The 358,942-nt window shown below is 72.0% G+C and carries 315 protein-coding genes, 1 tRNA gene, 7 pseudogenes and 3 riboswitches; of the genes and pseudogenes, 139 read left to right on the top strand and 184 right to left on the bottom strand.

Annotation, left to right across the window (positions count from 1 at the left end; translation table 11 throughout):
* A pseudogene (locus IE269_RS26705) lies at positions 1-141 on the top strand (electron transfer flavoprotein subunit alpha/FixB family protein); the annotation flags it as partial.
* Positions 142-184: 43 nt separating this feature from the next.
* Here the strand turns inward: IE269_RS26705 and IE269_RS26700 are convergent.
* Positions 185-725: pseudogene (locus IE269_RS26700) on the bottom strand (GNAT family N-acetyltransferase).
* A gap of 131 nt (positions 726-856) precedes the next feature.
* Between IE269_RS26700 and IE269_RS26695 the strand changes: the two are divergent.
* Positions 857-1,288 (top strand): hypothetical protein, encoded by a 432-nt coding sequence (locus IE269_RS26695; RefSeq protein WP_189825682.1) that lies wholly within the window; start codon positions 857-859, stop codon positions 1,286-1,288.
* A 19-nt stretch (positions 1,289-1,307) separates the two neighbouring features.
* Here IE269_RS26695 and IE269_RS26690 read toward each other — a convergent pair whose 3' ends face one another.
* Together IE269_RS26690 and IE269_RS26685 are read right to left on the bottom strand one after the other, a co-directional pair.
* Positions 1,308-2,228 (bottom strand): carbon-nitrogen hydrolase family protein, encoded by a 921-nt coding sequence (locus IE269_RS26690; protein ID WP_189825681.1) that lies wholly within the window; start codon positions 2,226-2,228, stop codon positions 1,308-1,310.
* A gap of 55 nt (positions 2,229-2,283) precedes the next feature.
* On the bottom strand, positions 2,284-4,557 hold the full coding sequence (locus IE269_RS26685) for a glycoside hydrolase family 3 C-terminal domain-containing protein (protein WP_189825680.1): 2,274 nt from the start codon (positions 4,555-4,557) through the stop codon (positions 2,284-2,286).
* 122 nt (positions 4,558-4,679) lie between these two features.
* Between IE269_RS26685 and IE269_RS26680 the strand changes: the two genes are divergently transcribed.
* On the top strand, positions 4,680-5,258 hold the full coding sequence (locus tag IE269_RS26680) for a TetR/AcrR family transcriptional regulator (RefSeq protein ID WP_229898245.1): 579 nt from the start codon (positions 4,680-4,682) through the stop codon (positions 5,256-5,258).
* A 46-nt stretch (positions 5,259-5,304) separates the two neighbouring features.
* Here the strand turns inward: IE269_RS26680 and IE269_RS26675 are convergent, their stop codons facing one another.
* Entirely contained in the window at positions 5,305-6,231 is a 927-nt protein-coding gene (locus tag IE269_RS26675; RefSeq protein WP_189825678.1) for a formylglycine-generating enzyme family protein, read from the bottom strand.
* Between the two features lie 76 nt (positions 6,232-6,307).
* Between IE269_RS26675 and IE269_RS26670 the strand changes: the two genes are divergently transcribed.
* The 6 genes from IE269_RS26670 to IE269_RS26645 all read left to right on the top strand — a co-directional run bounded on the left by IE269_RS26670 (position 6,308) and on the right by IE269_RS26645 (position 13,210).
* Positions 6,308-6,880 (top strand): PadR family transcriptional regulator, encoded by a 573-nt coding sequence (locus IE269_RS26670; protein ID WP_189825677.1) that lies wholly within the window; start codon positions 6,308-6,310, stop codon positions 6,878-6,880.
* A gap of 22 nt (positions 6,881-6,902) precedes the next feature.
* On the top strand, positions 6,903-8,294 hold the full coding sequence (locus tag IE269_RS26665) for an MFS transporter (RefSeq protein WP_189825676.1): 1,392 nt from the start codon (positions 6,903-6,905) through the stop codon (positions 8,292-8,294).
* Positions 8,295-8,324: 30 nt separating this feature from the next.
* A complete protein-coding gene (locus tag IE269_RS26660) occupies positions 8,325-9,521 on the top strand; it encodes a glycoside hydrolase family 1 protein (protein WP_189825675.1) in 1,197 nt (398 codons plus the stop codon).
* 30 nt (positions 9,522-9,551) lie between these two features.
* Entirely contained in the window at positions 9,552-11,318 is a 1,767-nt protein-coding gene (locus tag IE269_RS26655; RefSeq protein WP_189825674.1) for a sulfatase, read from the top strand.
* Between the two features lie 126 nt (positions 11,319-11,444).
* On the top strand, positions 11,445-12,422 hold the full coding sequence (locus tag IE269_RS26650) for an ATP-binding cassette domain-containing protein (protein WP_189825720.1): 978 nt from the start codon (positions 11,445-11,447) through the stop codon (positions 12,420-12,422).
* Positions 12,419-13,210 (top strand): ABC transporter permease, encoded by a 792-nt coding sequence (locus tag IE269_RS26645; protein WP_189825673.1) that lies wholly within the window; start codon positions 12,419-12,421, stop codon positions 13,208-13,210. Before IE269_RS26650 ends, IE269_RS26645 begins: the two co-directional genes overlap by 4 nt.
* On the opposite strand, the gene IE269_RS26640 is transcribed toward IE269_RS26645, so the two are convergent.
* From IE269_RS26640 to IE269_RS26630, 3 genes and pseudogenes are all read right to left on the bottom strand, one after another.
* Positions 13,168-16,425 carry an ATP-binding protein gene (locus IE269_RS26640; protein WP_189825672.1) on the bottom strand — a complete coding sequence of 1,086 codons (3,258 nt, stop codon included), beginning with the start codon at positions 16,423-16,425 and terminating at the stop codon, positions 13,168-13,170. The genes IE269_RS26645 and IE269_RS26640 overlap by 43 nt on opposite strands.
* Before the next feature lie 45 nt (positions 16,426-16,470).
* A complete protein-coding gene (locus IE269_RS26635) occupies positions 16,471-17,571 on the bottom strand; it encodes an HAD family hydrolase (RefSeq protein WP_189825671.1) in 1,101 nt (366 codons plus the stop codon).
* A 102-nt stretch (positions 17,572-17,673) separates the two neighbouring features.
* Positions 17,674-19,707: pseudogene (locus IE269_RS26630) on the bottom strand (prolyl oligopeptidase family serine peptidase); the annotation flags it as partial.
* A gap of 68 nt (positions 19,708-19,775) precedes the next feature.
* On the opposite strand from IE269_RS26630, the gene IE269_RS26625 reads away from it, so the two are divergent.
* The 4 genes from IE269_RS26625 (at position 19,776) to IE269_RS26610 (ending at position 24,143) form a co-directional block, all read left to right on the top strand.
* On the top strand, positions 19,776-20,951 hold the full coding sequence (locus IE269_RS26625) for a sensor histidine kinase (protein WP_189825669.1): 1,176 nt from the start codon (positions 19,776-19,778) through the stop codon (positions 20,949-20,951).
* A gap of 140 nt (positions 20,952-21,091) precedes the next feature.
* A complete protein-coding gene (locus tag IE269_RS26620) occupies positions 21,092-21,544 on the top strand; it encodes a hypothetical protein (protein ID WP_229898243.1) in 453 nt (150 codons plus the stop codon).
* Between the two features lie 8 nt (positions 21,545-21,552).
* Positions 21,553-22,515: an ATP-binding cassette domain-containing protein gene (locus IE269_RS26615; RefSeq protein WP_189825668.1), complete on the top strand. Its 963-nt coding sequence runs from the start codon at positions 21,553-21,555 to the stop codon at positions 22,513-22,515.
* On the top strand, positions 22,512-24,143 hold the full coding sequence (locus IE269_RS26610; RefSeq protein WP_189825667.1) for an ABC transporter permease: 1,632 nt from the start codon (positions 22,512-22,514) through the stop codon (positions 24,141-24,143). Before IE269_RS26615 ends, IE269_RS26610 begins: the two co-directional genes overlap by 4 nt.
* Here IE269_RS26610 and IE269_RS26605 read toward each other — a convergent pair.
* Complete coding sequence (locus tag IE269_RS26605; protein WP_438817627.1) at positions 24,109-25,356, bottom strand: MFS transporter; 1,248 nt, start codon at positions 25,354-25,356, stop codon at positions 24,109-24,111. The genes IE269_RS26610 and IE269_RS26605 overlap by 35 nt on opposite strands.
* A 175-nt stretch (positions 25,357-25,531) precedes the next feature.
* Here IE269_RS26605 and IE269_RS26600 point away from each other — a divergent pair, with 175 nt between their 5' ends.
* Entirely contained in the window at positions 25,532-25,909 is a 378-nt protein-coding gene (locus IE269_RS26600; RefSeq protein WP_189825666.1) for an ArsR/SmtB family transcription factor, read from the top strand.
* A gap of 39 nt (positions 25,910-25,948) precedes the next feature.
* Here the strand turns inward: IE269_RS26600 and galE are convergent, their stop codons facing one another.
* Positions 25,949-26,944, bottom strand: a complete 996-nt coding sequence (gene galE / locus IE269_RS26595; protein ID WP_189825665.1) for a UDP-glucose 4-epimerase GalE — start codon at positions 26,942-26,944, stop codon at positions 25,949-25,951.
* Between the two features lie 167 nt (positions 26,945-27,111).
* Here galE and IE269_RS26590 point away from each other — a divergent pair, with 167 nt between their 5' ends.
* On the top strand, positions 27,112-28,011 hold the full coding sequence (locus tag IE269_RS26590; protein ID WP_189825664.1) for a glycosyltransferase family 2 protein: 900 nt from the start codon (positions 27,112-27,114) through the stop codon (positions 28,009-28,011).
* 79 nt (positions 28,012-28,090) lie between these two features.
* Entirely contained in the window at positions 28,091-28,624 is a 534-nt protein-coding gene (locus IE269_RS26585; RefSeq protein WP_189825663.1) for a GNAT family N-acetyltransferase, read from the top strand.
* A gap of 3 nt (positions 28,625-28,627) precedes the next feature.
* On the opposite strand, the gene IE269_RS26580 is transcribed toward IE269_RS26585, so the two are convergent.
* The 3 genes from IE269_RS26580 to IE269_RS26570 all read right to left on the bottom strand — a co-directional run bounded on the left by IE269_RS26580 (position 28,628) and on the right by IE269_RS26570 (position 30,960).
* A complete protein-coding gene (locus tag IE269_RS26580) occupies positions 28,628-28,918 on the bottom strand; it encodes a hypothetical protein (protein ID WP_189825662.1) in 291 nt (96 codons plus the stop codon).
* Positions 28,919-29,010: 92 nt separating this feature from the next.
* Entirely contained in the window at positions 29,011-29,613 is a 603-nt protein-coding gene (locus IE269_RS26575; protein WP_229898242.1) for a TetR/AcrR family transcriptional regulator, read from the bottom strand.
* Positions 29,614-29,703: 90 nt separating this feature from the next.
* Positions 29,704-30,960: an MFS transporter gene (locus IE269_RS26570; RefSeq protein WP_189825661.1), complete on the bottom strand. Its 1,257-nt coding sequence runs from the start codon at positions 30,958-30,960 to the stop codon at positions 29,704-29,706.
* A gap of 298 nt (positions 30,961-31,258) precedes the next feature.
* Here IE269_RS26570 and IE269_RS26565 point away from each other — a divergent pair, with 298 nt between their 5' ends.
* Entirely contained in the window at positions 31,259-32,548 is a 1,290-nt protein-coding gene (locus tag IE269_RS26565; RefSeq protein ID WP_189825660.1) for a DUF418 domain-containing protein, read from the top strand.
* Here IE269_RS26565 and IE269_RS26560 read toward each other — a convergent pair.
* The 3 genes from IE269_RS26560 to sigJ form a co-directional block, all read right to left on the bottom strand.
* The gene (locus IE269_RS26560; RefSeq protein WP_189825659.1) at positions 32,529-32,966 is read right to left on the bottom strand and encodes a GNAT family N-acetyltransferase; all 438 of its coding nucleotides are present in this window, start codon (positions 32,964-32,966) and stop codon (positions 32,529-32,531) included. The genes IE269_RS26565 and IE269_RS26560 overlap by 20 nt on opposite strands.
* Positions 32,967-33,002: 36 nt before the next feature.
* A complete protein-coding gene (locus tag IE269_RS26555; RefSeq protein WP_189825658.1) occupies positions 33,003-33,614 on the bottom strand; it encodes a DUF998 domain-containing protein in 612 nt (203 codons plus the stop codon).
* 71 nt (positions 33,615-33,685) lie between these two features.
* Positions 33,686-34,621 carry an RNA polymerase sigma factor SigJ gene (sigJ, locus tag IE269_RS26550; protein ID WP_189825657.1) on the bottom strand — a complete coding sequence of 312 codons (936 nt, stop codon included), beginning with the start codon at positions 34,619-34,621 and terminating at the stop codon, positions 33,686-33,688.
* 269 nt (positions 34,622-34,890) lie between these two features.
* On the opposite strand from sigJ, the gene IE269_RS26545 reads away from it, so the two are divergent.
* On the top strand, positions 34,891-35,361 hold the full coding sequence (locus IE269_RS26545) for a carboxymuconolactone decarboxylase family protein (protein ID WP_189825656.1): 471 nt from the start codon (positions 34,891-34,893) through the stop codon (positions 35,359-35,361).
* 67 nt (positions 35,362-35,428) lie between these two features.
* A complete protein-coding gene (locus tag IE269_RS26540) occupies positions 35,429-35,995 on the top strand; it encodes a YceI family protein (protein ID WP_189825655.1) in 567 nt (188 codons plus the stop codon).
* 4 nt (positions 35,996-35,999) lie between these two features.
* Here the strand turns inward: IE269_RS26540 and IE269_RS26535 are convergent, their stop codons facing one another.
* The 6 genes and pseudogenes from IE269_RS26535 to IE269_RS26510 form a co-directional block, all read right to left on the bottom strand.
* Positions 36,000-36,827, bottom strand: coding sequence for an HAD family acid phosphatase (locus tag IE269_RS26535; RefSeq protein WP_189825654.1), 828 nt, complete (start codon positions 36,825-36,827; stop codon positions 36,000-36,002).
* A gap of 153 nt (positions 36,828-36,980) precedes the next feature.
* The gene (locus IE269_RS26530) at positions 36,981-37,817 is read right to left on the bottom strand and encodes a PHP domain-containing protein (protein ID WP_189825653.1); all 837 of its coding nucleotides are present in this window, start codon (positions 37,815-37,817) and stop codon (positions 36,981-36,983) included.
* A 33-nt stretch (positions 37,818-37,850) separates the two neighbouring features.
* Positions 37,851-39,557: a thiol reductant ABC exporter subunit CydC gene (gene cydC, locus IE269_RS26525; protein ID WP_189825652.1), complete on the bottom strand. Its 1,707-nt coding sequence runs from the start codon at positions 39,555-39,557 to the stop codon at positions 37,851-37,853.
* A gap of 283 nt (positions 39,558-39,840) precedes the next feature.
* Positions 39,841-41,460, bottom strand: a pseudogene (cydD, locus tag IE269_RS26520) (thiol reductant ABC exporter subunit CydD); the annotation flags it as partial.
* A 55-nt stretch (positions 41,461-41,515) separates the two neighbouring features.
* Positions 41,516-42,532, bottom strand: a complete 1,017-nt coding sequence (locus IE269_RS26515) for a cytochrome d ubiquinol oxidase subunit II (RefSeq protein WP_189825651.1) — start codon at positions 42,530-42,532, stop codon at positions 41,516-41,518.
* 52 nt (positions 42,533-42,584) lie between these two features.
* Complete coding sequence (locus tag IE269_RS26510; protein WP_189825650.1) at positions 42,585-43,871, bottom strand: cytochrome ubiquinol oxidase subunit I; 1,287 nt, start codon at positions 43,869-43,871, stop codon at positions 42,585-42,587.
* A 188-nt stretch (positions 43,872-44,059) separates the two neighbouring features.
* On the opposite strand from IE269_RS26510, the gene IE269_RS26505 reads away from it, so the two are divergent.
* Positions 44,060-45,010, top strand: a complete 951-nt coding sequence (locus tag IE269_RS26505) for a LysR family transcriptional regulator (RefSeq protein WP_189825649.1) — start codon at positions 44,060-44,062, stop codon at positions 45,008-45,010.
* On the opposite strand, the gene IE269_RS26500 is transcribed toward IE269_RS26505, so the two are convergent.
* Complete coding sequence (locus IE269_RS26500) at positions 44,991-45,605, bottom strand: class I SAM-dependent methyltransferase (protein WP_189825648.1); 615 nt, start codon at positions 45,603-45,605, stop codon at positions 44,991-44,993. The genes IE269_RS26505 and IE269_RS26500 overlap by 20 nt on opposite strands.
* Positions 45,606-45,791: 186 nt before the next feature.
* On the opposite strand from IE269_RS26500, the gene IE269_RS26495 reads away from it, so the two are divergent.
* Complete coding sequence (locus IE269_RS26495; protein ID WP_189825647.1) at positions 45,792-46,958, top strand: serine hydrolase domain-containing protein; 1,167 nt, start codon at positions 45,792-45,794, stop codon at positions 46,956-46,958.
* Positions 46,959-47,426: 468 nt separating this feature from the next.
* Here the strand turns inward: IE269_RS26495 and IE269_RS26490 are convergent, their stop codons facing one another.
* The gene (locus IE269_RS26490) at positions 47,427-48,014 is read right to left on the bottom strand and encodes a CGNR zinc finger domain-containing protein (protein WP_229898240.1); all 588 of its coding nucleotides are present in this window, start codon (positions 48,012-48,014) and stop codon (positions 47,427-47,429) included.
* Positions 48,015-48,158: 144 nt separating this feature from the next.
* Here IE269_RS26490 and IE269_RS26485 point away from each other — a divergent pair, with 144 nt between their 5' ends.
* Positions 48,159-49,409: an MFS transporter gene (locus IE269_RS26485; protein ID WP_189825645.1), complete on the top strand. Its 1,251-nt coding sequence runs from the start codon at positions 48,159-48,161 to the stop codon at positions 49,407-49,409.
* On the opposite strand, the gene lpdA is transcribed toward IE269_RS26485, so the two are convergent.
* The 3 genes from lpdA to rpmB form a co-directional block, all read right to left on the bottom strand.
* Positions 49,399-50,802, bottom strand: a complete 1,404-nt coding sequence (gene lpdA / locus IE269_RS26480; RefSeq protein ID WP_189825644.1) for a dihydrolipoyl dehydrogenase — start codon at positions 50,800-50,802, stop codon at positions 49,399-49,401. The two genes, IE269_RS26485 and lpdA, sit on opposite strands and share 11 nt — an antisense overlap.
* Before the next feature lie 531 nt (positions 50,803-51,333).
* A complete protein-coding gene (gene rpsN / locus IE269_RS26475; protein WP_189825643.1) occupies positions 51,334-51,639 on the bottom strand; it encodes a 30S ribosomal protein S14 in 306 nt (101 codons plus the stop codon).
* Positions 51,639-51,875: a 50S ribosomal protein L28 gene (gene rpmB, locus IE269_RS26470; RefSeq protein ID WP_189825642.1), complete on the bottom strand. Its 237-nt coding sequence runs from the start codon at positions 51,873-51,875 to the stop codon at positions 51,639-51,641. The genes rpsN and rpmB overlap by 1 nt, the downstream gene beginning before the upstream one ends.
* Before the next feature lie 83 nt (positions 51,876-51,958).
* Between rpmB and rpmG the strand changes: the two genes are divergently transcribed.
* From rpmG to IE269_RS26455, 3 genes are read left to right on the top strand one after another with little or no spacing between them, the layout of a single operon-like run.
* Entirely contained in the window at positions 51,959-52,123 is a 165-nt protein-coding gene (gene rpmG, locus IE269_RS26465) for a 50S ribosomal protein L33 (protein WP_189825641.1), read from the top strand.
* 35 nt (positions 52,124-52,158) lie between these two features.
* Complete coding sequence (locus tag IE269_RS26460; protein ID WP_189825640.1) at positions 52,159-52,413, top strand: type B 50S ribosomal protein L31; 255 nt, start codon at positions 52,159-52,161, stop codon at positions 52,411-52,413.
* Entirely contained in the window at positions 52,413-53,600 is a 1,188-nt protein-coding gene (locus IE269_RS26455) for a CobW family GTP-binding protein (RefSeq protein ID WP_189825639.1), read from the top strand. The genes IE269_RS26460 and IE269_RS26455 overlap by 1 nt, the downstream gene beginning before the upstream one ends.
* A 4-nt stretch (positions 53,601-53,604) precedes the next feature.
* Here IE269_RS26455 and IE269_RS26450 read toward each other — a convergent pair whose 3' ends face one another.
* Complete coding sequence (locus tag IE269_RS26450) at positions 53,605-54,498, bottom strand: bifunctional helix-turn-helix transcriptional regulator/GNAT family N-acetyltransferase (protein WP_189825638.1); 894 nt, start codon at positions 54,496-54,498, stop codon at positions 53,605-53,607.
* A gap of 147 nt (positions 54,499-54,645) precedes the next feature.
* Between IE269_RS26450 and IE269_RS26445 the strand changes: the two genes are divergently transcribed.
* From IE269_RS26445 to IE269_RS26430, 4 genes are all read left to right on the top strand, one after another.
* Positions 54,646-55,509 (top strand): alpha/beta fold hydrolase, encoded by an 864-nt coding sequence (locus tag IE269_RS26445; RefSeq protein ID WP_189825637.1) that lies wholly within the window; start codon positions 54,646-54,648, stop codon positions 55,507-55,509.
* A gap of 259 nt (positions 55,510-55,768) precedes the next feature.
* The gene (locus IE269_RS26440) at positions 55,769-56,578 is read left to right on the top strand and encodes a DUF899 domain-containing protein (protein ID WP_189825636.1); all 810 of its coding nucleotides are present in this window, start codon (positions 55,769-55,771) and stop codon (positions 56,576-56,578) included.
* Between the two features lie 118 nt (positions 56,579-56,696).
* Positions 56,697-57,902 (top strand): cytochrome P450, encoded by a 1,206-nt coding sequence (locus IE269_RS26435; protein WP_189825635.1) that lies wholly within the window; start codon positions 56,697-56,699, stop codon positions 57,900-57,902.
* A gap of 79 nt (positions 57,903-57,981) precedes the next feature.
* Positions 57,982-58,413, top strand: a complete 432-nt coding sequence (locus IE269_RS26430; protein ID WP_189825634.1) for a PPOX class F420-dependent oxidoreductase — start codon at positions 57,982-57,984, stop codon at positions 58,411-58,413.
* Between the two features lie 19 nt (positions 58,414-58,432).
* Here the strand turns inward: IE269_RS26430 and IE269_RS26425 are convergent, their stop codons facing one another.
* From IE269_RS26425 to IE269_RS26405, 5 genes are all read right to left on the bottom strand, one after another.
* The gene (locus IE269_RS26425) at positions 58,433-61,252 is read right to left on the bottom strand and encodes a DUF5682 family protein (protein WP_229898239.1); all 2,820 of its coding nucleotides are present in this window, start codon (positions 61,250-61,252) and stop codon (positions 58,433-58,435) included.
* Positions 61,249-62,370, bottom strand: a complete 1,122-nt coding sequence (locus IE269_RS26420) for an ATP-binding protein (protein ID WP_189825633.1) — start codon at positions 62,368-62,370, stop codon at positions 61,249-61,251. The genes IE269_RS26425 and IE269_RS26420 overlap by 4 nt, the downstream gene beginning before the upstream one ends.
* 86 nt (positions 62,371-62,456) lie before the next feature.
* Complete coding sequence (locus tag IE269_RS26415) at positions 62,457-63,866, bottom strand: VWA domain-containing protein (RefSeq protein ID WP_189825632.1); 1,410 nt, start codon at positions 63,864-63,866, stop codon at positions 62,457-62,459.
* Positions 63,863-65,284 (bottom strand): hypothetical protein, encoded by a 1,422-nt coding sequence (locus tag IE269_RS26410; protein ID WP_189825715.1) that lies wholly within the window; start codon positions 65,282-65,284, stop codon positions 63,863-63,865. Before IE269_RS26410 ends, IE269_RS26415 begins: the two co-directional genes overlap by 4 nt.
* On the bottom strand, positions 65,254-65,724 hold the full coding sequence (locus IE269_RS26405) for a hypothetical protein (protein ID WP_438817630.1): 471 nt from the start codon (positions 65,722-65,724) through the stop codon (positions 65,254-65,256). Before IE269_RS26405 ends, IE269_RS26410 begins: the two co-directional genes overlap by 31 nt.
* Positions 65,725-65,993: 269 nt before the next feature.
* Between IE269_RS26405 and IE269_RS26400 the strand changes: the two genes are divergently transcribed.
* Positions 65,994-66,836 (top strand): hypothetical protein, encoded by an 843-nt coding sequence (locus IE269_RS26400; RefSeq protein WP_189825631.1) that lies wholly within the window; start codon positions 65,994-65,996, stop codon positions 66,834-66,836.
* A 113-nt stretch (positions 66,837-66,949) separates the two neighbouring features.
* On the opposite strand, the gene gdhA is transcribed toward IE269_RS26400, so the two are convergent.
* Positions 66,950-68,329, bottom strand: coding sequence for an NADP-specific glutamate dehydrogenase (gdhA, locus tag IE269_RS26395; protein WP_229898238.1), 1,380 nt, complete (start codon positions 68,327-68,329; stop codon positions 66,950-66,952).
* Between the two features lie 243 nt (positions 68,330-68,572).
* Between gdhA and IE269_RS26390 the strand changes: the two genes are divergently transcribed.
* Positions 68,573-68,648 (top strand) — tRNA-Gly (locus tag IE269_RS26390).
* The gene (locus IE269_RS26385) at positions 68,648-70,921 is read left to right on the top strand and encodes a hypothetical protein (protein ID WP_189825629.1); all 2,274 of its coding nucleotides are present in this window, start codon (positions 68,648-68,650) and stop codon (positions 70,919-70,921) included. Before IE269_RS26390 ends, IE269_RS26385 begins: the two co-directional genes overlap by 1 nt.
* An 8-nt stretch (positions 70,922-70,929) precedes the next feature.
* On the opposite strand, the gene IE269_RS26380 is transcribed toward IE269_RS26385, so the two are convergent.
* From IE269_RS26380 to IE269_RS26335, 10 genes are all read right to left on the bottom strand, one after another.
* Positions 70,930-71,988 carry a beta-ketoacyl-ACP synthase 3 gene (locus tag IE269_RS26380; protein WP_229898237.1) on the bottom strand — a complete coding sequence of 353 codons (1,059 nt, stop codon included), beginning with the start codon at positions 71,986-71,988 and terminating at the stop codon, positions 70,930-70,932.
* A gap of 149 nt (positions 71,989-72,137) precedes the next feature.
* A complete protein-coding gene (locus tag IE269_RS26375) occupies positions 72,138-73,742 on the bottom strand; it encodes a glycoside hydrolase family 13 protein (RefSeq protein WP_189825628.1) in 1,605 nt (534 codons plus the stop codon).
* A gap of 113 nt (positions 73,743-73,855) precedes the next feature.
* Positions 73,856-74,731 (bottom strand): carbohydrate ABC transporter permease, encoded by an 876-nt coding sequence (locus IE269_RS26370; protein ID WP_189825627.1) that lies wholly within the window; start codon positions 74,729-74,731, stop codon positions 73,856-73,858.
* A gap of 18 nt (positions 74,732-74,749) precedes the next feature.
* Positions 74,750-75,709, bottom strand: a complete 960-nt coding sequence (locus tag IE269_RS26365) for a carbohydrate ABC transporter permease (RefSeq protein WP_189825626.1) — start codon at positions 75,707-75,709, stop codon at positions 74,750-74,752.
* 112 nt (positions 75,710-75,821) lie between these two features.
* Entirely contained in the window at positions 75,822-77,240 is a 1,419-nt protein-coding gene (locus tag IE269_RS26360) for an extracellular solute-binding protein (protein WP_189825625.1), read from the bottom strand.
* Between the two features lie 243 nt (positions 77,241-77,483).
* Positions 77,484-78,500, bottom strand: coding sequence for a LacI family DNA-binding transcriptional regulator (locus tag IE269_RS26355; RefSeq protein ID WP_189825624.1), 1,017 nt, complete (start codon positions 78,498-78,500; stop codon positions 77,484-77,486).
* A 131-nt stretch (positions 78,501-78,631) separates the two neighbouring features.
* The gene (locus IE269_RS26350; RefSeq protein WP_189825623.1) at positions 78,632-82,939 is read right to left on the bottom strand and encodes a discoidin domain-containing protein; all 4,308 of its coding nucleotides are present in this window, start codon (positions 82,937-82,939) and stop codon (positions 78,632-78,634) included.
* 121 nt (positions 82,940-83,060) lie between these two features.
* The gene (locus tag IE269_RS26345; RefSeq protein ID WP_189825622.1) at positions 83,061-86,495 is read right to left on the bottom strand and encodes a CARDB domain-containing protein; all 3,435 of its coding nucleotides are present in this window, start codon (positions 86,493-86,495) and stop codon (positions 83,061-83,063) included.
* Positions 86,496-87,086: 591 nt separating this feature from the next.
* Entirely contained in the window at positions 87,087-87,521 is a 435-nt protein-coding gene (locus IE269_RS26340; RefSeq protein ID WP_189825621.1) for a hypothetical protein, read from the bottom strand.
* 224 nt (positions 87,522-87,745) lie between these two features.
* Positions 87,746-89,245, bottom strand: coding sequence for an AMP-binding protein (locus IE269_RS26335; RefSeq protein WP_189825620.1), 1,500 nt, complete (start codon positions 89,243-89,245; stop codon positions 87,746-87,748).
* Between the two features lie 438 nt (positions 89,246-89,683).
* On the opposite strand from IE269_RS26335, the gene IE269_RS26330 reads away from it, so the two are divergent.
* Entirely contained in the window at positions 89,684-90,079 is a 396-nt protein-coding gene (locus tag IE269_RS26330; RefSeq protein ID WP_189825619.1) for a VOC family protein, read from the top strand.
* Between the two features lie 32 nt (positions 90,080-90,111).
* On the opposite strand, the gene IE269_RS26325 is transcribed toward IE269_RS26330, so the two are convergent.
* Together IE269_RS26325 and IE269_RS26320 are read right to left on the bottom strand one after the other, a co-directional pair.
* The gene (locus IE269_RS26325; protein ID WP_189825618.1) at positions 90,112-90,771 is read right to left on the bottom strand and encodes an MSMEG_1061 family FMN-dependent PPOX-type flavoprotein; all 660 of its coding nucleotides are present in this window, start codon (positions 90,769-90,771) and stop codon (positions 90,112-90,114) included.
* Between the two features lie 60 nt (positions 90,772-90,831).
* Complete coding sequence (locus IE269_RS26320; protein WP_189825617.1) at positions 90,832-91,239, bottom strand: YybH family protein; 408 nt, start codon at positions 91,237-91,239, stop codon at positions 90,832-90,834.
* Between the two features lie 476 nt (positions 91,240-91,715).
* On the opposite strand from IE269_RS26320, the gene IE269_RS26315 reads away from it, so the two are divergent.
* Together IE269_RS26315 and IE269_RS26310 are read left to right on the top strand one after the other, a co-directional pair.
* On the top strand, positions 91,716-93,686 hold the full coding sequence (locus IE269_RS26315; protein WP_189825616.1) for an ABC transporter ATP-binding protein: 1,971 nt from the start codon (positions 91,716-91,718) through the stop codon (positions 93,684-93,686).
* 46 nt (positions 93,687-93,732) lie between these two features.
* Entirely contained in the window at positions 93,733-94,320 is a 588-nt protein-coding gene (locus IE269_RS26310) for an alpha/beta hydrolase (RefSeq protein ID WP_189825615.1), read from the top strand.
* On the opposite strand, the gene IE269_RS26305 is transcribed toward IE269_RS26310, so the two are convergent.
* Complete coding sequence (locus tag IE269_RS26305) at positions 94,317-95,183, bottom strand: alpha/beta fold hydrolase (protein ID WP_189825614.1); 867 nt, start codon at positions 95,181-95,183, stop codon at positions 94,317-94,319. The genes IE269_RS26310 and IE269_RS26305 overlap by 4 nt on opposite strands.
* Before the next feature lie 57 nt (positions 95,184-95,240).
* Positions 95,241-95,900, bottom strand: coding sequence for a maleylpyruvate isomerase N-terminal domain-containing protein (locus IE269_RS26300; protein WP_189825613.1), 660 nt, complete (start codon positions 95,898-95,900; stop codon positions 95,241-95,243).
* Between the two features lie 241 nt (positions 95,901-96,141).
* On the opposite strand from IE269_RS26300, the gene IE269_RS26295 reads away from it, so the two are divergent.
* From IE269_RS26295 to IE269_RS26285, 3 genes are all read left to right on the top strand, one after another.
* Positions 96,142-97,056 carry an SDR family oxidoreductase gene (locus tag IE269_RS26295; protein WP_189825612.1) on the top strand — a complete coding sequence of 305 codons (915 nt, stop codon included), beginning with the start codon at positions 96,142-96,144 and terminating at the stop codon, positions 97,054-97,056.
* A 66-nt stretch (positions 97,057-97,122) separates the two neighbouring features.
* Positions 97,123-98,091, top strand: coding sequence for a helix-turn-helix domain-containing protein (locus IE269_RS26290; protein ID WP_189825611.1), 969 nt, complete (start codon positions 97,123-97,125; stop codon positions 98,089-98,091).
* 4 nt (positions 98,092-98,095) lie between these two features.
* Entirely contained in the window at positions 98,096-98,764 is a 669-nt protein-coding gene (locus tag IE269_RS26285) for an HAD family hydrolase (protein WP_189825610.1), read from the top strand.
* Positions 98,765-98,774: 10 nt separating this feature from the next.
* Here IE269_RS26285 and IE269_RS26280 read toward each other — a convergent pair.
* A pseudogene (locus tag IE269_RS26280) lies at positions 98,775-99,466 on the bottom strand (class I SAM-dependent methyltransferase).
* A gap of 554 nt (positions 99,467-100,020) precedes the next feature.
* Between IE269_RS26280 and IE269_RS26275 the strand changes: the two are divergent.
* On the top strand, positions 100,021-100,320 hold the full coding sequence (locus IE269_RS26275) for a hypothetical protein (protein ID WP_229898236.1): 300 nt from the start codon (positions 100,021-100,023) through the stop codon (positions 100,318-100,320).
* Positions 100,317-100,583, top strand: a complete 267-nt coding sequence (locus tag IE269_RS26270) for a hypothetical protein (RefSeq protein ID WP_189825609.1) — start codon at positions 100,317-100,319, stop codon at positions 100,581-100,583. The genes IE269_RS26275 and IE269_RS26270 overlap by 4 nt, the downstream gene beginning before the upstream one ends.
* Here the strand turns inward: IE269_RS26270 and IE269_RS26265 are convergent.
* The 6 genes from IE269_RS26265 to IE269_RS26240 all read right to left on the bottom strand — a co-directional run bounded on the left by IE269_RS26265 (position 100,558) and on the right by IE269_RS26240 (position 105,625).
* The gene (locus tag IE269_RS26265) at positions 100,558-101,385 is read right to left on the bottom strand and encodes an aminoglycoside phosphotransferase (protein WP_229898235.1); all 828 of its coding nucleotides are present in this window, start codon (positions 101,383-101,385) and stop codon (positions 100,558-100,560) included. The genes IE269_RS26270 and IE269_RS26265 overlap by 26 nt on opposite strands.
* Positions 101,386-101,396: 11 nt before the next feature.
* Positions 101,397-101,975, bottom strand: a complete 579-nt coding sequence (locus IE269_RS26260) for a GNAT family N-acetyltransferase (protein WP_189825607.1) — start codon at positions 101,973-101,975, stop codon at positions 101,397-101,399.
* A 71-nt stretch (positions 101,976-102,046) separates the two neighbouring features.
* Complete coding sequence (locus IE269_RS26255; protein ID WP_189825606.1) at positions 102,047-103,249, bottom strand: ABC transporter permease; 1,203 nt, start codon at positions 103,247-103,249, stop codon at positions 102,047-102,049.
* Positions 103,243-104,025, bottom strand: a complete 783-nt coding sequence (locus IE269_RS26250; RefSeq protein ID WP_189825605.1) for an ABC transporter ATP-binding protein — start codon at positions 104,023-104,025, stop codon at positions 103,243-103,245. Before IE269_RS26250 ends, IE269_RS26255 begins: the two co-directional genes overlap by 7 nt.
* Positions 104,022-105,113, bottom strand: a complete 1,092-nt coding sequence (locus IE269_RS26245) for a peptidoglycan-binding protein (protein ID WP_229898234.1) — start codon at positions 105,111-105,113, stop codon at positions 104,022-104,024. Before IE269_RS26245 ends, IE269_RS26250 begins: the two co-directional genes overlap by 4 nt.
* Positions 105,110-105,625, bottom strand: coding sequence for a hypothetical protein (locus IE269_RS26240; protein ID WP_189825604.1), 516 nt, complete (start codon positions 105,623-105,625; stop codon positions 105,110-105,112). The genes IE269_RS26245 and IE269_RS26240 overlap by 4 nt, the downstream gene beginning before the upstream one ends.
* Positions 105,626-105,712: 87 nt before the next feature.
* On the opposite strand from IE269_RS26240, the gene IE269_RS26235 reads away from it, so the two are divergent.
* The 3 genes from IE269_RS26235 (at position 105,713) to IE269_RS26225 (ending at position 109,529) form a co-directional block, all read left to right on the top strand.
* A complete protein-coding gene (locus tag IE269_RS26235; protein ID WP_189825603.1) occupies positions 105,713-106,411 on the top strand; it encodes a response regulator transcription factor in 699 nt (232 codons plus the stop codon).
* A complete protein-coding gene (locus IE269_RS26230; protein ID WP_229898233.1) occupies positions 106,408-107,595 on the top strand; it encodes an ATP-binding protein in 1,188 nt (395 codons plus the stop codon). The genes IE269_RS26235 and IE269_RS26230 overlap by 4 nt, the downstream gene beginning before the upstream one ends.
* Before the next feature lie 161 nt (positions 107,596-107,756).
* Positions 107,757-109,529 (top strand): glycoside hydrolase family 35 protein, encoded by a 1,773-nt coding sequence (locus tag IE269_RS26225; protein WP_189825602.1) that lies wholly within the window; start codon positions 107,757-107,759, stop codon positions 109,527-109,529.
* 61 nt (positions 109,530-109,590) lie between these two features.
* On the opposite strand, the gene IE269_RS26220 is transcribed toward IE269_RS26225, so the two are convergent.
* Positions 109,591-111,555 carry a glycoside hydrolase gene (locus tag IE269_RS26220; protein WP_189825601.1) on the bottom strand — a complete coding sequence of 655 codons (1,965 nt, stop codon included), beginning with the start codon at positions 111,553-111,555 and terminating at the stop codon, positions 109,591-109,593.
* 206 nt (positions 111,556-111,761) lie between these two features.
* Positions 111,762-113,204: an RICIN domain-containing protein gene (locus IE269_RS26215; RefSeq protein WP_189825600.1), complete on the bottom strand. Its 1,443-nt coding sequence runs from the start codon at positions 113,202-113,204 to the stop codon at positions 111,762-111,764.
* 327 nt (positions 113,205-113,531) lie between these two features.
* Here IE269_RS26215 and IE269_RS26210 point away from each other — a divergent pair, with 327 nt between their 5' ends.
* The 7 genes from IE269_RS26210 (at position 113,532) to IE269_RS26180 (ending at position 122,231) form a co-directional block, all read left to right on the top strand.
* A complete protein-coding gene (locus IE269_RS26210) occupies positions 113,532-114,518 on the top strand; it encodes a LacI family DNA-binding transcriptional regulator (protein WP_189825710.1) in 987 nt (328 codons plus the stop codon).
* A gap of 363 nt (positions 114,519-114,881) precedes the next feature.
* The gene (locus IE269_RS26205; RefSeq protein WP_189825599.1) at positions 114,882-115,817 is read left to right on the top strand and encodes a carbohydrate ABC transporter permease; all 936 of its coding nucleotides are present in this window, start codon (positions 114,882-114,884) and stop codon (positions 115,815-115,817) included.
* 2 nt (positions 115,818-115,819) lie between these two features.
* Positions 115,820-116,848, top strand: coding sequence for a carbohydrate ABC transporter permease (locus IE269_RS26200; RefSeq protein WP_189825598.1), 1,029 nt, complete (start codon positions 115,820-115,822; stop codon positions 116,846-116,848).
* 47 nt (positions 116,849-116,895) lie between these two features.
* Positions 116,896-118,233, top strand: coding sequence for an ABC transporter substrate-binding protein (locus IE269_RS26195; RefSeq protein ID WP_189825597.1), 1,338 nt, complete (start codon positions 116,896-116,898; stop codon positions 118,231-118,233).
* A gap of 93 nt (positions 118,234-118,326) precedes the next feature.
* Positions 118,327-119,397 (top strand): substrate-binding domain-containing protein, encoded by a 1,071-nt coding sequence (locus IE269_RS26190; RefSeq protein ID WP_189825596.1) that lies wholly within the window; start codon positions 118,327-118,329, stop codon positions 119,395-119,397.
* Positions 119,398-119,438: 41 nt separating this feature from the next.
* The gene (locus tag IE269_RS26185) at positions 119,439-121,004 is read left to right on the top strand and encodes a sugar ABC transporter ATP-binding protein (RefSeq protein WP_189825595.1); all 1,566 of its coding nucleotides are present in this window, start codon (positions 119,439-119,441) and stop codon (positions 121,002-121,004) included.
* A 177-nt stretch (positions 121,005-121,181) separates the two neighbouring features.
* Positions 121,182-122,231 (top strand): ABC transporter permease, encoded by a 1,050-nt coding sequence (locus IE269_RS26180; RefSeq protein ID WP_189825594.1) that lies wholly within the window; start codon positions 121,182-121,184, stop codon positions 122,229-122,231.
* Between the two features lie 20 nt (positions 122,232-122,251).
* Here the strand turns inward: IE269_RS26180 and IE269_RS26175 are convergent, their stop codons facing one another.
* The 6 genes from IE269_RS26175 to IE269_RS26150 form a co-directional block, all read right to left on the bottom strand.
* Positions 122,252-122,467, bottom strand: coding sequence for a cold shock domain-containing protein (locus IE269_RS26175; protein WP_189825593.1), 216 nt, complete (start codon positions 122,465-122,467; stop codon positions 122,252-122,254).
* A gap of 111 nt (positions 122,468-122,578) precedes the next feature.
* Complete coding sequence (locus IE269_RS26170; protein WP_229898230.1) at positions 122,579-124,936, bottom strand: penicillin acylase family protein; 2,358 nt, start codon at positions 124,934-124,936, stop codon at positions 122,579-122,581.
* Positions 124,937-125,081: 145 nt separating this feature from the next.
* Positions 125,082-125,639 (bottom strand): DUF6461 domain-containing protein, encoded by a 558-nt coding sequence (locus tag IE269_RS26165; protein WP_189825591.1) that lies wholly within the window; start codon positions 125,637-125,639, stop codon positions 125,082-125,084.
* Between the two features lie 48 nt (positions 125,640-125,687).
* Positions 125,688-126,518, bottom strand: a complete 831-nt coding sequence (nadE, locus tag IE269_RS26160; RefSeq protein ID WP_189825590.1) for an ammonia-dependent NAD(+) synthetase — start codon at positions 126,516-126,518, stop codon at positions 125,688-125,690.
* A gap of 107 nt (positions 126,519-126,625) precedes the next feature.
* A complete protein-coding gene (locus IE269_RS26155) occupies positions 126,626-127,831 on the bottom strand; it encodes a beta-ketoacyl-[acyl-carrier-protein] synthase family protein (protein WP_229898229.1) in 1,206 nt (401 codons plus the stop codon).
* A complete protein-coding gene (locus IE269_RS26150) occupies positions 127,828-128,088 on the bottom strand; it encodes an acyl carrier protein (RefSeq protein ID WP_189825589.1) in 261 nt (86 codons plus the stop codon). The genes IE269_RS26155 and IE269_RS26150 overlap by 4 nt, the downstream gene beginning before the upstream one ends.
* Before the next feature lie 181 nt (positions 128,089-128,269).
* Between IE269_RS26150 and IE269_RS26145 the strand changes: the two genes are divergently transcribed.
* Entirely contained in the window at positions 128,270-128,998 is a 729-nt protein-coding gene (locus IE269_RS26145; RefSeq protein ID WP_189825588.1) for a lysophospholipid acyltransferase family protein, read from the top strand.
* A 31-nt stretch (positions 128,999-129,029) separates the two neighbouring features.
* Here IE269_RS26145 and IE269_RS26140 read toward each other — a convergent pair whose 3' ends face one another.
* The 5 genes from IE269_RS26140 to IE269_RS26120 form a co-directional block, all read right to left on the bottom strand.
* Positions 129,030-130,454, bottom strand: coding sequence for a cytochrome P450 family protein (locus IE269_RS26140; protein WP_189825587.1), 1,425 nt, complete (start codon positions 130,452-130,454; stop codon positions 129,030-129,032).
* A gap of 58 nt (positions 130,455-130,512) precedes the next feature.
* Positions 130,513-131,976, bottom strand: coding sequence for a lipase family protein (locus IE269_RS26135; RefSeq protein ID WP_189825586.1), 1,464 nt, complete (start codon positions 131,974-131,976; stop codon positions 130,513-130,515).
* A gap of 208 nt (positions 131,977-132,184) precedes the next feature.
* On the bottom strand, positions 132,185-132,751 hold the full coding sequence (locus tag IE269_RS26130; RefSeq protein ID WP_438817629.1) for a suppressor of fused domain protein: 567 nt from the start codon (positions 132,749-132,751) through the stop codon (positions 132,185-132,187).
* 138 nt (positions 132,752-132,889) lie between these two features.
* Entirely contained in the window at positions 132,890-134,593 is a 1,704-nt protein-coding gene (locus IE269_RS26125; protein WP_438817626.1) for a chitinase, read from the bottom strand.
* A 275-nt stretch (positions 134,594-134,868) separates the two neighbouring features.
* Complete coding sequence (locus IE269_RS26120) at positions 134,869-135,207, bottom strand: thioredoxin family protein (protein WP_189825584.1); 339 nt, start codon at positions 135,205-135,207, stop codon at positions 134,869-134,871.
* A 110-nt stretch (positions 135,208-135,317) separates the two neighbouring features.
* On the opposite strand from IE269_RS26120, the gene IE269_RS26115 reads away from it, so the two are divergent.
* Entirely contained in the window at positions 135,318-135,971 is a 654-nt protein-coding gene (locus tag IE269_RS26115; RefSeq protein ID WP_189825707.1) for a DNA alkylation repair protein, read from the top strand.
* 35 nt (positions 135,972-136,006) lie between these two features.
* On the top strand, positions 136,007-136,621 hold the full coding sequence (gene thpR / locus IE269_RS26110) for an RNA 2',3'-cyclic phosphodiesterase (RefSeq protein ID WP_229898227.1): 615 nt from the start codon (positions 136,007-136,009) through the stop codon (positions 136,619-136,621).
* Here thpR and IE269_RS26105 read toward each other — a convergent pair.
* Together IE269_RS26105 and IE269_RS26100 are read right to left on the bottom strand one after the other, a co-directional pair.
* Positions 136,608-137,936: an LCP family protein gene (locus IE269_RS26105; protein WP_229898226.1), complete on the bottom strand. Its 1,329-nt coding sequence runs from the start codon at positions 137,934-137,936 to the stop codon at positions 136,608-136,610. The two genes, thpR and IE269_RS26105, sit on opposite strands and share 14 nt — an antisense overlap.
* Before the next feature lie 186 nt (positions 137,937-138,122).
* Positions 138,123-138,593 (bottom strand): DUF6194 family protein, encoded by a 471-nt coding sequence (locus IE269_RS26100; protein WP_189825705.1) that lies wholly within the window; start codon positions 138,591-138,593, stop codon positions 138,123-138,125.
* A 60-nt stretch (positions 138,594-138,653) separates the two neighbouring features.
* Between IE269_RS26100 and IE269_RS26095 the strand changes: the two genes are divergently transcribed.
* The gene (locus tag IE269_RS26095) at positions 138,654-139,382 is read left to right on the top strand and encodes a MerR family transcriptional regulator (protein WP_189825582.1); all 729 of its coding nucleotides are present in this window, start codon (positions 138,654-138,656) and stop codon (positions 139,380-139,382) included.
* A 6-nt stretch (positions 139,383-139,388) separates the two neighbouring features.
* On the opposite strand, the gene IE269_RS26090 is transcribed toward IE269_RS26095, so the two are convergent.
* The 6 genes from IE269_RS26090 to IE269_RS26065 form a co-directional block, all read right to left on the bottom strand.
* A complete protein-coding gene (locus IE269_RS26090) occupies positions 139,389-141,035 on the bottom strand; it encodes a fused response regulator/phosphatase (protein ID WP_189825581.1) in 1,647 nt (548 codons plus the stop codon).
* On the bottom strand, positions 141,032-142,792 hold the full coding sequence (locus IE269_RS26085) for an ATP-binding protein (RefSeq protein WP_438817628.1): 1,761 nt from the start codon (positions 142,790-142,792) through the stop codon (positions 141,032-141,034). Before IE269_RS26085 ends, IE269_RS26090 begins: the two co-directional genes overlap by 4 nt.
* Before the next feature lie 65 nt (positions 142,793-142,857).
* Positions 142,858-143,943 carry an ATP-binding SpoIIE family protein phosphatase gene (locus IE269_RS26080; protein ID WP_189825579.1) on the bottom strand — a complete coding sequence of 362 codons (1,086 nt, stop codon included), beginning with the start codon at positions 143,941-143,943 and terminating at the stop codon, positions 142,858-142,860.
* Positions 143,931-144,353, bottom strand: coding sequence for an anti-sigma regulatory factor (locus IE269_RS26075; RefSeq protein WP_189825578.1), 423 nt, complete (start codon positions 144,351-144,353; stop codon positions 143,931-143,933). The genes IE269_RS26080 and IE269_RS26075 overlap by 13 nt, the downstream gene beginning before the upstream one ends.
* On the bottom strand, positions 144,350-144,727 hold the full coding sequence (locus tag IE269_RS26070; protein ID WP_189825577.1) for an STAS domain-containing protein: 378 nt from the start codon (positions 144,725-144,727) through the stop codon (positions 144,350-144,352). The genes IE269_RS26075 and IE269_RS26070 overlap by 4 nt, the downstream gene beginning before the upstream one ends.
* A complete protein-coding gene (locus IE269_RS26065; RefSeq protein WP_189825704.1) occupies positions 144,724-145,572 on the bottom strand; it encodes an STAS domain-containing protein in 849 nt (282 codons plus the stop codon). The genes IE269_RS26070 and IE269_RS26065 overlap by 4 nt, the downstream gene beginning before the upstream one ends.
* A gap of 280 nt (positions 145,573-145,852) precedes the next feature.
* On the opposite strand from IE269_RS26065, the gene lanKC reads away from it, so the two are divergent.
* The 4 genes and pseudogenes from lanKC to IE269_RS26045 all read left to right on the top strand — a co-directional run.
* A complete protein-coding gene (gene lanKC / locus IE269_RS26060) occupies positions 145,853-148,555 on the top strand; it encodes a class III lanthionine synthetase LanKC (protein ID WP_189825576.1) in 2,703 nt (900 codons plus the stop codon).
* Complete coding sequence (locus IE269_RS26055) at positions 148,542-148,685, top strand: SapB/AmfS family lanthipeptide (protein ID WP_189825575.1); 144 nt, start codon at positions 148,542-148,544, stop codon at positions 148,683-148,685. Before lanKC ends, IE269_RS26055 begins: the two co-directional genes overlap by 14 nt.
* Positions 148,686-148,957: 272 nt before the next feature.
* Positions 148,958-150,685 (top strand): ATP-binding cassette domain-containing protein, encoded by a 1,728-nt coding sequence (locus IE269_RS26050; RefSeq protein WP_308436982.1) that lies wholly within the window; start codon positions 148,958-148,960, stop codon positions 150,683-150,685.
* Positions 150,682-152,382: pseudogene (locus IE269_RS26045) on the top strand (ATP-binding cassette domain-containing protein); the annotation flags it as partial. The gene IE269_RS26050 and the pseudogene IE269_RS26045, both read left to right, overlap by 4 nt.
* Before the next feature lie 21 nt (positions 152,383-152,403).
* Here the strand turns inward: IE269_RS26045 and IE269_RS26040 are convergent.
* Entirely contained in the window at positions 152,404-153,009 is a 606-nt protein-coding gene (locus IE269_RS26040; protein WP_189825573.1) for a response regulator transcription factor, read from the bottom strand.
* A 256-nt stretch (positions 153,010-153,265) separates the two neighbouring features.
* Here IE269_RS26040 and IE269_RS26035 point away from each other — a divergent pair, with 256 nt between their 5' ends.
* Complete coding sequence (locus IE269_RS26035) at positions 153,266-154,948, top strand: GMC oxidoreductase (RefSeq protein WP_438817625.1); 1,683 nt, start codon at positions 153,266-153,268, stop codon at positions 154,946-154,948.
* Here IE269_RS26035 and IE269_RS26030 read toward each other — a convergent pair.
* On the bottom strand, positions 154,923-155,537 hold the full coding sequence (locus IE269_RS26030) for a DedA family protein (RefSeq protein WP_189825572.1): 615 nt from the start codon (positions 155,535-155,537) through the stop codon (positions 154,923-154,925). The genes IE269_RS26035 and IE269_RS26030 overlap by 26 nt on opposite strands.
* 160 nt (positions 155,538-155,697) lie before the next feature.
* Here IE269_RS26030 and IE269_RS26025 point away from each other — a divergent pair, with 160 nt between their 5' ends.
* Both IE269_RS26025 and IE269_RS26020 read left to right on the top strand, forming a co-directional pair.
* The gene (locus tag IE269_RS26025; RefSeq protein ID WP_189825571.1) at positions 155,698-156,846 is read left to right on the top strand and encodes a winged helix DNA-binding domain-containing protein; all 1,149 of its coding nucleotides are present in this window, start codon (positions 155,698-155,700) and stop codon (positions 156,844-156,846) included.
* A 167-nt stretch (positions 156,847-157,013) separates the two neighbouring features.
* Positions 157,014-157,529: a DUF1203 domain-containing protein gene (locus IE269_RS26020; protein ID WP_189825570.1), complete on the top strand. Its 516-nt coding sequence runs from the start codon at positions 157,014-157,016 to the stop codon at positions 157,527-157,529.
* An 11-nt stretch (positions 157,530-157,540) separates the two neighbouring features.
* Here IE269_RS26020 and IE269_RS26015 read toward each other — a convergent pair whose 3' ends face one another.
* Complete coding sequence (locus IE269_RS26015) at positions 157,541-157,981, bottom strand: DUF3224 domain-containing protein (RefSeq protein WP_189825569.1); 441 nt, start codon at positions 157,979-157,981, stop codon at positions 157,541-157,543.
* A gap of 110 nt (positions 157,982-158,091) precedes the next feature.
* Here IE269_RS26015 and IE269_RS26010 point away from each other — a divergent pair, with 110 nt between their 5' ends.
* Positions 158,092-159,069 carry a helix-turn-helix transcriptional regulator gene (locus tag IE269_RS26010; RefSeq protein WP_189825568.1) on the top strand — a complete coding sequence of 326 codons (978 nt, stop codon included), beginning with the start codon at positions 158,092-158,094 and terminating at the stop codon, positions 159,067-159,069.
* Here IE269_RS26010 and IE269_RS26005 read toward each other — a convergent pair.
* A complete protein-coding gene (locus IE269_RS26005; protein WP_189825567.1) occupies positions 159,054-159,713 on the bottom strand; it encodes an HAD family hydrolase in 660 nt (219 codons plus the stop codon). The two genes, IE269_RS26010 and IE269_RS26005, sit on opposite strands and share 16 nt — an antisense overlap.
* Before the next feature lie 96 nt (positions 159,714-159,809).
* Positions 159,810-160,901 (bottom strand): serine hydrolase domain-containing protein, encoded by a 1,092-nt coding sequence (locus IE269_RS26000; protein WP_229898225.1) that lies wholly within the window; start codon positions 160,899-160,901, stop codon positions 159,810-159,812.
* Positions 160,902-161,027: 126 nt separating this feature from the next.
* Here IE269_RS26000 and IE269_RS25995 point away from each other — a divergent pair, with 126 nt between their 5' ends.
* The gene (locus IE269_RS25995) at positions 161,028-161,957 is read left to right on the top strand and encodes a DUF5829 family protein (RefSeq protein ID WP_229898224.1); all 930 of its coding nucleotides are present in this window, start codon (positions 161,028-161,030) and stop codon (positions 161,955-161,957) included.
* Positions 161,958-162,033: 76 nt separating this feature from the next.
* On the opposite strand, the gene IE269_RS25990 is transcribed toward IE269_RS25995, so the two are convergent.
* Genes IE269_RS25990 through IE269_RS25975 form a run of 4 tightly spaced genes read right to left on the bottom strand, consistent with a single transcriptional unit; the run spans position 162,034 to position 164,742 of the window.
* The gene (locus IE269_RS25990; protein WP_189825565.1) at positions 162,034-162,471 is read right to left on the bottom strand and encodes a glutaredoxin domain-containing protein; all 438 of its coding nucleotides are present in this window, start codon (positions 162,469-162,471) and stop codon (positions 162,034-162,036) included.
* Positions 162,472-162,482: 11 nt separating this feature from the next.
* Entirely contained in the window at positions 162,483-162,968 is a 486-nt protein-coding gene (locus IE269_RS25985) for an NUDIX hydrolase (RefSeq protein WP_189825564.1), read from the bottom strand.
* The gene (locus tag IE269_RS25980) at positions 162,965-164,089 is read right to left on the bottom strand and encodes a DNA alkylation repair protein (protein ID WP_189825563.1); all 1,125 of its coding nucleotides are present in this window, start codon (positions 164,087-164,089) and stop codon (positions 162,965-162,967) included. The genes IE269_RS25985 and IE269_RS25980 overlap by 4 nt, the downstream gene beginning before the upstream one ends.
* Positions 164,086-164,742, bottom strand: a complete 657-nt coding sequence (locus tag IE269_RS25975; RefSeq protein ID WP_189825562.1) for a TetR/AcrR family transcriptional regulator — start codon at positions 164,740-164,742, stop codon at positions 164,086-164,088. Before IE269_RS25975 ends, IE269_RS25980 begins: the two co-directional genes overlap by 4 nt.
* A 131-nt stretch (positions 164,743-164,873) precedes the next feature.
* On the opposite strand from IE269_RS25975, the gene IE269_RS25970 reads away from it, so the two are divergent.
* The gene (locus IE269_RS25970) at positions 164,874-165,425 is read left to right on the top strand and encodes a GNAT family N-acetyltransferase (protein ID WP_189825561.1); all 552 of its coding nucleotides are present in this window, start codon (positions 164,874-164,876) and stop codon (positions 165,423-165,425) included.
* A 6-nt stretch (positions 165,426-165,431) separates the two neighbouring features.
* Here the strand turns inward: IE269_RS25970 and IE269_RS25965 are convergent, their stop codons facing one another.
* Genes IE269_RS25965 through IE269_RS25945 form a run of 5 tightly spaced genes read right to left on the bottom strand, consistent with a single transcriptional unit; the run spans position 165,432 to position 169,561 of the window.
* A complete protein-coding gene (locus IE269_RS25965; protein WP_189825560.1) occupies positions 165,432-165,863 on the bottom strand; it encodes an STAS domain-containing protein in 432 nt (143 codons plus the stop codon).
* Complete coding sequence (locus IE269_RS25960; protein WP_189825559.1) at positions 165,860-167,140, bottom strand: PP2C family protein-serine/threonine phosphatase; 1,281 nt, start codon at positions 167,138-167,140, stop codon at positions 165,860-165,862. Before IE269_RS25960 ends, IE269_RS25965 begins: the two co-directional genes overlap by 4 nt.
* Complete coding sequence (locus IE269_RS25955; RefSeq protein WP_189825558.1) at positions 167,140-167,991, bottom strand: alpha/beta fold hydrolase; 852 nt, start codon at positions 167,989-167,991, stop codon at positions 167,140-167,142. Before IE269_RS25955 ends, IE269_RS25960 begins: the two co-directional genes overlap by 1 nt.
* Before the next feature lie 36 nt (positions 167,992-168,027).
* Positions 168,028-169,053 carry a hypothetical protein gene (locus IE269_RS25950; protein WP_189825557.1) on the bottom strand — a complete coding sequence of 342 codons (1,026 nt, stop codon included), beginning with the start codon at positions 169,051-169,053 and terminating at the stop codon, positions 168,028-168,030.
* Between the two features lie 52 nt (positions 169,054-169,105).
* The gene (locus IE269_RS25945) at positions 169,106-169,561 is read right to left on the bottom strand and encodes a GNAT family N-acetyltransferase (protein WP_189825556.1); all 456 of its coding nucleotides are present in this window, start codon (positions 169,559-169,561) and stop codon (positions 169,106-169,108) included.
* 132 nt (positions 169,562-169,693) lie between these two features.
* Between IE269_RS25945 and IE269_RS25940 the strand changes: the two genes are divergently transcribed.
* On the top strand, positions 169,694-170,251 hold the full coding sequence (locus IE269_RS25940) for a TIGR03086 family metal-binding protein (RefSeq protein WP_189825555.1): 558 nt from the start codon (positions 169,694-169,696) through the stop codon (positions 170,249-170,251).
* Between the two features lie 575 nt (positions 170,252-170,826).
* Here IE269_RS25940 and IE269_RS25935 read toward each other — a convergent pair.
* The 5 genes from IE269_RS25935 to IE269_RS25915 form a co-directional block, all read right to left on the bottom strand.
* A complete protein-coding gene (locus IE269_RS25935) occupies positions 170,827-171,999 on the bottom strand; it encodes a GDSL-type esterase/lipase family protein (RefSeq protein ID WP_189825554.1) in 1,173 nt (390 codons plus the stop codon).
* 43 nt (positions 172,000-172,042) lie between these two features.
* Positions 172,043-172,747 (bottom strand): spermidine synthase family protein, encoded by a 705-nt coding sequence (locus IE269_RS25930; RefSeq protein ID WP_189825553.1) that lies wholly within the window; start codon positions 172,745-172,747, stop codon positions 172,043-172,045.
* A 75-nt stretch (positions 172,748-172,822) separates the two neighbouring features.
* Positions 172,823-173,473, bottom strand: coding sequence for a class I SAM-dependent methyltransferase (locus IE269_RS25925; RefSeq protein WP_189825552.1), 651 nt, complete (start codon positions 173,471-173,473; stop codon positions 172,823-172,825).
* A gap of 140 nt (positions 173,474-173,613) precedes the next feature.
* Positions 173,614-173,952, bottom strand: a complete 339-nt coding sequence (locus tag IE269_RS25920) for a hypothetical protein (protein ID WP_189825551.1) — start codon at positions 173,950-173,952, stop codon at positions 173,614-173,616.
* Between the two features lie 225 nt (positions 173,953-174,177).
* Complete coding sequence (locus IE269_RS25915; RefSeq protein ID WP_189825550.1) at positions 174,178-175,278, bottom strand: alpha/beta hydrolase; 1,101 nt, start codon at positions 175,276-175,278, stop codon at positions 174,178-174,180.
* A 173-nt stretch (positions 175,279-175,451) separates the two neighbouring features.
* Between IE269_RS25915 and IE269_RS25910 the strand changes: the two genes are divergently transcribed.
* The 4 genes from IE269_RS25910 to IE269_RS25895 all read left to right on the top strand — a co-directional run bounded on the left by IE269_RS25910 (position 175,452) and on the right by IE269_RS25895 (position 180,987).
* A complete protein-coding gene (locus tag IE269_RS25910; RefSeq protein ID WP_268253623.1) occupies positions 175,452-176,900 on the top strand; it encodes a glyceraldehyde-3-phosphate dehydrogenase in 1,449 nt (482 codons plus the stop codon).
* 183 nt (positions 176,901-177,083) lie between these two features.
* A complete protein-coding gene (locus tag IE269_RS25905) occupies positions 177,084-178,463 on the top strand; it encodes a DUF6002 family protein (protein ID WP_189825549.1) in 1,380 nt (459 codons plus the stop codon).
* An 86-nt stretch (positions 178,464-178,549) separates the two neighbouring features.
* Positions 178,550-179,659 (top strand): GNAT family N-acetyltransferase, encoded by a 1,110-nt coding sequence (locus tag IE269_RS25900; RefSeq protein ID WP_189825548.1) that lies wholly within the window; start codon positions 178,550-178,552, stop codon positions 179,657-179,659.
* A 122-nt stretch (positions 179,660-179,781) separates the two neighbouring features.
* Positions 179,782-180,987: a D-alanyl-D-alanine carboxypeptidase family protein gene (locus IE269_RS25895; RefSeq protein ID WP_189825547.1), complete on the top strand. Its 1,206-nt coding sequence runs from the start codon at positions 179,782-179,784 to the stop codon at positions 180,985-180,987.
* Between the two features lie 50 nt (positions 180,988-181,037).
* On the opposite strand, the gene IE269_RS25890 is transcribed toward IE269_RS25895, so the two are convergent.
* Positions 181,038-182,114, bottom strand: coding sequence for a sensor histidine kinase (locus IE269_RS25890; protein ID WP_189825546.1), 1,077 nt, complete (start codon positions 182,112-182,114; stop codon positions 181,038-181,040).
* Positions 182,115-182,249: 135 nt separating this feature from the next.
* On the opposite strand from IE269_RS25890, the gene IE269_RS25885 reads away from it, so the two are divergent.
* Both IE269_RS25885 and IE269_RS25880 read left to right on the top strand, forming a co-directional pair.
* Entirely contained in the window at positions 182,250-183,278 is a 1,029-nt protein-coding gene (locus IE269_RS25885) for an endonuclease/exonuclease/phosphatase family protein (protein WP_189825545.1), read from the top strand.
* Positions 183,279-183,514: 236 nt separating this feature from the next.
* Positions 183,515-184,336, top strand: a complete 822-nt coding sequence (locus IE269_RS25880) for a matrixin family metalloprotease (RefSeq protein WP_189825544.1) — start codon at positions 183,515-183,517, stop codon at positions 184,334-184,336.
* Here IE269_RS25880 and IE269_RS25875 read toward each other — a convergent pair.
* Together IE269_RS25875 and dnaN are read right to left on the bottom strand one after the other, a co-directional pair.
* The gene (locus IE269_RS25875) at positions 184,220-184,924 is read right to left on the bottom strand and encodes a hypothetical protein (RefSeq protein ID WP_189825543.1); all 705 of its coding nucleotides are present in this window, start codon (positions 184,922-184,924) and stop codon (positions 184,220-184,222) included. The genes IE269_RS25880 and IE269_RS25875 overlap by 117 nt on opposite strands.
* A 79-nt stretch (positions 184,925-185,003) precedes the next feature.
* On the bottom strand, positions 185,004-186,152 hold the full coding sequence (dnaN, locus tag IE269_RS25870; protein WP_189825700.1) for a DNA polymerase III subunit beta: 1,149 nt from the start codon (positions 186,150-186,152) through the stop codon (positions 185,004-185,006).
* Between the two features lie 201 nt (positions 186,153-186,353).
* On the opposite strand from dnaN, the gene IE269_RS25865 reads away from it, so the two are divergent.
* The gene (locus IE269_RS25865; RefSeq protein WP_229898223.1) at positions 186,354-187,811 is read left to right on the top strand and encodes a PP2C family protein-serine/threonine phosphatase; all 1,458 of its coding nucleotides are present in this window, start codon (positions 186,354-186,356) and stop codon (positions 187,809-187,811) included.
* Between the two features lie 150 nt (positions 187,812-187,961).
* Complete coding sequence (locus IE269_RS25860; protein WP_189825542.1) at positions 187,962-188,768, top strand: hypothetical protein; 807 nt, start codon at positions 187,962-187,964, stop codon at positions 188,766-188,768.
* Between the two features lie 218 nt (positions 188,769-188,986).
* On the opposite strand, the gene tsaD is transcribed toward IE269_RS25860, so the two are convergent.
* The 3 genes from tsaD to IE269_RS25845 all read right to left on the bottom strand — a co-directional run bounded on the left by tsaD (position 188,987) and on the right by IE269_RS25845 (position 192,088).
* Entirely contained in the window at positions 188,987-190,063 is a 1,077-nt protein-coding gene (gene tsaD, locus IE269_RS25855) for a tRNA (adenosine(37)-N6)-threonylcarbamoyltransferase complex transferase subunit TsaD (protein ID WP_189825541.1), read from the bottom strand.
* 136 nt (positions 190,064-190,199) lie between these two features.
* The gene (locus tag IE269_RS25850; RefSeq protein ID WP_189825540.1) at positions 190,200-190,694 is read right to left on the bottom strand and encodes a nucleoside deaminase; all 495 of its coding nucleotides are present in this window, start codon (positions 190,692-190,694) and stop codon (positions 190,200-190,202) included.
* Positions 190,691-192,088 (bottom strand): purine-cytosine permease family protein, encoded by a 1,398-nt coding sequence (locus tag IE269_RS25845; protein WP_189825539.1) that lies wholly within the window; start codon positions 192,086-192,088, stop codon positions 190,691-190,693. The genes IE269_RS25850 and IE269_RS25845 overlap by 4 nt, the downstream gene beginning before the upstream one ends.
* A gap of 196 nt (positions 192,089-192,284) precedes the next feature.
* Here IE269_RS25845 and IE269_RS25840 point away from each other — a divergent pair, with 196 nt between their 5' ends.
* Positions 192,285-194,027 carry a PucR family transcriptional regulator gene (locus IE269_RS25840; protein ID WP_189825538.1) on the top strand — a complete coding sequence of 581 codons (1,743 nt, stop codon included), beginning with the start codon at positions 192,285-192,287 and terminating at the stop codon, positions 194,025-194,027.
* A 150-nt stretch (positions 194,028-194,177) separates the two neighbouring features.
* Positions 194,178-195,050, top strand: a complete 873-nt coding sequence (locus IE269_RS25835; protein WP_229898222.1) for a CehA/McbA family metallohydrolase — start codon at positions 194,178-194,180, stop codon at positions 195,048-195,050.
* Between the two features lie 45 nt (positions 195,051-195,095).
* On the opposite strand, the gene IE269_RS25830 is transcribed toward IE269_RS25835, so the two are convergent.
* The 4 genes from IE269_RS25830 to IE269_RS25815 form a co-directional block, all read right to left on the bottom strand.
* The gene (locus tag IE269_RS25830) at positions 195,096-195,773 is read right to left on the bottom strand and encodes an NADPH-dependent F420 reductase (protein ID WP_189825537.1); all 678 of its coding nucleotides are present in this window, start codon (positions 195,771-195,773) and stop codon (positions 195,096-195,098) included.
* 119 nt (positions 195,774-195,892) lie between these two features.
* Positions 195,893-197,311 carry an MFS transporter gene (locus tag IE269_RS25825; RefSeq protein WP_229898221.1) on the bottom strand — a complete coding sequence of 473 codons (1,419 nt, stop codon included), beginning with the start codon at positions 197,309-197,311 and terminating at the stop codon, positions 195,893-195,895.
* Between the two features lie 62 nt (positions 197,312-197,373).
* Positions 197,374-197,994, bottom strand: coding sequence for a TetR/AcrR family transcriptional regulator (locus IE269_RS25820; protein ID WP_229898220.1), 621 nt, complete (start codon positions 197,992-197,994; stop codon positions 197,374-197,376).
* 130 nt (positions 197,995-198,124) lie between these two features.
* Positions 198,125-198,706 (bottom strand): Type-2Aa cytolytic delta-endotoxin, encoded by a 582-nt coding sequence (locus tag IE269_RS25815; RefSeq protein WP_189825536.1) that lies wholly within the window; start codon positions 198,704-198,706, stop codon positions 198,125-198,127.
* A gap of 96 nt (positions 198,707-198,802) precedes the next feature.
* Here IE269_RS25815 and IE269_RS25810 point away from each other — a divergent pair, with 96 nt between their 5' ends.
* Positions 198,803-199,489, top strand: a complete 687-nt coding sequence (locus tag IE269_RS25810; protein WP_189825535.1) for a hypothetical protein — start codon at positions 198,803-198,805, stop codon at positions 199,487-199,489.
* A 9-nt stretch (positions 199,490-199,498) separates the two neighbouring features.
* Here the strand turns inward: IE269_RS25810 and IE269_RS25805 are convergent, their stop codons facing one another.
* The gene (locus IE269_RS25805; protein ID WP_189825534.1) at positions 199,499-200,701 is read right to left on the bottom strand and encodes an aminotransferase-like domain-containing protein; all 1,203 of its coding nucleotides are present in this window, start codon (positions 200,699-200,701) and stop codon (positions 199,499-199,501) included.
* 161 nt (positions 200,702-200,862) lie between these two features.
* Here IE269_RS25805 and IE269_RS25800 point away from each other — a divergent pair, with 161 nt between their 5' ends.
* Positions 200,863-202,206 carry an MFS transporter gene (locus tag IE269_RS25800; protein WP_189825533.1) on the top strand — a complete coding sequence of 448 codons (1,344 nt, stop codon included), beginning with the start codon at positions 200,863-200,865 and terminating at the stop codon, positions 202,204-202,206.
* Here IE269_RS25800 and IE269_RS25795 read toward each other — a convergent pair.
* Positions 202,203-203,270, bottom strand: coding sequence for a hypothetical protein (locus tag IE269_RS25795; protein ID WP_189825532.1), 1,068 nt, complete (start codon positions 203,268-203,270; stop codon positions 202,203-202,205). The two genes, IE269_RS25800 and IE269_RS25795, sit on opposite strands and share 4 nt — an antisense overlap.
* The gene (locus IE269_RS25790; RefSeq protein ID WP_189825531.1) at positions 203,267-203,719 is read right to left on the bottom strand and encodes a hypothetical protein; all 453 of its coding nucleotides are present in this window, start codon (positions 203,717-203,719) and stop codon (positions 203,267-203,269) included. Before IE269_RS25790 ends, IE269_RS25795 begins: the two co-directional genes overlap by 4 nt.
* A 763-nt stretch (positions 203,720-204,482) precedes the next feature.
* Between IE269_RS25790 and IE269_RS25785 the strand changes: the two genes are divergently transcribed.
* Entirely contained in the window at positions 204,483-205,670 is a 1,188-nt protein-coding gene (locus IE269_RS25785) for a sensor histidine kinase (protein WP_189825530.1), read from the top strand.
* Positions 205,671-205,686: 16 nt separating this feature from the next.
* A complete protein-coding gene (locus IE269_RS25780; protein ID WP_189825529.1) occupies positions 205,687-206,385 on the top strand; it encodes a response regulator transcription factor in 699 nt (232 codons plus the stop codon).
* Between the two features lie 10 nt (positions 206,386-206,395).
* Here the strand turns inward: IE269_RS25780 and IE269_RS25775 are convergent, their stop codons facing one another.
* The 4 genes from IE269_RS25775 to IE269_RS25760 all read right to left on the bottom strand — a co-directional run bounded on the left by IE269_RS25775 (position 206,396) and on the right by IE269_RS25760 (position 210,897).
* Entirely contained in the window at positions 206,396-206,773 is a 378-nt protein-coding gene (locus IE269_RS25775) for an STAS domain-containing protein (protein WP_229898219.1), read from the bottom strand.
* A 52-nt stretch (positions 206,774-206,825) separates the two neighbouring features.
* Positions 206,826-208,082, bottom strand: a complete 1,257-nt coding sequence (locus IE269_RS25770) for a cobalamin B12-binding domain-containing protein (protein WP_189825528.1) — start codon at positions 208,080-208,082, stop codon at positions 206,826-206,828.
* Positions 208,079-209,809 carry a SpoIIE family protein phosphatase gene (locus tag IE269_RS25765; RefSeq protein ID WP_438817624.1) on the bottom strand — a complete coding sequence of 577 codons (1,731 nt, stop codon included), beginning with the start codon at positions 209,807-209,809 and terminating at the stop codon, positions 208,079-208,081. Before IE269_RS25765 ends, IE269_RS25770 begins: the two co-directional genes overlap by 4 nt.
* 209 nt (positions 209,810-210,018) lie before the next feature.
* Positions 210,019-210,897 (bottom strand): SCO6745 family protein, encoded by an 879-nt coding sequence (locus tag IE269_RS25760; RefSeq protein ID WP_189825526.1) that lies wholly within the window; start codon positions 210,895-210,897, stop codon positions 210,019-210,021.
* Between the two features lie 165 nt (positions 210,898-211,062).
* Between IE269_RS25760 and IE269_RS25755 the strand changes: the two genes are divergently transcribed.
* Positions 211,063-211,680, top strand: a complete 618-nt coding sequence (locus IE269_RS25755) for a TetR/AcrR family transcriptional regulator (RefSeq protein WP_189825525.1) — start codon at positions 211,063-211,065, stop codon at positions 211,678-211,680.
* Positions 211,681-211,762: 82 nt separating this feature from the next.
* Positions 211,763-213,199: a rifampin monooxygenase gene (rox, locus tag IE269_RS25750; protein WP_268253622.1), complete on the top strand. Its 1,437-nt coding sequence runs from the start codon at positions 211,763-211,765 to the stop codon at positions 213,197-213,199.
* A gap of 177 nt (positions 213,200-213,376) precedes the next feature.
* Here the strand turns inward: rox and IE269_RS25745 are convergent, their stop codons facing one another.
* Positions 213,377-213,982, bottom strand: a complete 606-nt coding sequence (locus IE269_RS25745) for a TetR/AcrR family transcriptional regulator (protein WP_189825524.1) — start codon at positions 213,980-213,982, stop codon at positions 213,377-213,379.
* Positions 213,983-214,098: 116 nt separating this feature from the next.
* Here IE269_RS25745 and IE269_RS25740 point away from each other — a divergent pair, with 116 nt between their 5' ends.
* A complete protein-coding gene (locus tag IE269_RS25740) occupies positions 214,099-215,043 on the top strand; it encodes a TIGR03620 family F420-dependent LLM class oxidoreductase (protein WP_189825523.1) in 945 nt (314 codons plus the stop codon).
* Between the two features lies 1 nt (position 215,044).
* On the opposite strand, the gene IE269_RS25735 is transcribed toward IE269_RS25740, so the two are convergent.
* The 3 genes from IE269_RS25735 to IE269_RS25725 all read right to left on the bottom strand — a co-directional run bounded on the left by IE269_RS25735 (position 215,045) and on the right by IE269_RS25725 (position 217,472).
* Positions 215,045-215,401, bottom strand: coding sequence for a methyltransferase domain-containing protein (locus tag IE269_RS25735; protein WP_229898254.1), 357 nt, complete (start codon positions 215,399-215,401; stop codon positions 215,045-215,047).
* 89 nt (positions 215,402-215,490) lie between these two features.
* The gene (locus IE269_RS25730; RefSeq protein WP_189825522.1) at positions 215,491-216,915 is read right to left on the bottom strand and encodes a S41 family peptidase; all 1,425 of its coding nucleotides are present in this window, start codon (positions 216,913-216,915) and stop codon (positions 215,491-215,493) included.
* Positions 216,916-217,019: 104 nt separating this feature from the next.
* Complete coding sequence (locus IE269_RS25725; protein ID WP_189825521.1) at positions 217,020-217,472, bottom strand: MarR family winged helix-turn-helix transcriptional regulator; 453 nt, start codon at positions 217,470-217,472, stop codon at positions 217,020-217,022.
* Positions 217,473-217,594: 122 nt separating this feature from the next.
* Here IE269_RS25725 and IE269_RS25720 point away from each other — a divergent pair, with 122 nt between their 5' ends.
* Both IE269_RS25720 and IE269_RS25715 read left to right on the top strand, forming a co-directional pair.
* Positions 217,595-218,527 (top strand): quinone oxidoreductase family protein, encoded by a 933-nt coding sequence (locus tag IE269_RS25720; protein WP_189825520.1) that lies wholly within the window; start codon positions 217,595-217,597, stop codon positions 218,525-218,527.
* A 265-nt stretch (positions 218,528-218,792) separates the two neighbouring features.
* On the top strand, positions 218,793-220,061 hold the full coding sequence (locus tag IE269_RS25715; RefSeq protein WP_189825519.1) for an aspartate aminotransferase type Ic: 1,269 nt from the start codon (positions 218,793-218,795) through the stop codon (positions 220,059-220,061).
* Here IE269_RS25715 and IE269_RS25710 read toward each other — a convergent pair.
* The 6 genes from IE269_RS25710 to IE269_RS25685 form a co-directional block, all read right to left on the bottom strand.
* Positions 220,058-220,492, bottom strand: coding sequence for a hypothetical protein (locus IE269_RS25710; RefSeq protein WP_189825518.1), 435 nt, complete (start codon positions 220,490-220,492; stop codon positions 220,058-220,060). The genes IE269_RS25715 and IE269_RS25710 overlap by 4 nt on opposite strands.
* 41 nt (positions 220,493-220,533) lie before the next feature.
* Entirely contained in the window at positions 220,534-221,109 is a 576-nt protein-coding gene (locus IE269_RS25705; protein WP_189825517.1) for a DUF1697 domain-containing protein, read from the bottom strand.
* A 230-nt stretch (positions 221,110-221,339) separates the two neighbouring features.
* Entirely contained in the window at positions 221,340-221,723 is a 384-nt protein-coding gene (locus IE269_RS25700; RefSeq protein ID WP_189825516.1) for a hypothetical protein, read from the bottom strand.
* 57 nt (positions 221,724-221,780) lie between these two features.
* On the bottom strand, positions 221,781-222,161 hold the full coding sequence (locus tag IE269_RS25695; protein WP_189825515.1) for a hypothetical protein: 381 nt from the start codon (positions 222,159-222,161) through the stop codon (positions 221,781-221,783).
* Between the two features lie 173 nt (positions 222,162-222,334).
* A complete protein-coding gene (locus IE269_RS25690) occupies positions 222,335-223,033 on the bottom strand; it encodes a response regulator (protein ID WP_268253621.1) in 699 nt (232 codons plus the stop codon).
* 68 nt (positions 223,034-223,101) lie between these two features.
* A complete protein-coding gene (locus IE269_RS25685; protein ID WP_229898218.1) occupies positions 223,102-223,869 on the bottom strand; it encodes a dienelactone hydrolase family protein in 768 nt (255 codons plus the stop codon).
* A 336-nt stretch (positions 223,870-224,205) separates the two neighbouring features.
* On the opposite strand from IE269_RS25685, the gene IE269_RS25680 reads away from it, so the two are divergent.
* Positions 224,206-227,700: a DNA polymerase III subunit alpha gene (locus tag IE269_RS25680; protein WP_189825514.1), complete on the top strand. Its 3,495-nt coding sequence runs from the start codon at positions 224,206-224,208 to the stop codon at positions 227,698-227,700.
* Positions 227,701-227,728: 28 nt separating this feature from the next.
* Positions 227,729-228,712: a DNA polymerase Y family protein gene (locus IE269_RS25675; protein ID WP_189825513.1), complete on the top strand. Its 984-nt coding sequence runs from the start codon at positions 227,729-227,731 to the stop codon at positions 228,710-228,712.
* Here IE269_RS25675 and IE269_RS25670 read toward each other — a convergent pair whose 3' ends face one another.
* The gene (locus IE269_RS25670) at positions 228,713-229,693 is read right to left on the bottom strand and encodes an NAD(P)-dependent alcohol dehydrogenase (RefSeq protein ID WP_189825512.1); all 981 of its coding nucleotides are present in this window, start codon (positions 229,691-229,693) and stop codon (positions 228,713-228,715) included.
* Between the two features lie 339 nt (positions 229,694-230,032).
* Here IE269_RS25670 and IE269_RS25665 point away from each other — a divergent pair, with 339 nt between their 5' ends.
* Positions 230,033-230,539, top strand: a complete 507-nt coding sequence (locus IE269_RS25665) for an SRPBCC family protein (RefSeq protein ID WP_189825511.1) — start codon at positions 230,033-230,035, stop codon at positions 230,537-230,539.
* Positions 230,540-230,826: 287 nt separating this feature from the next.
* Complete coding sequence (locus IE269_RS25660) at positions 230,827-232,365, top strand: glycosyl hydrolase family 18 protein (protein ID WP_189825510.1); 1,539 nt, start codon at positions 230,827-230,829, stop codon at positions 232,363-232,365.
* An 83-nt stretch (positions 232,366-232,448) separates the two neighbouring features.
* Here the strand turns inward: IE269_RS25660 and IE269_RS25655 are convergent, their stop codons facing one another.
* Positions 232,449-233,933, bottom strand: a complete 1,485-nt coding sequence (locus IE269_RS25655) for a prenyltransferase/squalene oxidase repeat-containing protein (RefSeq protein WP_229898217.1) — start codon at positions 233,931-233,933, stop codon at positions 232,449-232,451.
* 131 nt (positions 233,934-234,064) lie between these two features.
* A riboswitch (cobalamin riboswitch) is annotated at positions 234,065-234,141 on the bottom strand.
* 44 nt (positions 234,142-234,185) lie between these two features.
* Positions 234,186-234,345: riboswitch (cobalamin riboswitch) on the top strand.
* 111 nt (positions 234,346-234,456) lie between these two features.
* On the opposite strand from IE269_RS25655, the gene IE269_RS25650 reads away from it, so the two are divergent.
* The 5 genes from IE269_RS25650 (at position 234,457) to IE269_RS25630 (ending at position 242,359) form a co-directional block, all read left to right on the top strand.
* Positions 234,457-237,522 carry a prenyltransferase/squalene oxidase repeat-containing protein gene (locus tag IE269_RS25650; RefSeq protein ID WP_438817623.1) on the top strand — a complete coding sequence of 1,022 codons (3,066 nt, stop codon included), beginning with the start codon at positions 234,457-234,459 and terminating at the stop codon, positions 237,520-237,522.
* Between the two features lie 14 nt (positions 237,523-237,536).
* Positions 237,537-238,715 carry a hypothetical protein gene (locus IE269_RS25645; RefSeq protein ID WP_229898216.1) on the top strand — a complete coding sequence of 393 codons (1,179 nt, stop codon included), beginning with the start codon at positions 237,537-237,539 and terminating at the stop codon, positions 238,713-238,715.
* 4 nt (positions 238,716-238,719) lie between these two features.
* The gene (locus IE269_RS25640; RefSeq protein WP_189825508.1) at positions 238,720-239,865 is read left to right on the top strand and encodes an energy-coupling factor transporter transmembrane component T; all 1,146 of its coding nucleotides are present in this window, start codon (positions 238,720-238,722) and stop codon (positions 239,863-239,865) included.
* Positions 239,862-241,505, top strand: coding sequence for an ABC transporter ATP-binding protein (locus IE269_RS25635; protein WP_189825507.1), 1,644 nt, complete (start codon positions 239,862-239,864; stop codon positions 241,503-241,505). Before IE269_RS25640 ends, IE269_RS25635 begins: the two co-directional genes overlap by 4 nt.
* Positions 241,506-241,570: 65 nt before the next feature.
* Entirely contained in the window at positions 241,571-242,359 is a 789-nt protein-coding gene (locus IE269_RS25630; RefSeq protein ID WP_229898250.1) for an ECF transporter S component, read from the top strand.
* On the opposite strand, the gene IE269_RS25625 is transcribed toward IE269_RS25630, so the two are convergent.
* Entirely contained in the window at positions 242,316-243,908 is a 1,593-nt protein-coding gene (locus tag IE269_RS25625) for a CocE/NonD family hydrolase (RefSeq protein WP_189825691.1), read from the bottom strand. The two genes, IE269_RS25630 and IE269_RS25625, sit on opposite strands and share 44 nt — an antisense overlap.
* A gap of 234 nt (positions 243,909-244,142) precedes the next feature.
* On the opposite strand from IE269_RS25625, the gene IE269_RS25620 reads away from it, so the two are divergent.
* A complete protein-coding gene (locus tag IE269_RS25620) occupies positions 244,143-244,865 on the top strand; it encodes a TetR/AcrR family transcriptional regulator (RefSeq protein WP_189825505.1) in 723 nt (240 codons plus the stop codon).
* Positions 244,866-244,968: 103 nt separating this feature from the next.
* Positions 244,969-245,595, top strand: coding sequence for a maleylpyruvate isomerase family mycothiol-dependent enzyme (locus tag IE269_RS25615; RefSeq protein WP_189825504.1), 627 nt, complete (start codon positions 244,969-244,971; stop codon positions 245,593-245,595).
* A 195-nt stretch (positions 245,596-245,790) separates the two neighbouring features.
* Here the strand turns inward: IE269_RS25615 and IE269_RS25610 are convergent, their stop codons facing one another.
* Together IE269_RS25610 and IE269_RS25605 are read right to left on the bottom strand one after the other, a co-directional pair.
* Positions 245,791-246,585: a class I SAM-dependent DNA methyltransferase gene (locus tag IE269_RS25610; RefSeq protein WP_229898249.1), complete on the bottom strand. Its 795-nt coding sequence runs from the start codon at positions 246,583-246,585 to the stop codon at positions 245,791-245,793.
* A gap of 79 nt (positions 246,586-246,664) precedes the next feature.
* The gene (locus IE269_RS25605) at positions 246,665-247,207 is read right to left on the bottom strand and encodes a DapH/DapD/GlmU-related protein (RefSeq protein ID WP_189825503.1); all 543 of its coding nucleotides are present in this window, start codon (positions 247,205-247,207) and stop codon (positions 246,665-246,667) included.
* A gap of 95 nt (positions 247,208-247,302) precedes the next feature.
* Here IE269_RS25605 and IE269_RS25600 point away from each other — a divergent pair, with 95 nt between their 5' ends.
* Entirely contained in the window at positions 247,303-247,809 is a 507-nt protein-coding gene (locus tag IE269_RS25600; protein ID WP_189825502.1) for a nuclear transport factor 2 family protein, read from the top strand.
* Here the strand turns inward: IE269_RS25600 and IE269_RS25595 are convergent.
* Positions 247,806-248,660 carry a carbon-nitrogen hydrolase family protein gene (locus tag IE269_RS25595; protein WP_189825501.1) on the bottom strand — a complete coding sequence of 285 codons (855 nt, stop codon included), beginning with the start codon at positions 248,658-248,660 and terminating at the stop codon, positions 247,806-247,808. The genes IE269_RS25600 and IE269_RS25595 overlap by 4 nt on opposite strands.
* A gap of 67 nt (positions 248,661-248,727) precedes the next feature.
* Positions 248,728-250,248 (bottom strand): APC family permease, encoded by a 1,521-nt coding sequence (locus IE269_RS25590; protein ID WP_189825500.1) that lies wholly within the window; start codon positions 250,246-250,248, stop codon positions 248,728-248,730.
* Between the two features lie 175 nt (positions 250,249-250,423).
* Between IE269_RS25590 and IE269_RS25585 the strand changes: the two genes are divergently transcribed.
* Positions 250,424-251,020, top strand: a complete 597-nt coding sequence (locus tag IE269_RS25585; protein WP_189825499.1) for a TetR/AcrR family transcriptional regulator — start codon at positions 250,424-250,426, stop codon at positions 251,018-251,020.
* A 3-nt stretch (positions 251,021-251,023) separates the two neighbouring features.
* On the opposite strand, the gene IE269_RS25580 is transcribed toward IE269_RS25585, so the two are convergent.
* Entirely contained in the window at positions 251,024-251,806 is a 783-nt protein-coding gene (locus IE269_RS25580; RefSeq protein ID WP_229898215.1) for a class I SAM-dependent DNA methyltransferase, read from the bottom strand.
* A 5-nt stretch (positions 251,807-251,811) separates the two neighbouring features.
* The gene (locus tag IE269_RS25575; RefSeq protein ID WP_189825498.1) at positions 251,812-252,525 is read right to left on the bottom strand and encodes an HAD family hydrolase; all 714 of its coding nucleotides are present in this window, start codon (positions 252,523-252,525) and stop codon (positions 251,812-251,814) included.
* A 120-nt stretch (positions 252,526-252,645) separates the two neighbouring features.
* Here IE269_RS25575 and IE269_RS25570 point away from each other — a divergent pair, with 120 nt between their 5' ends.
* The 3 genes from IE269_RS25570 to IE269_RS25560 all read left to right on the top strand — a co-directional run bounded on the left by IE269_RS25570 (position 252,646) and on the right by IE269_RS25560 (position 255,089).
* Positions 252,646-253,446, top strand: coding sequence for an alpha/beta fold hydrolase (locus IE269_RS25570; protein ID WP_189825497.1), 801 nt, complete (start codon positions 252,646-252,648; stop codon positions 253,444-253,446).
* Positions 253,447-254,038: 592 nt separating this feature from the next.
* A complete protein-coding gene (locus tag IE269_RS25565) occupies positions 254,039-254,497 on the top strand; it encodes a hypothetical protein (RefSeq protein WP_189825496.1) in 459 nt (152 codons plus the stop codon).
* Between the two features lie 34 nt (positions 254,498-254,531).
* Complete coding sequence (locus IE269_RS25560) at positions 254,532-255,089, top strand: isochorismatase family protein (RefSeq protein ID WP_189825495.1); 558 nt, start codon at positions 254,532-254,534, stop codon at positions 255,087-255,089.
* Positions 255,090-255,096: 7 nt separating this feature from the next.
* On the opposite strand, the gene IE269_RS25555 is transcribed toward IE269_RS25560, so the two are convergent.
* From IE269_RS25555 to IE269_RS25545, 3 genes are all read right to left on the bottom strand, one after another.
* Positions 255,097-255,831: a GAF and ANTAR domain-containing protein gene (locus IE269_RS25555; RefSeq protein WP_229898214.1), complete on the bottom strand. Its 735-nt coding sequence runs from the start codon at positions 255,829-255,831 to the stop codon at positions 255,097-255,099.
* A 5-nt stretch (positions 255,832-255,836) separates the two neighbouring features.
* Entirely contained in the window at positions 255,837-256,727 is an 891-nt protein-coding gene (locus IE269_RS25550; RefSeq protein WP_189825493.1) for a GAF and ANTAR domain-containing protein, read from the bottom strand.
* A 66-nt stretch (positions 256,728-256,793) separates the two neighbouring features.
* The gene (locus tag IE269_RS25545) at positions 256,794-257,231 is read right to left on the bottom strand and encodes an STAS domain-containing protein (RefSeq protein WP_189825492.1); all 438 of its coding nucleotides are present in this window, start codon (positions 257,229-257,231) and stop codon (positions 256,794-256,796) included.
* A 605-nt stretch (positions 257,232-257,836) separates the two neighbouring features.
* On the opposite strand from IE269_RS25545, the gene IE269_RS25540 reads away from it, so the two are divergent.
* A complete protein-coding gene (locus IE269_RS25540) occupies positions 257,837-258,187 on the top strand; it encodes a PRC-barrel domain-containing protein (RefSeq protein WP_189825491.1) in 351 nt (116 codons plus the stop codon).
* 104 nt (positions 258,188-258,291) lie between these two features.
* Here the strand turns inward: IE269_RS25540 and IE269_RS25535 are convergent, their stop codons facing one another.
* The 9 genes from IE269_RS25535 to IE269_RS25495 all read right to left on the bottom strand — a co-directional run bounded on the left by IE269_RS25535 (position 258,292) and on the right by IE269_RS25495 (position 268,902).
* Entirely contained in the window at positions 258,292-259,254 is a 963-nt protein-coding gene (locus IE269_RS25535) for an acyl-CoA desaturase (protein ID WP_189825688.1), read from the bottom strand.
* 166 nt (positions 259,255-259,420) lie between these two features.
* Positions 259,421-260,530, bottom strand: coding sequence for an o-succinylbenzoate synthase (gene menC / locus IE269_RS25530; RefSeq protein WP_189825490.1), 1,110 nt, complete (start codon positions 260,528-260,530; stop codon positions 259,421-259,423).
* A gap of 60 nt (positions 260,531-260,590) precedes the next feature.
* Entirely contained in the window at positions 260,591-261,361 is a 771-nt protein-coding gene (locus IE269_RS25525) for a GNAT family N-acetyltransferase (protein ID WP_189825489.1), read from the bottom strand.
* Positions 261,358-262,464 carry a M20 family metallopeptidase gene (locus IE269_RS25520; protein WP_189825687.1) on the bottom strand — a complete coding sequence of 369 codons (1,107 nt, stop codon included), beginning with the start codon at positions 262,462-262,464 and terminating at the stop codon, positions 261,358-261,360. The genes IE269_RS25525 and IE269_RS25520 overlap by 4 nt, the downstream gene beginning before the upstream one ends.
* Before the next feature lie 568 nt (positions 262,465-263,032).
* Positions 263,033-264,028: a LacI family DNA-binding transcriptional regulator gene (locus IE269_RS25515; protein WP_189825488.1), complete on the bottom strand. Its 996-nt coding sequence runs from the start codon at positions 264,026-264,028 to the stop codon at positions 263,033-263,035.
* Positions 264,028-265,797 (bottom strand): glycoside hydrolase family 36 protein, encoded by a 1,770-nt coding sequence (locus tag IE269_RS25510; RefSeq protein ID WP_229898212.1) that lies wholly within the window; start codon positions 265,795-265,797, stop codon positions 264,028-264,030. The genes IE269_RS25515 and IE269_RS25510 overlap by 1 nt, the downstream gene beginning before the upstream one ends.
* 2 nt (positions 265,798-265,799) lie before the next feature.
* Positions 265,800-266,627: a carbohydrate ABC transporter permease gene (locus tag IE269_RS25505; RefSeq protein WP_189825486.1), complete on the bottom strand. Its 828-nt coding sequence runs from the start codon at positions 266,625-266,627 to the stop codon at positions 265,800-265,802.
* Positions 266,624-267,541: a carbohydrate ABC transporter permease gene (locus IE269_RS25500; RefSeq protein ID WP_229898211.1), complete on the bottom strand. Its 918-nt coding sequence runs from the start codon at positions 267,539-267,541 to the stop codon at positions 266,624-266,626. The genes IE269_RS25505 and IE269_RS25500 overlap by 4 nt, the downstream gene beginning before the upstream one ends.
* Positions 267,538-268,902: an ABC transporter substrate-binding protein gene (locus IE269_RS25495; protein WP_229898210.1), complete on the bottom strand. Its 1,365-nt coding sequence runs from the start codon at positions 268,900-268,902 to the stop codon at positions 267,538-267,540. Before IE269_RS25495 ends, IE269_RS25500 begins: the two co-directional genes overlap by 4 nt.
* Positions 268,903-269,610: 708 nt before the next feature.
* On the opposite strand from IE269_RS25495, the gene IE269_RS25490 reads away from it, so the two are divergent.
* Together IE269_RS25490 and IE269_RS25485 are read left to right on the top strand one after the other, a co-directional pair.
* Positions 269,611-271,593, top strand: a complete 1,983-nt coding sequence (locus tag IE269_RS25490; RefSeq protein ID WP_189825484.1) for a carbohydrate-binding protein — start codon at positions 269,611-269,613, stop codon at positions 271,591-271,593.
* Complete coding sequence (locus IE269_RS25485; protein WP_189825483.1) at positions 271,590-272,729, top strand: aminotransferase class V-fold PLP-dependent enzyme; 1,140 nt, start codon at positions 271,590-271,592, stop codon at positions 272,727-272,729. The genes IE269_RS25490 and IE269_RS25485 overlap by 4 nt, the downstream gene beginning before the upstream one ends.
* 18 nt (positions 272,730-272,747) lie before the next feature.
* Here the strand turns inward: IE269_RS25485 and IE269_RS25480 are convergent, their stop codons facing one another.
* The 6 genes from IE269_RS25480 to IE269_RS25455 all read right to left on the bottom strand — a co-directional run bounded on the left by IE269_RS25480 (position 272,748) and on the right by IE269_RS25455 (position 279,342).
* Positions 272,748-273,968 carry a GNAT family N-acetyltransferase gene (locus tag IE269_RS25480; RefSeq protein WP_189825482.1) on the bottom strand — a complete coding sequence of 407 codons (1,221 nt, stop codon included), beginning with the start codon at positions 273,966-273,968 and terminating at the stop codon, positions 272,748-272,750.
* Between the two features lie 247 nt (positions 273,969-274,215).
* A complete protein-coding gene (locus IE269_RS25475; protein ID WP_229898209.1) occupies positions 274,216-275,016 on the bottom strand; it encodes an aspartate/glutamate racemase family protein in 801 nt (266 codons plus the stop codon).
* A 38-nt stretch (positions 275,017-275,054) separates the two neighbouring features.
* Positions 275,055-276,584, bottom strand: coding sequence for an NCS1 family nucleobase:cation symporter-1 (locus IE269_RS25470; RefSeq protein ID WP_229898208.1), 1,530 nt, complete (start codon positions 276,582-276,584; stop codon positions 275,055-275,057).
* 196 nt (positions 276,585-276,780) lie between these two features.
* On the bottom strand, positions 276,781-277,434 hold the full coding sequence (locus IE269_RS25465; protein WP_189825481.1) for a GntR family transcriptional regulator: 654 nt from the start codon (positions 277,432-277,434) through the stop codon (positions 276,781-276,783).
* A gap of 133 nt (positions 277,435-277,567) precedes the next feature.
* A complete protein-coding gene (locus IE269_RS25460; RefSeq protein WP_189825480.1) occupies positions 277,568-278,431 on the bottom strand; it encodes an ABC-2 transporter permease in 864 nt (287 codons plus the stop codon).
* On the bottom strand, positions 278,428-279,342 hold the full coding sequence (locus tag IE269_RS25455; protein ID WP_189825479.1) for an ATP-binding cassette domain-containing protein: 915 nt from the start codon (positions 279,340-279,342) through the stop codon (positions 278,428-278,430). Before IE269_RS25455 ends, IE269_RS25460 begins: the two co-directional genes overlap by 4 nt.
* Before the next feature lie 530 nt (positions 279,343-279,872).
* Between IE269_RS25455 and IE269_RS25450 the strand changes: the two genes are divergently transcribed.
* The 4 genes from IE269_RS25450 (at position 279,873) to metE (ending at position 285,920) form a co-directional block, all read left to right on the top strand.
* The gene (locus IE269_RS25450) at positions 279,873-281,063 is read left to right on the top strand and encodes a sensor histidine kinase (RefSeq protein ID WP_189825478.1); all 1,191 of its coding nucleotides are present in this window, start codon (positions 279,873-279,875) and stop codon (positions 281,061-281,063) included.
* A complete protein-coding gene (locus tag IE269_RS25445; protein ID WP_189825477.1) occupies positions 281,060-281,719 on the top strand; it encodes a response regulator in 660 nt (219 codons plus the stop codon). Before IE269_RS25450 ends, IE269_RS25445 begins: the two co-directional genes overlap by 4 nt.
* A gap of 32 nt (positions 281,720-281,751) precedes the next feature.
* The gene (locus IE269_RS25440; protein WP_189825476.1) at positions 281,752-283,107 is read left to right on the top strand and encodes a glycoside hydrolase family 18 protein; all 1,356 of its coding nucleotides are present in this window, start codon (positions 281,752-281,754) and stop codon (positions 283,105-283,107) included.
* 108 nt (positions 283,108-283,215) lie between these two features.
* Positions 283,216-283,433: riboswitch (cobalamin riboswitch) on the top strand.
* A 174-nt stretch (positions 283,434-283,607) separates the two neighbouring features.
* Positions 283,608-285,920, top strand: coding sequence for a 5-methyltetrahydropteroyltriglutamate--homocysteine S-methyltransferase (metE, locus tag IE269_RS25435; protein ID WP_189825475.1), 2,313 nt, complete (start codon positions 283,608-283,610; stop codon positions 285,918-285,920).
* 29 nt (positions 285,921-285,949) lie between these two features.
* On the opposite strand, the gene IE269_RS25430 is transcribed toward metE, so the two are convergent.
* Together IE269_RS25430 and IE269_RS25425 are read right to left on the bottom strand one after the other, a co-directional pair.
* Positions 285,950-287,185 carry an FAD-dependent monooxygenase gene (locus IE269_RS25430; protein ID WP_189825474.1) on the bottom strand — a complete coding sequence of 412 codons (1,236 nt, stop codon included), beginning with the start codon at positions 287,183-287,185 and terminating at the stop codon, positions 285,950-285,952.
* A 67-nt stretch (positions 287,186-287,252) separates the two neighbouring features.
* Positions 287,253-287,804 carry a DUF6817 domain-containing protein gene (locus tag IE269_RS25425; RefSeq protein ID WP_189825473.1) on the bottom strand — a complete coding sequence of 184 codons (552 nt, stop codon included), beginning with the start codon at positions 287,802-287,804 and terminating at the stop codon, positions 287,253-287,255.
* Positions 287,805-287,998: 194 nt separating this feature from the next.
* On the opposite strand from IE269_RS25425, the gene IE269_RS25420 reads away from it, so the two are divergent.
* On the top strand, positions 287,999-288,910 hold the full coding sequence (locus IE269_RS25420; protein ID WP_189825472.1) for a LysR family transcriptional regulator: 912 nt from the start codon (positions 287,999-288,001) through the stop codon (positions 288,908-288,910).
* On the opposite strand, the gene IE269_RS25415 is transcribed toward IE269_RS25420, so the two are convergent.
* Entirely contained in the window at positions 288,907-289,512 is a 606-nt protein-coding gene (locus IE269_RS25415; RefSeq protein ID WP_189825471.1) for a hypothetical protein, read from the bottom strand. The genes IE269_RS25420 and IE269_RS25415 overlap by 4 nt on opposite strands.
* Before the next feature lie 71 nt (positions 289,513-289,583).
* A complete protein-coding gene (locus IE269_RS25410) occupies positions 289,584-292,520 on the bottom strand; it encodes a tetratricopeptide repeat protein (RefSeq protein ID WP_189825470.1) in 2,937 nt (978 codons plus the stop codon).
* 124 nt (positions 292,521-292,644) lie between these two features.
* On the opposite strand from IE269_RS25410, the gene IE269_RS25405 reads away from it, so the two are divergent.
* The 3 genes from IE269_RS25405 to IE269_RS25395 all read left to right on the top strand — a co-directional run bounded on the left by IE269_RS25405 (position 292,645) and on the right by IE269_RS25395 (position 294,781).
* Positions 292,645-292,947: a hypothetical protein gene (locus IE269_RS25405; RefSeq protein WP_189825469.1), complete on the top strand. Its 303-nt coding sequence runs from the start codon at positions 292,645-292,647 to the stop codon at positions 292,945-292,947.
* A gap of 136 nt (positions 292,948-293,083) precedes the next feature.
* On the top strand, positions 293,084-293,752 hold the full coding sequence (locus IE269_RS25400; RefSeq protein WP_189825468.1) for a HEAT repeat domain-containing protein: 669 nt from the start codon (positions 293,084-293,086) through the stop codon (positions 293,750-293,752).
* Positions 293,753-293,761: 9 nt separating this feature from the next.
* Complete coding sequence (locus IE269_RS25395) at positions 293,762-294,781, top strand: HEAT repeat domain-containing protein (RefSeq protein ID WP_189825467.1); 1,020 nt, start codon at positions 293,762-293,764, stop codon at positions 294,779-294,781.
* A gap of 18 nt (positions 294,782-294,799) precedes the next feature.
* Here IE269_RS25395 and IE269_RS25390 read toward each other — a convergent pair whose 3' ends face one another.
* The gene (locus IE269_RS25390) at positions 294,800-295,759 is read right to left on the bottom strand and encodes a LysR family transcriptional regulator (protein WP_189825466.1); all 960 of its coding nucleotides are present in this window, start codon (positions 295,757-295,759) and stop codon (positions 294,800-294,802) included.
* A 95-nt stretch (positions 295,760-295,854) separates the two neighbouring features.
* Here IE269_RS25390 and IE269_RS25385 point away from each other — a divergent pair, with 95 nt between their 5' ends.
* Complete coding sequence (locus IE269_RS25385) at positions 295,855-297,021, top strand: nuclear transport factor 2 family protein (protein ID WP_189825465.1); 1,167 nt, start codon at positions 295,855-295,857, stop codon at positions 297,019-297,021.
* A gap of 7 nt (positions 297,022-297,028) precedes the next feature.
* On the opposite strand, the gene arsM is transcribed toward IE269_RS25385, so the two are convergent.
* On the bottom strand, positions 297,029-297,784 hold the full coding sequence (gene arsM, locus IE269_RS25380) for an arsenite methyltransferase (RefSeq protein ID WP_189825464.1): 756 nt from the start codon (positions 297,782-297,784) through the stop codon (positions 297,029-297,031).
* A gap of 119 nt (positions 297,785-297,903) precedes the next feature.
* Here arsM and IE269_RS25375 point away from each other — a divergent pair, with 119 nt between their 5' ends.
* The 5 genes from IE269_RS25375 (at position 297,904) to IE269_RS25355 (ending at position 301,388) form a co-directional block, all read left to right on the top strand.
* Positions 297,904-298,368, top strand: coding sequence for an ArsR/SmtB family transcription factor (locus IE269_RS25375; protein ID WP_189825463.1), 465 nt, complete (start codon positions 297,904-297,906; stop codon positions 298,366-298,368).
* On the top strand, positions 298,365-299,492 hold the full coding sequence (gene arsB / locus IE269_RS25370; protein ID WP_189825462.1) for an ACR3 family arsenite efflux transporter: 1,128 nt from the start codon (positions 298,365-298,367) through the stop codon (positions 299,490-299,492). Before IE269_RS25375 ends, arsB begins: the two co-directional genes overlap by 4 nt.
* 8 nt (positions 299,493-299,500) lie before the next feature.
* Entirely contained in the window at positions 299,501-299,938 is a 438-nt protein-coding gene (locus IE269_RS25365; RefSeq protein ID WP_189825461.1) for an arsenate reductase ArsC, read from the top strand.
* A gap of 33 nt (positions 299,939-299,971) precedes the next feature.
* Positions 299,972-300,946: a helix-turn-helix transcriptional regulator gene (locus IE269_RS25360; RefSeq protein ID WP_189825460.1), complete on the top strand. Its 975-nt coding sequence runs from the start codon at positions 299,972-299,974 to the stop codon at positions 300,944-300,946.
* Between the two features lie 67 nt (positions 300,947-301,013).
* Positions 301,014-301,388, top strand: a complete 375-nt coding sequence (locus IE269_RS25355) for a DUF488 domain-containing protein (protein WP_189825459.1) — start codon at positions 301,014-301,016, stop codon at positions 301,386-301,388.
* Positions 301,389-301,394: 6 nt separating this feature from the next.
* Here the strand turns inward: IE269_RS25355 and IE269_RS25350 are convergent, their stop codons facing one another.
* Positions 301,395-302,369, bottom strand: coding sequence for an NAD(P)/FAD-dependent oxidoreductase (locus IE269_RS25350; protein WP_189825458.1), 975 nt, complete (start codon positions 302,367-302,369; stop codon positions 301,395-301,397).
* A 143-nt stretch (positions 302,370-302,512) separates the two neighbouring features.
* Here IE269_RS25350 and IE269_RS25345 point away from each other — a divergent pair, with 143 nt between their 5' ends.
* Both IE269_RS25345 and IE269_RS25340 read left to right on the top strand, forming a co-directional pair.
* Positions 302,513-303,049 (top strand): SMI1/KNR4 family protein, encoded by a 537-nt coding sequence (locus IE269_RS25345; protein ID WP_189825457.1) that lies wholly within the window; start codon positions 302,513-302,515, stop codon positions 303,047-303,049.
* A gap of 47 nt (positions 303,050-303,096) precedes the next feature.
* Complete coding sequence (locus tag IE269_RS25340) at positions 303,097-304,509, top strand: serine/threonine-protein kinase (protein WP_229898207.1); 1,413 nt, start codon at positions 303,097-303,099, stop codon at positions 304,507-304,509.
* A 9-nt stretch (positions 304,510-304,518) separates the two neighbouring features.
* On the opposite strand, the gene IE269_RS25335 is transcribed toward IE269_RS25340, so the two are convergent.
* The 3 genes from IE269_RS25335 to IE269_RS25325 form a co-directional block, all read right to left on the bottom strand.
* Positions 304,519-306,384 (bottom strand): APC family permease, encoded by a 1,866-nt coding sequence (locus IE269_RS25335; protein WP_189825456.1) that lies wholly within the window; start codon positions 306,382-306,384, stop codon positions 304,519-304,521.
* Positions 306,385-306,484: 100 nt separating this feature from the next.
* On the bottom strand, positions 306,485-306,946 hold the full coding sequence (locus IE269_RS25330; RefSeq protein ID WP_189825455.1) for an ATP-binding protein: 462 nt from the start codon (positions 306,944-306,946) through the stop codon (positions 306,485-306,487).
* Between the two features lie 138 nt (positions 306,947-307,084).
* Complete coding sequence (locus IE269_RS25325) at positions 307,085-307,831, bottom strand: DUF1838 family protein (RefSeq protein ID WP_189825454.1); 747 nt, start codon at positions 307,829-307,831, stop codon at positions 307,085-307,087.
* Between the two features lie 240 nt (positions 307,832-308,071).
* Here IE269_RS25325 and IE269_RS25320 point away from each other — a divergent pair, with 240 nt between their 5' ends.
* On the top strand, positions 308,072-309,028 hold the full coding sequence (locus tag IE269_RS25320) for a DUF4331 family protein (RefSeq protein ID WP_189825453.1): 957 nt from the start codon (positions 308,072-308,074) through the stop codon (positions 309,026-309,028).
* Here the strand turns inward: IE269_RS25320 and IE269_RS25315 are convergent.
* Together IE269_RS25315 and IE269_RS25310 are read right to left on the bottom strand one after the other, a co-directional pair.
* Positions 309,025-309,993, bottom strand: a complete 969-nt coding sequence (locus IE269_RS25315) for a pirin family protein (RefSeq protein ID WP_189825452.1) — start codon at positions 309,991-309,993, stop codon at positions 309,025-309,027. The two genes, IE269_RS25320 and IE269_RS25315, sit on opposite strands and share 4 nt — an antisense overlap.
* A gap of 73 nt (positions 309,994-310,066) precedes the next feature.
* On the bottom strand, positions 310,067-311,050 hold the full coding sequence (locus IE269_RS25310) for a D-alanyl-D-alanine carboxypeptidase family protein (protein WP_189825451.1): 984 nt from the start codon (positions 311,048-311,050) through the stop codon (positions 310,067-310,069).
* Between the two features lie 177 nt (positions 311,051-311,227).
* On the opposite strand from IE269_RS25310, the gene IE269_RS25305 reads away from it, so the two are divergent.
* Entirely contained in the window at positions 311,228-311,560 is a 333-nt protein-coding gene (locus IE269_RS25305; protein WP_189825450.1) for a hypothetical protein, read from the top strand.
* A gap of 187 nt (positions 311,561-311,747) precedes the next feature.
* On the opposite strand, the gene IE269_RS25300 is transcribed toward IE269_RS25305, so the two are convergent.
* Positions 311,748-312,401, bottom strand: coding sequence for a response regulator (locus IE269_RS25300; protein WP_189825449.1), 654 nt, complete (start codon positions 312,399-312,401; stop codon positions 311,748-311,750).
* A gap of 141 nt (positions 312,402-312,542) precedes the next feature.
* Here IE269_RS25300 and IE269_RS25295 point away from each other — a divergent pair, with 141 nt between their 5' ends.
* The 4 genes from IE269_RS25295 (at position 312,543) to IE269_RS25280 (ending at position 316,200) form a co-directional block, all read left to right on the top strand.
* Positions 312,543-313,463: an ABC transporter ATP-binding protein gene (locus tag IE269_RS25295; protein ID WP_189825448.1), complete on the top strand. Its 921-nt coding sequence runs from the start codon at positions 312,543-312,545 to the stop codon at positions 313,461-313,463.
* On the top strand, positions 313,460-314,221 hold the full coding sequence (locus IE269_RS25290) for an ABC transporter permease (protein WP_229898206.1): 762 nt from the start codon (positions 313,460-313,462) through the stop codon (positions 314,219-314,221). Before IE269_RS25295 ends, IE269_RS25290 begins: the two co-directional genes overlap by 4 nt.
* A gap of 26 nt (positions 314,222-314,247) precedes the next feature.
* Positions 314,248-315,783, top strand: a complete 1,536-nt coding sequence (locus IE269_RS25285) for a sensor histidine kinase (RefSeq protein ID WP_229898205.1) — start codon at positions 314,248-314,250, stop codon at positions 315,781-315,783.
* A gap of 171 nt (positions 315,784-315,954) precedes the next feature.
* The gene (locus IE269_RS25280; protein ID WP_189825446.1) at positions 315,955-316,200 is read left to right on the top strand and encodes a chaplin; all 246 of its coding nucleotides are present in this window, start codon (positions 315,955-315,957) and stop codon (positions 316,198-316,200) included.
* Between the two features lie 104 nt (positions 316,201-316,304).
* On the opposite strand, the gene IE269_RS25275 is transcribed toward IE269_RS25280, so the two are convergent.
* Both IE269_RS25275 and IE269_RS25270 read right to left on the bottom strand, forming a co-directional pair.
* A complete protein-coding gene (locus tag IE269_RS25275) occupies positions 316,305-316,664 on the bottom strand; it encodes a DUF427 domain-containing protein (RefSeq protein WP_189825445.1) in 360 nt (119 codons plus the stop codon).
* 7 nt (positions 316,665-316,671) lie between these two features.
* The gene (locus IE269_RS25270; protein ID WP_189825444.1) at positions 316,672-317,946 is read right to left on the bottom strand and encodes an erythromycin esterase family protein; all 1,275 of its coding nucleotides are present in this window, start codon (positions 317,944-317,946) and stop codon (positions 316,672-316,674) included.
* Between the two features lie 126 nt (positions 317,947-318,072).
* Between IE269_RS25270 and IE269_RS25265 the strand changes: the two genes are divergently transcribed.
* Entirely contained in the window at positions 318,073-318,792 is a 720-nt protein-coding gene (locus IE269_RS25265) for a MerR family transcriptional regulator (protein WP_189825443.1), read from the top strand.
* Positions 318,793-318,958: 166 nt separating this feature from the next.
* The gene (locus IE269_RS25260) at positions 318,959-319,648 is read left to right on the top strand and encodes a hypothetical protein (protein WP_189825442.1); all 690 of its coding nucleotides are present in this window, start codon (positions 318,959-318,961) and stop codon (positions 319,646-319,648) included.
* 78 nt (positions 319,649-319,726) lie between these two features.
* Here IE269_RS25260 and IE269_RS25255 read toward each other — a convergent pair whose 3' ends face one another.
* Both IE269_RS25255 and IE269_RS25250 read right to left on the bottom strand, forming a co-directional pair.
* Entirely contained in the window at positions 319,727-322,054 is a 2,328-nt protein-coding gene (locus IE269_RS25255) for a protein kinase domain-containing protein (protein WP_189825441.1), read from the bottom strand.
* Positions 322,055-322,099: 45 nt separating this feature from the next.
* The gene (locus tag IE269_RS25250; RefSeq protein ID WP_189825440.1) at positions 322,100-324,571 is read right to left on the bottom strand and encodes a protein kinase domain-containing protein; all 2,472 of its coding nucleotides are present in this window, start codon (positions 324,569-324,571) and stop codon (positions 322,100-322,102) included.
* Positions 324,572-324,786: 215 nt separating this feature from the next.
* On the opposite strand from IE269_RS25250, the gene IE269_RS25245 reads away from it, so the two are divergent.
* Complete coding sequence (locus IE269_RS25245) at positions 324,787-325,869, top strand: chitinase (RefSeq protein ID WP_189825439.1); 1,083 nt, start codon at positions 324,787-324,789, stop codon at positions 325,867-325,869.
* Positions 325,870-326,978: 1,109 nt separating this feature from the next.
* On the top strand, positions 326,979-328,157 hold the full coding sequence (locus tag IE269_RS25240) for a low temperature requirement protein A (protein ID WP_189825438.1): 1,179 nt from the start codon (positions 326,979-326,981) through the stop codon (positions 328,155-328,157).
* A 61-nt stretch (positions 328,158-328,218) separates the two neighbouring features.
* Here IE269_RS25240 and IE269_RS25235 read toward each other — a convergent pair whose 3' ends face one another.
* From IE269_RS25235 to IE269_RS43300, 7 genes and pseudogenes are all read right to left on the bottom strand, one after another.
* Complete coding sequence (locus IE269_RS25235) at positions 328,219-329,286, bottom strand: ferritin-like domain-containing protein (protein ID WP_189825437.1); 1,068 nt, start codon at positions 329,284-329,286, stop codon at positions 328,219-328,221.
* A gap of 346 nt (positions 329,287-329,632) precedes the next feature.
* Positions 329,633-330,016, bottom strand: a complete 384-nt coding sequence (locus IE269_RS25230; protein WP_189825436.1) for an SDR family oxidoreductase — start codon at positions 330,014-330,016, stop codon at positions 329,633-329,635.
* A gap of 174 nt (positions 330,017-330,190) precedes the next feature.
* Positions 330,191-330,910: a sigma factor gene (locus IE269_RS25225; RefSeq protein ID WP_189825435.1), complete on the bottom strand. Its 720-nt coding sequence runs from the start codon at positions 330,908-330,910 to the stop codon at positions 330,191-330,193.
* A gap of 186 nt (positions 330,911-331,096) precedes the next feature.
* Entirely contained in the window at positions 331,097-333,910 is a 2,814-nt protein-coding gene (locus tag IE269_RS25220) for a helix-turn-helix transcriptional regulator (protein ID WP_189825434.1), read from the bottom strand.
* 194 nt (positions 333,911-334,104) lie between these two features.
* Positions 334,105-334,275 carry a hypothetical protein gene (locus tag IE269_RS25215; RefSeq protein ID WP_189825433.1) on the bottom strand — a complete coding sequence of 57 codons (171 nt, stop codon included), beginning with the start codon at positions 334,273-334,275 and terminating at the stop codon, positions 334,105-334,107.
* Positions 334,276-334,530: 255 nt separating this feature from the next.
* On the bottom strand, positions 334,531-334,698 hold the full coding sequence (locus tag IE269_RS43305) for a hypothetical protein (protein ID WP_229898204.1): 168 nt from the start codon (positions 334,696-334,698) through the stop codon (positions 334,531-334,533).
* A 77-nt stretch (positions 334,699-334,775) separates the two neighbouring features.
* Positions 334,776-334,883, bottom strand: a pseudogene (locus IE269_RS43300) (transcriptional regulator); the annotation flags it as partial.
* Positions 334,884-334,930: 47 nt separating this feature from the next.
* On the opposite strand from IE269_RS43300, the gene IE269_RS43295 reads away from it, so the two are divergent.
* From IE269_RS43295 to IE269_RS25200, 3 genes are all read left to right on the top strand, one after another.
* The gene (locus IE269_RS43295) at positions 334,931-335,215 is read left to right on the top strand and encodes a hypothetical protein (RefSeq protein ID WP_229898203.1); all 285 of its coding nucleotides are present in this window, start codon (positions 334,931-334,933) and stop codon (positions 335,213-335,215) included.
* Between the two features lie 464 nt (positions 335,216-335,679).
* Positions 335,680-338,358, top strand: a complete 2,679-nt coding sequence (locus IE269_RS25205; protein WP_229898202.1) for a helix-turn-helix transcriptional regulator — start codon at positions 335,680-335,682, stop codon at positions 338,356-338,358.
* Between the two features lie 136 nt (positions 338,359-338,494).
* A complete protein-coding gene (locus IE269_RS25200) occupies positions 338,495-338,920 on the top strand; it encodes an OsmC family protein (RefSeq protein WP_189825431.1) in 426 nt (141 codons plus the stop codon).
* A 16-nt stretch (positions 338,921-338,936) separates the two neighbouring features.
* Here IE269_RS25200 and IE269_RS25195 read toward each other — a convergent pair whose 3' ends face one another.
* From IE269_RS25195 to IE269_RS25180, 4 genes are all read right to left on the bottom strand, one after another.
* Positions 338,937-341,708: a LuxR family transcriptional regulator gene (locus tag IE269_RS25195; protein WP_189825430.1), complete on the bottom strand. Its 2,772-nt coding sequence runs from the start codon at positions 341,706-341,708 to the stop codon at positions 338,937-338,939.
* Between the two features lie 82 nt (positions 341,709-341,790).
* A complete protein-coding gene (locus IE269_RS25190; RefSeq protein WP_189825429.1) occupies positions 341,791-342,132 on the bottom strand; it encodes a hypothetical protein in 342 nt (113 codons plus the stop codon).
* A gap of 95 nt (positions 342,133-342,227) precedes the next feature.
* The gene (locus IE269_RS25185; RefSeq protein ID WP_189825428.1) at positions 342,228-342,947 is read right to left on the bottom strand and encodes an alpha/beta fold hydrolase; all 720 of its coding nucleotides are present in this window, start codon (positions 342,945-342,947) and stop codon (positions 342,228-342,230) included.
* Positions 342,948-342,998: 51 nt separating this feature from the next.
* Positions 342,999-343,949 carry an alpha/beta hydrolase gene (locus tag IE269_RS25180; RefSeq protein ID WP_189825427.1) on the bottom strand — a complete coding sequence of 317 codons (951 nt, stop codon included), beginning with the start codon at positions 343,947-343,949 and terminating at the stop codon, positions 342,999-343,001.
* 756 nt (positions 343,950-344,705) lie between these two features.
* Here IE269_RS25180 and IE269_RS25175 point away from each other — a divergent pair.
* The 3 genes from IE269_RS25175 to IE269_RS25165 all read left to right on the top strand — a co-directional run bounded on the left by IE269_RS25175 (position 344,706) and on the right by IE269_RS25165 (position 347,768).
* Positions 344,706-345,608 carry a ribosome-inactivating family protein gene (locus tag IE269_RS25175; RefSeq protein WP_189825426.1) on the top strand — a complete coding sequence of 301 codons (903 nt, stop codon included), beginning with the start codon at positions 344,706-344,708 and terminating at the stop codon, positions 345,606-345,608.
* Positions 345,609-345,630: 22 nt separating this feature from the next.
* Positions 345,631-346,149, top strand: a complete 519-nt coding sequence (locus IE269_RS25170) for a Rossmann-fold NAD(P)-binding domain-containing protein (RefSeq protein WP_189825425.1) — start codon at positions 345,631-345,633, stop codon at positions 346,147-346,149.
* Between the two features lie 389 nt (positions 346,150-346,538).
* Positions 346,539-347,768: an IS256 family transposase gene (locus tag IE269_RS25165; RefSeq protein WP_189825424.1), complete on the top strand. Its 1,230-nt coding sequence runs from the start codon at positions 346,539-346,541 to the stop codon at positions 347,766-347,768.
* A gap of 85 nt (positions 347,769-347,853) precedes the next feature.
* Here the strand turns inward: IE269_RS25165 and IE269_RS25160 are convergent, their stop codons facing one another.
* Both IE269_RS25160 and IE269_RS25155 read right to left on the bottom strand, forming a co-directional pair.
* Complete coding sequence (locus IE269_RS25160; protein ID WP_229898200.1) at positions 347,854-348,030, bottom strand: hypothetical protein; 177 nt, start codon at positions 348,028-348,030, stop codon at positions 347,854-347,856.
* A 28-nt stretch (positions 348,031-348,058) separates the two neighbouring features.
* On the bottom strand, positions 348,059-348,838 hold the full coding sequence (locus IE269_RS25155; protein ID WP_189825423.1) for a DUF427 domain-containing protein: 780 nt from the start codon (positions 348,836-348,838) through the stop codon (positions 348,059-348,061).
* A gap of 199 nt (positions 348,839-349,037) precedes the next feature.
* Between IE269_RS25155 and IE269_RS25150 the strand changes: the two genes are divergently transcribed.
* The 3 genes from IE269_RS25150 to IE269_RS25140 all read left to right on the top strand — a co-directional run bounded on the left by IE269_RS25150 (position 349,038) and on the right by IE269_RS25140 (position 352,123).
* A complete protein-coding gene (locus IE269_RS25150; protein WP_189825422.1) occupies positions 349,038-349,508 on the top strand; it encodes a carboxymuconolactone decarboxylase family protein in 471 nt (156 codons plus the stop codon).
* Between the two features lie 120 nt (positions 349,509-349,628).
* The gene (locus IE269_RS25145; protein ID WP_229898199.1) at positions 349,629-351,344 is read left to right on the top strand and encodes an MFS transporter; all 1,716 of its coding nucleotides are present in this window, start codon (positions 349,629-349,631) and stop codon (positions 351,342-351,344) included.
* A 422-nt stretch (positions 351,345-351,766) separates the two neighbouring features.
* Positions 351,767-352,123, top strand: coding sequence for a hypothetical protein (locus IE269_RS25140; protein ID WP_189825421.1), 357 nt, complete (start codon positions 351,767-351,769; stop codon positions 352,121-352,123).
* 286 nt (positions 352,124-352,409) lie between these two features.
* Here the strand turns inward: IE269_RS25140 and IE269_RS25135 are convergent, their stop codons facing one another.
* The 5 genes from IE269_RS25135 to IE269_RS25115 form a co-directional block, all read right to left on the bottom strand.
* The gene (locus IE269_RS25135) at positions 352,410-353,630 is read right to left on the bottom strand and encodes an MFS transporter (protein WP_189825420.1); all 1,221 of its coding nucleotides are present in this window, start codon (positions 353,628-353,630) and stop codon (positions 352,410-352,412) included.
* A gap of 267 nt (positions 353,631-353,897) precedes the next feature.
* Complete coding sequence (locus tag IE269_RS25130; protein ID WP_189825419.1) at positions 353,898-354,812, bottom strand: NAD-dependent epimerase/dehydratase family protein; 915 nt, start codon at positions 354,810-354,812, stop codon at positions 353,898-353,900.
* A gap of 104 nt (positions 354,813-354,916) precedes the next feature.
* Positions 354,917-355,360 (bottom strand): carboxymuconolactone decarboxylase family protein, encoded by a 444-nt coding sequence (locus tag IE269_RS25125; RefSeq protein ID WP_189825418.1) that lies wholly within the window; start codon positions 355,358-355,360, stop codon positions 354,917-354,919.
* 44 nt (positions 355,361-355,404) lie between these two features.
* Positions 355,405-356,022, bottom strand: a complete 618-nt coding sequence (locus tag IE269_RS25120; protein WP_189825417.1) for a Type 1 glutamine amidotransferase-like domain-containing protein — start codon at positions 356,020-356,022, stop codon at positions 355,405-355,407.
* Positions 356,023-356,085: 63 nt separating this feature from the next.
* Positions 356,086-357,021 carry an NADP-dependent oxidoreductase gene (locus IE269_RS25115; RefSeq protein ID WP_189825416.1) on the bottom strand — a complete coding sequence of 312 codons (936 nt, stop codon included), beginning with the start codon at positions 357,019-357,021 and terminating at the stop codon, positions 356,086-356,088.
* Between the two features lie 241 nt (positions 357,022-357,262).
* On the opposite strand from IE269_RS25115, the gene IE269_RS25110 reads away from it, so the two are divergent.
* Entirely contained in the window at positions 357,263-358,192 is a 930-nt protein-coding gene (locus tag IE269_RS25110; protein ID WP_189825415.1) for a LysR family transcriptional regulator, read from the top strand.
* A gap of 477 nt (positions 358,193-358,669) precedes the next feature.
* On the opposite strand, the gene IE269_RS25105 is transcribed toward IE269_RS25110, so the two are convergent.
* Positions 358,670-358,942, bottom strand: a 273-nt coding sequence (locus IE269_RS25105; RefSeq protein ID WP_189825414.1) for a transposase, incomplete at its 5' end; no start/stop codon positions are given.

Raw genomic sequence — 358,942 nt, 5'->3', positions numbered from 1 at the left:
ATGCAGACCTCGAAGACGATCGTGGCGATCAACAAGGACGCCGAGGCCCCGATCTTCGAGCTCGTCGACTACGGCGTGGTCGGCGACCTCTTCGAGGTCGTCCCCCAGCTCACCGCCGAGGTCGAAGCCCGCAAGGGCTGACCTCAGTCAGAAGTCCCGAGGATCCGAGGACCCGTCGCGAGCATCACCGCGACGGGTCCTCCGCGTCCTCCGCCCGAACGGCCTTCTCCAGCAGCGTGAACGACTTCGGCGCCCCGCCCGGCTGCGGCTTGCCCGCCTTGGTGCCGACGATCCGGTACCCGGCGCCGACGTAGAACGCCGTCAGCCGCCCGTTCCCGGCCAGGCAGTCCAGCCGTACCCACTCACGGCCCGTCTCCGCCACCCGGCGCTCCGCCGCACGCAGCAGCTCCCGGCCCGTACCGGGCGCGACCCTGCCGTGATCGACCATCAGCCGGTGCACGTATCCGGCGTTCGGCGGCTGCGGCCCCCAGGCGTCCTCGTCCTGCCACCACAACTCCCAGGCGCCGACGACGCGTTCGGCGTCCTCCGCCACCCAGACCTCGCCGTTCTTCATGATCCTGCGGAAGTGGTCGCCGTCCAGCTCGCCCGGCTTCCACTGTCCCGTGCCCCCCCTGGGCGAGCATCCAGCGGGCCGCGTCGTCGCGCAGACGGACGAGATCGACGAGGTCGGTTTCGGCGGCGAGCCGGAGCTGAAGATCATTCATGCCGGGATACTCGCACGGACGTACGGCCCACGGTGCGGGGGCACGCGTACTCGGACCGGAACACGCGTACTCGGACCGGAATGAGTATCCGTACCGATGCTTCCCCTGCGCCGAACGGGAACCCTGACACCATGCACCCGCACCCCGCACACTCCCGCCCCCTCAAGCCCCTCCCCGAGCTGTACACGGGCCTCGCCCTCGCCGTCGCGGCCGTCGCGCTCTGGGCCGCATGGCTCGGCTGGGACCAGGTACGCGACGTACAACCGGACGGCGGGACCACCGGACCGTACGAACCGTGGCAGGTGATCGGCCTGGTGCTGACCCTGCTGCTGCCGGTGTGCTGGGCCGCGTACAAGCGCCTGCTGGTCGGCCCGGTCCTGGGCGTCGCCGCCGGTCTGACGGTCGCCGCCTTCTACGACTGGTCGGACGACGCCAGCGGCCTCTTCGTGATCGGAGTGGGCATGATCGCCGTCGGCAGCCTGATCGGCACGGCCGTCGTGGTCGCCGTGGTGAACGGCCTCGCCGAGAACAGGCGTCGGCGGTCCCACGCCGTGAGCCACTGAGTACGTCCGACCCGCCCCGTCAGTCGGTGAACCTCGCCGGAGCCAGCCGCCGCCTGTCCACCCGTACGTCGAAGACATCGCCCCGCGCGTAGTGGCCCACCGGGTCGAAATTCTGTCGCTCGGCCCGCACCACGGCGGGGTCGATGTCCGCCGTGACCAGCATCTCCTTCCCCGACACCGGGGCCACGACCCACTCCCCGTCCGGGCCAGCGACCGCAGAGCCGCCGTCGCACTGCGAGACCCGGTCCACGAGGCGCTCCCTGAAGGGAAAGCCGGCGGGGATGTCCGCGTACGAGAAGAGCGCTCCGGCGGCGAGGGAGTAGACCCGGCCCTCCTGGGCGATGAAGCGCGTGATGTTGGTGGTGTTGCGGGTGGACCCCGGCCAGACCGAGACGTGCAGGTCCTCGCCCTGGGCGTAGAGGGCGTGCCGGGCGAGCGGCATCCAGTTCTCCCAGCAGTTGAGCCCGCCCACCCGCACGTCACCGACCTGGTGGACGCGCAGCCCGTGGCCGTCGCCGGTCCCCCACACCAGGCGTTCCTCGTACGTGGGCATGAGCTTGCGGTGCGCACTGACGACGCCCGCGTGCGGGGAGACGGCGAGGAGGGTGCAGTAGACGGTGCCGTGGACGCGTTCGGTGATGCCGAGGTAGGTGAACACGCCCAGGTCGCGGACGGCTTCGGTGATCCGGGCGAGCTGCGGTCCGGTCAGCTCGACGGCGGCGTCGAGGTAGGCGGCGTAGGCCCGCTTCTGCTCGGGGTCGTCGAAGCGCGACGCGTCGGTCTGGTCGAGCCAGAACGGGTAGCCCGACAGGAACGTCTCGGGGAACGCCACCAGTCCGACGTCGTCGGCCGCCGCCTTCTCCAGGTACTCCACCACCTTCGCCGTTCCGGCGGCGGGATCGAGCCAGGGGCAACGGAGTTGAGCTGCGGCAACACGCATGACGGGATCTTCGCACCGGGCCCCTCCCCCGACAAGGGCCGCCCCGCGGACGGGGTCAGCTCCCCGCACGCACCGCCGCGAGCAGTTCCTCCACGTCGCTGAAGTCCAGCGGCACGATGGGGAGTTTGGCGAGCTGGCTGAGCCTCATGTCGGCGATCATCCGGTACCGGGAGCTGCCTTCCTGCGGGTACGCGTCGCCCATGGTCTTCCGTACGCGCTCCAGCAGCCTTTCGACGGCCGGTCCGCCCACCGGATGCGCCCGCCACTCGCCGACGGTCGAGTCGGCGTCCAGCAGGTCCGCGTACGGGTCGCCCGCGACTGCGACGGTGGCGGTCAGCCGGATGTCACGGCTGGAAGCCCCGACCTCGACGCGGTACTCCAGCCCCTCCACCAGCCAGGCGTCGGCGACCGCGTCGAAGTACGCCAGGTCCGCGCGGGCGATACGGAGTGCCACCTCCCGGGACTCGCCGGGGGCGAGCGGAACGGCCGCGAACGCCTTCAACTCCCGCATCGGGCGGCGTACTTGGGATCCGGGAGCCGCAACGTACACCTGCACGACCTCGTGTCCGGCGCGCTCCCCTGTGTTGGTGACCGTGACGGCGACGTCGAGCCCGTCGGCGTCCTGGACAACCCGCAGGTCGGTGTGGGCGAAGGTGGTGTACGACAGGCCGTGGCCGAAGGGGTAGGAGACCTCCCACTCGCGGGTGTCGTAGTGCCGGTAGCCGACGAACAGGCCCTCGCCGTAACGGGAGTGGCCGCGCTCCCCCGGCCAGTCGAGGTGGGCGGGGGTGTCGGCGAGGCGCAGCGGGACGGTCTCGGCGAGGCGGCCCGAGGGGTTCGCGTGCCCGAGGAGCAGGTCGGCGGTCGCGGTGCCGCCCGCCTGGCCGAGCAGCCAGCCCTCCAGGACGGCGGGTACGGCGTCGATCCATCCGGAGAGGCGGACGACGCCGCCGTTGGAGAGGATCACCGCGACGTTCGGGTTGACGGCGGTCACGGCGGAAAGCAACTCGGTCTGTTCCAGGGGGAGTTCGAGGTGCTCGCGGTCGTAGCCCTCGGACTCGGCGCTGGGCGGCAGGCCCAGGAAGAGCAGGACGACGTCCGCCGCCCGCGCGGCCCGCACCGCTTCCTCGCGCAGTGCGGCGACGTCCCCGTCCGGGTCGTCCACGGGGAAGCCGGGGGCGAAGTCGATCCGGGCGCCCGGGGCGGCGGCGGTGAGGGCGGTGAGGGCGGTGAGCGCGTCGTCCAGGCGGGTGGGAGTGACGCGGGAGCTGCCCGCGCCCTGGTAGCGGGGGGTGCGGGCGAACTCGCCGACGACCGCGATGCGGGCGTCGGTGTGCGGGTCGAGGGGGAGCAACGCGCCCTCGTTCTTGAGGAGTACGGCTCCGCGTACGGCGACCTCGCGGGCGAGCGCGTGGTGGGCGTCCGGGTCGAAGTCGGCTTCGGGGCGGGCGTGTTGGGCCGCCCGGCGGGCGAGTACGGCAACGCGGGCCACGCTCGTGTCGAGGACCTTCTCGTCGAGTTCGCCGTCGTGCACGGCGGCGACCACCCGGGCGGGCCCGAACCCCGAGGAGGAGGGCATCTCCAGGTCGAGGCCGGCGGCCAGGGCGCGGACCCGGTCCACGACGGCGCCCCAGTCGGAGACGACGACGCCCTCGTATCCCCATTCGCCGCGCAGCAGGTCGGTCAGCAGCCAGGGGTTCTCGGAGGAATGGACGCCGTTGAGGCGGTTGTAGGCGCACATGACGGTCCACGGCTTCGCCTCGGTCACCACCCTGCGGAAGGCGGGCAGGTAGATCTCGCGGAGGGTGCGGGCGTCGATGTCGGCGCTGACCGACATGCGCCCGCCCTCCTGGTTGTTCGCGGCGAAGTGCTTGAGGGAGGCGCCGACGCCCTGGGACTGGAGGCCGTTGACCCAGGCGGTGCCGAGCACGCCGGCGAGGAGGGGGTCCTCGGAGAAGTACTCGAAGTTGCGGCCGCACAGGGGGCTGCGCTTGATGTTGACGCCGGGGCCGAGGAGGACCTGTACGCCCTGGGCGAGGGACTCGCGGCCGAGGGCGCGGCCGACGCGTTCGGCGAGGTCGGCGTCCCAGCTTCCGGCGAGGGTGACGGCGGGCGGGAAGCAGGTGGCGGGGGCGCTGCCGATGATGCCGAGGTGGTCGGCGCGGTCCTCGTTCTGGAGGCGCAGACCGTGGGGGCCGTCGGAGAGCCGGATGCCGGGGATTCCGGCACCCGGGAGGTCGGCGGTGGTCCACCAGCCGGCGCCGGTGAGCAGGGCGGCCTTTTCTTCGAGGGTGAGCGGGGATGCCGGGGGCTGCTGCGGGTCGGTCACGGTGCGCTCCTTGGCGGCATGAGGTAGGGCGGGGGCGGATGTCGAGAAACAGTACGGCGTACTGTTTTCACGGGCAAGGGTCAGGCAGGGACGGATTCGACCCGCCGCATAGGCTGAGCACCGTGACAGCGAAGAGTTCGTACGCCAAGGGCGTGGCCAAGCGCGAGGAGATCCTCCGCACGACCCTGGAGGTCTTCGGCCGCGAGGGCGAACGCAACACCACCCTGCGTACGGTCGCCAAGGAGAGCGGGATCAGCCTCACCGGCCTGATGCACTACTTCTCGTCCAAGGACCACCTCCTGACCGAGGTGCTCCGGGCCAGCGACCGGGCGGCGGAGGCGCGCTTCCACGCACCGGACGCCGTGCGCGACCCGGGCGAGTTCCTGGCCCTGGCGCTGACCGCGAACGCCGGGAACACGGCGCGGGCCAAGCTGTACGTCACGCTCGTCGCCGCGTCGACGGACCCGGCGCACCCGGCGCACGCCCACTTCAAGGAGCGGTACGCGCTGCTGCGGGCCACGATCGTCGAGCACCTGGCGGCCGAGGCGCGCGAGGGCCGGGTACGGTCCGATCTCGACCCGGACTTCACCGCGTCGGCGCTGGTCGCGGCGTCCGACGGCATCATGCTCCAGTGGCTGAGCGACCCGTCCATCGACATGGCGGACCATGTCCGGCGCGTCTGGCGGACGCTGACCCGCTGACCCGCTGACCCGCTGACTGTCAAAGCCACTGCCACAGCCACGCTCCTTACAGCGCGACCGTCCTGAATCCGCAGTTCCCGCTGCTGGAAGCCGGAGTGTTGGCCGAGCGCGCCGCCACCCGGTAGCGATGGCAGTACGAGTGGTGGCAGAGGTAGGACCCGCCGCGCATCACCCGTCGCTCGCCCGTCTCCGGCCCCTGCGGATCTGCCGCGGGCGACCGCTCGTAGTAGTCCGGGGCGAACCAGTCGGCGCACCACTCCCAGACATTGCCCGCGACCTCGTACAGCCCGAACCCGTTGGGCGGGTAAGCCCGCACGGGCGCGGTCGCGAGATGGCCGTCGGCGCCGGTGTTCTCGTACGGGAAGCGGCCCTGCCAGATGTTGCACAGCCACCGCCCTCCGGGGTTCAGCTCGTCGCCCCAGGCGAAGCGCCGTCCGGCGAGGCCGCCGCGGGCGGCATGCTCCCACTGGGCCTCGGTCGGCAGCCGGCGGCCCGCCCACGCGCAGTACGCGACGGCGTCGTCCCAGGCCACGTGCACGACGGGGTGGTCGGGTTCGGCGTCGGACAGCGGGCCGTGCGGGTGGCACCAGTCCGCTCCCCGTACGTCCAGCCACCACGGGACCGCCGGGTCGACCGCGACGACGTCCGCCCGGGAGGCGGCGACGGCGAGGTGGAAGACCGCCGAGCTGCCCTCCCGCTCGGCGACGGTGACGTATCCGCTCTCCTCCACGAACCTGCCGAACATCGCGACCGTGACGGTCGTGACGTCGATGGCGTACGGCGCGAGGCGCACCGTGTGCACGGGTCCTTCACCGTCCGCCGGATACCCCTCGTCGAAGGCGTCGCCCATCGCGAACCCGCGCGATTCCAGGCGCACTTGGTCGTGTGCGGGAGGGGTCGCGGCGGGTTCGGGGAGCTTCACCGCAGGGGCGTTCCGGGATTTCGATGCGCAGCAGTCCATTGACGTCTCCATGCGGCGAGTATATGAATTCGCACATAGGTGAGAACACACATAGGTGACCGGGAGGTCACCAAGAGAGGTCATCCGCGTGAAGTTCGAGCACGTCCTCCTCGGCCTGTTGGCCCGTCGCCCCTACAGCGGCTACGACCTGCGCAAATGGCTGGAGTCCGACGGACAGTTCGTCTGGGCGAAGGCCCACCACAGCCAGATCTACCGGAAGCTCGCGCAGATGGAGACCGAGGGCTGGGTGCGCCACGAGGTCGACTCGCGCGAGGGCCGCCCGGACGCGAAGGTCTACCGGCTCACCCCGGCCGGGCGCGACGTCCTGCTGGCGTGGGTGCGTTCGCCGTACGAGCCGTCGAACCGCCCCCACGACCTCGACTTCACCGCCCGCCTCAGTGTGGCCGCGCCCCTCGACAGGGACGTGGCGATCGCTCTCCTGCGGACCGAACTCGCCCACCGCCGCGCCCAGATCGCCAAGAACCGCGACCGGGACCGCTCCCTGCACTACGAGGACCCGCTGCCGGGCCTCGACCGGGACGTCGACCGGATGGTCCACGACTCGCTCCACGTGCTGGGCACCGGGGCGACGGACCACTGGGTCGCCTGGCTGGAGGGCGTCCTGGCCCGCCTGACGCACGGAATCGACCGGAACGACTGACGCACAGAATCGAGACGGCACCATGACCGAGCTCAGCAAGAGCTCCGGGCATCCCCCGACGGATGCCCCCGCGACGGAATCCGCTGCCACGGATGCCCCCGCGAACGGCGTACACGTCAAGGGCCGCTACCGCCAACTCACCCTGCTCGGCGGCACCATGCTCGTCGACAGCACCGAAGCCAGCCTGGTCAGCAGCCTGTTCCCGCTGATCAGGCAGTCCCTGGGCATCTCACTCGGCGCCCTGGGCATCCTCACCGCGGCCAGCAAGATCGTGGGAGTCTTCACCGCGCCCCTCTGGGTCTGGGCGGCACAGCGCCACTCGCGCAAGAGCGTGCTCGTGGTGGCCACCGGGCTGTGGGGCGTCTGGGGCATAGCCGCCGGCTTCTCGCAGAACTTCACCCAGCTCCTCGTCTTCTACACCGTCCTGGCGGCGGGCTACGCGGCCGCCGCCCCGATCATCACCGAGATCCTCGGCGACCTCTTCTCCACCTCGTCCCGGGGCCGCGCCGTCGGCGTCCTGTACGGGACGGTGTCGCTGGTCGGCGCTGTGATCGGGCCGCTCAAGGGGCAGCTCGCGGGCCTCGACGAGGGCTGGCGCTGGGGTCTGTGGGGCATCGGCGCGTTCAACGTCCTGCTCGGATTCGCCCTGCTGCTGTGGTTCCGCGACCCGGGCCGGGGCGCCGCCGAGCAGCAGCTCGCCGACCTCGACCGCAGCACCCGCGAGGCCCACTCGAAGCTCACCTGGGCGAAGGCGTTCTCGCTGCTGCGGATCCGCAGCCTGAACATCCTCCTGGTCTCGCGGCTGCTGTCCGGGCACCTCCTGGTGATCACGTACGGCGTGGTCTTCCTGGTGGACGTGCACGGCTTCAGCACCCAGAAGGCGTCGCTCGTCCTGCTGCCCTTCGGCGTCGGCTACTTCCTGGGCACCCTCCTGGGCGGTGCCGCCCTGGACCGGACCACCCGGCGCAGCCCGCGCCACGGTCCGGTCCTCGTCCTCCAGGGCGCCCAGTTCGCCTTCGCCCTCGTCGCCTTCTTCAGCACCCAGTTCTCGTACGACAGCATCCTCGTGTACGGCATCCTGTTCGCCGTGCTCGGTGCGACGCAGGGCATCAACCCGAGCGTCAACCGGCCGATGGTCATGGCCATCACTCCCCCGGAACTGCGCGGCGCGGCCTTCGTGCTGTACGGCTCGATCGCCGAGGCCGTCGCCTGGGCGGGCTTCAGCCTCGGGGCCGGTTTCCTCGCCGACATCCTCGGCCTCCAGGTGGTCTTCCTGTGGGTCCTGGTCGTCCTGATGCTGGTCAACGGCCTCTTCCTGACGCTGCTCCACCGTACGTACGCCGTCGACACGGCCCGCGTGCAGCGGGAACTGGACGACCGGCGCAGGGACGCGCTGGCCTCCCCCAACGCCTGACCTCTCCCCCCTCTCGAAAAGAGTCCTCTCATGACACCCGCACGCCGCCTGCCCGACGACTTCCTCTGGGGCACCTCCACCTCCGCCCACCAGACCGAGGGCAACAACACCAACAGCGACTGGTGGCTCTTCGAGCACCGGGAGAACCCGTACGTCAAGGAGCCCAGCGGTGACGCCTGCGACAGCTTCCACCGCTGGCCCGAGGACATGGACCTGCTGGCCGGACTCGGCTTCACCGACTACCGGTTCAGCATCGAATGGGCGCGCATCGAGCCCGCCCCCGGCGAGTTCTCGAACGCCGCGATCGCCCACTACCGGCGCATGGTCGAGGGCGCGCTCGCACGCGGCCTGCGCCCCATGGTGACGCTGCATCACTTCACCGTCCCCCGCTGGTTCCTGGAGCGCGGCGGCTGGGCCGCCGCCGGGTCGGAGGAACTCTTCGCCCGGTACGTCACGGCCGCCGCGCCCGTCTTCTCCACCGGCGTCGCACACGTCTGCACGATCAACGAGCCCAACATGGTCGCCTGCATGGCCACCGCGTACCAGTCCGTGATCTCCGGGCAGCCGATGGCGGGCAGTGGGCTTCCGGCACCGGACGCGGCCACTTCGGACGCTCTGATACGGGCGCACGCCCGCGCCGTCGAGACGGTAAAGTCCCTTGCCCCGCACGTGAGTACAGGCTGGTCCGTGGCCGGTCTGGTGTGCCAGCCGGTGCCCGGGGCCGAGGAGGTCGCGGAGGCGTACCGGCGTCCGCGCGTGGACGTCTTCCTGGAGGCGGCGCGCGGCGACGACTGGCTCGGCGTCCAGTCGTACACCCGCACCCTCATCGGTCCGGACGGCCCGCTTCCCGTACCGGAGGACGCCGAACGGACCCTCACCGGCTGGGAGTTCTACCCGGAGGCTGTGGGGCACGCCCTGCGGCACAGTGCGGCCGTCGCACCCGGCGTCCCGCTGATCGTCACCGAGAACGGTCTCGCCACCGCCGACGACACCCGGCGCGTCCACTACACCGCAGGCGCGCTCCAGGCCCTCACCGCGGCCATGGACGACGGCATCGACGTACGCGGCTACTACCACTGGAGCGCGCTCGACAACTACGAGTGGGGCCGCTACACACCCACCTTCGGCCTGATCGCCGTCGACCGCGAGACCTTCGCCCGTACGGCCAAGCCGTCCGCCGCCTGGCTGGGCGCGGCCGGACGCACCCGCGTCCTGCCCACCGCCTGACACCTCCCCCCAGGAAAGGAGCATCCCGGCATGAAGGCCATCATGGTGATGTTCGACAGCCTCAACCGGCACATGCTGCCCCCGTACGGCGGCGACTGGACCCACGCCCCCAACTTCGCCCGGCTCGCCGAGCGCGCCGTCACCTTCGACAACGCGTACGCGGGCTCCATGCCCTGCATGCCGGCCCGCCGCGAGCTGCACACCGGGCGGCACAACTTCCTGCACCGCAGCTGGGGTCCGCTGGAGCCGTTCGACGACTCCATGCCCGAGCTCCTGGGGCAGCACGGCGTCTACACCCACCTGGTCAGCGACCACCCGCACTACTGGGAGGACGGCGGCGCGACCTACCACGGCCGGTACCACACCTGGGAGTTCTTCCGGGGCCAGGAGGGCGACCCCTGGAAGGGACAGGTCGCCGACCCGCCGATGCCCGAGGACCTCAAGAAGGTGCGGTTCGGGTCCGGTTACCGGCAGGACTGGATCAACCGGCAGCACACGGCGACCGAGGACCGGCACCCGCAGACCCTCACCTTCGACGCCGGGCTCGAATTCATCACGGCGAACAAGGAGGCCGACCGGTGGTTCGTGCAGATCGAGACCTTCGACCCGCACGAACCCTTCTTCAGCCCCCAGCAGTACAAGGACCTCTACCCGCACGACTACGAGGGCCCGCACTTCGACTGGCCCGACTACAAGCGGGTCGTGGAGACCGACGAGCAGGTCCACCACGGGCGGATGGAGTACGCGGCGCTGCTCTCCATGTGCGACCGGTCGCTGGGCCGTGTCCTGGACACCATGGACGAACTGGGGCTGTGGGAGGACACCCTGCTCGTCGTCAACACCGATCACGGACTGCTGCTGGGCGAGAAGGGCTGGTGGGGCAAGAGCGTCCAGCCGTGGTTCAACGAGCTCGTGCACCTGCCGCTGTTCGCCTGGGACCCGCGTACGGCGGTCTCGGGAGCACGGCGCGAGGCCCTCGTACAGACCGTCGACCTGGCCCCGACCCTCCTGGAGTTCTTCGGGGTCGAGCGCCCCGCCGACATGCAGGGCAGCCCGCTGCCGGTCGCCCAGGACCAACCGGTGCGCGAGGCGGGCCTGTTCGGCATCCACGGCGGACACGTCAACGTCACCGACGGCCGGTACGTCTACATGCGCGCGCCCGTCGATCCGTCCAATTCCCCTTTGTACGAGCACACGTTGATGCCCACGCACATGCGGGGACGCTTCACCCCCGCCGAACTCGCCGACCTGGAGCTGGCCGAGCCCTTCCCGTTCACCAAGAACGTCCGCACCCTGCGCGTACCGGGCCGCAGCCTCATCAACCCGTACCACCACGGCACGCTCCTCTTCGACCTGGAGACCGACCCCCAACAGCTCTCCCCACTGGTCGACGACGCGGCCGAACTCCGCATGGCCGCGCTGCTGGTCGAGCTGATGCGGGCGAACGACGCACCGCCCAGCCAGTACGAACGCCTCGGGCTGCCCGAGGAGGGGCCGGTGACGGAGGCCCACCTGCTGGTCCGGGCCCAGCGGGCGCAGGCACAGCGGGCGGCGGAGCCGCTGCCGCGCGCCGAGGACTACCCGGAGGGCCGCCTCTCGCTGCGCACCCCGATCCAGGTCCTGATCTCGGACCCGTTCGCCGTGGAGGTATTGCGCAGGCATCTGCCGGGCGTCGCCGACTCCGAGCTGCTCCAGGTGGTCGGGGCGACACCGCTGATCGACGTCGCCGCGATGGCGGGGGCACTGTTCCCGCCTGCCAGGCTGCGGCTGATCGCGGAGGAGCTGGCGAAGCTCTGAGCTGCGGAGAAGCCTTCTTTCAGCCGGGTTTCAGGGCGTTGAAGCCGCGCTGAAACCAGGCTGAATGCGCCCTGCCGCACGCTCTGCGGCATGACGAAACACGCGACGAAACCCATGGCGAAATCCATGACGGATCCCACCGCCACCCCCGCCGTCCTGGCCCGGGGCCTGCGCAAGTCGTACGGGAACCACCTCGTCCTCGACGGCATCGACCTGACCGTGCCCACCGGCAGCGTCTTCGCGCTGCTCGGCCCGAACGGCGCGGGCAAGACCACCGTCGTGAAGATCCTCTCCACCCTGATCGGCGGCGAGGCCGACACCCTGCGGGTCGGCGGCCACGACGCGGCCGCCGACCCGCAGGCGGTACGGGCCGCGATCGGCGTCACCGGGCAGTTCTCCGCCGTCGACGGGCTGATCACCGGCGAGGAGAACATGCTCCTGATGGCCGACCTGCACCACCTCCCGCGCGCCGAGGGCCGGCGGGTCACCGCCGAACTCCTGGAGCGCTTCGACCTGGTGGAGGCGGCGAAGCGGCCCGCCGTCGGCTATTCCGGCGGCATGAAGCGCCGGCTCGACCTCGCCATGACGCTGGTCGGCGACCCCCGGATCATCTTCCTGGACGAGCCGACCACCGGTCTCGACCCGCGCTCCCGCCACCGCACCTGGGAGATCGTCCGGGAACTGGTCGCGGGCGGCGTGACCGTGTTCCTCACCACCCAGTACCTGGAGGAGGCCGATCAACTGGCCGACCGGATCGCCGTGTTGAGCGACGGGCGGATCGCCGCCGAAGGGAGCGCGGAGGAGCTGAAGCGGCTCGTGCCCGGCGGACACGTACGGGTGCGGTTCGCCGGTCCCGACGCCTTCCGGTCGGCCGCTCGCGCGCTGCCCGAAGCGGGCCTGGACGAGGCGGGGCAGGCGCTGCGGATTCCGTACGACGGGGGCCAGCGCGAGCTGCGTTCGCTGCTGGACCGGCTGGACGCGGCCGGTGTCGAGGCGGACGGGCTGAGCGTGCACACGCCCGACCTGGACGACGTGTTCTTCGCCCTGACCGCAGGCCCGGACCGTACCCCAACTCCGGCTCGTGCCAAGGAGGTTGTGCGATGAGCACCCTCTCCCTCGCCGTACGCGACTCCTCCACCATGCTGCGCCGCAACCTCCTGCACGCGCGCCGCTACCCGTCCCTCACCCTGAACGTCCTGCTCACGCCGATCGTGCTGATGCTGCTCTTCGTGTACGTCCTGGGCGACGTACTGAGCACGGGCATCGGCGGGGTCGGCGCCGACCGCTCCGACTACATCGCCTACCTCGTGCCGGGCATCCTGCTCATGACCATCGGGTCGACCCCCGCCGGTACCGCCGTGGCCGTCTCCATGGACATGACCGAGGGCATCATCGCCCGGTTCCGGACCATGGCGATCCATCGCGGGTCGGTGCTGATCGGGCACGTCATCGGCAGCGTGATCCAGTCGGTGGTCAGCGTGCTCGTGGTCGGGGCCGTCGCCGTGGCCATCGGGTTCCGGTCCACGGACGCGTCCGCGCTGGAGTGGCTGGCGGCGTTCGGGCTGCTCGTGCTGGTCGCGACGGCGTTCACCTGGATCGCGGTGGGCATGGGCATGGCCAGCCCGAACCCGGAGGCGGCCAGCAACAACGCGCTGCCGCTGATGATCCTTCCGCTCATCTCCAGCGCGTTCGTCCCGGTGGAGACGATGCCGGGCTGGTTCCGGCCGATCGCCGAGTACCAGCCGTTCACTCCCGCCATCGAGACCCTGCGCGGGCTGCTGCTCGGGAGCGGGATCGGCAACAGCGGGTGGCTCGCGGTCGCCTGGTGCGTGGGGCTGGCAGTGCTGGGCTACTTCTGGTCGACGTCACTCTTCCGGCGCGAGCCGAAGTAGGCCGACAGCTCCCGGGCCGCCTCCCGCAGCGCGTCGCGCCCCAGGGCGGCGTACTCCGACACCGCATCGGCGTACGCCGCCCGGTCGGCGTCCTCGGCCGCGTGCCGGGCGCGCTCCGCCGACATCGTCGGCTGGAACTCGCGCAGTACGCCCAGCCGTTCGGCGAGGACGATCATGCGTACGGCGGTGGCGGCCGGGGCGTCGCCCGTCGCGAGGGCCGCGAGGCCGAGCGCGTGCAGCACCGTCCCGCAGGACCGCAGCTCCAGCGGCGAGCGGGACGGATCGTCGAGCAGTAACCGCAGCCGTTCCCCCAACCGGGCCGCGGGAACGGCGACTTCACCGGAACGGCCCGCATGGGCGTGCGCCGCCACGGCGGCCGCCTGGATCTGGAGCGCCCACGGGTCGGCCCAGTGCGCTCCGCCGACGTACAGCGATCCGGCCCCCGGGTCAGGCCTCGGATTCGCCCCCGTGAGCTCCCCCGTCCGCGACTCCGTGAGCTCCCCCGTCCGCGACCCGGTGAGCTCCGCCGTCCGCGCCCCCGCCCCCGTCTCCGCCAGCCGCTCCACCGCCCTGCGCCACAGTCGCAGCCCCTCCTCGGTCCGCCTCTCGGCCAGTGCGATCTCGGCGCGTACGCCCGTGTCGGGGCTGTAGAAGGAGTCCCGGGCCCGGCCGCCCTCCGCCCGCCCCAGCCAGTGCGCGGCCTCGTTCCAGTCGCCGCGCTGGAGGCAGGCCAGCGCCAGTCCCTGCTGGATGCCGATGTAGTCGTCCTCGTTGCCGAGCCGCGACAGCTCCGCCAGTGCCGCCCGCAGGTGCGCGTACGCGGTCTCCCCGTCGCCCGCCTGGAGGCACAGCTCGCTGTGCCGGGAGTGGCACATGAGCCGCAGCGAAGGGTTGTCGACCCCGGCCAGCGCGTCGATCGCCCGGCGCGCCGAGGCGAGCGCCCGGCCCGTGTCGTTGGCGTACTCCCAGACGTACGTGGCAACGCACTCGGCGATCCCCGCGACCAGCGGATTCGGGTCGGCGCACAGGGCGTGCAGCACCTCGTGACCGGGCGGACGTGTTTCGGGTACGGCGCCGAGCACGACCGCGACGGCCCGCAGCAGGCTGTCCGGCGGTGCGGGCGGCAGCCTGCGCAGCGTCACCAGATGGCGTACGAGATGGGGGCCGAAGCCCATGAACAGGCCCACCGTGCACAGGACGGCGGCGGCCCTCGCCACCTCGACGTACTCCGGCTCCGGCCGGTAGTGCGACAGCGGCGGGCCGGTCTCGGCGGCGAGGGCGGCCAGCCGGGGATAGTTGGCGTCGGTCGACCACAGCGCGGCGAGCACGGCGGTGAGCGCGGCGACGGCGGGCCCGTCCTCGCGGGCGAGCGCGTGCCGCAGCGCCGCCACGAGGTTGTCCTGCTCGGCCCGGATCAGGTCCCAGGAGGCCCGGACGTCCGACCCGAAGAGCACGTCGTGGTGCGCCACCCCGAACTCCCGCGCCCACCCGAGGAACCGGCCGACGGCCTCCTCGTCGCCGCCCGCCTCCGCACGTCGGGCCGCACTGAACTCCCGTACCGTCTCCAGCATCGTGAACCGCACCCCGCCGGGCGTGTCGGCGGCGGTGAGCAGCGACTGGCCCGCCAACTGCTCCAGCAGCCGCAGCGGGTCCACGTCGAGCGCCCGCCCGGCCGCCTCGCCCGTGAACCCGCCGGGGAACACGGACAGCGTCCGCATCGCGGCCCGTTCCTCCTCGCCCAGCAGGTTCCAGCTCCACTCGACGACGGCGTGCAGGGTGCGGTGCCGTTCGGGGGTGTCCCTCGCGCCGCCCCGCAGCAGGGCGAACCGGTCGTTCAGGCGTTGCGCGATCTCCTGTACGGACAGTGCCCTGACCCGGGCGGCGGCCAGTTCCACGGCGAGCGGCAGTCCGTCGAGGCGGCGGCACAGCCCGGTGACCTGGTCCGGCGGCAGTGCGACGCCCGGCCTGGCCGCCCGCGCACGCTGCCCGAACAGTTCGACGGCCGTGTCGAGTCCCAGTGCGGGCAGCGCGTAGACGGCCTCGGAGGTGAGGCCGAGCGGTGCCCGTCCGGTGGCGAGCACCCGCAGCTCGCGCGAGGCGGAGACCAGGGCGTGCACGAGGTCGGCCACCCCTGCGACGACCTGTTCGCAGTTGTCGAGCACGAGCAGTGCGGGGCCGGGGCCGAGGGTGGCGAGGATGCCGGAGAGGGGGTCCGTGGGGCCCTGCCGCTGGCGGGTGTCGCCCGCGCCGAGTGCGGAGGCCACCTGCCCGGGCACGTCCGCGTCGGCGGTGACGGCGGCGAGCGGGACGAAGTGCACCACGGGCTGCACGGCGGCGCGGCTCGCCGCGTGCGCGAGCCGGGTCTTGCCGAGCCCGCCGGGTCCGACGACGGTGACGCACCGGGAGTCCCGCAGCAGGTCCCGCACGGCTGCCAGGTCCGCGTCGCGTCCCAGCAGGGGATTCGGCTCGTGCGGCACGCCGTGCCGGACCACCGGGGGTTCGTCGTGCAGCAACTCCCGCTGTACGTGTCGGAGTTGGGCACCCGGCTCGGTGCCCAGCGTGTCGCGCAGGGTGCGGCGGTACGTCTCGTACCGGGCCAGCGCGGCGGAGGGGCCCGCCGTGGCGGCCTCCCCGCGCAGGATCGCGGCGAGCACCTCCTCGTCGCGGGGTCTGCGGCCCGCCAGTTCCGCGAGGGCTCCGGCCGCCTCCGCGTGCCGCCCGAGCCGGGCGAGGGCCAGCGCCCGGTCCCGTACGAGCACCTCCCGGACGGGGGCGCGGGCGGCGCGCAGGGCGGACACCGGGTCGCCGGAACCGGTCCGGGGACCGCCCTCCCACAGCGCGAGCCCGGCCTCGGCGGCGGCCAGTGCGGCCGGGTGGTCACCGGCCCGGACCTGCCGGGCGCACTCGACGGCGTACAGCAGGAGCGCGGAGCTGTCGATCTGCTCCTCGGCGAGGGCGAGCCGGTAGCCGGTGGGGGTGCTGACCAGGAGGTCGGCTCCCCACTTCGTCCTGGCCCGGGACACGAGCACCTGCACGGCCTTGGCCGGCCGCTCGGGCAGCTTCCCTTCCCGCCAGAGCCCTCGGACGAGTCGTTCGGTGCCGCAGCCGGCGTGCAGGTCGCTCGCGAGCAGGGCGAGCAGGTCACGCAGCCGGGGCGCGGTGACCTCCTCGCCCCGGCAGGCGACGTGCGGCAGGAGGGTCAGCTCGACGGTCATCCGTGCAGGGTAGTCAAGTCGCCGTCCGCACAGCGTGGTTGTGGCTCAACCGATCTGCTGCGGGGTGACCGTCAGCCAGTTCCGGTCGGCGGTGGGCCGCTGGCCGAGTTCCTTCTGCCGCTTCACGCCTGCGGCCTTCATGCCGTTCAGCTCCTTCATGTACGTGTCCTTGCGGTTGACCCACACGCGCAGGCCGCCCTTGGCCACGTCGGTCGAGCGCAGCAGCATGGGGCCGTCGCTCTTGGGGGTGTCCCCGGCGGCCAGGACGGGCCCCCGCCAGGGGTCGATGTAGGTGCTGATCGCGGCGGGCTTGCCCTCGTACCAGGTGGCGGGGGCCCACAGGGTCGGCGTCAGCTCGTAGGAGTTGATCCTGTTCTGGTCGAAGCGTCCGGCGGCGATCTCCTTCCGGGAGCTGGTGATCTGGCCGGTGCGGCGGTCCTTGAGGAGGGTCGAGACGCCGAGGACGTTCTCGGGCTTGACCGCGTAGCCGTGCTTCGGGTCGGCGAGGACCATGCGGACGAGGTCCTCGTGGGCGGCGCTGACGACGTACACCGTGATGCCGTGCTTGCTGAGGCTGCGGTACAGCTCCTGCATGCCGGGCGAGAACTTCGGGGGCTTGACGCCGCCGGGCAACGGTCCTTCGTACGCGAGGAGTTCGTCGACGTACCCCTTGAGCTGCTTCAGCGTGAAGCCGGAGAAGATCTGGGCGGCCCACGGGTAGGAGACCTGGTCGTCGATCTCGCAGAGCCGGGCGTAGTACTCGGCGAGGGTCTCCTTGTGGCCGGCCGTGTCCTTGAAGGGGACGATCTTCAGGGAGGGGTCCATGGTGTCGCGGGTGAGGACGCCCTTCATCTCCAGGAAGGGGAGGAGGGATTCCTCGAGGTCGTTCTGGTACGTGGTGTTGTCGGCGTCGAAGACCGCGTAGGCGCCCTTGTGCTCCTGGGCGGCGATGAGCTTGCCGAGCCTCTTCGCCTCGGGCGCGGGCCAGTGCTTCAGTTCGGCGGCGACGGCGCGCTGCTGGGTGGTGTCCCCGGCGGGGGCGGAGGTGTCCGGCCAGAGGGCGCCGGTGGCGAACACGGCGGCGGTGAGGGCGGCAGCGGCGGTGAGGAGGAGGGGCTTCTTGCGCTTCGTGGGGGGTGTCGTCACGGCGGGTCACACTAGGCCGACCTGCGCTTCTTTCCCATGATCGACGTCATGGAGTGGGCGGGCGGGCCGGGGGTAGGAGCGTCCCCCGGCCCGTGCCCCGGTCTACCCCTCTCCTGCGAGCGTCCGCCACAGGAACGTGTACTTCAGCGCGTACACGTCGGCGACCTGCGCGTTGTCGTTCGCGCCCGCGTGCCCGCCGCCCGAGGTCTCGTGGAAGTGCACCTCGTGCCCCTGCTCGCGCAGCCGCGCCGCCGCCTTGCGGGCGTGGCCCGGGTGGACGCGGTCGTCGCTGGTGGAGGTGAGCAGCAGCACCGGCGGGTACGTGCGGTCGGCGCGGAAGCCGTGGTACGGGGAGATCGCCTCCAGGTGCGGCCGGTCCGCCGGGTCGTCCGGGTCGCCGTACTCGGCCGTCCAGGACGCGCCCGCGAGGAGCTTGTGGAAGCGCAGCATGTCGAGCAGCGGCCAGCCGATGACGCACGCGCCGAACAGGTCCGGGTAGCGGGCGAGCATCGCCCCGGTGAGCAGCCCGCCGTTGCTGCGGCCGTCGACGGCGAGTTGCTCCGGGGTGGTCAGGCCGCGTGCGACGAGGTCGCGGGCCACGGCGGCGAAGTCCTCGAAGGCGCGCGGCCGGTCGGCCTTCAGGGCCGCCTTGTGCCAGTCGGGGCCGTACTCGCCGCCGCCCCGGATGCCCGCGAGGACGTACCGGCCGCCGCGTGCGAGCCAGCCGCGGCCGTGCAGGGCGCTGTAGCCGGGGAGGAGGGTGTGCTCGAAACCGCCGTATCCGTGCAGGAGAGTGGGGGCGGGGTCGTCGTGGTCGGGTCCGGTGACGAAGTACGGGACGCGGGTGCCGTCGTCGGACACCGCGAAGAACTGCCGTACGACCAGACCTGCGGTGTCGAAGAGCGCCGGTGCCTGCTTCAGGATCTCGGTGCCGCCGGTGGTGTCGCCCCGGTGCAGGGTCGGCGGCTGGAGGAAGCCGTCGGTCGCCAGGAAGTACTCGTCGGACTCGGCGTCGGTGGCGACCACGCCGGCGGAGGCCAGCGGCGGGACTTCGGCGAGGGGCCGCCGCTTCCACTGCCCGTTCCCGGCGACGGGTTCGAGCACCTCGACGCTCGTCGCCACGTCCGTGATCGTCTCCAGGATCAGGTGGTCCCGGGTCCACGAGTACCCGACGAGCGCGGACCGCTCCGTCGGGGCGAACAGCACCACCGGCTCGCGCCCGCCCGCCAGGAACGCGTCGAAGCCGAAGGCGAGCAGTGAACCGGCGGGCTGCCCCAGCCACTCCGCCTTCGGGGCGACCACCAGCCACTCGCGGTGCACGTGCGAGGAGGCGTCGCCCGGCACGTCGATGCGCACCCACTGCCCGTCCTGGCCCAGCACGTGGGAGTCGGAGTTCCAGAAGTCCCGCTGGACGTGCAGGAAGTCGCGGGCGTACCCCTCGGTCGGGTCGTGCCAGGCGGACACCGAGAGGTCGTCGGCACCGACCTCGTGCACCGGCTCGGCGGCCTCCAGGGGCGTGCCGCGCCGCCAGCGGCGTACGGTGCGCGGGTAGCCGGAGGCGGTGAGGGTGTCGGGGCCGAGGTCCGCGCCGAGGTAGACGGTGTCGTCGTCGATCCAGCCGATCCGGGTCTTGCCCTCCGGCACCCGGAAGCCGTCCGGCACGAACTCCTTCGTCTCCAGGTCGAATTCGCGCACGACCACGGCGTCCGAGCCGGACGGGGAGAGCCGGACCAGGGCGCGCCGGAAGTCGGGGCGGCGCACGGGCGCCCCCGCCCAGACCCAGTCGGTGCCCTCCGCCTCGGCTAGGGCGTCGATGTCGAGGAGGGTCTCCCAGTCGGGTTCGTCGGTGCGGTACGAGTCGAGGGTGGTGCGCCGCCAGATGCCGCGCACGTGATCGGCGTCGCGGCGGAAGTTGTAGAGGTGGGGGCCGCGGCGGGTGACGTAGGGGATGCGCCGGGCGTCGTCCAGGACCTCGCGGAGCTCCTTCGCCAGGGCGGTGCGGCCGGGCGTGCCGAGTGCCTGCTCGGCCTCGGCGGTGCGCTCGCGCACCCAGGCGAGCGCTTCGGGGCCTTCGACGTCTTCGAGCCAGAGGTGGGGGTCTTCAGTGATCACAGGGTGAGTATGCCGAGGGGGCGACCGGCTTTCCGGGCCGACCGGCTCTTTAGGCTGGCCGGCATGAGGACTCGTACGGGGGAGAGCGGCCGATGACGCGGATACGGATGTTCCTGTGCGGGGTGGTCGTCGTACTGCTCGGCCTGCCCGTCCCGTTCGGGACGCCGGAGACGGTGCTGGTCGCGGCTTCGGCGGTGGTCACGGTGCTGGCGGTGCTGGTGCCGTGGCCGGTGGGGCGGGTCTCGGCGCTGGCTGCGGGCTGGGTGGCGCTCGGGCTCTCGCTGGGGACGGACGTCGTCCACTCGGGGGCGCAGGGCCTCAATCTCCTCTGGCTGCCGGTGGAGTTCACGGCGCTGCTGGTGCTGACGGGGCGGCTGGTGCGCAGTGGGGCCGGGCGCGGGGTGCCCGCCGCCGTGGCCGCGCTGGCGACCCTGCTGCTGCCGCTGCGGTACACCGTGCGCAACCCGGCGGTGGAGGCCAGCGCCTCGGTGATGATGGTGGTGCTCGCGCTGCTGCCGGTGCTGTGCGCGCTCGCCCTCGGGCTGCGGCTGCGCCTGGGCGACCTGCGCACCCGCCGCACCCTGCTGGACGCCCGCAGGGAGCAACGGCTGCACATGGCTCGGATGCTGCACGATTACGTCGCCCACGAACTGACCGGCATCGTGATGGAGGTGCAGGCGGCCCGCGCCACGCCGTACGACCCGGAGGAGTACGGGGAGTTGCTGGCCCGCCTGGAGGAGTCGGGGCTGCGCGCGCTGGACCAGATGGACGAGACGCTGGCGGCCCTGCGCAAGGCTGAGTCCCTTGCCCGGGACCCTCGCGCGCCGGTGCCGCCCGCCCTGCCGGAACGTCTGCACGGGCTCGGCGGACTGCCGGGCCTCGTCGAGCGCTTCGGGTCGTCCGCCGCCGTGTCCACCTCGCTCGACCTGGAGGAGGAGTTGGTGGACGCCCTGCACCGGGACACCGACGAGACGGCGTACGCGCTGGTCCTGGAGGCGCTGACGAACGTACGCCGTCATGCGTCGGGAGCGGCTGCGGTACGGGTCACCGTGCGCCGCGAGGAGTCGCTGCTGCGGGTGGCGGTCATCGACAGCGGCGGCGGCGACCGGGGGAGCCTCGGGGAGCGGCAGGGCGGGGGCACGGGGCTGTCCGGCCTGGCGGCCCGGTTCGCTTCTCTGGGCGGGGAGTTGACGGTGGGCCCGCACGAGGACGGCTGGCGGGTGAGCGGAACGCTGCCGTTGCTGCAGAGGGTGGAGGCAGCGAGGTAGGGGCTGCGGTACGGGGCCGGCGACTGCTCGGCCGATCTCTGCCGAATGGCAGATGTGGCCGCAGGGGCGTTCGGCGATTCTCGATCCGTCGGCAGGCAGTCGCCCCGCCGGATCGCATCCCGCCCCGCTTGGAGAAGCCCATGCCCGCTCGCCCCCTCGCCCGTACCGTGGCCTCCTTGGCGGTCGCGGCCGCAGCGCTCGCGCTGACCGGCTGTGCCACCGCCAAGGAGGCGGAGCCCGAGGTGAAGACGTTCGCCGTCGCGGGCGACTCCCTGAACGTCACGTCGCACGGCAGTCCCACCGACCTGGTCGCCACCGACCGCAAGGACGTCCAGGTGACGCGCTGGTTCGACACCGGCTGGGGCTCGGACCCGGAGAGCAGTTGGGAGTTGAAGGGCGACGCCCTGGATCTGGTCGCGCAGTGCGAGGGTTTCGCCAACTGCGACGTGCGGTTCCGGGTGGAGGTGCCCAAGGGGCTGAAGGTGCTGCGGAACGGAAAGCCGACGGACCTCAAGGGCTCGCCGAAACCACCGAAGCCGCCGAAGGACACGGCCGCACCCCAGCCCCGTAACTCCGAGACCCGAGGGGAGTGACGACCACCATGACCACTCCGACGCACACCGACGCACCCCCCGCACTGGACCTCCTCGACATCACCAAGGTCTACCGGGGCGGAAAGCGCGCCGTCGACCGGATGACCCTGCGCATGGAACCGGGTCTGCTCGGTCTCCTCGGCCCCAACGGCGCCGGGAAGTCCTCCCTGATGCGCATCGCCTCCACCGTGACCCGCCCCACCGAGGGCCGGGTGCTCTTCCGGGGCGAAGACGCGGTGGCCAAGCCGGACGTGCTGCGCCGCGAACTCGGCTACCTCCCGCAGGACTTCGGCGTCTACCCCAACCTCACCTCCCGGCAGTTCCTCTCCTACCTGGCCGCCGCCAAGGGCCTGTCGGCGCGCTCGGCCCGGGCCCGTATCGACGAACTCCTCGAACTGGTCAACCTCACCGAGGCGGTGAAGCGTCCGCTCGGCGCGTACTCCGGGGGAATGGTCCGCCGGGTCGGCATCGCGCAGGCGCTGCTCGCCGCCCCCTCCGTGATCATCGTGGACGAGCCCACCGCGGGCCTCGACCCGGAGGAGCGCGTGCGCTTCCGCAATCTGCTCAGCGACTTGTCCGCCACCCGGGCGGTGATGCTCTCCACGCACATCGTCTCGGACGTGGAGTCGGTCGCCTCCGACATCGCCGTCGTCGCCGGGGGCCGCCTGCTGCGCCGCGGCTCACCGGAGGAGTTGCTCGCCGACGTACGCGGCCGGGCCTGGGAGGTGCTGGTCGCCCCCTCCGACGTACCGGCGCTCCAGCACCACCACCTGGTCACCCGTACGATCCGCACGAACGGCGGCGTGCGCGTCCGCCTGCTGTCCGACTCTGCGCCCCCCTTCGCGACGGCCCAGCCCGCCGAACCGGACCTGGAGGACGCCTACTTGTCGATCGTCAACACTCCCCGAACCCCGGACCCGGCCGCCCCGGCCGCCCCGGCCACCACGACCGTCGCGGGAGGCATGCGATGAGCGCCCTCCTGCGCATGGCCTGCGCCGACTTCTGGGACCGGGTGCGCCGGCCGGTGTACCTGGTGATCCTGGCGGCGGCCGTCGGGCTCGGCCACCTGGCGACGCCGGGCAAGGAGGCCGGGTGGGTGGTGATGCAGGTCGGCGACTACCGGGGCGAGTACAACAGCGCGTACATCGGCATGGTGGTGGCGCTGGCGGGGTCGATCTGGCTGTCGCTGGGCGGTTTCTACGTCGTACGCAACGCCATCTCCCGCGACCACAGCACGGGGGTGGGCCGTCTGCTCGCGGCCACGCCGCTGCGCACCACCGCCTATCTGGCGGCGAAGTTCCTGAGCAGCGTCATGGTCCTGGCCTCGATGCTGGGCGTGCTCGTCCTGACCGCGCTCTTCATGCAGCTCGCACGCGGCGAAGCCACCGCCGTCGACCCCGTCGCCCTCCTCCAGCCCTTCCTCCTCATCGCACTCCCTCTGATGATCCTCACGGCCGGAGCGGCCCTGCTCTTCGAGGCGATTCCCCTGCTCCGTGCGGGCTTCGGCAACATCGTGTGGTTCTTCCTCTGGATCTATCTGGCCATCGGCGGCCAGTCGGCGGGCGCGCCGCTGGGCGGACTCGGTGTGCACCCGGTCGTCCAGTCCCTCTCCCAGGACATGGCGGCCCAGGGCATCGACACCGCCCAGGCCGGCGAGTTCAGCCTCGGCCTGACGCTCACGGACCGCCCCCTGACCACGTTCCTCTGGCACGGCTTCACGCCGACCCCCGACTACCTCACCTCGCGCCTGCTCCTGATCCTGCTGGGCCTCGCCCTCGCAGTCGTCCCCGCCCTGTGGTTCCCCCGCTTCGACCCGGCGCGCGGCATTCCGCGCGGACAACGCAAGCGAGGCACTCGGCCCGGACAACACGGACAACTCCAGGAATCCCCCGACTTGTTGTCCGCGGACAACAACTCCATGCCCCCCGCACCCACTTCCCCAACTCCCCCAAAATCCCCCAAATCATCCGCCCATCGGGGCAATTCCGGCTACTCCCTCCTCCGCCTCCTCGCCGGCGAGACCCGCATCCTCGTCCAGGGCCTCCCTTGGTGGTGGTGGGCCGGCGTCGCGACACTGGCCGGCGCCTCGCTCCTGGCGACCGACGCGTCCGCCGCCCGGCATCTCCTCACCGTGGCGTGGATCTGGCCCGTGCTGATCTGGTCCCGACTGGGCACCCAGGGTTACGAGTCGGGGGTCAATGCCCTGCTCGGCGCGTACCCCTCCGCCCGCCGGAGGGTCGCCGCGGAGTGGTTCGCGGGCGTCCTGCTGACGGCGGTCGCCGGCCTCGGCCCCGCCGTACGCCTCGCGATCGCCCCCGATCCGACCGGCCTGCTGCACTGGGGCGTGGGCGCACTCGCCATCCCGTCCTTCGCCCTGCTCCTGGGCACGGTGAGCCGCTCCCCGCGCCTGTTCCAGGTGGCCTACCTGCCGCTCTGGTTCGCCACGGTGAACGGAATCGCCCCGCTGGACTACATGGGCGTCCTGCGCACCCCGGACGGAGCCCCGGCCGGAATGTCCCCGGCCGTACTGCTCACGGCGACGGCCGTGATGCTGGCCCTGACCTTCACGACTCGGGCGGCGCGGAGGGCGACGTCCTGAGAACGCCGCTCCCAACGGGCCGCCGCCGGTCCGTCAGGGCCACCACCGTTCCCCCGCCGATCGCCAGGCCCGCGAGGACGACGCCGAACACCGTCGCTCCCCCGGCGAGCCCCACCGCGTCGCTGAGGAAGCCGGCCGACACCGGCAGCAGGCCCGCCAGAACGTATCCGCCTACGTTGAGCGCCGCGTTGGCCTCGGCGAGGCGGCGCGTCGGGACGCTGGAGTTGAGCAGGGAGAGGCCGCCGAGCTGGCCCATCCCCTGGCCCGCCCCCGCGAGCAGCGCGGCGGCGACGAGCACCACGACCGACGCGGTCTGCACGGCGAGCACCAGAGCCAGCATGGCGGCGGCGGTGGCCGTCGCCCCGGCCCGCAGGATCGTGCGCCGGTCCAGCCGCTGGACGGCGAACTGCACCCCGGTCGCGGTGAGGAACATCGCGAAGGCCATCGCCCCCGCGACCGTCCGGCTGGTCGTGCCGAGCAGGTCCGACAGGAGCGAGGGGCCGAGCGAGAGCACGAAGGAGGTGGCGGTGATACCGGGCGCGAACACCGCGATCCCCTGGACCAGTTGACGCCCCGCACCGCGCGGCACGCCCGGCACCCGTACCCACGGTCCGCCCGCGGTCGCTTCCGGCCGGCGCAGCGGCAGCCGCAGGACGGCGAGGACCGCGCTGCCCAGCAGGACCGCCTCGACGGCGAAGACGGTGGCGGTCGGCGCGGGCAGCGTCTCGGAGAGCGCTCCGGCCAGGAACGGGCCGAGTCCCGCGCCGAACACCATCGCGCAGGAGGCCAGCAGTGCGGCGGTCCGCTGGCGCGCCGGGCCCGCCACGTCGGTCACCGCGGCCATTCCGGCCGAGACGACGGCGCCGACGGCGATCCCGGTCAGCAGCCGGGCCACGATCAGCGCGGTCACGGTGGTGGCGGTCGCGAAGATCAGGCAGGCGGCGAGCGCCAGGCCGAGCGCGGGCAGCAGGACGGGCTTGCGTCCGATCCGGTCGGAGACCACGCCGGACACCAGCAGGGAGCCGACGAGCCCGAGGATGTAGAACGCGAACACCACGGTCAGCGTCCCCTTCGAGAAGCCGATGTCCCGCTGCCACAGTCCGTACAGGGGCGTTGCCGCGTTCGAGAGCACGAACACGGCCGTCACCGGCCACGCCGCCCACCACACCCGCCGCAGCGGAGCTTCCTCCCGCACCTCCTCCCCACGTTTCACTTCTCGAACAGAGGCGGTTCCGGCCATGACTTTGGACATGGGCATGACAGTCCCTTCGACGCACCGCTGTACGAGTCGAGTCGAACTTAGCATGCAGTACGATTCAACTCGTACAACGGATGCGCAAGAAGTGACCGAACGCGACTGAACGCGAAGAGGAGTTGAGGAGCCGCCCATGCCTCCGATCCAGGACGCCGCCCCCGCCGTCACGCAGTTCCCGGAACCGCCCGGCCTGCCCGCGCCCCTCCCGGAACCGGCCGTCGAGGACCTGCGCCTGCCGACCGTGCTCGGCGTGCTGAGCGATCCGCTGCGGCTGCGCATCGTCCGCAAACTCCTGCTGGAGTCGGAGCAGTTCGACCACTCCTGCGGCTGGTTCGGCCTCGACCGCCCGAAGTCGTCGCTGACCCACCACTTCAAGGCGCTGCGCGAAGCGGGCGTCACGCGTCAGCGCCAGTACGGGCTGGAACGCCGCAGCCACGTCCGCATCGCCGACCTAGACGCCCGCTTCCCCGGCCTCCTGAACCTGATCACGGCCTGGGACCCGGAGGACTGACCACCCTCCTCCTCCGGATTCCCACCGCACCGGGCCCGCTCAGCCCTCCCCGAGCACCTCGTCGCGCTTCTCCACCCAGCGCAGCGAGTCCCGGATGCCTTCCTCGACGGACAGGGTCGGCTTCCAGCCCAGGAGGTCGTACGCACGGGTGCTGCTGGTGTACGCGCCCGCCGTGTCGCCGGGGCGCGGGCCTGCCTCCGCCACGTTCAGCGGCTCGCCCGTCACCTGCTCGAAGGCGGTGACCAGTTCGCGCACCGTGGTGCCGTTGCCGGTGCCGAGGTTGATGACCCGGTACGGGTCGGACGCAGTCACCGTGTCGAACCGGCGCAGGGCCGCCACATGCGCCAGCGCCAGATCCCAGACATGGACATAGTCACGGACACCGGAGCCGTCCCGGGTCGGCCAGTCGGTGCCGGTGATGTGGAAGGTGCCTCCGCTGCGGTGGGTGTCGATCATCGCCCCGAGCGCGTGGCTGGGCTTGCGGAGCTGGAGGCCGGTGCGCAACTGCGGGTCGGCGCCGATGGGGTTGAAGTAGCGCAGCGAGACCACCTTGGTGGGACCGGCCACGGCCACGTCGGCGAGGATCGACTCGAAGACGGCCTTGGTGTTGGCGTACGGACTGAGCGTCTCGATCGGCGAGCTCTCGTCGACCTTGCCGTCCTCGGCCGCCCGGTAGATCGACGCCGACGACGAGAACAGCAGCCGGGTGCACTTGTTGCGGGCGAGATGCTGGAGGAACTCCACCCCCTTGGACACGTTCTCCCGGTAGTAACCGAGCGGGTCCGCCACCGAGTCCGGTACGACGATGAGCGCGGCGGCGTGCACGACGGCGTCGATGTCCGGGTGCTCGGCGAAGATGCGGTCGATCAGCCCGCCGTCGCAGATGTCGCCCTCGTACGCGGTACGGCCCTTCGTGAACTCGGCACGCCCCGTGGCGTAGTTGTCGAGGACGACGGTGTCGATGCCGTGGTCGGCGCACGCGGAGGCGACGGTGGAGCCGATGAATCCGGCACCGCCGGCGATGAGAACCTTCATGGTCGTGATCCTTACCTGGTGCTGCTGTGCCTGGTGTTGACACCCCGTTCGGGACGATTCGTGGCCCGCCCCGTCAAGCGGGCACTGTAACGCCGCCCCCGGACGTGCCCTTGCCTCGGGGGCTCGGCGGCAGGCGTGGTACGGGCCTGCATGAGAGCCTGCACGGCATGACCACCTCCTGGAGTCCGTCCACGCCCCTTCCCCGCATCGGAGTTGTCATCGTCACCATGGGCAATCGCCCCCGGGAACTGGACGCCTTGATGGCTTCCGTGGAGCGGCAGACGGTTCCGGCCGCGCGGATCGTGCTGGTCGGCAGTGCGACGCCGCTGACGGACGTTCCGTACGCCGTCACCAAGATCCCCCTGGTGGACAACCCCGGCTGCCCCGGGGCGCGCAACGTCGGGCTGCGTGCGCTGCTCGACACCGGCGAGGTGGACGTCGTCGTCGAGCTGGACGACGACGGTCTGCTGATCGCCGACGACGTGTTCGCCACCGTGCAGCGGCTCCACGCGTCCGATCCGGCACTGGGCATCGTCTCGTTCCGGATCGCGGACGAGCACGGCGAGACCCAGCGTCGGCACGTGCCGCGGCTGCGCGCCTCCGATCCCCTGCGGCGCGGCCTGGTCACGGGCTTCCTCGGCGGCGGCCACTCCCTCTCCGTACCGATGCTGCGCCGGACCGGCCTGTGGGCGGGCGAATTCCGCTTCGGCCACGAGGAGTCCGACCTCGCCTGGCGGGCGCTCGACCACGGCTGGAAGATCCTGTACGAACCCGGGCTCGTCCTCCAGCACCCGAAGACCTCCCCCGCACGCCACGCCGTCTACTACCGCTTCACCGCCCGCAACCGCGTCTGGATCGCCCGCCGCAGACTCCCGCTCCCCCTGATCCCGGTCTACCTCACCGTCTGGATCACCCTCACCCTGACCCGCATCCGCTCCCTCTCCGGCCTGCGCTCCTGGTGCGCGGGCTTCCGGGAGGGCCTCCGCACCCCGTGCGGCGAACGTGCCCCGATGCGGTGGCGCACGGTCTGGCGCATGACGCGCCTGGGACGGCCACCGATCGTCTGAGCCGGCAGCAGCTCGGAGTCCGGGGCCGCGTAGGTTTGGCGGTGATCATGTGTCGATCCCGCGTCGCCCGAGGAGCCCGATGTCCGTGAATCTGCCCGTCGAACAGGCCCCTTCCGCACCCGCGCTGACCCTCCGCCCGTGGCGGGTCGAGGATGCGCCGGGGCTGGTCGTGGCCCATCGGGACCCCTCGCTCCAGCGCTGGCTCGCCCACCACCTGAACGACGAGGCGCAGGCACTCCGATGGATCGGTGAGCAGACTGAAGGGCGGGTGTCCGGTGCCCGGTTCAGTTTCGCCGTGGTCGAGGAGGGGCGGCCGGTGGGGCACGTCGCCGTCAAGCGGGCGGGCAGGGCGGGCTCGGCCGAAGTGGGTTACTGGACGGCGGGCTCCGTCCGGGGGCGGGGCGTCGCCTCCCGTGCCCTGGAGGCGCTGTCCCGGTGGGCGCTCGGGCCGGAGAGTCCCCTTGCGGTGACGCGGCTGGAGCTGCTGCACACCGTCGGGAACGAGGGGTCCTGCCGGGTGGCGCAGAAGTGCGGGTATGCACTGGAGTCCGTGCTTCCGCCGTTGCCGCCCGCGTATCCCGGCGAGGGCCATCTGCACGTCAGAGGCGCGTGATCCCTACGTCCTGTCGGGCTGCCGGTTGTGCCCGCACTCGATCACGTTGCCGTCCGCGTCGGTCACCTCGGCCTCGAAGCCGCCGCCCTCCACCCACACGGTGAGGTTCTCGATCCCGTTGGACCGCTCGTCGCCGTTCACCCAGCCGGTGACGGAGAAGGCCAGTTCGTCGCCGGTGTAGTCGGTCCGGATGCGGAAGGTCTCCCCCGGCCTCATCCAGCGGTCCTCGCCCAACGGCTCCAGCCACAGGACGAGCCACCCGCGAGCGTCGTTGCGCACGTCCATGACAGCCATGGCCGCACTGTAGTTCGCCGTACGTTTGCGCGGAATGGCCACCATGGCTTACGTCCTGCTGTTCTGCTGGGGCGGCAAAGGGCGCGCCGGAGCTAGGGCAGCAGGTGGCGGAGCATCTTCTCGTACGCGTCCACCGTCGGCGGCTCGTCCGCGAGCAGCCCCTGGAGCAGCAGCCCGTCGTAGGCGTGCGCGAAGAGCTCGACGCGCAGGGGGTCGTCGGTGAGCTGCCGGGCGAAGGTGCGCAGGGCTTCGGTCCAGCGGCGGTTGGGGCCGCGCAGTTCGGGGCGGCGGGCGGCGCGCAGGCAGAGTTCGAACTCGGCGTGCAGGCGGCCGCGGTCCCTGATGCATTCGGCCATCAGGACGGCGAGCGCCCGGTGGCGGTTCTCGTCGGGCCCTTCGGCGAGGGCGACGATGCGGTCGGCGTCCTCGTTGGTGCTCGTGGCCAGGGCCTCGTTGAGCAGGGTGTCGATGGAGTCGAAGTAGTACGTGCTCGCCGTCGACGGCAGTCCGGCCTCGCGGGCGACGGTGCGGTGGGTGACCCCGGCAGCCCCGTCGCGTTCGACGACGCGCAGGGTCGCCTCGATCAGCGCGCGGCGACGGCGCTCGCCCTTGAGGCGGCGGCCGTCGGTGATCGGCGCTTCCTTTTCGGGCGCGGTCGGCTCCTGCGACACGCTCACTGTCTTCGGCTCGCTCACGGTACGGTCGGCTCCTGTCCGGGACGGGTCACCGCGACCCTACCGGGCCCGGGGCGGCCCCTCGCAGGAGAGACCGCCCTGGTCACGGCGTCAGCGGCACTCCGCCGGCTGCTGCCGCACCACGGCCGAGCCTGCGAGCACCACGGACTCCTCCGCCCGCCGCAGCTCCGCCGTCACCCGCCGGACGCCGCCCAGCGCCAGCAGCAGCGCCAGCGCACCGAAGCCGAGCGCCACGGCGAAGCCCGCTCCGATGCCGTACGCGTCCACCACCTGCCCGGACAGCGCCGCACCCAGCGCGATCCCGATGTTGAGTCCGGCGATCATCCAGGTCATGCCCTCGGTGAGCCGGGCCGCCGGGGTGACCTTCTCGACGATGCCCATCATCACGACCGTGGTCGGCGCGAAGAACACCCCCGCGAAGAACACGGTCGCGGCCAGTGCCGCCACGCTGTTCACGAACAGGAACGGCACCGTGGTCAGCGCGATCCCGCCGACGCCGACCAGCATCATGCGCGGCAGCGGCGCCTTCCACTGCCGTACCCCGAAGGTCAGCCCCGACAGGGCCGATCCGACGGCGTACATGGTGAAGACGATGCCCGCGGACCCCTTCTGACCGGTCGACTGGGCGAAAGCGAGGGCCATCGTGTCGACGGTGCCGACGATCGCGCCGCCGGACAGCAGGGTCAGGGCCAGGACCAGCACGGTCGGCGACCGCAGCACGGAGTGCTGCCTTCCGCGGTCGGCCGGGCGCGGCCGGATCGCCGGTTCCGTCGCCTTCTGCGGTACGAACAGCAGCACCCCGACCAGCAGCAGGAGCAGCGCCACCACCGGCCCGGCCTCGGGGAAGAGGCTCGTGCCGAGCATGACCGCGAAGGCGGGTCCGACGATGTACGTCAGCTCGTCGACGACCGCTTCGAGGGAGTAGGCGACGTTCAGGCGCGGCGTCCCCCGGTAGATCTCGGTCCAGCGGGCCCGCACCATCGCCCCCATGCTGGGCATGAACCCGGCGAAGAAGGCGAGCACGAACAGGGTCCAGACGGGGGCGTCGTTGCTCGCGCAGAGCACCAGCCCGCCGAGCGCGGCCACGCTGATGCCGGTGGCGGGGAACAGGACGCGCCCCTGGCCGAGCCGGTCGACCAGGCGTGAGGTCTGCGGGGCGATCAGGGCCATGGAGAGGGTGAACGTTCCGGCGACGGCGCCCGCGAGCGCGTACTCGCCGCGCAGCTCCGACAGCATCGTGAGGATGCCCATGTGGGTGATGGGCAGCGGCAACCGGGCGAGCAGCCCCGCGCCGGAGAACGCCTTGGTGCCGCGTGCGGAGAAGAGTTCACCGTACGGATTGGGCACGGGCTCCCCCTTGGTCGGTTCCGGGCGTGAGGGCCTGGGGCATGCGGGACTCCCGTTCGACAAGAACTGCACGGCGCGCACAGCACGACAAAAACAACCTGAACGATTGACCCACTTTCTATCACGCCGCACCACTCCACCGAACGTGTGAGCTGAGTCACCCGGATCGCCCCACAGGCAACGGTGAAACCCCGAACGCCATCAGAGACTTCAAGCGGCACTGCCGTCTCCTGCCCCCGCCGGGGCCCGTCCCCCCGTCCCCGGCATTCCACGACCGACGAGAATCCATGAGTTCCAGATGACCCAGGCCGTACCCGCCACCGCCTCCGCTCCCCCTGACACCGCGTCAGCCACCGCATCCCCGTCCCCGGCCCGCCCGCGCGCCGCCTCCGCCCGCCTGCCCGGCGTGGACGTGGCCCGTGCCGTGGCCGTGCTCGCCATGTTCGCGGCGCACGTCGGCCCGGATCCCGAATTCAAGGGAACGGGATGGCTGATGGTCGCCGCCGACGGCCGCGCCCCGGCCGTCTTCACCCTCATAGCGGGGTTCTCCCTGGCCCTGGCGCACGGCGGCCGCGAGCCGCGCCCGGCCCCCGGCGGCTTCCGGGCCGTCGCGCTGCGCTGCGCGGTACTGGCCCTGCTGGGGCTCGCCCTCGAGGCGCCGAAGTGGGGAATCCTCGTCATCCTCACCTTCTACGCGGCCTACTTCCTGGCCGCCGAGCCCTTCACCCTGCTGGGCACCCGCGCACTCACGACGCTCGCGGCGCTCGGCATCGTGGTGGGCCCGGTCGTGTCGTACGTCGTCGGGCCGTGGACCGGCCACTTCGCCGGCGGGCGCGGCAAGACGCCCCACTTCAACGACTTCACCAGCGTCTCCGGCGTCCTGGACTTCTTCGACAAGCTGGTGATCAGCGGCGCGTACCCGTTCCTCACCTATTTCCCGTACGTCGTCGTGGGCCTGGCGCTCGGCCGGCTGGTGGACGTGCACCGGCGACGGCCCGTGCTCGGGCTGACGTTGTGGGGCGTGGTGGCCGCGGTCGTCGGGTACGGGACCTCCTGGTTCGCCGTGGAGCACGGCGGCGGCCGGCAGGCGATCATGGGGGCCATCGCCCGTCATCACGCCTGGGCGCTGGACCGGGCCGATCCGATCCGGTCCGTCCTGGGCCGCCAGTTCGGCGCGATCCCCTCGACCGACTGGCACTGGCTGCTGCTGTCCGGACCGTACAGCCAGACGCCCTTCGAGACGCTGGGCAACGTGGGCGTCGGGGCGGCGCTGATAGGGGTGTGCCTGCTGGCCTGCCGCAGCCGCCTGCCGGCCGTGCTGCTGAGTCCGCTGGCGGTGATGGGCACCATGGCCCTGTCGGTGTACACCATCCACTCGATCGCACTCTCCAGCTTCGCCCACGGGGCGTTCGGCTGGCGTGCGCTGATGTGGTTCAGCGTGGTGGCGGTGGCGGGCTGCTGGATCTGGCAGCGCATTTTCGCGACCACCGCGCTGCGTCACGGTCCGCTGGAGTCGGCCCTGCGGGCGCTGACGGCCCGTGCGGCGGGACCCAGGACCCCGAAAGCCCCTACCCCTTCCGCACCATGAAGACGTCCACCGGGTCCTCGCTCTCCAGCGTGAACCCGAAGCGTTCGTAGAGCCGTCGGGCGGGGCTTCCCTGGAGCACGTTGAGGCGGACGGGCCGGCCGTCCCGGTCGGCCCGCTCCAGGAACTCCCGCAGCACGGCGGTGCCGATGCCGCTGCCCTGGAGGTGCGGCGCCAGACAGAAGTGCTCCAGCCAGTACGCGTCGTCGGCCGGCCGGAGCGCCACGCAGCCCGCGAGCGTCCCGGCCACCTCGATCACCCAGGTGTGGCCTGGCGCGTACGCGTCCCGCATCCGCTGCCTGACCCGCCCGGCGTCGTACCGCCCGAGCCGCTCCAGGTCCGGCCGCATCGCCTCGGCCCGCACCTCGACCAGCGGTTCGAGGTCCGCCGCCGTCGCCTGTCGTATCTCCCAGTCCGCCATGATCGACAGGCTAAGGCAGGCCCGATGCGGTTCTGCTCACGGGTGGAGCGTGCGCAGAGCGAGTACGGTCAGCCAGAGGCAGCCGATGGCGAGCGAGGCCCGCTGGAGCAGCCCGCCGAAGTCGCCACTGCGACCGGACGAGGCGAAGGCGGCGCTCGACCAGACCATGAACCCCGCGAAGGCGACGCCGGAGCCGAGCGAGTACACGGCCCATCCGGGACCGCCGGAGAACGCGTACACGCAGCAGGCGGCCAGGAGCGCGAGGAAGGCCAGCAAGGACAACAGATCGTGCGACGCCCCGGCCCTGCTGGGCCGCTCGACCCGGTCGGGCGTGCCGGACGGATACCCGCGCACGGGGTCCGTCCGGAAGACGCCCGCCCCCAGAATGCCCACCGCCCAGACGCCGACCAGCAGGGCGCCCCACCGCGAGTCCCCCTCCCGCCAGAGCCCCACGGCGAAGACGGCCGACAGCAGGGCCAGGCCGAGGAAGTTGGCGACCTGCACCCACCCCGCACGCCCGAGACTCAGCGAACTGACGGGGTGACGCAGGGAGTTGTAGTCGGCGCGCCGCGCACCTTCCACCAGGTGGACGAGCGTGAAGAGGGGACCGGCGGCCACCCCGCAGTGGAGCAGCAGGCTGTCATTCATGGCGTCAACCTACGTTGACCCCCACGGGTCGTCAACTGTGATTGACGAGTCCCGTCACGAACCCCAGCCGGTCAGGCCTCCGTCCACGGGCGGAGCTTCTCCGGGTTGCGCATGGCCCAGAAGCGGGTGATCCGGTCGTCGGCGACGTCGAAGGCGATGACCGTAGAGGTCACGCCCTCCTGCTGGACCACCAGGCCGGGCCGGCCGTTGACCGTGCGCTCCAGGAGCTTCAGGTCCGGCACGAGGTCGAGCATCGCGACCAGGTAGCGGGCGATGCGCTCGCTGCCGCCGGTGGGCGGTGCCGCGTTGACGACGCCGCCACCGTCGGCGAGGCCCATGGCGTTCGGGTCGAGCAGGTTGATGAGGGTGGCGATGTCCTTCTCCTCCCACGCCTGCTTGAACTGCCGCACCAGAGCGGCTTGTTGGGTGGCCGGGGCGACCTTCGCCCGCGAGGCGTCGACCCGGCGGCGGGCGGAGGAGGCGAGCTGGCGGCAGGCCGCCGGGGACCGGCCGACGATCTCGGCCACCTCGTTGAACGAGTAGCGGAACACGTCGTGCAGGACGAACGCGACGCGTTCCGCCGGGGTCATCGCGTCGAGCACGACGAGCAGCGCCATGTTCACCGACTCGTCGAGCGTGACCCGGTCGGCCGGGTCGACCGGCCTGCGGCTCCCGCCGCCGTCGGCCCACTCCGCGTGGTCCGGCAGCGGCTCGGGGAGCCATTCACCGACGTAACTCTCGCGTCGTACCCGCGCCGAGCCGAGCAGGTCGAGACAAATCCGGCTGGCGACGGTGGTGAGCCAGGCGCCCGGCGTGGTGACGGCCTCCCGCTGGGCGGGCGTCATGGCGTACCAGCGGGTGTACGCCTCCTGCACCACGTCCTCCGCGTCGGCGAGCGAGCCCAGGAGCCGGTACGCGAGGTTGATCAGCTGGCGGCGCTCGCTGATGATCGCGCCCAGCGTCTCGTCGGCGTTCTCAGGCTCCGGGGTCTCCGGTGACGTGTGCATGCAGTGCTGCTCCCTCACGTGCGTACGACGAACCAGGAGGCCGCGCCCGCGCGGGGGCAGCGGTCTCCATCAGTACGACGAATCAGCGGGCCGGAATGTGAGGCCCTCGCGGCACCCAATTCTTCTTCGGTCCCGCGCCTCACATTCCCCGGGGCTGCCTCGTCGTAGGAGCAGGAGCAGGTGCAGGAGCAGGACGGAACGCGGGACGTCCCGGACCGAGCTCGTGCACCACGGCGATGCAACAGCCTCAGCACTCACAGGAGATCACCATGGAAGCCCGTATCGACTTCAAGACCAACCCCGTCGGCGCCAAGGCCCTCAAGCACATCGTCTCCGCGGGCATGGCGATCATGGACAGGATTCCGGCCGCCACCCGCGAGTTGGTGGCGCTGCGGATCAGCCAGATCAACGGCTGTGCCTACTGCGTCGACATGCACACCAAGGACGCAGCGCACGCGGGTGAGACTGCGATACGCATCAACCTGGTCGCGGTCTGGCGCGAGGCCCCGGTGTTCACCGAGGCGGAGCGCGCCGCCCTGGAACTGGCCGAGCAGGGCACCCGGATCGCCGACGCGGCGGGCGGCGTGCCCGACGACGTGTGGGCGAACGCCGCCAAGCACTACACCGAGGACGAGCTGTGCGCGCTGGTGTCGGCGATCGCCGTGCTCAACGCGCTGAACCGGCTCAACATCATCACGAAGACCCCGGCGGGCGACTACCGGCCGGGCCAGTACGCCTGAGCACTCCCGGGGGTGGGCGCACACCCACCCCCAACACACCTTCCCCCTACAGGAGTTGACCTCCCCCATGTCCACCATCGCCCAGCTCGGCGCCCTCACCGGCGGTTACGTCGTCGACGCCGCCCGCACCCGGATCGGTTTCGTCGCCCGGCACACCATGTCGACCCGGGTGCGCGGCCACTTCACGGAGTACGAGGGCGGCGCGACCCTGAACGGCGAGGAGCCGGAGCGGTTCAGCGCCCGGATGACCCTCCGGGCCGCGAGCCTGACCACCGGAAACCCCCAGCGCGACGAGCTTCTGCACGCCTCGTTCCTGGACGCCGAGCACCATCCGTCGCTCGACTTCGCCTCGACCGGAATACGCCGCGTCGACGACACGCACTACAAGGTCTCCGGCGACCTGACCATCCGGGGCACCACCCGGCGGATCGTCCTGGACGCCGAACTCGGCGACGCCGGGGTCGACTTGACCGGCGACCCGGCCGACGCGCACGGCGACTTCCGGGTCCGCCTCAAGGGCGGCGTCACGGTCAACCGCAACGACTGGGAGGTGAACTGGAACTCGGTGACGTCGGTCCTGGTGGCCCCGAAGGTCCGCCTGGAATTCGACGTCACCCTGATCCGCTTGTCCTGAGGGGTCAGCTGACCTTGTACATCGGGTTCGGCAGCTTGAAGGTGCGGTCCGCGTAGCCGCCCGTGAAGTCCGACTCCTGGTCGCCGATGTTGGCGACCAGGTCGTACCCCTGGGACTCGATGTACTTGCGGGTGGCGGCCTTGTACTGGGCGCCGTCGCACTTCCAGGCGTCGCCCGCGCCGCAGGCCTCCTTCAGGTAGGCCGGCGGGTTCACCTTGTCCTTGAGGAAGAGGTGGGTGCGGTCCAGCGGCGTCGTGACGCCCACCTTGGCGAGGTTCTTCGCGAACGGAGCGCGCACGTCCTCGGCGGAGCCGGTCAGGAAGAAGACCTCGACGCCGTGCGCCTTGGCGTAGTTGACCAGCTCGGGCATGCCGAAGACGGGGCCCCGGTCGGCCTTGCTCACGTAGTCCGTGAAGGACTTGGTCCCGTACGTGAAGTTCGTCGCCTTCTCGTAGTCGTACGTCAGGAGCATGGTGTCGTCGACGTCGAGGACCACGGCGGGCTTCTTGCCGTGCCGCGCACCGCGCTTGCCCGCCTCGGCGAGGTGCCGCTTGGCGGCCTTCTCGACGCGGTGCACGTCGTGGGCGTACGGGCTGCTGTCGGAGGCGGACCAGGTGCCGTCGGCGTTCTTCGTGCCGCCGTAGTAGCGGTCGATCTGGGTGACGAGGTCGGCGATGTTCTGCGGCTCGTGGGCGCCGGCGCGGCTCTTGGACGCGGCGGCGGGCTGGATCGGCGCGTTGTCGCCGCCCGCCAGGCTCGTGCCGTAGGCGGCCCCTCCCGCGAGGGCGAGAGTGGCGGCGAGGCCGGCGATACGGGTGTTCCAACGCGTCATGTCTCGGGCTCCGATGGCAGGGATGAAAGAAGTGACAAGGTGTTGTGGCAGGTCGGGCCCTGTCTACGCGCATCACACGAGGGGCTTCAAGGTTCTTTGCCCAGCCATTGCCCTACCTTTTCCAGGCCCACGCATCTGGGTCCGCCCCGGCTGTCACGCCCGCCGCCAGAAGTCGTACGGATCGCGCCAGGGCCGGAATCCCGCCGCCCGCGCCGTCCGCGCCGCCTCGCGGAATCCGCGCCCCGGGCCGCCGGGATCGTGGGCGTCGCTGCCGAAGGCGAGGGCCGTGCCGCCCTCCTCGTACCACCACTCCAGCACCTGCCGCCCCAGCGGAACCCTCGTGTTGAGCTCCAGCACCTTTCCCGCCGCGGCCAGACCGCGCAGGACGTGCCGGTACTCCTCCGCGAAATCGAGCGGATCGTACGGAGTGCCGGTCGCGGGCCAGTAGCGGACCGGGTAGTCGAGGTGGGCCAGGACCTCGAAGGCGTCGAACTCCGCCACCAGCCGTGCCGTCTCCGCCAGATAACCCCGCACCACCTCGCCCGGCTCCTGGTCGCCGAACCTGGCGGACACCTCGGTGAATCCGGCCCCGTCGGCGGTGGGCGCCGAGTGCACCGACGCCAGCACGCGCTCGAAGCGGCCCGCGTCGAGCAGGGCCGTGGTGCAGGCGGTGTGCCAGTGGGGTTCGCTCAGCTCGACACCGGAGAGGATGCGCAGTTCCGGGTGGCGGGCACGGCAGGCGTCCAGGCAGGCCAGGTATCCGTCGAGGTCGAGTGCGGGCGGCGACAGGACTCCGTCGACCACCAACGCATGCCACTGCTGCGGCACTTGGGCACCGTGCCCGAGCTGCCACGGCGTGAAGTCCGCATGCTCCGTGAAGGCCACCGACGGCAGCCCGAGGGCGACCACACGCCGGCAGGTCCGCTCCATCGACCCCTCGAAGGCGTCCCAGGACCACTCGCTGTGCACATGCCCGTCCGACGGCAGCATTCCCCACCTCTTCCGCTTCCCGGCCTCTGACCCTCAGCCCTCCCCCTGGGGCAGGGTCAACAACGGTCCGCAGGGGCCCGCCGCCACCCGCTCCAGGGTCACGACCTCGTCGGCGGCGGCCAGCCCTTCCCGCTCGTGCGTGACGAGGAGCGTCGTCCGGCCGTGCGTGGCGTCGAGGATGTCCGCCAGCACGGCGGCGGCGGAGTCGGGGTCGAGCCCCTCGGTCGGTTCGTCGAGTACGAGTACGAGTGGATCGGCGAGCAACGCCCGTGCCAGAAGCAGTCGTTGACGCTGCCCGCCCGACATCTCCGCCCCGTCGCCCCCGGCGTACGTCTCCCACCCCTGCGGCAGCGACTCGATCCACTCCAGCAGCCGCGCCCGCCCGGCCGCCTCCCGCAGTTGCGTCTCGGTGGCGTCGGGGCGGGCCAGCAGCAGGTTGGCCCGGATCGTGCCGCGGAACACATGGGCGTCCTGCGTCACCCCGGTGATCGCCCGCCGCACGTCCGCGCCCGCGCAGTCGCGCAGCTCGCGCCCGCCGATGCGGATGCTTCCGCTCTCGTACGGCAGGAACCGCATCAGCGTGGCGATCAGGGTGGACTTCCCCGACCCGCTCTCCCCCACCAGAACCACCCGCCGCTCGGGCGGCAACCGCAGGCTCACCCCGTCCAGGGCTGCCGGTCCGCCGGGTCGGTGACGTACACGCAGACCTGTGATCTCGACGCCGAGCGGCCCGGAGGCGGGAAGCGCGACGGGCACGACCGGCTCCACGACGGGCGGCGGGGCATCCAGCATCTCCGCCAACCTCCTTGCTGCGGACCGTACTTCGACAAACCTCCGCGCGGCCGCCAGCAGCGGTCCGAGCGCCTCGAACGACGCGAGCGCCAGGACCGTGAGCACGGTGAGGTGTACGGCGGCGAGCTCCCCGCCCGCGTGCGCGCCGAGTGCGAGCCAGGTGACACCGACGGTCGCCCCCGCTTGCAGAAGCAGCATCACGGCCGAGGCGAGCGTGGTGGTACGTGCCTTTCGGCGTTCGAGCCGCGCGATCCGGGTGGCGGCCTGCCGCACCCGCTCCTCGGCACGGCCTAGCGCCCCGTACGCGGAGAGATCGGCAGCACCACGCGTCAAGTCGAGGCTGGACACGGCGAGTTGTGCCCGCGCCGCCCGCTCCTCCGGCCCGTCCCTCCGTGACGTCACGAGCACGAGTACGGGTACGAGAAGACCTGCCAGGACGAGCATCACCCCGAGCAGGAGCCCCGCACCCGGCAGCAGCACAGCGGCGGTCCCGGTCGCGGCCACGGCGACCGTACCGGCGGCGGCGACGGGCAGGAGGACCCGCAACAACAAGTCCTGGACGGCATCGACGTCGTCGACGAGCCGGGTGAGCAGGTCACCGCTGCGGAAGGCGGGGATGCCGGAGGGGGCGAGCGGCACCAGCGCCTCGTACACCCGGGCCCGGAACACGGCGACGGCCCGCAGCGTGCCGTCGTGCCCGAGCAGCCGGTCGGCGTACCGCAACAGCCCACGCCCCAGCGCGAGCGCCCGCACCACGACGACGGCGAGCGCGACCTCGGCAAGCGGGGGCTGCTCGGCCGCCCGGGTGATGAGCCAGGCGGCGGTCCCCATGAGCGCGGCGGCGGCCAGCTCGCTGCCGGCGGCGGCGAGGGCGGCGGGCAGGAGCCGCCGCCAGTGGGGGACGAGGTGCTGGAGGAGCCGGAGGGTGGGGTGGGGGCGGGGAGGCATGGCGAGGACCTTTCTGGGTTCCGGGGTGGGGGGCGGCGGGTCGCGGGGCTGGAGGGCGGCAGGGGTCACGCTCGGGCGGAGGTCGACCCGTACCTCACCGCAGCCGTGCCCGACCTCTCCGGCGTTCCGGAGAAGGGGCGGGCGGGGCCGGGGACCTCTCGGCCCACGCGAATTCCGGCCGCCTGACGAGCGAGCACTCGGCACCCGTTCCGGCCCTCGGACCGCGCCCCCACGCCCACCGTCCCGAGGCCCGCAGGGAAGTCCCTCACGCCCACCCGGGCACCGCCACCCGCTGAGCCGGAGAGACCTCCACCACCCTGTCCACATGCGGCAGCACCCCCGCCCGGTGTGCCACGACCACCACCGTGCGCCCCCGCATCAGCTCCGCCATCGCCCGCACCACCTACCCCTCGCTCCCCACGTCCAAGTGCGCCGTCGGCTCGTCCAGCAGGAGCACCGGCGCGTCCAGCAGGAAGGCCCGGGCCAGCGCGATGCGTTGGCGCTGGCCCGCCGAGAGGCCGAATCCGCTCTCGCCGAGGGCCGTGTCGTAGCCGTCCGGGAGTTCCGCCACGAAGCCCTCCGCGGGCGCCGCCCGCGCTGCTGCCCGCACCTCCGCCTCGCTCGCCCCGGGCCGCCCCAGACGGATGTTCTCCGCGACGGTCCCGGCGAACAGGTGGGGCCGCTGCGGCACCCATGCCACCCGTTCCCGCCACGCCTCCGCATCGAGCTGCGCGAGGTCGACGCCGCCGACCGTGACCCGCCCCTCCCCCGGCTCCACGAACCCCAGCAGCAGCGCCAGCAGCGTCGACTTCCCCGCCCCGCTCGGCCCGACCAAGGCCACATGTTCCCCGGTACGGACGCTCAGCGACACCCCTTCCAGCGCTGGCACTGCCCGCCCCGGGTATCGCACGGTGACCCTGTCCACGCTCAACGGCACCCGGCCCCCGCCCGGCACCGGAAGAGCCCCCTCCGCAGCCCGGCCCTCGCCGTCCAGTACGGCGAACACCTTCTCCGCCACCCCCAGCCCCTCCGCACTGTCGTGGAACGCCGCCCCCGCCGCCCGCAGCGGGAGATATGCCTCCGGCGCCAGGAAGAGAACCGTCAGCGCCACCTCCAGCTCCACCTCCCCGCCCAGCAACCGCAGCCCCACCGGCACCGCCACCAGCGCCACCGACAGCGTCGCGACCGTCTCCAGGACCAGCGAGGACAGGAACGCCACCCGCAGCGTGCGCACGGTCGCCCTGCGGTGCGCCTCCGCCATCTCCCGCACCACACCCACCTGGTGCCGCTCCCGCCCGAACGCCCGCAGTGTCGGCAGCCCGGCGACCACGTCCAGGAAGTGCCCGCCCAGCCGGGACAGCAACTCCCACTGCTTCGCGGTGCGTTGAGCCGTGTGCATGCCGACCAGCACCCCGAACACCGGCAGCAGCGGCAGCGTCATCAGCACCACGAGCGCCGACGCCCAATCGGTCCGGGCCATCCAGCCGAGCACCACCAGTGGCACCACCGTGACGGCGGCCTTCGTCGGGAGGTGGCCGACGATGTACGGGTCGAGGGCGTCGAGGCCCCGGGTGAGCAGCGTGGCGGTCTCCCCGTGCCGACCGCCCGCGAGCCGGAGCGGGTTCGTACGCCGCAGGCCGGCCGTGACGCGGTCCCGCAGTGCCCGCTTGGCGTCGGCGGCGGCGCGTTGGGCGAGGAACCCTCGCACCCATGCCACCAGCGCCCGCCCGCCCATGACCGCCGCCGGCACGACCACCGCCGCGCCATCGGCCCCGTACCCGGCGAACCCGTCCGCGAGAACCTTCGCCAGCAGCGCCGCCTGGGCGACGACGAGCCCGCCGCCGACCAGTGCAAGCACCGTCGAGACCTGCAAGTGCCTACGCAACAAGGGCACTTCATTCATCAGCCGTCTCTCGACCGCCTTCATCGCGCACACCCCTCTCCTTGCCCGGGATTCCTCAGAAGTAGCTCGGGTGCCGCATCCCGGTGCGCCCCCGGAAGGTCCGCCAGCTCCACACCTGGTACGCGAGGATCACGGGGACGAGCACGACCCCGAAGGCAGTCAGCAGCTTCAAGGTGACGGCGTCGGTGCCCGCATGACTGATCGTCAGGCCGTGGCCGGCGGAGGTGATGAGGAGGTACGGATAGTGGCCCGCCCCGATGAGCAGTACGGGCAGCAGGGCCGCGGCACTCGTGGCGGCGAAGGCCCCGACCCGGTGTCCTCGTGTCAGGGTCCACCAGGCGGCACCGAGGGCGACCGCGTACAGGGCGGCGATCAGGACGGAGGGCAGCGGATTCGTCATTCGCGCGCCCGCCCCGAAGAGGGTGAGCAGCAGCGCGAGCACGGCGAAGGCACCAGCACCCCGCAGCGATACCGTCCCCAACTGCCCTGCCCGCACACCCGCTTCACTGCCCGACCGCAACGCCACGAAGGCCGCCCCGTGCGCCGCGAAGAGCAGTGCGGTGGTCACCCCGCAGGCCAGCACGAACGGCGAGAACACCTCCCCGAACCCGATGTGGAAGCTCCCGTCGCCCCTGCGCGGCACCCCGCGCAGCAGCAGCCCCACGACGAGCCCCCAGCCGAGGGCGGGCAGTACGCCGCTGCCGACGATCAGGGCGTCCCAGCGGGCCCGCCCCCGGGCGGTGCGCGCCCGGCCGCGGAGCTGGACGGCGGCGTTGCCGGTGACCAGGCCGAGCAGGATGGCGACGATGAGGGGATGGAGGCCGGACAGGAGGGTGCCCTCCAGGTGCGGGAAGGCGCCGAAGAGGATGCCGGTGAAGGCGACGAGCCAGACCTCGTTGCCGAGGAAGAAGGGGGCCATCGCGTCGAGCGCGGGGTTCCGGGCGGACCGTTCCTCGCCCGGGGGCCGCAGGAAGGGGTGCAGCATCTGTACGCCGAGGTCGTACCCGCCGAGTACGAAGTACCCGGAGAGGAGCAGGCCGAGCAGCGCCAGCCAGAGGGTCTCCAGACTCATCAGGCTCAACTTCCTTCTTTCACGGAGCAGTTCAAGGACACGTGGACTTCGCTCAGTAGGTGGCGACCGGCTGCTTCCCCTCGCCGCCCGGCCCACCCTCGGGCAGCGGTTCCACGGCCCCGAGCTGAACGGCGTCCGGCCCCTTGCGGACGAAGCGCGTGATCAGGGTCCAGTTCGTCACGGCGAGCGCGACGAAGAGCGCGATGAAGGCCACGCAGGACACCAGCAGCGAACCCCGGCCCACGTTCGAGAGCGCGTCCTCGACCGTCAACTCCCCGTACACCAGCCAGGGTTGACGCCCCAGCTCTCGTACGACCCAGCCCCCGACGGAAGCGAGGAAGGGGAGCGGGATCATGGCCACCAGCACCCACGCGACCGGCCGCCACCGCACGACCCGGTCCTTCCACACCAGCACGAGTGCGATGAGCGTGATCGTGGAGACGGTGTTGCCGATGAGCGTCATGGTGTCCATGGAGAAGCGGACGGTCTCCTCCCAGGGCACGTAGTTCCCGGGTCCGTGTTCCCTGACCAGCTGTTCCTGGAGTTCGGCGACCCCGCTACCGCGGATCACCGCCTCCTTCATGGGCTGGGTGGCCGCGATGACGGGCCGCTGCATCTCGCCGACGACCACCACGAAGAACGAGGCGACGGTCGACACCCACAGCCCCAGCCGCAGCGACTCCCGGAACAGCCGCGTCTCGGTGGTGTGCCGCAAGAAGTGCCAGGCACTGACGCCCGCGACGAAGACGCCGCCGGTGGTGAACGCGCCGAGAGCGACGTGGAGGAGAGCGACCAGGGCACTGTCGTTGGTGAGCAGTGCACCGAAGTCGGTCAAGTAGGCCGCCCCGTCGCGGACTTCGTGGCCGACGGGATGCTGGAGGAAGCCGTTGGCCACCATGATCCAGTACGCGGAGGCGTATGCGGTGAGAGCCACGAGCCAGATCAACGTGACGTGGACCCCACGGCGCAACCGCCCCCACCCGAAGATCCACATCCCCAGGAAGGTGGACTCCGCGAAGAAGGCGATCAGCGTCTCCAACGCCAGCGGCGCACCGAAGACATTGCCCGCGAACTTGCTCGACCCGCTCCAGCTGAGCCCGAATTGGAACTCCATCACGAGCCCGGTGGCGATGCCGACCGCGTAGTTGACGACGTACAGCTGACCCCAGAAGCGGGCCATGCGCTCCCGCGTGGTGCGGACGGCGGGATCGCGGGTGAGGGCGGCACGGGTGTGCATGATCGCGACGAGGGGGACGAGCCCCATGGTGAGGATCACGAACAGCCAGTGGATGCCGGTGGTGGCCGCGAACTGGAGTCGGGCCAGATCCGCAGCGCTCATGGCGACGGCCTTCCTGGAGGGGCAGGGGGGGATGCCGGCCCGCCCCGCCAACACGCGCTGCGGGCCCGCCCCTTGACCGTAGGGAGAACCCCTCATGCCTTCCAAGACCACTTTTGCCATGTGAAGATAACCCCAGAGGCATCAACCAGCATGGCATCTGCCCGACTCGACGCTCCGAAGGGCGAATCGTGGACCTGCTGCAACTGCGCTATTTCCGGACAGTCGCCCGTTACGAGCACATGAGCCGCGCCGCCGAGGAACTGCACGTCGCGCAGCCCTCCCTGAGCCGCACCATCGCGCGCCTGGAGGCGGACCTCGGCACTCCCCTCTTCGACCGCGAGGGGCGCCGCATCCGGCTCAACCAGTACGGTGCGGTCTTCCTGCGCCATGTCGACCGTGCCCTCAGCGAGTTGGACGACGGCCGCAGGGCGGTCGCGGAGGCACGCGACACGGGACTGGGCCGAGTCGGCGTGGCCTCGGAAACCCTGTTCACCATCGCCCCGGTCCTCGGCAGCTTCCGCACCGCGCACCCTCGTGCGGACGTACGGCTCTACCAGTCCGACGCACAGGAGATGGACCGTCAACTCCGTTCCAGGGACGTCGACTTCTGTGTCGCGTCACAGCCCCTCCCGGGCGCGGACCTCGACACGGTGGTGCTGGCCCGCGAGGAGGTGCTGCTGGCGGTTCCGTACGGTCACCGGCTGGCCGGCCGGGAGAGCGTGACGATCCCCGAACTGGCCGACGAGCCGTTCGTCACCACGCGTCAGGGCCACTGGCAACGGGCCCTGCTCGACCGCCTGTTCGCGGCGGAGGGCCTGACCCCCCTCATCTCCTGCGAGGGCGACGAGCCGGGGGCCAGCCAGGACATGATCAGCGCGGGTCTGGGCATCGGCATCATCCCGGAGGTGTCCCGCCAGGTGCGCACGCACGAACGGGTTCCGGTGATGTGGGTCCACCTGGACGCCCCCGGCTGCGAACGCACCCTGACCCTCGTCTGGAACAGGGACGCGCACCTCTCCGAAGCAGCACTGAAATTCCGGGAGTTCGTCACCTCGACCCCCTTCATGGACCACCACCTTCCGCTCCCCCGGCGGACGGCCGGCGCACCCCCCGCCCGGCTCACCCCTCCCTGCGCATGAGGAGCCGCCCCCGCCGGAACCGCTCACCCTCCCCCGGCTCGCGCAGCATCCGCGCCACCTCCACGAACCCGGCGTCGGCGGCCAGCCGGGCCAGGCCGTCGACGGGCCACCGGTAGGCCGTCGTGACCTTGTGGTCGAAGGGTGTGACGGGACCCCCCTCCGCCTCGAAGAATCCGACCAGAAGATGCCCACCGGCCTCCACGACCCGCGCCAACTCACGGAAATATTCCGGGAGTTCCTCGGGCGGAGTATGAATCATCGAGTACCAGACCAAAACCCCGCGCAGCGAGCCGTCCCCCGCCCCCAGCACACCCAACGCATCCATGGACCCGACCTCGAACCGCAGGTCCGGGTACGCCTCACGGGCGAGGGCGATCATCGCGGGCGAGAGATCCACCCCGAAGACGTCGAGCCCCAGATCCCGGAGGTGGGCGGTCACCGCACCGGGCCCGCACCCGACTTCGGCGACAGCCCCGCCCCGTACGAACTCGGCGAAGGCGGCGATCACCGCCCGGTCCAGCGGGGCGCCGTCCAGTGCGTCGCGGGAGAGTTCGGCGTAGAGGGAGGCCACGGAGTCGTAAGCGTCTGCGGTCACGGTGAGGTACGAAGATTCTGCTGCGACGGAACGCGACCATAGCGCCCTTCCCTTCACGCCCTCCTTGGCCGAAACCGGCTCAACCCCAACAGGACGGGCAACCCGGGAAACGGCTCTCCGGTCCCCATACGCGACATGCCGCCGCACCCGTCGCCCGGCACGCACCCGAGTCAGCAGGGAACCCAGATGCCCGTACGCACCCGTCGCGCACCGCGCACCGCCCTCTTCGCCGCCGTCACCGCAGCCGCGCTCGCCGCCACCGTCGTCCCGGCCCACGCACAGGACCACGCACCGGACCCCCACGCCGGGACCCGGGCCGCCGTCGACGCGCTCGTACGGGACGGGGCGCCCGGTGTCGTGGCCCGCTCCGAGGGGCCGGGCGGCAGCCGGGCCTGGACCAACACCGCCGGGGTCGGCAACCTCACCACCGGCCGCGAGCGCGACGCCGGGGACCGTTTCCGCATCGGCTCCCTCACCAAGACCTTCACCGCCACGGTGGTGCTCCAGCTGGAGGCCGAGGGCAGACTCTCCCTCGACGACCGGGTCGAGAAGTGGCTGCCGGGCGTGGTGCGCGGCAACGGCCACGACGGCAGCCGGATCACCCTGCGTCAGCTCCTCCAGCACACCAGCGGCATCTACAACTACACGAGCGACCCCACCTTCGTCAGCGAGCACATGTCCGAGGGCTTCCTCGCCCACCGCTACGACTCACTCCCTGCCCGTGCCCTCGTCCGGGTCGCCATGAAGCACGCCCCGGACTTCGAGCCGGGCGCCAAGTGGCAGTATTCCAACACCAATTACATCCTCGCCGGGATGATCATCGAGAAGGCCACCGGCCGCTCGTACGAATCGGAAATCACCCGCCGCATCCTGCGCCCCCTCGCCCTCCGCGCCACCTCCGTCCCGCACGACGAGGTGCGGCTGGGGCGTCCCAGCAGCCGCGCCTACACGACCTTCGGCAAGGACCCGGCCACGGCCAAGAAGTACGACGTCACCGAGCTCAACCCCACCCTGGCGGGGGCGGCGGGCGGCATGATCTCCAGCACGGCCGACCTGAACCGCTTCTACCGCTCCCTGCTCACCGGCAAGCTCCTGCCGAAGCGGCAGCTCACCGAGATGAAGACCACCGTGCCGGTGCACCCCCAACGCCCGGACCTGTCCTACGGCTTGGGCATCTTCAAGGAGGTGCAGTCCTGCGGGAAGGCGGTCTGGGGCCACACGGGGGGAATCCACGGGTCGACGACGCATGCGGTGACGGGGGAGGACGGGCGCACGTCGGTGGCGCTCCACCTGAACGGTGACTGGAGTGGTGACACGGACACGGTCATGGAGGCGGAATTCTGCCCCAAGTAACACCACTCCCCCTCACTACCACCCCGGGCACCGTGCCCCTTCAGGGTCGCGGCCCCGCCCCGATGTGCGGCTCCGCCGCGCGGGCGCTCTCATCCGTGCCCCTTCAGGGGCGCGGGGAACTGCGCGACCAGCCACCCACCCAGCCGCGCGGCGAGCGCTTTAGGTGAAGGGGCGGGGCTGGGGCCTCCTTGGCCCAGCGGGCCGGTGCTTGACCTGCCCGGTGCTGGGAGGCGCCCCGAGGGCCCCGGGGCTGCGCGCACCCGGCACCCAAGGTGCGGGCAGNCTGCGCGCACCCGGCACCCAAGGTGCGGGCAGGGGCCGGTACCGGGGCGGGCCCGGATCGGGCGTACCGCCCCCTTGCCCGCCCGTCCCGCCCCCGGGGGGCGGCCCCGCCGCCCAAGGGGGCTGGGCGGAAGAGGGAGGGGGCGGCGCCCAAGAGGGCGGGGGCGCGCTCGAGAGGAGAACCCTTCACGCGCCCCCGCCCCGCCGCGCCCGAAAAGTCGCCGCCTTCACACGGCTCTGACACGCCCCCGAACAAAACCTCCGCGCCCCGTTCCGCGAAACATCCACGTACACCCGGTCGCACCGCCCCGCCGTGCACACCCCGAGCCGCTCGACCAGCTCCCCACCCCCCACCACCATCGCCAGCGCCGTCGCGCAACTCGCCCCCACCCCCGACGCGAACGTGTCGTTCGCCCCGTGGAAGTGCAGCCGCCAGACGCCCCCGTCCCCCCGGTCCAGCCTCGGCCGCGCGCTCGTCTCGCGCAGCAGTACGTTGACCCCATCGGCCGCCGCGTCCCACTCCTGCGTCGCGATCGCCTCGAAGACGACCCGCATGCGCCGCGCCGTCTCGGCGAGCCGGTCCGCCTCCCCCGCGCCCTCGACCCGGGCGAGCGCCGACGTCGCGTCCTGCGGCACGGCCGCCTCGATGGCGGCCCACCGCTCACCCCCCGTGGGCACGGCGTACAGACGCCCTCGCGCCTCGCCCTCCGTGAGCGCGTTCACCAATGCGACGGCATGTTCCAGCCGCGCCACCACGTGACTGTCGAACACCACTTGACCAGTCACCCCTTCCGACATAGCTTCTCACTCGAACCCGCGTGACCGACGTTACCCGATTAGCCAGTCACACACGCCCCCACCACCACCCACCACCACCCACGACCCCCACCACCCGGACCAGCGCCCGAAGGGAACGACATGCCCCGCACCGTATGGCTCCTGGTCACCGCCCGTGCGATCAACCGCCTCGGCGCCTTCTCCCTCCCCTTCCTCACCGTCCTCATCAGCACCGAGTTCGGCGCGAGCACCGCGACCGCCGGTGCCCTCTCCGCCGCCTTCGGCCTCGCGACCATCCCCTCCCGGCTGGCGGGCGGCCGCCTCTCCGCACGCATCGGCCGCCGCCACACGATCGTTCTCGGTCTCACCGGCTGCGGCCTCGCCCAGCTCGGCATCGCCGCCGCCGGATCACTGTTTGCCGTGGCCGTCTTCGCGGTCCTCCTCGGCCTCGCCTTCGAGCTGTACGAACCCCCGAGCCAGGCCCTGATCGCCGACGCGGTGGCCCCCGCCGAACGCGTCCGCGCGTACAGCCTGCTGAACGCCGCCCTCGCGATCGGCGGCACCGGCGCGGGCCTGATCGCCGCGGGCCTCGGCCGCTGGGACCTGCGCTGGCTCTTCGTGGCCGACGCACTGACCTGCCTGGCCTGCGCCCTGGTCCTGCACTTCGCCCTGCCCGCCGACCGCAGGTCCCCCACGTCACCCACCACACAAGCGACTTCCGTCCACCCCTGGCGCGATCCCGCCCTCTGGGCCATGTTCCTCCCGGGCACGGCCTTCGCCCTGGTCGCCATGCAGGTGATCATGGCCCTGCCGCTCACCCTGGAACGGCGCGGCTTCCAACCCGCCGACGCGGGCCTCATGTTCACCACATCAGCCCTGACCATCGTCGCCGCGCAGCCCGCCCTGCGCCTGCGCCGCCTCGCCGCCCTCGACAACTCCCGTGCACTGGCGCTGGGTTACGTCGTCATGGCGTGCGGCCTCGCCTGGTACGCCGTCGCCCGCGACCTGCCCTCCTTCGTCCTGGCCACCGTGCTGTGGGGCCTGGGCGACGCGCTGGTCATGGGGCGGGTGTTCGGGGTGGTGGCGGGCATCGCGCCGGCGTACGGCACGGACCGCTATCTCGCCGCGTACGGCATCAGCTGGGGCATCGCCACGGTGGCGGCCCCGGTCGTCGCGACGCAGCTGCTGGTCCACGCCGGGGTGACGCTCGCCTGGGCGGCCCCCGCCGTCCTGTGCGCGGCACTCGCGACCGTACAACTCCTTGTCGTACGGCCCCTGATCGCGCAGAAGGAAGAAACGGACGAGCCGCCCCAGGAGGAGGAAGCCTCCCGGGACGGCTCGTCGCACCAACAGAATCCGCGCCCGCAGAACCCGCGCGGGATCAGAAGTTGATCATGTGCCCGGCGAGTCCGTGCACCGCTTCCTTGACCGCCTCGCCCAGCGTCGGGTGCGCGTGCACGTTGCGCGCGACCTCGTGGACGGTGAGGTCCCACTGCTGAGCCAGCGTCAACTCCGGGAGCAGCTCGGTGACATCGGGGCCGATCAGGTGCGCGCCGATGATCTCGCCGTGGGTGTTGTCGCTGATGAGCTTCACGAAACCGGTCACATCACCCAGCCCGTGCGCCTTGCCGTTGGCGGTGAAGGGGAACTTCGCGACCTTGACGTCGAAGCCCTTCTCCTTGGCCTGCGCCTCGGTCCAGCCGAAGCTGGCGATCTGCGGCTGAGAGTAGGTGGCGCGCGGGATCATCGGGTAGTCGAGTTCCATCGTCTCGGCGTCCGCGAGGGTCTCGGCGGCGACGACGCCCATGGCCTCGGCGGTGTGCGCGAGCATCAGCTTTGCGGTGACGTCGCCGATGGCGTAGATGTGCGGCACGGAGGTGCGGCAGCGGCCGTCGACGTCGATGCCGCCGCGCTCGGTGACAGCGACACCGGTCGCCTCGAGACCGTAACCGGTGACGTTGGGCGCGAAGCCGATCGCCTGGAGGACCTTGTCGGCCTCCAGGACCTTCTGCGCGCCGTCCTTGCCGGTGACGGTGACCTTGACCTGGGCGCCGGACTCGTCGATCGACTCGACCCGGGTCGAGGTGAGCACCTCGATGCCCAACTTGCGGTACTGCTTGGCCAGTTCGGCGGAGACGTCCGCGTCCTCCAGCGGCGCGATCCGGTCCAGGAACTCGACGATGGTGACCTTCACGCCGTAGTTGTGCAGGACGTACGCGAACTCGATGCCGATGGCGCCGGCGCCCGCGATGACGACGGACTGCGGTACGTCCTCGGCGAGGATCTGCTCCTCGTACGTCACGACGCGCTCGCTGCGCGCGGTGCCGGGCAGCAGCTTGGGGGTGGCGCCGGTGGCGATGATGCAGTTCTCGAACGAGATCTGCCGTGTGGTGCCGTCGGAACCCGCGACCTGGAGGGTGTTCGCGTCGAGGAAGGTGCCGCGGCCGTCGATCTCCGTGATGCCGTTCTTCTTCATCAGGAAGTGCACGCCCTTGACGCGGCCGTCCGCGACCCGGCGGCTGCGCCGGAACGCCTCGCCGTAGTCGAAGGAGACCTCGCCGTCGACCTTGATGCCGAAGGTCTTGGCCTCGCGGGTGAAGATGTGCGCCAGCTCGGCGTTGCGCAGGAGCGCCTTGGTCGGGATGCAGCCGACGTTCAGACAGACGCCGCCCCAGTACCTCTCCTCCACCACCGCGACCTTCTTGCCCAGCTGGGCGGCGCGGATGGCGGCGACGTAGCCACCGGGCCCCGCCCCGAGGACGACGACGTCGAAGCGCTCTTGCATGGTGTTCCCCTCTGAATCAAACCTGTGAGTCGCGCCCAGCCTGGGTGACGAGCCACGGCCGGTGCCGCGTGACGGGTCACGTCACGTACTGCGTCACCTACCGCGTTACGTCCAACCGCCGTACCCCGGAGATCATTCCGCGGTGCCACGGGCACGTCACACGGTAGCGGCAACCGGAGGGGCACCCGCAGCCGTGGCCCACAGCGGCACGGGCGCACTAGCCTGGAGGATCCACGGCGACGGGGGGTGGGGACGATGTCCTGGGCGACATTCACATGCCGGTGCGGGGACGCGCGCTTCCGGCACGGCGACCCGCGGTACGCGGGACCCTGCACGGCCTGCGACTGCGAGACCTTCACGAACCCGGACCCGCAGCCGTCGGGACCGCCAGGACCCCCGGAACCAGCGGCCCCCGAACCGCATCCGTCCTGCCCGACCCAGGAGCCGGGCTGCAACGGCATGCATCCGACGATCGGCTGGTGAGAGGGGCGGGCGGGCCCGCAGGCCGCGCTCCCACCCGCCCGCCTCAGCTCACCACGACGACTTGGTGACCCCCGGCAGGAACCCCGCATGCGCCTGCTCGCGCATCCGCACCCGGGAGAGCCCGAACTTCCGCAGGTGACCGCGCGGCCTGCCGTCCACGCCGTCCCGGTTGCGGATCCGGGTGGCGCTCGCGTCGCGCGGCTGGCGGCGCAGCTCCGCGACGGCCGCCGCGCGCTCGGCCTCCGTGGCGTCGGCCCGGCGCAGGATCCCCTTGAGTTCGGCCCTGCGGGCCGCGTACCGCGCGACGGTCGCCCGCCGCTGCTCGTTCTTCGCGATCTTGCTCTTCTTCGCCATCAGACCTTCCCTCCCCGGGCCCGGATCCGGGCCACGGCCGCTTCGATGCCGATGACGTCGACCGTCTTGACCCCGCGTGCGCTGAGGGTCAGCCGGACGTTCCTGCCTTCGCTGGGCAGCCAGTAGCGCTTGCGCTGGATGTTCGGGTCGAAGCGGCGCGAGGTGCGCCGGTGGGAGTGGGAGATGTGATTGCCGAAGCCGGGCTTGGCTCCGGTCAGCTGGCAGTGGGCGGACACGGTCGGTACCTGCCTCTCTCAAGGAATCCGAGGAAGAGGAAACCACTATTGAAAATGGTTCCCGTTTTCAGTATGCTACCGGCATGGCTCGCAACGAAGTACGCCCGATCATCAAGCTCCGCTCCACGGCGGGCACCGGCTTCACCTACGTGACCCGCAAGAACCGCCGCACCAGCCCCGACCGCCTGGTCCTGCGCAAGTACGACCCGAAGGTCGCCCGGCACGTCGACTTCCGCGAGGAACGCTGACCGCCGGCCCCTGCCACACCCCCTGGAGGAACCTCATGCAGCACGGAATCCACCCCGCCTACGGCCCCGTCGTCTTCCGCGACACCGCCGCGGGATCGGCCTTCCTCACCCGCTCCACGGCCACCAGCACCAAGACCGTGCAGTGGGAGGACGGCAACACCTACCCGGTGGTCGACGTCGAGATCTCCTCGGTGAGCCACCCCTTCTACACCGGCACCGCCCGGGTCATGGACACCGCGGGCCGCGTGGAGCGCTTCGAGCGCCGGTACGGCCGCGCCGGGGCGAAGTGATGGAAGCAGCACCGGAAGCGCTCGGACCGCCCCCGCTGGCGGTCGCCCTGGTCGGCGGGCTCCACGCGGACGCCCGCCGCCAGGTGGTGGACCGGCTCCTGGCGGCCGTCCCCGGCAGTGTCGCGCTGCACCACGACCTGTCGGAGGCGGCCCGCGCGCACGGGTCGGGGCCGGTGCTGCGCACGGTCCGCGAAGCCACGGGCGAGCTGACCCGGGGCGAGACCCCGCTGGTCAACGACTGCGCGTGCTGCGCCCTGCGCGCGGACCTGCTGCCGGAGCTTCGGCGCATCGCCGCGCTCGGGCTCACCCGGCTCGCGGTCGTGGAGCTGTGGGACTCGGTGGAACCGCGTGCGATGGCCGAGGTGGTCGCTGCGCACGGTGGCGAGAGCCTGCGGCTGACCGGGGTGATCACCGCCGTCGACCCCGCCCTCGTACTCGCACATCTGGGCAACGGCGACGATCTCGCGGAGGCGGGGCTCGCCGTCGCCGCGTCGGACCGGCGGGCGGTGGGAGACACCTGGGCGCGGCAGCTGGAGTACGCCTCCGTGCTCGCGCTCGTGGACGAGGAGCGTGCGGACGCGGAGGACCGGGCGCTGCTCGCGCAGCTCCACCCGACGGCCCGTCAAGTACCGGCCGATTCATTGGATTTGGTACGGGCCGCCCTGGCCGGATTCGATGTCGAGGCCGCGGCTGCGGCTCAGCATCCGGCGTGCGCCCGGCTCCCCCAGGAGGCGGACGAGGCCGGGGTGTCCACCCTGGTCTGGCACCGGCACCGGCCCTTCCACCCCGGCAGGCTCTTCGACGCGCTGGAGGAGCTGTGCTGCGGGGCGGTGCGCAGCCGGGGCCGCTTCTGGCTCGCGGACCGGCCGGACACGCTGCTGGCGTGGGACTGTGCGGGCGGCGCGCTGTGCGTGGAGGCTTCGGGGCCGTGGCTGGCGGGGCTGCCGGACGCGGCGTGGGAGCTGGAGTCGCCGATCCGGCGGACGGCCGCGGCGCTGGACTGGCACCCCGAACACGGCGACTGCTGCCAGCACTTGGTGTTCACCTCACCGGGCCTGGACCGCGAAGGACTGTCCCGCCTCCTGGACTCCTGCCTCCTGACGGACGCGGAGTACGCGGCGGGGCCAAGCGGCTGGGCCCAACTCCCGGCGCCCTTCGACGCGTTCCTCGAACCGGCGGCGCGCTGAAGCGTCACCCGCCGATCCGCTTCTCGAACCAATGATGGGCGTACGGCTCGTCGTTGAAGGCGGCCACCTCCTGGAACCCGCACGAGTGGTAGAGGCCGACGGCGGTGCTCAACGCCCTGTTCGTGTCCAGGCGTACGGTGTCGAATCCGCGCCCGGCGGCCCGGGTCTCCAGCTCGGCCAGGAAGCGGCGGCCGAGCCCGAGGCCCCGGGTGCGGGGATCGACCCACATGCGCTTGATCTCGGCGGCCGGGGCCCCGGGCAGCAGCTTCATCCCGGCACAGCCGACGGGCTCGCCGTGCAGCCGGGCGACGAGGAACACCCCCTGGGGCGAACGGAGTTCCCCCGTGTCCGGCAGCAGACTCCGTACGGGATCGAATCCCGACTCGAAGCTCTCGGCCAGCTCGGCGTAGTACGCCCGCAGACAGTGCTCGGCGTCCGGGTGCCCGGGGTCGACGGCGTCCACGGTGACCGTGGCGGCGGTCAGCAGCCGCTCCACCTCGCCCATCGCGGCGACGAGCCGGTCCCGCCGGCTGTCGTCGAGCGGCTCCAGGAGGGCGGCGGCGGCCCGGTCACTGCGCCGGTCGAGTACGTCCCGTTCAGCGCGTCCGGCGTCGGTCAGCCGCACCGTACGCACCCGCCGGTCGCGCTCCAGGGCGCCGACCGTCACCAGCCCCGCACCCTCCAGCGCGCGCAGCAGCCGGCTCACATACCCGGAGTCCAGTCCCCCGAGCCGCTCCCGCAACTCCCGCACCTCGCACCCCTGCTCCCCGATCTCCCAGAGCAGCCTGGCCTCGCCGACGGGCCGGCCGAGCCCGAGATAGCGCTCGTGGAGCACGCCCACGCGCTCGGTGACGGTGCGGTTGAACTGTCGTACCCGGTGAATCTGCTCCGCGTCCATTCTCTGACTCTAGTCAGACAATTCTTCGTACGCCCGGGGATGCGGCCAAAAAGAGTGCTGATCAGGCGATGAGTTCCGCGCCTCGCCGGGGTCTACCTCCCAGAAGCGCAGACAGATCCACTTCCTCACCTCGCCCAGGAGCCGAACATGACCTCACCCGAGACCCGCACGCTGTCCGTGGCCGGGGCCACCCTCGCCTACGACGTGCGCCCCGGCTCAGCCGGAGGCACCCCCCTGCTCCTGATCGGCTCGCCGATGAGCGCCGCCGGATTCGTCTCGCTGGCCTCGCACTTCAGGGACCGTACGGTGATCACGTACGACCCCCGGGGCGTCGACCGGAGCACGCGCACGGACGGGGCCACGGAGTCGAACCCCGAGCAGCACGCGGAGGACGTCCGGGCGGTCGTCGAGGCGGTGGCCGAGGGGCCGCTCGACGTGTTCGCGAGCAGTGGCGGTGCGGTCAACGCTCTGGCCCTGGTGGCACGCCACCCCTCCCTGATCCGCACGCTGGTCGCACACGAGCCGCCGCTCGCGGAGGTCCTGCCGGACCGGGAGGTCGCGCTGCGCGTGCTGGCGGACATCCGCGAGACGTACCTGCGCGACGGGTTCGGGGCCGGGATGGCGAAGTTCATCGCGGCGGCGATGCACAAGGGCCCGTTCCCGGAGAACTGGACGGACGGGCCCGCGCCGGACCCGGCGGCCTTCGGCCTGCCGACAGAGGACGACGGCTCGCGCGACGACGCGCTGCTCGGCCAGAACCTGCGCACCTGCACGGGCCACCGGCCGGACTTCGAGGCACTGCGGACGGCGACGACGCGGGTCGTGATCGCGGCCGGGCGGGAGTCGGAGAGCGAGATGACGGGGCGTACGGCGGCGGGGGTGGCGGACCGGCTCGACCTCCCGCTGACCTGGTTCCCGAGCCACCACGGGGGCTTCCTGGGCGGCGAATTCGGCCAGAAGGGGGAGCCGGCGGAATTCGCGAGGGTGCTGCGGGCGGTGCTGGAGGCCTAAGGGCCTGCCGCAAGGTTGGAAAGGGCAACAGAATGGACCAGGCAAACATCACAGGCTCGGCTCAAAGTTGTCATCTCCTGAATTGCTCAGTTGGTTTATTTTCCGGTGGCCGTTTCGGGAAACAGGTGGGGTATTCTCTGCGGCCATCGGCGCACGGAGCGGTTGCGCCGGCACAGTGAATTGCCACGCTCGCGGCCCACTGACATGGGCAGTTGGCGGACATTAAGCGCGCTGCTGAGGCAGCGGAACGGGGAAAACAGTGACGGATCACAAAACCGGAACCCGTGAGGAGTGGCTTGCGGCCCGGCTGGAGCTACTCGAGGCCGAGAAGGATCTGACCCGCCGCAGCGACGAACTGGCGCGTCGCCGACAGGAATTGCCCTGGGTCCGGATCGACAAGGAGTACCGCCTGGAGAATGACGAGGGCGCGGCATCCCTCATTGATCTCTTCGCAGGTCGCTCGCAATTACTCGTCTACCACTTCATGTTCGGGCCCGAGTACGCGGCGGGGTGCACGTTCTGCTCGGCGATCGCGGACGGCTTCAACGGATCAGTCGCCCACCTGGCGCACCACGACGTCACGCTCTGCGCGGTGTCGCGGGCACCGCTGGCACAACTGCAGGCGTACAAGCGGAGGATGGGCTGGGACTTTCCGTGGGCGTCCTCGTTCGGCAGTGATTTCACCTACGATTTCCAGGCGTCGCACACGGAGGAGCAGTGGCACGCGGGAGCCGTCGAGTACAACTTCCGCACGACGGACTACAGGCCGCCGGAGGGCATGGACAGTTCCCGGCTTGACGCGATGGCGTCGAGCGTCGGAACGGACTGGGCGACGTACTGGCGAGAAGGCGCCGGTGTGAGCGCGTTCGCGCTCAAGGACGGCGTGGTCCACCACACCTACTCGGCCTACGCGCGTGGTCTGGACGGCCTCTGGGTCATGAACCAGTGGCTCGACCGCGCACCGCTCGGTCGCAACGAGACCGACTTCTGGTTGCGTCGCCACGACGAGTACGACAGCTCGCCCGAGCCCACGGCCCGCTCGACGCCACCGTCGCCGACTTCGCGCTGACCGGCTCGCCGGGAAGCGGGGCGGACGGCTCCCAGGAAGGCCGGGCGGGCCGCGCCGAGGGCAGCGGGACAGCCGGGAGGGCTGGTCATGCCCCGGGAGCGGCGGTTAGCGTCGGCGGATGAACGAGTTCGACCCCTGGTCGCCGGAGTTCCTCCGCGATCCGTACCCCGCCTACGCCCGCCTCCGCTCCCGCACCCGCGCCCACCACTTCGAGCCCACCGGCCAGTGGCTGATCCCGCACCACGCCGACGTATCCGCCCTCCTCCGCGACCGTCGCCTGGGGCGGACGTACCAGCACCGCTTCACCCACGAGGAGTTCGGCCGCACCGCCCCTCCCCCGGAGCACGAGCCGTTCCACACCCTCAACGACCACGGCATGCTCGACCTGGAGGCCCCGGACCACACCCGGATCCGCCGGCTGGTCTCGCAGGCCTTCACCCCGCGCACGGTCGCCCGCCTCACCCCGTACATCGACCAACTGGCCTCCGACCTCGTGGCGGACCTCGTCGCGAACGGCGGCGGGGATCTCCTCGCCGCCGTCGCCGAGCCCCTCCCCGTCGCCGTGATCGCGCAGATGCTGGGGATCCCGGAGGCGGACCGTGCTCCCCTGCGTCCCTGGTCCGCCGACATCTGCGGCATGTACGAGCTGAACCCCTCCCCGGAGACCGCCGAGCGGGCCGTCCGCGCCTCCCTCGACTTCAGCGCCTACCTCCGGGACCTGATCGCCTTCCGCCGCCGCTCCCCCGGCGACGACCTCCTCTCCGGTCTCATCGCCGCGCACGAGGACGGCGAGCGCCTCACCGAGCAGGAGGTGATCTCGACGTGCGTCCTCCTGCTCAACGCCGGCCACGAGGCCACCGTCAACGCCACCACCAACGGCTGGCACGCCCTCTTCCAGCACCCCGACCAGCTCGCCGCCCTCCGCGCGAACCCGCAGGAGCTCATCCCTTCGGCCGTGGAGGAGCTGATGCGGTTCGACACCCCCCTCCAGCTCTTCGAACGCTGGGTGCTCGACGACATCGAGGTCGACGGCGTGAAGATCCCCCGCGGCTCGGAGGTCGCCCTCCTCTTCGGCTCCGCCAACCACGACCCGGCCGTCTTCGCCGACCCCGAGCGGCTCGACCTGGCCCGGCAGGACAACCCGCACATCTCCTTCAGCGCGGGCATCCACTACTGCATCGGCGCACCCCTGGCCCGTATCGAACTCGCCGCCTCCCTGCGCGCGCTGCTCGCCCAGGCCCCCGGCCTGCGCCCGGCCGCCGAGCCCGAACGGCGGCCCAACTTCGTCATGCGCGGCCTGCGGGAGCTGCCGGTCGTGGTGTGACGGCCGCGGTGTGACTCGTGGTGCGACGTACGGCGCCGTGAAGGAATAACCGGTGCGGGCACGGGACTTGGACCTGCACATGACCTCTTCCTCATTCGATCCCCGTGCCCTCCTCGCCGCCAGCCGGCTCGGCGTGCTCGCCACCATCAAGGCGGACGGACGACCTCAGCTCTCCCCCGTCCAGCCGTTCTACGACGTCGAGACCGGCATCCTGTACGTCTCCATGACCGAGGGGCGCGCGAAGACGGCGAACCTGCGCCGCGATCCGCGCGCCACTCTGGAGGTCACCAGCCCCGACGGGACCTCCTGGGCCACCGCCGAGGGCGTCGCGAAGCTCATCGGCCCGGGGACCGACCCGCACGGCCCCGAGGTGGGGGCCCTGGTGGACTACTACCGGCGGGCCGCCGGGGAGCACCCGGACTGGGACGAGTACCGGACGGTGATGGTCGCCGACCGCCGGGTGCTGATGGCGGTCCCGGTGGACCATGTGTACGGGGCCACCATCCGCTGAGTCGGGGCGCGAGCCCCCGTCAGGCCGTCGCCAGCAGCGCCTCCCATGCCCCGGCGGTCTCCGGGAAGCGGTCGAGGAGCGCAGCGCCGCCCTCGGAAGGGAGGTCGCCCGTCCCCCACGGGTCCTCGCAGCCCAGCAGCCCGGCCAGCGCGTCGCACGTCGCCGGGTGTGCGGTGAGCAGGGCGGCACGCCCGGCCGCGGGGGCGGCCGACTGGCCGATGAGCACCGGCTGCTCCCGCCACGGCGGTGTCCACGTGTCCAGCGCCGCGAGCCGTCCGGGGAAGACGCGGCCGGCCTCGCGGGTGAGCCGGGCGGCCAGGTCCGCGCCGTCCGCGCGCAGGGTGGTGATCAGCGTGGGCAGCCACGGCAGGAGCACCCGGTCCGGGAGACGGGCGAAGGCGTTCGACACCGCCTCCACGACGAAGTCCACCAGGTGCGGCACCGGCTCCAGGGCGTGCAGCAGACCGCTGAGGTAGCGCGGGTAGGCGGGCAGCACGAGCGGGTTGGCCAGCAGCGCGTCGCAGCGGGAGCGCAGTTCGTCCCGGGTGAGCAGACCGAGGTGGACCTGTGCCGCCCACAGCAGGGCCGTGCGGGACTGCTCCTGCGGGTGGGACTGAGCGACGGCCAGCTCCAGTTGCGTACGGTCGCAGCCGAGCGAGAGGGCCAGGCCCTCCATGCTGAACAGGAAGCCCAGCATCGCCGCGACCTGCCGTGCCGTGGCGTCCTCGTCGGTGAAGGCGGTGGGCAGCAGCGTGCAGTAGTGCGCGTAACCGGTCTTGACGAAGGATTCGATCCACTGCGGGAGCGAGGGCTCGGAGGTGCGGTAGTACGCGAGGAGGCGGCGGACCCGGCGCAGGACGTCCGGTGCGCCGTCGACGGTGCGTTCGGCGGCGAGGACCTCCAGGGCGCGGGTGCCGAGTTCGTCGGCGAGGCGGCGGCTGCGCAGGTAGAGCGTCGCCTCCTCGACGGCCGCAAGGACGGTCGCGGTGGTGGCCTGCGGGTCGTGGGCGGCGCGCCGCAGCCGCTGTTCCAGGACCTGTTCGAGGCTGACGCCCTCGTAGCCCAGCTCGATGAGTTCTCGCTGGTGGGTGCCGAGGGCGAGGTCCCAGGACTCCTGGAGGGACTGCTCGCCGAGTGCGCGCTCGCCCATGATGGGGCGGGCGGCGCCGCGCGGCAGCAGGCGGCGCAGCATCCACAGCACGTCGGAGCACTGCCGGAGCGCGGGGTTCCCGGCCAGGTCGAGCAACGCCCGCTTCACACCGCGCTGTTCGAGGTTGAGGCCGAGCGGGGCGAGCCGGTCGTGGACGTCGCGTGCCAGCGGCGGCAGCGCCTCGTACCCGACGCGGCCGATCCGGTCCCCGCCCATCATGATCTCGACCAGCCTGCGGACGTCGCGCCTGCCGGGCACGCTGTCCTTCTCGATGCAGGTGACGGCCGCGTCCTGGAAGTCGTACGGGGTGGGCCTGGCGCGTTCGCGCATCCCGGCGAGCAGGATCGACGTCTCGTACACGGCGATGGCGTCGGCCGTCGAGGCGAGGTATCCGGCCTTGCGGGCGGCGCGGACGATCTCCACGGACCAGCCGAGGAGTTCGGCCTCGTCGACGGAGTCGACGACGGGGGCCCGTCGCAGGAAGCCGGACAGCTTGTCGGCGGGCTCGGGGTCGGGGACGGCGGCCACCGCCCGTGACCCGGCGGGCTTCTTGGTCCCGGCCTGCCCGGCCTGCCCGGCCAGCCGGTACGGCCGCACCTTCGTACGCTTCAGGTTCTTCGCCCACTGGGTCGCGGCGATCGACACCGACCCGGCGGCGAGGCCGAACTGGGCCTCGATGGCGGAGTGGCTGGACGGGATCAGCCCGTACTGCCAGGTGCTGCCGCTGGGCGGGGTGATCTCGTACGTGTCGCTGCCGTGCAGCCCGAACTCGGCGACCCGGCTGGCGGCGTGGAACGCCCCGCAGACGTACAGGCAGTCGTCGGGGTCGGTGCCGGTGGCGGCGAGGTGGGCGCGCATCCGCGTCCACATGTACCGCTCGCGCTCCTCGTCGACCTCGACGCGTGCCCCGTTGCCCGGGGCGAGCCTGCGGAAGAGGCTGCCGATGAGGAACATGACCTGGCGGTACGTCTCGTGGTCGACGTCCGCCTCGCCGAGCGGCTGTTCGACGAACAGGCTCCACCATTCCGACCAGTGGCGGGTCCCGCCGTGCCGCAGGAGGTGTTCCTCCAGCTCGGCGAAGCGTGGGCGCAGGTCGCCGATCTCGACGCCGACCGCGTCGCCGTGCAGCGCGGCCTCCTCCTCGGCGGGCGGGGCGTCGGGATCGGGCGCGGCCGGGGCCTCGGCGGCTTCCTCGCGGGTGCGCCACTGGAAGACGTGGTCGGTGGAGCGGTCGACCAGGACGAGTTCGACGCCGGGGGTGTCGAGTGCGTACGCGATGGCCTGGTACTCGGCGGAGGCCTCGGTGATCGGGGCGACGACGGAGAGCGGCGCCCAGTCGGCGGGGAAGCCCTCGACCTCGGCGGCGAAGGCCTGGACGGCCACCGGGAGGCGGCAGTTGCGCAGCTCGGTGAGGAGCGGCGTCATGTCCTCGCAGAGTTCGAGGTAGATCACCTTGGGCTGCTTCTCGCGCAGCCGGCGGGCCATCGCGGTGGCGGAGGCGGGCGAGTGGTGGCAGACGGGGAAGATCTCCAAGGGTTCGCGGGCGGCGCGGTCGACGTCGTCGACGAGGCCGAGGAGGATGCCCTCCAGTGCGCCGGGGCCGTCGGCGAACTCGGCTGCCGCGTCCTGGAGTTGGGTGCGCAGGGCGTCGAAGTCCGCGCCGGGGGACTTCTGCACGGCGGCGGTCACGACAGGGTCGCGATCGCGTCGCGGCCGCCTTCGAGGAACTCGGGCCAGTCGCCGCCCTCGTTCTTGCTGCGCGGCTCGACCACGCCATGCAGGTACTTGTTGAGGATCGCCAGGTCCTCGGGCTCGCGGCGGGCGAGGGAGCCGACCAGCGAGGAGGCGAGGGTGCGGGCGGTGAGGGTGCGTTCGCCGAAGAAGTTGCTGTGCAGGATGGAGTCCTCCAGGACGCCGATCTGCTCGGCGGTGGACAGGGCCGACTCCAGTTTCTCGTCGTCGCTGCCGGCGGCCGCCGCGGAGGCGCGCAGATCGGCGAAGCTCTGGAGGAGCACGTCCAGGAGGGTGGGCGGCACGTCGAGTTCGATCTGGTGGCGGCGCAGCAGTTCCTCGGTGCGGAAGCGGACGATGTCGGCCTCGCTCTTCTTGTTCGTGACGACCGGGATGCGGACGAAGTTGAAGCGGCGCTTGAGCGCGGAGGAGAGGTCGTTGACGCCCCGGTCGCGGCTGTTGGCGGTGGCGATGACCGAGAAGCCTGGCTTGGCGAAGACGATGCTGTCGTCACTGTCGCTGTCCAGCTCGGGTACGGAGATGTACTTCTCGGAGAGGATCGAGATCAGGGCGTCCTGAACGTCGCTGGTGGAGCGGGTGAGTTCCTCGAAGCGGCCGATGCGGCCGGACTCCATGGCGGTCATGATCGGCGAGGGGATCATCGACTCCCGGGACTGGCCCTTGGCGATGACCATGGAAACGTTCCACGCGTACTTGATGTGGTCCTCGGTGGTGCCGGCCGTGCCCTGGACGACGAGGGTGGAGTTGCGGCTGATCGCGGCGGCCAGGAGTTCCGCGAGCCAGCTCTTGCCGGTGCCCGGGTCCCCGATGAGGAGCAGTCCCCGGTCCGAGGCGAGGGTGACGATGGCGCGCTCCACGATGGACCGCTCGCCGAACCACTTCTGGGAGATCTCGCGATCCAGGCCGTCGGCGCGCTCGGAGCCGAGCACGAACAGGCGGACCATCTTGGGCGAGAGCCGCCAGGAGAACGGCTTGGGGCCGTCGTCGACGGACTCCAGCCAGTCCAGCTCCTCGGCGTACTTGATCTCGGCGGGGGCGCGCAGCAGGTCGGACATGTCGGTGCCTTTCTGTAGGAATCGCACGGTGGTGGGCGTGCGGAAGGAGAGGTGGGTGGTGGTGATGCGGAAGAGGGCCCGGCCGCTCAGCCCAGGAAGTTCTTCAGCTCCTGGACGAGCTTGCGTATGTGGCCGGAGAGGACCGGCGTGCCGAGCGTCTTGAAGCGCTCGCGGAACCAGGGGTTGACCTCCTGGCGGCCCGAACTGGTGACGGAGCCGACCGGGATGAACTTCACACCGGAGCGGTGCACGGCCTCGATGCCCTCGAACAGCGGCTGGGACCGGTCGAACTCGTAGAAGTCCGAGATCCACACCATCACGGTGTCCTGGGGATCGGTGATCTTCGGGCGGGCCATCGCCATGGCGACCGGCCCGTCGTTGCCGCCGCCGAGGTTGGTGCGCAGCAGCGCCTCGAAGGGGTCGTGCACCCAGGGGGTGAGGTCGATGGCCCGGGTGTCGTACGCGATGAGGTGGACGTCCACCTTGGGCAGCCCGGCGAAGATGGACGCCAGGATGGTGCAGTTGACCATCGAGTCCACCATCGAGCCGGACTGGTCGACGACGACGATCAGGCGCTGCGGGGTGGTCTTGCGGGCGGTCTGCTTGTAGAAGAGCCGGTCGACGTAGAGGCGTTCCTGCTCGGGGTCCCAGTTGGTGAGGTTCTTCCAGATGGTGCGGTCGAGGTCGAGGTTGCGGTAGACCCGCTTGGGCGGGACGGACCGGTCCAGCGCGCCGACGGTGGACTTCTCGACCTGCGTGCGGAGCACTTCGGCGACCTCGTCCACGAACCGCCGGATCAACTTCTTGGCGTTGGCCAGGGCGATGCCGGAGAGGTTGCTCTTGTCGCGCAGGAGCTGTTCCACGAGCGACATGCTCGGGGTGAGCCTGGCGGCCAGCGCGGGGTCGGCGAGGACTTCGCGCAGGTGCATCCGCTTGACCAGGTCGGCTTCGATGGAGCCGAGTTCCGGCCCGATCTCGGGGATCAGCCGGCCCAGGTCGGGCGTCGGGCCCGCTCCTCCGCCGGACTTCCCGCCGCGCAGTTCGCCGGGGCGGCAGCCGAGGGCGCGTTCCAGCCAGCCGGCGTCGGACTGCCAGTTCGCCAGGTGCCCGGCGGAGACGTTGCCGGAGGTGGGGGCGAAGACGTTGAGCAGCACCTTCGACACGAGGGCCGCACGCCGCACCTCGGCGGCCCGGTCACGGGCCTCGTCCCCGTCTTCACCGCTGGGGGTCATCAACCCGTCGAACTCGTCGGCCAGTTCGGGGTTGCGCTGCACGAGGGTGTCAACGGACTCGCGCGGGTCGAGCACTCCTGCGGGCAGCCCGAGGTCCTCGACGACGGCGAGGCTCGCCGACTCCAGGTTCGACTGCTCCTCGGGGTCGAAGAGCCGCGACAGCAGCCGCCAGTACTGGACCTGCCTGCGGCTGTCGTACGAGACCTCCTCCGCTTCGGTCCCCACTCCGGTGACCGCCCCCGTGTCCGTGGTCTCTGTCGTCATTTCCGCAGCAGCCTTCCCGCTCGTTCGCGCAGTACGGTCGCCGCGTCCGTGGCCGCCTTCTCGGCCTTCACGCCGGCCTTGTCGGTGCTCCCGCCCGCCCAGGCTCCGGCCTGCACGCCGACCGGCTTCTTCCGTACGAGCGTCTCCACCGCGAGCGGCTGGAGCCGGAACTCCCCGGCGTCCCAGCGCAGCAGCCCGATGCAGGCCCGCGAGGCGGCGACGGCCTTCGGGGTGAGCGGCCCGGCGGCCGGAATGCGGTCGACGTCCACTGCCAGGCGCCCTCCCGCGACGTCGAACGTCACCGTGTCCGCGTCCTCGGTCTCGGCGGCGTACCCCTCAAGGAACACGGGCACAGCGAGGCGGGCCGGGTGCCGGTCCAGGGGGGCGGTGAGCGGGCCGGTCGCGGCTGGCAGGGCCACGCGCGCGGTGGTGAGCGCGTCGGCGGGCTCGCCCGACTTCGCGTGGACGTCGTCCCAGAGCAGGTCGCCCTCGGCGGTGAGCGGCATGCCGGTCAGCTCCATCGCCCGCCCCTCGCCCACGGCGGCCAGCAGCGACATGTGCGGCCGGAGCAGTTGCCACAGGCCCGCCCCGACGACGGTGTCCGGCTTGGCGGCCGACACGCTCGCCCGTACGAGCCGGGACGGCGATCCGTCGGCGGGCTCGAACACGGCGTGGACCTGGGCCTGTACGGCGGTGGCGTGCTCCTGGAGGTCGACGCCGAGCGGCAGCAGCCGCCCGGTGACCGGCTCTGCCCCCGCCACGGCTCCCGCTCCGGGCACGGTGAGCAGCAGCGCCCTCGCCCACAGGTCGGCCCAGCGGCGTACCGGAAACTGCTCGACGGTCGCCCCCGGGCAGGAGGCGGCGAGTTCGGCGGCGAACCCGTCGAGCAGGGCGGCGAGCCGGCGCAGCGCGGGGTCGGCGAGGAGTGCGGTGACGACCGGCGCGGACGCGGAGACCGCTTCGTGGTCGAGCCCGCGCCAGCCCGTGCGCGCCAGGTCGGCGAGCCAGGACCGGGCGGCGGCCAGGACGTTCGCGGCACCCTCGGGCTCCTGGGCGGGGAAGTCCACCCCAGAGGGCTCCCTCCCCGTGGCCTCCCCGACCCGCTCCATGAGCGCATCGTGCACGGCTCCGAGCAGGGCTGCCCGCGCGGCGGCGAGCGCCACGAAGTCGTCCTCGCCGCCGCCCCCTGCCGCCGCCTTCTCGGCGGCCTGGGCGACCCGCGCGGCCAGCGGGCTGCCGGAGACGGCGCGGGTCAGCACGGCCAGCCCCTCGGCCTGTGCGGCTCCCGGCCGCAGCAGCCCGTCCACCAGCACCCGATCGAAGGCGTCGACGGCGGCCAGTGCCTCGGCCAGCCCGGACAGGTCCTCGGTCAGCAGATCGGTACGCATCACGCCACCGCCCGAGTCGGCGGGAACCAGTGCATCTCGGGCAACGGGACGGTCGCCGGTGCCAGTTCGAGGTAGGCGAGGTGCCGCAGGAAGCGGCTGAAGACCGAGGCGGCGGCGGAACTCTCCCCGAGGGACGGCCGGTTGGCGGTCATCGTGGTGACGAGGTCGGCTGCGACGGCCTCCGACCCGGCGACCTCGACGCGCAGATAGCGGGCGACGCGCTCGACCCCGTACTGCACGACCGCCTCGTTGATCAGCGCGCGGATGTGGTTGCAGTAGCTGGACCTGAGACCGCCGCAGGGGCGGTTGTTGTTCGTGCTACACGTGTACGCGAAGTCCTTGGCGGCGACCGAGGACACGTACACCCGCTGGATGTCGGAGCCGCTGGAGACGACTCCCTGGAGCCGTCCGTCGGCCAGCTCCACGAAGGGCACCTTGGCGAGCTTGCGGGGCCGGGCGGGGGCGAGCACACGCACGGTGCTCGACCTCTCCCTGTCGGGCAGCCTCTCGGGCTGAACGGTTTCTGACGTCACGCCAACTCCTTTGCTCCGGGGTACGACGAACACCGGGGCACGCCTCACCAAGGCGACCCCGTCCGTTCGGCGGGTCATGAAACGAACATAGACGCGACCACTGACAACGCCCCTCGGTGGCCGAAAACCACTCTTGCGCCGTGTGAGTAAGACGTGAAGATTCACTCGTACTCGTAGGGGATCAACAGGCTGACAAGGGGCGGGCGTTGAACAGGAAGCACACGTGGCGCGGGGCACTTCGCGGGGCGATCACCCTGACCCTGGCCCTCACCGGAGCGCTCGCGCTGACCCCCGCGGCCGGCGCGGCGCCCTCGGCGGCGACCACGACGACCACCGCGACCTGCGCCTCGGACCCGCTGGCCCAGGGCCAGCGCGGCGGAGCGGCCGGCGACCTCGTCTCCGTACCGCGCGCCGACGGCCGGGTGGAGCAGTTCCAGACCTTCTACGACCCGACCTCGATGAGCGGGCTGCCCTTCGTCTGGCAGCGCTCGCAGTCCGCACCGGGCGCCGCGTACGGGACCTGGGTCCGGGTGGGCGCCTCGACCGTCGGCCCCAAGCTGTACGGCGTCACCGGCATCGAGAACGCCGCCGGCGGCATCGAGCTGCTCTGGTCCACGTACGGCACCTTCTGCCACTCCGCCCGGCCCGCGTCCGCCTCCGGCTGGACCGCCGCCACGGGCTTCGGCCTCCAGCCCGCCGCCTACCACGGCGGGGTGACCCTGCACCGCCGCCCCGACGGTACGGTCCTGGCGATCTCCTCCTCGAACGCCGCGGGCCGCGCGGCCGAATCGCGCGCCCTGTACGCCTCGGACGCGGCCGCCGGCACCTGGCAGCCGGTCGCCCCGGCGGGCACGGTCCCCGAGGCGGGCGTCGGCCTCGGCCAGCCCGAGGTGATCGGCGAGACCCCGGACCACCGCATCAAGGTCAAGGCCCGCGAGTGGAACCGCGACCGCTACTGGACCCTGACCGAGTCGGCCCCCGACACGGGCGTCCCCTCCGGCGGCTGGAACGCCCAGTGGACCCTGTGCACGACCTCTGCCTGCACCTGAGAAGTACGCCCCAAAGCCCCGAACGGCGCGCGCCCCTCTCCCGACGGTCCGGGAGAGGGGCGCGCGCCGCACGACAAGACGGCAGGGTCAGATCAGCCTCTGCACGCTCGGGATCAGATCAGCCCCTGCGCCAGCATCGCGTCCGCGACCAGCTCGAAGCCCGCGATGTTCGCGCCGACCACGTAGTTGCCCGGCACCCCGTAGCGCTCGGCCGTGGTGTAGCAGGCCTCGTGGATGTGCCGCATGATCTCCTCCAGCCGCTCCTCGGTGTGGGCGAAGGTCCACGAGTCGCGCGAGGCGTTCTGCTGCATCTCCAGCGCGCTGGTGGCCACTCCACCCGCGTTCGCAGCCTTTCCGGGTGCGAACGCGACGCCCGCCTCCTGGAAAATGCGCACGGCCTCCGGAGTGGTGGGCATGTTGGCACCCTCGGCGACCGCCCGGACGCCGCCCGCCACGAGCACCCGCGCGTCGTTCTCGTCCAGCTCGTTCTGCGTGGCGCAGGGCAGCGCCACGTCGCACAGCACGTTCCAGACACCGCTGCCCGCGACGAACTGGGCGTGCGCGCCACGGCGCTCCGCGTACTCCGAGACCCGGCCGCGCCCGGCCTCCTTGATCTCCTTCAACAGGGCGAGGTCGATGCCCTTGTCGTCCACGACGTAACCGGAGGAGTCCGAGCAGGTCACAACGGTCGCGCCGAGCTGCTGCGCCTTCTCGATCGCGTAGATGGCGACGTTGCCCGACCCGGACACGGCGACCCGGCGGCCCTCCAGGCTCTCGCCCCTGGCACGCAGCATCTCGGCGGTGAACATCACGCAGCCGTAGCCGGTGGCCTCGGTGCGCGCCTGCGCGCCGCCCCAGCCCAGGCCCTTGCCGGTGAGCACTCCGGACTCGTAACGGTTCGTGATCCGCTTGTACTGGCCGAAGAGGTAGCCGATCTCGCGGCCGCCGACGCCGATGTCACCGGCCGGAACGTCCGTGTATTCGCCGATGTGACGGTGCAACTCCGTCATGAAGGACTGGCAGAAGCGCATCACTTCGGCGTCCGAGCGGCCCTTGGGGTCGAAGTCGGAGCCGCCCTTGCCGCCGCCGATCGGCATGCCGGTCAGGGCGTTCTTGAAGATCTGCTCGAAGCCGAGGAACTTCACGATGCCGAGGTTGACCGAGGGGTGGAAGCGCAGACCGCCCTTGTACGGGCCGAGCGCGCTGGAGAACTCCACCCGGAAACCCCGGTTGACGTGGATGCCGCCCTTGTCGTCGGACCACGGGACACGGAAGATGAGCTGCCGTTCGGGCTCGCAGACGCGCTCCACGATGCGGGCGTCCATGAACTCGGGGCGCGCCCTCAGCAGCGGGCCGAGTGTTTCGAGGACCTCGCGCACCGCCTGGTGGAATTCGCTCTCGCCCTGGTTGCGGCGGAGCACCTCCCCGTACAGCTTCTCGATGACGCTGTAGTCGAAGGCGCCGTCGTAAGTGCTCGCAGACATCGGACACATCCTTTCCATGCTGGTCCACGCCCGGCCCGGGGCCTTCCGGGGAGACGGCCCGGGGCCCCGTCGGCCGCGCGCCGACTCGGGAATCGCTCAGCCGCACGCGCGGGACGCACGGCCGTATCTGCGGCGATTGTTCCAGTGCGCGCCACACGCGTTCACAGCGGTCCACATACTGGCGCCCCCGTCTCACCCCGGCGCAAAAATCTGTTGAGGCCGCCCACGGTCTCCCCTACCGTCGCTGCACATCGACGTGTAGCTCAGCAGTCAGAGCGCCGGGCTTCCTACCCGGAGGGCGCGGGGGCGGAACCCGCCACGTCGGCCATGGACACCAACGCTGACCAGCAGCCCTCGCGCCCCGTCGCCGTCAACCTCTCCTACGCCTCCGGCCAGCTCGCCAAGGCCCTGGCCACCGCGGGCACGCACCCCGACGCCGCCACCCGCACCCGCGCCGCCGCGCGCGGCGAGCGCTGGCGGGCCGTGCTGTCGGGCATCGCCGAGGGCCGGCTGTCGATCGGCTCGCGCACCCCGGTCCGCGGCCTTCCCGCGTGGGTGACCCCCGAGGTCGTGCGTGGCGGATTCGCGACGGGTACGGCCAGTGCTTCGGGTCCTCTCCTGCCGTACGAGACCGAGGCCGCCCGGCACTTGGGCGTGCCCGCGACACGCGGGGCGCTGTTCGCGCACGCCCTCACCGAGCCCGGTCTCGACGCGCTCTTCGCCCTGCTGGACAGCGGTCGCTACGAGGTGACGGTGCCCGAGGAGGCCGCGCTGCTGACGCTGGCGTGGCTGGTGCGGGCGGACGACGTCGACTCCGCCACCGACCTGGTCGAGGTCCTTTCTCCGTACGTCGACACGCTGCGCTTCCTGCCGCGTCCCTCCGCCGTCCCGGCGGGCCGCGCCGATCTGGTGCACCGGCGCACGGTCGCCGACGCCCGCGGACGGCTGGAGGCCCGGCTCCCCAACACGGCGGTGGAGACGCAGCGCGAGGCCCTCACGGTCTGGAACCCGTTCTCCGACGAGCTGCTCGCGCACTGGCTCCGGACCCCCGACGACGACTGGTACGCGGACGGCGACGCCCTCCTCAAGCGCTACCGGGCGCTCGCCGCCGAGCACACGCTCTGCACCAAGCACCGCGACCCGAAGGGGAACGTCGGCATCCTCGTCGACGCGCTCACGGAGCTCTCCGCCCGCCGTCCGCTCGACGCGCGCCGCGAAGGTCTGCTCCGTACCGCCGTCGAGTCGATGGTGCGCAAGCGCGGCCTGCCCGGCTCCGAGCGGCACAGCGCCCTGCGCACCGTCCAGGCCGCCCAGGCGTCGCTGCCCCCGCACCATGCGCTCGCCCACCTGGCCGCGCGGCGGCTCGCCGTGCTCCCCCAGGAGACCGGCGCCGAGGACACCGCGCCGCTGGTCGCGGCGGTGAGTGCGCGCGAGGCCGAGGAGTCCGGGCTGCCTGCGGGCGCCCTGCTTCCCGCTCCGGTACGCCGCGTGGTCGAGGGCACGCTCAGCGCGCCGCTCGCCACGCTGGTCGGGCGGAAGCTGGTGCCGTCCGCCGAGGTGCTGGCCGAGCTGGTCCCGCAGTTGGTGGCCGCGACCACGGCCCGTACGTACGAGGACGGAACACTGCGCACACTCGCGGCGGCCACCTACCGCGCGTTCCGCAACCGGCGCTCGCTGCTCCTGCTCAACCTGGAGCACCAGGTACGGGTGGACGAACTGCCCTGGGTACGGGCGGTGTCCGCGCACCGGAATCCGAACGCGGACGCCGCCCTCGACGCGCTGCGCGAGCTGGGCGGGACGGCCGTGCGTGCCTTCCCCGGCACACTGCTGCCCAATCCGCTCGTACGGGAACTGTCGGTGCTGGCCCGCCAGGCGGAGCTGGACGCTCCGCTCGTGGAGGAGTTGGCGGCGGACATCTTCATGGGGACCTTCAGCCCGAAGTTCCTGAAGGCGGCGCAGGTCGCAGGCGAGCTGCTGGAGGGCACGCTGTACGCGCGCTACTACGGCATCGACTACGCGGCGCTGCGCGACGCCCCCGGCAAGAGCGACCGCCGCACTGCCTCCGACAAGCGCACCCGCCGCACCGCCCCCGACTTCGCCGCCCTGTGCACTGCCCGCGCCGGTGGCGACAGCGCTCACTCCTGGTCGGTGGCGGCCAACGGCAAGGTGATCGAGCAGGCGCAGATCCTCACCACTCACAACCTCGCCACCCTCGTGCACCGGGTGTCGATCGACCCGGGTGACAGCTGGGACGTGCTGGCCCTGCGCTGCTTCGCGACGGTGTGCCGCCTGACGGCACGGGTGGAGGGCAACTCCTGGCCGCTTCCCACGATCAAGGACGCGGCGTACGCATGGCGGCACATGCTCTTCCACCTGTCGCTGTGCGACCCGGCGACGCAGGACCGCGTGCTCTCCGAGCTGCACGACCGGTCCGGACGCTGTCCGGAGCACGTCTCCGCCCGCCTCGCCCCGGCGGTCGCGGGACTCCGGCTCGTCGCGAACGGCGGCGAGTTCGACGCGGACGGCACGGCGGACGACGGCCGCGCACACCGCTTCCTCGGCTGGAGCACGGGCGGCCACTGGATGCTGCCCTCCCGCTGACGCAGCGCTTACGGAACGTCCGTCACCGCGACGTCCGCCACCTTGCCCAGCTCCGGCCACGTCAGCGCGGCCGAGCCCCAGGTGAGTCCGGCGCCGAAGGAGGTCAGCAGTACACGGGCGCCCGGCCGGAGTTGGCCGCGCGCCGCCGCGTCGGCGAGGGCAAGCGGGATGGAGGCGGCCCCGGTGTTGCCGACCCGCTCGATGTTCGTGATCTGCCGTGCCGCCGGAAGGTCGAGGCGCTCGCCGACCGCACTGAGGATGCGCGCGTTGGCCTGGTGACCGACGAAGTGGTCGACGTCCTCGGTGCACCAGCCGACGTTGCCGAGCACGGCCTGCGAGGAGGCGGTCATCCGGCGGACCGCGTGCTGGTAGACCTCGCGCCCGTCCATCCGGAAGTACCGGTCGCCGGGGGCGAAACGGTTCGGCTCGGAGCGTTCCAGCGCGCCGCCGCCGGGGACCTCGATGAGGTCGTGGCCGCCGCCGTCGCTGCCGAGGTCGAAGCCGAGGAGGCTGCCGGGCTCGCCCCGTTCACCGCGCCGGAGCACCACGGCCCCCGCGCCGTCGGCGAACACGACGCCGGCGCTGCGGTCGTCCGGTGCGATCAGGGTCGAGTACACCTCGGCCGCGACCAGCAGGACCCGATCCGCGATGCCGGAGGCGAGCACTCCGGCCGCACTGGCCAGGCCGTACACGAATCCGCTGCACGCGGCCGAGACGTCCCACGCGGCGACGGGTCCGAGGCCGAGCCAGGCGGCGAGTTGCGGGGCCATGGCGGGCATCGGCCGGTCGGGCGTGGAGGTGGCCAGGAGCACCGCGTCGACGCGCGGGTTCCCGGCGACGTCCAGTGCGCGCGCCGCCGCACGGAGGGCGAGGTCGCCGGTGGAGGTGCCGGGGTCGGCCCAGTGGCGTTCGCCGATGCCGGTGCGGCGGCGGACCCAGGCGTCGTCCACCTCCCAGGCGGCGGGCAGCGCGTCGTTGGCCACCGTGCGGGGCGGGACCCAGCCCGCGAGGCCCTCCACCACTGCGGCAGGGCCGCCTGCTTCGGGCCGGAAGAGTTCGCCTGACACCCACACCTCGCCGGTTCACGTTTCGGATGAAATCGGACGGACGGAATCGGGACGACCCTACGCCCCGGGGCTTCCGACGACCTCTCTTCACCCGCGCAGCCATACCGCCGTGTCCTGTTCACCCCCACAGCCGCACCGCCGTGTCCTGTTCACCCGCGCAGCCACACCGCCGTGTCCTGCGGAACCCGCCCCTCCGCGTCCAGCGGCCCGCTGCTCAGCAGCACCTCGCCGTGGGCGGGCAGGTCCACCGCCGCCGCGCCCAGGTTGACCAGGCAGCACAGCCCCTCCGTACGCGAGAAGAAGAGGACGTCGCCCGGTGCGTCGAGCCATTCCATCGGCCCGTCGCCGAAGCCGGGCACGCTCCGCCGGATGCGCAGCGCCTCCCGGTAGAGGGCCAGCATCGAGCCGGGGTCGACGTCCTGCCGGTCCACCGCGTACGCCGGCCAGCCCTCGGGCTGCGGCAGCCAGGGCTCGGCCGTCGACCCGAAACCGCTGTACGGCTCGTCGGCCTCCCACGGCAGCGGCACCCGGCAGCCGTCCCGGCCGGGGTCGACGCCCTGCGAGCGGAAGTGCATCGGGTCCTGGATCCGGTCACGCGGAATGTCCGCCTCCGGGAGCCCGAGCTCCTCGCCCTGGTAGAGGTACGCGCTGCCGGGCAGGGCCAGCGTCAGCAGGGCGGCGGCGCGGGCGCGGCGGGTGCCGAGGGCCAGGTCGGTGGGGGTGCGGTAGGTCTTGGTGGCGAAGTCGAAGGCGGTGTCCGTACGCCCGTACCGGGTGACGGTGCGTGTCACGTCGTGGTTGCACAGCACCCAGGTCGCCGGGGCGCCGACGGGTGCGTGCTCGGCGAGCGTGTCGTCGATGGAGCGCCGCAGCTTCTCCGGGTCCCAGGGGCAGGCGAGAAAGCTGAAGTTGAAGGCGGTGTGGAGTTCGTCGGGGCGCAGGTAGCGGGCGAAGCGCTCGGCGTCGGGCAGCCAGACCTCGCCGACGAACACGCCCCCGTACTCGTCGGCGATCCGCCGCCACGCCCGGTAGATGTCGTGGAGTTCGTCCTGGTCGATGTACGGGTGGGGGTCGACGCCCTCGACGAAGTCGGGCAGCGCCGGGTCCTTGGCGAGGAGGGCGGCGGAGTCGATCCGTACACCTGCCACTCCCCGCTCGAACCAGAAGCGCAGCACGTCCTCGTGCTCCTGGCGGACGGCGGGGTGCGCCCAGTTGAGGTCGGGCTGTTCGGGGGCGAAGAGGTGCAGGTACCACTCGCCGTCGGGGACGCGGGTCCAGGTGGGGCCGGCGAACTGGGACGGCCAGTCGTTGGGCGGCAGTTCGCCGTGCTCGCCGCGGCCGGGGCGGAAGTGGAAGAGCTCGCGCTCGGGGCTTCCGGGGCCCGCCTCCAACGCCGCCCGGAACCAGGAGTGTTGGTCCGAGACGTGGTTGGGGACGATGTCCACGATCGTACGGATGCCGAGTTCACGGGCCTCGGCGATGAGCTTCTCGGCCTCGGCGAGGGTGCCGAAGGCGGGGTCGACGGTACGGTAGTCGGCGACGTCGTACCCGCCGTCGACCAGCGGGGAGACGTACCACGGGGTGAACCAGACGGCGTCGACGCCGAGTCGGGAGAGGTACGGGAGTCTGGCCCGGACCCCCGCGAGGTCCCCGGTGCCGTCGCCGTCGCCGTCGGCGAAGCTGCGCGGGTACACCTGGTAGATCACGGCGTCGCGCCACCAGGGGGTGCTGCGGGACGGGAGGGCGTCTGCCACGTGAAGGTCCTTTCGGGCAGGTCGGACCGCGCCGCCTGCCCGGCGGCGCGGTCGTGCGAGGAATGGGGCGGTCCAAGAGGAGCCGGGCGGGCGTGGAGCGGCCGGACGGGCGCTCAGCCCTTGAGGCCGCCCGCGGTGAGGCCGCTCATGATGTTCCGCTGGAAGATCAGGAAGATGAGCAGGGTGGGGATCGACGCGATGGTGAGGGCGGCGATCAGCACGTTGACGGGGACCCCGTTGGACAGCGAGTAGATGCCGACGTTGAGGGTCTGTTTCGCCGGGTCGGGCAGGGTGAGCATCGGCCAGAGGAAGTCCTTCCAGACGCCGACGACCGCGAAGATGGACACCACGCCGAGGATCGGCCGGGAGATCGGCAGGACGATCGACCGCAGGGTGCGCATCGGGCTCGCGCCGTCGATGGAGGCCGCGTCGAGGAGTTCCCCCGGGATGGAGTCGAAGAAGCGCTTCAGCAGGAAGATGTTGAAGGCGTTGGTGACGGACGGCAGCCAGATCGCCCACGGCGAGTTGAGCAGGTTGCGCTCCACGACGGGTACGTCCAGGACGGTCAGGTACTGCGGTACGACCAGGACGGTGGCCGGGATCATCAGCGTCGCCAGCATCATCCCGAGGACGGCCTTGCCGAAGACCGGCCGGAGCTTGGAGAGCGAGTAGGCGGCGGCGACGTCCAGGACGAGTTGGAAGGCGAGCGCGCCGAACGCGTAGTAGAGGGTGTTGAAGAGGAGCTTCGCGAGGTCCATGACCTCCCACGCCCGGGTGTAGTTGGCCGGCTCGAAGGAGCCGGGGACCAGGGTGGGCGGGGTCTGGATGACCTCCTGCGGGTTCTTGAAGCCGCTGGAGACCAGCCAGTACAGCGGCCCGAGGAAGACCAGCGTGAAACCGCCGACGATGACGGCGAAGACGATCCAGTAGACCAACTTGCCGCGCGGGCGGGCGAGTTGGGCGGGTGAGATGAGCGTGCGTGTCGACATGGCGTGTCTCCCCGTTCCCTACTCGTCCTCGGCGCGGCTGAGCTTCACGTACGCCGCCGAGAAACCGGCGAGCAGTACGAGCAGGAGCAGGCCGAGGGCGGCCGCCGCACCGTAGTTGTTGAAGCTGAAGGCGTACTGGTAGATCAGGTACACGACGGTCGTGGTGGACCCTTCGGGACCTGCGCCGCCGGTGAGCAGGAAGGGCTCCACGAAGACCTGCATGGTGGCGATGACCTGCATGAGCAGCATCAGCGACAGGATGAGTCGGGTCTGCGGGATGGTGACGTGCCAGATCTTGCGCAGCAGTCCCGCGCCGTCCAGCTCGGCCGCCTCGTACAGCTCGCCGGGTATGCCCTGGAGTGCGGCGAGGTAGATCAGGGTCGCGCCGCCCATGTTCATCCAGGTGGAGGCGACGACGACCGCGAGCAGCGAGACGTCCGGGTCCTGGAGCCACTGCTGGGCGGGCAGCCCGAACGCGTCGAAGACCTCGTTGAGGAGCCCGTACCCCGGGTCGTACAGGTACTTGAAGAGAAGCACGGAGGCGACCGGCGGCAGCATCACCGGAAGGTAGACGAGCATCCTCAAGTAGCCCTTGCCGTGCCGGAATTCGTTGATGGTGACCGCGACGACGAACGGCACCGCGAAGCCGAGCACCAGCGCGAGCAGGGTGAACATCAGGGTGTTGCGCCAGGCCTGCCAGAACGCCGGGTCGTTGAAGACGGTGACGAGGTTGTCGAGCCCGACCCAACTGACCGTGCCGTCCTCGGTCTTCTGGAAGGCGAGCAGGAACTCCCGGACCATCGGGTACCAGGAGAAGAGCGCGAAACAGACGACCGCGCCGACGAGGAAGCCGTGGGCGGTGAGGTTGCGGCGCAGACTTCGGGCGAGACGTCCGCCCTGCGGTCCGGGTCGAGCTGAACGTGGCTGCACCTCAAGGGAGTTGCCCGTCTTGCTCGGGGTGAGGCTGGGGGCCGACATCGTTGCTCCTCGGTGCGGGGGTGCCGGTTCTTCGTGCGTGCGTATGCGTGCGTACGGTGCGGGGCCGGGCGGGGACGGGGGTGCGGCCCGTCCCCGGCCGGGCGGGGGGCCGTCAGCCGCCGAGGATCTGGTTGACCTGCGACTCGGCCGTGGCCAGGAGCTTGTCGACGTCGGCGTCCTTGTTGGTGAGGACTCCGGACATCACGTTGTCGAGGATCTTGTAGATCTCCTGCGCCTTGGGCGGCTCGGCCTTGCCCTGCACGGGGTTGTCCATGAAGGTCTTGAAGTTCGCGACCGGCATGGTGGCGTCCTTCACGCGGGCCGCGTCGTCCGTCTTCTTGGACTCGTTGAGCCAGAAGTTGGGCTGCGGGATGCCGACCGGCAGGTTGTCCGCCTTGGTGCGGGCCCAGTCGAACTGGCCCTTGCCGACGGAGAGGTTCTTGAAGTTCAGCCAGGCGACGGCCGCCTTCACCTTGTCGGCGGATATCCCCTTCTTGATCATGTAGTTGTTGCCGCCGGCCAGGGTGTTCTTCTCGCCGGGGATCGGGCCCATCCCGAAGTTCTCGTACTTCGCGCCCAGTTGCTGGACCATGTACGGGATGTCGTCGGGCGCGGCCAGGTACATGCCGAGCTTGTCGGTGGTGACCATCTTCTGGAGGTCGCCCCACTTGAGCAGCTGGGTCTTGCCCATGCTGTCGTCCTCCCAGCGCATGGCGTGGAGGTTCTTCAGCACCTGCTTGCCGAGGTCGGTGTTGAAGGCGGCCTTCTTGCCGCTCGGGTCGACGATGTCGCCGCCGACGCTGTACATCTGCGCGGTGAAGTGCCAGCCGCCCTGGTTGGTGGCGCTGTACTCGCCGAAGCCGGCGATGCCATTGCCGAGCCCGGCGATCTTCTTGGCGGCGGCGCGGACCTCTTCCCATGTACGGGGAGGCGTGTCGGGGTTGAGGCCCGCCTGCTGGAAGAGCTTGCGGTTGACGAGCAGACCCATCGTGTAGTTGCTAGTGGGCAGGCCGTACAACTTGCCGTCCCGCTTGAGGGAGTTGAGGACGTTCGGGTCGATGTCCTTGAGCAGCGGCACCGACTTGTCGTTGACGAACGCGGTGATGTCCTGCGCGCCGTCGTTGTCGAGCACCTGGGGCAGGTCGGTGAAGTACGTGTAGAACACGTCGGGCTGGGACTTGGCCTTGAGCATCGCGGTGAAGCGCGGCGGCTCCAGGCACTGGCCGGCGGTGGAGCGGCCCTGGATCGTGACGTTCGGGTAGGTCTTGTTGAACGCGGCGACGTCCTCCTTCCACTCCTTCAGCTCGGCCGCCTTCGCCGTCGGGGGCATGCAGTCGATGGAGATCGTGACCTTGGTCTTCGGGTCCAGCGGGGCGGCGGGGTCCGAGTTCCCGCTGCCCTGGGAACCCGAACCGGGGTCGTCGTCCTTGCTGCTGCTCGTGCCGCAGGCGGCGAGGGCGGTGAGCGTCAGGGCGGAGACGAGCGTCATGGCGCTTGCAGTGCGGGCGCGACGGAACCGAGCACTTCTCATGGGTGGACCCCTTCGGGCATGAACGTGGAAGGCGCCCCACCGCCGATGCGTTGTGGGGCGCCGCTCACTCAACCACCGCGAACAAGTGGACGCAAGATGTCGCGTAGATTTCGTAATTGATTGACAGCCAGGTGGAGTTCAGAGGCAGAACGACGTCAGATCGTGACCGTCACGGGGCTTCACTTCGCGGCTCCGCCGACTCCGGAAGGACTCACTTCGCAGCCCCGTCGACTCCGGAAGGACTCACTTCGCGGCCCCCGTGACTCCCGAGGGCTGCGCCGTGGAGCCGCGCACCACCAGCTCCGGGTCGAAGAGCAGCTCACTGTGCGGCACGTCGCTGCCCTGGATCTGGAGGATCAGCAGCTCGACGGCGGCCCGCCCCATCGCCTCGATGGGCTGGCGGACCGTGGTCAGGGGCGGTTCGGTGCAGGTCATGAAGGCGGAGTCGTCGTATCCGACCACGGACACGTCCTGCGGCACCCGCAGCCCCAGCCGACGCGCGGCCCGCACGGCCCCCAGCGCCAGCGGGTCGCTCGCGCACACGATGCCGGTCGCCCCGCGCTCCAGCAGCCGCGTCGCGGCGGCCTGACCGCCCTCCAGCGAGAACATGGACCGCTCGATGAACTCGTCCCCCAGCGACCCGCCCGCGGCCTGCTCGGCGGCCTTCAGCCGGCGCCGGGACGGCATGTGGTCGGCGGGGCCGAGCACCAGGCCGATCCGCTCGTGCCCCAGCGACTCCAGGTGCCGCCACGACTGCTCGACGGCCACCGCGTCGTCGCAGGCCACACAGGGGAAGTCGAGCCCCGCGATGGAGGCGTTCATCAGAACCACGGGGATCTGCCGCTCGGCCAGCAGCCGGTAGTGGTCGTGCGGGGCGTCCGCCTGCGCGAACAGCCCTCCGGCGAAGACCACTCCGGACACCTGCTGCTGGAGCAGCAGATCCACGTAATCAGCCTCGGAGACGCCCCCCTTGGTCTGCGTGCACAGCACGGGGGTGAGCCCCTGCTGGGCCAGCGCACTGCCGATGACCTCGGCGAACGCCGGGAAGATGGGGTTCTGCAACTCCGGCAGCACGAGCCCCACCAGCCGCGCCCGTTCCCCCCGCAACTGCGTCGGCCGCTCGTACCCGAGCACGTCCAGTGCGGTCAGCACCGACTGCCGGGTCGCCTCCGACACCCCTTGCTTGCCGTTGAGCACCCGGCTGACCGTGGCCTCGCTGACCCCAACCTTTTTCGCTACCTGAGCAAGTCGTCGCGTCATGGGCGCAAGAATAGCGCAAGCGCTGCAAGGCGCTTGCGCTATTCGGACAACCGAAGTGCGCTGAGCGGACGGCCGACACACCCGTCGCGGACAGCTCCTGGAGGATGCCGAAACACCCTTCAGGGCTTCCACTACGGGTTGTTGACGATCTTCAGCGTCGAGGTGGTGTTGCGGATGTCCACCGCGTTGCCGCTCAGCCGCAGCCCATTGAAGACGACCTCGCCGACGGCCGGCCCCTGGCCCGCCTCCGGCAGCTCGTTGGCCCACAGACCGAAGCCAGACTTCGCATCGTAGGCGTCACCGCTCTTGCGCGCCCCCGTCACGGACACATCGGTGAAGACGGTGTCCTTGATGGGGAACTGCGGCTGCCCGCCGACGTAGTTCGTCTGGAACATGATCCCGCTGTAGGTGGGATCGACGATGTCCACGTGGTTCACCCGGATCCCCTGGAAGACCTTCGAGGCGGAGAACACCCAGATGCCGGGGAAGGTCTGCGCACCCCAGAAGTGCCCGCCCGCGCGGACCACCGAGATGTTCTCGAAGACCGTCGGTTCGGTCCCGAAGCCGTTCATCGGATACCCGAAGTCCAGGGAGGAGATGGTGATTCCGGAGTACACCAGGGTGTCGGCGATGTGGATGTTGCGGAAGGTGTTGCGGTAGCCGCCGTACACGGCGACGCCCGCGGCCCGCCAGGTCAGCGTCGACGTCAGGTTCTCGTAGACGTTGTTCTTCATGTCCGCGCCGCCCGCGTCGATCGCGGAGAACAGCGCGAAGCTGTCGTCGCCCGTCGCCCGGGCGTCGTTGTTGGTCACGAGGTTGTCCGTCGACCCGTTGGTCATGTTGACGCCGTCGGCGAACATGTTGCGGATGCGGGAGTTCTTGATGGTCATCGAGTCGGTGTTCGCGCCCCAGTAGAGGCAGACCATGTGCTCGTTCCAGATGTTGTCGATGACGATGTCCGACACGTTCGAGAAGTCGAAGACCTTCCCCGGTCCGTCGATCCGCGAGGTGTAGTTCCCGAAGTACGCGAAGTTGGAGAAGGACGATCCCTTCGCCGCCGCCTCCGCACGGAACCCGACGTCCGTGTTCTCCTGCCCGGCGGGCGCGTGGAACTGCGTGTACCAGGGCCCGGCCCCGACGACCTTGACCGCCTTCCCGTACACCTGGAACTTGCTGGACGTCTGGTAGTCGCCCGGCGGCAGGTAGACCCCCACCAGCTTCCCCGTCGTGTCCATCCGCACCTTGTCGAGCGCGTTCTGCACGTCCTGGTGGCCGAAACCTGCGGGCACGGTGTACGTCGCCGGGTCCGGGTTCGCGACGGGCGCCACCTGCTCCGTGTTCACGAAATCGATCGCGTACGTCGAGGTGTTCGCGGCGTCCTTCTGGAGCCGGATCTTCGCCCCCGCCGGGACGGTCTCGCCGAGCATCAGGTGCGCCTCGTCGTAGATGTGCCGGGGAGCCCCCGAACCCGGCGAGTTGCCGGGGGCGGTCTCGTTCCCGTACAGCCAGGCATAGCGGGAGGTGAGCGGGAAGGCCTTCTTCATGACGCCGTTGACGTAGACGTCGATCGTCGAGTCGATGCCGCCGCCGCCCGGTGCATCCGGGATGGAGAAACGCGTGACCAGGGTGTTCGTGCTGGCCCTGGTGGTGAACTCGACATACTCGCCGGTCGCGTCCAGGTTCACGGCCTTGCGGCCCGAGGCCTCGCCCGCGATGTCACCGACGGTCCGGTTGGGCCCGACGACCTGCGCGCCGCCGCCGACCGTGCCGTCCTCCGCCTCGTACATGTCGTACGGCATGTTCGCGCCACGCCCGACGAACAGCGGCTGGGTGGAGGTGTTGTTGTCCCTCTTGACCGGCAGCTCGGCCGCGTCCGGCGCGATGACGATCTTCGTCGTGTACGAGCCGTTGGCGGCCTTCCAGGTGCCGAGCGAGACCGGCGCGGTGGTCGCACCGGCGGCGATGGCCCCGGAGTGGCTGCCGGTGAGCGTCTTGACGACCGCGCCCTTGGCGTCGGTCAGCGTGACGGTGACCGCGTGGTCTCCGCCGGAGGAGGCGACGGTGCCCTGGTTCTTGATGGTCACCTTGTACGTGACGTCGTCCCCGGCGGCCGGGGAGGACGGGGTGGTGGTCACGGACGCGGCGACCAGGTCGGCGCTGGCGACCGGCTTCACGACCAGCGGGCTGGGGTTGGTGAGGGTGTTGTTGCTCTCGTTCTGCTCCAGCACCTCGTTGCCGTCGTCGGCGACCGCGCTCAGTTCGTACGATCCCGCCTCGCGCTGACCGAGCGAGGCCGTGACGGTGGCCTGCGCGCCCGCCGCGAGGGCCGGGACCTGCGCGGTGGCGACCTTGGTGCCGCCGAGCCGGACCGCGACCTTGCTGGCGGCGGCGTCGGCGGGACCGCTGTTGCGTACGGTCACGGAGGCGGTGACAGTGTCCGTCTCGACGGGCGATGCGGGCGAGGCGGTCAGCCCCGTGACTTCGAGATCCGGGTTGGGCGCGGCCACGCCGATCACCTGGAACTCTGCCAACTGGCCTGCCCCCGAGACCGAGTTGGCGGTGAAGCGCAGTTGCACGTCAGCCACCCGCTTGCCCACGGGCACCGTCACGGTGTTCTGCCCGCTCGCCGGATCGAAGACGTACTCCTTGGCGGCGACCAGCGAGGTGACGCCGGACGCGCTCTGCTCGCGGCCCAGCACCTCGATGGTCTGGGTGCGGCGGCCCCAGGCGGAGTCGGGGTTGAGCTTGAGGACGAGCCGGTCGACGTCGGCGTTCGCGCCGAGCTTGACGGTGAGGGTGGCGGGGTGCCCAGTCCCCTCCCAGTAGGTGGCCGTATTGCTGTCGTTCGCGTTCTCCGCGACGAAGGTGTGGATCACCGAGGAGGCCACGATCGGCTTGCCGACGGCGAGGTTGGTGCCGCCTCCGGTGCCGGTGCCGTTGCGGGTCACGGTGTTGCTGTTGCCGGACTGGTTCCCGGCCGCGTCCTTCGCCCGTACGTAATAACTGACGGTCGCCGAGGCCGGGCGGTTGTCGGTGTACGTCGTGACCGTGCCGCCGACCGAGGCCAGCAGGGCTCCGTTCGCGTAGACGTCGTAGCCGGTCACGCCCTTGTTGTCCGTGGACGCGCCCCAGGTCAGCTTGATCTGACCGGTCGCGGGCTCGGTGTACGCGAGGTTCGCGGGGGCCGTCGGGGCCTGGGTGTCGCCCGTGTCGCCGGTGCGGGTGACGGTGTTGCTGTTGGCCGACTCGTTCCCGGCCGCGTCCTTGGCCCGTACAAAATACTTGACGGTCGCGGAGGCCGGGCGGTTGTCCGTGTACGTCGTGACACCTGCGCCGAGCGAGGTCAGCAGGGTGCCGTTGGCGTAGACGTCGTAGCCGGTGACGGCCGTGTTGTCGGTCGAGGCGCCCCAGGTGAGCTTGATCTGGCCGGTCGCGGGCTCGGTGTAGGCGAGGTTCGCGGGGGCGGTGGGGGCCTGGGTGTCGCCGGTGGCAGGGCCGTAGACCTCCAGCTCGCTCAACTGGCCCGCGTTCTGGACGCTGTTGGCGGAGATCAGGGCCCGGACGTAGCGGGTCGTGGTGGCGTCGAAGGAGATGCTGGTGGAGTTCTGTCCCGCCGCGTCGAAGGTGTAGGCCTTGGCGGCGGTGAGGTCGGTGAAGTCGGAGCCGTTGGTGCTGCCCTGGAGCTTCAGGGTCTGGGTCCGTGCGCCCCAGCCGTCGGGGAGGCGCAGGACCGCGCGGTTGACGCGCACCGACGCGCCGAGGTCGGCCTGGAGCCACTGCGGGAGGGCGTTGTTGCGGCTCTCCCAGTAGGTGGCCTTGTTGCCGTCGGCCGCGTTTCCGGGTGCGTACACCTCGGTCTGGCTGCTCGCGGTGAAGGTCTTGCCCCGGGCCAGGTTGACCGAGGACTCGCCCGCACCGTGCACCTCCAACTCGGACAACTGCCCCGCCTGCCAACCGGTGTTGGCACTGATCGCGATCCGCACGAAACGGGTCTGCGTCGCGGGGAAGCCGACGGTGACGGTGTTGCCGGACCCCGGCGCGAAGGTGTACGCGGCGGACGCCTTGAGGGTGGTGAAGCTGGTGCCGTCGGCACTGCCCTGCACGGCGAGGGTCTGATTGCGCTGCTCCCAGCCGGCCGGGAGCTTCAGGACCACCTCGTCCACCCGCTGCGTCGCACCGAGGTCGACCTGCGCCCACTGCGGAAGTGAGCTGCCCGCGCTCTGCCAGTACGTGGACTGGTTGCCGTCGGTGATGTTCGCCGCGCCGTACTCGCTGTGGGAGCTGCTCGCCGACGCCGGGTCGCCGACGGCGATGTTGGGTCCGTCGGCGGCGGATGCCGAGGTCAGGAGGGGTCCGGCCAGCAGGAGGAGGCTGGTGGCCAGCGTGGCGCTGAGCACGCTTCTCGCCACGCGCTGCGGCGATCTCGTACGGGATCTCATACGTCCCCGATCTCGGCCCTGCCGCGCACGCGGCAGGGCACGTCAGTGGGATGGGTGGGGGGCGGTACGCCCGGCGGAGGGGCCGGGCGCACCGGTCGTACTCGGGTCGTACGTACGGTGATCAGCGGCGCGAGCCCTGCGCTCCCGCCGCGCCGTTGATCACGAACTGGGAGCCCGGCTCGATCAGGACGTTGCCCTGCGCCAAGTTGGTGATGGTCACGCCGGAGAGGGTGGCGCTGCCGCGGGCCCCGCTCATGGCGAGGATTCCGGAGCCGTTGTTCGACTTGTCGATGGTGACGTTCTTGATCTGGACGCCCGGCATTTCGCCGCCGCCGGTCTTGAACTGGATGCCGTCGTACGTCGAGTCACGGATGTCGGTGTCGCGGATGGTGACGCCGGGGATCGGCTGGCCCTGGGCGAACAGGGTGATCGCACCGAACTCCTGGTCCTCGTTCCAGAACGCGCCACCGGTGCGGTGCAGCCCGTTGCCCGCGATCAGGGTCTGGCCGGAGAAGGGCAGCGGGTCGTGGTCGGTGGCGAGCATGATGCCGGGGTAGTTCATGGTGTCGGAGATGAGGTTGTTCTCGATGGTGTTGCCGTAACCGCCGTACACCGCAACTCCATTGGCGCGCCAGGGCAGTTGGATGGTGTTGTTGCGGAAGTGGTTGTCGTGGCCGACGTCGACGGAGGTGTCCTTGACGTACTTGCTGGCCCAGACGGCGAGCGCGTCGTCGCCGGTGTTGCGGAAGGAGGAGTTGAAGACGGTCGAATTGCGGGTGCCGTTGGCGAAGTTGACGCCGTCGGCGTAGGTGTTGCGGATGCGGACGCCGTTGAATTCGAGGCCGTCGCCGGGTCCCCACAGTTCGGGAATGTTGGAGTAGTCGCGGCCGACCCAGGCGCCGACGTTGGCGTGCTCGATCCAGACGTTGCTGATCTTCGTGTTCTTGCCGAAGCGGCCGTTGAGCGCGACGCCGCCCTCGGCGTTGCCGTCGCCGCCGCGGATGGTGCCGGAGCCGAAGATCGCGATGTCGGAGATCTTGGTGTTGTCGTCGATGTCGAAGCCGAAGTTGCCCTCGTGCGGGTGGTTGATGCCGCCCGCGTCCTGCGGGGCGATCAGCGAGTACAGCTGGGAGTGCCACATGCCCGCGCCGCGGATCGTGACGTCGCGGATGCCGACCTGGTTGAACTGCCCCCGGTTCAGGGGGTCATCGGTGAGGATCTTCTTCTCCTGCCGCCACTGGCCGGCCGGGATCCACACGCAGGGGATGTCGCCGTTCTGGTCGGCGGTCACCGCACGCTGGATGGCGTCGGCGTCGTCGATGCCGTCGTTGGGGACGGCCCCGTAGGCGGTGATGGAGGCGCACTCGGCGGGCTTGGCGGACGGGGCGGCGACCTGCTCCAGGTCGATCAGGTCGACGACGTAGAAGGAGGCGTTGTCGCCCGCGTCGCGCTGGAGGCGGAAGACGGTGCCGGCCGGGTAGGTCTGGGTGAGCAGGACGTTCGACTCGTCGAAGAGACGGCGGGCGTCGCCGCCGGGCCGGTTGGTGAGGCCCTCGGGGTCGTCGGTGCTGCCGTACAGCCAGCTGTGCTTGGAGGACAGGTTGACCTTGCGGACGAACTGGCCGTTCGCGTACAGGCTCAGCGTCGCCTCCTGGCCGCCGCCCGCTGCCGCGTCGGGGAGGGAGTTGCGTACGACGAGGGAGTTCGCGGCGCCGGTGGAGGTGACCTCGACGTACTGGCCGGTGGCGGTCAGCCGGACCGACTTGCGGCCGGACGACTCGGTGGCGAAGTTGGTGTGCCCGAAGGTGCGTTGGGCGTCCGACTCCAGGAGGGTGCCGTTGTACCGGCCGTCCTCCGCCTCGTACTCGGTGTACGGGACGGCAGCGCCGCGCCCGACGACCAGGGAGCGGGCGAAGGTGTTGTTGTTCTCGTTGGTCTCGGCGACGACGCCGGTGGCGTCGGCGGTGGCGGTCAGGGGCGCGCCGCCGCTGGTGGCGGTCCAGCTGCCGTTGACGGCGACGGTGGCGGTGCCGCCTGCCGCGATGGCGGGGGTGGTGCCGTTGAGGGTGCTGCCGCCCACGGTCAGCCGGGTGACCGTTCCGGCGGGGACGGCCGCGTTGCCCCGGTTGCGTACGGCGACGGTGAAGCTGACCGGTGAGCCGACCGCCGGGTTCGCCGGACTGCTGGTGATGCCGGTGACGTCGAGGTCGGGACCGGGAGCCTGACCGACCGTCAACTTCCCTGCTGCCGTACGGCCGTTGTTGCTGTTGTCGAGTTCGGCGACGGTGTCGGTCGGGTCGACGACCGCCGACACCGTATAACTCCCGGCGGCCCGCTTGCCGACCTGCACGGGCACCTTCACCGAGGCGCCGGGGGCGAGCGCGCCGACCGCCGCGCTGCCCGCGACGGTTCCCTCGACGCTGACGTCGACGGTGGTGGCGGGGGACGCAGCGGTGCCGGTGTTGCGCACGGTCGCATCCACGGTGACCGCGTCTGCCTCGGACGGCGCGGCGGGCGACCAGGTCAGGTCGGCGACGGTGAGGTCCGGGGCGGGGGCCGCCGCGCCGACCACCTGGAACTCGGCGACCTGTCCGCCACCCGCCCCGGTATTGCCGAAGAACTGGAGACGTACGTCGGCGTAGCGGCCGGAGACGGGGATGGTCACGGTGTTCTTGTTGCCGGAGGGGCTGAAGGAGTAGTCGGCGCGGGCCTTGAGCGAGGTGAAGGCGGTCGCGCCCGCCGCCCGGCCGAGGACCTGAAGGTTCTGGGTCCTGGCTCCCCAGGCGGCGTCGGGGTTGAGCTTGAGGACGACGCCCGACAGGTCTGCGTCCGCGCCGAGCTTGACGGTGAGGGTGGAGGAAGCGCCGCCCGCCTCCCAGTAGGTGCTGGTGCTGTCGTCGTTGGCGTTGGCCGGGACGTAGTTCTGGGTGGTGGAGGAGGCTTCGATGGGCTTGCGCAGGGCGAGGTTGGTACCGGCGGGCGGCTCACCGGGGCCGGTCCCGCCGTCCTTTCCGTACACCTCCAGATCGCTCAACTGACCTGCGTTCCAGCCGGTGTTGGCGCTGATCTGGACGCGTACGTAGCGGGCCTTGCCGGTGACGGCGATCGGCACGCGGTTGCCGGAGGCGGGTGCGAAGCTGCGGCCGGCCGAGGCGGACAGGGCACTGAAGGCGGTGCCGTCGGTGCTGCCCTGGACGCTCAGGGTCTGGGTGCGGGCCTCCCAGGAAGCGGGGAGCTTGAGCACCACCTCGGTGAGGTCGGTGGCGGTGCCGAGGTCGATCTGCACCCACTGCGGGAAAGCACCGGACACGCTCTCCCAGTAGGTTGCCTGGCTGCCGTCGGTGACGTTGCCCGCCGGGTACGCGCCGTGGGCGCCGGATGCGGTGGCGGGGCGGCCGAGGGCGAGGTTGGGGCCCTCCAGTGCGCGCGGCGCGGCGCCCACTGCTGCGGCCCGCTGTTCGGCGGCCTGTGCCGCCACGGGCAGCAGGCCGCCCGCGAGCAGTCCGGCCGCCGTCAGCCCGGCGAGCAGCCGCCGGTTGCGGTGTCTCTGGTGCATCTGATTTCGCTCACGCGTCGAGCGGTTTCTCTCACTCATGAAGCTCTCTCGATCCCTTCCCTGGGCGCGCGACCACGGCCCCGCCGCACGGTTTTCGGGCGCGAGGGGGATGACCGGGAGCCTGGTGATATCGGATAGCGAACGCCGAGAATCAAAAAATTGAGCAGATCCGTCAATCTTTTGCAGCGCTGAGCAGACAGGTTTCTACCAGGTATCGGTTTTGTCAACGGAGCGGTACGTGAAGGGAGTTGGCGGAGTCATCGCACGAGGCGCACTCGACACCATCCGTCCCGGTCCGGAGCGGTACGTTCCGATTCGGACCAGCCGGCCTGGCGCATCAGGCCGATGGCGCTGGTGACGGCGTACACGGTCTTCGTCCGGACGGCACGCGGGCTTCATCCGGACGACACGCGGGCTTCGTCCGGACGACACATGGGAAGCGCAGGCCGGGCGGGACGGTGCACGCCTCGACGCGGCGGGCGGGTTCACCGACCGGATCGGTGGCGCGGCGCGCCGGCCAGACGCTCACCCCATCGTTCGTGGGCGGGCGGCGCGCCGTGCCGAGCCGTCCCGCCCACGTGGTTCTGGCAGTCAGCCAGCCAGCGGCAAGGCGGCCGCTATCGCGTTCCGTTCCTTGCGGCCGACCAGCGGGAAGATGATTTTCAGCCCTTGCTCGCCGTCCGTCGCGGAGACGATGAAGGACGAGTTGAGCACCCGCTCCTTGATCTCCGAGCGGACGAGACCGGCGCGCGGGATCGTCATCAGGTGTTCTTCGGGCCGGGCGAACGTCGGGTTCGCGCGGAAGATGAAGATGCGGCGGTCGGTCATCGCCAGGTACATCGGAGTCGGCACCGGGATCACGGCCATTCCACCGCCGCTCAGGACGGCCGACGCTGCCGCGAACGCTGCCGTCCGGCGCACGGTGACGGAGCTCAGGTTCACGATGGTCGTCACCTCGACCTGCTCCCCGGACGCGAGCATGGGGTCGATGGCGGCCAAGAGAAGTCGGCGGCGCTTGCCGTTCACGTGCGTACTCCTGAAAGGTCGGGCCTGGCAGCGCTGGGTCCCGGTACCCGAAAAACAGCCGGGCCGGTGTCCCGCGCGGAACCCGGCCGGAATGAGTTGTCGGCACACCTTGCCGTACGCGGTCAGGGACTCATGGAGATACCCCCGGCATATGCCCGAGAAGGACGGTGATCCTGATCCTGATCCTGATCGTGGAGTGCGACACGCCGACCGCTCGGGGCGGCTCAGGCCCGGTGGACCGCCGACTTCAGGTACGACGCGCGGACCCGGTGCTTGGCGATCTTGCCGTTGGGGTCGCGGGGCAGATCGGGTACGAGGTCGAGGGTGCGGGGGACCTTGAAGCCCGCGAGGGTGGTGCGCAGGGCGGTGCGCAGCGCGTCGGGGTCGGGGGTGGCGCCCGGTTCGGGCTGGACGAGCGCGTGCAGCCGCTCGCCGAACTCCGGGTCGGGCACGCCGAAGACCGTACAGTCCAGGACCCCGTCCAGGCCGAGCAGCGCGGCCTCGATCTCGGCGGGGTAGATGTTGACGCCGCCGGAGATGACCATGTCGACGGCGCGGTCGCAGATGTAGAGATACCCGTCGTCGTCCAGGTACCCCATGTCGCCGACCGAGACGAGCCCGTCGAGCCCCGCCTCCGCGCGGGCCTCGGGGCGGCCCCGGTAGGTGAAGTCGGTGTGCGCGGGCTGGCGTACGTACAGGACGCCGACCTCGCCGGGCGCGCAGTCCTTGCCGTTCTCGTCGACGACCCGGATCTGCGCGTCGCCGAGCGGACGGCCGACGCTGCCGGGTCGCTCCAAGGCTTCGTGGGAGTCGATGACGGTGATGTAACCGGTCTCGCTGGAGGCGTACGTCTCGTGGACGATCGGCCCGAGCCACTCGATGAGGTCCCGCTTCACGTCGGGGGCGCAAGGCGCACCGGTCGAGCCGACGAAGCGCAGCGACGACAGGTCGTACCGCTCGCGCACCTCGCGCGGCAGCTTCAACAGCCGTACGTACATGGTGGGTACGCAGTAGAGCGCGTCGATGCGGTGGCGTTCCACCAGGGCGAGGGTCTGCTCGGCGTCGAAGCGCGGGGCGATGACGAACAGCCCGGCGGCGATGGCCGCGTACTGGGCGAACATGCTGGGGGCGCTGTGGTAGAGCGGGGCGGTCATCAGGGCGCGGCAGCCGGGGCGCAGTCCGTAGACCTGGCCGACGACGGCGAGGGTGCGGTTGCGGAAGTCGTCGATCTCCTCGACGGGCACGGGCGCGCGGACGACGCCCTTGGGGCGGCCGGTGGTGCCGGAGGTGTAGGCCATGTGACCACCGGGGGACACCAACGGGCCGTCGTACGCGGCCTGTTGGCCAAGCCAGGTCTCGTACGGGAGCGTGCCCGACGCCGCCGTGCCGTCGCCCACCGCGAGGACGGTGAGACCCTCGGGCAGCGCGTCGCGCGCCGCCGTCAGCAGGTCCGCGTGACCTATGACGGCCTTCGCTCCGCAGTCCTGGACGATGTAGGCGAGTTCAGCGGGGGTGAAGTGCCAGTTCAGGGGGCAGAAGTGGTAGCCGCCCAGGCGGCAGGCGAGCATGACGTCCACGTATGCGGCGTCGTTGCGCAGCAGCACCGCGACGACGTCGCCCGCACGCAGCCCGAGGGCGTACAGGCCGCCTGCCAACTTGGCTGCCCGGGATTCGAGTTCTTCGGGCGCGGTCTCGGTGCCTTCGAAGCTGACGATGGCGGTCATGGATGTCCTCTCGTCCGTCGGGCCGTACATACGTACATGCGTGCGTGCGACAGCCATCGTGTCACGCACCCCGGACCTCGCGCCTCAGTCCGGCCACCGCCCCTTTCAGGGGCGCGGGGAACTGCGCGATCAACCACGACGCACCCGCACGTACCCCTCCAACTGCCCCGCGGGTTTAGGTGAAGGGGTGGGGCTGGGGACCTCTTGGCCCGGCGGGCCGGAGCTTCACGCACCCGGTACGGGGAGGCGCCCCGAGGGCCCCCGGGGCTGCGCACACCGGGCACCCAAGGTGCGGAGCAGGCCCAGCACGCGGCCGGTCACACGGACGCAGCGCACGGCCTGCCTCCGACAGCCCCCGCTGGCTACCCTGACGCGCGGCAGGTCCGACGCCAGTACCCGTACCCGTACCCGCACCCCACCCGCACCGGAGGTTCCCGCATGACCAGCAAGTTCACCGAGATCGCCATCGACTGCGCCGACCCGGTCGGACTCGCACGGTTCTGGTGCGCGGTGCTCGGCTACGAGGTGCGGGCGGAGGAGGGCGACGGCGAGTACGTCTCCATCGGCTCCCCCGCCGTGCCCGAGGGCCGGAAGCGGCCCGGCCCCGTACCGCCGACGCTGGCGTTCGCGCGGGTGCCCGAGGGCAAGACCGGCAAGAACCGGCTGCACATCGACGTCAATCCCACCGACTGCGACCAGGAGGCGGAGGTGGCCCGCCTGCTCACGCTCGGCGCCCGCCCCGCGGACGTCGGCCAGACGGGCGAGGAGAGCTGGGTGATCCTGGCAGATCCCGAGGGCAACGAGTTCTGCGTACTGTCGACCCGCTGCCCCTGACCCGGGGCCTCCTGTCCCCGTCCCTCGTCCCCCTACTCGTACCGGTACTTCAGGGAGTCCGCCTCCGCCTGCTCGATGTCGGCGATCGTCAGCTCCGGCATCCGCAGCTGGGCCAGCGTCACTTCGGCCGAGGTCGGCTGGGCGTCGGCGGACAGCCACTTCTCCGGCTGCCAGGCCCCGCTGCGCAGCAGCGACTTGGGGCAGTGCGGGTAGACCTCCTCGATCCCGATCACCAGCGCACTGGCCGGCGGCTTGCCGACGGCGGTCAGTTGCGACAGCAGGTCCGGGCGGGTGGAGATGCAGGCCCGGCCGTTCACCCTGAGCGTGGTGGTGCGCCCCGGGATGAAGAACAGCAGCCCGGCCCGGCCGGTGGCGATGACGTTCTGGAGGGTGTCCAGCCGCTGGTTGCCGGTCGCGTCCGGTATCGCCAGCGTCCGCTCGTCCAGGACGCTGACGAACCCGGCGGGGCCGCCGCGCGGGGAGACGTCGCAGTTCCCTTCGGCGTCCACGCTGGAGATCATGACCAGCGAGGAGCAAGCGATCAACTGCCGTGTCTGGTCGGTGAGTTCGGCCATCTGCTTGCGCACGGCCCGGTCGCCGGGCAGGTCGTAGACCTGACGCAGAGCCTCCTGGTCGGCCACGGCGTCGAGGCGGAGCGCGTCGAATGTGCTGCTGGCAAGGGTGGTTGTCATATCACCGACCCTAACCGGAGGCCAATTCCGGTCACGGACCTCACCCCCGTACACGGGGCCCTAGGGCGTGGTGAGGTCCGGGAACGAGTGGTGTTCGTGGGACACCAGCCAGCGGCCCGCCTCCTTGCGCAGGCCGAGGGTGAGACGCAGGCGCAGCTCGGGGCGTTCGGCGAGTTCGGCGGGGGTGCCGCAGCGCAGGAGGGCGTGGGCGAAGGCGACGTCCGTCCCGGCGGTGACGTCCAGGGAGTCGATCTCGAAGGCCGCGCCCTGCGCCTGCCAGGCGAAGAAATCCGGCCACACCGCGCGGTAGGCGTCGATGCCTCGCACGCCCGCGAAGGGGGGCGGGACGTCGTACATCACGATGTCGTCGGCGTGCGCGTCGAGGACGGTGTCCAGGTCGCCGGAGTGCACGGCAGCGGCCCATCGCTCCACCAGGGTGCGGATCTGCTGTGCGTCGTCGGTGGTCATGGAGGGCGGCTCCTGTCGTCGTAGGCGGTACGGGTGCAGTGTTCCGGAGGGCCGTGGGGGTGGCACTCGGCCGCGCCGGTCGGTGTACCTGTCGGCACGTCCCACGACACGTCTGTCACGCCGTCAGGACGGCACCCGGCAATCCCTCACACGAGTGACGGGCCACCTTCGGGTGAATCGAACGCCGGGTCACGGCCCGCTCGCCCAGCACCGGGGCGACGGGCACCCCCAACTCGAACATTCGGTCGACGATTCGCCGCCCGACCCCCGTGACGGGTCCTTGATCAGGAGCGTTTCCCCGCTGTCATACCCGACCGCGCCCCCTCCGGAGGAATCATGAATCCCGTCCCTGCCCTCAATCAGCGTCACTTTGCGTTCGAGAACCCTCCCGTCGTCCTCGGCAGCGCCTGGCACCTGATTGACGCCGTCAGGACGCTGCCGGGCACCTCCTCACGCCGTTCACCGGGGTGGTCGGCATGAGCAAATCCGAGGACGGCCGCGACAGCCGCCCCCGCACCGGCGGCCCGGCCCACCACGGTCCGGCCACCGGCCCCGCACCCACCCCGACCGTGCCGCAGCCCCGGCCCGCGCGGCCCCGGCCCACCGTGCCGCCCGAGCTGGACTACAACGGGCGCCGGCACCGCCGGGCCATGGAGGACGCCACCCTCCTCGACATGGCCCGGCGCATCCCGGCCGCGCTGGCGCAAACCGCGCGGCTGGCCTGGTCGGTCGACCGGCGGATGGTGGTCACCGTGCTGGTCTGCCAGGTGCTGTCGGGCGTCGGCACGGCGATCATGCTGGCCGCCGTGGCGCAGGCCCTCCCCCACCTCCTCACCGCGCCGAGCCCCGCCGCCGCACTGGACGCGGCCTGGCCCGCGCTCGTGGTCGCGGGGGTGGCGCAGGCGGCCGGTTCGGGGGCGTGGATCGCCGCCGACTGGGCCACGCGCAGGCTCAACCCCCAGGTGGCCTCCGCGGCCGACCTCGCCATCGTCGATCTGCACATGCGGGCCGAGGTGAGCGCGTACGACCAGGAAGGGTTCAAGGACCGCAGCCAGGCGGCCGAGATCGGGGCGATGCGGGCGGTGGACCTCGCGGACGACGCGAAGACCTTCACCAACGGGCTCGTCCAACTGGTCTCCGCCGCTTCGGTGTTGACCGTCCTGCACCCCCTCCTCCTGCTCGTCCTCCTGCTCTCCGTCGTCCCGAAGGGCATCGGCGGGGTGATCGCGGCGCGCATCGACTACCGGGTGCACGACCGCACGGTCTCCGCCCGGAACGTACGCGGAATGATGCGCTGGTGGCTGACCACGGCCGAACTCGCCGACGAATTGCGCGCCAATACGATGCGGGAATACCTGCACTTCTGGTACCGGACGATGTGCGAACGGGTCGAGGGCCGGGAACTGGAAGGGGCGGGCCCCTATCTCCGTATCACCGCATGCGCCGCCGCCCTCTCCGGATTCTTCGTCCTCGGCATGTGGGCGTCACTGGGGGCGCTCGTTCTCGGTGGTCACATGGCGCTTGCCGTCGCCGGAACGGCGATCGTGGCCTCGCAGACGTCGGGCCGGGCGCTGAATTCGATCATTCGGTACGGCACGGTGATGTTCCACCATGCGCTGTATCTCAGCGACTACCACGAATTCCTGGACGAGGTACGGAATTCGACCACGAACCGGGGGAACACCCTTATCCACCACGCCCCGCACACCATTCACCTCGACGAAGTCGCCTTCACCTACCCCCACAAGGAAACCCCCGCCCTGCACCCCCTCTCCCTCACTCTCCGGCGCGGCGAGGTCATCGCGATCGTCGGCGAGAACGGGGCGGGAAAGTCGACTCTCGTACGTCTCCTCACCGGCCTGACCCTGCCCACCTCCGGCACTCTCCGCTGGGACACCACCGACCTCGCCACCGCCGACGCGGAGTCCGTGTGGCGGCACGTGGGACTGGTTCCGCAGAAGAACGGGCACTGGCCGCTGGCCGCGCGGGAGAACATCACGCTCGGCCAGCAGCGCGATTCCGACGACTCCGAGGTCTGGGAGGCGGCGGAATCCGTCGGCATGGCCGCACCCCTGCGCAAGCTGCCCGGCGGGCTGGACACCCTGCTGGCCCGCTCGGTGTGGGGCGGCCACGAACTGTCCGGCGGCCAGTGGCAACGCCTCGCCTGCGCCCGGGCGCTGTACCGCAGCCCCGGCGTCCTCGTCCTCGACGAACCCACCAGCGAGATGGACCCGCGGGGCGAGCACGAGATCTTCCGGGCGCTGCGGGAGATGGCCCCGGACCGGATCACGCTGGTGGTCACGCACCGCCTGGACAACGTACGCATGGCGGACCGCGTGATCGTCCTGGACCGGGGCCGCATCCGCGAGGAGGGCACGTTTGACGAACTGGTCGCCCGGGAGGACAGCCTGCTGGCCGAGCTGTACGCCCTCTCCAAGGACCGCTGACCGTACCGGGCCGTGGGGCAGCGAAGGCGGGGCTTAGCCTGGGCCCATGTTGCACTCTGAACCCAGCCGATTCGAGCCCCCGTCCGGTACCGCCACCGGTCGTGTCGCCCTCGTCGTTCCGGGGGCCGGTTACACGCCCGCCCGGCCGCTGCTGCACTACGCCCGTTCCGTATTGCTCCAACACGGTTGGACGGTACGGGAGTTGTGGTGGATGCTGCCCGACGGCTTCCGGGAGCTGGGCACCGAGCAGCAGGTGGCCTGGGCGGAGGAGCAGGTCGCGGACGCCGTCGAGACCGAGGGCGGGGCGTGCGGTCTCGTCGTCGGGAAGTCGCTGGCCTCGCTCACGACGGGGCTGGTGGCGGACCGAGGGATTCCGGCGGTCTGGCTGACGCCCCTGCTGCACCTGCCCCTGGTGGCCCGGAACCTCGCCCGGGCCACGGCCCCGACCCTGCTCGTCGGCGGGACGGGGGACGGGTCCTGGGTCGCCGGGACCGCCAGGGAGCTGCCGCACGAGATCCTCGAACTGCCTTCTGCCAACCACGGGTTGGAGGTTCCCGGTGACGCGCTCGCATCGGTCGGGCTCCTCGGGGAGGTCGTGGCGGGGCTGGAACGGTTCGCCCTCAAGCTGCCTTAGGCGCCGCCGGCGCTCGCGTCCGCCTTCGCGAGGAAGTCCGCCACCGTGCCCGCGAACCGGTCCGCGTCGTCCAGCCACGGGAAGTGCCCGGCCCCCGGCAGCACCGCCGACTCCGCGCGCGGGAACAGGCTCGCGGCCTCCGCCGCCACGCGCGGGGCCGGGCCGCCGTCCAGCTCCCCCGCCAGTACGAGCACCGGCGCGTCCAGAGCGGCCAGCACCTTGCGGGCCGCCGTCGGGTCGAAGGCGCCGGTCTGCGCGTACACATCCCCCGCCGCCTCGTTGCTCTGCTCGACGTCCACCGCCGCGTGTGCCTGCGCCTGCGCGTCCCAGCGGCCGTAGAAGAACGGCACCACCGCATCGAAGTCGTCGTCCGACGGCTCTCCGCACCACACGGCCTCGAAGGCCTCCCGGGCCGTCTCGTACCACGGCTCGCCCGCCCTCAACTCGGCTGCCTCGCGGCGCTGTTCGACGGTGAAGTCGATGCCGATCGCCCTGGCCCGCGCCGTGACGAACGTCAGGGTGCGGACGCGCTGCGGGTAACGGGCCGCATAAAGCAGGGCGAGGTCGCCGCCCGCCGAGTGCGCGAGGAGGTCGACGCGGTCGAGTCCGAGGTGGACGCGCAGGGCCTCGACGTCCTCGACCTGTCGGTCGCAGCGGTACGTCGCCGGGTCGGCCGGAGTCGCGGACGCGCCGGTTCCGCGCAGGTCGAGCAGGATCAGCTGCCGGTGGCGGGACAGACCGCCGAGGTCCCCGAGGTACACCGAGGCCCGCATCGGTCCGCCGGGCAGGCAGAGCAGGGGGGCACCCTCGCCTCGTACGTGAAAGGCGAGTTCGGTGCCGTCGGGGGCGGTGAAGTGAGACATGCGGTCATCCTCACCACCCCGGACGATCATGGCAAACCGTTTGCCCCGCGGCCCCGCTCAGCCCAGTACGAAGGGCAGGCGCTCGCCCAGCGCCCCCAGCTCCGCCCGCTCCTTCTCCGTCGCGGCCCGCCGCCCCGTGCCGACCCGCAGCGCGTCCTCGTCGGAGAACGACGCGGGGAACGACTCCCCCGCGATCCTCTCCAGCATCTGCCGCGCCGCCGCCAGCCCCTCGGCGGGCGGGCCCGGCACGCCCTCCGGCAGGTGGGCGACGAGGTCGAGGTGGTGGAGCGTCCACTCCATGACGTACGTGGACAGGTAGGCGCCCGCGGTGAGCACCTCGTCGCGGGTGCCGACCCGTGAGGTCCGGTCGGCCAGTGCGCCGGCCCGCCCGGCGGCCGAACCGAGGTCGTCCAGGTGGAACTTGAGGAGCGCGGGGTCCTGGTAGGCGGCGGCCAGCCGGACGGTGAGCGCGTCGAGGGGGTCGTCGCCGGTCGGCGGGGTGGCGGAGACGTCCCAGTAGGTCAGCTCGTCGCGGGTCGGCGGGCCGTCCTCGGGGGTGGCGAGGGTGATCAGTACGTCCTGGGCGTCGATGATCAGGTGACAGACCAGATCCTGTACGAGCCAGCCGTCGCAGCCCGAGGGGCGTGCGAAGTCCTCGTCGGCGAGGTCGGCGACCGCGGTGCGGAGGGCTGCCCATGTGTGCGAGAAGAGATCCACGGGGGAACGGTAGTGGGGGCCGCGGGGGCGAACAACCCGGCCGGGGGAGGTGGGGGTGCTGCGGGGGGTGGTGGGCCGCTGTTCCCGATGGGGCTACGCCCCTTGCCCCCTGCACGGCTACGCCGCGCGTCCTCAAGCGCCGGACAGGCTGAGGTGCACGCCCCGTCGGGGGCGGGTAGGGGAAGGGCCCACCCCGGCACCGGGTACGCGCCACTCACCCCAAGCCCCCCCGGAGGCCCCCATGCCCACCACCGGCACCGACGCCGTCACCGGCGCCTTCAGCTACTCCGGCCACGCCATCACCCAGCACCTCCACCGCTCCGGCCGCCACGTCCGTACCCTCACCGGGCACCCCCACCGCGCGCCCGCCGGCACCCCCGTCGACGTCCGTCCCCTCGGCTTCGCCGACCGGGCCCGCCTCACCCGTTCCCTGGACGGCGTCTCCACCCTCTACAACACCTACTGGGTACGGTTCGGGCACGGCAGCGTCGACCACTCCGCCGCCACCGACCGCTCCCGCACCCTGTTCCGGGCCGCCGCCGACGCCGGTGTGCGGCGCATCGTCCATGTGTCGATCACCCACCCGAGCCCGGACTCCCCGTACCCGTACTTCCGGGAGAAGGCCGCCACCGAGCAGGCGCTGGCCGATGTCGGCGTCCCGTACACGATCCTGCGCCCGGCGATCCTCTTCGGCGGCCCCGGCGTCCTCCTGAACAACATCGCCTGGCTGCTGCGCCGCCTGCCGGTCTTCGCGGTCGGCGGCGACGGCTCCTACCGGGTGCGCGGCATCCACGTCGACGACCTCGCCGCGCTGTGCGTCGCGGAGGGCCGCCGCAGCGGGAACGCGGTCCTGGACGCGGTGGGTCCCGAGCGCCCCACCTTCGACACCTTGGTACGGGCCATTGCCGACGCCGTCGGCAGCCGCGCCCGCATCCTCCATGTGCCGGGAGCCGTGATTCCGCCGCTCGCCACGGGCCTCGGCGCACTCTTGCGCGACCGCCTCCTCACCGCCGACGAGTACCGCGCGATGGCCGACGGGCTCGCCGACACGGAGGGCCCGGCCACCGGCAGCACCCTCCTCAGCACCACTCTCCGCACCGAAGCCGCCCGCCTGGGCCGCCGTTACGCCAACGAGCTCGACCGGCACTACCGCTGACAGTCCACGAAGAAGTCTCCGGAAAACACTGGAGTGTCCCGTGGGGGGAGACCTCACAGTGGAGCCATGAACGACGACGGACTCTTCACGATCGGGGCGCTCGCCCGCAGGACCGGCCTGACGGTCAAGACCATCCGGTTCTACTCCGACACCGGCATCGTGCCGTCGACCACCCGCTCCCCCTCCGGCTACCGGCTGTACGACCTCACCGCACTCACCCGCCTCGAACTCGTCCGCACCCTGCGCGACCTCGGCCTCGAACTCGCCGTGATCCGCGGGGTGTTGGACCGTGACGCCACGGTCCCCGAGGTCGCGGCGGCCCACGCGGACGCCCTCGACGTGCAGATCCGCACGCTGAGACTGCGCCGCGCGGTCCTGCGGACGGTGGCCGGGCGGGGGTCCGCTCCCGAGGAGATCGACCTCATGCACAGACTGCTCAAACTGTCCGACGAGGAACGCCGCCGCCTCGTCCACGACTTCATCGACGACACCTTCGGCGACCTGGACGCCAACCCCGAGTTCGTGGCGATGATGCGCGCCGCCATGCCGGAGCTGCCCGACGACCCGGAGCCCGAACAGATCGACGCCTGGGCCGAGTTGGCCGAACTCACCCAGGACCCCGACTTCAGTGCCGCCGTGCGCCGGATGGCCGCGCACCAGGCGAAGGAACGCGCCGAGGGCGACACCACGGGCCTGCACCACGACCTCACGGAGCTCGTACGCGACCGGGTCGGCGAAGCCCTCTCCTCCGGCATCGCGCCCGAGTCGCCCAAAGCCGTCCCGATCGTCGCCGGCCTCACCGCGCAGTACGCGCACACCTTCGGCCGCGCCGACGACGCCGCCCTCCGGCACTGGCTCCTCGACCGCCTCGACGTCGCCAACGACCCTCGTACGGAACGCTATTGGCAGCTGTTGTCCACCATCAACGGCTGGCCCGTGCCGCCCTCCCTCGCCCCGGTCTTCACCTGGCTCACCACGGCCCTGCGCAGCCTGCCGGGGCCCTCGTACGGCGTTCGAACAAGCCGCCTACCCTGAGCGCATGATCACTTCTCCCCAGCCGGTCGAGCTCGTCGTCTTCGACTGCGACGGCGTCCTCGTCGACAGCGAGCGCATCGCCGTCCGCCTCCATGTCTCCATCGGCGCCGAGCTGGGCTGGCCGCTCACCGAGGAGCAGGTGATGGAGGAGTTCGTGGGCCGGTCCAGCCTGTCGATCGGCGAGCGGATCGCCGATCGGCTCGGCACGGAGACCGCCGCCGTGTGGGGGGACCGGTTCGACCTGCTCCACCGCGAGGCCGTCGACTCCGAACTCGTACCGGTCGACGGAATCCTCGAAGCCCTCGACGCCCTGCGCACGCGGGGTCTGCCCATGTGCGTGGCGTCGAGCGGCAGCCACGAGAAGATGCGCCACACGCTCGGCCGCACCGGCATCCATCCGTACTTCACGGACCGCGTCTTCAGCGCCACCGAGGTCGCCCGGGGCAAGCCCGCCCCCGACCTCTTCCTGCACGCGGCACGGCAGTTGGGCGTGGCGCCCGAGGCGTGCGTGGTGGTCGAGGACAGCCGGTACGGGGTGCAGGCGGCCCGTGCCGCCGGGATGCGGGCGCTGGGGTACGCGGGCGGGCTGACTCCGGCGGAGTGGCTGGAAGGTCCGGACACGGTCGTCTTCGACGACATGCGCAAGCTGCCGGTGCTGCTGGGCGAGGGCTGAAGCCGCCCCGCTAGGCGGGCCGGTGGGCCAGGAAGGTGGCGTGGGTCCTGGTCGCTCCTTCAGCGGGCTCGTCCACGATCTGCGTGTCCAGGGCGAAGCCCGCCCCGCGCAGCAGGGCGATGAGGCGGGGCGGCGGGAGGAGATGGCTGGTGTACGAGACGGGGTGACCGCCGTACGCCTGCCGGGGCCGCCGGACCCCCTCCTCGCCGACATGACCGGCGAGCATGAGGCGGCCGCCCGGGGTCAAGACCCGGTGGAACTCGGCGAGGACACCCGGGAGTTGGTCCGTCGGGGTGGAGGGGGTCCCCCTGCTCGAGCGAAGCCGAGAGCTTGGGGGAGGGTGGAGTAGTACGCGAGGATGCCGGCCAGTGAGCGGTCGGCGAGGGGCAGGGCGGTCATGGAGCCCACAGCGAAGCGGAGGCCGGGGTGGGCGGCCCGGGCCAGTTCGACCATCCTGGGCGACAGGTCGAGGCCGAAGGCGGGCACGCCCAGGTCTGCCAGGTGCGCGGTGACCTTGCCCGGCCCGCAGCCCAGGTCGGCGACCGGGCCGAGGCCGGCGGCGCGTACGGTCTCGGCGAAGGCGGCGAGCAACGCGCGGGAGAGCGGGTCGAGTTGGGCCGGTGCCGGGACCTGGGCGACGTAGGCGGCGGCGACGGTGTCGTAGGACTCGCGGACGGCGGTGAGGTGGGAGGTGTCGGTCACGCGGCGACTGTAGGGGAGGCACGCTGCCGGGCGGAGCCCCGGGGTCGCGAGATCCGGCCACCCTCGCGCACGGCCGGTGACGCGGACGCCGGTACTGCCCCGGACCCGGCCCGGACTCACCTCGGACGCAGCCCGAACCCGGCACGGACCCGAACCCGGCGCGGGCTCGGCCCGGACGCAGCCCGAACCCGGCACGGACTCGCCCCGGACGCAGCTCGAACCCGGCGCGGGCTCGGCCCCGGCCTGGCGTGGGCCCGGCGCTGCCCCGGCCCGGCGTGGGACCAGCGCGGACCCGGACCCGGCCCGCCGAGGGCCCGGCGCGGACCCTGCCCTGGCCCGGCGCGGGCCGCCCGAGTGGGCCCCTGCCGTGGCCTGGTGCGGATCGCCCGAGTGGGACCCCGCCGTGGCCCGGCACGGGCCACCCGAGTGGGACCCCGCCCTGCCCCGGCACGGGCCACCCGCGTGAGACCCCGCCCGCGTACCCACTGCCCGAGTCGGGTGCGTACCGGCCCGCGCCCCGGGTAGCTTCTGGGCAGCGACGAGGAGGCAAGACCGTGAGCGCTCGACCGGCACGTCGGCGGCCCGGCCCGCACGCGGGCGGGCCGCCCATGGGCACCCTGCACGAACTGCGTGCCGCCCTGCGGACCCACGGTGCCGCCGATCTGGAGCGGTTCGAGGCGGAGTTGGACGACGCCGACCTCGACGACCTCGCCCAGGTCCGTGAGCTCATCCAGGCGTACCGGCACCGGGTCCTGCTGCGGCTCGACCCCGACGGTGCGGCCGCCCTGGCCAGGCCCAACGACGACGTGGCCGCCGAGCTGCGCCGCAAGCTGGGCGAGGCCGGCCGACGGTGACCCTGGCCTTCTACAGCGACGGCGCCGAGAAGGCCAGGGTCGATCTCGCCCCGCGCGAACGGGCTGCCGTGGAGGCGGTGCGGGCGTCCCTGGAGACGGATCCGCAGCGGGGCCGCCCGGTGCCCGACGCGGGTGAGGGCTCGGACTCGTATGTCGTGGAGCTGCTGCCCGAGGCGACGGGCGGGCGTGGCATCTCCGTCGTGCACCGCTACAGCGGGGAGCTGGATGCGGTGCTGATCACGTGGTTGGTGGCCGGGCCGTGAGGGCCGCGGCCGTCGCCCGGGTGTAGCGGGCCGACTCGCCGGGCGTCGTGTGGGCCGACGGGCCCGTGAGTTCGCTGTGCGCGACGAGGCGGAAGAGCAGGGCGCGGAGCAGTGTCTGCTGCCAGTCGGGGTGGTGGGCCGGTGCGCCCGGGGGCTGGGGCGAGGGGAGGTCGTACCAGAGCAGGCCGTCGGCGACGACGATCGCTTCGGCGTACAGGGGCGGCCGCCAGTACGGCGAGAAGTCGATGACCACGGGCGGCCCTTGGGAGGGGAAGAGCACGTTGCCGGTGAGGTCGCCGTGGACGAGCTGGGCCGGGTCCGGGGCCAGCGGGCTTCTCGCCTTCAGCAGGTCGACGAAGGGGGCGGCGAGGTCCGGGTGGAGGTCGAGGTCCTGTTCGCCGCAGGCCACCCGGTCGGCCACGGCCCACGGGTGGTCGCGCCGGGCGAGGAAGTCGGGGCGGGGTGAGCCGCGCAGGGCGCGGTGGAAGGCGCGGCCCGCCGCGAGGACTTCCGCCCAGCGGCCCTGCGGGCCCGGCTCGCCCGTCAGGTACTCGGCGGCCGTCCAGCCGTCCACCGTGCTGCGCCCGTCCGGGGTACGGAGGGGGCGGGGGACCCGGAAGCTGTCCTCCGCCGCCAGTCCCTCGTGCAGGCGCGCGGCCCATTCGGTCTCGGGGGCCGTGGCGTCGGCGGGCTTGAACACGTACCCGCCGACGCGCACGCTGCGCCCCTGCCCGCCGGTGAGCGGGACCGGTTCGCCCCGTACGCCGAAGGCTTCGAGGACGGCCGGGGGCGGTACGTGCACCACCGCCCCCCTCAACTTCCGCGCAGGTCGCGGCGCATGAGCACGCGGGGGTGTCCGGCCAGGACCGAGGTCGTGTCGGCGGCGTGGGTGAAGCCGGCGCGGTCGAAGTTCTTGCGCAGGCCCGCGTAGGCCATCGTCAGGTCGACCTGCGCGTCGCCGTTGTCGAGCGGGTACGCCTCGACCACCGGAGCGCCCTGGGCACGGGCGAACTCCACCGCGCCCTCGATGAGCGCGTGCGAGATGCCTTTCTTGCGGTGGCCCGGGCGCACCCGGATGCACCACAGCGACCAGACCGGCACATCGTCCACGTGCGGGATCTTGCGGCTCTTGGCGAAGGTCGTGTCGGCGCGCGGGGCGACGGCCGCCCAGCCCACCGGCTCGTCCCCGTCGTACGCGAGGACGCCCGGCGGCGGCTTCTTCGCGCACAGCTCGGCGACGTACTCCCCGCGAGCCGGGCCGACGAGGGCGGTGTTGAGCTTGGTCGGGATGCGGTAGCTCAGGCACCAGCACACGTTGGCGGTCGGGGACTTCGGGCCGACCAGGGCGCGGACGTCCTCGAAGACCGTGGCCGGACGGATCTCGATGGTCATGGGGTCATCGTGGCACGGGGGTCTGACAGTCCCGGTCCTGTACGAGGACCGGGACTGTCAGACCCCGGTGGCTACGCCGCGTGCAGCGCCAGCGTCGGCGACAGCCGGGCCGCGCGCACCGCCGGGTAGAGGCCCGCGACCGTACCGATCACCAGCGTCGCGCCGAATCCGCCGAGCACCGCCCACGGCGGAACCACCCACGGCAGGCCCGCCGCCCCTGCGTACACGGCGGTGGCGGCCGCCCCGAGCGCCACACCCGCGAGGCCGCCGAGGCCGGACAGCAGCAGGGACTCCGTGACGAACTGGATGCGGATCTGCCCCTTCGTCGCGCCCAACGCCCGGCGCAGGCCGATCTCGTGGCGGCGTTCGAGCACCGAGATGATCATGGTGTTGGCGACGCCCACCCCGCCCACCAGCAGGGCGACTCCGCCGAGCCCGAGGAGCAGATTGGTGAACGCGCCCTCGGCCGCCGCCTTGGCCTGGAGGGCGTCGGCGGGGTTGCTGACGGCGACGAGTTCGGGGTGCTCGGGGTTGATGGTCCCGCCCAGCGCCTTGCGGACGGCGTTCACGGAGGCGTCCGTGGAGCGTTCGTACAGCGCGGTCGGATGGCCGTCGAAGCCGAACTTCTGCTGGGCGTACTCCCAGCCGATCAGCGCGGAACGCTCCACGTCGGGGGCGAGCGGCACCTTGTCGAGGATGCCGATGACGGTGAAGTACGTGTCGCCGATCAGGACTTGGCCGCCGGGTGCGCCGACGCCGAGCCGCTGGGCCGCGACGTGGCCGAGGACGACGGAGGGGTAGCGTCCGTTCGCCGCGTTGAGCCAGGTGCCGTCGCGGAGCCTGCCGCGCAGGACGCCCGGCAGATCGCCCGTCGCGGCCTTGAGCGCTATGCCGTTGGTGTCCTCGGGCGGGGTCAGCTCGCTGCGGTAGACGGGCTGGTCGAGGTCGCCGGTGGCGGCGGTGTGCTCGACGCCGGGGATGCGGGCGGCGGTCGCGACGGAGTCGCGGGGCAGCCGTACGTCCTGGCCGGGGATGATCGACTGGCCGGGGCCGGCCTTGAGGAGGTTGGTGCCGAGGCGGTCCAGCTGGTCCATCAGCTGGGCCTTGCTGGAGGCGGAGATGCCGACCACGGCGATCATCGTGGCGATGCCGATCGCGATGCCGAGGGCCGACAGCAGGACCCGCAGCGGCCGCCCCCGCAGGCCGGCGGAACCGGTGTGCAGGACGTCGCGGGGCCGGAGCCGGGTGGGCGTGAGGGCGGGCTGCGTCAGCATGCGGGGACACCGCCCTGCGCATCGGCCGTACCGGCTGGGCTCGCCGTGTCGGCGACCACGCGCCCGTCCCGGATGCGGACCTGCCGGGGCAGGCTGTCGGCGATCTCGGTGTCGTGCGTGATGACGGCGATGGTCGCGCCGTCCGCGTTCAGGTCGTGCAGCAGCCGCATCACCGCCTCGCCGGACGCGGTGTCCAGCGCGCCCGTCGGCTCGTCGGCGAGCAGCAGATCGGGGGCGCCGACGACCGCGCGGGCGATGGCCACCCGCTGCTTCTGGCCGCCGGAGAGCTGGTGCGGCCGGTGGTCCATGCGGTCGGCCAGCCCCACCCGCTCCAGCGCTTCCGCCGCCATCCTCCTGCGTACGGTCCGGGACCGGCCGGTGTAGAGAAGGCCGTCGGCGACGTTGTCCCGGGCGGTGGCGCCGGGGGCGAGGTGGAAGGCCTGGAAGACGAAGCCGATGTGCTGGGCGCGCAGGGCGGAGAGCCTGCGGTCGGTGAGGGCCGCCACGTCGTGCCCGGCGAGGTTCACCGCCCCGGAGGTGGGCCGGTCGAGGGTGCCGACGATGTGCAGCAGCGTCGACTTCCCCGACCCGGAAGGGCCGACGATGGCGAGCAGTTCACCCCGTTCGATGCTGAGGTCGATCCCGGCGAGGGCCTGCACGCCGCCCGGGTACTCCTTGGTGACACCGCGAAGCTCCACCACGGTGTCCGGGCCGCCGCGAGGCCGGTCCGCGCCGGAGTCGGGTACGGCCGGGGCACTCGTACCGTACGTACTCATATGCGCGGCACCCCCACCTTCGCGCCCTCGGTCAGGTCGCCCCCGGTGACCTCCACGCGGCCGCCGCCGAACAGGCCGAGGGTCACCTTCACCTGGCGGACCTTGCCGTTCTCCACGACCTGCACGCCGAAGCCGCCGTCCGGGAGGGCGAGGAGTGCGTTCACCGGGACCGTGAGCACGCTCTTCTTCGTCTCGCCGACGATGCGGACCGTCACCGGTGCCTGGTCCAGGCCCTTCGCCTTGTCCGGGTCGTCGAAGGCGACGGTCACCGTGATCTTGGGTTTGGCGTCCGGTTCCTGGCCCTGCGGGTCCTTCGGGGGGTCGACCGTCGTGCCGACGGAGCGGATCCGGCCCTCGGCCGTGCCCCCGCCGGGCAGTTCCACGGTCACCCGTGCACCCTCCTTGACCCCGCCGGCCTTGGCGACGTCCAGTTTGATCGTCACGATGCGGTCGGAGCCCGTGGTGGTGAGGACGTGCCCGCCGGGTGCGAGGGGGTCGCCGAGCCCGGCCGCCGCCGACTTCACCCGCAGCGCGCCCGGGGCGAAGGCGATGTCGCCCGCCCCGACCCGGCCGGTCTGCCGGACGCCGTGCTTGCGCTGCCAGCGCTTGACCGCCTCGGTCGTGCCGGGGGTGAACTTCTCGTCGACGGTGAGCGCGGCCCCGTACCCCATGGCCTGGAGGTTCGCCTTGAGCTGGCGCACGTCGCGGCCCTTGTCGCCCTGTTTGAGGTCCCGGTACATGGGCTCCTTGCCGTACAGGAGGCGGACCGGGGAGCCGTTGACCTGGTAGAGGATCCCGTCGCGGGAGATCGTGGAGCCGGTGGCGGGGAGGGAGGTGAGGACGCCCGACGCGGATGCGGACGCGGACGCGTTGATCTTGCGTTCGCCGTCGTAGCCGATGGTGCCGTGGGTCTGGCTGCTCGTGCTGAGGGAGCCGCGCTCCACGGAGGCGGTGGCGGGCGGCAGTCCGGCGGACTCCTCCTGGCCCGCCGCGTCGGCCTCGCGGTCGCCGAGCACGGTCACCGCGGCGGTGCCGCCGCCCGCGACGAGCAGGAAGGCGAGGGCGAAGCCCAGGGATTTGCGGGTCACTGGGGGTTCCCCTCGGCGTCGAGGTTCATCGCGTCGGTGAGGATCTTGTTGCACTTCTCGTGCGCCTTGTCGAAGCCGGGCTGATTGACCATCTCGGGCGTGCCGAGGGCCTCGCCCTCCTGCTTCGGGTCGGGGATGTCGAAGCCCTCCCCGCGCATGCAGCGCGCGTACTTGACCATGGCGTCCAGACCCGCGCTGCGGCCCTGCTTGAAGGCCTGGCTGTCGCCCTTGTTGCAGGCGGTCATCGCGGCCTGGAGCTTCTCCGGGTCCTGCCCCTCGCCGATCTTGACGGTGTCGCCCGGCTTGGACTCGGGCATGTCGATGCCGTGCTCCTTCATGCAGGACCGGAACTTGAGGGCGGCGTCGGCCGCGGCCCCCTCGCCGGTGGCGTTGTCCGGCTGCGAGGACTGCGAGGGCTGCGAGCAGGCGGTCGCGAACAGGGCGAGTGCCGCCACCGCGACGGCGAGGGCGGGACGGCGGGTGCGGGCGCTGCGTGAGCTGAGTGAGGTCATGGCGGAACAGTGCGGCAGGCCGGTGTTTCGTTTCCCTCTGCGCGGTGCTTACAAAGACGAAAGGTCCCCATGCCGTAGACAGGAGCCATGCGCGTACTGGTGGTGGAGGACGAGGAATTCCTCGCGGAGATGATCGCCGAGGGGCTCCGCCGGGACTCCCTCGCCGTGGACGTGGCGCACGACGGCCTTCAGGCCCTGCGCAAGCTGGAGCTGGGCGCGTACGACGTCCTGGTCCTGGACCGCGACCTGCCCGGTCTGCACGGCGACGAGGTCTGCCGCCGGGTCGTACGGGAGGGCCTGCTGACCCGCATCCTCATGCTCACCGCATCCGGCGCGCTGCACGAGCGGGTCGAGGGGCTCGGGCTGGGTGCGGACGACTACCTCACCAAGCCCTTCGCGTACGACGAACTGCTCGCCCGCGTCCTGGCCCTCGGCCGCCGCGCCCGGCCCGCCCTGCCGCCGGTGATCGAGCGGGCGGGCCTGACCCTGGACACGGCCCGCCGCAGGGCCCGCCGGGACGGGATGCCGCTGGAGCTGTCCCGCAAGGAGTTCGCCGTGCTGGAGACGCTGATGCGGGCGGACGGCGCGGTGGTGAGCGGCGACGAACTGATCGAGCAGGTCTGGGAGGAGGACACCAGCTACCGCACCAACGCGGTCCGCGTCACCCTGAGCAAACTCCGCGCCAAGCTGGGCGACCCCCCGGTGGTGGAAACCGTCCCCGGCGCGGGCTACCGCATCGCCGAGGCCCCATCGGCGCCCACTCCCGACGAAAGGCCCCGCCCATGAGGTCCCCCGGCGCCATGACCGGCGAGCGGACCCGGCTCACCGCCCTGTACGCCGGCCTCCTCGTCCTCTCCGGCGCAACCCTCATCGGCGTCGTCTACCTGCTCGTCCGGCAGGGCATCAACGGGCAGATCGGCAAGGCCGTCACCCAGGTCATCTCCGCGTCCGACGTGGCCGCGTACCGGCCGGGGCACACCGTCCCGATGCACCCGGCGGACCCCTCGCGCCCCGGCGACCCGCCCGTCCTCTCCCCCGACCAGCTCGTCAACTCCGCCGCCCAGGCAGCTCTCGGGCGGCTGCTGACCGTCTCGCTCCTCACCCTCGCCGCGTTCGTGCTGCTCTCCGTGGTGCTCGCCTGGTGGCTGGCGGGCCGGGTGCTGCGTCCCGTCGACGTGATCACCGAGACCGCCCGCCGCCTCTCCGGCAGCAACCTGGACCAGCGCATCGCCCTCGACGCCCCGCCCGGCGAGCTGAAGCGCCTCGCCGACACCTTCGACGAGATGCTCGGCCGCATCGAGCAACTGGTCACGGCCCAGCGCCGGTTCGCCGCCAACGCCGCCCACGAGCTGCGCACCCCGCTCGCCCTCCAGCGGGCCGCCGCCGAGATCGGCCTCGCGGGCGAACCCGACGCCGAGCGCGTCCGAACCATCCGGCAGAAGCTGATCGAGCTGAGCGACGACAGCGCGCAGACGATCGAGAGCCTCCTCACCCTGGCCCGTGCCGAACAGGGCCTCGACGCCCCCGAACCCGTCGCCCTGCACACGCTCGCCGCCTCCGCCGCCCTCGCCACCGAGGCCGAGGCCCAGGAGCGCGGCATCGCGCTCGACCTCGACCTGCGCCCCCTCCAGGTCGACGGCGACCCCGTCCTCCTGACCCGCCTGCTCCACAACCTCCTGGCCAACGCCCTGCGTTACAACCACCGCGACGGCCGCGTCACCCTCTCCACCGCCCCGGACGGCACCCTGACCGTCTCCAACACGGGACCCGTGGTCCCCGCCGAGTCCGCCCCCCGCCTCTTCGAGCCGTTCCACCGCCTCCAGCCGCGCCGCCACTCCCCCACCGAGGGCGTCGGCCTCGGACTGGCCCTGGTCGCCTCGATCGCACGGGCGCACGGCGCACAGGCCCACGCGGAGCCGAACCCCGACGGCGGCCTCACGGTCCGCGTGATGTTTCACGTGAAACGCTGATACGTCCGGATCTCCCGCCCACCCCGCCCGACCGCCCCACCGCATCCCATGCTTGCCATCGCCCCTGTGTTTACGTAAACATACGAGGGTGGGCGCCACCCCCCCCACTGGCGCACGCCACTTCGCCTCCTTCCGGCCCTCCAGCACAGGAGCCACCGCACATGCCCGTACTCCAGACCGATGACGCCGGTGGGTTCCGACTCGACGGCGAACCCTTCCGGATGCTCTCCGGCGGACTGCACTACTTCCGCGTGCACCCCCGGCAATGGGCCGACCGCCTGCGCAAGGCCCGGCTCATGGGGCTCAACACCGTGGAGACGTACGTCCCCTGGAACCTGCACCAGCCCCGCCCCGACCGCTTCCGGATGGACGGGGACGTCGACCTGCCCGCCTTCCTCGATCTCGCCGCCGCCGAGGGCCTGCACGTACTGCTGCGCCCCGGACCGTACATCTGCGCGGAATGGGAGGGCGGCGGCCTCCCCTCCTGGCTGCTCGCGCAACCAGAGCACCCGGAGCAGCCCGACATACGCCTGCGCACCCGCGACTCCCGCTTCCTGGCCGCCGTGGACGACTACTTCACCCGCCTCCTCACCCCTCTCCTGCCGTACCTGGCCTCGCGCGGCGGCCCGATCCTCGCCGTACAGGTGGAGAACGAGTACGGGGCGTTCGGCGACGACACCGCGTACCTGGAGCACCTGGCCAAAACCCTGCAGGAACTGGGCGTGGACGTACCCCTGTTCACCTGCGACCAGCCCGCCGACCTGGCGCGCGGCGCCCTGCCCGGTGTGCTCGCGACGGCCAACTTCGGCAGCCGGTCGACGGCCGGCCTCGCGGCCCTGCGCGCGCACCAGCCGGACGGGCCCCTGCTCTCGACGGAGTTCTGGATCGGCTGGTTCGACCGGTGGGGCGGCTACCACATCGTCCGCGACCCGGACGACGCCGCAAGCGAGCTGGACGAACTCCTCGGCGCCGGGGCCTCGGTCAACTTCTACATGTTCCACGGCGGCACCAACTTCGGCTTCACCAACGGCGCCAACGACAAGCACACCTACCGGCCGACGGTCACCTCGTACGACTACGACGCGCCGCTCGACGAGGCGGGCGACCCGACCCCGAAGTTCACCGCGTTCCGCGAGGTCATCGCCAAGTACGCGCCGGTCCCGGACGAGCCGGTGCCCGCCCCTGCGGAAAAGCTCGGGGTCGCCGCGGTGGCACTCACCGAGAGCGCGGCGCTGCTGGAACAGGCGGGCGCGCTCGGCCGGAGCGTGACCTCCGAACGGCCGCTGACGATGGAGCAGTTGGGCCAGGACTTCGGTTTCGTGCTGTACGAGACGGTCCTGCGGGAGGCCGGTCCGGCGCTGCTGGACCTGCCCGAGGTACGCGACCGGGCCCAGGTCTTCCTCGACGGGCAGCCGGTGGGGGTGCTGGAGCGGGAGAACCACGAGCACGCCCTCGCGTTCGCCGTCCCCCGGGCAGGAAGCGTGCTGCGGGTGCTGGTGGAGAACCAGGGCCGGGTCAACTACGGCCCCGGCATCCACGACCGCAAGGGGCTCCCCGGCGGGGCCTTCCTCAACGGCGCGGAGCTGCTGGACTGGACGAGCCGCCCCCTCCCCCTGACCTCGTTCGACGCCCTCGGCTTCACCGCCACGACGGCGCCGCGCGTCGGCCCCGCCCTCCACCGCGGCACTTTCACGCTGGACCGGGTCGCGGACACCTTCCTGCACCTGGACGGCTGGACCAAGGGCAACGCCTGGGTGAACGGCTTCGCGCTCGGCCGGTACTGGTCGCGGGGGCCGCAGCGGTCGCTGTACGTGCCGTGGCCGGTTCTGCGCGAGGGGGACAACGAGGTGGTCGTCCTCGAACTGCACGCGGCGCCCGGCACCCGGACGGTGTCGTTCCGGGAGCAGCCGGACCTGGGCCCGACGGACGAGTGAGCACACGGAAAGGCCGGATGCCGACCCTCGGTGAGAGGGTCGGCACCCGGCCGGACGGACCTCAGCCAGTAGCGGCACCGGGCAGGGTCCAGGACTGGTTGCGCCCGGTGGTCGGCCGGTACACCCCGACCTCGGCACCGTCGTGGGTGGCCTCGTTGAAGACGTCGAGGAGCTTCCCGGTGGCGCGGTTGACCAGAGTGGTGCGGCCGTCGCCGGTGGTGGAGCGCATCCACTGCTGGGCGGCCGAGCTGTCGGGCGCGGCAAGCGTGAGCGCGTCACCCGAGGCGGAAAGTGCCTTGCCGGTCTTGGTGTTGGTGATGCGGTAGGCGGCGGTGTGGCTCCAGTTGCCCGGGGTGGCCGGGGTGAAGGTCCACTGCTGGGCGGTGTCGGCCGGGTCGGCGGTGCGCTGGACGGGTGCGGTGCGGCCGTCGGCGGTGACCGTGGACAGGGCGAGCCCGCTGTGGTCGCTGACGATCCGCCGCGGGGCGCCGGCGGGTGTGGTGGCCGCTTTGGGGTTCACCCCGTTCGCCTGCGGGAGCACGAAGGTGGTGACCGAGCCCGGCGGGACGGTGGCCTTGAGGGTCTTTCCGGTGAGCGTCAGGTCGAAGTCCCGCTGGAGGTCGCGGGTGCCGTCGGTGACGTGCCGCTGCACGGCCCCGGTGCCGACGCTGCCGAAGCCGGTCAGGTCGAGGCTGATCTCCCGCGCCTCGCCGGTGGCGTTGGTGTGCACGACGACCGCGCCCTGCCCACTCGGACACAGGGCGGCCAGGGTGTCGGTGTCATCCGTATTGATGACGCGCGCACCGGGCCGGACGAAACGGCTGTAGTTCGCCATCGCCCAGTACTTCTTGTTCTTGCGCAGGGGCTCCGTGGCGGCGTTCTCCGGCGTGAAGTCGGTCTGTATCAGCCCCCAGTTGGAGTTCTCGCGGCCGGGCGTCATGTTCTCGTAGTCCTCGACGGCCTGCCACAACACCCAGGCGCTGGGCTCCAGTTCGCGGATGTCGTCGTTGATGCGGCGGGTCAGGTCGAGGGCAGGGCTCATGTCGGTGAAGCTCTGCGGGACGCTGCCGCCGAGGTCGACCTCGGACATCCACAACCGCTTCGCCTCACCCTTGGCGATGTCCCGGACACCGGTGCGGCCCCCCGTCCCGTACGTGTGCGTGTTGAGCTGTCCGACCGCACCCCGCACTCCACCCTCGTAACTCTCCCAATTCCCCCGGAACTTGTCGGGGTTGGTCTCGTCCATGGCGGCGATCGGGGTGCGCAGTCCTTGGGCGTCGAGCGCGGAACGCAGGGCGGTGACCATACGAGCCTGGGAGACGGGGTCCCAGTGCGACCCCTCCTGCCGGCCGCCCGCCTTCCAGTAGTCCGTATTCGGCTCGTTGACGGGCGATACGGAACCGAAGCCGACCCCTGCCGACTTCTGCACCCGGGCCAGGGAGCCTGCGAGATAGGCGGCGAACCTGTCGTACTGGTCGGAGCGGAGGTTGTCCTCCCAGGGGACGTCTGCGCCGGAGACCTTCCCGCTGCGGGTCATGAAGTACGGGGCGGAGTTGGAGAAGGCTTCGAAGGTGCGGGCCCCGCGCGCCTTGGCGGCCTTGAGCCACCACACCTGGTTGGCGTCGGCGCCGGACTTCCAGTGGGTGGGCTCGGCCGGATTCCACCAGTCGGGGGACTCGCCGCCCGGCCGGTTCCAGTGCCCGGGAACGGCTCCGCCGGGCCGCATGTAGGGCGCGGTCTCGGGACTGTCGCCGCCGCCGATGTTGTAGCGGGCGATGGTGAAGCCGAGACCGTCGGCCCCGTACAGGGCATCGGCGAGCCGCTGCCGCTGGGCGTCGGGCCACCCCCCGGTGACGTTGGCGAACCAGGCGAGGGCGGTCCCCCACCCCTGGAAGGGCGCCTGCTGATAACTGGGATCGAGCCGAATGGTGCGCGGCGCTTCGGCAGCCGCCTGAGCGGCTGGGGCGGCCGCGGCGAGGGTGCCGAGGGCAACGAGAAGTCCAAGAGCTCGGGTCGAACGGACCATACTGAGTCTCCTTGAGAAGGTGAAGGCGTGCCCCGCAGGGGCGCGGGGCTCTGTCGATTTGCGGCTCCGCCGCGTGGGCGCGAGCAACCCAAAACCAAGCCGCGCGGCAAGCGCTTTAGGGAAAGGGGCGGGACCGGGGCGAAATCCGGGGGCCCGGGGGGGCAGCGCCCCCGGCACGAACAGCACCCCCACCCGCCCCGCACGGATCAACCCCCCACCACACCCCTCTTCCACACCTGATTCGCCCCGGAATTGCACTCCCACAACACCAACGGCGCCCCGTCCCCCCGGGACTGGTTCAACACGTCCAGACACTTACCGCCGTTCTTGACCCGAACCCCATCCCCGTCCCGCGACACAACCCACCGCTGCCCCGCACCCCCGTCACACCCCACCTGCACGACAACAGCACCGTCCACCGCCGAACCACCCCTCGGCGCAAGGCACTTCCCACTGTTCCGCGCAACGATCTGCACCTCACCACCACCGACCCCCTTCAACCAGAACTCCTGGTTGAAGCTCCGCCACCCGCACCCCCACTGCACCACCGGCGCGTCGTCCCACACCGCCCGGTCCGCCACGTCCGCACACTTGCCGCTGTGCAGAGCAGTGAGCGTCTCCCAACTCCCGATCCCGGTCACCCGCCCCGCCGCCGCGTCGACCGTCAGCTGCGGGAAGAACTCCATCCTCATCGTCGTCCTCGTCGGGAAGGACAGCGGCGCCCACACGTACTGCGAGTCGTTGACCGTCCCGCCCATGGAGTTCCCCCACCGGTCGCCCATGTACAGAAACGTGGTCCCGCCACTCCCCTGCACCGGCAGCACGTACGCCGTCTGCGACCCGTACGTCGTGTCGTCGCCGATGTCCGTGAGCCCGCTCCACTCCCCGGTGACACTGCCGGCAGTCGCGTACTTCTGCTGGTTCGGCGACCAGCCCGTGGCCCCGGACGTCAGCAGGAAGTACACGCCGTCGCGCACGAACATGGCGGGCGCCTCCCGCGACTGCCCGGCCCACAGCTTCTGCACCTGGGACTCGATGCCGGTGTAGTCAGCAGTCAGCCGGTACACGTGCAGATCACGATTCTCGTTCGCCGCGGAGATCATGTAGCCGGCCCCGTCACCGTCGACGAACGTCGTGATGTCCCGCGACATGTGCCCGAGCGGCCGGAAGCTCCCCTTCCACGCGTAGTCCCCGTCCACGGTGTCGGAGACGGCGACCGCGGCGCGCGCCTCGCTGTAGTCCGTGGCGCTGCCCTCCTTGTGCATCCACATCACGAACTTCCCCGTGGCCTTGTTGAACATGACCTTGGGACGCTCGATGTTGGCGGTCGCCAGCTCGGGGTCGGTCGCCTGGCTGAGGACGTGCTTGCGGAACTCCCAGTTCTTGAGGTCCTTGGAGCGGTAGGCGGAGACGTAGCGGAAGCTGTTGTCCGCGTTCCGGTTCTCGCCGAACCAGTAGTAGTAGCCGTCGGCCCGGACGACCCCGCCGCCGTGCGCGTGCACGGGGTTGCCCTGCGGGTCCTTGAACTGGGTGGCGTTGGTGAGGGTGACCGGGGCCGCCTGTGCGGTGCCCGTGGCGCCCAGGAGCGTCAGGAGCAGCGCGGCCAGCAGAGCCGCGCAGAGCGCATTGGCCGGAAATATTCGTCGCATCGAGTACCTGTGCATCAAGCACCTCTCGTGGGGGGCACACCAGGACGGTGACAGCGCGGATTCCGCCGAATGATGTTTGCGTAAACACCTGTGCCCTGGAGAGATTGGGAGACCCCTGGGGGACCTGTCAAGGCTCCCGACAAGAACTCACACGAACCCCCACGGGTTTGACCGTCGCTGGTGGTTGCGTCAACATGCGCATGCGGCAGGAGCTGCTGAAATGCCGTGTTCCCCTCAGCAGCACGGACTTCAGGTGCAAGGGACGCGCGCATGACGGAGAAGAAGGCCAGGACACCCCGTTCGCGGCCGGCCAGGCAGTGGCCCTCGATGGCGGACGTCGCGGCGCTCGCGGGGGTCTCCTCGCAGACCGTCTCCCGCGTCTCCAACAACCGTACGAACGTCGACGCGGCCACCCGGGAGAAGGTCCTGGCCGCGATGAAGACCCTAGGCTACCGGCCCAACACGGCGGCCCGCGCCCTGGTCACCGGCCGCTTCGGCGCGATCGGCGTGATCAGCTTCGACGTCGGCGCGCACGGCAACGCCCGCACCCTGGGCGCCGTCGCCGACGCCGCCCGGGAGGCCGGTTTCTCCATCAACTTCATGGGCGTACGGGCGCAGACCGAGGCGGCGGTGCAGGAGGCCTTCCAGCATCTGATGCTCCAGTCCGTGGACGGCATCGTGCTGATCGAGTCCCAGATGCTGGACACCACCTCGCTGCACCTGCCGCCGTCGATGCCGGTGGTCGTCGCGGACGGCGACGCCGGACACGCGTACGCCAACGTGGACTTCGACCAGGCGCTGGGCGCGCACAGCGCGGTCACCCACCTGCTGGGCCTCGGCCACCGCACGGTCTGGCACCTGGCCGGCCCCCGCGACTCCTTCGCCGCCCGCCGCCGTACGGAGTCCTGGCGTACGACGCTGGAGGCGGCCGGAGCCCCGCTGCCCGAGGTGCTGCACGGGGACTGGAGCGCGGAGTCCGGCTACCGGGTGGGCCAGGAGCTGGCCGCCCGGCCCGAGGTGACGGCGGTGTTCACCGCCAACGACCAGATGGCGCTCGGCCTGATGCGGGCGCTGCACGAGGCGGGCCGCCGGGTGCCGCAGGACGTCAGCGTGACCGGGTTCGACGACATGTCGGAAGCCGCCTTCTTCCAGCCGCCGCTGACGACGGTGCGCCAGGACTTCGACCTCGTCGGCAGGCATTGCGTACGGCTGCTGCTCGACCAGATCGAGGGCAGGTCGGACGGGCCGCGCCGGATGGCCGTGGAGCCCGCGCTGGTGGTGCGCGGAAGCACGGCTTCGCCCGCGCGGGGCTGATTCCTCCAGGGGTCGGGCGACACCGCGCCCGGCTCCTTTCCCACCCCTGATCAGGTCGAACACCCCACCCCTGCGCCGACCGCCCGCCGCGAAGCCGGAGCCCGCCGCGCATCCTGCGGCCGCCGCCGCGTCCGGGTCCTCGAACACGGAACCGGCCCAGCGGACCCCGAACATCCCGACTCCCGTGCCACCGGCCCGAGTTCAGACGCTTGACGGTCACCCATGGGAGTGTCACCATCGCGCTACCGATGATTACGTAAACATGAACTCGTCGGCGCGCCCCCGAACCGGCCGTTTCCGGCCAGTGGGCCCTTCCTCCGTTCCCTCATCGACCGGTCGGTCCATCGACTCAAGGAACCCACCATGACGCTCCTGCCGACGTCAGTCAGGGCAGCTTCACCACCACCTGCCCCAACTCCCCGATCCCGGCGGCGCCTTCGCAGGCAGTCGCTGGCAGGGTGGGGCTTCCTCGGCCCGTTCGTCGCGGTGTTCGCCCTGGTCTTCCTCGCCCCGATCGGCTACGCCCTCTACCTCAGCGTCTTCAAGGACAAGCTGATCGGCGGCACGTCCTTCGTGGGCCTGGAGAACTACACGCAGGCCCTGACCGACCCCCGGTTCTGGGAGGGTGTGGGCCGGGTCGGGCTCTTCCTGGCCGTGCAGGTACCGGTGATGCTCGGCATCGCGCTGCTGGTGGCGCTCGCGGTGGACAGCGGGCGGCTCTACGGGAAGGCGTTCTTCCGGATCTCCGTCTTCCTGCCGTACGCCGTGCCCGCCGTGGTCGCGAGCCTGATGTGGGGGTTCATCTACGGAACCCGCTTCGGCCTGGTCGGCAACATCAACGACGCCTTCGGCATCACGCTCCCCGACCCGCTCTCCCCCTCCCTGGTGCTCGCCTCCATCGGCAACATCGTGACCTGGGAGTTCGTCGGCTACAACATGCTGATCTTCTACTCCGCCCTCAAAGTGGTACCCCGTTCGCTGTACGAGGCCGCCGCCCTCGACGGCGCGGGCGAGTGGCGGATCGTGACCTCCGTGAAGCTCCCCGCGATCCGGGGTGCGCTGGTCATCGCCACCATCTTCTCGATCATCGGCAGCTTCCAGCTCTTCAACGAACCGAGCATCCTCCAGAAGCTCGCGCCGAACGCGATCACCACCGACTTCGTCCCGAACCTCTACACCTACTCGCTGTCCTTCTCCGGCCAGCAGCACAACTACGCCGCGACGGTGGCGATCGTCATGGGCGTGATCACCGCGATCGTCGCCTACACCGTGCAGCTGCGCGGAATGCGGAAGGGCTGACCATGAGCACCACCGATCTCCCCGGCCCCTCCCGGCCCACCGACCGCCGCGGCGGCACACCGGAAGAGGCCGCATCCGCCTCGTACCGTACGGAAAAGGAGGCCGAAGCCCCCTCGTACCGTACGGAGAAGCCTTCCGGCACCACGGTCCGCGCCGCTCGCCGGCGCCGCCCGCCGAGCACCCCGCTCAACCCGCGCCCCAGCATCCCGCTCACCCTGGTGACCGGGCTGGTCCTGGTCTACTCGCTGCTGCCGCTGGTGTGGCTGGTGATCAACTCGACCAAGGACCAGCGGGATCTGCTGGACAGCTTCGGCCTGTGGTTCGGCCGCAGCATGAACCTCTTCGACAACATCTCCCGCACGCTGGCCTACGACGACGGCGCGTTCGTCCGCTGGCTGCTGAACACGCTGCTGTACGTGGTCGTGGGCGGCGGCGGTGCCACGGTCCTGGCCGTGCTCGGCGGGTACGCGCTCGCCAAGTACCGGTTCCCGGGCCGGCGTGCGGTGTTCGCGGTGGTGCTCGGCGCGGTCGCGATCCCGGGGACGGCGCTGGCGGTGCCGACCTTCCTGATGTTCAGCGAGATGGGCCTGACCAACACCCCGTGGGCGGTGATCATCCCGTCCTTGATCTCGCCCTTCGGCCTCTACCTGATGTGGGTGTTCGCCGCCGAGTCCGTTCCCGACGAACTCCTCGAAGCGGCCCGCATCGACGGCTCCGGCGAGCTGCGCACCTTCTTCAGGATCGCGCTGCCGCTGCTGATGCCGGGCACCGTCACCGTGCTGCTCTTCTCCATGGTGGCGACCTGGAACAACTACTTCCTGCCGCTGATCATGATCAAGGACCCGGAGTGGTTCCCCCTCACCCTCGGCCTCAACGCCTGGAACGCGCAGGCGCAGACCGCGGGCGGCGAGGCGGTGTTCGACCTGATCGTCACGGGTTCGCTGCTCACCATCATCCCGATCGTCGTGGTCTTCCTGCTGCTCCAGCGGTACTGGCAGTCCGGCCTGTCCGCCGGAAGCGTCAAGGAATGACCGTGCACGGCCCCTTTCCCTCTCCCTTCCCTCATGGAGCTCCCCTCATGACGACCACCCGCCGTTCCCGGCGCATCGCCGCCGCCGCGGCCGCCGTCTGCGCCCTCGCCCTGACCGCCACCGCCTGCGGTTCCTCCGACACCTCGACCGGGGCGAGCCCGGGGGACGTGAAGTCCGCGCTGGAGAAGGGCGGCACGGTGAAGGTGTGGGCCTGGGAGCCGACGCTGAAGAAGGCGGCGGCCGACTTCCGGAAGAAGTACCCCAAGGTCAAGATCGAGCTGGTCAACGCGGGCACCGGCGACAAGCAGTACACCGCCCTCCAGAACGCGGCCTCCGCCGGCTCCGGCGGCCCGGACGTCGCGCAGATCGAGTACTACGCGCTCGGCCAGTTCACCATCGGCAAGACCGTCACCGACCTCGCACCGTACGGCGCCTCCCAGCACGACAAGGCGTTCACCAAGGGCCCGTGGACGGCGGTGGCCAAGGACAAGTCCGTGTTCGCGATGCCCATGGACTCCGGCCCGATGGCGCTGTTCTACAACAAGAGGGTCTTCGACAAACACAAGATCGCGATCCCGACCACCTGGGACGAGTACGTCGAGGCCGCGCGCACCCTGCACAAGGCCGACCCGAAGCTGTTCATCACCAACGACACCGGTGACGCGGGCGCCACCACCAGCCTCATCTGGCAGGCGGGCGGCCGTCCGTACAAGACCGAGAACACCGACGTGAAGATCGGGTTCGAGCAGGACGCCGGGACGAAGAAGTACACCGCCACCTGGCAGAAGCTGCTCGACGAGAAGCTGGTCGCACCCATCACCTCGTGGAGCGACGAGTGGTACAAGGGCCTGTCCGACGGCAGCATCGCCACCCTCGCCATCGGCGCCTGGATGCCTGCCAACTTCACCACCGGCGCGGCCTCGGCGGCCGGTGACTGGCGGGCGGCCCCACTGCCGCAGTGGACGAAGGGCAGCAAGGACAGCGCCGAGAACGGCGGCAGCTCGCTGGCCGTCCCGAAGGACGCGAAGAACAAGGAACTGGCCTACGCCTTCATCGAGTACGCGACCACCGGCGCCGGAGCCTCGGCGCGCGTCGCGGAGGGCGCCTTCCCGGCGACCACGGCCGACCTGGACTCCGCGAAGTTCCAGGAGACGAAGTTCCCGTACTTCGGCGGGCAGCAGGCCAACAAGATCTTCGCCGAGTCGGCGCGCAACGTGGGCACCGGCTGGTCGTACCTGCCCTACCAGGCGTACGCGAACTCGGTCTTCAACGACACCGTCGGCAAGGCGTACGTCACCGCGACGCCGCTGGCGCAGGGGCTCGCGGCCTGGCAGCAGGCGAGCGTCAAGTACGGCAACGAGCAGGGCTTCAGCGTCAACAAGTAGGCAGCTGGGGCGACTTGGGCGGAAGGCGTTCGGCCTTCCGCCGCTCCGCCCTGCCCCTTTTCCCTCCCGCGCCTCTCCCTCCAGGAGCGTCACATGTCCAGCACACCCGAAATATCACGTGAAAACGGCTCCCGGCGGCGGGCGGTCGCCGCCGCCACCGGCCTCGTGCTCGCCGTCGGCCTGAGCACCGGCTGCTCCTCCGGCAAGGAGACCACCACCGGCACCGCCCCGGTCGCCAAGACCGACGGCAAGATCTCCCTCACGTACCTCCAGAAACAGGGCGACCAGGAGTACTTCGTCGGCGAGGCGGCCGGCGCCAAGGCGAAGGCCGCCGAGCTGGGCATCGACCTCAAGGTCGTCAACCTGGGGAACGACGCCAACAAGACCGTCAGCGAGGTCCAGTCCGCGATCGCCCAGAAGACCAGCGGCCTCATCGTCGTCGTCCCCGACCCGGCGGTCGGCCCGCAGGTCGTGCAGACCGCCCGGGACGGCAAGGTCGCCCTGCTCACCTCCGACGACCAGATCTGCGCCACCGGACCCGACCCGGCCGCCTGTGCCAAGAAGGACCTGGTGCCGCGCATCGGCTTCAGCGGCGAGCAGATGGGCGCTGAGGTCGGCAAGCGGGCGGCGGCGGAGTTCGCCAAGGCGGGCTGGAGGCCGGAGGAGACGAAGGTGATCTCCGCGTGGAAGCAGGACGTCACCGTCTGCGGCGACCGCGTCAAGTCCGCGCAGAAGGCGTTCGAGTCGGAGGTGAAGGGCGTGGAGGTGCTCCAGGTCTCCACCGACAACTCCCCCACCGGCGCCCAGGACAAGACGGCCGGCACCGTCACCGCCCACCCGCAGGTGAAGAACTGGGTGGTGTGGGGCTGCAACGACGAGAACGTGATGGGCGGTGTCACCGCGCTGGAGAACGCGGGCAAGAAGCCGCAGAACGTGATCGGCGTCGGCCTCGGCGCGTACCTGGCCTGCAAGGAGTGGGGCAGCAGCGAGCCGACCGGGATGAAGGCGGCCCTGTTCATCAACGGGCGGGACGTCGGCGCGCTGGCCGTGCAGACGATGTACGACCGGCTGAAGAGCGGCAAGGAGTTCCCGGCGGAGGGCTTCGCCCCGACCACCATGGTCGACGCCAAGAACTGGAAGACCTCCGGCGTCACCTGCGGCTGACAACTCCCCTCCCTCTCCGGCCACTTGAGGTGACTCCACCCATGACCAGCCCGCCCACCGGGCCCAGTGCATCGGAAACCGCAGCCGTGGGCGTCCACGGCATCACCAAACGCTTCGGCCCCGTCCAGGCCCTCTCCGGCATCACCCTCGACTTCCCCCGCGGCCAGGTCACCGCCCTCATGGGCGAGAACGGCGCCGGAAAGTCCACCCTCCTGAAGATCCTCACCGGCGACCACCGGCCGACCGAGGGGCACGTCACCCTCAACGGCCAACCCGTACAGCTCGGTTCACCCGCCGCAGCCCGCGCCGCCGGCATCCGGATCATCCCGCAGGAACCCGAGATCTTCCCGCACCTCTCCGTCGCCGAGAACGTCTACGCCGGTGCACTCCCCCGCACCCGGGGCCGTCGCCTGGACCGCAAGGAGCTCCGCCGCCGGATCGAAGCCGATCTCGTACGGTTCGGCTTCGCCGAAGTCCTCGACCCGGACACCCTCGGCTCCCGGCTCACCCCCGCCCAACGCCAACTGGTCGAAGTCCTGCGGGCGTTGACCGGTGAGCGGCCGCCCGAGCTGATCGCCTTCGACGAGCCGACCTCCTCCCTCTCGGAGCACGAGGTGGCGGCGCTGTTCGCCCTCGTACGACGACTGCGCGAGCAGGACGTGGCCCTGGTGTACGTCTCGCACCGGATGGCGGAGATCTTCCAACTCGCGGACCGCATAGCGGTGTTGCGCGACGGTGCGCTGGCCGGGGTGCAGCGGGCCGACGAGACGGACGAGCGTGCCCTCGTGCGCATGATGGTCGGCCGCGACCTGTCCACCCTGTTCGTACGGGACCGGCAGGAGCCGGGCCGCCCGGTGCTGGAGGTCGAGAACCTCACCACCGACGCCGTTCGGGACGTCTCGCTCCGGGTCAGGGCCGGTGAGGTGGTCGGGCTCGCGGGTCTCGTCGGCGCGGGCCGCTCCGAACTCGCCCTCGCGCTCGCCGGGGACCTGCCGGTGCGCGGCGGAACCGTGACCCTGGACGGGGTCCGGCTGCGCGGCGGCCGTCCCGGCGAGGCGATCCGGGCGGGCCTGGGGCTCGCGCCCGAGGAACGCAAGGCGCAGGCGCTCTTCCTCCAGCAGTCGGTACGGGACAACGCGTCCCTGGTCGTCCTGGACCGGCTGCGCCGCTTCCGCTTCGTCCGGCGTTCCGCGGAACGGGAGTTGACGCGCCGGTACACCGACCGGCTGCGGGTGCGCACGCCCTCGCTCGCCCAGGAGGTGGGCAAGCTGTCCGGCGGCAACCAGCAGAAGGTGGTGCTGGCACGCTGGCTGGCGCACCGGCCGAAGGTGCTGATCCTCGACGAGCCCACCCGGGGCATCGACGTGGGCGCCAAGGCGGAGATCTACCGGATCATCGCCGACCTGGCCGAGGAGGGCGTGGCCCTGCTGGTGATCTCCTCCGAACTCCCCGAACTGCTGGGCCTGGCCGACCGGGTGCTGGTCATGCAGGGCGGCCGGATCACGGGCGAACTCGACCACGCCGAAGCGACGGAGGAGTCGATCCTCGCCCTGGCGATGACCGAAGACCTCACCACGACCGCCCCCGGTGCGGGAACCGCTTCATGAATCCCGCCGCCCCTTCCCACTTCCGCCTCGTCCCCTTGGGCGGCGGGGCCGCCCCCCGGGGGCGGAACGGGCGGGCAAGGGGGCGGCCCACCCGATCCGGGCCCACCCGGACACCGCCCCCTGCCCGCACCTGGCACACCGGACACCCGCAGCCCCAGCCGCACTCGGAGCCCCCTCATGACTCTCATCAAACCCCCCTCCCCGGCAACGGACGACACCACTCCGGCCCTCCGCCCTCCCAAGGAGCGCTCCACCCCGCGCAGCCTGCTCGCAGGGATCGGCGGCCAGAACCTGAGCCTGGTCGGCGCGCTCGTCCTGGTCCTGGCCCTCTTCGGGCTGCTCAACGACAACTACCTGACCCTGCCCAACCTCCAGGTGATCGCCGAGGCGGCCACCATCACCGGCCTGCTCGCCCTGGTCCAGACCGTCGTCATCATCTGCGGCGGCCTGGACATCTCGGTGGGCTCGCAGGTCGGCGTCGCCTCCGTGGTCAGCGCGATGGCCTTCACCGCCTCGGGGGCGAACGCCCTGCTCGGCATGGTGGCGGCCCTCGCCGTCGGCGTCCTCGTCGGCGTACTGAACGGCCTGGTCATCGTGTACGGCCGGGTCAACCCCACCATCGCGACGCTGGCCGGTCTCGCCGCGTACAAGGGCCTCGCCCAGCTCCTCTCCGACGGCCGCGCGCAGGGCTACGTCCTCAACGACGACGTCTTCGTCTTCCTCGGCCGCGGGAAGATCGCCGGGCTGCCCGTGATGGTCTGGATCCTGGTGGTCGTGGCCGTCGCCGTGCACCTGCTCCTCAAGTACACGGACATCGGCCGCAACATCTACGCCATCGGCGGCAACGACACGGCCGCCCGCCTGGCGGGCATCAACATCAACAAGTACCTGGTCTTCGTGTACGCGCTCATCGGTGTCGTCGCCACCGTCGCCGGAATCCTCCTCACCGCCCGCACCGGCTCAGGCCAGCCCACCTCCGGCAGCGAGGGTCTGGAACTCAAGGCCATCACCGCGGCGGCCCTGGGCGGCTGCGCCCTGAAGGGCGGCAAGGGCGGCATCGGCGGAACCCTGCTGGCGGTGGCCCTGCTGGGCGCGCTGGAGAACGGCCTGACGGTCGAGGGCATCAACACCTTCTGGCAGAACGTGGCCCAGGGCGCGCTCCTGGTGGGAGCGGTGGTCATCCAGCAACGCCGCACCGGCGGCCGGGCCGTGGGCCTGCCCCACTGACCCCGGGGCCCGGCCCGCGGTCAGACCCGGACGTGATGCGCCTCCCAGCGCCCGAGGCCCAGCTCGACGGTGAAGGAGACGTGCTGCCCCTCGGCCAGCACCTGCGCGTCGGACTCGACGTCCTCCCTGCGGACGAAGATCTGGTCCTGCTGCCCGAAGGGGACGACGAACCCGTACCCCTGACTGCGGTTGAAGTACGCGACGTACCCCTCGCACCTGTCGCGTCCGACGTCCATGACCGTTCTCCCTCCGGACGGCATTCGTACGGCGGCGGTCCTTCCACGATGCCGCACACCGTCCCGTCCCGCCCGGCGAGGCGGAACGGGACGGGACGGGTCGGTGCCGGGTCAGCGGTGCAGGGTCGTCACCTTCAGGGCCGGATCGGCGGCGATCTCCGCCGGGGTGAAGCGCTCCTCGACCCACTGCTTGCGGGAGAAGAGGCGGGTCTGGTCGGTGTAGTGCGGGGACGTGGGGTTCGAGGACTGGCCGTAGGCGAGGAGGGTGAGGGTGCGGGGTCCGGCGGGGGTCAGTTCCACGGACATCAGGAAGCTGGTGCCGAAGACGCCCCGGGGCGGGGTGCCCGTACCGCTGTCGGGAGCGGCGTTCACCACGTTGAAGCAGCCCTTGTTGCCCTTGCAGCCGGGGAGCGGGACGCCCGCCCACTTCTGGACCGTGCCGAGCGGGGTGTCCACCGGGATGCCCCGGGCGGTGAGGCCCTGGACGACGTCGGCCAGCGCCCGCTGGACGCGCGGGGACGTCCGGTCGATGCCGCGCGGGGTGGTGAGGGGCCGGGCCGGGTCGTACGGGACGCGGTACCAGTCGTCCGGCGGGCCGTCGTCGAGGCGGTCGTAGAAGGCGACCCAGAGGGCGGCGCCCCGGCTGGTGGCGTCGGCCCGGGTGTCCCAGCCCGCCAGGGTGGCGCAGGCCTTCCGTACGTCGACCCGCTTGCCGTCGGTCGCGGTGAGGTCCGGGTGGGCGCGGCACACGGCGACGACGTCGTCGCGGCCGGTCTCCGCCGTGAGGACCCGGTTGCCGAACATGGCGGCCCGGAGGGTCTCCCCGGTGAAGCCGGGCCGGGCGCCGAGGCCGTCCGTGCCCTTCAGACGCTCCGTGATCATGCGCAGTCCGAGCTGCGGCCGCTCGCTGATGCGCGGTTCGACGTCGTACGTGCCGGGCAGTCCGGTGAGCGGAGCCGCCGGATTGGCGTACTGGGGGCCGTTGTTGGAGTTGGCGACGTAGTCGGTGCGCGAGAGCTTCGGCTGCCGGGCGGGCCCGATCAGCCCCGGGACGAGCGCGTCGGGGTCGGTGCGCCAGGCGCAGGCGGAGGTCGAGCCGTCCAGGGCGGGCGGCCCTTCCTCCCCACCGGGCCGCAGACAGTCCTTGAGCTGCCTGGCGGTCAGGTTCGGGACCGCCGAGGAGTCGGTGAAGTACGTGCCTCCGCCGGTGTCCGCCGCGAGCGTGTACATCCACGGCATGCCCTGGTGGCGGCGGTCCGCAGCACGGACTTCCGCCAGGTCGCGGGCCTTGCCCATCTCCAGCCAGGCGTTCATGGAGCGCAGGTTGTCGGCGTTGGCGTCGCGGATCGCGTAGGCGGACTTCGCCGTCCAGCCGTCGGCCAGGACGGGTCCGTAGCGGGAGGTGTAGAGCGTGCGGTTCACGGTGGTGACGCGGCCGTCATCGCCGCGTACGGCGACGGGGACCGTGCGGCGCTCCATCCGTTCCGTGCGGCCGTCGACGACGTAGGAGGTGGGGTCGCCCGGGGTGAGCTTGAGTGCGTAGAAGGTGCCGTGCCGGGCGTCGCTGGCGGTGTGCGTCCAGGCGACGTGCCGGTTGTGGCCGATGGTGACGAGCGGGGTGCCGTAGAGTCCGGCGCCGGACACGTCGAGGGTGCCGGGGATCGTCAACTGCACCTGGTAGAAGCGGAGGTGGCCCTCGGCCCAGGGCAGGTGCGGGTTGGCGAGGACCATGGCGTTGCCGGTACGGGTGGCCCGGTTGCCGAGCGCCCAGCCGTTGCTGCCGAAGTCGGCGGCGGGGCCCTGGGCGTACTTGTACGAGGACTTCTTGCCCGTGCCCTTGCCGGTCGGCGGTGTCGCCGCGCCGATGTCGGGGGCGAACGACGCCTCGCCCGTCACGCGGTTCACGTCGTACACGACGCCCCAGACGTCGAGCGCGGTGATCGGCCGCACCCAGGGCTTGCCCTTGCAGCGCGGGTCCGGGAGGGCGTCGACTCCGGTGTCGCGGAGGTAGCGGTTGAACCCGGCGGCGTACCCCTCGACCATGCGGCGCAGCTCCGGCGTCGGGCCGAGCGGGGCCTTGCGGTCGAGCAGGCGGCGCACTGTTCCGGCGCGGGCCAGCCCCTGGTAGTACGTGTCGCTCGCGAGGTTGACGCCCTTGCCGGCCTCGGGCTCGCCGGCGGCCTTGTCGGGGCCGAGGAAGCGGGAGCGCTCGCCGCGCAGGGTCAGGATCTGGTCGGCGAGTTCGCAGGCGTTGTCCTGCGCGAAGGCGTAGCCGTATCCGTAGCCGAGCCCGTCGAATTCGCGGGCGCTGATGTGCGGGATGCCGTACTCGGTGCGGCTGATCCGCGCGGTGTGGTTGCCCTCCGCCTTGGTCTCGCCCATCGTGCGGTACCCGGCCGCGGACGCGGGGGCGACGAGCGGCAGGGCACCGGCCGACACGAGGCAGAGCACGGCGGCCGTGAGGGTCAATTTCCTTGCCAGGAAACCCTTTTGACGATGTGTCTGTTTCTCCGCAGGTGTTCTCTTGTCGTTCATGTGCGCCACGGTCGCGGACGGACGGACGGGCGGCATCACGCCCCCGGTGGAGATTCGGGAGCCGGGTAGACCCGTGGGTCTACATCCCCGGAGGGGCACCCGCGAGGTCGCCGGTGCGGTGGGCGGACCGGGCCAGCAGTTCCTCGGTCATCCGCACCCCGGTCAGCCGCTCGGTGAGTGCGAAGAGCGCCGCCTTGGGGTCGACGCCGACGGTGAAGCCGCCCACGAGGTCGTCGTCGTCCGTGAGGTCGAAGCCGACCTCGGCGAGGACGTCGTTCAGCGCGTCGGGGGTGGTGCCGGAGCGGTCCGTCGGCCAGGCGAAGGCCGTGCGGAGCCGTCCGTCCTCGTACCAGGAGAAGCGCTGCCCCAGCTCCCCGCCGCCCTGCGCGTGCGAGACGGCTCGCGAACCGGCGCAAAGGGCGTCGAGCAGAGGCGGGCACTCCTCGGCGCCGACGTCCCACCGCAGGTCGAGCGCCCACTCCCCGCCCTCGCCCGGCACGGCGAGGGCTCCGGCGGTCACCGGCCCCCGTACGAGCGTCAGCGTGTAGCCGTGCTCCAGGAGGCGGCGGAACACGGAGCCGGGATCGCGTATCCAGCGGTAGTCGGCGGCGGTGGCAGGGCCCGTCGAGAAGTCCATACGAGTAGCCTGCCACCGCCCACTGACAATGGCGTGGGTGACGAACCCTCAGGGCGCGATCGGCAGCTGGCGCTTGTGCTCGGTGGCGCGGTAGCGGCGCACGATGATGTCGTACGCGGCCGGGTCGATCGCCTTCCCCTCCAGGAAGTCGTCGATCTGGTCGTACGTCACCCCGAGCGCGTCCTCGTCGGCCTTGCCGGGGTTCAGCGTCTCCAGGTCGGCGGTCGGCACCTTGCCGACCAGCTCGGCGGGCGCGCCCAGCTCCGCGCCGACGGCGCGCACCCGCCGCTTGGTGAGGCCGGTGAGCGGCACGACATCGGCCGCGCCGTCGCCGAACTTGGTGAAGAACCCGGAGACCGCCTCCGCCGCGTGGTCGGTGCCCACGACGAGACCGCTCTTGGCGCCCGCCACCGCGAACTGGGCGATCATGCGCTGCCGGGCCTTGATGTTGCCGTGCACGAAGTCCTGCTGGTGGGCGTCGCGGAATTCCGTGCCACCGGCGATCAGGGCCTCCAGCGAGGCGTCGCTCGCGCCCTTGACGTCCACGGTGAGCACCTCGTCGGCCCGGATGAACTCCAGGGCGCGCTGGGCGTCCTTCTCGTCGGCCTGGGTGCCGTACGGCAGGCGCATCGCGTAGAAGGTGGCGTCGCCGCCGCCTGCGCGGACCCGCTCGACGGCGAGCTGGCAGAGGCGTCCGGCGGTCGTGGAGTCCACGCCTCCGCTGATGCCCAGCACCAGCGAGCGCAGGCCGGTGGAGGTCAGCTGCCCCGCGAGGAAGGCGACCCGCTTCTCGATCTCCTGCTGCGCGTCGAAGGACGCGCCGACGTGGAGGTCCCGGGCGATTTCCTGCTGCTCGGACGTGGGCGCCTGGTCGGTCACGGTTGCTCCTCGATCGGAGTGTCTAAGGGGGACAGACAGCACTCTAAGCGACGGGGGTGGCGTGCTGATCAGGGCATACGGTCGTGCCACCGCGCCCCGACCGGTGCTCACCCCCGTGCCAGTACCGCCACCGCGTTGTGGCCGCCGAAGCCGAACGACGTGCTCAGGGCGATCGGGGCCGCCGTTGCACGTGCCGCGCCCATCACCACGTCGAGGTCCAGGGACTTGTCCAGCTCCGTCAGGCCCGCCGTCGGCGGGACCACGCCCTCGTTCAGGGCCAGGATGGTGAGGCCGGCCTCGATCGTCCCCGCTGCTCCCATCGTGTGGCCGAGGGCGCCCTTGGACGACGTCACCGGCGGGCGGTGCGGGAAGACGCGGTGCAGCAGGGCGCCCTCGACCTCGTCGTTGCGCGGCGTCGACGTGCCGTGTGCATTGATGTGGCCGATGTCCTCGGGGCCGAGGGAGGCGTCCGCGAGCGCCGCCCGCACCGCGCGTTCCGCGCCCCGGCCCTCGGGGTGCGGGGCAACCAGGTGGTGCGCGTCGGTGGAGGCTCCGTACCCGATGAGCCGGGCGAGCACCTGCGCGCCCCGCGCCGCGGCGTGCTCCGGGCGTTCCAGCACCAGCGTGCCCGCGCCCTCCGCGATCACGAAGCCGTCGCGTTCCGCGTCGAAGGGGCGCGAGGAGTGGTTGGAGAGCGCGCCGAGCTGGGTGAAGCCGGTGACGATGAGCCGGGTGAGCGGGGATTCCGCACCGCACACCAGGGCGATGTCGCACTGCCCGGTGGCCAGCAGGTCGCGGGCCGTGCCCAGGGCGGTCGTACCGGAGGCGCAGGCCGTGGAGAGGGCGACGGCGGGGCCCGTGGCGCCGAAGCGCAGGGCGATGTTGGCGCCCGCCATGTTGATCAGGTAGCCGGTGAGGAAGTACGCGGAGACGCTCCCCGGACCGCGTTCGGCGAGCCGCTCGGCGGCCGTCGCCTCGGAGTGGACGCCTCCGGTTCCGTGCCCGGTGACGACCGCCACCCGGGAGCCGTCCCACTCGGCGGGGTCCAGACCGGCCTGCTCCAGGGCCTGTGCGGTGGCGGCCAGGGCGAGCCGGGCGACGGGGTCGAGGGCCGAGGAGCCGCGGTGGTGCAGCACGGGGTGGTCGAACTCCGGGACCCGGCAGGCCAGGGACACCGGGAGGTCGTGCAGGCGCGGGTCGGGGGCCGCGGTGGAGCGGCCTTCGCGGACCGCCGCCCAGGTGCTGTCCCGGTCGGGACCTGCGGCGGTGACCAGCCCGATGCCCGTCACCACGGGGGCGAGGGCCGAGGTCACGCGCGGGCCCTCCGTTCGTCCACGCGGGAGACGAACTCGCCGAGGGTGAGGTCGCGCAGGTCCTCCTCGTCGAGCTTGACGCCCAGTTCGTCCTGGAGGGTGATGGCCATCTCGACCACCATGAGCGAGTCGATGAGGAGCGCGGTCATCGGGGCGGATTCCCGCACGTCGGCGGGGTCGGCCTCGAATTTCCCCACGAGAAGGCCGGTGACGATTTCCAGGGTGTCCCGGGTGTCCAGTTGTGCAGACGTACTCATGTCGCCCTTCCACGGGGTCATTTGAGAGTCGGTCGGGGTATTTGTGCTGTTTCAGTGCTGCCCGGCACTGTATCGAGAAGTTCCGGACGACCCGTCGACATACTTGGCAAATTCCCTTATTGGGCCCTTGAGTACGTGAGGCGGGCTGGCCGTGCATCATTCGGTTTCCGAACCGGGATCCGTGCAGGAATGGGTGGAGGACGTCGGCGACAAAGCGCTGCGGGGGCTGATGGCCTGGCTCTCCGAGGCGTATTTCCGGGTGGAGACCTCCGGAATGGAGAACATTCCGCAGTCCGGTCCGGTGATACTTGTCGCCAATCATTCCGGCGCATGGGCCCTCGACGGTTTCATCCTGAACGAAGTGCTGGACCGGGACCTGCCGAGGCCGGTCGACATCATGGCGTCCAGCCTGGTGTTCAAATTCCCCGTCGTCGCCTCGACCGCACGCAAGGCCGGAATCTTCGAGAACGACCCGACGGTGGGCCTGGACCGGCTCGCGGCGGGGCGGGCCGTCGGACTGTTTCCCGAGGGATTCGCCGGGGTGCGCAAGCCGTTCCGGCAGCGGTACCGGCTGCGTACGTTCAGTACGGGATTCGCGGTGACGGCGATGCGGGCCGGTGCGCCGGTGGTGCCCGTGTCGATCGTGGGCGCGGAGGAGGCGTATCCGAAGCTCGGCGAGGTCGATTTCCTGGCGCAGTTGACCGGGCTGCCGTATTTCCCGGTCACCACGCTGCTGCCGCTGCCGTCGAAATGGCTGATCTCGTTCGGGGAGCCGATTCCCGCTCCCGTACGGCCTGACTCCTTCGCCGAACGGGCCGCGGCGGCACGGCTGTTGTGCGACGAGGCGCAGGCGACGGTGCAGAAGATGGTGGACCGGGACCGGGCGAGGCGGACGTCGCCGTTCCACTGAGCCCGGTGTGCGTACGACGTGTGCGTACCCCTCAATGAGCCAGCCAGCGCGCCGCGTTCCGCACGTCGGCCGCCGCGCGGCGGCAGCGTTCGGCGTGGGCGAGCAGGAGCATCCGGGAGCGTTCGCCGACGGCGTCGTGGTTCCAGCCGCTGTCGCGGGCGCACTCGGCGAGCCGCTGGGCGTGCTCTTCGAGGCTGTGCGCGCTCTGCCTGGTCAGGGCCGCGTAGTGGGCGGGGGTACGGCCCTGGGCCGGGGCGGGCGCGGGCTCGGCGGACGGCGCGGGCGTTGCGGAGCCGTCCGCCGCGACGAGGGCTACGGAGAGGGTCGCCGGGGGCAGGCTCGTGGGCAGGTCGTCCGGGTCCAGGCGGGGTGCCAGGACGACCGGTTCGACGGCCTCGGCGAGCGCGGTGACCAGCGCACGCGCGGTGAACACCGCCAGGTCGGCCGCCTCGCACTCCCCCGGCACCGCGCACAGCGAGGGCGCCGCGCCGGGGCCCTCCGCGAGGGCGTTGAGCCAGGCGGTGGCGCACAGGACGTCCGTCCCGGCCTCGATGGACACGTCGTGCCAGCGGAAGGGGGCGAGCACCTCGTAACTCGTCGCCGCCCTCGGCGGGTAGCGGCGCAGCGCCTCGTCGACGGCGGCCTCGGCGCGCTCCCGCACGGACGGCGCGGGCAGTGCGGGCTGCACGGCGAGCAGCGCGAGGGCCTGGCGCGCGGTGTGCGTGGTGGCCTGGGTGAGCAGGTCGAGCGTGTGCTCCACGGCCGCCGCGGTCTCCTCGCCGGTGGCCTCCGCTACGTCGACGAGTCCCCCGCCGTCGCGCAGGTGCCGGGCGAGGCGGCGGTGCAGTGCGGCGGCCCGCTCGGTGTACTCGTGGGCGTCCTCGGCGCTGCCCGCCGCCGCGAGCAGGTCCCCGAGCAGGGTGTCCTCGGCCGCCGCTTCGCCCAGGACGACCCGCCTGGCCAGGCGTCCGGCGACCGTGCACCAGTCCTCCCAGGACACGGTGGCGTCGGCGTGGCGGGCGGCGATCAGGTGCGCCGCCTCCTGCGCGGCCAGCGCGTGCACGTCCCGCAGGAACGCCGGCGGCACGGGCACGGCCGCGTGCGGGGCGACGGGGTGGCGGCGGCCCTCGGGGGTGAGGTGGTCGGCGCGGCCGAGCGCCCCCGCGTCGTGGGCGCGGGCGAGCAGGTCGGCGGCGTCGTCGGCGTCGAGCGGGGCGAGGTAGGCGCCGAAGGGTGTGTGCAGCCGGACCGGGCGGCCCGAGGTGCTGCCCTTGAGGTGGGACATGAGCTGCCGGGTGAGGCTCTCGCGGGTGAGCGGGGTCAGCCCGAGCGCACGGGCGGGCGCGTCGATCCACGGGATGCGCTGGGCGGCCAGTGCGGCACCGAACAGGACGTTCTCCAGCGGCCGGGCGGTGGCGGGCTCGCGGGACTCGGTCGGGTCGTGGAGGACGGTCATCGGGCGGCCTTTCGTGGCGTACGAGGACGGGGCGGGCCGGAAGACCCACCGGCCGGAGTTACTTGTCGAGCAGCAGGTACGGCTGGTTGCCGACGATCTCGCCGTCGTAGGCCGTGATCAGCGCGTTGACGTGCTCGCGGTGCTGGGGCATCGCGTTGCGCAGGGTGCCGGAGTACGACTGGGGCGCGTGGGACAGCGGGTAGTCGTAGGTGTCGTCCAGCCAGGCCAGTTCGACCCAGTGCTCGGGGATGTCGTTGGGCGAGGAGGGGCCGCGGCCGTCCAGGTTGGGGATGACGTCGTACTTGTTGACGAGGCTGATGACCTGGGTGTCGGGGTCGGCGGGCCGCTTGTTGTCGATGGGCGAGCCGACGGTGACGATGTGGGTGAGCCGGTACGTGGAGACCAGGTCGAGGTCGGTCGCCAGGTTCATGGCGGTGATCCCGCCGAGGCTGTGCCCGACGATCATCAGGTCGGAACCGACGGGAACGCCCGAGCGGACCAGCAGCTGCTTGACCGCGCGCGTGTACGTGGTGTCGGTGCGCAGGGCGCCGTCGAAGGCGCCGACGAGGTCCTGGGTGGTGCTGTTGCGCAGCAGGCCGAAGCTCGTGCCGGGCAGCAACAGGACGTGCCGTTCGGAGCCGTCCGTGCAGCGGATGCGGCGGAGCAGGGCGAGACCGTGGTTGCCGAGGGCCGCGATGTCGTCGATGTAGCTGACGATCTCGTTGCTGGAGCGGGCCAGGCAGCGTTCCAGGATGGCGTCGGGGTCGGCGCGCTCGGCGCGGCCGGGGCCGGGGTTGAGTTGCCGGACCAGTCCGGCGGGCAACCCGAGGAAGGGGTCCGTGGTGGGGACGCCGCCGGCCAGGGTGACCCAGGCGAAGTCGTCGTTGGCGGGGTTCTCGTCGAGCAGGGCGATGAGGGCGAACAGCTCCATCAGGACGGGACTGACGGTGGTCAGGGTGCGGGTGACGCCCATGAGATCGACGAGGCGGCGGGCGGCCCGGAGCGCATCCAGCCGCTTGCCCGCCACGAGCGCGTCGGTGAGGTCCTTGGCCAGAGGGGCGGCCAGGTTGGGGTGCTCGATGGCGGCGGCCTCGATACGCATGGCGAACGCGTCGACGGCCATGGAGACGGGGGTCGACCTGAGCCGGGCGAGGGCGGCGGCGGAACGGGTGGTCTCACCGAGGACGCCCCCGTTGGCGGTGAAGCCGAGGCCGCCCGGGTTGGTGAGCGCGCGGGCGGTGGAGGCCAGGGCGCCGAACGCCCACAGGGGCCGCTTCAGCGCGTTGAGCCCGACCCGCCAGCTGAAGGTGGCGGCGGTCATCTCGGCACCGGCCTGCTTGGCGGCGAGAGCGGCGTCGGCGAGCAGCACGGACGCCCGGATCAGGAGTTCGGGGTCGGTGCGCCCGGGCGGCGCGTCGGTCGGCGCCTCGACCACGGCGGGCGCCACGACCTCGTCCGCCTTCGCTTCCCGGCTGCCCTTGTTGCGTACCCCGGTGCCCTTGCTGGCCGTACGGGTTGCCATCGCGGCCACCTCTTGTCCCTGTCGCGGTGCCTGTGTGCCCGTGCCGTGCATGCGCCTGCCCGTACGAATCCACTCATTCATACGGAAGAGTTACGTTCCTACACACACCCGCACCACTCCACCGGAGCCACGCACACCCGGCAACAGCACGACACCCGATCGGGTCACCGACCTATCCGGCCCGCCCTCATGCGCGTAAGGAACCCGGTCACGCGACAGAGGCGCGGCGCGGGTCCACCGGGTTGACGGCAGCCGCGTCGAGGAGTTGCTCCAGCGCTTCGGTGCCGTGGGTGCGGCGGTACGCGATCTCCGAGGACGTGACGGGCATCAGCCACAGGAAACGTGCGTGGTGGCCGTGCGGCAGCGTGCAGTTCTCCAGGGCCGGGCCGTGCAGGTAGGGCAGGCTGACCAGGAAGTGGTCGCAGGCCGAGCCGGGCAGCCAGGCCTCGCCGATCGGAACGCTGTGCCCCACGTCGAGAGGATGCGGCTCGGGGCCGCGGTGGTAGAAGGCCGTCATGGCCAGCAGGTCGGCGAAGCGCGGGTCACGGGCCGGGGCGCTCAGGACGAACTCCAGCCCCTGCCGGCCCGCCCCGGCAGCGTTCGCGGAAGGGAGCGACGCACCGGCGGTCGCGTAGGTCCAACTGTCGGCCCGGGGACCCGGGGAGACCTCCAGGATGTGCAGGCCGGATGTGGATCCACGGGTTCCACGGCCCAGGTCGTAGTCGACGCGGGCGGTGGAGTGACCGGCGAAGAAACTGCGGACGTGGTTCTCCAATCCGGCCGTTGTCGTCGCGTTCGCGTTACCCGTGTCCATGCGCCCGATGATGCCAGAGCCCGCAGGGCGGAACGTGGGACACCCTGCCCGTACGGATGAACTCCCGTACGGGCAGGGTGCGTTGGGGGGAGGAGCTGGTTACGGGAGGCCGTGGACGTGGGGGCCGACCGCGTTGGACCAGGCGTTGGCGGCGGTGGCGTCCCAGTTGGTGGACCAGGTCATGGCGCCGCGCAGGGCGGGGTAGGTCTTGGTGGGCTTGAAGGAGCCGCAGCCGGTGCCCTTGGTGAGGCAGTCGAGGGCGTTGTTGACGATGGCCGGGGAGACGTAGCCGCTGCCCGCGCCGCGGGTGGAGGCGGGGACGCCCAGGCCGACCTGGGAGGCGTCGAGGCCGCCTTCGAGCTGGATGCAGGCGAGTGCGGTGAGGAAGTCGACCGAGCCCTGGCTGTAGACCTTGCCGTCGCAGCCCAGCATGGCGCCGGAGTTGTAGTACTGCATGTTCACGACGGTGAGGATGTCCTTCACGGCGAGGGCCGCCTTGAAGTACTCGGTGCCGGTGGACTGCATGTCGATGGTCTGGGGGGCCATCGTGAGGACCATGTTCGGGCCCGCCTTGGCGGACAGCTGGCGCAGGGCCTTGGTCAGGTAGGTGGAGTTGATGCCGTGTTCGAGGTCGATGTCGACGCCGTTGAAACCGTACTCCTGCATGAGCGCGTACGCGCTGGTGGCGAAGGCCGTGGCGGAGGCGTCGCTGTTGATCGTGACGTTGCCCTTCTCGCCGCCCACGGAGACGATCACCGACTTGCCGGCCGCCTTCTTCGCGGCGATGTCCGCCTTGAAGTCGGCGACATTGGCGTAGCCCACCGCCGGGTCGAGGTTGAAGGTGATCTGGCCGGGGGTGGTCGTGGAGTCCGCGAAGGAGACGGCGATGATGTCGTACTGGGACTGCACGTCACGGAGCTTCTGGACGGTCGCGCCGTTGTTGAAGTTCTGCCAGTAGCCGGTCAGGGCGTGCTTGGGGACGTTGGGGTTGGGGTTCGTGTCGCCCTTGGCGGTGCGGCCGCTGACGGTCGCGGACTTGGCGGACTCGCCTGCTGAGTTCACTGCGGTGATCTGGAAGTCGTAGGCCGTGTCGGGGGTCAGGCCGGTGACGGTGGTCGAAGTGCCGGTCGCCGGGGGCAGCTTCGTACCGTTCCGGTAGATGTTGTACGAGGTGGCGCCCGTGGCCCCGGACCAGGACAGGGTGAGGGAGGTCGAGGTGGGCGAGCCCACGGTCAGGCCGGTGGGGGTCGCCGGGATGCCGGGCTCCGGGTCGGGGCCGCCGCCTCCGTCCGGGCCGAAGACCGAGACGTCGTCCACGAAGTAGGCCGCCTGGCCGTACCAGCCGTGGGTGTAGACGGTGACGTTCTTGGTGTTCGGGCCCGCCTTGAAGGTGGTGGTGAGCTGCTTCCAGTCGGTGGAGCCGGGCGACCAGGTCGACACGTCGGTGGTGCCGGTGCCGCTCGCGCCGAGGTAGGCGTAGCCGCCCTGGGTCCAGGCGGAGAGGGTGTACGTCGCGCCGGGCTTCACGGCGACGACCTGGGAGCAGCGGGCGTTGTCCTGGCCGGCGGGGGTGGCCTTGAGGGCGGAGGCGCCGGTGCGGACGGGGGTGGTGGTGGAAGTGCCCGCCGTACAGGTCCAGTTGGCGAGGCCGGACTCGAAGCCCGCGTTCTTGGCGACGTTGAGGTCGGCGGCCTGGGCGGTGGGGGCGGTGGCCATGCCGATGGCCGCGAGGGCGGCGGCGGTCAGGGCGGCGGTGAGGGCGGAGCGGTGGCGTCTGGGGGCGGGGGTGCGTTGGGGGTCCACGGGGTGCCTCCGGGGAACGGGGGGGGTGGGGAGGGGTGTGGATACGGTGGCCACCGTGGGGGGAAATCTGGTCCAGACCAATGGGGTTGTCAAGACCTTTGGCGGATAAGGGGAGTTGCGGGTTCGGGTTCGCGGGTGCGGGGTGGGTGGGTGGTTGCGGTTCGTGCCGGGGGCGCTGCCCCCGGACCCCAGGGTTTCGCCCCGGTCCCGCCCCTTCACCTAAAGCGCTCGCCGCGCGGCTTGTTGGTTGGTTGCTCGCGCAGTTCCCCGCGCCCCTACGGGGCGCTGCCGAGGAAATCGGCGAGGGTTGCGTGGGTCAGGGGGCCTGTGGTGGTTGCTACCGGTTCGGTGTTGTGGAGGAGGACCAGGGTGGGGGCTCCCGTCACGCCGTAGCGCTTCACCGGGAGGGGGCAGCGGGTGATGTCCGCCTTCAGGATCGTCAGGCGGCCCGCGTACTCCTCGGCCGCCTCGGCCAGCAGCGCGTCCATCTCCTTGCAGGCCTGCACCGCCTTCGGCCAGGTCCCGGAGAAGTACGCCAGCACCGGGCCCTCCACCCTCCCCAGGACGAAGTCGAATTCCGCGCTCTCCGTCGCCTGGTGCATCCTGCTCGCCACCGGTACTCCTTCTGTCCTTGCGTACACGTGTACAGGGCCCATCATGGACGGAAACCGACATACGCCGAGCAAGGAGCCCCCCGGTGGCCGATACGGAACTGGCCGAGGTCATGGCCGAGCTGGCCGCGCTGGAGGACCCCAAGGCGCGCAAGGTGAACGAGCGGCACGGGGACGATCACGGGGTCAGGCTGAGCGAGCTGCGTGCCCTCGCCAAGCGGCTCAGGACGCAGCAGGACCTCGCGCGGCAGCTCTGGGCGACAAACGACACGGCGGCGCGGCTGCTGGCGATGCTGGTGTGCCGGCCGAAGGCGTTCGAGCGGGACGAGCTGGATGCGATGGTGCGCGAGACGCGGGCGCCCAAGGTGCACGACTGGCTCGTGGGGTACGTGGTGAAGAAGAGCCCGCATGCGGAGGAGCTGCGGCAGGCCTGGCTGGGGGACTCGGATCCCGTCGTGGCGAGTGCGGGGTGGGCACTGACCACCGAGCGCGTGGCGAAGAAGCCCCAGGGGCTGGATCTCGGCGGGCTGCTCGATGTGGTCGAGGAGGAGATGAAGGGCGCGCCGGACCGGCTCCAGTGGGCCATGAACCACTGCCTCGCCCAGATCGGCATCGAGCGTCCGGAGCTGCGTGCGCGGGCGCTGGGCATCGGGGAGCGGTTGGGGGTGCTGAAGGACTATCCGACGTCGCCCGGGTGCACCTCGCCGTACGCCCCCGTGTGGATCAACGAGATGGTCCGGCGCAAGGAGGGCAAGGAGGTCGGGTAGGGGTTGCCGGTGCGGGTGGGGTACGAATGGGTGCCGTGCACCCCGAGAATTCCTCCGCCACCACCCGCGTCTTCGTCGCCCTTGCCCCTCCCGACCCCGCCAAGGACGAGCTGGCGCGGGCGCTCCGGCCCGCGTACGCGGCGTACCCCCGTATGCGGTGGAACCGGATCGAGGACTGGCACCTCACGCTCGCCTTCCTCGGCGAGCAGCCCGTCTCGGCGGTGGACCTGCTGCGTGCGCCGCTCGCCGAGCTGGCCGCGTCCCGGGAGGCGCTGACCTTCGCCCTGACCGGCGGCGGGCACTTCGACGAGCGGGTGCTGTGGAGTGGTGTCGAGGGGGACACGGATGCGCTGCACCTGCTCGCCGGGGAAGTGCGGGCGCTGGTCAAGGGGTGCGGGATCGTGTTCGAGGAGCGGCGGCTGCGGCCGCATCTGACGCTGGCCAGGGCCCGGCGGGACGACCCCGCGTCGGTGGTGGAGGTCGCCGGATCGCTGAGCGGGTTCGCCGGGATGCGGTGGCCGGCCGCACGGCTGCACCTGGTGGCCAGCAACGTCGGGCGCGGACCGGGGCCGATCCGGTACCGGGATGTCGAGTCCTGGGCCTTCCGGGACCCGGCGTCCGGCCCGCTGCCTGCGCTCAGTCGCCCTTGATGACCTTGTCCGCGTCGACCTTGTCGCCCGCCGAGTCCTTGGTGACCGACTCCGGTATCGGCTTGTCCTCGCGCAGCGACTGCCAGAGCAACTGCGACTGCTCCTTGAGCGGGATCACCCGGTACTTGTCCTTGGCGTCGTAGTCGATCGGCAGCGTGATCATCGTCATGTCCTTGGCGCCGATGCCGCTGAGCGTGTTGCCGAAGGAGAGCAGCGAGGGGACCGAGCCGAGGCCCGAGTCGGTGGTGACGGTGCGGGTGGCGGTGTCCGCGAGGTCGTACAGCTTCTTCGGGTTGCTGAAGATGCCGACGTCCTTGACCTGCTCCATCAGCGCCTTCACGAAGGCCTGCTGGAGCTGGATGCGACCCAGGTCGCTGCTGTCGCCGACGGTCTTGCGGGTGCGGACCAGACCGAGGGACTGCTCGCCGTTCAACTGGTGGGTACCGGCAGGGAGTTGCAGCTTGCTCTTCGGGTCGTCAATGTCCTTGGCGGTGGTGATGGAGACGCCGCCGAGCTCGTCGATGAGCTGCTTGAAGCCGCTGAAGTCGACTTCCATGTAGTGGTCCATGCGGATGCCGGTGAGTCGCTCCACCGTCTTCACCGCGCAGACCGGGCCGCCGATCTCGTACGCCGTGTTGAACACCTGCCGCTCCGCCTCGGGGCGCAGCTTGCCGCTGTGGCTCTGGCACTCGGGGCGGGTCACCAGGGTGTCGCGGGGCACGGAGACGACGCTGGCCTTCTCGTGGCCCGCGTGGACGTGCACGACCATGGCGATGTCGGCGCGGGCGCTGCCCACGTCCTTGCCGTACGCGCCGTTGGAGCCGCTGCGCGAGTCGGAGCCGAGGACGAGGATGTCGAGCGATCCGTTGTCGACCTCGGCGGGGCGGTTGGTGCCGAGCGCGCCCTCGATGTCGACCTGCTTGAGGTTGCCGTCGAGGCTGAAGTAGACCCAGGCCATGCCGCTGCCGCCGAGCACCAGCAGTGCGGCCAGCACCCACTTCAGCTTGCGGAACCGGCCGGCCGGCCTGCGCCTGCCCCGCCGGTTCGCGGCCCGGCCGCCGCCTCCCTGGGCGCGTCGGGCCGCGGCGCGGCCCTGGTAGGGCTCGGCGGGTTCCTCGCGGCGAGGGGGCTCGTCGTACGGACGGCGGGCGGGGTCGTCGTACGAGGGGCGGGCGGATTCGTCGTACGAGCGGTGGGTGGGCTCGTCGTACGGGCGGGTGCTCGGTGACGGCTGCGTGCGTCGGCCGCCGGACCCGGACTGCTTCCGTCGGCCGCCGCTCGCAGCCCCGCGACTGTTCTTCCCTCTGCTCCCCATGCGCCTACCAGCCCCTCACCGCTTGCCTCGTACCCCCTGCCATCACGGAATCGGGGACGGAAAAATCGACAAATTTCCCGCGCCTGCCGTCAGGCGCTGCACGGTCAGACACACGAGGGACTCGAAAGGTTGTACGTCTCTTTCACTTTCCTTTGCATTCACTTGCCCTGCCGCTGACCAGCCGTTTTACTCGCCTTCATCTGTTTCGCGGCGTCGCAGGGCCCGGTTTCGGGCCGCCTCGTGCGCCTCGCGCAGCAGTCGGGTCGCCAAGTCGGCCGTGCGGGCGGCGGGGTTGACGACGCAGAGCCAGCCGAGCGACCCGTACACCGGGTGCGGCAGCAGGACGTCGGCGGCCGTGTGGTCGCGGGGCAGGGTGAGGCTGCGGGGCTCCTCCCCGGTGAGCGCGCGGAAGGTGTCGCGGGCCACCCGCACGTTGAGCCGCCAGCGGCCGGGGGCGTCGAGGGCGGAGGCGGTGTCGTCCGGGTAGTCCTTCGTGACGATCGTGGCGTACGGCTGGGTGTGGTGCGGCACCTGTCCGTCGGGGGCGAAGTAGCAGAACGCGTCGCCCCAGGCCAGCTCCGGAGTCCCGTCGCCCTCGCGCGGTGCGAGGACCAGGGCGCCGGGGAGGGCGCGCACGGTGGCCAGGATCTGTTCGATACTCGTCGGGTCGTTGGTCATGGTTCAACTGTGGGATTCAAGTGCTTGTGTGGGGTTCGGATGAGCGGTGACGGCTTGCGGACGGTCGATGTGGCGGCCGCCTCGGGGTATTCGGTGCAGCAGGTACGGAATCTGGAGCGGCTCGGCGTGCTTCCCCCGGCGGTGCGCGCGGCCAACGGATACCGGCAGTACGGGCCCCTCCACGTCCGCGCCCTGGGCGCCTACCGGGCGCTCGCCCTGGCCGCCGGGCCCGTCGCCGCCCGGCGGCTGCTCACCGAGGCGCGGTCCGGGACGCTCGCCGAGGCGGCCGCCGCGATCGGCGAAGTCCACACCGGGCTCGCGCGGGAGCGGGGCGAGACGGTGCGCGCGCAGGAGGCCCTGCGGGCCATTCGGGGCGAGGAGGGGACGTACGAGGAGGAGGCGACGTACGGGACGGACCAGAGCGACTCCATGACCATCACCGAGCTCGCCGGGGCGCTGCGGGTGCGGCCCTCGACGCTGCGCTTCTGGGAGGAGGAGGGGCTCGTGCTGCCGGAGCGGGTGACGTCGCTGCGGGCCCGCCGCTACGGTCCCCGGGCCGTCGCGGCGGCGCGCATCGTGGCCGCACTGCGCGGTGCCGGGTACGGGGTGCCTGCCGTACGGGAGGTGATGGGCGCGCTGGACCGGCTGGACGGGCCGGGCTCGGCCTCGTACCTCCTCGGGCGCAGGCTCGACGACATCGCCGTACGGACGGTGGCGCTGCTGCGCGCGGGGGCGGACCTGGCGGCGGTGGTGGAGGCGGTCCGCTGAACGCCCTTATGCCGTATGCGCGTTGACGTGCACCGACATCAGCGCTATGTCGTCGTTGCCGTCCGGCGGGAACCTCTCCAGGAGGTAAGTGCACAGGGCCTCAGGCGTGCGCGGGCCCTCCGCATGGGCTGCGGCAAGTGCCTGGAGGGACTCGCCGACGTCCTGGTGGCGGCGCTCGATCAGGCCGTCGGTGACCAGCAGGATCTCCGAGCCCGGCGGGACGTCCACACGCAGCGCGGGCGGGTGCGGCAGACCGACGCCGAGCAGCGGCCCGTGCTCCTCCACGAAGCGGGCGGAGCAGTCGGGAGTGCGCAGCAGGGGCGGCAGATGACCGGCGTTGGCGACCTGCACGGTGTCGCTGCCGTTCTCCAGCAGCAGGACGCACAGGGTGACGGTGACGCCGGGCTGGGTCTCGCGCAGCAGCCGGTCCAGGAGGCGCAGCACGACGTCGGGCGGGTGGCCCTCGGTGGCGTAGGCCCGCAGCGCGTGCCGCACCTGCCCCATCACCATCGCCGCGTCCAGGGAGTGTCCCGCCACGTCGCCGACGGCCACGACGAGCCCGGCGGGACAGATCAGCGCCTCGTAGAAGTCGCCGCCGATCTCGGTCTGCCTGCTCGCCGGGAGGTAGCGGACGGCGAGGTCGGCGCGGGTCGTGTCGGGCAGGAACTCGGGGAGGAAGCCGCGCTGGAGGGTGAGCGCGAGGGCGTGCTCCTCGCTGTACGCGTTGAGGGCTTCGAGGGCGAGGGTGCAGGCGTGGGCGAGCTGCGCGAGGACTTCCTCGTCGTCGAGGCCGGTGATGGCGGTGGCCGGGACGACCAGGTGGACGGGCGGGCGGGACGGTTTGGCGCGGGCGGAGACGAGGGTGAGGTGCGGGTGCCCGGCCAGGGCCGCGGGTGCGGAGGGCCACTGCTGCGGGGTGAGGGTGCGCAGCCGGGCCCCGAGGAGCGAGGATGCCGGCGGCACGAGGGTGGGGCGGGTGGACTGTCCGTGCAGCGGGTGCGGGGACATGGGGTCGGGGTCCGGCGGGGAGTGCGGCCCCTCGGACGCGCCGGCCGGGATGGGCGAGGCGGCCGTGTACGGGCCGTTCTGGGGAACGGTGAGGGACACGGCGGCCGGTGCGGCGAGGAGTTCGGCCGCGCTGTCGGCCGCGGCCTGGGCGAGGGTGCGGGCGTCGGGGGCGCTGTAGAGGGCGAGGGTGGCCTGGTTGAGCCGGTGCAGTCGGCGGGCCAGGGTCTCCGCGCGGCTGCGGGCGCGGGCGTAGCGCAGGGTGGCGGTGACGGTGGCGAGCATCTCGGCGGGGGCGACGGGTTCGGCCAGGTAGGCGTCGGCGCCCCGGTTGAGGCCCTGGGTACGGTCGGAGACCGTGATCGCGGAGGCCGACATGTGGATCACGGGGATGGAGGTGGTCGCCGCGTCGGCCTTGATCCGTTCGCACACCTCGAAGCCGGTCATGTCGGGGAGCCGCACGTCGACGATGGCGATCTCCGGCAGCGGTGCGGCGTCCTGCAGCAGCGCGAGGGCCTGGGTGCCGTCGGCCGCCTCCAGTACGCGGTGTCCCGCCCGGACCAGGGTGGTGCTGACGACGTAGCGGTTGGTGGGGTCGTCGTCGACGACCAGTACCAGTGCGGGTGCGGCTTCGGCGGGGTAGGTCATACGGTGTCGGTCTCCTGCGCGGGAGGGCGTGGCACGGGCTCGGCGTCGGGCGCCCGCAGGGCCAGGGCCGCGGTGATGCGGGCGGGTGTCAGATGCGTCTTTCCCAGGACCGCGCGGGCATGTGCGAGCCGGGTCCGGTCGATGTCGGCGGCGTCGGCCGCGGTGAGGACCACGACCGGCAGGCGTGCGGTGGCGGGGTCGCCGGCGAGCACCTGGAGCACCTGGTAGCCGTCCAGGGTGGGCATCATCAGGTCGACCACGACGGCCTGGGCTCCGGTTCGCTTGACGGTGTCCAGCACGGCCGTGGCGTCCAGGTCGCCGCTCAGTTCGGTGACGCGTGCGGCGATCCGTCGCAGTACGGGGCGCACGGCGGCCAGGAACGCCGTGTCGTCGTCGATGACGACCAGCGAGTCCAGTACGGGGTGTGCGGGTTCCGGGGCCTGCGGGGCGGGTTCGGAGACCCGGGTCTCGGCGGGAAGTTCCACGGTGACCGTGGTGCCCTCGCCGATGGTGCTGGTGAGGGTGAGCTGCCCGCCGAGGAGTTCGGTGAGCTTGCGGGCGTACGGCAGACCGAGCCCGGTGCCGCTCCTGCCGCGCTGGTGCGGGCCGCGCACCTGGTAGAACTCCTCGAAGATGCGGTCCAGTTGGTCGGCGGGGATACCGACTCCGGTGTCTCGCACGGTGAAGCGGAACAGCGTGCCCTCCGGCCGGTCCTCGGTGTCGAGGGTGAGACGGACCGAGCCGTGGTCGGTGAACTTCAGCCCGTTGGACAGGACATTGCGCAGCACCCGGGTCAGCATGACCTCGTCGGTGACCAGGTGCAGGCCCTGCGGGACGTCGGGGATGGAGAGCAGCACACCGGGCTGGGCGGTGCCCTGGAGGGTGCCGCGGAGCTGGTGGAGGAGGGTGGTGAGGTCGGTGGGGACCAAAAGCGGGTCCAGCCGCCCCGACTCGGCCTTGGCGACGTCGAGGAGCTCCTCGACCAGGGCGAGCAGGGTGTTGCCGGAGCCCGCGATCAGGGAGACCTGACGGCTCTGCTCCTCGGAAAGGGGTTCGGCATCGGGTGCCAGCAGGAGGCGGGCGAGGGCGATCACGGAGTTCGCCGGGGAGCGCAGTTCGTGGCTGACGTTCGCCCAGAAGCGGGTGCTGGCCTCGCGGGCGAGCCTCAACTGACGGGTCTTCTCCTCCAGTTCGGCATAGAGGGCGACGACGCCGCTGTTGGTCTTCTCCAGCTCCTGGGCCAGTTCGGAGTAGAGGGCGACGACGCCGCTGTTGGTGTCCTCCAACTCGGCGTTGAGGTGCTTGAGTTCCTCCTGCTGCCTCTTCGACTCCTCCAGGGCGAGCAGCAGTTGGTGGTTCTGGGTCCGCAGCGCCTCCAGCATGTCGACCTCGTCGGTGCGACGCAGGACGCGGCGGACGGACTCGGTGCGCTCGGCGAGGGCCGCACCGGTGGCGGGAAGACGCTGGGCGAGAGTGATGGAGGAGCTTCCGGGAACGTAGCGGCACACGTCGAGCAGCCGGGTGGCCGCCTGTACGAGCACGGGGTCCACCGGGGTGTCCCCGCGCCAGCCCAACCGTGCGACGAGCAGGGTGCCCGCCACGTCGGCGTCCTCGACGCGCAGGGTGGCGGTCAGGCCCTCCGCGCCCAGCAGGCTCTGGCCGATCTCACTGAGTACGGTGACCAGCCGCGCCGAGGAGACGCTGGTCAGGCCGAGCGCCTTGCAGGCGGACTGTCCGCTGCGGCGCAGCCGGAACATGTCCTGCGCGCCACCGAGCGCGACCTCTAGACGGTCGCCCTCGGTGGCCTCGCGGCGCGGGTCGTTCATGACGTGGGGGTGGTGATCACCACGATGCCCGCGTCGTCACGGCGCACTCCCGCCTGTCCGAGGACCTGCCCCGCGATCATGACCGGCTGCCGGGCGAACAGTCCCGGGAACTCGTCCGGCGTCCAACGGTCCTTGAGACCGTCGGAGTGCAGGACGACGGTGGCCCCCGGAGGCAGCGCGGCGTCGAAGACCCGCAGCGAGGGCAGGTGGCTGCCCACGATGCCGGGCAGGGAGACCAGCGCGGTGCGCCGGCCGCCGTCCACGACAAACGCGCTGATGTTGCCGACGCCGCACACCTCCACCCGCCGGGCGTCGAGGTCGGCGGAGACGACGCAGACGGCGGCGCCCCGGGTGCCGCGCAGCCCGAGGTGGATCTCCTGGAGGACGTCCCGCAGCGCGGTGCGGGTGGTGCCCTGGAAGACCTGACGGGCGCGTTCGCTGGCGCGGGCCGCCAGCGGCCCGTGGCCGAGGCCGTCACACATCATCGCGGTGACCCGCCCGACCCGGTCCGGAGGGCCGGCGGTCCCGGCCAGCTCCACCCTGGCCGACCAGGCGTCGCCGCACACTGTCTCCCCGCTGATCGGGCGGGTGAGCCCGGCGACGTGGCGGACGGCGGCCCGCTCCACCTCGCCGCCCGCGCCCCCGGCGCTCCCCGGCGCCCAGAAACGGGCGAGCACGAGGGTGCCGCGGCCGTGCAGGGAGTGCACGTCGAAGTCGTCGGAGAGCCGGGCGATCGCCCCGAGCCCGATGCCGAGCGTGCCGCCCTGGGAGTGGCCGTCGCGCAGGGCGGCGTCGACGTCGGGGATGCCGGGCCCGGTGTCCAGGGCCAAAATCTCCAGCGCCGCCCCGTCGGCGGCCCGGCTGACCCGCAGGATCAGCGAGCCGTCGTCGGCGTGCCGCAGGAGGTTGGTGGCGGCCTCGGTGGCGGCGATCTCCACCTCGGCGGTCCGCTCGGCGCTCATGCCCAGGCGCTGGGCGAGCGCACCGGCCTCCCGGCGGGCGGCGAGCGCCAGCGCCTCGCCCGCCCGGAGCCAGATGACGTCCTCCGCTGCGGAGAGCAGCGGGGCGTTCACCGTGCCCATTTCACGACACTGACGGTGGTGCCCTTGCCGGGGGCGGACTCCAGCTCGAAGTCGTCGACGAGACGGCGCGCGCCGCTGAGCCCGAGTCCCATGCCGCTGCCGGAGGTCCAGCCGTCGGTGAGGGCGAGATCCAGATCCGGGATGCCCGGCCCCTCGTCCTCGAAGCGTGCCCAGACGCCGGTCCGGCCGCCCTGGGTGACGACGGCGATGCGGGCCCGGCCGCCGCCCCCGTACATCAGGGTATTGCGGCCCAACTCGCTTGCGGCGGTGACCAGTTTGGTCTGATTGACCAGGGACAGCCCGGTGCGCTGCGCCAGCGTGCGGACGGCCTGGCGGGCCTTGACCACGTCGCCGCTCGTGGTGATCGGGATCGTCTCCACCGCGTCGGCGGCGACGTCGTACTCCTTCACCTGGGGGCGGAGGGGTTCTGGTTCAGACGCTTGATCTGCTCCATTCCCCGTTCGAGGGTGAGCGCGGTGCGCACGCCGGGCAGGGAGAGGCCCAGCTCCACCAGGGTCATGGCGACGGCGGGGCGCATGCCGACGACGACGGTCTCGGAGCCGAGCACCCTGGAGATGGAGGCGATGGTGGCGAGCATCCGGCCGACGAAGGAGTCGACGATCTCCAGCGCGGTGATGTCGATGACGACGCCCTGGGCGTTGGTGTCGACGATGCGCTGGGAGAGGTCTTCCTGGAGGTCCAGGACCATCTGGTCCTCCAGGTCCGTCTGGATGGAGACCAGCAGGATCTGACCGATCTTGAGGACCGGTACGCGGTCCGTCACAGCAGACCCTCCTTGCGGAGCGAGGAGGCCTCGTCGATCTCGGCGAGCGCATCGTGCAGGGCGGCGGCGAGCGTCGCCTTGGTCGCGATGTCCCCGAACTCGATGCCGAGGGCCACGATGGTCTGCGCGATCTGCGGGCGGATGCCGGAGATGATGCACTGCGCGCCCATCATGCGGGCGGCGACGACGGTCTTCAGCAGATGCTGGGCGACCTGGGTGTCGACGGCGGGCACACCGGTGATGTCGATGATGGCGTGGGTGGAGTTGGAGTCCAGCAGCCCCTGGAGGAGCTTCTCCATCACGACCTGGGTGCGGGCGGAGTCCAGGGTGCCGACGAGGGGCACGCCGAGGATGCCGTCCCACAACTTGACGACGGGCGTGGACAGTTCGAGCAGCTGCTCGGCCTGCGAGGAGATGATCTCCTCACGCGTCTTCGCGTGCTCCTCGACGGTGAACAGGCCCAGGTCGTCGAGCAGACGGGCGAGCTGGAGGTACGAGCGGGCGCCGTCCGGCGACGCGACCAGCGCCTCCTCCAGCACCTGCTTGAGGGAGAACACGCACAGCGCGGTCTCGGTGGGCGTGAAGCCCTGCCGGGCCCGGTTGCGGGAGAGCTCTATGAGCAGGCTGCGGACCTCGCTGAAGTGGTCGCCCCTGCCTGCCAGTCCGCCCTGCTTGAGGGCGCCGAGGAGGGCGTTGTAGATCTCGCCGAGCTCCTGCGCCACCTCGGCCGCGCTGAGCCGGCCGCGCAGGGTACCGCTGACGGAGCGCACCCAGCCCTGCACGAACTCGTCCCGCCGGGACTCCATCAGGTCGAGCAACTCCGCGGAGCCCTCGCCCTGGGTCATGCTGTCGATCGTCACGCCTGTTGCACCCGCCCCACATCAGATTTTCACAACTCTTGTCGACAGTACGCCATGGTCCCGTGCGTTCTCCCCGCTTTGGAATGCGGAGCTGCACGAACGAGACCGAGGCACACCCGTGGGACCACCCCCGGCCACTTCTGCCCCCGAACCGGTTACTCATGCGTTCCACATGGACGGACGGTGACAACGGTGACTGTCCGGCCCCCCGCGCCCCGTGACAACGTTCCGTCCGTCAGCGGGTCCGGGACGGTGAGGAGAGCGTGTGAACAAGGGGTACGCCGTGTTCTGCGACGCGGACCGGCACTTCTACGACGCTCCGCACCGGATGGCGCACACCGGCCGGAACGCCCTGTACCCGGCCGCCACCGCTCCGGTCCCCGAGGGCTGGCAGCGCCACCGCACCGGCGACTGGCTGGCACTGCGGCCCATGGCGGCCCACCTGCCCCCGCAGGGCTGGAAGATCCACGTCTCGGCCACCCTCGACAACGCCGAATCGGTGCTGGAGCGGGTCATGGCGTACTGCCTCGCGCGCGCCGTCGCGTTCAAGTTCGTACCGAGCCGCCACCTCCTGCACACCCGCAACGCCAAGTACGCCGACCGCTCCGGCAGCGGCAAGTTCATCACCGTCTACCCGGCGGACGACGCCCGGTGCGCGGCCGTCGCGGCGGACCTGGACGCGCTGCTCGCCGGGGAGGAGGGACCGTACGTCCTCAGCGACCTGCGCTGGAACCGGGGACCGGTGTACCTGCGGTACGGCAGCTTCACCCGCCGCGACTGCTACGACGAGCGGGGCGAGCTGCGGCCCGCGCTGGAGAACGCCGACGGCGTCCTCGTGCCCGACGTGCGCGGGCCCGCCTTCCGGATGCCGGAGTGGATCGAGCCGCCCGGCTGGCTGCACCCCCACCTTGCGGCGCGTGCGGCGGCGACCGTCGCGGACATGCCCTACACGATCGAGAAGGCACTGCACTTCTCCAACGGCGGTGGCGTGTACGTCGGTACGGACACCAGGACGGGCGCGAAGGTCGTGCTGAAGGAGGGCAGGCCGCACGCCGGCCTCGCCGCGGACGGCGCGGACGCGGTGACCCGGCTGAAGCGCGAACAGGCCGCGCTGGAAAGGCTGTCGGGGCTCGGCTGCACGCCGGAGGTGCTGGACAGCTTCGAGCTGGGCGAACACCGCTTCCTGGTCATGGAGTTCGTCGAGGGCAGGCCGCTCAACTCCTTCTTCGCCCGCCGCCACCCGCTGATCGAGGCCGACCCGAGCACGGAACGGCTCGCGGAGTACACCGAGTGGGCGCTGCGCATCCACGGGCTGGTGGCGGACGCGACGGCGGCCGTGCACGCACGCGGAGTGGTCTTCAACGACCTGCACCTGTTCAACATCATGGTCTCCGAGGACGAGTCGAAGGTCGTGCTCCTGGACTTCGAGGCCGCCGCCCCCGCCGCCGAGAACCGCCGCCAGACCGTCGCCAACCCCGCCTTCGTGGCCCCCGCCGACCGGCGCGGCTTCGACGTGGACCGCTATGCGCTGGCCTGCCTGCGCCTCGCCCTGTTCATACCGCTGACCAGCCTGCTGGCCCTGGACCGCACGAAGGCCGCCCATCTCGCGGAGATAGCGGCCCGTCAGTTCCCGGTGGCACGCGGCTTCCTGCGGGAGGCGGTCGAGGAGATATGCCGCACGCCCGACGGCCCCTCCCTCACCCCGTCCCACCCCTACCTCCCCGTCGCACCGGGCGACTGGCCGCACAGCCGCGACTCGCTCGCCGAGGCGATACGGGCCTCCGCGACCCCCGACCGGACGGACCGCTGCTTCCCGGGAGACGTCGCCCAATTCGCCACCACGGGAGGCGGATTGAACGTCGCGTACGGCGCTGCGGGCGTCCTGTACGCCCTCGACGTGAGCGGCGCCGGGCGCTTCGAGCCCGGCGAGGAGTGGCTCCTCGCCCGTACGAAGGAACTCCTCGCCGGTGCGGGGGGAACCCCGGCCGGTACGGGAGGAACCCCGGCCCGGAAGAACTCCCGGGCCGAGACCTCCGGCACCCCCCTCGGCTTCTACGACGGGCTCGCGGGCATCGCCTGGACCCTGGAACACCTCGGCCACCGCGCCCGCGCCCTGGAACTCACCGAACTCGCCCTCGCCCAGCCCTGGGAGGCCCTCGCCCCCGACCTGCACGGCGGACTCGCGGGACTCGGCCTCGCCCTCGACGCGCTCGGCGCGGCCACCGGTGAACGCGCCCTGCACGACGCGGCGTTGCGCTGCGCCGACCTGGTGGCACAGCCGCGCGAACCCTCCGCACGGGCCGGGCTGCTGCACGGCGCGACCGGCGGCGCCCTGCTCCTGCTGCGCCTGTACGAGCGCTCGGGCGACCCGGGCCTCCTCGACCTCGCGGCCGACGCCCTGCGCCGGGACCTCGCACGGTGTGTGCGCAGCGCGGGCGGAACGCTCCAGGTCAGCGAGGGATGGCGGACGATGCCGTACCTCGGCGCGGGCAGTGTCGGCATCGGCGCGGTGCTGGACGACTACCTCGCGCACCGCGCCGACGAGGAGTTCGAGCGGGCCCGCCGGGACATCGTCGCCGCCGCACAGGCCACCTTCTACGCGCAGCCCGGACTGTTCCGGGGCGCGGCGGGCATGGTCCTGCACCTGAGCCGCACCACCGCGCCGGGCCCCGGCACCGATGCGGACGCCGTGCGCCGCCAGATCGACGCGCTGGCCTGGCACGCCGTACCGCACGACGGCCGGCTGGCCTTTCCCGGCGAGCAGATGATGCGCCTGTCGATGGACCTCGCGACGGGGGCGGCGGGCTGCCTGCTGGCACTGGCCGCCGCGTGCGAGCCGCCGTCCGGGACCGCACACCTGCCGTTCCTGCCGCCGCCCCCTCGCGGGCGGCCCCCAGAGCCGGTCCCTTCCGGGACCGTACCGAAGAACACCGTCCCCAGTGAGAGGAATCATCATGAGCATTCTTGACCTCCAGTCGATGGAGACCCCGAAGGAAGAGGCGACCGGCGACGTCGAGCTCGGCGGCGGGGGCGGCGGCAGCCGGGCGAGCCTGCTGCTCTGCGGCGACAGCAGCCTGAGCGTGACGACCTGTCACTGACCCTTCGGGTCGGCCGTTCGCTGATGGGGAGGGACTTCGGACGCGCGGTGCATGCGCGTGCGGGGTCCCTCCCTGCGGGCCGCTCGGGCGTGCGGGTCGGTCGGGTTCGGCACCCGGTGCCGGGCAGGTTTCCGTGCGGGTGCGTCGTGGCTGGTCGCGCCCACGCGGCGGAGCCGCAAATCGATACAGCCCCGCGCCCCTGGATGCCTGCCCCCCCCCCCCGCACCGGGAGCCCCACCGGCCCGTACCCTCCGGCGACCAAGGAGCCCCCCGTGCCGCCCGCCCCTCCCGACCTCCGCCTTCTCCTCCGCGCCGCCCGTCACACCCGCGCTCGCACCGCCGCCCTCCTCCTCGCCTCCGCCCTCTCCGCCGCCGCGGCCCTCGCCCTGCCCGCCGCCGTCGGCCGCACCCTGGACCTCCTGCTCGCCCGCGACGCGAGCGCCCGCCACTGGCTGGCGGTCTGCGTGGCCCTGGTCGTCCTCGCCGTGCTGGCGGAGGCCGCCGAAGCCCTGTGCGTCGGAACCGTGCAGGCCGACGCCACCGCCTGGCTGCGCCGCAGGACACTGGCCCGGCTGCTCCGTGCCGCCCCCCGTGACGCCGCCCGATTCCCGTCCGGCGACACCGCGACCCGCCTGTCCGCGAACGCCACCGAGGCGGGCGCGGCCCCCGGCGCCGGGGCGGCCCTCGCGGCGTCCCTGATCGCACCGGTCGGCGGACTCGTGGCGCTGGCGCTGATCGACCCGTGGTGCGCGCTGGCCTTCGCGGCGGGCCTGCCGCTGCTGCTGCTCCTGCTGCGGGCGTTCGCCGCCGGTTCCTCCGACAGCGTGGCCCGCTACCAGCGCGTTCAGGCCACCCTCGCGTCCCGGCTGGCGGAGGCCCTGACCGGTACGCGCAGCATCGCCGCCGGGGGGACTCTGGCCCGCGACCGCGCCCGCATCCTGGCTCCGCTGCCCGAACTCGGCGTCCAGGGGCGGCGGATGTGGCGGGTGCACGGCCGTGCAGTGGCCCGCAGCACCATCCTGCTGCCCCTGCTGATCACTGCGGTGACGGCCGTCGCGGGGCTCGGCGTGGTCTCCGGCCGCCTGTCCGTCGGGGACCTTCTGGCGGCTTCGCGGTACGCCGCCCTCGCGGCCGGAATCGGCGCGGTGGCCACCTTCCTCGGCACCCTGATCCGCAGCCGGACCGCCGCCCGCCGCCTGTGCGACCTCCTCGCCCTCCCCGTCCTCCCCTCGGGCACCCGGCCGCTGCCCCCCGGCGGCCCGGGCACCCTGGAACTGCGCGGGGTCTGCGTCGCCCCGGACGGCGTCCCGCTCCTCACCGACGTCTCCCTGACCCTTCCCGGCGGCACCACGACGGCGGTGGTGGGCCGCTCCGGCTCCGGCAAGTCGACGCTGGCGGCGGTGGCGGGCGGCCTGTGCCCGCCGACCTCCGGCACCGCACGACTCGACGGCGTACCCCTGCCGGAGGTCGCGAGCCAGGACCTCCGCCGAGAGATCGGGTACGCCTTCGAGCGACCCGCGCTCTTCGGGGCGACGCTGGGCGAGGCGCTCGCCTCGGGCGCGCGGCGGGCGACGCCCGCCGAGGTGCGGGCCGCGGCCCGGGCCGCCGGTGCGGACGATTTCGTACGACTGCTGCCCGACGGGTACGACACTGCGCCCGCAGCGGCTCCCCTGTCGGGCGGTGAGCACCAACGCCTGGGCCTGGCACGGGCGTTCGCGCACGCGGGGCGGCTCCTCGTGCTGGACGACGCGACGTCCAGCCTGGACACGGCGACGGAACGCCGTATCGAGGAGGCCCTGTCCCGGGACGTGGGCCCGGCCACCCGGCTGGTGGTCGCGCACCGCCTGTCGTCCGCCGCCCGGGCGGACCGGGTGGTGTGGCTGGAGGAGGGCCGGGTGCGCGGCGCGGGCCCGCACGAGGAGCTCTGGGCACACCCCGCCTACCGGCAGGTCTTCGCGGTGCACGCGCAAGGCCCCGCAGGAAAGCAAGGCCCTGCATGAGCGGGCACCGCCCCTCCCGCACCCGCCTGCGCGCGGACGGCCGCCGTTTCCTCGCCCGGCACCGGGGCGCACTGGCGTGCCTCACCGGCTGGTCGCTCGCCGAGTCGGCGCAGACCTTCCTGGGCGGCTACTGCGTGGCGCAGTCGCTGGACCGCGGATTCCTGGCCGGGCACGCGGGCACCGGCCTGATCTGGCTGGGGGTGGCGGCACTGGCGATCCTCGCCGGGGGCCCGGTGACGCGCGGCGTCTTCACCCAACTGGCCGCGCTGGTCGAGCCGTTCAGGGACGGGCTCGTCCGCAGGGCCGTCGCCCAGGCCCTGCACGCGGCGACATGCCCCACCGACCCCGGGCCCGGCCCCAGCGCCCCCGGAACCGCCGTCTCCCGGCTCACCCAGCAGACCGAGATCGCCCGGGACAGCTTCGCCGGTCTGGTGCTGACCGCGCGGTCCTTCGTGTTCACCGCGGTCGGTGCGTTCGGCGGCATGTTCGCGCTGGCGCCCGAGCTCCTGCTGGTCACCCTGCCTCCCCTCGCCCTCGGGCTCGGGGTCTTCCTCGGCGTCCTCGGGCCCATGGCCCGCGCCCAGCGGCGCGCGCTGGACGCGGAGGAGGCGTACGCCGACCGGGTGCGTGCGGCGGCCGCCGGACTGCGGGACGTCGCCGCCTGCGGGATCGCGGACGAGGTCGGTGCCGCGGCGGACGCGTCGGCGGACACCGCGGCCCGGGCGGCCCGGGTGCTGGCCCGGTGGGCGGCCGTACGGACGGTCGCACTCGGCGTGGCGGGACAACTGCCGCCGCTCCTACTGCTGTTGGCGACTCCCTGGCTGCTGGACCGAGGGGTCGGGGCGGGGGCGCTCACGGGGGCGCTGACCTATCTCGTGCAGTCGCTGCTGCCCGCCCTGCACACCCTGATGACCGCCCTGGGTGCGGCGGGGACCCGGCTGCTCGTCGTCCTGGACCGGTTCGCCCGGCCCCCGGACCCGCCCCCTCCGGCCCGGAGCACCCCTCCCGCCGCGGGCCCCGCACCCGCCGCCGAGCTCCGCCACGTCACCCTCGCCTACGGGCCCGGCGCGCGGCCGGTGCTCGACGACCTCTCCCTCACCCTCGCCCCGGGCGAGCACCTCGCCGTCGTCGGGCCGAGCGGCATCGGGAAGTCCACCCTGGCCAACGTCCTGGCCGGGCTGCTCACCCCCGACGAAGGGGTGGTGAGGATCGCGGGGCGGTCCGGGTGCGGGCCCGCCCTGCGCACCCTCGTACCGCAGGAGGCGTACGTCTTCACCGCGACCCTCCGCGAGAACCTCACCCACCTCCGCCCGGAGGCGACGCCCGCCGAGGTCGCGGCGGCCGTCGACGCACTCGGTCTGGGCCCCCTGGCCGCGCGGCTCGGCGGCCTGGACGCGGAGGTCGATCCCGCACATCTGTCGCAGGGGGAGAGGCAGTTGGTGACCCTTGCCCGGGCCCACCTCTCCCCCGCCCCTCTCCTGCTGCTGGACGAGGCCACCTGCCATCTCGACCCCGAGGCGGAGGAGCGTGCCGAGCGGACGCTGGCCGCACGGCCCGGGGCCCTGGTGGTCGTGGCGCACCGGACGGCCTCCGCGCTGCGGGCCGACCGGATCCTCGTACTCGACGGGACCCGGGCGGACTGCGGGACGCACGACGAGCTGCTGGAACGGTCAGCCCTGTACCGGGATTTGATGGGACGTCAGCCCTGGACGCCGGTCTCACATCCAGCCGGCCGCACCCGCGATGCGGATCGCGTCGACCCGGTTGCGCGCGCCGGTCTTGCGGATGGCCGCCGCGAGGTAGTTCCGTACCGTTCCCCGGGACAGGTGCAGGTCGAGCGCGATCTCGGCGACGCACGCGCCCTGCGCGGCGAGCGCGAGCACGCCCAGTTCCCGAGGGGTGAGGGGAATCTCCGTGGCGCGCAGGAGCCCGACGGCGAGTGATTCGTCGACGTACCGCTCCCCTCGCGCGACCGCGTGGATTCCCTCGACTAATCGACCCGGGGAACCCTGCTTGTCGACGTAGCCCAGCGCACCGGCGTCGAAGGCCCGGCGCAGCACGCCGGGGCGGTTCACGTTGGCGAGGACGAGGAGCCCGACGCCCTCGGGGGCACCGCCGCCCCGGACTCCGCTTGTCGTGGCGCGGGGCCGGGGCGCCAGCGTCTCCGCGTCGGCCACCCGTACGTCGACGGGCGGACAGTCGGCCGCCCGGCTGCCGGCCGCCGCCTCCTCGCACGTCACCGCCAGGCCTTCTTCGCCCCGCAGCAGCGCCACGAGCGCCGACCTGAACAGACCTGCCGCACAAGCGACTTGGACACGGATCACGGTGACTCCTCACATGGGGGATGACACCAGTGCCCACCACACCGCCGAAGGAACGCTTCTGCGTCCGCATCGCGAAGCACAGGGGGCACATGGGCCGTCGCCGTGCGCCACCGTGCGCCCTGGACACGCGTGCGACCACGTTCCGCTTCGCCCCTTTTCTCAAGGCCGGAGAAAAGTTACTGGCAGGTATGCCGTGACTTCACAAGACCCAGGCAGTACAACTCGCTCCTCTTCCCACAAGAGTGAGGAACCTCCCGTGAGCGACTCAATCTCGCAAACACCTCAAACAACAAAAACAACACAAACAACACAGGCATCCAAGCCCTCCTCCGGCACCTCCCGCCGCCTCTTCCTCACCGGCACCGGCGCCCTCCTCGGCACGGCCGCCCTCTCCGGCACCTTCTCCCCCGCCGCCTCGGCCGCACCCCGCCGCGCGGCCCTCGCGGGCGGCGAGCACGTCCCGGCCCTGGTCGTCGGCACCGGCTACGGCGGCTCGGTCACCGCCCTGCGGCTGGCCCGCGCCGGGGTCGACGTGCACATGGTCGAGATGGGTATGGCCTGGGACACCCCGGGCCCGGACGGCAACATCTTCGCCAACACCACCAAGCCCGACTACCGCTCCTTCTGGCTGCGCACCAGAACCAAGCAACCCCTGTCCAACTTCCTCGGCTTCCCCCTCGACAAGGACGTCCCGCGCCACACCGGCATCCTGGACGCCGAGGACTTCAGCGGCATCACCGTCTACCAGGGCCGGGGCGTCGGCGGCGGCTCCCTGGTGAACGGCGGCATGGCCGTCACCCCGCGCCGCGAGCGGTTCAGCGCGGTGCTCCCCTCGGTCAACGCCGAGGAGATGTACGCCACTTACTACCCCCGCGCCAACGCCGGACTCGGCGTCAGCGAGGTCGACCCCCGGTGGTGGGAGTCGGCGGAGTGCTACCAGTACGCACGCGTCGGCCGCAAGCACGCCGAGCGCTCCGGCTTCCCGTTCGTCTTCGTACCGAACGTCTACGACTGGGAGTACATGAAGCAGGAACTGGCGGGCCTGGTACCGAAGTCGGCCCTCAACGCCGAGGTCCTGTACGGCAACAACCACGGCAAGAAGTCCCTCCAGAAGACCTACCTCGCCCAGGCGAAGGCCACCGGACGGGTCGTCATCACCCCGCTCCACAGGGTGACTTCGGTGACCCCGGCCGCCTCCGGCTACACCGTCCTCATCGAACAGCTCGACACCACCGGCGCGGTGACCACCACCAAGTCCGTCACCGCCGACCGGGTCTTCTTCGCGGCGGGCAGCGTCGGCACCAGCAAGCTCCTCACCAAGCTGAAGGCGACCGGCGCCCTCCCTAGCCTCAACGACGAGATCGGCCGGGGCTGGGGCGACAACGGCAACGTGATGTGCGGCCGCGCGAACCACATGTGGGACGCCACCGGCAAGCTCCAGGCCTCCATGCCCACCGCCGGCATCGACAACTGGGACGCGGGCGGCTCGTTCGCCGAGGTGGCCCCGCTGCCGACCGGCATCGAGACGTACGCCTCCTTCTACCTCTCCATCACCAAGAACCCGGCCCGCGCCCAATTCACCTGGAACGCCTCCGCCGGCCGGGTCGACCTCGACTGGCAGACGGCCTGGAAGCAGACCTCCATCGACGCGGCGAAGACCATCTTCGACAAGATCAACAAGAAGGAGGGCACGATCTACCGCACCGACCTGTTCGGCGCGTACAAGATCTGGGGCGACCACCTCACCTACCACCCGCTCGGCGGCGCGGTCCTGAACAAGGCCACCGACAACTACGGCCGCCTGCACGGCTACACGGGCCTGTACGTGATGGACGGCGCCCTCATCCCGGGCAACACGAGCGTCAACCCGTTCGTCACGATCACCGCCCTCGCGGAGCGCAACATCGAGCGCATCATCGCCGACGACCTGCGGCTGTAGCACGCGTCCACCGCACACCCTCGTGCAGGAGGGTGATGGAGAAGGCGAGGCTGAGCCCTACGGCCACGCCGAGCAGCGGCTCGTCCTCGAAGGCCGCACCGCCCAGGAAGCCGAGACCGGCGGAGTACACCGCCCAGGTCGAGGCGGCGATCGCGTCGTAGCGCGTGAAGGAGCGGCGCGGGAAGCCGGTCGCCCCGGTGGTGAGCGTGGCGGCGGTGCGGCCGCCGGGGATGTACCGGGCGACGACGAGGACGAGTCCGCCGCGCTCGGCGAGGAGGGCTCCCACTCGTTCGTACGCCCGATGGGTACGGCTGCAGGGCTTCAGCCGCGCGAAGATGCGGCTGCCGGAAGTGCGGCCCATCGCGTACGAGATGCGGTCGCCGGTGAACGCACCGAGCGCGGCGACCAGCACGATCAGCGGCAGCGAGGGGGCTCCGGTGGAGGCCGCGAAGACTCCGAGGGTGATGACCAGGGTCTCGCTGGGGACGACGGGGAAGAACCCGTCGAGGGCGGCGATGCCGAAGAGGAGCACGTACGCCCAGGGGGTCGTGACGAATCCTTCGACTGCGGGGACGATGGCGTCATTCATGGCCGCCACGGTAGGAATCGGCGGGGGTCCGGGGCCGTGGACCTTCGTCCGGTGGCGACCCTGACCTTTGTCGGGGTCCGAGCCGGGGTCCGGGTCGGGGTCCGAGCCCGGGGTCACCCGCCCCACCGCACCCCATGCCCCCTGCGGCACAATCATCCGCGTGACGATCTCTGCGCGCGAACTGAACCGGGCCACCCTCGGCCGCCAACTCCTCCTGGAACGACACGACTTGACCGTCACAGACGCGGTCCGGCGAATCGTCGCGCTCCAGGCGCAGCACGCGCCTTCGCCCTACCTCGCGCTGTGGAACCGGATCGAGGGTTTCGAACCGGCCGACCTGGACGCCGCGTTCTCGTCCCGCGCCGTCGTCAAGGCGACGCTGATGCGGATCACGCTGCACGCGGTGGCGGCGGACGACTACCAGCCGTTCCGGTCGGCGGTGCAGCCGACGCTGTACGGGTCGGGGCTCAGTTCTCGTTTCACGGACACCGGGCTGACGCTCGCGGACGCCCGCGAACTGGCCGCGGAACTCCTGGTGTTCGCGAAGGAGACCCGGACGTCCGCCGAGGTGAAGGAGTGGCTGGCGGAGCGGGTGGGCGCGGAGCGGCGGGACGACGCGTTCCGGGGGGTGCTGGTGTACGCGCCGTTGCATCACGTGCCGACCGGGGGCCCGTGGTCGTACGGCGCCCGGCCCTCGTTCGTCACGGCGGGGGCGGATCCGGTGCAGGAGGGCCGGGAGGTGGACGTACCGGCGCTGCGGCAGTTGATCCTGCGCTACCTGGCGGGGTTCGGGCCCGCGTCGGTGGCGGACGTGGCGCAGTTCGGACTCGTACCGCGCACGCCCGTACGCCAGGTGCTGCGGGAGCTGGCCGGGGAGGTGGAGGAACTCCCGGGACCGGACGGAACGGTCCTCTACGACCTGCCCGGCGCACTGCGCCCGGATGCGGACGTACCGACTCCGGTACGACTCCTCCCCATGTGGGACAGCACGCTGCTCGCGTACGCGGACCGCAGCCGGATGATCCCGCCGGAGCTGCGGAAGGTGGTGATCCGCAACAACGGCGACGTGCTGCCGACGCTGCTGGTGGACGGGTACGTCGCCGGGGTCTGGCGGCTGGTGGACGACGCGGTCGAGGTGACCGCCTTCCGGGACCTGCGGCCGGGGCAGTGGGAGGAGGTGGCGCAGGAGGCGGGTGCGCTGGCCTCGCTGCTCGCGGGGCGGGACCCGCGGACGTACAGCCGCTACCACCACTGGTGGGCGAAGCTTCCGGAGGGTGAGGTGCAGGCGTTCCGGGCGGGGGACGCCTGACGCGGCCCCGGGCGGGATCTGTGCGTGCCGCGGGAGGGCGAGGGTGGTGTGTGGAAGAGGGGTGTGTGGAAGAGGGGTGACATGTGGAAGGGGGGGATGCCGATTCCGGACGGCTCGATGACCGATTCCCGCCAGCGTCGGCCGCCCCGCCGGGCCAGGCTGGCCCGATGAACGCATACACCCCCCGCGCCATCCCGCCCACCGCCCTCGCCGAGCTCCGCATGCGCGACGACTCCGGGCGGGTTCCGGTTCCGTACACCGCAGGCAGTGACGACGGCCAGCCCGACTGCGTCGGCAGCCCCCTCCGCTGCTGTCTGCGCGACGGCGTGCCCGGCGACCGGGTCGCGCTCGTCTCGTACGCCCCGCTCCGTCGCTGGGCGGCAGCCACCGGCGCGGATCCCGGAGCGTACGACGAGACCGGCCCGGTCTTCATCCACGCCGACGCCTGTACGGAGCCCGCTCCCCCGGGCCACCCCTTCGCCCGCCCCGGCGCCCAGCGCCTCCTGCGGCGCTACGACGCGCGCGGTCAGATCCTCGGCGGCACCCGCCTCGAGCTCCCGCAGGACGCGGCCGGGGCTCTGGACACCGCCCTGGACGCGGCCTTCGCCGATCCGGAGGTGGCGCTGGTGCACGTGAGGGCGGTGGAGTACGGCTGCTTCCAGTACGAGGTACGCCGGCCGTAGGGACGCGCGTGTCAGGCCGGCAGCGTGTACTCGAAGGTGTACGGGACGGACTTCTCACCGTGCGGGGCGACGAAGCTGCCCTTGCCGGTGAGGCCGGTCAGGCCGTCCGTGCCCGAGTCCGGGACGACCTCGAAGGTGCAGTGCACGGTGCCGTCCGCCCCGAAGTACCCCCGCTCCTCGACCACGAACCGGCCCTCGCGGCCGCCGAGCCGCCCGGAGAAGTGCTCCATTCCGCAGAAGGTGCCGGTCGTCTCCGTGGCGTAGGTGCAGATGTACTCGCACGTGGTGTCGGCGGCCTCGATGCCGCCGGTGAAGGTGTTGACGACGGAGGCGTGGGAGACGCGGGGGCTCGTCCCTGCGTCGGTGGCGTTCTTCTCGTCCCAACTCGCGTACGTGAAGTGGCCGGTGGCCGTCAAGGTCGTGGTGGTGGTCGTGGTGGACGTGGTCGTCATGGCATCCCCTGGGATCGGTGCGTCGGAGTGCGCGGGCCGCCTCTCTCGCTGGACACCAGCCTGTCTCCCGTACCTGACACCTTCTGTCAGGTACGGGAGACAATGGGGCCATGCGCGCCGACCGGCTCCTCTCCTTGCTCCTGCTGCTCCAGAACCGGGGCCGCATGACCGCGCCCCAACTCGCCGAAGAGCTGGAGGTGTCGGTACGGACCGTCTACCGCGACATCGAAGCGCTCGGCGCGTCCGGCGTGCCCGTCCGGGCGGACCGGGGGCCCGACGGCGGTTACGAGCTGATGGCCGGCTACCGCACCCGGCTGACCGGTCTCACCCGCGCCGAGGCCGAGTCCCTGTTCCTCGCGGGCGCGCCAGGACCGGCGCACGACCTGGGGCTCGGGGCGGTGCTCGCCACGGCGCGGCTCAAGCTCCAGGCGGCACTTCCGGCCGAACTGGCGGACCGGGCACGGGTGTTGGAGGACCGCTTCCACCTCGACGCGCCCGCGTGGTTCCGGGAGGCCGACCCGGTTCCGTACCTCTCGGAGGTCTCGCACGCGGTCTGGGAGCAGCGGACGCTCGCGGTGGACTACCGGCGCTGGCGGGGTGAAGTCCGGCGCGTGCTCGACCCGTTGGGACTCGTCCTGAAGGGCGGGATCTGGTACCTGGTGGCGCGGGCCGACGGCTCGGACGAGGCGGTGCGGACCTACCGGGTGTCGCGTTTCCTTTCCGTACGGGAGACGGGCGAGGTCTTCGAGCGCCCGGCCGGGTTCGCGCTGGCGGCGTACTGGGAGGAGTCCTCGCGGCGCATGGAGGCCATGCGGTACCAGGGGGTGGCCGAGTTGCGGGTCGCCCCGGAGTCACTGAAGCTGCTGCCCGCTCTCTTCGGGGCGGCGGGGGCGGAGGCGCTGGCCGAGGCGGGGGCCGGGGACGAGGAGGGGTGGGTGCGGGTGGAGTTGCGGGTCGAGTCGACGTCCGTGGCAGTCGCCGACCTGCTCAGGCTGCGCGACGGGGCGGAGGTACTGGGGCCGCCGGAGCTGCGCGCGGCGGTCGCGGATACGGTGGCGGCCCTGGCGGCGCGCTATGCGGCTCCCTGACCGACCTGACCGACCCGACCGAGGTGGGCGGCGATGCGGGTGAGGGTGCCCGCGTTGTCCGTGAAGAGGTGGGCCTGCATTCCGGCGGCGCGGGCGGCTTCGACGTTCGGTGCGGCGTCGTCGACGAACAGGCAGTCTTCGGGGCGCACTTGGAGTGTCGTACAGGCGACGGCGAAGGCGCGGGGGTCGGGCTTGAGGATGCCGATCTCGTGGGAGTAGACGAGGTGTTCGGGACGCTCGACCAGGGCGTCGAGGCGGTAGCGGTCGGCCTCGCGCTCGCGGGCGCCGACGAAGCTATTGCTCAGGATGCCGATGCGGAGGTCCTGACGGTCGCTCAGTTCCCTGACGTAGGAGAGGAGTTCGACATTCGGTGAGCCGAGGTACTCGTCCCACAGGTCGGCCATGAAGGCGTCGACCTGCGGGGTGTCGAGGTGGAGGGCCGCGGTGACCCTGGCCCGCACCTCCCCCTCGTCGATGTCGCCGACGCTGCCCGCGTGCCAGGTCTCGCCCAGGAGGCAGTTGACAGTGCCGGGGGCGAGGCCGAGCCGCTCGGCCCAGCGGGTGAGCCAGCCGGTGTCGGGGGTGAGTTCCAGGACGCCGCCGATGTCGAGGAGGAGGCAGGTCGGGTGGGGTGCGGTGGCCATGGGGGCTCCCTGGGTGGATGCGGTGCGGACGGACGCGTCAATACCCGCGGTGCAGATGCGTACGTACGCACCGTGGGCCTTCCCCCAGGGTCAAGGTCAACCGCGGACGGCCTCCGATACCTCCACGAGCAGCTTCTCCGGGTCCGCGCCCCACCGCGAGCTGACCACCAGGTCGCGGGCGGGGTCGACCCAGAGCAGGTGCGCGCCTCCGTTGCCGCGGGAGCAGCGGCCGGTGGCGGGGGCGGCGGGCCAGACGGTGCGGTCGTCGTTCAGCCACCAGGACAGGCCGTAGTTGGGCTTGACCGGGCACGGGGCCCACAGCTCCTCGACCCAGCGCCGGGAAAGAATCCGCTTGCCCTCCCAACTCCCTTGCCCCAGTACGAGTTGGCCGATCCGCGCCAGGTCCAGCGCGCTGATCCACAGGCCGCCGCCCCAGTGCGCGCCGCCGGACACGACGGGGATCCGGGCGCCGTCGACCTCGGTGAAGGAGTTCGCGTACCCGTGCCAGGACCAGGTGTCCGATGCCCCGATCGGGTCCATCACCCGGTCGCGGAGCGCGTCGGGCAGGGAGCGGCCGAGGAGGACGGTGAGGGCGAGGGCGGCCAGGTTCACACGGACGTCGTTGTACGCCCAGCCCTCCCCCGGCGGGCCGCCCGGCGACTCGGTGCCCTCGCGGGTGCTCTGGGCGTCCACGGAAGTGGGCTTGCCCCACAGTTCGCCCTCCCACTGGCTGGTCTGGTCGAGGAGGTGCCGCCAGGTGACGGCGCGGCCGTGGGCGTCGGCGAACTGGGGCAGGGCGACGGAGCGGTGCCGGTCGAGGGCGCGGTGCACGGGCTCGTCCAGATGCAGCAGCCCGTCGTCGTACGCGATTCCGGCCGTCAGGGAGAGGACGCTCTTGGTGGCGCTGTACGCCATCTCGACCCGCCCGGGTCCGCCCCAGCGGGCCAGCTCCGTGCCGTGCCGCAGGACGACACCGCTGGGTCCTTCCCCGTCGAGGAGCGGGCCGAGCACCTCGCGGTGGGAGGTGTCGGAGACCTGGGCATCGAGGTAGGAGGCCATGTCCGCGATGCCGGGGACGTGCCGCTCGGCCTGGGCGCGGGCGGCGCGGGCGAGGGCGTAGGCGTCGACCCGGTGCCAGGGGTCGGGGGTGGTCCCGTACTCGGTTCGGTCGCCCGCCGTGGATTCCATCGCATGCCCTCTCGCCGGTTCGCTCGTACACACATGATCACGTACGCCGCGAGAGCGCCCCGCGCGGGTGGCCGAATCCGGTCAGATCCGGGGCAGTTGGGCCGTGAGGGACCTACGATGCGTCGCATGCAGCGCAGACACGTGCTCCGAATGTTCGGCGCCCTCGCGGCGGTTCCCGCAGCGGCACTTCCGGCAACGGCCTGGGCCGCCCCCGGCCCGCCCGACCGGCAGTTGCTCCACTTCAACCACGCCTACGGCGTCTTCGACCGCGAGACGGCCGACGCCATCGAACACTCCGCGTACTTGCGGGAGTTCGCCAACTTCCAGGTACGCACGACCACCGGCAGCGGCGGACAGGTCTGGACCGGCCGCTACTTGATGGGCCGTCAGACCTACGTCGAGCTCCTCGGCATCGGCGACGTCCCCGGCCCCGACGGCACGCTCGGCGCGGCCGGCCTCGGGGTCTCCGTCGAGCAGGCGGGCGAGCTGGCGAAGGTCCGCGAACGCCTGCCCGGCGCGGGCGTCCCGCAGCCGATCGACTTCCTCCAGACCCGCGACTTCGGCGACGGGGTGAAGGTGCCGTGGTTCGACGGGATCCTCACCACGACGGAGTACGACGGCTTCGGGGCCTGGGCGATGGAGTACCGGCCCGAGTACTTCGCCGACCCGCGCAGCAACACCGAACCCCCCTCGCACCCGGGCGACGTGGGCCGGGAGCGCTACCTCAGCGACGACTACCGCAAGCACCTGATGCGCGACGTCACCGCCCTCCACCTGGGGGTCACCCCGGGCGACCTCGCCGACACGGTGCCGCTGCTGAAGGCGGGCGGATTCCGGCTGCGGGGCACGGCGGACGGCGGGCAGGTCGTCGCGTCGGGCGGCGGCACCACGATCCGGTTCGAGGCGGTGCCGAGGGAGCGGGCGGGGCTGCGACGGCTGGACCTGGCGCTCAACCGGCCGCCGGGGGCTCCGCAGGAGCAGCGCATCGGCAGGTCCACGCTGAAGGTGGGGCCGGGGCCGCGCGCGGTGTGGACGTTCGACGGGGTGCGGAGCTGATCCCTCGGCCCGTCAGACGGAGGGCTCCGCGCGCCGGAACCCGACGGGGGGCTCCGGCACGCGGAGCCCCCCCCGTTCACGCAGCAGGCGGGACCTGTTCGCGGACCCACGCGGGATCGGGGTTGGTGTGCGCCCGGCCCGCCACGACCACGGTCGGCACGGTCTCGTTGCCGTCGTTGGCCGCCCTCACCGCAGCAGCTCCCTCCGGGTCGCGCCAGATGTCGACCCAGTGCAACCGGCCTGCCCCGCGGCCCAGTCGGAGGCGCAATCGGATGCAGTACGGGCAGGTCGGCCGCCAGTAGACGACCGGCCGGCCGTCGGCCGCGCTGCGGCGCTGCGCCTCCTGGGCGCTGATCGACCTCGGGAAGATCAAGGGGGAGTTCAGGCCGGCGAGCGCCAGGAACACCAGCAGGAGTACGGCGGCCGAACCGACGCTCCCCCTGACGATCAGTCCGGCGGCAAGGATCGAACCGACCAGCGCGAGCACCACCGGCAAAGTCCATACGCGCCTCATAGCTGTGCAGACTAGCGGTGCGGGTCGAGCTGCGTCCCGGTCCCGACCCGCCCGGCTCGCCCGGCTCGCAGGATGCGTACCGCATCGACCGTCGGCGGCGACAGCTCCGCGTCCCGCAGTTCGTCCCAGCGCAGCCACTCCACTGCGTCCGTCGAACCCTCGGACTCCGCCGACTCCCGCTCCCCCGGCCGGAGTCGGACCTCGTAGAAGAGGGCGGTCAGGCCCCAGACGACACCGTCCCGGTGCGTCTCGTACGTCCGGGCGTCGAGCAGTGTCGCCTGTGCCACCTCGCGTCCCGTCTCCTCCCGGAACTCCCGCACCAGCGCCTCGGCGGGCTGCTCGCCCGGGTCGATCCCGCCGCCGGGCAGGTGCCACAGGCCCGGCGGGAAGACGGGCGAGTCGTCGGTGAGGCGGACCAGCAGCAGCCGGTCGCCCTCCACGACCAGGCCGTACGCGCTGACCCGGGTGCTGCGGGGGCGCGTGGCCCCGGCCGTCACGGCAACCTCAGCGTGAAGCTCGCCGAGGCCCGGACCAGGCCGTTGACCTGAATGTCGACGATGTGCTCGCCGGGGTAGTACACGCGCGTGGTGATCTCCCGGACCGCGTGCTGCTTGCGCAGGCTCCGGCGCTCGCCGGGGGCGAGCGTCACGGTGGCGAGCTTGAAGACCTTGGGAATGGTGCGGCCGCCCTTGCGGACGTGGTGGACGACGTAGTCGACGGTGAGGGTGTGCGGGCGGTCGTCGGTGTTGAGGAGGTCGAAGGCGAGGGTGAGGAGCTGACCCACCGTCAGATCGAGCGGTGACAGGTCGAGTTGGGGGACGCGCGCGTGTTCGCCGCCCGTCGCACCGAGGAGCGCTAGAGCCTGCTGGTCGCCCTTCTTGACGAGGGTGCGCAGACCGTGCCGTACGGTCCAGGCGGTCTCCGGGGTCGGACTCTCCTCGGCCCAGCGCCGCGCGGTGGCGAGGACGAGGCCGGGGTGGTCGCGGGCGATGTCGTTGAGGTTGTTCGCCACGGAGGTGCGGACGTACGGGGAAGGATCGCTGCGCAGGACCTCCAGCACGTCGAGTACCGGGCGGGGGTCGGCGACGAAGCCGGTGAGAGTGCGCGCCCAGGGCAGGCGGGGGCGGATTCCCTCACTGGCGAGGCGGCGGACGTGGTGGCTGGGGCTGTGCGCCCAGTCGGCGACGTACTTCATCGTCAGGCCGGGGTGGCGTTCGACGAAGGGGCGGACCGCGAACTCGCCGGTGTGCCGCCGGGTGATCTCGTGCAGGGCGTCCAGGGACACCGTGGGGTGGTCGAGTCCGTACTCCTCGACGAAGCGGGCGACCGGCATCAGGTGCCAGCTGGCGTTGAACATCCCCTCGCCCTCGGCGAGTTCGTCACCGAGGAGCGCGACGAGGACGGCGACCGCCTCGGGGTACGGTCCGGGCAGGCGGCTGCGCAGCCCCTCGGCCAGCACCCGCACCCGGTCCTTCAACTCCAGCTCCGCGACGCGGGATTCGGCCTCCGCGACGTATCCTTCGAGGTCGAATGCGGGGTGGACCGCGTGGACGAGCTCGCCCAGGCGGCGGGCCCCCGCCCCGTCGAAGTACCGCTTCAGCCCGTACTCGCCGCTCATTCCGCTCCCCCGCTCCGGTGTCCCCCCAGTATCGCCGACGCCGCCCGGGATTCCCCGGCGAGTCCCGCCAAGTACGCGTCGACCAATGCCACTTGGCGCTCCACCGTGAACTCCTCCGGTGCGAAGAGGGCCTGCACCACCAGCCCGAGCACGAAGCTCTGCGCCGCAGCGGCCACCTCCTCCGCCGCCGGGGCCTCCGGCAGTTCCCCCGCCTCCTGCGCCGCCCGCACGTGCACGGTCAGCCGTTCGCGGGCCCGCCGGTAGCGCTGCGCGTGCTCGGCGGCGAGCTCCGGGTCGGCGAGGGCGACGTCCCAGGAGCCCACCCAGATGCGGTTGCTCGCCGCGCCCCGGGGGTCGAGCGGGAGGATGTCGAGCAGCACGGCCCGCAGCATGACCAGGCCCGTGGCCTCGCCGACGCGTCCCGCCGCCGGGCGCGGGCGGTCCAGGGAGTGAGCGTCGAGGACCTCCAGGGCGTGCTGCAGCAGGGCCCGCTTGCTGGGGAAGTAGTGGGTGAGCAGGCCGGTGGTCGCGCCCATCTGCTGGGCGACGGCCCGCAGCGTGAGGCCGCCGAAGCCGCGCTCGGCCAGGACCTCCCACACCGCGCGGGAGACCTCGGTGCGGCGGGCGTCGTGGTCTCCTCGGGCAGGTGTCATGCGCGGCGCTCTCCTCGGGCAGGTGTCATGCGGGCCAGTGTACGTACCCAACGTTTGTTACGTATCGTGGGTGCGCCCGCACCCCATGGGCACACCGCATGGGCACACCGCCCCGGACCCGAGGACCTGCCGTGTACGCCGTACCCCTGACCGACCGTGCCGAACTCCGCCCGCTGGAGCCCTGGCAGGCGCCTGAGTTCCTGGCCCACATCGACCGCGCGCGGGACCTGGTGGACCCGTGGATTCCGTGGGCCTCGTTCTCGACGGACCTGGCGTCGGCGCGGGCGACCCTCCAGCGGTATGCCGACAAGCAGGCCGCCGACGGGGGCCGGATCTACGGGATCTGGCAGGACGGGACGCTGGTGGGCGGCGTCATGTTCGTACGCTTCGACGCCGCTCAGGGCACCGCCGAGATCGGCGTGTGGTCGGAGCCGGCCGCCCAGGGCCGGGGCCTGATCGGCGCGGCCGTGCGGCATCTGCTCGCGTACGCCTTCGAGGAGCGCGGGCTGCACCGCGTGGAGTGGTGGAACAGCACGGTCAACATGCGCAGCCGGGCGGTGGCGCAGCGCGCGGGGATGCATCTGGACGGGACGCTGCGCGAGCACACCGAGTACCGGGGCGTCCGCCTGGACATGGAGGTGTGGTCGCTGCTGGCCCACGAATGGAAGGGCCGCGAGGTCTGAGGGCGCTCAGCCTGCCGCCTGCGTGTCCGGCCGGTTGCCTCCTGACGGCAGGTTGCCTCCCGACGGCCGGTTCCCTGCCGTCGTGGCCTCGGCCGTGCTGTCGTACAGCGCGAAGACCTGGTCGAGGCCGACGAGGTGCAGCACCCGCAGGGTGTGCTCGGGCACGGCGGCCAGTGCGACCCCTGCGCCCGCGGCCAGGGCGTGGTTGCGGGCGGCGATCAGCGCGGTGATGCCGGTCGAGTCGCAGAACTCCATGCCCGCCAGGTCCATCACCAGGCGGTCGTCCGCCGTGAGCGGGATCCCGGCGAGCCGGGTGCGCAGGTCTGCGGCGGTGTCGTAGTCGAGGTCGCCGACGATTTCCACGACGGGCCCGGTGGCTGCCTGCCGCACGGCGAGCGTCAGTGTCTTCACTGAAGTGGTCCGATTCGTACGGGTCATACGGGCTTCTCCGTGGCGGGGGCGCCGAGCGCGAGCAGAGCGGTGTCGTCGTCGAGGCCTTCCCCGAAGCTCTCCAGGAGCCCGGTCAGCGCGTCGACCAGTGAGGCGGGCGAGGTGTCGGGGGCGGCCCGGACGAACTCGCGCAGGGCGTCGTCGCCGTACCGCTCGGAGCCCCGGCCGCCGAGGGCGGTGCGGGCCTCGGTCAGGCCGTCGGTGTGCAGCAGGAGGGTGTCGCCGGGGGCGAGGATGGTGGCGGCCGAGGCGAGCGGCGGGTTCGGCAGGATGCCGATGAGCAGGCCGCCGGGGGTCTCCAGGTACTCCGTACTGCGGTCGGCGCGCAGCACGAGCGCCGGAGGGTGCCCGCCGGAGGCGACCCGTACCGCCACCTGCCCGGTCTCGGGGTCGGGCCGGAGGGTGCCGAAGACGGCGGTGCAGTAGCGGGGGTCGCTGCCGGTGTAGCGCTCGTGGAGCACGGTGTTGAGGGTGGAGAGCGCGGCGACCGGGTCGGGGTCGTGCAGGGCGGCGGCGCGCAGGGTGTAGCGGGTGAGCGAGGTGACGGCGGCGGCCTGGGGGCCCTTGCCGCAGACGTCGCCCAGGAAGAACCCCCACTGCTCGCCGTCGATCGGGAAGAGGTCGTAGAAGTCTCCGCCGAGCCGGTCCGGGGAGGCCGTGTGGTAGTACGAGGCGGACTCCAGGCCCGGTACGGCGGGCAGGGTGGCGGGAAGCAGGCTCTGCTGGAGCGCGGCCAGCGCGTCCTGGAGGCGGGCCCGGTCGGCCTCGGCCTCGCGGCGGGCGGCCTCGGCGGACCGCCGGGCGCGCAGCAGTTCCTCCTCGTAGGCGCGGCGGTCGCGGGCGTCGGCGAGGGTGGCCCGGATCAGCAGGGGCTCGCCCTCGCTGCCGTGCTTGACGACGGCGGAGACCAGAACGGGCATGCGGACGCCGCCGGCGCCCTTCAGTTCCAGGGCGATTCCGCTGATCTCGCTCTTCATCCGGAGCAGGGGCTCGAAGTGGGTCTCGTAGTAGATCCGGCCGCCGACGGTGAGCAGGTCGCTGAAGCGCATCCGGCCCACGACGTCCTCGCGGCGCAGGCCGAGCCAGTCCAGGAGGGTGGCGTTGGCCTTGGCGAGGGTGCCGTCCATGAGGGTGGAGACGTAGCCGCAGGGGGCCCGTTCGTACAGGTCCTCGGCGCTGTCCTCCAGGAGGGCGCTGAACGCGGCGTCGGTGACGGCGCCGTCCCCGGCCTCGAAAGGCTCGGGCTCGCTGCTGGTGCGGCTCATCATCGGCTGTCCCCGGGCAGCGGGGCGGCGGGGGCCGCGGGGTCGGCGGGGTGCAGGCCGTCGAGGAAGGCGCGGATCTCCGAGCCGGTCACCTCGGGGGCGCTGAGCTGGGGGCAGTGGCCGGTGGCGTCCAGCGTGACCAGCCGGGACCCGGGCACGGCGGCGTGGACGTACGCGCCGACCTCGCGCGGGGCGATGGCGTCCTGGCGGCACTCCAGGACGAGGGTGGGCACCGTCACGTCCTTCAGTTCGTCGCGGGTGTCGGACAGGAAGGTGGTCCGGGCGAAGACGCGGGCCATGTCGGGGTCGGTGGCGCAGAAGCTGGTGGTCAGCTCCTCGCCCAGCTCGGGGCGCTCGGGGTTGCCCATGATGACGGGGGCCATCGCGCCGGACCAGCCGAGGTAGTTGGACTCCAGGGAGGCGAGGAGCTCGTCGATGTCCTCCGCCGTGAAGCCGCCCCGGTACCCGTCGTCGTCGATGTAGCGCGGGGAGGGCGCGACCATGACGAGCGAGCCGATGCGGTCGGGAACGCTGCGGGCGGCCAGGACGCCGATCATGGCGCTCACCGAGTGCCCCACGAAGGCGGCCCCGCGCAGCTCCAGCTCGGCGCAGATCTCGGCGACGTCCTGGGCGTACCCCTCCAGGCGGGAGTAGCGCGCCTCGGACCAGGCGGCGGGGTCGGCCTGCCCGGACCCGACGTAGTCGAAGAGGACGACCCGGTACCGGTCCGCGAGGGCGGGCACGACCAGCCGCCACATGTTCTGGTCGCAGCCGAAGCCGTGCGCGAGCACCACTGTGGGGCCGTCGGCCCGGCCGGTGACGACGACGTTGTTCCTGCGGCGGGTGTCCATGCGCCCCATCCTGTCACCTGCGCCCACCATGGATGGTCACTGCATGTTCTGGAGGTGGGGGTGACGGGGGTCGTCGGCACAGACGTAGAGCTGGAGGTTGTAGCCGCGGCCGATGGTGAGCTGGGTCGCGGAGGCCGGGCCGAGGAAGTGCAGTCCGGTGTACGTCGCGTCCTCGACGGGCCGCCAACTGTCGCAGTCCCGGCCCCATTCGGAGCCGTCGACCGTGAGCAGCGGCCGTACGCCGGAACCGCACGCGGGGCAGGCCATGTCGAAGGGGTCGGAGAAGCTCCAGGGCTCGTGCCCGAGGGCCTTGAACCCGGGCGCGACCGCCAGATCCGACTGATAACACATCCCATCGGGCTCCCCCGCCTCCCCTTCCTGCTCCTCGTCCCACGCCTCGATGCGGCCGGCGAGCTCCTCCGGGAGGACGTGCGGGGCAGGGTACTCGGTGACCTCCTCGGGGTGCAGGACGCAGGGCTCGGGCAGGTAGTCCCCGCTGTCGACGACGGGCGGCTGCGGTACGGAACCGGGCGGGACCGGGTCGGTGACGTCGGCGGCGGCTCGCCAGCGCAGGGCGGTGCGCGGCACGTAGCCGTCGTCGGCGTGGTCGAAGGGACACCACAGCACCTGGAGCAGGTCCGTGCCCTCGGGGTAGGGGAGCCGGGGCACGTCGGCCGCGTACACCTGGGCCACCGGCAGCATCGGCATCGGCCCCGTCACGGGTATCCGTCGCTCCGCGTCGAGCCGGTCGAGCGTCTCCCGCTCCTCCTTGCTCAGCAGGTCCGCGTCGTCCGCCCGGGTCCGCGCCCACGCCTCGGCGAGCATCCGCCGCGACTGCCGTACGTCCTCGGGCGGGAGCCCGAGCCGCCACGGCCCGCCGTGCTCGGCGCAGGTCGGCCACTCCTCCCCCGTCGGCCACAGCAACGGCCCGCCCACGGAGGATTCCGTCACGCTCGGCGCACCGGCCCTGGGATGCAGCCGTATCGCCGTCCTGGCGAGCGGCGCGAGTTCGGGGAAGAGGGTGGTGATGTCGACGGGTCGGGGCGGTGTGGTGCGACTCATGCAAAAAGCCTAGACGCCACCACTGACAACGCCCTCGCGCGGCCGGTGCCGCTCACAGCGCCAGCTTGAACCCGTCGTGGCTGCGCACGAATCCGAGCGAGGCGTAGAAACCGTGCGCGCGGGTGCGGGACTTGTTGCTGGTGAGCTGGACCAGGGTGCAGCCGCGGGACCTGGCGCGGTCCACGGCTCGCGTGAGCAGCTCCCGCCCGAGGCCTTCGCCGCGCCGGTCGGCCCGGACCCGTACCGCTTCGAGCAGCGCCCGCTCCTGACCGTGCCGGCCGAGCCCGGGAATGTACGTCACCTGAAGACACCCCAGAACGAGCCCCTCCTCCCCCTCCCTGCCTTCCAGAACGAGGAGTTCATTGCGCGGGTCGGCATCGAGGTCGCGGAAGGCCCGCTCGTAGGCGTCGTCGACGACGATCGTCGCGGGGTCCACCGTCTCGTGCTCGTGCAGGACGAGGGCCAGGACGGCGGGGAGGTCGGCGCGGGTGGCGGTTCGAAGGATCACGGGAGCATTGTGCGGGGCGGGGGTTCCGGTCGAACACGGTGGCCCTCCGGCGATGAGTTCCGGTCCCCGCGGCGGTCTGTACAGGTGAACGCATCCCCTGCGCGGTCAATGCACACACCAAGGAGGAGTTCCGTGATCGATCTGAAACCGGCCTGCCGCACCATGAGTGCCGTCCTCGCCGACATCTCGGACGCGCAGCTCGGACTGCCGACGCCGTGCGCGGAGTACGGGGTGGGGGACCTCGTGGACCACGTGGTGGGGTTCACCGGGGCGTTCACCGCGGTGGCCCGCAAGGAGGACAGCCCCGCTCCCGTCGACGCACCCACCGCCGCCCGGCTGGCCGCCGACTGGCGCACCACGCTGCCGCTGCGCCTGCGGGAGCTCGGTGAGGCGTGGGACGACCCCGCCGCCTGGGAGGGTACGGCCGACGCCGGGGTGGGGCTCGAACTGCCCCGGGCCGTGTGGGGCCGGATCGCGCTCACCGAACTGGTGGTGCACGGCTGGGACCTCGCGCAGGCCACGGGCCGGCCCTTCGACCTGCCCGAGGACACCCTGCACGCCTGCTTCGACCACGTGTCGACCTTCATGGACGGCGCGCCGGTCGAGGGGCTGTGGGGCCCGCCCGTCGAGGTGGCGCAGGACGCGCCGTTGCTGCACCGGCTGCTGGGGGCGACGGGACGCAAGCCCTGAACGGAGCCGAGGGCTCAGGGGCTGATCACTGCTGTGTCGACGAGCCCACCCTTCCTGTGCCGGGTGCGCTCGTGCCGCGCCCCTTTGAGGGCGCGGGGCTGTGCCGATGTGCGACTCCGTCGCGCGGGCATGCCCTGCCCGTGCGGGCCGCTTCGTTTCCGTGCCCCTTCAGGGGCGCGGGGAACTGCGCGCCCAGCCACGACGCGCCTGCACGGGAACCGTGCAATTGCCCCGCGGGTTTAGGTGAAGGGGCGGGGCTGGGGACCCTCTTGGCCCGGCGGGCCGGTGCTTCACGTGCCCGGCACGGGGACGCATCCCGAGGGCCCCGGGGCTGCGCGCACCCGGCGTGCAAGGTGCGGGCAGGGGCCGGTGCCGGGGCGGGCCCGGATCGGGCGTACCGCCCCCTTGCCCGCCCGTCCCGCCCCCGGGGGGCGGCCCCGCCGCCCAAGGGGACGAGGGAAAGGGGAGGGGGGAAGGCCCGCGCCGCCCAAGGGGGCTAGGGAGAAGGGGGGGCGGCCCCGGAGGTCACAGGGGACAGGGCCCCCTGGAGGTCAGAGGGGACAGGGCCCCGGAGGTTAGAGGGGGGAGAAGGGGCCGCCCGGGGTGAAAGCGTGGGCCCGGAAGCGTTCGGCGATGCGGCGATGCGTGGCCGCGTCCGGGTGGAGCTCGTCCGGGAGGGGGAGCTCGGCGTAGTCCCCCGGGCCGTACAGCGAGCGGCCGTCGAGGTGGTGCAGGTTCGGGTCGGCAGCCGCACGCTGCCCGACGATCCGGGCGAGTTCGGAGCGGATGACGGAGAGCGTGAGCCTGCCCGCCGCGACCTCCGCCGGATCGCCCGCCGCCCTGAACCGCACGCGCCCCTCGGAGAAGTCCGGCGCGCTCGGCCCCGGTGTGTCCTCGTGGATCGGGCACAGGAGGGGGGAGACGACCAGGAGGGGCGTGGTCGGGTGCCCCTCGCGGATCGTGTCCAGGAAGCCGTGCACCGCAGGACCCAGCGCCCGCAGCCGCATGGCATCCGTGTTCACGAGGTTGATCCCGATCTTGACGCTGATCAGGTCGGCGGGGGTGTCCCGCATCGCCCGCGCCGTGAAGGGGTCGAGCAGCGCGCTGCCCCCGAAGCCGAGGTTGATCAGCTCGACGCCGCCGAGCGAGGCGGCCAGGGCGGGCCAGGTGGTGGACGGGCTCTCGGCGTCCGAGCCGTGGCTGATGGAACTCCCGTGGTGCAGCCACACCGTGCGGCCCCCCTGCACGGGGGCCACGGGCTCATCCGTGCGCAGGGCGACGAGCTGGGTGATCTCGTTGTACGGCAGCCAGATCTCGACGTCCTTCTCGGTGTCGGCGAGCCCGTCGAAGCGGACGGTGCCGACGGGCCCGGGGATCGTCTCGGCCGAGCCGGTGCTCAGGTCGACGAGGAAGGTGTTGCCGCCGGTGGTGCTCGCCCGGTCCGCGAGCCGGCCGTCGACGACGAGGTCATAGAAGCCGTCGGGGCGCTCGGGCGCGCCCTTGTAGGCGTTCTTCGTGCGCAGGGTGTCGAGTTCGACGACCGTGGCACGGGTGCGGAAGGCGAGCCGGACTCCGCTGGGCTGGGCCTCCGCCATGGTCAGTTGCCCGTCGGGGATCTGCGCGCGGGCCGCCGCGGGCAGCCGGTGCGGCAGCAGGCCGTGCGCGGTGCGCTCCAGGTCGAGCGCACCGCGTACGAGAGCGGAGGTGAGGGGGGTGGCGGTCAGGCCCTGGGCGTCCGGAGTGTTCATGCCCCCCACCCTGCCAAACCGCGCACGCGGCCCGCCGCGGGGGCTACCGGGGCCTGCGCGCCAGGTGCACCACGTCCGGCACGCCCCGCGCCACCGGCACCTCCTGCGTCCGTACCTCCGTGAACCCGGCCTCCCGCAGCGCGTCCTCGAACGCCGTCGACGGCTGCGCCGACCACACGGCGAGCACCCCGCCCGGGTTGAGGCGGCGCAGGCAGGCGGTGAGGCCGGTGGGGGTGTAGAGGTTGCGGTTGTCGTCGGTGACGGTCCAGTCGGGACCGTTGTCGATGTCCAGGCACAGTGCGTCGTACGTGTCCGCCGCCGGGTCCGCGTCGCGCAGGTGGGCGATCAGGTCGGCGAGCACGATACGGACCCGGGGGTCGGCCAGCGCGTCGGCGGTGACGGTGTCCAGCGGGCCCTTGCGGTGCCAGTCGACGATGGCCTCCTCGCGCTCCACGACCACGATGCGGCCCCACCGGTCCTGCGCCGCCGCGTGCGCGAGCGAGAAGCCGACGCCGAGCCCGCCGATCAGCACGGAGGGGCGCGGCGCACCCGGCACGGGTTCCAGTGCCTCGTACGCCGCGTCGACGAGGAGTCTCTCGGAGCGGCCGTCCGAAGTGTCCATCAGGAAGCACCCGTTGGCGATGATCTCGTACGTCTCCCCGCGCTGCCGCAGCACGACTTCGCCGTACGGCCCCTGGCGGTGGTCGAGTTGCACGGGGCCGGTGGGGTCAGGGGCGGTGGCTGGCATGAGGGTTCCTTTCCGTGGCCGGCGGTTCTGGCCACTCGACCGGGACAACGACGCTCGGGCGGCGGGGGTTCCAGGTCAGCCGGTCCTGCGGGCCAGGAGGTAGGCGCGCCGGGTCTGGGCCTCGTCGGGGTGGGGGGCACGCTCCAGGTGCATCCGGACGGTGAAACCGGACTCCTCGAGGAGGTTCGTGAGGCGCGCCGGGTCCAGGAAGCGGAAGTCGAGGTCCACGTCGTGGCCCCACCACTCGTCCATGTGCCGGACCTCGTCGCCGATGTGGAAGGCGAGCAGGAGCAGGCCCTCGGACCGCAGCACCCGGTGGGCCTCGGCGAAGGCGCGGGGGAGGTCTTCGGGGCGCAGGTGGATGAGCGTGTAGAAGGCGACGGCTGCGGCGAACTCGCCGTCCTTCGCCGGGAGTTCGAGCAGGTCACCGACCCGGAAGTCCACCTCGGGGAAGCGTCTGCGGCCCGCTTCCACCATGCCCGGCGAGAGGTCGACGGCCGTCGTGGCGGCGGCCCCGTGTGCGGCGAGCCAGGCGGCGACATGGCCGGGGCCGCTGCCGAGGTCGGCGATCCTGCCGCCGGGCGCGGTCTCTTCGACGAGGGCGGCGAGGAGCGCCCGGTCGAGGGGCTTGCCCGCCAGTTCGCCGGCCAGGCGGGTGGCGTAATCCTCGGCCACGGCGTCGTAACTGCGGCGGACGGCCGGCTGCGGTATCCGTGAGTCGGTCATGCGGGTCAGCATGTCACCCGCACGGAAAGGGAGTTGGGGCACATGCCGAGAGCGGCCACCGGGCCGGTGACCGCTCTCTCACGCAACGCCGGGACGGCGTGCTACGCCCGGACGGCGCGCTCCGCCGGGACGGCGCCCGCTCAGCAGGTGACGATCTTGCCGTACGAGCCGATCTTCCACTTCCAGGTGCCGCCCTGGCCGTGCTGGTAGGTCCAGCAGCCGCCGTCGGGGCCGTTGTTGATGACGACCTTCACGTGCATGGTCTTGCCGCAGTTGTTGCGGACGGTCACCTGCTTCTTCTGCTTGATGACGTCCCGGGTGACGCAGGCGGGAGCCGTGCCCTGGACCCGTACGTCGGCCGCCGACCGACCGGCCGGCGCGGCGGGGGCGGCCGTCGCGGCGGCGGGGAGGACGAGTCCGCCGCCGAGGGCGACGGCTGCGGTGGCGACGGCGAGGCGCTTGCGCGGGGTGCTGAACATGGTGAGGGTCCTTTCCTCGTAGCGAAGTACGGAGAAGTACGGAGAAGTACGGCGTCGTGCTTGCTCCGCTCACCAGGTTTCCGGTGCGGCGGGCCAACCCGCCAGCGATCACCCCGAAGTGACGTCCCTTTGGGACGTCCCACCCTCTGACCTGCGGGGACACCGGGGCGAGGGACAAGATCGTGGGACGCGCCCCGTCAGCCCGGCCCCGTCACCCCGACCCTGTCACCCCAGCCCCGCCCGCCACGGCCGCGACGCCGGCAGCGGGTCGTGCAGCTCTGCGGCGAGGAAGTCCGTGACCTGACGCAGCGCGTCGTGCGCGGCGTGCGTGGCGTACAGGCTGTTGCGGGACAGGAAGTCGTGGACGACGGCGGGGTAGCGCGTGGCCACCACCCGGTTGCCCGCCTCGCGCAGCCGTCGTGCGTACGCCTCCCCCTCGTCCCGCAGCACGTCCGCCTCGGCGGTGACGACCAGCGCCGGGGGCAGCCTGGCGAGCCCGCGGTCCGGCGTCCGCAGCGGGGCGGCCGCCGGGTCGCGCCGGGTCGCGGCGTCGGGGGCGTACGCGTCCCAGAACCAGCGCATGGTCCGCGCCGTGAGGCTGTACCCGGTGGCGAACTCGCGGTAGGACTCGGTGTCCATCCCGGCGTCCGTCACCGGGTACAGCAGCGCCTGCGCCCGCAGCCGGGGCCCCTCCCACTCCTTGGCCCGCACGGCGAGCGCCGCCGCCAGCGCGCCTCCCGCACTGTCGCCCGCGAGCGCGACCCGCCCCGGGTCGATCCCCGCCGCCCTCCCCTCCTCGCGCACCCACCGCACCACCGCCTCGGCCTCGTCGAGGGCCACCGGGAAGCGGACCTCCGGGGCGCGGCTGTAGTCGACCAGGACCACGACGGCCCGCACCCGGGTGGCGAGCTGCCGGGCGAGCCGGTCGTGGGTGGCGATCCCGCCGAGGATCCAGCCGCCGCCGTGCAGGTGGACGACGGCGGGCAGGTCGCCGGTGACGCCCGCCGGTCGGTAGAGGCTGCTGCGTACCGTCCCCTTCTTGTACGGAACGTCCAGCCGCCGCACCACCGCCCCGGGCGCCGCGACCCGCACCAGCCGCTGGCCCTTCGCGTACCGCAGCCGGGCCTGCTCGGGCGTGCTGCGCCAGATCGGTTCGGCCCGGGCGGAGGCGGCCACGGCCCGTGCGGCGGCGGGTTCCAGCACGGGCCCGGCGGGCGGGGCGGCGACGGGCCCGGGGGCCAGTGCGGCGGGGGTGAGGAGCAGGAGCGGAAGGGCCGCCGCGACCGCGCCGCCGCGAATGGATCTGCGTATCGGAAGCGCTGTCACGGCGGCCTCCCCGGCTGGACGGATTGCTCCTCCCACTGTCCCTCGGAGCCACCGCTTCCGCCCGGCCGCAACACGCGCAACAGGCGCCCCGCCCCCCTCACCAGGGACCTCTTGCATGATCGAAAAACGGGAGGGTTAGCATATGAGCACTGCCTAGCTCGAAAGAGAAAACTGTGACTGCTGTCAATGGCGACTCGTTCACCCACTGGATGCACCGCGAGGAAATCGCGGAGTCGATGATCCCCGTGATCGGAAAGCTGCACCGGGAGCGTGACGTCACGGTCCTGATCCACAGCCGTTCCCTGGTGAACAAGTCCGTGGTGAGCATCCTCAAGACCCACCGCTTCGCCCGCCAGATAGCCGGCGAGGAGCTCTCGATCACCGAGACCCTCCCCTTCCTCCAGGCGCTGACCACCCTCGACCTCGGCCCCTCGCAGATCGACATCGGCCTGCTCGCGGAGATGCACCGCGCCGACGACCGCGGTCTGTCGGTCGAGGAGTTCACCGCCGAGGCCGTCGCCGGTGCGACCGGTGCGAACAAGATCGAGCGCAGCGAGTCCCGCGACGTCGTGCTGTACGGCTTCGGCCGCATCGGCCGCCTGCTGGCCCGCCTCCTGATCGAGAAGGCCGGTTCGGGCAACGGTCTGCGGCTGCGCGCCATCGTGGTCCGCAAGGGCAAGGGCCAGGACCTCGTGAAGCGCGCCTCGCTGCTGCGCCGCGACTCGGTGCACGGCCAGTTCCAGGGCACGATCACGGTCGACGAGGACAACGACACGATCATCGCCAACGGCAACGAGATCAAGGTCATCTACTCCGACGACCCGACCAAGGTCGACTACACGGAGTACGGCATCAAGGACGCCATCCTCATCGACAACACGGGCCGCTGGCGCGACCGCGAGGGCCTCGCGCAGCACCTGCGTCCGGGCGTCTCGAAGGTCGTCCTGACCGCCCCCGGCAAGGGCGACGTCCCGAACATCGTGCACGGCGTCAACCACGACACGATCAAGCCGGACGACGAGATCATCTCCTGTGCGTCCTGCACCACCAACGCGATCGTCCCGCCGCTGAAGGCGATGGCCGACGAGTACGGCGTGCTCAGCGGTCACGTCGAGACGGTGCACTCCTTCACCAACGACCAGAACCTCCTGGACAACTACCACGGCTCCGACCGCCGCGGCCGCTCCGCGCCGCTGAACATGGTCATCACGGAGACGGGCGCGGCCTCCGCCGTCGCCAAGGCGCTCCCGGACCTGAAGGCCCGGATCACCGGCTCCTCGATCCGCGTCCCGGTTCCGAACGTGTCGATCGCGATCCTCAACCTCCGTCTGGAGCGCGAGACCACCCGCGAGGAGGTCCTCGACCACCTGCGCGACGTGTCGCTGAACTCCCCGCTGAAGCGCCAGATCGACTTCATCAGCGCGCCGGACGCGGTCTCCAGCGACTTCGTCGGCTCGCGCCACTCGTCGATCATCGACGCGGGCGCGCTGAAGGTCGAGGGCGACGACGCGATCCTCTACCTCTGGTACGACAACGAGTTCGGCTACTCCTGCCAGGTCATCCGGGTCGTCCAGCACGTCTCGGGCGTCGAGTACCCGACGTTCCCGGCGCCGGTGGCCTGACGGCCGGGGCAGCACGGGTGAGGTGAGGGGGCGGAATCCGACCGGGTTCCGCCCCCTCCTCGTTCCCCTCCTCGTCGTCCACCGCTGGCCGAATCCTTGCCGTGTCCCCGTATCCGCGCACGGGTAGGGCTGCCTGATGCGGAATCCGTACACGTCCGCATACGTACGGGATGAGGCAGGCACATGGGCTTACAGGGCCGCAGCAGCGTCGACAACGCCGTCACCCACTACTACGACCGCGTGCAGGCGGCCCTCGACCGGCTGGGCAAGCACCGCCAGGGCAACGGCAGTTCGGGCTTCGCACCGGAAGGCAACGCACCTTCGGGCTTCGTACCGGAATTCCTGCTGCCCGCACCGTGCCGCCGCCTCGCGGACTTCCTCGCGGCGTCGACGATGGCCTCCGTGCCGCTCGGCAGTCACCGGGGCGTACGGCTGGCCCTGCTGGACCTGATGGGCAACCCCGCCACCCGCACCGCGAAGACGTTCGCCGCGCTGATCGTCGTGGCGCGGGCGATACGGCACGTGCGGGAGACCGGGGAGCGGCTGCTCCTGCTCACCCCGTCCTCCGCGAACGGGGCCACCGCACTGCGCGACGCGGTCCTGCGGGCCGTCGAGCACGGCCTGGTCACCCCCGACGAGCTGCGCATCGCCTGCGTGGTCCCCGCCAACTCCGTGGACAAGGTGTGGAGTTCAGGGCTCTCGTACGATGCCGGACTGCGCGCCCGCAATCCGGTGATCGTGAACGAGGGCGACGGGACGGCCGTACGGGAACTGGCCCGGCAGGGAGCGGAGGCGTTCGCCGCCGAAGGGGAGCACCGCGCCGGGACACGGGTCTGGCAGGCCCCGGGCCTGGACGACCACCGGGCGGCCGACAGCCTCCGTGCCTTCTACGAGGCCGACTTCATGCCCCTGCGCGGCGGCACCCGCTGGCACGCGCACGCGGTGGCCGGCGCGTTCGGCCTGCTGGGTCACCACCTGGGCACAGAACTCCTGGAGCGGGCCGCCCCGCACGACACCCCGCGCCCCGGATACCTGCTGGTCCAGCACCTGCGCACACCCGACCTGGTGCTCGACCTGCACGGCGAGCGGCGCGCCCCTGTCTACCGGCTCGACCCGGCGAGCGGCCTGTACGCCCAGCACGCCTCACCGCACTTCCCGGCCCGCACCTTCGACCCCGACGAGTCGATCGACCCCACCTTCTGCACGACGCACCCCACCACCGCACCCCTGGTGAGCAGCATCGTCCGGGAGCAGGGCGGCAGCGGCATCGTCGTGTCGCTGCACGAGTGCCTGGAGCGGTACGGCCAGGCGCGCGCCCTCGCGGGGACCGGAGGCGTCCAACTCCCCTACGATCCACGCCACTTGCGGGAGTGGTCCCTGGTCATGGCCCTCACCGGCACCCTGCTCGCGATCGAGCGCGGACTCGTACGGGCGGACGAGGTGGTGGTGCACGGCTCGGGCTCGTACGACAGCGGGGACTTCACCCCGTTGCCGGCCCCCACCCTCCACACTGCCCGGAACCCGGCCGACCTGGCCGGAATCCTGGAGCGGGCGACGGGGTGAGGCACGACGCGCCCGGACGCCCACCCGCACATCCCCACCCACTCCCCGCACACCCCCGACCGCCCCTGCCACCCCGGGAGCCCACCGTGAACCGTTCCGCCGCACCCCGGCAGCCCCTCCCCCGACGGGCCGCCCTCCGTGCCCGGTACGCCTGGGACCAGCACCCCCGACTGGCCGCGCTGCGCACGCGCACCGATGCGCTGCGGGCGCCGTTCCGTGCCCTGACGCCGTTGGACGCGCCCCTGCGGCTGGCGTACAGCGGGGTGCCGGAGGGGCGGCTGCATCTGCTGCCGTTCCTGGAGGGGCAGGGGGTTCCGGCCGCGCCCCTCGCCACTTTTCCGCTGCACACCCCCGCGCCGGATCTGCTGATCCGGGGGGTCCGTACGGTCCCCGACCCCTCCCCCGCCAGTGTGCTGATGCCCTTCCGGGTGCGGCTGGCCGTGTCGCTGGAGAGCGGATGGCGGCAGCGGATCTCACGGCGGGAGCGGCGGGCCTTCGCCGCCAATCAGCGGGAGAACGGCTGGAGTTGGCAGGAGAGCCGGGACCCCGCCGACTTCGACTTCTTCTACCGGCGCATGCATCTGCCGACCATGCGGCAGCGGCACGGCGAGTCCACCCGGAGCGCCGCGCCGGACCTCGCGTACGAGTGCCTGTTCCGGCGCGGGGTGCTGTTCTTCCTCGTACAGGACGGGCAGCGGGTGGCCGGAGTGCTGTGCGCCCTGCCGCCCGGGGAGCGGCGGCTCACCATGCGGCTGCTCGGGGTGCTGGACGGGGCGCCGGAGCACTATGCGAGCGGTGCGGTGAAGGCGCTCACTCACTTCGCGCTGGAGTGGGCGGCCGAGCGGGGGTTCGCGGAGGTGGACCTGTCGGGGAGCGAGCCGTTCCTGAGCAAGGGAATCTTCCAGTTCAAGCAAAGATTCCACCCGGTGTGCTCGCTGCCGCTCGACCACTTCGGGCGCAAACGGGCGGTGCTGCGGGTGCTGCGGGACAGCCCTCGGGTGCGGGACTTCCTGGTGGCCAATCCGCTGCTGACGATTCCGGCCTCCGGCGACGGGTTCGAGGCGGTCTACTTCCACGACGGCGCACGTCCGGCCCGTACCGCTCAACTCGCCTGGCAATGCCCGGGAGTCGAACGCGCCGTCGAGGTGGACCTGGACGCCTTTCTCGCGTCCGTACCGGAGAGAGCGACGGCGTGACCGCCCACCGGTGGCGACGGGATCCGCGGCCTGTGCGTTCCCTTGCGGGCCGTGGGAAATTCCACGTCCGTACGGGCGGCCCCGTGCGTTTCGGGCCTGTCCGGCTGCGATACGTTCGGGCGATGCGTTCTTCCCCTCCCCCGCATCTTTTCCCGCAGTTCAGGCGCGGGTTCGTCACCCTGACCGCGAGCGCGGTCGCCGCCCTCGCCGTGGCCACTCCCGCGGTGGCGAAGGACGACAAGCCGAAGACCCCTCCGGCGCAGATGTCCTCGGTCGGCGGCGCGGCCCTCGCCAAGCCGGGACCGCAGGCCGGTGCGGGTGCGCCCGCGCTGCCGAAGGACCTGTCCGCGCTGTCGTGGATCGTCTCGGACGCCGACAGCGGTGACGTGCTCGCCGCGTCGAACGCGCACTGGCCGCTGCCGCCCGCGAGCACCCTGAAGATGCTCTTCGCGGACACCGTGCTGCCGTCCGTCCCGCACGGGCTGAGCCACAAGGTCACCGACGCGGAGCTGCGCGGGATGGGCGCGGGCAGCAGTGCGGTCGGCATAGTGCCGGGGCAGCAGTACAAGACGGACGACCTGTGGCGGGGCGTGTTCCTGCGCTCGGGCAACGACGCCGTGCACGTGCTCGCCGCGATGAACGGCGGGGTCGACAAGACGGTCGCCGACATGCAGAAGCGGGCGGACGCGCTCGGCGCGAAGGACACCCATGTGCGCAGTCCCGACGGCTACGACGCGCCGGGGCAGGTCTCGTCGGCGTACGACCTGACGCTGTTCCTGCGCGAGGGCCTGAAGAACGCGGACTTCAAGGAGTTCTGCTCGACGGCCGAGGCGAAGTTCCCCGGCGGTCCGTCGACGAAGGGCAAGCCCTTCGCGATCTCCAACACCAACCGGATGCTGTCGGGCATCGGCGGCGTCGACAAGTACCCCGGCCTGATCGGCGGCAAGAACGGCTACACCTCGCACGCGGGCAACACCCTTTCCGAGGCGGCGACCCGCGACGGGCGCACGCTGCTGGTGACGGTGATGAACCCGCAGGAGAAGAAGCACGACGAGGTGTACGTCGAGATGCGCAAGCTCCTCGACTGGGGCTTCCAGGCGGCCGGTCGTACGAAGCCGATCGGCAGCCTCGACCAGAAGTCCCCGGTCGCGGGCACCGCGTCGCCGTCGGCGAAGGCGGCCGCCGGGGCGAAGGCCGCGGGCGAGGCATCGTCCGACGGGTCGATGGGGGCGCTGGGCTGGACGGGCATCGGGGCAGCGGTGGTGGTCGCGGGCGGCGCGGCCGTGATCGTGCTGAAGCGGCGGCGGGCGGGGGAGGGCGCGGAGTAGCCCGTACCGCTCAGGCTCTCGGGGGGGGAGCGCGGAGTAGCCCGTCCCGCTCAGGCTCTCGGCAGTTCCACCGTGACCCGCAGGCCCCCGCTCTCGCGTGCCGTGAGGGTGAGCGTCCCGTCATGCACGCGGGTGATGGTCTTGACGATCGCGAGCCCGAGCCCGACGCCCGCGTGGGCGCCCCGGACGCGCTCGCTGCCGCGCTGGAAGGGTTCGGTGAGCATCGGGACCCGGCTCGGGCTGAGCTGCGGTCCGGTGTTCTCGACGGTGAGCAGCACGGCGCGGGGGCGGACCTCCGTGCGCACCTGGACCGTGCCGCCGTCAGGCAGGTTGTGCACGATCGCGTTCTGCACGAGGTTCATGGTCAGTTGCAGCAACAGCGCGGGCGAGCCGTCGGCGAGGGCGATCTCGCCGTCGGTGTCGACCGTGACGCCGTGCTCCTCCGCCAGCGGCAGGAGCGTTTCGGAGGCTTCTTCCGCCAGCAGCGACAGGTCTGTTCGTTCCCGTTCGAACGACCGCTGCTCGGCGCGGCTGAGCAGCAGCAGCGCCTCGGTGAGGTCGATCGCGCGGGTGTTGACGGCGTGCAGCCGGTCGATGACCTCGCCGGTGGCGTGGGAGGGGTCGGCGCGGGCCACGTCGAGCAGCGTCTTCGAGACGGCCAGCGGGGTGCGCAGCTCGTGGGAGGCGTTGGCGGCGAACCGCCGCTGTTCGGCGACGTGTGCTTCGAGGCGCTCCAGCATGCCGTCGAAGGCGTCGGCGAGTTCGCGGAACTCGTCCTTGCGGCCCGGCATCCGGATGCGGTGGGAGAGCGATCCGGTGGTCGCCGTACGAGTGGCGTCGGTGATGCGGTTCAGCGGGGCGAGCATGCGGCCGGCCAGGAACCAGCCGCCCAGCAGGCCGAAGGCCAGCAGGAACACCATCACCGCTGCCGCCATCGGGGCGAAGCCCTGTACGAAGTCCGTGCCCGGGGTCGCTGTCCAGGACCCCTGCTCGTTGGTCTGCAGCCATCCCTTGCGCAGGATGACCAGTCCCATGGCGGCGAGCAGCAGGCCACCGGCCAGGATGAGGAATCCGGCATAGCTGAGGGTGAGCTTGAGGCGTGCGCTCATGCCGGGCCGCCGGTCCACGGTCCACTTCCTCACGTCGGGTGCCCGGAATGCCTTCCGGGCGGTGAAGTCACGAGGCTACGAGGCGCCGCGTATCGTCCGCATATCGAAATCCCGATACGCGGGGGTGACACCGTGCCGGGTTGACTGGGCGGCATGACGCTCACCCCGCCCTCGATCTCTCCTTCTCCCCCGTCCGCTCCTGCGGCAGGACCGGCGCGCAGCCGCTGGAAGCGCGGGCGCGTGCTCGCCGTACTGGCAGTGCTGGCCGGTCTGGTGATGATGCTGCACGCGTGGATACCGGACGTCGGGGGGCTCGGGAGCCTGGTGGAGACGTTCCTGCCGTGGGGCGGGGCGGTGGCCGTGGTGCTGCTGGTGCTCGCGGTGCTGCGCCGGTCCGCCACGGCGCTGGTGGCGGTGCTGCTGCCGGTCGCGGTGTGGCTGAGCCTGTTCGGCGGACTGCTCACCGACAAGTCGGGGGCGGCCGGTGAGCTCACGGTGGTCAGTCACAACGTCGGTGCGGAGAACCCCGACCCGGTCGGCACGGCCCGCGCCCTGGCGGCCTCCGGTGCGGACGTGCTGGCGCTGGAGGAGCTCGCGGCGGGGGCCCGGGAAACGTACGAGAGGGAACTCGCCAGGACCTATCCGCACCACGCGGTCAGGGGGACGGTCGGGCTGTGGAGCAGGCTGCCGCTGTCGGACGTGCGGGCCGTGGACACGGCGATGGACGTCGGGCCGCTGGGCGACGCCGAACCGGAATCGGCCACGATGCCCGACAACCGGGCCCTGCGCGCCACGGTGACCACCGAACGCGGGCCGCTCGCCGTGTACGTGGCCCACTTGGGGTCGGTACGGGTCACCCCTCGCACGGGGTTCGGGACGGAGACCCGCAACCGGAACGCGGAGGCGCTCGGTGAGGCGCTCGCCGCCGAGCGCAGCGGACGGGTGGTGCTGCTGGGCGACTTCAACGGGACGGCGGACGACCGGGCGCTGCACTCCATCACCTCGCGGCTGAGCTCGGCGCAGGAGGAGGCGGGGGACGGCTTCGGGTTCACCTGGCCCGCCGCGTTCCCGGTGGCGCGGATCGACCAGATCCTGGTGCGGGGCGTGGAGCCGTCGCGGGCGAGGGTGCTGGCGGGGACGGGGAGCGATCATTTGCCGGTGGCGGCGGACGTGAGCTGGTAGCGCCTGGTTCGGTTGGGAGTGTCCGCGTCAGCAGGCTCCGTCGCGGGTGGCGTCCGGTGGTCGGGTCGGGCGTCGCTGATCGGGTTCATCGTCGCGGCCATCGGAGCGACACGTCCGGCCGGGTGCTTTGACTTCCGCCGGGAGCGGGAAGGGCCGCAGCTCAGCCCCATGCCGTGCCGCAGCTCAGCTGCCATGCCGCAGCCGGCCCTCGGGCCGCTCACCCGACCGGAGGTCCGATGTCGTCCCGCGCTCCCCGTTCGCGCCGGGTCCTGCTCCCCGTCGCCGTCTCCACGGCGCTCGCCGCCACGATGCTCGGCGCCGCCGCCCCGCCCGCCGCCTCGTACAGCGTGGTGGGGCCCGGCTGGCAGGGCCCCGACATCACGTGGCGGATCGTGGAGTACAGCCGGAAGCCGTCGCTCCGGGGCAAGCGGCACCAGGTGGAGCGGGTGGTGGAGAGCGCGATGCGGGAGTGGTCGAAGGCCAGCCGGAACGTCCGCTTCCGGAAGATCGACGGCGGGCCCACGAACATCGAGATCCGCTTCGTGACCCGGGCCGACCGCATCACCTCGCCGTTCGACGCGTCCTTCAGGTCGCCGTTCGACGGGCCGGGCGGCATCGCGGCGTTCGCGTTCTTCCCGCCGCGCGGGGACCTGTACTTCGACGACGAGGAGAACTGGGACCTCACCCCGCCCGCCCGGAACCGGTCCGCCCTGCGGCCGGGGCCGGGCGGGCGGGGCCTGGACCTCTACCAGTCCGCGCTGCACGAGGTGGGCCACAGCCTGGGCTTCGGGCACAGCGACGACCCCCGCTCCGTGATGCAGCCCGACGTGACGGACCGCCACGTCCTGGGCCAGGACGACGTACGGGCCGTCCGCGACCTGTACGAACGCCGCCCCGGCAATCGGTCGGCCGCCGTCGCCCCCCGCGCGGCCGGAGCCTGTCTACTCCGCCAGCAGTCCCGTCCGGCGCAGCGTCACCAGCGCCCCTGGAATCTCCTCCTCCGCCAGACCGGCATCAACGAGGAAGGCCCGCACCGCTTCCTCCCCCACGCTCCCTGACACGGCGTCGGTCAGCAGCCGGGCTGCGGCCTCGGGGTCCACCTCGGCGTCCGGATCGGCGGTCTCGTGGTCCATCCAGGGCTCCACCTCATCGGCCGCCCTGCCCGTCGTGAACAGGCGGCTCATTCCGCAGTCCAGCCCGTCGTCGGCCAGCCCGGCGGGGTAGGGGGCACGGGCCCAGGCCCCGTCCTCGTACCAGTAGACGCAGCCGATCATGTACGACTCGACCAGGTCGCGGAGCAGTTCCAGGGGCAGCCAGTCGGGGGCGCCGCCCAGCACGTCGATCGCTTCCTCCTGCCACTTGACCTCGCTCGACTCGTCCTCCCCGTACAGGACGTACCGGCCGTCCCCCGCCCGGCGCAGGGCCCACCAGCTCGCCCCACCGTCGTAGAACCGCAGGGTGTCGTCCCGACCGGACGCCATCCAGTAGCCGGCGCGGTGGATCTCCCTCTCCGCCTCCCGCTCCCGCGTGCTGAGCAGCCCGGCCAGCAGGCCCCAGCGCGCCCAGAGGACGGGCGCGGCCGGGAGGTCCTCGGGGCGGCCGGGACGGTGGACGGACGGGTCTGTGGTGTTCTCTGCGGTGCTCATGTGCTTCCCCGTGGGGTGGTCGGATGGGTGGGGGCGATCGTACGAGGCCACAGGTGGGCCCCGGGGCGGAGGGCTGCGGTCAGCTCAGCTGCCGTACCGACATGAGCAGGTGACGGTGGTCGGCGGGCCCGGCGTCGTCCGCCTCCCGTATGCCGCTGAGGAGCGCCCGCTGTCCGGGGCCGAGCAGTTCGAAGCGCACCTGCGGGGCGGTGAAGGAGGTGAGGGCCTCCCCGAGGTAGGCCGGGTTGAAGGCGACGGCGAGGTCCTCGGCGCCGGTCAGGGTGGCGGGGACCTCCTGGGCCGCGACGTCGTCCTCGTACCCCGCCTGGAGGAGGACCGAGCCCCGGGCGGAGAAGTCGAGGCGGACCGGGCTGTTCGGCTCGGCGACGACCGCGACGCGGCGCACCGCGTCGGCGAGCCGGCCGCGGGGGACCACCGCGACGGCCGGGTCCGGCAGGGCGAACAGCTTCTCGTAGCGCGGCAGTCGGCCCTCCAGCAGACGCACGGTGGTGTGCATCCCGGCGCCCTCGAAGGAGATCAGACCGCTGCCGGGACCGCCCGGACCGCTGAGCCCGACGCGGACGAGGCCGGACTTGGACAGCGAGCGGGCGATCTCGGTGAGCCGGCGCCCGGGAACCACCACCTCGACCACGTCGGAGCCCTCCGGCTCCCCCGCCTCGGGCTTCCACTCCAGTGTGCGCACGGCGTAGCGGTAGCGGTCGGAGGCGGTGAGGGTCATCGTGCCGCCGTCCAGCCGGAGTCCCATCCCGGTGAGGACCGGCAGGGACTCGTCGCGTCCCGCCGCGATCACCACCTGCGCCACCGCCTCCGCGAACGCCCCGGCGTCCACCACCCCGCGCGGCTCCGGCAGCTTCGGCAGCGCCGGGTACTCGTCCCGGGGCAGCGTGGAGAGCCCGAAGCGCGTCCCGCCGCCCTCGACGGTGAACCGCGCCCCCTCGAGCCCGCAGCTCACCGGAGCCTCCGGCAACACCTTGCAGACATCCAGCAGTCGGCGCCCCAGCACCAGAACCTGCCCCGGCGTCACCGTCTCGGCCGGTACTTCGACGGTCGCCGCCACCTCGTAGTCGAAGCCGGAGATGCGCAGCAGCCCTTCCCCGGCGGTCAGGAGCAGCCCGCCCAGCACGGGCACGGGCGACCGCGCGGGCAGCGACCTGGCCGCCGCCGCGACCGCCTCGACCAGCACGCCTCTCTCGATCCGGAACTCCATCGCCGTCTCCCCACCCCGGTACGTCAGTTGATCCATCCACGCTAGACGCCCCCACTGACAATCACTCCTGACCAGCGCTTTTCTCGAATCGGGCCACACTCCGACGACTCCGAGTGACGGATTCGCTGCGGGGCCGGACCGTCTGTCGCATGATGGGCGCGTGAGAGCGATTGCCGGGCGCGTGAGAGAGACCGCCGCCACATGACGGACCTGCCCCACGACCCGCCCCGCAGCGCGCAGTCGTTCCATGCGCTGCCACCCCTGCGCCAGGAAATACGCCGCCTCGCCCGCGCACACGGTCTGCCACTGGAAACCACGGCCCGCCTGGTCCTGTCGGCCTCGACCCTGGCAACCGACCCTCTCCGTACGGGCCGGACAGTGACGCTGCACGCGACGCACGAGGCGCCCACGGCATACGCGACGCACGAGGCGCACGAGGCGTCCGGGACCTCCAGAATGCTCGGGGCGCAAGAGGCCTCCGGGACCTCCGGGACCTCCGGAATGCTCGGGGCGCACGAGGCGTCCGGGACTCCCGGGATGCTCGGGGCACCCGCGACATCCGGCAGCTCCACGCCCTCCGTGAAGCCCGAATCCCCCACCGCCCCTCCCCGCCCCGGACCCAAGGCTCCCGCAGCCCCGGCCGCCCCGTACCTGCGGATCGCCCTCTCCGGCCTGCACCCGGTGCCCGCCCCCCACCGGCTCCCCCTGCCTCCCACGGACTTCACCCCCGACTCCGTGACCTGGCTCCTCCCTCGTGGGACGGCGCCGCAGCCCGCCGCCGAGCCCCTCTCCGACGCCGAGGCCTACGAGGCCGAGCTCCGGGCCGTTCTTGCCCGGGTCGACGCCCTCGCCGAGGAACACCGGCTGCTCCAGGAGGAGTTGGCTGAAACCAACGGTGGCGTCGTCGCCCTCTACGTACAGCTCGAAGAGCGTGACGCGCAGGTGCGCAGCGCGCACGGTCGCACGCTCCTCGCCCTGGAGGAGACCCTGCGGCCGCCCGTCCCCCGCGTCCCCGGCGTCGAACTCGCCGTGCACTACGCCCCGTCCGACCCCGCAGCCCCCACCGGCGGCGACTTCTACGACTGGTTCACCCTGCCGGACGGCACCCTGCACATCACCGTCGTGGATGCCCTGGGCCACGGCGTGCGCAGCACCCGCAGCGCCCTGACCGTCACCCACGCCGTGCGCACCCTCGCCCTGGAGGGCTATCCGCTGGAGTCCCTGCTGGAGCGGGTGGATCGTCAACTCACCCCGTTCGCACCGGGGTTGCAGGCGACCGTCCTGCTGGTACGACTGGATCCGGCCACCGGTGCCCTCCGCATCGCCAACGGCAGCCACCCGCCCGCCCTGCTCCTGCGCGCCGCGGACGACAGTGCGCACTATCTGGCGGTACGGGGCCGGGGCGTCGGCTATCCGCTCCCCGGCAGCCAGGCGGTCCGGCACGAGACGCTCGCCCCCGGCGACCTGCTCGTCCTGTACACGGACGGCCTCACCGAGAGCCGCCGGGACCCGATCGAGGGCGAGGTGCGGCTCGTCGCTTCGGCCCGGCGCCGGGCGGGGCTGCCGCTCGCGGAGATTCCCGCCGCGATCGCCGCCGACATGCACAGCGTCGTACTCCACTCCGACGACACGTTGGCGCTGGCCGTACGCCTGCGCTAGCCGGTCGCGGACTTCACCTCTCCTCCACCTCCTGCACCGCCCGATCTCATCCGTGGGTTTACTCCAGCGAACCCGGGTACTCGGGGTCCACATCGAACTCCTCGATCCCAGAAGGGAGTTCGAGCGGGGGATTTCCGGTCCCATTCACACATGGAGGGGTTTGCTGTGAAGGCGAAGTTCGTTGTGTCGGCGGTGGCGTGCGCGGCTCTGGCCACGGGGGTGTCGGGCTGCGGGAAGGCCGACGCGCCCGGTTCGTCGGGTTCGCCGGACAAGAAGGCCGCCGAGAAGAAGACCTTCGACGGGCAGTCCCCGGACCAGATCGCCGACAAGTCCGTCACGGCGACGAAGAAGGCGGATTCGGTACGGATCAGGACCGAGGCCGCCGCCGAGGGCCGGTCGGCGACCTCCGACTACGTCGTCGACACCAAGGGCAACTGTGCGGGCACCAACACCCAGCAGGACGCCGAGGCGGAGATGCGCCGCGTCGACTCCGTCACGTACCTCAAGGGCAACCAGCAGTACTGGGAGGCCCTCCTCAAGCAGCAGGGTGCGGGTGCCAAGGGGGAGAAGGCGGCGTCCGCCTTCAAGGACAAGTGGGTGAAGCTGCCCCCGGCCGACGCGAAGGCCGCGCAGGCGGGGTGCGACAAGGACGCGGTGATCGCCCTCTTCGACCGGGACAAGTCCGAGCGCAAGGGCATGACCCGCGCCAAGGACACCCAGGTCGACGGCAAGAACTCCGCCGTGCTCCAGAAGAGGACCGCCGGGGGCGAGACGATCACGATGTACGTGGCCGCGGAGGGCGAGCCGTACATCCTGAAGGTCGAGCAGAAGGGCGGGAAGGCGCCGATCACGACGACCTTCTCGGACTACGGCAAGCCGGTGGACGCGAAGGCCCCGCCGGCGGGCGAGGTCGTGGACCCGCAGAAGCAGCAGAAGGGCGGGGCGGCGGCTTCGTAGGTACGGTGCGGGCGCACGGCTGAATGCGGTGCGCCCGCATGGCCAAGTACGGTGCGGACGCGCGACGTTGAAGGGCCCGGGGCAGGGCACGCCCCGGGCCCTTCGCCGTCGCCCCGGCCCTCGAGGAGCCGCCTCACCAGCGTGGACGCGCTCAACTCCTCCGCCGTGGCAGCCTTGTCGAGGGCGCCGAGGTCGCGCTCGCGGAACCGGCCACGGCGTCACGCCGCGCGCACGGAACGGGCCTCCCGGGCCGTGGGATGCAGCGCCGCGTACTCCAGCGGGGCGGACGGGTCGATCGACACGTCCCACGGGGCGGGTTCGGCACCGGCCCTGACCAGCAGGTCTCCGACGGCCGCGATCATCGCCCCGTTGTCGGTGCACAGCCGCATCGGCGGCACCCGCAACGCGATCCCCGCCTCCCGGCACCGCTCCTCGGCCAGGGCGCGCACCCGGGAGTTGGCGGCCACTCCCCCGACGACGACCAGGGTCCGCACCCCGTGCTCCCGGCAGGCCCGGACGGCCTTGCGCGTCAGTACGTCCGCCACGGCCTCCTGCACCGAGGCCGCCCCGTCCGCCACGGGCAGCTCGACGCCGCGCGCCCGGTGCTGCTCGGCCCAGCGGGCGGCGGCGGTCTTCAGCCCCGAGAAGGAGAAGTCGTACGCGGAATCCTTCGCCCCGGTCAGCGGCCGGGGGAACGCGACCGCACGCGGATCCCCCTCCCGCGCGACCCGGTCCACGGCGGGCCCGCCCGGGTAGGGCAGCCCGAAAACCCGCGCCACCTTGTCGAAGCACTCCCCGGCGGCGTCGTCCACGGTGTCGCCCAGATGCACGATCCGATCCCGTACCAGATCCCGCACCAGCAGCAGCGACGTGTGCCCGCCGGACACGATCAGCTCCACGCACGGATCGGGCAACGGCCCGTGCTCCAACGCGTCCACGGCCATATGCCCGGCCAGATGGTGCACCCCGTACAACGGCACACCGAGCGTGTACGCCAGGCTCTTCGCCCCCGCCAGCCCCACCTGCAACGCCCCCGCGAGCCCCGGCCCGGTGGTGACGGCGACGGCCCCGATGTCCGCCATACCGAGCCCCGCCTGCTCCAGCGCCCCGCGCACCACGGGGGTGAGCGACTCCAGGTGCGCCCGCGCCGCGATCTCCGGCACGACGCCGCCGAACCGGGCGTGCGCGTCCATGCTGGACGCGACCACGTGCCCGAGCAGCCGCCCGTCCCGGACGAGCCCCGCCCCGGTCTCGTCGCAGGACGACTCGATCCCGAGCACCACCGGAGAGCCCACAGCAGCCCCTTTCGCCTTATTGCACATTGCTTGCAATAACGGTACCGCGCCAAGAAGGGTGGGAAGGGGCTGGTGCACATGACGTACCCCCTCCCGGACGCCGACCGTTCGGGAGGGGGGTACGCGCGGGCGGACGCTAGTTCCAGAAGCCCTCGTGCACCTCGCGCGCCTCGGGCAGGTCCACCGGACCGACGACGGGCAGCGGGCGCTGACCGGCCCGGAAGACGTCGCGGCAGGGCAGGGCCATGGTGGGGTTCTCCGCGTTGGCGCCGGTCAGGGTGAGGAGTTCGTCCTCGCCGAGGGCGTAGACGACGCGGCCGATGTTGCCCCAGTAGATGGCGCCGGAGCACATCGCGCAGGGCTCGGTGCTGGTGTAGAGGGTGCAGGTGCGCAGGAAGTCGGCGTCGTACTTCGCGGTGGACAGCCGCACCAGGTTGGTCTCGGCGTGGCCGGTGGCGTCGCGTTCGGTGGTGACGGTGTTCTCCGCCTCCAGCAGGATCTCGCCGTCGGGGCCGGTGAGCACGGCGCCGAAGGGGTGGTTGCCCGCGGCGCGGGACCGCCGGGCGACCTCGACCGCGGTGAGCAGTCGGGCGATGTCGTTGCCGGTCGGGGCGGGGGCGGTGGTGCTCATGCGGAGATCTCCTTGGCGAGGGTTTCGGTACGGGCCCGGGGCCGGGCCCGCCGGGCGAGTGCGCAGTGGACGAGCCCGGCCGTCAGGAAGGCGACGGCCGCCGCGCAGGCGCCGAGGGCCGGGCGGCTCTCGGCGATCGGGCCGACGAAGACGCCGGGCTGACTCATGAAGGGGACCGCGGCGAGCAGTCCGAGCAGCCAGGCGACGAAGCCGGGCCCGAAGTTTCGGGGTACGGCCGCACCCAGGTGGCCGACGAGGAACCGCTGGACAAGCAGCACGGCGAGCCAGGGCGCGATCCAGTTCCCCAGAATGATCAGGAAGTTCTCGAAGGATTTCCAGTAGTCGCCCTGCCCGGCGAACCAGCCGAGCACGCCGCCCAGTCCGCCGACCACCAGGACCGCCTGCCACCTGGCCATCCTGACCCCGGCGATCAGCCAGGCCAGGGCGCCCGAGTAGCAGTCCAGACAGCTCGACGTGACGGTCGAGACGCCGAGCGCCAGCATGGTGACGGCGGCGAGCGCCCCGGGCAGCACCTGGCCGACCAGATCGGTCGGGGTCCCGATGAAGGCGAGGGTGCCGATCGCCGCACCGAGGCTCGCGATCCATACCGAGCCGAGCCAGGTGCCGGTGAACGCGTACAGGAACAGCTTGCGCGGCGACGTGCCGGCCGGCATGTAGCGGGTGTAGTCGGCGGCGTACGAGGAGAAGCTGAGCGCACGGGCCGCCTGGACGGCGACGGCCAGCGCGAACGCCCCGCCGAGGCCGAGCGGCCCGGCCTTCGCCGGGTCGAAGGCGGAGCCGAGGTCGCTCTTGGTGTAGCCGTACAGGGAGACGCCGACGAAGAGCAGCGGCAGGACGACGGCCATCGCCTTCTGGACGAGGTGGATGAACCCGTACCCGACGAGCGCGATCGCCACCTGGGCGACGGTGACCAGGACGAACGCGGGCCCGAACCCGGTGCCCAGCAGGGTCTGGACGGCGAACGCCCCCAGGATCGAGTTGACCGCGAACCAGGCGCACGCCTTGAAGAAGACCAGGACGGCGGGGACGGCCGCGCCCCGCCGCCCGAACGGCAGCCGGGTCTGCACGAGCAGCCCGACGCCCTTCGGCGGACCGAAAGTCGACATGATCCCGATCGCCGCCGCGCCGACAGCGCTGCCCAGCACGATGGCGAGCAGGGCCTGCGTCCAGCCGAGGCCGAAGGCGGCGGTGGCGAGCATGCCGCTGGTGAGACTGGAGAACTGCACGTTGGAGCTGAACCAGAGCGTGAACGACGCGCCCGGTCCACCCGTGCGCCGATCCGCGGGTATCGGTTCGGCGCCGGAGGTCTCCACGGCGGTGGCCTCGCGCACCGAGGCGACGAGGCGTTGGGCGAGTGGGGCTGGAGAGGTCATGTCGTGCCCCCTTCCGTCATTCGTAGGAAGTCAGGGTTGCCGCCTTGCACTTGCGTGCTGTTGCGTGCGGCTGCGGCAACGGAAGTACACCGCGTCCCGACAGCTCCCGGACAGCGTTCACCGGTCCGAACCCCTGGCGCGAAACCCACCCCCTTTCCTACGATCGTCGGAGACCTGAATCCAGCGGACGGAAGCTATGCGCGTACGGGATCTACTGGCCGCCACACCGGAGTTGGGCCTCGCCCTCCTCACCCCGGACGTGCCGCTCGACGGCGAGCTGCGCTGGGTCTACACGACCGACCTGCTGGAGCCCGCCGCCTTCCTCACCGGCGGCGAACTCGTCCTCACCAGCGAGGGCTGGTACCGCACCCCCGCCGACTGCGAGACCTTCGCGGCGTCCCTGGCCGAAGGCGGTGTCGCCGCCCTCGTGGCCGGTGACATCCTCCTCGGCGAGGTGCCGCCGCTCCTGGTCGAGGCCTGCGCCCGCCGGGGCATTCCGGTCCTGGCCGCACCGCCCGAGATCAGTTACGGAACCCTCGCGCGCACGGTGATCGACCGGATCAACCGCGAACGCGGCCGGGAACTCGCCGAGGTCCTCGGCCGGCACCGCCGCCTGGTCGCAGCCCTCGTCGAGGGCGCGGACCTGGGCGGCCTGGTCGCCATGCTGGCCGCCGAACTCGGCACGGACTGCTGGGCGCTGTCGGTCACGGGCCGCCTCCTCGCGGGCCCCGCAGACCGCCTCCCCACCCCGGTACGCACCCGCCTCGCCGCCCACGCGCTGCGCGCGCCCCGCCTCCCCACCGCACTCGACGGCCACACGCTCCTCCCGATCGGCCGCCGCGGCGCGGGCGGCGGCCACCTCGTCGTCCGGGACCCGACGCCCGCGAAGTCCCCCGAGGACACACCGGCCACCGTCGGCCCTCTGGAAGCCACCGGCACGACTGCCACCCCGGAAGACCGCTGCCCGCCGACCGGAACAACCACCACACGCGAAGCCCACACACCGGCCACCACCACACGCGAAGCCCACACCCCGATCACCACCCCACCCGGCACCCACCCCCGGTCGCCCGCCCCCACAGCCCCCCGCACTTCCCTCACCCCCAACGACCTCGACACGGCCGAGCAGACCGCCGAGCTCCTCGCCCTCGGCGGTGCCCGGCGGGACGAGCGGCGACGTACCGAGCAGCGCTTCCACTCCGATCTCGTCGCCCTCGTCGACAGCGGCGCCCCGCAGCCCACCCTCGACGCCCGTCTGCGCACCGCAGGGCTCGCCCCGCACCGGCCCCTGGTCGCGCTGACCGCCCTCACCCGCGGTGCGCTCCGGCCCTGGGACCTCGCCGCCGATCTCGCCGAGGGCGCGCTCGACGAAACCCCCGCCGCCGCCACCGTCGTCGCCGGCAGCGAGAACGGCCTCACCCTCCTCGCCTCCCTCGACCCCGAGGACACCGCGGCCGCCCTCACGGAACGCCTCCGCGTCCGCCTCTCCGCCTTCGAGCCCGCGGCCGACGGAGGCCGGATCGCCTTCGGCCTCAGCGCCCCCGCCCCCTCCTCCGGCCTGCAACGCGCCCTGGAGGAGTCCCGCCACGCGGCCGGGCTCGCCGCCCTGCGCCCGCAGCGCCTCGCCCTGGTCACCGCCGCCGAACTCGACTCCCACCTGATGCTCCTGGCCGGAGTCCCCGCCGAGATCCGCGCCTCGTACCGGCATCGGCTCCTCGGCCCCCTGGAGGCGTACGACGCGGAGCACGGCGCGGAGTTCGTACGCACCCTGACGGTCTTCCTCACCGAGAACGGCGCCTGGCGCGCGACCGCCGCCGCCCTGCACATCCACGTCAGTACGCTCCACTACCGCATCGGCCGCATCGAACAGCTCACCGGCCGCGACCTCTCCACCGCCCGCGACCGCGTCGACCTCTACCTGGCCTGTGCCGTCGACTGAGGAGAACACCCCATGGACTCGCAGCACTTCCCGCCCCTCCACGCGACGGGACGGGGCCCCGGCTGGTACCGGGGCGACCTCCACGTGCACTCGCGGGCTTCATCGGGAGGGGAACTGACGCCAGATCAACTCGCCTCAGAAGCGCGTTAATTGCGTCTGGACTTCCTCGCCACCACGGAGCACGCGGACGCACAGACGCACGCCCGGTGGGGCCCGCTCGCGGGCGACGACCTCCTGGTGATCCTCGGCCAGGAGGTCACCACACGCACCGGCCACTGGCTGGCGCTCGGCCTTCCGGCCGGGCAGACCATCGCGTGGGACTACGGGGTGCGGGACACGGAAGACCCCTCCCTGGAACGGCAGTTGGCGAGGCTGCGGCAGTGGGGCGGCACGAGCGTGGCCGCCCACCCCCACGCCCCCTATCCCTCCGGCACCTTCATGTACGCGTACGAAGGCTTCGCCGCCGTCGAGGTGTGGAACGGGGCATGGACCTCCGGCCTGCCCTGGCAGGCGGACAACGAGACGGCCCTCGCCGAGTGGGGTCGCGAGCTGGCGCTCGGGGTGCGGCGGGGGCGGTGGCGGCCCGCCGTCGGGAACAGCGATGCCCATCTGGCGGGGCAGTTGGGGGTTCCGCACACGGTGGTGTGGGCGGAGGAACTCAGCACGGCGGCCGTCCTCGCCGGCATCCGCGCGGGGAGGAGCTGGATCGCCGGGTCGGGTGAGGTGGAGGTGTCGTTCACCGTGACGGGCGCGGGCGGGGGGAGCGCGGGGGTCGGTGAGCGGCTGGCCGTGGCGCAGGGCGAGCCGGTCGTGGCGAGGGTGGACGTGCGGGGTGTGCCCTCCGGAGTCGTCAGTCTCCACACCGAGCGCGGGACCGTGCACCGGGCGCTGCTGCCGGAGGGCGGGGCGGGGGTCGTGAAGTGGGGCACGAGTACGGAGGAGGCAGGTTTTGTACGAGTGGAGGTGCGCCGCCCGGACGGGACGATGGCCGCACTCACCAATCCGGTGGTGCTGGGCGGGTGACGGCGGGGCGGGCCGCTCAGAGCCGCCCCGCCGACAGGAGGACCATCAATCAGCCTGCTGTATACGGAAGTTGAAGTTTCCGTGACCGATCGCGCCCCAGAGCTGGAGCCACAGTGGAAGCGCCTGCTCCGTGGCGCGGGCGGCCGTGATTCCGCCGAGGTCCATGAGGGCGTCCTGGGGCCAGCCGAAGGCGAGCAGCAGGTCCGACACCTCCTTCTTGGCCTCCGCGTCGTCCCCGCACAGGAACACGTTGTGCGTGCCGGGCACGAGACCGGGCTCGACCATCACCGAGCAGTTCATGGTGTTGAGCGTCTTGACGACCCGGGCCTCGGGGAAGGCGCGCTGTATCTGCTCGCCCAGGCTGTCCGTCCCGACGGGGTTGAGGGTGGGCGGCATGCCCTGGGAGAAGTCCAGCGGGTTCGACACGTCGATGAGCAGCTTGCCGTGCAGGTTGGCGGCGCCGGCCGCTTGCAGGGCGGCGAGGCTGGACATGCCGTTGGTCGCGTTGACGACGACGTCCGCGCCGGCCGCGGCGTCCGCGAAGGTGGCCAGGGAGACGTCGGCGTGGGCGGCCGACCATGCGGAGTACGACTCGTCGGAGTCGGTCTGCGCCAGCGTGCGGTCGACGTCGCGCGTGCCGATGGTCACCTTGTGGCCGAGGGAGGCCAGTTTGGCCGCCAGGGTCCGTCCGACGACACCTGTGCCGAAGACTGCGTAGTTCATGGGCCCGCTCTTTCGCTCAGCCGGATTGACAGGGTGAGTCAATGTGATGCCGGGCGGCGCTGTCGAGACATCAATGGTCAAATCCAGGTCGAGCCTTTCCGGCTCAACAACCCTTTCAGCTAGGCCCGTTCGCTCGCCTTCCCCGCGGGCTGCGCCACCGTCCGCTTCCCCGGCAGCGTTACGTTCCGCGTCAGCAGCAGGGCCGCCAATGCCAGGAGGCCCGCGAGGGTGCCGGTCCAGGCGACGGTCGTGCCGAGGGCGGTGGCCGTGGGGGCAGTCTGGTGGTTCAGGAGCGGCTGTGTGCAGGCCAGCCCGAAGGCTCCGCCGATCTGCTTCGTCAGTGCCGAACCCGCCGTCGCCGTGCCCATGTCGGCCTGCGGTACGCAGTTCTGCGTGGCGATGGTCAGGCCGCCCATGGCCGGGCCCGTGCCGAGTCCGGCGGCCAGGAGCCAGAGGGAGGTCAGGGCGGGGGACGTGGTCGCGGTGAGGGCGAAGAAGGCCGCCGTGCCCGCGGTGATGAGTCCTGCGCCGGTGAGGAGGACGGGTTTGGTGCGGCCGGTGCGGAGGATGAGGGCGGCAGTCGTTCGGTTGCCGAGGGTCATGCCGATGAGGAGGGGGAGGAGGAGCAGGCCGGAGACGGTGGCCGTATGTCCGCGTATGTACTGGAAGTAGAGGGGGAGGAAGATGCCGATCGGCAGCACCGCGACCTGGAAGAAGAAGCCTGCGGCCAGGAGTGCGGAGTAGGTGCGGTCGCGGAAGAGGCGGAGCGGGAGGACGGGTACGGATGCGCGTCGCTCGACGGGGACGAGGAGGGCGAGCAGTGCCAGGCCGCCGAGCAGGCAGGTCAGGACGGCCGGGTCCGTCCAGGGCACGACGTGCCCTCCCGGGGCGTGGCCCTTCAGACTGAGGCCGGTCAGGGTGAGGGACAGCCCTGCGGCGAGCAGCAGGATCCCGGCGGTGTCGAGCCGACCCGGGGCGGCCGCTGTCGGCCTGTGCTCCGGAAGCGCTCTCACCAGCACCGCCACCACCGCCAGCCCCACCGGCAGGTTCAGCCAGAACGCCCAGCGCCAGCCCGCGTGGTCGGCCAGCACGCCGCCGAGGACCGGGCCGCCCACCATGCCCAGCACCATCAGCACGGACAGCGCCGTCTGCATCCGGATCAGGCCCTCGGTGCGGGACGGCGGGTGCAGGTCGCGGACCAGGGCCATGCCGAGGGTCAGGAGCGCCCCGGCACCCAGACCCTGCACCGCGCGAGCGGCGATGAGCAGCTCCATGGAGCCCGCCAGTCCGCAGACGGCCGAGCCGAGCAGGAAGATCCCGAGGCCCCCGACGAGCAGCCTGCGCCGTCCGTACAGGTCGGAGAAGCGCCCGTACACGGGCACGCTCACCGAGGAGGTGAGCAGGTACGCGGTGACCAGCCACACGTACCAGGAGTCGTCCCCGCCGACTTGCTCGACGATGCGGGGCAGCGCGGTCCCGATCACCGTGCCGTCCAGCATGGCCAGGAAGACGCAGGCGAGGAGGGAGTAAGTGATCAACCTGTGGCGTGAGGGGGTGAGTTGTTCGTACGGGTGAAGGTGTGGGATCTCGGGTAAGGCCGTCACTCCGCACCCCCCAGCGCCCCGTGCAGGAAGAGGTCGGCCAGTTCGCGCGGGGTGAGCGGGTCCGGGCCCGGGACCCGGCCCGCTGACATCAGCAGCAACTGGAAGGCGGAGGCGAGGCGTTCGGGCGACAGCCGCAGGCGTGACTCGTCGGGGGCGAAGAGCGCGGTGAGGGCCGCGCGCGGCCCGGCGAGGCCCGCCTCACGGGAGGGGAAGCGGCCGTCGGCGTCCGGCTTCGGCGGCTCCCGGCGCTCCAACTGCCCGGTCGCGGCGAGCGCGCCGATCACCTCGCCCATCCGCTCCATGTGCCCGCACATCACCTCCGCCGCCTCGGTGAGCCGGTCGGCGAGCGGCTGGTCGAGGTCGATGGATGCGAGGTGGGCGACGGTCTCGTCCGGGCGGACGGCTGCTTCCATGCAGGCCTTGAGCAGGGCGTTCTTGTCCTCGAAGACGCGGAAGATGGTGCCTTCGCCGATGCCGGCCGCGCGGGCGACCTTGGCGGTGGTCACGTTCGCGCCGTACTCGACGACGAGCGGGAGGGCGGCGGCCACGATCATGGCGCGGCGCTGGTCGGGTTCCATGGCGGGCGCACGGCGGCGTGCGGGTTTCTCGGAGGTCATGGTGAGAAACGTACGGAGTGAGTGCTCACTCCGTCAAGAGGGCGGACGACGCCCAGGCATCAACCAGGGTGTGCGGAAGGGCAGTTGTGCGGCGGCCCGGGACGGCGGGCCGGTGCAGCAGCTACAGAGGTCAGGCGGCGGCGGAAGCCGGAGTGCCCAGCGTCTGGCGGACCACGATCGCGTTCAGCCGGATGCGGTACGGGGCGATGTCCGTGAGGGCGAGTGCCCCGACGGACGCCTTGTCCAGGCCGACCGTCACGTCGATGCAGAAGGCGATTCCGTACAGGTCCTCCCCGCCCTGGAGGGCGAAGAAGAGGTCGCGGTAGTAGCTGGTGCGGTCGGGGGTCTCGTCGTAGTACGCGAGGCCCTGCGCGCCCTCCTGCGCCGCGAGGCCCGTGAAGGCCGATTCCAGTTCCCGTTCGACCGTGGGCCAGAACGCGGCGTCGGCGAACTCCGGCGGGAGTGCCTGACGTACTGCCTCCTTGAGGGAGAGCGCCATCACCGCGACGGGCGCGGTCTCCTGGAGGCCCCAGCCCCGTACAAGCTTGACGATCGAGCTGTCGGGGATCGCGGCGGCGGCCTCCCGGATGTGGCCGAAGTCGAAGTTGACGGTCGCGGGCGCGATGGCCGCCTGGAAGAGGCGGTCCATCGCCCGGGCCTGGCCCAGGTGTTGGGGGTCCACGTCGGTGACGGTCTTGAAGGTTGCGGTCATCCCTGTCGTTCTCCTCGTCGGGGGACTTCAATGGTGGTCAAAGCGGGGCCAGTATGCCGGGCGGCCCGGCGCGGTCCGGGAGGCGGGGAGGCACCGGTGGCGGAGATACCGGGTGCGCGCGAGGAGTTGGAGCGCGCGGCGCACTGGATCAGGGACCGGATGCGTGAGGTGGCGGCCGAGCCGGCACCGGGTCAGGAGCTGGGGCTGAGCCTGCCCTCGTACCCGAGCATTGTGGACTGGCACGAGCCCCTGTCGTACCAGTACACCTTCCACGCCCGGCCCGAGCTGCCCGGCGGACGGTACGACCCGACGGTCCCCGCCCGCGCCGCGGCCTGGTTCGCGGCGCGGGGCGGCTGGACCGTGACGCAGGAGCAGGGCGAGAAGGAGGCGCCCCGCCCGTACATCGGGACCGTCCGCTTCCACGCGGTCGTCGGGACGAAGGACGGCTGCGAGCTGGCGGTGCGCACCGCGCGTGGGAACGGCTGGATCACCCTGTGGGGCACGTCCCCGCGGATCGCGCTGTATCCGCCGTACGTGATCGTCAGGCCTGAGCCCGTCGTGACACCGGAGACGCTGGATCCGGGGTACCTCCTCTGTTACGAGTGCGACGGGCTCGGGCACTGCCCCGGGTGCTACGGGCTCGGATGGGTGCCCGACGAGGAGCGGGGGCGGAAGCGGTGCCCCTGCTGCCAGTTCACGCCGGTGTGCGTCATCTGCAAGGGGCGGGGGCAGTTGCTGCCGTCCCTGCTCAGCCCCTACCAGCGCGGCTACTACCGGGAATAGCCGCACGCATCACGCCCCCAGCGCCTCCCGCAGCCTGTCCAGGCCCACCGCGATCTCCTTCGGCGTGTGCGTCGTGAAGGACATCCGCAGGGTCGCCGCGTCCGGCCGGCCCACGAAGAAGGGCGCGCCGGGCACGTACGCCACCTTGTGCTCGACCGCCTTGGGCAGCAGCGCCGTCGCGTCCAGGCCGTCCGGCAGCCGGGCCCACAGGAACATGCCGCCCTCCGGGTGGTTCCAGGTGCTGCCCGCCGGGAGCGCGTCGGCGAGCCCGGCGAGCAGGGCGTCCCTGCGCAGGCGGTACGCGTCGCGGACCAGCGCCAGGTGCCGGTCGAGATCGCTGTCGACGAGGTAGCGGGCGGCGGCGGCCTGGTCGAGGGTGGAGGTGTGCAGGTCGGCGGCCTGCTTGGCGATGACGCAGGCGCGGCGCAGGGCGGCGGGGCCGCGCAGCCAGCCGAGGCGCAGGCCGGGGGCCATCACCTTGGAGAAGCTGCTGAGGAGTACGGTGCGGTCCTCGCCGCCGGGACAGCCGGAGATCCAGGGCACGCTCTCGCCGCTGAAGCGCAGTTCGCCGTACGGATCGTCCTCGACCACCCACAGACCGCGCCGCGCGGCGATCTCGGCGACGGCCCGGCGGCGGGCGAGGGGGAGCGTGCGGCCGGTGGGGTTCTGGAAGTTGGGGACGAGGTAGAGGAGCTTCGGCTTCTCGGCTGCGACGAGGGCGTCGAGGGCCTCGGGGAGGATGCCGTCGTCGTCGGTGGGGACGGGGAGCGTGCGGGCGCCCGCGAGGCCGAAGCACTGGAGGGCGGCGAGGTAGGTGGGGTCCTCGACGAGGACCGTGTCGCCGGGTTCCAGGAGGGCGGAGGCCAGCAGGGAGAGGCCCTGCTGCGAGCCGGTGGTGATGAGCAGGTCACCGGCGTCGGTGGGCAGGCCGCGTGCGGTGAGCCGGGTGGCGACGGCGGCGCGCAGGGCCGAGTCGCCCTCGGTGGTCGAGTACTGGAGGACCCGGTGCGGGGACTCGCGCAGCACCGCGTCGCACGCCCGGCGGATGCCCTCGGCGTCGAAGAGTTCGGGCGCGGGGAGGCCGCCCGCGAAGCTGATCACCTCGGGGGCCTCGGTGAGTGCCAGGATCTCCCGCACCGGGGAGCCGCCGACGGAGGCGGTGCGGGAGGAGAGAGCGGGGACGGGAGCCGGACCGGGCGTGGTGGTTGCCATGTCCACGGACTCTACGAAGCGGACGCGCCGCGCCCCAGGGGGATTTCAGCATCCGGGCCCGCGCAGGGTACGGCACCGCGCCCGTCCCTTGCACGGGACATGATCGAAACCGCTCTATGATCAGCCCCTCCCCCACCCCACCGCCCCTCTTGGAGCACGCAGTGAAGACAGGCGATCACATCGTCCAGGAACTCCCCTGGAAGTGGGGTGTCCAAGGGAAGATCTTCGTCATCGGTGGCCTCGGCTACCTCTTCGACGCCTACGACATCGCCCTCAACGGCTTCCTGATGCCCCTGGTGGGCAAGGAGTTCGGCCTGAGCATCGCCGAACGCGGCCTGGTCGCCACCGCGAACCTCGTCGGGATGGCGGTCGGCGCGGTCGCCTGGGGTTCGGTGGCCGACCGGATCGGCCGCAAGAAGGCGTTCAGCGTCACGCTGCTGATCTTCGCGCTCTTCTCCGTCCTGGGCGCGCTCTCGCCCTCGTACTGGATCTTCCTCGTCCTGCGCTTCCTCGCCGGGATCGGGCTCGGCGGCTGCATTCCGGTCGACTACGCGCTGGTCAGCGAGTTCTCGCCGCGCAAGTACCGGGGGCGGATCCTCACCGCGCTGGACCTGTGGTGGCCGATCGGGGTCACGCTGTGCGGGCTGGTCTCGACGGCGATGCTGCCGCTGGACGGCAACTGGCGCTGGATGCTCTTCACGATGACGCTGCCCGCGCTGCTGCTGTTCTGGGTGCGGCGCGGCGTCCCGGAGTCGCCGGTCTACCTCTCCGGCAAGGGCCGCGAGACGGAGGCGCGGGCGGTCATCGACGACCTGGTGGCGCGTACCGGCGCACCCGTCGAACCGTACGAGATCCCGGATCCGCCCACCGCTCCCCGCTCCCGCGGACTCGCGGCGGCGGCCGAACAGCTGCGCCTGATCTGGTCGTTCAGCCCGCGCATCACCTCGGCGGTGTGGCTGATGTTCGCGACGGTCCTGCTGGTCTACTACGCGGCGCTGAGCTGGATGCCGTCCATCCTCAAGGCGGAGGGCCAGGCCGACACCGCCGCCTTCACCGGCACGACGCTGATGGCCGGGCTCGGCATTCTCGGCGTCCTCGTGTCGACCGCGCTGGTGGACGTCGTCGGGCGGAAGTGGCTGATCGGGGTGAGTGCGCCGCTGGCGACGGCGGCGCTGGTCGTCTTCGCGCTCGTACGGGACCAGGGGACGGCCGCGCTGGTGGCGATCGGTGCGTTCGGCTTCCTGATCCAGCTCGCGATCCCGGCGCTGTACGCGTACGCCTCCGAGCTGTACCCGACCGCGCTGCGGGCCACCGGCTTCGGCTGGGCGTCGTCGGTGAGCCGCTCGCTGACCGGGTTCGCGCCGCTGCTGTTCGGGTCGGTGCTGTGGCCGGTGCTCGGGCTTCCGTGGACCTTCGGGGTGCTGGCGGTGGCGGTGCTGCTGGCGATGGGGTGGATGGCGGTGGCGGCTCCGGAGACGAAGGGGCGGGAGCTGGTGAGCCTCTAGCAGGGCCGGCGCAAGGTCGCTTCGCGGGCCCGGTACGGGACGAACTCCAGGCGTACGGAGTCGGAGCGCGGCAGCAGCACCGCGACGCCGGTCGTCGCGGTCCAGTCCAGCGGCAGCAGTACGTACTGGTTCGCGGACTGGATGACCAGGGCCAGGCCCTCGTACCGGTACGGATAGCCCGACGTGGCGTCCGCGCACCGGATCTCGCGGACGCCGGGGACGGAGAGGGCGAGGCTGCGGGTGCTGTGCACCACGGCGGTGGTCGAGTCGGGCAGCCGGGCGACGAGCTGTTCGGCACGGCCCCGTCCGACGGCGCCCGCGTAGTCGGTGGCGGCCCACATCAGGCTCAGCCCGACGAGCAGAAAGATCACGGCCCACTCGGCCATCGCCGTCCACTCGGGGCGGACGGAGGGGACGGGGGGTGGGGGTGCGGGTGGGGCGGGGTCCGGGGGTGGGGGTGGGTCGGCGTCGGCGTCCGGCCTGGGGGCCGGTGCGGGAGTGGGTACGGGTGCAGGGCCCGGAGCCGGTGCGGGGGCCGGGCCCAAGGTGCGGCGCAGGTGCAGCGCGTACGCGAGGAGCATCACCCCGGCGGCCAGGCTCAGCGGAGGCACCAGGAACCAGGCGCGGACCACCGCGCCCGTGTCCAGCACCGCCCAGAGCCCGCACGCCGTCAGGAGCAGCCCCGTACCGCCGAGCACCGGGACCAGCAGGCGCAGCACGCGCGGTCGGGCCCCGGCGGCGAGGCGGGCGCGGAGGAGTTCGTGCCCCCAGAAGGCCACGAGCCCGCCGGCCGCGGCGATCACCATCGGCCGGAAGAGGGCGTCCACGCCGATCACCAGGTAGTCCGTGGTGCCGAGGCCCAGCGCGGTCGAGTTGACGCCGAAGTAGGCGTAGAACCAGTACGCCTGGTTGAGGCCGAAGTAGTAGAGGAGCCCGGTGACGAAGCTGGTCGGTGCGATGACCGCGCCGAAGAGCGCGCCGAATCTCTGGAGCCCGGAGGAGGGAGCGGCGTCCGCGGGCGCGTCGGGGGCCGGTGGCGGACCGGGAGGGGGCGCCGCGGTCACCGAACGGTCGCCCCGGTCGCGCGGACGGCGGGCGAGGGGGTGACCGTGCCTCCTCCGCCACCGCCACCGCCGCTGCCCTGGGTGCCCGCCCCCGGTGACGTCGGCGGGGCGGGTGACGAGGGAGTGGGGGACGGGGAACTCGGGGGCGGGGAACCCGGGGACGGGGAACCCGGTGACGGCGGGGAGCCCGGTCGGCACGGCTCCTTCACGTACATGCGGATCGTGTCGCCCCGGTAGAACGGATTGCGCGGCAGCACCATCTTCAAGTAGCCGCAGAGCGGGAACGACTCCCGGTCGTCGGGGACGGGCACGCGCACCACGTTCACGCAGACGGTGCCGCCGCAGGGGGCACGGAACCTCTCCTTCAGGGCGTCCCAGTTCGCGAGCCCCGTCTCCGGTTCGTAGCCCATCGGCACCCCCTCCAGGTTGGAGGGCTCCGGGATCGTCATCGGCGAGCCGGGCTGCTTGGGTCCGCCGCCCGAGCCTCCGCCCGTACCGCCGCCGACGACTCCCCCGCCCCCGCCGGGGCCGCCCGAGGTCGTACCGCCGCCGCCCGAGGTCGTACCGGATCCGCCCGAGGTCGTACCGGATCCGCCCGACGTCGTACTCGACCCGCTGGAACCCCCGATGTCCCCGGAGCCCCCGGAGCTCCCGGAGCTCCCGGAGCCGCCCGAGCTTCCGATGCCCCCGGAACCGCCGGAGGTCCCGCCCGTCAACCCGCCCGAGACCGGCGGCGCCCCCGCGTCCCCGCCCGAAGAACCGGAGGAATCCCCTCCGTTGCAGCCGGCCGCCCCGCAGCACACACACGCCACGGCAGCCGGAAGAAGTGCCCGCCAGCGAATCGCCATGCCAACTCCCCGGGGAATGCCCCCACTTGGGAGAGTGACACGTGCCCGCCCCCAGGTCGATACGCAGGAAGGCCCGGGAAGGCCCGGGAAAGCGCAGGAAGAAGCAGCCGGACGAGCGACGGCGGCCCGCCCCCTCCCCCGATGGTGAGGGCGGACCGTCGCGGCCCCGTCGGGTGCGCCGCCCGGACCGAGGCCGGCCGATACGCACCGCTGGGGAAGAAGTTACGGACGGTAAGCCTCCGGTGCGTCCCACGAGAGGTTGATCTCCTCTCCACCCAGCGCGGCAGTTCCCGCCCCGCCTACAACTTTCGTGGTATGCCGTCCGGTTGACGTGCGCCCGGACCTGCGGGATTACGCTGCGACGATGCTCCGGTTCCGCCCTCCTCACGCCGACCTCCTGCTGGCCCTCGCGCAGACCACCGTGGCCGTGCTGCTCGGGCAGGAGTCCGTCGCGCAGGGGCGGCCCGCGCTCGACCTCCTCGGATACGTCCTGCTCGGCCTGGTGAACCTGCCGACCGCGTTCCGCACCCGCGCGCCCGTCGCGGTCTGCCTGCTCGTGCACGCGGCGTGGATCGCCTACATCACCGCCGGGTACTGGCCCGTCGCGGGCAGCTTCGGCCCCATGCTCGCCGTCTACACCGTCGCCTCCCTGCGCCCGCTGCGCATCTCCGTGGCCTGCACGGTGCTGATGGGTGCGGCGTGGGTGTGCGCGGGCCTGCTCGACCCACGCTCCTCGATGCCGGCCGTCGTGGCGCAGGCCATGGTGTGGCCGGCGGCGCTGTGCCGGTTCGGGGTGGTGGCGCGAAGGTCGGCGAAGCTGGCGCGCAGGCTGCGCGAGGAGCAGGAGGAGCGGGCCCGCCGGGAGGTCTACGAGGAGCGCGGCCGGATCGCCCGGGAGCTGCACGACGTGGTCGCCCACCACATGTCGGTGATCTCGGTGCAGTCGGGGCTCGCCCAGTTCGTCTTCGCGTCCGACCCGCCGACCGCGCGGGCGGCGCTGGGCACCATAGCCGACACCAGCGCGGAGGCCCTGGAGGAGATGCGCCGGATGCTGCGCCTGCTGCGCGCGCCGGACGACCGGGACGACGAGAACGCGCCGGACGCCCCGATGCCGGGCCTGGCCCGCCTCGCGGAGATGGTCGAGCGGGTACGGGCCGGGGGCGTGCCGGTGGAGCTGAAGGTGACCGGCACCCGGCGCCCGCTGGCCCCCGGGGTGGAGCTGTGCGCGTACCGGGTGGTGCAGGAGGCGCTCACGAACGTACTGAAACACGCGCCCGGCGCGCCGACCGTCGTGGAGCTGCGGTACCGGCCGCACCAGGTCACGGTGCGGGTCGTGAACGAGGAGTCCAGTGGAGGGGAGGGGGTGATTCCGGCCAAGGTTGTGGGGGGATCCGGTCATGGGTTGATTGGGATGCGGGAGCGGGCCAAGCTCTACGGCGGAACGATCAGCATCGGCCCGCACGGCGGCGCGGACTCGGGCGGCTACGAGGTCCGCCTCGACCTGCCGACCTCACCCCGGGCCGCACGACCGGAGGACGACCGGAAACGATGAACGGACGGCAGGCCCGATGAGCACCCAGGAGCCGACGAGGGTGCTCGTCGTCGACGACCAGTTCCTGATCCGGGCCGGTCTGGTGGGGCTGCTGCGCGCGGCCCCCGGCTTCGAGGTGGTCGGTGAGGCCGCCGACGGTGCGGAGGCCGTCGAACTCGCCGCCGATCTGCGCCCCGACGTCGTCCTGATGGACATCCGGATGCCCGGCATGAGCGGCATCGTGGCCACCGGCAAGATCCTCGCGGCGGCCGAGGACCCGCCGCCGCGCATCCTCGTACTGACGACGTTCGATCTCGACGAGTACGTGTACGGCGCGCTGCGCGCGGGCGCTTCGGGCTTCCTGCTGAAGGACTCGGGGCCCGAGCGGCTGCTGGCGGCGATCAACGCGGTGCGCGGCGGGGACTCGCTGTTCGCGCCGAGCGTCACCCGGCGGCTGGTCGAGTCCTTCGCGGTACGGACGGAATGCGGTGCGGAACCGACCCCTCCGCCACAACTGCCGCCAGATCTGGACCAGTTGACGGGGCGCGAGGTGGAGGTGCTGCGGATGGCGGCGCGCGGCCTGTCGAACGCGGACATCGCCGAGCTGCTCTTCATCAGCGGGGCGACCGTCAAGACCCACCTCAACCGGGCGATGACCAAGCTGAATCTGGCCAGCCGGGCTCAGGTGGTGGTCATGGCGTACGAGACGGGGCTGGTGCGGCCGGGCGGGGCGTAGCCCTACCGCCCTACGACGTCTCGGATATCTGCTCCGCGCCGCGCCCGGTGAAGTGGTCCAGGGTGCCGGTGATCTGGAGCAGCCGTTCCAGCGCGGGGGTGCGGCCGTCGAGGTGCAGCCGGACGTCGGCGGCGGTGGTGACCCGGTGGACCATGAGCAGCACCGACAGGCCCATCGAGTCGACGGCCGCCAGCTCGGCGCAGTCCAGCCGCAGCGTACGCAGCTCGGGCCGCTCGGCGAGTTCCTCGCGGACGACGTCGAGGAGCAGCTCGGCCTGATCGTAGTCGAGGTCGCCGTGGAGCGTGAGGCGCAGTGTGTGTGCGCCTTCGGGGTCGGCGGTGAAGTGCAGCGGATTCGGGCGGATCGGGTGCGAGGGCATCGTCGTCATGCGGGCTTTCCGGGGGTACGGGAGGGGCTTGCCGGGGTGGTGCGGGAGGCGCTCACCGGGACATAAGGGCGTCGGCGGCGAGGGACAGGAGGCGGGTGGCGCGGGGGAAGTCCCGCAGTTCCTCGCCGAGGAGGTCGAGCGTGGGGTGCAGGGAGGCGGCGGGCACTCCGCGCGCCTCCAGGATGCCGGCGGTCCAGAGCAGGAAGCCGGTGAACAGCTCCGGGTCGTCGGTGTAGAGCGCGGAGGCCAGGAAGCTGACGATCTGGGCGAGGTCCTCGGCGGTGTGCTCGCGCTGCCGGTCGGTGTACGTCCGCATGGCCGGGTAGCGCTCTTCGAGGCCGGTGAAGGTGGCCTTGACCAGCTCGGCGTGGGTGCGGGCGACCATCGTGTACTCCTGGTCGGCCAGGTGCGGCAGGTCGTCCATGGGCTGGTGGCCGTGCAGGGGTCCGGGCAGCCGGTCGGCGTCGAGGAGGTCGGCGGCGGCGCGGGCGTCGGGGGCCCAGGCGTCCGCGCCGAGCAGGCGTGCGTACCGGCCCTCGGGGCCGAAGGCCGCGCCGCCGACGAGGACGGGCACGCCGGTGGCCTGGCAGGCGGTGATGGTGGCGTGGGCGGTGGGCAGCCGGGTGGCGATGGAGCTGGACAGGGCGACGACGTGGGTCGCGGACCGGTGCAGATGGCTGATCAGGTGCGGGGTGGGGACCTGGGCGCCGAGGTAGTCGACCTGCCAGCCGCGCAGTTTGAGCACTTCGGAGAGGATGCGGGCGGGCAGCGCGTGCCATTCGCCGTCCACGCAGGCCACCGTGATGCGGCCCCTGGCGGCGGGCGCGTCGGGGCGGGTGCGGGCGGTGGGGACGGTGCAGGTGACGGCGTGACCTGCGGCGTACCGGGCGGCGCGGCGGGCGGTCTCCTGCTGGGCGGCTGTGTGTCTGAGGGTCCCGACATCCGAGCGGCGGATCGCGGAGTGCTGGGCGAGGGCGGCGACGGCGCGGTCGTTGATGGCGGTGGCGGTGTGTTCCTGGGCGACGTTGATGCGGTTGGCGGCCCATTCGGCGCCGACCTTCGCCTGTACGGGGGCGATGACCTCCAGGAGGACGTCCTCGGCGGGCAGCCCTGCGTCGAGGGCGGTCAGGACGATGTCGGTGGCCGCGTACTCGTTGCCCGCCGCGACGGCGTCCCACAGCTGGGCGACGTAGACGGCGGGCGGGTGGGGTCCGGCGGCCTGGTCGGGGCCGCCGGCGTGATCGGTGTCACCGGTGTGATCGACGTCACCGGTGTGATCGGTGTGATCGGGAGCGGTGTGCTGGCTCATGCGCTGAGCCTGCCCCGAGTGCGGGAGTTCATCAGCGGGCGCGCGGTCTTGCTCGACGGTTCGCTCTCGGAGGTGCGCGCCCCCGTCGACTGCCGCGCGACCCTCGGCGCGGCCTGCGGTGCGGTCTTCGGCGCGGAGATGACCAGGACCGCCATGTCGTCGTGCCGGCCGCCGCCCACCCACTGCGAGGCCAGCATCTGGACGCGCTCCACGATGGCCTCGGCGGGCATTCCGGCGCACTCTGCCAGCGCTGCCTTCAGCCGGTCCTCGCCGAACATGGCGTCGCCCAGCGGGCCGCCGCGCGCCTCGGTGATGCCGTCGGTGTAGAGCACGCAGCTCTCGCCGGGGGCCAGGGTCGCGCCGACCGTGCGGGTCGGCACCCGGGGCATCGCGCCGACCAAAGTGCCGCTGGTGCCGACCTCTTCGACGGTGCCGTCGGCCCGTACGAGAAGCGGCGCGGCGTGTCCGGCGCTGCTGAGCCGCAGTCGTACGGACTCCTCCTCGCGCACCGCCGAGGCGAGCACCAGGGTGGCGAACCGGGCGTGGTGGGAGTTGAGCAGCGCCCCGTTGAGCAGGTCGATGACGCGCTGGTGGTCGTCGGCCATGGGGAGCAGGGCGTGCAGGGTGTTGCGGATCTTGCCGGTGAGGACGGCCGCGTCGAGGCCCTTGCCGCAGACGTCGCCGAGCACCGCGAGGGAGGCCTCTCCCTCACCGGCGGCCGGGTGGACGTCGTAGAAGTCGCCCCCGACCCGCTCGGTGTCCTGGGAGGGCCGGTAGCCGCCCGCGAACTCCATGCCGGCGACCTGGTGCAGCACCGGCGGGAGCAGCTCGCGCATCAGGGTCTCGGTGATGGCCGACTGCTCGGCGTAGAGCCTGGCGGCCGACATGGCGGCGCCGGCCCGCGAGGCGAAGAGCCGGGCGAAGACCTCCTCCTCCTCGCTGAAGGCACCGGACCCGCCGGTGCGCCGCAGCAGGATGAGCGCGCCCGCCGGGACCCCGTGCCCTGGCAGCGGCGTCACGACGATCGACCCGACCTCGCCGAACCCCTCGGGAACCACCCACCCCGGAGCCGCCGCCGGATCGATCCACCGCGACGGCACGGGCGGGAACCCCTGCAGGGCCTCCCCCAGCCCCGGCACCTCGTGCGGGTCGGCGATCTGGAGCGTGCGCACCGGGCTGCCGCCGCGCACGCACTCCACGGCGGGCAGCCGGTGCCCGCTGACCGGGGCGACCACCAGGGCGGCGTCGGCGAGGTGCTCGGCGGCGAGCTGGGCGGTGGCGTCCATGCAGCGGTCGAGGTTGAGCGAGGACAGCAGCCGGTTGGACGCCTGGGTGAGGAAGGCGGTGCGCTCGCGCTCCAGGCGCAGGGCCCGCTGGGCGAGCACCTGGTCGGTGTCGTCGACGAGCCACCACACGACGGATCCGTCCGCGTCCGTCGTGCTGGGATGTGCCTCGAAGGTACGGTCCCCGACCGGCCCGCGCACGGCTTCGGCCCGCGCGCCCGGACCCGCCAGGTGCGCCCGCAGGAGCCAGTCCGGGACGACCTCGGCGAGGGGGCGGCCCGCACACGTACCGTCGAAGAGTGCTTCGGCGGCGTCGTTGGCGCGGCGGACGGTGTCGCGGTCGTCCACCACGAGTGCGGGGTAGGGCGCGCAGCGCCACGCACCGTCGTCGGTGCGGGGAGCTCCGGAGCCCGGTGTGCCTGCCTGCTGTGTGGAAGTCGCCAAACGTAGAAGGCCCGCTGGGCGGGCCCCTCACCCCATCGAGTAGAGGAAAAAGTCCGAGGCCACAAAATGTTGCCTCATGACAACACTCCTCCATTGACAACCTTTCTGGCAACCCGCCCCGTGTGAGGACCGCCGCCCTCATGTGAAGGTCTGCGGGCGGCGGTCCCAGATTCCGGCGAGCCGTCAGACCGGCTGCGGACCAAGCATTTTCACGCGTCCTCGTACTTCATCCCGACCCCGAGGGTGCTCTGCAGGGGAAGGAGTCCGGTGCCGACGATGTCGAGCACGAGGGGCAGCAGGAGATCGGAGAGCCGGGCGACCTCGTCGGGGGTCAGGGCGCTCCAGGGGGCGAGGGCGAGTTCGTCGGTGAGGTGCTCGACGGCGGTGCGGACCCGGACCCCCTCATCCGTGGCGGTGCCGTCGGCCTCCAACAGCCCGCGCGCCACGAGCCGTTGACGCGCGGCGTCCCACTCCTCCCCGCTCCACTGCCGGCTGTCGAACACCTGGCGCGGGGCGGCGCCGACCGCCGCGTGCGAGACGAGCGCTTCGGCGGGGCCGATGCCGTGGGCCTGGAGAGCGGCGAGGTGGCCGTCGCCGCGGTGCTCGCGCAGGACGGTGGCGGCCTGCCAGAGGACCAGGTGCGGCGCGTCCGGCCAGGGCAGGGCGGCATTGGCCGCGGCCAGGGGCCGTCCGGCCGTGTCGGCGGCCTCGGCGGCACGGCGTACGAGCCCTGCCGCCTCCCGCAGTTCCGGCGAGTCGATCCGGTCGCCGAACAGCCTGCGCAGGGCACGGTCGACGGCCTCGCTGCGGGCCGCCAGCACCTGCTCGGGTGCGGCGGTGCGCCAGGCCGGGGTGACGTACCGCTCCACCATGTGCGGGCTGAAGCTGTAGAAGAGGGCGTTGACCAGGTGCGGGCCGACGGGGCCGAGGGGTGCGGCACGGTAGGCGAAGTAGGCGGGCCAGCGCTCGTCGACGGCGTACCCGAGGCGCTCGGCGGCGTCGAAGGATTCCGCCGCGTAGTAGACGGTGGCGTGGACGGGCTCCAGCAGTTGCCACAGCTGGCGGGCGGTGCTCGGGCGGTGCGTCATGGCGAGGTCCCCCTGGGGCGTAGGCACGGACACGGGCACGGACATGAACTCGGCTCGCGGCGGCGGACCCTCATCTTGTCGCCGCCTAGATGCATCCCACCGCAAGCACCAGATCTTGTCAATGCCTACTTTCCACCGCCAAGATCCACCGGATAACATCCACGCATGCCCGCACCCCACACCACCTCGTACCACCACGGAGATCTCCGCCGGGCGGTGCTCGGCGCCGCCCTGGAAGTCATCGCGAGCGAGGGCGTCGCCGCGATCAGCCTGCGCGACCTCGCACGCCGCGCCGAGGTCTCGCACGCGGCACCGGCCCACCACTTCAAGGACAAGGCCGGGCTGCTGACCGCCATCGCGATCGAGGGCTTCGACCTGCTGGCCGCCGCCGTCGACGCGGTGCCGGCGGAGGAACCGCACCGGCTGCGCGAACTGGGCGCGCGGTACGTGGAGTTCGCGCTCGGCCACCCGGCGCACTTCGAGGTGATGTTCCAGCCCCGGCTGCTGCACGCGGACGCCCCGGAGCTCACCGCCGCCAAGGACCGGGCGTACGCAGCCCTGCGGGCCGGCATCGAGGACCTCCCCGACGCCCGGCGCACCCAGGACGCCCGGCGGGCGGGACTGGCGGCCTGGTCCCTCGCCCACGGCTTCGCCACGCTCCGACTGAGCGGTGGAGCACCGGAGTTGGACCCGGACCCGGTGACGACCTTCCGCACCCTGGTGACCCCCGGCGGGGGCGAACGGACCGCGCAGGCACTCGCGGAGCCTCCGGAAGGCGTGTGACCGGGAAGCAATCTTGGCGCAGAATCGTTCACCTGATCCATGAACACGTGATCCAGGGAGAGTTGAGGATTCTGTGAGCGAAGTGAGCCACACGATCGACGTCATCATCACCGGCGGAGGTCCGACCGGACTGATGCTCGCCGCCGAACTCCGCCTGCACGACGTGCGGGTGGTCGTGCTGGAGCGGCTGGCCGAGCAGACCCTGCAGTCGCGCGGGCAGGGCCTGCACGCGCGCAGCGTCGAAGTGATGGCCCAGCGGGGCCTGTTGGACACCTTCCTCGCGGAGAACGAGAAGTTCCAGGCTGGCGGCCTGTTCGGCGGCATCGCCAAGCCGTGGCCGGAGGGCATGGACACGGCACACCCGTTCGGCGTGGCCAGTCCGCAGCCGAACACCGAGCGGATCCTGAACGAGCGCGCCCTCGCCCTCGGCGCCGATATGAGACGCGGCAGCACGGTCGTCGGCCTGAGCCAGGACGAGGACGGCGTCGACGTCGAACTCGCCGACGGTACGCGGCTGCGCTCGCGCTACCTCGTCGGGGCCGACGGCGGCCGCAGCACGGTGCGCAAGCTGGCCGGAATCGGCTTCCCCGGCACGGCCGCCACCGTGGAGACGCTGCTCGGCGAGATGGAGGTCACGGCGGACGCGGAGACGATCGCCGCGGCCACGGCGGAGGTCCACAAGACGCAGCTCCGCTTCGGCGTCCAGCCCGGCACGAACGGTCTGTGCCGGGTCGTCGTCCCGGCCGACGGGGTGTCCGAGGACCGGACCACGGAGCCGACCCTGGACGACTTCAAGAAGCAGCTGCGGGCGTTCGCGGGCACCGACTTCGGGGTGCACTCGCCGCGCTGGCTGTCGCGGTTCGGCGACGCGACCCGGCAGGCCGAGCGCTACCGGGCGGGCCGGGTGTTCCTGGTGGGCGACGCGGCCCACATCCACCCGCCGACCGGCGGACAGGGCCTGAACCTGGGGGTGCAGGACGCGTTCAACCTGGGCTGGAAGCTGGCGGCGGCGGTCAACGGGTGGGCGCCGGAAGGGCTGTTGGACACGTACCACACGGAGCGTCACCCGGTGGGCGCGCGCGTGCTCGACAACACCCGCGCGCAGATCACCCTCCTGGGCGCGGACCCGGGGGCGACGGCCCTCCGCGAGATCTTCTCCCGCCTCATGGACTTCGAGGAGGTCAACCGCTACATCACCGGCATGATCACCGCGGTCGACATCCGCTACGACTTCGGCGAGGGCCACGACCTGCTGGGCCGCCGCCTCCGGGACCTGGAGCTGAAGCAGGGCCGGCTGTACGAGCGGATGCACACGGGGCGGGCGCTGCTGCTGGACCGCACGGGGCAGCTCTCGGTGAACGGGTGGTCGGACCGGGTCGACCACGTGCCGGACCCGGCGGAGGAGCTTCCGGTCCCGGCGGCGCTGATCCGGCCCGATGGGCATGTCGTGTGGACGGGTGACGCACAGGAGTCCCTGGACGCGGCCCTCCACCACTGGTTCGGCACCCCGACCGGCTGACCGCCCCTTCCGGGGCGGGACTGTTCCGTCCGTGCGGCCACCACCGCACGGACACGCCCTGCCCCTGCCGAACGCGCTTCGTCCGCGCCCCACCGGGGGCGCGGCCCCTCCCCTCCGGGCCCGTGCCGGTCCGCCGGGCCGGACCGGCACGGGAAGGGCACGTACGTCCGGCGGAGGTCACGCCAGGGCGCGGCCCTTGCGGGGGGCCGCATGGACCGCGTCCAAGGTCAAGGAGAGCAGCCGGCCCGCCTGCCCGGCATCCCCCGCATGCACCGTCGCCAGCGCCACCCCCGTCACCAGTTGGACCAGATCCGCGGCCGCCAGGTCGCAGCGGGCAGTTCCGTGCTCCTGCGCATGCGCCAGCACACTCGCCGCCGCATCCACGATGACCCGATGGCAGTCGACCCCCAGGTCGTACGACGCGTCCGTCAACAGCGCACTGCCCACGCCCTGTTGATCCCGCGCATGGGCCAGAAACGCCTCCGCCCACCGCGCCAGCACCTCGTCCGCCGAGAGCGACTCCTCCGCCAGCAGCTCCCCCGCCCGCGCGCACAGCGCCTCGACCCGGTCCGTGAGGACCGCCGCCAGCAGCACCTGCCGGTTCGGGAAGTGGCGGTAGAGGGTCCCGGGGCCGACCCCCGCCCGCCGGGCGATCTCGTTGAGCGAGGCCCCGGGCCCCGACGCCGCGAACACCTCGCGCGCCGCCGCCACCAACCGGTCCCGGTTCAGGCGCGCGTCCGTACGGCGTGGCGGCGGAGCACCGCCACCGGGTGCGGTCGTCATCGGTGTTGCGTCCTTTCGGTAGCCAAGCGGAGAGGTTCTCCGTATCGTACCGCTCACCAAACGGAGAACCTCTCCGGTACGGACCGTGAACCGAGAACCGACCGAAGGACCCACCCATGCCCAACGGCACCACCCCCACCACCCCCACCCTCGGCCCCACCACCCCCACCCTCGGCCCCATCGGCCTCTGGACCTTCGCCTTCGAGGGCCAACCCGCCACCCGCGTCCGCGAATCCGCCGCCGAGATAGAGGAGTTGGGATACGGAGCCCTCTGGTACGGAGAGGCGTTCGGCCGCGACACGGTCGGCCAGGCCTGGCTGCTCCTGTCGGCGACCCGCCGCCTCGTCGTCGCCTCGGGCATCGCCAACATCGCCTTCCGCGACCCGATCGCCACCGCCACCGCGACGCGCACGCTCGGCGAGGCGTTCCCGGGGCGCTATCTGCTGGGCCTGGGCGGACACCGCGTCACCGAGACCGTGTCCGAGGTGGACGGCTATCCGGTACGGAACCTGGGCCGGGCGGTGTCCACCATGCGCGCCTACCTGGACTCCATGGACGCCGTACCCGCCCACGGCCCGCAGCCGGACCCGGCACCGCGCCGCGTCCTGGCCGCGCTCGGCCCGAAGATGCTGGCGCTGGCCGCCGAACGCACCTGGGGCGCGCACCCGTACTTCGTCCCCGTCGAACACACCGCATTGGCGCGCAAGACCCTGGGCCCCGACGCCTTCCTCGGGGTCGAGCAGGCCGTCGTCCTCGACACCGACCTCGCCCGCGCCCGCGAGGTGGCGACGGCGCACGTCGCGATGTACGTGGCGGCCGCCCCGCACCAGCAGGCGAACGTCCGCCGGCTGGGCTTCGGCGACGCGGACGTCGTCGGCGGCCCGAGCCGTCGGCTGGTGGACGCGATCGTCGCGTACGGGGACGAGGAGGCGATCCGCCGCCGCGTGCGGGAGCACCTGGACGCGGGGGCCGACCACGTCTGCCTGCAAGTGCTGACCGCCGATCCCACCGCCCTGCCGGACCGCGAATGGCGGGAGCTGGCCCCGGCACTGCTGTCGTGAACTACCCCTGGCGCAGCGGGAGTTCACGCAGTGGCGCACCCCCGTCGACGAAGAGCCGGGCGGTCGGCGCCGTCGCCCGGACGAGGCGCTCCAGCACCCTGCGGCCCAGTTCCGGGTGACGGCCGTCGAGCGCGCCGACGCGGAACGCGAAGACGAGGTCGTACGGTTCCTCGCCGGGACCGAGGACGAAGTCCTCGCCCGCGACGTGCCGGACGCCCATCCGGCCGGAGGCGAGCTCCGCCGCCGAACCCGACCGCGCCAGGTCGACGGCGGCGGCGGACCGGTCCGTGGCCAGGACGTGGCCGGTGGTGAGCCGTGCGGCGACCGCCCGCGCGGCCGCCCCCGGACCGCACCCGATCTCCAGCAGGGTTCCAGGGGCAGCGCGCCGACGAGGGCGGCGAGGCGGGGCGAGAGGGGGCCACGCCGCCAGGATAGGAGCCCTGGCGCCTACCGAATCCGGTCGAGCTCCCGCACCGCGCGCTTCAGACCGGGGTCGCGGTGGTTCGTCAAGTCGGCCTCGGCGTACACGGGTTCGGGGTGGGTCGGCGGGATTCCGGCGCCGTCGTAGGTGGTGCCGCGCGCGGTGAGGAACTTCTCGTTGGGGACCGTCAGCACCCACCCGTTGGGCAGATGCCACTCCATCGTGTCGGAGAAGACGCCCTGGGTGGGCTCCCCGATCCGGATCGGGGCGGGGCTGCGGGGCAGCAGGGACTGGGCGAAGGACTCGCCCGCGCTGATGGTGAGCGGCCCGCCGAGCAGGGCGACCGGACCGGTGAAGCGGGGACCCTTCGCCGGGCGGACCCGGATGGGCTGCGGCGCGGTCCAACTGGCCGCGTTGTCCGGGTCGTTGCGGGCGACCTTCGTGTACGCGGTGTACGTACGGTCCGTGAGGCGCTGGGCGATCTTGATGCCGAGGGCGTCGGAGCCGCCGCCGTTGACCCGGAGGTCCACGACGAGACCGCGCATCCCGCGCACCCGCTCGGCGGTGAAGATCTCCGCCAGCGCCCGGTCCAGCACGGCGGCGTCCGCGTCGGCGTCGCGGCCCTTGGCGTACCCGGCGAAGGAGGTGATGCGGAGGTAGCCGATGCCGGGGGTGGAGAGGTCGGCGTACTGGATCTGACCGCCCGCGAACTCCTGCACCTTCGCCGGGAGTTGTGGCTTGGAAGCCGCCTCCACACGGGCGAGGAACTTCGGGACGTCGGCGGGGTAGGGGGTGCCCGGACGCATGTTCAGGGTGCCGCGCTCGTTCGGGAGGTCGCGGAGCTGGGTGTGCATGTCGTGCAGGGGCTCGATCATCGCGCCGAGGATCTGGAAGAGCCGGTCGTCGGAGGTGTTCTTGGTGACCTGGGGGCGGTACTTGGCCCGCACCGCGTCCCAGTCGACGCCCTTCGCGGCGAAGAAGGGGTAGTTCTCGCGCAGGGCCGACCAGAACACGTCGAAGGTGTGCACGGGGTCGGTGGCGGGCGTGCGGGTGCAGTCGGCGGGAAGGGCACGGACCCGCTCCAGACTCCGCTCACCGACGGACCCCGCGGGGGCGAGACGGGCGCGGTCCTTGCCGGTGGCACGCAGGGTGAGGCCACGGGCCCCGGCGGCGTCGCGGAAGGGGGTGCCGGTGGAGGGAGGGGCCTTGTCGGCGGTGAGGGAGAGGCCGCTGGGGTGGCAGCCGGCCGCGCTGAACTCATAGGTAAGGAGCTCTCCTTGACGTACCGTCACATACTGCGCATACCCGTCGCTGCGCCAGACCCCTTCGAGGGTGGTGCGGACTTCCGGCTGCTTCTCCTGGGCCGAGGCCCCTGCGAACGCTCCCGTGGACACCACCGCCAGCACCACTGCGGCTGCTGCTGCGCGTCGTCGCCCCGTGCTCCTGAACATTGCTGGACCTCTCACTCCTCGGCCACTGCCCGGACCTCAAGGCTCGCCCGACCGGGGGCACGGTCACCATCCGGCGACCACCCGTCCGCGACCGGGGGTTACCCCTACCCGGCCGCCCCCGGGCCGTACACCCTCCCCAGCAGCCTCATCAGTTGCGCCTTCTCCTCCTCCCCCAGCACTCCCAGCAACTCCTCGTTCGCCCTCTCCGCCAGCACCGCACACCGGGCCAGCACCTCCAGGCCCTCGGCCGTCACCGTCACCGCGTTCTTCCGGCGGTCCGACGGGTCCGGGGACCGTGTCACCAAACCCATCCCCTGGAGGTGGTTCAGGAGCATCACCATGTCCTTCGGGTCCACCTCCAGCCTGCGGCCCAGCTCTGCCTGGGCCACCGGGCCGTACTCCGCCGTCGCCGCCAGCACCGCGTGCTGCATCAGCTTCAGGCCCTCCTCGGCGAGCGCCTCCGCCACCAGGCCGCGCCCCTTCGCCGCCACGCGGCCCACGAGCCAGCTCGGCAGGGACTGGATGTGCTGGAGGGGCGGCAGCCCGGGCTGAGTCATGGGAGGAGCCTAGCCGGATTCGCGCAATCGTTGGACATCCCAACGGAAGAGCGCATATCGTTGGGCAGCCCAACGAATTCCCTCCTGACACCTGATCCCTGACCGGCCGGAGGCATCGCACCTTGCTGCGCATCCATCACCACGTCGACCCCACCGCCCTCCTCCCCGAAGAGGCCGCCGTTCCCCAGCCCGGGCCCGGCGAGATCCTGGTCCGCGCCGAAGCCGTCGGCGTGACCCTGCCCAGCGTGCGCAAGGTCCGGGAGAGCCCGGTGCCGGTCGTGCTCGGCGGGGAAGTCGCCGGGGAGGTCGTCGGGGTCGGGGCCGGCGTCGAGGGGGTCGAGCTCGGCGCGCGTGTCACCGGGCTGTGTTTCAGCGATGCGTACGCCGAATTCGCCGTGCTGCGGGGCGACATGGCCTCGCCCATACCGGAGCGCGCCAGCGCCGTCGACGCCGTCGCACTCGTACGGAGCGGAACCGTCGCATGCGGCGCGTTCGAAGCCGGGCGCGTCCTGCGCGGGGAGTCCGTCCTCGTCACCGCCGCCGCCAGCGGTGTCGGCACGCTCGCCCTCCAGCTCGCCCGGGCGGGCGGCGCGGGGCGGGTCGTCGCCGCCGTCGGGAGTGCCGGGAAGGCCGATTTCGTGAGGGAGTTGGGGGCCGACGAGGTCGTGACGTACGAGGAGTTGCGGGAGAAGGGCGGCTCGTACGACGTGATTCTCGACGGTGTCGGCGGCGAGTTGCTCGGGCCGTGCGTCCGGGCGCTCGCCATGGGCGGCCGGCTCGTGGCGTACAGCTCCGGGAGCGGGACCGTCGAGGCGTATGAACTGCTCCTGCGGGGAGCAACCTTGACGGGGTTTCAGATGCGGGCCGTCGCCGCCGGGCGGCCCGAGACGTACGCCCGCTGGATCCGCGAGCTCTGGGAGTCCTGGGGTGCGGGCGACCTGCGCACCGTCGTGCACGAGGAGATCCCCCTCGCCGAGGCCGCCCGCGCCCATGCCCTCGTCGAGCAGCGCCGCAACCTCGGCAAGGTGGTGCTGGTGCCCGGCCGCACCGCCTGAGCCCGGACCGTACGACAGTCTGAGCCCGGACCGTACGGCACTCGCACAGCACTCGCACACGGCGCCCGCCGAAGGTCCGCGCCCCTCCCCCGACCTGCCCCGCCCGGGTTTCCCCCTGCCGGGGCGGGGCAGGGGCCCGGCATCCCGTGCTCGTACGCCGCGCGCTCCGGTATAGCGTCGGCACCGCAGCACGCACCGCACCACATGCGCCGCAGCGCGCACCGCACCGCAGCCACGCACCGCCCGAGAGGAAACCAGCGCCGCCATGACCACCGAGATCAGCCCCGACAACCTCACCGGACTTCTGGACCAGGCCCGCCAGGACTACCGGGAGCTGGCGGGGCGCGGCCTCTCCCTCGACCTGACCCGGGGCAAGCCCTCGCCCGAGCAGCTCGACCTCTCCGAGGACCTGTTCAGCCTGCCGGGCGGGCGGCACACCGCCGCCGACGGCACGGACGTACGCAACTACGGCGGTCTCCAGGGGCTGCCCGAGCTGCGGGAGATCTTCGCGGAGGTGCTCCAGGTCCCGGCCGGGCAGCTCCTCGCCCTCGGGAACTCCAGCCTGGAGCTGATGCACGACGCGATCGTGCACGCGCTGCTGAGCGTCCTGCCGGGTGCGAAGACGCGGTGGGTGGACGAGGAGCGGATCGCGTTCCTGTGCCCCGTGCCCGGGTACGACCGGCACTTCGCGCTCTGCGAGCGGTTCGGGATCGACATGATTCCGGTGCCGATGACCGAGGGCGGGCCCGACATGGAGGCCGTGGAGCGGCTCGTCGCCGAGGACCCGGCGGTCAAGGGCATCTGGTGCGTCCCGAAGTACAGCAACCCGGACGGGGTCTGCTACAGCGACGAGACGGTCGAGCGGCTCGCGGCGATGACGACCGCCGCGCCCGATTTCCGGATCTTCTGGGACAACGCGTACGCCGCCCACCACCTCACCGACGAGCCCGTCGCCATCGCCGACCTGCTCGGCGCGTGCGAGCGGGCGGGGAACGCGGACCGCGCGTTCGTCTTCGGGTCGACGTCGAAGATCACGGCGGCCGGTGCGGGCGTCGCCTTCTTCGGGGCGTCCGCCGCGAACCTCAAGTGGCTGCTCGCCAACAACCAGAAGCGCTCCATCGGCCCGGACAAGGTCAACCAGCTCCGGCACGTCCTCTTCCTGCGTGACGCGGCGGGTGTGCGCACGCACATGGAGCGCCAACGCGCCGTCCTCCAGCCGAAGTTCGAGACCGTGGCCCGCATCCTGGAGGCCGAGCTCGGCGGTACCGGGCTCGCCACCTGGACCTCCCCCCAGGGCGGTTACTTCGTCACGCTCCAGGTGCCGGACGGGTGCGCGAAGGAGGTCGTGCGGCAGGCCGCCGCGGCCGGGATCGTGCTGACCCCGGCGGGCGCCACCCACCCGTACGGCGACGATCCGCGCGACGCGACCATCCGCATCGCCCCCAGCTACCCGAGCCTGACCGAGCTGGAGCAGGCCATCGAGGGGCTCGCGGTGTGCGTGCGGCTGGTGGGGTACGAGAAGCAGGCCGTCTAGGGCGTGTTCGTCGGGGTCCCCGGAGATGTAGGTGTTGGTGCCGGGGACCCCGACGGCGTCACCCGGTGGCTTCCCTCGGCGGGCACCGACGAGCAGGCCTGGACGAAGACGTCCACACCGCCCGCGCCCACGGTCGCTTCGTGGCCGCCCAGCCGCCACGCGCCCATGCAGCGGGCCTCGTCGGGAACCGCGTCCGCCGGTGCGACGCCCTGCTTGATCTTCTCGTCGCGGAGCCGCAGGCCGGTCATGTGCCCCTTGCTCTCGGCGCGCAGCTCCACGACGGCGTACCGGTTGGGATCCTCCAGCTCCGGCCGTTCCGTCGGCGTACGGGTGCTGTCGTATCCCGATCCGTCCAGTGAGCAGCCGGTCAGTGCCGCCGCGGTCATCAGCAGGGCGGCAAGCGCCCCCCGTCGTCTCCCCCGTGTCCCCATGAGGGGGAAGGTAGCAGGGGCGCACCGGTCCGCCCCAGGGGTCAGGCCAGGCCCGCGGCCTTCAGGAGGCGTTCGACGGTGCCGAGGACGCGGGTGGTGGCCGGGGCGCCGGTGAGGCGTTCCACCTCGGCGGTCGGGCTGCCGCCGGCCGACCCGTCGGCGCTCTGGCGGACGACGCTCAGGACGAGCCCCTCGTACAGCCCGACGAAGTCGACGTCGCCCTTGGGGTTCGTCCAGGGGAGGGTGACGCCCAGCGGGGTGCCGCCGTCGAAGAAGGTGAGCGTCGGGCGGCGGGTGGGGTCGCCCGTGTCGTACGCCGAGAACGGCAACTCGCCCATGATCGCGGCCAGTTCGGCGAGGTCGCGGACCATTCCGGGTTCGGTGAATCCGGCGGCGGTACGGAGCCGGGCGGCGGCCTGCTCGACGACGCCGGTGGGGTCGTCGGCGGTGAAGAGGACCGTGCCGTTGGTCTGGAAGGAGCGGACCTGGCGGGCTCCGGCCTCGGTCAGCGCGCCTTCCAGGGTGGCGCGGTCGGGGCTGTTGCGGTGGCCGAGGTTCAGGTTGCGGTAGAAGACCACGGAGGAGGGCGGGGTGGAGGGTGCGGAAGGAGGTGTCATGCCGGGGACAGTAGGGCATGGGGCCGTGCCGTCGGCCGCGGCCACCCCCGTTCGCCTGTGAAAGAGCTCCCGGCGGCGCCGAACGGGGCGGCCGGGAGCGGGAGTTCGGAGGGGGCCGACGGTCGGCCGGTCCGGACGAACCTTTACGGGGCCGGCGGTCGGCCGGTCCGGACGAACCTGTACGGGGTCTGTGGTCGGCCGGTCCGGACGAACCTGTACGGGGTCTGCGGTCAGCCGGTCTGGACGAACGTGTACGTCGCGCCGTCGAGCACGATCGCCTTCGGCACGGTCGTCCCCGCGTGGCAGCCCTTCGCCGCCCCCTTCGCCGTCGCGCCGCCCGCCGTGACGGCCAGCCCCGAGGCGTCCGCGCGGTAGGTGCCGGGCGTGACACGGGCGCGGCCGGCCTTCGCCACCGCGACCTTGCCGCCCCGCTCGAAGCGGTACTCCTTCTTCGCGGAGGCGGAGGTGTAGATGAAGCCCGCGTAGTCCGCGGCCTTGCCTCCGCAGGCCGCGCGTGCCGAGGCCGGGTGCTGTTCGAGGGCCACGGCGCTCGGGCTCGTCAGGCCGAGGCCGAGGGCGCCGGCGAGGAGGAGGGTGGTGGTGATGCGGCGCATGTGCGGTGCTCCAGGTCAGGAGGGAAGGGGTTGGGGGGCCGAGGGGGTGCGGGAGTGTCAGCCCTGGAGCTGGTACGCCGGGCCGCCGTCGATCTTGAACGAGGCGGGCGAGGAGCCGCCGGACTCGCAGGTGCGGAGGGTGGCCGTCGTCCGGTACCCCTGCGGGCTGGTGAAGGCGAGGGTCGAGGAGTCCGCGTCGTACGTGCCCTCGAAGGTGGCCCCGGAGGCCTTCGTCATCTTGTACGTGCCGTCCTCGGCGAAGGAGATGGTGTCGGACTTGTCGGCCTGGGCGTAGGTGCTGCCCGCGAAGTCGGCGGCGGCCTCGCCGCACGCGGCGTGGTCGGCGCCGTCGGCGTGGTCGGCGTACGCCGCCGGGACGGGCAGCGCGGCGGACAGGGCGACGCCGAGGGCGGTAGCGAGAAGGGCGGTGCGGCGCATGGGTACTCCGTACGTACATCGGCAACGGGGAGAACGAACCGGCCCGCACCTCACGAAGCGGAGGAGGGCGGGGCCCGGCCCTGAGCACCCTGCCGAGACCACCCGCCCACCGCACCCGACACGCGCCCGCCGGACGCCCTTCTCCCCCGTACGGCCCTGCGATCGGGCGGGGGTCAGCCGGTTCCGTAGCCCATTTCCCAGGCGCGGACGGCGATTCCGACCCGGTTGCGGACGCCCAGCTTGCGCTGGATGCTCGCGACGTGGGTCTTGACCGTGCCCGCGGAGATGAACATCTCGGCCGCGATGTCGCTGTTGGTCAGACCCTCCGCGACCTTCCCGGCGATCTCCTTCTCGCGCGGGGTGAGCGGCTCGGGGGTGGCCGCGCCCCCCGGCATCCGGCCCGGCTCCGGGGCGGTGACGTGCTTCAGCAGGCGGACCGTGACCGAGGGGCTGATCAGGCTGTCCCCCGCCACGGCCGCCCGTACCGCCTCCACCAGCAGGGCGGGTCCCGAGCGCTTCAGCAGGAAGCCGGAGGCGCCGTGCCGCAGCGCCGGGTACACGTACTCGTCGAGGTCGAAGGTCGTCACGATGACGATCTTCACCGGGAGCCGGTCGCCCAACTCGTGGACGGTTCGGGTGAGTTGGAGACCGTCCATGCGGGGCATGCGGACGTCGACGAGTGCGACGTCGGGGCGCAGCAGCCGCATCTCCGCCAGCGCCGCCGCCCCGTCGGCGGCCTCCCCGACGACCTCGATGTCCTCCTGCGCCTCCAGGACGCGCCGCATGCTCCGGCGCACCATGTCCTGGTCGTCGGCGAGCAGAACCCGTATGGGGCGGGCGGGGGTTGCGGGGTGGTGCGGTTGATCGTTCACGGGCGTCAGCGTAGACGGGGCGGCCGGGGGACGGAGGAGCCGCAGCCCCTCCGTCCCCCGGCCCGCGCTCACTTCAGGTGCCGGTCGAAGAACCGGCCGCCGTCCTCCACCTCGAACCACGGGGTGCCGACGTGCCCGCCCAGGTTGGCGTGCAGCGTCTTCTCCTTCGTACCGAAGGAGTCGAACAGGTCGAGCGCCCGCTGCCGGGGGTTCCCCTCGTCGTCCCACTGGAGGAGGAAGAGGAGCGGTACGGAGACCTGCCGGGCCTCCTCGCGCTGGGCGCGGGGCACGAAGCCCCCGGCGAAGAACCCGGCGGCCGCGATGCGCGGTTCGGTCGCCGCCAGCCGGATGCCGAGGGCCGTCCACCCCGAGTACCCGACCGGGCCGCCGATCCCGGGCAGCGCGAGGAGGGCGTCCAGGGCGGTCCGCCACTCCGGGGCGGCACGCTCGATCAGCGGGCCGATGAAGGACTCGAAGGTTTCGTCCCGGGCCCCGCCCGCCTGCATCGCCCGGCGGAACTCGGCGCGGGCCCGCTCCTCCTCGGCGGTACGGGGCCGGTCGCCGCACCCGGCGGCGTCGATGGTCGCCACCGCGTACCCGTGCGCGGCGGTGAGCCGGGCCCGGGCCCCGAGGCGTCCGTCCCGCATGGGGAGGCCGTTGTTGTGGGCCATGAGGACCAGCGGGAGGGGGGTGGCGGATGCGGATTCCGGCGTCCAGAGGATGCCGGGGATGCCGTCGGAACCGGAATCGGAGCCGGAGCCGAGGGTGAATTCACGGGCGAGGACGCCGTCGTCGAGGCGCTGCTCGGAGGTGAAGTCCAGAGATGTGTTCTGCATGATCGTGCCTTTCGGGAGTGCGCTGCGGCGCTCCCGGACGACCTGCCTACCGTCCGACCGTGACCCCGGAGGGGAGCACCCACGTCGATTCTGCGTTCACGGGTACCACCTCCTGGTTCTGTCGCACGGCCTGGCGCCAACGTAGCAGCGGGCCGCCGTGCCCGGCCACCGGGTTTTCCGCGCGGTCCGCCCCGTCGCACCGCCCCGCACTTTTCCGAATCGTACGAATGTTCGAACCTGGTCTATGGTGGACGGAAGTGAATGGAGAGTGACCTGCCCGAAGGGGCGGGCGTGACGGCTCGGGGACAGGAGCAGGCAAGTGGCGAGGTGGTCCGGATGCGCGGGTTTACGCATCTGCGTGCCGTCTCCGGGTTCTCCCTGCGGTACGGGGCGTCCCACCCCGAGCAGCTCGCCCAGCGGGCCGCCGAGCGGGGCATGGATGCCGTCGCGCTGACCGACCGGGACACCCTGGGCGGCGCGGTGCGTTTCGCGAAGGCGGCGCAGCGGGTCGGGGTGCGGCCCGTCTTCGGGGTCGATCTGGCCGTGGCCGCGCCCGTGGAGGCGGCCGGCCGCACCGAGCGCCGGCGTGCCCCCGTGCGCGGGGGCGCCTTCGTCGACGAGTCGGCCCCGCGCGTGCTGTTCCTGGCCAGGGACGGGGCGCGGGGCTGGGGCGAGCTGTGCCGTCTGGTCAGCGCCGCCCACGCGGACGGGAGCGGGCGCACCCTGCTGGACCGGTCCGCGCTCGGCGGCCCGGGGCTCGCGGTCCTGCTCGGACCCGACTCCGACGTCGGCCGTGCGCTGGCCGCCGGGCGGCCGGACCGCGCCGCCCGGCTGCTCGCGCCCTGGCGGGAGCGGTACGGGAGCGACGCGCTCCGGATCGAGGTCGTCAGCCACGGCGGGAGCGGCACCGGCGGCGGTTCGCTGCGCTGGGCCGCCCGGGCACTCGGCTTCGCCGTGGACCAGAAGATCCTGCCCGTACTCAGCAACGCCGTCCGCTACGCCGACCCCGGCCAGGGCCCGGTCGCCGACGTGCTCGACTCCGCGCGGCGGCTGGTGCCGATCGATCCCCGGGGCGTACTCGACAGCGGTGAGCGGTGGCTGAAGGCACCGGCCGACATGTTCCGGATCGCCGAACGGGTCGCCGAGGCCGCCGGATACCGGTCGAACACCGCACGCCGACTCGTCGAGGTCACCGAGGAGCTGGCCGCGTCCTGCCGGGTCGACCCGGAGGACGACCTGGGCCTGGGCAGCGTGCACTTCCCCGAGCCGGAACTCGTCGGCGCCGCCCGCATCGCACCCGAACGCGTGCTGCGCGAGCGGTGCGCCACCGTCATGCGCACGAAGGGTTACGAGAGGGACGCGCTCCACCGCGACCGGCTGGAACAGGAGCTGGGGCTGATCGAACGGCAGGGGTACGCCTCGTACTTCCTCACCGTCGCCCGCGTCGTCGAGGACACCCGCGAGCTGGGCATCCGCGTCGCGGCGCGGGGCTCGGGCGCGGGGTCGCTGGTGAACCACCTCCTCGGGGTGGCCAGCGCCGACCCGGTCGAGCACGGGCTGCTCATGGAGCGCTTCCTCTCCGACCGGCGCGCCGAGCTGCCCGACATCGACATCGACGTGGAGTCCGCCCGCCGCCTGGAGGTGTACCGGGCGATCCTGGACCGCTTCGGTACGGAGCGGGTGGCGACGGTGTCGATGCCGGAGACCTACCGGGTGCGTCATGCGGTACGGGACGTGGGCCTGGCCCTCGGGCTCGACCCGGCCGAGGTGGACCGCCTCGCGAAGTCGTTCCCGCACATCCGGGCCCGCGACGCCCGCTCCGCGCTGCGCGAGCTGCCGGAGCTGCGGGGGATCGACCCGGACGCGTACGGACCGAGGATGTGGGACCTGGTGGAGGCGCTGGACAAGCTGCCGCGCGGCATCGCCATGCACCCGTGCGGGGTGCTGCTGTCCGACGCGACGCTGCTGCGGCGCACCCCGGTGGTGCCGACGAGCGGGGAGGGGCTGCCGATGTCGCAGTTCGACAAGGAGGACGTGGAGGACCTGGGGCTGCTCAAGCTGGACGTGCTGGGCGTACGGATGCAGTCGGCGATGGCGCACGCCGTCGCTCAGGTCGAGCGGACCACGGGCCGGCGGATCGACCTGGACGACCCGGAGCAGGTGCCGCCGGGCGACCCCAAGACGTACCAACTCATCAAGTCCTCCCAGACGTTGGGGTGTTTCCAGACGGAGTCGCCGGGCCAGCGGGACCTGATCGCGCGGCTCCAGCCGGAGACCTTTCACGATCTGGTCGTGGACATCTCGCTGTTCCGGCCGGGGCCGGTCGCGGCGAACATGGTCGACCCGTTCATCAAGGCCCGGCACGGGCTCCAGGCCCCGAGCTATCCGCACCGGGACCTGGAGCCCGCGCTGCGCGACACGTACGGCGTGGTGGTCTTCCACGAGCAGATCATCCAGATCCTGTCCGTGATGACCGGCTGCGACCTGGCCTTCGGCGACTACACGCGGCGCGCGCTCTCCGACGCCGAGCGGGTCGGGCGGGTGCGGGCGTGGTTCGCGCAGGAGGCGAAGAAGCGGGGGTACGCGGAGGAGGTGATCGAGCGGACCTGGGAGATCGTGGAGGCGTTCGGCGCGTACGGGTTCTGCAAGGCGCACGCGGTGGCCTTCGCCGTGCCGTCGTACCAGTCGGCCTGGCTGAAGGCGCACCACCCGGCGGCCTTCTACGCGGGGCTGCTCACGCACGACCCCGGCATGTACCCGAAGCGGCTGCTGCTGGCGGACGCGCGGCGGCGCGGGGTGCCGATCCTGGGGCTGGACGTGAACGCGTCCGACGCGGACTATCGAATCGAACTGGTGTGCGGTGGGGGTGACGTTCCGAAGCTCCCGGGAGTCCGGCTCGCCCTCGGGGACGTGCGCGGCATGAGCGAGGGCGAGGCGGCGCGGATCGTCGCGGGGCGTCCGTACAGCTCGCTCCAGGACTTCCTGTCCCGGGCCCGCCCGTCGCGCCCGGTGGCCGAACGGCTCGCCCAGGTGGGCGCATTGGACTCCTTCGGGCGCAACCGGCGGGATCTGATGCTGCACATAGCGGAGCTCCAGAACAGCCAACGAGGTTCCGCGCAGGGCCAGTTGACGCTCGGGGAGACCGACAGCAGGCCGCTGGAGGTCGCTCCGGCGCACCTTCCCGACCTGGACGACGTCGAGCGGCTCGGCGCCGAGCTGGGAGTGCTCGGGCTGGACACGTCACGTCATCTGCTCGGCGATCACCGGGAGTTGCTGGACGAACTGGGCGCGGTCCCGGCACGGCGGCTCACCGAGCTGAAGCACGGTCAGGTGGTGCTGGTGGCGGGTGCGAAGGGGTCCGTTCAGACGCCGCCGATCCGCTCCGGCAAGCGGGTCATCTTCACCACGCTCGACGACACGACGGGGCTTGTGGACTGCGCGTTCTTCGAGGACAGCCACGATGCGTGCGCGCACACCGTCTTCCACTCCTGGCTGCTGCTCGTACGGGGAGTGGTGCAGCGGCGCGGCGGCGGCAGCGGCAAGTCGCTGACCGTGACCGGCTCCGCCGCCTGGGACCTGGCGGAGCTGGCCGAACTGCGGCACGAGGGCGGTCTGTCGGCGGTCACGGACCGGCTGACGGAGGCCGTGCGGCCCGCGCCCGCACCGGTGAACGACCGCAGCATCCGCCTGGAGACCGGGTACGAACTCCACCCCTGGGCGGACCTGCAACCCCCCGGCGCGTCCGTGAAGCAGACCCGCGGCGCATCGGCCGGGCAGACCCGCAACCCGGGTCGCAAGTTGTGGCACCAGAGCCCCGGCAGCGCCGGATGAGGACGGCGGAGAAAGGAGAGCGACCCCGATGAAGATCCTGTACATCCACTTCCACGACCTGCCGGACGAACCACAGCTGTACGAGCACCTGCTCACCCTGCTGTCCGAGTACACCCCCCTCGTCCAGGCCCTGCCCCCGGACGCCGCGCTCGCCGACCTCTCCGGCAGCCTGCGCTACTTCGGCACGGACGCCCCCGCGCTGGCCGAGCGCATCCGGGCGCGCACGGGCGGGCTCTACGGGCTGCGTTCGACCGTCGGGATCGCGGCGAACCCGCTGCTGGCCCGCATGGTCGCCGCCGACGGTCCGCCGTCGGCGGTGCGTACGCTGCCCGACGACGTCGACGCGGTCGCCGCGTTCCTCGCGCGCAAACCGGCCGCCGCCCTGCACGGGGTGGGGCCCGCGACCGCGCGCACCCTGTCCTCGTACGGTCTGGACAGCGTCGGCAGGATCGCCGGCGCGCCGCTCGGCACGCTCCAGCGCATCCTCGGGATCGCGGCGGGCCGCAAGCTGCACGACGCCGCCCGGGGCCTGGACCCGACGCCGGTGGTCCCGGCGGCAGCGCCCCGTTCGATGTCCGTGGAGCAGCGTTTCCCCCGGGACGAGTGCGACCGGGACCGGCAGCGGGCGGCGCTGCTCGCGCTGACCGACCGGCTCGGGCTGCGGCTGCGCACCGAGTCGCAGGCGGCCCGGGCACTCACCCTCACCGTCCGCTACGCCGACCGCTCGACCACGACCCGCACCCGCACGCTGCGCGAACCGACCACGCACACCCAGGAGTTGACCTCGCTTGCCTACGAACTCCACGACCGGCTCGCTCTCCAGCGCGCCCGGGTGCGCACGGTGTCGCTGCGCGCGGAGGAGCTGATGGCCGCCGAACTCGCTTCCCGGCAGCTCCTGTTCGACCCGGCCGACGAGAAGGCGCGGGCGATCGAGGACGCGGTGGACCGGGCCCGGGTCCGCTTCGGGCCGGGGGCGGTGCGGCCTGCGGGGGCGTCGCGGGACGCCGCCTGATCAGCAGCCGGGCATGACCACGGCCAGCTTGCCCCGCACCTCGCCACGCCCCAACGCCCGCAGTGCGTCGGCCGTTTCGGCCAGGGGGTAGGTGCGGTCGACGGCCGGGGTGAGACGGCCGGCTTCGGCGAGGCCCTTGAGGACGACGAGGTCGCGGCGGTTCTCGGAGCAGATGTACGTCGTGAGCCGCTGCTTCACGAAACGGTCGACGGCCAGGGCGCGGAGCTGCCGGTCGAAGCCGCTGAGCATCCGGCCGGAGGTCTCGCCGCCGCCGATGACGGCGGTGCCGGTCGGGGTGAGGGCCTTGCGGAGGCGGGCGAGGGAGGGGTTTCCGGCGAGGTCGAGGATGACGTCGTAGTGGTGCTTGCCGTCCGCGAAGTCCTCGCGGGTGTGGTCGATCACGTGGTCGGCGCCCAGTTTGCGTACGAGGTCGGCCTTGGCGGTGCGGCACACGCCGGTGACCTCCGCACCGTACGACCAGGCGAGCTGGACGGCGAAGGTGCCGACGCCGCCGGAGGCTCCGGTGATCAGCACGCGCTGTCCCGCCGCGACGCCGCCGTGGTCGCGGAGGCCCTGGAGTGCGGTCAGGGCGGATATGCCGAGCGCGGCGGCCTGCGGGAAGGTGAGGTTGTGCGGCTTGGGGACCAGCTTCTCCGCCGGGGCCACGGCGTACTCGGCGAAGGCGCCCTCGCCGATGCCGAACACCTCGTCGCCGGGGGCGAATCCGGTCACGCCCTCGCCGACGCTCTCGACCGTTCCGGCCAACTCCCTTCCCAGGAAGGGTGACGTGGGGGTACGGAGGCCGGTGCCCGCGAGGCGGAGGGGGTAGGGGTGGCCGGTCAGGAAGTGCAGGACGCCGCGGTCGATCCCGGCGGCGTGGACCCGTACGAGGACGTGGCCGGGCCTGGGGCGGGGCTGCTCGACCTCGGCGAGCCTGAGCACGTCCGCCGAGCCGTACGCGTACCGGACGATCGCTTTCATGACAGGCCGCACCCTTCGTCGAACCCGGTGGCGGACGGGACCGCGCCGGGCGATGCTCGCGTGCCGGTCCGCCCGTGTCGCCCCAAGTATGGTGCGGGGTGGCGGAGTTGGAGCCGGTGCGGGGCCCTCTGAAAGGGGCGGTGCGGGGGTGGGCCGGTGGCGGGAGGGCCGGAGTGGGGGTGGGCCCGTGTCGGGCGGGGCCGCCCCCCTTGCCCGCCCGTTCCGCCCCCGGGGGGCGGCCGCGCCGCCCAAGGGGACGAGGGCAGGGGAAGCGGGGAGGTGGGCTGACAAGTTGGCTACTCGCGAGTAAGGTCGCGCGGACCGACGAACGGAGTTCCCATGGCCCGCACCTTCACCGTGTCCCGCAGCATCCTGGTCGACGCGCCGCCGCAGTTCGTGTACGACCAGGTCAGCCGCCCCGCACGGATGGGCCGGTGGAGTCCGGAGAACCTGGGGGCGACCGTGCCCGAGGGGGAGGACGCGCCCGCCCGCGTCGGGCTGGTCTTCGCCGGGCACAACAGGCGCGGCGCGTTCCGCTGGACCACCCGCTGCACGGTCACCGAGGCCGAGCCGGGGCGGAGCTTCGCCTTCCGCGTGCATGCGATCGGACTGAAGAACCCCCGGCTGAACTCCCCCATCGCGACCTGGCGGTACCGGTTCGAGGAGACCAAGGACGGCGGGACCAAGGTGACCGAGACCTGGACGGACGACCGCAGGTCCTGGCCGACCTTCGCGGCCAACACCTTCGACAGGATCGCGACCGGCGGCCACACCTTCGCCGTCTTCCAGGTCCGCAACATCGAGCGGACGCTGAAGAACCTCAAGCGGGAGCTGGAGGCGGCGTAAGCCCTGTCCACGCGCAGGCCCGTTCATGCACAGGCCTGTTCATGTGCAGGCCTGTTCATGCGCAGGCAAACCGGTTCACGGAATGGCAAAACCGTGGAGGAATGGTCCAGTCCGCCGGTCGTACGCCTGCCTGCGGGCGGTCCTCATGGCGGACACCCGGGGCCGAAATTGGTCTAGTCCTGCATTGGTCCAGGCCATTGACCGGCACCTGACGACGGGGCTATTCCCTACTCACTGCCGCCGCACCACAGGGAGGCCGGCAGCCGTCCCCCACACCTTGGACAGCCATGAGAAGCAGACGCTCCGTCCGCGCCCTGTTCACCACCGCCGTCGTCGCGCTGGCCGCAGCCGGCCTCACCGCGACGGGCCTCGGCACCGCCCAAGCCGCCGCCGGATCCAGCACCGCCGCTCCGCTCCCCGCCCGCGTCTTCGCCCCCTACTTCGAGTCCTGGACCGGCGAGAGCCCCGCCGCGCTGGCCGCCCAGTCCGGGGCCAAGCACCTGACCATGGCCTTCATCCAGACCGCCACCGCCGGGTCCTGCACCGCACTCTGGAACGGCAACACCTCCACCCCGATCGCCGCGTCCTCCTTCGGCAACGACATCAAGGCCATCCAGGCGGCGGGCGGCGACGTCATCCCCTCGTTCGGCGGCTACACGGCCGACACCACCGGCACCGAGATCGCCGACAGCTGCACCGACGTCAACCAGATCGCGGCGGTCTACCAGAAGGTCATCACCACGTACGACGTGTCCCGCCTCGACATGGACATCGAGGTCGACTCGCTGGACAACGCGGCGGGCGTGGACCGCAGGAACAAGGCCATCAAGATCGTCCAGGACTGGGCGGCGGCGAACGGCCGCCAGGTCCAGTTCTCGTACACGCTCCCCACGACCACCAAGGGCCTCGCCGCGAGCGGTCTCGCCGTGCTGAAGAACGCGGTGGCCAACGGCGCGCGGGTCGACGTCGCGAACCTCATGACGTTCGACTACTACGACAACGCCGTCCACAACATGGCCAACGACACCGAGACGGCCGCCCAGGGCCTCTACAACCAGCTCGCCAAGCTCTACCCCGCCAAGACGCCCGCCCAGCTCTGGGGCATGATCGGCGTCACCGAGATGCCGGGCGTCGACGACTTCGGCCCGGCCGAGACCTTCACCCTCGCCAACGCCACCCAGGTCTACAACTGGGCCGTCGCCAAGGGCATCAACACCCTCTCCTTCTGGGCCCTCCAGCGCGACAACGGGAGCTGCCCGGGCGCACCGGCGGGCGACAGCTGCTCCTCGATCCCGCAGAACACCTGGGACTTCACGCACATCTTCGCGCCGTTCACCAGCGGTACGACCACGCCGACCGACGACTTCTCGGTGACGGCGACACCCGCCAACGGGTCGGTGAAGGCCGGGAGTTCGGCCACCTCCACCGTGAAGACGGCGGTGACGGCGGGCCAGGCCAAGACGGTGAACCTGAGCGTCAGCGGCGCGCCCGCAGGCGTCACCGCGACCCTCAGTCCCGCCTCCGTGACGGCGGGCGGCTCCTCCACGCTGACCGTGAACACCACGGCGGCCACCGTCTCCGGGACGTACACCCTGAACATCACCGGGACGAGCGGGTCGGCCCTGCACTCCACGCCGTACGTCCTGACCGTCACCGGCGGCACTCCCCAGTGCACGGCCGCCCCGTGGGCGAAGGCGACGGTCTACACCGGCGGCCAGCAGGTCTCGCACAAGGGTCACACCTGGAAGGCCAAGTGGTGGACGACGGGCGAGGAGCCCGGGACGACCGGCGAGTGGGGGGTGTGGCAGGACCTGGGCGCCTGCTGAACCCGGCTTCCTGACAGGTGAGTTGCTCTGCCCCTGAGCGGCACCCGGCGGTCTCCCGCACCGCCGGGTGCCTTCGGCTGGGGTCAGGCGCCCCGGCGCAGGGCGACCGTGTCGCCCACGTGGATCGGGGTGGCGCGGTCGGCGGCGGTGAAGGCGGAGCCGTCGGTGCTGACCTTCCAGGTCTGGGAGCCGCTGTTGGCCTTGCCGTTGAGGGCCGTGACCGGGCCGGACGCGCCGGTGGCCGGGGTCACGGAGGTCACGCAGCCCGCCGGGGAGGCGGAGGTTCCGGCCGCCGTGAGGACGTCGCCGAGCGTGGCCGTCGTACCGGACGGGGTGAAGGTGACGGAGCAGACCTTCAGGCTGCCGGTGCCGTCGTCGACGCTCAGGGCGAGCTTGGCCGGCGTACCGGCGGTGAAGCCGGAGGCGGCCACCCACTGCGGTGCGCCTGCGGTGACCGGGACCGGCGGGGCGGCGGTGAATCCGCCACCGGCGACCGCACGCAGGCCGTCGATGGAGGCGTACGCCTGCGGGGCGGTGTCGGTGGGGAGGTACTTGAAGCCGCCGCCGGGGTTGAACTGCTGGGAGATCAGGAAGTCGACCGGGGTCTTGCCGAGCGGGGTGCGGAAGTCGCCGGTCTGGGGGTTGATGCCGCAGGCGTTGAGGCCGGAGACGGCCCAGCCGTTGGAGTCGGTGTTGATGCCGTAGAGGGAGTTGAAGGCGCCGCTGTTGTTGACCAGCTTCGCTTTGAGGAACGCCTTGGCCCGGAGGATGTCCGGGTCGGTGTTCGGCACTCCCGACACGCACAGGGCGGCCATCGAGGCGCCGGTCATGTCGATGTCGCCCGGGGAGTTGAGGGCGGTCGGGTCGCCCTCGGCCTTGCTGAAGGTCCAGCCGCCGTCGTTGTGCTGGTTGGCGCGGATACGGGTGACCAGTGCGTCGGTGAGGGCCTGGGGTGTGCGCGTGCCGCCGGACCGGGTCTTGGCGCCGCCGAGGGCGAGGGCGGCGAAGACGGTGCCGTTGTAGAGGTTCGGGGTGCCGAGGTAACCGGGCTGGGCGGGCTGCCAGTGAGCGTAGATGTCGGCGATCAGATTGCGGGAGGCGGAGACGCGGGCCGGGTCGATGCCTGCCGCGTACGCGTTGAGGGTGCCGCGCTCGTAGTCGGTGACGACGGGGTTCGCGGACGGCCAGCCGGGGGTGGCGAGGAGGTTGCGGTACACCGTACGGGCGTTCTTGGTGACGTCACCGCCGGGCGTGACGTCGACGGCGGCGGTACCGGCGGCGGCGAAGGCGCTGAACGCCCACTCGTTGGAGAGCCCGGAACCGGCGTACGAACCGTCCGCCCCCTGAAGGGACTTGAGGTAGCCGACCCCGTTGCTCTTGGAGGTCGCGATCTGCGCGGGCGTCGCGGTGGCGGACGCCGCCCCGATGGTGAGCACGAACGCACCGAGGGCGGCGAGGGGGACGAGGAGGGCGGCGCGTCCGCGGGCCGAGGGGGTGCGGGTGCTGCCGTGGCCCGGCTCGCCGGAAGTGGTCGTGCGGGGGACGGTGGAGTGTGATGTACGAGACATGGCCGGGCTCCTGGGGTGGGGGACGCCGGTCGGGTGCAGCCTCGTGGTGGCGCGTGGAGCAGCGCCTCGGCGGAGCTTCGACCGCCGTCCGGATCGCGTGGTACGGCTTCGTGAAATAGGGCCTGCCGCCTGGGCATTCGGGCTCGGGGCAGGCCTTCCGCCACCCCACACCGCTGCGCGTCAGCCCCGGATTCGCACCGGGTTCCCCCACGTGGCGGGGCAGGACGTTACACGAACTCCACACGTTTCAAAGAACCTTGACGCATGCGCGGCGGCCGTGCTTCACTCCCGCTGCTATTCGCTCAGCCCAGCAGGGGAAGCCGGTCGAATCCCGGCGCTGACCCGCAACCGTAGATCCACCGCACCCTCGCGGCGGATGAGCCGGAATGCCTGCCGCTGAGTCATGAACGAAACGCCGTCGCGGACTACGGCGTGGTTCGACCGGCTTCCCCTCGGCGTTTCCGCGCCCGGCGGGGCCGCTTTCGCCACGCATGCGCCCGCTCGGCCGACACGAGGGGCCGCAGTGGGGACCGCAGAGCAGCAGAGACGTCAACCCGGGCGCAGTAAAGGCCTGTTGGGGCGTCGCCCCGTGTCCCTCTTCCTCGCTGCACTTGTGTTCGTCGTCGGCGGTGCCGCCACCATGTTGGGTACGTCGTCGCCCGCCGCGGCCGACCCGATCGAGAAGTGCACCGCCACGACCGGCGCGGTCGTCGTGGTCGACTTCCGGCCCTGGAGGGGCAAGGTCGTCCGGGGCTGCGGAGTGGATCTGACGACTGGTTACGACCTGTTGCACACGGCCGGGTTCAGCACCGCGGGCACCAAGAAGGACGGGCCCGCGTTCATCTGCCGCCTCGGTCACGGCACCAACGACGCCGGGAAGCAGTACCCCACCCCGGAGCAGGAACCGTGCGTCGTCACCCCGCAGGCCACCGGCTACTGGTCGTACTGGCACGCCTCCCAGGGGCAGCAGAAGTGGACGTACAGCCAGTGGGGCGCGATGGCCCGCAAGCCGCAGCCCGGTGACGTCGAGGCATGGGTGTTCGGCGGCACCGACATCGGCGGCACGAAGGGGCAGCCCTCCTTCACCCCGGACGAGGTCCGCGCCAAGGGCGGCGGCACCACTCCCCCGGACCCCGCCGACCCGCCCGCGCCGACCGTGCCGCCGGGCGCGGTGGACCCGGCGGCGGCCGTGAAGTGGCTGAAGGGCAGGCTCACGGACGGCGAGCGGGTCGTGGAGGAGGGGGCAACGGACCCGAACCCCTGGTTCACGACCGAGATCGCCCTCGCGCTGGCCGCGGTGGACCCCAAGTCGGCGGACCTCGCGAAGGTCACCGCGTTCCTGGCCAAGAACGCCGACGGGTACGCGTATCCGGCGGGCCGGGACCAGGCCCCCGAGACGAACGCCGCCGCCCGTCTCGCGCTCCTCGCCAAGAGCACCGGCGGCGACCCGCGCGCCTTCGCCGGGCACGACCTCGCCGGTGACCTGGTGAAACACCTCTGCACGGCGGGCCCGGACGCCGGCACCCCGACGCCCGGCTGCTCCGCCAAGGGCGATTTCCCGAACGCCGGGTACAGCGACGGGCAGGCACTCGGCGTGCTCGCCGTGAAGCGTGCCGGGCTCACCCCGCCCGCCGACGCGGTCAAGCGGCTCCTGGACGTCCAGTGCGACAACGGCGGCTTCACCAGCGTCCTGATCCGCCCCGGCCAGAACTGCGAGCCGGAGCCGTGGACCACCGGTCAGGTGGCGCTGGCGCTGCATGCGGTCGGCGGTCAGGACCAGGCGCTGGCCAAGGCCCGTTCGTACCTGAAGAGGACCCAGCTTCGCGACGGCGGCTTCCCGGCCGGGACCGGGGCGACCGAGGGCAGCCCCTTCTCGACCGTCGTCGCGGCGCAGGCGCTGCGCGCGCTCGGCGACACGGCGTACGCGGACGCGGCGCTGGCGTGGGTGTCGCGGCAGCAACTCCCGGACGGGGGGCTGGGGTTCGACGGCGGCACCACCTCCGAGATCTACCCGACCGTGCACGCGGTGTTCGCGGCGCGGGGCACGAGCCTGGAGACGCTGCCGGAGAAGGCCGCGCCGCCGGTGGTGGTGCCGCCGGTGGACCCGCCGGCGGGCGAGGGCCCGGACCTGGAGAAGGGCGTCGGCTATCTGACCGCCCCGGCGAACCTGGTGCGGGGCGCGTACTACGCGGCCGACCCGGTCAGCGGCCGGGCCGACTTCGGCCTCACCATCGACGGCGCGTACGCACTCGCCGCGACCGGCCTGGACAACGCGAAGCTGCGCGGCATCGTCGACTTCCTCGACCAGGGCGGCAAGGACGCGGCGGGCCGAACTGTCCACGACTGGACGGCAGTCGGCACGAAGTACGCGGGCGGCGGCTCGATCGGCAAGACGGCGCTGCTCGCCCAGTCGGTGGGGCGCGACCCGCGCGCCTTCGGCGGGCAGGACCTGATCGCGGCGCTGGGCAAGGCGGTGTGCGCGGGCCCGAGCAAGGCGCCGGACACCAGTTGCGCGGCCAAGGGGGCCTATTCGTACGCCCCCTCCGTCTTCTCGCAGTCGCTGGGCATCATGGCGCAGCTGCGGGCGGGCGAGAAGGCGGCGGCGCAGGCCCCGATCGCGTACCTGACGAGCCTCCAGCACGCCTCGGGGGCGTGGCCGAGCCTGGTTCCGGCGACGGGGGACTCGGACGTGGACTCGACGGCGATGGCCGCGATGACGCTGGACCTGGTGAGTGAGGGGTCGTCAAAGACCGCTGTGGACAAGGCACTTGCGTGGATCGCCGGGCAGCAGCTCGTGGACGGGGGCTTCCCGGGCGCGGCGGGCAACTCGGTGAACTCGGCAGCGCTGGCGGTGCAGGGCCTGTCGCTGGACGCACCGAAGTACGCGGCGCAGATCGCGAAGGCGCGGAAGTTCCTGGCGGGCCAGCAGAACGCGGACGGCGGATTCAACGTCGCGAAGGACGGCCAGAAGGGCTCGGACCTGCGGGCGTCCATGCAGGCGGTGGGCGGCACGACGGGCATCTCCTTCGCCAGACTGACCCGCGACCTGTCGAACACGAAGCCGCAGCCGCCGGGGCAGACGAGCGGGGGCACGTCGGTCGGTACGTCGGTCGGCACGTCGACCGGCACCTCCACGGGTACGTCCACGGGCACCTCGACCGGTACGTCGGCGGGCCCGACGGGCGGAGCCGGCACCGGCGGCACGGACTCCACCGGCGGCGACTCCGCAGGCACGGGAGTCTCCAGAGGCACGGGAGACTCGGGCGGCACCGGCACAGGCGGCATCGTCACCCCCGGCGAGACCTCGGGCGACACCGGCACCGGTGGCATCGTCGACACCACCGCCGGCACGGACTCGGGCTCGGGCTCGGCCGGAACCGACGCGGGCACCACCCCGACCGGCGGCATCGTCACCGCAGGCAACACGGCCGGAACGGGCGCGAACACCAACACCGGCGGCCCCCTCGCCTCCACCGGCGCCCGGATCACCGGCGCGGCCGCCGCCGCAGCCCTCCTGGTCGCCTGCGGCTGGGCCCTCACCATCACCGCCCGCAAGCGCCGGGCGGCCCAGACCGGAGGCGACCAGTGAGAACCACCCGCAGGATGACCCGCGCACCGGCACGCCTGACCGGTACGGCTGCGGGCACACGGCACCCCGCTCCCACGGGCGGGGGCGTCCGGCCCGTCGGAACGGCGAACGACGCCGTCACACCCGAGCGGTTCGGCACGACTGACAGCCCGGCCGCACCCGAGCCTGTCGCCACCCCGAACAACCTCCGCCCCACCCGCCCCGCAGCCCGCACCTCCGCCGCCCTCGTCCTCACCCTCGCCGCCCTCGCCTCCACTGCGGCCCCCGCACACGCCCTCCCCCAGCCCATGAGCCAGTGCACCACCTCCTCCGGTGCCGTCCTCGCCGTCGACTTCAGCCGGTGGGGCGGGCCGATCTACCGGTCCTGCGGCACGACCCCCACCACCGGGTACGAGCTGCTCAACCAGGGCGGCTGGGCCACCACCGGCACCGGGCACGACGGGCCCGCGTTCATCTGCCGGATCGGGTACAGCGGGTTCCGGGCCGGCAGGCAGTTCCCGCCGCCGGAGCAGGACGACTGCGTACTGACCCCGCCCGCCTCCGCCTACTGGTCGTACTGGCACGCCAATCCCGGCCAGAACACCTGGGAGTACAGCCAGCTCGGCGCCATGCTCTACAAGCCGCGCCCCGGCAGCGTCGACCTGTGGATCTTCGGCGGTACGAACATCGAGGGCACGAAGGGCCGCCCCACCGTCACCCCCGACCAGCTCCGCGCCAAGAACACCCGCCCCACCAGCAACAGACCCGTCCCGAAGGACACCCGGACCGCCAAGCCCCTGCCGCCGAACGTGAACACCGGCCCGGCTCCCGTGAACCCTCCGCCCGGCTACACCCCGCCGCCCGCCGCACCCCCGGTGCGCCGCGAGGCGGGCGGGCCCGGAACCGTACCGGTGAATCCCAACCCGCCTGCGGTGACGCCGAGTTCACCGCCCGGTGCGACGGACACCCCGGCTCCGACGCCGACCGCCGCCCCGACGGCACCAGGAGCCCCGACGCCCGCCTCCACCGCCGCCGTCGTCGCGGCAGGCTCCCGGCCGAAGGCCGAGATCGCCGACGCGCCGCCGGCCGCCGACGCCCCGTACGACGTGGGCTCCTACCTGCCCGCCGCCGGCGCCGGCGCGCTGGTGCTGCTGATCGCGGGCGGCGCGGTGTTCACGGCCAGGCGCCGCCGGCGCACGACCGAGTCGGGGTAGCACGTTGTCACGCACCCTCCCGGACGCGCGGGTCCAGGCCCCCGCCCCGAGCGGCACCGGCGGCCGGCGCCTGCCCCGCACGCTGCACCCCGTCGCCTGGTGGATCTGGGCACTCGCCCTGGCCACCGCCGTCAGCCGCACCAACAACCCGCTGCTGCTCTTCCTCGTGCTGGCGGTCCTCGGGTACGTCGTCACCGCGCGCCGCACCGAGGCCCCGTGGGCGCGCGGCTTCACGTACTACCTGTACCTCGCGCTGACGGTGGTGACGATCCGGGTCGTCTTCCGGGCGGTCTTCGCGACCGGCATCACCCCGCGCGACCACTTCCTCTTCTCGCTGCCCCGCATCCCGACCCCCGACTGGTACGCGGGCATCAAGCTCGGCGGCCCGGTGTCGCTGGAGGCGCTGCTCTCGGCCGCCACAGACGGGCTCCGGCTGGCCTGCATGCTGTGCTGCATCGGCGCGGCGAACACCCTCGCCAACCCGAAGCGGGCCCTGCGCATCCTGCCGGGCGCGCTGTACGAACTGGGGGCCGCCGTGACGGTCTCGCTGAGCGTGGCGCCCCAACTGGTGCAGAGTGTCCAGCGAGTTCACCGGGCGCGGCGGCTGCGGGCGGGCCGCACGAAGGGGCTGCGGGCGTTGCGCGGCATCGTCGTACCGGTGCTGGAGGACGCCCTGGAGCGCTCCCTGCGCCTCGCGTCCGCGATGGACTCGCGCGGATACGGTCGCGCGGGCACCGCGAGCCGCCGCTCGCGCCGCCTCACCGGCGCGCTGATGCTGCTGGGCATGTGCGGACTGTGCGCGGGCGCGTACGGACTCCTCGACGCGACCGCCCCGAAGCTGCTGGGTCTGCCCGCGATGGGTGCGGGAGCCCTGCTGTGCTTCGCGGGGCTGCGCCTCGGCGGCCGCCGGGTGACCCGGACGACGTACCGCCCGGACCCCTGGCGCTTCCCGGAGTGGGCGGTGGCGGGCTGCGGGGTCCTCTCCGCGCTGCTCCTGTTCAGCAAGGCGGGCTTCAACGCAGCCGAGCTCAACCCCTCCATCTATCCCCTGAGTTGGCCGACGCTGCCTCTCGTCCCCACTCTCGCCGTCCTGCTCGCCGGCGCCGCGGGCTTCCTGTCGCCGCCGCCCCACCCCCGGGAGACCCCGTGATCACCTTCGACGAGGTCACCGTCCAGTACGACGACACGGCCGAACCCACCCTCCGTGACGTACAACTGCACATCGATGAGGGTGAGTTGTGCCTGGTCGTCGGGCACACCGGCGTCGGCAAGTCCACCCTGCTCGGCGCCGTCAACGGGCTCGTCCCGCACTTCACCGGCGGCACCCTCTTCGGCCGCGTCCTGGTCGACGGCCGCGACACCGCCGGCCATCCGCCCCGCGAGCTGGCGGACGTCGTGGGGGTGGTCGGCCAGGACCCGGTCGACGGCTTCGTGACGGACACCGTGGAGGAGGAACTCGCGTACGCCATGGAGCAGTTGGCGGTGCCTCCCGCCACCATGCGCAAACGCGTCGAGGAGACCCTCGACCTCCTGGGCCTCGCCGACCTCCGCCACCGCGCCCTGCACGAACTCTCCGGCGGCCAGCAGCAGCGCGTCGCGATCGGCTCGGTCCTGACGGCGCACCCGCGCGTGCTGGTGCTCGACGAGCCGACGTCGGCGCTGGACCCGACGGCGGCCGAGGAGGTGCTCGCGGCCGTGACCCGCCTGGTCCACGACCTCGGCGTGACCGTCCTGCTCGCCGAACACCGCCTGGAACGCGTCGTCCAGTACGCGGACCGCGTCCTGCACCTCCCTGGCGACGGCCGGGTCGTGTCCGGCTCCCCCGCCGACATCTTCCGTACGTCGTCCATCGCGCCCCCCATCGTGGAGCTGGGCCGGGCGGCGGGCTGGACCCCGCTGGCGCTGTCCGTACGGGACGCCCGCCGCGCGGCGGCCCCCCTGCGCAAGCGGCTCGCGCACACCACACCCCCGCCGGTGCGGAACACCCCCTGGGCGGACGGTCCCGAACTCCTCAACGCCCGCTCCGTGACGGTCACTTACCAGGGCACGCCCGCCGTCCGCGAGGTCGACCTCACCCTGCGCGGCGGCGAGATCACCGCCCTCATGGGCCGCAACGGCTCGGGGAAGTCCTCCCTGCTGTGGGCCCTGCAGGGGTCGGGCCCCCGCAGGGCGGGCTCGGTCAAGGTGAGCGCGCTCCACCTCGACAAGCCCCGCGATCCCAAGGATCTCAAGGCGGCGGAGGCCCGCAGGCTGGTCGGGCTCGTCCCGCAGACCCCCACCGACCTGCTCTACCTGGAGACGGTCAAGCAGGAGCTGGCCCAGGCCGACCTGGAGTCGGTCGACGCGGGCCCCGGCGCCCGCACCCTCCTCGACCGCCTCGCCCCCGGCATCCCCGACGACTCCCACCCCCGCGACCTCTCCGAGGGCCAGAAGCTGGCCCTGGTCCTGGCCATCCAGCTCTCGGCCGCCCCCATGGTGCTCCTCCTGGACGAGCCGACCCGGGGCCTCGACTACCGCGCCAAGGCCGAACTCGTACGCATCGTCGACGACTTGGCGGCCGAGGGGCGCGCGGTGGTGATCTCGACGCACGACGTCGAGTTCGTGGCGCGGGCGGCGGACCGGGTGGTGGTGATGGCGCAGGGCGACGTGGTGGCGGACGGCCCGACGGCCGAAGTCATCGTGGCCTCCCCGGTGTTCGCCCCGCAGACGGCGAAGATCCTGGCCCCGCTGGAGTTCCTGACGGTGGATCAGGTCACAGCGGCCCTGGCCGGAGAGGACGCCGCCCCGTGACCGGCCCGACGACCCTCCGCACCACCGCCATCCGCATCTCCCCCCGCGCCGGACTCGTCATCGCGATGGCCGCCTTCCTCGGCGTCGTGGCGTTCTTCTGGCCCTTCCTGGTCGCCCCGGGCACCTTCGGCTCGAACTACGCACCGCCGCTGATCTTCGGCGTACTCCTGGTGATCGTGCTGTGCGTGGTGCTCTCCGAGATCGCCGAGGGCGGCATCAACTCCAAGGCCCTCGCCATGCTGGGCGTCCTGTCGGCGGTCAACGCGGCACTGCGCCCGCTGGGTGCGGGCACGGCCGGCATCGAGACGGTCTTCTTCCTGCTGGTGCTGGCGGGCCGGGTGTACGGTCCGGGGTTCGGCTTCACCCTGGGCTGCACCTCCCTGTTCGCGTCCGCGCTGATCACGGGAGGGGTCGGGCCGTGGATGCCGTACCAGATGTTCGGCTGTGCGTTCGTGGGGATGCTGGCCGGGCTGCTGCCGAGGGCCACCGGGCGCCGCGAGGTGCTGATGCTGGCGGTGTACGGCTCGCTGTCCGGCTACCTCTTCGGCTTCCTCCTCAACCTCTCCTTCTGGCCGTTCTCGCTCGACCCGAACAGCTCGATCGCGTACCTCCCCGGACTGCCCTTCACCGAGCAGTTCCAGCGCTACCTGGCCTTCGACCTGGCCACCTCGCTCGGCTGGGACACCGGGCGGGCCTTCACCAACCTGGTCTGCATCCTGCTCGCGGGCCCGGCGGTCCTGACCACCTTCCGCCGGGCCGCCCGCAAGGCCCGCTTCCAGGCCCCGGTCCGCTTCCGCAAGCCCGCGAGGCCTACGGAAGGGGCAGCTCCAGCACCGTCCCCGAGTGAAGGGTGAGGCGTACGGGACGGAAGTCGACGGCGTCCACGGGGAGCGCCCCCGTCCCGGACGACCGGGCGTAGCGCGGGTGGGCCCCGCCGCTGATCTGGAGCCGTATCCGGTGCCCGACGCCGAAGCGGTACGCCGTCGAGCTCATCGCCACGTCGACGGCGACGGCCGCGTCCCCTTGCGTGCGTACGGCCGCGATGCCGTCGCACACGTTCGTCGAGCGCCCGTCCGGGTCGACGTCGCAGAGCCGCGCGAAGAGGTCGGCGTACCCGGTGTCGGTGGAGACGCGGACCCGCGCGGAGACCGCCCCCAGCACGTCGAGGGCCTCGGTCAGGACCGGTCCGTCGAAGGTGAGGACGTCGTCGCGGGCTTCGAGGGCCTTCTGGTCGCGGGAGCCCCCGCCGGGCGAGAGCAGGGCGCCGCCCACGGACGGGGTCGGGTCGTCGGGGTCGTAGCGGAAGGAGGCGAGGGGCTCGTCGCTGGTGGGGGCCTCGCCCAGGAGCCGCCCGCGCGCGGCGGGGAACCACGAGCCGACCCGCGCCCCCTCCCCCGTCCACTCCTCCAGGTCCAGCCACTGCCCGTCGCCCCCACGATGCACACGCACCGCGCTGGGACGCAGAGTTGACGGGTCGTCACAGAGGTGGGCGCGCAGCCAGGCGAGCGTTTCGGTGAAGACGTCCGTCCACCCCTGCTGGAGCGCGGAGGTGTGGGTCCACGGGCCGACGAGCAGCGAGGCGTCGCATCCGGCCTTCCGCATCCGGGCGTACTGCTGAAGGGTCTGGTCGGCGAAGACGTCGTGCCATCCGCCGATGAGGCTGGTCGGTACGGTGGCCCGCTCGGCGGCCCCGGCGAGGTCGGCCCCGTTCCAGTACGGGTCGGCGGGGTCGGGGTGGGTCATCGCGTCGTCCAGCCAGGGGATCGGGCCGAGGGTGGGCTCGTAGGACTTCCGCAGGGGGCGGGCGGAGACGATGCGGCGGATGTGGCGCTGGAGGCGCAGGGTGGCCCGCAGGAAGGGCACGAATCCCCGGTGCTGGTACGTCACGCCCATGCTCGACGCCAGGGGGCTCTCCAGGTGGAGGATGCCGTCGGTGTGGAAGAAGGCGTGGGGGTCGTGGAGGCCCACCTGGATCGCCATGGCCTTGAGCTCGGGCGGCGGGTCGAGGGCCAGGGCCCACTGGACGTACCCGAGATAGCTGGTCCCGAGGGTGCCCAACACCCCGTTGAACCAGGGCTGTTGACGGAGCCAGACGACGGTGGCCTGCGCGTCGCCCGGCTCGTTGTGCCAGTAGTGGAAGGTGCCGCCGGACCCGCCCGTCCCCCGGCAGCTCTGAATGACCACGTGGAAGCCCTGCTCGGCGAAGAGCACGCCGAACAGGGGCGACCAGGGAATTCCGCGCCCGTACGGCGACCGTACGAGCAGGGTCGGGAACTCGCCCTCTCCCCGGGGGAAGTAGTGGTCCGTCACCAGGGACACGCCGTCGGCGGCCGGGACGGCGAGCCCCGCCTCGAACCCGACCTCGTACCGGGCAGCGGGCAGCTTGCGCCAGGTGGCACGCATCAGCCGCGAGGCCAGGGGCGGCTTCCCGCCGGTGGCGCTCCCGCTCGCAGCACCCCGGCTCACAGCGCCCCCGCTCACAGCATCCCCGCCCACAGAGCGCCCGCCCGCGGCACTCCCGCTCTTCTCACGCGTCGAACCCATGGAACATCCCCTCCAACGTTTTTCCGTACGCTGTACGAGAATAGCTGATGCTTGGATGGAACCCGACGCCCGCACCCGAGAGACCGAGGACCCATGCCCCGCGCCGACAAGCCGACCCCGCCCCCGGTGGACCCGGAACAGCTCTGGCTGGGCACCGGCACGAACCGCTCCGGACGGGGCCGCAAACCCGCCTTCACCAGGGAGGCCATCACCGCCGCCGCCGTCTCGCTCGCGGACGCGGAGGGCCTGGAGGCGGTGACCATGCGCCGGGTCGCGGCCGAGGTCGGCGCGGGCGTGATGTCGCTCTACAGCTACGCGCCCGACAAGGAGACCCTGGTCGAGCTGATGGTCGACCACGTCACCGCCGAACTGGTCCCGCCGCCCGCCCCCACCGGCACCTGGCGCGCCGACCTCAAGGCCGTCGCCCGCCTCCAGCGCACCCACATGCTCCGCCACCGCTGGCTGCCGGCCGCCCTGACCTCCCGCCGCTCGCTCGGCCCGAACGCCCTCGCCTTCCTGGAGCACGTCCTCGCGGCGCTGCGCCCGACGGGCCTGGACGGCGGGGCCAGGCTGGAGGTCTTCAGCCAGCTCACGGGCTTCGTCTCGACGTACGTCGCCAACGAGGTGACCCGCGAGCGGGCGGCCGACGACCCGGCACGCGCGGCGGCCGAGGTCCGCTACCTGACGGCGGTGGCCGCCGACGGCGCGCACCCGGAACTGGCGGAGGCCCTGACCGCTCCCGCCCGGTCGCTGTCGCCGGACGACATGTTCGCGCGTTTCCTGGACCGGCTGGTGGACGGACTCGACACGGAGTGACCGATGAGTTCCCGGGATGCGGCCGGTCCTACCTACCGGAGACAGTGATCGCGGAGACAGCGATCGCAGCGCAGCCGAGGACCCGACGACCCGTGGAGCGACCATGACCAGCAACGACGTATGGCCCCTGGTGCACGCCGAGCGCGCGGCGCTCCTCATCGACCTCGACCGGCTCGACGAGGCGCAGTGGGAGAAGCCGTCGCTCTGCGAGGGCTGGACCGTGCACGACGTGGCCGCCCACCTGCTGGACACCTGGAACACCACACGCCTCGGATTCGTCGCCGCGATGGCCCGTGCCCGCTTCGACTTCGACCGGCAGAACGCGGCGGGCGTCGCCCGCGAACGCGGGGCCACGCCCCGGGACACCCTGGAGCGGCTGCGGCAGGCGGCGGGCCGACGCTCGACTCCCCCGGCGCCGCTCGACACCCGGCTCGTCGAGGAGGTCGTGCACGGGGAGGACATCCGACGCCCCCTGGGGCTGATGCACACCTACGCGCCGGAGGCAGTCGTACGGGCCCTGCGCCTCCAGATCCGTACGTCCGCCTCCTTCGGCGGGGCCAAGGAGCGGGTCGCCGGGGTCCGGCTCGTGGCGACGGACGCCGACCTGACCGTGGGCGAAGGACCCGAGGCGAGCGGGACCGCGCTCGCCCTCCTGCTGGCGGTCTCCGGGCGCGGGCCCGCGCTGGAGGAGCTGAGCGGGCCGGGGGTGGCGGTGCTGACGAAGGAGTGAGTCCGTCCCGGGAGCCCGGCCGGGCAACCCGGCCGGGCCTCATTCCGGAAGTCAGTCCCTCTCAGTCCCTTTCCGGCCTTCGCGACCTGCCTGACCTGCGACAACACCCGAGGGACCGAGCGAGGGACCGAAAGTCTCCAACTCCCCCGCGAATAATGCGACTTCGGATTGTCGGCCCGGTCGCACCGGGCGGCATCAGCCCCTCGGCCTCTCCCAGACCGATACGTGACGTCCGCTGCAGTCATCGAATCGCTCGCCCCGCCACCCCTCCCAGCGGTCCCGCAGCCGCAGGCCCGCGAGTTGGGCCATGAGGTCGAGTTCGGCGGGCCACACGTACCGGAACGGGATCGAGCGGTACGAGCCGCGACCGCCCTCGACCTCGATGTAGTTCGAGCTCATCGACTGGGTGGCCACCTCGTAGCGGTCGAACGCCCAACGGGTGGCGGAGATCTCCATCGGGACCGCCTCCTGCCCCGGGGCCAGCAGCCGCAGGTCCGGCACCGCGACCTCGACGGCGAAGGTGCCGCCCGGGGCGAGGTGGGCGGCGGCGTTGCGGAAGCAGGCGACCTGGGCCTCCTGCGTGGTGAGGTTCATGAGGGTGTTGAAGACCAGATAGACGAGGGTGAAGTCCCCCGGTTTGTACGGACCGTCGGCCCGGGTGGTCGCGAAGTCGCCGATGGTTACGGGTAGTTCGGCACCGCCCTCCTTCTCCCGCATCCGCTCGACCATCGCGCGGGAGAGGTCGATGCCGTGCACCGGGACTCCCCGGTGGGCCAGCGGGAGGGCGATCCGTCCGGTGCCGACCCCGAACTCCAACGCCGGTCCCCCGGCGGCGAGTTCCTCCAGGAAGTCGACGGCGGGGACCACCGCGCAGGGACTGAACATGCCGTCGTCGGGGTCGTCGTACCTGGCTGCGACCGACGCGCCGAAGTAGCCGTCCTCCGGCGCGTCGGGAGTGGTGGGAGTGGTGGAATCGGGGTTGCCTGTCAGTGCGGGTACGTCCGGAATGTCATCCACCCCGGGACCGTACTGCGCCCCTCGCGCCCGCCGCACACCCTTTTCCGGCCCCTCACCACTGCCGGTGCACGGTGGCCTTCGTACCGGTCACCAGACTGGCCGCGGGAACGTCGTCGGCGACGACCGCACCCGCTGCGATCACCGCGTCGCGGCCGATGCTGACGCCGGGCAGGATGGTGGCCCCGGCGCCGATCCACACGTTCTCGGCCACGTCGATGGGCGCACCGGTCAGATACAGCCGCCGCTCCTCGGGGTCGACCGGGTGGCCGCCGGTGATGAAGGTGACCTTCGGGCCGATCATCACGCGCTCGGCGATCCGGATGCCGGCGTAGTCCAGGAAGGTGCAGTTCTGGTTGATGAACACGCGCTCGTCGAGGTCGAGGTTGAGCCCGTGGTCCGTGAAGAAGGGCGGGTAGATGGTGACGTGCGACGGCAGCGGCTTGCCGAGGATCTGCTCGAACAGCTCGGCCTTCCCCGCCTCGTCCTCGAAGGGCAGGACGTTGAGGCGGGAGGTCAGCTCGGTGACCCGCAGCACCCTCTCCGCCATGGCACGGAACTCGTCGCTGTGGATGCGCATGAGGTGTGGGATGGGCATGCGGAGATCCTTCCTCTCCCGCACGTGCCGGGCAAACCGAATCAATGCTTCCTCGCCTTGACCTCAAGCGCGGTTGAGGGAAAAAGATCGTGCCCATGACCGAGACGCTGAACACCGAAGCCCTGTCCACCGAAGCCCTGCACACCGAGCTCCGCGCCCTCACCGACCGCGCCGAGATCACCGACCTCTTCGACCGCTACCTGCGCTCCCTCGACGACATGCACACGGACGGGAGCCGGACCCTCGACGAGACCTGGTCAGCCTCCTTCTTCACCGAGGAGGCCACCACCGCGACCCCCGCCGGAGAGGTCGCGGGCCGGGCCGCCGTCCTTGCGAACGTGTCCACCGCCATGCGGCTCTTCGCCCGCACCGTGCACTTCGGCTCCAACTACGTCATCGAGATCGACGGCGACCGGGCCACACTGCGCGGCAACCAGCTCAGCACCCATGTCCTGGCCGACGGCGGCGAGGTGTTCGTCTCCGGCGGGCGCACGGACAACGCGCTCGTCCGCACCCCCGCCGGGTGGCGCCTGCACCGGGCCGACCTGCACATCGCCTGGACCCAGGGCACCCGGCCGAACCTGGCGTCGGTGCTCCCCTAGGGTCGCGGCTGGAACGTCCCCCCGTACATGGGGAGCTTGATGCGGTCGCCGTAGCGGGCGAGCTGGTCCCAGGGCCGGTTCAGGCCCGCCGAGCCGAATTTCCGTACGCGGGTGACGGCGTCCAGGTCGAGGACGTCGACCAGGATCTCCTCGCCCGGACCCGCCTGCTGGCGGACGATGCCCTCCGGGTCGACGATGACGCTCGCGCCGACGGCTGCCGGGTCGGCGGCGTTGAGGTTGACGACGTACACCTGGTTGGTCCAGGCGTTGGCGCGGGCGCAGACGAGTTCCATCTCGCGGTCACGGGTGGTGGTCAGGGTGGGCTGGAGGATCAACTCCGCGCCCATCCACGCCAGTTGGCGGGCGGTCTCCGGGAAGGAGCCGTCGTAGCAGATGGCGAGGCCCGCGCGGCCGATGCCGGGGAGGTCGAAGACGACGAACTCGGTGCCGGGTTCGGTCTGTTCGTACGGCTGCCAGGGGAAGACCTTGCGGTACGTGGCGACGATCTCGCCCTGCGGGGAGACCGCGAGGGCGGTGTTGTACACCCGGCCGTCGGCGGCCTTCTCGTACAGCGAACCGGGGATCAGCCAGAGCCCCGTCTCGCGGGCGAGGTCGCAGATCCGGCCGGTGAGCGGACCCGGGATCGTGACGGCCGCCTCGTGCATCCACTCGGAGCGCGCTTCGAGGAAAGGCGCCTCGGCGGCGAGCAACAGCTCGGGGGCCAGGGCGAGTTGGACGTGCGGGAAGGCGTCGTGGAGGGCCCGTACCTGGCCGGCGTAGCGCTGCCAGGTCGCTTCGAGGTCGTACGGTACGGGCGTGGTCTGCACGGCGGCGATGGCCAGGGTGCGCATGGGGTGGTTCCGTTCTACGAAGCTCTACGAAGTTCTGCGAGGTTCTGCGAAGGCGCAAGGGAGCGGGTCAGTCGTCCAGGGTGACCACCTGCTCCGTGACCGCCGTGCGGCCGTCGCGGAAGAAGGCGCCGAAGCGGGCCCGTACGGCGAGCAGGGCCAGCGCGCCCACCGCGATCGAGCCGACGCCGAGCAGGAAGACACCGCCGACGCCGCCGATCGAGGTGGATCCGTACGCGGGGTCGAGCATGTCGTACGCGCTGCGGCCGAAGGCGGCGACCATCATCAGCGAGCCGAGCAGCGGGAGCAGCCCCTTGAGGAGGAAGTCCCGTGCGCTGTCGCGGAGTTGGTGGCGGAAGTACCAGACGCAGGCAAGGCCGGTGATGCCGTAGTAGAAAGCGATGAGCAGGCCCACGGAGAGGACGACGTCGCCGAGGAAGTCGGTGGAGACGATCGTCAGGAGGGTGAGGGTGACGGCCGCCGCGACGCCGAAGAAGACGGTGCCGAAGGAGGGGGTGCCGAAGCGGGGGTGGATGCGGGCGAAGCGCTTGGGGAGCGCTCCGTGGGCCGACATCGACAGGGTCGCCCGGGACGTGCCGACCAGGCAGGTGAGGAGCGCGGAGACGGCGGAGACGCAGACCGCGAGCTGGATCACCTTGGCGAGGGCGTCACCGACGACGGGCGGGGCGAGGGTGGCGAGGACGTCGGCGGCGTTCTCCTCACTGCCGAGCCCGAGCCCCTCCGTGCCCGTGCCCGCGAAGGAGATCGCGGCGAAGGCGGTGAAGAGGTAGGTGGCGAGCAGGACGAGGGTGGAGATGACGGCGGCCTTGCCGGGGGTGCGGCCGGCGTCGGTGGTCTCTTCGTTGACGGTGAGCAGCGCGTCCCACCCCCAGTAGATGAACAGGCACAGCAGCACGGCCTGCGCGAAGGAGTCGAGCCCGTCGAAGCCGAAGGGGTTCAGCCAGGTCAGGGAGGGGGTCTCGGCCCCGGAGCCGCCGTCTCCCGCGAAGGCGGCGATGCCGAAGGCGAGGAGGGCGAGGAGCTGGAGGCCGAGCAGGACGTACTGCACGGAGGCCGCGAAGTGGATGCCCCGGTACGCGACCGCCGTCGCCGCCCCGAGCAGCAGCACCGCGACGCCCGCGACGGCGTACCCGTTGGCGGCCAGTGAGTGCAGCCCCAGCAGGTCCAGCAGATAGCTCGCGCCGACCCGGCCGAGGGCGGTCATCGCGATGACGGTGGCGCACTGGACGACCCAGCCGCCGGACAGCCAGCCCAGGTACGGGCCGAAGGCGCGGGTGGACCAGACGAAGGTGGTGCCGCAGTCCGGCATCTCCCGGTTGAGCTCGCGGAACGCGAAGGCGGTCAGCAGGATCGGTACGAAGCCGAGCAGCAGCGCGGCGGGCGCGAAGTGCCCGGCGACCAGCGTCACGAAGCCGAGGGTGACGGCGATGCTGTACGCGGGGGCCACGGAGGACAGCCCCAGCGCGACGGAGGCCAGCAGCCCCACGGACCCGCTGCGGAGCCCTTTCCCGGTACGGGTGGAGGCGTCGGTGAGGGCAGGTGGTCGCTCCGGGGCGGATTCGGCAGTCATGGCGCGCCTCCAGTTCCCAGTGGCCGGTCCTCGGTGGACGGCCCGGATTCTTTGAATGCTCATTTAAAGAATGCGCCGGATCATCGTCAAGAGCCAGCGATAGAGTGTTGGACATGGCTTTACGCTGATTCCGATGACGTTCAGTGATCGTCCGCACGGGGAAGGAGGGCCGCCGATGGCCCGTCGCAAGGACCAGGAGGCCCGTCGGGCACAGCTGAGCTCGGCGGCCCAGCGGGCGCTGATCGAGCGGGGCCTCGAAGGGCTGCGGCTGCGCGACGTCGCGGAGGAGGCCGGCCTGACCCCGGCGGCCGTCCTCTACTACTACGAAGACCTCGACGCCCTGATGTACGAGACCTTCCAGCAGGCGATCGACCGCTTCTGCCTCCAGCGCGAGGCGGCGGTGGAACCCCTCACCGACGCGGCGGACCGACTCCGCACCTGCATCGACTCGGGGGTCGCGGCGGGTCCCGACGACGTACTCCCGCGCCTGCTCTTCGAATACTGGCCCCGAAGCCTGCGCGATCCGCGCGCGGCCGCCCTGGACAGCTCCCTGACGGAACGTCAAATCACCGTCTACTACGCCACTTTGGTCCTGGGCCAGGCCCAGGGCACCTTCACCCTCACGGACCCCCCACGCATGCTGGCGGCAAGCTTCGTGGCCCTGGAGGACGGCTACCAGATGGAAATCCTGGCAGGCCGCCGGACCCGGGACGAGGTGGTGACGGCCCTGCACTCCTTCGCGAGGGCGGTGACGGGGCACCGGTTGGGGTGAGGGCTACTTCCGCTTCCGCGCGACGGAGATGATCTCCGCGCTCCCCGGCGCGAGCGGCCCGCGCGCCCAGTCCCCGTACTGGGCCTCGACCTCGAACCCCGCTTCGGCGAGGAAGGCGTTCAGGGCCGCCGGGCGGAGGAAGCGGAGGCGGGAGCTGTCGACCCGCAGGACGGTCCCGTCGGGCTCGGCGGCGGTGCTGTGGAAGTCCACGACCGTACTCGGGGACTCGACCACGGCATCCACCTCGTGCCAGAAGCGGAGCGGACGGCCGGGTCCCCCGCCGCCCCCCGGCAGCTCGACACGCACCTCCGAGGCGACCGGATTCCAGCGGTCCCAGGCGCGGGCCTGCGGATGACGCGTGTCGAACACGAACCGCCCGCCGGGCCGCAGCGCCTCGTGCACGCCGCTGAGCGAATCCCGTACCTCCTCGTCGGTGACCAGGCACTGGAACGCGTGCCCGGTCATGGTGACCAACGCGAACCCGGTGCCGCAGAGCCTGCCCGCGTCGGCAGCGGGACCCTCCACCCAGGCGACCCCGCGCGCCCCCTTGCCCCGCGCCCGCTCCAGCGCCGCACGGTCCGGGTCGAGCCCTGTGAGCCGCCCCCGGTGTCCGCGCTCACGAGCAACGCACAACAGCGACCCGGTGCCGCAGCCGACGTCGAGGACGGAGCCGGCGGCCATCACCAAAGAACCGTAGAAACCGTCGTCGGGCCGGTGCTCCGGATCCCAGGGGTTGAGTATGTCGTAGAGCGCGGCGTCGTCGGCGGCGGTGAAGGCACGGGGCACTGGGCTCAGCCCTGCTGCTGCGGCACGAGTCCGAGGAGGTCGGGCAGGGTGCGCATGTCGTCGAAGAGAACGGTCCCCGGCCCCTCCAGCCGCTCCGGCTTCGTGAGTCCCCCGTGGTACCCGTACGACCGCATTCCGGCCGCGCGGGCGGCCTGCACGCCGTACCGGCTGTCCTCGATCACCGCACACCGTTCCGGCGGTACGCCCAGGGAGCGGGCCGCGTACAGGAAGAGGTCGGGGGCGGGTTTGCCGAGGGCGACGTCGGTGGCGCTGAAGATGCGGGAGTCGTCGAAGTGCGGGGTGAGGGAGGTGAGGTGCAGGCTGCGGCGGATGTCCTGGTGGCGGCCGTTGGAGGCGACGCAGAAGGGAGTGGGGCCGAGGCGGGCGAGGGTGTCGGCGATGCCGTCGACGGCCGTGAGTTCGGCCTCGAAGGCCTCCAGGTAGAGATGCTCGTACGCGTCCAGCCAGTCGGGGGCGAGGGAGCGGCCGAGCCGCTGCTCGACGGCGGCGGTGTAAACCTCGTACGAGGAACCGACGAAAGTGTCGACAATCTCGGCCTCGGTGAAGGGGCAGCCGAGCTCGGCGGTGATACGGGCGTCGACCCGGACGCACAGCCGCTCGCTGTCGACGAGGACGCCGTCGCAGTCGAAGATGACGAGCTCGACGGGGTGGGGGACGTGGTGGTCCGTGGGGCGGGCGTCGCTCGTGCGTACGGTCATGGGGCGAAGGGTAGGTCAGGGCCCGGCGGCCCCCGCAACCGGATTCGCCGTCACCGATGACTTCTTGGCCCGCGCGAGGTCTACCCTGCACAGCATCCGCGCCGCGAGAAGGGCCCCCGCATGAGCCACGCCGAAGTCAACGGCCTGTCCCTGTACTACGAGGAGCACGGTGCCGCCTCCCCGGGCGTCCCCCTCGTGCTGCTGCACGGCGGCCTCGGCTCGGGCGAGATGTTCCTGCCCCTGCTGCCCGAACTCGGCAAGGACCGCCGGGTGATCCTGGTGGACCTCCAGGGCCACGGCCGCACCGCCGACATCGACCGCCCCCTGCGTGCCGAGCTGATGGCGGACGACATCGCGGCACTGATCGGTCGGCTGGGTGTCGAACAGGCCGACATCCTGGGCTACTCCCTGGGCGGAAAGGTCGCCCTGCGCACCGCCCTCCAGCACCCTTCCCTGGTGCGCCGCCTGGTCGTGGTGTCCGTCCCGTACCGGCGGGACGGGTGGTTCCCCGAGGTCGTCGCGACGATGGACGCGATGGGACCGGAGCTGGCCGAGCCGATGAAGCAGTCCCCCGCCTATGCCTCGTACGCGAAGAACGCGCCGCGGCCGGAGGACTGGCCGGTCCTCATCGGCAAGATCGCCGAGGCGCAGCAGGAGCCCTTCGACTGGACCTCCGAGATCCCCGGCCTCACGCCGCCCGCACTGCTGGTCTACGCGGACGCGGACGCGATCCGCCCCTCGCACGTCGTGGACTTCTACGCGCTGCTGGGCGGGGGGCTGCGGGATCCGGGCTGGGACGGCTCGGGGCTGCGGTCGACGGCGCGGCTGGCGGTGCTGCCGGGGTGCAGCCACTATGACGTGCTGGGTTCGCCCGCGCTGCCGGCGGTGGCGCTGCCCTTCCTCGACTCCCCGGAGGAATGACCTCCGGAACCACGGCCTCCTCTCACGGCCCCGCCGCGCGGGCGCGCCCCGTCAGGGGCGCGAGGCTGTGCCGATGTGCGGCTGCCGCCGCGCGGGCGCGCTCTTGCCGCGCCCCTTCAGGGGCGCGGGACTGTGCCGATGTGCGGATGCCGCCGCGCGGGCGCGCTCTTGCCGTGCCCCCCTCAGGGGCGCGGGGAACTGCGCGCCCAGCCACGACGCACCCGCACGGAACCGTGCAATTGCCCCGCGGGTTTAGGTGAAGGGGCGGGGCTGGGGACCCCCTGGCCCAGCGGGCCGGAGCTTCACGCACCCGGCACCGGGAGGCGCACCGAGGGCCCCGGGGCCGCGCGCACCCGGTATCGGGGGTGCGGGCAGGGGCCGGTACCGGGGCGGGCCCGGAGCGAGAGGGGCCGCCCCCTTGCCCGCCCGTCCCGCCCCCGGGGGGCGGCCCCGCCGCCCAAGGGGACGAGGGAAGAGGGAGGAGGCGGGCGGCCCCGCCGCCCAAGGGGGCTGGGGAAGGGGAAGGGGAGCTCGGACCCGCCGCCCGAGGGAGAGAGGGACGGGGGTCCGGGAGGGTCGTAGGGTGCGGGGTATGGGTGGGATGGTCGTGGCCGGAGCGCGGTACGCCGAGGTGTGTCCGGGGTGCGGCGCGCAAGGAGAGTGGAGCGGGGCGCAGGTCCTGCTGGAAGGGGACGGGCGGCTTCGCTGGGACGCGGAGTTCGCGTGCGCCGCCTGCGGCGAAGCGATGAGTTCGTGCGGCGGTGAAGTACCCCCCGGCGTGCGCGAGTTGCTGCTCGCTGCGGACGGCGCGGCAACCGTCTCCCTGCCCCCGGACACCAGGAGCCCCGCCGCCATGCGCGTCCTGCGCGCCTCGCTCGGGCTCGACCTGGCCTCCGTACGGCCGGTACTGGAGGCGATCCGGCACAAGACATACGTATGCACCCTCCCCGAGGCCGAGTTGCTGGCGCGGCAGCTGCGGGAGGCGGGGGTGGCGGCGGTCGCCGAGCGGCTCGGAGACGCACGGGGAGACGTACGGGGAGACGTACGCTGAAGCGGGGGCCGGGCCGTCCGGCAGGATGGGGTGTATGAACACTTCCCCCGTCCAGGCCCTGATCGTCGTCGACATGCAGTCCGCCTTCGTCACCGGTACGGGCGCCGTGCCCGACGCCCCGCGCGTGCTGGACCGTACCGCCGCCCTGCTGAAGGCGGCGCGGGACGCGGGAGTGCTCGTCGTGCACCTTCAGAACGACGGGCCGCCCGGGGCGGACGACGAGACCGGCACCCCCGGGTGGCAGCTCCATTTCCCGTACGAGGAAGGCGAGTTGGTGCTGCACAAGACCGTCGACGACGGGTTCGAGGAGAATCCGCTCGCCGAGCGGCTGCGGGAGGCGGGGGCGGAAGGGCTGGCGATCTGCGGCGTGCAGTCCGAGATGTGCGTGGGCGCGACCGCGCGCGCCGCGCTGGAGCAGGGTTTCCGGGTGGTGATGCCGCACGACGCCCACGCGACGTACGACATTCCGGCGGCGGAGGGCATCAGCGGGCTCGTCCCGGCGGCGATGGTGTCGCGGGTGGCGGAGTGGGCGCTGGGGGACGAGGTCGAAGTGGTGGCGGAGGCGGCGGACGTGGAGTTCGGGAAGGGCTGACATCTCGTCATGTGCTGGGCGGCGGAATGAGGTTGGTGTCGAAGGTCTGGTCGATGATCTGACGGCTGCACTCCGTGAGCCGCAGCTGCCGGTTGCGGGCGTGTGCCCGGAGGGCCTGGAAGGCGGCTTCGGGGGTGGTCTGCCAGCGTTCGGCGAGGATGCCCTTGGCCTGTTCGATGACGATGCGGCTGATCAACGCCCTTTGCAGTTGGGCCTTTTCGGTCTGTTCGTCGTCGAGGTCGCGCTGCTGGAGCAGGGCGATGGTGGCGATGTCGGCGAGGGCCTGGGCGAGCGAGGCGTCGGCCGGGGTGAGGGGCTGGGTGCCCGTGTGGAAGAAGCTGAGCGCGCCGATGGCCCGTTCCCGCCGCCGCAGCGGCACCACGTGGCTGGTGCGGAAGCCGCTCTTGCGGGCGTTCGCGGCGAAGGCGGGCCACGCGGTGGTGGCCCTGGGATCGCAGAGGTCGATGTTGATGCGGGGCTCGCTGGTGCGGAAGCACTCCAGGCAGGGGCCTTCGTTGACCTCCAGGACGAACAGTTCCAGCAGGTGGGTGTTCTCGTCGGAGGCGGCGACGGTCTTGAGGGCCTGGTCGTGGCCGACGAGGAGGATGCCCGCCGCGCTCACGTCGAGGAGGTCCACGCAGTGGGCGCAGACCTGCTGGAGGAATTCGACCAGGTCGAAGTCGTCGATCAGGGAGTCCGCCACTTCCACGAAGACGGCTGACAGTTGTTGTTCGCGGGTCATGCGGATCATTCCCTCGGTGTCTGGGGCGGGTCGTCGGCGGGCGGGCCACCGGCAGGCGGCGCGGTGCCGGACGGGTCGTCGTCGGGGGGCGGGCCGAGGAGGAGGTCCCGGGCCGGTGGGTCGTGGGAGAGCCGGATGCGCCGGTTCACGATGTCGTCGGCGGTACGGGTGACGGGCTCCCCGCACCGGTAGGCGTGGGCCCGTATCCGGGCGAGCGCGTCGTCCAGGGGCAGGTCGAGCTGCACGCTGACCATGCCCGCCGCCTGGTGGACGACGGCCCGGTGCAGTTCGCCGCTGCACTGGGGGCCGATCCACGCGTCCAGCGGGTCGGCGCCGCCGGTGAGGAGGTGGAAGGTGATGGCCTCCGCGAGGGCGAGCGCGTCCTCCATCTGCTGCCCGCTCATGGGCCCGGGCGTCTCCCGAAGCACGGTCAGCACACCGGGCGTGATCCCGCCCAGGCACAGCGGGAGGCAGAACAGCGCGCGCACGGGCAGTTCGGCGAGGGCGGGCAGCAGGGTGGGCCAGCGGTCCGGGTCGACGGCGTCGAGGTCGTTCTCCAGGACGGCGCGGCAGGTGCGGAGGGTGTCGTGCTCGGGGCCCTCCCCGAGGGTGAACTGGAGGTCGTCGACGGCGGAGCCGGTCCTGCTGGTGGACCAGAGCTGCTCGCCGGCCGCCGTGCGCGGCGTGGGGGCGGAGCGCTCCCGGGCTGCCATGAAGTCAGCCCCGCTGAAGGTCATCCCGCGGCCCGACGCCCCGAACTCCTCGTCCAGCGCGAGCGAGACGACGAGGTGATCGACGCCCAGGGCTTCGGTGCAGTGGGCGCCCAGGACGTCGGTGGGACGGTCCTCGTGGAGGTCCAGGCGGGCCAGGACCTCCCCCATCCGGTTGCTGATCATGCGATCCCTCTCTGATGGGGGCCTGTGCCCGGTGTACGCGTACGGATGGCGCCCGGCTCCCCGGCCTCACCCTGCACCCTGCTGCGACCGCACGGTCACCAGCGCGGCGAGCGCCCGAACCGCCCGACGCCCGCGCCGCGGCAGATGCCGCCTTCGCGCGGCGGGCGCGACCGCGGCCCGCGGGGCCGGATCCCCCAGGAGTACGGACGTACAGCCGACGATGTCGCACAGGCGCACCAGCACCGGGGGCGGCCGGTGGGCGCGGAAGGCGCGGCCGGCGGCCCTGGCCCGGGCCGCCGCGGCGAGCAGCGCGTTCAGCCCGGAGACGTCGCAGAAGGAGACCGACTGGAGCTGGACGTGCACGCAGCCGTGCCGCCCGGGGGCGTCGTCCATGGCGCGGGCCAGCAACGGGACGCCGTCCAGGTCGAGTTCCCCGTACAGGACGATCCAGTCGTCCCACCCCTGCCGATAGCGCTCGCAGCTCAGACGTGTCGCGGTGGACATGAGACCTCGCCTCCCGGACCCGTCGACGCCGCCCCACGAGGAAGTGCGGAGCACGGGCACGCGGGCCCTGCCGGATCGGTGAAACCGTGCGCGCGGCGCGGTCGCGACGCGCGTCCAACGGACCTGATCCGTCGACGACACCAGATGGGCGGCAACCCCGGCGGGACCGGCCTGTGGCGTACGGGAAGGAGAGCAGGGCCCGAACCAAGGGCTGGGGGCCGGGCGAAGCCGGGGGCCGGGGCTCTGCACCCCAGCATAGACCCGGCGTCCAGCCCGGACGTCCGGCCTGCTCTCCGTGCGGGGCAACCGGGCCGGGAGATTGTCCGGTTGACGGCCCGCACGGCCAATTCACGCACCGTGCCCAAAGGTTGACAGACCGTACGGCCGGGCGTTGACTGAGCGGCACGGCGCAGGACGTGCCGTCCGGAACCCCCGGACCGGCCCCTCGCCCCTCGCTTCGCCGGGACCCCGCGGAACGCAGAACGCACTGCGAAACCGGAGGTACGGCCATGCGCGACCCGCTCGCACGACGGTGGCCCCTCCGCGCTCGCGCCAGCACTTCCACGGCACCACCTCCCACGGCACCACCGACGAAGGGATGCATCGTGCAGGAAGACATGTGGGGATACCGGCAGGCAGCGGCCTATCGGCCCGGAACGAAACTGACCGGGTTCAAGGTCGAGGCGACCGACGGCAGCATCGGCAAGGTGGACAAGCACTCGGAGGACGCCGGGGCGGCCTACCTCGTCGTCGACACGGGGCCGATGATCTTCGGCAAGGAGGTCCTGCTGCCCGCGGGCACCGTCGTCCGCGTCGACGTCCAGGAGAAGAAGGTCTACGTCGACCGCACCAAGGCGGAAATCAAGGACTCCCCGACGTTCGACAAGGAGAAGCACCTCGACGACCCGCACTACCGCGAGCAGTTGGGCACCTACTACCGGCGCCCGCTCGGCTGAGATCCCGTCGGCCAGGGGACTCCGGGCCCTCCCCTCCTCCGGGGCCCGGTGCACAGGCGATGCCCGTTCCGCTTCGGCCGGGACGGGCATCGCCCATGTCCCCCTCACCGGCGGCGGCTCGCGAGCCGCTCAGTCACGGGCCAGCGCACGTCCGTCGCCCATCCGAACTTCTCGAAGCAGCGGATGGCCTCGGCGGTGAGGTCGAGCTGCCCCCGGTCGACGCCGTGCCGCGCGCAGGTCGGGTCGGCGTGGTGGAGGTTGTGCCAGCTCTCCCCGAAGGAGAGGACGGCCAGCGGCCACAGGTTGGTGGCCCGGTCGTGGCGGCGGGTGCGGAAGGGGCGCTCACCGATCATGTGGCAGAGGGAGTTGACGCTCCAGGTGACGTGCTGGAGCAGGGCGACGCGTACGAGTCCGGCCCACAGGAGCGCGGTCAGACCGGCGTAGAGGCCGCCCCCGATGACGTACCCGGCGGCGAACGGCAGCACCAGACTCAGCGCGCAGAGGTACGGAAAGGCCTTGGCCACCCTGCGCATCCCCGGGTCGGCCAGCAGGTCGGGGGCGTACTTCTCGGGGGCGGTCTCCTCCCCGAGGAACAGCCACCCCACGTGGGCGTGCGCGAGCCCCCGCAACTGGCCGCGCAGGGTGGTCCCGTAGCGGAAGGGCGAGTGCGGGTCGCCGGGCCGGTCGGTGAAGGCGTGGTGCCTGCGGTGCACGGCCACCCACCCGATGACGTCCCCCTGGAAGGTCATCGACCCGGCCACCGCCAGCACCAGGGTCAGGGGGCGGTTGGCGGTGTAGCTGCGGTGCGTGAGCAGCCGGTGGAAGCCGGCCGTGACGCCGAGGACGGTCACCGCGTAGAAGAACACGGCGATCAGGACGTCGGTCAGCGAGATGAGGCTCCCCCACAGCACCCACGCGCCCAGGACGAGTGCGAGGAAGGGGAACGCGACGATGAGGGCGGTCACGGCCAGGTAGAGCCGCTCGGTACCGGTGGGTGCTTCGCGCGCGGCGCGGGGGAAGGGCTGGTCGCCGTCGTAGGGGGCGGGCCCCTGGGCGGCGCGCGGCATGGATTCCGTACGGATGGACACCCGGTGCTCCTCTGCTCGGGAGGGATGAGGGAGCTACCGGGGGCCTGGGCTGCATGGATCGGGTGCCCGGGGTCGGGGGACCCAAACGGGGGCGGGTGACGCGAACGGGGCCCGGCACGACGGGCGTGCGCGGGCCCCGGTGCGGCTAGAGCTTGATCCACTCGGTGGAGGTGGTCACCTCGTCCAGGATGTCGGTGACCGGGGCGACGCCCAGGCCCGGGCCGGTCGGGACGTCGAGGTGGCCGTCGGCGAGTTCGAAGGGGGCGGTGATGTCGGTGGCGAAGTAGCGGCTGGAGCCGGAGGTGTCGCCGGGGAGGGTGAAGCCGGGGAGGGCGGCGAGGGCGACGTTGGCGGCGCGGCCGAGGCCGGTCTCCAGCATGCCGCCGCACCAGACGGGGACGCCGTGCGCGACGCACAGGTCGTGGATGGCCTTGGCCTCCAGGTAGCCGCCGACCCGGCCGGGCTTGATGTTGATGATGGAGGCGGCGCCCAGGGTGATCGCGGCCGCCGCGTCCTCGGCGGACTCGATGGACTCGTCCAGGCAGACGGGGGTGGCGAGTTGGCGGGCGAGGGCCGCGTGCTGGACCAGGTCGTCGTCGGCGAGCGGCTGCTCGATGAGGAGCAGGTCGAAGGCGTCGAGCTTGGCGAGGTGGCGGGCGTCGGCGAGGGTGTAGGCGGCGTTGGCGTCGACCTGGAGGAGGAGATCGTCGCCGAAGCGCTCGCGGACGGCGCGCACCGGGGCCACGTCCCAGCCCGGCTCGATCTTCAGCTTGATGCGGACGTAGCCCTCGGCGATGAACCCCTCCACTGCGTCGAGGAGTTCGGGGATCGAGTCCATGATGCCGACGGACACACCGCAGGGTACGCGGTCGCGGTCCGCGCCCAGGTAGGTGCCGAACGACTGGTTGGTGGAGCGGAGTTGAGCGTCCAGGACGGCCGTCTCCAGGGCCGCCTTCGCCATCTTGTGGCCCTTGAAGGGCTTCAGCGCACGCTTGACCGCGAACGCGTCGGCGCTTTCGCTGAGTTCGGGGAGTTCGGGGATGAGGAAGCGGCGCAGCACGTCCTGCGCGCCGTCGACGTACTCGGAGCAGTAGCGGGGTTCCGACATCGCGACGCATTCGCCCCAGCCCTCGCCCTCCGGGGTGACGACGCGCACGAGCAGGACGTCGCGGTCCGTCTCCACGCCGAAGGAGGTGCGGAAGGGGGCGCGCAGCGGCATGGCGATGCGGCGGAGTTCGATTCCGGTGATCTTCAAGGGAGTTGGCTCCGTTTGCGAGAGGTTCGGGGGTTACGTGCGCTACGGGCGTTGCGGTCGTTACGGGAGAGGGGTGGCGCGTTCGACGACGTAGCTCGTGCGGTTGTGGAGGCCCGTGACGCGGGCGCCCTCGGCGAGCAGGGTGCCGAGGACCTCGCGCAGGGCGAGCCGCCACTCCTTGGCGGCCCCCGGGTCGGTGCGGCGCAGGCCTTCGATGTCGGCGGGGACCTCGATCAGGAGGGTGCGCGCGGTCAGGTCCGGGCCCACGACGGGGCGGCCGTCGCGGACCGCGAGCGCGGTCACCGCGTCGGCGGGTGCGGTCGCCTCCGGGGCCGGGTAGGCGGTGAGGTCCCAGGAGATCAGGGCGCGGTCGGACTCGTCGCCGTCGTTGATGGCGTCGGCCATCTCCCCGTAGAAGCGGGGGAGGTACTCGACCGGGCGCGCGCCCAGCTTGGTCAGGTTGAAGTAGGCGTTGCGGCGGATGAGCGGGTCGTACGTCCAGGTGATGCGGGTCAGGCCGCGGGCCAGTGCCCAGTCCCGCTGGTGCAGCTTGAGTGCGAGGCCCGCGGCGCGGCCGGGCAGGGCGCCGGTGACGTGCGAGTGGAGTACGTCGCCGGCGGGGGCGGCGAAGAAGCCGACGGACGCGCCGACCAGGCGGCCGTCCTCGTAGGCGCCCGCGACGTAGTTCCCGGAGTGGGAGAAGGCGCGCATCAGCTCGGGGTTGACCGGGGAGCCGCCGGGGGGTGAGCCCCAGATCTCCTCGAAGAGGGCGGCGACGGCTTCGAGGTCGTCTATCTCGTGCAGTTCGCGGAGGGTGAGGGGGGAGTTCATCGGGGCACCTGCGTGTTCTGAACGTGCTGGACGAGGGCCGCCAACAGGCGGGTACGGGGTACGAGTTCGGCGGCGACGACGTGCTCGTGGTCGGCGTGCGCACCGCCGCCGACCGCGCCGAGCCCGTCCAGGGTGGGGCAGCCGACCCCGGCGGTGAAGTTGCCGTCGGAGGCGCCACCGACGGCGGTGGAGGCCAGCTCACCGAGGCCGAGTTCGCGGGCCAACTCCCGCGCTGTGGCGAAGAGTTCATCGGAGGAGGTCTCCTCCAGCGGGGGCCGGTTGGGGCCACCGCGCACCTCGACCTCGGCGCCGGGCAGGGTCGCCCTCAGGGCGCGCAGGGCGGTGTCCGTCTTCTCCTGTGCGGCGAGCGTGGGGACGCGTACGTCCAGGGTGACGGTCGCCGTCGCGGGGACGGTGTTGGTGGTCGTGCCGGCGGTGACGACCGTGGGCGTCACGGTGGTGCGCCAGTCCGCGGACTCCCCCGCGTTGATCGCGGCGGCGACGGCGTCCAGCGCGAGGATCAGATGGGCCGCCTCGACGGCCGCGTTGACGCCCTTCTCGGGTTCGAGCCCGGAGTGGGCGGCCTTTCCGTGCGCCACCAGGTCGTACTGGGAGGTGCCCTTGCGGCCGGTCTTCAGCGCTCCGCCGTCCGCCGACGCCTCCAGTACGAAGGTGGCCGCGCACTCGCGCGCGACCTCCTCGATCAGCTCCCGCGAGGCGTCCGAGCCGACCTCCTCGTCACCGGTGATCAGCACGCACACCCCGTCGAGGGAGGGCAGCGAGGCCAGCGCGTGGAAGGTCATGACCAGGCCGGCCTTCATGTCGAAGACGCCGGGGCCGCGCAGGATGCCGTCGGTGACGGACCAGGGGTGGGTCTTCAGCGAGCCCATCGGCCAGACGGTGTCGTGGTGGCCGAGCAGCAGCACGCGCGGGGTGCCGAAGGTCCACTTCAGGTGCGTCACACCGTCGACGACGATCCGCTCGGGCTCGGCGCCGAGGTACCGGGCGCCCTGCGCGGCGACGACGTCCGCGCTGCGGGCGACGGCTTCGAGGTCGGCCGAGAAGGACTCGCAGACGACCAGCTCCTCCAAATCGGCCAGCATGTGGGCGAGTTGGGCGCCGCCGGGGGTCGGGGTCAGGTCGTTCGTCGGGTCCGCGTTCACCTTCGGCTCCTCAGGGGCGGCAGGGCATTGCTCATGAGGAACACGGTAGGCGAGGGCTCTGACCTGCGGTTTGTACGGGACGACCAAGGGAGGGGTGTTGGTTGGTCCAGCTGCACAATGGGTTCCCGGGAGGGGGCTCGGGTGTGCGGGCTCCGCCGGTGGAGGGGCGGGGCTGCGTGGGCCTGTCGGGTTCGGGTGTGGTGACTGGGGGCCGCTGTGGCTGTGGCGGGGCCCTATTGCGTGCCCGGCACCCCCGTTGCCTGCGGGGGGGGGCGCTGCCGAGCGGTGCGGTGGCTGCGGTGGGACCCTGCTGCGTGCCCGTGCCCGGCACCCCGGTTGCCTGCGGCGCCTGCCCCAGCCCCGCCCCTTCACCTAAACCCGCGGGGCTGAGTGGGGGGGGGTGTGCGGGTCGGTTCGTGGTCTCGGTCCCGTGCGGGTCCGTCGTGGCTGGTCGCGCAGTTCCCCGCGCCCCTGGATGGATGCCCTCCGGGCACCATCCCCCGGACCCTCAGCCCCGCACCGCCCCCGTCGACGCCCGGATCACCAGCTCCGGGTCGAAGAGGAGTTCCCCCGTCGGCACCTCGCGGTTGCTCACCAGTGCGAGCACGCTCCGGCTGACCTCCAGGGCCAGCCGGTCCGCGGGCTGGCGGACCGTGGTCAGGGCCGGGTCGGTGAACTCGGTGATGGATGTTCCGTCGTAGCCGACGACCGAGATGTCGTCGGGTACGGACAGGCCCTGGCGGCGCACACCCCGGATCGCGCCCAGCGCCATGTAGTCGCTGGCCGCGACGATCGCCGTCGCCCCCTGCGCGACCAGCGACGCGGCCGCCGCCTGTCCGCCCTCGACGGTGTACGACTGCCGGACCACCCACGTCGAGCCGTCGTCCGCGCCCCGTCGGGCCAGCGCCTCGACGAAGCCGCGCACCCGGCGGTCGGCAGGGCGGTTTCCGGAGGGGCCCGACGCCATGCCGATGCGGCGGTGGCCCAGCCGGTACAGGTGGTCGACGGCCAGTTCGGCGGCGAGTGCGTCGTCGGTGGAGAAGACCGGCACCGGAATCCCGTCCGCGAACTCCCCGTTGAGCCCCACGTACGGCACCCGGCGCTGGCGCAGCAGTTCGTAGCTCTCGGTGTCGGCGCCCTCCACCGTGTTGGACGCCGACAGGAACACCACCGCCGCGACCCCCTTGTCGACGAGCGCGGTAAGGAAGTCCAGCTCCTGCACGCCGCCCGGGAAGACGGGGCACAGCACGGTCTTCAGACCCTGCGGTGCGAGCGCCGACTCGATGCGTTCCGCGACGTCCGCGAAGAAGGGGTTCGAGACGAACTCCGTGATGACGGCGACGAGTTGGCCCTGCGTCGGCCGTTCGTAGCCGAGCTGCGCCATCGCCTGCTCGACGGCTTCGCGCGTCTTGCGGGACACCCCCTGCCGCCGGTTGATGACCCGGCTGACGGTGGCCTCGCTGACCCGTGCGTGGGCTGCGACGTCGGTGATCCCGACCTTCATCACGGTCCTTCCGTAGAGCCCGTACCCCTGCAGGAGTGGGTGAGCGTCACCAGACCACCGCGCGGGACGGCCAGCAGGCTCGGCCCCTCCGGCAGGTGCTCATGAGGATCATTCATCATACGACCGTCCGGTCCCTGCACCCGCGCCCGCACCGGACCCCCGCCGCCGACGACCTCGACCGCGAGCCGGTCCCGGTCCGAGCCGTTGACCAGGTGGAAGGTGCGGTACGCGGTGAAGTCGAGGGGGACCAGGCGGTCGCCGTGCACGCTCACCAGGCACTCGTCGCCCCGGGCCGCCGCCACCACCGGGTACAGCTCGTCGGGCCGACCGGGCTCGACCTCCCCGTCGAGCAGCAGCGCCCGGTGCTCGCGCCACCGGGCGAGCCAGAAACGCACGACCTCCACCTGTGCGGGCGGAATCTCGTCCAGCAGTACCGAGATCTGCGGTACGCAGTGCAGCGCGCCGATGAGCTGGCGGGCGACGGCCGCCGGGCTCGCGCCGTGCGACCACATCACCATGTCGGAGTGGACGACCGCGCCGACCGCGAGGAGCGAGGTGTCCAGGGTGCGGACCCGGTTGGCGACGGCGTCGGCGGGACAGTCGAAGGAGCGGAGCATGTTCCCGTACGGGGTCATGCCCGGCCCGGCGTACGGCTGGCGCAGCTCGATCAGCACGTCCGGGCGGACCTCCTCCAGCTCGCGGCGCAGTCCGCTGAGCAGCTCGCCCATGGCGGGCCCGACGGGCCCCTTGCCGTCGGTGGCGTACACGAGGGCCTGGTCCAGGAAGTCGATCTTCAGGCCGTCGAGGTGGTGGTCGCGTACGAGGCGGACGCACGTGTCGATGACGTGCCGCCGCACCTCGGGCAGCCGGGGGTCGAGGACGTACGCGCCCGGCACGCTCGCCGGGGAGGGGGCGGCGGCGGACCAGGTGTCGAAGCAGTCGGCCTCGGGGCCCAGGAGCAGGGGCGCGACCCAGGCGAGGTAGGCGAGGCCGTGCGCGCGCACCTTCGTCACGTGGGCTGCGAGGTCGGGGAACTTGGCGGGGTCCGGCTGCCAGTCGCCGCAGCCCGCGTAGCCGCGTCCGTTGCCGTACCGCTGCCAGCCGTCGTCGAGGATGAGCGCCCCGCAGCCGAGGTCGGCGGCGAGGGCGGCCTGGGTCTCGACGGCGGTGTCGGTGACGTCCTGGTTGAAGGCGTACCAGGTGGAGTAGACGGGTTCGCGGGCCGCCTCGGGGACCGGCATCGGCGGGTGGGTGGCGGCGAACCAGTCGCGCAGGGGGCGCAGGGCGGCGGCGACGGAAGGGGCGCGGGGGACGAGGAGGAGGCGATGCGGGTCGGGGGAGGCTGGCAGGCGGAGGTGGACGACGTGGGTGTCGTTCTCCTCGGAGACGCCGAAGCGGACGGTGGCCTCCGAGGTGGGGTCGGCGACGGCGAAGGTGAGGAGGGTGGCGCCGGAGTGCTCGTACAGGCAGCCGGCGGCGGGCCCGTTGACGAGGCTGACGCGGGAGCGGCCCTCCCAGTCGGCGACGAGGGTGCGCCGCCAGGCGGCCTGGGGGTGCCAGTAGCCGGTGGCGTCGCCGAGGGGGACGGAGAGGCGGATCTCGACGGGTTCGCCGGGTGAGCGGACCTCCAACAGGCGCGTTCCGCTCGGGAGTTGGGTGAGGGACCAGTGCGGGTCGGGAGCGAGGACGGCGATCGACACGGTGTCGAGGAGCGGGACGAGGGGGGCGGGGGTTTCGTGGGCGGTGGTGACGGCGGCTTCGGGAAGCATGTTCATTCCTTGACGGCCCCTGCGAGGAGGCCGGAGACGAAGTGGCGCTGGAGGGCGAGGAACACCACGGCCATGGGGACGGCGGCGATCGCGGTTCCGGCGAGGATGGCGCCGTAGTCGGTCTCGTCCAGCCCCTGGAGGGAGGCGAGCGCCACCGGGATGGTGAACGAGGTGTCCTGGCGCAGGACGATCAGCGGCCAGACGAAGTCGTTCCACTGGTAGAGGAAGAGGAAGATCGCGAGGGCGGCGAGCGCGGGGCGCATCGGCGGGAGCGCGACGCGCAGGAAGAGGCGGAGTTCGCCGCAGCCGTCCATCCGCCCGGAGTCGAGAAGCTCCTTGGGCAGTCCGGCCATGGACTGGCGCATGAGGAAGATGCCGAAGGGCAGCGCGAGGTTGGGGAGGACGACGGCCTGGTACGTGTTGAGCCAGTGCAGCTCGGCCATCGTGCGGAACAGGGGTACGAGGGTGATCTGCGCCGGGACGATCAGCCCGAGCATGAGCGCCCCGAACAGGACCTCGCGCCCCCGGAAGCGGTAGGTGGCGAAGCCGTATCCGGCGAGGGTGCAGACGGCTCCGGCGAGGAGGGTGTAAACGCTTGCGATTCCGAGGGAGTTGAGGATGACCCGTCCGAAGTGGGCTTCCTGTTGGAGGGTGTTGAGGTTGGTGAGGAGGTCGCCGCCGGGGAGCAGGGGCGGCGGGCTGTCGAAGATCTCCTGGGAGGTGTGGGTGGCGGCGACCAGCACCCAGTACAGGGGGATCGCGACGACGGCGAGGGCGATGGCGAGGCCGGAGGTCAGCAGGATGCTGCGGCCTCGCTGACGGCTGGTCACGACTTGTCTCCCAGGAGGCGGAACTGGAGCAGGCCCAGGAGCCCGATCAGCACGGTCAGGGCGTACGCGAGGGCGGAGGCATAGCCGAAGTCGAAGTAGGAGAAGGCGTTGCGGTAGAGGTAGACGCCGATGGTGAGGGTGGCGTTGTCGGGGCCGCCGCCGGTGAGGACGAAAGGCTCGTCGAAGAGCTGGAGGGTGCCGATGGTGGAGAGCACGGTGGTCAGGAGCAGTGCCGGGCGCAGTCCGGGCAGGGTGACGTGCCGGAAGGCGGCCAGGGCCCCGGCACCGTCGACGGCCGCGGCGTCGTACAGCTCGGCCGGGACGGTTTGCAGCCGGGCCAGCAGGATGACGGCGTTGTAGCCGGTGTAGTGCCAGGTCAGGGCGAGGCCGAGGGAGATCTGCGCCCAGAGGCCGTCGGTGAGCCAGGGCACGGGGTCGAGGCCGAGGCCGCCGAGGAGCCAGTTGACGAGGCCGTACTCCTTGTTGAGGAGGACGGAGAAGGCGATGCCGTACGCGACGAGCCCGGTCACCATCGGCAGGAAGAAGCCGAGCCTGAAGACCGAACGGCCGTTCAGGAGTGTTGAGTTGAGGGCTACGGCCAGTCCGGTGGCGAGGGCGAGCATCAGGGGGACCTGGACGGCGAGGATGACGCCGGTGTTGCGCAGGGCGGTCCAGAAGAGGGGGTCGTCGAGGAGGCGGGCGTAGTTGTCCGCGCCGACGAAGGTGTCCACCCCGGCGACGGTGCGGTGCAGGCTCATCACGAAGGACCAGCCGATGGGGTACAGCTTGAAGGCCGCGAAGAGGAGGAGCGCGGGCAGGACGAAGAGGTACGGGGCGGCCCGGCCGGACCGCTTGCGGCGGGCCGGGGCGGGGCGCGTCCTCGTCTCCCGCACCGGTGGGGCGAGGGTGGTCACTTGGCGGCCTTCCGGCCGGTCTGGCGGGCGAGTTCGGCGGCGGCCTCGGCGAGGACCTCGGCGGGTTCGGCGCCCTTGAGGAGCACCTTGGACTGGGCGTCGGTGACGAGCTTGAGGGCGCGGGCATAGTCGGAGGTGTAGTTGACGGCGGGGGACTTGGCCTTGAGGGCGGCGAGGAAGATCTCGCCCTTGCGCTGGCCGCCGAAGTACTTGGAGGGCTCGTGGAAGACGTTGTCCTCGTACGCCTTCATCAGGGCCGGGGCGATGCCCTTGCCGCGGTAGATCTTCACCTGCGATGCGGGCCGGGTGAGGGCGAACTCGATGAACGCCCAGGCGGCGGCCTGGTGCCTGCTGCTTCCGGCGACGGCGAGGTGGGTGGAGTTGACGGTGGCGGCGGTGGGGCCGCCGGGGCGCACGGCCGGGGGCAGCCGGACGCGCCACTTGCCGGACTCTGCGGGGACCTGCTCCTCGATGATGCCGCCGAACCAGGTGGGGTACGGGACGACGGCGTTCGTCCCCTTCTTCAGGCTGCTCATCAGGGCGTTCCAGCCGCCGGCGAGGTCGCTGACCAGGCCCGCGTCGTTCATGGTCCTGATGAGGGTGAGCGCGCGGACGGCCTCGGGCGAGTCCAGGGTGATGCGGCCTTCGAGGTCGAAGTAGAAGACGCCCTGGAGCTGGAGGAGGGTCTGGAAGAGGTTGGCGGCGTCGGGCTGGGAGGCGGGCTTGTCGATGCCGAGGAGGTGGACGCCGGTCTTGGCCTTGATCTTCTTTCCGGCCTCGATGGTGTCGTCCCAGGTCTGGAGGGCGTCGGGGTCGACCCCGGCCTTTTCGAAGATGTCGGCGCGGTAGTAGAAGCCCGCTGAATTGGCTTCCCAGGGGAGGGCGTTGACCCTCTTGTTGTCGGGGCTGACGGTGCCCCAGAGGCCCTGGGCGAAGGAGTCCTTGTGGGCGGTCGCGCCGAGGGGGGCGAGGTCGGCGAGGCCGCCGGGGAAGCGTTCGACGTAGCCGGGGAGGTAGTCGACGCCGATGTGGAGGACGTCGGCCAATCCTTGGCCGCCGGCGGCCATTCCGGCGGTGATCTTGTCCCAGATGGCGGGGTTGCCGATGTCCTGGACGGTGACCTTGATGCCGGGGTTCGTCTTGTTGAACTCCGGTACGAGGGACTTGAGTTCGGCGGCGGGGCCCTGCCAGGACCAGACGGTTATCTCGCCCTTCTTGGGGTCGCCCTTGGCGCCGGATCCGCTTCCGCCGCCGAGGCCGCCGGTGCCGGCGCCGTCGCCGGAGCAGGCGGTCAGGCCGAGGGTGCCGAGGCCGGCGGCCGCGATTCCGCCGCCCAGGCGCAGGGCGCTTCTTCGGCTCAAGTGGGCTTGGTGTGCGGTGCTGTTGTGCGTGTGGCCGTCGGCCATGGTGGCCCTCCCCGGGTTCTTGATCTTGTTCTTGTTCGCCCGCTGGGGGCGGTGGTGCGTGGTGTGACGGGTTGCCGTCGTGTGGTGACGGAGCGGGACACTACAAGTGCCCACCGGTGACTTGCAATGCACCGCTGAAAACTTTCAGCTTGACCAGCGTTCAATTGCTGCGTGATTCATTGCAATGGGGCGGGAGGGGTTGCTAGCGTGCGGCTGCGAGGGGGCACGGGGGGGGCGGTGCTCGGGGTGCGGCGCTCCCCACCGCCCCGTCCCCTTGGGCGGCGCAGCCACCCCCGCCTCCTTGGGGGCGGGGCGTCCCCTTCCACCACCCCCGTCCCCTTGGGCGGCGGGGCCGCCCCCCGGGGGCGGAACGGGCGGGCAAGGGGACGGCCCGCCCGATCCGGGCCCGCCCCGGCACCGGCCCCCGCCCGCACCTTGCACACCGGATGCGCATCCCGCCGGGCACTCGGGGCGCCTCCCAGCACCGAGCAAGTTCAGCCCCCGGCCCGCCGGGCCAAGAAGTCCCCAGCCCCGCCCCTTCACCTAAACCCGCGGGGCAATGGGACCGGTTCCCGTGCAGGAGCGTCGTGGCTGAGCGCGCAGTTCCCCGCGCCCCTAAAGGGGCACGGGTCCCCATCCCACCCAACCCCGGGAGACACCCTCATGACGCGTTCCCGCACGACCCTGCTGGCCGCACTCACCCTGCTCGCCTCGCTCGCTCCCCTCGCCCCCCTCGGCGGAGCTCCCGCCGCAGCCGACGAAACGGCCCGGGTGCAGCCCCTCACCATCCAGGACCCCGGCTTCGAACTCGGCGGCGCAGCTTGGCAGTTCACCTCCGGCACCGGCACCGCCACCAACAACCCCCACAGCGGAAAGCAGCTCGCCTACCTCGACGCGGGCAGGGGCCACAAGGTCTCCCAGACGGTCACCGCCACCGGCCGCGGCGGCGCGTACGTCGTCACCGCGTGGATCGCCACCGGCGGCGCCGGCGCGACGTACACCCTCCGCGTCAACGGCACGACCGCCGCCACCCAGACCCTCCCCGCCGCCGCCAACTACCGTCGCCACACGCTCGGCAGCATCAGCCTCTCCCCCGGCGACAAGCTGGAGATCGCCTTCGAGTCGGGCCAGGGCTGGGTGAATGTCGACGACGTGATGGTTTCGCCCGCCGCCCCCGCCAGACCCAAGGTCACGTCCTCCGACCCCCAGGTCGCCGAGATGTTCGCGTGGGCGACGAAGAAGGCCAACAGCTGGGTGCACCTGCCGGGTACGGAAGGCCCGCTCAACGCCGACGAGCGCCAGACCGGCGGCACCGGCACCGGCGTCTACGGCCCCTCGTACTGGGCGGGTTACGCCAACCGCAGCGGCTACTACTCCCGCGACATGGCCCACCAGCTCGCGGGCGCCGGCGTGCTCGGGCTGCACGCCGAGAACAAGGCGATGCTGCGCGCCTTCGCCGCCACGGCCACGCCGGAACACCGCTACTACCCCGTCTGGGCGCTCAACTTCGACAACCGCACGCCGCTGTCCATCGACTACCGCAACCCCGACCTCTTCGTCCGCGAGGTCCCCGCCGTCTTCGAACTCGTCCAGAAGGCGGAGGAGGCGTACCGCTGGAGCGGCGACCGGTCGTACCTGGACGACCCGGCCCTGTGGGACTTCTACCGGCACGCCACCGAGGAGTTCGTCACCCTGCACGACGAGCAGAAGGACAACGGCCCGCGTGCCAAGGTCGCCGAGGGCACCGGAAAGGGCATCTTCCAGGGCGTCGCCAGTTACAACGAGCAGAGTGACGAGCCGCTGGCCGAGTCCGGCGACGCCATCGGGTCGCAGTACCAGGCGTACCGGGCGATGGCCGCGCTGGCACGCGCGAAGGGGGACGGCAAGGTCGCCGCCGCCTTCGACCGGCGGGCCCGTGATCTGAAGGCGTACTTCAACTCCAGCTGGAGCGGGGAGGGTTCGGGGGCCGACATGGTGCGCGGGTACACCACCGACGGGCGTGCGCTGACCGGGTGGGGCAAGGAGAACAGCTGGTTCATGCCGATGAAGCAGATCGTCGCGCCGGGCGCCCGCCGCGAGGCGTACCTCGACTTCGTCGACGCCCAGGCCGAAGGCCCCGACCGCCCCACCAACATCGAGGCCCTCAGCTACCTCCCCGACACCTTCTTCACCAACAACCGCCCCGACACCGCCTGGAAGTGGATGCGCCACGTCTACGCCCAGAAGGACATCCAGCACGTCAACACCCGCCAGGGCACAAATGGCGACTACCCCGAGGTCTCCTTCACCCTCGTCGGGCAGACGGTGGAGGGGCTGATGGGCGTACGGCCGGACGCCCCGGCCCGCACCCTCACCACCCAGTCCCGCCTCCCCTCCGGGATGGGCTGGCTGAAGATCGAGGACCTGAGCATCGGCGATTCCGCCTTCGCCCTGCGCCACGACACCGCGCGCCGCTCCACCCTCACCCACACCACCGGCACCAGGGCCTACACCTGGGAGGCCCGCTTCCCCGGCAAGCACCGCACGCTTAAGGTCGACGGCATGGTCAAGCCCGCCCGTACCGAAGTCGTCGACGGCGTGACGTACAGCAGCGTCCGCACCCGGGTCGCCCCCGGCCGCACGGTGAGTGTCGAGGTCGTCCGATGACCTCGCCCGCCATATTCCCGGGAGGTGCCGAGCTGTTCCGGCTCGGCACCTCCGTGGCACACCTCAACCACGGGTCCTTCGGAGCGGTGCCGATCCCGGTCGAGGAGGCCCAGCAGCGCTTGCGGGACGAGTCCGCCGCCGACCCGGACGCCTTCTTCCTGGGCGCACCGGACCGGATCGCCCGGGCCCGGACCCGTATCGCCCAGCACCTGGGAGCCGACCCGGACGGCTCGGCGCTCGTCGCCAACGCCACGGAGGCGGCCAACCTGGCGCTGGACGCCATAGACCTGCGGCCGGACGACGAGGTCCTGGTCACCGACCACGGGTACGGAACGGTCGTCGCGGCCGCCGCCCGCCGGGCCCGGGTGGTGACCGTCGCCCTGGACCCGCTGCTTCCGGATGAGGAGGCGGTACGGAAGGCCGTCCTGGCCGGGGTCACCCCCCGTACCCGCATCGCCCTCCTCGACCACATCAGCTCCCCCACCGCACGCCTCATCGCCACCCCCTCCCTCCTCGCCGACCTGCGGGAACGCGGGATCGTCACGGTCGTCGACGGGGCGCACGCACCGGGGGCACTGGCCGATCCGCTGGCCGGGGAGCCCGACTTCTGGTTCGGCAACCTTCACAAGTGGGGGTACGCGCCTGCGGGCAGTGCCCTGCTGACGGTGGCCCCGCGCTTCCGCGAGCGGGTGCCCGCGCCCGTCCCCTCCTGGGAGGACGAGCGGGGCTTCCCGCGCTCGGTGGAGTACCGGGCGACGGTCGACTACACGGGCTGGCTGGCCGCGCCGGAGGGGCTCGGCCTGCTCTCCCGGCTGGGTGCTTCCGCCGTACGTCGCCACAACAGTGCGCTGGCCGCGTACGGGGCGGAGCTGCTGGCCCGCATCCCGGGCCTGACGCCCCTGCCGTACGACGACCGGCTCCCGATGCGGGCCCTGCGCCTGCCGCCGTCCCTCGCGAGGACGTCGGCGGAGTCCGTCGCCCTCCGCGAGGAGATCGCGGCTCGGCTGGGGTACCGGGTGCTGGTGTGGCCGTGGCCGGGCGGGGGCGGGCTGCGGGTCAGCGGCCAGATCTACAACTCCCCGGTGGAGTACGAGGGGTTGGCGGCGGCGCTGGGGAAACTGCTCGACGGCCGCTGACCCGCCCGGCCCGCACCGTCAGAACCAGTGCAGGCAGTGCGGGGCGCGCTCTCCCCGGAACAGGGCATCGGCCCGGGCGGGCACGTCCGGGCCGTGGGCGCGGACGTGCCCGGCCCGCACGAAAGTGCTCGGCAGGGTGCCGCCGAGGTAGAGGGAGCCCAAGTCGCTGATGTCCAGGGAGAGTTCGGGCTCCCTCTCGGTCGGTACGCACGTGGCCTTGCCGTCGTGGACCGTCAGCAGCCAGCGGGAGCGCTCGCCGAGGAAGGGGTCGTCGACGTCGAGGACGAGCTCGCCGTCCGTGAACCAGCCGCGCGCGGTCAGCGCACCGGGAACGTCCAGCAGCCGCACCCAGAGCCAGTCGGCGTCGCGGTCCACGGCCGCCGCCCGGAGGTTCGTGAGCTGGTGACGCAGCGGACTGTCCGGGGCGACGTGCTGGAACACGACCTCCTTGACCAGGTCGTGCTCCAGCACGAGCCGGACCAGTGCCGTGAACGCCGTGTCGGCGGCGGCTCCGGCGGTGATGACCTCGTCGACCGACATGATCCAGGAGTCGATCGCGTAACTGGCGTACCCGTCGGGCACGCCGTCGGCGTCGCGGTGGACGGCGACGTACCGCTTCGCCTCCGAGACCGGGGGCTGCCCCGCACGCCGTTCCCACCAGCGGTGCGGGCGCGACAGCGCGCCGGGCTGGGTGCGCCGGTAGCGGTCGTAGACCTCTTCGAGGATCCCGGCGCACTCGGCGCGGCGCAGCACCTCGACGGAGCCCGTGTCCGCCGCGCCCGGTGCCCGGGGCGGGGCGAGCGGCGTCGGCTGCCGCTCCGCCTTGATGCGCTGGGTGAACGTGGCAGGCCCGTACCCGAACCTGCGGTAGATGAGCGCTTCGGACGCCAGCAGCACGGACAGATACTCGCCGCGTTCCCGCACGTCGGCGAGCTGGCGACGCATCATCGCGGTGAGGGTGCCGCGCCGCCGGTGCCAGGGCACGACGCCGACGGCGGTCACCCCGGAGGTCGGGACGACGGCCTCGCCGGGCAGGGTCAGCTCGAAGGTGTAGGCGGCGGCCGTGCCGACGGGCCGCCCGTCGTCCGTGACGGCGAGGAGACCACGGTCCATCTCCAGCGCCGCCCACCAGACGTTGCCGCCGTCCTCGGCCGGATCCTCGGGGAAGAGGCCGAACTCGGTGTGGAGCGTGCGGACGAAGACGTCGTAGTCCTGGTCGGTGGTGGCGCGGATCTGCATGAGGGGTGCTGTCTCCTGGGGCGCGGGACGCGTGGGCACTGGGGTGCTGCGGTGCGGGTGCGCCACCGGTGTGGCGCCGGGGCCAGTGCAGCGGCAACAGGTGGCCGGGTCAAGCCAATTATGGGGGGGGCGGCCGTTTGGTGTCCCGTACGATTCGGCTGTCCTGCGGCGTGATCCGTGCCCGGTACGCCCGACACTTCCCCGGCGGCCCGCCGGGCCGAAAGGCTCCCCAGCCCCGCCCCTTCACCTAAACCCGCGGGGGCGATTGCACGGTTGCGTGCGGGAGCGTCGTGGTTGCTCGCGCAGTTCCCCGCGCCCCTGAAGGGGCGCCCACCGGGGGCCAGGCCAGCATCCGCTTCGGCCTGGGGTGGGCGAATGTGCGGACCTTCGACGTGCGCAGGCCCAGGCGGACCAGGGATTCCGCGATCGTGACCGCCGCCGCGACGCCGTCCACCACCGGCACCCCCGTCCGTGCCACGACCCGCTCCGTGAGACCGGCCATCCCGCCGCAGCCCAGGCAGATGACCTCCGCCCGGTCCACCTCCACCGCCGCGACCGCCTCCGCGACGATGGCCTCGACGGCGGCCTCGGGGTCGCGTTCCAGGTCCAGTACCGCCATCCCGCTCGCCCGTACCGACGCGCACCGCGCCGACAGCCCGGCCAGGGCCAGCCGGTCCTCGATGAGGGGCACGGCGCGGTCCAGTGTGGTGACGACCGAGTAGCTCCGGCCGAGGAACTGGGCGGTCGAGGCGGCCGCCTCGGTGATGTCGACGACCGGTACGTCCAGCAGCTCCTGGAGGCCCTCGCGGCCGTGTTCGCCGTAGCCGGCCTGGATCACCGCGTCGTACGGGCCGGCGTAGGAACGTACCGTCTCCATGACCGCGATCGCCGCCAGGTGACTCTCGTAGTTGCCCTCCACCGACTCCGCCCCGAAAGCGGGCGTGAGCGGCACGATCTCGGTGCCCGGCGCGGCCGCGGCCGCCGCCTGTGCTCCGATGCTCCGCGTCATGGACTCGGTGGTGTTGACGTTGACGACCAGCAACCGCATGGGGGGTTCCGCTTCTCTGAGAGGGGCGACGAAAGGGTTCACGCGCTCGGTACCGCGATGGCCTCGCCGTCCGCGTCGACGTACTCCGTGGGGCGTGCGCCCCGGCCCGGCAGGATCCCGTACAGCAGGCCCGCCAGCACCGTTCCGATGAACCAGGAGAAGCCCGAGATCCCCGAGAAGTACGGGACGAAGGCGACGGCCACGGCGATCGCGGCGGTCGGGACGAGGGCGATCACGGCGCGCGGGTTGACGCCGCCCCGGTAGGCGTACGTGGCCGACGGGTCCTCGGTGTAGAGGTCGGGGACGTTGATCCGGGTCCGGCGCACCAGCCAGTAGTCGGCCATGACGATGCCGAAGACCGGGCCGAGCAGCGCCCCGAGTCCGCCGAGGAAGTATTCGACGACGACCGGGCTGTTGTAGAGGTTCCAGGGGAGGATGACCAGCCCGAGGACCGCGCTCACGATGCCCGCCCGCCGGAAGTTCAGCTTCTGCGGGAAGAGGTTGACGAGGGTGTAGACGGGGGCGACGAAGTTCGCCATGAGGTTGACGGCGATCGTCAGGAGGATCAGGGCCAGGGAGGCCAGGACGAGGAGGAGCGTGCTCGGGATGGCCTGGACGATGTCCGCCGGGCTCGCGATCACCTTGCCGTTCAGTTCGAACTGCGCACCGCTCAGCACCACCACGATGCCCGCGAAGAAGAGCATGTTGACCGGGATGCCGATCAGGTTCCCCACCAGCACCGAGCGGTTGCTCTTCGCCGAGCGCGTGAAGTCGCAGAAGTTGAGGACGAAGGTGCCGTAGATGACGACCCAGAGCGCCGCCGCCTCCAGGATGTGCACGAAGCGGTCGGTGCCCTCGTACGGATTCCCGGCGTGCACGGCGATCGTCCAGTCCGCCTTGGCGAACATCCACACCGCGAGCGCCAGCATCGTGATCAGCACGGCGGGCGCGGCCACCGCGATGTACTTCCGGATGACGTCCATCCCGTAACTGACGATCAGGACCTGGACGACCCACAGCAGGAGGAAGGACAGCCAGCCCAGCGCGGAGAGGCCGAGGAAGGAGCTGTCCTGCCAGCTCTTCAGGCCCGGTATCAGCGTCATGAGCAGTGCGGAGAGCACCGACGAGGCCAGGTACGTCTGGATGCCGAACCAGGCGACGGCAACGCCGCCCCGGATCACGGCGGGCAGTTGCGCGCCCCGGATGCCGAAGGAGATGCGGCTCATCACCGGGAACGGCACGCCCGTCTTGGAGCCCATGTAACCGGACAGGCTGAGCAGTACGAAGAGGAAGACGGAGGCCAGGACGAAGGCCACCAGGATGTCCCACACGCTCATCCCGAGCGCGAACAGGCCGATCGCGAAGGCGTAGTTGCCGAGGCTGTGCACGTCGTTGGCCCACAGGGTGAAGACGTTGTAGCCGCCCCAGCTGCGGCCCGCCTTCTTCGTCGGGGCGAGGTCGGGGCTGTAGAGACGGGGGCTGGTGCCCGGGGGTGCGTCGCTCGGGCCCTGGCCGGCGGAGGGCGCCGCTGCGCCCGCCGTGTGCAATGCGTCCTGAGCTGTGGTCACACCAGCCACCCTTCTCAGCGATTTCGGTATACGAAACCGAGGTACCGAAGCAAGTGACGGGGACGCTACGGCCGTCCAGCTGGGGCAGTCAAGAGATTCACGTGAAGAAATGGGATACCAAATGCGTTGGGCTCGGGATGCGAAAGGGCGGGCCGCCCTCCGGCGACCCGCCCTCACCCACCAGAACTCCGGCGGTCTACTCCTCCTTCGCCCCCCGCAGATGCGCCGCCGCCGAGTTCCGCCCCGACTCCAGGTGCTTGGCGATCAGTTCCTCCACGCGCGGCACGTCCCGGGCCGCGATCGCGTCGTACAGCCCCTCGTGCTCGCGCGCGACGTCCAGCAGGTCGTCGTGCCGCACCTGGAGCCAGCGCAGGCGGCTGCGCAGCGTGCTCTCCAACTCGCTGAGCAGGTCGTTCGCGGCGAGCGAGGTCGCCGTCTGGTGGAAGTCGGCGGCGGCCCGCCGCGCGGTGACCGCGTCGCCCCGCCGGGCCGCCTCGAACTCCGCGTCCAGGTCCGCGCGCAGCTTCGCGAGGCCTTCGCGGGTACGTCGCTGGGCGGCCAGCCGGAAGGTCAACGTGTCCAGCGCGGACCGCACTTCGTCGATGTCGGCGATGTCGGTGGGGGTGAACTCCCGCACCACCGCCCAGGTGCGCGGCCTGGGCGTCACCAGCCCCTCGTTCACCAGCGCCTTGAGCGCGTCGCGGATCGGCAGCCGGCTCACCCCGAGTTCGGCGGCCAGTTCGCGCTCGACGAGCTTGCTGCCGGGCGGGCGCACACCGTCGAGGATGTCGTCGCGCAACTGCCGGGTGACCCGATCCGACTCGGGCTCGAAGCCTTCAGAACCTGCCATGCGGCACATCTTCTCATCAGGCGGTTGTCGCTTCGTACGAACGCTCGACGGCCCGGGTCCCGGGGCGCCCGGACAGCCCGGGTCTTGACGGCCCGGGTCCCGGGGCGCTCAGCCAGCCCGGTTCCCGGAGCGCTCAGACGTCCCTGCGGCGTACGACGACCACCGCGAGCGCGACCGCCGCCAGCGGCCAGAGCGCATACGCGAGCCACGAACCCGGCACCGACGCCATCGGTACGAGCGTGTCCGGCGACGGCCCCCATGTCTGCACCAGGCGCTTCCACGCGGAGAAAAGCGTCGCGTGGTGCAGGGGCGCGGACCAGGACGCGCTCGGCGAGATCAGCAGGGGCAGCAGCGTCAGCAGCAGGGCCCCGGCGAGCACGGTCCCCGCGGTGTGCCGGATGAGCACCCCGAGCCCCAGCCCGACCAGCGCGCACACCGCCGGCAGCAGCGCGGACACCACCAGCCCCCGCAGCACCCCGGGATGAGTGATCCCGACCCCTGCCCCCTTGGTGTCGAGCACCGCCTGCGAGGCCAGGAAGCAGCCGAGGGAGATCACGGTCCCGACCGCCGTCCACAGCGCGGCGGTGACGACCGCCTTCGCCAGCACCACGGAGCCGCGCGCGGGCACGGCCACGGTGAGGGTGCGGACGAGCCCGCTGCCGTACTCGCTGACGACGGTCACCGCCCCGAGGGTGGCGGCGACGAGCATCAGCGTCATGAAACCGGGCGGCGGGAAGGCCGTGAAGGGCAGGTACTCGTACGGTTCCCGCGCGGCCAGGTAGCCGTTGGGGACGTCGGAGAGGCTGCGTACGTAGACGAGCGCCGCCGCGGCGGCCGAACCGACGACGAACAGGACCACGCACCCGATCGTCCACGGGGTGGACCGCAGGGTCCGCATACGGATCCACTCGGCGGCCAGCAGGTCGCCGAAGCGGGCGGGCGGCTCGGGCCGGGTCGGCGAGGTCTGTGCGGGGGAAGTGGTGAGCGTGGTCGTCATCGGGGCCGTCCTGCCAGGTATTCGACGCTGTCGGCGGTCAGTTCCATGAACGCCTCCTCCAACGAGGCGGTGCGGGTGGTGAGTTCGGTCAGGGCGATGCGGTGGTCGAGCGCGAGTGCTCCGATACGGTCGGCGGGCAGGCCGGTGACGGTCAGGCGGCCCGCGTCGGCCGATGGCTCCACGGACGCCCCCGCAGCGGTGAGCACCCCCGTCAGCTCGGCGGCCTGCGGCGTGGCGACCACGACGCCGAGCCCGGCGCTGCGGGCGGCGAACTCCCGCAGCGGCTCGGCGGCGATGAGCCGGCCCCGGCCGATGACCACGAGGTCGTCGGCGGTGTTCTCCATCTCCGACATGAGGTGGCTGGAGAGGAAGACCGTGCGACCCTCGGCGGCCAGCCGCCGGAACAGATGCCGCATCCAGAGCACCCCTTCCGGGTCCATCCCGTTGACCGGCTCGTCGAACATCAGCACCGGCGGGTCGCCGAGCAGCGCGGTCGCCACCCCCAACCGCTGCTTCATGCCGAGGGAGAACCCGCCGATGCGGCGGCCCGCCGCGTCCGTGAGCCCCACCTCGTCGAGCACCTCCGCGACCCGCCTGACCGGAAGGCCGTTGCTGCGGGCGAGGGCGGCGAGGTGGGCACGGGCGGTGCGGCCGCCGTGCACCTGGTGGGCGTCCAGGAGTGCGCCGACGTGCCGCAGCCCGCGGGCGTGGCTGCGGAAGGGGACACCGCCGACGGCGGTGGTGCCCGTGGTGGGGGCCTCCAGGCCGAGGATCATGCGCAGGGTGGTGGTCTTGCCCGCCCCGTTGGGGCCGAGGAATCCGGTGACGCGGCCGGGCCTGACGGTGAAGGACAGGCGGTCGACGGCGGTCTTGTCGCCGTAGCGCTTGGTGAGTTCGTTGACTTCGATCACGTGACCCACGGTGCCGGGGCGCGGCGCCCGGTTCATGGTGCCGGGGATGACAATCGGGCGGCCGGTTCACCCCGGGGGTGTACATCCCCGGGGTGATGTCCGGCGGGAACGGCCGGTCTAGTCTCCCCACATGACCGTCGCACCGCCGCCCACCTGCGCGCCTTCCCGCGCCAACCGCCCGTGGGCGCACCTCCCGTCCCGCGCCGCCCGCCTCCGGGCGAGCCTCCCGTCCCGCGCCGCCCGCCTTCGGACGCGCCTCCGATGACGGACGCCGCGCGGACCACGCGCACTGCGGGGCCCGGCCACGTCACGTACACGACAGGGACCAGCCGCGCCACGCATACGGCAGGGCCCGGCCACGTCACCTACACGACTGGGACCAGCCACGTCACGCACACGGCAGGGCCCGCCCGCACCATGAGCACGACCGGCAGCATCCGTACCGCAAGCCTCACCGGCACCACGGCTGCCGTCCGGCCGGCCGGGATCCTGTACGTCCCCGCCTTCCGCCTCCCCGCCGGGTCCCCGCGATGACCCACCCCGCACACGCCCCCGGCCCGACCGGCCTCACCGGCACAAAGCCCTTCGCCTGGCTGGGAAGCATCCTGTACGTACTCGCCGTCGGCCTCCTCGTCGGCGGCAGCGCGGGTACGTCCCCCACGGTGCAGGGCCTCGCCGCGGCGGCGGCCGCGCCCCTGCTCGTCGGGGTGGTGCGCCGCAACCCCCTTGCCGCCCTGGCCACGACCCTGCTCGGGGCGAGCCTGGTCGTCGCGGGCGCCCCGAGGCCGCCCGGCGCGGGCGCGGTCTTCTCGTACCACGGCGAGTTCCTGTCGTACCTGCCGGCCGACCTCGTCCTGAGCCTCCTCGTCGCCACGTGCGCTCGTCGGCGGACCGCGGCGGTGGCCGCCGGCTCGGCCCTCGTCGCGCAGCTCCTGATGGTCGGCGGCTTCGCCGGGGGCGCGGGCCTGGTCGTGCACGCCGTCGTCGTCTTCCTGGTGCTGGCCGCGTGTGTCATGGCCGGCCTGCTGCTGCGCGAGCGCCGCGAGCACGCGGTGGCGCTGCGCGCGCAGGAGGTGGCCGAGGCGGTGACCGCCGAACGGCTGCGCATCGCAAGGGAGTTGCACGACATGGTCGCGCACAGCATCGGCATCATCGCCATCCAGGCGGGCGCGGGCAGTCAGGTCATCCGGTCCCGTCCGGAGGCCGCCGAGGAGGCGCTGCGGACCATCGAGACGACCAGCCGGGACACTCTCGCCGGGTTGCGCCGCACCCTGGTGGCGCTCCGCCGGGCCGACCCCGCCGCGCCCTCCTCGCAGCAGGCCGCGCCGGGTCTCGCGGACCTCGCGCAGCTCGTGGCGGCCACTGCCGACGCAGGGGTACGGGTCGACCTGCACCACACCGGGGACCCCCGCCCTCTCCCCGCTGACCTGGATCTTTGCGCCTACCGTATCGTTCAGGAGGCGTTGACCAACGTGGTCCGCCATGCGGGCACCGGGCGCTGCCGGGTGGCCGTGGACTTCGGGAACGGGGAGCTGACGGTGGAGGTCGTCGACGGCGGTCGCGGCGGTACGGGCCCCGGCTCGCCGCACGGCTTCGGGCTGATCGGGATGCGCGAGCGCGTCGGGATGCTGAACGGACACCTGGAGACGGGCCCGCGCCCCGGGGGCGGTTTCCGGGTAAGTGCCGTACTGCCGCTGCCCGTTGGGGCGGACAGGCGATGACCGTACGCATCCTCCTCGCCGACGACCAGCCCCTGGTGCGTTCCGGGCTGAGCATGGTGATGGCCGAGCACCCCGACCTGGAGGTGGTCGGCGAGGCCGCTTCCGGGGCCGAAGCGGTGCGGCTGACCGGCGAGTTGAGCCCGGACGTCGTCGTGATGGACGTCCGGATGCCCGGCATGGACGGCATCGAGGCCACCCGCCTGATCACCGCCGGGCCGACGACCGCCCGGGTCCTCGTGCTGACCACCTTCGACGAGGACGAGCACGTGTACGGGGCCCTGCGGGCGGGCGCGAGCGGCTTCGTGGTCAAGGACATGGCGCTGAACGACATCCTCGCGGCGGTTCGTGTGGTCGCCGCCGGGGACGCCCTGATCGCACCGGGCGTGACCCGCCGCCTGATCGCGGACTTCGCCGCCCGCCCCGAACCCGTCGCCCCGAAGCGGGCCCCGCGCCCGCCCGACGGTCTCACCGAACGCGAACGCGAGGTGCTGACGCTGGTCGGGCTCGGCCGGTCGAACACGGAGATCGCGGAGGACCTCTTCATCTCGGCCGCCACCGCCAAGACACATGTGTCGCGCCTGTTCACCAAGCTGGACGCACGCGACAGGGTCCAACTGGTGATCACGGCCTACGAGTTGGGCCTCGTCACCCCTTGACCCTGCATGGTCCAGACCAATAGCGTCCGCACATGCGACGAAGACTCCTGAAAGGGTCGGCTCTCGTAGCCGCCGCCTGCGTCACTTCGCTCCTCGCCACACTGGCCCCCACCGCCTCCGCAGCCCCATCAGCCGCCGCGAAGGCGGAACAGAAGGCCCAGGACGGCGACCGCCCCTCCCTGCGCCGGGTCGGCTACTTCACCCAATGGGGCGTCTACGGCCGCGACTTCCAGGTCCAGGACCTGGACGCCAACGGCACCGCGGCCCGCCTCACCCACCTCAACTACGCCTTCGGCAACGTCGACAAGAGCGGCAAGTGCTTCCTCACGCCATCCCCGGGCGAGAGCGACCCGTGGGCCGACTACCAGCGCCCGCTGGACGCCGCCAACTCCGTCGACGGCGTGGCCGACACCGACACCCAGGCCCTCGCCGGGAACTTCAACCAGATCAAGGAGTTGAAGGCCAAGCACAAGGGCCTCAAGGCCATGATCTCGCTGGGCGGTTGGAGCTGGTCGACCAACTTCTCCGACGCCGCCCTCACCCCCGCCTCCCGCAAGGCCCTCGTCACCTCCTGCATCGACCTGTACATCAAGGGCAACCTGCCCAAGGACGGCGTGCGCGGCGGCGACGGCTCGGCCGAGGGCGTCTTCGACGGCATCGACCTCGACTGGGAGTGGCCCGGCTCCGAGGGCGACACGGACACCGTCTACCGCCCCGAGGACAAGCAGAACTTCACCGCGCTGGTCAAGGAGTTCCGCACCCAGCTCGACGCGCTCGGCAGGCAGAAGCGCACGCACTACGAGCTGTCGGCCTTCGTCCCGACCGCCGACGCGAAGATCGACGCGGGCTTCGAGGTCCGCAAGATCATGAAGGACTTCGACTTCGTCAACCTCCAGGGTTACGACTTCCACGTCAGCGGCGAGAAGAAGACCGCCCAGCAGTCGGCGCTCTTCGCCCGGAACGACTTCAGCGTGCACGGCACGGTCGAGTCCTGGCTGAAGCGCGGCGCCCCCGCCCGCAAGCTGGTCGTCGGCATGCCGTTCTACGGTCAGGGCTGGACCGGCGTCACCGGCGGCGGCAACGGCCTCGGCAAGCCCGCCACCGGCCCCGCGCCCGCCAAGTGGGCGGCCGGGTACGCGGACTACAAGGAGCTCAAGCCCCTTGTCCAGCAGGGGAAGTTCACGGTCCACCGGGACCTGCTGGCCGGTCACGCGTGGCTGTTCGACGGCTCGACCCTGTGGACGTACGACGATCCGATCGCCCTCGCCACCAAGGGCACGTACGTACGGGCCCGGGGCCTGGGCGGCGTGATGGCCTGGTCGCTGGACGCGGACACCGCGGACGGCGAGCTGTACCGGGCACTGGACCGGAGCCTCGGCCGCCGCTGACCGTACCGGCCGGAACGGGGGTGCACCCGCTCGACAGGGGGCACCCCCGTGTCCCATTTCACGGTCCGGAATGTGAACTCCGGTTACGGTGCACCGCTCCCGCCCCCTATGGTGGCCGGTGCAACTGGTTCGCCCTGCCCGCCAGGCAGCGGCGTCGCAAGAGGGAACCCGGTGGGAATCCGGGACTGCCCCGCAGCGGTGAGTGGGAACGACCGCCGTCATACGCACTGGGTCCGCAGGGATCTGGGAAGCGACGGCCAGTAGGAGATCTGCCCCCGGCAGAAGTGCCCGCGAGTCCGAAGACCTGCCCGTTGCCCGCACGCGACCGTTCGCGTGCGGACATCCCGGTGACCTCGTGGGCGGGTCGGCGTACACATCAGGCGGAGGACCGCGCCCGTCGCGCGCACTCCTTTTTTGGATATCCGCCCGGTTTCGTCATCCCTTCGCGTCCGCGTCCCGTTGCCGGGGTGCTCAGGAGTCATCTCGCGAAGGAGATTTCCGTGACACCGAAGTCCGCAGCCGCGGCAGCACGCGCCACCGTGTACGGCTACCCCCGCCAGGGCGGCAACCGGGAGCTGAAGAAGGCGGTCGAGGGCTACTGGAAGGGCCGGGTCACCGCCGACGCCCTGAAGGAGACCGCGGCCGGTCTGCGCCGCACCAACTGGGAGCAGTTGGCCGCAGCCGGCCTCCACGAGGTGCCGACCGGCGACTTCTCGTACTACGACCACGTGCTGGACACCAGCGTGATGGTCGGCGCCGTCCCCGCCCGCCACCGCCAGGCCGTCGACGCCGACTCCCTCGACGGGTACTTCGCCATGGCGCGCGGCAACCAGGACGTGGCACCCCTGGAGATGACCAAGTGGTTCGACACCAACTACCACTATCTTGTCCCAGAGTTGGGCCCGGACACTGTCTTCACTGCCGACTCCACCAAGCAGGTCGGCGAGCTGAAGGAGGCCCTCGCGCTGGGGCTCGCCGCGCGCCCGGTGCTGGTCGGTCCGGTCACGTACCTCCTGCTGGCGAAGCCCGCCCCGGGGGTCGCCGCCGACTTCGAGCCGCTGACGCTGCTCGACCGGCTGCTGCCGGTGTACGCCGAGGTGCTGGCCGACCTGCGGGCCGCCGGGGCCGAGTGGGTGCAGCTCGACGAGCCCGCGCTGGTCCAGGACCGCACCCCGGCCGAACTGAACGCCACCGCCCGCGCCTACCGCGACCTCGGCGCACTCACCGACCGGCCGCAACTCCTCGTCGCCTCCTACTTCGACCGGCTCGGCGACGCCCTGCCCGTGCTCGCCAAGGCCCCGGTCGAGGGCCTGGCGCTGGACTTCACCGGTCCTGCCGCCGCCAATCTGGACGCGCTGGCCGCCGTGGGCGGGCTGCCGGGCAAGCGGCTGGTCGCGGGCGTGGTCAACGGCCGCAACATCTGGATCAACGACTACGAGAAGTCCCTCGCCACCCTCGGCACGCTCCTCGGCCTCGCCGACCGGGTCGACGTGGCGGCCTCCTGCTCTCTCCTGCACGTCCCCGTCGACGCGACGGCCGAACGCGACATCGACCCGCAGGTGCTGCGCTGGCTCGCCTTCGCCCGGCAGAAGACCGCCGAGATCGTCACCCTGGCCAAGGGCCTCGCCCAGGGCACGGGCAGCATCACCGCCGACCTCGCCCGCAACCGCGCCGACTTGGCGTCCCGCACCAACTCCCCCATCACGCACGACCCCGCCGTACGGGCCCGGGTCGACGCCGTGACGGACGCGGACGGCCGCCGCTCGGCACCGTACGAGCAGCGGACCGAGGCCCAGCGCGCCGCACTCGGCCTGCCGCTCCTGCCCACCACCACGATCGGCTCCTTCCCGCAGACCACCGAACTGCGCACTGCCCGCGCCGACTTGAGGGCCGGACGCATCGACACGGCGGGCTACGAGGAGCGCATCAAGAACGAGATCCGCGACGTCCTGGCCTTCCAGGAGAAGGCGGGCATCGACGTCCTGGTGCACGGCGAGCCCGAACGCAACGACATGGTCCAGTACTTCGCCGAGCAGCTCACGGGCTACCTGGCCACCCAGCACGGCTGGGTCCAGTCCTACGGCACCCGCTACGTCCGCCCACCGGTCCTGGCCGGTGACATCTCGCGCCCGGAGCCGATGACGGTCCGCTGGATCTCGTACGCGAACTCCCTCACCGACCGTCCGGTCAAGGGCATGCTGACCGGCCCCGTCACCATGCTCGCCTGGTCCTTCGTACGGGACGACCAGCCGCTCGGCGACACGGCCCGCCAGGTCGCCCTCGCCCTGCGCGACGAGATCAACGACCTCGAGGCGGCCGGGACTTCGGTCATCCAGGTCGACGAGCCCGCGCTGCGCGAGACGCTCCCGCTGCGGACCGCCGACCATGCCGCCTACCTGGAATGGGCAACGGAATCCTTCCGGCTCACCACCAGCGGGGTGCGTCCGGACACCCAGATCCACACGCACATGTGCTACGCCGAGTTCGGCGACATCGTGCAGGCCATCGACGACCTGGACGCGGACGTGATCAGCCTGGAGGCGGCCCGCTCGCACATGCAGGTCGCCCGCGAGCTGGCCTCGCACGGCTATCCGCGCGAGGCCGGCCCCGGCGTCTACGACATCCACTCGCCCCGCATCCCCTCCGCCGAGGAGGCAGCGGCCCTGCTCCGCAAGGGACTTGAGGCGATTCCGCCGCAGCGCCTGTGGGTCAACCCGGACTGCGGCCTGAAGACCCGCGGCTGGCCGGAGACGCGCGCGTCCCTGGAGAACCTGGTCGCGGCGGCCCGGACCGTACGCGCCGAACTGGCGTAGGGCAGGCGGGGAGGGGAGGCCTCACGGGCTCAGGCCTCCCCTCCCCCGTAGTCCGGAAGGTCGACGGCGTCGGCGGCCGGGTTCGTGAACCGTCCGGCGAGGCCGCTGACCTTCGGGTGCGCGGCGATCCCGGCGAGCGTCCGCAGGACCTCCACGCCCGCCCGGCTCCTGGGGTGCGCGACGAAGGGCGCGGCCTTCGGGACGCGCTGGGCCCGGTCGACGTACGGCCGCATGATCGTCTCGTACGAGCGGAACGCGACGCGGTGGTCGGCGTGCCGGGCGAGTTCGCCCGCCAGGACGTACGCGCCGACCAGCGCGAGGCTCGTGCCCATGCCGCTGAGCGGCGACGCGCAGTAGGCGGCGTCGCCGAGGACGGCGATCCGGCCGCGCGACCAGCGGGGCAGGAGCATCTGCCCGACCGCCTCGAAGTGGAAGTCCGGGGAGGCGGCCATGCCGTCGAGCACGCGCGGGGTCTCCCAGCCGGCGTCGGCGTAGTGACGGCGCAGGAACTCCTGCTGGGCGGCGGCGGGCAGCCGCTGGAGGGCGGGGGTCCTGCGGTCGGGGCCGGCGCCGGGGGCGGGGCGGGACAGGAAGGAGAAGGAGGCGCGGGTGGTGCCCTGGTTGTCGGGGCGCAGGAGGACCACGCGGCGGCCGGGCGCGTTGTACCAGCGGGCCCAGCGGCCGTCGGTGGTGGCGCGGGGGATGGTGAAGTAGGCGGTGCACAGGCCGAGCGAGCGGGTGCGGGCCCGGTCGCCGAAGACGAGATCGCGGGTGCGGGAGCGGAAGCCGTCGGCGAGGACGACGAGGTCGAAGTGGCGGTCGGGGCCCTGCCGGAAGGACGCCCGGACGCCGTCGGCCGTCTCGTGGAGAGCGGTGATCTCGTTGTCGAAGACGTACTCGGTGTCGTTGCGGGTCTCCTGGTGGAGGAGGTCGGCGAGTTCGCCGCGCAGGATCTCCAGCTCGATGACGAAGCCCTCGCCGTCGAGGGAGTCGGAACCGAAGCTCGCGCGGGTGCGGTTGCGGGAGTCGACGAAGCGCAGGCCCGCCTCGTGGGTGAGGCGCTTGCGTGCGGCATCCTCCAGGCCCATCCGCTGGACGACGGTCCGCCCGGCGCCGCGCAGGTCGACGGTCTGGCCGCCGCCGCGCAGTTCGGGGGCGCGTTCGACGACGGTGGGGGTCAGTCCGTGACGGCGGAGCCAGAAGGCGAGGGCGGGACCGGCAATGCTGGCGCCGGAGACGAGGACGGTGCGGGGCGTGGGGGTCATAAGGGGCAGGTTACCCGTGTTTCGCCAATGAACTTGCCAATATTATTGAAGACTTGAGGTGTTCGGGTCATTGCTCCGCTCGTACGTCTGCCCCCAGCACGGTGCCGCAGTCCTGCCGGGCGGCGAGGCTGAGCAGCGGGCCGAACCGCTCGAAGAGGGCGAGGAGTTGAGCCCCGTGGCGGGCACGGAAGGCCGGGTCCGTGTCGGCGAGGTCGAGTTCGTTGGCGGCGGTCAGCTCGGCGAAGTCCCGCTTCTCCTGGGGGGTGAGGGTGCGGGCGAGCCCGGTGAAACGGTCCGTGAAGGTGGCGGCCGGGTCGTCGGTGAAGCCGGGGTAGGTGGCCCGGCGGTCGCAGCTCGCGTAGAGGTGGACGAGGGCTTCGGCCTCGGGGCCGATCGCGGCCCGGAGGCGGTCGCGATGGCCGGGCGGCTGGAGGCTCTGGCCGAACCCGTCGGTGCCGTAGCAGGCGTGGCAGAGACCGGCGAGCTGCAACACCGGCCGGGCCCCCCAGTCCGCGAGCCGCTGCCGTACGCGGTCGAGATGGGCGAGGAGGGTGCCGCCGGGGTGGGGCAGGGTGTCGGCCCCCAGGTCGAGGAGGAGTCGGCGGGCTTCTGTTTCCATCGGCGTCCACTCGCTTTCCGCGCCTCGGTATCCACGGGCGGTCGGCACCCGGCAAGCCCCTCCCACCGTCTAGAACAGTGCTCGGGACCGGCCGGGTTGCCGCCTCGGGCCCTGGTGGAGATCGTCCCGCGCCGACAACTCCCAGTCAATCCTAGGGTTTTCTTGCCCACCCCCAAGCTGTAGCTTTACCCTCCATGACCCTCGACGACCTCCGCGTCTTCGTCGCCGTGTGCCGCAGCGGCAGCCTCAGTGCCGTCGCCCGCGAGCTGTCCTGCACGCAGTCCGCGGTGAGCCAGCACGTCAAGCGTCTGGAGCGGGAGACCGGCCTCTCCCTCCTGGAACGCCTGCCGCGCGGCGTGGTGCCCACCCCCGCCGGGCAGCTCCTCAACGCCGCTGCGGCAGGCGGCCTCGGCGACATCGACAACGCCGTACGCCAGCTCAAGGAGCTGGTGCACGGCGAGGGCGGTTCGATACGGATCACCACCGGCGCGACGACCGTCCGGCACTTCATGTCGGAGGCGGTGGTCGACTTCCGGCGTCAATTCCCGGACGTACGGCTGGAGTTCAGAACGGCGACCTCCAGCCGCGCCTGCTTCGACGCGCTCCTGGCGGGCGGCCAAGACCTGGCGTGGATCACTCTGGGCGAGCCCGTGCGGGGCATCGAGCAGCGGCCGGTGGTCGAGCTTCCGTGGGTGCTGGCCGTCGCTGCCGACGATCCTCTCGCGGCCAAGTCCCGTATCGGAACGGCCGACTTGGCGGACGTACGCCTGATCGCCCTGCCCGAGAACGCCACTTCGCGCTCCCGGCTGGACTCCTGGTTCGCGGCCTCCGGAGTCGAGCCGACCTCGGACACCAGCGTCGCGGACTGGGACACGGCGATCCTGCTGGCCGAACTCGGCCTGGGCCACGCCGTGGTCCCCGACCTGCCCGCCTGGCACGGCCCCGCGCACCCCCACTGCCGCCTGATCCCGCTCCCCGAACTGCCCCCGCTGTGGACCGGCTGGGCGGTGCGCCGCTGGGAGGCGCTGCCGCCACTGGCCAGGTCCTTCGCGGACACGGTCGAGGAGAGTTGCGCGAGGACCTTCCCGGCGGGGGCAGCTCGCTAGCCCGCGTGCCCCAGCAGGAATTCCGTCGCCCGTGCGATGGCCTCCGCCGAGGTGGCGTACACGGCGGGCGACTCCTCCTCCTGCCGGTCCGCGCCGGTGGCGGCGTACCACCAGGCGTCGGCGTCGGGGTCGTGGTGGATCACGGCGTCGCCTCCCGCGTAGGCGAGCGGGATCGACTCGCCCGAGGTCCGCTTCACGACCGCGTGGGGCCACTTCAGCCGCGCGGACTGCCGCTTCAACCCGCCCCAGGCGGCGCCGAGTTGTACGTACGAGGCGCCTGTCCGCCCGGCGGCGGTGGCGGCGCTCTCGGCGAGCCGGTCGACGGACTGCTTGGCCTCGTACAGCGACCGCAGCACCGCCAGCTGCACGTCGGGCGCGGCCATCAGCACGGGGTCGAACTCCTTCCCGGCCTCGCGGTAGGCGGTGGCACGCGTCGAGATGCGCTGGGCGAGGGCCCGTACGGCGTCGAGGACCTTGTCGTCCATGGCCAGCGAGTCGTCGAGGGTGGGCTCGGCCCAGGCGGGTTCGACCTGGGCGGTCACGGTGGACCAGAAGGTGGGGTCATTCTTGCCGGGGGTGGGGATGGTCGCGATGTCGTCCATGCGACAAGCGTAGCTGTCGCGAGCAAGGTGCGACAAGTATTTTTGTCGAGGGATCCGTGCGACAGGTTTCCTTACCCGCCCGGCAGCCTGTCCAGGATGCGCAGCAGCGGCCCGACCGCCCGCAGGGTCCAGGTGCGACGCCAGGCGACTCCGCGCCGCGGCCCGTCGGCGGCGGGTTCCCCGCCCTGCACCGCCTCCACCGCCGCCACGGCCCTGCGCAGCACCCCCACTCCGCCGACGATCAGGCGTGGGCTGGGCCGCAGCGCCAGCACCGAGGCCACGTGTCCGGCACGGCCGGGCCAGCGGACCTGGTCGGTGTAGAGGGCGACGAGGCGGACGGCGGCCGTCACTGCGGCGCGGTCGGCGGGGAGGTGTTCGCGGAGCAGTTCCACCACCGGGCGGGCGATCGCCTCCTCCGCCTCGGCCTCGGAAAGCCCCAAGTGCCGGACGAAGGCCAGGGTCAGGTCGGCGGTCGCGTCCTCGTGGCGTCCGGCGTAGGCACGTACGACGGCACGCCCGCCCAGGCACCACGGACGGTCCGGCTCCTGCTCCAGGACGCGGGTGAACTCCCTTTCGGCCAGGTCGAGTTCATCCATCTGCCAAGCCACCCAGCCGCGCATCGCGGACGTGTGCACTTCCCAGTCGCCGATCTCCGCCGACCGGTTCAGCTCGGCCAGCGCCTCGGCCTCGCGGCCCCCGATCCCGTACAGCGCCCAGGCGCGGAGACTGTACGGCCAGCCGGCGCCCCGGAGTTCGCCCTCCTCCGGGGCCAGGGCCCGGTCGATCTCCGTGAGGGCGTCCGCGTACCGGCCGTAGTCGAGCAGCAGCGCCGCCAGGTAGACCCGGCACCAGGGGACCTGGGCACGCTCCTCCTCCCGGTCGGCGGCCCGGCGCATCGCCCGTTCGGCCTCGTCCCAGCGATCCAGGTCCTTCAGGCAGCGGCCGCGCTCCATGTGGGCCCCCGGGTAGCCCGGGTCGACGGCCAGTGCCCGGTCCGCGTCCGCCAACCCCTCGCGCGCCCGCCCCAGTTCACGCATCAGGAAGGCCCGGTTGACGTACGCCCAGTCCTGGCGGGGGTCCAGCTCGACCGCCCGGTCGAAGTCGGCGAGCGCCTCGTCCCGCAGCCCCTCCCGCAACCTCAACCAGCCCCGGTACGTGAGGTGGTCGGCGTCCTGCGGCGCCACCCGCACCACCTCGTCCCACGCCGCCAGCGATTCGGCCGTACGTCCGGCGTCCAGCAGCGTGCGCGCGAGGCCCTCCCACCCGTCCACGCTCCCCGGGTCCAGGGCGACCGCCGCCCGGAAGTCGGCCAGCGCCTCGTCGTACCGCTCGGCGCGGGCATGCAGCAGTCCGCAGATGCAGTGGGCGCGCACCCGTCCGGCGGGGGCGAGTCCCCGGCCCGCGAGCAGCTCGTCCAGCACCCCCGCACGGTCACCGCCCGCCAGCCGCCACCCCCAGGCCGCGACCTCCTCCTCCCCTCCGTCCTCCCCCGCCCTCACCAGCAACTGCACCCACCGCCGCAGCACCCCCTCCCCCTGCTCGCACGCCTCCGCCACCTCGACCAGCGCGTCGGGCAGCGCCCGCAGCGGGTCGGCGCACAGCCGGTGGTAGGTCTCCCCGGCCCGCTCCTCGCGCCACTGCGCGTCGCCCCAGCGCTCGTCCTCCGCCAGCACCTCCTCGCGCCGTTCCCGCCCCGCCCGGAACAGCGCCGCCAGTGCCTCCTGCGCCTCCCGCCAGCGGGCGGGCGAGGTGGTGCGCTGGTGCCGGAGCATCGGCGCCCGTACGACCTCGTGGTACCGGCAGCGACCACCCCGGTCCGTGACGAACGCCAGCCGCCGCACCCACCCGTACTCCTCGGCGGCCTCCGCAGGCACCACCGCCCGGAAGACGTCCTCGTCGAACTGCAAGGGCAGCGCGCAGGCGAGCGCCGCCTCCCGCCGCGCCGGGTCGTTCTCCCACTTCAGGAAGCGTTCCACGGCCGTCCCCGACGGGTCGTCGACCGCCTCCGCCGAGCCGGGTCGCGCCTGGGCGAGGGTGTGCACGAGCACGGGCAGCCCTCCCGACAGGCGCAGCACGACCTCCACGACCCGCTCGTCCGCGATCCCCTGGAGCGCGAGGAGCGCCCTCGCCTCCTCCTCCGTGAACACCTCCAACGGCACCTCCGCCACCAGGTCCAGCCAGTCCCCCCAGCAGCGCGCGTCCAGCCGTCCCTGTCCGGACAGCACGAGCTGTACGTTCGCGGGCAGTTCGCCGTGCACCTCGTCGAACGCGATGTCGCGGAGCCACTCGTCGAGCGCGGGCCCGGTCCGTTCGTACACGTCGAAGAACAGCACCAGCCAGGGCCGTTTGCGCGCCGCCTCGGCCAGCTCCTCCAGGAAGACGGGGGTCAGGGTCCGTACCGGATCGAGTACGAGCCGTACGTCGTCCTGCGACCGGAGCCGGGCCCCGAGCGCCGCCCGCAGCCGGTCCGCGCCCTGCGCCACCTGCTGCGGGTCGACGGCCCCGACGAACGCCCCGAGGCCGGGCACCATGCCGAGCCCGACGAGACCGACCTGCGCGGCGACGGTCGAGGAGGGCGAGGGCGGCGCCAACTCGCCGTCGGGGCTCGGGACTTCAGGGCCCGTCTGGCCACCGGCCGCGCCCTGCGCCTCGTGCAGCCGCTGCCGGTACGTCTCCAGCTGCTTGGCGAAGCGGCGGAAGCCCGCGCCCTGCCGGCCGAACCGTTCGGCCACGGCCTCCATGGCCTCGACGGGGCTGTGCACGGTGTCGTCGACGTACGCGGTGGCGGCCCCGCCCCGGGACTGGGCCAGCTCCTCCCACTGACGCAGCAGCGAGGTCTTGCCGACGCCCGCGTTGCCCCGTACGTGGAAGAGGAAGCGGAAGTCGTCGGCGGCGGGATCGCGGGCGAGATTCTCCCGGAAGGCGTCCATCTCGGCCCGCCGCCCCACGAAGCCGCTGCGCCGCCTGCGCCGGACCAACTCCTGCCGAGACAAAGGCCGTTCCGCCATGTCCGACCACCCCCGCGTCCAGTATGGCGGGGCGGCGGGGGCGGGTACCCGTGCGCCGGGGATTGGGCAGGAGTTCACCTCGCGTCCATCTGACGGGTATGGCTCGGCGCATAGATTTCCCGGCGTGGACATATCTGTCGACCTTCCTGTCGCGCTCCGCTGGGTGTTCGCGGTCATCGCGCTTCTTCAGCTCCTCTCCGTCCTCTCCGTCCTGCGCCGGATGCGCCTGCCCGATCCCGGGGCGCGTGCCGTGGCGCGGTGGGACTTCCTCGAAGCCTTCGGATTCCTGGCCGCCACGAGCGGCCTCCTGCTGGGCAGCGGGGTGCTCGGGCTCGGCGGGATCGTGCTCGCGTTCGGGGTCGGGGCCGTGAAGGGGGTGCGCTACCTGCGGGGCCGTCGGGCGAACCGGCCCGGTGCCGCCGCCTGACCTTCGAACCGGCCCGGTGCCGCCGCCTGACCTCCGAACCGCCTGGTCCCGCCGCCTGACCTTCGAACCGCCTGGTCCCGCCGCTTGACCTTGACACGGTGACAAGGTCTTCACTGTGGCGCAGGAGGTGGTCCCGATGACCATGGCACAGCAGGAGCAGGACACCGCCCGGGCGCTCCGGGCGCTGGCGGACGGCCGCGCCTCGGTGCGGCTGCGGGCGACGATGGCGGTGGGCACCGACCCCGACCCGGCGTACGTCGACACGCTCGTCGTACGGTGCGCGGTCGAGCCCGACTTCCAGGTGCGGGAAATGCTGACCTGGGCCCTGACCCGGCACGCGCCCGACCTGACGGTCCCGGCCCTCGTCGGGGAGCTGCGCGCGGAGGGTGCGCAGGCCCGCAGCCAGGCGCTGCACACCCTGTCCAAGACCGGCGACCGGCGGGCCTGGCCGGCGATCACGCGGGCGCTGCTCACCGACGCGGACGACGAGGTCGCGCGGAGCGCCTGGCGGGCGGCGGTCGTCCTCGTACCGGAGGAGGAGCGTCCGGATCTGGCCGCAGTACTGTCGACACAGCTCGGGCGCGGTGGGCGTGCGACGCAGTTGAGCCTCAGCCGGGCGATGATCGCCCTGGGCGAGGTGATCGTGCCGGTGCTGAAGGCGGCGGGCACGCACGCCGACCCCGGTGTGCGGGCGCACGCGCTCGCCACGGAGCGGTTGCTGCGCGACCCGGAGGCCGGGTTCGAGTTCGCGATCGAGGAGGCGAAGCGCGTCGTGGCCCTGGGGCCGGACGCCCAGGAAGGGTGAGGTGCCGGGGTGCTGATCGGTGAGGTGGCGCGGCGGTCCGGGGTGAGCGCGCGCATGCTCCGGCACTACGAGTCGCTGGGGCTGGTGCGGCCCTCGGACCGCAACGGGTCGGGCTACCGGGAGTACGCGGCGGAGGACATCCGCCGTGTCTTCCACATCGAGAGCCTGCGCTCCCTGGGCCTCTCGCTGCGGGACGTCGGGCGGGCGCTCGACGACCCCGGCTTCACCCCGTCCGAGCTGGTCGCCGACCTCATCCGGCAGACCCGGGAGCGGATCGCCGCCGAGACGGAACTCCTCGACCGGCTGAGCCGGATCGACGCGGCCGGGCCCACGGCCTGGGAGGACGTCCTCCAGACCACCTCGCTCCTCCAGGCACTGGGCTCGAAGAGCGCGGGCCGCCGCCAGAGCGCGGTCCTCTCCTCCTCCACGGAGGACGCCCCGGTGGAGGCACTGGTGGAGGCCGCCCTGAACGAACGCGAACCGAACGTCGCCGGGGCCCTGCGCTGGGCGCTGGCCCGCGCGGACGAGAGCCCCTCGGCCCTGCTGGCGAAGGGCCTCGCCTCCCCCACCACGGAGATCCGCCGCCGCGCCGCACGCACCCTCGCCGCGATCCCGGACGCCGGGGCGACGGGGCCGCTGCGCGAGGCCCTGACCCACCGCGACCACGCGGTCCGCCGCATCGCGGCACTGGCCCTGGGCGCACGCGGCCTGCCGGAGGCGATCCCGGTCCTCCTGGACATGGTCGTCCAGGGCCTCAACGACGTGGACGCCGCCGACACGCTGACCACCCTGGCCAACCTGCCCGCACCCGGTGCCGACCCCGCCCCCGCCGACCTCATCGCCGCCGGTCTCGTGGAGCGTGTCGCCCGCAGTGCCAAGGACCCCCTCGCGCGGCGGCGGCTCACCCAGGCGCTCGCGGACATCCCGGGGCCCCTCGCCGCGCAGGCGCTCACCGACCTCACCCGGGACGGCGACCCCGGCGTGGCCCTCACCGCGACGTACCTGCTCGGCAGGCGCGCCACGGGCTGACCCCGTCCGGCAGGGTCCTCACTCCCCGAACGGGGCGAAGGCGGCGCCGAGTTGGGCGATGAGGGCGTCGGCCGAAGGGTGCGGGTCCCGGCTCGGCGTGAGGACGTAGACGCCCCGGGTCGGCGGGTCGACCAGTTCCACCGCCACCACGTCGGGCCGCAGCGCGCTCCTCAGCACTCCCGGGACCAGCGCGACGGCGTGCCCGGTCGCGACCAGGGCGAGTTTGCCGAGCAGGTCGGCGGCGGCGAGGTCGATGCGGGTCTCGGTCCCGGCGCGGGCGGCGTGCCGGCGCAGGAGGGCCGCCGAGCCGTCGTTGTCCTCGGCCCAGGTCTCGTCGGCGAGGTCCGCGATGCGCACGGGTCCGCGACCGGCCAGCGGGTGGCCCGCCGGGAGGACGACGACCATCCGGTCCAGGCCGAGGAAGCGGCGTACGACACGGGGATCGTCGGGCAGCCCCGGCGGTGCGTCCGTGACGACGACCAGGTCGAGGTCACCGGCGGTCATCCGCTCGTGCAACTCGGCGCTCAAACCGGGCAGCAGGCTCCAGCGGAGTGGCAGACCTGGTTCCGCCTGGAGCTGACCGGGTTCCGTCGGGGGCGCACCGGATTCCGGCAAGGGCGAACCGGATTCCGCGAGGAGCCCTCGGATCGCCTCGGGGACGATGCCCGCCGCGAGCGAAGGCGTGGCGCCGACCGCCAACGGCCGCCGCCGCAAACCCCGTTGGGCGTCCCGTGCGGCCCGCACCGCGCGGTCGGCCTCGTTGAGCGTGACCTGGGCGTGGGTGCGGAAGGCCGCCCCGGCGGGTGTGGGACGTACACCGCGGGCATGACGCTCCACCAGCGGGACGCCCAACTCCCTCTCCAGACCGGCGATCTGCCGGGAGACGGCGGACTGGGTGTGGTGCAGTTCGGCGGCCGCCGCGGACAGCGAGCCGAGACGGCACACGGTCACGAAGGTCCGCCACACGGTCAGGTCCATGGCCCCAGTATGCGTACGAGGTATGCGTGTTGCGCAGGGCAGCCCTGCGAGATCTGCGCTTGTCGCAGCCCCTGCCGTCCAGGACGCTGACGAGCATGACGACGACCACCACCGCACCGCGCACCATCACCGTCCTCGGGCTCGGGAGGATGGGCTCCGCGATGGCCGCACGGCTGTCCCACGACTGGGACGTCACCGGCTGGACCCGCTCCGGCCGTACCCCCAGCACCTTTCCTACTACGGACGACCCCCGCTCCGCCGTGGCGAAGGCCGACGTCGTCGTCCTCGCCCTGTTCGACGGCGCGGCCTGCCGCGAGGTGCTCGACACCGTCGCAGGCTCCCTCCGTACGGAGACGGTCGTCCTCAACACGAGCACCGTCTCCCCCGCCGAAGCGGCGGAGTTCGCCGCCCGGCACGCCCGCTACGTCCACGCCCCGGTGCTCGGTTCCATCCCGGCCGTCACGGCGGGCGAGCTGAAGATCCTGGCGGCCGGTGATGCCACGTCACTTCTCCTTGTACGTCCCGTACTTGAGGCCCTCGGCACCGTACGGGAGTGTGCCGACGCCCCCACCTCCGCCGCCCTGAAGCTCCTCGCCAACAGCAGCCTCGCCGGGGCGCTCCTGGCCCTGCGCGACGCGCTGCGTCAGGCCGACGGGCTGGGCCTGACCCGCGCCCAGGCCCTGGACGTACTCGAACTCGGCCACCTGGGCGGTCTGGTGACCCGCAAGCGCCCCCTCCTCACGGGCCCGCCCACGGGGGCCGCCGACTTCACCCTCGGCGCGCTCGCCAAGGACCTGGCGCTGCTTGCCGACGCGTCCGGCGTCCCCCTGCCCGCCGCCGCTGCCCTGGCCGCCACCCCAGCGGCGCCCGACGCGGACATCGCGGTCGTCGCCACGACCCCGGCAGCGCCCGAATCCGTACTCCGCCCCCTCCGCGCCTACCTGCGCGGCCACGCGACCGGCGAACCCGCCCACTTCCGCGAGGCGTTCCTGCCCTCGGCCCATGTGGAGGGCATCCGCGACGGCGCGTTCGTGTCCTGGCCGCTCGACGCGTACTGCGGCCTCTTCTCCGGCCGACCCGCCCCGGACGAGGCGGCCCGCACGCGCCGCATCGACTCGGTCGAGGTGCACGGCACGGTCGCGACGGCCACGATGACGCTCCAGCACGGCCCGGACACGTTCACGGACGTCTTCCTGCTGGTCCGCACCGGCGACGGCGACACGTGGCACATTGCCAACAAGGCCTACCACCGCCACTGCTGACTGTCCGTCAGGCCACCGGCTTGACCGCCCGGACGATCGCCGAGTGCATGCCGTCGGCGACGCCGTGGGTCGGGGTGATCTCCACAGAGGTGAATCCGGCGGCCTCCAGGCCCGCCCGGTACTCCGCGAAGGAGAGCGCTCCGGCGATGCAGCCGACGTACTCGCCGCGCTCCGCCCGCTGTTCGGGCGTGAGGGTGTCGTCCGCGACGACGTCGGAGATGCCGATGCGCCCGCCCGGCACCAAGACCCGGTACATCTCGGCGAAGACGGCCGGCTTGTCGGTGGAGAGGTTCACCACGCAGTTGGAGATCACCACGTCGATGGTGTGCGCGGGCAGCGGGACCGCCTCGATGGCGCCCTTGAGGAACTCGACGTTCGTCGCGCCCGCCTGCTTCTGGTTGGCCAGCGCCAGGGCCAGCATCTCCTCGGTCATGTCGAGTCCGTACGCCTTGCCCGTCGGCCCGACCCGACGCGCGGACAGCAGTACGTCGATGCCGCCCCCGGAGCCCAGGTCGAGGACGCGCTCGCCCTCGCGCAGGTCGGCGACGGCGGTGGGGTTGCCGCAGCCGAGGGAGGCGGCGACGGCCTCGGCGGGGAGTGCGTCGCGCTCGTCGGCGGCGTAGAGCGTGGAGCCGAAGTTCTCGTCGACCTCGATCGCCGCGGGCCCGCAGCAGGCGCTGCCGCCCTCGGTGACCTGGGTCGCGGCGGCGGCGTAGCGGCGGCGGACGGTTTCGCGCAGGTCGGTGGGGGAGGTCTCGGTCATGGTGTCGCTCCTCGGCGGAAACGCCCGCGCCGGGCACCCTCGGGGGCACCACGGCGGGCTGCATCGATGTTTCTCGATACAGGCTTGCATGCTGCATCGGAGAACGTCAATATAGAAGCATGTCGAAACAAGAACTGCCGGTGCTCGGCCAGGACGCCACCGAGGGGGGCTGTCCGACCCTACTGAGCGCCCCCATGCCCGAGGAGACGGCCACCGAGCTGGCCAAGGTCTTCAAGGCGCTCGGCGACCCCGTACGGCTGCGCCTGCTGTCGATGATCGCCTCGCGCGAGGGCGGCGAGATCTGCGTCTGCGACCTCACCCCGGCCTTCGACCTGTCCCAGCCGACGATCTCCCACCACCTGAAGCTGCTGAAGCAGGCCGGGCTGATCGCCTCCGAGCGCCGGGGCACCTGGGTGTACTACCGCCTGCTGCCCGCGACGACCGACCGCCTCTCCGCCCTCCTGGCGAACCCGCACGCCCGGCCGGAGGCCACCGCCGCCCCGCACACCGCCGCCCCGCACGCCGGCGCCCCGCACGCCGCCGCCCCGCACGCCGGTGCACAGCCCGGCGGGGCCGCCCGGTGAGCGCCCCGACCACCGCCCCGATCGCCTCCCGCCTCTCCTTCCTGGACCGCTACCTCGCCGTCTGGATCCTCGCCGCGATGGCCGCCGGGCTCGGCCTCGGCCGTCTGGTGCCCGGCCTCGGGGACGCGTTGGCGCAGGTCAGCGTGGTCGGCGTCTCGCTGCCGATCGCGCTCGGACTGCTGGTGATGATGTACCCGGTCCTCGCCAAGGTCCGCTACGACCGCTTCACCTCCGTCACCCGCGACCGCCGCCTGCTCCTCCCCTCCCTCCTCCTCAACTGGCTGGTCGGCCCGGCCCTGATGTTCGCCCTGGCCTGGCTCTTCCTGCCGGACCTCCCCGAGTACCGGACCGGCCTGATCATCGTCGGCCTCGCCCGCTGCATCGCCATGGTGATCATCTGGAACGACCTCGCCTGCGGCGACCGCGAGGCAGCCGCCGTCCTGGTCGCCCTCAACTCCGTTTTCCAGGTCCTCGCGTTCGGCCTGCTGGGCTGGTTCTACCTCTCCGTGCTCCCCGGCTGGCTGGGCCTGGCGACCACCGGCCTGGACGTGTCCGCCTGGGAGATCGCCCGCAGCGTCCTGATCTTCCTCGGCATCCCGCTCGCCGCCGGATACCTGACCCGCAAGCTCGGCGAACGAGCCAAGGGCCGCACCTGGTACGAGTCCCGACTCGTCCCCCGCATCGGCCCGTTCGCCCTCTACGGCCTGCTCTTCACCATCGTCGTCCTCTTCGCCCTCCAGGGCGAGGCCATCACCTCCCGCCCCGTGGACGTCCTGCGCATCGCCCTCCCGCTGCTGGTGTACTTCGCCGTCATGTGGGCCGGTTCGCTCGCGGTCGGCAGGGCGGTCGGCCTGCCCTACCCGAGGGCCACCACCCTCGCCTTCACCGCCGCCGGCAACAACTTCGAGCTCGCCATCGCGGTCGCCGTCGCCACCTTCGGGGCCTCCTCGGGGCAGGCCCTGGCCGGGGTCGTCGGCCCGCTGATCGAGGTGCCGGTGCTGATCGGCCTGGTGTACGTCGCCCTGGCCGCCCGGCGCTTCTTCCCGGCCCCGGCCGGGGCGGGCCCGGACGCCGCCGCCGAAGGCCGCACCCGTACACACACATCCACCCGCCCCCGCACCTGAGGAAGCCCATGCCCGTCGACAACGCCCCCGGCACACAACACCCCACACCCGCCGTCCTCTTCGTCTGCGTCCACAACGCGGGCCGCTCGCAGATGGCCGCCGCCTTCCTCGCCCACCTCGCCGGGGACCGCGTCGAGGTCCGCTCGGCCGGGTCCGCGCCCGCCGACGCCGTGAATCCGGCGGCCGTCGAGGCGATGCGCGAAGTGGGCGTCGACCTCTCCGCCGCGACGCCAACCCGCCTGACCACCAGGGCCGTTGAGACCTCGGACGTCGTCGTCACCATGGGCTGCGGGGACGCCTGCCCCGTCTTCCCCGGCAAGCGCTACCTGGACTGGGCGCTCGACGACCCGGCCGGGCAGGGCGTGGCCGCCGTCCGGCTGATCCGCGACCGGATCGAGGCCCTCGTACGGGAGTTGCTGGACGAACTCCTGCCGGAGCAGAGCTGAAGGAGCCGCGGCGTCTCGCTTAGGGTCGGGCGCATGCGTGCCGATCGTCTCGTCTCCCTGGTCCTGCTGCTGCGCCAGCGCGGTCGGCTGTCGGCGACGGCGCTCGCCCGCGAGCTGGAGGTGTCCACCCGGACCGTGCTCCGCGACATCGAGGCACTGTCGGCGGCGGGCGTCCCGGTGCACGCCGAGCGCGGGCGGCACGGCGGTTTCGCCCTGCTGCCCGGCTTCCGCACCGAACTCACCGGCCTCAACCACGACGAGGCCCTCGCCCTCCTGGTCGCCGGTTCGCGGCGCGGCCCGCAGGCGTTCGGGCTCGGTTCGGCGCTCGCCTCGGCGATGCTGAAGGTGGTCGACGCGCTGCCCGAGAGCCAGCGGGACACGGCCGCCGGAGTGGCCGAGCGGCTGCTCGTGGACCCCGAGACCGACCTGCTCTCGCGGCGGCAGGACGCCGACGACGTGCCGGGACCGATCGCCGCCGAGGTCCGGCGCGCGGTCCTCGGCGGACAGCGGCTGCGCATCCGGTACGAGGCCGTGGACCGGCCCGCGCAGTGGCGCACGGTGGACCCGGTCGGGCTGGTCACCGTACGCGAACAGACCTACCTCCTCGCCACCCGCTCCGGCGAGGACCGCACCTACCGCCTCTCCCGGATCCGGGCCGCCGAGCTGCTCGACGAGCCCGCGTCGCGCCCGGAGCGGGTCGACCTGGAGCGGGCCTGGCAGGAGCGCAGCCACCGGTTCCGCAACGGCGGCGACCGGGTCACCGCGCAGGTGCGGGTGACCCCGGCGCACCGGGAGCCGCTGGTGACCACGGCCCTCGCAGTCCTCACCGAGGAGCCGGAGGCGGACGGGCGGCTGCGCCTGGAGGTGGCCTTCCAGGACGCTCGGCACGCCGAATGGGCGCTGTGGCAGCTCGCCCCGCACGCGGAGGTCCTCGCTCCCGAGTGGCTCCGCACGACGTTGCACGACCGCGCGGTCGCGGTCGGCGCGCACTACGGGGCGCGCTCCTGATGTCGTACGGCCTCATCCGTACGACCGCCGCCTAGGCTGGACAGCCCGACCCAGGAGGTGGCGAACGATGCCGTCGCGTCCCGAGTGCCGCGTGCGAGTGCGCCGTGTCTACGACCCGCCGGAGCCCGACGACGGGGTGCGCGTCCTCGTCGACCGGCTGTGGCCGCGCGGTCTGTCCAAGGAGCGTGCGGCGGTGGACGAGTGGCCGAAGGACCTGACGCCGTCGAAGGAGCTGCGGACCGCCTACCACGCGGGGCAGTGGGACTTCGCGGAGTTCCGCTCCCGCTACGAGGCGGAGCTCGCCGAACCGGCCGCGGCCGAGGCCTTGGACCGGCTGCGGGAGACCGCCGCCGCGGGGACGGTCACGCTGGTCACCGCGGTGAAGGACCCGGAGCACAGCCATGTGACCGTCCTGGTCGGGGAGTTGAGCAAGCCCCGGTAGCCCGGGTCAGCTTCTGGCGGGTACGGGTCGGGCCGCCAAGTCGTCCTGCAACAGGGCCGTGTTGACGGCGACCCCGGCCCGGTATCCGGCACTGGCCGCGTTGACCACCTGCTCTGCGGCGCCGATGGCGTTGCCGACCGCCCACACGCCGGGGAAGCTGGTCATGCCGGTCGCGTCGACCTCGGGGAACGTCCCGGCGGGCGTCTCGTGCGTACGTACGCCCAAGGCGGTCAGCACACCGTCGCGGGGCACCATCCGGGGCGGCACGACGAACGCCTCCACCTCCCGGACCTCGCCGTCGGCGAGGCGCACTCCGGTCAGCCGGTCGTCCGTCACGACCAGCTCGGCCAACTTCCCGTCCACCGACGCCCGTACGCCTGCCGCTTCAAGCAACTCACGCTGTTCGCCCGGAAGTTCAGACCCATCCAGGAACAGCGTCACCTCGCTCGACAACTGACCGAACAACAAAGCCTGGTGTACGCCCACTTCCTCCCGGTACAGCACGCCGATCCGCTGGTCCCGCACCTCCCAGCCGTGGCAGTACGGGCAGTGCAGCACCTCCCGGCCCCAGCGCTCGGCCACGCCCGGGAGATCCGGCAGCACGTCCACCAGGCCGGTGGCGACGACGACCCGGCGCGCGTGCACCCGCCCTCCGCCCGCCAGGACCACGTCGAACTCGCCCGCCCCGTCCGGCACGACCTCCGTCACCGTGTCACGCCGCACCTCTCCCCCGTACCCGGCGACCTCCTCGCGCACCACGGCCAGGAACTCGGCGGGCGGCATGCCGTCGCGCGAGGGGTAGCCCTGCATGTGCGCGGCGGGCGCGTTGCGCGGCTCGCCCGCGTCGACGACGAGCACCGAACGCCGCACGCGCCCGAGGATCAGCGCGGCCGACAGACCGCCCGCACCGCCTCCGACGACGACCACGTCATAGGCGTCCGCGACGACGCCTTCCGCCCGCTCCACACCACTCGTGGTCACCGCGACCACCTCACTTCCGCTCGACTGGGTATGCCTCGAAGGTGCACCCGCACTGCGCCAGGCGCAAACATCCTTGCTGTTCCGGCAAATCCCTCACCGACCGGAGCCGACCTGCCCGCCGACACCCCGTCTAGGCTCTCCCCATGTCCGCCCCCTTGACCGAAGCCGAACTGTCCCTCGCCGAGCGCGAGCTCGGGGTGACCTTTCCGGCTTCGTACCGTACGTATCTCCAGCAGCCGGAGCCCCCCAAGCCGGTGTTCCTGCCCCGCAGGGGCGAGCGCGGCTGGGACTGGGGCACGAGCCACGCGACGCCGCCGGAGCTGCTGCGTGTGCCCTTCCCGCACCCCGACTCGTACGTGGCGGAGGACGACGCCCTGGACGCGCGCGAACCCGACCGGCAGACGGACCCGGAGGCCTGGCAGGTCTGGGACGACGAGTGCGGGGTTCTTGAGGACCGCAAGACCGCCGGAACGGTCCTCCTCCAGGAACACGGCTGCGGCTTCGCCACGCTGCTGGCGGTCACCGGCCCCCTGGCCGGGACGGTGTGGTGGGACGGCCGCGCGACCTGCGGGCTGATCCTGCCGCTCTCGCTCGACCACGGGGGCGACGCACGCCCGGTGACGTTCGAGGAGTGGCTCGATCACGACTCCTGGGATCTGCTGCCGCCGGGCTGGGGCTGAGCGCCCCACGGGCCCCTTCCGCGACAAGAGCCTCCTACTATGCGCCTGTGACCGATGACGCCGCTCAACTCCTCGCAGACCGTTACCAGTTGACCCACCTCCTGGGCCAGGGCGGCATGGGTGCCGTCTGGCGGGCCCAGGACACGCAGTTGGCGCGGGAGGTGGCCGTGAAGGAGCTGCGGCTGCCGGGGCATCTCGGGGAGGCCGAGCGGGTGAACTGGATCGCGCGGCTGGACCGGGAGGCCAGGGCCGCGGCGGGACTGAAGCATCCGGGGATCGTCACCGTGCACGACCGGGTGGCCGGGCCGGACGGACTGCCCTGGATCGTCATGGAGTTGGTGTCCGGCGGGTCGCTGGCCGACCTGGTCGCGGCGCGGGGGCCGCTGCCGCCGCAGGAGGTCGCGGCGATCGGGCAGCAGGTGGCCGCCGCGCTGGACGCCGCGCACCGGAGGGGGATCACCCACCGGGACATCAAGCCCGCCAACATCCTCCTGGAGGAGGGCCGGGCCGTGCTGACCGACTTCGGCATCGCGGCGGTGGAGGGGGACGCGACGCTCACGGCCACCGGCATGATCATGGGGACGCCCGCGTTCATGGCCCCCGAGCAGGTGCGGGGCCTGCCCGCGACGGCGGAGTCCGACCTGTGGTCGCTGGGCGCGACGCTCTACGCGGCCGTGGAGGGCCACGCCCCCTTCGCGGGCACGACACCGAGCGCGGTGCTGGTCGCGGTGGCGACGGAGGAACCCCCGCCGGTCGTACGGGCGGGCCCGCTGGCCCCTCTGCTGACGGGCCTGCTGCGCAAGGACCCGGCGGAGCGGCTGACGATGACGCAACTGCGGGCACTGCTGGCCCAGCCGACGACGGCACCGGCCTTCACCCCTACAGATCTGCCGACGCCGTCCCCCGTGCCCCAGCCCCGCACCGTCACCGCGATGACCCCCGCGCCGATACCCCCGCCCTCCCCCGCCGCACCCCGCCCTCGCCGACCCGCGCGGCCCAAGGTGCTCGGTGCGGTGGTGGCGCTGGTCGTACTGGCCGGGGCGGCGGCGGCCGTGCTGTTGACGGCCGACGCCTTCAACACCGCGTACCAGGACAATCTGCGCGCGGCCGACAGCAGCAGGGCCCCCGACGCCTACCGTCGGGTGTCCGAGGCCCGCACCGACGGCGACCGGGCCCGTGTGACGTACACGGCGACCTGCAAGAGCGACGGCGAGTGCGGCTCCCGGGCCGACGACGCACACCAGTGGCTCGTCGCCCACCCCGGCGTGGCCGCGGTCGCCTTCACCCGGAGCAGCCCCTGCCTGACCGCGCCCGAGGGCTGCGAGGTCGCGGTCACCCCCACCGCGCCGAACGGGCAACCGGCCGTGCGCCGCGCCGTACTGCGCCTGAACGTGACCGCCGGAAGCGCCCGCCGGATCCTGGGAGGTGAATACCGGCTGGAAGTCGACTTCGGGCGGTGAGCCGCAGCGTCACAGCCGGAAGCGGAGACGGCAGATCACCGCGTCGGTGTCCCTGCGGACGGCGTGGGCGACGACCGCGCCGCGCTGGTTCTGCAGGAGCCGCTGCCAGAGGTGGGCGGGTTCGGCCTCCGGGATGAGGACGGTGATGCGGGTGCCGGGTTCGTCGCGTGCGACGTCGTTCGCGTACGTGGCGACGGGGCGGCCGATCGTACGGCGCTCGGAGGTGATCCGGACCAGGGGGACGCCGGGGTTCCACAGCGCCCAGTCCCGCTCCAGCGCTTCGGCCTGCGCCCGGTCCTCGGGGTCGGGGTGGCAGACGGTGACCGCGCGCACCTCGTCCCCCAGCGACACGGCCGCGCTCAGCGCCTCGCCCGTGAGCCGGGAGAGGGAGGAGACGGGGACGAGCACCAACGAGCGGGCGCGGCAGGGCGGTTGGGGGATGCGGCCGACTTCGAGACGGGCCCCGATACGACCGTACGCACGGTGCACCTGCGCGAACAGCGCCATCAGCAGCGGCAGCGCGACGACGATCAGCCAGGCGCCGTCGTGGAACTTGGTCGCGGTGACGACGACCGCGCTCACCCCGGTGAGCACCGCGCCGAGCCCGTTGAGGACCGCCTTGCCCGCCCAGCGCGGGCCGCGCACCGTGCGCCAGTGCAGGACCATGCCGACCTGCGCGACGGTGAAGCCGATGAAGACGCCGATCGCGAAGAGCGGGACGAGGGTGTTGGTGTCGCCGCCGGAGAAGAGGAGGAGGGCGGCGGAGACGGCGGCGAGGGTGAGGACGCCGTGCCGGTGGACCTGGCGGTCGGCCTTGAGGCCGAAGACATGCGGGAGGTGGTTGTCGCGGGCGAGGATGCCCAGGAGTACGGGGAGGCCGCCGAAGGAGGTGTTCGCGGAGAGGGCGAGCAGGATCATGGTGGCGAACTGGACGACGTAGAAGGCCCAGTTGTGGCCGAGCGAGGCGTCCGCGAGCTGGGCGAGGACGGTGACGCCCTCGACCGGCTGGAGGCCGAAGCGGGAGATCAGGACGGAGAGCCCGATCAGCATCACGCCGAGCAGCGCCCCGAGGGCGACCTCGGCGCGCTGGGCCCGGCGGGCGGCCGGTGCCCGGAAGGACGGGACGGCGTTGGCGATGGCCTCGACGCCGGTGAGCGCCGAGCAGCCGGACGCGAAGGCCTTCAGCAGCAGGAGCGCGCCGACGGTGGTGGCGTTGTCGCCGAGCACGGAGGCGTGCCCGGCCGCCGCCTCGGTGGAGGCGGGGGCGTCCCGGAACAGCCCCACGACGACCATGGCCAGGATCGCCCCGACGAAGACGACCGTCGGTACGACGAAGGCGCGGGCGGAGTCGACGACCCCGCGCAGGTTCACGCCCGTGACCAGGACGAGGACGGCCAGGCAGAGCGGCACCCGGTCCTCGTACAGCGAGGGGAACGCCGAGGTCAGCGCGGCGACTCCGGCGGTCACGGCGACGGCCACGTTCAGTACGTAGTCCAGGACGAGGGAGGCGGCGGCGACCAGGCTCGTGCGCACCCCCAGGTACCGCTTGGCGACGGCGTAGCTTCCGCCGCCGTCCGGGAACGCGGCGATCACCTGCCGGTACGACGCCACCAGCACTGCGAGCAGTGCGGCGATGCCGAGGGTGACGGGCAGGGTGAAGCCGAGGCCGTGGGCACCGGCCGCCGCCAGCACCAGGACGATCGCCTCGGGCCCGTACGCCACCGACGCCATCGCGTCGAGGGAGAGCGCGGCGAGACCGGTCACCGCGGTCAGCTTGTGCCGGGCACCGGGGTCGGCGGCGGTGTCACCGCGTGGGGGAGGCACCGAGGACGGCCCCTCGACGGAGGGCTCGGTGACGGCGGGGGTGGCGGGCATGGACGTACTCCTTCAGCAGCACAAGTCCGCCCAGCATCGGCGCGGGAAAGCACCCGCCCCGCCCCTCCTTGCGCCTTCTTACCGGCCGAAGCCCCCGTCTTCACGCCTCCTTGACGTCCCGCTGCCGGGTGCGGGGGGTGTCGGTGAGGGCGAGGTGGACGCGGGTGCGTTTGCCGAGGGGCTGCTGGTGGACCTCGTACCCCTGGCAGAGGGCCATGACGATCTCCAGGCCGTGCTGGCCGACGCGGTCGGCGTCGCCCGCCCGGGGCAGGGGAAGCGCCGGGCTGCTGTCCCAGAGGGAGACCTGGATCGCGGTTCCGTCGGTGGACAGTTCGAGGAGCTGGGGGCCGGGGGCGTACTTGCAGGCGTTGGTGATCAGCTCGCTCACCACCAGCGGGAGCACTTCCAGCGCCCGCTCGGAGACGGGGAGGCCGTAGTCGGCCCGGACCCGGCGGAGGAAGTCGCGGGAGAGGGCACGGGCCTCGCCGATGTCGGCGGGGCTTCCCTCGTAGGCGGCGCCGACGGTGAGGGGGAGCGGGTCGACGCCCGGGTCGTCCGGCATCCGGCCCCCCTTTCGACCAGCTCGTTCCGGCTCACGCTCCGGCCCCCCACTGCCCGCGACTACCCCCGCAGAGCGCCCCCATGCGTGCGGAGGCGACCGCACTACGGAGCCGGGGCCCCGCCCCCGGCAACGGGTCGGCTACTTCGGAGGGTGGAGCTTGCGCCAGTACGTCCAGCTGGTCTCGTTCGGCTCGCTCCACTTCTCCGGCGCGTGGGCGAACTCCGGGTGCCGGTCGGCGATGTGGGCGCGCGTCCGCTCGGGCACCTCTTCGTACGATCCCAGCTTGCGGCCCCGGCAGTGGTAGGTGAGCCCGCCGGGCCGCCGGCCGCGCCCCATCCAGGGCAGCCACGGGGACATCCGGCTCCACGACATCGTTGCCGGGACGCTCGGCGCGTCACCCGCCAGGTCGGCGCGGTCGGCGAAGAACTGGAAGAGTTCGAGCGCCTTGTACGTGTCGCCGGCCGACGCCTCCGGATAGTCGGCCACCGGCAGCGGCGAGGGGTAGGCCAGCGGGATCTCCAGGCTGAAGCAGACCTGGTCGCCGAGGTCGGTGGTGGGGATCGGGAAGGGACGCCACCGCTGGTTCGCGGGGTCGTTCCAGATGTGCACCACCGGCAGGTCCTGCCAGGTCTCCAGGATCTCGCGGGTGGCCGGGTCCAGGTAGAAGGCGGCCTCGCGGGTGAGGAGCTGGTAGGCGTCCGGCCCGTTCTCGGGGTCCTCCACGAGCCGGGCGAGGTTGAGCCCCTCGAACCCGAAGAGGCGCTGGTAGGGCTCGTCGGGCGCCCAGGAGTACACGTCACCGGTCCACCAGTAGGTGACCTCCGCGCCGTCGAGCGAGGCCCGGGTGCGGGCGAAGGACCGAAGAAGCTCTGCGGGTGTCGTCATGCCCTCCACCCTGCCCGATCCCCCCGGGGCAAATACGCCGGATGACGGATATGCAGCCGACTACGGAAAGGCAGAGCGTGTCTCTCACCGTTCCTCGGGCCGCGAGGGACCCGAAGGCCCACGCGCAGGCGGCACCGGGACCGACTCCGGCACCGGCACCGGCACCGGCACCGAGCATCCGCCGCACCGAACCACCGCCATTCCACCGGCACTCCCACGCGACCCGACAGGAACCCCGCCATGGCGCACCACGTATCCGGCCTGGGCATCAGCCCCACCAGCTCGGACCCCAGGAGCCACATCACCGACCTCTACGCGTTCCAGAAGCCCGGTGACGCGAGCAGGACCGTCCTCGTCATGAACATCAACCCGACCTCGCCGATCACCGAGGACGCCGTCGACCACGAGTCGGTGTACGAGTTCGGGGTGGACACCGACGCCGACGCGGTCACCGACATCGCCTTCCGCGTCCGCTTCTCCCCCGTACGCGACAACACGCAGACCGCGACCCTGCAACGCGCCACCGGCCGGGCGGCCGCCGCAGACCTCACCGCAGGCGAGACCGTCCTCGCCGACGCCCCGGTGACCTTCGGCCCCGAACCGCGGATCACCGAGGCTGACGGCTTCAAGCTGTTCGCCGGGCTGCGCAGCGACCCGTTCTTCGCCGACCCCGTCGGCGCGGCCGACAAGTTCCAGTGGACCGGCACGGACTTCTTCGCCGACAAGAACGTCTTCGGCATCGTGCTCGAAGTCCCCCACGACGCCCTCGGCCCGAACCCGCACATCGGCATCTGGGCCCGCGTCCTGGTCCCGCACGACGGCCGCCTGGTCCAGGGCGACCGCGCCGGACGCCCCGCCGTCGACGCCACCTTCAACCTGAGCGACGACGACAAACGCATCTGGAACCAGCAGGACCCCTCGCACGACCGCGAGCGCTTCCTCACCAAGTTCGCCCACGTCTTCGAGCACGCGGGCCACCCCGCCGACCGGGCCACCGCCCTCGCGGAGAGCCTGCTTCCCGACCTCCTGACGTACGACCGGTCCAGCGCCGAGGGCTTCCCCAACGGCCGCAACCTCACCGACGACGTCATCAACATGGGCATCGCCCAACTGACCGGGGGTGCCGCCCCGCACGACGGACTGCGCCCCCACACCGACCTGCGCCCGGACTTCCCGTACCTGGGAACCCCGCACTAGCGCGCGTTGCCCCGCGGCTTCAGCGGCACGTTCGGGAGCTCCGGCGCGGGCAGCGACGCCCCGCCGTAGCCCTGGACCTCGCCGAACCGGTCGCCCTCCATCCAGTCCGCCCGGGCCTTCGCGATGTCCTCCGTCGTACGGCCGACGAAATTCCACCACATGATCACCCGCTCCCCGAAGGGCGTGCCGCCCAGCAGGACCGTGCGGGCCATGGCGTCCGACTCGTTGGTCAGGGTCAGGGTGGAATTTCCCTCGGGGAGGTGGCCGAGGTCCGAGCGGTTGAGGAGGGTGCCGGAGAGGCGGACCCGACCCTGGTCGACGAGGAGGCCGTGCTCGAAGGCCGGGTCGATCGGGAGGGTGAGGCCGGCGCGCGGCGGGAGCAGGATCTCGGCGCCGAGGAGGGGGGTGAAGGTCGGGACGGGAGAGGTCGCGCCCGCCAACGTACCCAGGAATACGCGGAGTTCGGCGCCGGAGACCCGCACGGGCTCGGGGGCGTAGTGGTCGAAGGCGGGGTCCGTGTCGCGGGCGGACTCCGGGAGGGCGACCCAGAGCTGGACGCCGTGCAGGACGGTGGTGGCCGGGGTGGAGACCTCGGAGTGGCTGATGCCGCGCCCGCTCGTCATGAGGTTGAGCTCGCCGGGGCGGACGTAGGCGTGCGTGCCGAGGCTGTCGCGGTGCTCGATCTCGCCGGTGAAGAGCCAGGAGACGGTCTGGAGGCCGGTGTGCGGGTGGGGCGCCACGTCCATGCCACCCGATGTGGCCACGTCGTCGGGGCCGTAGTGGTCGGCGAAGCACCAGGCGCCGATGAGCGAGCGGGCCCGCTGCGGAAGCGTCCGACGTACCGTCATCGCCCGGGGCCCGCCGAGCGGTACGTCCCTCGGGGTCAGCACCTCGACCTTGGGGGCCGTACCGTCGGACCCCTGCTCGCACACGACAGCTGCGGGGTCCTGCTCGGCGTTGCTCATGACGTGCCCTTCGTGATGGCCATGGGTGAACTGCCGATGGTACGGGGCGGCCCTTCCCGGGACGCCCCGCCCGTCATGACGCCGGCTGGTTGAGGGTGCCCAGCGGCTTCACCCGGCCCGCCGCCCCGAAGCCCCAGTCCAGGAGCGCGCGGGCCTCGCGGTAGACGGTGAGGCCGTTGCCCTGCTGGGGGTTGAGCACGGTGACGATGAGGGTGCGCTTGCCCCGGGTGGCGGCGGCGATGAGGGTGTTGCCGGCCTTGCTCGTGTAGCCGTTCTTGATGCCGACGATGCCCCGGTAGCGGCCGATGCCGTTGGCGCCGGTCAGCAGGCGGTTGGTGTTCTGGATGGCGTACGAGGAGATGTGGCTGCCGTCCGTACGGGTCTTGTCCGGGAAGCGGGCGCTGGCGGTCGCGGCGAACTGGGCGAAGGACTTGTTCTTCAGGCCGGCGCGGCCGAACAGCGCCAGGTCGTACGCCGTTGAGTACTGGCCCGGCGCGTCGTAGCCGTCGGCGCTGACGACCTTGGTGTTACGGGCGCCCAGGGCGCGGGCCTTGGCCTGCATCTGGGTGACGCTGGACTTCCAGCCGCCGTTCATCGCGGCCAGGACGTGCACGGCGTCGTTGCCCGAGCGCAGGAAGGTGCCCCGCCACAGGTCGGCCGCGCGGTAGGTGCGTCCGGCCTTCACACCGACCACGCTGCTGCCCTCGCCGACCCCCGCCAGGTCCTGCTTGCTGACCTTGCGCAGGGCCGAGCCGGGCACGCGGGGCAGTGCGGTCAGGGCGAACAGGGTCTTCAGGGTGCTGGCCGGGGGCAGTTTCGCGTGCGGGTTGTGGGCGGCGAGGACCTGCCCGGTGCGGGCGTCCGCGACGATCCAGGCCCGCGCGGACACCTTCTTGGCCAGCGCGGCCCGGGACGGTACGGCCGCTGGGGCGGCGGAGGCCGACGAGGTGAGTAATCCCGCCTGCGCGGGCAGCAGGAGCAACAGCACTGCCCCACCGATGACTGTGCGGCTGACGACTCGACAGGAGAGGGCCGAGGCAGATGAAGTGACGGTCATTCAGTCACGGTAGGGAACGCCGGTCGTACGGAACGACCGGTATTGCGCCAACTGGGCGGCGGGGTCCGAAAGCCGACAAAACATGGCAGAGGCCGGCTCCGATTGTGCAGATTGCTTCCCGGGCGGTTCGCTTATCCGTACGGCACACGCACTGAATCCGCGAAAGAGGAGCTCCCCGTGCGCGCCCGAGGTCTCAACTACGACACCGGCTTCCTGCCCGACGACGAACTCTCGCGCCCGGTCTTCACCGAGGCCGCGGTCCGGCGCGACACGACCGTCCTCGCGGACGAGCCGCACTGCGAAGCCGTACGGATATCGGGCCCCGACCCCGAACGGCCTGAGCACGGGCGCGGAAGTGGCCCTCGTCGCCGGGTGCGGGCCGAGCGCGTTCGCCGGGGCGCGGGGCGGTACGAGATCTGCGGCTCGGCCGCGCGAGTGCGCCCCTTCAGGGGCGCGGGGAACTGCGCGCCCAGCCACCCACCCAGCCGCGCGGCCAAGCGCTTCAGGTGAAGGGGCGGGGCTGGGGACTCCCTGGCCCAGCGGGCCGGAGCTTCACGCACCCGGCACCGGGAGGCGCCCCGAGAGCCCCGGGGCTGCGCGTGTCCGGAGTCGGCGGGTGCGGGCATGGGGCGGTCCCAGGGTGGGCCCGGATCGGGCACACCGCCCCCTTGCCCGCCCGTTAGCGCCGGGCAGGAGGCTACTGCTGACGACCCGTCAGCCCGGCCTCGTACGCCGTGATCGCCGCCTCGACCCGGTTGCGGACCCCGAGCTTCGCGAGGATCGCGCTGACGTGGGCCTTCACCGTGCCCTCGACCAGGTGGAGTTGAACCCCGATCTCCGCGTTCGACAGGCCGGACCCGACCAGGGCGAGGACTTCGCGTTCCCGTGAGGTGAGGGCGGACGGTGCGGATGCCGGGTCGGGGGCGGGGCGGCCGACCCGCAGGCCGGCCACCACGCGGGCGGCGACCCTCGGGGAGAGGTAGGCGCCGCCCGACGCCACCGCGTGGACGCCGCGCAGGAGTTCGCGCGGGTCGTCGGCCTTGAGCAGGAAGCCGTCGGCGCCCTCGCGCAGTGCGCGGGCGATGTAGTCGTCCTCGCCGAAGGTGGTCAGCATGACCACCGCCGTGCCGGGCAGTTCCCGGTGGATGCGGGCCGCCGCCGCGATCCCGTCGAGTCCTGGCATCTGGATGTCGAGCAGGGCCACCGCCGGCCGGTGGGCGCGCACCGCTTCGACGGCCCCGGCCCCGTCGGCGGCCTCGGCGACGACCTCGATGAGCGGGTCCCTGGCCAGGATCGCCCGGACCCCGGCCCGGACCATCGCTTCGTCGTCCGCGATCAGTACGTCAACCATCGGCGCATCGTAGCCCTCCGCGACTTTCGCCCGACACCCCTGACGAAAGTAAAGGGCCTGGTCACCGACCTGAGAACGATGCAGTGGCGGACGCAGGGAACCTAGCGTCGAAGCAGTGCCGACCACACCGGAGGAACTGCTGTGATCACCCTGCGAGGGCTGACCAAACGCTATGGCGAGACCGTCGCCGTGGACGATCTGACGCTCGATGTCGAGGAGGGCCGGGTGACCGGTTTCCTCGGCCCGAACGGCGCCGGGAAGTCCACCACCATGCGCATGATCCTCGGCCTCGACCACCCCACCGCCGGCACCGCGCTGATCGACGGCCGACCGTACGCCCAACTCCCTTGCCCCTTGCGCGAGGTGGGCGCACTGCTCGACGCGAAGGCCCTGCATCCGGCGCGCTCCGCCCGCGGCCACCTGAACTCGCAGGCCCGCAGCAACGGCATTCCCGTCCGCCGCGTGGACGAGGTTCTGGAGCAGGTCGGCCTGGCCAAGGTGGCACGGAAGCGGGCCGGAGCGTTCTCGCTCGGGATGTACCAGCGGCTCGGCATCGCGGGCGCCCTGCTCGGCGACCCGAAGGTGCTGGTCCTGGACGAGCCCGTGAACGGCCTCGATCCCGAAGGAGTGCGCTGGGTGAGGGAGTTGGTGCGGGAGCAGGCGGCCCGGGGGCGCACCGTCTTCCTCTCCAGCCACCTCATGAGCGAGATGCAGCTCACCGCCGACCGGCTCGTCGTCATCGGGCGGGGCCACCTGCTGGCGGACCTCCCCATGGCCGAACTCCTCGCCCGCAGCGCGAGCGCCTCCGTACACGTACGGACGGCCGAACCCGAGGAACTCCGCCTCTTGGCAGGGAAGTTGGACGACGTCGACGTGTCCGGCGAGACCACGCTCGTCGCCCGGGGGACGACCTCGGCCGCCGTCGGCGACCTGGCCCACCACATCGGCGTACGACTGCACGAACTGCACCCCGTCACAGCCTCGTTGGAGCAGGCGTACATGGAACTGACCGCGCAGAGCGTGGAGTACGGGACGACCGGCGAGCCGAAGGCGGGATTGTGAACAGGGAGAAGCGACAGGGGGCCACCCTCGCCTCGGCGATCGGCTCCGAGTGGGCCAAGCTGTGGTCCGTAAGCACCTCGACGGCCTGCCTGCTCGCCGGACTCGCGCTGACCGGCGTCTTCGCCTTCTACTACGCCTCCATCGCCCGCATCAACGCCCACCCCCTCCAGCCGCTCGGCAACGCGCCGGTGTCCGCCCTGACCCTCGGGCAGTTCACGCTCCTCGTGCTCGCCATGGCCACGGTGACCGGCGAGTACGCCACCGGAAGCGCCCGCGCCTCGCTCCTGTGGGTGCCGGTGCGGGCCCGGCTGCACCTCGCCAAGTCGGCCGTGACCGCCGCGGTGGCCTTCGCGGCCGGGACCGGTTTCGGAGCGGTGGGACTGGCCGTGGCATGGGGCCCGTTCGGCGGCCGGGCGACCTTCGACGCGGCTCAGTCGGCCACGCAGGTGCTGGCCATGGGGGTGTACTGCGCGCTGCTCGCGGTGCTGGCCGTGGGTGTGGCCCTCGCGCTGCGGACGGCCGCCGCGGCGTTGAGCGTGCTGGTGGTGCTGGTCGCGGGCCTCCCGGTGATGTGTACCGGGCTGGGCGGACCGCTCCTGACGGCCGTCAACGACCTCCTGCCGCAGACCGCCGGGACGTACTTCATGCGCGGCGGCGACACCCCCTACCCCGCACCCGTCGGCCTGCTGATCGTGCTCGGCTGGGCGGTCGCGGCCCACCTGGCGGGGCTGGTGGTGCTGCGCCGCCGGGACGCCTGAGAAGGCGGATGCCAGAGACTGATCCCGTGTTCGAACGACTGAAGCCGAAGCCGCCCGCCCTCCTGGACACCGCCCTCTGGGCCGCCCTCGCGGGCGCGGGCGTCTTCGCGTACGGAGAACGGGCCGCCCCCTCCCCCGTACGGGACCTCGTCCTGCCGCTGCTGGTCCTCGCGGTGGCGGTGCCCGTGAGCCGGAGCCGTCCCCGTACCGGCGTGCTCCTCGCCAACGCGGTCTGCGCGCTGGGGCTCGCGAGCGGCCCGGTCCCGGCGGGCAGCCCGTACCTGCTGGCGCTGGCGGTTCTGACCCTGCGGCTCGGCACCGGGCCGACCGGCACGCGGCCCGCGCTGGTCGCGCTCGGCGGCTGCCTGGCCGTGGACCTTGCGGTGTGCGCGGTGCTGCGGGTGGACGCGGTGTACTGGTTCTACACCGTGTCGCTGGTGCCGCTGGCGCTGCTGCTGCCGTGGCTGGCCGGGCGGTACCTCCGGGCCAGGGCCGCGTTGGTACGGGACGGCTGGGACCGGGCGCAGGCCCTGGAGGAACGGCAGCGCGCGGTCGCCGAACGGGCCCGGCTGCGGGAACGCGAGCGCATCGCCGCCGACATGCACGACTCCCTGGGCCACGAGCTGAGCCTCGTCGCCCTGCGCGCCGGAGCCCTGGAGCTGTCCCCCACCCTCACCGACACCGACCGCGCGGACCTCGCCGATCTCCGCACGGCCGTCGCCGACGCCGTGGACCACCTGCGGGACACGATCGGCGTGCTGCGGGCAGCGGCCCCCTCCCCGACGTCGCCGCCCGAGTCCGTCGAACAACTCGTCGCCCGCGCCCGCGAGTCCGGCGCCCCGGTCACCCTGCACCGCACCGGCACCGGCCCGTCCCTCGCGCCCCTCGTCGACCGCACGGTGTACCGGGTCGTCCAGGAAGCCCTGACCAACGCCCTCAAGCACGCGCCGGGCAGCCCGGTCCGGATCTCCGTCGACCACCGCGATTCCCGTACGTCGGTACGCGTCACCAACCCGGCCCCCACCCCCTCCGCCTCCCCCGGCGGCCACGGCCTCACCGGGCTGCGCGAGCGGGTCCGGCTGGTCGGCGGCACCTTCCGGGCCGGGCACCGGGACGGCGGCTACGAGATGCTGGCCGCACTCCCCGACGACGTAACCCCTCCCTCTCGGCCGTCGCCGCCCGTACGCGAGAACGGCCTGGCCGCCGCCCGGCGCGTCACCCGGCGGCGCTTCGCGGTGGCCTTCGCGGCGCCGGCCGCGCTCGGGCTGGTCGCGCTGGGTTCGGCGGCGACGCTCGCCCACCAGCTCACCGGCTCCGTACTGCGCCCCGCGGACTACGCGGCGCTGCGGGCGGGCCAGCCGCGCGACTCCTTCGCCGACCGGCTGCCCGGTCAGCAGTTCGCCTACGTGCCCGAAGGCGTGCGGGCAGCGCCTCGACCCGCCGGTACGCGCTGCGAGTTCTACCGTTCGAACGGCAGCGTCCTGGACCGGGCCGACGTGTACCGGCTCTGCTTCACGGGCCCCCGGCTGGCGGCCAAGGACGTGCTGCCGGGGGACGGTTGAGGGGTGCGCCCGGCCCCGTACCCGATGTTCGATCAAGGACCGCATGTCGTGTTCGATCACGGGGGCCCGCGGCGGACGATCTCGGAAAGTGCGTGTCCTCCGGTGGGTTCACGCGTTCTTCCCTGTGTGCTGCGGCTGGCTGGCCGCAGAAATAACCAGGAGGACCCCCCAATGAACAAGCTCAACAAGGCCGTTGCCGTCACCATGGTCGCCGGTGGAATGATCGCCGCCGGTGCGGGCGCCGCCTCGGCCGCCAGCGGCTCCGACGCCAACGGCAAGGCCGTCCAGTCCCCCGGCGTCGTCTCCGGCAACCTGGTCCAGGCCCCGATCCACGTCCCGGTGAACGCCACGGGCAACACCGTCAACGTGATCGGCGCCCTGAACCCGACCTTCGGCAACGAGTCGTCGAACGTCTGACATGTGCGGCATAGCTGGCACGTCTCGCGCTTCTGACACGCCCGGCATAGCTGACGCAGAGGGCCTCCCGAATCCATCGGGAGGCCCTCTGTCCGTGTGTGCGCTCAGTTGCCGTCGGGGCTGACGACTTCGGTGTCGTAGAAGGAGAAGTGGCCCTTGATCTCGGCGACTTCGGGGATCGGGTTCTGGTACGCCCACACCAGGTCGGCCGCGCCCGGCACCGACCAGTACGACGCGTCGCCCTTGAAGGGGCAGTGGGTCGAGGTGTCGGAGGGGGTGAGGAGGTCGGTGCGGACGTCCTCGGGCGGGAGGTAGTAGCGGACGGGCAGGCCGGTTTCGCGCAGGAGGAGCGGGCGGCGGCTCTCGGCCAGCAGCTGCCCGTCCCGTACGACACGGACATGCGTCGTGCCCTGCTCGACGGTGATGCGGTGGCCCTTGCGTTCGGGTGTCGTCGGTGACGTCATACGAGTGTCAGCCGAGAGTGAGGCTGTTTTCTTCCCGGAGCGGGCCCACGAAGGCGACGGCGTCCATGGCGGGCAGGTCGGCCGGGTCGAGCGGGGCGTACCACCAGCTGCCGGGGGCGCGCCGGCCGGGGACGGCGTCGTGCGAGGCCAGGGCGTGGGCGGGGAAGAAGGCGCGGGCGGGCGCGGCGGCCGCGAGGGCGTGCTGCAAGGTCTCGCCCTCGGGGCGGGCGGCGTCGGCGGGGTCGGCCCAGGAGGGGGCGCAGGCCGCGGCGGCCTCCGGGGTGGAGTCGGCGGCGACGAAGGCGTACCGGTCGCCGATCGCGGAGGCGGCGACCAGGGCGCCCGCACCCCACCAGCGCTGCTCGCCGAGGAAGTCCATGCCGCAACGGGTGCGCTGGAGATGGGAGTTGTGGCCGAAGACGAGGCTCGGGGTGCGCCGGGCGGCGGCGAGGGCGAGGAGGTTCTCGGCCATCATCGCGTCGCGGATGCCGAGCATGACCGCGATCCGGTCGGGAGCGGTGGAGGCCATGGCGGCGTGGTAGCGCAGGAGTCCGCGCGCGGTGCGGGCGTGGGTGTGCGCGCGGTCGAAGGCGGTGGGGTCCTGGGGGCGCAGGGTGGGGAGTTCGGTCTCGTACACGGCGAGTACGTCGTCGGCGGCGGCCCGCAGTTCGCGGGCGCGCGGGGTGCCGCCGACCGAGAGCGCCGGGTCCTTCAGGGCCTGGCCCTCCTCCCAGGGGGCGTCGTCGCCGAGGAGTTCGCGCAGGGTGTCGGGGGTGTGCGGGACGCGGTGGGCGGGGAGGCGGTCGGCCAGGTGGGTGTGGGCGGCGAGGAGGGAGGTTCGGGGGCTCGGGGTGTCGCCGATGTCGAGGGGGCCGTCGAAGCCGTGGAAGCGCACCTGCTCCTCGGGCGGGAGGTCGGTGTTGTGCTCGCGCAGGCGGACGACGAGGTCGCGGTTGGCGGCGAAGGCGCCGAAGCGGTGGGTGAACCCGGTGGCCAGGACCTGGTCGAGGTCTCCGGTGCCGGTGGTGACGTAGTCGTCGACGCGGGTGGCGGCGAGGCAGTCGCTTTCGAGGGTGATCGCGCGGTAGCCGTGGTGGCGGACGAGGTGCAGGAAGAGTTCGTTGCGCAGCTCCAGGAACTGTTCCGCGCCGTGGGTGGGCTCGCCGAGGCCGAGGAGGAGCGGCGCCTGCGGCAGCCCTGCGAGCAACTGGTCTGCGGCGTCCGCGAGTTGGGAGGGGTCGTCGTCGAAGTGGAGGCCGAGGGGGTGGAGGGGTGAGGGCATGGGTGTCCCCTTGGAGGTGAGGGTGGGTGCCTGGTCTGCCTTCCACCGTATCCTTGAAGGCTCCGTTGAGACTTTTGCCCGCTCTCCTGGGGTAGAAGCCTCCCCAACCCTCAAACGGTGGTCACCATGAGCCCCCGCAGCCTGCGCCCCGTCGACCTCGCCCGCGAGCACGGACTGTCCACCCAGGCGGTACGCAACTACGAGGACGAGGGCATCCTGCCGCCCGCCGCGCGCACCGCCTCCGGCTACCGGAGCTACACCCCCGCCCACGCCCAGGCCCTGCGCGCGTTCCTCGCACTGCGCCCGGGGTACGGGCACGGGGTCGCCGCCGAGATCCTGCGGTGCGCGCACCGGGAAGACACGGGCACGCTCTTCCGGCTGATCGACGGGGCGCACGCGGAGCTGCTGCACGAGCGCGACACCCTGGCGGAGGTCACCACCGCGCTGGGCGCGCTGACGGCCGAGCCTCGGACGTACCCCCGGACTCGCACGCGTACCGACCCGACCGTCGGCACTCTCGCCCGTCAACTCGGCCTGCATCCGGCCTCGTTGCGCAAGTGGGAGGCCGCCGGGATCCTGCGTCCGCGCCGCGACCCGGCGACCGGGCACCGCCGCTACCCGCCCGAGGCGGTGCGGGACGCGTACGTCGCCCGGCAGTTGCGGCGGGGCGGCTTCCCGCTCGACCGGATCCGGGTCTTCACCGAACAACTGCGCGGTGCGGGCGACGCGGGCGCGCTCGGCGAGGTGCTGGCCGAGTGGCACGGGCGGCTGGACCGCCGCAGCCGGGCGATGCTGGCGGCGGGGCGGGAGCTGGACGCGTACCTGGATCTGGTGGAGGGGTCCTGACGGTGCGGGTGCTGCTGATGGGGTGACAGGGGGCGCTGCGATTGCGGGTGATGGGTTGGTGGCGGAGTGTGATCGGTGGGCCCGGAGGTGCACTCCGGGCCGTCCCCCTCGTCGTACGCACGCCACGGCCGCACCCCTCGGCCGTACCACCGGAAGGAACCGCCCCATGGGCCACACCGCCACCCTCTCCGCCACCGTCACCGTCGCCCTGTGCGGGGTCCTCACGCTGGGCCCCGCCGCGGTCGCCTCGCCCGAGGCGCGCACGGCTCCGGCCGCAGCGCAGGCCGTCTCGGCCCCCGTCGTACCGATGGCCCCCGTCGTACCGCTGGGCGACAAGGACCGGGAGAAGCTCGCGTCCACCTTCAAGACCGTCAGCAAGTTCGGTGCGGCGTCGCAGCAGACGGGCAAGCTGGCCGGGATGGTGGTCAACGGCGAGAAGGACAAGAAGAAGCTGGACAAGGCCCGCAAGGACTCCGACAAGGGCCTCGACAACCTGCTGGCGATCATCCCCGGCGGTTCGCCCGCCAACTACGCGGGCCGCGCGGCGACCCCGCAGCAGGCGGCCGCCCGGGAGGGGATGAAGGCGGCGGTCGAGCTGATCAAGACGGACACGAAGGAGCTGGTCGCGGCTGCGTTGAAGGGGGACGCCGCCGGGTTCACGAAGGTCGGCGGGACGCTCGTCGTCCACTTGGGCCAACTGGCGACGAGCATCTTCCTGGAGATGGGGCTCGGCGCGGTGAAGGACATCCTGCCGAAGGTGCCGTCGTTCGACCCGGCGCAGCTGCCGAAGATCCCGGGCTTCCCGGGGGCGGAGGGTGCGTCGGGCGCGGGTGCGGGTGTGGCGGACCGTCACTAGTTCGGCGTAGCACGGGAAAGCTCCTCGGTGCGACGGGGCATCGCGCCGAGGAGCTTTCCCGAATGGCCACAAGGGTCCTCATGGGGCATAGCCCGAGACCACGACACCTTCCGCGAGGACGAGGAACACGACCCCGCCGCTGACGAGCACCTGCCTGCCCCCGGTCTCCCCGGCGCTGCTCGCCACCTCCTTCGGAACCTCGAAGGTGGCCCGGTCGGCGGTGCCCCGCCCGTCGAAGCTGTGGGCGGAAACCGTGAGGCCCGAGCCCGCGAGGATCTGCCCACCGGCGATCATCAGGTCGGCGGTGTCGCCCTCGGCCTCCTTGCGCCACAGCCGGCGTCCGGTCCGTACCTCGTACGCGGAGAGTTGGTCCGCGTCGCCCAGGACCACCATGCCCGTGGCGGTCACGGCGGGGCCCACCAGCGACACCACCCCGTCCGCGATCTGCCGCCGCTGCTTCAGCGTCCGGGCGTCCAGCACCGCGACCCCGTTCCCTCCACCGCACAGCACCGCATCCCCGTGCACCACGGCGCTCCAGCAAGCCGCTCCCCCGCCGGAAGGGCCGCCGCGCACCACCTGCGTGCCGCTCCTGGCGTCGAACGACCACAGTTCCGTGCCCGCCGGGACGTAGACCCGGCCACCCGCCGCGACCGGCGATCCCGGATTCCCGCTCAACGAGGCACGCCACACCTCGCCTCCGGAGCCCGTCAGCCGACGGGCGGTGATCAGGTTCTTGTCGGATTCCCGGGAGGGGTGCGCATAGGTGGTGTAGAGGATGCCGTCGAGACTCTCGGTGCCCGTCACCACGTAGTCACCCGCCGCGTGCTTCCGGCGAACGCCGCTCTTCCCGCTGCCGAGTTCGTACGTGCTGACCCCCTCGTCGTCCGTGATGTACACGGTCCCGTTCGCGACCGCCGGGGTCCAGCCCTGGCCCCGTGGTTCGCCGCCCCGCCCCGGCCGGGACCAGGCCTCCTTGCCGTCCGCCGCGCGCAGCACCGTCACGGCGCCTCCGGAGCCGGAGCAGACGAGCAGTTCACCGGCCAGCACGCACGGGCCCGTGTCGGCGGGCACCTTCGCCTCCCAGGGCGACCAACCGGCCGCGCGCAGGGAGCGGTCGGTGGCGCCCGCGCCGAAGTCCTGGGTGTGGCCGACGCCGCCGTACGGCTGGACGACCCGGCCGTCGTACGCGGCAGGAGCCCGGCTCGTACCGTCGGAAGTGGCGCTCTTCTCTCCCGAACTCCCCTTGTTAAAAGCCTTGTTGGCCGAATCCTTGTCGAGTTCGAGCAGGACGACGCCCCCCGCCGTCAGCATCACCAGGGCCAGGGCTCCGGCGGCGATCCAGCCCCGGCGCGTACGCCTGCGGGACGCGTCCTCGGTCGGAGGTACGGGCGGGGCGGCCGGCGGCGTCCTGATCTGCGCCCCGAGCGCGGTCGGCGAGTAGGGAACCGGCGTCGGCCCCATCGTCGGCAGCTCGGCGACCCCCGCACCGGACGCGGCTGCCTCGCCGAACCGCCGTGCCGCGTCCCCGTGTTCGGCAAGCAGCGACAGTACGCCGCCCGGCCACGGGAACACTCCCGTGCGCGGCGGTGCCAGGCGAGCCGCCAGTACCTCGGCCGAAGGGCGCTCGGCCGGATCCAGGCGCAGACAGTCGCCGATCACCTCCCGCAACTCCTGCGGCACTGCGGAGAGGTCGGCATCGGCCCGGCTGATCCGGTAGACCACCGCGCCCATCTCCTCGTCCTCGAAGGGGCCGCGCCCCGTCGCGGCGAACGCCAGCAGCGCGCCCAGGCAGAAGACGTCGGTCGCCGGTACCACCGCCCTGCTGCCCTCCAGGTGCTCCGGCGCCATGAACCCCGGCGTGCCCACCACGAGCCCCGCCGACGTGAGTGCGGTCGCGTCAAAGGCCTGCGCGATACCGAAGTCGATCACCTTGGGCCCGTCCGCGGAGAGCAGCACATTGGCGGGTTTCAGGTCCCGGTGCAGCACCTGTGCACGGTGGATGGCGTCCAGCGCCCGCGCGAGGTCGCCGCCCAGTTCCCGTACCGCGGCCACGGGCAGGCGACCGGCGCGGTCCACCGCCTCGGCGAGCGAGGGCCCCGGTACGTACTCGGTGGCCAGCCAGGGCGATGCGGCGTCCGCGTCCCCCGCGACCAGCGCCGCCGCGTAGGGGCTGCGCACCGCCCGCGCCGCCGCGATCTCGCGCCGGAACCGCACCCGGAACTCTTCGCCCGCCCGAATGTCCTCGCGGACCGTCTTCACCGCGACCATCCGGTACGGATCGGACGTCGGCCGCTGCGCGTCGCAGGCCAGATGGACCTCGCCCATCCCGCCGCTGCCGAGCCGGGCCAGCAGCCGGTACGGGCCGACGAAACGGGCCGGGTGCCCGTCGGGAAGCGCTTGCAGCACGGGGTCGAACCCTTTCAGGAGTGGCCGGGGGCAGGGAGTAGGACGTCAGGAGTGGTCGGAAGCAGGAAGCTCGACGGAGGAGACGACGCCCGTGTCGTACACGACGTGGGCCACACCGCCCAGCGGCAGCACCACCGGATTGCGGATCTCCCGCGCGAAGTGGATGCCGTCGACCCGGTTGTACTCCGCCTTCTCCCGTGGCCCCGGAGCGCCCGCGACCGGCAGCACCCGTTCCTTCCCGGGCTTGCCCGCCCCGTCCAGCGGGATGACGTGCAGCGCCGAGAAGTCCGCGTACAGCACCGCGTTCCCCGCGATCAGCGGCGAGGAGAAGAACTGCCTCGGCTGGTTCCTGCCGCCACTGGGCGGCACCGCGTAGCGCCCGAGCACCGCGCCGCTGTCCGGGGAGAGGAGGGAGAGCCCGGTCGGGCTACTGCCGGTGCCCCAGTCCGCGTAGGCCGTGGCCCCCGGGTCGAAGACCACGACGGCACGGGCGTCGACCGCCGTGGGGTAGGGCCCGTGCCGCGCGACTTCGACGGGGACGGGGAGCGTTCCGGTGCCCGACGGGGCGAGGGTGGTGGCGTCCACCCGGTGCAGGCTCAGGTTTCCCTCGCTCGTCGGCGAGTACGCGGAGCAGTGGGCCGACTTCCCGTGGACGAGCAGCGTGTCGCACTCCTCCATGGTCTTGTCGACCTGACCGCGTTGCGTTCCGGTCTTCGCGTCGTACGACACGAGGCCCGCGTCGCTCAGCGCGTACACCAGCCCGTTCGCGTACGCCTTGGGCTCGAAGGAACGCTGCTCGGCGCGCGCGAGGTCCCGGTTGGTGAGTGCCTTGGTCCACAGCGCACGGCCGTCACCGAGCGCGAAGGCGGTCAGGTCCGACCGTCCCGTCGCCGCGAAGACCATGCCGTCGCCGATCAGGGGCCGCGACCCGGTGCCGGACGCACCTGTCGCCGGCTTCTCCCAGCGGACCTTGCCGCTCTTCGCGTCCCGCACCTGGAGGCGCTGCTCCGAGACGAAGGCGACGATGTCGTCGTGGACGGTCGGCTGCGTGCTGCCGTTCGCGATGAAGATGCCGCCGCTCGGTCCGATGGTGCTGCCGTAGCCGTCGGCCTTCCCGGCGTTCCACAGCCGTTTCCCGGTGGCGGCGTCCAGCGCTTCGTACCGTCCGTCCGTCGTCCGGCAGACCAGGACGGCCGTCCCGGCGGCGCAGCCGAACGCCGGTGCGGACAGCTTCGCCTGCCACGGCTTCCATCCGGCGGGCCGCTGTGCCGCGTTCTGCGGTACGGCACCGGAGCTGTCGGCCGGGCCACGGTCGTCGACGCCGGGGACGGCCGGACCGACGGGCGCCGGCTGGCCGGCGCCCTTGCTCCCACCCGCAGCGCTGCTGCTCGCCCCGTCAGGGCCGGCCAGTCCGAGCCCGAGCCCGATGCCCCCGCCCACCACGGCGGCGGCAAGACAGACCGCAAGCACGGTCCGCATACGCCGCCGTGCGGCGGGCACCACGGGGGCGGCGGGCACCACGGGGGCTGCGGCAGGCGGGGGGCCGACGGTCTGCATCCGGTGCAGCTGGTACGACTGCTCCGCCGCCGAAGGAGCTGCGGGACCCACCGGGACCAGCGCCTCCCCCGCTGCGAGCAGTTGCTCCGCAGCCCGCCGGTACTCCTCGACCTGCGTGCGCACGTCGCCCGGCCACTCGGGATCCCGTTCCCCGCCCAGCAGTTCCACCAACTGCTCGGGGGTGGGCCGTCCGGCCGGGTGGACGCTCAGACACCGGGCGAGGATCTCGCGCAGTTGCTCGTCCTGTACGGCGCTCAGGTCCGTCTGCGCACGTGCGACCCGGTAGAGGACCGCCGCCACCGGCCCGTCGCCGAAGGGATCGTCGCCGGTCGCCGCGTAGCAGAGGAGCGAGCCGAGGCAGAAGACGTCCGAGGCGGTGGTGACGGCACGCGCCCCGGCGAGGTGTTCGGGCGACATGAAGCCCGGCGTGCCGACCATCAGCCCGGTGGCGGTCATGGTCGTGGCGCCCTGGGCCCGCGCGACACCGAAGTCGATCAGCCGGGGGCCGTCGAGATCCAGCAGCACATTGCCGGGCTTGAGATCGCGGTGCAGCACCCCGGCGACGTGCAGATCGTGGAGCGTGCGGGCGAGGTCGGCACCCAGCGCCCGTACGGTGTCGGCGGGCAGGGGACCGTGCCGCCGCACTGCGGCGAAGAGGGTGGGCCCGGCAACGTACTCGGTCGCGAGCCAGGGCACCGCGGCGTCGGCGTCGCCCCCGGCGGGCCGGGCGGCGTACGGCGAACGGACCCGGCCGACCATCGCGATCTCACGCCGGAAGCGGTCCCGGAACTCGCTGTTCCCGGCGAGATCGTGCCGCACGGTCTTCACCGCGACCAGCCTCCGGTCACCCTCCCGGGCCCGCCCGAGGAACACCTCGCCCATCCCACCGCTACCGAGCTGCGCCAGCACCTCGTAGGGCCCGACCTGCATCGGTGCGCCCGCGCGCAGCGGTTCCCACATGTGCCTCAGTCCTCCGGTCGATGCCCAACCGCATCATTCCATGCATCGGACAACAGACCTTCCCCGAGAGGGACTTGACTGCCCCCGAACCCGAACCGACGCCCCCTCGTACCAACCTGGTCCAGACCTCTTGACGATTGGTCTGGACCTACCTAGCGTGTGGGCGCACCACCCCCCCCTCGCGTCTCCCGGTTCCCCCACCCAGGAGGTCCAGCATGTCCCCCCGCGCCCGCACCACCCTCCCCCGCCTGCTGACGGCCGCACTGACGGCCGCCGCACTCGTCCCGCTCACCGGCACCGCAGCCCCCGCCGCACCCTCCGCACCCTCCGCACCGGCCGCCGACACCTGTCCGGTGAAGTCGAAGCCCGCCGGAAAGGTCCTCCAGGGCTACTGGGAGAACTGGGACGGTGCCGCCAACGGCGTTCACCCGCCCTTCGGTTGGACCCCGATCACCGACGCCCGCATACCCCAGCACGGCTACAACGTCATCAACGCCGCGTTCCCCGTGATCCGCAACGACGGAACCGTCCTCTGGGAGGACGGCATGGACGCAACCGTCAAGGTCGCCACCCCCGCCGAGATGTGCCAGGCCAAGGCGAACGGCCTGACCCTGCTGATGTCGATCGGCGGCGCGACAGCCGGAATCGACCTCAACTCCACTGCTGTCGCAGACAAGTTCATCGCCACGATCGTCCCGATCCTGAAGAAGTACAACTTCGACGGAATCGACATCGACATCGAAACGGGCCTCACGGGCAGCGGCCAGATCACCAAGCTCTCCGCCTCCCAGTCCAACCTCACCCGCATCATCGACGGCGTCCTCGCCCAAATGCCGTCCAACTTCGGCCTCACCATGGCCCCCGAGACCGCCTACGTCACGGGCGGCAGCGTCACCTACGGCTCCATCTGGGGCGCCTACCTCCCCATCATCAAAAAATACGCCGACAACGGCCGCCTCTGGTGGCTCAACCAGCAGTACTACAACGGCAACATGTACGGCTGCTCCGGCGACTCCTACTCCGCCGGAACGGTCCAGGGCTTCACCAAACAGACCGACTGCCTCAACAAGGGCCTCGTCATCCAGGGCACCACCATCAAGGTCCCCTACGACAAGCAGGTCCCGGGCCTCCCCGCCCAACCCGGCGCAGGCGGCGGCTACATGAACCCCTCCCTGGTCTCCCAGGCCTGGCGCACCTACAACAACCAGCTCAAGGGCCTGATGACCTGGTCCCTCAACTGGGACGGCTCCAAGAACTGGACCTTCGGCGACAACGTCAAGGCGCTGCAGTCCCGCTGATCGGTCGCATTGCCGAACCAGCAGGTCACACGGGTCCGCCATCTTCCGGGGCGGACCCGTCCCGCATCCCCGTGGCTGGATTCTGGCTGGATGATCCGACGCCTCATCACCCGTCACCATCTGTCGTTCTCCGCACGCCGGCTGGATCGCGGCCGGATGACAGCGCGCGGGCCCGGCGGGGCGGCGTGCGCACCCACGTGGGGCGAGCGTCCGGGCACAGCCGATATCGGGGGCAGCGGTGGCGGGAGCGGCCGTTGGCACGGCCGTTCCGGCCATGACGGCCTCGTGCGCAGGGTTCGCACCTGAACTGGTGAAGCCTGTGGGGCCGGCAAGAAGGCTGTCGTTGTACCCAAGCCCGATCCGGAAGAAGTTCGAGACGATGCGGTGCGGGTCGCGGGGAACCGACGCCCGGGTGCTCTTCACCCGCACCCCGGACATGCGACTGGACTTGTCCGTTGACACGTTGCGACCCCTGCCCACATTGATCAGCAAGGCAACGAACACGGCCCGACAGGCGGCTCAGCCGCCGCCTGTCCCGGTGCCCTGGCAGTCGGATCCCGCACCCGCAGCGTGTTGGCTCTCAAACCGTTCGCCCGCACTTGACCCACTGCATTGCGCGCCTGTAGGTCCGTGACCATGAGCCCATGGCCGCCACGGCAGAGACACCCGCTCAGCCCGTCCCTTCGCGCGCGTCGTGTAAGGGCCCGGGGCAGTCCGCGGCGGCCGGCTCGTGGTGCGGAGGTTGAGGACCAAGGCCCTGTGTCCGTGGACGCTTTCATGAACAGCCGTGCCATGGTGCGGCAAGCCCGTGCCCAGGGTCGACAGCAGTTCGGGCCGTGGCTGCGCGTACGTCGCCAGGACGCGTGCGCAGGGGTGAACCGTGAGGGCGACACCGCACACGACGCCCTGGAGGCAGTACAGCGTCATCACGTTGGCTCGCCAGATGCCGTCACCCGACGATGGTCTGTCACAGATTCACACCGAGTCCGGTCGTAGACAGCGGGCCTCGGCCGGCACAACCCTCTTCGGACGGTTCTCGTCGCCAGCGGCTCTCTCACCCTCCTCGCCCGCCGTTTCCGATGCTGTTCCGCCCGAGAGATCAGGACGTCATGAATCAGTCCACGAGCGCGTTCTCTGCCATGTACCGGCCCATGCTTGCCCGTCACGCTGGTGAGAAGCATCGAGCCGCCAGCGCGCTGGAGTTGTTCTTCGACCTCTGCTTTGTTGCCGCAGTCGCACAGGCGTCGTCGGCGTTCGAGCACGAGATGGCTTCAGGTCGTCCGGGGCCCGGTCTGCTCGGGTATGCCCTCGTGTTCTTCGCGATCTGGTGGGCCTGGATGAACTTCACCTGGTTCGCTTCGGCCTACGACACGGACGACGTCCCGTACCGGCTTCTGACACTACTTCAGATCATCGGCGCCCTTGTCCTGGCTGCCGGGACCGCCGAGGCCCTGGAGCACGGCGACTTCACCGTCATCACGTGGGGCTACGTGGTGATGCGGCTGGCCATGGTCAGTCAGTGGCTACGCGCCGCCTGGACGGACCATGCACGCCGGTGTTCCGCGCTGCGGTACGCCGCGGGCATCCTGTTCCTCCAGGTCGGCTGGCTGGTGCGGCTGGCTCTTCCGGTCGACGGCGGGACGGTCACGTTCGCCGTCCTCGCCGCCTTGGAACTCGCGGTGCCGGTCTGGGCCGAGCGTGCCGAGGGCACCACCTGGCATCCACAGCACATCGCCGAGCGCTACGGTCTGTTCACTCTGATCGTCCTCGGTGAGTCCGTCATCGCCGCCGCACTCGCCGTCGACACCGCTCTGGACACCCACAAGAAGCTCGGCTCCGTCCTGCCCGTCGCACTGGGCGGGCTGCTGACCGTCTTCGCGCTGTGGTGGCTGTACTTCGCCCAGGACGCGCCGCGTCGACTCAGAACGCAGCGGACGGCGATGCTGTGGGGCTACGGGCACTACGTCGTGTTCGCTGCCGCGGCTGCGATCGGCGCGGCACTCGCGGTCAACGTAGCCCGCGTCACCGGCGGCAGCCGTGCGCTCACCGCCGTCCAGGCCGCGGCCGCCTACACGGTGCCGGTCGCTCTCTTCGTCACCTGTGTGTGGCTGCTGCACCGGCGGGCCACCCGGTTGTCCACTGCGGGCAACGTTCTTCCGCCTGTCGCAGCTCTGGCCGTCCTGTGCTCGACGTTCACACCGTTCCCGGTACTCGGCACCGGTGTCATCGCTTCCCTGCTCATCGCGGGCCTGCTCCTCGTTGTGCGGTACGAAGGTTCCGACGTGTGAGGGCGCCCCGCGTCGTTCGGAGCGCCCTCAGTGCCCTGCCGCGAATCGTCGGCAGGGCGCGCTAGACCCGGTCTTCGGGGGCTACGTACTCGAAGGTCGGGCCGGCCGCCAGGCCGTCGTCGTCCTGCATCGCCATCAGGCTCTGCGCCTGTCCTTTGGCCGCGTACATCGTGCCCACGGACATGCCCAGCATTGCCGGGTTGCCGTTGAATGCCTGCTCCAGCATCTGCAGCATCTTGCAGTAGGTCTGATTGAACGTCTCCTGCGCGATGCGGATCGCACTGCCCTCGGGGTGGTCCGACACCCGCTGGTTGGGGCGCACGGGCCGGACCCCGTCCAGGTCTACGTTCACAGGGCCGCCCGTGGGGCCGGATTCCGGTGTGTCGCCTGGCTGATAGCGCCGCCCCTCGGCAAGTTCCTGGAACCGGTAGTAGTGGGAGACGGCCTTGGAATCGGGGTGGAACAGGTCCTTGTCCCCGTCCCAGACGTCGGCGCGTGCCGCGCCCTCCCCCTGTTCGACGATCTCCTCCAGCGCCGCGAGTGCGGTGTTCAGGTCGGTGATGGGGGCAAGGTGGCCTGCGGTGTGGGCGAACGGGCCGCCGGAGACCTGCCGGGCGGGGTCGCCGGTGAACACCTGCGCCTCGCCCAGTTCGGTGCACAGGCCCCTCAGGCCCTTCTCGACCGCGTCGTAGAACTGCCCGATCGTCTCGTAGCGGTCGCCTTCCGCCGGGTCTCCGGGGTGCGCGGGCTGTTCCAGCCGGAGGAACATCCCGAGGGCTTCCTTACCGAACGGCAGGAGCGACAGCTCGATGGAAGGGTCGGCGTGCGGCATGGTCCGCGGATGCTGCGGCAGCATCCGCGGTGTGTCCAGGCGGGGTTCGCCACCGACCGCGTTCAACAGGTTCGCGACCAGGGCCAGATGAATCATCTCCTCGACGAACACACCGGCCAACAACTGGGCCGCGTCCGCGTTGCGTTCGGGATCGAGGGAGTAGAGCGCCGTCAGGTACGGCGGCAGTGTGGAGTGCTCGATCTCGATCGCCCACTGCAGATGCCTGCGTAGGTCTTCCAGGGTCGTGATGCCGGTGGTCGCGGCGGCGTCGAGCGTGGTGGGCTGGTCGTGGGGCATGGTCGCGAGCTCATTTCTACTGGTCGGCGTAGGGGGTGCCCAAGCGGCGGCCACCGGCGGAACACCGCGGTCACCAGGGATCGGAGATGTCGTCCGGTCGCCTCCGGCAGTGCGGGCACACCCTCTGAGTTCAAACCACTGACCGGTGAGCCAATGCATCTGTGACACTGTCTTTCGGGTTCCACACGCATACGGCGCGTAGTAGACATGAGATGCGGCATTCCGGCGTCGACATGTGCGTCGGCCCGCACGAGGGCTCCGCGTCCCGGTGGACGACTCCGTTCTCGGCGGCCGTGTCCGCGATGTCCTCGGCGGCCTCGAACAAGTGGGTGCTGCGGAGGATGGATCAAGAGATGCCGGAACGCTCGATCATCGCTTCCCGTGCGTACACCGCCCGGAAAGCGCCCTCAGCCCGTACCCGGCCAACGCCGACCGCGGAGAGGCACACGTGCTGTCGTACTCCGGCGGCGATCGCGGTACGCAGGAGGTGGCCGGTGTCGTCCCGTACCCGGCCGTCCCTCGTGGGGACCGTGCCGGTGGCCTGGGACGGCGGATGGGCAGGATCGATCACCACCGCACAGCCGTTCAGGGCATCGGCGAACTCCTTCGGTGTGAGGGAGTCGAGCCCCCTGGGCGCCTGGACCATCCCCACCTCTTGCCCGTGGTCCCTGACCCCCAGGGCTGTCTCGACGCCCATCAGTCCGCCGTCGTCGACCACCACGACCTTCATTGCCACAACCTCCTCCGACCGGCCTCGGGGGGTCGGTTGAGGGATCTGACCGATCCGGTGCCCGATGTGTGACACCGCGCGGTCCCAGACAGTGGGACCGGGTTGACGTCCCCCGGTGTCGGCCGAGAGACGTGGTGCAGCGCGGCTGAACGATGTGACCTCGTCAACGACTTGTCACGCGGCGTGCCGGACGGGCCGGGCAGCGGGGCTGGGAGCCGACGGCATACGGTGCACCTGGCCTTCGAGGATGAGCACCTTCACCAGACCGTCCAGGTCGCCGGTGTGCGCGGCTGCCCGGAACGCGGTGGCGAGGCGGCGGTGCGACTCGGCAGAAACCGGGCGCTCCCGGCCGGACTCCAGCCGGGCCTGCGCCCGGTGGACCACCACGCGTGCGTTCGGAGCGCTGATCCGCAGCAGCCCCGCCAGTTCGGCATAGGCGTAGCCGAACCCCTTGCGCAGTACGTAGGCGGCCAGCCGGTCCGGTGTCAGCCGCGCCATGAGCAGGGCCAGGGCCCGCTCGACCGCAACGGTCCGCTCGACGCTGACGACGGGGTCCAGCGCGGCCCGGTCACCGAAGTCCGCCAACTGCGGTTCGACCGGGACTTCGTGGCGATGCCGGGCGGAGCGGACGACATTGATGGCCAGCCGGGTCGTGGCCGTCACCAGGAACGCGGCCGGACTGTCGATCTGAGCGCGCTGGGTGAGCTGCCAACGCAACCACACCTCCTGGACCACGTCCTCAGCCCCGGCAGCGTCGCCGAGAATGCGGCGGGCGATGCGGAAGAGCCGTGTCCGCTCGGCCAGGAAGGTGTCGAGGGCAGCGTCCATGTCGTCGCCGAGGGCCGACCGGACAATCGAGGGATCGGTCGTCGTCTGCGGGCCGGTCGCGTGCATGGGGGAACTCCTCATCGTGGAAAGACGCCCGTCAAGAGCGTGGTTCCACCCTGGCCCCGGGGCACCTGCCCCCGCGCCCTTGCTTCCCGTGGTGGAGTCCGTGGGCCCCCCGTGGGCCGCGCGTCAAAACCCGTGGGTGCCCCGTAAGAACCCGTGGTCAAGACCGTGGGGCCCGCGCGGCCGACGTCAGGCGGTCCGCTTCGTGTCTCCGTGGTGGAGGTCATCGGCCGGGGCGTCCCCCAGGGCTCCGGGCAGCGCGCGACGTGAGTTGATGCCGAGCTTCATGTACACCTTGCGCAGGTGCCACTCCACGGTGTGCGGACTGATGAACAGCTCCGCGCCGATCTTCGCGTTCGTCATGCCGTCGGCCGCGAGCGCGGCGACCTGGAACTCCTGGGGAGTCAGGGTGCTCGTGGGCCCGTCCTCCCGCGCGCTGACGTGCTCGCCGGTGGCGAGCAGCTCCCGGCGAGCCCGCTCGGCGAAGGCGTGCGCACGCATGCCGTCGAACATGTCGTGCGCTGTACGCAGGTGTTCACGGGCCGACGAGCGGCGCTGGCCTCTGCGCAGCCATTCGCCGTACAGCAGGTGCGTGCGTGCCACCTCCACGGCCACACCTCCGCGCTTGAACTCCTCGACCGCGGTGCGGTAGAGCCGGTCGGCGGCGTCGCCTTCGGCGAGGAGGGCCTGGGCGCGGGCGGCGGCGCCACGTGCCCATCCGGAGTCGGCGGACCGGGTGAGCTCGGTGAGCCGGGCCAGCGAGGCGCGGGCCTGGTCGAGTTCACCGCAGCGGGTGGCGGCCTCGACGTGCTCCACCAACGACAGGCCCGTGAAGTTGAATCCATCGTGCTCGATGCCCCTACGGGCGGCTTCCAGCGCCTCCTCGTAGCGGCCGAGGCCGTTGAAGAGCACTCCTTGGATGTAGCCAGTGGCGCCCAACAGGGAAACCTCGCCGGTCTGTTCGGCCCGCTGTCTGGCCTCGTCGATGATGCCTGCGGCGACCTCCGCCTCGCCCCGCCACGCGGCCAGGACCAGGGTCGCGTACTTGTGCGGGGCGTGACCCGTTGCCGCGGTGAGCGCGTCGGCCTCGTCGATCATCCGGTCGGCCTCGGCGAAGTCTCCGTAGTGGATGTGCACTCCGCCGGCGTAGATGAGGGCCGGAGGCAGAGCGCCGAGCGCTCCGACGTCGCGGGCCAGGCGCACTGCCCGGCCCGACAATGCGTCCCAGGCGTGCAGGTCCCAGGCGTAGTGAATGAGCGCCTCCAGTGCGACCGGGACCAGCAGCAGCCACCGCATGACCGCTTCGCGAGTGCCGAGTTCCTCGTGCACGAGCAGGTCCAGCGCGCTGCGCAGGGCCGGGACTCCGGTCTCGGACCCGTCCGCGAGCAACGCGGCGACGCCGTCGAGGAGACGGTCGGCGGCTGCCGAACCGGAGCGCGGCGCCCCCGAGTTGCGGGCGGCGATCGCTGCCGCGCGGGCGCCGGTCGGGCCGTGGACGCGGCCGGCGAAGATGGTCGCGCTGATCGCTTCCAGGTAGGTCTCGCGCGCCAGCGGCGATCCCGCGGCGGTGAACTGCGCGGCGGCCTCCAGCAGCAGCGGTGCCGCCTCGTCGCTGCGGCTGCGGGCGAAGAGGATCCGGGCCCGCAGGCGTGCAAGGCGGGCGCGGTCCAGCGTGCTCAGGGGGCACAGTTCGGCCACCGTCGCGAGTTCGGTGGCCCGGTCGGGTGCTGCGGCGGAGAAGTGTGCCTCGGCAGCGGCGAGCGCCCGGCGGCCTCGCGCCCACGCGTCCGGTGTCGCCTCGGCCGCGCGCTCCAGCAGCACCGCCTCAGCAGCGATGCCGCCGCGCTGCCGTGCCCGGTCGGCGGCCTGTTCGAGGTCGGCGGCGACGTCCTCGTCCGGCCCGTCGGTGGCCTGGGCGGCGTGCCAGGCACGCCGGTCGGGGTCGAGCACCGGGTCCGTGGCATCGGCCAGCGCCCGGTGCACCGCTCGGCGTTCCTCGGGCGCGGCGCCCTGGTAAACGGCGGAACGCACCAGCGGATGCCGGAACCTGACGGACTCCCCGAACTCGATCAGTCCGGCCGCCTTGGCGGGCGCCGCGTAGGGGACGATCTTCAGCCGGGCGGCCGCACGCACCAGCAGGCGTGCGTCACCGACCGGTTCGGCCGCGGCGATCAGCAGCAGGGTGCGGGTCGCCGCCGGAAGGGAGCCGATGCGGCCTGCGAAGTCGCGTTCGACGCGGTTCGCGACCGGCCCGTAGGCGCCCGGCCGAGCCGACGAGTCGAGTCCGTAGGCCAGTTCGGCGGCGCTACGGCCGCGGGAGAACTCGAGCAGCGCGAGCGGGTTGCCGTCCATCTCCGTCACGAACCGGTCCCGGACCCGCTTTTCCAGGCGGCCGCCGACGACGGATTCCAGAAGCTGTCCGGCCGCGGTGGTGTGCAGGCCTTCCAGCCGGAGGGTCGGCAGCCCGCTGAGGGCGGCCCCGCCCTCGGGATCACGTACCGAGAACACCATGGCGACGGCCTCGGCGAGCAGTCGGCGCGCCACGAACTCCAGTGTCTGCAGAGACACTTGGTCCAGCCACTGGGCGTCGTCGACGAGAACGAGCACCGGCCGGGTCTCGGAGGCCCGGGTGAGCAGGCTCAGCACGGCGAGCCCGACGAGGAAACGGTCGGGGGGATCTCCTGCGGCCATGCCGAACGCCACCCGGAGCGCGTCGCGTTGAGGTTCCGGGAGATCGTCCAGCTCGCCGAGGAACGGTGTGCACACCTGGTGCAGGCTGGCGTAGGGCAGCTCCATGTCCGCCTCGATGCCGTGCGCCCAGGTCACCTTGACTCGCGACGCCTGGGCGGCCGCGTACTCCAGCAGCACCGACTTGCCCATGCCGGCCTCGCCGCGGACCACCAGGATGCGGGACCCGCCGTCGCTCAGCCCAGCCAGAAGGTCGTCGAGCGCCGCACACTCGCGTTGCCGGCCGACCAGGTCGGGAAGCGGGCTGGCGATCATGCGAAGCGGCTCCTCGGGACATCTGGGGACGAAAAGACCCCCGCAACATTGTCGGAACAAGCCTTGTAACGATATCCGCAAGGCCTCACACCCTGTGTGTCCGTTGCCTGTGATGGTCTCCACGCCCAAAAATCCCCGAGAGTTGTCACAAAAGAGCACGTTGTCCGGTCGACCAGTGCCGACGATCCCGGCAGTCACCCGCCGCAGGAGGCCATCGAGGTCGCGGAGGCCAATGTCGCGGTCTTCGAGGTGGCCAAGCGCACGGCCGGGAGTACGGCCGGGAGTACGGCCGGGAGTACGGCCGGGAGTACGGCCTCGGACATCAGCTCCGCGTGGCCGCAGCGGGACAGCATCACGTCCTGCAACGGCCCCCTCCAGGCGGGCTACTTCATCCTCTCCGTCCTCGTCGTGCACATCGGCCACCCGGCCGGGGTCCCCCGGAGTTCGACCGCATGCCGCGTCTCGCACACGAGGACGCCGTCGCCTGGCCTGAGCCGACGGGCACCGGGTTGTCGGCGTACGCATGAACGCGGCCCCGGCAAGATTTTCGTGAGGCGGGGGCACACTGCGGATTCACGGAAATCTTGCCGGGGCCACTTCGATCCGTACGCCGACACGGGTCAGACCAATTCGAACCGAACGACCACGCGGCACCCGGCGGGTTCCGAGGTGATGTGGAGACCGGAAGCGTCGAACATCCGCCGCAGCGAGGCGAGCCACTCCGGACCGGCGGTGGCACGGTCGAGGGCGAGGCTCCAACTCCAGTCGGCGATCTGGACGAACCGCACCTTGGACGCCTCGGCGATCGGCCGGGGTCGACGAGTGTCTGGCAGTGCAGTTCCGGCGTCCCGAGCTGGGGGTGGAGAAAACGCTTGAGGGTACCGCCGGGCCCCAGCACGGGACGCTGTTGCCAGATGTCGGCGAACTCGGGGCTCTCCTCGATGAGCGCGTCGACCGGCTCGGCGGCCCGCGAGGGCGCGACGTTGCTGGTGGCGGAACCGTGAGTCCGGTGTACGCGTCTTGTCGCCCAACAGTGCCGAGGCCGACCGGGTCTGCTTCAGCGTCTCCCCGAGGTGGCTCATCACCAGGGCGGGGGTGTCCCCCGAGCCGGTCCAGGATGCGCGTCGTTCCCGGATCGACATGGTCCTTCCTGCGCATCCGGCGCGGCACGGTATGCCCGCCGAGCCGGAAGAGGTGGTCCCGCTCCTCCAGGGACAGACGCAGGCCGCGGGCCAGAGCGGCGAGCATCTGCTCGGAGGGGTGGAGGCTTCGTTACTGCCCGAGACGGCTGCAGTAGTCGACTGACGGGTCGCAGAGTGCCGCGGCCTCCTCGCGCCGCGGACCTCCGGTGCGCCTGCGGCGCCCACGAGGAAGGCCGACCTCCTCCGGCTGGAGCGCATCCCGGCGGGCACGGAGAAAGGCTGCCAGAGCTGCTCGGTCCGCCATCGCTGTCCGCTCCGTGCGACGCGGCCGGGCCGTCTCACCGGGTGACCGCCTTGGTCTTCAGGAGTTCCTCGAACCCGGCACGGCCCAATCTCCCGGCCGTTTCTTCGTTCCTGCCGCCAGAAAACGCCATCCGGTGAAGGGCATCCATGCTTTCTCAGACCCATGATCTGCGTCACTCCCCCGTCGCGGCAGCCCTTCGCCCGCGAGGCCAATACCGCCGGAGCTGTTGTTATGCTCCCCCTCGTGCAGAGGCCAAGGTGAGCAGCGGGGACGGTCCGGGGCAGCTGCTTGGCCGCCGCCGTGAGCGCGAGGCGCTCGACGCCTTGGCCACTGAGGTGGAAGCGGGGCGCAGCGCCGTTCTGGTCCTGCGGGGCGACGCCGGAATTGGGAAGTCCGCTCTGCTGCACCATCTGGAATCCCGTGTCACGAAGCACCGTATCGCCCGCGGGGCGGGCGCCGAGTCGGAGATGGAGTTGCCGTTCGCGGGGCTGCACCAACTGTGCGCCCCCTTCCGCGACCGCCTCGACCGCCTTCCGCCTCCCCAACGGGAAGCCCTGGCCACCGCGTTCGGGATGAGCTACGGCCCGCCTCCCGACCGATTCCTCGTCGGCCTCGCCGTACTCGGACTGCTGACCGACGTCGCCGCCGAGCAGCCCCTGTTCTGCCTCGTGGACGACACGCAGTGGCTCGACCGGGTTTCCGCGCAGACCTTGGCGTTCGTGGCACGACGGATGCTCGCCGAACCCCTCGCCCTGGTGTTCGCCTCCCGAGAGCAGCGCGGACGCGACGAGTTGGCGGGACTTCCCGAGCTGACGGTCAGCGGACTCGACGACACCGACGCCCGCGGCCTGCTGAGTGCGACGGTCGGCACCCCGATGGACACACAGGTCCGCGACCGCATCCTCGCCGAAGCCCGCGGCAACCCCCTTGCTCTGCTGGAACTGCCGCACGATCGCGCTGACATGGGGGCGGGAGTCCGACCTGCCCGCAGCGGTCCCGGCCCGGTGTCGGGCCGTATCGAGCGCAGCTATCTCGGGCGGGTCCACACACTGCCGTCCGCAACACAGCGTCTGCTCCTCATCGCCGCCGCCGAACCGATCGGTGACGTGGCGCTGCTCCGTCGTGCCGCCGGGCACCTGGGCATCAGCCCGAGCGCGATCGACCCGGCGGTGACGGAAGGACTGCTGGTCGTCGGCACCCTCGTGCGATTCCGGCATCCGCTGCTTCGCTCCGCCGTCTATCGCTCGGCCGACCTGGCAGAACTGCGGGAGACCCACCGGGTATTGGCGGACGTGACCGACCCCGCCCTCGACCCCGACCGCCGCGCCTGGCACCTGGCCCGGGCGACGGTGCGGCCGGACGAGGCGATCGCCGCTGAGCTGGAGGCATCGGCCGGGCGGGCTGCGGCGCGCGGCGCCACCGCGGCGGCGGCCGCCTTCCTCGCCCACGCCGCCGTCCTGACGTCCCACCCCCGTCGCAAGGCGACGCGTGCCCTCGCCGCGGCCCAGGCAAAGATCCGCGCCGGTTCGCCCACCGCGGCGCGCGAACTCCTGGCGCTGGCCCGCAGCGGGGCCCTCGACGAACTCCACCGCGCCCGCGCGGACCTGGTACAGGCCCAGATCGTCTTCGCCTCGGGACGCATGGACGAAGCGGTCCCCCTGCTGCTCGACACCGCACGCCGCCTGCTGCCGCTCGACACCGATCTGGCCCATGAGACCTTCCTGGACGCGCTGTCGGCATCCATGTTCGCGGGCCGCCTCGCTGTGGACGTCGATGCGCGCGAGGTGGCGGCGGCCGCACGGCAGACGCCGTCGTCCCGCGCCGATGTGGCGCGTGCCGCGGACGTACTGCTTGACGCCCTGGCCACACGGTTCACCGACGACTACCACGCCGCGGTGCCTTCTGCGCACAGCGTGCTGCACCGCTGCCGCCAGGAGGCGGACCCGGAGCAGATCCTGCGCTGGTCGTGGCTGGTCTCAGCACTTGCGGCCGAGATGTGGGACGACGAGAGCTGGACGGAGCTGGCGGCCCGACACGTGCGAACCGCCCGTGCGGTCGGCGCCCTGGCCGAGCTGCCGCTCGCCCTCAACTCCCGCGTGGTCGTCCACACATGCGCCGGGGAACTGGCCGAGGCGGCCCTCCTCATCGCGGAGATCGCCCGTGTCCAGGAAGCGGTCGGCGGCAACTTCACACCGTTCGGCACGATGGCGCTGGTCGCCTGGCAAGGGCGGGCTGACGAGGGACTGCCATTGATCAAGGCAGGCCGGGAAAGCGCCGCGCAGCGCGGTGAGGGCATCGGCGTGGCCATAGCGCTGAGGGCAGAGGCCGTGCTCCTCAACGGTCTGGGCCGGTTCGAGGAGGCGTTCGAAGCCGCTCGTTCGGCGAGCGCGCATCCGCAGGATCTGGTCGCCGCCAACTGGGGACTGATCGAGCTGGTGGAGGCCGGCGTGCGCAGCGGCCGCCACGAGGCCGCCCGCGCCGCCCTGGACCGCCTCGTGCGGACCACCGAAGCTGCCGGTACGGACTGGGCTCTGGGCATCCAGTCTCGCTGCCGGGCGCTCCTCGGCCACGGCGCCACTGCCGAGGAACGGTACCGCGAGGCGATCGAACGGCTCGGGCGGACCACGGTGGCCACCGAACTGGCCCGGGCACACCTGCTGTACGGCGAGTGGCTGCGGCGGGAGAACCGCCGCAGCGACGCCCGCGCACAACTGCACGAGGCATGCGCCTTGTTCACACGATTCGGTGCGGAAGCGTTCGCCGACCGCGCCGTCCGCGAGCTTCGGGCCACCGGTGAGTCGGTGGCCCGGCAAAACGGCGGCGCGGCATTGGCCCTCACCGCCCAGGAGGCCCAGATCGCGCAGCTGGCCAGGGACGGTCTCTCCAACTCCGAGATAGGCGCCCAGTTGTTCCTGAGCCCGCACACCGTGGAATGGCATCTGCGGAAGGTGTACACCAAGCTCGGCATCGCCTCCCGGCGGTCTCTGCATACGGCGCTGTGACCGGCAGCCGCCGATCAGGGCTGGCGTAGCGTTCAGTGTCGCCCGGGGTCGGATGTCACACGTTTGCCGTCGGCACGGTCTGTGTGGCAGGGACACGTGAGGCCACGGTCCCGTAGCCCGGCCGAGAGGAAAATTCATGATCACGCGTCTCGTCTCCGTCGCCGAAGGCGAGCGGCTCACCCGCTCCGTCGCGATCGGCACCCACGTACTGACCGCTGACGAACCGGAACCCGCGAGCGCCGACGCCGGCCCCACTCCAGGAGAGTTGCTGCTGGCCGCACTCGGGTCGTGCACGTCCATGGCCGTACGGGCCTTGGCACAGCGGCACGGCTGGCAACTGGCCCGTGTCGACGTGGCTGTGCGGTTCGGCGGGCAGGGGCGCATCGTCAAGAACGTGGGGTTGACCGGTGAACTGGATCCGGCCCAGCGGGAGCAGTTGCTGGCGGCAGCCGGGCGCTGTCCCGTGCACCGCCTGCTGACGCGCGAGATGGCGATCGTCACGGTGCCGACGTTGCTGGCGGAGCCCGAGGGCGACTCCCCCGCCGAACTGCTGTCGCCGTGAGCGGACCGCAGTCCCGTCAGGGCGTGGTCGTCAGGGTGTCCAGCTGTACAGAGCCGATCTCCTTGCGGGAGGAGATGCCCAACTTCACGAACACCTTGCGCAGATGCCATTCGACCGTGTGCGGGCTGAGGAACAGCCGCGCGGCGATCTCCGGATTCGTCAACCCGTCCCGGGCCAGCCGCGCGATCTCGGCCTCCTTCGCGGTGAACGTGACCGGCGTCGCCGCGTCGCGTCGGCGCACCTTCATCCCGGCGGCCTGCAGTTCCCGTCGCGCGCGCTCCGCGAACGCCTCGGCCCCCGCTTCGCTGAGCATCTCGTAGGCCTCGCCCGATCGGGAGCGCGCGTCCGCCTGTCTCCCTTCGAGGCGCAACCACTCGCCGTAGCGGAGTCGGGCCCGGGCGCTGTCCATGCGGGTCTGGGCCCGGTCGAGTTGCTCGATCGCCTCTCTGTGCAGGGCTTCGGCGGCCGCTCCCTGCACCACCAGAGCGCGGACGGCGGCCGACGTGCCCAGCGCCCAGGGGGTCCCGCTGATCTGGGCCATCTCCTCGATCATGCGTACCGATTCGGCCACGCGCGCGGTCCGGCCGAGCGGGACCGCCGCCTCGACGAGTTCCACTCTGGACTGCAGGGACAAGCCGAGTTCCTGGGGGTTCTCGCAGCCGTGCTCGGCAGCGGTGTAGGCCTCCTCGTAACGGCCGAGGCCGTTGCACAGGACCGCATCCGCCCACTGAGTTGCGGTGACGACCTTGCCCTCGCCCCGCAGGAGACGATCGTGCGTGACGGCCGTGATCGCCCGCCGGGCCGAGGCCTCCCTCCCCTTGAAGGGCGCTACGACAAGGGATCCGTAGTGGGCGAAGAAGCTGCTGCCCGTGGCCTCGCCGATCGCGTCGGCTTCCACCGCGAGGGAGTCGGCGGCCCGCAGGTCGCCCGCGAACACCCGGTTCGACAGACGCAGCAGGAGCGCGGAGGGCAACACCGCGAGCGCTCCGTCCTGCCGGGCGAACTCGACCAGACGGGCGGAGAGTTCGGACCATGCGGCGAAGTCCCACACACTGTGTGCCATGCGGCACACGAGCGGCAGCCAGCCCAAGGCATCCTGCGGCGTGCAGCACTCCGTCCGGAAGGCATTCACGGCGTCCAGGACGAGCGGAGCACCTGCGGAGTACCCCTCGGTGACCATCCGCGAGATGCCGGTCAGCAAGAGATCCTCGCGGTGGGCCGGGCGGGCGTGGCCTGGCACGCTCAGCACGGCCTCGGCGACGTCGCGGACCCCACCCGTGGCCAGTCGGCCGGCGGTCAGCGCCGCATAGATGGCGTCCCGGTAGGTCTGGCGGGCCAGTTCGGCGTCGTACGGCTGGAGCTGCCGGGCCGCTTCGAGCAGCAGGGGCAGTCCCGCACTGGCGCTCCGGGCCGCAGACGTGATCTGTCCCCGCAGCAGGGTCGCCCGGCCGGTCCCCACCTCGCCGTGCGGGTTCAGGTCCGCCACGTCGACCAGTTCCCGCGCGGTGTCGTAGGCGCCCGCCTGGAACTTGGCCTGAGCGGCGGCCAGGGCTCTGGATCCTCGCCGTGCGGCGTCGGGGGTCAGCTCACTGGCCCGGTGCAGAAAGGCTGCCGCGGCCGCGAGCCCCCCGCGGCGGTGGGCGCGGTCGGCGCAACCCTCGAGTTCCGCGGCCACGGACTCATCGGGCTCCGTGGCCGCGCTCGCCAGGTGCCACACCCGGCGTTCCGGATCGATACCTGCGTCGATCGAGTCGGCCAACGCCTGGTGCACGCACCGCCGTTCCTCGAAATCGACGGCGCGGTACGCCGCCGAGCGGACCAAGGGGTGACGAAAGCGGACCCAGGTGCCGAACGTCAGGAGGCCCGATGCCTCGGCGTGCGTGACAGCGGTGTCCACCGGAATGCCCAGGCGCTCCGCGGCCTGCCGCAGCAAGAAGACGTCGCCGACCGGCTCGAGGGCGGCGATGAGCAGCAATCGCTGTGCGTCAGCGGGGAGTTCCTGGATACGGCGGAGATAGCCCTCCTCGATCTGGCCGGTCAGGGGGCGGGGCGTGGGGCCGTCGAAGCCTCCTGCCAGCTCCACGGCGGTCAGGCCGCGCGGCAGTTCGAGCAGGGCCAGCGGGTTTCCCCGCGTCTCGGCGATGATCCGGTCCCGCACCCGTGGGTCGAGCGGTCCGGTGACCACCGAGTCGAAGAGCTCTTGGGAGTTCTGTTCGTTCAGGCCCTGGACGAAGAGTTCGGGCAGGTCGGACAGGATCTCGCGGGGGCCGAACTCGCGAACGGCCAGGACCAGCAGCAGCGATTCGGCGTGCAGCCGGCGCGCGACGAACTCCAGTGTCTGGGACGACACACGGTCCAGCCACTGTGCGTCGTCCACGAGGCACAGCATGGGCTCGTCGCCGGCCGCCGCCGCAAGCAGGCTCAGTGTGGCGAGCCCGACCAGGAACCGGTCGGGCACCTCTCCTGCCTGCAACCCGAACGCCGTGCGCAGGGCGGTGCGTTGAGGCCCGGGAAGGTCATCGAGGTAGGACAGTAGCGGGGCGCAGAGCTGGTGCAGTCCGGCATAGGACAGTTCCATTTCGGACTGCACTCCGGCGGCCCGCACGACACGGAATCCATCGGCCCGGTCGACGAGGTGGTTGAGCAGTTCCGTCTTCCCGATCCCTGCCTCGCCGCGCACCGCGACGACGCCGCTGCGACCGTCCCTGGCCTGCGCAAGCAGGTCGTCGAGGACCCGGCACTCGTCTTGTCGCCCGATGAGCCCGCTCCGAGCCCCGCCCCTCACCATGGCCGCCTCCTGCGGTCACGATACCCCGGTGCTCACCGGGCTCGGAGCTGCCCCGGAATCGCTGTTCTTCCCGCGTCTTGGATCAGCGGCCGGAGCTGACGAGGAGCACCGTGCCCGCGAAGGTCAGCAGGGTCAGAATGGCCATGGCGATCAGCAGTCGGCGCATCCACCGCAGGAAACGTCGGCGCTGGGCCGAGTCGGCCTTGGCAATGCTGTCGACGATGTGCCGCGTCACCATCCCAGCGACGTACTTCTGCTCATCGAGGTACCACTCCTCGATATTCCTCTTCTGTTGGTGGGTCAGCTCCGCCGACTGCGCGATGAAGGCGGCCACGCGCAGACGGGCGGCACTGAGGTGGGCCTCCTGGTACAGGTAGGCCTCCATGTCGGCCAGCCCGCGGGTGGCCTGCTCTTCCATGCTCATAGATGCGCTCCCGAAGTCGGCGGCCCGGCGACGCGGTGGAGCCGGGCCATGAGGACGGCGCGATGACTCGCACCGCGCCTCGATACCAGGGCGGCTCAGCCGGTGGCCTTCACCGCCTCGTCGACAAAGCGGGCGACGTGTCCGGGACGGGAGACGGCGACCGCGTGAGAGGCGTCGACGGTCACGACCGTGGCCTTCGCACGTTCGGCCATGAAGATCTGCACCCGGGCCGGGATGTTGCGGTCCTTCGTCGCCACGAGGACCCAGGACGGAATGTCCCTCCAGGCGGGTGCGGAGGCCCCCTCGGCCAGCGCGGCGTCTGCCACGGGCCGCTGAGTGGCAGCCATCACCGCCGCGGTCGTCTCAGGGACGTCGGCGGCGAACTGCTGGTGGAACTTGCTCTCCTCGATGTAGAGATCCGCCACCCGGCTGCCGTCCGAAAGAGCGATCGGAACGGGGCGGAGCGTCTCCCCCAGGGTGCTGCCCGGGAATTTCTCGGACAGGGCGACCGCGCTCTCCCCTTCGTCCGGCAGGAAGCCGGCGACGTAGACGAGTGCTTTGACCTGGTCGAGTCCGCGTGCGGCGTTACTGATCACCGAGCCGCCGTAGGAGTGCCCGACGAGGACCACGGGGCCGGCTATGGACTCCACGAGCTGGCGGACGTAGTCGCTGTCCGTGCGCAGCCCGCGCAGTGGATTGCTCGCGGACACCACGTAATGACCGTGGGCCTGGAGCCTTTCGACGACGCCGTTCCAACTCGATGAGTCCGCGAACGCTCCGTGGACGAGGACGACGGTCGGTTTCTGTGCACTCATGAAGAGGACCTTTCGTTCAGCCGGTGTGCCCAGGACTTGGCGTGCACGGAATCAATCGGTGCCGAGGGCCTTGCGCAGGACACGGACGGCCTGCTCGATCGCCTCGGTGGAGGCCTGGGTTGCGCGGACCGGGTTCAGCATCATGAAGTCGTGCAGCGTGGCGTTGTACCGCACACTCGTGGTCGGCACACCGGCCTGGATCAGCTTGCGTGCGTAAGCCTCGCCCTCGTCGCGCAGCACGTCGTTCTCGTCGACGGCGACGAACGCCGGCGGCAGGCCCTGCAGTTCCTCCAGGGTCGCGCGCAGCGGAGAGGCGGTGACCTGATCCCGCTCGGCCGGGTCGGTTGTGTAGGCGTTCCAGAACCACTCCATGGCCTTCGCGGTCAGGTGCGGCCCGTGGGCGAAGGTGCGGTAGCTCTCGGTGTCCTGTCCCGCATCGGTGACCGGGTAGTACAGCGACTGGTGCAGGAACCTCACGTCGCCCCGCTGCTTGGCCAGGTGGGTGAGGGCGGCGCTCATGTTCCCGCCGACGGAGTCACCGGCAACGACCATGCAGGTGCCGTCAAGACCCTCCTCGCCGCCCCGGGCGGTGATCCAGCGGGCAGTGGCGTACGCCTGCTCGATCGCGACCGGGTACTTGGCCTCCGGAGAGCGGTCGTACTCGACGAAAGCCAGCGCTGCCCGCGCGCCCACGGCCAGTTCGCGCACCAGGCGGTCGTGGGTCCCGGCGTTGCCGAGGATCCAGCCCCCGCCGTGGACGTAGAGGATCACGGGCAGGACGCCCGTGCTGCCGACAGGCTTGACGATGCGCACGCGTACCGCGCCGACTTCCGCGGGGACGGTGATCCACTTCTCGTCCACGTCGGGCTTCTCGACCGGTCCGGACTGGACGTCGTCCAGCAACGCGCGGGCGCCCTCGACACCCAGTTCGTACAGCAGTGGTGGCTTGGCGGTGGCGTCGGCGAAATCCTGCGCGGCGGGTTCGAGAACGATGTCACTCATGGCACGGTCCTTTACGGGCGGTCGGTTCGGGAGGTCTTCTCCTCCGATGAGACCGGGGCGGGAGTCATTGTGTGACGCGCCGGGAGACGGGACGCGTCAACCGCCGAGCGACGAATGTCCCGGGAACGGATCCGGTTCGAGGGCGGTGATCGGTTCGCGCGGAGGGAGAGAAGCGCTGCGTTCACGAAGGAACTGCGCGTGAGCGAAGGGTCGGTGGAGCGCCGGCGGCGGGCCTGCGGCGCTGTGGCCGTGCCGCCCTCGCCTCGGCCGGGCCACCGAAGTGGCCGCAAGCAAAATGACCGCGGCAGCGCTGGGCGCCTTCCTCCTGTGTGAGGACGAGGCCGGGTACTTCGATGCCCCCGCTGGGGCCCGCACCTGGGGCGGGGGAACACGCAGGTGGTGCGGGTACGTGACCAGTCCCGACGCCGCTACTCGAACACCACCCTGTGTTGCTACCTGCCAGACACCCCTTCCCGACTGATCTGTCCTTCCTCGCAACGGAGTTGAACCCGTTTGAAGCCCTCTGGTCGCTGCTGCGACCAGCGCGGCCCACTGGCCCACACCGCCTTCACCGACGACGGCCCTGGAGGGCCCGAACACCGGTTGGCGCCTCCGCCCGCGCCCCGGGCCGCCGAGAGAGTTTTTGCGAGCCCCCCCCTTGGCAACAGGCTCAGTGCGCCTGTCTGTCACATGGGGAGAGCCTGTGCGGTCTTTGCGGATGAGGAAAAAGGTCCAGACAGTCGAAAGGAAGCTCAAGTGCTGTCAATCAATCGTGGGCGAAGCGGCGTGCTGCGTTTTGCAGTCGCCACACTCGCACCTCTCATGATTCTGATGGGATTGAACGTCCCCAGAGCCACAGCCGATACACCCAACGGGCGGACCACGTACATCGATTTCCACATCGATGCGGCAATCGACAACGTCCCTCACTACAGGACCGTCGTACAGCAACTCCGTACGGCCTCCGGCCACCTCGTCCACGGCAATGACATCTACGAGACCATGGGCCGGGGTCTGGATGCTGGGCTGGTAGCTCTCAACCTCTACAACGCCGACTGGGTCCACCAGACCACCTTGTACTTCAACGCCTCGAATCTCTACCTCGTAGGCTTCAAATCCCAGTCCGGGCAGGCATATCTCTTCTCGGATGCATCTACAAATGCCAGAGAGGAAGTCGGGCGAGAAGTTCGGGGCGCCCCTGTGGCGACCCTTCCTTTCTCGGGGTCGTACACCAGCCTGGTGAACACTTTGCCCGGCGCGGAGACGGAACCGACCACGATCGGCATCTACAACATCCAGACGAACGTGGAAAATCTGGCCAGGACCCCGAACGCCTCAGCGGCAACGGGGTACTACCGAGGAAACATCGCACGGGCCATGCTCGTCATGATCGGCGCATTCGCGGAGGCGGCACGGTTCCCCATGTTCCGTGACCAATTCGAGGCCGCATTCCGCCGCTTCGCCAACCCGAGCAATGTGGTGACTCCGACAATGCAAGCGTTGCGGACATCTTGGGGTCAAATGTCCCGCTGGGTAAGGCAGTTGATCAGCGGGCCGCCGCCCGCCCCAGCCATCTTCGGCAGCGGGGTCTACTTCTTCGTGCTGGCCACCTGGGAGGACGTGGAGAAGTATCTCCGCGCAATCAACGGGCAGAGGTAGCGGACGCGGAGCGCAGGGGGCCGTGGCGGGGGGCAAGGCGGACAGAACGCGACCCTCGCCGCAAGCAGCGAAGACACATCGGGCCTGCCTCGATTTCGCCGCCCGGGGAGTAAGCGCGAGGGTTGTCCGCCTCGCTCCTGCCGTCCACGGCCCCGACGACCACGGCTTCATCCCCCTGCTCGTCGCCACCGCACGGAAGACCGGCGTCTCGGCCCACGTCGGCGACGGCGCCAACCGGTGGCCCGCGGTGCACCAACTCGATGCCGCGGTCCTGTTCCGTCGCGAACCGGAGAAGACTCCCGCGGGCAGCGTGCTGCACGGAGTCGCCGAAAACGGCGTCACCATGAAGGGCATCGCGCAGACCATCGTCCGGGGCCCGGACCTGCCCCAGGCCTCCCTGCCCCCCAGCCAGGCCGCTGGGCACTGCGTCAGCCCGTTCATGGCCAAGGTCTACGGCTTCGATGCCCCCGTCTGCAGTACGCACACACAGGAACTGCTCGGCTGGTTGCCCGCTCGTCCGACACTGCTCGAAGACCTGTAGCACTGCGACTACCTGGCCATACCGACCTCCTGACCCGTCACACCCACCCGCACTCCGCCGTCGGTGTCCTCAGGGGCGTCCGGGTCGTGTACGGGCGGCAGCGCACGGCGAGGGCAGGACGTGATCGACTCCGCTGGCTGCGGTGACCGGGGCCAAGGACTCGTCGAAGGCCCGGCAGCAGCCCGGGCTGCCGGGAGCCCACCCCAGGGCGCGACTTGCAGAAGGACTCCTCCAACCTCGTGTGGCTGGTAGGGCTCCTCCAAGTAGACGGCCTCGTCTTGATGGCGTCCCGCCGGGTGGTGTAACAGCGATCTTCGTGTAGTCCCTGGTCATGAGGTGGCCATCGCGCAACTCTCCGAGTAGAGAAGCTCGTTGAGAGAGGTGACACGATGGCCTTGTCCCAGCATGACTTACTGCGCCTCATGGAGTCACTGCGTACGGCGGACGGAATCGAGCTGGTCCGGGTTCTGGCCCAGCGGATCCTGCAGGAACTCATCGAGGCCGAGGCCACCGCCCACATCGGGGCGGCCCCCGGTGAGCGCGCCGAGACGCGCACGACGATGCGCAACGGGCACCGCGAGAGGGTGCTGACCACGCAGGCCGGCGACCTGGACCTGGCGATCCCCAAGGTCCGCACCGGCAGCTTCTTCCCCAGCCTGCTGGAACGCCGGCGCCGCATCGATCAGGCGCTCTACGCGGTGATCATGGAGGCGTACGTGCACGGGGTGTCCACCCGCAGCGTGGACGACCTGGCCAAAGCCCTGGGCGGGGACAGCGGGATCTCCAAGTCCCAGGTCTCCCGGATCTGCGGCGCACTGGACGCCGAACTGTCCGTGTTCCGCACCCGGCCGCTGGACCACATCCGCTTCCCCTACGTCTACCTCGACGCGACGTACTGCAAGGCGAGGGTGAACCACAGCATCGTCTCGCAGGCCGTGGTGGTCGCCACCGGCATCACCGAGGACGGCGGACGCGAGGTCCTCGGCCTGATGGCCGGCGACAGCGAGAGCGAGGTGTTCTGGTCGGAGTTCCTGCGTTCCCTGCGCGAGCGCGGCCTGACCGGGGTCCGTCTGGTCATCGCCGATCACCACCTGGGCCTGGTCAAGGCGATCCGCAAGGTCATGCTCGGCGCCGCCTACCAGCGTTGCCGCGTCCACTTCCTGCGCAACGTCTTCGCCGTGATCCCCAAGGACGCCGCGGAGATGGTCGCCGCGACCATCCGCACGATCTTCGCCCAGCCCACCGCCGAGGCGGTCCGCTCCCAGCTCGACACCGTCGCGGACATGCTCGGGCAGCAGTTCCCGAAGGTCAGGGACATGCTCCTGGAAGCGAAGACCGATCTGACCGCGTTCGCCGGCTTCCCCGAGCGACATTGGAAGAAGATCCAGTCGACCAATCCCCTGGAGCGGGTCAACCGCGAGATCAAGCGCCGCGTCGACGTCGTCCAGATCTTCCCCAACCCCGCCGCCCCCGAACGCCTCACCACCGCCGTCCTCATCGAGATGCACGACGAATGGATCGCCTTCCCCCGCAGCTACCTCCCCAAGGGCGGCATGGACACGATCTCCCCCCACGCACAAGATCAACCCGACACGGTTACACCACTACAGGGGACATGACCCTCGTCTTCGTCGAGTTCGACGTCCATCGCGGCAAGCGCGTCGGCCGGCTGGGCCGGCTTGGTGACCCCGACGACGGGCGAGGTCACCGCCGGGTTGCGCATGACCTGGCCGTGTCGAGGAGGTTGATGCCGCCGTTCAGGGCCTGCTTGACAATGGCCCGGCCGGCGTCCGCGCCCAGCGACCAGGTCTCGCCGCCCCTGCCCGGCGCGCCGAAGCTCATGCAGCCGAGGGGGACGGCGGAGACATCTCGGTCCGGCATGAGGAGGCGGCGCCCTCCCCGCGGGTTCTTAAGTCCGTTCGGTATCCGCGGACTTCGGCAGCAGAGTGCCGTCGACGTACAGGACGACGTGTTCGTTGTAGAACGCGGTCATGCCCGCGATCCGGTGGACATGGGTGGTCGGGAAGTCATAGGTCCAGGCGATGTCCTCGTGCGAGGCGGCATCGCTGTCGAAGGACCAGTAGTTGCTCGTCGTCCCCTTGTACGGGCAGCGTGTGACCGTGTCCGAGTGGCGCAACCGGGTCCAGTCAATGGTCGCGGGGTCGAGGTAGTAGCGGGTCGGCAGGCCGGTCTCGAAGAGCTTGACGCAGGTGTCTGCCTCCGCGAGCACGACTCCGTCCAGCTCGACCCGGACCCTGCTGTTCGCGCGCAGGGCGTCGACCCGGGAGTAGGGGCTGCGGGGGTGCACGAAGACCGGCTCGTCCTCTTCGAGCCAGGCATCCAGTGCGTCCCACTCAAAACGCACGGTGTCACGCAGAGCTCCCGGGGCGCCCTCGCCCCAGACCCACGCCACCCCCTCGCGGACCTCCGGTCCGACCTGAAGAGTGTGACGGTGTGCCGGGCCCGCCCCGAGCTGCTCCATGTGTCCGTCGTCGCGCAGCTCCCCGTCGACCAAGTCCCCGACAGGGATGCTGAATTGGGGATACGACTGCCATTCCCATACGTAGAGGGCGCGGCGGGTGTCGAACACCACCCGGCCCGCGAGCATCCCCCGGATGCGGCGCGGGACGGGCTCCACGTGACCGATCGGGGCGATGAGGCTCGGATACAGAACACTTTCGGTTGCCATGATGATCACCTTGTACTCGCTGACGGTGTGCTGTGATGCTAGCGGGCTGGGTCCGGCAGCCGGGACAGTGGTTCGCTCGCTTGGTTCGTGGTACCAGCATCTTCACACGGTGTCTCAGGGACCCGGGACTCGCGGTGTCACAGATCCAGCAGGTTTCTGGTCAGTGGACCGTAACTGTTCCGCACCCAAGGAGATCCCCGTGGAAGCTCGCATCAACTATTTCGGCAACGCGCTCGCCGGCAAGGTCATGAAGCACCTGAACTCGGCCGGGGCTGCGGTGCACTCTGCCCTGCCGGTCGCCACTCAAGAGCTGGTGAAGATCCGTGCCAGCCAGATCAACGGCTGCGGCTTCTGCACCGACATGCACACCAAGGACGCCACCGCCGCCGGCGAGGAGCAGCAGCGGCTGAACCTGGTGGCCGTATGGCGTGAGGCGACAGTCTTCACCGAGCCCGAGCGCGCGGCCCTGGAACTGACCGAGCAGGGCACGCGCGTCGCGGACGGCTCGGCGGGCGTGTCGGACGAGGCATGGGCGAACGCCGCGAAGCACTACGACGAGGACCAGCTCGCGGCGCTCATCTCGCTGATCGCGGTCATCAACGCCTACAACCGCATCAACATCATCAACCGTCAGCCGGCCGGCGGCTACAAGCCCGGCATGTTCGGCTGATCCCACCGCGTCGGCCCGGCCGGACGCGCGGGTCCGTCGCCCGGCCACCCCGGCCATCGGCCGAGCGACGGACCCCGGCCCCCACTCCGTACCAGCCGGACGACGAAGCCAGGACACGACATGAGGCACTCTGCCGCCGCTGACGAATCCGCCCCCGACCCCGTTCCCTCGCTCCGGATCGCCAGTGCCCGGGGCAGGTGGACCCTGCTCGCGACGGTGCTGGGATCGAGCGTGGTCCTGCTCGGCTCCACCGTCACCAATGTCGCGCTGCCGCGCATCGGCCTGGACTTCGGTGCCGACCTCGCCGTGCTCCAGTGGACGGTGAACGCCTACATGCTGACCCTCGCGGGCCTGATCCTGCTGGGCGGCTCCCTGGGCGACCGGCTCGGGCGACGGCGAATCTTCGTCGTGGGCGTCGTATGGTTCGCAGTCGCCTCGCTGCTGTGCGGGCTCGTCCCAGACGCCGGCACACTGATCGTCGCCCGGGCGCTGCAGGGCATCGGCGGCGCGCTGCTCACTCCCGGCTCGCTCGCGATCATCGAGGCCTCCTTCCACCCGGACGACCGGCCGCGTGCAATCGGTCTGTGGTCCGGCTTCGGCGGGGTCGCGGCAGCCCTCGGGCCGTTCCTCGGCGGGTGGCTGGTCGACGGCCCCGGCTGGCGCTGGACGTTTCTGCTGAGCATCGTCCCGGCGCTCGTGTGCGTGCCCGTCGCACTGCGGCACGTCCCGGAGTCCACGGGCGGGCCGCGCGAGGAAACGGGGGTGGCCACAGGTGTTGCCGGCCGGGAGCGTCGGGCCTTCGACGTACCCGGTGCCGTCCTGGGCGCCCTGGCCCTCGCCCTGACCACCTACGCACTGACCGCGGCACGCGACGGTGGTTTCGTAGCCGTCGCCGCGGCGGTCGGCGGCGTCGTCTGCGGCGCTGTCTTCCTCCACTTGGAGCGACGCAGCGCCGACCCCATGATGCCGCCGGCGATCTTCTCCTCCCGGCAGTTCACCACCATCAACCTGATCACACTGTGTGTCTACGCGGGCACCGGCGGATTCTTCTTCCTGACCGCGCTGCAACTGCAGATCGTCGTCAGGTACTCGGCCCTGGCCGCCGGCGCGGCCATGCTGCCCACCACCGTGCTGATGCTGCTGTTCTCCTCCGGCTCGGGGGCACTCGCCCAGCGCCTCGGGCCCCGGATCCCGCTCACGCTCGGACCATTGGTATGCGGCGCGGGCATGGTGATGATGCGTCGGGTCGGGCCGGGCGCGTCCTACGCGGCCGACGTCCTGCCCGCGCTCGTGGTGATGGGAACCGGCATGGTCGTCCTCGTCGCCCCGCTGACCATGACTCTGCTGGCCTCGGTGGACGCCTCGAACGCCGGGCTGGCAAGCGGCATCAACAACGCCGCGGCCAGGGCGGCCGGCCTCGTGGCCGTGGCGGCGCTACCGCTCCTTGTCGGGATGGGGCCGGACCCCTACCGGTCGGGCGCCGCCTTCGATACGTCGTTCCGCAGGGCCATGCCGCTGTGTGCGGGGCTGCTGGCCGTTGGCGCGGCACTGGCCTTCGCCCTGTTGCGGCAGACCACCGTGGCACCGCACCAGCGACAACACACGGCCCACGGCTGGCTGTTGGAGCCCCCACTGGTCGTATCGGTGCTTCGACGGGAAGTACGACCAGCACCCCGTCTACGACGCCATCTGCACGAGCCTTCGGCCCCCCTTCGCCGTCACCCGTTCAGCCCGACGAGGCGGCCAGAGCAGGGAAATGAGGACCACGGCCGGCCCTCCGGGAAGGTCAACGCCATGGACAGCGGGACGGCGCCGGCCGGCCCGGAGAGCAGGTAGCCGCTCGCGGCCCGTCCCCGATCCTGGCGGGCGTTGTGGATCGAGCACGGCTCGCTTGGCGGGTTCCGGATCAGTGACGCGGAGGTTCAAAGAGCGGATCAGCACCCGCGTGAGGCGCGCCAAACCTCCCCAAGGGACAGCCGGGCGGCTGACGAAGCCCGTGGCCAACTGGCGGGAGCCCAAGCCTCACCGCCACCCCGCTGGCCGGGACACTGTAGATTCAGGCTGCGCCCCTGGCCCGTCCGCGTCACGGACTCGCTAACCGCGTGGGGGTATTGGGCGGACGTCGTGCGACTCGGCGGCTCGCCTTGCAGGCAGGGCGTCTTCCCACATCAGTAGCCGTCATTCCTCGGTGAACACCCCCATGCCGGGCCCGGGATCACCGGCGGTGGCCACCAGAATCTGCCAGAGGGCAGGCAGTCGTGCAGCGCCCGGCTGCCGACCGGTTCGATGCTGAGCCGGTATCCCTGCATCCGTGCATCGGACGCGGTGTCGCGCTCGTACACTGCGACGTCGATTCCGGCGGTAGGCAGACCCTGCGCCCATCACAGGCCGCTGATGCCTCCGCCGATGATGATGACCCGGAGGCGACCCGGCAGAACGTGCAGCGGGCTCCGCCAGCCCTCTTCCTGGCTGGTGATGATCTCCCGCAGCTCGGGGCCGCGCCGGGCCCGAAGATCCAGTTCGCGCAGAACGATGTGGAGTTCCGGCTGGTCGATGATCTTCTGGCCAAGCGTGGCCAGGTGGTGCCGCAGGCGCTCGACGGGGCTGCCGTTTGACGGCGTGGTCGTACAGGGCTTCCTTGTGGATTCCGAGGTCCCGGGCCACCTGGGACACCGGGCGTTCGGGGTGCAGGTATCGGAACAGTGCCTTCCCGTCTGCCGAGGCGATCGTGCCCGGCTTCTGAGCCGCCACGAAACCCAGTTCAGGTCAGCCGGCGGTGGGAGGATGTGGCCACGCCTGAGTCCAGGTATTGATGAATTGTTCGTAGTGGCGGGCGAGCCGTCGGGCGCCATCGTTCGCCCTGTCGAGCATGGCTTGCAGCCGGTGATCGGTGGTGTGACGTCAGGCTGCCTTGATCACCGAGGGCGCCGTGAGCGGGCGGGCTGCGGTGGCCCGGCGGGCCGTGGGGCCCATGGCGAGGGAAGCGGCCAGGAAGAGCGTGCCGAGCAGGAGCCAGCCCAAGGTTCCTACGCCTGTCAGCAGAGTGGTGAGCGCCAGGGGTCCGAGGGTACGGGCGACGGTGACGCCGGTGCCGAAGAAGGCCTGGTACTCGCCGATCCGGTCGTCCGGGGCGAGTTCGAAGCCGAGTTGCCAGGAGCCCGCGGACTGGAGCATCTCCCCGGCGACCAGCAGTGCGGAGCCCGCGAGCAGGACGGTGACGGCCGCCCAGGTCGGCGTTCCTGCGGAGAGGGCGAAGACCGTGCAGGTGAGGAGCATGAGGGCACCAGAGCTGCGGAGGGCCTTGACCGCTGTGGGTGTGCTGGTGACGGAGCGGGCGGTGCGGACCTGGAAGAGCATGACTGCGACGGTGTTGAGGAGGAAGAGTGCGGAGACCAGCCAGGCGGGGGCGGTGGTGCGTTCGGTGATCCACAGGGGCAGGCCGAGGCTGAGCAGGGGCATCCGCAGCAGCAGCACCATGTTGAGGAGGGTGAGGACGGCGTACGGGCGGTCGCGCAGTACCGCGAGTTTGACCCCTTTGGGGGTGGGGAGCGGGGCCACCGTCGGCAGGCGCAGCAGGACAAGCGCGCAGAGCAGGAAGCTCGCCGCGTCGGCTGCGAAGGCGGCCAGGTAGGCGCTGCGGGTCCCGGCGGAGAGGGCAAGGCCACCGAGTGCCGCACCGATGGCGAGGCCCGCATTGAGGGTGGACTGGAGGTGGGCGAGCGCGCCGGTGCGTTCTTCTTTGGCGATCAGACCGGCGAGGAGTGCCTGCCTGGCGGCAGCCAGGCCGGACTGCGCGGTGGCGTAGAGGCAGGCGGCCAGGAGGAACGGCAGGAAGTCCCGTACGGCAAGGAAGGCGGCCACGGCAGCACTGGTCGCGAGGGCGAGCAGTGCTGCCGTGCCGCGCGGGCCCCTGCGGTCCGCGAGGCGTCCGAGAGGTATTCCGACGATCGAGCCGATGGCCCAGGCCACCGCGAGGCCGAGGCCGGTCCTGGTGGGGGCGAGGCCGACGACCTGGGTGAAGTAGAGCGCGGAGGTCACGTAGAACGCCCCGTCGCCGACGGAGTTGCTCAACTGGGCCAGTGCGAGGGTGCGTTGGGGTCCTGCAGGTGGTAGTAGCTTCATCGTGTCCCTGACCGTGATTGGGTGCGGGGTTGAACTGAAACCGTTGGGCGACGCGGTGGGCGAGCCGCTTCGCCGTGGAGCGGCAGGAGCATCGCTCTCGCAGGGGGTCTGTGCCGTCGGGGTGGGCAGAAGCTGCTGTGAAGCCGGTGTCTGGGTCGGAGTGCGACGAGCGGCGCGCGCACGGTCCCCTCGCACGCCTCCGTTCGGGCAGCCCGCGCCGCCCCCTTGCGCATCGCTCACGCGGTCGGATGCCGGTGGGGGAGCCCATCACTGGGAGTGCCGGTATTCCTTCTCGATCCAGTCCAGGACGGAGGAGTGTGCGGGGTGCCAGCCCAGTTGGGCCGCTCCGCTTCGTACTCGGCTGTTGGAGGCGAGTACGTACGAGGCGAGTTCGTGCCCCCAGAAGGCGAAGGCGGTCTCCGCGTCCCAGGATTCGGCGGGGCCGAGGCCGAGTGCCGAGGCGAGCGCGGTGCAGATGTCGGCGAACGAGGCTTCGCCGCTCTCGACGAAGTAGAAGGATCCGGCCGGCGCGTCGGTGAGGGCGTACAGGTAGAGGTCGGCCATGTCGTCGATGTGCACGGTCGACCAGATGTTGCGGCCCTCACCGATGTACCGCGCGACTCCACTGTCGCGGGCTTGCCGGGCGAGTACGGGAATCTGCACGCTGTCGCGCGCCATGCCCCGGCCGCGCCCGTAGACAAGGGAGTTGCACAGTACGACCGAGCGCACGCCGCTGCTCGCCGCGTCCAGGACGAAGCGGTCGAGGGCGACGCGAGCCTCCTTCTCCTTGACGGGCCGCCAGCTCGACCCCGGGGCGACGATCATCTCCTCGGTGAAGATCTCGTCCGCGGCCGCACCGCGGGAGTCGGTGCTGACGATGCTGGAGCCGCTGGTGTGCACCAGGGGGCGGCCGGTGCCCGCCAGCCCGTGGACGAGTGCCTCGGCGGCTGCTCGGTGGTCGCTGTCTGCGGCGTTGACGACCGCGTCGGCCGCACGAGCTCGTGCGGTGAGCAGTGCGCCGTCGTCGAGCGTGCCGAGGACGGGGGTGATGCCTCGGCGCTCCAGTTCGCGGGCCTTGTCCTGGGTACGGACGAGACCTTCGACCTGGTGTCCGGAGCGCAGCAGCCGATCAGCGACCGAACCGCCCAGGTAGCCGGTGGCCCCGGTGAGGAAGACGCGCATGGGGAAACTCCACTTCACTTATGCCCAAAGGGTGATGCGTTTTTGACTGGGCCGGGGTCCTGGGTGGTTGTGCCAGCGGTGTGGCGGTCCGGCCGTGACCTGTGTCAGCCGAGCGGCCAGGGCCGGGCGGTGGCGCCGAGCCGGTTCCAGGTGTTGATCACGGTGATGGTCCAGATCAGCTCGGCGAGTTCGACTTCGGTGAATTCGGCTGCCGCCCGGTCGTACACGTCGTCGGTCACGGGGCCGTCGGTGAGGCGGGTGGCCGCTTCGGCCAGCTCCAGGGCGGCCCGCTCGCGGTCGGTGAAGAAGGGCGTTTCGCGCCATACGGGCAGTGCGTAAAGGCGCTGCTCGCTCTCGCCTCCCGTTCGTGCGTCCCTGGTGTGGAGATCGACGCAGTAGGCGCAGCCGTTGAGCTGGGAGACGCGTGCCCGTACCAGTTCCAGCAGCGCAGGTTCGAGGCTGACTTTCCGGGAGGCGGCGTCGAGCGCGTTGAGCGCGCGGTTGATGTGCGGGGCGAGCTTGTCGACGGGCAGCCGGACGGATGTCACAGGGTTCTCCTTCGAGGGGTGATGCGGATTGATGGGTGTGGCGGTCAGGTGACGACGGTGACCTCGCCGTCGCGGAAGACGCGGTAAAGGACCCTTTCGCGGTCGTAGCGCTCCACGACGCGCTCGATCGACTCGCTCTCGGGGATCGGCGAGCGGTAGTGGGGAACGAAGGCGTAGTCCAGGAGGCCGAGACCTTCCCAGTGCACTTGTTGGCCGTAGGCGGTGACGGCGTCGTCGGGGTCGTCGACGAGTTCGAGGCCGCGCAGGCTGGGTGACAGGACGCATGCGCCGGCGCTCCAGCCGGCGTAGACGAGGGCGTCGCGATGCAGCAGGTCGGTCAGGATGTCGTCGGCGCCGCTGAGGGCCATTGCCAGCCGCAGGACGAACGGGTTGCCGCCGTGGACCCAGATGACGCCGAAGGCGGACAGCCGTTCGGCGAGCGTGTCTGCGTCACCGAAGTGGTCTCTCAGGTCCACCTCGGTCACCTGGTAGCCGCGGTCGCGGAGCATCGCCGTCTCCCGGTTGGTTGCCTGTTGCCTGTGCGGGCCGGGGAGGGCATCCAGCGCGTTGCCGACAACGGCTGCGGCTCTGGCACCGCCTGCGAGGTCGTCCAGTAGGTCGGGGGAGTCTCCGAGCTTCCAGGAGGAAAGGAAAAGGCGCATGGTCCTGCTCTCGTGACAAAGGGGCCAGAGGCCGGGGATTCCGGAACGGTGTGCTCCGGAGGGTCAGCCGGAGACGGTGAGCACGATCTTTCCGGTGGTACGGCCCGTCTCGCCGATCTCGTGGGCCTTGGCCGCGTGTTCGAGCGGCAGGACCGTGTCGACGCGTACCCGCAGTCGGTGGGACGCGGCGAGGGAGGCGATCTCCTTCATTCCCGCCTGGTCGGCTTCGGTGATCATGAAGACGGCACGCAGTCCGAGCGCTCGGGCCCGGTTCGCCAGGTGAGCCTCGGCGGGGGAGGCGAGCGAGACGACGATGCCGCCCGGGCTCAGGGTCTTCAGGGAGCGCGGCCCGTAGTCGCCGCCGATGGTGTCGATGACGACGTCGACGTTCTGGGCGGCTTCGGAGAAGTCGGTGCGGGTGTAGTCGATGACCTCGTCGGCGCCCAGTCCTCGGACGAAGTCATGGTTGACGGAGCGCGCGGTCCCGATGACGTGTGCGCCACGTGCCTTGGCGATCTGCACGGCCAGATGTCCGACGCCACCGGCCGCGGCATGGACCAGCACCCTCTGGCCGGCACGCAGGTCGGCCGTGTCGACCAGGGCCTGCCATGCGGTGAGCGCGGCGAGGGGGAGGGCCGCGGCCTCCACGTGGGAGAGCCCCGGCGGCTTGGGAACCAGGTGCCGGGCGGGCGAGAGCACGTACTCGGCGTAGGTGCCGGCCGGAGCAGGCTGACGCGGCATGCCGAACACCTCGTCACCGGAACCGAACAGGGTGACACCCGGCCCGGCGGCTTCGACCACACCGGACACGTCCCAGCCCAGGCAGATCGGTACGTCACCCGCCAGTCCTCCGGTGGCCCGGTGCCACCAGTCGGTCGGGTTCACCCCCGCCGCACGCACCCGGACGAGCACCTCGGCGGGGCCGGGCACAGGGCGCGGTACCTCCACGATCTTCAGGACGCCAGGTCCGCCGAAGGAGTCCTGCCCGATGGCGCGCATAGTGAGGTTCCTTTGTGTGTCCGGCACGCCGTCCGCAGTGGGGCGGCTGTGCGCGTGGAAAAAGCGGAAGTACCGTGTCCGCAGGGGAGGGCCCAGGGCCGGAACGACGAGCCGGGAGCCTCTAGCGGGGAGTGCAAGTGCCTTGCTGAGCAGGCCCGTTCAGACTCCTACGGGTCCGATGAGCCAACAAGCTGGCATAGTGCAACGGTCGTTAAGGTGGATTTAACTTCCGGAGGAACGAGTGCTGGAGCGGCTTGAACTGGAGGCGTTTCTGACGCTGGCTGAGGAGTTGCACTTCGGCCGCACGGCTGAACGCCTGCACGTCAGCACCGCCCGGATCAGCCAGACCATCAAGAGGTTGGAACGACGCATCGGCACACCGCTGTTCGAACGCAGCAGCCGTCATGTCTGCCTCACCGAAGCAGGCCGACTGCTGCACGCGGACGTGCGCCCGGGCTACGACCAGATCGAGGCAGGCGTGGAGAAGGCGATCAATGCCGCCCGCGGCATTGATCGCCTTCTCAGGGTCGGGTTCCTCGGCGCCGCCGCGGGACAGCTCTTGGCACAGGCCGCTCGGCTCTTCGACCAGGGGCAACCCGGCTGGCGGGCCCGCCTGAGGGAGATGCAGATCGTCGACGGCCTCCGGCGGTTGCGGGCGGGCGACGTCGACCTCCTGGTCGTGAGCCTGCCGCACCACGAACCCGACATGGTCACCGGACCGGTCCTCTTCTCCGAACCCCGAGTGCTGGGAGTGTCGTCCGGCCACCCGCTCGCCCGCCGGGACAGCGTCTCGCTGGAAGACCTGGCCGCGGTCAAGATGCTGCAGGTGGCCGAAGCCTTTCCCGACTACTGGCGTGCAGACCGCACACCCTGCCGGACGCCTGCGGGCCGCCCCATTGCTTCGGGCCCCCAGTTCGAAACGCTCCAGGAGGCCCTCGCGCTGATAGACGCCGACGAAGGCACCTTCGTCATGGGCGCCCAGGTGTCACGCTTCTACGCGCGCCCCGGCGTCACCTATGTGCCGCTGACCGATGCACCGCCCCTGGAATGGGCACCCACCTGGCTCGTCAGCAATACCGCCCCGGAGATCCTCGCCTTCAACCGGGCTGCCCAGCATGTCGCTGTTCGGCTTTCTCCTGCTGCTCCCTCTACTCCGGCTGCCCGGGACTGACGTCTGTCCCTGCCCCGACCCCGACCCCGACAGCGTGCCCCGTTCGGGCCGCGAACCGGATCAGGTTCTGCGAGACGACTGCCGAGGAGGACGAACAGCAGGACGAGCGCGGCCAGGAGCAGGATCCGGCACCTTGGAGTTCGAGGCCCGGGTTCCACCCGGCGGAGAGCTCACCTTGGTGCCCGGAGCCCTGCGGGACTCCCTCGCGCAGTCCATGGCCGACCACGCCGTCACGGTCTGGGCAGGCCAGCGCAGTGCTCACCTCACCCTGGATGATCACTTGATCAAGACCGTCGCTTCACGGCTGACGCCGGCAGACCTGCGCTGGCTGAGCATGCGCGGGGCCCGGCCAACTGGTTCGCTTTCACCACGCGGTGTCCAACCTCGCTGAGGAGATGGTGGTGCCTGCTGGTGTCGTCAATGCATCGGTAGATGGTGTCGCCATGGTGCTGAGCCCACTGCGGAGGCGATGTGTCGTCATCCGTTTGCGGTGGTGTGTACGTTCTCGGCGCGGAGGCGGGCGCAGACGAAGTCCAGCGGCACGGCTGCGTCGATCTTGCCGTCGGTGCGCTGCCAGAGCAGGTCCGGCTCCATGCCGACGATTCTTGCGCCGAGGACGTTGACCCGGCGGTTCCGGGTGTCCTCCTTGGGCACCACGGCTCGCTGCCCGACCCGTGACCAGGTGTGTCCGGTGGGCATCGTCGGGGCGAAACCGGACTCGTCGATGAAGATCAGGTCGCGTTCTCCGGC

The organism is Streptomyces spiroverticillatus (assembly GCA_014650415.1).
Classification (GTDB): domain Bacteria; phylum Actinomycetota; class Actinomycetes; order Streptomycetales; family Streptomycetaceae; genus Streptomyces; species Streptomyces spiroverticillatus.
Note: the sequence above shows the minus strand (reverse complement) of the source record. Positions and strands in the feature narration are given on the sequence as shown.

Excerpts from the sequence above, each read along its gene's own strand:
- IE269_RS26695 (WP_189825682.1), top strand. The coding sequence starts at position 857 with ATGCACCCGCACCCCGCACACTCCCGCCCCCTCAAGCCCCTCCCCGAG.
- IE269_RS26690 (WP_189825681.1), bottom strand. The coding sequence starts at position 2,228 with ATGCGTGTTGCCGCAGCTCAACTCCGTTGCCCCTGGCTCGATCCCGCC.
- IE269_RS26675 (WP_189825678.1), bottom strand. The coding sequence starts at position 6,231 with ATGGAGACGTCAATGGACTGCTGCGCATCGAAATCCCGGAACGCCCCT.
- IE269_RS26665 (WP_189825676.1), top strand. The coding sequence starts at position 6,903 with ATGACCGAGCTCAGCAAGAGCTCCGGGCATCCCCCGACGGATGCCCCC.
- IE269_RS26660 (WP_189825675.1), top strand. The coding sequence starts at position 8,325 with ATGACACCCGCACGCCGCCTGCCCGACGACTTCCTCTGGGGCACCTCC.
- IE269_RS26655 (WP_189825674.1), top strand. The coding sequence starts at position 9,552 with ATGAAGGCCATCATGGTGATGTTCGACAGCCTCAACCGGCACATGCTG.
- IE269_RS26650 (WP_189825720.1), top strand. The coding sequence starts at position 11,445 with ATGACGGATCCCACCGCCACCCCCGCCGTCCTGGCCCGGGGCCTGCGC.
- IE269_RS26645 (WP_189825673.1), top strand. The coding sequence starts at position 12,419 with ATGAGCACCCTCTCCCTCGCCGTACGCGACTCCTCCACCATGCTGCGC.
- IE269_RS26640 (WP_189825672.1), bottom strand. The coding sequence starts at position 16,425 with ATGACCGTCGAGCTGACCCTCCTGCCGCACGTCGCCTGCCGGGGCGAG.
- IE269_RS26625 (WP_189825669.1), top strand. The coding sequence starts at position 19,776 with ATGACGCGGATACGGATGTTCCTGTGCGGGGTGGTCGTCGTACTGCTC.
- IE269_RS26620 (WP_229898243.1), top strand. The coding sequence starts at position 21,092 with ATGCCCGCTCGCCCCCTCGCCCGTACCGTGGCCTCCTTGGCGGTCGCG.
- IE269_RS26615 (WP_189825668.1), top strand. The coding sequence starts at position 21,553 with ATGACCACTCCGACGCACACCGACGCACCCCCCGCACTGGACCTCCTC.
- IE269_RS26610 (WP_189825667.1), top strand. The coding sequence starts at position 22,512 with ATGAGCGCCCTCCTGCGCATGGCCTGCGCCGACTTCTGGGACCGGGTG.
- IE269_RS26600 (WP_189825666.1), top strand. The coding sequence starts at position 25,532 with ATGCCTCCGATCCAGGACGCCGCCCCCGCCGTCACGCAGTTCCCGGAA.
- galE (WP_189825665.1), bottom strand. The coding sequence starts at position 26,944 with ATGAAGGTTCTCATCGCCGGCGGTGCCGGATTCATCGGCTCCACCGTC.
- IE269_RS26590 (WP_189825664.1), top strand. The coding sequence starts at position 27,112 with ATGACCACCTCCTGGAGTCCGTCCACGCCCCTTCCCCGCATCGGAGTT.
- IE269_RS26585 (WP_189825663.1), top strand. The coding sequence starts at position 28,091 with ATGTCCGTGAATCTGCCCGTCGAACAGGCCCCTTCCGCACCCGCGCTG.
- IE269_RS26580 (WP_189825662.1), bottom strand. The coding sequence starts at position 28,918 with ATGGCTGTCATGGACGTGCGCAACGACGCTCGCGGGTGGCTCGTCCTG.
- IE269_RS26565 (WP_189825660.1), top strand. The coding sequence starts at position 31,259 with ATGACCCAGGCCGTACCCGCCACCGCCTCCGCTCCCCCTGACACCGCG.
- IE269_RS26560 (WP_189825659.1), bottom strand. The coding sequence starts at position 32,966 with ATGGCGGACTGGGAGATACGACAGGCGACGGCGGCGGACCTCGAACCG.
- IE269_RS26555 (WP_189825658.1), bottom strand. The coding sequence starts at position 33,614 with ATGAATGACAGCCTGCTGCTCCACTGCGGGGTGGCCGCCGGTCCCCTC.
- sigJ (WP_189825657.1), bottom strand. The coding sequence starts at position 34,621 with ATGCACACGTCACCGGAGACCCCGGAGCCTGAGAACGCCGACGAGACG.
- IE269_RS26545 (WP_189825656.1), top strand. The coding sequence starts at position 34,891 with ATGGAAGCCCGTATCGACTTCAAGACCAACCCCGTCGGCGCCAAGGCC.
- IE269_RS26540 (WP_189825655.1), top strand. The coding sequence starts at position 35,429 with ATGTCCACCATCGCCCAGCTCGGCGCCCTCACCGGCGGTTACGTCGTC.
- IE269_RS26535 (WP_189825654.1), bottom strand. The coding sequence starts at position 36,827 with ATGACGCGTTGGAACACCCGTATCGCCGGCCTCGCCGCCACTCTCGCC.
- IE269_RS26530 (WP_189825653.1), bottom strand. The coding sequence starts at position 37,817 with ATGCTGCCGTCGGACGGGCATGTGCACAGCGAGTGGTCCTGGGACGCC.
- cydC (WP_189825652.1), bottom strand. The coding sequence starts at position 39,557 with ATGCCTCCCCGCCCCCACCCCACCCTCCGGCTCCTCCAGCACCTCGTC.
- IE269_RS26515 (WP_189825651.1), bottom strand. The coding sequence starts at position 42,532 with ATGAGTCTGGAGACCCTCTGGCTGGCGCTGCTCGGCCTGCTCCTCTCC.
- IE269_RS26510 (WP_189825650.1), bottom strand. The coding sequence starts at position 43,871 with ATGAGCGCTGCGGATCTGGCCCGACTCCAGTTCGCGGCCACCACCGGC.
- IE269_RS26495 (WP_189825647.1), top strand. The coding sequence starts at position 45,792 with ATGCCCGTACGCACCCGTCGCGCACCGCGCACCGCCCTCTTCGCCGCC.
- IE269_RS26485 (WP_189825645.1), top strand. The coding sequence starts at position 48,159 with ATGCCCCGCACCGTATGGCTCCTGGTCACCGCCCGTGCGATCAACCGC.
- lpdA (WP_189825644.1), bottom strand. The coding sequence starts at position 50,802 with ATGCAAGAGCGCTTCGACGTCGTCGTCCTCGGGGCGGGGCCCGGTGGC.
- rpsN (WP_189825643.1), bottom strand. The coding sequence starts at position 51,639 with ATGGCGAAGAAGAGCAAGATCGCGAAGAACGAGCAGCGGCGGGCGACC.
- rpmG (WP_189825641.1), top strand. The coding sequence starts at position 51,959 with ATGGCTCGCAACGAAGTACGCCCGATCATCAAGCTCCGCTCCACGGCG.
- IE269_RS26460 (WP_189825640.1), top strand. The coding sequence starts at position 52,159 with ATGCAGCACGGAATCCACCCCGCCTACGGCCCCGTCGTCTTCCGCGAC.
- IE269_RS26455 (WP_189825639.1), top strand. The coding sequence starts at position 52,413 with ATGGAAGCAGCACCGGAAGCGCTCGGACCGCCCCCGCTGGCGGTCGCC.
- IE269_RS26450 (WP_189825638.1), bottom strand. The coding sequence starts at position 54,498 with ATGGACGCGGAGCAGATTCACCGGGTACGACAGTTCAACCGCACCGTC.
- IE269_RS26445 (WP_189825637.1), top strand. The coding sequence starts at position 54,646 with ATGACCTCACCCGAGACCCGCACGCTGTCCGTGGCCGGGGCCACCCTC.
- IE269_RS26435 (WP_189825635.1), top strand. The coding sequence starts at position 56,697 with ATGAACGAGTTCGACCCCTGGTCGCCGGAGTTCCTCCGCGATCCGTAC.
- IE269_RS26430 (WP_189825634.1), top strand. The coding sequence starts at position 57,982 with ATGACCTCTTCCTCATTCGATCCCCGTGCCCTCCTCGCCGCCAGCCGG.
- IE269_RS26420 (WP_189825633.1), bottom strand. The coding sequence starts at position 62,370 with ATGTCCGACCTGCTGCGCGCCCCCGCCGAGATCAAGTACGCCGAGGAG.
- IE269_RS26415 (WP_189825632.1), bottom strand. The coding sequence starts at position 63,866 with ATGACGACAGAGACCACGGACACGGGGGCGGTCACCGGAGTGGGGACC.
- gdhA (WP_229898238.1), bottom strand. The coding sequence starts at position 68,329 with ATGTGTCCGATGTCTGCGAGCACTTACGACGGCGCCTTCGACTACAGC.
- IE269_RS26385 (WP_189825629.1), top strand. The coding sequence starts at position 68,648 with ATGGACACCAACGCTGACCAGCAGCCCTCGCGCCCCGTCGCCGTCAAC.
- IE269_RS26370 (WP_189825627.1), bottom strand. The coding sequence starts at position 74,731 with ATGTCGACACGCACGCTCATCTCACCCGCCCAACTCGCCCGCCCGCGC.
- IE269_RS26365 (WP_189825626.1), bottom strand. The coding sequence starts at position 75,709 with ATGTCGGCCCCCAGCCTCACCCCGAGCAAGACGGGCAACTCCCTTGAG.
- IE269_RS26360 (WP_189825625.1), bottom strand. The coding sequence starts at position 77,240 with ATGAGAAGTGCTCGGTTCCGTCGCGCCCGCACTGCAAGCGCCATGACG.
- IE269_RS26355 (WP_189825624.1), bottom strand. The coding sequence starts at position 78,500 with ATGACGCGACGACTTGCTCAGGTAGCGAAAAAGGTTGGGGTCAGCGAG.
- IE269_RS26350 (WP_189825623.1), bottom strand. The coding sequence starts at position 82,939 with ATGAGATCCCGTACGAGATCGCCGCAGCGCGTGGCGAGAAGCGTGCTC.
- IE269_RS26345 (WP_189825622.1), bottom strand. The coding sequence starts at position 86,495 with ATGCACCAGAGACACCGCAACCGGCGGCTGCTCGCCGGGCTGACGGCG.
- IE269_RS26335 (WP_189825620.1), bottom strand. The coding sequence starts at position 89,245 with ATGACCGCCATCGTCAGCTTCGAAGGCACCGAGACCGCGCCCGAAGAA.
- IE269_RS26330 (WP_189825619.1), top strand. The coding sequence starts at position 89,684 with ATGACCAGCAAGTTCACCGAGATCGCCATCGACTGCGCCGACCCGGTC.
- IE269_RS26325 (WP_189825618.1), bottom strand. The coding sequence starts at position 90,771 with ATGACAACCACCCTTGCCAGCAGCACATTCGACGCGCTCCGCCTCGAC.
- IE269_RS26320 (WP_189825617.1), bottom strand. The coding sequence starts at position 91,239 with ATGACCACCGACGACGCACAGCAGATCCGCACCCTGGTGGAGCGATGG.
- IE269_RS26315 (WP_189825616.1), top strand. The coding sequence starts at position 91,716 with ATGAGCAAATCCGAGGACGGCCGCGACAGCCGCCCCCGCACCGGCGGC.
- IE269_RS26310 (WP_189825615.1), top strand. The coding sequence starts at position 93,733 with ATGTTGCACTCTGAACCCAGCCGATTCGAGCCCCCGTCCGGTACCGCC.
- IE269_RS26305 (WP_189825614.1), bottom strand. The coding sequence starts at position 95,183 with ATGTCTCACTTCACCGCCCCCGACGGCACCGAACTCGCCTTTCACGTA.
- IE269_RS26295 (WP_189825612.1), top strand. The coding sequence starts at position 96,142 with ATGCCCACCACCGGCACCGACGCCGTCACCGGCGCCTTCAGCTACTCC.
- IE269_RS26290 (WP_189825611.1), top strand. The coding sequence starts at position 97,123 with ATGAACGACGACGGACTCTTCACGATCGGGGCGCTCGCCCGCAGGACC.
- IE269_RS26285 (WP_189825610.1), top strand. The coding sequence starts at position 98,096 with ATGATCACTTCTCCCCAGCCGGTCGAGCTCGTCGTCTTCGACTGCGAC.
- IE269_RS26260 (WP_189825607.1), bottom strand. The coding sequence starts at position 101,975 with ATGACCATCGAGATCCGTCCGGCCACGGTCTTCGAGGACGTCCGCGCC.
- IE269_RS26255 (WP_189825606.1), bottom strand. The coding sequence starts at position 103,249 with ATGCTGACGCAGCCCGCCCTCACGCCCACCCGGCTCCGGCCCCGCGAC.
- IE269_RS26250 (WP_189825605.1), bottom strand. The coding sequence starts at position 104,025 with ATGAGTACGTACGGTACGAGTGCCCCGGCCGTACCCGACTCCGGCGCG.
- IE269_RS26240 (WP_189825604.1), bottom strand. The coding sequence starts at position 105,625 with ATGACCTCACTCAGCTCACGCAGCGCCCGCACCCGCCGTCCCGCCCTC.
- IE269_RS26235 (WP_189825603.1), top strand. The coding sequence starts at position 105,713 with ATGCGCGTACTGGTGGTGGAGGACGAGGAATTCCTCGCGGAGATGATC.
- IE269_RS26230 (WP_229898233.1), top strand. The coding sequence starts at position 106,408 with ATGAGGTCCCCCGGCGCCATGACCGGCGAGCGGACCCGGCTCACCGCC.
- IE269_RS26225 (WP_189825602.1), top strand. The coding sequence starts at position 107,757 with ATGCCCGTACTCCAGACCGATGACGCCGGTGGGTTCCGACTCGACGGC.
- IE269_RS26220 (WP_189825601.1), bottom strand. The coding sequence starts at position 111,555 with ATGGTCCGTTCGACCCGAGCTCTTGGACTTCTCGTTGCCCTCGGCACC.
- IE269_RS26215 (WP_189825600.1), bottom strand. The coding sequence starts at position 113,204 with ATGCGACGAATATTTCCGGCCAATGCGCTCTGCGCGGCTCTGCTGGCC.
- IE269_RS26210 (WP_189825710.1), top strand. The coding sequence starts at position 113,532 with ATGGCGGACGTCGCGGCGCTCGCGGGGGTCTCCTCGCAGACCGTCTCC.
- IE269_RS26205 (WP_189825599.1), top strand. The coding sequence starts at position 114,882 with ATGACGCTCCTGCCGACGTCAGTCAGGGCAGCTTCACCACCACCTGCC.
- IE269_RS26200 (WP_189825598.1), top strand. The coding sequence starts at position 115,820 with ATGAGCACCACCGATCTCCCCGGCCCCTCCCGGCCCACCGACCGCCGC.
- IE269_RS26195 (WP_189825597.1), top strand. The coding sequence starts at position 116,896 with ATGACGACCACCCGCCGTTCCCGGCGCATCGCCGCCGCCGCGGCCGCC.
- IE269_RS26190 (WP_189825596.1), top strand. The coding sequence starts at position 118,327 with ATGTCCAGCACACCCGAAATATCACGTGAAAACGGCTCCCGGCGGCGG.
- IE269_RS26185 (WP_189825595.1), top strand. The coding sequence starts at position 119,439 with ATGACCAGCCCGCCCACCGGGCCCAGTGCATCGGAAACCGCAGCCGTG.
- IE269_RS26180 (WP_189825594.1), top strand. The coding sequence starts at position 121,182 with ATGACTCTCATCAAACCCCCCTCCCCGGCAACGGACGACACCACTCCG.
- IE269_RS26175 (WP_189825593.1), bottom strand. The coding sequence starts at position 122,467 with ATGGACGTCGGACGCGACAGGTGCGAGGGGTACGTCGCGTACTTCAAC.
- IE269_RS26165 (WP_189825591.1), bottom strand. The coding sequence starts at position 125,639 with ATGGACTTCTCGACGGGCCCTGCCACCGCCGCCGACTACCGCTGGATA.
- IE269_RS26150 (WP_189825589.1), bottom strand. The coding sequence starts at position 128,088 with ATGAGTACGTCTGCACAACTGGACACCCGGGACACCCTGGAAATCGTC.
- IE269_RS26140 (WP_189825587.1), bottom strand. The coding sequence starts at position 130,454 with ATGACCGTCCTCCACGACCCGACCGAGTCCCGCGAGCCCGCCACCGCC.
- IE269_RS26135 (WP_189825586.1), bottom strand. The coding sequence starts at position 131,976 with ATGGCAACCCGTACGGCCAGCAAGGGCACCGGGGTACGCAACAAGGGC.
- IE269_RS26115 (WP_189825707.1), top strand. The coding sequence starts at position 135,318 with ATGGCCGAGCTGGCCGCGCTGGAGGACCCCAAGGCGCGCAAGGTGAAC.
- IE269_RS26105 (WP_229898226.1), bottom strand. The coding sequence starts at position 137,936 with ATGGGGAGCAGAGGGAAGAACAGTCGCGGGGCTGCGAGCGGCGGCCGA.
- IE269_RS26095 (WP_189825582.1), top strand. The coding sequence starts at position 138,654 with ATGAGCGGTGACGGCTTGCGGACGGTCGATGTGGCGGCCGCCTCGGGG.
- IE269_RS26090 (WP_189825581.1), bottom strand. The coding sequence starts at position 141,035 with ATGACCTACCCCGCCGAAGCCGCACCCGCACTGGTACTGGTCGTCGAC.
- IE269_RS26085 (WP_438817628.1), bottom strand. The coding sequence starts at position 142,792 with ATGTTCCGGCTGCGCCGCAGCGGACAGTCCGCCTGCAAGGCGCTCGGC.
- IE269_RS26080 (WP_189825579.1), bottom strand. The coding sequence starts at position 143,943 with ATGGGCACGGTGAACGCCCCGCTGCTCTCCGCAGCGGAGGACGTCATC.
- IE269_RS26065 (WP_189825704.1), bottom strand. The coding sequence starts at position 145,572 with ATGACCCAGGGCGAGGGCTCCGCGGAGTTGCTCGACCTGATGGAGTCC.
- IE269_RS26055 (WP_189825575.1), top strand. The coding sequence starts at position 148,542 with ATGAGCATTCTTGACCTCCAGTCGATGGAGACCCCGAAGGAAGAGGCG.
- IE269_RS26030 (WP_189825572.1), bottom strand. The coding sequence starts at position 155,537 with ATGAATGACGCCATCGTCCCCGCAGTCGAAGGATTCGTCACGACCCCC.
- IE269_RS26020 (WP_189825570.1), top strand. The coding sequence starts at position 157,014 with ATGAACGCATACACCCCCCGCGCCATCCCGCCCACCGCCCTCGCCGAG.
- IE269_RS26015 (WP_189825569.1), bottom strand. The coding sequence starts at position 157,981 with ATGACGACCACGTCCACCACGACCACCACCACGACCTTGACGGCCACC.
- IE269_RS26010 (WP_189825568.1), top strand. The coding sequence starts at position 158,092 with ATGCGCGCCGACCGGCTCCTCTCCTTGCTCCTGCTGCTCCAGAACCGG.
- IE269_RS26005 (WP_189825567.1), bottom strand. The coding sequence starts at position 159,713 with ATGGCCACCGCACCCCACCCGACCTGCCTCCTCCTCGACATCGGCGGC.
- IE269_RS26000 (WP_229898225.1), bottom strand. The coding sequence starts at position 160,901 with ATGGAATCCACGGCGGGCGACCGAACCGAGTACGGGACCACCCCCGAC.
- IE269_RS25995 (WP_229898224.1), top strand. The coding sequence starts at position 161,028 with ATGCAGCGCAGACACGTGCTCCGAATGTTCGGCGCCCTCGCGGCGGTT.
- IE269_RS25990 (WP_189825565.1), bottom strand. The coding sequence starts at position 162,471 with ATGAGGCGCGTATGGACTTTGCCGGTGGTGCTCGCGCTGGTCGGTTCG.
- IE269_RS25980 (WP_189825563.1), bottom strand. The coding sequence starts at position 164,089 with ATGAGCGGCGAGTACGGGCTGAAGCGGTACTTCGACGGGGCGGGGGCC.
- IE269_RS25975 (WP_189825562.1), bottom strand. The coding sequence starts at position 164,742 with ATGACACCTGCCCGAGGAGACCACGACGCCCGCCGCACCGAGGTCTCC.
- IE269_RS25965 (WP_189825560.1), bottom strand. The coding sequence starts at position 165,863 with ATGACCCGTACGAATCGGACCACTTCAGTGAAGACACTGACGCTCGCC.
- IE269_RS25960 (WP_189825559.1), bottom strand. The coding sequence starts at position 167,140 with ATGAGCCGCACCAGCAGCGAGCCCGAGCCTTTCGAGGCCGGGGACGGC.
- IE269_RS25955 (WP_189825558.1), bottom strand. The coding sequence starts at position 167,991 with ATGGACACCCGCCGCAGGAACAACGTCGTCGTCACCGGCCGGGCCGAC.
- IE269_RS25950 (WP_189825557.1), bottom strand. The coding sequence starts at position 169,053 with ATGAGTCGCACCACACCGCCCCGACCCGTCGACATCACCACCCTCTTC.
- IE269_RS25935 (WP_189825554.1), bottom strand. The coding sequence starts at position 171,999 with ATGAACACTCCGGACGCCCAGGGCCTGACCGCCACCCCCCTCACCTCC.
- IE269_RS25930 (WP_189825553.1), bottom strand. The coding sequence starts at position 172,747 with ATGCCAGCCACCGCCCCTGACCCCACCGGCCCCGTGCAACTCGACCAC.
- IE269_RS25925 (WP_189825552.1), bottom strand. The coding sequence starts at position 173,473 with ATGACCGACTCACGGATACCGCAGCCGGCCGTCCGCCGCAGTTACGAC.
- IE269_RS25920 (WP_189825551.1), bottom strand. The coding sequence starts at position 173,952 with ATGTTCAGCACCCCGCGCAAGCGCCTCGCCGTCGCCACCGCAGCCGTC.
- IE269_RS25905 (WP_189825549.1), top strand. The coding sequence starts at position 177,084 with ATGGGCTTACAGGGCCGCAGCAGCGTCGACAACGCCGTCACCCACTAC.
- IE269_RS25895 (WP_189825547.1), top strand. The coding sequence starts at position 179,782 with ATGCGTTCTTCCCCTCCCCCGCATCTTTTCCCGCAGTTCAGGCGCGGG.
- IE269_RS25885 (WP_189825545.1), top strand. The coding sequence starts at position 182,250 with ATGACGCTCACCCCGCCCTCGATCTCTCCTTCTCCCCCGTCCGCTCCT.
- IE269_RS25880 (WP_189825544.1), top strand. The coding sequence starts at position 183,515 with ATGTCGTCCCGCGCTCCCCGTTCGCGCCGGGTCCTGCTCCCCGTCGCC.
- IE269_RS25875 (WP_189825543.1), bottom strand. The coding sequence starts at position 184,924 with ATGAGCACCGCAGAGAACACCACAGACCCGTCCGTCCACCGTCCCGGC.
- dnaN (WP_189825700.1), bottom strand. The coding sequence starts at position 186,152 with ATGGAGTTCCGGATCGAGAGAGGCGTGCTGGTCGAGGCGGTCGCGGCG.
- IE269_RS25865 (WP_229898223.1), top strand. The coding sequence starts at position 186,354 with ATGACGGACCTGCCCCACGACCCGCCCCGCAGCGCGCAGTCGTTCCAT.
- IE269_RS25860 (WP_189825542.1), top strand. The coding sequence starts at position 187,962 with ATGGAGGGGTTTGCTGTGAAGGCGAAGTTCGTTGTGTCGGCGGTGGCG.
- IE269_RS25850 (WP_189825540.1), bottom strand. The coding sequence starts at position 190,694 with ATGAGCACCACCGCCCCCGCCCCGACCGGCAACGACATCGCCCGACTG.
- IE269_RS25845 (WP_189825539.1), bottom strand. The coding sequence starts at position 192,088 with ATGACCTCTCCAGCCCCACTCGCCCAACGCCTCGTCGCCTCGGTGCGC.
- IE269_RS25840 (WP_189825538.1), top strand. The coding sequence starts at position 192,285 with ATGCGCGTACGGGATCTACTGGCCGCCACACCGGAGTTGGGCCTCGCC.
- IE269_RS25830 (WP_189825537.1), bottom strand. The coding sequence starts at position 195,773 with ATGAACTACGCAGTCTTCGGCACAGGTGTCGTCGGACGGACCCTGGCG.
- IE269_RS25820 (WP_229898220.1), bottom strand. The coding sequence starts at position 197,994 with ATGACCTCCGAGAAACCCGCACGCCGCCGTGCGCCCGCCATGGAACCC.
- IE269_RS25815 (WP_189825536.1), bottom strand. The coding sequence starts at position 198,706 with ATGACCGCAACCTTCAAGACCGTCACCGACGTGGACCCCCAACACCTG.
- IE269_RS25805 (WP_189825534.1), bottom strand. The coding sequence starts at position 200,701 with ATGGCAACCACCACGCCCGGTCCGGCTCCCGTCCCCGCTCTCTCCTCC.
- IE269_RS25790 (WP_189825531.1), bottom strand. The coding sequence starts at position 203,719 with ATGACGATCCCGGAGCCCTCCAACCTGGAGGGGGTGCCGATGGGCTAC.
- IE269_RS25785 (WP_189825530.1), top strand. The coding sequence starts at position 204,483 with ATGCTCCGGTTCCGCCCTCCTCACGCCGACCTCCTGCTGGCCCTCGCG.
- IE269_RS25780 (WP_189825529.1), top strand. The coding sequence starts at position 205,687 with ATGAGCACCCAGGAGCCGACGAGGGTGCTCGTCGTCGACGACCAGTTC.
- IE269_RS25775 (WP_229898219.1), bottom strand. The coding sequence starts at position 206,773 with ATGACGACGATGCCCTCGCACCCGATCCGCCCGAATCCGCTGCACTTC.
- IE269_RS25770 (WP_189825528.1), bottom strand. The coding sequence starts at position 208,082 with ATGAGCCAGCACACCGCTCCCGATCACACCGATCACACCGGTGACGTC.
- IE269_RS25760 (WP_189825526.1), bottom strand. The coding sequence starts at position 210,897 with ATGACGCACCGCCCGAGCACCGCCCGCCAGCTGTGGCAACTGCTGGAG.
- IE269_RS25755 (WP_189825525.1), top strand. The coding sequence starts at position 211,063 with ATGCCCGCACCCCACACCACCTCGTACCACCACGGAGATCTCCGCCGG.
- IE269_RS25745 (WP_189825524.1), bottom strand. The coding sequence starts at position 213,982 with ATGACGACCGCACCCGGTGGCGGTGCTCCGCCGCCACGCCGTACGGAC.
- IE269_RS25740 (WP_189825523.1), top strand. The coding sequence starts at position 214,099 with ATGCCCAACGGCACCACCCCCACCACCCCCACCCTCGGCCCCACCACC.
- IE269_RS25730 (WP_189825522.1), bottom strand. The coding sequence starts at position 216,915 with ATGTTCAGGAGCACGGGGCGACGACGCGCAGCAGCAGCCGCAGTGGTG.
- IE269_RS25725 (WP_189825521.1), bottom strand. The coding sequence starts at position 217,472 with ATGACTCAGCCCGGGCTGCCGCCCCTCCAGCACATCCAGTCCCTGCCG.
- IE269_RS25715 (WP_189825519.1), top strand. The coding sequence starts at position 218,793 with ATGACCACCGAGATCAGCCCCGACAACCTCACCGGACTTCTGGACCAG.
- IE269_RS25710 (WP_189825518.1), bottom strand. The coding sequence starts at position 220,492 with ATGGGGACACGGGGGAGACGACGGGGGGCGCTTGCCGCCCTGCTGATG.
- IE269_RS25705 (WP_189825517.1), bottom strand. The coding sequence starts at position 221,109 with ATGACACCTCCTTCCGCACCCTCCACCCCGCCCTCCTCCGTGGTCTTC.
- IE269_RS25700 (WP_189825516.1), bottom strand. The coding sequence starts at position 221,723 with ATGCGCCGCATCACCACCACCCTCCTCCTCGCCGGCGCCCTCGGCCTC.
- IE269_RS25695 (WP_189825515.1), bottom strand. The coding sequence starts at position 222,161 with ATGCGCCGCACCGCCCTTCTCGCTACCGCCCTCGGCGTCGCCCTGTCC.
- IE269_RS25685 (WP_229898218.1), bottom strand. The coding sequence starts at position 223,869 with ATGCAGAACACATCTCTGGACTTCACCTCCGAGCAGCGCCTCGACGAC.
- IE269_RS25680 (WP_189825514.1), top strand. The coding sequence starts at position 224,206 with ATGCGCGGGTTTACGCATCTGCGTGCCGTCTCCGGGTTCTCCCTGCGG.
- IE269_RS25675 (WP_189825513.1), top strand. The coding sequence starts at position 227,729 with ATGAAGATCCTGTACATCCACTTCCACGACCTGCCGGACGAACCACAG.
- IE269_RS25670 (WP_189825512.1), bottom strand. The coding sequence starts at position 229,693 with ATGAAAGCGATCGTCCGGTACGCGTACGGCTCGGCGGACGTGCTCAGG.
- IE269_RS25665 (WP_189825511.1), top strand. The coding sequence starts at position 230,033 with ATGGCCCGCACCTTCACCGTGTCCCGCAGCATCCTGGTCGACGCGCCG.
- IE269_RS25660 (WP_189825510.1), top strand. The coding sequence starts at position 230,827 with ATGAGAAGCAGACGCTCCGTCCGCGCCCTGTTCACCACCGCCGTCGTC.
- IE269_RS25655 (WP_229898217.1), bottom strand. The coding sequence starts at position 233,933 with ATGTCTCGTACATCACACTCCACCGTCCCCCGCACGACCACTTCCGGC.
- IE269_RS25645 (WP_229898216.1), top strand. The coding sequence starts at position 237,537 with ATGACCCGCGCACCGGCACGCCTGACCGGTACGGCTGCGGGCACACGG.
- IE269_RS25630 (WP_229898250.1), top strand. The coding sequence starts at position 241,571 with ATGGCCGCCTTCCTCGGCGTCGTGGCGTTCTTCTGGCCCTTCCTGGTC.
- IE269_RS25625 (WP_189825691.1), bottom strand. The coding sequence starts at position 243,908 with ATGCGTGCCACCTGGCGCAAGCTGCCCGCTGCCCGGTACGAGGTCGGG.
- IE269_RS25620 (WP_189825505.1), top strand. The coding sequence starts at position 244,143 with ATGCCCCGCGCCGACAAGCCGACCCCGCCCCCGGTGGACCCGGAACAG.
- IE269_RS25615 (WP_189825504.1), top strand. The coding sequence starts at position 244,969 with ATGACCAGCAACGACGTATGGCCCCTGGTGCACGCCGAGCGCGCGGCG.
- IE269_RS25605 (WP_189825503.1), bottom strand. The coding sequence starts at position 247,207 with ATGCCCATCCCACACCTCATGCGCATCCACAGCGACGAGTTCCGTGCC.
- IE269_RS25600 (WP_189825502.1), top strand. The coding sequence starts at position 247,303 with ATGACCGAGACGCTGAACACCGAAGCCCTGTCCACCGAAGCCCTGCAC.
- IE269_RS25595 (WP_189825501.1), bottom strand. The coding sequence starts at position 248,660 with ATGCGCACCCTGGCCATCGCCGCCGTGCAGACCACGCCCGTACCGTAC.
- IE269_RS25590 (WP_189825500.1), bottom strand. The coding sequence starts at position 250,248 with ATGACTGCCGAATCCGCCCCGGAGCGACCACCTGCCCTCACCGACGCC.
- IE269_RS25585 (WP_189825499.1), top strand. The coding sequence starts at position 250,424 with ATGGCCCGTCGCAAGGACCAGGAGGCCCGTCGGGCACAGCTGAGCTCG.
- IE269_RS25575 (WP_189825498.1), bottom strand. The coding sequence starts at position 252,525 with ATGACCGTACGCACGAGCGACGCCCGCCCCACGGACCACCACGTCCCC.
- IE269_RS25570 (WP_189825497.1), top strand. The coding sequence starts at position 252,646 with ATGAGCCACGCCGAAGTCAACGGCCTGTCCCTGTACTACGAGGAGCAC.
- IE269_RS25565 (WP_189825496.1), top strand. The coding sequence starts at position 254,039 with ATGGGTGGGATGGTCGTGGCCGGAGCGCGGTACGCCGAGGTGTGTCCG.
- IE269_RS25560 (WP_189825495.1), top strand. The coding sequence starts at position 254,532 with ATGAACACTTCCCCCGTCCAGGCCCTGATCGTCGTCGACATGCAGTCC.
- IE269_RS25555 (WP_229898214.1), bottom strand. The coding sequence starts at position 255,831 with ATGACCCGCGAACAACAACTGTCAGCCGTCTTCGTGGAAGTGGCGGAC.
- IE269_RS25550 (WP_189825493.1), bottom strand. The coding sequence starts at position 256,727 with ATGATCAGCAACCGGATGGGGGAGGTCCTGGCCCGCCTGGACCTCCAC.
- IE269_RS25545 (WP_189825492.1), bottom strand. The coding sequence starts at position 257,231 with ATGTCCACCGCGACACGTCTGAGCTGCGAGCGCTATCGGCAGGGGTGG.
- IE269_RS25535 (WP_189825688.1), bottom strand. The coding sequence starts at position 259,254 with ATGCCGCGCGCCGCCCAGGGGCCCGCCCCCTACGACGGCGACCAGCCC.
- IE269_RS25525 (WP_189825489.1), bottom strand. The coding sequence starts at position 261,361 with ATGAACTCCCCCCTCACCCTCCGCGAACTGCACGAGATAGACGACCTC.
- IE269_RS25520 (WP_189825687.1), bottom strand. The coding sequence starts at position 262,464 with ATGCTGGCCGATTTGGAGGAGCTGGTCGTCTGCGAGTCCTTCTCGGCC.
- IE269_RS25515 (WP_189825488.1), bottom strand. The coding sequence starts at position 264,028 with ATGAAGGTCGGGATCACCGACGTCGCAGCCCACGCACGGGTCAGCGAG.
- IE269_RS25510 (WP_229898212.1), bottom strand. The coding sequence starts at position 265,797 with ATGCTTCCCGAAGCCGCCGTCACCACCGCCCACGAAACCCCCGCCCCC.
- IE269_RS25490 (WP_189825484.1), top strand. The coding sequence starts at position 269,611 with ATGACGCGTTCCCGCACGACCCTGCTGGCCGCACTCACCCTGCTCGCC.
- IE269_RS25485 (WP_189825483.1), top strand. The coding sequence starts at position 271,590 with ATGACCTCGCCCGCCATATTCCCGGGAGGTGCCGAGCTGTTCCGGCTC.
- IE269_RS25480 (WP_189825482.1), bottom strand. The coding sequence starts at position 273,968 with ATGCAGATCCGCGCCACCACCGACCAGGACTACGACGTCTTCGTCCGC.
- IE269_RS25475 (WP_229898209.1), bottom strand. The coding sequence starts at position 275,016 with ATGCGGTTGCTGGTCGTCAACGTCAACACCACCGAGTCCATGACGCGG.
- IE269_RS25465 (WP_189825481.1), bottom strand. The coding sequence starts at position 277,434 with ATGGCAGGTTCTGAAGGCTTCGAGCCCGAGTCGGATCGGGTCACCCGG.
- IE269_RS25460 (WP_189825480.1), bottom strand. The coding sequence starts at position 278,431 with ATGACGACCACGCTCACCACTTCCCCCGCACAGACCTCGCCGACCCGG.
- IE269_RS25450 (WP_189825478.1), top strand. The coding sequence starts at position 279,873 with ATGACCCACCCCGCACACGCCCCCGGCCCGACCGGCCTCACCGGCACA.
- IE269_RS25445 (WP_189825477.1), top strand. The coding sequence starts at position 281,060 with ATGACCGTACGCATCCTCCTCGCCGACGACCAGCCCCTGGTGCGTTCC.
- IE269_RS25440 (WP_189825476.1), top strand. The coding sequence starts at position 281,752 with ATGCGACGAAGACTCCTGAAAGGGTCGGCTCTCGTAGCCGCCGCCTGC.
- IE269_RS25430 (WP_189825474.1), bottom strand. The coding sequence starts at position 287,185 with ATGACCCCCACGCCCCGCACCGTCCTCGTCTCCGGCGCCAGCATTGCC.
- IE269_RS25425 (WP_189825473.1), bottom strand. The coding sequence starts at position 287,804 with ATGGAAACAGAAGCCCGCCGACTCCTCCTCGACCTGGGGGCCGACACC.
- IE269_RS25420 (WP_189825472.1), top strand. The coding sequence starts at position 287,999 with ATGACCCTCGACGACCTCCGCGTCTTCGTCGCCGTGTGCCGCAGCGGC.
- IE269_RS25415 (WP_189825471.1), bottom strand. The coding sequence starts at position 289,512 with ATGGACGACATCGCGACCATCCCCACCCCCGGCAAGAATGACCCCACC.
- IE269_RS25410 (WP_189825470.1), bottom strand. The coding sequence starts at position 292,520 with ATGGCGGAACGGCCTTTGTCTCGGCAGGAGTTGGTCCGGCGCAGGCGG.
- IE269_RS25400 (WP_189825468.1), top strand. The coding sequence starts at position 293,084 with ATGACCATGGCACAGCAGGAGCAGGACACCGCCCGGGCGCTCCGGGCG.
- IE269_RS25390 (WP_189825466.1), bottom strand. The coding sequence starts at position 295,759 with ATGGACCTGACCGTGTGGCGGACCTTCGTGACCGTGTGCCGTCTCGGC.
- IE269_RS25385 (WP_189825465.1), top strand. The coding sequence starts at position 295,855 with ATGACGACGACCACCACCGCACCGCGCACCATCACCGTCCTCGGGCTC.
- arsM (WP_189825464.1), bottom strand. The coding sequence starts at position 297,784 with ATGACCGAGACCTCCCCCACCGACCTGCGCGAAACCGTCCGCCGCCGC.
- IE269_RS25375 (WP_189825463.1), top strand. The coding sequence starts at position 297,904 with ATGTCGAAACAAGAACTGCCGGTGCTCGGCCAGGACGCCACCGAGGGG.
- IE269_RS25365 (WP_189825461.1), top strand. The coding sequence starts at position 299,501 with ATGCCCGTCGACAACGCCCCCGGCACACAACACCCCACACCCGCCGTC.
- IE269_RS25360 (WP_189825460.1), top strand. The coding sequence starts at position 299,972 with ATGCGTGCCGATCGTCTCGTCTCCCTGGTCCTGCTGCTGCGCCAGCGC.
- IE269_RS25355 (WP_189825459.1), top strand. The coding sequence starts at position 301,014 with ATGCCGTCGCGTCCCGAGTGCCGCGTGCGAGTGCGCCGTGTCTACGAC.
- IE269_RS25345 (WP_189825457.1), top strand. The coding sequence starts at position 302,513 with ATGTCCGCCCCCTTGACCGAAGCCGAACTGTCCCTCGCCGAGCGCGAG.
- IE269_RS25335 (WP_189825456.1), bottom strand. The coding sequence starts at position 306,384 with ATGCCCGCCACCCCCGCCGTCACCGAGCCCTCCGTCGAGGGGCCGTCC.
- IE269_RS25330 (WP_189825455.1), bottom strand. The coding sequence starts at position 306,946 with ATGCCGGACGACCCGGGCGTCGACCCGCTCCCCCTCACCGTCGGCGCC.
- IE269_RS25325 (WP_189825454.1), bottom strand. The coding sequence starts at position 307,831 with ATGACGACACCCGCAGAGCTTCTTCGGTCCTTCGCCCGCACCCGGGCC.
- IE269_RS25320 (WP_189825453.1), top strand. The coding sequence starts at position 308,072 with ATGGCGCACCACGTATCCGGCCTGGGCATCAGCCCCACCAGCTCGGAC.
- IE269_RS25315 (WP_189825452.1), bottom strand. The coding sequence starts at position 309,993 with ATGAGCAACGCCGAGCAGGACCCCGCAGCTGTCGTGTGCGAGCAGGGG.
- IE269_RS25310 (WP_189825451.1), bottom strand. The coding sequence starts at position 311,050 with ATGACCGTCACTTCATCTGCCTCGGCCCTCTCCTGTCGAGTCGTCAGC.
- IE269_RS25300 (WP_189825449.1), bottom strand. The coding sequence starts at position 312,401 with ATGGTTGACGTACTGATCGCGGACGACGAAGCGATGGTCCGGGCCGGG.
- IE269_RS25280 (WP_189825446.1), top strand. The coding sequence starts at position 315,955 with ATGAACAAGCTCAACAAGGCCGTTGCCGTCACCATGGTCGCCGGTGGA.
- IE269_RS25275 (WP_189825445.1), bottom strand. The coding sequence starts at position 316,664 with ATGACGTCACCGACGACACCCGAACGCAAGGGCCACCGCATCACCGTC.
- IE269_RS25270 (WP_189825444.1), bottom strand. The coding sequence starts at position 317,946 with ATGCCCTCACCCCTCCACCCCCTCGGCCTCCACTTCGACGACGACCCC.
- IE269_RS25265 (WP_189825443.1), top strand. The coding sequence starts at position 318,073 with ATGAGCCCCCGCAGCCTGCGCCCCGTCGACCTCGCCCGCGAGCACGGA.
- IE269_RS25260 (WP_189825442.1), top strand. The coding sequence starts at position 318,959 with ATGGGCCACACCGCCACCCTCTCCGCCACCGTCACCGTCGCCCTGTGC.
- IE269_RS25250 (WP_189825440.1), bottom strand. The coding sequence starts at position 324,571 with ATGTGGGAACCGCTGCGCGCGGGCGCACCGATGCAGGTCGGGCCCTAC.
- IE269_RS25245 (WP_189825439.1), top strand. The coding sequence starts at position 324,787 with ATGTCCCCCCGCGCCCGCACCACCCTCCCCCGCCTGCTGACGGCCGCA.
- IE269_RS25240 (WP_189825438.1), top strand. The coding sequence starts at position 326,979 with ATGAATCAGTCCACGAGCGCGTTCTCTGCCATGTACCGGCCCATGCTT.
- IE269_RS25235 (WP_189825437.1), bottom strand. The coding sequence starts at position 329,286 with ATGCCCCACGACCAGCCCACCACGCTCGACGCCGCCGCGACCACCGGC.
- IE269_RS25230 (WP_189825436.1), bottom strand. The coding sequence starts at position 330,016 with ATGAAGGTCGTGGTGGTCGACGACGGCGGACTGATGGGCGTCGAGACA.
- IE269_RS25225 (WP_189825435.1), bottom strand. The coding sequence starts at position 330,910 with ATGCACGCGACCGGCCCGCAGACGACGACCGATCCCTCGATTGTCCGG.
- IE269_RS25220 (WP_189825434.1), bottom strand. The coding sequence starts at position 333,910 with ATGATCGCCAGCCCGCTTCCCGACCTGGTCGGCCGGCAACGCGAGTGT.
- IE269_RS25200 (WP_189825431.1), top strand. The coding sequence starts at position 338,495 with ATGATCACGCGTCTCGTCTCCGTCGCCGAAGGCGAGCGGCTCACCCGC.
- IE269_RS25195 (WP_189825430.1), bottom strand. The coding sequence starts at position 341,708 with ATGGTGAGGGGCGGGGCTCGGAGCGGGCTCATCGGGCGACAAGACGAG.
- IE269_RS25190 (WP_189825429.1), bottom strand. The coding sequence starts at position 342,132 with ATGAGCATGGAAGAGCAGGCCACCCGCGGGCTGGCCGACATGGAGGCC.
- IE269_RS25185 (WP_189825428.1), bottom strand. The coding sequence starts at position 342,947 with ATGAGTGCACAGAAACCGACCGTCGTCCTCGTCCACGGAGCGTTCGCG.
- IE269_RS25180 (WP_189825427.1), bottom strand. The coding sequence starts at position 343,949 with ATGAGTGACATCGTTCTCGAACCCGCCGCGCAGGATTTCGCCGACGCC.
- IE269_RS25165 (WP_189825424.1), top strand. The coding sequence starts at position 346,539 with ATGGCCTTGTCCCAGCATGACTTACTGCGCCTCATGGAGTCACTGCGT.
- IE269_RS25160 (WP_229898200.1), bottom strand. The coding sequence starts at position 348,030 with ATGCCGGACCGAGATGTCTCCGCCGTCCCCCTCGGCTGCATGAGCTTC.
- IE269_RS25155 (WP_189825423.1), bottom strand. The coding sequence starts at position 348,838 with ATGGCAACCGAAAGTGTTCTGTATCCGAGCCTCATCGCCCCGATCGGT.
- IE269_RS25145 (WP_229898199.1), top strand. The coding sequence starts at position 349,629 with ATGAGGCACTCTGCCGCCGCTGACGAATCCGCCCCCGACCCCGTTCCC.
- IE269_RS25135 (WP_189825420.1), bottom strand. The coding sequence starts at position 353,630 with ATGAAGCTACTACCACCTGCAGGACCCCAACGCACCCTCGCACTGGCC.
- IE269_RS25130 (WP_189825419.1), bottom strand. The coding sequence starts at position 354,812 with ATGCGCGTCTTCCTCACCGGGGCCACCGGCTACCTGGGCGGTTCGGTC.
- IE269_RS25120 (WP_189825417.1), bottom strand. The coding sequence starts at position 356,022 with ATGCGCCTTTTCCTTTCCTCCTGGAAGCTCGGAGACTCCCCCGACCTA.
- IE269_RS25115 (WP_189825416.1), bottom strand. The coding sequence starts at position 357,021 with ATGCGCGCCATCGGGCAGGACTCCTTCGGCGGACCTGGCGTCCTGAAG.